General features: G+C 47.6%; 381 protein-coding genes, 10 tRNA genes, 3 rRNA genes, 3 pseudogenes and 1 riboswitch (2 of these 398 only partly in view). Of the genes and pseudogenes, 242 read left to right on the top strand and 155 right to left on the bottom strand.

Going from position 1 to position 461,373, the window contains the following annotated elements; translation table 11 throughout:
* The 4 genes from AC5YB3_RS10340 to speFL form a co-directional block, all read right to left on the bottom strand.
* Positions 1-742 carry the 5' portion of a porin gene (locus tag AC5YB3_RS10340; RefSeq protein ID WP_311906227.1) on the bottom strand. 413 nt of this gene lie to the left of the window's left edge, so only the first 742 of its 1,155 coding nucleotides appear in the window; its start codon is at positions 740-742; its stop codon lies off the left edge, out of view.
* A 118-nt stretch (positions 743-860) separates the two neighbouring features.
* A complete protein-coding gene (gene potE / locus AC5YB3_RS10335; RefSeq protein WP_006084479.1) occupies positions 861-2,180 on the bottom strand; it encodes a putrescine-ornithine antiporter in 1,320 nt (439 codons plus the stop codon).
* A gap of 86 nt (positions 2,181-2,266) precedes the next feature.
* Positions 2,267-4,429, bottom strand: a complete 2,163-nt coding sequence (gene speF, locus AC5YB3_RS10330; RefSeq protein WP_494527087.1) for an ornithine decarboxylase SpeF — start codon at positions 4,427-4,429, stop codon at positions 2,267-2,269.
* 321 nt (positions 4,430-4,750) lie between these two features.
* Positions 4,751-4,834, bottom strand: a complete 84-nt coding sequence (gene speFL / locus AC5YB3_RS10325; protein WP_224022194.1) for a leader peptide SpeFL — start codon at positions 4,832-4,834, stop codon at positions 4,751-4,753.
* Positions 4,835-5,337: 503 nt separating this feature from the next.
* Between speFL and AC5YB3_RS10320 the strand changes: the two genes are divergently transcribed.
* The 7 genes from AC5YB3_RS10320 to AC5YB3_RS10290 all read left to right on the top strand — a co-directional run bounded on the left by AC5YB3_RS10320 (position 5,338) and on the right by AC5YB3_RS10290 (position 11,756).
* A complete protein-coding gene (locus AC5YB3_RS10320; RefSeq protein ID WP_259214600.1) occupies positions 5,338-5,877 on the top strand; it encodes a YbhB/YbcL family Raf kinase inhibitor-like protein in 540 nt (179 codons plus the stop codon).
* 24 nt (positions 5,878-5,901) lie between these two features.
* Entirely contained in the window at positions 5,902-6,660 is a 759-nt protein-coding gene (locus AC5YB3_RS10315; protein ID WP_006083510.1) for a helix-turn-helix transcriptional regulator, read from the top strand.
* A gap of 49 nt (positions 6,661-6,709) precedes the next feature.
* Positions 6,710-7,060, top strand: coding sequence for a YkvA family protein (locus AC5YB3_RS10310; RefSeq protein ID WP_115336022.1), 351 nt, complete (start codon positions 6,710-6,712; stop codon positions 7,058-7,060).
* 193 nt (positions 7,061-7,253) lie between these two features.
* Complete coding sequence (locus AC5YB3_RS10305; RefSeq protein WP_494527086.1) at positions 7,254-8,651, top strand: hypothetical protein; 1,398 nt, start codon at positions 7,254-7,256, stop codon at positions 8,649-8,651.
* A gap of 2 nt (positions 8,652-8,653) precedes the next feature.
* On the top strand, positions 8,654-9,691 hold the full coding sequence (locus AC5YB3_RS10300; protein WP_494527085.1) for an acyltransferase family protein: 1,038 nt from the start codon (positions 8,654-8,656) through the stop codon (positions 9,689-9,691).
* Positions 9,692-9,786: 95 nt separating this feature from the next.
* Positions 9,787-10,428 carry a hypothetical protein gene (locus AC5YB3_RS10295; RefSeq protein ID WP_012090456.1) on the top strand — a complete coding sequence of 214 codons (642 nt, stop codon included), beginning with the start codon at positions 9,787-9,789 and terminating at the stop codon, positions 10,426-10,428.
* A 191-nt stretch (positions 10,429-10,619) separates the two neighbouring features.
* Positions 10,620-11,756, top strand: a complete 1,137-nt coding sequence (locus tag AC5YB3_RS10290) for a GGDEF domain-containing protein (protein ID WP_494527084.1) — start codon at positions 10,620-10,622, stop codon at positions 11,754-11,756.
* 184 nt (positions 11,757-11,940) lie between these two features.
* Here the strand turns inward: AC5YB3_RS10290 and AC5YB3_RS10285 are convergent, their stop codons facing one another.
* From AC5YB3_RS10285 to AC5YB3_RS10270, 4 genes are all read right to left on the bottom strand, one after another.
* Positions 11,941-12,525 (bottom strand): YSC84-related protein, encoded by a 585-nt coding sequence (locus AC5YB3_RS10285; RefSeq protein ID WP_006083498.1) that lies wholly within the window; start codon positions 12,523-12,525, stop codon positions 11,941-11,943.
* 152 nt (positions 12,526-12,677) lie between these two features.
* A complete protein-coding gene (locus AC5YB3_RS10280) occupies positions 12,678-13,592 on the bottom strand; it encodes a hypothetical protein (RefSeq protein WP_494527083.1) in 915 nt (304 codons plus the stop codon).
* A 57-nt stretch (positions 13,593-13,649) separates the two neighbouring features.
* The gene (locus tag AC5YB3_RS10275; protein ID WP_012090453.1) at positions 13,650-14,048 is read right to left on the bottom strand and encodes a nitrous oxide-stimulated promoter family protein; all 399 of its coding nucleotides are present in this window, start codon (positions 14,046-14,048) and stop codon (positions 13,650-13,652) included.
* 145 nt (positions 14,049-14,193) lie between these two features.
* Positions 14,194-14,553: a DsrE/DsrF/TusD sulfur relay family protein gene (locus tag AC5YB3_RS10270; protein WP_006083495.1), complete on the bottom strand. Its 360-nt coding sequence runs from the start codon at positions 14,551-14,553 to the stop codon at positions 14,194-14,196.
* A 274-nt stretch (positions 14,554-14,827) separates the two neighbouring features.
* Here AC5YB3_RS10270 and AC5YB3_RS10265 point away from each other — a divergent pair, with 274 nt between their 5' ends.
* From AC5YB3_RS10265 to AC5YB3_RS10235, 7 genes are all read left to right on the top strand, one after another.
* Complete coding sequence (locus tag AC5YB3_RS10265) at positions 14,828-15,664, top strand: hypothetical protein (protein WP_494527082.1); 837 nt, start codon at positions 14,828-14,830, stop codon at positions 15,662-15,664.
* A gap of 143 nt (positions 15,665-15,807) precedes the next feature.
* Complete coding sequence (locus AC5YB3_RS10260) at positions 15,808-16,119, top strand: hypothetical protein (protein ID WP_012090451.1); 312 nt, start codon at positions 15,808-15,810, stop codon at positions 16,117-16,119.
* 9 nt (positions 16,120-16,128) lie between these two features.
* A complete protein-coding gene (locus AC5YB3_RS10255) occupies positions 16,129-17,583 on the top strand; it encodes a protein adenylyltransferase SelO (protein ID WP_012090450.1) in 1,455 nt (484 codons plus the stop codon).
* A 13-nt stretch (positions 17,584-17,596) separates the two neighbouring features.
* Positions 17,597-17,929, top strand: a complete 333-nt coding sequence (locus tag AC5YB3_RS10250; RefSeq protein WP_006083491.1) for a DUF3630 family protein — start codon at positions 17,597-17,599, stop codon at positions 17,927-17,929.
* Positions 17,930-17,931: 2 nt separating this feature from the next.
* The gene (locus tag AC5YB3_RS10245) at positions 17,932-18,954 is read left to right on the top strand and encodes a serine/threonine protein kinase (protein ID WP_106649146.1); all 1,023 of its coding nucleotides are present in this window, start codon (positions 17,932-17,934) and stop codon (positions 18,952-18,954) included.
* A gap of 130 nt (positions 18,955-19,084) precedes the next feature.
* On the top strand, positions 19,085-19,693 hold the full coding sequence (locus AC5YB3_RS10240; RefSeq protein WP_006083489.1) for a thiol:disulfide interchange protein DsbA/DsbL: 609 nt from the start codon (positions 19,085-19,087) through the stop codon (positions 19,691-19,693).
* 507 nt (positions 19,694-20,200) lie between these two features.
* Positions 20,201-20,413 carry a DUF1107 domain-containing protein gene (locus AC5YB3_RS10235; RefSeq protein WP_106649149.1) on the top strand — a complete coding sequence of 71 codons (213 nt, stop codon included), beginning with the start codon at positions 20,201-20,203 and terminating at the stop codon, positions 20,411-20,413.
* Here the strand turns inward: AC5YB3_RS10235 and AC5YB3_RS10230 are convergent.
* Positions 20,410-20,631 carry a cell division protein ZapB gene (locus tag AC5YB3_RS10230; RefSeq protein WP_006083484.1) on the bottom strand — a complete coding sequence of 74 codons (222 nt, stop codon included), beginning with the start codon at positions 20,629-20,631 and terminating at the stop codon, positions 20,410-20,412. The two genes, AC5YB3_RS10235 and AC5YB3_RS10230, sit on opposite strands and share 4 nt — an antisense overlap.
* Positions 20,632-20,810: 179 nt before the next feature.
* On the opposite strand from AC5YB3_RS10230, the gene AC5YB3_RS10225 reads away from it, so the two are divergent.
* Complete coding sequence (locus AC5YB3_RS10225; protein WP_494527081.1) at positions 20,811-22,304, top strand: Na+/H+ antiporter NhaC family protein; 1,494 nt, start codon at positions 20,811-20,813, stop codon at positions 22,302-22,304.
* A gap of 80 nt (positions 22,305-22,384) precedes the next feature.
* Positions 22,385-22,738 (top strand): RidA family protein, encoded by a 354-nt coding sequence (locus tag AC5YB3_RS10220; RefSeq protein WP_259523733.1) that lies wholly within the window; start codon positions 22,385-22,387, stop codon positions 22,736-22,738.
* A gap of 138 nt (positions 22,739-22,876) precedes the next feature.
* Here the strand turns inward: AC5YB3_RS10220 and AC5YB3_RS10215 are convergent, their stop codons facing one another.
* From AC5YB3_RS10215 to AC5YB3_RS10195, 5 genes are all read right to left on the bottom strand, one after another.
* Entirely contained in the window at positions 22,877-23,218 is a 342-nt protein-coding gene (locus AC5YB3_RS10215) for a hypothetical protein (protein WP_494527080.1), read from the bottom strand.
* A 12-nt stretch (positions 23,219-23,230) separates the two neighbouring features.
* Positions 23,231-23,503 (bottom strand): Rho-binding antiterminator, encoded by a 273-nt coding sequence (locus AC5YB3_RS10210; RefSeq protein ID WP_494527079.1) that lies wholly within the window; start codon positions 23,501-23,503, stop codon positions 23,231-23,233.
* Positions 23,504-24,159: 656 nt separating this feature from the next.
* On the bottom strand, positions 24,160-25,209 hold the full coding sequence (locus AC5YB3_RS10205; protein ID WP_494527078.1) for a phage integrase: 1,050 nt from the start codon (positions 25,207-25,209) through the stop codon (positions 24,160-24,162).
* A gap of 4 nt (positions 25,210-25,213) precedes the next feature.
* Entirely contained in the window at positions 25,214-26,050 is an 837-nt protein-coding gene (locus AC5YB3_RS10200) for a WYL domain-containing protein (protein ID WP_494527077.1), read from the bottom strand.
* A gap of 12 nt (positions 26,051-26,062) precedes the next feature.
* Positions 26,063-26,776: a helix-turn-helix transcriptional regulator gene (locus AC5YB3_RS10195; protein ID WP_263266046.1), complete on the bottom strand. Its 714-nt coding sequence runs from the start codon at positions 26,774-26,776 to the stop codon at positions 26,063-26,065.
* An 81-nt stretch (positions 26,777-26,857) separates the two neighbouring features.
* On the opposite strand from AC5YB3_RS10195, the gene AC5YB3_RS10190 reads away from it, so the two are divergent.
* From AC5YB3_RS10190 to AC5YB3_RS10130, 13 genes are all read left to right on the top strand, one after another.
* A complete protein-coding gene (locus tag AC5YB3_RS10190) occupies positions 26,858-27,070 on the top strand; it encodes a DNA-binding protein (protein ID WP_259567083.1) in 213 nt (70 codons plus the stop codon).
* A 48-nt stretch (positions 27,071-27,118) separates the two neighbouring features.
* The gene (locus AC5YB3_RS10185; RefSeq protein WP_494527076.1) at positions 27,119-27,673 is read left to right on the top strand and encodes a phage regulatory CII family protein; all 555 of its coding nucleotides are present in this window, start codon (positions 27,119-27,121) and stop codon (positions 27,671-27,673) included.
* Positions 27,674-27,682: 9 nt separating this feature from the next.
* A complete protein-coding gene (locus tag AC5YB3_RS10180; protein ID WP_494527075.1) occupies positions 27,683-28,159 on the top strand; it encodes a hypothetical protein in 477 nt (158 codons plus the stop codon).
* A gap of 62 nt (positions 28,160-28,221) precedes the next feature.
* The gene (locus AC5YB3_RS10175) at positions 28,222-28,476 is read left to right on the top strand and encodes a hypothetical protein (protein ID WP_494527074.1); all 255 of its coding nucleotides are present in this window, start codon (positions 28,222-28,224) and stop codon (positions 28,474-28,476) included.
* A 2-nt stretch (positions 28,477-28,478) separates the two neighbouring features.
* Positions 28,479-28,760 carry a hypothetical protein gene (locus AC5YB3_RS10170; protein WP_494527073.1) on the top strand — a complete coding sequence of 94 codons (282 nt, stop codon included), beginning with the start codon at positions 28,479-28,481 and terminating at the stop codon, positions 28,758-28,760.
* Positions 28,757-29,587, top strand: a complete 831-nt coding sequence (locus AC5YB3_RS10165) for a hypothetical protein (RefSeq protein WP_494527072.1) — start codon at positions 28,757-28,759, stop codon at positions 29,585-29,587. Before AC5YB3_RS10170 ends, AC5YB3_RS10165 begins: the two co-directional genes overlap by 4 nt.
* On the top strand, positions 29,584-29,808 hold the full coding sequence (locus AC5YB3_RS10160) for a hypothetical protein (protein ID WP_494527071.1): 225 nt from the start codon (positions 29,584-29,586) through the stop codon (positions 29,806-29,808). The genes AC5YB3_RS10165 and AC5YB3_RS10160 overlap by 4 nt, the downstream gene beginning before the upstream one ends.
* The gene (locus AC5YB3_RS10155) at positions 29,805-30,218 is read left to right on the top strand and encodes a hypothetical protein (protein WP_494527070.1); all 414 of its coding nucleotides are present in this window, start codon (positions 29,805-29,807) and stop codon (positions 30,216-30,218) included. Before AC5YB3_RS10160 ends, AC5YB3_RS10155 begins: the two co-directional genes overlap by 4 nt.
* The gene (locus AC5YB3_RS10150; protein ID WP_494527069.1) at positions 30,215-30,781 is read left to right on the top strand and encodes a TRM11 family methyltransferase; all 567 of its coding nucleotides are present in this window, start codon (positions 30,215-30,217) and stop codon (positions 30,779-30,781) included. The genes AC5YB3_RS10155 and AC5YB3_RS10150 overlap by 4 nt, the downstream gene beginning before the upstream one ends.
* Positions 30,781-33,096, top strand: a complete 2,316-nt coding sequence (locus AC5YB3_RS10145; RefSeq protein ID WP_494527068.1) for a replication endonuclease — start codon at positions 30,781-30,783, stop codon at positions 33,094-33,096. The genes AC5YB3_RS10150 and AC5YB3_RS10145 overlap by 1 nt, the downstream gene beginning before the upstream one ends.
* Positions 33,083-33,454, top strand: coding sequence for a hypothetical protein (locus AC5YB3_RS10140; protein ID WP_494527067.1), 372 nt, complete (start codon positions 33,083-33,085; stop codon positions 33,452-33,454). Before AC5YB3_RS10145 ends, AC5YB3_RS10140 begins: the two co-directional genes overlap by 14 nt.
* Positions 33,455-33,549: 95 nt before the next feature.
* Positions 33,550-34,248 carry a DNA adenine methylase gene (locus tag AC5YB3_RS10135; protein ID WP_494527066.1) on the top strand — a complete coding sequence of 233 codons (699 nt, stop codon included), beginning with the start codon at positions 33,550-33,552 and terminating at the stop codon, positions 34,246-34,248.
* A 19-nt stretch (positions 34,249-34,267) separates the two neighbouring features.
* Positions 34,268-34,513, top strand: a complete 246-nt coding sequence (locus AC5YB3_RS10130) for a PapB/FocB family fimbrial expression transcriptional regulator (protein ID WP_494527065.1) — start codon at positions 34,268-34,270, stop codon at positions 34,511-34,513.
* 67 nt (positions 34,514-34,580) lie between these two features.
* On the opposite strand, the gene AC5YB3_RS10125 is transcribed toward AC5YB3_RS10130, so the two are convergent.
* The 4 genes from AC5YB3_RS10125 to AC5YB3_RS10110 form a co-directional block, all read right to left on the bottom strand.
* Positions 34,581-34,853: a helix-turn-helix domain-containing protein gene (locus tag AC5YB3_RS10125; RefSeq protein ID WP_494527182.1), complete on the bottom strand. Its 273-nt coding sequence runs from the start codon at positions 34,851-34,853 to the stop codon at positions 34,581-34,583.
* A gap of 381 nt (positions 34,854-35,234) precedes the next feature.
* Positions 35,235-35,483, bottom strand: coding sequence for an Ogr/Delta-like zinc finger protein (locus AC5YB3_RS10120; protein ID WP_494527064.1), 249 nt, complete (start codon positions 35,481-35,483; stop codon positions 35,235-35,237).
* Positions 35,484-35,602: 119 nt separating this feature from the next.
* Positions 35,603-36,646: a phage portal protein gene (locus tag AC5YB3_RS10115; protein ID WP_494527063.1), complete on the bottom strand. Its 1,044-nt coding sequence runs from the start codon at positions 36,644-36,646 to the stop codon at positions 35,603-35,605.
* Positions 36,628-38,448 carry a terminase large subunit domain-containing protein gene (locus tag AC5YB3_RS10110; protein ID WP_494527062.1) on the bottom strand — a complete coding sequence of 607 codons (1,821 nt, stop codon included), beginning with the start codon at positions 38,446-38,448 and terminating at the stop codon, positions 36,628-36,630. The genes AC5YB3_RS10115 and AC5YB3_RS10110 overlap by 19 nt, the downstream gene beginning before the upstream one ends.
* Before the next feature lie 191 nt (positions 38,449-38,639).
* On the opposite strand from AC5YB3_RS10110, the gene AC5YB3_RS10105 reads away from it, so the two are divergent.
* The 25 genes from AC5YB3_RS10105 (at position 38,640) to AC5YB3_RS09985 (ending at position 57,731) form a co-directional block, all read left to right on the top strand.
* Positions 38,640-39,566, top strand: coding sequence for a GPO family capsid scaffolding protein (locus tag AC5YB3_RS10105; RefSeq protein WP_494527061.1), 927 nt, complete (start codon positions 38,640-38,642; stop codon positions 39,564-39,566).
* A 49-nt stretch (positions 39,567-39,615) separates the two neighbouring features.
* Positions 39,616-40,659 carry a phage major capsid protein, P2 family gene (locus tag AC5YB3_RS10100; RefSeq protein WP_494527060.1) on the top strand — a complete coding sequence of 348 codons (1,044 nt, stop codon included), beginning with the start codon at positions 39,616-39,618 and terminating at the stop codon, positions 40,657-40,659.
* Positions 40,660-40,736: 77 nt separating this feature from the next.
* The gene (locus tag AC5YB3_RS10095) at positions 40,737-41,354 is read left to right on the top strand and encodes a hypothetical protein (RefSeq protein ID WP_494527059.1); all 618 of its coding nucleotides are present in this window, start codon (positions 40,737-40,739) and stop codon (positions 41,352-41,354) included.
* Complete coding sequence (gene gpM / locus AC5YB3_RS10090) at positions 41,303-42,052, top strand: phage terminase small subunit (RefSeq protein ID WP_494527181.1); 750 nt, start codon at positions 41,303-41,305, stop codon at positions 42,050-42,052. The genes AC5YB3_RS10095 and gpM overlap by 52 nt, the downstream gene beginning before the upstream one ends.
* A 118-nt stretch (positions 42,053-42,170) precedes the next feature.
* Entirely contained in the window at positions 42,171-42,632 is a 462-nt protein-coding gene (locus AC5YB3_RS10085) for a head completion/stabilization protein (protein WP_259578087.1), read from the top strand.
* Positions 42,629-43,117 carry a phage tail protein gene (locus AC5YB3_RS10080; RefSeq protein WP_494527058.1) on the top strand — a complete coding sequence of 163 codons (489 nt, stop codon included), beginning with the start codon at positions 42,629-42,631 and terminating at the stop codon, positions 43,115-43,117. The genes AC5YB3_RS10085 and AC5YB3_RS10080 overlap by 4 nt, the downstream gene beginning before the upstream one ends.
* Positions 43,114-43,776: a hypothetical protein gene (locus tag AC5YB3_RS10075; protein WP_259578091.1), complete on the top strand. Its 663-nt coding sequence runs from the start codon at positions 43,114-43,116 to the stop codon at positions 43,774-43,776. The genes AC5YB3_RS10080 and AC5YB3_RS10075 overlap by 4 nt, the downstream gene beginning before the upstream one ends.
* A 2-nt stretch (positions 43,777-43,778) precedes the next feature.
* On the top strand, positions 43,779-44,885 hold the full coding sequence (locus AC5YB3_RS10070) for a DUF2586 domain-containing protein (RefSeq protein ID WP_494527057.1): 1,107 nt from the start codon (positions 43,779-43,781) through the stop codon (positions 44,883-44,885).
* Between the two features lie 12 nt (positions 44,886-44,897).
* Positions 44,898-45,350 (top strand): phage protein, encoded by a 453-nt coding sequence (locus AC5YB3_RS10065; RefSeq protein WP_494527056.1) that lies wholly within the window; start codon positions 44,898-44,900, stop codon positions 45,348-45,350.
* A gap of 14 nt (positions 45,351-45,364) precedes the next feature.
* Positions 45,365-45,568 carry a TraR/DksA C4-type zinc finger protein gene (locus AC5YB3_RS10060; protein WP_494527055.1) on the top strand — a complete coding sequence of 68 codons (204 nt, stop codon included), beginning with the start codon at positions 45,365-45,367 and terminating at the stop codon, positions 45,566-45,568.
* 1 nt (position 45,569) lies between these two features.
* On the top strand, positions 45,570-46,118 hold the full coding sequence (locus tag AC5YB3_RS10055; protein WP_494527054.1) for a glycoside hydrolase family 108 protein: 549 nt from the start codon (positions 45,570-45,572) through the stop codon (positions 46,116-46,118).
* Between the two features lie 11 nt (positions 46,119-46,129).
* Complete coding sequence (locus AC5YB3_RS10050; protein WP_494527053.1) at positions 46,130-46,717, top strand: hypothetical protein; 588 nt, start codon at positions 46,130-46,132, stop codon at positions 46,715-46,717.
* A 3-nt stretch (positions 46,718-46,720) separates the two neighbouring features.
* Positions 46,721-46,987 carry a hypothetical protein gene (locus tag AC5YB3_RS10045; RefSeq protein WP_263180866.1) on the top strand — a complete coding sequence of 89 codons (267 nt, stop codon included), beginning with the start codon at positions 46,721-46,723 and terminating at the stop codon, positions 46,985-46,987.
* Entirely contained in the window at positions 46,984-47,250 is a 267-nt protein-coding gene (locus AC5YB3_RS10040; protein WP_259578102.1) for a putative phage tail assembly chaperone, read from the top strand. The genes AC5YB3_RS10045 and AC5YB3_RS10040 overlap by 4 nt, the downstream gene beginning before the upstream one ends.
* Positions 47,251-47,300: 50 nt before the next feature.
* The gene (locus AC5YB3_RS10035; RefSeq protein ID WP_375164014.1) at positions 47,301-47,438 is read left to right on the top strand and encodes a DUF6890 family protein; all 138 of its coding nucleotides are present in this window, start codon (positions 47,301-47,303) and stop codon (positions 47,436-47,438) included.
* Between the two features lie 10 nt (positions 47,439-47,448).
* Positions 47,449-49,197 carry a phage tail tape measure protein gene (locus AC5YB3_RS10030; protein WP_494527052.1) on the top strand — a complete coding sequence of 583 codons (1,749 nt, stop codon included), beginning with the start codon at positions 47,449-47,451 and terminating at the stop codon, positions 49,195-49,197.
* The gene (locus tag AC5YB3_RS10025) at positions 49,194-49,529 is read left to right on the top strand and encodes a DUF2590 family protein (protein WP_494527051.1); all 336 of its coding nucleotides are present in this window, start codon (positions 49,194-49,196) and stop codon (positions 49,527-49,529) included. Before AC5YB3_RS10030 ends, AC5YB3_RS10025 begins: the two co-directional genes overlap by 4 nt.
* The gene (locus AC5YB3_RS10020) at positions 49,529-50,728 is read left to right on the top strand and encodes a baseplate J/gp47 family protein (protein ID WP_494527050.1); all 1,200 of its coding nucleotides are present in this window, start codon (positions 49,529-49,531) and stop codon (positions 50,726-50,728) included. Before AC5YB3_RS10025 ends, AC5YB3_RS10020 begins: the two co-directional genes overlap by 1 nt.
* Positions 50,728-51,360: a hypothetical protein gene (locus AC5YB3_RS10015; protein WP_494527049.1), complete on the top strand. Its 633-nt coding sequence runs from the start codon at positions 50,728-50,730 to the stop codon at positions 51,358-51,360. Before AC5YB3_RS10020 ends, AC5YB3_RS10015 begins: the two co-directional genes overlap by 1 nt.
* Positions 51,361-51,378: 18 nt before the next feature.
* Positions 51,379-53,826, top strand: coding sequence for an SGNH/GDSL hydrolase family protein (locus tag AC5YB3_RS10010; protein ID WP_494527048.1), 2,448 nt, complete (start codon positions 51,379-51,381; stop codon positions 53,824-53,826).
* 3 nt (positions 53,827-53,829) lie between these two features.
* Positions 53,830-54,357, top strand: a complete 528-nt coding sequence (locus AC5YB3_RS10005; protein WP_494527047.1) for a baseplate complex protein — start codon at positions 53,830-53,832, stop codon at positions 54,355-54,357.
* Positions 54,357-55,046, top strand: a complete 690-nt coding sequence (locus AC5YB3_RS10000) for a hypothetical protein (RefSeq protein WP_494527046.1) — start codon at positions 54,357-54,359, stop codon at positions 55,044-55,046. The genes AC5YB3_RS10005 and AC5YB3_RS10000 overlap by 1 nt, the downstream gene beginning before the upstream one ends.
* A gap of 2 nt (positions 55,047-55,048) precedes the next feature.
* Complete coding sequence (locus AC5YB3_RS09995) at positions 55,049-55,744, top strand: hypothetical protein (protein WP_494527045.1); 696 nt, start codon at positions 55,049-55,051, stop codon at positions 55,742-55,744.
* A 12-nt stretch (positions 55,745-55,756) separates the two neighbouring features.
* A complete protein-coding gene (locus tag AC5YB3_RS09990) occupies positions 55,757-55,954 on the top strand; it encodes a hypothetical protein (RefSeq protein WP_494527044.1) in 198 nt (65 codons plus the stop codon).
* 685 nt (positions 55,955-56,639) lie between these two features.
* Entirely contained in the window at positions 56,640-57,731 is a 1,092-nt protein-coding gene (locus AC5YB3_RS09985) for a branched-chain amino acid aminotransferase (protein WP_310803226.1), read from the top strand.
* An 85-nt stretch (positions 57,732-57,816) separates the two neighbouring features.
* On the opposite strand, the gene AC5YB3_RS09980 is transcribed toward AC5YB3_RS09985, so the two are convergent.
* From AC5YB3_RS09980 to AC5YB3_RS09950, 7 genes are all read right to left on the bottom strand, one after another.
* Positions 57,817-62,343 carry an EAL domain-containing protein gene (locus AC5YB3_RS09980; protein ID WP_494527043.1) on the bottom strand — a complete coding sequence of 1,509 codons (4,527 nt, stop codon included), beginning with the start codon at positions 62,341-62,343 and terminating at the stop codon, positions 57,817-57,819.
* 415 nt (positions 62,344-62,758) lie between these two features.
* Positions 62,759-63,613, bottom strand: a complete 855-nt coding sequence (locus tag AC5YB3_RS09975) for an isocitrate lyase/PEP mutase family protein (protein ID WP_494527042.1) — start codon at positions 63,611-63,613, stop codon at positions 62,759-62,761.
* 55 nt (positions 63,614-63,668) lie between these two features.
* Positions 63,669-64,892 carry a 2-methylaconitate cis-trans isomerase PrpF gene (gene prpF, locus AC5YB3_RS09970; RefSeq protein ID WP_494527041.1) on the bottom strand — a complete coding sequence of 408 codons (1,224 nt, stop codon included), beginning with the start codon at positions 64,890-64,892 and terminating at the stop codon, positions 63,669-63,671.
* 160 nt (positions 64,893-65,052) lie between these two features.
* Positions 65,053-67,656, bottom strand: coding sequence for a Fe/S-dependent 2-methylisocitrate dehydratase AcnD (acnD, locus tag AC5YB3_RS09965; RefSeq protein WP_494527040.1), 2,604 nt, complete (start codon positions 67,654-67,656; stop codon positions 65,053-65,055).
* A gap of 81 nt (positions 67,657-67,737) precedes the next feature.
* Entirely contained in the window at positions 67,738-68,865 is a 1,128-nt protein-coding gene (gene prpC / locus AC5YB3_RS09960; RefSeq protein WP_259574355.1) for a bifunctional 2-methylcitrate synthase/citrate synthase, read from the bottom strand.
* 275 nt (positions 68,866-69,140) lie between these two features.
* On the bottom strand, positions 69,141-70,019 hold the full coding sequence (gene prpB, locus AC5YB3_RS09955) for a methylisocitrate lyase (RefSeq protein WP_432370462.1): 879 nt from the start codon (positions 70,017-70,019) through the stop codon (positions 69,141-69,143).
* Positions 70,020-70,076: 57 nt separating this feature from the next.
* Positions 70,077-70,844: a GntR family transcriptional regulator gene (locus tag AC5YB3_RS09950; protein ID WP_012090443.1), complete on the bottom strand. Its 768-nt coding sequence runs from the start codon at positions 70,842-70,844 to the stop codon at positions 70,077-70,079.
* Positions 70,845-71,183: 339 nt separating this feature from the next.
* On the opposite strand from AC5YB3_RS09950, the gene AC5YB3_RS09945 reads away from it, so the two are divergent.
* Positions 71,184-71,648: a 2-thiouracil desulfurase family protein gene (locus tag AC5YB3_RS09945; protein ID WP_494527039.1), complete on the top strand. Its 465-nt coding sequence runs from the start codon at positions 71,184-71,186 to the stop codon at positions 71,646-71,648.
* Between the two features lie 18 nt (positions 71,649-71,666).
* Here the strand turns inward: AC5YB3_RS09945 and yihG (AC5YB3_RS09940) are convergent, their stop codons facing one another.
* From yihG (AC5YB3_RS09940) to AC5YB3_RS09925, 4 genes are all read right to left on the bottom strand, one after another.
* The gene (yihG, locus tag AC5YB3_RS09940; protein ID WP_006084447.1) at positions 71,667-72,611 is read right to left on the bottom strand and encodes a 1-acylglycerol-3-phosphate O-acyltransferase, YihG family; all 945 of its coding nucleotides are present in this window, start codon (positions 72,609-72,611) and stop codon (positions 71,667-71,669) included.
* Positions 72,612-72,624: 13 nt separating this feature from the next.
* Complete coding sequence (gene yihG / locus AC5YB3_RS09935; protein ID WP_494527038.1) at positions 72,625-73,521, bottom strand: 1-acylglycerol-3-phosphate O-acyltransferase, YihG family; 897 nt, start codon at positions 73,519-73,521, stop codon at positions 72,625-72,627.
* Between the two features lie 109 nt (positions 73,522-73,630).
* Complete coding sequence (locus AC5YB3_RS09930; protein WP_494527037.1) at positions 73,631-75,157, bottom strand: YifB family Mg chelatase-like AAA ATPase; 1,527 nt, start codon at positions 75,155-75,157, stop codon at positions 73,631-73,633.
* 524 nt (positions 75,158-75,681) lie between these two features.
* Positions 75,682-76,224: a hypothetical protein gene (locus tag AC5YB3_RS09925; protein WP_432406919.1), complete on the bottom strand. Its 543-nt coding sequence runs from the start codon at positions 76,222-76,224 to the stop codon at positions 75,682-75,684.
* Positions 76,225-77,031: 807 nt separating this feature from the next.
* Between AC5YB3_RS09925 and AC5YB3_RS09920 the strand changes: the two genes are divergently transcribed.
* Positions 77,032-78,060, top strand: a complete 1,029-nt coding sequence (locus AC5YB3_RS09920; RefSeq protein ID WP_494527036.1) for an ABC transporter substrate-binding protein — start codon at positions 77,032-77,034, stop codon at positions 78,058-78,060.
* A 45-nt stretch (positions 78,061-78,105) separates the two neighbouring features.
* Complete coding sequence (locus AC5YB3_RS09915) at positions 78,106-79,905, top strand: sensor domain-containing diguanylate cyclase (protein ID WP_494527180.1); 1,800 nt, start codon at positions 78,106-78,108, stop codon at positions 79,903-79,905.
* Positions 79,906-80,016: 111 nt separating this feature from the next.
* On the opposite strand, the gene AC5YB3_RS09910 is transcribed toward AC5YB3_RS09915, so the two are convergent.
* Positions 80,017-80,850 carry a substrate-binding periplasmic protein gene (locus AC5YB3_RS09910; protein WP_494527035.1) on the bottom strand — a complete coding sequence of 278 codons (834 nt, stop codon included), beginning with the start codon at positions 80,848-80,850 and terminating at the stop codon, positions 80,017-80,019.
* Between the two features lie 185 nt (positions 80,851-81,035).
* Between AC5YB3_RS09910 and paeA the strand changes: the two genes are divergently transcribed.
* Positions 81,036-82,352, top strand: a complete 1,317-nt coding sequence (gene paeA / locus AC5YB3_RS09905; RefSeq protein ID WP_006083463.1) for a polyamine export protein PaeA — start codon at positions 81,036-81,038, stop codon at positions 82,350-82,352.
* On the opposite strand, the gene ilvY is transcribed toward paeA, so the two are convergent.
* Complete coding sequence (gene ilvY, locus AC5YB3_RS09900) at positions 82,349-83,221, bottom strand: HTH-type transcriptional activator IlvY (protein ID WP_006083462.1); 873 nt, start codon at positions 83,219-83,221, stop codon at positions 82,349-82,351. The genes paeA and ilvY overlap by 4 nt on opposite strands.
* Before the next feature lie 248 nt (positions 83,222-83,469).
* Between ilvY and ilvC the strand changes: the two genes are divergently transcribed.
* The 12 genes from ilvC (at position 83,470) to AC5YB3_RS09840 (ending at position 96,789) form a co-directional block, all read left to right on the top strand.
* Positions 83,470-84,948 carry a ketol-acid reductoisomerase gene (ilvC, locus tag AC5YB3_RS09895; RefSeq protein ID WP_311990724.1) on the top strand — a complete coding sequence of 493 codons (1,479 nt, stop codon included), beginning with the start codon at positions 83,470-83,472 and terminating at the stop codon, positions 84,946-84,948.
* A gap of 749 nt (positions 84,949-85,697) precedes the next feature.
* The gene (gene ilvG, locus AC5YB3_RS09890; RefSeq protein ID WP_494527034.1) at positions 85,698-87,371 is read left to right on the top strand and encodes an acetolactate synthase 2 catalytic subunit; all 1,674 of its coding nucleotides are present in this window, start codon (positions 85,698-85,700) and stop codon (positions 87,369-87,371) included.
* Positions 87,368-87,625, top strand: a complete 258-nt coding sequence (ilvM, locus tag AC5YB3_RS09885; RefSeq protein ID WP_494527033.1) for an acetolactate synthase 2 small subunit — start codon at positions 87,368-87,370, stop codon at positions 87,623-87,625. Before ilvG ends, ilvM begins: the two co-directional genes overlap by 4 nt.
* Before the next feature lie 136 nt (positions 87,626-87,761).
* Positions 87,762-89,636: a dihydroxy-acid dehydratase gene (ilvD, locus tag AC5YB3_RS09880; RefSeq protein WP_494527032.1), complete on the top strand. Its 1,875-nt coding sequence runs from the start codon at positions 87,762-87,764 to the stop codon at positions 89,634-89,636.
* Between the two features lies 1 nt (position 89,637).
* Positions 89,638-91,233 carry a threonine ammonia-lyase, biosynthetic gene (gene ilvA / locus AC5YB3_RS09875; RefSeq protein ID WP_259521889.1) on the top strand — a complete coding sequence of 532 codons (1,596 nt, stop codon included), beginning with the start codon at positions 89,638-89,640 and terminating at the stop codon, positions 91,231-91,233.
* A 266-nt stretch (positions 91,234-91,499) separates the two neighbouring features.
* Entirely contained in the window at positions 91,500-92,633 is a 1,134-nt protein-coding gene (locus AC5YB3_RS09870; RefSeq protein WP_259571072.1) for a pyridoxal-phosphate-dependent aminotransferase family protein, read from the top strand.
* A 1-nt stretch (position 92,634) separates the two neighbouring features.
* A complete protein-coding gene (locus tag AC5YB3_RS09865) occupies positions 92,635-92,895 on the top strand; it encodes a hypothetical protein (protein WP_063884666.1) in 261 nt (86 codons plus the stop codon).
* Positions 92,896-93,370: 475 nt separating this feature from the next.
* Positions 93,371-94,342, top strand: coding sequence for a CsgG/HfaB family protein (locus AC5YB3_RS09860; protein ID WP_259561734.1), 972 nt, complete (start codon positions 93,371-93,373; stop codon positions 94,340-94,342).
* 9 nt (positions 94,343-94,351) lie between these two features.
* The gene (locus AC5YB3_RS09855) at positions 94,352-94,654 is read left to right on the top strand and encodes a hypothetical protein (protein WP_259561733.1); all 303 of its coding nucleotides are present in this window, start codon (positions 94,352-94,354) and stop codon (positions 94,652-94,654) included.
* Positions 94,629-95,030 carry a DUF4810 domain-containing protein gene (locus AC5YB3_RS09850; RefSeq protein WP_227257017.1) on the top strand — a complete coding sequence of 134 codons (402 nt, stop codon included), beginning with the start codon at positions 94,629-94,631 and terminating at the stop codon, positions 95,028-95,030. Before AC5YB3_RS09855 ends, AC5YB3_RS09850 begins: the two co-directional genes overlap by 26 nt.
* 5 nt (positions 95,031-95,035) lie before the next feature.
* The gene (locus tag AC5YB3_RS09845) at positions 95,036-95,728 is read left to right on the top strand and encodes a DUF799 domain-containing protein (RefSeq protein WP_012197725.1); all 693 of its coding nucleotides are present in this window, start codon (positions 95,036-95,038) and stop codon (positions 95,726-95,728) included.
* 197 nt (positions 95,729-95,925) lie between these two features.
* On the top strand, positions 95,926-96,789 hold the full coding sequence (locus AC5YB3_RS09840) for a Tim44 domain-containing protein (RefSeq protein WP_259567166.1): 864 nt from the start codon (positions 95,926-95,928) through the stop codon (positions 96,787-96,789).
* 239 nt (positions 96,790-97,028) lie between these two features.
* Here AC5YB3_RS09840 and AC5YB3_RS09835 read toward each other — a convergent pair whose 3' ends face one another.
* Entirely contained in the window at positions 97,029-98,393 is a 1,365-nt protein-coding gene (locus AC5YB3_RS09835; protein WP_494527031.1) for a sodium-dependent transporter, read from the bottom strand.
* Between the two features lie 368 nt (positions 98,394-98,761).
* The gene (locus AC5YB3_RS09830) at positions 98,762-99,262 is read right to left on the bottom strand and encodes an Lrp/AsnC family transcriptional regulator (RefSeq protein ID WP_115336051.1); all 501 of its coding nucleotides are present in this window, start codon (positions 99,260-99,262) and stop codon (positions 98,762-98,764) included.
* A 193-nt stretch (positions 99,263-99,455) separates the two neighbouring features.
* On the opposite strand from AC5YB3_RS09830, the gene AC5YB3_RS09825 reads away from it, so the two are divergent.
* Positions 99,456-100,181 carry a substrate-binding periplasmic protein gene (locus AC5YB3_RS09825; protein ID WP_494527030.1) on the top strand — a complete coding sequence of 242 codons (726 nt, stop codon included), beginning with the start codon at positions 99,456-99,458 and terminating at the stop codon, positions 100,179-100,181.
* 53 nt (positions 100,182-100,234) lie between these two features.
* Here the strand turns inward: AC5YB3_RS09825 and AC5YB3_RS09820 are convergent, their stop codons facing one another.
* The 3 genes from AC5YB3_RS09820 to AC5YB3_RS09810 all read right to left on the bottom strand — a co-directional run bounded on the left by AC5YB3_RS09820 (position 100,235) and on the right by AC5YB3_RS09810 (position 103,324).
* Entirely contained in the window at positions 100,235-101,017 is a 783-nt protein-coding gene (locus AC5YB3_RS09820; protein WP_494527179.1) for a phosphatase PAP2 family protein, read from the bottom strand.
* 122 nt (positions 101,018-101,139) lie between these two features.
* Positions 101,140-102,618 (bottom strand): cell envelope integrity protein CreD, encoded by a 1,479-nt coding sequence (gene creD, locus AC5YB3_RS09815; RefSeq protein ID WP_494527029.1) that lies wholly within the window; start codon positions 102,616-102,618, stop codon positions 101,140-101,142.
* A gap of 199 nt (positions 102,619-102,817) precedes the next feature.
* The gene (locus AC5YB3_RS09810; protein ID WP_494527178.1) at positions 102,818-103,324 is read right to left on the bottom strand and encodes a hypothetical protein; all 507 of its coding nucleotides are present in this window, start codon (positions 103,322-103,324) and stop codon (positions 102,818-102,820) included.
* A 249-nt stretch (positions 103,325-103,573) separates the two neighbouring features.
* On the opposite strand from AC5YB3_RS09810, the gene AC5YB3_RS09805 reads away from it, so the two are divergent.
* Positions 103,574-104,746, top strand: coding sequence for a winged helix-turn-helix domain-containing protein (locus AC5YB3_RS09805; protein ID WP_494527028.1), 1,173 nt, complete (start codon positions 103,574-103,576; stop codon positions 104,744-104,746).
* Here AC5YB3_RS09805 and AC5YB3_RS09800 read toward each other — a convergent pair.
* From AC5YB3_RS09800 to ubiK, 3 genes are all read right to left on the bottom strand, one after another.
* Entirely contained in the window at positions 104,743-105,090 is a 348-nt protein-coding gene (locus AC5YB3_RS09800; RefSeq protein ID WP_259527765.1) for a hypothetical protein, read from the bottom strand. The genes AC5YB3_RS09805 and AC5YB3_RS09800 overlap by 4 nt on opposite strands.
* Before the next feature lie 74 nt (positions 105,091-105,164).
* Positions 105,165-105,509 (bottom strand): hypothetical protein, encoded by a 345-nt coding sequence (locus AC5YB3_RS09795; RefSeq protein ID WP_494527027.1) that lies wholly within the window; start codon positions 105,507-105,509, stop codon positions 105,165-105,167.
* Between the two features lie 96 nt (positions 105,510-105,605).
* Complete coding sequence (ubiK, locus tag AC5YB3_RS09790) at positions 105,606-105,860, bottom strand: ubiquinone biosynthesis accessory factor UbiK (RefSeq protein WP_494527026.1); 255 nt, start codon at positions 105,858-105,860, stop codon at positions 105,606-105,608.
* Positions 105,861-106,094: 234 nt separating this feature from the next.
* Between ubiK and rep the strand changes: the two genes are divergently transcribed.
* Positions 106,095-108,107: a DNA helicase Rep gene (gene rep, locus AC5YB3_RS09785; protein ID WP_494527177.1), complete on the top strand. Its 2,013-nt coding sequence runs from the start codon at positions 106,095-106,097 to the stop codon at positions 108,105-108,107.
* A 47-nt stretch (positions 108,108-108,154) separates the two neighbouring features.
* Here the strand turns inward: rep and AC5YB3_RS09780 are convergent, their stop codons facing one another.
* The gene (locus tag AC5YB3_RS09780) at positions 108,155-110,803 is read right to left on the bottom strand and encodes a sensor domain-containing phosphodiesterase (RefSeq protein ID WP_494527025.1); all 2,649 of its coding nucleotides are present in this window, start codon (positions 110,801-110,803) and stop codon (positions 108,155-108,157) included.
* Positions 110,804-111,009: 206 nt separating this feature from the next.
* Here AC5YB3_RS09780 and AC5YB3_RS09775 point away from each other — a divergent pair.
* From AC5YB3_RS09775 to AC5YB3_RS09760, 4 genes are all read left to right on the top strand, one after another.
* Positions 111,010-111,086: transfer RNA gene (locus AC5YB3_RS09775), tRNA-Arg, on the top strand.
* A gap of 53 nt (positions 111,087-111,139) precedes the next feature.
* Positions 111,140-111,215 (top strand) — tRNA-His (locus AC5YB3_RS09770).
* A gap of 33 nt (positions 111,216-111,248) precedes the next feature.
* Positions 111,249-111,325 (top strand) — tRNA-Pro (locus AC5YB3_RS09765).
* Between the two features lie 56 nt (positions 111,326-111,381).
* Positions 111,382-111,458 (top strand) — tRNA-Pro (locus AC5YB3_RS09760).
* Positions 111,459-111,829: 371 nt separating this feature from the next.
* Here the strand turns inward: AC5YB3_RS09760 and AC5YB3_RS09755 are convergent.
* From AC5YB3_RS09755 to hemC, 11 genes are all read right to left on the bottom strand, one after another.
* Positions 111,830-113,749 carry a bifunctional diguanylate cyclase/phosphodiesterase gene (locus AC5YB3_RS09755; protein WP_494527024.1) on the bottom strand — a complete coding sequence of 640 codons (1,920 nt, stop codon included), beginning with the start codon at positions 113,747-113,749 and terminating at the stop codon, positions 111,830-111,832.
* An 8-nt stretch (positions 113,750-113,757) separates the two neighbouring features.
* Positions 113,758-114,465: a transglutaminase-like cysteine peptidase gene (locus AC5YB3_RS09750; protein WP_006083437.1), complete on the bottom strand. Its 708-nt coding sequence runs from the start codon at positions 114,463-114,465 to the stop codon at positions 113,758-113,760.
* A 19-nt stretch (positions 114,466-114,484) separates the two neighbouring features.
* Positions 114,485-115,093, bottom strand: a complete 609-nt coding sequence (locus AC5YB3_RS09745) for an OmpA family protein (RefSeq protein WP_494527023.1) — start codon at positions 115,091-115,093, stop codon at positions 114,485-114,487.
* Positions 115,090-116,511, bottom strand: a complete 1,422-nt coding sequence (locus AC5YB3_RS09740; protein ID WP_107946338.1) for a TolC family outer membrane protein — start codon at positions 116,509-116,511, stop codon at positions 115,090-115,092. Before AC5YB3_RS09740 ends, AC5YB3_RS09745 begins: the two co-directional genes overlap by 4 nt.
* Positions 116,512-116,538: 27 nt before the next feature.
* Positions 116,539-117,921: an HlyD family type I secretion periplasmic adaptor subunit gene (locus AC5YB3_RS09735; RefSeq protein ID WP_006083434.1), complete on the bottom strand. Its 1,383-nt coding sequence runs from the start codon at positions 117,919-117,921 to the stop codon at positions 116,539-116,541.
* Complete coding sequence (locus tag AC5YB3_RS09730; RefSeq protein WP_006084409.1) at positions 117,918-120,095, bottom strand: type I secretion system permease/ATPase; 2,178 nt, start codon at positions 120,093-120,095, stop codon at positions 117,918-117,920. The genes AC5YB3_RS09735 and AC5YB3_RS09730 overlap by 4 nt, the downstream gene beginning before the upstream one ends.
* Before the next feature lie 91 nt (positions 120,096-120,186).
* A complete protein-coding gene (locus AC5YB3_RS09725) occupies positions 120,187-144,150 on the bottom strand; it encodes an Ig-like domain-containing protein (RefSeq protein WP_494527022.1) in 23,964 nt (7,987 codons plus the stop codon).
* 433 nt (positions 144,151-144,583) lie between these two features.
* The gene (locus AC5YB3_RS09720; protein WP_494527021.1) at positions 144,584-145,750 is read right to left on the bottom strand and encodes a heme biosynthesis HemY N-terminal domain-containing protein; all 1,167 of its coding nucleotides are present in this window, start codon (positions 145,748-145,750) and stop codon (positions 144,584-144,586) included.
* Positions 145,747-146,928: a uroporphyrinogen-III C-methyltransferase gene (locus AC5YB3_RS09715; RefSeq protein ID WP_494527020.1), complete on the bottom strand. Its 1,182-nt coding sequence runs from the start codon at positions 146,926-146,928 to the stop codon at positions 145,747-145,749. Before AC5YB3_RS09715 ends, AC5YB3_RS09720 begins: the two co-directional genes overlap by 4 nt.
* Before the next feature lie 60 nt (positions 146,929-146,988).
* On the bottom strand, positions 146,989-147,729 hold the full coding sequence (locus AC5YB3_RS09710) for a uroporphyrinogen-III synthase (protein WP_107946343.1): 741 nt from the start codon (positions 147,727-147,729) through the stop codon (positions 146,989-146,991).
* 4 nt (positions 147,730-147,733) lie between these two features.
* A complete protein-coding gene (gene hemC, locus AC5YB3_RS09705; RefSeq protein WP_259515908.1) occupies positions 147,734-148,666 on the bottom strand; it encodes a hydroxymethylbilane synthase in 933 nt (310 codons plus the stop codon).
* 202 nt (positions 148,667-148,868) lie between these two features.
* Here hemC and AC5YB3_RS09700 point away from each other — a divergent pair, with 202 nt between their 5' ends.
* A complete protein-coding gene (locus tag AC5YB3_RS09700; RefSeq protein WP_494527019.1) occupies positions 148,869-151,280 on the top strand; it encodes a class I adenylate cyclase in 2,412 nt (803 codons plus the stop codon).
* 90 nt (positions 151,281-151,370) lie between these two features.
* Here AC5YB3_RS09700 and cyaY read toward each other — a convergent pair whose 3' ends face one another.
* Positions 151,371-151,700: an iron donor protein CyaY gene (gene cyaY / locus AC5YB3_RS09695; protein WP_006083426.1), complete on the bottom strand. Its 330-nt coding sequence runs from the start codon at positions 151,698-151,700 to the stop codon at positions 151,371-151,373.
* Between the two features lie 79 nt (positions 151,701-151,779).
* Between cyaY and lptM the strand changes: the two genes are divergently transcribed.
* From lptM to AC5YB3_RS09660, 7 genes are all read left to right on the top strand, one after another.
* Positions 151,780-151,971, top strand: coding sequence for an LPS translocon maturation chaperone LptM (gene lptM, locus AC5YB3_RS09690; RefSeq protein WP_006083425.1), 192 nt, complete (start codon positions 151,780-151,782; stop codon positions 151,969-151,971).
* 63 nt (positions 151,972-152,034) lie between these two features.
* Positions 152,035-153,279 (top strand): diaminopimelate decarboxylase, encoded by a 1,245-nt coding sequence (gene lysA, locus AC5YB3_RS09685; RefSeq protein ID WP_259528592.1) that lies wholly within the window; start codon positions 152,035-152,037, stop codon positions 153,277-153,279.
* 76 nt (positions 153,280-153,355) lie between these two features.
* Positions 153,356-154,183 carry a diaminopimelate epimerase gene (gene dapF / locus AC5YB3_RS09680; RefSeq protein WP_006083422.1) on the top strand — a complete coding sequence of 276 codons (828 nt, stop codon included), beginning with the start codon at positions 153,356-153,358 and terminating at the stop codon, positions 154,181-154,183.
* The gene (locus AC5YB3_RS09675) at positions 154,180-154,809 is read left to right on the top strand and encodes a DUF484 family protein (RefSeq protein ID WP_011848049.1); all 630 of its coding nucleotides are present in this window, start codon (positions 154,180-154,182) and stop codon (positions 154,807-154,809) included. Before dapF ends, AC5YB3_RS09675 begins: the two co-directional genes overlap by 4 nt.
* 57 nt (positions 154,810-154,866) lie before the next feature.
* Positions 154,867-155,787 carry a tyrosine recombinase XerC gene (gene xerC / locus AC5YB3_RS09670; protein WP_126492959.1) on the top strand — a complete coding sequence of 307 codons (921 nt, stop codon included), beginning with the start codon at positions 154,867-154,869 and terminating at the stop codon, positions 155,785-155,787.
* The gene (locus AC5YB3_RS09665; protein ID WP_063884682.1) at positions 155,787-156,518 is read left to right on the top strand and encodes an HAD-IA family hydrolase; all 732 of its coding nucleotides are present in this window, start codon (positions 155,787-155,789) and stop codon (positions 156,516-156,518) included. Before xerC ends, AC5YB3_RS09665 begins: the two co-directional genes overlap by 1 nt.
* Before the next feature lie 123 nt (positions 156,519-156,641).
* On the top strand, positions 156,642-157,220 hold the full coding sequence (locus AC5YB3_RS09660; protein WP_115333722.1) for a HupE/UreJ family protein: 579 nt from the start codon (positions 156,642-156,644) through the stop codon (positions 157,218-157,220).
* A 17-nt stretch (positions 157,221-157,237) separates the two neighbouring features.
* Here the strand turns inward: AC5YB3_RS09660 and AC5YB3_RS09655 are convergent, their stop codons facing one another.
* The 6 genes from AC5YB3_RS09655 to prmA form a co-directional block, all read right to left on the bottom strand.
* Positions 157,238-157,741, bottom strand: coding sequence for an AlbA family DNA-binding domain-containing protein (locus tag AC5YB3_RS09655; protein WP_494527018.1), 504 nt, complete (start codon positions 157,739-157,741; stop codon positions 157,238-157,240).
* Between the two features lie 131 nt (positions 157,742-157,872).
* Positions 157,873-158,682, bottom strand: a complete 810-nt coding sequence (gene ric / locus AC5YB3_RS09650) for an iron-sulfur cluster repair di-iron protein (RefSeq protein WP_494527017.1) — start codon at positions 158,680-158,682, stop codon at positions 157,873-157,875.
* Positions 158,683-158,908: 226 nt separating this feature from the next.
* Positions 158,909-161,899: a UvrD-helicase domain-containing protein gene (locus AC5YB3_RS09645; protein WP_494527016.1), complete on the bottom strand. Its 2,991-nt coding sequence runs from the start codon at positions 161,897-161,899 to the stop codon at positions 158,909-158,911.
* A 342-nt stretch (positions 161,900-162,241) separates the two neighbouring features.
* Positions 162,242-162,547: a DNA-binding transcriptional regulator Fis gene (fis, locus tag AC5YB3_RS09640; RefSeq protein ID WP_006083371.1), complete on the bottom strand. Its 306-nt coding sequence runs from the start codon at positions 162,545-162,547 to the stop codon at positions 162,242-162,244.
* Between the two features lie 16 nt (positions 162,548-162,563).
* Positions 162,564-163,532 carry a tRNA dihydrouridine synthase DusB gene (gene dusB, locus AC5YB3_RS09635; RefSeq protein ID WP_006083370.1) on the bottom strand — a complete coding sequence of 323 codons (969 nt, stop codon included), beginning with the start codon at positions 163,530-163,532 and terminating at the stop codon, positions 162,564-162,566.
* 174 nt (positions 163,533-163,706) lie between these two features.
* Entirely contained in the window at positions 163,707-164,588 is an 882-nt protein-coding gene (prmA, locus tag AC5YB3_RS09630) for a 50S ribosomal protein L11 methyltransferase (RefSeq protein WP_063884687.1), read from the bottom strand.
* 384 nt (positions 164,589-164,972) lie between these two features.
* Between prmA and AC5YB3_RS09625 the strand changes: the two genes are divergently transcribed.
* The 4 genes from AC5YB3_RS09625 (at position 164,973) to AC5YB3_RS09610 (ending at position 169,386) form a co-directional block, all read left to right on the top strand.
* Positions 164,973-165,695 (top strand): fumarate reductase cytochrome b subunit, encoded by a 723-nt coding sequence (locus AC5YB3_RS09625; RefSeq protein WP_494527015.1) that lies wholly within the window; start codon positions 164,973-164,975, stop codon positions 165,693-165,695.
* Between the two features lie 172 nt (positions 165,696-165,867).
* Positions 165,868-166,539, top strand: a complete 672-nt coding sequence (locus AC5YB3_RS09620; protein ID WP_115333742.1) for a fumarate reductase cytochrome b subunit — start codon at positions 165,868-165,870, stop codon at positions 166,537-166,539.
* 109 nt (positions 166,540-166,648) lie between these two features.
* A complete protein-coding gene (locus AC5YB3_RS09615) occupies positions 166,649-168,655 on the top strand; it encodes a fumarate reductase flavoprotein subunit (RefSeq protein WP_494527014.1) in 2,007 nt (668 codons plus the stop codon).
* The gene (locus tag AC5YB3_RS09610; RefSeq protein ID WP_063884690.1) at positions 168,655-169,386 is read left to right on the top strand and encodes a fumarate reductase iron-sulfur subunit; all 732 of its coding nucleotides are present in this window, start codon (positions 168,655-168,657) and stop codon (positions 169,384-169,386) included. The genes AC5YB3_RS09615 and AC5YB3_RS09610 overlap by 1 nt, the downstream gene beginning before the upstream one ends.
* A 49-nt stretch (positions 169,387-169,435) precedes the next feature.
* Here AC5YB3_RS09610 and AC5YB3_RS09605 read toward each other — a convergent pair whose 3' ends face one another.
* Complete coding sequence (locus AC5YB3_RS09605; protein ID WP_259482901.1) at positions 169,436-169,720, bottom strand: putative quinol monooxygenase; 285 nt, start codon at positions 169,718-169,720, stop codon at positions 169,436-169,438.
* Positions 169,717-170,739: a zinc-binding alcohol dehydrogenase family protein gene (locus AC5YB3_RS09600; protein WP_259522983.1), complete on the bottom strand. Its 1,023-nt coding sequence runs from the start codon at positions 170,737-170,739 to the stop codon at positions 169,717-169,719. The genes AC5YB3_RS09605 and AC5YB3_RS09600 overlap by 4 nt, the downstream gene beginning before the upstream one ends.
* A 134-nt stretch (positions 170,740-170,873) precedes the next feature.
* On the opposite strand from AC5YB3_RS09600, the gene AC5YB3_RS09595 reads away from it, so the two are divergent.
* Positions 170,874-171,806: a LysR family transcriptional regulator gene (locus AC5YB3_RS09595; RefSeq protein ID WP_494527013.1), complete on the top strand. Its 933-nt coding sequence runs from the start codon at positions 170,874-170,876 to the stop codon at positions 171,804-171,806.
* Between the two features lie 47 nt (positions 171,807-171,853).
* Here AC5YB3_RS09595 and rho read toward each other — a convergent pair whose 3' ends face one another.
* Positions 171,854-173,119 carry a transcription termination factor Rho gene (gene rho / locus AC5YB3_RS09590; protein WP_006083361.1) on the bottom strand — a complete coding sequence of 422 codons (1,266 nt, stop codon included), beginning with the start codon at positions 173,117-173,119 and terminating at the stop codon, positions 171,854-171,856.
* 209 nt (positions 173,120-173,328) lie between these two features.
* Positions 173,329-173,655, bottom strand: coding sequence for a thioredoxin TrxA (gene trxA / locus AC5YB3_RS09585; RefSeq protein ID WP_006083360.1), 327 nt, complete (start codon positions 173,653-173,655; stop codon positions 173,329-173,331).
* A 152-nt stretch (positions 173,656-173,807) separates the two neighbouring features.
* Here trxA and rhlB point away from each other — a divergent pair, with 152 nt between their 5' ends.
* Positions 173,808-175,124, top strand: coding sequence for an ATP-dependent RNA helicase RhlB (gene rhlB, locus AC5YB3_RS09580; protein WP_006083359.1), 1,317 nt, complete (start codon positions 173,808-173,810; stop codon positions 175,122-175,124).
* Positions 175,125-176,051 carry a Ppx/GppA phosphatase family protein gene (locus tag AC5YB3_RS09575; protein ID WP_259482896.1) on the top strand — a complete coding sequence of 309 codons (927 nt, stop codon included), beginning with the start codon at positions 175,125-175,127 and terminating at the stop codon, positions 176,049-176,051.
* A 64-nt stretch (positions 176,052-176,115) separates the two neighbouring features.
* Here AC5YB3_RS09575 and AC5YB3_RS09570 read toward each other — a convergent pair whose 3' ends face one another.
* The 10 genes from AC5YB3_RS09570 to nadC form a co-directional block, all read right to left on the bottom strand.
* Positions 176,116-176,652, bottom strand: a complete 537-nt coding sequence (locus AC5YB3_RS09570) for a thioredoxin family protein (RefSeq protein ID WP_494527012.1) — start codon at positions 176,650-176,652, stop codon at positions 176,116-176,118.
* Between the two features lie 230 nt (positions 176,653-176,882).
* Positions 176,883-177,275 (bottom strand): 8-oxo-dGTP diphosphatase MutT, encoded by a 393-nt coding sequence (mutT, locus tag AC5YB3_RS09565; protein ID WP_259482893.1) that lies wholly within the window; start codon positions 177,273-177,275, stop codon positions 176,883-176,885.
* A gap of 76 nt (positions 177,276-177,351) precedes the next feature.
* Positions 177,352-177,561 carry a DNA gyrase inhibitor YacG gene (gene yacG, locus AC5YB3_RS09560; protein ID WP_006083355.1) on the bottom strand — a complete coding sequence of 70 codons (210 nt, stop codon included), beginning with the start codon at positions 177,559-177,561 and terminating at the stop codon, positions 177,352-177,354.
* A gap of 73 nt (positions 177,562-177,634) precedes the next feature.
* Entirely contained in the window at positions 177,635-178,369 is a 735-nt protein-coding gene (gene zapD, locus AC5YB3_RS09555; RefSeq protein WP_012090388.1) for a cell division protein ZapD, read from the bottom strand.
* The gene (coaE, locus tag AC5YB3_RS09550; RefSeq protein ID WP_445782768.1) at positions 178,362-178,979 is read right to left on the bottom strand and encodes a dephospho-CoA kinase; all 618 of its coding nucleotides are present in this window, start codon (positions 178,977-178,979) and stop codon (positions 178,362-178,364) included. Before coaE ends, zapD begins: the two co-directional genes overlap by 8 nt.
* 39 nt (positions 178,980-179,018) lie before the next feature.
* A complete protein-coding gene (locus AC5YB3_RS09545) occupies positions 179,019-179,945 on the bottom strand; it encodes a prepilin peptidase (protein WP_494527011.1) in 927 nt (308 codons plus the stop codon).
* 39 nt (positions 179,946-179,984) lie between these two features.
* Entirely contained in the window at positions 179,985-181,256 is a 1,272-nt protein-coding gene (locus AC5YB3_RS09540) for a type II secretion system F family protein (RefSeq protein WP_413486006.1), read from the bottom strand.
* Positions 181,257-181,409: 153 nt separating this feature from the next.
* Positions 181,410-183,122: a type IV-A pilus assembly ATPase PilB gene (pilB, locus tag AC5YB3_RS09535; protein WP_338726449.1), complete on the bottom strand. Its 1,713-nt coding sequence runs from the start codon at positions 183,120-183,122 to the stop codon at positions 181,410-181,412.
* 94 nt (positions 183,123-183,216) lie between these two features.
* Positions 183,217-183,639 carry a prepilin-type N-terminal cleavage/methylation domain-containing protein gene (locus AC5YB3_RS09530; protein WP_338726450.1) on the bottom strand — a complete coding sequence of 141 codons (423 nt, stop codon included), beginning with the start codon at positions 183,637-183,639 and terminating at the stop codon, positions 183,217-183,219.
* A gap of 724 nt (positions 183,640-184,363) precedes the next feature.
* A complete protein-coding gene (gene nadC / locus AC5YB3_RS09525; RefSeq protein ID WP_226058331.1) occupies positions 184,364-185,245 on the bottom strand; it encodes a carboxylating nicotinate-nucleotide diphosphorylase in 882 nt (293 codons plus the stop codon).
* Positions 185,246-185,829: 584 nt separating this feature from the next.
* Here nadC and ampD point away from each other — a divergent pair.
* The 9 genes from ampD (at position 185,830) to AC5YB3_RS09480 (ending at position 204,280) form a co-directional block, all read left to right on the top strand.
* Positions 185,830-186,393 (top strand): 1,6-anhydro-N-acetylmuramyl-L-alanine amidase AmpD, encoded by a 564-nt coding sequence (ampD, locus tag AC5YB3_RS09520; RefSeq protein WP_259522973.1) that lies wholly within the window; start codon positions 185,830-185,832, stop codon positions 186,391-186,393.
* Positions 186,394-186,462: 69 nt separating this feature from the next.
* The gene (gene ampE, locus AC5YB3_RS09515; RefSeq protein WP_494527010.1) at positions 186,463-187,314 is read left to right on the top strand and encodes a beta-lactamase regulator AmpE; all 852 of its coding nucleotides are present in this window, start codon (positions 186,463-186,465) and stop codon (positions 187,312-187,314) included.
* Between the two features lie 239 nt (positions 187,315-187,553).
* Positions 187,554-188,306, top strand: coding sequence for a pyruvate dehydrogenase complex transcriptional repressor PdhR (gene pdhR / locus AC5YB3_RS09510; protein WP_006083345.1), 753 nt, complete (start codon positions 187,554-187,556; stop codon positions 188,304-188,306).
* A gap of 81 nt (positions 188,307-188,387) precedes the next feature.
* Positions 188,388-191,054 (top strand): pyruvate dehydrogenase (acetyl-transferring), homodimeric type, encoded by a 2,667-nt coding sequence (aceE, locus tag AC5YB3_RS09505; RefSeq protein WP_006083344.1) that lies wholly within the window; start codon positions 188,388-188,390, stop codon positions 191,052-191,054.
* 12 nt (positions 191,055-191,066) lie between these two features.
* Positions 191,067-193,055: a dihydrolipoyllysine-residue acetyltransferase gene (aceF, locus tag AC5YB3_RS09500; RefSeq protein WP_432368664.1), complete on the top strand. Its 1,989-nt coding sequence runs from the start codon at positions 191,067-191,069 to the stop codon at positions 193,053-193,055.
* Between the two features lie 147 nt (positions 193,056-193,202).
* Positions 193,203-194,630: a dihydrolipoyl dehydrogenase gene (gene lpdA / locus AC5YB3_RS09495; protein WP_006084361.1), complete on the top strand. Its 1,428-nt coding sequence runs from the start codon at positions 193,203-193,205 to the stop codon at positions 194,628-194,630.
* 380 nt (positions 194,631-195,010) lie between these two features.
* A complete protein-coding gene (locus AC5YB3_RS09490; protein WP_494527009.1) occupies positions 195,011-199,504 on the top strand; it encodes an EAL domain-containing protein in 4,494 nt (1,497 codons plus the stop codon).
* 297 nt (positions 199,505-199,801) lie between these two features.
* The gene (locus AC5YB3_RS09485; protein WP_014615289.1) at positions 199,802-202,018 is read left to right on the top strand and encodes a patatin-like phospholipase family protein; all 2,217 of its coding nucleotides are present in this window, start codon (positions 199,802-199,804) and stop codon (positions 202,016-202,018) included.
* 219 nt (positions 202,019-202,237) lie between these two features.
* Positions 202,238-204,280, top strand: coding sequence for a M13 family metallopeptidase (locus tag AC5YB3_RS09480; RefSeq protein WP_494527008.1), 2,043 nt, complete (start codon positions 202,238-202,240; stop codon positions 204,278-204,280).
* Positions 204,281-204,360: 80 nt separating this feature from the next.
* Here the strand turns inward: AC5YB3_RS09480 and AC5YB3_RS09475 are convergent, their stop codons facing one another.
* The gene (locus tag AC5YB3_RS09475; RefSeq protein WP_259528618.1) at positions 204,361-204,714 is read right to left on the bottom strand and encodes a DUF2845 domain-containing protein; all 354 of its coding nucleotides are present in this window, start codon (positions 204,712-204,714) and stop codon (positions 204,361-204,363) included.
* Between the two features lie 115 nt (positions 204,715-204,829).
* Entirely contained in the window at positions 204,830-205,489 is a 660-nt protein-coding gene (gene hxpB, locus AC5YB3_RS09470) for a hexitol phosphatase HxpB (protein ID WP_006084353.1), read from the bottom strand.
* A gap of 434 nt (positions 205,490-205,923) precedes the next feature.
* Between hxpB and acnB the strand changes: the two genes are divergently transcribed.
* The 6 genes and pseudogenes from acnB to AC5YB3_RS09440 form a co-directional block, all read left to right on the top strand.
* Positions 205,924-208,521 carry a bifunctional aconitate hydratase 2/2-methylisocitrate dehydratase gene (acnB, locus tag AC5YB3_RS09465; protein ID WP_041411334.1) on the top strand — a complete coding sequence of 866 codons (2,598 nt, stop codon included), beginning with the start codon at positions 205,924-205,926 and terminating at the stop codon, positions 208,519-208,521.
* Positions 208,522-209,395: 874 nt separating this feature from the next.
* Positions 209,396-210,940 (top strand): 16S ribosomal RNA (locus tag AC5YB3_RS09460).
* 368 nt (positions 210,941-211,308) lie between these two features.
* Positions 211,309-214,211 (top strand): 23S ribosomal RNA (locus AC5YB3_RS09455).
* Positions 214,212-214,402: 191 nt separating this feature from the next.
* A 5S ribosomal RNA gene (gene rrf, locus AC5YB3_RS09450) occupies positions 214,403-214,518 on the top strand.
* The 16S, 23S and 5S rRNA genes sit together here with 1 tRNA gene alongside, the layout of an rRNA operon.
* 36 nt (positions 214,519-214,554) lie before the next feature.
* Positions 214,555-214,631: transfer RNA gene (locus AC5YB3_RS09445), tRNA-Asp, on the top strand.
* A gap of 164 nt (positions 214,632-214,795) precedes the next feature.
* Positions 214,796-215,128 (top strand): annotated as a pseudogene (locus AC5YB3_RS09440) (helix-turn-helix domain-containing protein); the annotation flags it as partial.
* Here the strand turns inward: AC5YB3_RS09440 and AC5YB3_RS09435 are convergent.
* Positions 215,111-215,242, bottom strand: a pseudogene (locus AC5YB3_RS09435) (IS4 family transposase); the annotation flags it as partial. The pseudogenes AC5YB3_RS09440 and AC5YB3_RS09435 overlap by 18 nt on opposite strands.
* A 303-nt stretch (positions 215,243-215,545) precedes the next feature.
* Complete coding sequence (locus AC5YB3_RS09430) at positions 215,546-216,025, bottom strand: Rsd/AlgQ family anti-sigma factor (RefSeq protein WP_006079903.1); 480 nt, start codon at positions 216,023-216,025, stop codon at positions 215,546-215,548.
* Positions 216,026-216,483: 458 nt separating this feature from the next.
* Between AC5YB3_RS09430 and hemE the strand changes: the two genes are divergently transcribed.
* The 3 genes from hemE (at position 216,484) to AC5YB3_RS09415 (ending at position 221,439) form a co-directional block, all read left to right on the top strand.
* Entirely contained in the window at positions 216,484-217,548 is a 1,065-nt protein-coding gene (hemE, locus tag AC5YB3_RS09425) for a uroporphyrinogen decarboxylase (RefSeq protein ID WP_006079904.1), read from the top strand.
* Between the two features lie 432 nt (positions 217,549-217,980).
* Entirely contained in the window at positions 217,981-220,560 is a 2,580-nt protein-coding gene (locus AC5YB3_RS09420) for a putative bifunctional diguanylate cyclase/phosphodiesterase (protein WP_494527007.1), read from the top strand.
* A gap of 75 nt (positions 220,561-220,635) precedes the next feature.
* Positions 220,636-221,439: an SDR family oxidoreductase gene (locus AC5YB3_RS09415; protein ID WP_006079907.1), complete on the top strand. Its 804-nt coding sequence runs from the start codon at positions 220,636-220,638 to the stop codon at positions 221,437-221,439.
* Positions 221,440-221,457: 18 nt separating this feature from the next.
* On the opposite strand, the gene AC5YB3_RS09410 is transcribed toward AC5YB3_RS09415, so the two are convergent.
* The 4 genes from AC5YB3_RS09410 to purH all read right to left on the bottom strand — a co-directional run bounded on the left by AC5YB3_RS09410 (position 221,458) and on the right by purH (position 228,295).
* Positions 221,458-221,685, bottom strand: coding sequence for a hypothetical protein (locus AC5YB3_RS09410; RefSeq protein ID WP_006079908.1), 228 nt, complete (start codon positions 221,683-221,685; stop codon positions 221,458-221,460).
* Between the two features lie 171 nt (positions 221,686-221,856).
* Positions 221,857-225,090, bottom strand: coding sequence for an ImpA family metalloprotease (locus AC5YB3_RS09405; RefSeq protein WP_494527006.1), 3,234 nt, complete (start codon positions 225,088-225,090; stop codon positions 221,857-221,859).
* Between the two features lie 177 nt (positions 225,091-225,267).
* Entirely contained in the window at positions 225,268-226,566 is a 1,299-nt protein-coding gene (purD, locus tag AC5YB3_RS09400; protein ID WP_226058322.1) for a phosphoribosylamine--glycine ligase, read from the bottom strand.
* A gap of 130 nt (positions 226,567-226,696) precedes the next feature.
* Positions 226,697-228,295, bottom strand: coding sequence for a bifunctional phosphoribosylaminoimidazolecarboxamide formyltransferase/IMP cyclohydrolase (gene purH / locus AC5YB3_RS09395; RefSeq protein ID WP_012090362.1), 1,599 nt, complete (start codon positions 228,293-228,295; stop codon positions 226,697-226,699).
* A gap of 352 nt (positions 228,296-228,647) precedes the next feature.
* Between purH and zntR the strand changes: the two genes are divergently transcribed.
* A complete protein-coding gene (gene zntR, locus AC5YB3_RS09390) occupies positions 228,648-229,163 on the top strand; it encodes a Zn(2+)-responsive transcriptional regulator (RefSeq protein WP_006079912.1) in 516 nt (171 codons plus the stop codon).
* A gap of 2 nt (positions 229,164-229,165) precedes the next feature.
* Positions 229,166-230,683 (top strand): permease, encoded by a 1,518-nt coding sequence (locus AC5YB3_RS09385; RefSeq protein WP_494527005.1) that lies wholly within the window; start codon positions 229,166-229,168, stop codon positions 230,681-230,683.
* 108 nt (positions 230,684-230,791) lie between these two features.
* Here the strand turns inward: AC5YB3_RS09385 and AC5YB3_RS09380 are convergent, their stop codons facing one another.
* The 3 genes from AC5YB3_RS09380 to AC5YB3_RS09370 form a co-directional block, all read right to left on the bottom strand.
* Positions 230,792-231,679, bottom strand: coding sequence for a prohibitin family protein (locus AC5YB3_RS09380; RefSeq protein WP_006079914.1), 888 nt, complete (start codon positions 231,677-231,679; stop codon positions 230,792-230,794).
* Positions 231,680-231,971: 292 nt separating this feature from the next.
* Positions 231,972-232,673, bottom strand: coding sequence for a pseudouridine synthase (locus AC5YB3_RS09375; protein WP_432359382.1), 702 nt, complete (start codon positions 232,671-232,673; stop codon positions 231,972-231,974).
* Between the two features lie 279 nt (positions 232,674-232,952).
* Complete coding sequence (locus AC5YB3_RS09370) at positions 232,953-234,119, bottom strand: MFS transporter (protein ID WP_494527004.1); 1,167 nt, start codon at positions 234,117-234,119, stop codon at positions 232,953-232,955.
* 610 nt (positions 234,120-234,729) lie between these two features.
* Between AC5YB3_RS09370 and AC5YB3_RS09365 the strand changes: the two genes are divergently transcribed.
* Entirely contained in the window at positions 234,730-236,130 is a 1,401-nt protein-coding gene (locus tag AC5YB3_RS09365; RefSeq protein ID WP_259561615.1) for a DASS family sodium-coupled anion symporter, read from the top strand.
* An 81-nt stretch (positions 236,131-236,211) separates the two neighbouring features.
* Here AC5YB3_RS09365 and trxC read toward each other — a convergent pair whose 3' ends face one another.
* The gene (gene trxC, locus AC5YB3_RS09360) at positions 236,212-236,634 is read right to left on the bottom strand and encodes a thioredoxin TrxC (RefSeq protein ID WP_086010705.1); all 423 of its coding nucleotides are present in this window, start codon (positions 236,632-236,634) and stop codon (positions 236,212-236,214) included.
* Between the two features lie 238 nt (positions 236,635-236,872).
* On the opposite strand from trxC, the gene AC5YB3_RS09355 reads away from it, so the two are divergent.
* Positions 236,873-237,208, top strand: coding sequence for an FKBP-type peptidyl-prolyl cis-trans isomerase (locus AC5YB3_RS09355; protein WP_011845636.1), 336 nt, complete (start codon positions 236,873-236,875; stop codon positions 237,206-237,208).
* Between the two features lie 141 nt (positions 237,209-237,349).
* Positions 237,350-238,333, top strand: a complete 984-nt coding sequence (locus AC5YB3_RS09350; RefSeq protein WP_494527003.1) for a diguanylate cyclase domain-containing protein — start codon at positions 237,350-237,352, stop codon at positions 238,331-238,333.
* Between the two features lie 27 nt (positions 238,334-238,360).
* Here the strand turns inward: AC5YB3_RS09350 and AC5YB3_RS09345 are convergent, their stop codons facing one another.
* From AC5YB3_RS09345 to AC5YB3_RS09325, 5 genes are all read right to left on the bottom strand, one after another.
* A complete protein-coding gene (locus AC5YB3_RS09345) occupies positions 238,361-238,786 on the bottom strand; it encodes a DUF1850 domain-containing protein (RefSeq protein ID WP_494527002.1) in 426 nt (141 codons plus the stop codon).
* Between the two features lie 42 nt (positions 238,787-238,828).
* Positions 238,829-240,862 (bottom strand): TRAP transporter permease, encoded by a 2,034-nt coding sequence (locus tag AC5YB3_RS09340; RefSeq protein WP_006079922.1) that lies wholly within the window; start codon positions 240,860-240,862, stop codon positions 238,829-238,831.
* Positions 240,863-241,066: 204 nt separating this feature from the next.
* Positions 241,067-242,023, bottom strand: coding sequence for a TAXI family TRAP transporter solute-binding subunit (locus tag AC5YB3_RS09335; protein ID WP_006079923.1), 957 nt, complete (start codon positions 242,021-242,023; stop codon positions 241,067-241,069).
* A 269-nt stretch (positions 242,024-242,292) separates the two neighbouring features.
* The gene (locus AC5YB3_RS09330) at positions 242,293-242,415 is read right to left on the bottom strand and encodes a hypothetical protein (RefSeq protein ID WP_006079924.1); all 123 of its coding nucleotides are present in this window, start codon (positions 242,413-242,415) and stop codon (positions 242,293-242,295) included.
* A 378-nt stretch (positions 242,416-242,793) separates the two neighbouring features.
* On the bottom strand, positions 242,794-244,302 hold the full coding sequence (locus tag AC5YB3_RS09325; RefSeq protein ID WP_494527001.1) for a helicase HerA-like domain-containing protein: 1,509 nt from the start codon (positions 244,300-244,302) through the stop codon (positions 242,794-242,796).
* A gap of 238 nt (positions 244,303-244,540) precedes the next feature.
* Between AC5YB3_RS09325 and AC5YB3_RS09320 the strand changes: the two genes are divergently transcribed.
* From AC5YB3_RS09320 to AC5YB3_RS09305, 4 genes are all read left to right on the top strand, one after another.
* Positions 244,541-244,780 carry a hypothetical protein gene (locus AC5YB3_RS09320; RefSeq protein WP_494527000.1) on the top strand — a complete coding sequence of 80 codons (240 nt, stop codon included), beginning with the start codon at positions 244,541-244,543 and terminating at the stop codon, positions 244,778-244,780.
* Positions 244,781-244,791: 11 nt separating this feature from the next.
* Positions 244,792-245,217 (top strand): hypothetical protein, encoded by a 426-nt coding sequence (locus AC5YB3_RS09315; protein WP_494526999.1) that lies wholly within the window; start codon positions 244,792-244,794, stop codon positions 245,215-245,217.
* Positions 245,218-245,347: 130 nt separating this feature from the next.
* Positions 245,348-246,226 carry a KPN_02809 family neutral zinc metallopeptidase gene (gene ypfJ / locus AC5YB3_RS09310; protein WP_494526998.1) on the top strand — a complete coding sequence of 293 codons (879 nt, stop codon included), beginning with the start codon at positions 245,348-245,350 and terminating at the stop codon, positions 246,224-246,226.
* Positions 246,227-246,277: 51 nt separating this feature from the next.
* Positions 246,278-246,733, top strand: coding sequence for an NUDIX hydrolase (locus tag AC5YB3_RS09305; RefSeq protein WP_342902143.1), 456 nt, complete (start codon positions 246,278-246,280; stop codon positions 246,731-246,733).
* A gap of 25 nt (positions 246,734-246,758) precedes the next feature.
* On the opposite strand, the gene AC5YB3_RS09300 is transcribed toward AC5YB3_RS09305, so the two are convergent.
* Both AC5YB3_RS09300 and AC5YB3_RS09295 read right to left on the bottom strand, forming a co-directional pair.
* Positions 246,759-247,958 carry a class I SAM-dependent methyltransferase gene (locus tag AC5YB3_RS09300; protein ID WP_494526997.1) on the bottom strand — a complete coding sequence of 400 codons (1,200 nt, stop codon included), beginning with the start codon at positions 247,956-247,958 and terminating at the stop codon, positions 246,759-246,761.
* A 632-nt stretch (positions 247,959-248,590) separates the two neighbouring features.
* Entirely contained in the window at positions 248,591-249,853 is a 1,263-nt protein-coding gene (locus AC5YB3_RS09295) for a DUF6161 domain-containing protein (RefSeq protein ID WP_261273698.1), read from the bottom strand.
* A gap of 571 nt (positions 249,854-250,424) precedes the next feature.
* Between AC5YB3_RS09295 and uvrD the strand changes: the two genes are divergently transcribed.
* A complete protein-coding gene (uvrD, locus tag AC5YB3_RS09290; protein WP_006084318.1) occupies positions 250,425-252,593 on the top strand; it encodes a DNA helicase II in 2,169 nt (722 codons plus the stop codon).
* A gap of 138 nt (positions 252,594-252,731) precedes the next feature.
* A complete protein-coding gene (ubiA, locus tag AC5YB3_RS09285) occupies positions 252,732-253,592 on the top strand; it encodes a 4-hydroxybenzoate octaprenyltransferase (protein ID WP_310801704.1) in 861 nt (286 codons plus the stop codon).
* Here the strand turns inward: ubiA and AC5YB3_RS09280 are convergent.
* Both AC5YB3_RS09280 and torT read right to left on the bottom strand, forming a co-directional pair.
* Positions 253,589-253,972, bottom strand: a complete 384-nt coding sequence (locus AC5YB3_RS09280) for a hypothetical protein (RefSeq protein ID WP_494526996.1) — start codon at positions 253,970-253,972, stop codon at positions 253,589-253,591. The two genes, ubiA and AC5YB3_RS09280, sit on opposite strands and share 4 nt — an antisense overlap.
* A 323-nt stretch (positions 253,973-254,295) precedes the next feature.
* The gene (gene torT, locus AC5YB3_RS09275) at positions 254,296-254,973 is read right to left on the bottom strand and encodes a TMAO reductase system periplasmic protein TorT (RefSeq protein WP_494526995.1); all 678 of its coding nucleotides are present in this window, start codon (positions 254,971-254,973) and stop codon (positions 254,296-254,298) included.
* Between the two features lie 298 nt (positions 254,974-255,271).
* Between torT and AC5YB3_RS09270 the strand changes: the two genes are divergently transcribed.
* The 4 genes from AC5YB3_RS09270 to AC5YB3_RS09255 all read left to right on the top strand — a co-directional run bounded on the left by AC5YB3_RS09270 (position 255,272) and on the right by AC5YB3_RS09255 (position 259,058).
* Positions 255,272-255,667: a VOC family protein gene (locus AC5YB3_RS09270; protein WP_494526994.1), complete on the top strand. Its 396-nt coding sequence runs from the start codon at positions 255,272-255,274 to the stop codon at positions 255,665-255,667.
* Positions 255,668-255,701: 34 nt separating this feature from the next.
* Entirely contained in the window at positions 255,702-256,751 is a 1,050-nt protein-coding gene (locus AC5YB3_RS09265) for an NAD(P)H-dependent flavin oxidoreductase (RefSeq protein WP_494526993.1), read from the top strand.
* Between the two features lie 221 nt (positions 256,752-256,972).
* Positions 256,973-257,890 (top strand): TlpA family protein disulfide reductase, encoded by a 918-nt coding sequence (locus tag AC5YB3_RS09260; RefSeq protein ID WP_494526992.1) that lies wholly within the window; start codon positions 256,973-256,975, stop codon positions 257,888-257,890.
* Positions 257,891-257,975: 85 nt separating this feature from the next.
* Positions 257,976-259,058, top strand: a complete 1,083-nt coding sequence (locus tag AC5YB3_RS09255; protein ID WP_011845652.1) for an AI-2E family transporter — start codon at positions 257,976-257,978, stop codon at positions 259,056-259,058.
* Between the two features lie 3 nt (positions 259,059-259,061).
* Here the strand turns inward: AC5YB3_RS09255 and AC5YB3_RS09250 are convergent, their stop codons facing one another.
* Entirely contained in the window at positions 259,062-259,358 is a 297-nt protein-coding gene (locus AC5YB3_RS09250; protein ID WP_071940025.1) for a helix-hairpin-helix domain-containing protein, read from the bottom strand.
* A 105-nt stretch (positions 259,359-259,463) separates the two neighbouring features.
* Entirely contained in the window at positions 259,464-260,042 is a 579-nt protein-coding gene (locus AC5YB3_RS09245; RefSeq protein WP_126492866.1) for a nucleoside triphosphate pyrophosphohydrolase family protein, read from the bottom strand.
* Between the two features lie 218 nt (positions 260,043-260,260).
* On the opposite strand from AC5YB3_RS09245, the gene AC5YB3_RS09240 reads away from it, so the two are divergent.
* Complete coding sequence (locus AC5YB3_RS09240; protein ID WP_494526991.1) at positions 260,261-262,375, top strand: M13 family metallopeptidase; 2,115 nt, start codon at positions 260,261-260,263, stop codon at positions 262,373-262,375.
* A 51-nt stretch (positions 262,376-262,426) separates the two neighbouring features.
* Here the strand turns inward: AC5YB3_RS09240 and AC5YB3_RS09235 are convergent, their stop codons facing one another.
* Positions 262,427-264,820, bottom strand: coding sequence for a fatty acid cis/trans isomerase (locus tag AC5YB3_RS09235; protein WP_494526990.1), 2,394 nt, complete (start codon positions 264,818-264,820; stop codon positions 262,427-262,429).
* A 276-nt stretch (positions 264,821-265,096) separates the two neighbouring features.
* On the opposite strand from AC5YB3_RS09235, the gene AC5YB3_RS09230 reads away from it, so the two are divergent.
* Entirely contained in the window at positions 265,097-265,726 is a 630-nt protein-coding gene (locus tag AC5YB3_RS09230) for a flavin reductase family protein (RefSeq protein WP_494526989.1), read from the top strand.
* A 726-nt stretch (positions 265,727-266,452) separates the two neighbouring features.
* Positions 266,453-267,334 carry a LysR family transcriptional regulator gene (locus AC5YB3_RS09225; RefSeq protein ID WP_006079945.1) on the top strand — a complete coding sequence of 294 codons (882 nt, stop codon included), beginning with the start codon at positions 266,453-266,455 and terminating at the stop codon, positions 267,332-267,334.
* Between the two features lie 19 nt (positions 267,335-267,353).
* Here the strand turns inward: AC5YB3_RS09225 and AC5YB3_RS09220 are convergent, their stop codons facing one another.
* A complete protein-coding gene (locus AC5YB3_RS09220) occupies positions 267,354-269,045 on the bottom strand; it encodes an amidohydrolase (RefSeq protein WP_006079946.1) in 1,692 nt (563 codons plus the stop codon).
* Between the two features lie 997 nt (positions 269,046-270,042).
* Here AC5YB3_RS09220 and AC5YB3_RS09215 point away from each other — a divergent pair.
* Entirely contained in the window at positions 270,043-270,573 is a 531-nt protein-coding gene (locus AC5YB3_RS09215) for a hypothetical protein (protein WP_006079947.1), read from the top strand.
* Between the two features lie 160 nt (positions 270,574-270,733).
* Here the strand turns inward: AC5YB3_RS09215 and fre are convergent, their stop codons facing one another.
* Together fre and ubiD are read right to left on the bottom strand one after the other, a co-directional pair.
* Positions 270,734-271,444 (bottom strand): NAD(P)H-flavin reductase, encoded by a 711-nt coding sequence (fre, locus tag AC5YB3_RS09210; protein WP_006084281.1) that lies wholly within the window; start codon positions 271,442-271,444, stop codon positions 270,734-270,736.
* Between the two features lie 114 nt (positions 271,445-271,558).
* A complete protein-coding gene (gene ubiD, locus AC5YB3_RS09205; RefSeq protein ID WP_494526988.1) occupies positions 271,559-273,040 on the bottom strand; it encodes a 4-hydroxy-3-polyprenylbenzoate decarboxylase in 1,482 nt (493 codons plus the stop codon).
* Between the two features lie 159 nt (positions 273,041-273,199).
* Between ubiD and AC5YB3_RS09200 the strand changes: the two genes are divergently transcribed.
* Both AC5YB3_RS09200 and AC5YB3_RS09195 read left to right on the top strand, forming a co-directional pair.
* Positions 273,200-274,021, top strand: coding sequence for a hypothetical protein (locus AC5YB3_RS09200; RefSeq protein WP_494526987.1), 822 nt, complete (start codon positions 273,200-273,202; stop codon positions 274,019-274,021).
* 126 nt (positions 274,022-274,147) lie between these two features.
* Positions 274,148-275,383: an MFS transporter gene (locus AC5YB3_RS09195; protein ID WP_259504402.1), complete on the top strand. Its 1,236-nt coding sequence runs from the start codon at positions 274,148-274,150 to the stop codon at positions 275,381-275,383.
* 86 nt (positions 275,384-275,469) lie between these two features.
* On the opposite strand, the gene AC5YB3_RS09190 is transcribed toward AC5YB3_RS09195, so the two are convergent.
* The 4 genes from AC5YB3_RS09190 to arfB all read right to left on the bottom strand — a co-directional run bounded on the left by AC5YB3_RS09190 (position 275,470) and on the right by arfB (position 277,834).
* The gene (locus tag AC5YB3_RS09190; protein ID WP_259520521.1) at positions 275,470-276,147 is read right to left on the bottom strand and encodes an SDR family NAD(P)-dependent oxidoreductase; all 678 of its coding nucleotides are present in this window, start codon (positions 276,145-276,147) and stop codon (positions 275,470-275,472) included.
* A gap of 81 nt (positions 276,148-276,228) precedes the next feature.
* Positions 276,229-276,678 carry an acetyl-CoA carboxylase biotin carboxyl carrier protein gene (accB, locus tag AC5YB3_RS09185; RefSeq protein ID WP_413485326.1) on the bottom strand — a complete coding sequence of 150 codons (450 nt, stop codon included), beginning with the start codon at positions 276,676-276,678 and terminating at the stop codon, positions 276,229-276,231.
* Positions 276,679-276,714: 36 nt separating this feature from the next.
* Positions 276,715-277,155 carry a type II 3-dehydroquinate dehydratase gene (gene aroQ, locus AC5YB3_RS09180; protein ID WP_494526986.1) on the bottom strand — a complete coding sequence of 147 codons (441 nt, stop codon included), beginning with the start codon at positions 277,153-277,155 and terminating at the stop codon, positions 276,715-276,717.
* A gap of 247 nt (positions 277,156-277,402) precedes the next feature.
* Entirely contained in the window at positions 277,403-277,834 is a 432-nt protein-coding gene (arfB, locus tag AC5YB3_RS09175) for an alternative ribosome rescue aminoacyl-tRNA hydrolase ArfB (protein ID WP_011845670.1), read from the bottom strand.
* 136 nt (positions 277,835-277,970) lie between these two features.
* Between arfB and AC5YB3_RS09170 the strand changes: the two genes are divergently transcribed.
* The 7 genes from AC5YB3_RS09170 (at position 277,971) to AC5YB3_RS09140 (ending at position 286,169) form a co-directional block, all read left to right on the top strand.
* Positions 277,971-278,336, top strand: coding sequence for a SpoIIAA family protein (locus AC5YB3_RS09170; protein ID WP_006079956.1), 366 nt, complete (start codon positions 277,971-277,973; stop codon positions 278,334-278,336).
* A 36-nt stretch (positions 278,337-278,372) separates the two neighbouring features.
* Positions 278,373-278,582: a DUF3012 domain-containing protein gene (locus AC5YB3_RS09165; RefSeq protein WP_071940017.1), complete on the top strand. Its 210-nt coding sequence runs from the start codon at positions 278,373-278,375 to the stop codon at positions 278,580-278,582.
* 210 nt (positions 278,583-278,792) lie between these two features.
* The gene (locus AC5YB3_RS09160) at positions 278,793-279,245 is read left to right on the top strand and encodes a hypothetical protein (protein ID WP_071940016.1); all 453 of its coding nucleotides are present in this window, start codon (positions 278,793-278,795) and stop codon (positions 279,243-279,245) included.
* A 371-nt stretch (positions 279,246-279,616) separates the two neighbouring features.
* Positions 279,617-281,104 (top strand): TolC family protein, encoded by a 1,488-nt coding sequence (locus tag AC5YB3_RS09155; protein ID WP_432342603.1) that lies wholly within the window; start codon positions 279,617-279,619, stop codon positions 281,102-281,104.
* A 10-nt stretch (positions 281,105-281,114) separates the two neighbouring features.
* Positions 281,115-282,437 (top strand): efflux RND transporter periplasmic adaptor subunit, encoded by a 1,323-nt coding sequence (locus AC5YB3_RS09150; RefSeq protein WP_432342605.1) that lies wholly within the window; start codon positions 281,115-281,117, stop codon positions 282,435-282,437.
* A gap of 30 nt (positions 282,438-282,467) precedes the next feature.
* Positions 282,468-285,674, top strand: a complete 3,207-nt coding sequence (locus AC5YB3_RS09145; RefSeq protein WP_494526985.1) for an efflux RND transporter permease subunit — start codon at positions 282,468-282,470, stop codon at positions 285,672-285,674.
* 171 nt (positions 285,675-285,845) lie between these two features.
* Positions 285,846-286,169, top strand: a complete 324-nt coding sequence (locus AC5YB3_RS09140) for an antibiotic biosynthesis monooxygenase family protein (RefSeq protein ID WP_006079962.1) — start codon at positions 285,846-285,848, stop codon at positions 286,167-286,169.
* 92 nt (positions 286,170-286,261) lie between these two features.
* On the opposite strand, the gene mscL is transcribed toward AC5YB3_RS09140, so the two are convergent.
* Both mscL and AC5YB3_RS09130 read right to left on the bottom strand, forming a co-directional pair.
* Positions 286,262-286,672, bottom strand: a complete 411-nt coding sequence (mscL, locus tag AC5YB3_RS09135) for a large-conductance mechanosensitive channel protein MscL (protein ID WP_006084265.1) — start codon at positions 286,670-286,672, stop codon at positions 286,262-286,264.
* A gap of 217 nt (positions 286,673-286,889) precedes the next feature.
* Complete coding sequence (locus AC5YB3_RS09130; protein WP_006084264.1) at positions 286,890-287,834, bottom strand: LysR family transcriptional regulator; 945 nt, start codon at positions 287,832-287,834, stop codon at positions 286,890-286,892.
* Between the two features lie 94 nt (positions 287,835-287,928).
* On the opposite strand from AC5YB3_RS09130, the gene AC5YB3_RS09125 reads away from it, so the two are divergent.
* From AC5YB3_RS09125 to AC5YB3_RS09065, 13 genes and pseudogenes are all read left to right on the top strand, one after another.
* Positions 287,929-288,987 carry an HlyD family secretion protein gene (locus tag AC5YB3_RS09125; RefSeq protein ID WP_012090306.1) on the top strand — a complete coding sequence of 353 codons (1,059 nt, stop codon included), beginning with the start codon at positions 287,929-287,931 and terminating at the stop codon, positions 288,985-288,987.
* 1 nt (position 288,988) lies between these two features.
* Positions 288,989-290,617 carry a DHA2 family efflux MFS transporter permease subunit gene (locus tag AC5YB3_RS09120; protein ID WP_494526984.1) on the top strand — a complete coding sequence of 543 codons (1,629 nt, stop codon included), beginning with the start codon at positions 288,989-288,991 and terminating at the stop codon, positions 290,615-290,617.
* Positions 290,618-290,780: 163 nt separating this feature from the next.
* On the top strand, positions 290,781-291,236 hold the full coding sequence (locus AC5YB3_RS09115; RefSeq protein WP_494527176.1) for a GNAT family N-acetyltransferase: 456 nt from the start codon (positions 290,781-290,783) through the stop codon (positions 291,234-291,236).
* A gap of 60 nt (positions 291,237-291,296) precedes the next feature.
* Positions 291,297-291,623 (top strand): putative quinol monooxygenase, encoded by a 327-nt coding sequence (locus tag AC5YB3_RS09110; protein ID WP_107949380.1) that lies wholly within the window; start codon positions 291,297-291,299, stop codon positions 291,621-291,623.
* Between the two features lie 28 nt (positions 291,624-291,651).
* Positions 291,652-291,774, top strand: a pseudogene (locus AC5YB3_RS09105) (radical SAM protein); the annotation flags it as partial.
* Positions 291,775-292,555: 781 nt separating this feature from the next.
* Entirely contained in the window at positions 292,556-292,900 is a 345-nt protein-coding gene (locus AC5YB3_RS09100) for a metalloregulator ArsR/SmtB family transcription factor (protein ID WP_494526983.1), read from the top strand.
* A gap of 169 nt (positions 292,901-293,069) precedes the next feature.
* On the top strand, positions 293,070-294,065 hold the full coding sequence (locus tag AC5YB3_RS09095) for a permease (protein ID WP_494526982.1): 996 nt from the start codon (positions 293,070-293,072) through the stop codon (positions 294,063-294,065).
* Between the two features lie 9 nt (positions 294,066-294,074).
* The gene (locus AC5YB3_RS09090) at positions 294,075-294,311 is read left to right on the top strand and encodes a thioredoxin family protein (RefSeq protein ID WP_006079976.1); all 237 of its coding nucleotides are present in this window, start codon (positions 294,075-294,077) and stop codon (positions 294,309-294,311) included.
* Between the two features lie 214 nt (positions 294,312-294,525).
* A complete protein-coding gene (locus AC5YB3_RS09085) occupies positions 294,526-295,539 on the top strand; it encodes an ArsJ-associated glyceraldehyde-3-phosphate dehydrogenase (RefSeq protein ID WP_006079977.1) in 1,014 nt (337 codons plus the stop codon).
* 10 nt (positions 295,540-295,549) lie between these two features.
* The gene (gene arsJ, locus AC5YB3_RS09080) at positions 295,550-296,818 is read left to right on the top strand and encodes an organoarsenical effux MFS transporter ArsJ (protein ID WP_494526981.1); all 1,269 of its coding nucleotides are present in this window, start codon (positions 295,550-295,552) and stop codon (positions 296,816-296,818) included.
* A 6-nt stretch (positions 296,819-296,824) separates the two neighbouring features.
* A complete protein-coding gene (locus AC5YB3_RS09075) occupies positions 296,825-297,709 on the top strand; it encodes a DUF2927 domain-containing protein (protein ID WP_494526980.1) in 885 nt (294 codons plus the stop codon).
* A gap of 117 nt (positions 297,710-297,826) precedes the next feature.
* Positions 297,827-299,269, top strand: a complete 1,443-nt coding sequence (locus AC5YB3_RS09070; protein ID WP_494526979.1) for an MBL fold metallo-hydrolase RNA specificity domain-containing protein — start codon at positions 297,827-297,829, stop codon at positions 299,267-299,269.
* A gap of 290 nt (positions 299,270-299,559) precedes the next feature.
* Entirely contained in the window at positions 299,560-300,936 is a 1,377-nt protein-coding gene (locus AC5YB3_RS09065; RefSeq protein ID WP_494526978.1) for an alanine/glycine:cation symporter family protein, read from the top strand.
* 86 nt (positions 300,937-301,022) lie between these two features.
* Here the strand turns inward: AC5YB3_RS09065 and AC5YB3_RS09060 are convergent, their stop codons facing one another.
* On the bottom strand, positions 301,023-302,378 hold the full coding sequence (locus AC5YB3_RS09060) for a flavohemoglobin expression-modulating QEGLA motif protein (RefSeq protein ID WP_494526977.1): 1,356 nt from the start codon (positions 302,376-302,378) through the stop codon (positions 301,023-301,025).
* 278 nt (positions 302,379-302,656) lie between these two features.
* On the opposite strand from AC5YB3_RS09060, the gene AC5YB3_RS09055 reads away from it, so the two are divergent.
* Positions 302,657-303,619, top strand: a complete 963-nt coding sequence (locus AC5YB3_RS09055; protein ID WP_006084247.1) for a PDC sensor domain-containing protein — start codon at positions 302,657-302,659, stop codon at positions 303,617-303,619.
* Between the two features lie 181 nt (positions 303,620-303,800).
* Here the strand turns inward: AC5YB3_RS09055 and AC5YB3_RS09050 are convergent, their stop codons facing one another.
* Entirely contained in the window at positions 303,801-303,977 is a 177-nt protein-coding gene (locus AC5YB3_RS09050) for a PA3496 family putative envelope integrity protein (protein WP_006079984.1), read from the bottom strand.
* Between the two features lie 325 nt (positions 303,978-304,302).
* Here AC5YB3_RS09050 and AC5YB3_RS09045 point away from each other — a divergent pair, with 325 nt between their 5' ends.
* From AC5YB3_RS09045 to rimK, 4 genes are all read left to right on the top strand, one after another.
* Positions 304,303-306,456: a CHASE domain-containing sensor histidine kinase gene (locus tag AC5YB3_RS09045; RefSeq protein ID WP_494526976.1), complete on the top strand. Its 2,154-nt coding sequence runs from the start codon at positions 304,303-304,305 to the stop codon at positions 306,454-306,456.
* Complete coding sequence (locus AC5YB3_RS09040) at positions 306,453-306,887, top strand: response regulator (RefSeq protein WP_006079986.1); 435 nt, start codon at positions 306,453-306,455, stop codon at positions 306,885-306,887. The genes AC5YB3_RS09045 and AC5YB3_RS09040 overlap by 4 nt, the downstream gene beginning before the upstream one ends.
* A gap of 9 nt (positions 306,888-306,896) precedes the next feature.
* Positions 306,897-308,630: a putative bifunctional diguanylate cyclase/phosphodiesterase gene (locus AC5YB3_RS09035; protein ID WP_432394879.1), complete on the top strand. Its 1,734-nt coding sequence runs from the start codon at positions 306,897-306,899 to the stop codon at positions 308,628-308,630.
* A 161-nt stretch (positions 308,631-308,791) separates the two neighbouring features.
* Positions 308,792-309,697, top strand: a complete 906-nt coding sequence (gene rimK / locus AC5YB3_RS09030; protein ID WP_006079988.1) for a 30S ribosomal protein S6--L-glutamate ligase — start codon at positions 308,792-308,794, stop codon at positions 309,695-309,697.
* A gap of 108 nt (positions 309,698-309,805) precedes the next feature.
* On the opposite strand, the gene AC5YB3_RS09025 is transcribed toward rimK, so the two are convergent.
* The 4 genes from AC5YB3_RS09025 to AC5YB3_RS09010 all read right to left on the bottom strand — a co-directional run bounded on the left by AC5YB3_RS09025 (position 309,806) and on the right by AC5YB3_RS09010 (position 312,482).
* A complete protein-coding gene (locus AC5YB3_RS09025; RefSeq protein WP_259543438.1) occupies positions 309,806-310,498 on the bottom strand; it encodes a TorF family putative porin in 693 nt (230 codons plus the stop codon).
* A 290-nt stretch (positions 310,499-310,788) separates the two neighbouring features.
* A complete protein-coding gene (locus AC5YB3_RS09020; RefSeq protein WP_006079990.1) occupies positions 310,789-311,061 on the bottom strand; it encodes an HU family DNA-binding protein in 273 nt (90 codons plus the stop codon).
* A gap of 159 nt (positions 311,062-311,220) precedes the next feature.
* Positions 311,221-312,018 (bottom strand): response regulator, encoded by a 798-nt coding sequence (locus AC5YB3_RS09015; RefSeq protein WP_259504366.1) that lies wholly within the window; start codon positions 312,016-312,018, stop codon positions 311,221-311,223.
* Between the two features lie 83 nt (positions 312,019-312,101).
* Positions 312,102-312,482 (bottom strand): hypothetical protein, encoded by a 381-nt coding sequence (locus tag AC5YB3_RS09010; protein WP_006079992.1) that lies wholly within the window; start codon positions 312,480-312,482, stop codon positions 312,102-312,104.
* Between the two features lie 127 nt (positions 312,483-312,609).
* Between AC5YB3_RS09010 and AC5YB3_RS09005 the strand changes: the two genes are divergently transcribed.
* Positions 312,610-313,119 (top strand): DUF4240 domain-containing protein, encoded by a 510-nt coding sequence (locus AC5YB3_RS09005; protein WP_107403544.1) that lies wholly within the window; start codon positions 312,610-312,612, stop codon positions 313,117-313,119.
* Positions 313,120-313,135: 16 nt separating this feature from the next.
* On the opposite strand, the gene AC5YB3_RS09000 is transcribed toward AC5YB3_RS09005, so the two are convergent.
* Together AC5YB3_RS09000 and AC5YB3_RS08995 are read right to left on the bottom strand one after the other, a co-directional pair.
* Complete coding sequence (locus AC5YB3_RS09000) at positions 313,136-313,447, bottom strand: hypothetical protein (RefSeq protein ID WP_012588644.1); 312 nt, start codon at positions 313,445-313,447, stop codon at positions 313,136-313,138.
* Positions 313,448-313,582: 135 nt separating this feature from the next.
* Positions 313,583-313,891: a hypothetical protein gene (locus AC5YB3_RS08995; protein ID WP_494526975.1), complete on the bottom strand. Its 309-nt coding sequence runs from the start codon at positions 313,889-313,891 to the stop codon at positions 313,583-313,585.
* Positions 313,892-314,168: 277 nt separating this feature from the next.
* Between AC5YB3_RS08995 and AC5YB3_RS08990 the strand changes: the two genes are divergently transcribed.
* Positions 314,169-314,693 (top strand): DUF3016 domain-containing protein, encoded by a 525-nt coding sequence (locus tag AC5YB3_RS08990; protein ID WP_006079996.1) that lies wholly within the window; start codon positions 314,169-314,171, stop codon positions 314,691-314,693.
* A gap of 38 nt (positions 314,694-314,731) precedes the next feature.
* Here the strand turns inward: AC5YB3_RS08990 and AC5YB3_RS08985 are convergent, their stop codons facing one another.
* Both AC5YB3_RS08985 and AC5YB3_RS08980 read right to left on the bottom strand, forming a co-directional pair.
* A complete protein-coding gene (locus AC5YB3_RS08985) occupies positions 314,732-316,489 on the bottom strand; it encodes a GGDEF domain-containing protein (RefSeq protein WP_011845698.1) in 1,758 nt (585 codons plus the stop codon).
* A gap of 160 nt (positions 316,490-316,649) precedes the next feature.
* Complete coding sequence (locus AC5YB3_RS08980; protein WP_006079998.1) at positions 316,650-316,958, bottom strand: hypothetical protein; 309 nt, start codon at positions 316,956-316,958, stop codon at positions 316,650-316,652.
* Between the two features lie 48 nt (positions 316,959-317,006).
* On the opposite strand from AC5YB3_RS08980, the gene AC5YB3_RS08975 reads away from it, so the two are divergent.
* Complete coding sequence (locus AC5YB3_RS08975; protein ID WP_494526974.1) at positions 317,007-317,909, top strand: TraB/GumN family protein; 903 nt, start codon at positions 317,007-317,009, stop codon at positions 317,907-317,909.
* A gap of 34 nt (positions 317,910-317,943) precedes the next feature.
* On the opposite strand, the gene AC5YB3_RS08970 is transcribed toward AC5YB3_RS08975, so the two are convergent.
* On the bottom strand, positions 317,944-318,717 hold the full coding sequence (locus tag AC5YB3_RS08970; RefSeq protein ID WP_413471796.1) for a methyltransferase domain-containing protein: 774 nt from the start codon (positions 318,715-318,717) through the stop codon (positions 317,944-317,946).
* A 415-nt stretch (positions 318,718-319,132) separates the two neighbouring features.
* Between AC5YB3_RS08970 and AC5YB3_RS08965 the strand changes: the two genes are divergently transcribed.
* Positions 319,133-319,963: a MaoC/PaaZ C-terminal domain-containing protein gene (locus AC5YB3_RS08965; protein ID WP_011845701.1), complete on the top strand. Its 831-nt coding sequence runs from the start codon at positions 319,133-319,135 to the stop codon at positions 319,961-319,963.
* A gap of 80 nt (positions 319,964-320,043) precedes the next feature.
* Here AC5YB3_RS08965 and AC5YB3_RS08960 read toward each other — a convergent pair whose 3' ends face one another.
* Complete coding sequence (locus AC5YB3_RS08960) at positions 320,044-320,934, bottom strand: aldo/keto reductase (protein ID WP_259573655.1); 891 nt, start codon at positions 320,932-320,934, stop codon at positions 320,044-320,046.
* 204 nt (positions 320,935-321,138) lie between these two features.
* On the opposite strand from AC5YB3_RS08960, the gene AC5YB3_RS08955 reads away from it, so the two are divergent.
* Complete coding sequence (locus AC5YB3_RS08955; protein WP_494526973.1) at positions 321,139-322,896, top strand: formate--tetrahydrofolate ligase; 1,758 nt, start codon at positions 321,139-321,141, stop codon at positions 322,894-322,896.
* A gap of 171 nt (positions 322,897-323,067) precedes the next feature.
* Here AC5YB3_RS08955 and AC5YB3_RS08950 read toward each other — a convergent pair whose 3' ends face one another.
* Positions 323,068-324,717: a mechanosensitive ion channel family protein gene (locus AC5YB3_RS08950; RefSeq protein ID WP_494526972.1), complete on the bottom strand. Its 1,650-nt coding sequence runs from the start codon at positions 324,715-324,717 to the stop codon at positions 323,068-323,070.
* 236 nt (positions 324,718-324,953) lie between these two features.
* On the opposite strand from AC5YB3_RS08950, the gene AC5YB3_RS08945 reads away from it, so the two are divergent.
* Positions 324,954-325,283 (top strand): hypothetical protein, encoded by a 330-nt coding sequence (locus tag AC5YB3_RS08945; RefSeq protein WP_071939992.1) that lies wholly within the window; start codon positions 324,954-324,956, stop codon positions 325,281-325,283.
* Between the two features lie 120 nt (positions 325,284-325,403).
* Here the strand turns inward: AC5YB3_RS08945 and AC5YB3_RS08940 are convergent, their stop codons facing one another.
* Entirely contained in the window at positions 325,404-325,529 is a 126-nt protein-coding gene (locus AC5YB3_RS08940; RefSeq protein ID WP_086010635.1) for a hypothetical protein, read from the bottom strand.
* Positions 325,530-325,819: 290 nt separating this feature from the next.
* On the opposite strand from AC5YB3_RS08940, the gene AC5YB3_RS08935 reads away from it, so the two are divergent.
* The 6 genes from AC5YB3_RS08935 (at position 325,820) to rraB (ending at position 330,696) form a co-directional block, all read left to right on the top strand.
* A complete protein-coding gene (locus AC5YB3_RS08935; protein WP_006084230.1) occupies positions 325,820-326,110 on the top strand; it encodes a hypothetical protein in 291 nt (96 codons plus the stop codon).
* Between the two features lie 82 nt (positions 326,111-326,192).
* A complete protein-coding gene (locus AC5YB3_RS08930; RefSeq protein WP_494526971.1) occupies positions 326,193-327,377 on the top strand; it encodes a hypothetical protein in 1,185 nt (394 codons plus the stop codon).
* Positions 327,361-328,269 carry a metal ABC transporter solute-binding protein, Zn/Mn family gene (locus AC5YB3_RS08925; RefSeq protein ID WP_494526970.1) on the top strand — a complete coding sequence of 303 codons (909 nt, stop codon included), beginning with the start codon at positions 327,361-327,363 and terminating at the stop codon, positions 328,267-328,269. The genes AC5YB3_RS08930 and AC5YB3_RS08925 overlap by 17 nt, the downstream gene beginning before the upstream one ends.
* 4 nt (positions 328,270-328,273) lie before the next feature.
* Complete coding sequence (locus AC5YB3_RS08920) at positions 328,274-329,074, top strand: metal ABC transporter permease (RefSeq protein ID WP_494526969.1); 801 nt, start codon at positions 328,274-328,276, stop codon at positions 329,072-329,074.
* A 161-nt stretch (positions 329,075-329,235) separates the two neighbouring features.
* Positions 329,236-329,979 (top strand): 1-acylglycerol-3-phosphate O-acyltransferase, encoded by a 744-nt coding sequence (locus tag AC5YB3_RS08915; protein ID WP_012090274.1) that lies wholly within the window; start codon positions 329,236-329,238, stop codon positions 329,977-329,979.
* A 306-nt stretch (positions 329,980-330,285) separates the two neighbouring features.
* Positions 330,286-330,696, top strand: a complete 411-nt coding sequence (gene rraB, locus AC5YB3_RS08910; RefSeq protein WP_107403569.1) for a ribonuclease E inhibitor RraB — start codon at positions 330,286-330,288, stop codon at positions 330,694-330,696.
* A 79-nt stretch (positions 330,697-330,775) separates the two neighbouring features.
* On the opposite strand, the gene AC5YB3_RS08905 is transcribed toward rraB, so the two are convergent.
* Both AC5YB3_RS08905 and AC5YB3_RS08900 read right to left on the bottom strand, forming a co-directional pair.
* Positions 330,776-331,762, bottom strand: a complete 987-nt coding sequence (locus AC5YB3_RS08905) for a sensor domain-containing diguanylate cyclase (protein ID WP_006080017.1) — start codon at positions 331,760-331,762, stop codon at positions 330,776-330,778.
* Positions 331,763-331,780: 18 nt separating this feature from the next.
* Complete coding sequence (locus tag AC5YB3_RS08900; protein WP_006080020.1) at positions 331,781-332,776, bottom strand: response regulator; 996 nt, start codon at positions 332,774-332,776, stop codon at positions 331,781-331,783.
* A 543-nt stretch (positions 332,777-333,319) separates the two neighbouring features.
* Between AC5YB3_RS08900 and AC5YB3_RS08895 the strand changes: the two genes are divergently transcribed.
* Positions 333,320-334,126, top strand: a complete 807-nt coding sequence (locus AC5YB3_RS08895; protein WP_494526968.1) for a crotonase/enoyl-CoA hydratase family protein — start codon at positions 333,320-333,322, stop codon at positions 334,124-334,126.
* 35 nt (positions 334,127-334,161) lie between these two features.
* Here the strand turns inward: AC5YB3_RS08895 and AC5YB3_RS08890 are convergent, their stop codons facing one another.
* Positions 334,162-335,058: a DUF3530 family protein gene (locus AC5YB3_RS08890; RefSeq protein WP_494526967.1), complete on the bottom strand. Its 897-nt coding sequence runs from the start codon at positions 335,056-335,058 to the stop codon at positions 334,162-334,164.
* Positions 335,059-335,315: 257 nt separating this feature from the next.
* The gene (gene rapA, locus AC5YB3_RS08885; protein WP_012197673.1) at positions 335,316-338,222 is read right to left on the bottom strand and encodes an RNA polymerase-associated protein RapA; all 2,907 of its coding nucleotides are present in this window, start codon (positions 338,220-338,222) and stop codon (positions 335,316-335,318) included.
* Between the two features lie 405 nt (positions 338,223-338,627).
* Here rapA and AC5YB3_RS08880 point away from each other — a divergent pair, with 405 nt between their 5' ends.
* The 3 genes from AC5YB3_RS08880 to AC5YB3_RS08870 all read left to right on the top strand — a co-directional run bounded on the left by AC5YB3_RS08880 (position 338,628) and on the right by AC5YB3_RS08870 (position 346,491).
* Positions 338,628-340,022: a PhoH family protein gene (locus tag AC5YB3_RS08880; protein ID WP_006080025.1), complete on the top strand. Its 1,395-nt coding sequence runs from the start codon at positions 338,628-338,630 to the stop codon at positions 340,020-340,022.
* Positions 340,023-340,236: 214 nt separating this feature from the next.
* Positions 340,237-343,953 (top strand): response regulator, encoded by a 3,717-nt coding sequence (locus tag AC5YB3_RS08875; RefSeq protein ID WP_006084221.1) that lies wholly within the window; start codon positions 340,237-340,239, stop codon positions 343,951-343,953.
* Positions 343,954-344,082: 129 nt separating this feature from the next.
* Entirely contained in the window at positions 344,083-346,491 is a 2,409-nt protein-coding gene (locus AC5YB3_RS08870; RefSeq protein ID WP_494526966.1) for a zinc-dependent metalloprotease, read from the top strand.
* A gap of 20 nt (positions 346,492-346,511) precedes the next feature.
* Here AC5YB3_RS08870 and AC5YB3_RS08865 read toward each other — a convergent pair whose 3' ends face one another.
* Entirely contained in the window at positions 346,512-348,320 is a 1,809-nt protein-coding gene (locus AC5YB3_RS08865; RefSeq protein WP_259520546.1) for a protein kinase domain-containing protein, read from the bottom strand.
* Positions 348,321-348,568: 248 nt separating this feature from the next.
* On the opposite strand from AC5YB3_RS08865, the gene AC5YB3_RS08860 reads away from it, so the two are divergent.
* Positions 348,569-348,910: a hypothetical protein gene (locus tag AC5YB3_RS08860; protein ID WP_006080029.1), complete on the top strand. Its 342-nt coding sequence runs from the start codon at positions 348,569-348,571 to the stop codon at positions 348,908-348,910.
* A gap of 102 nt (positions 348,911-349,012) precedes the next feature.
* A complete protein-coding gene (locus AC5YB3_RS08855) occupies positions 349,013-349,669 on the top strand; it encodes a thiopurine S-methyltransferase (protein ID WP_494526965.1) in 657 nt (218 codons plus the stop codon).
* Between the two features lie 304 nt (positions 349,670-349,973).
* On the opposite strand, the gene AC5YB3_RS08850 is transcribed toward AC5YB3_RS08855, so the two are convergent.
* Positions 349,974-350,165, bottom strand: a complete 192-nt coding sequence (locus AC5YB3_RS08850) for a bacterioferritin-associated ferredoxin (RefSeq protein ID WP_006080031.1) — start codon at positions 350,163-350,165, stop codon at positions 349,974-349,976.
* Between the two features lie 263 nt (positions 350,166-350,428).
* Here AC5YB3_RS08850 and AC5YB3_RS08845 point away from each other — a divergent pair, with 263 nt between their 5' ends.
* Positions 350,429-352,003 (top strand): methyl-accepting chemotaxis protein, encoded by a 1,575-nt coding sequence (locus tag AC5YB3_RS08845; protein ID WP_494526964.1) that lies wholly within the window; start codon positions 350,429-350,431, stop codon positions 352,001-352,003.
* Positions 352,004-352,088: 85 nt separating this feature from the next.
* Here the strand turns inward: AC5YB3_RS08845 and AC5YB3_RS08840 are convergent, their stop codons facing one another.
* A complete protein-coding gene (locus AC5YB3_RS08840) occupies positions 352,089-353,024 on the bottom strand; it encodes a D-2-hydroxyacid dehydrogenase (RefSeq protein ID WP_494526963.1) in 936 nt (311 codons plus the stop codon).
* A gap of 94 nt (positions 353,025-353,118) precedes the next feature.
* Here AC5YB3_RS08840 and AC5YB3_RS08835 point away from each other — a divergent pair, with 94 nt between their 5' ends.
* Positions 353,119-353,451 carry a DUF3392 domain-containing protein gene (locus tag AC5YB3_RS08835; RefSeq protein ID WP_006080036.1) on the top strand — a complete coding sequence of 111 codons (333 nt, stop codon included), beginning with the start codon at positions 353,119-353,121 and terminating at the stop codon, positions 353,449-353,451.
* 20 nt (positions 353,452-353,471) lie between these two features.
* On the opposite strand, the gene AC5YB3_RS08830 is transcribed toward AC5YB3_RS08835, so the two are convergent.
* The 5 genes from AC5YB3_RS08830 to rsgA form a co-directional block, all read right to left on the bottom strand.
* Positions 353,472-354,194, bottom strand: a complete 723-nt coding sequence (locus AC5YB3_RS08830) for a glycerophosphodiester phosphodiesterase (protein ID WP_494526962.1) — start codon at positions 354,192-354,194, stop codon at positions 353,472-353,474.
* A gap of 14 nt (positions 354,195-354,208) precedes the next feature.
* On the bottom strand, positions 354,209-357,412 hold the full coding sequence (locus AC5YB3_RS08825; RefSeq protein ID WP_494527175.1) for a mechanosensitive ion channel domain-containing protein: 3,204 nt from the start codon (positions 357,410-357,412) through the stop codon (positions 354,209-354,211).
* A gap of 68 nt (positions 357,413-357,480) precedes the next feature.
* The gene (locus tag AC5YB3_RS08820) at positions 357,481-358,362 is read right to left on the bottom strand and encodes a DMT family transporter (RefSeq protein ID WP_432310795.1); all 882 of its coding nucleotides are present in this window, start codon (positions 358,360-358,362) and stop codon (positions 357,481-357,483) included.
* 6 nt (positions 358,363-358,368) lie between these two features.
* Entirely contained in the window at positions 358,369-359,247 is an 879-nt protein-coding gene (gene asd, locus AC5YB3_RS08815) for an archaetidylserine decarboxylase (protein WP_259561607.1), read from the bottom strand.
* Between the two features lie 62 nt (positions 359,248-359,309).
* Positions 359,310-360,374 (bottom strand): small ribosomal subunit biogenesis GTPase RsgA, encoded by a 1,065-nt coding sequence (rsgA, locus tag AC5YB3_RS08810; protein ID WP_006080042.1) that lies wholly within the window; start codon positions 360,372-360,374, stop codon positions 359,310-359,312.
* A gap of 112 nt (positions 360,375-360,486) precedes the next feature.
* Between rsgA and orn the strand changes: the two genes are divergently transcribed.
* The 29 genes from orn to AC5YB3_RS08665 all read left to right on the top strand — a co-directional run bounded on the left by orn (position 360,487) and on the right by AC5YB3_RS08665 (position 388,115).
* Positions 360,487-361,032: an oligoribonuclease gene (gene orn / locus AC5YB3_RS08805; protein WP_006080044.1), complete on the top strand. Its 546-nt coding sequence runs from the start codon at positions 360,487-360,489 to the stop codon at positions 361,030-361,032.
* A gap of 271 nt (positions 361,033-361,303) precedes the next feature.
* Positions 361,304-361,379, top strand: a tRNA-Gly gene (locus tag AC5YB3_RS08800).
* Between the two features lie 42 nt (positions 361,380-361,421).
* Positions 361,422-361,497 (top strand) — tRNA-Gly (locus tag AC5YB3_RS08795).
* A 42-nt stretch (positions 361,498-361,539) separates the two neighbouring features.
* A tRNA-Gly gene (locus AC5YB3_RS08790) sits at positions 361,540-361,615 on the top strand.
* 34 nt (positions 361,616-361,649) lie between these two features.
* Positions 361,650-361,738: transfer RNA gene (locus tag AC5YB3_RS08785), tRNA-OTHER, on the top strand.
* Positions 361,739-361,780: 42 nt separating this feature from the next.
* Positions 361,781-361,856: transfer RNA gene (locus AC5YB3_RS08780), tRNA-Gly, on the top strand.
* 492 nt (positions 361,857-362,348) lie between these two features.
* Positions 362,349-362,804, top strand: coding sequence for a hypothetical protein (locus AC5YB3_RS08775; RefSeq protein ID WP_006080046.1), 456 nt, complete (start codon positions 362,349-362,351; stop codon positions 362,802-362,804).
* A 270-nt stretch (positions 362,805-363,074) separates the two neighbouring features.
* Positions 363,075-364,559 (top strand): NAD(P)H-hydrate dehydratase, encoded by a 1,485-nt coding sequence (locus AC5YB3_RS08770; protein WP_494526961.1) that lies wholly within the window; start codon positions 363,075-363,077, stop codon positions 364,557-364,559.
* 102 nt (positions 364,560-364,661) lie between these two features.
* The gene (tsaE, locus tag AC5YB3_RS08765; RefSeq protein WP_006084210.1) at positions 364,662-365,120 is read left to right on the top strand and encodes a tRNA (adenosine(37)-N6)-threonylcarbamoyltransferase complex ATPase subunit type 1 TsaE; all 459 of its coding nucleotides are present in this window, start codon (positions 364,662-364,664) and stop codon (positions 365,118-365,120) included.
* Between the two features lie 64 nt (positions 365,121-365,184).
* Positions 365,185-366,546 carry an N-acetylmuramoyl-L-alanine amidase gene (locus AC5YB3_RS08760; protein WP_494526960.1) on the top strand — a complete coding sequence of 454 codons (1,362 nt, stop codon included), beginning with the start codon at positions 365,185-365,187 and terminating at the stop codon, positions 366,544-366,546.
* 13 nt (positions 366,547-366,559) lie between these two features.
* Positions 366,560-368,473 carry a DNA mismatch repair endonuclease MutL gene (gene mutL / locus AC5YB3_RS08755; protein WP_494526959.1) on the top strand — a complete coding sequence of 638 codons (1,914 nt, stop codon included), beginning with the start codon at positions 366,560-366,562 and terminating at the stop codon, positions 368,471-368,473.
* Entirely contained in the window at positions 368,466-369,392 is a 927-nt protein-coding gene (gene miaA / locus AC5YB3_RS08750; protein ID WP_494526958.1) for a tRNA (adenosine(37)-N6)-dimethylallyltransferase MiaA, read from the top strand. Before mutL ends, miaA begins: the two co-directional genes overlap by 8 nt.
* A 92-nt stretch (positions 369,393-369,484) precedes the next feature.
* The gene (hfq, locus tag AC5YB3_RS08745) at positions 369,485-369,757 is read left to right on the top strand and encodes an RNA chaperone Hfq (protein ID WP_006084207.1); all 273 of its coding nucleotides are present in this window, start codon (positions 369,485-369,487) and stop codon (positions 369,755-369,757) included.
* 23 nt (positions 369,758-369,780) lie between these two features.
* Positions 369,781-371,088 (top strand): ribosome rescue GTPase HflX, encoded by a 1,308-nt coding sequence (hflX, locus tag AC5YB3_RS08740; protein WP_006080055.1) that lies wholly within the window; start codon positions 369,781-369,783, stop codon positions 371,086-371,088.
* A gap of 36 nt (positions 371,089-371,124) precedes the next feature.
* Positions 371,125-372,264 (top strand): FtsH protease activity modulator HflK, encoded by a 1,140-nt coding sequence (gene hflK / locus AC5YB3_RS08735; RefSeq protein WP_006080057.1) that lies wholly within the window; start codon positions 371,125-371,127, stop codon positions 372,262-372,264.
* Positions 372,265-372,267: 3 nt separating this feature from the next.
* On the top strand, positions 372,268-373,161 hold the full coding sequence (gene hflC, locus AC5YB3_RS08730) for a protease modulator HflC (RefSeq protein ID WP_006080058.1): 894 nt from the start codon (positions 372,268-372,270) through the stop codon (positions 373,159-373,161).
* A gap of 372 nt (positions 373,162-373,533) precedes the next feature.
* On the top strand, positions 373,534-374,124 hold the full coding sequence (gene petA / locus AC5YB3_RS08725; protein WP_006080059.1) for a ubiquinol-cytochrome c reductase iron-sulfur subunit: 591 nt from the start codon (positions 373,534-373,536) through the stop codon (positions 374,122-374,124).
* Positions 374,124-375,338, top strand: a complete 1,215-nt coding sequence (locus tag AC5YB3_RS08720; protein ID WP_011845727.1) for a cytochrome b — start codon at positions 374,124-374,126, stop codon at positions 375,336-375,338. Before petA ends, AC5YB3_RS08720 begins: the two co-directional genes overlap by 1 nt.
* On the top strand, positions 375,338-376,033 hold the full coding sequence (locus AC5YB3_RS08715) for a cytochrome c1 (RefSeq protein WP_012588618.1): 696 nt from the start codon (positions 375,338-375,340) through the stop codon (positions 376,031-376,033). Before AC5YB3_RS08720 ends, AC5YB3_RS08715 begins: the two co-directional genes overlap by 1 nt.
* Positions 376,034-376,129: 96 nt before the next feature.
* On the top strand, positions 376,130-376,759 hold the full coding sequence (gene sspA, locus AC5YB3_RS08710) for a stringent starvation protein SspA (protein ID WP_006080065.1): 630 nt from the start codon (positions 376,130-376,132) through the stop codon (positions 376,757-376,759).
* Positions 376,759-377,196, top strand: coding sequence for a ClpXP protease specificity-enhancing factor (locus AC5YB3_RS08705; RefSeq protein ID WP_006080066.1), 438 nt, complete (start codon positions 376,759-376,761; stop codon positions 377,194-377,196). The genes sspA and AC5YB3_RS08705 overlap by 1 nt, the downstream gene beginning before the upstream one ends.
* 192 nt (positions 377,197-377,388) lie before the next feature.
* Positions 377,389-377,973 carry an anthranilate synthase component II gene (locus AC5YB3_RS08700; RefSeq protein ID WP_494526957.1) on the top strand — a complete coding sequence of 195 codons (585 nt, stop codon included), beginning with the start codon at positions 377,389-377,391 and terminating at the stop codon, positions 377,971-377,973.
* A gap of 189 nt (positions 377,974-378,162) precedes the next feature.
* Entirely contained in the window at positions 378,163-380,643 is a 2,481-nt protein-coding gene (locus AC5YB3_RS08695) for a S9 family peptidase (RefSeq protein ID WP_494526956.1), read from the top strand.
* 204 nt (positions 380,644-380,847) lie between these two features.
* Positions 380,848-381,993 carry an HDOD domain-containing protein gene (locus AC5YB3_RS08690; protein ID WP_259516280.1) on the top strand — a complete coding sequence of 382 codons (1,146 nt, stop codon included), beginning with the start codon at positions 380,848-380,850 and terminating at the stop codon, positions 381,991-381,993.
* Between the two features lie 55 nt (positions 381,994-382,048).
* Positions 382,049-382,960, top strand: a complete 912-nt coding sequence (locus AC5YB3_RS08685; protein ID WP_259516282.1) for an alpha/beta hydrolase — start codon at positions 382,049-382,051, stop codon at positions 382,958-382,960.
* Between the two features lie 307 nt (positions 382,961-383,267).
* Positions 383,268-384,485 carry an aspartate aminotransferase family protein gene (locus tag AC5YB3_RS08680; RefSeq protein ID WP_006080073.1) on the top strand — a complete coding sequence of 406 codons (1,218 nt, stop codon included), beginning with the start codon at positions 383,268-383,270 and terminating at the stop codon, positions 384,483-384,485.
* A 127-nt stretch (positions 384,486-384,612) separates the two neighbouring features.
* A complete protein-coding gene (gene astA / locus AC5YB3_RS08675; protein WP_012197665.1) occupies positions 384,613-385,632 on the top strand; it encodes an arginine N-succinyltransferase in 1,020 nt (339 codons plus the stop codon).
* Between the two features lie 9 nt (positions 385,633-385,641).
* Positions 385,642-387,102: a succinylglutamate-semialdehyde dehydrogenase gene (gene astD, locus AC5YB3_RS08670; protein WP_006080076.1), complete on the top strand. Its 1,461-nt coding sequence runs from the start codon at positions 385,642-385,644 to the stop codon at positions 387,100-387,102.
* 209 nt (positions 387,103-387,311) lie between these two features.
* On the top strand, positions 387,312-388,115 hold the full coding sequence (locus tag AC5YB3_RS08665) for a DUF1338 domain-containing protein (protein WP_432405711.1): 804 nt from the start codon (positions 387,312-387,314) through the stop codon (positions 388,113-388,115).
* Between the two features lie 141 nt (positions 388,116-388,256).
* Here the strand turns inward: AC5YB3_RS08665 and AC5YB3_RS08660 are convergent, their stop codons facing one another.
* The 4 genes from AC5YB3_RS08660 to crp all read right to left on the bottom strand — a co-directional run bounded on the left by AC5YB3_RS08660 (position 388,257) and on the right by crp (position 391,302).
* Positions 388,257-389,585, bottom strand: coding sequence for an ATP-binding protein (locus tag AC5YB3_RS08660; RefSeq protein WP_259511089.1), 1,329 nt, complete (start codon positions 389,583-389,585; stop codon positions 388,257-388,259).
* Positions 389,582-390,256, bottom strand: coding sequence for a response regulator transcription factor (locus tag AC5YB3_RS08655; RefSeq protein ID WP_006080080.1), 675 nt, complete (start codon positions 390,254-390,256; stop codon positions 389,582-389,584). Before AC5YB3_RS08655 ends, AC5YB3_RS08660 begins: the two co-directional genes overlap by 4 nt.
* The gene (locus AC5YB3_RS08650; protein WP_106651672.1) at positions 390,237-390,584 is read right to left on the bottom strand and encodes a PepSY domain-containing protein; all 348 of its coding nucleotides are present in this window, start codon (positions 390,582-390,584) and stop codon (positions 390,237-390,239) included. The genes AC5YB3_RS08655 and AC5YB3_RS08650 overlap by 20 nt, the downstream gene beginning before the upstream one ends.
* Positions 390,585-390,666: 82 nt before the next feature.
* Positions 390,667-391,302 (bottom strand): cAMP-activated global transcriptional regulator CRP, encoded by a 636-nt coding sequence (gene crp, locus AC5YB3_RS08645; protein ID WP_006080082.1) that lies wholly within the window; start codon positions 391,300-391,302, stop codon positions 390,667-390,669.
* Between the two features lie 430 nt (positions 391,303-391,732).
* Between crp and AC5YB3_RS08640 the strand changes: the two genes are divergently transcribed.
* On the top strand, positions 391,733-392,512 hold the full coding sequence (locus AC5YB3_RS08640; protein WP_011845736.1) for a tetratricopeptide repeat protein: 780 nt from the start codon (positions 391,733-391,735) through the stop codon (positions 392,510-392,512).
* 122 nt (positions 392,513-392,634) lie between these two features.
* Here AC5YB3_RS08640 and thpR read toward each other — a convergent pair whose 3' ends face one another.
* On the bottom strand, positions 392,635-393,180 hold the full coding sequence (gene thpR, locus AC5YB3_RS08635) for an RNA 2',3'-cyclic phosphodiesterase (RefSeq protein WP_494526955.1): 546 nt from the start codon (positions 393,178-393,180) through the stop codon (positions 392,635-392,637).
* Between the two features lie 199 nt (positions 393,181-393,379).
* On the opposite strand from thpR, the gene AC5YB3_RS08630 reads away from it, so the two are divergent.
* From AC5YB3_RS08630 to AC5YB3_RS08600, 7 genes are all read left to right on the top strand, one after another.
* A complete protein-coding gene (locus AC5YB3_RS08630; RefSeq protein ID WP_494526954.1) occupies positions 393,380-395,599 on the top strand; it encodes a putative bifunctional diguanylate cyclase/phosphodiesterase in 2,220 nt (739 codons plus the stop codon).
* Between the two features lie 82 nt (positions 395,600-395,681).
* Entirely contained in the window at positions 395,682-398,252 is a 2,571-nt protein-coding gene (gene hrpB / locus AC5YB3_RS08625) for an ATP-dependent helicase HrpB (RefSeq protein WP_494526953.1), read from the top strand.
* A gap of 90 nt (positions 398,253-398,342) precedes the next feature.
* On the top strand, positions 398,343-400,667 hold the full coding sequence (mrcB, locus tag AC5YB3_RS08620) for a penicillin-binding protein 1B (RefSeq protein WP_494526952.1): 2,325 nt from the start codon (positions 398,343-398,345) through the stop codon (positions 400,665-400,667).
* 145 nt (positions 400,668-400,812) lie between these two features.
* Positions 400,813-401,091 (top strand): peptidylprolyl isomerase, encoded by a 279-nt coding sequence (locus AC5YB3_RS08615; protein WP_006084190.1) that lies wholly within the window; start codon positions 400,813-400,815, stop codon positions 401,089-401,091.
* 89 nt (positions 401,092-401,180) lie between these two features.
* A complete protein-coding gene (locus AC5YB3_RS08610; protein ID WP_006080091.1) occupies positions 401,181-401,576 on the top strand; it encodes a DUF2391 family protein in 396 nt (131 codons plus the stop codon).
* 158 nt (positions 401,577-401,734) lie between these two features.
* Positions 401,735-401,965, top strand: a complete 231-nt coding sequence (locus AC5YB3_RS08605) for a hypothetical protein (RefSeq protein WP_432371663.1) — start codon at positions 401,735-401,737, stop codon at positions 401,963-401,965.
* Positions 401,966-402,176: 211 nt separating this feature from the next.
* Positions 402,177-402,878: a DUF3581 domain-containing protein gene (locus AC5YB3_RS08600; RefSeq protein ID WP_311999471.1), complete on the top strand. Its 702-nt coding sequence runs from the start codon at positions 402,177-402,179 to the stop codon at positions 402,876-402,878.
* Positions 402,879-402,965: 87 nt separating this feature from the next.
* Here the strand turns inward: AC5YB3_RS08600 and AC5YB3_RS08595 are convergent, their stop codons facing one another.
* The 4 genes from AC5YB3_RS08595 to dsrO form a co-directional block, all read right to left on the bottom strand.
* On the bottom strand, positions 402,966-404,264 hold the full coding sequence (locus tag AC5YB3_RS08595; RefSeq protein ID WP_494526951.1) for a methyl-accepting chemotaxis protein: 1,299 nt from the start codon (positions 404,262-404,264) through the stop codon (positions 402,966-402,968).
* 334 nt (positions 404,265-404,598) lie between these two features.
* Positions 404,599-407,706: a tetrathionate reductase subunit A gene (locus AC5YB3_RS08590; protein WP_494526950.1), complete on the bottom strand. Its 3,108-nt coding sequence runs from the start codon at positions 407,704-407,706 to the stop codon at positions 404,599-404,601.
* A 35-nt stretch (positions 407,707-407,741) separates the two neighbouring features.
* Entirely contained in the window at positions 407,742-408,824 is a 1,083-nt protein-coding gene (gene nrfD, locus AC5YB3_RS08585) for an NrfD/PsrC family molybdoenzyme membrane anchor subunit (protein WP_494526949.1), read from the bottom strand.
* Positions 408,814-409,596 (bottom strand): sulfate reduction electron transfer complex DsrMKJOP subunit DsrO, encoded by a 783-nt coding sequence (gene dsrO / locus AC5YB3_RS08580; RefSeq protein WP_494526948.1) that lies wholly within the window; start codon positions 409,594-409,596, stop codon positions 408,814-408,816. Before dsrO ends, nrfD begins: the two co-directional genes overlap by 11 nt.
* 281 nt (positions 409,597-409,877) lie before the next feature.
* Here dsrO and AC5YB3_RS08575 point away from each other — a divergent pair, with 281 nt between their 5' ends.
* From AC5YB3_RS08575 to AC5YB3_RS08545, 7 genes are all read left to right on the top strand, one after another.
* On the top strand, positions 409,878-411,899 hold the full coding sequence (locus AC5YB3_RS08575; RefSeq protein WP_432405688.1) for a sensor histidine kinase: 2,022 nt from the start codon (positions 409,878-409,880) through the stop codon (positions 411,897-411,899).
* A complete protein-coding gene (locus AC5YB3_RS08570; protein WP_494526947.1) occupies positions 411,899-412,519 on the top strand; it encodes a response regulator transcription factor in 621 nt (206 codons plus the stop codon). The genes AC5YB3_RS08575 and AC5YB3_RS08570 overlap by 1 nt, the downstream gene beginning before the upstream one ends.
* A 358-nt stretch (positions 412,520-412,877) precedes the next feature.
* Positions 412,878-416,552 (top strand): ATP-binding protein, encoded by a 3,675-nt coding sequence (locus AC5YB3_RS08565; protein WP_494526946.1) that lies wholly within the window; start codon positions 412,878-412,880, stop codon positions 416,550-416,552.
* Positions 416,552-417,205 carry a hypothetical protein gene (locus AC5YB3_RS08560; RefSeq protein WP_006080105.1) on the top strand — a complete coding sequence of 218 codons (654 nt, stop codon included), beginning with the start codon at positions 416,552-416,554 and terminating at the stop codon, positions 417,203-417,205. Before AC5YB3_RS08565 ends, AC5YB3_RS08560 begins: the two co-directional genes overlap by 1 nt.
* Before the next feature lie 48 nt (positions 417,206-417,253).
* Positions 417,254-418,474, top strand: coding sequence for a hypothetical protein (locus AC5YB3_RS08555; protein WP_011845750.1), 1,221 nt, complete (start codon positions 417,254-417,256; stop codon positions 418,472-418,474).
* Positions 418,462-419,334: a DUF7281 domain-containing protein gene (locus AC5YB3_RS08550; RefSeq protein ID WP_432405679.1), complete on the top strand. Its 873-nt coding sequence runs from the start codon at positions 418,462-418,464 to the stop codon at positions 419,332-419,334. The genes AC5YB3_RS08555 and AC5YB3_RS08550 overlap by 13 nt, the downstream gene beginning before the upstream one ends.
* A gap of 402 nt (positions 419,335-419,736) precedes the next feature.
* Positions 419,737-420,981, top strand: a complete 1,245-nt coding sequence (locus AC5YB3_RS08545) for a dicarboxylate/amino acid:cation symporter (RefSeq protein ID WP_432405676.1) — start codon at positions 419,737-419,739, stop codon at positions 420,979-420,981.
* A gap of 93 nt (positions 420,982-421,074) precedes the next feature.
* On the opposite strand, the gene AC5YB3_RS08540 is transcribed toward AC5YB3_RS08545, so the two are convergent.
* Together AC5YB3_RS08540 and AC5YB3_RS08535 are read right to left on the bottom strand one after the other, a co-directional pair.
* Entirely contained in the window at positions 421,075-421,545 is a 471-nt protein-coding gene (locus tag AC5YB3_RS08540) for a hypothetical protein (protein ID WP_432394977.1), read from the bottom strand.
* Between the two features lie 452 nt (positions 421,546-421,997).
* Positions 421,998-422,492, bottom strand: a complete 495-nt coding sequence (locus AC5YB3_RS08535; protein ID WP_107403650.1) for a TIGR00645 family protein — start codon at positions 422,490-422,492, stop codon at positions 421,998-422,000.
* Between the two features lie 396 nt (positions 422,493-422,888).
* Between AC5YB3_RS08535 and AC5YB3_RS08530 the strand changes: the two genes are divergently transcribed.
* On the top strand, positions 422,889-423,458 hold the full coding sequence (locus AC5YB3_RS08530; RefSeq protein ID WP_432405674.1) for a DUF7010 family protein: 570 nt from the start codon (positions 422,889-422,891) through the stop codon (positions 423,456-423,458).
* Between the two features lie 370 nt (positions 423,459-423,828).
* Here the strand turns inward: AC5YB3_RS08530 and AC5YB3_RS08525 are convergent, their stop codons facing one another.
* The 3 genes from AC5YB3_RS08525 to AC5YB3_RS08515 all read right to left on the bottom strand — a co-directional run bounded on the left by AC5YB3_RS08525 (position 423,829) and on the right by AC5YB3_RS08515 (position 428,228).
* On the bottom strand, positions 423,829-425,535 hold the full coding sequence (locus AC5YB3_RS08525) for an ATP-dependent nuclease (protein WP_494526945.1): 1,707 nt from the start codon (positions 425,533-425,535) through the stop codon (positions 423,829-423,831).
* A gap of 193 nt (positions 425,536-425,728) precedes the next feature.
* Positions 425,729-426,718 carry a nuclease-related domain-containing protein gene (locus AC5YB3_RS08520; protein WP_432405668.1) on the bottom strand — a complete coding sequence of 330 codons (990 nt, stop codon included), beginning with the start codon at positions 426,716-426,718 and terminating at the stop codon, positions 425,729-425,731.
* 517 nt (positions 426,719-427,235) lie between these two features.
* Complete coding sequence (locus AC5YB3_RS08515; RefSeq protein ID WP_494526944.1) at positions 427,236-428,228, bottom strand: class 1 fructose-bisphosphatase; 993 nt, start codon at positions 428,226-428,228, stop codon at positions 427,236-427,238.
* Between the two features lie 266 nt (positions 428,229-428,494).
* Here AC5YB3_RS08515 and AC5YB3_RS08510 point away from each other — a divergent pair, with 266 nt between their 5' ends.
* On the top strand, positions 428,495-430,810 hold the full coding sequence (locus AC5YB3_RS08510) for a S9 family peptidase (RefSeq protein WP_494526943.1): 2,316 nt from the start codon (positions 428,495-428,497) through the stop codon (positions 430,808-430,810).
* Positions 430,811-430,907: 97 nt separating this feature from the next.
* Here AC5YB3_RS08510 and arcA read toward each other — a convergent pair whose 3' ends face one another.
* Positions 430,908-431,624: a two-component system response regulator ArcA gene (gene arcA, locus AC5YB3_RS08505; protein WP_006080127.1), complete on the bottom strand. Its 717-nt coding sequence runs from the start codon at positions 431,622-431,624 to the stop codon at positions 430,908-430,910.
* A gap of 588 nt (positions 431,625-432,212) precedes the next feature.
* Here arcA and AC5YB3_RS08500 point away from each other — a divergent pair.
* The 3 genes from AC5YB3_RS08500 to AC5YB3_RS08490 all read left to right on the top strand — a co-directional run bounded on the left by AC5YB3_RS08500 (position 432,213) and on the right by AC5YB3_RS08490 (position 435,552).
* The gene (locus AC5YB3_RS08500; protein ID WP_006080129.1) at positions 432,213-432,647 is read left to right on the top strand and encodes a DUF3293 domain-containing protein; all 435 of its coding nucleotides are present in this window, start codon (positions 432,213-432,215) and stop codon (positions 432,645-432,647) included.
* A 101-nt stretch (positions 432,648-432,748) separates the two neighbouring features.
* A riboswitch (Lysine riboswitch) is annotated at positions 432,749-432,923 on the top strand.
* Between the two features lie 150 nt (positions 432,924-433,073).
* Positions 433,074-434,429 carry a lysine-sensitive aspartokinase 3 gene (gene lysC / locus AC5YB3_RS08495; RefSeq protein ID WP_306683311.1) on the top strand — a complete coding sequence of 452 codons (1,356 nt, stop codon included), beginning with the start codon at positions 433,074-433,076 and terminating at the stop codon, positions 434,427-434,429.
* 1 nt (position 434,430) lies between these two features.
* Positions 434,431-435,552 carry a succinylglutamate desuccinylase/aspartoacylase family protein gene (locus AC5YB3_RS08490; RefSeq protein WP_494526942.1) on the top strand — a complete coding sequence of 374 codons (1,122 nt, stop codon included), beginning with the start codon at positions 434,431-434,433 and terminating at the stop codon, positions 435,550-435,552.
* A 102-nt stretch (positions 435,553-435,654) separates the two neighbouring features.
* On the opposite strand, the gene AC5YB3_RS08485 is transcribed toward AC5YB3_RS08490, so the two are convergent.
* Positions 435,655-436,620, bottom strand: coding sequence for a zinc transporter ZntB (locus AC5YB3_RS08485; protein WP_012588585.1), 966 nt, complete (start codon positions 436,618-436,620; stop codon positions 435,655-435,657).
* A 197-nt stretch (positions 436,621-436,817) separates the two neighbouring features.
* Here AC5YB3_RS08485 and AC5YB3_RS08480 point away from each other — a divergent pair, with 197 nt between their 5' ends.
* The gene (locus AC5YB3_RS08480; protein WP_006080134.1) at positions 436,818-437,192 is read left to right on the top strand and encodes a YacL family protein; all 375 of its coding nucleotides are present in this window, start codon (positions 436,818-436,820) and stop codon (positions 437,190-437,192) included.
* 89 nt (positions 437,193-437,281) lie between these two features.
* Here the strand turns inward: AC5YB3_RS08480 and AC5YB3_RS08475 are convergent, their stop codons facing one another.
* Together AC5YB3_RS08475 and narQ are read right to left on the bottom strand one after the other, a co-directional pair.
* Positions 437,282-437,911: a response regulator gene (locus AC5YB3_RS08475; protein WP_494526941.1), complete on the bottom strand. Its 630-nt coding sequence runs from the start codon at positions 437,909-437,911 to the stop codon at positions 437,282-437,284.
* Positions 437,904-439,739 carry a nitrate/nitrite two-component system sensor histidine kinase NarQ gene (gene narQ / locus AC5YB3_RS08470; protein ID WP_494526940.1) on the bottom strand — a complete coding sequence of 612 codons (1,836 nt, stop codon included), beginning with the start codon at positions 439,737-439,739 and terminating at the stop codon, positions 437,904-437,906. Before narQ ends, AC5YB3_RS08475 begins: the two co-directional genes overlap by 8 nt.
* 225 nt (positions 439,740-439,964) lie before the next feature.
* Here narQ and nrfA point away from each other — a divergent pair, with 225 nt between their 5' ends.
* Positions 439,965-441,368, top strand: coding sequence for an ammonia-forming nitrite reductase cytochrome c552 subunit (gene nrfA / locus AC5YB3_RS08465; protein WP_494526939.1), 1,404 nt, complete (start codon positions 439,965-439,967; stop codon positions 441,366-441,368).
* A 256-nt stretch (positions 441,369-441,624) separates the two neighbouring features.
* On the top strand, positions 441,625-442,377 hold the full coding sequence (locus AC5YB3_RS08460) for a putative porin (RefSeq protein WP_006080141.1): 753 nt from the start codon (positions 441,625-441,627) through the stop codon (positions 442,375-442,377).
* An 81-nt stretch (positions 442,378-442,458) separates the two neighbouring features.
* Here the strand turns inward: AC5YB3_RS08460 and AC5YB3_RS08455 are convergent, their stop codons facing one another.
* Positions 442,459-443,001, bottom strand: coding sequence for a hydrolase (locus tag AC5YB3_RS08455; protein WP_107403670.1), 543 nt, complete (start codon positions 442,999-443,001; stop codon positions 442,459-442,461).
* A gap of 344 nt (positions 443,002-443,345) precedes the next feature.
* Between AC5YB3_RS08455 and AC5YB3_RS08450 the strand changes: the two genes are divergently transcribed.
* The 5 genes from AC5YB3_RS08450 (at position 443,346) to aroG (ending at position 448,256) form a co-directional block, all read left to right on the top strand.
* Complete coding sequence (locus AC5YB3_RS08450; protein WP_006080143.1) at positions 443,346-443,684, top strand: P-II family nitrogen regulator; 339 nt, start codon at positions 443,346-443,348, stop codon at positions 443,682-443,684.
* Between the two features lie 10 nt (positions 443,685-443,694).
* Positions 443,695-444,945, top strand: a complete 1,251-nt coding sequence (locus AC5YB3_RS08445) for an ammonium transporter (protein WP_259508296.1) — start codon at positions 443,695-443,697, stop codon at positions 444,943-444,945.
* A gap of 219 nt (positions 444,946-445,164) precedes the next feature.
* Positions 445,165-445,503 (top strand): hypothetical protein, encoded by a 339-nt coding sequence (locus tag AC5YB3_RS08440; RefSeq protein ID WP_107949227.1) that lies wholly within the window; start codon positions 445,165-445,167, stop codon positions 445,501-445,503.
* Between the two features lie 127 nt (positions 445,504-445,630).
* Complete coding sequence (locus AC5YB3_RS08435) at positions 445,631-446,824, top strand: tetratricopeptide repeat protein (RefSeq protein ID WP_494526938.1); 1,194 nt, start codon at positions 445,631-445,633, stop codon at positions 446,822-446,824.
* 376 nt (positions 446,825-447,200) lie between these two features.
* On the top strand, positions 447,201-448,256 hold the full coding sequence (gene aroG, locus AC5YB3_RS08430) for a 3-deoxy-7-phosphoheptulonate synthase AroG (protein WP_107403677.1): 1,056 nt from the start codon (positions 447,201-447,203) through the stop codon (positions 448,254-448,256).
* 103 nt (positions 448,257-448,359) lie between these two features.
* On the opposite strand, the gene AC5YB3_RS08425 is transcribed toward aroG, so the two are convergent.
* On the bottom strand, positions 448,360-448,536 hold the full coding sequence (locus AC5YB3_RS08425) for a hypothetical protein (protein ID WP_006080150.1): 177 nt from the start codon (positions 448,534-448,536) through the stop codon (positions 448,360-448,362).
* A gap of 484 nt (positions 448,537-449,020) precedes the next feature.
* On the opposite strand from AC5YB3_RS08425, the gene AC5YB3_RS08420 reads away from it, so the two are divergent.
* Together AC5YB3_RS08420 and AC5YB3_RS08415 are read left to right on the top strand one after the other, a co-directional pair.
* Entirely contained in the window at positions 449,021-450,817 is a 1,797-nt protein-coding gene (locus tag AC5YB3_RS08420; RefSeq protein ID WP_494526937.1) for an ABCB family ABC transporter ATP-binding protein/permease, read from the top strand.
* 80 nt (positions 450,818-450,897) lie between these two features.
* Complete coding sequence (locus AC5YB3_RS08415; protein ID WP_006080152.1) at positions 450,898-451,158, top strand: hypothetical protein; 261 nt, start codon at positions 450,898-450,900, stop codon at positions 451,156-451,158.
* Positions 451,159-451,303: 145 nt separating this feature from the next.
* Here AC5YB3_RS08415 and AC5YB3_RS08410 read toward each other — a convergent pair whose 3' ends face one another.
* The 3 genes from AC5YB3_RS08410 to AC5YB3_RS08400 all read right to left on the bottom strand — a co-directional run bounded on the left by AC5YB3_RS08410 (position 451,304) and on the right by AC5YB3_RS08400 (position 453,784).
* Complete coding sequence (locus AC5YB3_RS08410; RefSeq protein ID WP_006080153.1) at positions 451,304-451,513, bottom strand: hypothetical protein; 210 nt, start codon at positions 451,511-451,513, stop codon at positions 451,304-451,306.
* Positions 451,514-451,664: 151 nt separating this feature from the next.
* Positions 451,665-453,155, bottom strand: coding sequence for an FMN-binding glutamate synthase family protein (locus tag AC5YB3_RS08405; protein WP_006084153.1), 1,491 nt, complete (start codon positions 453,153-453,155; stop codon positions 451,665-451,667).
* An 11-nt stretch (positions 453,156-453,166) separates the two neighbouring features.
* The gene (locus tag AC5YB3_RS08400; protein ID WP_259514232.1) at positions 453,167-453,784 is read right to left on the bottom strand and encodes a histidine phosphatase family protein; all 618 of its coding nucleotides are present in this window, start codon (positions 453,782-453,784) and stop codon (positions 453,167-453,169) included.
* A gap of 225 nt (positions 453,785-454,009) precedes the next feature.
* Between AC5YB3_RS08400 and AC5YB3_RS08395 the strand changes: the two genes are divergently transcribed.
* The 3 genes from AC5YB3_RS08395 to AC5YB3_RS08385 all read left to right on the top strand — a co-directional run bounded on the left by AC5YB3_RS08395 (position 454,010) and on the right by AC5YB3_RS08385 (position 456,180).
* On the top strand, positions 454,010-454,636 hold the full coding sequence (locus AC5YB3_RS08395; RefSeq protein WP_063881730.1) for a DUF5610 domain-containing protein: 627 nt from the start codon (positions 454,010-454,012) through the stop codon (positions 454,634-454,636).
* Between the two features lie 113 nt (positions 454,637-454,749).
* Positions 454,750-455,499, top strand: a complete 750-nt coding sequence (locus tag AC5YB3_RS08390) for a ferredoxin--NADP reductase (protein ID WP_006080159.1) — start codon at positions 454,750-454,752, stop codon at positions 455,497-455,499.
* Positions 455,500-455,583: 84 nt separating this feature from the next.
* On the top strand, positions 455,584-456,180 hold the full coding sequence (locus AC5YB3_RS08385) for a glutathione S-transferase N-terminal domain-containing protein (RefSeq protein WP_006084149.1): 597 nt from the start codon (positions 455,584-455,586) through the stop codon (positions 456,178-456,180).
* A 14-nt stretch (positions 456,181-456,194) separates the two neighbouring features.
* Here AC5YB3_RS08385 and AC5YB3_RS08380 read toward each other — a convergent pair whose 3' ends face one another.
* Positions 456,195-456,617 carry a hypothetical protein gene (locus tag AC5YB3_RS08380; protein ID WP_006080161.1) on the bottom strand — a complete coding sequence of 141 codons (423 nt, stop codon included), beginning with the start codon at positions 456,615-456,617 and terminating at the stop codon, positions 456,195-456,197.
* 219 nt (positions 456,618-456,836) lie between these two features.
* Here AC5YB3_RS08380 and AC5YB3_RS08375 point away from each other — a divergent pair, with 219 nt between their 5' ends.
* The 4 genes from AC5YB3_RS08375 to ggt all read left to right on the top strand — a co-directional run.
* Positions 456,837-457,844, top strand: coding sequence for a Fe(3+) ABC transporter substrate-binding protein (locus tag AC5YB3_RS08375; protein WP_259583244.1), 1,008 nt, complete (start codon positions 456,837-456,839; stop codon positions 457,842-457,844).
* 83 nt (positions 457,845-457,927) lie between these two features.
* On the top strand, positions 457,928-459,559 hold the full coding sequence (locus tag AC5YB3_RS08370; RefSeq protein ID WP_494526936.1) for an ABC transporter permease: 1,632 nt from the start codon (positions 457,928-457,930) through the stop codon (positions 459,557-459,559).
* Complete coding sequence (locus AC5YB3_RS08365) at positions 459,559-460,608, top strand: ABC transporter ATP-binding protein (protein WP_259567504.1); 1,050 nt, start codon at positions 459,559-459,561, stop codon at positions 460,606-460,608. The genes AC5YB3_RS08370 and AC5YB3_RS08365 overlap by 1 nt, the downstream gene beginning before the upstream one ends.
* Positions 460,609-460,785: 177 nt before the next feature.
* Positions 460,786-461,373, top strand: the beginning of a protein-coding gene (gene ggt, locus AC5YB3_RS08360) for a gamma-glutamyltransferase (RefSeq protein ID WP_494526935.1). The gene runs 1,125 nt beyond the window's last position; 588 of the gene's 1,713 nt are visible here — the first part of the coding sequence; it begins with the start codon at positions 460,786-460,788; its stop codon lies beyond the right edge, outside the window.

Genomic DNA, 461,373 nt, shown 5'->3' with positions numbered 1-461,373 from the left:
TTTCATCGACTTGGGTATTACCTAAGTGGCCTTCAAAATCACCGCGGTTAAAGCCTGCTAGTAGCTTGAATTTGTCGGTTGCCGCATAGGTGATGCTGGCGCCATAACTGCTGTCGAAACTCAGCTCAGAGTTACTCATCTCGCTGCCGTCATCATTTTTTAAGCTGACATCGCCATTGGTTTTGGCGGCATATTGCAAGGCGATTTGCACTGGGCCGACACTATTGCGGTAAATAAAGGCGGAGTCGGCACGGCCAGTGCCGGTGAGGCCGCCATCGCCAAAGGTGTAAGCACCAACGCTGTAACCGGCGAAAACGTTGGGTAAATCTGTGGTGCCGGCGACATCGTAATAGGCGCCCCATTGTTTACCAAAGCTCAAACTCCCCCAGACATCGTGGGACATGCCGACATAACCTAAGCGGTTATAGAGAAAATCATCGGTCTTTTCGGCGGCGAGTTTGCCTCCTTGCATCACTAGTCCATCGTCGCTGGAGACCATATTGATCCCCCATTCCGTGGTAGCAAAGGCGGTCCAGCCGTTTCTCTCACTGCGCTCGAAACTAAATCTGAGGCGCGAAGAATCGTCGATAACCGAGGTGTCGTGGCTGTCATTCAGGGCGGCAAACCCCAACCAACCGGTTAAATCTAATGTATTTTTTTGATCTTTATAAAGCTCAACCGCCTGACTGCTGGTGGCCGTTAATAGCATAGGTAACACTAAGGCGAGACAAGTCTTATTCATAAATCCCCCGATAATGAGCAAGTATTCTCCAGGGGATCATAGGCTTGGCCTATGATCCCTGAGTAACCGTTCTTTTAGATGGTGTAATTAATCGTTTTCGATAATGCGCTAGCCGGATTTAGGCTGGACGCGTATCGGCAACGGGTGCTTTGTTTGAGATCACGCCGAAGATAGTCCAACCGAAGAAGGTGGCCATGGCGCCAAGCATTACTGCGGTTTCGCCTGAGCTATACAGGGCATAGAAGCTATATAAGGCACCGATCACGGCAATCACGTTGGCAATACGGGCTTTATTAACTGGTACTTTTTGCTGTCTTTGCATTATGCCAAGGGCGGCCATCGATAGTATGTAAGGCACAATGTTGGTGACGACGGCGAGGTTAACGAGTGCTTCGAACTGTTTGCTCAGTGATGGGCTAATAGTCATCAGAGATAAAACGGTTTGAATACAAACGATAATGGTCATACCCCAAATTGGCGCATCGGCTTTACTGACTTTAGAGAAGATTTTAGGGAAGAATCCTTCATCTGCAGAGGCTTTAAACACTTGGGCAATAGTGAACTGCCAACCTAACAGCGAGCCAGTACAAGAGATAATGGCACAGGCCATCACGATTTTACCGACCACAGGGTTAAACATTTGCGCGAAGGCTAAACCGAAGGGCGCGTTTGACATGGCAAGTTCGGCGTTTGGCACAATACCGGCAATGACGTTAGTAGAGACGATATAAATTACTGCTGCACCTAAGGTACCGCCCATTACTGCGATAGGGACGTTTTTCTCTGGATTATCGACGGCTTCTGAGTTGGCACAGGCCGATTCTAAACCAAGGAATGCCCACAAAGTCATCGCGATAGAACCGCCTAACGCTTTGAAGAATGGCATATCATGCGGGTTCCATGCGCCTTTATAGAGGTCGATATCAAACCAGAACCAACCAATTAAAGACACGCCAATCACGGGCAGAATAATCCCCCACACAGTCACGCTACTTACGCGACCTGTGATACGGGCACCACCGAAGTTAGCAATGGTTGCCAGCCAAAGTACGCCAATGGTTGCAAGACAAATGGCCATAGGGCTTAGGTTTACATCGAGCAGCACGGCGGCATAACCCACGGCTGAGATCGCAATGGCGACGTTGGCGATGAGCAGCGAAACGGCATAGGTGTAGTTAGCCATAAAGTTGCCTGAGCGGCCGAAGGCATATTCGGCATAACCGCCCATACCACCGGATTTCTTACTGAACATACCGCACTTGGCAAAGGCGTAGGCGAGAGCAGTTGAGCCCGCCGCCGTGACTAACCAAGATAAAATCGAAATAGTACCGACTTGAGCTAATTGGGTTGGCAGCATAATAATGCCCGAACCCATCATGTTGACTATGGTGATAATAGTTAATTGGACGACGCCAATTTTATTTTCTGATTTACTCATACTAATAACCTAATGTAGGTGACTTATTATAGGGAGTATGAAATTGACTGCAGAGCGGGGTTAATAAACTCTACAGTCAGTCTTCATTATTTATTTAGTACATAGCCCATTGCTTGAATTTTGCCGTCAGGAGTGTTTTCGAGATAAACACCTTGTAGTTCTGGCGAGAATCCAGGTAATAAGTTGATACCTTCTTCGAGAGCTTGGAAATAACGTTGAACAGAGCCACCCCATATTTCACCTGGTACCATACATAGCACACCTGGTGGATAAGGAAGTGCGCCTTCTGCGGCAATTCTCCCCTCAATTTGTGATAGCGGGACTAATTCGACTTTGCCACGAATAAATTCTAGGTTTGCTTCCTGTGGATCCATGACTTTGGTTGGGAAATGCGCTTTACGGAACATTTCTTTCTGCAGTTGTTTTACGTCATGGCTGACATAAAGATTGTGCATTTCTTGGCAAAGTTGGCGGATGGTATAGTCTTGATAACGTGCTTTATTCGCGTTATAGACGTTAGGTAAAACTTCAGATAATGGCGCATCTTCATCGACTAATTTCTCGAATCGAGATATTTGCGAGACCAGATGTTGCATCTTGGCCATATCTTCCGCAGGCGTCATCAGGAATAAAATCGAATTTAAGTCGCACTTCTCAGGAATAATATTATTTTCCCGTAAGAAGTTAGCCAAAATAGTCGCTGGAATACCAAAGTCGGTATATTTACCGGTTTCTACATCTATGCCTGGTGTTGTTAATAGGAACTTACAAGGGTCAACGAAGTATTGGCCTTTGTCATAACCTTCGAATGAGTGCCATTTCTGACCGGGTTCGAATTCGAAGAAACGTAAGTCATCGGCCATTTGTTCAGTTTCATAATCTTGCCATAGGCGACCATCTATCATGGTTGGCACGAATGGTTTGATATATTTACACTTTTTCAGCAGTAGCTTACGTGCTTCGATGCCGGCTTTTACCGCTTCGCGCCACAGGTAACGACCACTCGCGCCTTCATGCATTTTCGCGTTCACATCTAGCGCCGCAAATAGAGGATAGAAGGGGCTGGTAGAGGCATGCATCATAAAGGCGTTATTGAAGCGTTTATGGTTGCAATATCTATCTTGTCCTTTGATATGTTTATCTTTTTTATGGATTTGCGATGTTTGCGAGAAGCCCGCCTGCTGTTTATGCACCGACTGAGTCACGATAATGCCAGGATCTTCAGCGGTCAGTTCGAGCAAGAGTGGCGAGCAGTCATTCATCATAGGGATGAACTGTTCGTAACCGACCCAAGCCGAGTCAAATAAGACGTAATCACACAGATGGCCAATTTTATCAATTACTTGGCGAGCATTGTAGATGGTGCCGTCATAGGTGCCGAGTTGGATTATCGCTAAACGGAAGGGGCGTTTTTCATCGGCTCTTTCTGGGGCGACTTCGCGAATTTGATCTCTTAAACAGGACTCTTGGAAGCAATGAGCGTCGATGCCACCAATAAATCCGAAGGGATTACGTGCGGTTTCTAAATAAACGGGTGTTGCACCAGCTTGGATTAACGCGCCATGGTGGTTTGATTTGTGGTTATTGCGGTCGAATAATACCAGGTCACCTTTAGCAAGCAGCGCATTGGTCGCCACTTTATTTGAAGATGAAGTCCCGTTAAGTACAAAGTAGGTTTTATCGGCATTAAAGACTTTGGCAGCATATTTCTGCGCTGCCAGTGGTGCGCCTTCATGGATCAGTAAATCACCCAGTTTCACGTCGGCATTACACATATCGGCGCGGAAAATCGTTTCGCCAAAAAAGTCGAAGAACTGACGACCCACAGGATGCTTACGGAAGAATTGTCCGCCTTGGTGACCTGGACAAGCAAAGGTGGAATTACCCATCTCAACGTACTTTTTCAGTGTGCCGAAGAAAGGAGGTAATAGCGCTTGCTCATATTTATCGACCGCAGTTTCAACCTGTTTTCCGTAGAAGTCAGTGTTATCGCCGCAGAGTTCAAATACCCCAGTAATAGATGAGCAAACATCGTCTGGGAAAGTTTCTTCGCAGCAAACTGAAACGAAAATCGGTAGTTTCAATCCGGTGTTTTTAATCTTTTCAACAATACCATTTCTAACATCATCAACAGAGACTACAGCCGCGCCCACATCGCAAAAATCTGTGGTTAATACATTGACGACTTCTCTGTCGATATCGAAACAAGATCTAACAGATAAGCTAGCGGCTACTTTTAATGATTTCATAGTTAATTTCCCTTTTACTTTTTAAAAAATAGATACAAGTGTGCCTATACCTAATTAAAAACATTAATGGCATAAAAATTAGATATAGCTATTCCGTGCGCAGGTTAGATGTGGTTATGCCAATGTCGCGAAATAAATAGAAGTTAAAATATATTTATTGGGCGTGCAAATAGCTTAGCCGCAGTAAAACTGCACTGATAAAAGAATGCTTTGATAGTGATGCAAGTTAATAAACCAAAAAAAGACAGTACATTAAGTGTTTGCAAAAATTAGAGCAATAGCACTTTAGACCTGTTCGTTGGCCTACTACCTGCGCTGAGATTAGCGGAGGAAGATAAAGGAGTGATCGAAATAGTCACGTTGACTAGGCATCATGATATGCCGCGTGCGCCGGATATGCGCCATGATTTTAGATTTCCTCTTCATATACGACTCCATTATGACTTAGAGAAAATAGTTAGGTTTTTATTACGGAATGAAGTTTATATGTGAGTTATAAATAAAATCATGACCTATGTCTTACTTTTTAATATTCAGTGCTTAAATTTAACTTATTTAATCAATATTAAACTGAGTCAATCATACTTAAGTATCTTTATCTAAATTATGAAAGTAAATATTGTCAGTGTTATTTAAATAATAATTTTTGCATAAAACATCTTATTCTTTTTCTCTAATTTTAATTAAAAGGCTGTAGTAATAAGCTTCTTGATTTATACCGCACGATGCACCTGCATGGTTATGCATAAATTCTCTTTACAAAATCACTTGCATGCTGAAAAATTGCAAAAATGACAGTTTTTTTCTCACATTTGAGCATTTTGGGCAGAAAGTTGCTGTTTTAGGGCAGATGTGATCTTTTGGATTGACGTAGATTAGTCAGGTCGAAACATCAATGGGAGATAGACATGAATAAATGGTGGCTAGGGGCGAGTTTAGTATTGGGCTTATTTGGACAGGCACATGCTATGACGTTAACGAGCAAAGATATGAGCGAGGGCAATAAACTCACATCGCAATTAGTATTTAATAGTTTCGGTTGCCAAGGTGAAAACATTTCGCCGCAACTGACTTGGACTGACATACCTGCGGGGACGAAAGCGTTTGCGGTGACGGCTTATGATCCTGATGCGCCAACGGGCAGCGGTTGGTGGCACTGGGCGGTATATAACTTACCCGTAGCGCAAACATCATTGGCGCAAGGCGCGGGCTCGCATGCTGATGCGCTGCCCAAAGGCGCTATTGCTTTGAAGAACGACTTCGGCACCACTGACTTTGGTGGCGCTTGTCCGCCCGAAGGTCATGGCGTACACAGGTATGAATTCACTGTGTGGGCATTGCCCAGTGCATTAGAGCTGCCAAAGGACGCTAGCCCTGCATTATTAGGTTTTATGCTCAGAGCACAAGCCTTAGGTAGCGCCAAGTTGACTGCGGTATATAACCGATAATCCATTGATAATTAGGCTGGTGTCATGATCCGTTTGTTTGAATATGATTCGAAGCAGGCACAATCTTTATCTCAAGTACCTGTGCACCAGCCGTCGATTATTCGGGTTATCCATGGGGAAAAGTCTTTACTCTGGCAAGATGAATCCGTTTTGGTGGGCCAAGGTCAGTTACTGTTAATTCCTGCGGGTTCGCATATCAGCTTTGTGAATCGGCCTTTTCTTGGACGCTATCGGGCGGTGCAGTTATTGCTTCCCCACGATTTACCCCAAGGCATTTTATCGAGCACGGCCGATTGGCGTGACCCTATGCCAGTCCAAAACGTATCGCGCGCGGTGGACTTAGCTTGGAATGCGTTATTACAGAGTTTGAGCTTGTCTCTGGCTGATTCTGTTCAGCTGCATTATCTGGCTGCGTTACTGCTCAGTTTGCCTGATAAACGCAGTGTGAACTGGTTGTATGGCCACACGCAACGCAGCGTGACTCAAGCGGCCTTGGCTTTGATGAGCGTGAGTCCTTCGGCGCCATGGCAGCAGGAGGAGATTGCCGACAAGTTACACATGAGCACGGCCAGCCTTAGGCGTAAATTGGCGTTAGAAGACACCAGTTTTAGGCAGTTGTTAGTCGAAGTCCGGCTGAGCCATGGTTTGGCCATGCTGCAAAACTCGGGCGAGCCATTACTACAAGTGGCCTTAGCCTGTGGTTATCAATCGGCGGAAAAGTTTTCCTTACGTTTTAAGCAACAATTTGGCCTGACCCCTGCGGCTTATCGTCGTACACTGTGAGGAGGAATAGATTGATACTCAAATAATCTCAAGCTGCAGGAGCGATATAATGGCGGATGAGCAATTTACCGACAGCGGATTTTGGAACAAGGTTAAACTCTTTAGCCGTCAGGCGGGCAGGGAAGTGATCGAGCGTGCCCTGTGGCTTTATTATGCGGCGCAGCAGCCGAATACGCCTAAATGGGCCAAGTCTGTCATCTTCGGTGCCTTGGCGTATTTTATTTCTCCCTTAGATGCGATCCCCGATCTCACATCTTTAGTGGGTTTTACCGATGACTTAGGTGCCCTTGCCGCAGCTTTGACTATGGTGACCTTATATATCGATGACGAAGTGAAATCCCTCGCGGCGGATAAACTGGCGCTCTGGTTTGGCGATAAACCGACGGAAACTAAGGTTTAAGCCTAATGGGCGCGACAAGACCTAAGTGATGCTAAATTGCGCTAAAAATATGATTTTATTAGGAGTCGTTGATTTGGTTTTTACTTAGATTTTCTGGGGTAAAAATATTTTTTTGCAAACGTTTCACTATTGCTTGATTGCGCTATATGCTAGCGCTGTTTTGTAAACCCCTTGTGTTTGTTTAGGCAGATAAATGAAAAATATTATGGTAGTGATCCTATGGCTTTTAGGTGTCTCTGCCGCTACCCCCGCGTTTGCCGATGAAGCCTCTCCGGAACAACTCGCCCGTCTTTACCTCGATTTTATGGCGCAGAATAGTCGCCAGAGCGAAGCTCTGTGGCCGGGTTTTCGCCTCGAAGATAAAGTGCACCTCTTTAGTTATGGCGGCAACGTTTGGCTACGTCAGCCTGGCGGTGAAATCATCCAAGATAACAGCGTCTTAGAGTCGGTTAACCTACAGTCTGGCTTGTCGATTAATTTCGGCTTCCCGCAATATCAAGGTCAGCCAGGGGTATTAATCCAACTCGAAGCGCCGAACATCCAATTCACTTCCGACACTAAGCCCACGGATTTAGCCTTTTTAATCTGGGCCAGTAATGGTCTGCATGAAGCTTTCCATTTTTATGCGCAATCCGAATGGCGAGTATTAGAAGAGGGCAGGCGTTACGAGGGCGAAGTGTTTCCGCTCAGCCTCGATGCCCGTTATTACCGTTTACAGTTGTTTGATGCCTTAATGGCGGCGCTGGCACAACCCGAGCAGCAGTCATTACACTTGAGCCATGCGGCCTATTGGTTGCAGCAATGGCGTCAAATTGCGCCAAACGAGGATAGAGTCGGTTACATCAACGACCTCGTCGAGGGCAGCGCTAAGTATGTGGAATTGGCCGCTGGCGCACGTATCTTAAGCCAAAATCAAACCTTACTCGGTTATCAGCAAATACTGACCCAATATGTGCACGACTATTACCAGCAGAGGAAAATGTTGGGTGGTTGGACGGCTGAGGCGGAAAACATCGGCGCCTTGGCGGGCATATTGTTGGATAGCACTCAAGATCCTTATGTGTGGAAAGAGTCCGTCATGTCGGGCATGTTACCGCTAGATTTACTGTTAAATCGCGTGAAACCAGTGCCGCCCGTAGAAAGAAAAGACAATAAACAGAAGAAGCCGTTACAGGAAATGCTGGTGTATTATCCCGCCACTCAAGCGAAATTGTCGCAGCTATTATTGAATGCGCAGGACGTTAGAGTACCGTTATTGGTGATGCCGAGCGTGAGCGATAGCAGTAGTTTTATTGATGTGGGTGATGTGCGGTCTGGTTTTTATGTTGTGCCGTACCAAGATGAAATGACGCAAGCCTATCTAGGGATGAGCGCGCAATTTAGTAACTTGTCAGTGAGTGGCAGTCCATTACTCGATGTTCCTGTACAAAATTATTGTGAGGGCATTGAGGCTGCAACTCTGTTACCTTTGGCATTCCCCTTTCAGCGTGAGGGTCAGTATCTGGTATTCAATGAAGCAGAAGTCCATGGAACTATTAGGGTTTCTGCGAGTGTTGTTGATGGAAGAACCCTCTACTGTGCGATGAATTAAGAATGAGAAAAAATCAGCTCGAATTTACCTACATGCGTGGCATTGCGATTATCTTTATCGTGCTTGGCCACAGTATTTACAACTCTGGAGAAGGTTTCCCGCTGCTGTTGGAAAACCTATTACGCGGTGGCACGGCTTTGTTTGTGTTTATCTCAGGGTACTTTTTCCATCGCATTTTTTATAAGGATTTCGACTACAGCAAGTTTATGAAGAACAAAGTACAGAACGTACTTTATCCTTTTTTAGTCGTCTCTTTGATCGGTTTATTATGTTTGTGTTTGCGCTGGATTTTTATGGAGCACCAGTCGCTCGATAAACTCTTGCTGAGTATTTTTTATACGGTACGTAACGGTTATATCCTGTATCCGCATTGGTATATTCCATTCATTATGGCGGTATTTTTATTCTCGCCGATATTTTTATGGTTTATCCGTTGCTCACAGCAGATGCGCTGGACGCTATTTGTACTGAGTTGTGTGGTGGCTATTCTGCTGCATAGACCCATAGGCAACGTCAATTTCATCCACTCAGTGGTGTATTTTATGCCTTTCTATTTGATTGGTATTTTATATTCGCAAGATGAACATATTGTGATGCGCTTTGGTTCTATCTTTACTGCCCTCGCGATGATTTTTTTAGTGGTGAGCTTAGTCGAGCAAACTTACATAGTGCAGCATATTGGTAACTACCATAAGGCTCCGTTTGAATATAACGGCATCGATTGGCAGTTTATTCAAAAACTCTGTTTATGTGTGTTAGTGCTGAATTTCTGCGAATGGTTGTCGGGGCGCAGTCGATTGCCTTGGTTAGTGGAAGTGGCTGAGATGAGTTTTGCGATTTTCTTTATTCATCCGCTGTTCGACATGATGTTTAACGCCACTGCGACCTTAATGCGTTACCGTTTACCGCCGGGTTCTTGGGTCACTAGCGTGCTCTTCTCTGCGGGGATTTTTATCTTCCTGATGATGGGCAGTATTATTACGGCTCGCTTTATCAAGAAGCGTCTCGGTAATCGTTCGCGTACTTATATCGGCTGGTAATCACTTGGCTTATCATCACTAACACTAGGGAAAATTCAGTTTGAATTTATTCCCTAGTGTTAGGGTGTTTTTCATCTAAAAAAATGGAGAACATGATGAAGCCCAGAATTGCCCTACAGAGTCTCGCGCTCGCCAGTTTGTCTTCGATTGCCTTACCATCCATAGCGGCTCAAGCTGAGCCCTTATCCACTGAGACCCAGAATGCTTTCTTCGCGCAAATTGCCGCCCATTGTGGCCAAGCTTTTGCGGGCAAAGTGGTTTCGGGTGACACTGCGGACTCTGCCTTTAGCGGTAAGTCTTTAATTATGCACGTGCGTGAATGCAGCGACACTGAGCTTAAGATCCCGTTCCATGTCGGTGATGACCATTCACGTACTTGGGTGCTGACTAAGACGCAGCAAGGACTTAAGTTGAAACACGACCATCGCCATCAAGATGGCAGCGAAGATGCTGTGACTATGTATGGCGGCGATACCATGAATGATGGGACAGTGCTGAAACAATCGTTCCCCATTGATCGAGAATCTATCGACAACTTCGTTAAGAATGGGCTCACTCAGTCGATCACGAATGTGTGGCACATGGAAATTACGCCAACAACGTTTAGCTATCAACTTACGCGCGAAAACCGCGATTTCAAAGTCGATTTTGATCTCACTCAAACCGTCGCATTACCGCCAAAACCTTGGGGGCATGATAGTTTAGCTGGGCCTATAATTGGGCTGATGTTGCTATAATCTGATGTATTTCACTTTATTCTATGTATTTTATTTGTGATTTGCTTTCAGCAGAAACCTTTGCTGAAAGCATGCTTTGACATTATCTATCTGAACCCTTGTCTTCATTGCGGAATTACTTCTTATCGTATGAGTATCGACTCTGATACTATTTCTATCTAAACCTAGACATGAACTTATCAGTCCAAAACATGATAGAACTCGATTCTCCAACGCTAATCATCGCACAAGCTATTGTTCAATGGCTGCTTGCAATATTACTGATGGCTGAGAGGGGAATGGATAAAGGGACAAAATACTGGGTTATTGCACTGTTTATCCACGGGATTGCTAATTTACTGCTGTTTTCTCGTCCTTATTTACCTCCCGTTATTGCGGTTATTTTTTATAATTTTTGCGTCACTACTGCGTTTTCATTCAGTTATCTGGCGTTTGCTCGCTTAGTGGGTAAACAAGCGCCGCTTTGGCTCGTTTTATTCCCCATATTCGTGATGATCCTGACTATGTCTATTTATATTGATGACATAGCCATGCGAGTTATTTTTGCAAGTATTATTACGGGTACTCAATTGATCTTAATGGCATTTATTTTAACGAGAGGCAATTGGTCTGGAAGTGAAAAGCTAAAGGGCTGGTTGATGTATTCTACTGGCTTATTCGGGGTAGGCTTTATCGTAAGAGCCTTATTTTGTTATGTAAAACCAGAATTATTTATTCATTTAGTCGCCAAAAGTTCTTTTCAGAGTGGATTAGTGATTGCTGGAATGATTTATATCATTTTCAGCACCGTTGTCATTCTGTTAGTTAGATTGGATAGATTAAACAAAGAGTTATCCACATTAGCTTCGCAGGATAGTTTGACGGGTTTATTTAACCGAAGGGCTTTTATGCATAATGCGACGTGTATCATCGCCAGTGAAAACTTTCCCGTTAGTGTGCTTATGTTAGATCTTGATAATTTTAAGAAAATTAATGACGTACACGGACATAATGTCGGCGATACTGTGCTTAAGCTTTGTGCTGATGCTTTGCAAGATGGACTAAAGCAATATGGCATTATTGGCCGTTTCGGTGGCGAAGAGTTCGCCGCCATTTTACCCAGAGCAGATAGCGAACAAGCATTAGTTGTATCCGAAAAACTTCGATTAGCTATTGAAACAATTAATGTAAATCCAGATATACGGTTATCAATTAGTATTGGTGTGGCGACGTCCAGTAGTGTTTCGAGTATTGAGCCTTTGCTTATTCGGGCCGATAAGGCTTTGTATGAGGCTAAATCTAAAGGTCGCAATCAGGTAATTCATGCAGATCTGTTAGCACTTAATTAGTTTTTTATTCAATGGCTTATTTATTCTGTTATTTCATGTATTCAGCCTTTATACGACCAAGTCACTTGGGAACAAGCTAAAAGTGCTTTCAAACATTGTTTACTTCTATCTTTAAATCATAACGTTATAAAAAAACGGCGAGCACTGAGGCTCGCCGTTTGAGTTAACCGTTTAATGGTTCGTATTAGTTAGCTTTAGGCTCGAAGCTAAAGGCTTGACCCGCAAGGGCTGCTTCAAACATCAAACCGCCTTTCGCTGCGGTAAATACCGCCATGCCGTTAATGTAAGAGCCACTTGCCGAGCGATTGCCACCCGATTGGCCCGCGCCTGCTGAGTTGCCTGTGGTTCCAGCTTGAGCACTTGCGCCCATGTTGATGGCAACCGCCGAGGCTTGGGCATCAAACTCGAAACTGCCGCTCGTGAAGGCTTCATAGGATTTAGCATCTTTAAAGAAGATGATCTCGCTGTAGGCTTGTCCACCTAATTGAAAACCGATGGATAATTGAGTCAGGCTCGAATCACCCATATAAACACCGCCTTGGTAGACTCGGCCCTTGCCATAGGCTGCGCCAATGCCTATGCCGCCTTTACCCACAGTCGGGAATAACGCATAGCCATAGGCTGTGTCGAAAAACTTACTGGTTTCTTTCGCTTTTTGGAAATTGACTACCGCCTGATCATAGCTTTCATCCGCATGTGCAGTGGGCGCCGCAAATAGGCTCACGATAAGGCATGTCGATGCCGCAATGGCAGTTAAAAATGATTTCATGGTAACGCCTCTTCAAGTCTTCAGTTGCTCCAGACTAGCCTTTATCGACACAAATGACAGCCAAAAGTGACTCCTGTGTCAGCTTAGGTTCAGTGTTCGACTCAATGGTTGGAGTGATATTGATGGTGATTATTGGAGTGTGGTTTCGCCAATTAGTTCTTAGGTGGTGAAGAAGCTTGGGTTTTTTCTGCGTCGTCCTGCTGAATTTGATGTAAGAATTCATACTCCTCAGGGGTGAGCACATTTTCAATCGCGATCGGGCGTGGCTGTGGTTGGGGTTTAGCCAGGCGACCTTTTAGGTAGGCAGATCGGGTGATTTGTTTCAGGCCGTATACGGCCAACATATACATGCTCAGCAGTAAGGTGAGTCTTGGCAACGCATGGGATAGCAACGATAAGTGATCACCAAGATAGAAGGGCAAAATCACCACAAACACGCGGATCAACCAGTTCAACAACATGGCTAAAGTCAAACCTATCAGCCACCGAAACCGAATGGTACCGAGCGCCTCTTGGGTTAATGTGGCATCACTTTGATTGCGTTTATGCCGACGAAACAGCACCCACAGCGCGATAAAGTAACAACAGGTTTGTATTGATAGCAGTGCGGGCAGTATGGCGCCCCATTGGCTAATGCTAATTTCCTTCAGCATCTGGGTTAAAGGTTGCCACTCCCCGTAGGGATGCGCGCTTAATCTTAGGGCGATATCTAAAATGGCGAAAACTAAGGTGAATGCTGACGGCCAGTAATGTTTTGAAAACCCTAGTGGTTTATTAGTTGGTACTAAGCTGCGTTTGCAGTAGAGATAGAGCAAAGGCATAAGCAAAAAATAGATAGGGTTAATCAGGTTGAATAGAATATGGATCGGAATTGGACTGTTATCGCGGTTCAACAATCCCGTTAGGAAGTACAGGGCGATGAGACTTAAGAAAGCGGCGAGGAGTTTTTGGTTACCGTCTGGGTGATAAAAGTAGCGAATATAAATAGCTAACGCGAGGCAATGTACACCTCCGAATAACGACAACCACCAGTAAGCTTGAGCGAAAAAAGTATTAAAATCGTTCATATGCGATACCTCGAGCCCTGTTATATCAGGGAAATCGGCTCGGTAAAAGTATCGCCGTTAGTTTTTCTGCTGGCTTGCTATGCGCTGATGACGATTTGAAGCCGCCTCGGGCACAGCGCTGGGAACGGGAATGCGTTCCGCGAGTAAGTGTTTGATTGCGCGAATGGGATGCGGTAACAGCATCCTAGGACCGGAGAAGATCATGATCTCTTTGACGATTTGTTTTTGCGCTGGTTTGTAGCAATGTACTGGGCATTTATTGCAGGTGGGTTTGCTTTGTCCGTAGGGGCAGCGATCTAGGCGCGTCGCGGCATAATCCAATAACTCAATGCAATCTGCACATAGGCCCGTCGCGTCTTGGCCTTGGTGTTTTGCCTTGCAATAAATCGTCACCATAGCGGCAATGGTTTGGTGTTCGTACAGGAGTTTGCCCGTAAGCAGTGTGGCTGTGCCCATTGGAATACCTTAGCTTGTCACTCGGATATCCCATCATAGGCAGTGAAATTGACGCTGACAAAATGAAAGCGCCAATTTATGAAGGTGCGCACAAAATGGGGCTTTAAATAATCCAACCATCTTAATCCGCACCTAAAAGTAAACCTTAGATATGCATCACTTTGTCGGCAGCCAGTGTCCAGCGAGTTAAATCTTGTAGCGTACCTATGTGCGCGCCTTCGATAATCATTTCCGCCGTGACGCCTCGCGCTTGAGCGCAGGTCTTACAAAGCAGGATAGGCACTTGCTGCGCTGAGAGGATCTCGAACATTTGTTGTAGGTTATAGCTTAAGTCGGGTGTGGTTTGATTTTTGAGTGCGCCAAACACGGCATCAGACATGAGAAAGAGTTTAAGATCGACGGCTTGTTCATCCTGATCCTTCAGTGCTAATGCGATGCGTAGGCTGTTAAATAGCTTTTCTGTCCCGTAGGGGCTAGCGTGGGCCACGATAAGAATACTTTGCATCAGGTTTTCCTTATATTTGTCGTAAACTGGGCGATTGGGGTGATAAGGCAACGCGGTTCAGTCAGTCTAGCGCAATTGGCTATAACTATTTGAGCGCAAGATCGTATAAAAAGGCATAAATACTTGATTTACACCGACACAATGGACTTTAATAGCGGTTAATCTCTGCTCAATTTTTAGCTAGACTCGGTTGCCATGGACACTGTCCTAATGGATTTTGGCAAACCAATTGACACGGCTTCTGACGAGAAGCGGCCATCAAAGGTGAACAAGAATGAAGATCATAGTCGTATTTATACTAATTGCTGTCGGGGTGTTTTTATTCCTTCGCGCGCAGCGATTGGCGAAAGAAGAACAAGAGGCGATGAAACCCAAGTCGACCACGGTAAAACCTGTTGTTCCTACCGAAGAGGCACCTATTTCCTCCGCTGCTGAACCCGAGCGCGTAGAGCCTGAGCCAGTTGAGCAGGCTGAGGACACTCGCGTGGTGGAAGTTGAGCCTGTCATCGAAGTAGAAGCCGAGTTGATGCCCCGTGAGACGAAAGAGCCAGCGAACATTTCGGTGGAGCTAGACACAGATATCATCGAAGTCGATATTCCTGCGGCCCATAATGAAGAGGCGGTGATCATTTTAGGCACCACGCCAACAGATGAACAAGCTGACGTTAAGACTGAAGCTGAGCCAGCATCGAGCACGCGTTCAGAGGTCGGTGCGCCAGGGGCTTGGGCGAATGTAACCTTAGTTCGTGCCTTTGAAGAATATCAAGGGGCAACGTCAGCCAGTGCTCGCTATACCGCGCTGCAAAATATGGTCGCAGAGTGCTACAAGCAGCGTAAATCGGCGGATTATCTTAACTATGGCGCTCAGTTAGCTGAAGAATATGTCGCACTGATCCAAGCGGCTAGCGCCGAGCAAGGCAAAGATACTGAGCTTAAGTCTTCCGGTTTCTTGCATTTAGCCACCTTGCTAAATGATACCCAAGCCTTCGATGCCGCGATTGTGATATGCCGTAAAGCATTAGAGCTTGGGCTGAGCGATGGCACTGTCACTGGCTTTGAGGGGCGTATCAATCGGATTGAGAAAGCACAGGCTAAAGCAACTACGGCTTAACACTTTGGTTGGGAGTGCTTAACGGGTAAACCCTTAAACGAAAAGGGTTATTTCCCTCGTCTAAGCAGTGTAGAATCCCTGCTAACTGAATGCGCAAAAGGCGAACTAAGGTTCGCTTTTTTTATGGGCTTGATAGGGGAAAAATGAAACTAAGCTATGCCTTACCGAATGTCTTATTCGGGCTTGGATTATTGCTACTCAGTGGCTGTACTAAAACCCCAGAATGGACCCTATTTTATTATCCCGATGTGAGTGCCATTCCGGTGACGCCTTTGCAGGCTGAGGATATTAATGGCTACTACGACACCCTAGCGCAATGCCAGAGCAAGGCCCACGGCATGCAGCGTCTAAGCAGCTCTGGCGTGAGTGGCTTTGGCCTTGGGGTGTATCAATGTGGGCACCTATGTGAGTTCGACGATAAGTCGGTGCTGGTTTGCAAGACCATGAGCCAATAGGTGGACAAGATGAAGTTTAAACAGGATTTTTTTACACAGTTACCTGAGTTTTACTCGCAAGTGTACCCGCAAGGGATAACTAAGCCTGAATGGCTGGCATGGAGTGATGACGCTGCGCAATTGATTGGCTTGAGCCAACCCACAGATGAGCTGTTATTGGGCTTGTCTGGCAATGCCGCCGTCGATGGCGCGACTTACTATGCCCAAGTGTATAGCGGCCACCAATTTGGCGGTTATACGCCGCGCTTAGGGGATGGACGCTCGATCATTTTAGGTGAAGCGATTGGCCCAAATGGCGCATGGGATGTCGCCCTTAAAGGCGGCGGTCCGACGCCTTATTCGCGCCGTGGTGATGGCCGCGCTGTGATGCGCTCTGCCGTGCGTGAGTTTTTAGTCTCTGAGGCGTTGCATCATTTGCACGTGCCGACGACCCGCGCCTTGGCCGTGATTGGCTCTGACCTGCCCGTATGGCGTGAGAGCCAAGAAACCGCAGCCATTACCGTGCGTTTAGCCCGCAGCCATATTCGTTTCGGTCATTTCGAGTTTTTCTGCCACAGTGAGCGCGGCCGTGCCGATAAGCTGATTCAATTACTCAACTTCACTATTACTCAGCACTATCCCCATTTGAGTTGTGATGCCGCAGGCTATAAAGCGTGGTTTTTACAGGTAGTGCAAGATACCGCCAAGATGATTGCCCACTGGCAGGCGGTCGGTTTTGCCCATGGCGTGATGAACACAGACAATATGTCGATTCTGGGTGACAGTTTTGACTTCGGTCCCTTTGCGTTCCTCGATACATTCCAAGAAGATTTTATCTGCAATCATTCGGATCCCGAAGGTCGTTATGCCTTTGGACAGCAACCGGGTGTCGGTTTGTGGAACTTGCAACGCTTAGCGCAGGCGCTTACTCCTGTGATCCCATCCGATGACTTAATTGCCATTCTTAATCAATACCAAGAGGCGCTAGTGCAGACTTATTTGCGCTTGATGCGGGCGAAATTAGGTCTCTCTGCAGTTGATGTCCCGTCGGTAGAGCAGGACAAACAGGATCTCGACCTCATAGGTCGATTCACTGTGCTGATGGAGAAGAATCAGCTTGATTACACTCAGACTTGGCGCCAATTAGGCAAGTTAGATCCAACCAGTAAACACAGTGCACTGCGGGATGACTTTATCGATGTCAGCCAGTTTGATGCTTGGTACCAATCCTACCAACAACGATTGGGCGCAGTAGCGGATATCCCAACGTGGCAAACTGAGCGCAATAGTGTGAATCCCAAATATATTTTGCGTAACTATTTAGCCCAAGAGGCGATAATCGCGGTGGAAGAGGGTAATCTTGCGCCGCTGCATTTGCTGCAAAAAATCTTAACTCAGCCCTTTGCTGAACACGCAGAACATGAAGACTTGGCCAAGCGTCCACCGGACTGGGGCCAAGGTTTGATCATGTCATGTAGTAGTTGATTGGATAACAAGCATGAAATTACCAAGCACGCATTTAAAAGCTATTAGCTTAGATACCATAAGCTTAGATAGAAGCGCCTTAAGTTTAGCGGTCAGTGCGGATATCGATTTTGATCGTTTCGCTGATTTTGCCGAACCCTTAGCCGCGGCGCTCGATTGCACTGTGCGGGAGCGTCAGTGGGGCGCCGACAGGCATCAATGGTTATTAGAATTTGAAGGCAGCCAGTTATGGCTCAATTATGAGTTTTACGGCAACATTTGCTGGCTCTCGACTGAACGAGAAGCCGATTTTGAGGTGCTGGAATACTTAGCTACTTTGCTGCAACCTCACCTAAGAGTGAACTGAATATGAGTCAGAATATGACGCCACCGACCACGAGTTCTAGCGGCGCTGAGTTTCATTTTCAAGCGCTAACACCGGATTTGATCTTAGATGCGATCGAAAGTCTGGGCGTGTACCCAGAAACAGGCTTGCTCGCGCTAAACAGTTACGAGAACCGCGTGTATCAGTTCCGCAGCGATGAAGGTCTGCGCTATGTGGTGAAGTTCTATCGTCCCGACCGTTGGAGCGACGCGCAGATCCAAGAGGAGCATGATTATGCGCTCGCACTTGCGGCAGAAGATATCCCAATTGCGGTACCTGTGATCATCGAAGGTCATACCTTACACAAGTACCAAGGCTATCGATTTACCCTGTTTCCTTCCTTGGGTGGCCGTGCCTTTGAAGTCGATAATTTAGAACAGCTGGAATTAGTGGGTCGATTCATCGGTCGTATACATCAGTACGCAGCGCAAACTGTATTTACTGAACGTGAACCGCTGAATCCGCAGATTTTAGGCGCCGAGCCGCTCGCGTGGTTAAAGCAATCCAATCTGGTACCTAACAGCCTACGCTTGCCGTTTTTTACCGTCGTTGAGCAAGTGTTGGCTAAGGCGAATGCGATTTGGGATCGCCAAGATTTTGCGGCCATTCGTTTGCATGGCGATTTACACCCAGGCAATATTTTGTGGACGCCAGATGGTCCCGGATTCGTCGATTTAGACGATGCTCGCATGGGGCCGGCGATTCAAGATTTATGGATGATGTTAACGGGTGATAGAGCGCAGCAGTTGATGCAGCTTGAGATATTACTCGAAGCCTATGAAGAGTTTTGTGAGTTTGATACAAGGCAGTTAGCCTTGATTGAACCGCTGCGGGCGCTGCGTATGGTGCACTACAACGCGTGGATTGGTCGTCGCTGGGACGATCCAGCTTTCCCGATGAACTTCCCTTGGTTTGGGGATGAAAAGTATTGGGAACAGCAGATCTTGGCATTTAAGGAGCAGCTTTTTGCCCTTGGCGAGCCACCACTGAGCCTAGTGCCTTATTAGTATTGAGCAAAATATGATGTCACAGACGTATCTTGTGACATTAGATTGAACTCTTAAGCTTGAGTTACACTCAAAAAATGGAATATGTTAGTCTCCAGCCAATTTATCAAAAATGATTTAAGGAATGTTCATGAAAAAAGTATTACTTATGGCCGCGGCTTTGTTACTGGCGCCACTGGCTGTATCGGCTGTGGAATACCAAGAAGGTGTGCATTACACAGTGATTAACGATGGCCCAGCAACCGCTAAGCCAGAGATCACCGAGTTTTTCTCTTTCTATTGCCCACACTGCTTTAATTTCTCTAAAACGGTAGTGCCAAAAATTCTCGCCGAAAAGCCTGAAGGCGTAGCGTTTAACCAAGCACACGTTGATTTTATTGGTAAAGAAATGGGCGTTGAAATGTCACGCGCATTCGCAGTTGCGCATCAGTTAAACGTCGATGATAAAATGGATGCGGCGTTATTCTCTGCCATTCATGAGAAAAAAGAACACTTCACTAGCCTTGCCGATATTCGTGCGCTTTTCGTGGCTAACGGTGTCGATGGTAAAACCTTCGATGCGGCCGCAGAGTCTTTCATGGTGAAGGCGCAAATGGCGAAAATGAAGCGTGACACTGAAAACGCTAAGCTGACTGGCGTACCTGCTCTAGTCGTTAACGGTAAGTATCGTGTTGAAACTGGTGCGATTAAATCCTACGACGAACTGTTAGATATCGCTTTCTACCTAGCGAAAAAATAGTTCGGGTGACCTTATCACACCGCTGTCATGTGAGCGGTTGATAATACTGCACGTACAGCGTTTTAAAGGGAGCCTTAAGGCTCCTTTTTTATTGCGGCAAAGAACAACAGTAAGGCGAAATGAGCAGAGGCTGGTGTTATAGGGCACACGGTAGGCGGCTGTAGCGGTTAGTCGTTTGAACTTATTGAATAAAGGCGAGGTAAAAAATGGGCAAAAAAAACCGTACTTCTTATAACGGAAAGTACGGACTTGAGCCAGAGGACTCATTTTTACCCTGAGTAACGCTGCTAATTTAACAGAGCGTCAAAAAATTGGCAAGTGACATTATTGTGGCGCTTTGGTTTTTTTGGTTTGCAGCATGGCATATTGGTAAGTTAACTAAATCAGATGATTAACAGTGTTGGGCAATCAAATATGAAAAAAAGCCCCCGAAAGATGAACTCAAGTGGTAAAGCTTCTGTCAAACAACTGTAATCAATAACAACAAGAATGCTTGTAGGTGGTCATATGAGAGTTTTTCCTGTCTACGCACCTAAGCTTATCGTTAAGCACGCGCGTATTTTTCTTACTGGTGTTATTTGGGTTAAAGACTTAGGACGATTGGAATTTGAGAAGGGACGGTTTTTGCTGCCAAGAAAAAGCCTGCCAAAAGTGAAGCAGGCTATTTTAGAATTGAACGAACTGATCGAAGCGCAGCATCATCAAACAAAGGCTGTTTAGATTTCGCTGTTTAACAAGCCAACAAGGCCAGTCACTTTTTCGTTCCAAGAAGTGAGTTCTTCTTGTAGTTGCTGGTTTTGCGCATTCAATTGTTGATTGTGCTCACTCAGCGTAGACGCTTTTTGCTTCTCTTCTTCAAGCTCCATTTTTAGAAGCTCGATAGTTTCGAGTGCAGCCTGGATTTTGGTTTCCAGTTTGGACAGTAATTCAAGGCTCATCTGGAGAGTCCTATGGTTTCTGGATGGGACTGTGATTCTAGCAGTGCCTAGAACTTAAGGAATAGCGATTCTTGTCGTTTGGTCAAAAAATACCCTATTACTGGGTTCTAAATTAAGTTTTTTTGCATTTGTTATTAACTCGTTAGTATTCTTGGTTTTATTTTTTATCGGAATGGTCCATGTCGCCTAGTCTGCTCGCCATACTCCCGCTACTGTTGACCTTAACCTTAGCCCTGTTTTTACGCCGCACGCTGGTGGCGTTAGGCGTTGGTATCGTCTCTGGCGCCCTATTGATCGCCCAATTTGACCCGCTACAAACTGGGCGGTATTTGCTTGATATCGGTGTTAAACAATTTTATGCCCAAGGCGCGTGGCAAGCGTGGCACCTCAATGTGCTATTGGCCATGTTGCTGCTAGGTAGCATGACGCAATTGTTAGCACGTGGCGGCGCCGTGGGTCAGTTTGGCGATTGGCTATATAGCCGTATCCGCTCTGAGCGTCAGGCGCGTCTGGGAGTGGTTTTCCTCGGTTGGTTAGTGTTCATTGATGGGATTTTCAGTTGCCTTGCCGTCGGTCATGTTTGTCAGCCATTGAGCCAGCGTTATGGCATTCGCCATGAGCAGCTCGCTTATCTGGTCGATTCCAATGCCTCGCCCCTGTGCGCGCTATTGCCTTTCTCCAGTTGGGGCCCCTATGTGATGGCACTTATTGCGGGGATCAGCTTTTTGCCAGTGTCGCCGCTGGAAGCCTTTATAGATGTGGCCTTATTCAACTTTTACGCCATAGTGACCTTAGGTTTGTCCGTGCTTGTCGCTTGGTATGGCGTGGGTTTTCGCTCTTTTGTCGCCGCTACCGTGGTGGAATCTTCAAGTACAGTCGAGACCAAGGGCAATCCTTGGCTGCTCGCGATTCCTATGCTGACTCTGTTATTGGCTTCAGTGGGATTAACTTTGTGGTCGGGGGCTCAGCAGGTCTCTTCTTGGGATGTGTCGCTCTGGCTGGCTAAGGCCGATATTGGCGCCTCTATGCGCGATGCTTGTTTGTTGGCGACCTTGGTCACTCTGATTATGTTGGGCTTGTCTGGGCGACGTTTAACGGCGTTAGTGGGGGATTTGAGTCACGGTGTGCGCATGATCGCCTTCGCCATTGCGATCTTGCTCTGCACTTGGATGATTGGCGCTGTGATCCAAGATCTGGGCGTGGCGAAATTGTTGGCCGCTTGGGCTAAATCTTATCTTTCTCCGCACTTGCTGGTGGCGGGCATGTTTTTACTCTGCGCGATAATGGCTTTTGCGACGGGCTCGAGTTGGGGCACATTTGCGATTATGATCCCGATTGGCGCTGAGATTGCTCATAACCTTGATCCTCATCTGTTGTTACCAGTATTGAGCGCTGTGATGGCGGGGTCAGTTTTTGGCGATCACTGCTCGCCGATTTCAGATACCAGCGTGCTCAGTGCGACCAGTTCAGGTTGCGCCCCCCATGACCACGTGGTGACTCAGTTGCCCTTTGCGTTAATCGCGGCGTGTTCGGCCTTGGTTGGATTCCAATTAGTAAATTTAGAAGTGGCGACGCCGTTAGTGTGGTTGGCCGTGGTGAGCTGTGGTCTCGGTTTATTTGCCTTGATGGCGCGCTTCTATTCGCCTTGGCCTAAGTTAGTACCGCAGACATAACGCCTGTTTATCGTTAAAATGGCCTATTCGGTTTGAGCTGAACCCTTTATTTCAATGTACTGATTTAAGAGATGATCAATATGAGCATTACCCGTTTAGACGTTGGCACCCGCATGAGCAGCATAGTCATTCATCAAGGTACTGTGTATCTGTGTGGCCAAGTGGCGAAGGATAAGTATCAAGATATCACTGAGCAAACCGTCACTATGCTTGAAGAAGTCGATACCTTGTTGGCGCAGGCGGGGAGTTCGCGTGAGCATATATTGTCAGCGACTATCTATCTGAAAGACATGGGTGATTACGATGCGATGAATGCCGTATGGGATGCTTGGGTGCCTAAAGGCCATGCGCCAGCCCGCGCTTGCGTGCAAGCTGCCATTGCTGAGCCGGAATATTTGGTTGAAGTGTCTGTAATAGCGGCGGTCGCTGTTTAAGCGCGGAGCTATTTTTCGTCCAGTTTAGAATCCTGTCACCGAGTGTCATGACTCGGTGACGCTTTTCCGCAATACACCTCGCTATCTAAACCTGCATTGTTCATCACGTTCACTCTCTTCTAGCTAAATCTTTCAGCTTTAACCTAATAAGTATTCCATTAAATGTTTAGGCACAAGCGGTGGATGATCCACATATTGGATTGAGAGTGCCGCGGCGATCGCATCAATATTCTGTTGCGCTAAGCCCTGTTCGATAATGGCAAACGCCCAAGGAGCCTCAGTTTTGAGCTTTAGGTAATAAGGCGTGTTGATAAATTGTGCGAGTGAGTAAGCCGCGCCACCTAAACCATGCCCCCAACCATCGCTAACCTGAAAGGGTCTATCAAGATGCGCCGTATCAAACTCAATCAGCTGGGGATATTGGCCATTATGCCCACCGGTCCAGTGACCGATTTCAACCGCTAACATTATCTTTGCCATGTGTTGTCCTTGCTAACCTTGTTTAGTGGCAATCAGCACCCTGCCAAACTCATTATTCGCATCGACAGGCGTGATGGCGACGATATGGTCGAGCCTAAGGGATTGTTTATTTTGTTGTAGCTGGATAATCAGCCACTCGGTTTTGTCGGCCCTTGTCTGCGTGGTGATGGCTTGACCTTGGCACTGCGTGCCATCAATCAACTCAATCTTGAGTTGATAACCGCGCAGGCAGGTAAGTTCGAGGTAATCGTAGTGCTCACAGGGGATCATCTTATAGTCAGACATAGGTTTATCTCATCGGGAGTTCGACCCCATTGTGGCAAAAATACTTGCCATTGGCATTATGTGTGACCCAATGCGGATTGTTTTATCTTGTATCTAAGGCAGTGTGAAAGGCTGAGCCAAGCATGTTAGCGAGTTTTTTATTGCTTAGACCTTTATACCCAAGCTACCTGAAGATACGAGTTTCAGAGCGCCTAGGGTGCTTCAATTCAAGGCGCATCAATGACAGAATGTCGGTCACCTTTTGAATTGATGCAACACGGAAGTGGAGTTCCCTAGGCGCTCCGTCCCGGCGGGTTTTAATGCACTTTATGCTGTGTTGGTTATTTTTAACTTAGCCCACTAGGTCCGCAAATAACCGCAATCGCCATGGATGGCGTGAATGCCATTTATGCAGGAGCAATAAAGGGCCTTGCCTAAAGTGCGTTACCATTCCGTTAACATCAGCCGCTGAATCCTGCATCTTCAGATTGTTTGGGTATAGATATGCGCGCCCCTCTTGACTTTATTCCTGTCGCTCCCTAGTCTGCTTGTTCAGTAATCAAGGTGGTATGCGATGGAAATAACTTATAACTTATAAGCATGCGTAAAAACAGTAACTTACAGGTATATCAATCATTTAGAGGCGTTATATTGCGGTATGTTATGGCATGTTGCATTTAAACGTCGCCACTTTGTCGCCACTTTCTATCAAGATTTGCCAGCGGATTTTTAGTGATAGCATCGTCTAAATGCTCAGGTGCAAAATGGGCATAGCGCATCGTTAACTCAATATTTGTATGTCCCAAGATATCGCGTAAAACAATAATATTTCCGCCGTTCATCATAAAATGTGATGCAAAAGTGTGGCGTAAAATATGCGTCATTTGCCCTTTGGGGAACGTGAGCCCAGCCCGTTTGACTGCCGATGCAAAATCGTGGCGAGGAACACTAAATAATGGGCCGTTTTTCTTGGGTATCTTATTAAACAATTCATCACTGATCGGCACTGTTCGATTGCGTTTGCCTTTCGTTTTGATAAACGTAATCCGCCCATTCTTAACTTGTGAGCCTTTCAAATTTGCGGCCTCAGACCAACGGCATCCAGTGGATAGGCAAATCTCAACAATTAAGATTAAGTGCGGGTTAATCGCTTGTTCGCACTCATGCAATAATCTCGGTAAATCTTCAGTATGCAAATAACTCAGTTCTAATTCATCAGTGCGCCAGGGCTTAACGTCAGCCAACGGGTTGGGATACTTCCACTCACCCAGTCGGCGCAATTCATTAAACATGGCTTTAAGGTAAGATAAATCAGTGTTAAGCGAAGACGGGCTCACCATGCGAGAGCGATTGCGCTCGTCTACAAAGTCGCCATTCATGCGTAAATTTCGGAAGTTAGCAAAGTCATTTGCCGTGATGCAGTTCGCGATAGGATCTTCGAGCACTTTGCAAAAAATCTGCATTCGCCGCATACGGCCATACGTCGAGTTCAACTGCCTGCCGTGCAAGTCATACCAACGCTGTATCAACTCAGACAAACGGCGGTTATCCGCCTTTTCACCCAACCAAGGCTTATCGTTCACCGCTTTCATGGTGAACAACTCGAACGCCGTGGCCTCGCCTTTAGTCGCAAACTTTTTGCGCACCCGCCGACCTTCACGGCCGTTCGGGTAGCACTCACATAGCCAAGGCTTATCGGTGCCGTCTTTTAGATTGCGAACTGACATAGGGTTACTCTAAAGAAACGGCAATATCACTGCCTGAAACAAATAACGAATCACCATCGGGCGTGGTTAGCTTTGCGTCGATATTGGCATAAATAGTCTTTGGGGTTTCGCTGCGGCCATAAAATTTAACTTTGGCATAGGTATCGTGATTGCTGGAGATAACGTAGTAATTGCCGCCAGTGTTGCAGCTCATATCAAATTGCAGTTCATTACGCCTTACGTTAGAAAATTCACCCTTCTGCGACTTGAAAAAGTCATCATTTATAGAGACAGAGCAAAAGTTCTTATTGTCACCACCAAAGGTAAAAACGGTAGCAGGCTTGCTATTGATCGGCGTTTCTAACTTACTGATAAAATTATTTAACTTAAGTTTATCTTCACTTAAATACATTGCAGTTGCGAAAATAACAGCAAAAACAATAATGCCTAAACAGCCTTTACCTCCTTTTACTGGCGCAAGTGAGGGATTGTTAGCGCGACTATTGAATTCAGCTTTAGTTTCAGGTTTTTGGAAAAAACTTTGAGTAGCGGATAAGTTTTGTTGCTCGATGCAATCGTGAGGATCATCAATACCTAAATCACATAACCACTCTTCAACATACATACGTTTAGAGCCAATCAATAACATAGTCTCAATTTTATCAACTCTAAAATGACGTTCGGCATTTTTTAAGTGGCAATGCCCCTGCAAATACAGGTAATTATTATCGGCATCAAAAAGTACATGACTAACATCAACTTTACGTCTTGTTTTATTACCTTGAAAATCAACATAAGAAAACTCAACAGTCTTCGCTTTTCCTTGCCAAATCACCTTAGTATTTTTTAGGTGCTCACTCATAAAACCTCCTTGTTAAACCTTTTCTAAAACTGATACCACTTTGCCATGGATCTTGGTGGTGTTTGGGTCGACTTGATATTTATCACCTTCATGGAACAGATACACATAACCATCTGGCAGCATGCGCAGATCACCAATTTGGTAAGTTTGATTGATAGCAAATAAATAGCGGCCATTTGAAACCGCAGTTTCATTTGAGTTGATAAAAAGCAGCACATGACCATCTTTGATCACCATATCGGTGTCAATACCATTAACACCAGCCATTCGCATGAAAGATTTATCGGTGTAAATTTCAGCGTTTGGTTTCAAATGACCATTTTCAATTGAAAATATTTTTAGTGAAGGTAAGCGATAAGTAGCGAGCCGTTCTTCAACAGTAATCACTTTCCCATCTTTATATTCTGAAATATTAGAAACTGCGTGAGCCATCACATCTATAGATGAATCATCACCGCCAAAACAGAGGTAATCCATTGATACACCAGTAGCTAAATGGATTCTTACCAATAGTTCAAAGGGTATCGTATCGCGGGTTTGCCAAGTGGCAATTGTGCCAGTAGTCATGCCCAAAATATCAGCAAGTTCAACTCTATTTCTAACTTTAAATAATGTAATTAAACGTTCAATAATCGTCTTGCCACCTTCAAACGAGCAAGGTTTGTCTAATGGGTAACGAAAAGTTGACCGTTTGATATTGACTAGCTCAGACATTTGATCAATCATAGCCTCACCAAATGAAAACACCTAAACCAGTAACATGCGCCAACATGCTACAGGTACACATAAACAGAAGGATACCAGCAAATGAGTGAACTTGTCCTGCACATCGGTGCACCGTTTATCACTTATCAACAATACGCCGCAATGTCTGGTCTATCGCTAAACAAAATCCAAGACATGGCGCGCCAAGGTCAATTACCTATCGCGCCTAAAGTTCGCCCAAAAGATACCCCTCTTATAAACATGGTCGCGCTGACTAAACAGGCAAACCAACTGGCCGAACAAGCCGGTTATTAACCCGATGTATTCAGCAATACGAGAATAGCAAAACGGAGATTTGCGGCCATGTATAGCACCAGCCCATGCACACAAAGCACAGCCAAAGCAGCGCACCAGCCACATATCGCGGGTGCGCTAAGGCAGTTTGCCGACGGTGAGCAATTGAGCGAAATCGCCAAAGCGGCGCACTTCAATAAGCCGCAAATGCTGCGCAATAAATTGCTACTGAGCCAGCCACATCAGCTCAGCATCCACGAAGCCGTGGACATCGCTAAAGCCAGCGGCAATCGCTGCATTATCGACGGCATGCTGCTCGAACTGGGCTGCGCGCCATCAATGGTGATTGAAGATTTAAACCAGTGCGAACGCATGTCACTGACAGACCGAGCGCTAGAAATCAGCGCCAACGCGGGATGGCTGGGCAACATGGCATTAGATGTTAAAGCGCGGCGCGGTGGCATCACCGAACGCATGCGCCATGAAGCCGTAAAGCGCGCCTGCGTAGCCATGTCGCAACTCGCGTTATTTGTGCATGACGTTGAACAGAAATTCCAAGCGATACCCGTGTTGTCCGTCGCGTTTGACGCAGTGCAAACCATGCCCATGCCGGGCGTAATGTAAGGATTAATGATGATGAAGCAACTAGCCACTAAGTCAGCGCCAACCGCATTACCACTGCACGCCGCCAACGAACACCACGGCGAAGCGGGGCAAGCCGCCATTGCCGCCATTCGTAACATGTTGGGTAAAAGCAGCGCCGCCAGTCAGTACGACAAACTTAACCAACAGCAGCGCGCGATGATCTTATTTGCCGCCCGTTTACGCCCAGCTAAATACATCAACCTGCCATTGCTCAGCCTGACTTTAGAAGAACGCGAAGCCATTCGCGTGGCGATTATCGCGCTGCTCGATCTCGGCAAAGCCTTTGGCTGTGTGCCGTTATCGCGTGACCAGTTTTTCCCGCCACGCGCACTTAAACCCGTCGCCCGCAGTCAAGCCGCGCCAATAGAACGTGAGGTCAATAGCGATGTGGATAACACACTTGCAGAAATTAACAGACTCGCAGCCTCACTCAGCGCTGACATTAACGAGATTGAAAAACACTAGAAAGCAAAAAGCCACAACCGCGGTAACGGTTATGGCCCAATCATTCAATGAGGACACACCAAATGATGAAACCAAGCATAGCAGCACACATCACCACAGCGCAAGCCACCCCAGCCCAAGCTATTGCCGCCGAAGCCAACCGCGTTATCTCAACTTTAAAACTCAGCACGCCAGCTGACCGCGAAATGGTCGAAGCAGTGCTCGAATCCCTCAAGGCCGTGGCCGACATTCTCGCGCCAGCCGTCGGCAAAACCATTGGCATTCGCTTAATCGCCATCCGCAATAACATCGCAGTTCAACAAATACAGGCGGCCTGATCATGAACGTGCAAACCACAGCGGCCAACGGGCCGCAATTTGACTTAAGCAATCCGCAGCATTTAGCCATGCGCAAGTTAATGGCGGATGTGTATTCACGCCACGCCAACGCGCTAGAACGTGGACTAGAACAAGCCGCAGCCAAATATCGCGGCATGGGTGAAGGCTTAGAACGTGTTGCAATTTATGTTTTGGCTGATCCGCTGCTTGGATGGTTATGCGGTTCATTAAATATCGCCATGAACGATGTGGCAGAACTCTACAGAGTGAGGGCAGCAGCATGAAATTAGCTCGCCAATTTACCCCAAATAACGAACGGATGCAGGTGCTATCAAATGGGGGCGGCACTCAGTCTGCATGCCTGATTGTACTTGTCGCCATGGGGTGCATTCCAAAGCCTGATTTAGTCATTATCGCTGACACTGAGCGAGAGTTCTCACCAGTTTGGGACTATCAAGAAAAGTACATAAAACCGTTATGTGACGCTATTGGAGTTGAATACGTTAGAGCTAAAAAGTCTGAGTTTACAACTACAGATTTAATTTATGACGGTGATGAACAATCAGTTTTGATGCCAATGTTTACCTCATTCAATGGAAATGACTCCGATGGTACTCCATCAGGAAAACAGCCGGGATTCTGTTCTAGCAAGTGGAAATCTGATGTTATTCAACGTTATTTAAATCAGCGATTTGGACAGCGAAATCTTACAAAGCAAGGCGTTGATTTTTGGATTGGTATGTCACTTGATGAACCAAGAAGAGTCAAGTACCCCAGTGGGAAATGGCAAAAAAGGTATCCATTATTCGAGTCACTAGTAATCAGAAGTCAGGCCATTCAAATAGTGCAAGATTTTGGATTGCCTGAACCACCAAGATCATCTTGTTATATGTGCCCAAACAGGACAGATGAAGAATGGTTAGACATGAAAGCTAATCATCCATCTGACTTTAACGCAGCAATCGAAGTTGAACAGCAAATACAAACAGAATTTCCTTGGTTAACAATCCATGGTTCAGGGAAAAAGCTAGGTGAAGTCATTTTTACAACCAAACCTAAGCAGTTTGATATCTATGACCAGTTTTGTGATACGGGGATGTGTTTCGTATGAGCCAACACAGCCAAATCTTAGCCGAGTTCGGCTACAAAACTCGCAACCAAATGCGCGCCGATGTCGTTAACGGCATTCGCAGCGACGGCCAGCCGTTCGCCAAGCGGGTAAAAGTCAGCGCGCAAAAGCGCGCTAGTCGTGAAACCTGTCGCCGCATCGAAGACATTGCCCTCGCCAAAGAGCTGGGTATCAGTTTGCAAGAGTTAAGGGGTGCGCTATGAGTACCAACCAAGTTGTTATAGAACTTAAAAAATTAGTCAAAAGCGAAATAGGCGACTTTTTCGCGGGTTTTGGTCATTTAGGTGAGCCTGTTCGGCCAGAAATAATGCAAAAGATATTGCTAGAAAATATCGACCATTGTTTTGCTCAACTAAGCGAAACCAAGCAGGAAGGTTTTAGCCATGAAGCAGCGCAGGCATTAAGCAATTTAGGCGTCAGTAGCTTAGATGGCATCCGCCATTATGTTGATCATCGTAGCCGAGAGCTTAAGCGTTACTTGCAAGGGTCAGTTGAGGCGCATTTAGAATTTGTCGATTTCAACAATTATGAAGCATGGCGAAAAGAAGCCTTAAACCTAGACAAACTATCCATGGTTTTATCACGCGAAGTTGAACGGGCGGCAGGCATATGAGCAGCACACACGGCAATGTCCGCGAACACGAACTTTACCCGACACCTGATAACGCCGTCGACGCCTTAGTCGCGAAATTGGTATTACGTGCAACTGACCGATTTTTAGAGCCCTGCATAGGCACTGGCGCGATATACGAAAAAATCAATTTGCCTGAAGCGCAAAAAAGCTGGGCTGAACTTGATCGCGGGGTGAATTACTTAACCACGCCATTTAGTCAGCAAGATGTGATCATCACTAACCCGCCATTTTCGTTAACCACTGAGTTTTTGCTTAAGTCGTTTAGCGAACTGGCACCAGACGGCACATTAGTCTATCTGCAACGGGTGAATTTTTTAGGCAGCAAGTTACGGGTGCCATTTTGGGCACAAGTGGGCTTCCCTGAAAAAACGCCGATCCTAATCCCGCGCCCGCGCTTTGTGGGTGGCGGCAGTGATTCGTGTGAATACTCATGGTTTATTTGGGACCGTGGCAACCGCTTCCCAACTATGCCGAACGGCCTAAGCCACATCATCAGCGAAGACCTGCCAAAAGCTAAAAAGCTAAAAGCCAAGGCAGCCTAATGACTCACGATGATTTGGTCCGTAAATCAGCCGTCAATGTGACGGCTATTTTTACCACGCCGCACGCGATTACCGACCTCAATTGGTCGGTAAAAGAGCTTATCGACTTACCCGAAGATGTCGCAGTAACCCTCTTTCGTGAATACTGCCGCAAGCGCCGTGCGCTCAATCTTGGCCGTAGTGCTAACATTTGGCTGCGTAAACGCTGCAAGTCGCTGCGTCTTATCATGCAGCAATTCCCGATCCCCATTTGCCACCTAAAAACCGACGACCGCCGCGCCAGCATTGGCACCGAATGGGCCGACCGTTGCGCCAGCATACTCAACAACATGACGCAGTTTGGCACAGTGCAAGTCGATGCCCTCGAACTGCTCAAAGGCGTAAAACAACCCGCCGACCAATGGCAGTTTTGCCCCATGTTGCCCAGCTTTAAAGACTACGGCGATAAAAAAGCCAGCGGCTTATTTGATGCGTCGCCAGCCATGTACGACATGATCGCGGGCGCGATTGCACGCCTAACCGACGAGGCTTGGTGGCAACGCAAGCTAGACAAAGCCTATACCCATTACGAAGAGCACGTCGCCATTATCGTCGGCAAAGTGCGCGGCGGGGTATCGCCTTACGTCAGTCATCACGCCTTTAAACAGTATAAAGCCCGCAAGCGCGCTAACGCCGCATGGCTAAATAGCATGATGGTCGTCAACGAAGAACACGGCATCGAGTTAAGCCTAGCCGATGCCGTTGCCGCCTCCATTGCTAACCCAGAAGTACGCCGCGCTGAACTCATGGTCCGCATGCGCGGCTTTGAAGACTTAGCCGTCGAGCAAGGCTGCGTGGGTGAGTTTTACACATGGACAGCCCCAAGCCGTTATCACTCATGGGGTAAAAGCAAAAAGGGAAAAACCTACTCCAACAAGCGTTACGACGGCGCAACCCCAAAGCAAACCCAAGCCTATCTTTGCCAGCAGTGGGCCAAGGCGCGCAGCAAATTAGCCCGCAAAGGTATCGAAGTATTTGGCTTTCGCGTGGTCGAGCCGCACCACGACGCCACGCCGCATTGGCATCTATTGCTATTTTTCAAGCCGGAACAGTTAGAGGCTGCCAGATCAATCATTCGCAGTTATGCGCTGCAACATGATTTGCACGACTTTGGTAACGCGCCGCATGACATTGAAAACGAACATAAGCGTTATCAGCCACGCTTCGATTTTAAAACCATCGATCCAGCCAAGGGTAGCGCTACGGGTTACATCGCTAAATACATCGCCAAAAATATCGACGGCTTTCAAGTCGATGACGACTACGAAGCCGAAACCAGCGGCGAACACGGCGCGCAAAATGTCGCGGCGTGGGCCAGCACATGGAATATTCGCCAGTTTCAACAAATCGGTGGCCCTAGCGTCACGGTTTGGCGCGAGCTGCGCCGCCTGCGTGAAGCCATAGATTTTGACGACATTATCGAGCTGGCACGCCACGCCGCAGACAATAGCAACTGGTCACGCTATGTCGAGGTCATGGGCGGCACATTCTGCAAACGTGCTGAAAGGCCAGTGCAACTCGCCAAAGTTACCCACGACGGCGCCAACACCTACGGCGAAGACGTGCAAAAAATCATGGGCGTGATGTCGCTCGAAAACCACACACCAATCAATACCCGCCTCGACGGCTGGGAAATCCGCTCGCCAGAGTCAGCCACAGAGCCACCCAGCGCCGATGAACGGGCTTTTGATTTGGCTTTTGATTGTGCTTTTGATCTTGCTTCTAAAAGCGGTGACAACCGCGCCACTTGGAGCACTGGCAATAACTGTACGCAGTCGATCAAAACCAATGAAAAGATCGCAAAAGGGGATCGCCTCTTAATCCAAGAGGGAAAAAAGTTGGGACTCGACGCGGATGATCTTAAACGCCTACGTGCGGGGGCTGTCATTGATTCCGTGGTTAATGGCTCTCATCAGTTCATTCGGCTGCGCAGCGGCATGCTTATCGTCAGTCGTCAGCCATTTAATCCGCGAGACACCAGCGATTACGACGATGCCGGATTAAATCATCAGTTCGATGCCTACCAACGCGCCAGCGATAAGGCACTCGATAAGCAGCTGCGTCAGCAAGCATGGCAGCTAATCGACACAGGCCGCGACGTTGAAGAGTGGATCTCAGGCATGACGCCAGCCACAGCAAAACGCGCACTTAAGCAGCTGGCAGATATTGTCGAGTTGCACCGCAAAGACAAATACGCATCACCAGGTATTTACGAACCCACTCAGCAACCCGTATCAGCCTATGACGAAGGGGACTACGACGATGAACCTTTTTAACCTGATCACCACCGACGAACGCCAAAAAATCGAAACGGCCTATGAAAAAACAGGCGAGTGCCTTGCCCGTTATCAACGCTGCCAAGCGGTACTCACCCAATTTAGCAGCCAAGCGAACGGCAAGCAGCCATTACGTCAACTAATAGGCCAGTGGATAGCCAGCCAACCAGACACCGAGCGCGAGCTATGCCGCGCCGTGCTCAACGGCATCGTCGCCGCCAAGCGCCACTATGCCGCAGTCAAAGCCAGTGGCCAACCAACCAAACCCAGCACAACCAACAACGCGCCAGCCATGCCAACACCAGCAGAACGCGAAGCACTGCGCCAATCGGTAGCCAATAGAACAGCGGGAAGATAGAACATGAAAAACCATAGTCAGCTTTATCTTTGTGGTACCAGATTTGTATCGATGCTAGTCAGTCGTGACTATGTTGGCCATGGGCGGAAATATCTATGACAGCTGCTGCAAAAAGCTATTTAGGCGCCAAAAATGGTAGCGGCGTTTATCAGGCCATCATTAACCTGATCCCGCCACACCAAACCTATGTCGAAGCATTCCTCGGTACGGGTGCCATCATGCGCCGCAAAGCGCCAGCGCAAACCAATATCGGCATAGAAATAAATCAAAGCGTCATAGACAAATTTAACCATGCTGCAGCAGAGCTAAATATATCTATGAACATCATCAACGCTAACGCCATCGAATGGCTAAAAGCATTTACACCAAGCGGCAAAACGGTAATTTATCTTGATCCGCCTTACGTGCATTCAACTCGCACCAGCAACGCCAGATATAAAAACGAACTCACCGACGCGGATCATGCCGAGTTGTTAGCCACCATTAAGAAACTAGCCAACACACCAGACACCTACATCATCATTTCTGGCTACCGCAATCAGCTGTATGACGTGGAATTGCACAACTGGTACAGCAAAGACTTTCAAGCCATGACGCGCGGCGGGGTTCGCACTGAAACGGTATGGTGCAACTTTCTGCCAGGCGAACAGCATTACCACACCTTTGCAGGTAAAGACTTCACCGACCGCCAACGGATTAAGCGCAAGGCCGAAAGATGGGCGAAAAACTTTGAAGCATTACCAGCAGCAGAACGCCAAGCCGTGATGGCCGCTTTGCTCGCTATAGACAATTAAGACTATGGAGTACCGCAAAATGAAAACACTCATCCAAGGCTGCGAAAGCGCGCAGCAGTTAGACATCTTGCTAATGCTAACCAGTATCAGCAGCCAAGCCAAAAAGGATGCGCTACGGGCGCACCTTGTGGACGGTTTACCCGCAAAACGCGCCTATGCCCGTTATGGGGTAACACAGCAGCACTTTAGCGCCGCATTAAACGCATTAAACAAAAAAGCGGATCTTGCCATGCAGTACGCTGCATCAAATAACAACAAAGCATAAAAACAACACTAGAAAAGTAGTGTAAAAAAGCCCTCATTCGAGGGCTTTGTTTTACCAGCAGTAAACCTCACTTTTGCAACAGCGCCTTAATCGCCTGCAGGTGCTGCTCAATCTCATGCACATTGGCCTCAGTCAGTGCCGAACGCGAGCCACTCAACTGCAACAGCTCGGCCGCATCCGCCCCAAGTGCGTCCGATATCGCCAAAAAAAGGCTTAGCTTAATATCAAACCCGTTTTCAACTTTAGACAAGGTTCGAGTGCTAATACCAACATTTTCAGATAATTGTGTTTGCGTCATACCGCGCATTTTCCTTTGATCTACAATCCGTTGCCCAATCATTTTTAGGCTTATTGTCATTGAGTAGACTTATTGTTCTAGATCACATTTATAAAAAACCAGCACAAAGCTGCTTAAAAACATAGCCCAACTAGCAACAAATTGCCTAAGCATCATCACTAAAGTCGATATTATACCGTACGTAACAAAAGGGATTTAGGTTCGCTAATCATCAAAGATTAGTTAAATATAAGTTAAAAAAACAAGGAGTACGCGCTAAATGTGCGATTTGATTAGAGTTAAACAAATGGAATTGGTCATTAAAGCAGTCGAGTGCAACAGCACAGCAATAGAAAAGGAAATCGCAATATCATTACTCGCCGAACTCATAAACAACTGCTTGCAAGAGCACGGCATCAATCCACCAGAAAACAGGCAAGCGGCTTAAAATAACAGTTCTTGTTGTAAAGCGCGGCGCTGATCGGGTGACAGCGCCTTTACCAGCGCAGTGACTAACTCAGTGGTATTTTTTGCAGAAGGGTTAAGCGTATGGCTAAACGACACATTGGTGACGAACGTGTGACCGCATTCGGGGTCAGTGCACGAGCAATATAAATTTGCATGGGCTGCACTTAAACGATCAGTTTTACCGATCACTGCTTTATTGTGGCAAGTAGGGCATAAAATCCGCATACCGATCTCCCAATCGTCTGCTTAATGAACAACGCATAGTGTAAGCCAACATACTGTTTTTTTAAACAGTAAAGCCCTCAATTGAGGGCTTTTACACAATACAAATCAGCAAATGAGCACTAAACCGCTGCGCTTTGGCTGCCTGTCGTCATATCAAACACCAACTTCAACTTGCTGCCGATCTCGGGGTCACGATTAACCGCATCGACAAACATGTTGATCAGCGTGCGGGTTTCACTCTTAAAATACACTTCATCATACTTAGTCGGGTCGCCAAGGCCAGCCGTGTTCGTCGGGATCATCCCGCCCAAACCCGCGGGGAACCGATGCGCGTTAAACACATCTTGCGCAGATACCGCCTTGACGTTAAAAAACTCGTCTTTCGATTCAAAATTACCAACGGGGATAATCTGAATCCCTTTCTCTTTACCGTTCGGTATGTTCACAAACAATGACTTAAAATTACCCACGCCCTTAGATTCTTGGATTTTCTCTTTGATATCTTTCTCGACGTCCGCATCTAAATTCGGGTCAGTGGAATACAAGATAAAGCCCATGTGCGCGCCGTTAATATAATATTTACGGCGGAACAAGGTTGAATCTTCATTCAATAGCGCCGACTGTAAACCGCCTAAATAATCGGGGCAGCCATAAACCTGTTGCACTGGGTCATACACTCGCACCCAAATGATATCTTTGGCTTTATAAGTCTTTACCGTATTTTCGCGCTCAAGCACCACTGCGCCACCGTCACCCGCCACGCGAGTGCGGTAACTGGGCAGCGGGAACAAGCGCAGCACTTGCCCAAAGCCATTGCGGATCTTGAGTAACGCCACATCGCCAAACTGAATGCAGTTTAAAAAAGCCGCGCCAATTTCCTGCGTGCTCATGCCGCCAGCCGTATAGCGCGCCGTCGCCATATTCGCCCGACTTTGCACTATGCCGCCGTGTTGCGCATTGCGGCGGGTCAAGTTCGCCAGCAGTTGTCGATCGACAGGCGGTTCCCAGTAGCCGTGCATTTCGTTGAAATACAGCGAATCATAATCCGTTAGCCACATGTTCGGCATCACTGTTTCGGGCATGCTAAACACCACCGTTTTAGCGGGACTTTCAGCAGTAATATGAGTGTCGTCGTTCGCGGCCGTTAGTGTTGCATCGCCCATGATGATGTTCTCTTATGTAAATAGTTAAGGGGTTCATTGATAATGGCGTGGCTTAACGCCCAAAATCCGTCGGCATGGCCGACCTTTTCAGAGCGATCAGCTTTGAATGTCATCATATTGCCGCTGCCACTCATGCCGCGTTTAATTGCCATAAACGCCGCAGGTAAATCTTTCATATCCTGATCGAGTTGCAGGCGGTTACCTTCCACCACATCGATCATCTTCATCACCAGTCGATTTTTATTTTCATTGCTGTAGTGAATCGCCACCGCCTCGCGTGGGTGCAGTCCGTGAATCGTGTCCCAAACACCGCCACCAATACCGGTAGTATCAACGCCTAAATAGGTCACGTTATAACGCTTAAACACCTTTTCTATTTCGCTCACATGATGCTGAAAATTGAGCCCGCGCCAGTAATGCCGCTCAAGGCAGCGGAACTTTTCTTTATCACCAATCGGCGGAGCCACCACCACTAAGCAGGCATTATCACGAGTACGCGACGGATCATAACCAAGCCACACTTCACGATTGCCAAACGGCCGCGCTTCACCCGGCTTAAAGTCTTGCCATTTGCTGGCCTCAATCATCAGTTTAGAAAGCGTATCGAACTTGAACACCGAGGCGCTATCATCAACGAATACACACAAATACAGGTTTGCATAAATCTCAGGGCTGTATTCTTCTTGCAACTCTGCAGGGTCGATTAAGTTGCAACCCATAGCCACAGCGGTTTCAACGTCAATGATGTAACGCCATTGCTTATCAGGGCAAACGCGGCCGCCGTCTTTTAATTCTGCATCTTTTGGAAATTCAATAAATTCACGAGTTTTATTGTCGCCCTTCCAATCATCACCCGTCCAAAACGGGTAGGCAGGGTGGTTTTTAGCGCTGGGCGTTGAAAAGTAGGTTTTATGAAAGCGGGTTTGAGTTGCACAAGCGGTAACAACTGCGCTCACCTTTTTAAAGTCTTTAATCCAGAAATATTCGTCGACATAAACGTTGCCAGAGCGGGATTGAGCAGAGTTAGCGCTAGTCGCTAAAAAGTGCAGTTCGGCACCATTGCTTAATACAATCGGGTTACCTGTTAACTCAATCTCAAAAAAGTTACGCACAATCTTGATAATGTATGAACGAAACACCTCAGCCTGTGCTCGAGTCGCTGAGATAAATATCTGGTTTTCGCCAGTCAGTACCGCATCTTCAAACGCTTCACCCGCACAGCCATAGGTAAAACCAATCTGCCGCGACTTAAGCACGTTGCGCGTTCGTGGCTTAGTGGGATCATTCTTCACCGCCCGCATTAGCTTTTGATACTCAAACAAGCTATCAACCCAAGGCTCGAAATCCTCAGGCGTTAAATCGCTAATATCGTTTTTAGGCTTGCGGCCCTTGCGCGGCGCTTTGTCGTTATCAGCACCCGACTTACTTGCATGAGCGCCTGACTTAGAACCAGATTGGCGCTCATCAGAGCCTTGGTTATCATCAGCTGATAACTTACGTTCAGCATCTACCCGCTGTTTTTTGAGCCGCACATGCTGGTTAATCAGCATTTCTAACTCTTTTATCTGATTACCGCTTTTATCCGCAATATCCGTCAACAGCACAATGCGGCGCGCGATGGCCTCGTCGACTTCTTCCTCACGCAGCAAATCACGCCAACCGTGTTTATCAGCCCAGTAATAAATAATGCGATTGCTTGGCAGCTTTAAATCAAGGCGGATCTCGTCGGGCGTCCAACGCTTTAAATACAGCCGTTTTGCTGCCTCGCGGATCTCGGGTGAATAGGCCATAAATGCGGTCAAACGCCATCGTTAACGAATACATAGCGCCAGTGTATTGGTTTGCTGAGCCGTATTAACTGACTAATTTTCCTATCAATTCCGATTTAGCAAAAATCGGAATTGCGCCGAAGTTTGCCAAGTGCCGCCCACTTGCAAACGCCTTAAGCTGTAGTCCTTACAGGTAATTTTTTAGCAAATGGGCAGGCAAAAACATGACTCAACTGGTGACAGACTGGCTACGTATCGCCACAGAAGGGAACACCTTTCAAAACGTACCTATTCAGCGCCAATGGATTGTCGACATTGCCGAAACCTATAACGCAAAAACCTATGGCGCCAGAATTTGGCCTGATCATCGTCGCTGGTATGGCGCGTGGGGTGATGTTGTAGAAGTTAAAGCCGAAGAAATTGACGGAAAATTATGCCTATTCTGCAAACTTACCCCTAATTCACAACTGATATTAGCAAACGAACAAGACCAGAAAGTCTACTCATCAATCGAACTCGATCCGAATTTTGCGGGCACTGGAAAAGCCTATCTAACAGGCCTTGGCGTCACAGACGAACCAGCAAGCCTAGGTACTGATCGCCTTAAGTTCTCAGTTAAAGACCGCTTAGCAAATCATAAATATGGCGCACCGGAACAGCTTGTTATGAGCTACCCACTCGCCAGCACAGAAGACCAAAAACCAACGGATAAGGCCACGGAAGCCGCCAGCCTGTTCAGCAAGTTAGTTAGCTTATTTTCAACTCAAGCGCCAGACCCTAAACAGGAAGCGGCAACAGACCACCCCGAGGAAGAACCAATGGACAAACAGCAATTTGAAACGCTCATGGGCGTAGTTAATGGCCTAGCAACAAAAGTAGGCGAACTGGACGGCAAGGTAGAAGCCTTTGGCAAAAAGCCTGAACCGGAAACGACCACAACCACAACTGAACCCGTTACCACCACAGTGCCAGCGGCCACGACTGATGCCACAGGCATCACCGCCGAACAGTTCAGCAAATTAAGCGAAAGCATCAACGGTCTTGTTGCGAAAGTGGGCGGCATGGAAACCAAGTTCAACGCATTAAGCGCCGAAGCGCCGAACCAAGAGCCAAATCCAACAGGTACTGGCGAAAGCATTAGCTTTATCTAACTTGGCGCGAAATTAACGCCTTAACGAATTTTAGAACGGGAAAAGAACCATGAGCCAAATGCAAATTTTAAACGCCGAAGCGGAAAAGTTACTGCTTCAATACTCGGCAGGTGTGGCAAAAGCCTACGGCGTAGACGACGCCAGTAAGCAGTTCAGCGTTAGCGCGCCGATGGAAACCAAGCTGCGAGCAGCGTTACTAGAGTCTGTCGATTTCCTCGGCATGATCACCGCATTGCAAGTAGACCAAATACAAGGTCAAGTCGTTAACGTGGGCGATTACGGTATTGCAACGGGCCGAAAAGTGAATGGCCGCTTTAATACCGATCAGGGCGTAGGTGGCAACAAATATGAACTTAAAGAAACAGATTCTTGTGCATCACTAAAATGGAACCTGTTATCAACATGGGCAAACAGCGGCAACCCAAATGAGTTTTTAAAACTCATGAAAGACAACGCAACTAAGCGTTTCGCGTTAGACATGATCCGCATCGGCTTTAACGGTAAAACTATCGCCGCTGGTGATACTGATCCTGTCAATAACCCGAACGGTGAAGACGTTAACAAAGGTTGGCATCAGTTAGTAAAAGAAAACGCACCAGACCAAATCATGGGTGAGGAAATTTACTTCAACCCAGATGCAGACGTAAACGCCTTAAAATCTCACGAATATAAAACGTTAGATGCAATCGTGACCGATTTGCGCCTCACGTTAATTCATCCATCAATGCGTAATGACCCTCGTTTAGTGGTGCTAGTCGGCAGCGACCTAGTTGCCGCAGCACAAATTAAGATGATGAACCTTGCCGATAAGCCCTCTGAAAAAGTGGCCGCTCAGCAAATGGATAAATCAATCGGTGGTTTGCGCGCCTACACACCACCGTTTTTCCCAGGTAAACGCATTGTCGTTACGCCGTTATCAAACATGCACCTTTACACCCAGAAAAATACCTCATCACGTAAGTCTGAAAACAGCGAAGACCGCAAGCAGCATGAGGACAAATACTGGCGCAACGAAGGTTATGCGATTGAAGAGTATGAAGCCTATGCCGCAGTCGATGAAGATTTAATGACCATCGGCGCGCAGCCAGCTTAATCGATAAGTAAGCAAGCCTAGGCACCTAATCAGTGCCTAGCTATCAACTCCACCGAACACCAAAGCAGGACATTGCCATGAGTGCCATCGCCGATTTTAAAAAGCGCCTTGAAGCAGCAAAACGCGTCAAAAGCCCAACAGCTACCGAAACAACAGCCACGCCAGCGCCAGAAAACGAAGCGCTGCACTTACTAGCATATCTACTCGGCTGTGATGTTGATAGCGCCATTGAGCAAGGCCGTAATGCAGCAGAAGAAAAAGAGAAATTCTTTGAAAAAATGAATCGGCAATTTGACCTCGCTGACGAATCAGACCAAACCGCGCAAGCCACCGTCACCACCGATGACCAAGGCAACATCACCAGCATCATCGAACACACCGCAGAAATCGAAGACAGCGCCGCCACTGTTAGCAACGCTGCAGAAACCGCCTTAGATGCCGCCGATAAAGTCAGCGAATCCGCCGACAAGGTAAGCAGCGCAGCTGGTGATCTCGAATCCGCCGCCACCAACTTAGAAAACGCCGCTGGCGCTGTAGACGATAGCGCCAGTTCGCTTGCCTACACCACCGACGATCTCGGCCAAGTAGCTGCCGAACTGAAAGAAGCGACCGCAGAGCTAAAAAAGCCGTCGGCGGCGCAAGAATCCTCGCGTGGCGCGAAGGCCGCAGCGCCGAAAAGCAACTCGAAAAAGTAAGGCTAACAGGCAACGCCGAGCACGCGCCGAGTCTGCATTTACAGCTAATAGAGCTCAATGCAGACCTAAAGCGGCTCAAAGCCTTTGAACGACGGGCCGACAAAATCGCCCACAAACGCGACATACTACTGCATAAATGGCTGCCCATCGTCGAAGAGTATTTAAAGCAGAAACAGGATAAGCCCAATGAAATCACGGACAACCCTATATTCGCTTATTGCGCAGTTTGGGCATTTGATATCGGCGATCTCGCTCGCGGCCTCGAACTGTCGTTCAGAGCTATTGAGCTCGGGCAGCCCATGGCAGGCGCTATCAAGCGCAAATGGCCGGGCTTTATTGCCGACACTGTATTCGATTGGGCAGAAGCTCAAGCGGAGCATGGCCACAGCATTGAGCCGTATTTCGGCACTGTGTTTGCGCGCGTTCGCAACGATTGGAAACTGCCGGAACCTGTTACCGCAAAGTTCTACAAATTCGCGGGACTCGCGTTACTACGTGCAGCAAACGGGGACATTACCCCAAGCCATATCGGTGATGTGGAGCGGCTTACTCAAGCGGATCGACTGCTCGAAAAGGCCGCAAGTTTGCACAAGCATGCTCAAGTAAAAACGGTACGTAACAAGATAGCGATGCGACTTAGAGCGTTAGAAGACTTTGCCAGCCAAGGCATTGTTGATGACAGCTTAAAAAGCAACTAAGCCGCACGGGACCAACTCCCAACCCTCCAGTGCGCTAACCGAGTGTTTAACGGGTGACTGTTAAAAACCACTGTGACGTTAACCGCACTGAACCAAATTTAAGAGTGAAGGCAAAGCAATGAGCGGATTCGGATTTCAAGCACCAGCAGAGCCAAGCATCGTTATCGATGCGGCTAGCGGCTGGCCCGAATTATCGACAGGCGAATTTCGCGAACTGCGCCGCATCCCAGAGTTCTTTTCAGAAAAAGCCATCGAAGACTCACTCAACCGCAGCGTGGCCGAAATTCAGCAGCAAATTATTAATTATGTAGGGCAGGCAAGCACTGACACGGACGTCCCCTTTACCCTAGGCGCTAGCCTAGCGCCTAATTTTAGTGCGCAGCAAATTAGCATTTACCGCGGCGCAGTCTATGCCCGTTCACATGCCGATTTGCTGGGTTATTTTTCTGCCGTCGACCAAAAGGATGCGGGTAACAACAAAGCCCAAGACACCCAGCAGCAAGACGCCATCCTCGCGCAATCTAACCGCGCCGTGCGCCTATTGCTCGGCCTTGGCCGCGCCGGAGTGCACTCGCTATGAGCCAAACCGTCAGCAAACTACAGCAAGTCACCGCATTTTTACTCGCGAGTCTGACGCCATACGTTAAAGCCAATAATATCGAAGCATGGCAAGAGCGCGGCACGCTGATCTTAAGCAGCGAGGACTTAGGCCAAGGCGGCTATCAAGTCGCCAAGTGGAAGCACATCGCAGTGATTGCGATTGAGCAATTCCCGCACACCAAATTTAACGCTTATAACTTGCTCGCCATGCTACCGGCTTTTTTACTCGACAGTGGCTGGCCGCGTGACGAATACGGCCTAGCAGATCCACAGCTTGATATTGATGTGGTAGGCAGCGACAACGCCATGGTGTTGATTGAGCTGGAACTGATCGACGACATCGACTTAATCCCAGACGCCAACGGCCCCGTGTTATTTAACGGTGAGCGTTATCGCGTGTCGCTAGTGCCAGTGGACTATGCCGAAAGTGTTGATCTGCAAACTCGGCCAGAGGGCGCGCTATGAGCCTAACGATTAAGCCCAACAAGCAGCAAGCACTCAACGCCAGCACCCAGCTTGCTTTGCTAAAGCTGCCCAGTGCTAAACGTGTTCGCATCCTAAAAACCTTAGGCCGTTACGAACGCGCACTCGCACGTAAACGTATTCGCACCCAAACAAAAGTCGATGGCGGCCAATTTGCGCCCAGCGCCAATGGCAAAAAAGGCCGCTTATTAAAGCGCCTCGGTAAAACATTAGAGCCGTTTGTAAAAAATGCTAACCGCCTCGAACTCAAACACAAAGCCGCACTCACTGGCCGCATTGCCGCACTACACCAAGACGGCGGCAAAGAGCAAATGAGCGCCGCCCGCATGGCCCGCATCCACGGCAAACCCGATTACAGCGCACCCTGTAGCCGCAGCCAAGCCAAAGCACTGGCGGCAGAAGGTTACAAAGTCCGCAAGGCCAAAGGTAAGGGCTATCGCCGTGCCAGCCTGCGCGAAATTACCGCCACCTTAAGCCAAGGCCAAGCCAGCGTGATCTTGCGCTCACTGCGCGGCAAACAACAAAAACAGCGCTGGGATATTCCCGTCGCCGCGCGGCCGTTCCTTGGCGATAGCGCCGATAACGTCCAGCGTCAGCTAGTCAGCATCATCGAGCAAATTAATCAGAGACAAAGGGGCTAAAAATGTCACTAGGTAAAGTACAAGTTAACAATCTCAATCAAGGCCAAGGTGACATTAACGCCATCGAGCGCCACTTCCTCTTTGTCGGCCGTGCAGGTCATGTAGATGAAGAAAGCCAGCTATTTAGCATCGGCGCGCAAACCGATATCGAGGCGAACTTTGCTGATAGCGCCTTGCGTAAACAGTTGATCGCTGCCCAGCTTAATGCTGGACAAAACTGGACCGCCGCTGTGTATCCACTGGCCGCCGATGAAGACTTATTCGACGCCATCACCGCCGCCAACGAAGTGCAGAGCTTTGAAATGGTGGTGTTCTGTGACGTCACCACAGTAAAAGCCGATTTAAGCGCTAAGCACGATTATCTAGCCAGCCTACAAGCCAGCCACGGCCGCTTTGTATCAGGCCTAGTCGCCGTTGCGGGTATCGATGTCGCCACCCAAACATGGCCGCAGTACGAAACCGCAATGGTGGGACTGCAAGCGGGTATTGCCGCGCACTTAGTCATCCCTGTGCCGCAGCTGCATGGCAATAACGTCGGTGTACTCGCTGGCCGCCTATGCAATCGTGCCGTCAGCATTGCCGACAGTCCAATGCGCGTCGCCACGGGCTCAGTGATGGGTTTAGGCGTTGCGCCAGTCGACAGCGCAGAAAAACCGCTCACGCTCGCCACGCTCGAAACCTTAGCCAATGCGCGCTTTAGTGTGCCGCAGTGGTATCCAGACCTTGAAGGCATCTACTGGGGCGACGGAACAACGCTCGACGCCGCAGGCGGTGATTATCAATACATTGAGCACCTGCGCCCCGTGCACAAAGCCAGCCGCGAAGTACGTATTTTAGCGATTCGCCGCATTGCTAACCGCGCGCTTAACTCTACGCCAACCAGCATCGAGCAAAACAAAGCCTACTTTATGAAGCCGCTGCGCAACATGAGCAAAAGCACGGTGATTTTGGGCACTCAGTTCCCAGGTGATATTCAGCCGCCACGCGACGGCGACATCACAATTGTGTGGACCAGTAACAAAGCGGTGACCATTTACATGATCGTCCGTCCGTACAACAGCCCGAAAGAAATCACCGTCAACATCTTGTTAGACCTAAACAGCATTTAAGGAGTCGTCACCATGTCTAGAGTTTCAGGAATGAATTACACCGTCACCGTGGGCGACACCATGATCCAAGTTGACACTTGCAACTTAACCATCACCGACAACAGCGCAGTAGCCCAAACAGGCGGCGTGCCAGATGGCAGTGTCGACGGTGACGTCGCGGCAAGCGGTGAGCTAATGGTCAATGTCAGCCAATTTACCTTGATATCAAATGAGGCCAAAAAGGCTGGTTCATGGCGCGCAATGCCGACGTTCGACAATATGTTTTACGCCAAGACTGCTAAAGATGAGATGAAAGTCGAAGCATTCGGCTGCCGCTTCAAAATAAGCGACTTGCTCGATGTAGATAAAAAAGGCGGCCAAGCGCAATTGATCAAACTGCCATTTGATGTGACCAGCCCTGACTTTATCCACATCAACGGCGTGCCATACCTGCGCCCAGAAGAAATCGAAAACATTAAGCAGTAAGGGCGCAATAACGAATGGATGCAGTGGATTTAGTCACACGTGAGCAGCTACGCGCCGAGCAACGCTTCGAACAGCAACGCAAAGCACTAGCCGCCAAGCCAGTACCACAAAGCGCAACGGACTGCGCCGAGTGTGGCAACGAAATACCAGAAGGCCGCCGCCGCGCAATAAAAGGCGTGCAACTGTGCACTGAGTGCCAAAGCCTAAGTGAGAAATGACATGAGCCAAATTAAAAACCACTTGATTGAAGACTTGATCGAACGTGAAGGCGGCTACGTCAACGACCCAACGGATCGCGGCGGCGAAACCATGTACGGCATCACCCTAAAAACCGCGCGCCAGTATGGCTACAAAGGTGCGATGAAAGATTTGCCCTATGAGCTGGCCTTTATGATTTACGAGGCCATCTATTGGGCGCCGTTAAAGCTGGATGATATCCAAGTCATCAGCGAAGCACTCACAGAGCAGTTGTTCGATTTTGGGGTTAACTCAGGCGCAGGCAACGCAGGCCGCAGCCTGCAACGCGCCTTAAACGTGCTTAATAATCGCCAAACCTTGTATCCAGATTTAACCGAAGACGGGGTACTGGGTAGCCGCAGTATTGCAGCCTTAAAAACCTATGTAAGCCAGCGCAAACAAGCGGGGCTAAAAGTGCTCGTTGAAGCTGTTCGAGGCCAAAGGATTAGCTTTTGTATCGACATAGCCGCCAATGACGAAAGCCAAGAAAAGTACAGCTTTGGCTGGTTACAACGCATCGTAAATTTATAAGCGGGGATCTTATGAACTGGAAAGATATTGCAAGCACAGTCGGCGGCATCGCTGGCGCAGTCGCCCCGCTACTGGGTGGCCCTGTCGGTTTAGCCGTCAGCATTGGCAGCCAAATTGCGGGCGCATTGGGCACTGATAACACGCCTGAAGCCGTCGCAGCCGCATTGCAACGCGACCCTAACGCCGCACTTAAATTGCAAGAGTGGGCGATGCAAGAACGCGAGCAAATTCGCCAAGGACATTTAGAGTTGCAACGCCTTGCGCTAGACGAATACAAGGCAGACTTAAGCGATCGCCAGAACGCACGCCAAGCACATAAAGACCATTGGATGCCATCAGCGCTAACAATCACCTTAGTGAGCATGCTGGCCGCGCTGATCGCCGCATTGTTTTACTTACCTATACCAAGCGAAAACAGAGACTTAATTGTGTATCTCGCGGGTAACTTATTACCCATGGTGACAGGCTCAGTCTATTACTGGGTGAGCTCAACAAAAGACGCCAACAACCGCGAAAAATTAATGACGCTCGCCAGCCAAGGCCAAAACCAGATAGATCGGCCAGCGCCAGCAGCAATGCCACAAAAAGCAGGAGCCTAGCGCATGGAACAGCTAACCAACTGGCTATTAGTGATCGTCGGCTTTATCGGCATATTCCTCACCATAGTGGTGCCGTTAATCGCATACCTAAACAGCGTGGCGCATAAAACCCGCACCGAACTCAGCAACCATAAAACCCACGTTGCCGAAACCTATGCCACCAAGCACGACGTAAAAGAGCTTGGCGACCGCATGGAACGGCAAATGGAAAAAGGCTTTGAAAACCTAAAAACCTTCTTAACAAACAGAAAAGATAAGGACGCAGCATGAAAAAGACCATCGTTTTAACCATCGCCGGAACTGATTTTAAATTTGAAGTTACCGCCAAAGACCATGGCGATTTTGTTGATGCTGTTGCCCGTGGTGGCTCAGTCACCGCCGCATCGTACAACTTTGCCATGCGCGCCATCGACAGCGGCCAAAAGGAAGACTTTAAAAAGCTACTAGATACCGCTCCAGGTGCAGAACTGCAAATAGCTGGCGAACTTAAAGCCGAGTTCTCGCCAGTGCTGGAAATTGCCGTAAAAAAATAGAGGGGCTGATTGAGTCCATCGACTCAAATCAGCTTGAACAACTGTTCATCATGCGCCGCCACTATTTGCCACACGAAAGCGACGATGAACAGAGTTTAGCAAGGGCATGTTGGCTAATGAAACGCCAGCGCGAAGACCTAGAGGCCATTGTCACCAACGCCATTTGTAAGGCGTTTGGTGGCAAATAAAGGAAACAACATGGCATTACCTGCACCGCTAATGTTCACCGTTGGACTAATAGACCAAATCACTGGGCCGATTGCCAAAATCAGCCGCGGATTAAACGGTCTAGCGTCCAACTACCAAGCCGGAACCATGCAAATGGCCTCTGGCATTGGTGGCATCGCGGCCAGCGGTTATGCCCTGCAAAATGCCCTTATGCCAGCCATTGAAATGGACCGCGCCTTAGGTGAGGTTAAATCATTGGGCGTGCAAGACGACGCCCTAAAAATGCTCGCCAATAGTTCATACGACTACGCGCTGAAATATGGCAAATCCTCAACCGATTTCGTCCGTTCAAGTTACGACATTCAGTCGGCGATTGCTGGCCTGAACGCCAGCGACTTATCCCGCTTTACCATGTCGTCTAACGTACTAGCCGCCGCGACCAAAGCCGACGCTGCCACCATTACCAGCTACATGGGCACCATGTACGGCATCTTTAAAAACGATGCCATGCAAATGGGCGAAGGTGCATGGGTTGAACGCCTAACGGGCATGACAGCGACCGCAGTACAAGCCTTTAAAACCGACGGTAAAAAAATGGCCGACGCCTTTGGTGCCTTAGGTGCCTCGGCGGGGCTAGCACCACTGCAAGAGCAAATGGCGATCATGGGCACCTTGCAAGCTACTATGCAGGGCGCAGAATCCGCCACCAAATACAAATCATTTTTAGCGGGCGTGGGCAAAGCTCAAGGCGCGCTTAACCTGCAATTTACCGACTCACACGGCGCCATGCTGCCGATTGTCGATATCCTCAACAAGATTAAAGGCAAGTATGGCGATGTGATCAACGTGGCCGAAGGTGACGAACTCGCCAAAGCGTTCGGCTCGCAAGAGGCCGTTTCTATGGTCAAGTTATTGTTAAACGACATTAACGGCTTAAGCGGCTCAATCAACATGCTGGGCAAAGTCAACGGCATGGAACAAGCCGAGAAAATGGCCGCAGCCATGACAGACCAAAGCGAACGCCTTGCCCAAAGCTGGTACGTGATCCGCGCTGCCATCGGTAGCGCCATCTTACCCGCGTTTAATAGCTTTGTTGGCAAGATTGCCGACATGGGCACATCGGTGATCTGGTTCACCGATATGTTCCCCAACATTACCCGCTGGCTCGGTTATGTGGCCGTAGGCTTTACCTTAGCCGTGGCCGCTGGCGGTTTATTCACTGTGATGATGGGCGCGGGCAAAATGGCAATGACTGCATGGGGCCTTGGCGTAATGGCATGGACAGGGGCAAGCGCACTGTTTACCAGCGGCTTAGCCACCATGCGCGGCGTGTTGCTGGCGCTCAATATTGCCATGTACGCCAATCCTATCGGCCTGATTGTCGCGGGTATTGCCGCAGCAGTGATTGCCGTCGGTGCGCTGATTTACTACTGGGACGACCTAAAAGCTACCATGGGCGAATGGGGCTGGGTGCAATCCATTGTCGGCATCTTCGACACTGTTTGGGGCGGAGTTAAATCTGTCTTTAACGACACCATCAATTGGATTATCGACAAACTCAATTTGATACCAGGTGTCGATATTAGCACCAACGTAAGCGCGGGCAGTATGCCAAGCGTTGACGCCATTTCACCCGTGCAAGCAAACCTCACGCGCGGCGGCGTTAGCCAGCAAATCGCCAACGCCAACAACAGCAAATCAACCACCGTCGGCAACATCAATATTTACCCGCAAAAGGTCGACACCAACTTTGCAAGCTATGTCGAGATGCACTCATGAGCCTCTATATCGATTTGCACATAGAACACGGCGACGTGGTATTAGATGCTGGATTAAACCCCAGCTATTTAACCGATCGCGCCGCCATCGCCCAAGACATAGTGCACGCCATTTTAGACACAGGCTTAGCGCACTTACTCATTAGCGACCGTGGCACAGGCGTTACCGCCGACACCCAAATCAAACTCAAATTATTAGTTGAGGACGATGTGCGCATCATGCCGGGCACAGTTCGCATTGAACAAACATCAAGCGGTAATTGGTGGGTATTTGCCGACACCATCGACTTTGGACCAGTTACCGCACAAATAACCCAAGGTGGAGCACTTTAATGGCCGATAAAATCGACGTGCCAACAATCGACTTTGCAAAAATCGTCGAAGCCGCAGGTATACCGACCACGGAGGACGGCTGGAAGGCGCTATTTAAACAGGACGTTGAAGCTGAAGGCAGCATCATTGCCAACGACTCGCCTTACTCGCCGTTCTGGCGCTTGATCACCGCCATTATTGCCAAGCCAGCAACGTGGATAGTCAACAAAGTGCTGATTGGCGTGATATTGCCAAACCTGTTTTTACTCACGGCCAACGATGATGACTTTATCGAGGCCAAAGCGTGGGAACACGACTTAACCCGCAAAACCGACAGCAAAGCCAAAGGCAAAGTGCGCTTTAACCGCGCCGCATCCAGTGGCCCAAGTTTATTAATCCCCGCCGCCACTGTGATCCAAACCGATGCAATTAACGGCACGGTTTACCGTGTGCTAACGGTTGAAGATGTGATCTTGCCGCAAAACAGCTTGAGCGTGTTAGTGCCAGTGATCGCCGAAAACGCGGGCGCGGCCTACAACTTAGGCGCCGGCTATTTGCATATTTTACCAACGGCAGTCACAGGCATAGGCAGCGTCACCAATGAGGCCGAATGGCTCGACGAACTCGGCAGCGACCGCGAAACTAACGACGACTTAAAGCTGCGCACCCGCAACGCCTTTACCGCCGCCGCGCCTTGGCATATCGACGCCGTTTATCGCGCAATACTGACCGAACGCGCAGGACTGGACACCGATAACGTCTATTTTGAGCACGACGCACCGCGAGGTCCGGGCACTGCTAACGCCTATATTTTGTTAGACACGGGCGAACCGTCAGCCGCCATGCTGGCCGACCTAAATCAATATGTGATGGAGGATGGCTTTCACGGCCACGGTGATAATTTACTCGTTCTCGCCATGCCAGGTGTTGATGTCACAGTCGGCGTCACGGTTTACCCCTACAGCTACTTATTAGAGGCCGAAGTTGACACGCTATTAGCCGACATTGAAAACTTTATCCGCTGCGCATTTCGCGAAAATACCGACTACACCGCTACCCGCACCGAACCTTTTATCCGCTTTAGCTTTAGTAAGTTAGGCCAAGAGTTACACCGACAATTTGCGGGTATCGAGTCGCTTAACTGGCACCAAATCGACATCACCAGCGCCAACAACGTGCCGCGCTTAAGCACGCTCAACATCGAAAATGGGAATCTATGATGAGCATCAAAATCGATTGGGCAGCACTCACAAAAATGCCGTACTGGCTGGCACGCCCAGCTAGCGAGCTAGACAAACTGCGCAAAGGCGCGGTGCGTTTTTGGCAGCGCTTTGTCGATATGCTCGCATTCCCCGCTAAGCAGCTCGACCCCATGACCGCAGAGCTTGAATTTGTGCACTTGCTGGCATGGGAGCGGGATATAGAGCAAATCCCCAGTGAAACCGAACTCATGTACCGCACGCGGGTGAAATACGCCTTGCCGTTCGCCAAGGGCGCAGGCAGTAAAAGCGGTTGGCTCGATATGTTTAAAAAACTCGGCATGACATGGGTGGGCATAGATGAACGCATTAGCCAAACGGACTGGGACGTAGTGGATCTGCAACTGATTGATAGCGACTTTGGCAACCGCCAAAAGCTGATTGACTACATTTGCCGCCAGTATGGCCGCACAACGCGCCGCTATCAGTTAACCACCATTTCAAAAATGCCGCTGATCGCACCGCTGCACACATTTGAGCATCAACACAATTTTAACGTGGCAACAGTCAATACCAATCTGTTACCTGCAAAACGCTTTATGACGATGGACTGCGACTCTAGCTACCACGTTGCAAAAATTAAACAGAACTAAGACAAAGGAACCCATACCATGGCACAAGTAATCACCATTGCAGGCGAACGTTTATTTGCACTGAAAGCGCAAAACAACCAGCAGTTAGACATTGATACCTTTATTTTTGCTTTCGTGCCGGGGCAAGACTCAAGCGCGCCGATTGACCGCAATGAAGGATTACCACCAATCGGCCAACGTGTGCACACGCAAATTGTGCAGCAAACGGGCTTGATTAATGAAAATGCCGTGGTCTATTCAACTGTACTCGACAGCTTAACAGGCCCGTTCGATTTCAACTGGGTAGGATTATATTCATCCGTTAACCAAACCTTGATAGGCATTATCCACACGCCAACCGTGTCAAAAACAGTCACAGTGCCGGGTGCCGCAGGCAATATCTTAAACCGCAACTTTGTGATCGAGTACAGCGGTATTGCCGAGTTAACAGGCATTACCGTTGATGCAGAAACATGGCAAATTGATTACACCGCCCGCCTGAATGGCATGGACGAACTCACCCGCCAGCTAGCCGCAGATATGAACGGCAAAGACTGGTTTATTGATGACGGTTTTAAAGTGGTGCCGCGCTCAACACTCAACACCTTTAAAGTGACCGCTGGCGTGGGTTATGTCTCGGGCCTGCGCGTCGAACTCACCGCCGATCATATCCTCACCTTAAGCAGCTATCCGCAGTTTGTTTACGTGGATGCATGGTTTGAAGCGACAAGTGAAAGCATTTGGAAAGGTAAAGTGGCCTTTACCGTGACCAACTCCGAAATGGACGACTATATCGACGTCAACGGCCGCAACCACTACGTGTTTAAACTGGCACGTATCACCGCCGCCGATGCAGTGGAAGATTTGCGAGGAATTAGCGATATAGTTTCAACAATAAATGAAGTTAAAGCTGTACCTATTAAAGCTGAATTTTATCAGGCAAAAGCATCAGACATCTCGGCTAAGCTGGAAGAGCACGGCAATACAGTTGTAATAACTGGCGATTCTCTTTCGTTTAATAACTATGGTTATAACTTTGCTTATGAACTAAATGCCTATGATTGTTACCCGGGGATAAGATCGTGGTCTTTCATGCTGCGTGACTATATACACACTTGCGATAGATGGTTTGTGTATGGAGACAATATTAGTTTTATTGCTGAGCATGGTAACCCACAGATCAATAAAGCATCAGAGTCATCGTTCAAATCACCTTTTAACGGTAGGGTTACAAGACTTAAAGCAAGAGCGCCAGATGACGTTATAAGCTTTATGGTTCGTTCGGCGAATGTCCAATCGACCAAAACAGTAATTTATATGATGCACAATGAGGCGGGCGACCAGTTTAAGTTTGACGTGTATTGCGATGAAGGAATGGGGGGGGTATTTGTAAGCACTTTGACTATTGGAGATAAAAGCGAGTTTAAAAAATTTGCGCCATTTGAGTTGGTTCTCTCAAAATATTCTAAAAGTGACAAACCGATAAAAGTATCGTTTAAAAACTTCAGGAATATTGATGACAGTCCTTTAGTTGGAGAAAGCGGATACTTCTTTGTTAATGCCGTTGGCACAAAACAAACTAACATCAAACTCACAGGGAAAGGCGGTGCTACATCAGCAGATATTCTGGGAGAATATCAAGACAGAATAGGTCAGTATGCACCAGATATATTGATTATGCAGTTAGGCGCCAATGATCGGTTACTGCTTACGCTAGATGAACATATATACAACTTACGAAGCATTATACTAAATGCCAAAGCTGACAACCCTAACGTGCAAATCATCTTAATGAATAGCACTCCGGGAAATCCTGAAATTTTGCCAAATCATTATCCTGACAATGTTATATTCAATGGATTTACTATGCGCGAAATGGTAGAGGCGGAAAAAAGGCTTGGAACAGAATTAGATGTAATATTTCTAGACACGTATCGTTATTTTTATGACCAAAAAAATTATTTACATGATCAAATTCATTTAAATAGATACGGAAATTCGCTTTGGTTTAAAGCTATTTTAAGCAAATTATGTATTGCAGGAAATGGGCTATATAGCCATTTTCATGGAACACAGTATTATCGCGCTGGTACATTGATGGCTAAGCAAGCAAGAGTAGCACAATCGACAGAGGCTGTGATTAAACCCAAAGGATATGCCACTTTTAGCATGAGTGGTGGAGTTTGGGAAATTACAGATATTGGCGATTATGAAGGGGTGATATCCAGTTTTGGAAAGCCTGCAGGGTTTAATAGTGGTGCATTAGAAATCATAACTAACTATGTGACATTAAGAAGCGAAGACGAAAACGGATTAATGTTTACCTGTGAGCAAACAGGATCTGTGACTAAATTTTTGTCATGTTTTCAGCGTATAACAGGGCGACAGTCGATACACATAACCATTGCAGATTTAACGACTTCACCGCCAGTTGTTGCCAGTGATGCGACATTAGAAAACGAACAAATATTAGTAAAATGGTTTTAAACAATGCTAACTATTAACGCAACTGTAATCAGTCTTAAGTCTTTGCGCATAACCGCCAGCCAAGAGCTGGCGACTGAGGACGCCAGCGGCCAAAGTTCGAGCACGGACGCCGCTGAAACGGGCATTAAAGCCAAGATGTTGGCCGTATCTGGCTTTATTAAGTTTGATGATGAAGCATTGCTTACCGACATATTTAAAATGGCCGAAGCCACGGAAGGCGGCGCGCGTACCACATACCGCATAAGCAATAAAACCGCCTCGGCACTGGGCATTAAACAAGTGAAATTTGCGAGCAAAATTGAAGCGGTGGAGCAAGAAACCACCCGCCAATGGAACGTGAGTTTTACTTTAGCCGAAGTGCGCAGCGTGCCGCAGAAAAAGGAAGAACGCGCGCCGCAAGTCGCCGCCGCGCAGCAGGGAAGCACAGGCCAAGGCACAGTATTAGCCGATGAAACCGCACCGCCAGCGACCGAAGTTGAACTCACTGGCCTAATGGGCTTCCTCAAAAAAGTCGATAACGGGTTAGCATAATGGCCGAGCCTAACGCGAAATTTATCACCCGTGCATATCTCGGTAGCCAGAAAGTCGCAGTAAGCGATCACTGGCTAGTGTTGCAAGCATCATCACCAGGTACTTGTCAGTTAACCGTCGACAAATCCGCAGAACGCTTTACCCCTGTCGCGTTCGAAATGGGCTGGGGTGAAATGATTGAACGGGTATTTTACGGCTATATCGAGCGCATCATGCCAGCGGCTAACGGCTTGTATACCGTGTTTTGTCGAGAGTTATCGTCGGCATTAGCGAACAACTTAAGCGTGACATTGCGCCATCCAACATTGCGCAACGTCTGCGATGAAATCAAAGCCCAAGTGGGCCTTGAATTTGTATTACCAGATAAGCCTTATGCCGACACGGCCATCCCTTGTTTTTATGGTGATACCTCAGGCTATGCCATGCTCGATAACCTTGGCCGCACTTACAAGGTGCCCGATTTTATCTGGCAACAGCAGGGCAATGGCAAAATCTACTTAGGCAGTTATCAAGACTCGTTTTGGGCAGGTAAAGACATCACCATCCCACAAAGCCTAATGACAGACCAACAAGCGGGTAAAACCGCCACCATTCCAGCCGTGCCAAAACTGCGCCCTAACGTCACCGCCAACGGTGCACGTATTGCTAAGGTCGAGTTTAAGGGCTCTAACATGACGATAAGCTGGTAAACATGGAACAAATCATCAAAAAAATCGTGTTGCGATTATTCCCCGAACTCAGCGCGCAATTGCATTTACCGCGCTGGGGTAAAGTCGTCGCCTTGCCAGAGCTGCCAACAGAAGACGGCGAACGCGGCAGCGATGCGTTTTACCCACGCTATGCCGTTGACGTGCAGCTGCTCGACGAACACGGCACCGCTACCAAATCAAAAGTATTGCAAGCTGTACCCTTGCCGCTAAATGGTGCAGGTGATAAATCAGGCCGACTCGAACCGCCGGCTATTGGTTCCATCGTCGAAATCGCCTTTGCCTACGGCAGACCAGATAAACCCTTCATCCGCTGCATCTTACCGTTCGGCTGGGATCTTCCAGCCATCAAAGCGGGTGAGTCACGTACCCAAACCCGCGAGGGTGTTTATCAGCACATAGATGACGCGGGCAACTTCTTTAGCGTGACCGATAAAGACAGCACCATTGAATGTCTTAATCAGCGCATCAAAGTGTTAGAAGACCAGCTCACCGAAGTATTGGGCAAAATGACCATGAATATCACTGATGATCTGCGCATCACAGCGAAGAACATTACCGAAGATGCCGACACCATCAAACTAAACGGCGGCGCAGCTGTCGTCACCTGTGCCCATATCTGCCACTTTACGGGCGCACCACACGGCGACGGATCATCCACAGTTAGCGCAGGCAAATAAGGGGGAAGGCCAATGGCATTAAGCAGCGGATCATTAGAAGCAAAAATCATCAGCGAACTACAAGCACAAGGCTTTATCACCGAAGGCCAGTACGCATTCGTGGGCAAGATGGCCGCCGCCATCGCTAAAGCCGTGATAGATGAAATCACCGCCAACGCTGATGTTAACGTCACAGCAGGCAGCAGCGCAGGCACATACAAAGTAAGTTAACGCATAAGCTCCACGCATAAGCCCAGCCAACGCGCTGGGCTTTTTGTTTGCTGCAGCAAAGACACCCGCATCTATATCGAGTAAAGACGCCGCCGACTATGTTGGCCACGTCATCACATCATCGCCACACAAACACCAGCACCGACCATTTACGCCACGAAAACCAGCGCAACAGAGAAACCACGACACGAAATCCGCACTCTTCCTCACCCTCCTGCGCGCTTTGTATGTTAATTTTTTTTCAGTTTTAGTTTATTGCAGTTCATAGGCGCAGCCAGCGCCATTCCTAGGGGTTTTAAAGGATCAAAGATCTGAAATGATCGCGGTTTATTTCACTGTTTTACAGTTCCATACAGCGCGTTTGGTGATGGTGTAAAATATCTAAGTATTGATTTAATAGGGTTTTACGTGGATTCCGTGGGGTTTTTATAAGTGATGAGAAAATATTGAAAAAGATCTAAGCAAGAATAATCAACAACTTAAGACGATCAGAAACTGAAATGAAAAACGCATGTTGTGACGAACCAACCAGCGCGATATTATCGAGTCACAATTAAAAAGCTCTGTCGCCACTTTGTCGCCATCAGTAGTTTTTGAAGGGAAAATAAATCAAGTGTTAATTTGTTCATCATCTTGTTTTTATTAGTTAAATATTACAGTTATTAAGCAGAGCGAAATAAGCAGTATGAATATAACTTACAATTTAAAACCTGCGTCCGAGCGCCGTACTGAGCAATTCAAGCCCGAGGGGAATGTGGGCTTTGGTAGCCTCAGAACCGATCATATGTTTTTGATGGATTATCATGACGGACAATGGTGCGATCCGCGCATCGTTCCTTATGGTCCATTTGAAATGGCACCGGGTGCAATGGCGTTGCATTATGGCCAGTCGATCTTCGAAGGCGCGAAAGCCTTTATGCACGAAGATGGCGAGATTTATACTTTCCGCATTAATAAGAATGCCGAGCGGATGAATCGCTCCGCCGATATCGTCTGTATTCCTAATATCGATGAACAAGTGCAGATGGATGCGATCAATGCGTTGATCGATGTCGATCGCCTGTGGTTCCCGATGCAAGAAGGTGCGTGTCTGTATATTCGCCCCTTTATTTTTGCGACCGAAGACCGTCTCTCTGTGAGCCCAAGCACGCGTTATACCTTCTGTGTGGTATTAAGCCCAAGTGGTGCTTATTACGCCGCGGGCGTTAACAAAGGCATACGCTTATTGATCAGCAAAACTTTCCATCGCGCGGTATCGGGTGGCACTGGCGCCTCAAAAGCGGCGGGTAACTATGCGGCGTCGTTGCGTGCGGGTAAAGCCGCGGCAGCCTTTGGTGCATCGCAAGTGTTATATCTCGACTCGACCAATCAACAGATTGAAGAAGCGGGTGCGATGAACCATTTCCACATCTTAAAAGATGGCACTGTGATCATTCCGACCTTCACCGATACCATTCTTAAGTCGATCACCTCGCAATCCATCATGGAATTGGGTGAGATGCTTGGTTGTGAAGTGCGCCAAGAGACTGTCATGCTTGATCAATTTATCGCCGATATCGAATCTGGTGAAATTATCGAGGCGGGTGGTTTTGGTACAGCGGCCGTGGTTTCAGCTGTGGGTTCCTACATTTTTGAAGATGGCCACATAGTCACTGTCGGTAATGGTGAAGTGGGCGAGCATGTTCAGCGCATCTACAAACTGTATACCGAAATCCAAAAGGGCCACATTCAAGGTCCAGAAGGCTGGGTTAAGCGTGTTGAACGTTTAGCAAAGTAAGGATGTTGTGGTGATGATTAAAGGCTCCTAGGAGCCTTTTTTATTGGCTGATTTTGACGATGACATTTGTAGGCTTCGCCTCAAATCAAATCGGCTGTGGCTTAGATTGATTTTTGAGCAAAGTTAAAAAATCCGCGGCACTTAAGGGTTTACTGAGTAAGAAACCTTGTACTTGATCGCAACCCTGCATCGCCAAGAAGTTGAGTTGTTCTTGGGTCTCTACGCCTTCGGCGACAACGTTGAGGTCTAAACTGTGGGCGAGGGCGATAATGGCGCTGGTGATGGCCGCATCGTCGGGATCGTTGGTGATATCTCTGACGAACTCTCGATCAATTTTCAGCGTGTCTATCGGGAAGCGTTTGAGATAACTTAGGCTCGAATAACCCGTCCCAAAATCATCCACCGCTATGGTCAAGCCTAGGGCTTTGAGTTTAGATAAAATGCTGACTGACTCCTGCGGATTGCCCATGATCATCGACTCTGTCAGTTCAAGCTCAAGGGATTGTGCCGGGAGACCTGAAACCGCTAATGCAACTTCTATGGTGGAGATAATATCGGCCTTAAGTTGGCGAGCCGATAGGTTAACGGCGACAGTGATACCGTTGAATCCTAAGCTATTCCATTCGGCTAATTGCTGGCAGGCTTGATTGATCACCCAATGACCAATTTGAGTGATGATGCCGGTTTCTTCCGCCAGCGGAATAAACTCGACGGGGGAAATGGGGCCAAGTTCAGTGTGATGCCAACGTAAAAGCGCTTCTATCCCAGTGAGTGAACCATCCTTTAAACAGAACTTAGGTTGATAAACTAAGCTCAATTCGTTGCGCTGAATCGCCTCTTTTAACCCACTTTCGAGTTGCACATGGCGAGTGGCAATTTCATTTAATTTCGAAGTATAAAACTGGAAGTTATTTCTACCTGACGATTTCGCGTGGTACATGGCTGTATCGGCAAATTTAATCAGCGAGTCAGCATTGTCAGCATCGTTTGGATAGAGACTGATGCCGATGGAGGTCGAAATGGTCAGCGTTTTATCGTCCAATAAGAAGGGCGTTTGGAATGCTCTGAGCACTTTTTCTGAGATCAAAGTTGCCGCTTTGGTTTTCGCCACTCCTTCTAAAATAATAGTAAATTCATCACCGCCTAGGCGTGCGACTGTATCACCATCGCGCACTGCATTTTGCAGTCTTCTGGCGACCGCTTTGAGCAGTAAATCGCCGACATGGTGCCCCATGGAGTCGTTGATATGTTTAAAGCGGTCGAGATCTAAAAACAGTAAGGCGACGATATTGTTCGCCCTATGCGCTTGGGTTATCGCGTGATTGAGCCTGTCTTGGAATAAGGTTCGGTTTGGCAGGCCCGTTAAGGTGTCGAAACTGGCGAGGAAACGTAGATCTTCTTCGGCTTTTTTTCGCTGTGTGATGTCGGTAAATACTGCGACGAAGTGACTGGTTTCACCTTTAATATCGATAACTTGGTTGATCTCAAGCCAGACTAAAATCGCCTGCCGTTGTTTATTGCGGATCCACAGCTCCCCGACCCAATGTTTATGGCGCAGTAGCTGTTGTTCAATGGTATTGAACAATTCTCGCTGTTGGCGCCCAAAGGCTAAATGAATGAAATGCCTGTCGGTGATTTGGCGCTCTGTGTAGCCGGTAATGGCACAAAATGCGGGATTAACCGAGCGAATGCGATAATCTAGGCCCGCCACGACAACCGCTTCATTCATACTGTTGAGCACTTGCGAGGACAATACCAGCTCGTTCTCAATCAGTTTACGAGAGGTGATATTACGGTTAGTCCCTGTCATGCGGATTGGGTTATCTAAGCTATCTTTTTCAACCACTTTGCCACGGTCTAAAATCCACACCCAATTACCCGGTGAGCGTTCGACACGGTACTCAGCTTCGAAGAAAGGCGAGCGGCCTTGAAGGTGCTCGTTTAGCTCAAGTTTGAATCTCTCTCTGTCTTCAGAGTGCATGCTCTCATGGGCAATATTGCTGCTGTTCCAATGGGGAATCGAAGAGTCCATATTGGTACGATAGACTTGGTTTTCGGCTATGTTCCAGTCCCACATGCCATCGCCAGACGCCCAAAGTGCCAGCTTTAGCCGCTCTTCTGAGGCGCGGATACTGGTTTCAAATTCACGTTGCTGTTGGCGTTTGTTCCTACGCCAGATAATGGCCCAAGCCAGCAGTCCTAAAGTGAGTAAGAAATAGAGGATATAGGCGAATTGAGTGCGATAGAAGGGGGCTTGCACATTCAGATCGACAAGCAGCGCATAGGCACCTTCTGAGTTATATTGCAGCCCATGACGAACATGTAATCGGTAATGGCCAGGATTGATGTTAGTAAAGGTGATTTCATTGCCTGTGGGTAGCTCATGCCATCTGTTATCAAACCCTTCGAGATAATAGCTGAAACGGTTTTTACCCGTGTAGCTGAAATCCAATGAGGTCACCTCAAAACTGACTAGCTGATCGCTATAGTCCATCACTATGCTAGGGGGGCGGCTTAAATCGAGAATCGTGTGGCCTTTTCCCGCAATGCTATAGCCAGTGAGCGCGACTTTGACATCTGGTCGTTGATCTGGAATCGACTGGGGATTGAAACGATTGATGCCGTTAATACCGCCAAACCAGAGATCGCCATCGCTGTCCTGCAGTTTTACGCCGCCGTTAAACTCCAGTGCCTGCAAACCTTCTTGTTCGTTGAATATGATGATGCGATTGGTTTTAGGGTTAAGTTTACCTATGCCGGCATTGCTGCTAAACCAAATGTTATGTTCTTGGTCCTCAAGTAAGGCGTAGATGGTATCGCTTGGTAATCCCTGCTCGCGGGTGTAATGAGTAAAGCCTGCATCGGCACCTTGGGAAGATAACTTACTGATCCCGCCATGGGTGGCGAACCATACCTCACCCGCCTGAGTCACCAAAATATCGCGGACACGGTTGTTGATTAAGCTTTTCTTATCAGAGGATTGATGGAAGTAAGATTTACCTATCCCCGTTTTCATATCCAGTTTCAGCAGGCCATTGAGTGTGCCTATCCAAAGCGTATCTTTGTGTGCTCTTAGGATTAAAAACTGGTTTTGTGCCGGATAGAAATTATCAATATGTGCCAATGAGATAAAAGTAAATTCATCGGTATCTATAGCCTTGCGATAGAGGGCGTGGGTCGTTGCTACCCAGAGATGGCCTTGATCATCAATTTCTAAACTTCGGATGTAGTTGGCTTCTGAGCCTTGGTCTGTACTTGCTGTGACCTTGAGTAATTGGAAATCTCCCTCTGGCGATAGCCGACCGAGTCCATAGTTAGTGGCAAACCAGAGCACGCCAGCTTTGTCTTGAGCAATATCTCGCAGGATGAGGTTTAAATTGCGTTGATGCATTCCTAAGGCGTTCGCAAATAGCTCCGTATAATGCTCATATTTTCCATCGGCTAATATGCGCTTAAGCCCTGCGCCTTCAGTGCCTATCCAGAGGGCATTATCTTTGCTGCGGAATAAGGTGCGAATATTGTTGCTCTGTTGCGACAGCTCCGTGGTGTATTCGAAAATATGCTGAAAATACTGGCGACGGGTATTAATTTTATCTAATCCCGAATAACTGGCGCCTAGCCATAAGTTGCCAAAGGGATCTTGTAGTAAACTCAGTATGTTATTTTCACTGATACTGTTGGTGCGCTTAGGATCATACCTATGATAGGTCGCAGTGAATATTTTGTCGTTTCTCTCGAGTTGAATGAGACCTGCTTCAGGCCCGACGACCCAAAAATCACCCTGTTCGGTTTGGATAAAATCCTTAATGTAAGGCACGTTATCGTCAGTCTGCCAGAGGATTTCGCCCTGCTGCGAGGCCAAGTTGTAGTGCCATAGTTGTCCACCTAGGGCTAAAGTGATCGAGTAGGCCGAGTTGGCTTTAATTTGATAGGTAGTGACATTTTGCGGCACGTTTAAGCGAGTGATGGTATTTGCACTGACGGCAAAGGTGCCGCTATCTTGGGTACCTGCCAGCAGGTAAGTGTTTTCAACATTGGCTAAGCTAGTGATATAGGGCTCGACGCTATTACCTAAACTGACCTGGGTAATGCGTTTGGTTTTAGTCGATAGGGAAAATAGTCCTGCTTTAGTGCCAATCCAGAGTGTGTTACCCACTATGCTGAGTTTGGTGGTGCGGGGATCGGTCAGACCTTGTTCTTGGCCAAAGTGCTCAAAGGTCCCTGTACTCAAATCGAGTCGATTAACCCCTTGGCTGAACGTGGAAACCCAAATGTAGCCTTCTGAATCTTGAATAATGTCAGAGACATAACTTTCTGAAATACTGCTAGGATCGTTGGGGGAGTGGGTAAAAATAGTGAAGTCATGACCGTTGTAGGCATGCAAACCATCTTGAGTACCAATCCACAACATGCCAGCACTGTCCATAAACAGGCTGGTAATCGTATTCTGGTTGAGGCCATCTTCACTGCGAATATGTTCAAATTTAAGCTGTGTGAAAGCCGCGCTCAATGGTTGCGCTAATCCATTGCACGAGATCCCCCACAAACTTAGGATACAAAGCGCGCCTAGCACTAGCTTGTGGATTAGTTGACTCAAATTTTCCCCTACCAAAAAACGGACCCATCCTGATTAGGTTTCTATTTAGTTTAGTTCTTAGCCTAGACCTTAAATGCCATTTTGTTGTAAAAACTTTAGCTTAAATTGCTGACTTGGTTTAAAAACAACCAAAATCGATGGGCGCGATTCAGTCATCGATCATGCGATAGCTCAAATATGCTGTTTTAGTGTCTTTGTGCTGGTTATGACGAGCTTTTTTTCCCGTGTTTAAGCTTAAGAATCTTAGCACTGTTTAAGATAGGCCAACATATGATGCTGCGACAAATGCAGCGAAAACCAGTGCGCAGAGTCACTAAAACCATGAGGGCGAATAGAAAAAGACCTTGCCGGAAGGGGGAGAAGCAAGGTCTTTGGTTGAACTGTTTTAGCGTTTAGATGGCAGGGTTAAACTTGCATTGACTCAGTTACGTCAATAGCCGAGGTCAAGATCCAAATAAGCTTGTGTATTTATGATCCGCTCACGCTCTGCAAACGACACCATCTGCTCGGCAATACTGCCACTGTCACCTTGCTCGAGAATGGTGCGTAAGGTGTGCTGACAAGCATGGATAGTCGCTCGCTGTAAGTCTGAGGGAATAATAATGAACTTGTATCCCAATGCTTGCAGTCTGTCCTTTGACACCAGCGGTGTTTTACCACTGTGGAACATATTGATGAGCTTAGGCTGCTTGATATGCTTAGCGATCAATTCAATTTGCTCAACGGTTTCTGGCGCTTCGACAAAAATCACGTCGGCACCCGCTGCTAAATACGCATGTGATCGTTCCATTGCAGCGTCGAATCCTTCAACGGCGATCGCATCAGTGCGGGCAATTAAGGTAAAATCTGGGTCAGTTTGGCTATCCTTAGCGACACGGATCTTGTGCACCATTTCTTGGGTACTCACCAAAGATTTATCATTCAGATGGCCGCAGCGCTTTGGAAAGGTTTGATCTTCCAAGTGCAATGCTGCGACACCGGCTCGCTCAAAGGCTTTTACTGTGCGGCTCACGTTGATGGCATTACCAAACCCAGTATCCGCATCCGCTATGATGGGCACTTGGGTCACTTCGACCATCTGTTCGAGTCGATGCAGCACTTCGCTAAAGCTCAGCATGCCTATATCGGGGAAACCACAACTTCTCGCAATCGCGCCGCCACTGGCATAAATCAGCTTAAAACCCGTTTGTTCGGCTAAACGTGCGGTCATACCATCGTAAACGCCTGGGGCGACGTGAATATCGCTACCACTGAGCATTTGTCGTAATGCCGTTGTTTTTTTCATTTGAATCCTCTTCCTTGCGCGCCTTTAGCGATTGAATCTAAAACCAGATAAACGATCAGAAACACTCGCTCGGTACTCGCACAAAACCTTCCATTAGCACGCGGGCGCTGCGGCTCATAATGGCTTTAACGACTGTCCATTCGCCGTCAACCATTGACGCCTCAGCCCCAACACGCAGCGTGCCAGAGGGATGACCAAAACGCACCGCATCTATTTTGTCCTTAGTGTCGCCGCTAGCGGCTAAGTTAACTAAGGTGCCGGGGATCGCTGCTGCTGTGCCAATTGCCACTGCAGCTGTGCCCATCATGGCGTGGTGCAGTTTACCCATCGACAGCGCGCGCACGAGCAAGTCGATATCATCGGTATTGACGGGCTTGCCGCTCGATGACACATAGGCTTTGGGTTTAGCAACAAAGGCGACCTTGGGCGTATGTTGGCGCGTAATCGCTTCATCTATATGCGAAATCAAGCCCATACGCACAGCGCCATAGGCGCGAATTGTTTCAAATTTAGCCAGTGCCGCCGTGTCGCTGTTAATATTATCCTGCAGCTCAGTGCCTGTGTAGCCTAAGTCCTCAGCATTGATAAAAATGGTGGGAATGCCAGCGTTAATCATAGTGGCCTTAAAGCTGCCAATACCCGGCACTTCTAGCACATCAACAACATTGCCCGTCGGGAACATGCTGCTACCCCCTCCGTTAGAATGGGCATCTTCGTCAGCAGCCGGATTCATAAATTCGATTTGCACTTCGGCGGCGGGAAAGGTCACACCATCGAGCTCAAAATCCCCTGTTTCTTGCACTTCACCTTTAGTGATTGGTACATGGGCGATAATGGTTTTGCCTATGTTGGCTTGCCAAATACGCACAGTGCAGATGCCATTTTGTGGAATGCGGGCCGTATCAATTAAGCCATTGCTGATGGCAAAGGCGCCGACGGCGGCGGTTAAGTTGCCGCAGTTACCACTCCAATCGACAAAGGGTTTATCGATGGCCACTTGGCCGAACAGGTAATCGACATCGTGATCGGTTTGGGTGCTAGGGGAGAGGATCACGGTTTTACTGGTGCTTGAGGTGGCGCCGCCCATGCCATCGATTTGTTTGCCGTAAGCGTCTGGGCTGCCAATCACTCGCAGCAGTAGCGCATCACGGGCAGGGCCAGCAACTTGTGCGGCTTTAGGTAAATCCTGCAGACGGAAAAACACGCCTTTACTGGTGCCGCCGCGCATATAGGTCGCAGCAACTTTGATTTGTGGCGCGTGGGTTGTTGAAGCATTCATTGATTGACTCCAAAAGGACTCCCAATGGAATCCAAATGAGCGTCAGTAACTTAATTGGGGAAGTTATTGGCGCTCGGTTTAGCTAGCTTATCTTTAGCTGATATTCGTGTTTTACTTGAGCCGAGCCTTGATTCAAGACTCGACTCAAGCAAGGTTCGATTTAAGCCTGATTCGATTCGAGAAAGTCCTGCGCGAAGCGTTGCAATACGCCGCCCGCCTCGTAGATTGAGACTTCTTCGGCGGTATCGAGACGACAGGTTACTGGCACTTCGATGCGCTCACCGTTTTTACGGGTGATAACGACGGTCAAATCCGCTCGTGGCGCTGGCGTGCCGAGGACATCGAACACTTCGGTGCCGTCGATGGCGTAGGTGGCGCGGTTGTCGCCGGCTTTAAATTCCAGTGGTAAAACACCCATACCCACTAAGTTAGTGCGATGAATGCGCTCGAAACCTTCGGCAACAATGGCCTCAACGCCCGCTAAACGCACGCCTTTGGCGGCCCAGTCGCGGGACGAACCTTGGCCGTAGTCTGCACCCGCGATAATGATCAGCGGTTGCTTACGTTCCATATAGGTTTCAATCGCTTCCCACATACGGGTCACTTGGCCTTCGGGTTCGATACGGGCCAGTGATCCTTGCTGTACTTTACCGTCAACCAGCGCCATTTCGTTTTTAAGCTTAGGGTTGGCAAAAGTCGCGCGTTGGGCGGTTAAGTGATCGCCGCGATGGGTGGCATAAGAGTTAAAGTCTTCCTCCGGCAAGCCCATTTTGTGCAGGTATTCGCCCGCGGCGCTGTCGAGCATAATGGCGTTCGACGGTGATAAATGGTCGGTAGTGATGTTGTCACCCAGCACCGCCAGTGGTCGCATGCCTTTTAATGTGCGCTCTCCGGCCAATGCGCCTTCCCAATAAGGTGGGCGACGAATATAAGTAGATTGCGGACGCCAATCGTACAGCGGACTAATTTGCTCGCCGTAATCGACGGCTAAATCGAACATAGGCTCGTACACTTTGCGGAACTGCTCAGGTTTAACACTGGTCGCAATCACGGCATCGATTTCTTCATCCGATGGCCAAATGTCGATAAGTTTGACGGGGTTGCCGTCTTTATCTAATCCCAGCACATCCTTTTCGATATCGAAACGTATGGTGCCAGCTATCGCGTAGGCGACGACCAATGGCGGCGAGGCCAAAAAGGCTTGTTTGGCATAGGGGTGAATACGGCCATCAAAGTTGCGGTTACCCGATAACACTGCGGTGGCGTACAAGTCGCGGTCGATCACTTCTTTTTGAATCACAGGATCCAGCGCGCCGCTCATACCGTTACACGTCGTGCAGGCAAAACCAACAATGCCAAAACCGAGTTGTTCAAGCTCAGGCAATAACTTGGCTTCTTCCAAATACAACTGCACCGCTTTTGAGCCGGGGGCGAGTGAGGTTTTGACCCAAGGTTTACGGCTTAAGCCTTTGGCGTTGGCGTTGCGGGCAATCAGACCTGCGGCAATTACGTTGCGCGGGTTACTGGTGTTAGTGCAGCTGGTAATCGCCGCGATAATCACAGCGCCATCGGGCATTAAGCCGGGTTCGTTTTCGACTACGCCGCTAATTCCGCGCTCAGCTAATTCTGATGTTGGCACTCGTGCATGTGGATTTGATGGCCCTGCAATCGTGCGTACTACCGATGATAAATCAAAACGCAACACCCGAGGATAGTGCACTTCGGTCAAGCTGTCGGCCCACAAACCTGCGGTTTTGGCATAGGTTTCAACCAGCTTAACTTGCTCGGCTTCGCGGCCCGTTAAGGTTAAATAATCAAGGGTTTGCTGGTCGATGTAGAACATGGCTGCGGTGGCGCCAAATTCAGGCGTCATGTTTGAAATCGTGGCGCGATCGCCGAGTGTCAGCGCCGCTGCGCCTTCACCGAAGAACTCTAAGTAAGAGGAGACGACTTTTTGTGCGCGTAGAAACTCGGTCAAGGCTAATACGATATCGGTAGCCGTAATGCCAGGCTGTGGCCTGCCCGTGAGCTCAACACCGATAATGTCCGGCAGACGCATATAAGATGCGCGCCCCAGCATGACGCTTTCGGCTTCTAAGCCGCCGACACCAATGGCGATAACACCCAGTGCATCAACGTGCGGCGTGTGGCTGTCGGTGCCAACTAGAGTATCGGGGAAGGCCACGCCATTGCGTGAATGCACCACAGGCGACATACGTTCTAAGTTAATTTGGTGCATGATGCCGTTACCCTGAGGGATAACATCAATGTTTTTAAAGGCTTTTTGCGTCCAATTAATAAAGTGGAATCTGTCTTCGTTGCGTCTGTCTTCGATAGCGCGGTTTTTAGCAAAGGCGTCTTTATCAAAACCACCAAACTCAACGGCGAGCGAGTGATCAACAATGAGTTGTGTTGGTACAACAGGGTTCACTTTAGCGGGATCGCCACCTTTAGCGGCAATCGCATCACGCAGGCCCGCAAGGTCAACTAAGGCGGTTTGCCCCAAAATGTCGTGACAGACCACGCGGGCAGGAAACCAAGGGAAATCCAGTTCTTGCTTAGATTCGATAATTTGTTTCAGCGAGGCGGTTAAGTCCGCAGGTGTGCAGCGACGGACTAAGTTTTCAGCTAAAACGCGCGAGGTATAAGGTAGCTCGGCGTAAGAGCCGGGAGCGATCGCTTCTATGGCTTCGCGGGTGTCGAAGTAATCAAGCTTAGTGCCGGGTAAGGGTTTGCGATATTGGGTATTCATAGCAGTGTTCATAACATCATCCATTTCGGAAAATGAAGTTGGCGCGAGACTGTCCTTTAACAGAAGTCTCGCGCCAAGAGTCGTTAGCTTGGCTTAACGGTTGGTAATGGGGACGACTTTGCGTGGTGCCACGCCCACATAATCGGCACTTGGGCGGATGATGCGGTTGTTAGAGCGTTGCTCCATCACGTGCGCAGCCCAGCCCGTTACCCGTGAACACACGAAGATTGGCGTGAACAACTTAGTCGGAATATCCATGTAGTGGTACGCGCTGGCGTGGAAAAAGTCAGCATTACAGAAGAGTTTTTTCTGTTCCCACATTAGGGCTTCACAGGCAACCGATACGCGGTATAGACGGTCGTCACCGTTGGCGGCAGCCAGTTTTTCTGACCATTCTTTGATGATGGCATTACGTGGATCGCTATCGCGGTAAATTGCGTGACCGAAGCCCATGATCTTATCTTTACGCTCCAGTTTACCCATTAAAATGTCGCGCGCATCGGCTTCATCTTTCATGTCTTGAATGAGTTCCATCGCTGCTTCGTTCGCGCCGCCATGCAGCGGGCCGCGCAGTGAACCAATGGCGCCAGTGACGCATGAATGCATGTCTGACAGAGTTGAAGCACAGACGCGAGCGGTAAAGGTTGATGCGTTAAATTCATGTTCTGCATAAAGAATTAACGATACGTCCATTACTTTAGCATGCAGTGCCGACGGCGCTTTACCATGTAATAAATGCAGGAAGTGCGCGCCAATTTGATCGTCATCGGTTTCAGTGTCGATTCGCACGCCATCGTGACTAAAGCGATACCAGTAACAGATGATCGATGGGAACGCAGCCAATAGGCGGTCGGTGATTTCACTCTGATCGGCAAAGCTGTGTTCGGCTTCTAAGTTGCCTAGCATAGAGCAGCCAGTACGCATCACATCCATAGGATGAGTTTCAGCAGGAATGCGCTCTAATACTTCTTTTAAGGCTTGCGGCAGACCGCGAAGGCCTTTGAGTTTGGTTTTGTAGGCATCAAGCTGGGCTTGAGTGGGCAGCTCGCCGTAAAGAATGAGATAGGCGACTTCTTCGAAGGTGGCATTTTCACCGAGATCTTTCACATCATAACCGCGGTACGTTAGGCCGCTGCCTGACACGCCCACTGTGCTCAATGCCGTTTCGCCTGCGCTCTGGCCACGTAATCCTGCACCGCTTAGTTTTTTAGCTTCTGACATAATCCTTCCCTTCCGTTAACTCTGTGTGGTTATTGCTGGTGGATGAATGCACTCATTTTTGAGTGTTCATTCGCCGACATTTATTGGTTAAGGCTGCACTTTTTATGTAACTTGTTTAACGTTAAATCTGCTTTAACGCCAAACCCTGTAGGGTTGCAGCTTTTCGGTGACGCCTTGCTGCTTGGGGCAAAGCGTCTGGGTTTCAGTAACAACATGAGCTTGCGCTTCTACTGACAATCCATGGTCTTGTGTATTTTGCTTTCTCGCTTGCTTAGTTATTTATCTTGGCTAAACAGTTGATCTAACTTGTCTTCAAAGGCGTGGTAGCCCAAGTACTTATACAAGTCTTTACGGGTCTGCATAGTGTCGAGCACGTTGCGTTGATGACCATCATTCATCAGCGCTTGCATGACGTTCAGTGCCGCTTGGTTGGCTGCACGGAAAGTACCGAGTGGATAGAGCACCATATCGGCGCCCGCCTCGGCGAGTTCTTCTTTATTGAACAATTGGGTTTGGCCAAATTCAGTCATGTTGGCCAAAATCGGCGCTTTGACATGCGCTTTAAAGTGGCGATATTGGTCTAGCTCAGTTAAAGCTTCGGCGAAGATCATGTCGGCACCGGCGGCGATATAGGCTTGCGCGCGTTCGATACCTGCTTCTAAGCCTTCAACGGCAACCGCATCGGTACGCGCCATGATCACAAAGTTAGGATCGGTACGGGCATCGACGGCCGCTTTAATGCGATCGACCATTTCTTCAATGCTCACGACCGCTTTGTTAGGTCTGTGGCCGCAACGCTTTTGCGACACTTGGTCTTCCATGTGCACAGCGGCGACGCCGACTTTTTCGAATTCTTTGATGGTGCGAGCAATGTTGAATGCGCCGCCCCAGCCAGTATCGATATCGACCAATAAAGGCACTTGTGTGGCTGAGGTGATACGACCTGCATCGATTAACACATCGTTCATTGAGGTCATGCCCAAGTCAGGCAAACCGTATGAAGCATTGGCAACGCCAGCGCCCGAAAGATACAAGGCTTGGAAGCCAGTTTGCTCTGCCATCAAGGCAAAATAGGCATTGGTGGTGCCAACGATTTGTAACGGTTTAGCCTTAGCAAGAGCTTGGCGAAAACGTAATCCTGCGCTTTGGGTCATGGTCTTGTCCTTATCCTTTTCCATTTATGGGAAGTGGGCATATTGAGCCGTATAAACTTAGCTGATGTTGGCTAAGGTTTCTTTTGCGGCTGCATTGGCTTGCAATTCAATTAAGCGTAATTCGGTATTTTTACGCCCCTGCTCGATATGGCGACGCATCAGCAAACTGGCCAACTCACCATCGCGCTGGGCAATGGCTTCGACTATGCGTCTGTGTTCGGCAATCGCTTTAACGGGGCGATTTTTATTGGTGCATTGGTAGCGGTACATGCGCAGCAGGTGATACAGGCCGCCGACTAAGGTTTCCTGCAGATGCTTGTTACCGCTGGCTTGAATAATTTGGTAGTGAAAATCGACATCGCCTTCCTCTTGGAAGTAGGTATCACCCTTAGCGAGCGCCGCATCTTGCGTTGCGAGTAAATCTTCTAACTTGGCTAATTGTTCAGGGGTGATACGACTGGCGGCAAGTTCGCAGGCCATGCCTTCAAGCACGCTACGCAGTTGATATAAATCGTTAAGTTCGCTAACTGTCAGCTGTGCTACGCGGGCGCCAACATGGGGTGCGCGCACTACTAAGCGTTGTCTTTCTAAGGTTTGCAGGGCTTCGCGGGTCGGGCCGCGGCTGATACCGTATTTTTCGGCCAGTGCTTGCTCGTTAATCTTACTGCCCGCAGGCAGTTCGCCCTTGATGATGCTGGTTTGGATCTGCACCAAAATTTGATCGGCGAGTGTGGTCGACGTTTTATCTGCTGAGGTCGATTTGACCTTATGCAGGTGGGAAACATGTGTGTCATCAGAAACGAACGTCGTGTCTTGCTTCAACATAGAGCGCATCACTATTAATAGGATTGTCGACAATGGGTAAAAAATAGCCCTCTCGCAGTGGATTGTCAACAATGTGTTTACTTAGACGTAAGTCTACATTCTAATTGCTTTTTATTTATTGCTATGATTTTTATAGTTTTATTTGAATTCTTTCGTTTTTAATATTTTAGCTTATGAGTTTTTAAATATTAAATTGTCAACAATTAAGTGGTTTTTGCCGTCCGTTCTTGTTGCAGGTGTTGCAGGTGTTGATGGCTTTGGGGGAAATCGTCCAAATGCATTTTGCATGTTTGTCCTTCGCGTTATGCTATGGGCGGAATGACACGCTTGGAGGTGACAGTGGAAAAAGTGTTAGTGAGCAGTTGTTTACTCGGGCAAGCGGTGCGCTACGACGGTGGTCATAACTTGATGGAGAGCGAACTTGTACAGACGTGGCTTGAGCAAGGACGGCTTGTGGCGATTTGTCCCGAATGTGCAGGCGGTTTGCCGACACCCAGACCGCCAGCTGAGCGGGTTGGACAGCGTATCTTAACCGCTCAGGGTGAGGATGTGACCTACGCTTTTAGTCTGGGAGCCGATCTCGCCCTAAAGCTGGCGCAGCAAGAAGGGATTAAAGTGGCGATCCTAAAAGCCCGCAGTCCATCCTGTGGTAATAAGCAGATCTACGATGGTCAATTTGCGAAGCAATTAATCGCGGGACAGGGATTAACGGCTGAAAAACTCAGCGCAGCAGGGATAACCGTATTCAATGAATTTGAGCTATCCGCTGCAGCGGCACTGGTTGCCGAACTAGAGCAAAGTTAGAAAAGAACTAGAGCAGATCTAGCTCGCTTGAGTGTGATTGGCGCTGTCGGCGCTATCCGCGACATTTTGATTCGTTTGCAGTAACGCATGAATTTGTTGATCTTTTTCCGCCCACACTTGGTTTAACCAGCGTTGGAACTCGACGCGATACTCAGACTCAGAGAAATAACGTGTTGGATCGACTTGAGGTACGGGCAGGGCGTTGATCCGCACAATAATCTTGCTGACCTTGCCGTTCATCACCCCAAACAGAATATCGTCAGGCGCATCTGGGTAGACAATTGTCATATCCAGCAGGTTAGTAAATTGCTCACCCATGGCCGATAGGGTAAAAGCGATTCCACCTGCTTTAGGACGTAACAAATGTTGATAAGGCGAGTTTTGGCGTTGATGTTTATCAGCGGTAAACCGGCTGCCTTCAACATAGTTAATGATCGAGGTAGGCATATTTTTGAATTTTTCGCAGGCGCGGCGTGTGGTCGCTAAATCTTTGCCCTTAAGCTTTGGATTCTTCTTGAGTTTTGCTGGGCTGGTTCTGTTCATAAATGGCATATCCAGCGCCCAACAACCCAGTCCCATAATCGGCACATAGATGAGTTCTTTTTTGAGGAAGAACTTCAACATAGGAATATGGTTGCGTAACACATAAGTTTGCGCGGCGATATCGAAGCCACTGAGGTGGTTGCTGATCAGTAAGTACCAGCTGTTTTTATCGAGTCCTTCGAGCCCTTCGACGTCCCACTCAATTTTAGCGATCAAATACAAGATGCCACCGTTGCAGCAGGCCCACGCCCACATAAAACGATTCATAACCGCAGTCACAGCATTACGTGCACTTTGCGCTGGCATCACGAGTTTTACGACTCCGCCTATGCTGATAAGCGAGCCCCATACGGCGGTATTAATGATCAGCAAGCTTAAGCTCAGCATAAACAACACTGGCCCGGGCAGGAAATTCAACATAGTGGCGTTACCTTTATTCTTTATTCGCTTGGCTAGCGAGTTGGCTTAACACCTGATCCTTAGTGAGCCAGAGTTGATTTAGCTGCTCTTGGAAGCTAATTTTAAAATCGCGGTCATTCATATAATCGCCACGCATCGCAGGATCAATATCAGAGACCTTGATGTGTACTTTAACGCTTGGCAACTTGCCTGTTAGGTAGTCCCAATAGCTAGGCACTGCTTCAGGGTAGTAAATGGAGACATCGACTAGCTTGTGGATCTGTTCACCCATGGCTGATAGCGCGAAGGCCATGCCGCCCGCTTTGGGTTTTAACAAATGTTGGAACTGTGAGTTCTGCTTTTGATGTTTAGCTTTGCTGAAGCGCGTGCCTTCGACAAAGTTCATCACACTTACCGGTTTAGCCTTGAACTTAGCACAGGCTTTACGAGTAATTTCAATGTCTTTGCCCTTTAGCTTAGGATTTTTACGCAACTCTGCCGTGCTGTAACGGCGCATAAAAGGAAAATCGAGCGCCCACCAAGCTAAGCCTAAAATTGGCACAAAAATCAGTTCTTGCTTGAGGAAAAACTTCAAGAAAGGGATTTTTCGGTTAAAAACCCGCTGCAGGATCAGGATATCCACCCAAGACTGGTGATTGGCAATCACCATATACCACTCTTTAGTGGAAAAGTCGGTGTCACCACTCAGTTCTATCTTAACGGGATGCAAGCAGCGCTCAATCACACCATTGACGCTGATCCAAGCACTGGCACAAAAGTCGAGCACATGGCTCGTCGCAGTCCTTAATGGACTGATAGGTATCAGTTTTATAAAACTGATCAACACGATTGGGATAGTCCAAAAGACGGTATTTATAACGTAGCCTAAAAATGCGATACAGCCTTTTATCTGTGAAAACAGCGTTCCCATCCGAGCCCCCTGACAAAAATTGGAGGCCTATGTTACTCGGTGTCGGCGTTTGGCTCAATCTTAGGCACTGCTGGTCGGTGCATTTGTTAACATTTGTTCCCGCGAAAACTCAATATTGCTGGGATAAGCGGGCGAGTAATCTATCCATAGCGCGATAACCCAGTGCTTGGGCGATATGGCGGCGTTCTGTGTTAGGCGCTTGTTCCAGATCGGCAATAGTACGCGCCACCCTTTGTATACGGTGGAAGCTGCGAACCGAGAGGCCAAGCTTTACCACGCTTTGTTCCAAAAACACTAAATCAGCATCACTGATCCCGCTGAAGCGTTTCAATTGCTTTCCTGTGAGCTCGCTATTGAGCACGCCTGAACGGGCGAGTTGCAGCTCACGCGCCAGTTTGACCCGCTTGGCGATATCTTGGCTGGTTTCTGTTTGCGGCGCGGTTTGAGTCAAGGTGCCGGCGGGGAGTTTGGGCACTTCAATGGTTAAATCGAAACGGTCGAGAAATGGGCCCGAAAGCCGTGAAAGATAACGTTGAATTTGTTCTGGGCTCGATCTGTATTGGCTATCAATATCACCGCTCGGGCTGGGGTTCATCGCCGCGATCAATTGGAAGCGACTCAAAAATGTCAGCTTAGCGGCGGCGCGGGAAATCACCACTTCGCCGGTTTCCATCGGCTCGCGCAGGCAATCTAAGACTTTACGCGGAAATTCAGCCACTTCATCTAAAAACAGCACGCCACGGTGGGCGAGGGAAATTTCACCGGGTTTGGGAATACTGCCGCCACCCACGAGGGATATCGATGAACTCGTGTGGTGTGGCGAGCGAAAGGGTCGCTGCAAAAAATGCTGCGGCTTAATGTCGAGTCCGGCAACGGAATGAATCGCCGCCACTTCTAATGCTTCCTCATAATTAAGCGCAGGCAATAGCGCCATCATTCGGCTGGCAAGCATGGTTTTGCCCGTACCTGGCGGGCCAAGCATCAGGAGGTTATGGTTTCCCGCCGCGGCAATTTCGAGTGCTTGCTTGGCCTGATATTGGCCAATCACATCGCTCAGGCAAGTATGGGATTCGGGCGTCTCTTGGCTTATCCATTCTAATTGCGGCGCTAACGTCGGCAGTTGGTTTTGCCCCTGTAAATAGGCGGCCAGACTTTGAAGGTGCGAGCCAAACAACACATTGGGATAGCCGACTAACTCGGCATCGTGGCGATTATCCAGCGGCAATATCAAGGTATGATCTTGGCGCTTAGCGGCGATAATCGCTGGTAATAATCCTTGGCAATAACGTATGTGCCCAGACAGTGCCAGCTCACCGACAAACTCAAGATTTTTTAAGCTATTAGCTGGGATTTGTTCCGAGGCAGCCAATATGCCCACGGCTATGGGTAAATCGTAGCGGCCACCTTGTTTAGGTAAATCTGCTGGCGCGAGGTTAACGGTTATCCGCCGCATCGGAAACTCGAATCCTGCATTGATCAGCGCGCTGCGCACCCGCTCGCGGGCTTCTTTCACCGACGCTTCGGGTAATCCCACTAGATTAAATGCCGGTAAGCCGTTACTGAGATGCACTTCAACTGTGACTTGGGGAGCTTCGACCCCACAACTGGCTCGGGTATTGACGCAGGCAATCGCCATAAACAAATCCTTTTGTGGTTCATTTCGCGCAGAATTTGAGTGTAGCAGTAAATGGGATTATGGCTTCGCCATCGATGGGGATTACCGTTTGGTTGCACCAAACGGTGGGCTTTTGAGGTTAAGTTCAGGTTTGGTGTTAGATTCAAAGTCAAAGTCAAAGTCAAAGTCAAAGTAGTGGTGCTTCGCCCCACACCTGACCAAAAGGGGAACAACAGCAATCCCCTCTTGGATCTCCCTTGCCGTCCCTAGCGAAGTTACATGCATTAGATACTGGCCTTGGTCTTATGGATAAATGGCTATCGCTTCCGAAGGCAACGTCCCTGTACCTACGGAAGCTAGCCGAACATCCATGTTCGGACTCACGCCATTTATTCCAACGCCCCGCAGCAACTTCGCAGGGAATGGTGAACTTTGCTACAGTGATGAGTTTGTGCTCATAAAGTATGCATATTTCAATATTCTGTCACAGGGGGATATGTCTGTTATAATTCTATTATTTTGAATTTATAGCTTTTTATCTTTAGTTATGAATTGTAGCGGCATTTTCCAAGTGAAATACTTTTCCATATTCTGTTTTTAGCTTCTGGGCCTATAGGACCTAATTTCGAGATGTCATGAGACATTTCATATCTGACACCATTGGCAGATATAACTTCTAAATGCACTATTGTAAATTTTTCGTTATCTTCATTTTCAGGAAGCCGTTCATCATTGTTGTCATGTATTAATGTAAAAGTCTCTATCTGCCCAGGGCTAACAATAAACGGATGAACTTTATTTACTTTAATTACATCATATGAAGATGAATGCCTTAGTGGACCAAGTGGAGAGTCTCCAACTAATACAGATACTCCCTTTACATATAAGCTTTGTTCGCCCGTATTACTAAAGGAGTAGGTAAGCTCTCTTGTCATTGACGCGTCATTAACACCACCACCAAATTCACGACTAACGTAACAAAGTATCGCTTTTGTTCGTCGATGAAAATAAGCGAAATACCAAGTTAAAATAGAAAACACTAGCGCTGCCGAAGACAGTAAAATAGGTATTAAATCCTTTGAATCCATTTGGTTATCCTACCAGTTTTTAGTTGTTTAAATCATTTGTTGATTGGTATTTAAACAGCAGCACATTCTAAATGTCAGCCAATATTTTGATGCTATACCAGCATCAATCCTCTCGGTGTTTAATATAGCAATAGGTGAGGATAATCTAGGCTTTAAAGAAAGGAGAATCAAGCGTGTATAAAGTGAGAGAGTCTATAGTCTGTGCCATTCTAGCAAGACTAATATTTTACTTTTTCTATAAATAAAATTGGAAAATACTTCTTTTAAGCTCTAATTACTGGTCACAACGTTAAAGATGCAGAATACGCGACCCCCTCGGAGTTGCCGCAGGGCGAAATGACAAATTGCGTGAGTCTCGCCATGGATGGCGAACTAGCTTTCGCAGGTGCAGGGACGCATCCTTCGGAAGAGATAGCAAGTTTGGCAATGAGTACAAGGGGCTTTCAACTCCGTAGGGGGCGTCTTGGAGAATCCAAGGAGGATAGGACGAGCAGTCCTCCTTGGTCGGGTGTGGGTTGAAGACCCACGACCTTAGGCCACAAAACTGACCCATAAGAGAGTCAGCAACGACTCATAAATATTCTGCTACGGATCCACGCGATTTCTTTATACAGACAGGGTGTCGGAATAAATAGTCAGCATATAAAGTATACTTTGTATCATTTTGTGGTTTAATCGAAACATCTGCTGCTGGTTTTAGCAACATTTTGGGCGGCGATGCGGTAACAAGGTTGTGAATCGATAATAATAAAGTGACCTCTTGTGAAGGATGACATTTGAGGGAACATGGTCGAGGAGAACTCGCCTATGCGTTCGTGGATGTTAGCGTGTGTGTTTATCTGTACTGCGGGTTTTGGTGGGGCGGCTTGGGCAAAACTCGATGTTGTATTTTTTAATCCGGGGGCTGTCGATGACAGTTTTTGGGGGGACGTCGACCAATTGATGCTGGAGGCATCGACGACACTCGATATTAAGCTCGAAATCATTCATTCCGATCGCAATCATTTCAAGATGATCACCCAACTCGATGAGTTGTTAGCTTCCGCAAAAGTACTGCCCAATTACGTTATTCTGGTTAATGAAAAACAATCCGCGATAAAAATGCTGCAAGCGCTTTACTCCCATCCCATCTATGTGCAATTGATTTTAAACGATATCTCTATCGGCGAACGTGATGTTTTACTGCAAGATCCCCATTGGCAAGAATATCTATTACCCGCCATTATTCCCGATAATTACGCTATAGGTTCGGCGACCGCTAAAGGCTTAATGGACGACTTAGAGGGAAAGCAGGCTAAAGTTTTGTTGATTTCGGGCGATAAGTCGACGCCTGCTTCAGTGCTACGTACCCAAGGTGCCAGCGATTATTTCTTTATGCAGCCCAATGCCACTCTGACTCAAACGGTTTATGGCCAATGGAGTGACGCAGTAGCTTATGGTCAAGCGCTCACTCTGCTGAACCGTTATCCCGATCTAAACGTGATTTGGACCGCCAGTGATCGTATGGCGATTGGAGTGCTTAAAGCATTGAAGGAAAAAGGCTTAGTCTCGGGTAAAGATGTATTTGTCAGTACGATCAATACGTCACCTGAGATTTTACAGCTTTGTCGCCAACACGCGGTGAGCATTATTGGTGGCGGGCACTTTATGGCTGGCGCGTTAGCTTTGGTCGAGTTGAAATATTATCAGCAGCATAAGCACTATATTCCCTATGACAATGTCACCTTGTTCGGCGTTTTACTGCCTGATTCGGCATTTTATCAAATGTTAGTTGCTCGGGATTGGCCACAGATTTTCCAGTCTCAGATTTTGAATAAGTTGCCCTTCAAGGCGTAATAACGGGTGTACATGAAGCATCGAAATCATTCTATTAGCCATAAGATGACGCTGACCATTATCGGGGTGAGCTCATTTTTTGCAGTGTTAACTATGCTGGTGCAGTTGATTTGGAACTATCAGGATAGTATCGACAATGCCACGTCGGATATCCGCGAGTATTCAGAATCTATTCTGCCGAGCGTGGCGAAGTCGCTGTGGGACGTTGACCGCAGCCTGCTATCTGATTTGCTCTCTGGTTTAGGAATGATGCCGTTAGTGTCGAGCGTGCATTTAGACAGTATCGACGGTGTCACTATGCAGCTGGGTAAACCGCTTTTAACCGACGACGAGTCGCAAACCCTGTTTCATTATCCTGTGACTTATCAAGATCAGCTGATCGCAACCTTAACCGTAGGCTTAGACACCAACCAGCTTTACTACGAGCTGTGGCGGCAGTTGATTTTTATTGTGCTCGGCAATGGCTTAAAGACCCTGCTGATGATCTATTTGATCTTGACCTTAGTGCGACTCATGGTGACGGATAGATTGTCGGCATTGGAAGATTTTACTAATAAAATCAATCTAAAATCCCTAAAAAAGTTATCTGTGCCCGAGACGGTGACCGCCAGTCCTGACGAGATTGCCCATGTGGCATTGTCGCTTAAGGCCATGTATCAAAGGATACGCAACGACCTCGCTATCAATAAACGCCATCAACGTGCGTTACAGCAACAGCAGCATTTATTGTCAGACTTAGTGAAAGAGCGGACCAAAGAACTGGATTGGCAGTCGCAGTCGAATCAATTACTGGCAGAGATTTCGTTGCAATTTTTGAGTATCGACACCTGCAATGTAGATAAAACCTTAACTGAGGTGTGCCACAAAATCGGTCAGTTGTTTGATGTTGAAAGGGTGAGTATTCTCGAATTTAATCAACAGCATGCCTATTACCGCAGTTTTTGGACCAGCGATTTACATGCTAACAAGGTCCAAGGGATTTCGGTGGACAACATTACTCAGCTTGCTAAAAAATTCGAAACTGAATCGACCTTAGTGATTGAGGATCTTGAGGCGTTAAAAGCATTGTCACCGCAGGAATATGAGGTGATGAAATCCGTGGGCATTTGCTCTATTGCTGCCTTTGCGATTAAAAATGCCGGAGAGTTATTGGGATTACTCTCGCTGTCGACGGTGTCGCGGCCCTTGAATTGGAACGCCCAGAAAAAAAATATGCTGACTCAGTTTGCCTCCGCATTGAACGAGTTACTGCTGCGCGAGCAAAAAGAGCGGCAGATGATAGTGCTGCAACAAGCGCTGGTTTCTGCCAATACTCAATTGAAAGAAATGGCCGAAACCGATGAGTTAACGGGCTTAGCCAATAGACGCCCCTTTACCGAAAGATTAGAAGCCGTGCTGCAAGCGGATATCCCTGCGGGACTGTTTATGTTGGACGTCGATTATTTCAAATCCTACAATGACACTTACGGTCATCTCGAAGGCGATGTCGTGCTTAAACGCGTGGCGGATGCCTTAGCGCAGTGCGATATCCTGCCGCACAATGCTTTGTTGGCGCGCATCGGGGGCGAAGAGTTTGCCTTAGTTGTTGAGCACGTAACGCCGGCACAGTTAACGGCCATTGCCACGCAGCTGTGTTATCTCGTCGAGCAACTCAATATTCCCCATCAAGCATCGCCGTTGGCTGTGGTGACGATTAGTATTGGCAGCGTGTTTTTGCCATTAGATAAGGTCTCGGGGCTTAAGATGGCCGACGTGTTACGCCGCGCCGATGTTTGCCTCTATCGCGCTAAGGATAAAGGTCGCAATAGAGTTGAGGTTGAGGCATGTAACACAAGGACGTATTGAGTAAGTTTTTTCTAGTTTACTAAATGAGCCGCTAAATTTAGGAGTTAACCCGTTATGAGAAGCGACTAACCACAAGGTCAGTGTCAAGAGCTTATAAGCTGCTCTCCCTCCCTATTTTTTGCGCTTATCATCCTGGTTAACTAATTTTTGTAGATGAGCCTGGTATAGAACTACCAACTGCTTAGTATCACGTAACTGCTTAACTCTATAGTTAAACTCTTTTTTAATTAGTGCACTTTCAGGAGAGCGTTTCGAAATCAACATGTAAAAAGGCTCCTGTAGATTCGTAGGCGAAGGGTTTGAAGTTAATGAGCTGGGCATAGGCCCATCATGATTCAGTGCAAGTGTACCTGCTATAATCTGTCTCCTTGCGAGAAAAAAATGACACCTATGCTTGATAAGCATTTGGGGCAAAATCCGTAACGAGCTAATTTCACTAATTGGTGTGTCTTTTCTCCAGCCAAAGTTGGTGTAATTAAAGCCATTAATCCCGCAGACGGTACCAAATTTCGCGAGCTGATTGATATCATCTACATGAAATTGCGGGCCAAAATCGGCCTTAAGATAAAAATAACTCGGGGTGAGGTAATAATAAGCATCAGATGGGATATAATCTCTCATACGTTGTGGATCTAGCGATGCGCTCATAGCGCCATCGATATTGCCATCCAACACGTCTTTTAAACAACGTCGCCAAGGTAATGCCACCACTTCATAGTTAATTCCTATGGGCTTAAATGTACGTGCTAGTAAATCAATATCATAGCCGCCAAGTTCGGTAGTTTTCATGCCATTTAGTCGCACAAAATAATTGAATGGTGGGTATTCTGTGTCTTCGACACAGAAGCGTAATTTCGAACTTGGATGTGCAGCTGTGCCATATGCGGGCAGCGAGAGCAGAGTCACGCATAGGTTAAAAATGAGCAGATATAATAAACGTATCATGAGATTGAAACCTCTCGTATCTTTTAATGAGTGTAGCAAAGCGGCAACAATTAATTTACCTCGTTGAACTTTTGTCGAACTAAGTAAACTTGGTATTCGGCATGAGAATATTTTATTCAGCTGACACGCGAGCAATAAAGCGCGGGTTGGTCCTAGTTAGTCCAGTGTTAAATGAAAGGTGTTACATGAGTCTGTTTGATAACGTGATGATTATTTTGTGCCTAATCGGCGCGAGTTGTTTCTTCTCTATGTCAGAAATTGCACTTGCCGCTTCACGTAAAATCCGTTTACGTCAGTTGGCCGATGAGGGCGATGCCCGTGCCGAAAAAGTGCTGCAGTTACAAGCCGTTCCCGGCAGTTTTTTTACTGTGGTACAAATCGGTCTTAATGCCGTTGCCATCATGGGTGGTATCGTCGGTGAGTCGGCATTTCGGCCTTATTTCTATGAATTACTGTCGCCTTTGCTGACCGAGCCTTGGTTGAGCCAAATGAGCTTTGTTTTATCCTTTATTGTCGTCACCAGTGCCTTTATTCTGGTGGCCGATTTGATGCCAAAACGCATTGCCATGGCGATGCCTGAGCCTGTCGCGTTGGCCGTTGTTGGGCCTATGTCTTTCTGTATCGTGCTACTGCGTCCATTAGTGTGGTTTTTCAATGGCATGGCGAGCGGCATCTTTAAACTGCTGCAAATCCCAACCGTGCGTAACGATGCCATCACCTCTGACGACATTTATGCCGTGATGAATGCGGGCGCCGAAGCTGGGGTGTTAGATCGCGGTGATCAACAGATGATGGAAAATGTGTTTGAAATGCAAACCGTTTCTGTGACTTCTGCCATGACGGCCCGTGAAAGCTTAGTGTACTTTTTACTGCAAGATAGCGAAGAAGATATCAAGCGTAAGATTTCTGAAGATCCCCACACTAAGTTCCTCGTCTGCGATGGTCAGTTAGATATGATCAAAGGTTTTGTGGATGCAAAAGAGCTGCTGATCCGAGTGATTAACGGTGAGAATATTACCTTAAAAGGCAGTAACTTAGTCCACACTTCGCTGATAATTCCTGATACTTTGAGCCTATCTGAGGCAATGGAATACTTTAAGAATAGTCGCGCCGATTTTGCCGTGGTCATGAACGAATATGCCTTAGTGGTCGGGATTGTTACGACCAACGATTTGCAGCGCGCGGTAATGGGTGCTTGGTCATTGCACGAGAGCGAAGAGCAGATCATCGCCCGTGATAGCAACTCTTGGTTAGTAGATGGGGTAACACCTATTACTGACGTGATGCGCGCCTTCGGCATCGAAGAATTCCCGCACAATCAGAACTACGAAACTATTGCCGGTTTTATGATGTATATGCTGCGTAAAATCCCTAAGCGTACGGATTTCGTGAACTATGCGGGCTATAAATTTGAGGTGGTCGATATCGATTCTTACAAGGTCGATCAGCTATTGGTTACGCGCATCGATCCTATCGATAAGCTCAACTCACCGGATGTTTAAATCACATCCAAAAATGCATTAACGATGGGATCGTCGAGCCGTTTTACTTTGCAGCAGCACCCTAACTCGAACGGTGGAATCGCAACCGGCGACGAGAGCAGCTGAATGCGATCCCGCACTGGGCTGTTATTGATTACCACTTCTGGGCTCATGCTCACGCCGCAGCCTAACGCCACCATAGAGGCGATCGCTTCTTGGCCTGACACTTGGGCGTAAATATTTGGGCTGATGCCCATTTGTTTGAACCAGTTATCGGCGCGGCGACGTCCGGGGCCATGGTCGGGAATAATAAAGGGCACGCTCGACCAATCGATGGGCGTTTGGGAAATTTGCTGCTGCACCGCGCAACGTATGGTCGGGGCGATAATCGATAGCGGCACATCGTCTATTTTGGCAAAGTGTAAGCTGCTGGGAAACGGATCGGGCAGGGCGGCGATGGCGATATCGGCGCGATTCTGCTGCACTTCTGCCAGCGCGTTCGCCGCATCTCCCGTGGTTAAGGCGATTTCGACGAAGGGATGTTCTTGGCGGAATAAATCCAATAAACCCGGTAAATGACTGTAGGCAGCGGTGACCGAGCAATACAGATTTAACCGACCGCGCAGCACATCCTGCTTGAGATCGATACTGTGCTTGAGCGTGCTCCAATGGTTCAAGGTCTGCTCGGCGAACCGTTTAAATTCGTGTCCTGCGTGGGTTAAGGTCACGCTGCGATTATCCCGCTCTAACAGCTTAGCGTTCACTTCCTCTTCTAATCTTTGCAGGGCTCGGCTTAAGGTCGATGGGCTCACATGCATCTGCTCCGCTGTCTTGGCGAAGTGCAAACTGTCACATAAGTGCAGGTACAATTTGAGGGTACGAATATCCATGATCTTATCCTGTTTAGTCTGAACTTGAGCCTTGGCTTGAGTGATGGCGTGATTGGGGACCGCATATTGGCGCCGATGTTACTGCTCATGATTGCAGTTGACGTTGCGCAGAATGCAATATGAAGTTCCGAATATATCATTTTAAGCAATGATAAGCATGGGTTATAGTGATTTCAATCACAACCAAGCCGTAACATTATGTTAGTTTGGTTGCGTCCAAAATTTCTGACTTATAGGTGGTATATCAGATGGCTAACTATTTTAACTCTCTGAATTTACGTCAACAATTAGCACAGCTTGGCCAATGTCGTTTCATGGATCGTTCTGAGTTTAGCGACGGCTGTAACTATATCAAAGATTGGAATATTGTTATTTTAGGTTGTGGTGCTCAAGGTCTTAACCAAGGCTTGAACATGCGTGATTCGGGTCTGAATATCTCTTTTGCCCTGCGTCCTGAAGCGATTGAACAGAAACGTGCCTCATGGCAAAAAGCGACTGACAACGGTTTCCGTGTCGGTACGTTTGAAGAATTAATCCCCGCGGCGGATCTGGTGCTTAACCTGACGCCGGACAAACAGCATTCCAACGTGGTTAACGCGGTTATGCCACTGATGAAGCAAGGTTCTACCTTGTCTTACTCACACGGCTTCAACATTGTTGAAGAGGGCATGCAAGTTCGTCCCGATATCACTGTGGTGATGGTTGCGCCTAAGTGCCCTGGCACTGAAGTGCGTGAAGAATACAAACGTGGTTTTGGTGTACCTACCCTTATAGCGGTTCACCCAGAAAATGATCCGGACGGTGACGGCTTAGAGATTGCTAAAGCCTACGCTAGCGCAACGGGTGGCGACAGAGCTGGTGTTTTACTGTCGTCTTTCATCGCCGAAGTGAAGTCGGATCTAATGGGCGAGCAGACCATTCTGTGCGGTATGTTGCAGACGGGTGCCATCTTAGGTTACGAGAAAATGATCGCCGATGGTGTTGAACCAGGCTACGCGGCCAAGCTTATCCAGCAAGGTTGGGAAACGGTCACTGAAGCGTTGAAACACGGCGGCATCACTAACATGATGGACCGTTTGTCTAATCCAGCCAAGATTAAAGCATTTGAAATTGCAGAAGATTTAAAAGAAATCCTCCAGCCATTATTTGAAAAGCACATGGATGACATCATCAGCGGCGAATTCTCTCGCACTATGATGGAAGACTGGGCGAACGATGATGCGAACCTACTTCGTTGGAGAGCCGAAACTGGCGAAACAGGTTTCGAAAATGCACCCGTATCGAGCGAGCATATCGACGAACAAACCTATTTCGATAAAGGTATTTTCCTTGTCGCTATGATCAAAGCGGGTGTGGAACTGGCGTTCGACACTATGGTGTCTGCGGGTATCGTGGAAGAGTCGGCTTATTACGAGTCACTGCACGAAACCCCACTTATCGCCAACACGATTGCCCGTAAGCGTTTGTACGAAATGAACGTGGTGATTTCAGACACGGCCGAATACGGTTGCTACCTGTTCAATCACGCCGCCGTGCCTATGCTGCGCGATTACGTTAATGCCATGTCACCTGAGTATTTAGGTGCTGGCCTGAAAGACAGCGCAACCGGTGTCGACAACCTAACGCTAATCGCAGTTAACGAAGCGATTCGTGAAACAGCAGTGGAATATGTTGGCGCTGAACTTCGCGGTTACATGACTGATATGAAGAGCATTGTTGAGGCTTAATTGAGCGTTAATTAAGCCAAACATTGGGGGAGAGGGTTGAGACTCAAAGGACTTGGGTCTCAGTTCAGTTCCCAAGCAACCTCAGAGACTGAAACGCGCATCTTGAGTTTGCTTAGTGATGAATCAGCTTAGTGATAAATCAGTTAGTGAGAAACAAATTTTTTCCTGTTCAGTGGGTTGTCGAGCGGGCAAAAACGACATTGTTAGTGAGTGAAGAGTTAGTGAGTGAATCTTCAGTGAGCGTTCGATGGTGAATGTGCGTTCAGTGAATGAATCCTGCGGTAGGTGAATCGCGCCGACTGAGGATCAACAGTTAACGTTTTACTTTGTTGTTTTGCATTGTCTCGGCAGGGAAGCTGAATTTTTTTTGACAAAAGATATTTTTTATTGTGTTTGGCTGTCGCTTTATGGTAAAGCTAATAGCTCGCGGTAGGGCAAAGTCCAAAGCGAAACTAACTTTAATGCAATATCCCAATTTTAGAAACACCGATTAGGAATCCATATTGATGTTTAACCAAGCTGCCAAGCTCATTCTCGTGATTATTACCGTCGTGATTATTAAATCACAGCGGGGGCGGCGCATGGCGAACTGATAGACCTAAAAGGTTAGAAGTTTCGAAAGAACCCCCCGCTCCGAAAGGACCGGGGGGTTCTTCGTTTTAGGGCCTAGAGCAAGGTCCTAAGCTTCGAAAGAGTAAAAAATTAGCGTCGATTTTCAGCAATTCAGGACTAACGTAGCGAGAGAGAATATGGAACCAGGGCAGATGATCAGAGGCGCAGACGCGGTAATTAAAGTGTTAGCAGCACATGGAGTCACCACAGTGTTTGGTTACCCAGGTGGTGCCATTATGCCAATCTACGATGCCCTCTATGGCAGCCCTGTCGAACATCTGCTCAGCCGTCACGAACAAGGCGCCGCCTTTGCCGCCGTAGGATACGCCAGAGCCAGCGGTAAAACTGGCGTGTGCTTTGCGACCTCAGGCCCTGGCGCGACTAACCTGATCACTTCCTTAGCCGATGCCCTGTTAGATTCTGTGCCTATGGTGGCCATCACAGGCCAAGTTTCTACCGCCGTTATCGGCACCGACGCCTTTCAAGAAATCGACGTGCTGGGCATGTCACTGAGCTGCACTAAGCACAGTTTTATGGTGACAGACGTCAACGAGCTGATCCCAACCTTGTATCAAGCCTTCGAAATCGCTGCATCCGGTCGCCCTGGCCCTGTGCTGGTGGATATCCCGAAGGATATCCAAATCGCCCAATTGGAATATCGCACCCCTTTGCTGGCTGTGATGAACGAACCCCAAGCCGAAATGAGTGATATCGACGCTGCCCGTGCACTGTTGGCTGAGGCTAAACAGCCTATGTTGTATGTCGGCGGTGGTGTCGGCATGGCGGGCGCGGTCGATCAACTGCGTGAGTTTATTAAAGTAACGGGCATACCTTCGGTCGCGACCTTGAAAGGGCTGGGCAGTATCGCCCACGGCACACCAGGTTACTTAGGCATGTTAGGCATGCATGGCGGCAAGGCCGCTAATTTAGCGGTACAGGATTGCGATTTGCTGATCGTGGTGGGTGCCCGTTTCGACGACCGAGTCACTGGCCGTTTAGCGAGCTTTGCCGACAAGGCCAAAGTGATCCATTTAGATATCGACGCCGCCGAACTGGGCAAACTGCGTATGCCTGAGGTGGCGATCGCCGGTGACTTACGCCAAATCCTACCCGCCTTAGCCATGCCGATAAACATCACACCTTGGCAGACCGAGGTGGAGCATTTATCCCGTAAGCATCAATGGGATTATCAACACCCCGGTAGTTTGATCTATGCGCCTGCGCTGCTGCGCCGCTTAGCCAATAAATTACCCGAAGACAGCGTAGTGTGCTGCGATGTGGGTCAGCATCAAATGTGGGTGGCCCAGCATATGTGGTTCCGCCGTCCAGAAGATCATCTGTCCAGCGCGGGCTTAGGCACTATGGGCTTTGGCTTACCCGCCGCCATTGGTGCGCAAGTGGCGCGTCCCGATGCCACTGTAGTGACTGTGTCTGGCGATGGTTCTTTTATGATGAATGTGCAGGAACTGACCACCATCAAACGCCGCAAGCTGCCAGTGAAAATCGTGCTGGTTGATAACCAAAAGCTTGGCATGGTGAAACAGTGGCAACAGCTATTTTTTGAAGAGCGCTACAGTGAAACGGATTTATCCGATAACCCAGATTTTGTTTTATTGGCCTCCGCCTTTGATATCCCCGGCCGCACGATTTTCTCTTCCGACGAAGTGGAAGAAGCCTTAACCGAAATGTTAGCGGCTAAGGGCCCGTATTTATTACACGTTGCAATCGACGATGCTTTTAACGTTTGGCCACTGGTGCCCCCCGGCGCATCAAACAGCGATATGATGGACGAAATGGAGAAACAAACATGATCCACTCTCTGGAATTAACGGTTCAACAACGCCCCGAAGTGCTTGAGCGTGTTTTGCGCGTGACTCGCCACCGTGGTTTTACGATTACCCAAATGCAGATGCGCATGAATGACGATGCGAGCCTGTCGCTGGATATGGAAGTCGATAGCGAACGTGCCATCGAACTGTTAAGTAATCAGCTGAATAAACTGATTGATGTGACTCAATGTAAGGTATTGTTACCGCTGAGCTTGCAACAAACGGTGAATGCTTAAGGCCTTGCTTAGGTGCATTTTAGTCCCTGATGTTGAGTGACTATGAGTGCCAGATATTGAGGGGAATGCAGCACGTGCAGCATTCGCCATGTGAATTAAGAATACGATTTTCGATTTGAGATAAAGGATACAGTCAATGCCAAAGTTACGATCAGCTACCAGTACCGAAGGCCGCAATATGGCGGGTGCACGTGCGTTATGGCGCGCCACAGGGGTGAAAGACAATGATTTTGGTAAGCCAATTATCGCTATTGCTAACTCCTTTACTCAGTTTGTACCGGGCCACGTGCACTTAAAAGATATGGGCTCACTCGTCGCGAGCGCCATTGAAGAAGCGGGCGGTATCGCAAAAGAATTCAATACCATTGCAGTCGATGACGGTATCGCCATGGGCCACGGCGGCATGCTTTACAGTCTGCCATCGCGTGAACTTATCGCCGACAGTGTGGAATACATGGTTAACGCCCACTGCGCCGATGCCTTAGTGTGTATCTCCAACTGCGACAAGATCACCCCCGGCATGTTGATGGCGGCGCTGCGCCTCAATATTCCCGTAGTGTTTGTGTCTGGTGGACCGATGGAAGCGGGTAAAACTAAGTTGTCGGATAAACTCATCAAACTCGATTTAGTCGATGCTATGGTGGCGGGCGCCGACTCGAACGTGAGCGATGAAGACAGTGCCAAAATCGAGCGTAGCGCGTGCCCAACCTGCGGTTCTTGCTCTGGTATGTTTACCGCCAACTCAATGAACTGTTTAACCGAAGCGCTAGGATTATCGCTGCCGGGTAACGGCTCTATGCTGGCAACCCACGCCGATCGCCGCGAGCTGTTTTTAGAAGCGGGCCGCCGCGTGATGGCGCTGGCAAAACGTTATTATCATCAAGATGATGAATCAGCATTACCACGTAATATCGCGAACTTTAAAGCCTTCGAAAATGCCATGACCTTAGATATCGCCATGGGCGGTTCATCTAACACCGTATTGCATTTATTGGCCGCCGCGCAGGAAGCCGATGTTGATTTTACCATGGCGGATATCGACCGTATGTCGCGCCTTGTGCCGCACCTTTGTAAGGTTGCGCCATCGACGCCTAAATACCATATGGAAGACGTGCACCGTGCGGGCGGCGTGATGGGGATTTTAGGCGAACTCGACAGAGCCGGATTACTGCATACCGATGTGTTCCATGTGGCGGCCGATAATGACGGCACGCCGGGCAGCGGGACCTTGAAATCGGTATTGGCCCAGTACGATGTGATGCAGACGCAAGATGAAAAAGTAAAACATTTCTTTATGGCGGGGCCTGCGGGTATTCCGACCACTAAAGCCTTTAGCCAAGATTGTCGCTGGCCGTCACTGGATAACGACAGACAAGAAGGCTGTATCCGTAGCCGTGAGTTTGCTTTCAGCCAAGAAGGTGGCCTTGCCGTATTGTCGGGCAACGTGGCCGAGAACGGTTGTATCGTTAAAACGGCGGGCGTGGATGAATCGAATCTGACCTTTGTTGGCTCGGCGCGCGTCTATGAAAGCCAAGATGACGCCGTGGCGGGTATCTTAGGCGGCGAAGTGGTGGCGGGTGATGTGGTTGTTATCCGTTATGAAGGCCCGAAAGGCGGCCCGGGTATGCAAGAAATGTTGTACCCAACCAGTTACTTAAAATCTCGTGGCTTAGGCAAGGCCTGTGCGCTGATCACCGACGGTCGTTTCTCAGGTGGCACTTCAGGTTTATCTATCGGTCACGTTTCACCCGAAGCGGCTGCGGGTGGCACAATCGCCTTGATTGAAAATGGTGATCGCATCGAAATCGATATCCCCAAGCGCAGCATCAAGCTGGCGATAAGCGATGTTGAACTCAATGCTCGCCGCGAAAAAATGCACAGTCTTGGCCCAATGGCGTGGAAACCTATAGGTCGCCAACGTTATGTATCACTCGCGCTTAAGGCCTACGCCATGCTCGCCACCAGTGCCGACAAGGGCGCGGTGCGCGATCGCAGTAAACTGGAGGACTAATATGTTGCCACTTGCATCGCAAGCTCGGACGGATTTAGCACATTTTCAGTTGGCACAAAGCTATCTGCAAAAAATCCTGTTGTCATCTGTGTATGACATAGCGAAAGTGACGCCGCTTTCAAGCATGAACAAGTTATCGGCGCGTTTAGGTTGTCAGGTATTTTTGAAGCGCGAAGATATGCAGCCAGTGCATTCCTTCAAGTTACGCGGTGCCTATAACCGTATCGCCCAGCTGACGAAAGAAGAATGTCAACGCGGTGTGGTGTGTGCTTCGGCAGGCAATCATGCTCAGGGTGTGGCGATGTCGGCGGCGAGTCGCGGTGTGGATGCTGTGATTGTGATGCCCGAGACAACGCCCGATATCAAAGTCGATGCGGTGCGCCGTTTAGGGGGCAACGTGGTATTGCACGGCCAAGCTTTTGATCAAGCCAATGGCTTTGCGATGGCGATGGCTAAAGAAGAGGGCCGAGTCTATATCGCGCCCTTCGATGATGAAGCGGTGATCGCAGGTCAAGGCACCATTGCCCAAGAGATGTTGCAGCAGCAGCGCGATCTTGAAGTGGTATTTGTGCCCGTGGGCGGCGGCGGTTTAATCGCGGGTATTGCAGCCTATTACAAGGCGGTGATGCCGCAGGTGAAAATTGTCGGTGTCGAGCCCGAAGACGCCGCTTGTTTAAAGGCGGCGATGGAAGCGGGCGAGCCGGTGACACTGGCGCAAGTCGGTTTATTTGCCGACGGTGTGGCGGTAAAGCGTATCGGCACTGAGCCATTTCGAGTCGCCAAACTGTATGTTGATGAAGTGGTCACCGTCACCTCGGATGAAATCTGCGCTGCGGTGAAAGATATCTTCGAAGATACCCGTGCGATTGCTGAACCGGCTGGGGCTTTGTCCTTAGCTGGGCTTAAAAAATATGTCAGCGCTAATGCGAGTGGCGACAGCGGTAAAGGCGAGAAAGTCGCCGCAATTTTGAGTGGTGCGAATGTGAATTTCCACAGTCTGCGTTATGTGTCGGAACGCTGCGAACTCGGTGAGCAAAAAGAAGCAGTATTGGCAGTGAAAGTCCCTGAACGTCCGGGAAGTTTCTTAAAATTCTGTGAGTTACTCGATAAGCGGGTGATGACAGAGTTCAACTATCGTTTCAGTAGTCGCGATCTGGCCGTGGTGTTTGCTGGCATTCGCTTAAGCCGAGGCCAAGGCGAGCTTGAACAAATCATCGCTACCTTAGAGGCTAACGATTTTGAAGTGCAGGATTTATCCGGCGATGAAACCGCGAAATTGCATGTGCGCTACATGGTCGGCGGTCATCCACCTGAACCTTTAGAAGAGCGTTTGTTTAGCTTCGAATTCCCTGAACATCCCGGTGCGCTGCTGAAGTTTTTAACTACCTTGCAGAGCAAATGGAACATTAGTCTGTTCCATTATCGCAACCACGGCGCGGCCTTTGGCCGAGTGCTGGCTGGGTTTGAAGTGCCCGCGAGTGATGCTTTGCCGTTCCAACAGTTTTTAACTGAGTTGGGTTTCGTCTATCAAGAGGAAACCCAAAGTCCTGCCTATCAGCTGTTTTTAAATGCGGGTAACGGCAACAAAGTCTTATAGGGTTTGCGGTGATGCACGTAGCTTAGATCGACGCGATGACATGTTAGGCAAAGTTAGGCACAAGTTAAGTCAAAGTTAGGCTAAAGGAGGGGCGCACATGCGCCCTTTTTTGTGGTAGTTTTGTAGACTTAATACTCTAGCCGCCGATTAATACGTCACAGTTAAGTTACTGACTTAACCCGTTAACGATTAACTGGCAGTTTCTTAAAACAGAACGGCTAACGAATAACAACGAGACCTCGACCTGCACGCATTAAGGAGACATGATGTTACCAGCACCGCGTTTTACCGCTTTTAATCCTCCTCGCCGTATTTTGATGGGCCCAGGCCCGTCGGATGTTTATCCCGAAGTGCTTGCGGCGCAGTCCAGACCGACAATTGGCCACTTAGATCCGCTATTTGTCGGCATGATGGATGAGCTTAAGAGCCTGATCCAATACGCCTTCCAAACTAAAAACGAAATGACCATGGCAGTCTCTGCGCCGGGCAGTGCGGGCATGGAAACCTGTTTCGTAAACTTAGTCGAGCCGGGTGAGAAGGTTATTGTCTGTCGTAACGGTGTGTTTGGTGAGCGTATGCGCCAAAACGTCGAGCGCGTGGGCGCCATTGCAGTGCTGGTGGACAATGAGTGGGGCGCACCTGTCGACCCTGCTGCGGTTGAAGCTGCGCTGAAAGCCAATCCCGATGCCAAGTTTTTAGCCTTTGTGCACGCCGAAACCTCTACTGGTGCATTGTCCGATGCCAAGACCTTGTGTGCATTAGCCAAAACCTATGGTTGCTTGAGCATAGTCGATGCTGTGACTTCCCTTGGCGGCGTCGAGTTAAGAGTCGATGAATGGGGCATAGATGCTATTTATTCTGGCAGTCAAAAGTGCCTCTCCTGTGTACCGGGTTTATCGCCCGTGTCTTTCTCGAGCGCAGCGGTAGAAAAACTCAAGAATCGTAAAACTCCTGTGCAAAGTTGGTTCCTCGATCAAAGTCTAGTGATGGCCTATTGGACCAGCGCGGGCGGCAAACGCAGTTATCATCACACTGCGCCAGTGAATGCCCTGTATGCACTGCATGAATCCCTGCGTATGTTGGCGGCCGAAGGTTTAGAGAATGCGTGGCAACGCCATCACGAAATGCATTTAGTGCTGCGTGCTGGGCTGGAAAAGTTAGGGCTTAACTTTGTAGTGGCCGAAGATTATCGCCTACCGCAGCTGAATACGGTTTATATCCCCGCAGGTGTGGATGATGCTGCAGTGCGCACTCGTTTGCTGAAGGATTACAACCTCGAAATCGGCGCAGGCCTTGGCGCCCTTGCGGGTAAAGCATGGCGTATCGGTCTAATGGGCTTTGGTGCCCGCCGTGAGAATGTTTCTTTATGCCTCAAGGCATTAGAAGAAGTGTTGAACTAATATGCCAAGATTACGCCTTGCCCTTTGCGGCCTAATGATCGCTCTGCTCAGTGCCTGCTCGGTGAACAATACCAGCAATGCGTCCTGCGATTTTGTACGTGGAACCAACAATAATCAAAGTATGCGTGAGGCGAGCGGCCACGATACGGGCAGCGCCGATGAGCGACAAAAAGATGTTGGTATCGGCTTCTTGAGTGTCATCTTTGGCGGCATCAGCCGAGCTCTTTCTTCCGATGATTCATCGGATGGAAAATGCGTGTAACGCTGTGAGTGTTAGTTGTCTTTGAAATATTGAAAATCCCCGCAATGCGGGGATTTTTTAATTTTGTTAATAAAGTCACTTTTGGCAGCAGGTGATATTGATTAAGCACTGTCATTCCAGTGACACGCCGTGAATATGTCCCTATAGGCTCGACGGCGGCATCCATGCCGCCAACGGTCACTTCCACGATAGTGCTTAATCCCGTTAAGCCTTCGGTATGCATTATACTTTGCCTAGTTTCAGGATGTTTTTAGCCGTCAATCCCACAATACTTTCGAGCGAGAATTTAGCTTTTGGGAACCGAAATGTGACTATTCCTAGAATCTAACTGTGCTTATTAAATTTATATCGCGCTAAAAATATCTTATGGTCTCGGAATAAAGTGAAAAAATCACCATTTGAATATTCACAGATAGACCCGTGATAGACAAGGTGATAATATTTATGTCCATTAGTTTATAAGGATATTAGTATAATGAACAAAGCCTTACCGCTTATTTTTGTCATGTGTGCTTCTCTAACAACCGCTTGTGCAACTGTCAATAAGAAACAAGTCGTCACCACTGCGCAACCTGCTGCAGCAATAAGCGCGACACAAACGGAAGTGGCCTTAAATACCAAGTTATTAAAACGCAAAGTTGCCATTGGCCGATTCACTAATGAGACCACGTACGGTCAAGGCTTTTTCATTGATGAAGACAATAATCGTATCGGTAAGCAAGCAATGGATATTTTGTCTTCGAAACTATTTCAAACGGGCAAGTTTATTATGCTCGAAAGAGCAGATCTTGGAAAAATTGAAAAAGAGCTTGCGATGGGAGGGAACTCAACACTTAAAAATGCAGCAGATTATCTGATCGTAGGTTCTATCACCGAGTTTGGCCGTAAAGAAGTTAGCGATGTAGGTATTTTTTCAAGAGTAAAAAAACAAGAAGCAAATGCTAAAGTGAACATCCGCATTGTAGATGTTGCAACGGGTCTAATCATCTACTCTGAAGAAGGTAAAGGTATCGCCTATTCAGAAGCTGGCTCTGTGATGGGCGTGGGTGACAAGGCTGGCTATGATAGCTCGCTGAACGATAAAGTGTTAGATGTTGCGATCACTAATCTTGCCTCAAATATCATTGAAAACATGTTAGACAAACCTTGGCAGTCATATATTTTATCTTATGAAGAAGGTAGCTTAATTATCTCTGGAGGAAGTTCGCAAAACATCACACCTGGTACCCTATTTGAGATCATCAAAGAAGGTAACAAAGTAAAAAACCCACAAACAGGTATGTTCATTACATTACCAGGCAAAGCAATTGGGACCATTGAAGTGACTGCTTCATTTGGTAATACACCGGAGTCAGAAGTGTCTTTTGGTACAATAGTCAGTGGCAATCTTGATCAATATATAAAAGCTCAAGATTACACGGGCTTATTTATTCAAGAAATGAAATAAGGATTCGTGATGAATTTAATTAAATTGCTTATCGTCAGTGCAGCCTTATTTACTGTATCTGGATGCGGGTATAACAGCGGTGTAAAATCAGAAGCTTCTGCGTCATATTTATATTTTACCGGCACGGCTGAGGGTGTTGATGTATCTATTGATAATGTGCATGCATTCACGGTTACTAAAACTGGCATTGCAAACCAATACCGTATTTTACCAGGAAAACATCTTATCGTAATCACACGAAATAATCAGGTCATCGTTAAACGTGAGCTTTTGCTTGGCGATGGTCATGAAAAAGAAATTTATGTCCCTTAATAATACGGAAATAGCTTTGATGAAAATGAAATTAGTCAGTTTACTTGGGTTTATTATTTTATTAAGTGGTTGCTCAGCAACCCAAAAACCGATGTACGAATATGGTAATTATTCGGAAAGTTTTTACGCGTTAAAACGTGATGCGGGTGATGAAAACGCTTTGAAATGGAAATCGTCATTAGAAAATATTATCACTAAATCTGGTGAGAAATCAATGCGCGTACCGCCTGGAGTATATGCCAACTTAGGCTTTATTCACCTACAAGCAAACGATAGTAATAAAGCGGTTGAGTACTTTGAGCTTGAGAAAAAGCTCTACCCAGAAGCTGAAGTATTTATGAATAACCTGATAAAAAAAGCTAACGCGCAAGGATAAGTGCAATGTCTCTGTTTAATTTATTTAAACCAGTTTTAGTGATCGTTTTTGCTTCTACATTGCTGACGGCCTGTGTTTCACCAACTTATGTGACAAAAGGCACTGAGTTTCCTGGAATGTACACCGAAAAACCAAAATCATTATTGATCATGCCACCAATCAATTTGAGTACAGCTGCTGACGCAAAGGATTACTACTCAACCACAGTTGAAATGCCAGTTGCTTTTCATGGTTACTACATATTTCCATATGAGCTGACCGCCGCGGTATTAAAAGAGCAAGGGATTTATGACAGTGAATTAGTTTATGATATCCCACTGAATAAGTTTCAAGAGTACTTTGGTGCTGATGCTGTGCTCTTTACAAAGATTGTTAAATGGGACACATCTTATGCCGTAGTTGCATCTAATTTGACGGTATCAATTGAAGCTGAAATCAAGTCAACGAAGACCTCAGAAGTCTTATGGAACTACACTGGTACTGTTGTGGTCGATTTGTCTGGTAATTCAGGTAGTGGCGGGTTAGTTGGTCTATTGGCTAATGCAATTGTAACTGCCATTAATACTGCATCGGCTGATTATACGACTTATGCTAAGCAAGCGAATGCTCGTTTTATCTATAGTGTACCAGTCGGGCCTTACCACCCACAGTATTTAAAAGATCAAGATATTAAAATTATTCAGCAAAAAACTAAGTAATACATGTAGCAGGCCTTAACCCTCTTTAAGGCCTATTTTCAATTTGAAACAATCCATCTTAAGATGTAACTCTTAAATATATTTACTCATTAACTCAAAAAGAATGAAAAACCAGCCTCCGCTTTTTCATAGTTGACATATAATGTCATCCCGCTATGATGCCGATACCACAGGTTATAAAAACAAAGATCTTATAAATGAAAAAGTTATTAATTATGTTTGCGATGATTTTTGCGGTTAGCTTGGTTGCTAGTCCAGTCGCAGAAGCGAAAAAGTTCGGCGGTAGTAAATCTATTGGCAAGAGTCACCAAACGGCTCCGGCTCAACCAGCGGCGACCAACACACCGACTACAGCACCAGCGGGAGCGCCGGGCAAGAAGGGTATGATGGGCGGCATGTTAGGCGGTTTATTAGCAGGTGGCTTATTGGCTGCGCTGTTTATGGGCGGTGGTTTTGAAAATATTCAAATTATGGATATTTTGATTATTGGTTTGCTGGCATTCGTACTATTCAAAATCGTCCGTACTGTGATGGCCTCAAAAGCGGGGGCGCAGCAAAGACCAGCCTACGCGGGTGCTGGCCAACCCAATCCGAATATGCAGCGTCAACAGGCTGAACAAACAGGTTTTGCCACCAATGCTAACAGTGGCAGCAATGGTTTTGGCCAAGCGACAAGCGCAGTTCCTTTTGATTTGCCAGCAGGTTTTGATTTACCCAGCTTTTTGGAAGGCGCTCGTAGTCACTACAAAACTCTGCAATTGGCGTGGAATGAAAACGACTTAAGCAAAATCCAAGAGTATGTTTCGATTGAGCTTTACAATGAACTCAGCAACCAACGCCGCGAGTTAGTTGGCGATCAGCACACTGAAGTGATGTTTTTGGATGCCGAACTCGTCCGCGCCACACACAATGCAAATCTTGCGGAAGTGAGCGTTAAATTTAGCGGCCGCTATCGCGATACCGTTGAAGGCGTAGAAGAGGACATTAAGGAAATCTGGCATTTAGAGCGTAACGTAACGCAAGCCAATTCACCTTGGTTGATCGTCGGTATCGAACAGTAATCTGCCCGTCTTCAAAAGCAGCCTTAATCTCTTAAGGCTGCTATTTATATCCCCTTTCGTTCAAATCCAGCCTCCCTTCAGTAGTTCAACGTTATTGATAGATGGAAGGATACAGCTGTCATCGCATTGACTATTGGCGGCAGCAAGCCCTTGATGATTATTTTAAAAAAGTTAATTAGATCATCCATTGCTAAATAAAAAATCCCCGCACTTAGCGGGGATTTTTGCTTTTTAAAGGGTTACACAAATTGCCTGATGGCGATCGCGATAATCAGTACTGGGCACACATACTTCACGTACCTTGGCCAAATGCGCCAGAAGAGTCCTGCGGTATCGACACCATCTTGTCCACGAATCACCTTGAGTAATTGTGTTTGGCGCCAAATCCAACCTAAGTAAATCGCAATGCCGAGTGCGACCAGCGGCTGGGCGATTTGGGTGGTGAGCATAATAGTGAAGCTAAATAACGTCTCAAAAAATACCGCCAGTAATAGGGATAATGAGGTCAGTAATAGGCCGATGATCAAGGTGGCGCGCTGGCGGCTGAGTCCGAATTTCTGCATCACATAGCTAGTCGGGACTTCGGCGATAGAAATGGCAGAAGTCAGGCCGGCGATGATCAGCAGAATAAAGAACACCACGCTGATGATGAGGTTGGCGGTGTCTCCTAAGGTCGAAAATAAGGCGGGTAAAACAGTAAACACCAGCGCATCTGAGTCGAGTAATTTGCCCTCGGCGTTAAAAATCTCCACGCCATTGTGCTGGGCCACATACATGGCTGGGATAATCAAGAAAGCGGCGAGAAAGGCGATGCCACTATCGGTAAAGGCAACCCAGACGGTCAGCTTGGCGATATTCTCTTTTTGGCTCAAATAGCTGCCATAAACCATCATGGCACCTGTGCCTATGGTGAGGGAGAAGAAGGTTTGTCCGAGCGCGCTGATCAAGGTATCTGGCGCCAGTGCCTTAGTAAAGTTAGGCGTTAATAGTGCGGTAATGCCTTCGCTCGCGCCATTAAGAGTGAAGATATACGCCACGCCCGCGATCAGCATGATCAACAATAACGGCATCAAGCGTTTCGACCATTTTTCTATGCCTTCTTGTACGCCTTGCAGCAATACCAGAAACACGAGTGTGCTGAAGATCAGCGTGAACACCAGATTGCGCGATAGCGAGAAATCCACTAACCAAGCGGCGGTATCGTTCGAGCCTAAAGCTGTGGCAATCGGGGCGATGGCGTAGCTGACAAACCAGCCAGAAAGAATGCTGTAGAAGGTATAGATTAATCCCGCGGTGACGATGGAAATCAAGCCTATCGCCTTGCCTAAACCGCGAGTTAGGGTGTTGAAGCCGAGTTTGCCCATGGCATCGGCGGGGTTGGTCTGTCCGTGGCGACCTATCATGAGTTCGGCCATTAACATGGGAATGCCTAGGATGAAAATCAGTACCAGGTAAACCAGTAAAAAGGCACCGCCGCCATGGGTGGCTGCTTGGGTGGGGAATCCCCAGATGTTACCTACACCAACGGCGCTACCGGCTGCCGCCATGATAAAACCTAAGCGTGAGCTGAAGTGGTTAGTCGAACTTGTATTGGCCGATTGCATTGTGCCTCCCGTAAAAAGAAGGCGTATCTTAGGCAGATAAATAAGAAGTTCAACGCAATTTTAGTGCGTTAAAATGATGTTAATTGGCAATTTATATTCTAATTTTGCTGATATTTTGGTGTTGTATTTCGTCAGCAGACTTTATGCGAGACTATATTGCGAGTAGCGACAACTCGCGACCTCACTTTAGCGAATAATTGCGATGATAAAAATGCAATGAATTGTGATCTTATGGTCAAAAAATACCGTATGGCAGGAGCTTAGTGGGTATTTTGATGCTATGACTTTACTTGAGTCACGATTGTGACTGGATAAGTCTGAGTCATGTCGCAGCACTTTGTGTTTGAACGCCGTATCTTTTACATAGCCTATGGTTGAATGGTGATATGGCTTAAGGGAATGGCCGTGTGGTCCTTGACCTTTTTCAACACAAAGCTGGAATGCACACCTGCGATATGCACATTCGTCGTGAGTTTATCTAACAGGAAAGTGCGAAAGTGCGCCATATCTTGCACTAATACCTTAAGTTGGTAGTCGGCTTCAGAACCTGTGATCAGCGCGCATTCTTGGACTTCTTCGTAGGCTAGTACATTGGCTTCAAATTGATTGAGGATTGCTGGCGTGTGTTTTTCCATCCGCACATGGATATACGCAGTCAAATGCAGGTTGAACTTATCCGCCGACAGACGCGTCGCATAATCGGCAATATAGCCCGCTTCTTCTAGGGCTTTAACACGGCGCGAGCAAGGGGACGGCGACAGGCCGACTTTATTGGCCAGTTCGAGGTTGGATAATCTGCCGTGGGTTTGCAGTAAACGCAAAATGGTTAAATCGAGTTGATCGAGTTTGTATGGGGGAGTTTCTGTCATCGAAAGCTTAGGGTTGGCTGGGTCTGCCCCTAGTTTGCCAGCCTTAGCCAAGTTTGCCAAAAATCTTGAGTCAATCAGGATTTAAAAGTTTGGAGAGTGATCACCCTTACTGACTGTGGGTGAGGGGCGCGCTGTCTGGATCTCCCACCATTTACCGCTATAGTTATAATACTAATAAGAGTGAGCGCACTGTATGCGCTTGAGTTTGCTGTTAATCTGCCTATACGTCTTACCGACGTATGCATTTCCTGCCTCGATAACCATTGGTAGTGCGTTAAATCGCCCACCCTATATTATCGAAGATGCCGAATCGGGACTTGAGATTGATATTATTAAGGCCGCCTTTAAGGAAATGGGCCAGTCAGTTAACTTTAAATTTTACTCTCGTAAGCGCCAAGTTTTATATTTCAACAAAGACAGATTAGATGCCGTAATGACCATGAACCCTGCAAATGGTGTCGATGGCTATTGGTCCAATGATTATGTCGACTATACCAATGTGGTGATTAGCTTGGCTACGCAACACCTTGAAATAAAAAGTATTGGCGATCTAAAAAACTACAGTATTGCGGCCTTTGAGAATGCCCGACTATTGCTCGGCGCTGAATTTAATGCCGTAGCGCAACAGACGATTTATCGCGAAGTTGATACTCAATTAAGCCAAAATCGTATGTTGTACTTAGGCCGGATTAATACTGTGATTGCCGACCGTTATATCTTCACTCAATTGAATCGGTTTGTTGAGCCCAATATCGACACCCAGCAAGCATTGAGCTATCACTTTATTTTCCCGCCGACATCCTATCGCATGGTATTCCACAACTCAGTGGCGCGGGATACTTTTAATCAAGGGCTGGCAAAAATTAAGGCCAATGGGATTTATCAGACCTTAGTGGTCAAATACTTAGGCAGTGCTTAGCAAGGCCTAAGTATTTGAGCGAAAGGCTGAATCGAGATGATCAACTACAGAGGTTAGCGTTCAGGAACTTTCACAAGCGCTTGCGTGAGAGGGCGTATTTTACTGACTAAGAATACGCTCAAGCTGCTGATGAAGGCGGCTAAAAAGGTCGAAAACAACACATCTTGTGGCCAGTGCATCCCTAACAGCATGCGGCTTAATCCCATCAAAAATCCCCAACCCAATAATACCAATGCAACGCTAGGTAAGCCTGCGAGCAGCAGATAGTAACTGGCGGTGAGCACCAGCGTCACAGCAAAAATGGTATGCCCAGAAGGGAATGAGTAGCCGATTTCATCTTCCCAATGCTGGTGAATGCGCGAGTCGAGCTTCATCTCAGGCTCCGTCACTTTTAAGCCATCGAGCGCAGTGGATATTGTCTTGGAGCGCCCTTGTTTATCCAATTGATAAAAGGCATCGAGTGAAAGCTGCTCGTCCGTAGGCAGTGCTTGCTTAGCCAAAAAGACCAGATTAGGTCTGGGCTCTTTAAAATAGGATTTGAGCGTATGGCTCACACTTAAGCTGATGACTTGGCTGAGACTAATGGCTAAAAACAAACTCATAAAGAGGGCTTTAGGCATAAGACGATAGGCGATAGCCAGCACAAACAACACAGTGGCCACGCCATAGGGCGCTGTGCCCGTCATGGTAATCCAATATAAGGTTCGGGCTAAGTGAGAATGCAGATCGATCAGTGGAAACAACTGATTTTGGGTCAGTAACAGTAAGCTTGGAATCGTTGCCAGCAATAACCAGGCTAAACCTAAACGGCGGAAAAGATAGGCGCTATGGGTCAAAATATAAGCCTCTTGATAAACGCCATAGGCTACAACGCGGCAATGGCTTTGCCAATAAAAAAATCCCGACAGCAAAAAGTGGCGCTGTCGGGGGTCTTCAAGGGTGGATCGGTTGGGCGTTGTTACGCCGTGTTCTTGGGTTGATGCCTTGTGACAAACATCAAAATCAGTAGGACAACTAACAGTAATCCTGTGCCCATTAGCAGGGCGTAGTCTTCCAGTTGCAGTATCGAGTAAAGCACGGCATATAAACTCACCAGCATAATGCCCACTATCCCGCCGCGCTTGATGCTTGCGGTGGCACTGCCCACGTAGGCGGATACCGACAACACGGGAATACAGGCGGCAATTAAATAGGCATGCAAGAAGGCTAAATGCTCAGACAGCGACAGCAGTAGCAAATAGAACAAAGCCATGGCGCTGCCGACTAACACATATTGAATCGTGCTGAGGCTGGTTTTTTGCCCAAGCTCAAAAATGAACAACATGATAAAAGTCAGTACGATAAACAGCAGGCCGTATTTCACTGAGCGTTCAATCTTGCCATAGTGAGTCACAGGTTCGAATAAAATCGCATTGGCCGATACTTCGGTCAGACTCGATTTATTACTCTTAATGAACTCCTGCGGATAGTTACGGGTTAAGTGACTGATATTCCAGCTTGCCGTAAAGCCCTGCGCGTTAATATCCCGCTCTGCAGGTAACAATCCCTTAAAGCTAGGGTGTGGCCAGTCGGCGTGAATGTTAATTAAGGTTTGCTCACCCAGTGGCAGGGCGCTGATGGACTGAGAACCGCGCAGTGTCATTGCAAAGTCCACGCTAAAGTCACTGGCTTCGGCGACTTGTACGCCTTGGTTAAAGCCCTTTTCTAGACCGCCTGTGCTGCCTAATCCGGTGCCCGACATCAGTGAGCCTGATAGCGTGACCGCATCACCCGTTAATTCAAGTCTATCCACTTTATCAATGGCTTGATTTGATGAAACACCAAAGGCGAGGCGCGCATTTTTATTGTCAAAGGCAATGAGGTTAGGGATTTCATAATTACTTAAACTGAAATCTGCCTTGCCTTGCAAAGTGGCGTTATAGACTAAGGATTGATAAATCCCGCGAGTACGGAAGTCATGCTTAAGATCTAAATCGAGCTTGAGTTTTTTTGGCAGTATGACCAATTCATCTTGATAGGTACGCTTCACTTGATGGCGATTTTTGCCATCGGCGCTGACTTCTTCCTGCATCACAAAATAGCTATAGGGAATGACAATCACAGGGCCTGAGAGAGTTTGCTGCTCGCCCCATGAACGGCCAATTTCATTGACAACACTGTGGTACAAGGCTTCGCGATCTGAGGTCATATCCATGATGATCCCTAATGGGATCATAGCTAAGATCGACAGTATGCCTATGGTTAACGCTTTCAATAGAGTCGTGTTTTTAGCGAGTGACGTCCCTTTACTGTGTGAGGACAGTGCCTGTGGCGATTCCATGTCTATTCCTTGATTTTGATTAAATTTTTTGAGGAGTGCGCGCACCACTAAATAGGCCGCGCCACCAAATAAGGCCAAACTAAGTAGGGTGAGTACCCAGAAAATAATACTGAACATTGGATTTCATTCCCTATGAAATACGACCGAGACTTCACCGCTAAGATTGTGCTGAGTTAGCTCGGTATCACGGCGGGTATTAAAACAGATTTCCCCGTAAGAGTTGCGGGCAAGTTGCTGATCAATAGTGGCAAGATTATGGCAGTGGCTGTTAATTAAAATATTAAGCGATACATGAGTTACTCAAAAGCATTGCGCTTTAGCCAAACTTGGGGTGTTTTGACTCATAGTCGTCTTCTTTTCGAATATGCTTAAGCAGTGCTGCGAAGCTTTGCTTAAAGACGTCAAGTTCGGCGGAATAGACTACGGCATGGTGGGAAAACCAGTGCTGTTTTTCTCGCTCACGGTTACTGTAATCGGGCCAAATACGCAGCTCATACTCATCACCTATGACGACAATGACATAGGCGATGGCGCCATTGCTAAAGATGATGCATTGGGGCAGATAAACCAGCTCTTCACCTTTAAATAACTCATACCAGATTGCTTCGGTGTGCCAACTCACTATCGGCAGCGGCGCTTTGATGGAGCAACCAATCGACTGATGTTGATTGAACAGTACGGCGTTAATGTCATCCATTGAAAAGGGCTGGTGATCGCCATTTTTAGCTGCAAGTGAATACAAGATATTCATCAAAAATGGCAGCTTAGCGCCATTGCCCGTTTTGCGGCCGCAGAGTTGTGCTTGGCGATAGTAGAGATTCATCATCAATCCTTAATGAGATGTCAGCGCGCGGTCGGCGCTACCTTGAGCCGTGTAACTCACAAGGCTGTAAAGCGATAGCCGTTAAGTTATAAATGGCTTATGTTATCCGAAGAGCGCGCTGCATGAGCTGGTTTGCGGTGTATTTTAGAGGAACACTCGCAAAATAATAAGTACATCAGCTTTATTTTCAGTATTTTAAGTTTATCTATTGAGCCTGAAGTTTTGCCGGTCGTTGCGTTAGGAGACTTGATGTCGAATCCCTTTTCACCCCGCGAATGGCTGCAATTAACGATGCAGCAGCAAGGATTATTACAGCCACAGACTTCGGTGGCTGAGACTGTCTTGCGCCTAAGTTATGTGCAAATCGACTCGATTAACGTGGTTGAGCGTGCGCATCACCATGTGTTGCATAGCCGTATGCCCGGATACCAGCCGAAGATGCTCGATTCGGCTTTGGCTAAAGGTGAGATTTTCGAATATTGGTCCCATGCGGCGGCCTATTTACCGATCGCCGATTACCGTTTTAGTTTGCAACGTAAACTGCAGCTGCAAAATGGCGGTAAGCATTGGTTTGAGCCCGACGATAAAGTAATGCAAGAAGTGCGGGCACGAATCCTTGCAGAAGGGCCACTCAAGGCCAGTGATTTTGAACACAGTGAAGGTAAAAACGGTGCCTGGTGGGATTGGAAGCCCGCGAAAAAAGCCCTAGAGCAGCTCTTTATGCGTGGTGAGCTGATGGTGGTGCGGCGAGAGAAATTCCAGAAGGTTTACGATCTTACTGCGCGGGTGTTACCACAAGACATAAATGCCAAAGCACCGACAGAGGCTGAATTTACCCGCTATCTGATTGATCGTTATCTCGATGCCCATGCCTTTGGTACTGCGGCGCAAATAGCTTATCTACGCAAAGGCTTAAAATCAGCAGTAGCCCAAGAGCTGGCAGAGATGCAGTCACAGGGGGGATTAGCGAGTTTTAAGGCGGCGGGGCAAAGCTACTTTTACTACCCTGCATTACAGCTCCATGCGCCATTACCCAATAAAGTCTGGCTGCTTAATCCCTTCGATAATTTGTTAATCCAACGGCAACGGCTAAAGCAATGGTTTGATTTTGATTATCAAATTGAAGTCTATGTGCCCGCCGAAAAGCGTCGGTATGGTTATTATTCTTTAGCGATTCTGTGGCGCGATACTTTTGTCGGCCGCGTGGATGTGAAAGCCGATCGCCAAACGGGCATCTTGTTATTGCAGCAATTGACCTTAGAAGCGGGCGTGATGGTGAATGGCCTAGATGAGGATTTCTGTGCTGCCTTTGATATCGCCGTCAGTGAATATGCCCGCTTTAACGGTTGCGATCGCTGGAAGTTAATTAAAGCAAATCATAAAGGCCTTAAGCAGAAGTATGCACGGCAACAAAAGTGTTAGTCATCAGTCGCTTTAATTGGAATGTCCATAAAGCGAAAGCAACCATAGAGTAAAATGAGATACAGCAGTGGCAAGGTTGCGGTGACTAAGGGTGACGAGGCTGTGCTATCGCTTGCGATGCGATAGCAGGGAATATATACGGCGGGATAAACTAGGCTGCCCCACAGAAAACACTGATTCATCAATCGAGTGATAAAAGCGGGTTTGATACTTGATTGACTGGCCAGTCCCATCAAACTGGCGAGGAGTACTCCGGGATAAGTGAGTAGCGGCAGGCCACCAAGCAGGAGTAATGTCCAGCGTATTAGGCTCTCAAAAGTCGTCAATTCCACTGCGGTTTCCATCACGCTTATCGTCTTCCCTCTGTTGACGCTTTGCCTCAATCAATCACTCAGGTTTGCGGGTCTATTTTGCGGGTCTATATTGAGCTGCGATCCCGTTGCATCTTGAGCCTGAATCCCTGTTGGCAAAGGTTACTGAAGGATTTCTGCTGCGGTGAAATAACGATTCCGCTCGATGCTATCACCCGATAGTTTATCCAATAGTCTTCGAAAACACTGTCCGATGCCGCCTCAATCATGAGTTGATCTTGTTCGGTTTGCTGGCAGATCACCACGCCGTTATCGAAGTGGTACAGCATTTCTACTTCATGAATAGTGAGGTCGTTATCTTGATAGCTATGGTTTTTACTCGAATGGCTCACTATCGACACTAAGCTTGGATATACATGAATCGCAAGAATATAGCTGGCGAGTTGCTGCATTATTTCCCCAAGAGACGCACTGCTCGAAGCGTTAAAAACAAAAAAGCACAGCTGCGCTTTCGCTCACTGTGCTTTATTCAATATGCGTAACGTAAGTTAGCCCGCAGCGTTGAGCTTTTTTTCTAACTCATTGACTTGAGTTTGCAGCGCTTCTAACTTTTCGCGGGTTTTCAGTAGCACATGTTGCTGCACATCAAATTCTTCACGGGAAACCAAATCCAACTTGAGTAATTGATTTTGCAGAACTTGTTTGCTGCGCTCTTCAAATTCACCGGCAAATTGCTTCAGACCGCTGGGCAAACTTTCGCTCAGCTGTTTCGCCATTTCTTCAATTTTCTTTGGATTGATCATTATCTTGTCCGCCTCTTCAATGAATAGCTCGATTGTAACTCAGTGCGTTAGGTTTCAAAAGTAAAGCTAACGCGCGATGGCTTTAGTGAGTCGTTGTTGAGGCTTATATCACGGCTAAGCATGTCTATTGGGTTGAGTTCTGCTCAGCCCAAGCGGGGATTTGTTAGCCTTAAAACCGCCGATTCTGCTATGATCCCATCCCTTTCTGTCGACTTGTTTGGATATTGCGCAAAGATGAAACTCAATCCCGCCCAAAACGATGCTGTTCATTATGTTTCAGGCCCTTGCCTAGTATTGGCGGGTGCGGGCAGTGGTAAGACGCGCGTAATTATCAATAAAATCGGTTACTTGGTCGAAAAATGCGGCTATAAGGCACGCAATATTGCGGCGGTGACCTTCACCAACAAGGCTGCCCGTGAGATGAAAGAGCGGGTCGCTCAGTCCATGGGACGCAAAGAGGCCAGAGGCCTGTGGATTTCAACCTTCCACACCTTAGGGCTTGAAATCATTAAACGTGAGCATAAGGTCTTAGGCTTAAAGCCGGGATTTTCGCTGTTTGATGATCAAGATACCTTGGCACTGCTCAAAGAGTTAACCCAAGACGAGTTAGACGAAGATAAAGATTTACTCAAAGCGCTCGCCAGTACGATTTCAAACTGGAAGGGCGGTTTAATTATTCCCGAGCATGCACGCAAAATTGCTAAAGATGAGCAGCAGCATTTATTTGCCATGTTGTATCAGCGTTATGCCCAGCACATGAAAGCCTATAACGCCTTAGATTTTGACGATTTAATCCTGATGCCAACTTTATTGTTGCGGCATCATGAAGAAGTGCGTACCCGCTGGCAAACCAAGATCCAATACTTGCTGGTGGATGAATATCAAGATACCAATACCAGCCAATATGAAATGGTAAAGCTGTTAGTGGGTGATCGGGCGCGCTTTACCGTAGTGGGTGACGACGATCAGTCCATCTATTCATGGCGCGGTGCTAAACCACAAAACTTAGTGTTATTGGGTACGGATTTTCCGCAGCTTAAGTTAATTAAGCTCGAGCAGAATTACCGTTCTAGTCAACGGATCCTGCGGGCTGCCAACATTCTTATCGCGAACAATCCCCATGTTTACGATAAAGCGCTCTTTAGTGAGCTTGCCTATGGGGAGCCGCTGCGGGTGCTATTTGCCGCCAACGAGGATCAAGAGGCAGAACGTGTGGTCGCGGAAATTGTGCGACACAAGTTTGTTGGCCGTACTCAGTTTGGCGACTATGCGATTCTGTATCGCGGCAACCATCAATCGCGGTTACTCGAGCGCGCGCTGATGACGAACCGCATTCCTTACAAATTGAGTGGTGGCACGTCATTCTTCGCCCGTGCTGAAATCAAAGACATCATGGGCTATCTAAAGCTGGTGGTGAATCCCGATGATGATAATGCTTTTCTGCGCATCGTTAACTTGCCTAAACGTGGCATAGGCCCATCGACTTTAGAGCGCTTAGGTAATTTCGCTAATGAGAAGCATATTTCTATGTTTGCGGCGATTTTTGAGCCTGAACTCAATCATCATTTGCCGCCGGCGGCCATGTCATCCCTGTATCAATTTGGTCGTTTCATCGTCGAGACAGGGGACCATGCAGAGCGTGGTGAACCTGTCGAAGCTGTGAAGCATTTGATCCGTAAGATCAATTATGAAGATTATCTATACGAAACCAGCACGAGTGCCAAAGCCGCTGAAATGCGGATGAAGAATATCTCAGAGCTATACCGTTGGGTAACTGAGATGCTCGCAGGTGATGAATTAGATGAGCCAATGACCTTGCCTGAGGTCGTGACTCGACTGACGCTCAGAGACATGATGGAGCGCAATAGCGAGGATGAAGGCGGCGATCAAGTGCAGTTGATGACCTTGCATGCTTCTAAGGGCTTAGAGTTCCCGTTTGTGTTTATGGTGGGAGTGGAGGAGCGGATCTTGCCCCATCAAACCAGCATAGATGAAGACAATGTCGATGAAGAGCGTCGCTTAGCCTACGTGGGCATCACTCGGGCTCAACGTGAACTGTGGTTTACCCTCTGCCGTGAAAGGCGTCAATTTGGTGAAACCATGCGTTGCGAGCCGAGCCGTTTCTTGCTTGAGTTACCTCAAGATGATGTGGTGTGGGAAAATCGTAAACCACAGCAAACGGAGCTGGAGCGGATGCAGACTGGGCGAGCCAACATTTCTAGCTTAAGGGATATGTTTAAAAAATAACGAGCGTTTCGCTTACTGTTATTTAAAGTCAATCGCTTGGGGTTTATCTAGGCATATTCGAGCTGAGTACAGTTCTGTGGTTGGGTGTCACTTAAGGTAAAAGTGTCGGCTAAAGCAGCCCCCTGACCCAGCTGATAACCCAGTTCACTGAAGATACGTTTTTGTTCAGGGCAATCAATGCCATCGACAAAGGTTTGCAGTTCTAAGGTTGATGCCGTTTTTTGATAAGCGGACATTAATTTAAGCTGCTGTTCAGCGTGTATCTGTTTAGTGAGATTGGCGTCGAGCTTTAAGCCTTTAATCGGCAAAAACAATAAGCTATTTAATGCACTATAGCCGCTACCGTAATGACTGATACCGAGTTTCACCCCGAGTTTCTGCAACAATTCAAAGCCATTGATATGATTTTCAGTCTCCTGCACTAGGGCTTTTTCATTAAAGAATAACCACAAATGGCTCAGGTTTAACTGGGTCTGCTTGAGGGTGTTTTTCAAACTGCGCAGTACGTGCTTATGCTTGAGATGTTGGCTCGAAAGCATCACATGTAATTCAATAGATTCATCATGTTGCTTGAGCAGTTCAGCATAAGTGCGATCTATTATGCTGATCGTATATTTATCGAGTTCAACGGTAAGATGTGATTGTTCAGCAAGTGCACTGAGTTGTTCTTGTTGTAAAAGTCCACGTAGTGGGTGCTGCCAAAACAGGCGACTTTCTAATGCATGTACTTGACCAGTGTTAAAATCGACGACAGGTAAATAACTGAGTTCGATTTCGGCATGGTGTAATGCCTGTCTAAATTCATTTTCTAACTCGACATCCTGTATAGCTTGATGTTGGGCGTTATCATCAAAAATAACATAGCAGCCCTTACCGTTGGCTTTCGCTTGATACATGGCTGTATCTGCGTTACGCAACATAGATTCACTGGTATCGACTTTATGTTTACCACTGATGGTAATACCGATACTGGCGCCAGAGTTAAATTCCATCGTGCCGAGTCGATAGGGCTGGGATATTTTTTGGATCACTCTTTCTGATACGTCTCTTGCGTCGTTGATGTTGTTAATACTATCGAGCAAGATCACGAACTCATCACCACCCAGGCGCGCTAATGTGTCGTTATCACGAATGCAGGACTTGAGGCGGCTTGCTGTCTCGATTAAGAATTTATCGCCTTCTAAGTGCCCCATAGTGTCGTTAATCTGTTTGAAGCGGTCGAGATCGATAAAGAGCAGGGCAAACTGTTCTAAGCTATGGCGACGGACGTGCTTAATGGCTTGAGATAAGCGTTCCATAAACATAGCGCGGTTAGGCAGGCCTGTGAGTGCATCATGCTTAGCGTCGTGAACTAACTTAGCTTCCATACTGCGGCGTTGTTGAATTTCTTTCTCAAGGTTTTGATTGAGTTCGGCTAACGCTTTAGTGCGATCGATGACTTTTTCTTCTAGCTCTTCATAACTGCGTTGCAAGGACTCTGCGGACAGTTTCTTCTCGATAGCAGAACCAATGTGTTGCGAGACAAATGTCAGTAATTCTAAGTCTTTGACTTGGTAATTTTGCGTCATGCTAAAACTGTAAATCGTCAAGGCACCACGTACTTGATCATGGATGAAGAGGGGGATGCCAATCCATTGATGCATAGTTTGAGTGTGGTTTAACGCTGGCGCTTGGGAATACAATTCGCCAGAGGCAATTAACGCATTGATACTATTTTGATCTAACAGTAGTGGGCGCTTATGTTTGAGCACATATTCGGTTAAGCCATCCTGTAGCGGCCGAGTTCCTGGATGTTTATTGGCTAATTGCGAGACATAAAAGGGGAACGTGAGATGAGTTTCTGTGTCATCCAAAAGCGCGATATAGCAATTGTTGGCGGGAATGAGGTGTCGAATGACATTATGCAATTGGGCATAAAAGTCTGGGTTGTCGGCACTGGAACTGGCTAGTTCGGCAATTTCGAACAGTGATTTTTGTAAGCGCTCAGCTCTGCGTCTTTCATAGACTTCTAGTTTTAATTTGTCGTAGGCTTGGCTGAGTTCTCTGGTTCTTTGCTGGATGGCTTGTTCTAATTGCTCCTGATGCTTGAGCCGTTCCATTACTCCTGAGATATGGTGACAAATGAAGGTCATTAACTCGAGTTCGATTTCACCATAACTGACATTCGTGTCGTAGGTTTGCACGACTAATACGCCGGTCACTATGTCATCGTGTTTGATGGGCACGCCAAGCCATAAATGGCAGGGAGAACCTAAGTTAACGATTTCCTCTGCGGCAATCAGTTCATTGACTTTGTCATCATCACATAACAAAGCCTTACCAGTTCTGAGAACGTAGCCCGTTAATCCCTGCTGTAGTAATGTTGATAAGGATTGTTCAGGATAAAGCTCCGCAGGATGCGCATCTTTCTCATCGGCGAAAAAAGGGATAGCAAGCTCGCCAGTGCTGACATCGAGGGTTGAAATAAAAAAATTATCAGCGGGAATGAGTTGTTTTAGGTGGCTATGCACGCCGACATAGAATTCTTCGAGTGAAGAAGCATGGGTCGCAATATTGGAAATTTCGAGTAATGCGTTTTGAATGATCTCGGCATGCTTGTACTTATGCGCTAATTGTTTTAAGCGAATAATTTTTTTGCGTAAGCGTTCAGCTTCATTTATACGAGGCTGGCCAGTTTCATCTTCATCCTTAAACATGATACTCACTAGTTAAATATAGGGTTGTTTTTACCAATCTCTATAATTAGCATGAAATACTGTAACATCCAAGTCATATTTTGGCTGCATTTTGCTTTAAAAGTCAGCTAATGTGATAAAACTTGAGCAGTCAGTAAAAAAAGTGCAAAACAGCTATAGACTCAAAGGGGATTTGACCCTAGTATATGCGGCGCTAACCAAGGCGAGCGCCCATAGCTCAGCTGGATAGAGCGCACCCCTCCGGAGGGTGAGGCCGAAGGTTCGAATCCTTTTGGGCGCACCAATTCCGAATAGAGTTGTGAGCTTTTAGGTTAGAAAGATAAGTGAAAGTCAGTGGTGATTGTAGCTCAGTTGGTAGAGTCCCGGATTGTGATTCCGGTTGTCGTGGGTTCGAGCCCCATCAGTCACCCCATTTCGTTTACTTTGATATAAAGATTGATATTCTCGGTGATTAGCGCAGCCCGGTAGCGCATCTGGTTTGGGACCAGAGGGTCAGAGGTTCGAATCCTCTATCACCGACCAAATTCTTCGCATAGCTAGCGAGCTTAATGTAAGTTAAGTAAATAGTGAACAGTTTACGGTGATTAGCGCAGCCCGGTAGCGCATCTGGTTTGGGACCAGAGGGTCAGAGGTTCGAATCCTCTATCACCGACCAAATAAGTAAAAAAGCCTCAGTATTCTAATGAATACACTGGGGCTTTTTTGCATCTGCGGTTTGCTGTTTGTATCTTGGCATTAGAAGCCTTATTGCCAGAAAGCAGAGGTCGAATCCTCGCGCTTTCAACGTATCGACCAAATTCAACGCATCGAACAGATAAGCAGAAACGTCTCAGCATTCTTAATCAATACACAGGGACTTTTACCACTTGTGCAATGTAGCTTCATACAGAAATTGTTTATGCGTTTGCTTAAACTCTATGTAGGCAATACAGATGTGCAACGGTATCGATATAGCCATTCTGTCGTTAGAAAAGTAAAAAGCTCCTTACGGAGCTTTTTACTTTTAATATCACTTCTTAATTTGGCTTAATCAAGATTCACCGGAGGGGCGATAAAGCCCTGATAGGCATCTGTTCTAAGCTCGTTAAAGCGCTCTAGCTGAGCTTGTTCTTGAATACCCGTCACTATGACTTGAATATCTAATCCTTTCGCTACGTTGATTAGCGCGCGGCACAGTTCACTACTGTGGTGGGTCTCATCATAGTAGGCGAAGGATTGATCGAGTTTCACATAGCTAGGTCTTAATTCTTGTAGATAAGACATAGAGCCAAACTGACGCCCAAAGTGGTCAATGCCGAATTTAGCACCGTTATCACGAATGATGTTACATAAGTGCTGACACGACTTAAGATCGCTATAGACGCCCGCTTCAGGGATTTCGAAGCAGATCCGCTCAATAAATGCGGCATTGCGTAAGAAGTGATTGAGCCACTCATGGAATTGCGGATCGTTAATACTTTGGTGGGTTAAGTTAATCGCGAGCGGTTCATAGCTACGCTCTAATAGTTTCTGCTCGTAGACAGTTTCAATCAAACATTTATCGAGCAGGGCACCGAGAGATAAGAGCTCGATATAAGGCATAAATTGCCCTGCATGGGCGAGTTGATCGCCGAGCTCTAATTGGCAATATAATTCCCGTTGCGCTATGCCATCGCCATCGCAAAACTGGATTGGTTGCCATCTAAACTTAAACTTCTTATTACTGATGGCATGGCTAAGGTTATCCCGCCACTGTTCACGGGTGAATAATTGCTGCTCTGTGGTTTCAAACCAATGGAAAGTTTTATTTTCTTGTAACGCTTTTTGAAGGGCGTTGTCGGCTTGGGCCAAAATATCCGACACATTCATTTGCCCAATACGCTCCGCAATACCAATCGCAAAGTCTTCATTAGGCTTACAGCCCGCCTTCGACATTTCTTGGTTGATGGTGCGGATAAGCGTTTGTAAATATTTGCTGATTTGATCGTGTTCAACATCAGTCACTAAAAATGCAAATTCATAGGCGGCAATGCGGCCTATAACAGACGGTGTTATTTCGTTTAACTGCAGCTGAAACTTTTCTGCCAAGATCCGTATGGTTTCATCTCGAACTTGGTAGCCATATTTGCTGTGCACTTCTTCGAGCCAGTCGAGTTTAGCCAGGAATAACGCGCCGCTGCTAGGTTCACTCAACCAACCATTTAAACGGCTCACCACGTATTGGCGGTTAGGCAGACCTGACGCAGGATCGACAAGATTTTTCTTACGCAACGCGCCGACTTCTTCGTCGAGGGAATGAAACACTTGCTTCAACTGCGCCGACATACTGTTAAATGCTGTCACTAAGTCTTTCAATTCAGTGGTCTTAGGTAATGCCATGTCTGGGCCAAATTGGCGTGCCGCAATACTTTTCGCGTGTTCCGATAAAGTGTGTAGAGGTTTCAATATCCACGTTAAACCAATTCTTGCGGTAAAAATGGCTACGAGGAAAAGTAGAGAGAAGGCAATAATCGTATTGGACATGATTCGCCACAGCTCATGGTAACCAAACCCAGGATGAGCGGTGATCTCAAGTTGCGCGAGTTGCAACCAGCCAGAAGTGATAGTGCTTTGTTTTTTGATGGTTTTAAATAGATTTAAATTGATAAACCATTGAGGTACATCTTCAATTCTTAAAGGGTTATTCCACTCTTGTTGCTTACCATCCACCATCCATGTCAGCTTTACATTTTGATAATAGCCACCTTCAAAGATGACATTCACTAAGGTTTCTGCCGCTGCGGTATCGCCAGCTTGAAGTGCTGGAGTAAGCATTAGACCAAGTGAAGTGCTGGCATTGTTTAGATCTGACTCCATTTGCTTGGTTAAAAAGCTTTGAGTCTCAGTAAATTGCACATAGCCAAGGCTTGCAACTACGAGCAAAAATAGGCTAAAAAGCAGCGAATAAATCTGTCTAAACAGTGTCATTTTTGGTGCTACTCCAGTTTTAATTTTGGTTGTCTAAGGCGGTCAACACCTAATCTATGGTTAAGATCGTTCCATTTTTCTAGCCGTGTTGACGAACCCGCTAGTACACCTCGACCTTGCTCTTTATTGAGCCATAACTGTTTACCGTTAAAGCTATAAACAGGTAGTAGATCTTTTCTTTTGGTGGCGGGCTTTATTTCATGATCGAGATTATCGAGAACTAAGGGGATCGATGCTGGTGTCTCATAGTAAGCCAATACCATGTGATATTGATTCACCGTAGTCGCTTTAACCATAGTGATCCGCATCTTGTCCTCTTGCACGCCAAGTTGGAGCAAGGTGAAGTATTTTGCGATCGAAAAATCTTCGCAGTCACCACCATTCACGCCAATAAACTCCATCGGCGTTGCCCAATAATTCGACTCACCCCATAATTTACTGTCATCAATAAATCGGAATAAGTTAAAAAAGTTATTCACTTTCAATAGCTTTTCTTTTTCATCTAGCGTACTTGCTTCCGACAACACTTTGAACCAAGCCCTAGCTCGCATCCCTGCACGCTCACCATAATGTTTTTCAAGGGTTGAAGTGATCTTCCCTTCATCAAGGTTTTGTGTGGGGGCAGCATATAGGCAGCATATGCCTAAGGCTGACGCTATTAGGCTAAAACGGCAGACTCGCAATAATGAATGTTTATAACCAAGTCTGCCGTTCATAACCTAATGTGTGAGTCCTTTATTTTGTGTTGTCATCGACCGAGTAAATCGTCCATTTCATGTCTGTGGCCGTATCATCACCGGTCACTTCAGCCACGACACGGCGGTTACTAATTTCAGCCTCTGGAGTACGTTCTAAAACCACTGGATTACTAGAACCATAGCCTTTAGCTGTGAGCCGGTTTCTATCGATACCAAATCTTTCTGCTAGCACTGCTGTCACTGCATCGGCACGTTCTTGGGACAATACTAAGTTGCGCTCATCGGTTCCCGTGCGGCTAGTGTGCCCTTCAATAGTCACTTTAGTCGTTGGGTATTGTTGTAAAAATACAGCGACTTCCTCAATTTGAGGATAGTACTCTGGTGCAATATAAGCAGAGTCATTTGGGAATAAAATGCTTAACTCTTTACGCTCGTTAATCGCTTTGATTTTGCCACAGCCATAGTTGTCAGTGCCGGCACCTTGTGCGGTATCATTACAGCGTTCACGGGCCTCAATAACACCATCTCCATCTTTATCTGATAGATCATAGGCTTGAGTTGTGGTCATTTCGTCAATATTAACTGTATCGCGCATTGAACAACCAGCTAAAATCGTGACACTGAGAAAAAAGATTATCGTTTTCATTGGTTGGCTCCTCCTTCATAGTTGCGTTCTCCACGCCATGCTTCAGGTCTGGTGACTCTGAGAGAGTCTAATAAGCGTCCAGTGGAATTTAGCACGCGATACTTAGCAATGATTTCATCATACTCTGCCTGTAAATAGTCTTTACGAGCTTCGAAGAGCTCATTTTCGGTATCCAACAAGTCGAGAAGACTGCGTTGGCCTAAATTGAACTGTTGTGCATAGGCTGATTGGGTATCTTTTGCGGCTATGACATGGTCTCGGATGTATTGCTTTTGAGGTGCCAGTAATTCAAATGCGTTCCAAGCGAGATTGACGCCTTCCACTACTTCGCGCTGGGCACGCTGACGGATTTCTTTGGCTTCACCAAGTTTGTAGGCCGTTTCTTTCTCACGGGCAAGATCTTTACCGCCCGAGAATAAGTTATACTTTACTCGAACCATGGCCATTAAATCATTGCTATAGCCACCCACATCACTGCGGAAGGCTCCTGCGCCAGAGATACCATCTTCGCCGCCGACATCATTATTCCAATTACCATTCAGCTCCAAAGACACCTGAGGGTAGTAATTAGATTGTACTGAAGAGCGCTCATTTTCTGCGGCGCTAATATCGTTTGCTGCAGATTTGAGTATGGGGTGATTCTCCTGTGCTGCGATAATGCCAGAGCTTAGATCCTTTGGCAGCATTTCTGCATCGGGAACAGGTAAGATTAAGTCTGCTGGTGCCGATTCTACAATTCTGATGTATTGCGCTTTTGCATCAAGTAAATTGTTACGAGCAGAAATCACGTTGGCATTAGCCCGCGCCAAACGTCCCGTGATTTGAGAGAGATCTGCAATTGAGCCTAAACCTGAATCAGTACGTTGCTTGATTTGGTCATAAATTTCTTTATGGCTGTTAAGGTTTTTCTCTGCTAATTTCAGCACTTCATCAGTGCGCAAATAGTTGAGGTAGACCTTACTGACATCGAGTGCCATATCTTCAGCTGCAGCAAGCAGTGCCCATTGGTCTGCGCTGGCTTCAAAGCTATAACGATCAACTTCGCTGCTGGTATAGAAACCATCGAAAAGCATTTGTTTTAAGCTAACACCAAACTCTCCGCGGTTTAATTCTGCCACCCCTTTGCTATCGACATCGCCGATATTTGGTCGTCTACGGGTCGATACGCTATCAGTCTGTTCATAGCCGTAGCCACCACTGACATCAATAGTCGGCATATAGCCTGCTATTGCTTGATTAACTTGTTCTTCACGCGCTTTAAAGCGGTTGAAGGCAACACGTAAATCAGGATTCGTATCAAGCGTATGTGCAACGGCTTGTTCTAACGTCTGGCTTTGAGCCGATAAAGGTAACAGGATCAATGACAGCACTATGGCTATCTTTGAACATTGAAATTGTCGTCTTGCTGAAGTCTTCATGACCAACCTCCCGGTTTATAAAAAGGCTTAGTGCTCTCTGAGCGCTGTGTCCTTAGCCCTTAAAATTGGATTTAAAATGTACTCAAGTATGGATCTTTGCCCCGTGATAACGTCAACCGAAGTTAACATTCCCGGGATAATTGGCATCTGTGTGCCATCGTTTTTGGTTAAACTGGATTCTGCAGTTCTGACTCGGATCAGATAATAGCTATTGCCCTCTTCATCTTGGGATGTGTCGGCACTGATATGTTCAACTGTCCCTTTAAGGCCGCCATAGCGAGTAAAGTCATAGGCGGTAATCTTTACCACTGCGGGTAATCCTGGGTGTAAGAAGGCGATATCTTTAGGCAAGATTTTGGTTTCAATCAGTAACTGATCTTCCGATGGCACTATTTCGATAATATCGACTCCAGGTTGCACAACGCCGCCTAGTGTATTGATGTGAGTGGTTTTAATGGTGCCATTGACTGGTGAGGTGATAATGGCTTTGCTGACTTTATCCTGTGCGCCCACTTGTGCTTCATTCATGCGAGACAGGCGGGTTTGGGTTTCATTAAGCTGTGCGCGTAGATCGGCGGCATAAACGAATACGGCTTCACGGCGTTTTAAGATGGCTTCATCCATCGCCGCTTTGACTTTCGGGCGCAGTAGGCGCATTGAATTCAATTCGCCTTGCAAATCGTTCACAGTGCGTTCGAGTTTGAGTAATTCAACCTCAGGCACGATACCTTTTTTAGCTAAAGGCCGAGTGAGTTCAAGCTCACGGGAGATCAGCTGCATACTGGTGGTTAACGTCGTTGTTTTAGACGCAAGATCATCAATTTCTTGTTGTCTTTGTTGAATTTGACGTACCAAGATCTCCAGCTGGTTACTTAAGTTATCTAAGCGTCCGTTGTATTCCTCTTGTTGTCTTTTAACTAAGGCTGGTTCCGCTGCAATAATATTCTCCGGGAATACCAATGCCTTTTTAGTAATGAGTACTTGTTCGCGCCAGTCAGAAGTCATGTCTGATATTAGAATGCTGTCGAGTTCGGCGCGCATACGAATAGCATTGGTTTTTAAGCCAAAAACTTCTTGCTCTTGTTGAGCATAGTCGGAGCGGAAGCGGGTATCATCAATACGTACTAAAGGTTGCCCTTTAGTCACCATTTCACCTTCCTGAACGTAGAGCTCTTGCATTATGCCGCCATCTAAACTCTGGATGACTTGGACTTGTGATGAGGGGATGACTTTCCCCGTCCCAGTGGTGACCTTGTCTAATTTAGCAAAACCCGCCCACAGTAAAAAACACACAACCATAGCTGCAAGTGCCCATATGATTAACCTGTGTCCGCTGGGAGCGTCCGTCATCATGGCGCCGTAGACATCATCAACCATGTCTAAGTCATTTGCGGTTAAATTTTTACTCATCTTTTAGCTTCTCCATTCACGAGGCCAAAATTGAGTTTTTCTAACACTTCTGCCTTGGGACCATCTGCGACCACATGACCGCGTTCGAGTACGATAATACGGTCAACAAGTTGCAGTAGATGCATCTTATGGGTAATAAGAATCAAGGTTCTGTCTTTGCTAACATTCTGCATTGAGCGAATAAATTGTTGTTCTGCGCGCGCATCCAAGCTGGCGGTGGGCTCATCCATCAATAGCACTGGAGGGTCATTGAGTGTGGCACGAGCAAGGGCAACGGTCTGTCTTTGTCCGCGACTGAGCGACATGCCGCCTTCGCCGACCTGTTGGTCTAACCCCTCTGCTTCTAGGTTGGTAAATTGACTCACTCCAGAAAGTTGTACTGCACGGATCAGCTGATGTTCAGTGACTTGGCGTGTACCAAATAAAATATTGTCGCGAATCGAACCGTGGAACAGGGTGACATCTTGGGGCAAATAACCAAAGTTACGGCGTAAATCACTCGGATGGATTTGTGCCGAGTCTAAACCGTCATAGCGCAAGCTTCCTGCTGTAGGTTGAAATAATCCAACCAATAGCTTGGCAAGGGTACTTTTACCTGAACCATTGCGGCCAATAATCGCAATACGCTCGCCGGGATTAATCGTCAGTGACATAGGATGAAGTACTGGTTTTTCTGAACCAGGGTAACCAAAACCGACATGATCAGCATTGATTTTACCTATCAGCCTTTGTTTACTAACCAAATGCCCTTTATTTTCAAACTCATCTTCTTGAGTCATGATTTCATTAAGCTGACGCAGTGCGCTGGCAGTGTGGTTTGCTCTGGTCATCAGGCCTGCAAGCTGCGCCATAGGTGAAATGGCACGGCTTGATAACATAACGGCTGCAATAATTCCGCCCATCGATATCGCATTATCGGCCACGCGATAAACGCCCAAAATCACCACACAAACAACGGTAAATTGCACTGTGAAGTTAGCCACGTTCGATACTGAGTTAGATAGCTTTTTTGACCTTAATTGCCAGTTGGCACTGTGGCCTATCATTTGTTGCCAGCTTTTTTGTACTATACCTTCGGCACCATTGGCTTTGATTGACTCTAGTGCCGATAAACTCTCGATTAAATGCCCATGTTTCAGGCTTGAAAATTTATTGCCTTCTTCGATAGCGGCTTTGAGTTTAGGTTGAATATAAAGCGTAAAGCCAATAATGATGGCGCCACCGATCACTGGAACAATGGCGAGATCGCCAGCAACGATGTAGATAATAATTAAGAAAAATACCGCAAAGGGCAGATCGACTAAAGTTGTGATCGTCGCCGAGGTTAAAATTTCACGGATGTTATCGAATTCGCCTAATTGTTTTGCCATACCGCCAATACTGGGGGAGCGTTTTTCTAAGGGGATACCAATCGCTTTTGCGAAGAGGCGAGAAGATACTATAATGTCTACTTTTTTACCGGCTACATCAATCAGGTAGCTTCTGAGCTGCCGCATGACAAGATCAAACAGATAAGCAATAGAAGCGCCAATCGCTAACACCCACAGGGATTCAAAGGCAAGATTGGGCACGACTTTGTCATACACGTTCATAATAAATAAAGGTGAAACTAAGGCGAACAAATTCACTAATACAGAAGCGATTAATGCATCGCGATAAATGGGTGCAGAATCTTTTAGGGTTTGGACTAGCCAGTGGGTTTTATTATCGTGTAGATAAACATCAAAGCCCATGTCACCACGGTATTCTTGTTTAACTAAGAATAAATATCCCACATATAAGGCTTCGAGCGACTCAATTGTCAGCGTCTCTTCACCACCCGTCTCGGGTAATTGAATAATCGCTTTATCGGACTCAACATCAAGTTCACGCAATATGCAGGCTTTCTTGTCTTTTAATAACAAAATACAGGGAAGCAATATAGGTGATACTTCGTTTAAGCCTTTTCGAGATAACTTCGCCGCTAGGCCAGCCCTCGACGCGGCCTGAGGTAATAAATCGGGTGTTAATACCGCACCTGACAAAGGTAAACCTGCCGCAAGCGAGTCGCTCGAGCACGGGTTGCCAAAATGCTCAGTGAGTAGCACTAAACAATCCAGCAGCGGATCCACTAAGACTCTTTGCGAGGCTGAAATGGTCCATTGGTCAATTTTTTCAGAAGCTGCAGCTGACACCTAATTACTTATCCTTTGGATTTTTATATGGTTATGGCAAGTATCGGTCATGATGGCCTATATTTCTATAGGCCATCTGAACTGATTTTATTTAAGGAATAATATTATGGTGTGGATTAGTATCCAGTGGCGCGATTCCTTGTACAGGTTCTGGTGTGACAGGCTGAGAGTCAATGATTAGCGGACCATCATTATTACTACCCAGTAAGCCATTAATTATACCAGCATCGTTAGTGCTGCCATATTCGTCGAACAAATTAACACCATCAAGGATGATATGTTGTTCAAAGACACCGTCTTGATTGGCATCAATATCGATCACTGTAGAGCCACTACTGTTAAGGCTGAAATTCAAATAGCTGTCTAGCGTGTTGGTATTTTCACCTTGAAGTAGATCGCGTAAATCCAATTTATCTTCATGGATATTAAAGTCAGTGATATGGTCTGTTCCTGACTCGCCAGCCTGCCAGACGAAAGTATCAGCACCAGTCCCACCCGTTAGTTTATCGTTTCCTAGGCCACCAATAATAGTATCGTTACCAGCACCACCAAATATAAGATCATTACCATTACCGCCGTAAAGCTGATCATTCCCACCTTGCCCATAAAGTATGTCATTACCTTGTCCGCCGATAAGAATATCTGCCTTATCGCTGGCACCAGATTGGTCAAAATCAGATGCATGCTCAGTAATATATCTATGTACTTGGGCATCGGTTACTGCAGCTACCCCTAGCTGATCAGCAACATAATCTTTGATGGCAACATAACCTTGGCCACTGATACCGTTAAAGTTGATGGCATCACCAAAGAGTATATCGTCGCCGTTACCACCGTTGATGGTATCAGATCCTGGCAGTTGGGTAATTGGGGTACCAATGATCGCATCAGCTAAATCCTCAGCATTGATGTTAGTCAGAACATTACCGTCAGAGTCAAATGGCTTAAGATCTTCACTATCCAGTGATGGGCCTATCCCAATGGCCTGAACAATCACTCCTAGCGTTGATAGGAAAGCAAATCCTTGCTGGGAATTCGCATTCGTTCCGGTGCCGTTTGTACCCAAGTTGGCAAATTGGAAACCTCCATTACCATCCGGGCGCATAAAGCCAACTGAACTTGAGCTCCAACTATTATTGTTATTTTGGGTCCATTTTAATACTTCACCGTACTGGTTGATGATCGTACGTCCATCTTGGCTATATGTATTGCCAAATACATAACCGTTTTGGATGATACTGGATAGGTAAATACTGTTGTTTGCTCCGCGTGGGTTATAAACCTCAGGGTTTTGGCCCTCATTGTAGTTGTACTCATTAGCTTGGCCATCGGTAATAAAGTAAGCCAGATTTGTGGCACTGTTACCGCTGATGCCAGAGAACCAGTTGGCGGTCGTTTTAAATACATCTTCGTAGTTGGTGTTTCCACCTGAACGCATGTCGTCCAATGCATCTTCCAGTATCGACAGGGCATTGGGGTCTTTCATATCGACAGAAACCCAACCTTTAGAAATGCCATCAAAGTCAACCAAGAACACATTTACAGTGCCGCTGCCTTCAGCGGTAGCGCTGTTTTTCAGTGTCGTAAACACCTGTTCAAGTTGCGCTGTCATGCTATTGAGCGCCGTGCTTCCAATACTGCCAGAACTATCGACCATAAAGGCGATATTGTAGTTTTGACCTGGCAAAATAACGCTACCGTCTAAATCGCCGACCACAATGTTGTGCTCATTACCAAAGTTAAGATTTTGATCGCCAGGCTCTCCTTCATGACCACTGAAGTAGCTAAGAATGACGCTATCTGCATCTGTTGCAGTATTGGTCAGGTCTGTACCTGACTCTCTTGATACTGCTTCGACAACGAGGTTGACTTGACCTGCATATTCACCAGGAACCCTTAATGTTAATCCTGTCAGATTGACTTCTAAAGATGCACTGTTCCATACGCTGCCATGATTTAGAAGAATATTACCGTCTGCATCTGCAGTTCCCATCAATGTACCGTTACTACTGTAGAGTAAGGTGCCTTCGGGTAAACCACTGAGCTGAATGCTATCGATGCTTTCGCTACCGTCTCGATCCGCAAGTGACACATTAATTTCGATTGGATAGTCTACAGCTGTAGGCTGTTCTAATGTGAGTTCACCTGTGATTTGATTGATCGCGTATATGCCATCCTTGAATTGCACATACTCAATATCATGCAGGGCCTTAGTGACACCGATACCATTTTCAGTTACAAAGAAGTTGAACCAACGATCATTACTAGAGTAGCCAGTACTTTTCTCTATTATGTAGTCGGCTCGGTTGCCAAGAAGTACGGCGATATCTGTTCCTGCACCACCGTAGAGCCCGTCATTACCTAGACCAGCAACAAGAACATCATTTCCTGTTCCGCCATAGAGAGAGTCACCTTGAACGGCATCACTGCCGACGAGTATGTCATCACCATCCATACCGTAAAGTAGATCACCGCCGCCATTTGCGCTGACAAGATGATCGTTCCCCCCAGTACCGAGCAACTGATCTTGTCCGGAAGTATTATCAATAGTACGCGTACCAGTATTAAATGGTGCGGTAGTGAAATCGCCCGTACGGAACTGTTCGGTAGTGATGCCTGAAGTCTTAAAGTTACTGTATAGCGGTATGCCATTATCAGTCAGAATAACGTTAACGACAGGCTTATCTGCTATAGGTAAAACAGTGATATCAAGTGCTGCTGTGGAACCAGTATTTGTTGTGTAGGTGACACTTGGCATTTCGCCTGCCCAGTTATCATTTGGAGTAAACTGGAATTCACCATTAGCTTGTATTAATAAGCTACCCACGGCCAAGGTAACGGTTTGCCCAGCGTTAAAACTGGTTTGCATACCGTTATACATGACTCTGAAGCTAGTGATGCTCAGATTGCCGAGTTGATCATTGGTAAGAACATTACCCGTTAGCTGTTGATCTTCGTCGATGGTATAGCGATCGTCAGTCGCATCAATAACAGTAGCATTATCCGTGCCTTCAGCTGATTCATTATTAGCACTATCAGTTTGAGTTGCGGTGACTGAGATTGCCTGACCTGCAGTCGGAGTAGGCTCTGTCCAAGTAATAACACCATTTGTATAGGTGTAACCTGTTGCTAGAGCACCATTACTAAATTTCAGTACGCCATTGTCAAGAATGAGGTCTACTGTACTGCTATTACCTGCATTATCGATTTCTAGATGTACACTGCCGCCAGTATTAAAGTCACTAGCATTAATTTTGACCTGTATTTGAACGCCATTACTACCTATCTCAGTACTCGTCAAATACGCGTCATCATTTACATCATCTATGATGCGTACTTCAGGTGCAGAAGGTGGCGTTGTATCAACATAAACTTGTGGAATAACAGAGAAAGTACCATCTGTATGATCGCCATCTCCATCAGTGGCTCTTACTTTGAAATCAATATCACCATCGCTAGGTTGTAACATCTCTTGATATTGATGGAAGTCCCATTGACCAGTACCTGGGGTGAACTCCAGTTTGAATACCAAGTGACCAGCTGCATCGACCCCAATCAGTGTATTTGCCGTTTGGGTTATGGTAATTGCACTGCCTGTTGCCGTGAATAAATTGGTTTCATCACTACCTTGTAATGTGAGCGAACCTTTACCATCTGCGCCCCAATCAGGGCTAACTGTTCCTGAAGCAAAGGCGATTGCTGGTGGAGTAGTTGCGCCTAAAAACTCAATAGCGGTAACAGTGAAGTCACTATTATCACCGCTACTTGGGCCCTGGCCATTATCAAGGGCTTTGATGACCATAGTGTCAAAACCGCCTTGTAAGGCTTGGAAGTTGGCGGCATAGTCGCCACTGCTGGCATCTGAGCTAAATGTTTGAGTTGCGATAAGTTGGCCATCTCGCCAAAACTCGACGACACCGACTTCTAGTTCGCCACCAAACATGTGGGAAAACTGGATATTTACGCCGTAGGCAATAGTTCCAGGATCGAGAGTAATGATGATTTCTTCAGATGCAGAACTTCCATCTGCAAATTTACGGAAATCGACTTCGTTCGCGAGATTATGATAAGGAGCACCAGCGCTACTAACACCTATCCCACTACTACTACCAAAGATTGCGGCATCAATTAAATTTGAGTTAGTTGACGAAGTGAATCCTCTTGCACTGATAGTAAACCCATTGAAATCTAATGAATTACTGTTGCCGCTGTAACCAGTGAGTGAGAATGAACCCACCAATGAATCAGGAATACTTGTCGTTGTAGTTTGCACGGCTGCAATTGGTGATATGACTGGAGCATCATCTTCAATGGTGACATTGAAACTTCCAGTTGATGTTCCACCATGACCATCATCAACATTGATACCGATATTGACTGACAAGGTGTCTTCAGTCTCAGTATCTGGATGATCGACGGGACCTTTAAGCGTGACATCATAGGTCCAATTTCCTGAACTACCATTAACCGGTGGCGTCAGTGTTGCAGTCATAATTTCGGTATATGAAGCCTCACCTGCAGTACCAATATAACCCGTTAAAGTTTGCGTGACAGGGTCCCAACTCCATTGAATTGCTTGGCCACCAGAGAATAATCCTGATGGGCCAGAAAGTGAAACGGTCAGATTATCATTATTACTATCTTGTATGCTTACTGTCCCAGAGGCGTCAGGACTATTAGTCGAATCGGTATCTCCAGTGCTATCAGGTAGACCTAGGGGCAAACCTTCCTCTGAAACAATTACGTTATTAAGTACGTTAATCGTTGGTACTGAATTGACCGTTGCAGTATCTGAGCCCTGACTTGAAGTGTTGCCCGCCGCATCCGTTTGGGTCGCATAGATTGTAATATCTTGACCTGCTTCAGGGGTTGACTCTGTCCAGCTAATGATACCATTACTGTAGCTGAAGTTTGTTGCGGGAGTGCCATCAGCAAATTGTAGTTCGATAACCCCGTTACCAACATCGACTATTTTAAGCTCAATTGAGGTTATGACTGCACTGTTATTGATCGTTAAATTAACATGCCCTCCAGCTAAAAAGTCAGTGGCATCAATATTAACTTCGATCTGAACACCAGCACCATTATTACTAATCTCAGATTGAGTAAGTACACCATCACCAGGTATACCGTCATCAACGATTAATACTGTTGGAGGATTAGGGGCGGTGGTATCAATCGTGACACTGTCGTGGGCGGAATAGCTGTTGCCCGCAGGGTCGGTGACAGTGGCCGTTAGGGTTAGGGTAGCTCCGTCTGCTGGAGCATTCACTGCCAGCGCCAGACCGCTGTCGAGCATGGCTTGGGTGACAGGGCCGTTAAACAGCTCGCTCCCGTCTTGATCGACAATCACTAAGGTATCGCCCAGGGCAGTGCCGGCGCCGAGGGTAACGACGTAGTTTACTTGCCCGTCGAGCTCAGCACTACTGAGCAGGCCGTCATTGTTGGTGTCTTCGGTGATGCTGATGCTGACCGCTGGGGCGGTAGTATCAATCACCACGTCCTGGGTGACGGTTTTGCTGTTGCCCGCCAGGTCAGTGACGGTGGCGCTGACAGGGTAAGTGCCATCGGCCAAGGTGGTGCCGGTTAAGTCGATGCTCCAGTTACCGCTGGCATCAATCACCAAGCCGTTGGCGGTGGTGTAGACCACGCCATTGATGGTGACGGCCAAGGTGCTGTTGTCACCTAAATCGACCGTGCCGTTGAAAATCAGGGTGTTGTCATTGGTGATGAAGTCGCTGCCGGAGGCGCCGGTGTCATCGGTAATGCTGGTGATCGCCACGGTGTTGCCGTCGCCATCTTGGTCAATCTTAGTATCAATCACCACGTCCTGGGTGACGGTCTTGCTGTTGCCGGCCAGGTCAGTGACCGTGGCGCTGACAGGGTAAGTGCCATCGGCCAAGGTGGTGCCGGTTAAGTCGATGCTCCAGTTACCGCTGGCATCAATCACCAAGCCGTTGGCAGTGGTGTACACCACGCCATTGATGGTGACGGCCAAGGTGCTGTTGTCACCCAAATCGACGGTACCGTTGAACACTAAGGTGTTGTCGTTGGTGATGAAGTCGCTGCCGGAGGCACCGGTGTCATCGGTAATGCTGGTGATCGCCACGGTGTTGCCGTCGCCATCTTGGTCAATCTTGGTATCAATCACCACGTCTTGGGTGACGGTTTTGCTGTTGCCCGCCAGGTCAGTGACGGTGGCGCTGACAGGGTAAGTGCCATCGGCCAAGGTGGTGCCGGTTAAGTCGATGCTCCAGTTACCGCTGGCATCAATCACCAAGCCGTTGGCAGTGGTGTAGACCACGCCATTGATGGTGACGGCCAAGGTGCTGTTGTCACCTAAATCGACGGTACCGTTGAACACTAAGGTGTTGTCGTTGGTGATGAAGTCGCTGCCGGAGGCACCGGTGTCATCGGTAATGCTGGTGATCGCCACGGTGTTGCCGTCGCCATCTTGGTCAATCTTAGTATCAATCACCACGTCCTGGGTGACGGTCTTGCTGTTGCCCGCCAGGTCAGTGACGGTGGCGCTGACAGGGTAAGTGCCATCGGCCAAGGTGGTGCCGGTTAAGTCGATGCTCCAGTTACCGCTGGCATCAATCACCAAGCCGTTGGCAGTGGTGTAGACCACGCCATTGATGGTGACGGCCAAGGTGCTGTTGTCACCCAAATCGACGGTACCGTTGAACACTAAGGTGTTGTCGTTGGTGATGAAGTCGCTGCCGGAGGCACCGGTGTCATCGGTAATGCTGGTGATCGCCACGGTGTTGCCGTCGCCATCTTGGTCAATCTTGGTATCAATCACCACGTCTTGGGTGACGGTTTTGCTGTTGCCCGCCAGGTCAGTGACGGTGGCGCTGACAGGGTAAGTGCCATCGGCCAAGGTGGTGCCGGTTAAGTCGATGCTCCAGTTACCGCTGGCATCAATCACCAAGCCGTTGGCAGTGGTGTAGACCACGCCATTGATGGTGACGGCCAAGGTGCTGTTGTCACCTAAATCGACGGTACCGTTGAACACTAAGGTGTTGTCATTGGTGATGAAGTCGCTGCCCGAGGCACCGGTGTCATCGGTAATGCTGGTGATCGCCACGGTGTTGCCGTCGCCATCTTGGTCAATCTTAGTATCAATCACCACGTCCTGGGTGACGGTCTTGCTGTTGCCCGCCAGGTCAGTGACGGTGGCGCTGACAGGGTAAGTGCCATCGGCCAAGGTGGTGCCGGTTAAGTCGATGCTCCAGTTACCGCTGGCATCAATCACCAAGCCGTTGGCAGTGGTGTAGACCACGCCATTGATGGTGACGGCCAAGGTGCTGTTGTCACCTAAATCGACGGTACCGTTGAACACTAAGGTGTTGTCATTGGTGATGAAGTCGCTGCCCGAGGCACCGGTGTCATCGGTAATGCTGGTGATCGCCACGGTGTTGCCGTCGCCATCTTGGTCAATCTTAGTATCAATCACCACGTCTTGGGTGACGGTTTTGCTGTTGCCGGCCAGGTCAGTGACCGTGGCGCTGACAGGGTAAGTGCCATCGGCCAAGGTGGTGCCGGTTAAGTCGATGCTCCAGTTACCGCTGGCATCAATCACCAAGCCGTTGGCAGTGGTGTAGACCACGCCATTGATGGTGACGGCCAAGGTGCTGTTGTCACCTAAATCGACGGTACCGTTGAACACTAAGGTGTTGTCATTGGTGATGAAGTCGCTGCCCGAGGCACCGGTGTCATCGGTAATGCTGGTGATCGCCACGGTGTTGCCGTCGCCATCTTGGTCAATCTTAGTATCAATCACCACGTCCTGGGTGACGGTTTTGCTGTTGCCCGCCAGGTCAGTGACCGTGGCGCTGACAGGGTAAGTGCCATCGGCCAAGGTGGTGCCGGTTAAGTCGATGCTCCAGTTACCGCTGGCATCAATCACCAAGCCGTTGGCAGTGGTGTAGACCACGCCATTGATGGTGACGGCCAAGGTGCTGTCATCGCCTAAATCGACGGTACCGTTGAAGACTAAGGTGTTGTCGTTGGTGATGAAGTCGCTGCCCGAGGCGCCGGTGTCATCGGTAATGCTGGTGATCGCCACGGTGTTGCCGTCGCCATCTTGGTCAATCTTAGTATCAATCACCACGTCTTGGGTGACGGTTTTGCTGTTGCCCGCCAGGTCAGTGACGGTGGCGCTGACAGGGTAAGTGCCATCGGCCAAGGTGGTGCCGGTTAAGTCGATGCTCCAGTTACCGCTGGCATCAATCACCAAGCCGTTGGCAGTGGTGTAGACCACGCCATTGATGGTGACGGCCAAGGTGCTGTCATCGCCTAAATCGACGGTACCGTTGAAGACTAAGGTGTTGTCGTTGGTGATGAAGTCGCTGCCCGAGGCGCCGGTGTCATCGGTAATGCTGGTGATCGCCACGGTGTTGCCGTCGCCATCTTGGTCAATCTTGGTATCAATCACCACGTCTTGGGTGACGGTCTTGCTGTTGCCCGCCAGGTCAGTGACGGTGGCGCTGACAGGGTAAGTGCCATCGGCCAAGGTGGTGCCGGTTAAGTCGATGCTCCAGTTACCGCTGGCATCAATCACCAAGCCGTTGGCAGTGGTGTACACCACGCCATTGATGGTGACGGCCAAGGTGCTGTTGTCACCTAAATCGACCGTGCCGTTGAAAATCAGGGTGTTGTCATTGGTGATGAAGTCGCTGCCCGAGGCGCCGGTGTCATCGGTAATGCTGGTGATTGCCACGGTGTTGCCGTCGCCATCTTGGTCAATCTTGGTATCAATCACCACGTCTTGGGTGACGGTCTTGCTGTTGCCCGCCAGGTCAGTGACGGTGGCGCTGACAGGGTAAGTGCCATCGGCCAAGGTGGTGCCGGTTAAGTCGATGCTCCAGTTACCGCTGGCATCAATCACCAAGCCGTTGGCAGTGGTGTAGACCACGCCATTGATGGTGACGGCCAAGGTGCTGTTGTCACCTAAATCGACGGTACCGTTAAACACTAAGGTGTTGTCATTGGTGATGAAGTCGCTGCCCGAGGCGCCGGTGTCATCGGTAATGCTGGTGATTGCCACGGTGTTGCCGTCGCCATCTTGGTCAATCTTAGTATCAATCACCACGTCCTGGGTGACGGTCTTGCTGTTGCCGGCCAGGTCAGTGACCGTGGCGCTGACAGGGTAAGTGCCATCGGCCAAGGTGGTGCCGGTTAAGTCGATGCTCCAGTTACCGCTGGCATCAATCACCAAGCCGTTGGCAGTGGTGTACACCACGCCATTGATGGTGACGGCCAAGGTGCTGTTGTCACCCAAATCGACGGTACCGTTGAACACTAAGGTGTTGTCGTTGGTGATGAAGTCGCTGCCGGAGGCACCGGTGTCATCGGTAATGCTGGTGATCGCCACGGTGTTGCCGTCGCCATCTTGGTCAATCTTGGTATCAATCACCACGTCTTGGGTGACGGTTTTGCTGTTGCCCGCCAGGTCAGTGACGGTGGCGCTGACAGGGTAAGTGCCATCGGCCAAGGTGGTGCCGGTTAAGTCGATGCTCCAGTTACCGCTGGCATCAATCACCAAGCCGTTGGCAGTGGTGTAGACCACGCCATTGATGGTGACGGCCAAGGTGCTGTTGTCACCTAAATCGACGGTACCGTTGAACACTAAGGTGTTGTCGTTGGTGATGAAGTCGCTGCCGGAGGCACCGGTGTCATCGGTAATGCTGGTGATCGCCACGGTGTTGCCGTCGCCATCTTGGTCAATCTTAGTATCAATCACCACGTCCTGGGTGACGGTTTTGCTGTTGCCCGCCAGGTCAGTGACGGTGGCGCTGACAGGGTAAGTGCCATCGGCCAAGGTGGTGCCGGTTAAGTCGATGCTCCAGTTACCGCTGGCATCAATCACCAAGCCGTTGGCAGTGGTGTAGACCACGCCATTGATGGTGACGGCCAAGGTGCTGTTGTCACCTAAATCGACCGTGCCGTTGAACACTAAGGTGTTGTCGTTGGTGATGAAGTCGCTGCCCGAGGCGCCGGTGTCATCGGTAATGCTGGTGATTGCCACGGTGTTGCCGTCGCCATCTTGGTCAATCTTAGTATCAATCACCACGTCTTGGGTGACGGTCTTGCTGTTGCCCGCCAGGTCAGTGACGGTGGCGCTGACAGGGTAAGTGCCATCGGCCAAGGTGGTGCCGGTTAAGTCGATGCTCCAGTTACCGCTGGCATCAATCACCAAGCCGTTGGCAGTGGTGTAGACCACGCCATTGATGGTGACGGCCAAGGTGCTGTTGTCACCCAAATCGACGGTACCGTTGAACACTAAGGTGTTGTCATTGGTGATGAAGTCGCTGCCCGAGGCACCGGTGTCATCGGTAATGCTGGTGATCGCCACGGTGTTGCCGTCGCCATCTTGGTCAATCTTAGTATCAATCACCACGTCCTGGGTGACGGTTTTGCTGTTGCCCGCCAGGTCAGTGACCGTGGCGCTGACAGGGTAAGTGCCATCGGCCAAGGTGGTGCCGGTTAAGTCGATGCTCCAGTTACCGCTGGCATCAATCACCAAGCCGTTGGCAGTGGTGTAGACCACGCCATTGATGGTGACGGCCAAGGTGCTGTTGTCACCTAAATCGACGGTACCGTTAAACACTAAGGTGTTGTCATTGGTGATGAAGTCGCTGCCCGAGGCGCCGGTGTCATCGGTAATGCTGGTGATTGCCACGGTGTTGCCGTCGCCATCTTGGTCAATCTTAGTATCAATCACCACGTCCTGGGTGACGGTCTTGCTGTTGCCCGCCAGGTCAGTGACGGTGGCGCTGACAGGGTAAGTGCCATCGGCCAAGGTGGTGCCGGTTAAGTCGATGCTCCAGTTACCGCTGGCATCAATCACCAAGCCGTTGGCAGTGGTGTACACCACGCCATTGATGGTGACGGCCAAGGTGCTGTTGTCACCTAAATCGACGGTACCGTTGAACACTAAGGTGTTGTCGTTGGTGATGAAGTCGCTGCCCGAGGCACCGGTGTCATCGGTAATGCTGGTGATCGCCACGGTGTTGCCGTCGCCATCTTGGTCAATCTTGGTATCAATCACCACGTCTTGGGTGACGGTTTTGCTGTTGCCCGCCAGGTCAGTGACGGTGGCGCTGACAGGGTAAGTGCCATCGGCCAAGGTGGTGCCGGTTAAGTCGATGCTCCAGTTACCGCTGGCATCAATCACCAAGCCGTTGGCAGTGGTGTACACCACGCCATTGATGGTGACGGCCAAGGTGCTGTTGTCACCTAAATCGACGGTACCGTTGAACACTAAGGTGTTGTCATTGGTGATGAAGTCGCTGCCCGAGGCACCGGTGTCATCGGTAATGCTGGTGATCGCCACGGTGTTGCCGTCGCCATCTTGGTCAATCTTAGTATCAATCACCACGTCTTGGGTGACGGTTTTGCTGTTGCCCGCCAGGTCAGTGACGGTGGCGCTGACAGGGTAAGTGCCATCGGCCAAGGTGGTGCCGGTTAAGTCGATGCTCCAGTTACCGCTGGCATCAATCACCAAGCCGTTGGCAGTGGTGTACACCACGCCATTGATGGTGACGGCCAAGGTGCTGTTGTCACCCAAATCGACGGTACCGTTGAACACTAAGGTGTTGTCGTTGGTGATGAAGTCGCTGCCGGAGGCACCGGTGTCATCGGTAATGCTGGTGATCGCCACGGTGTTGCCGTCGCCATCTTGGTCAATCTTGGTATCAATCACCACGTCTTGGGTGACGGTTTTGCTGTTGCCCGCCAGGTCAGTGACGGTGGCGCTGACAGGGTAAGTGCCATCGGCCAAGGTGGTGCCGGTTAAGTCGATGCTCCAGTTACCGCTGGCATCAATCACCAAGCCGTTGGCAGTGGTGTAGACCACGCCATTGATGGTGACGGCCAAGGTGCTGTTGTCACCTAAATCGACGGTACCGTTGAACACTAAGGTGTTGTCATTGGTGATGAAGTCGCTGCCCGAGGCACCGGTGTCATCGGTAATGCTGGTGATCGCCACGGTGTTGCCGTCGCCATCTTGGTCAATCTTAGTATCAATCACCACGTCCTGGGTGACGGTCTTGCTGTTGCCCGCCAGGTCAGTGACGGTGGCGCTGACAGGGTAAGTGCCATCGGCCAAGGTGGTGCCGGTTAAGTCGATGCTCCAGTTACCGCTGGCATCAATCACCAAGCCGTTGGCAGTGGTGTAGACCACGCCATTGATGGTGACGGCCAAGGTGCTGTTGTCACCTAAATCGACGGTACCGTTGAACACTAAGGTGTTGTCATTGGTGATGAAGTCGCTGCCCGAGGCACCGGTGTCATCGGTAATGCTGGTGATCGCCACGGTGTTGCCGTCGCCATCTTGGTCAATCTTAGTATCAATCACCACGTCTTGGGTGACGGTTTTGCTGTTGCCGGCCAGGTCAGTGACCGTGGCGCTGACAGGGTAAGTGCCATCGGCCAAGGTGGTGCCGGTTAAGTCGATGCTCCAGTTACCGCTGGCATCAATCACCAAGCCGTTGGCAGTGGTGTAGACCACGCCATTGATGGTGACGGCCAAGGTGCTGTTGTCACCTAAATCGACGGTACCGTTGAACACTAAGGTGTTGTCATTGGTGATGAAGTCGCTGCCCGAGGCACCGGTGTCATCGGTAATGCTGGTGATCGCCACGGTGTTGCCGTCGCCATCTTGGTCAATCTTAGTATCAATCACCACGTCCTGGGTGACGGTTTTGCTGTTGCCCGCCAGGTCAGTGACCGTGGCGCTGACAGGGTAAGTGCCATCGGCCAAGGTGGTGCCGGTTAAGTCGATGCTCCAGTTACCGCTGGCATCAATCACCAAGCCGTTGGCAGTGGTGTAGACCACGCCATTGATGGTGACGGCCAAGGTGCTGTCATCGCCTAAATCGACGGTACCGTTGAAGACTAAGGTGTTGTCGTTGGTGATGAAGTCGCTGCCCGAGGCGCCGGTGTCATCGGTAATGCTGGTGATCGCCACGGTGTTGCCGTCGCCATCTTGGTCAATCTTAGTATCAATCACCACGTCTTGGGTGACGGTCTTGCTGTTGCCCGCCAGGTCAGTGACGGTGGCGCTGACAGGGTAAGTGCCATCGGCCAAGGTGGTGCCGGTTAAGTCGATGCTCCAGTTACCGCTGGCATCAATCACCAAGCCGTTGGCAGTGGTGTAGACCACGCCATTGATGGTGACGGCCAAGGTGCTGTTGTCACCTAAATCGACCGTGCCGTTGAACACTAAGGTGTTGTCGTTGGTGATGAAGTCGCTGCCCGAGGCGCCGGTGTCATCGGTAATGCTGGTGATTGCCACGGTGTTGCCGTCGCCATCTTGGTCAATCTTAGTATCAATCACCACGTCCTGGGTGACGGTTTTGCTGTTGCCCGCCAGGTCAGTGACCGTGGCGCTGACAGGGTAAGTGCCATCGGCCAAGGTGGTGCCGGTTAAGTCGATGCTCCAGTTACCGCTGGCATCAATCACCAAGCCGTTGGCAGTGGTGTACACCACGCCATTGATGGTGACGGCCAAGGTGCTGTTGTCACCCAAATCGACCGTGCCGTTGAACACTAAGGTGTTGTCGTTGGTGATGAAGTCGCTGCCCGAGGCGCCGGTGTCATCGGTAATGCTGGTGATCGCCACGGTGTTGCCGTCGCCATCTTGGTCAATCTTGGTATCAATCACCACGTCTTGGGTGACGGTTTTGCTGTTGCCCGCCAGGTCAGTGACGGTGGCGCTGACAGGGTAAGTGCCATCGGCCAAGGTGGTGCCGGTTAAGTCGATGCTCCAGTTACCGCTGGCATCAATCACCAAGCCGTTGGCAGTGGTGTAGACCACGCCATTGATGGTGACGGCCAAGGTGCTGTCATCGCCTAAATCGACGGTACCGTTAAACACTAAGGTGTTGTCATTGGTGATGAAGTCGCTGCCCGAGGCGCCGGTGTCATCGGTAATGCTGGTGATCGCCACGGTGTTGCCGTCGCCATCTTGGTCAATCTTAGTATCAATCACCACGTCCTGGGTGACGGTCTTGCTGTTGCCCGCCAGGTCAGTGACGGTGGCGCTGACAGGGTAAGTGCCATCGGCCAAGGTGGTGCCGGTTAAGTCGATGCTCCAGTTACCGCTGGCATCAATCACCAAGCCGTTGGCAGTGGTGTACACCACGCCATTGATGGTGACGGCCAAGGTGCTGTTGTCACCTAAATCGACGGTACCGTTGAACACTAAGGTGTTGTCGTTGGTGATGAAGTCGCTGCCCGAGGCACCGGTGTCATCGGTAATGCTGGTGATCGCCACGGTGTTGCCGTCGCCATCTTGGTCAATCTTAGTATCAATCACCACGTCTTGGGTGACGGTCTTGCTGTTGCCCGCCAGGTCAGTGACGGTGGCGCTGACAGGGTAAGTGCCATCGGCCAAGGTGGTGCCGGTTAAGTCGATGCTCCAGTTACCGCTGGCATCAATCACCAAGCCGTTGGCAGTGGTGTACACCACGCCATTGATGGTGACGGCCAAGGTGCTGTTGTCACCTAAATCGACGGTACCGTTGAACACTAAGGTGTTGTCATTGGTGATGAAGTCGCTGCCCGAGGCACCGGTGTCATCGGTAATGCTGGTGATCGCCACGGTGTTGCCGTCGCCATCTTGGTCAATCTTAGTATCAATCACCACGTCTTGGGTGACGGTTTTGCTGTTGCCCGCCAGGTCAGTGACGGTGGCGCTGACAGGGTAAGTGCCATCGGCCAAGGTGGTGCCGGTTAAGTCGATGCTCCAGTTACCGCTGGCATCAATCACCAAGCCGTTGGCAGTGGTGTACACCACGCCATTGATGGTGACGGCCAAGGTGCTGTTGTCACCCAAATCGACGGTACCGTTGAACACTAAGGTGTTGTCGTTGGTGATGAAGTCGCTGCCGGAGGCACCGGTGTCATCGGTAATGCTGGTGATCGCCACGGTGTTGCCGTCGCCATCTTGGTCAATCTTGGTATCAATCACCACGTCTTGGGTGACGGTTTTGCTGTTGCCCGCCAGGTCAGTGACGGTGGCGCTGACAGGGTAAGTGCCATCGGCCAAGGTGGTGCCGGTTAAGTCGATGCTCCAGTTACCGCTGGCATCAATCACCAAGCCGTTGGCAGTGGTGTAGACCACGCCATTGATGGTGACGGCCAAGGTGCTGTTGTCACCTAAATCGACGGTACCGTTGAACACTAAGGTGTTGTCATTGGTGATGAAGTCGCTGCCCGAGGCACCGGTGTCATCGGTAATGCTGGTGATCGCCACGGTGTTGCCGTCGCCATCTTGGTCAATCTTAGTATCAATCACCACGTCCTGGGTGACGGTCTTGCTGTTGCCCGCCAGGTCAGTGACGGTGGCGCTGACAGGGTAAGTGCCATCGGCCAAGGTGGTGCCGGTTAAGTCGATGCTCCAGTTACCGCTGGCATCAATCACCAAGCCGTTGGCAGTGGTGTAGACCACGCCATTGATGGTGACGGCCAAGGTGCTGTTGTCACCTAAATCGACGGTACCGTTGAACACTAAGGTGTTGTCATTGGTGATGAAGTCGCTGCCCGAGGCACCGGTGTCATCGGTAATGCTGGTGATCGCCACGGTGTTGCCGTCGCCATCTTGGTCAATCTTAGTATCAATCACCACGTCTTGGGTGACGGTTTTGCTGTTGCCGGCCAGGTCAGTGACCGTGGCGCTGACAGGGTAAGTGCCATCGGCCAAGGTGGTGCCGGTTAAGTCGATGCTCCAGTTACCGCTGGCATCAATCACCAAGCCGTTGGCAGTGGTGTAGACCACGCCATTGATGGTGACGGCCAAGGTGCTGTTGTCACCTAAATCGACGGTACCGTTGAACACTAAGGTGTTGTCATTGGTGATGAAGTCGCTGCCCGAGGCACCGGTGTCATCGGTAATGCTGGTGATCGCCACGGTGTTGCCGTCGCCATCTTGGTCAATCTTAGTATCAATCACCACGTCCTGGGTGACGGTTTTGCTGTTGCCCGCCAGGTCAGTGACCGTGGCGCTGACAGGGTAAGTGCCATCGGCCAAGGTGGTGCCGGTTAAGTCGATGCTCCAGTTACCGCTGGCATCAATCACCAAGCCGTTGGCAGTGGTGTAGACCACGCCATTGATGGTGACGGCCAAGGTGCTGTCATCGCCTAAATCGACGGTACCGTTGAAGACTAAGGTGTTGTCGTTGGTGATGAAGTCGCTGCCCGAGGCGCCGGTGTCATCGGTAATGCTGGTGATCGCCACGGTGTTGCCGTCGCCATCTTGGTCAATCTTAGTATCAATCACCACGTCTTGGGTGACGGTCTTGCTGTTGCCCGCCAGGTCAGTGACGGTGGCGCTGACAGGGTAAGTGCCATCGGCCAAGGTGGTGCCGGTTAAGTCGATGCTCCAGTTACCGCTGGCATCAATCACCAAGCCGTTGGCAGTGGTGTAGACCACGCCATTGATGGTGACGGCCAAGGTGCTGTTGTCACCTAAATCGACCGTGCCGTTGAACACTAAGGTGTTGTCGTTGGTGATGAAGTCGCTGCCCGAGGCGCCGGTGTCATCGGTAATGCTGGTGATTGCCACGGTGTTGCCGTCGCCATCTTGGTCAATCTTAGTATCAATCACCACGTCCTGGGTGACGGTTTTGCTGTTGCCCGCCAGGTCAGTGACCGTGGCGCTGACAGGGTAAGTGCCATCGGCCAAGGTGGTGCCGGTTAAGTCGATGCTCCAGTTACCGCTGGCATCAATCACCAAGCCGTTGGCAGTGGTGTACACCACGCCATTGATGGTGACGGCCAAGGTGCTGTTGTCACCCAAATCGACCGTGCCGTTGAACACTAAGGTGTTGTCGTTGGTGATGAAGTCGCTGCCCGAGGCGCCGGTGTCATCGGTAATGCTGGTGATCGCCACGGTGTTGCCGTCGCCATCTTGGTCAATCTTGGTATCAATCACCACGTCTTGGGTGACGGTTTTGCTGTTGCCCGCCAGGTCAGTGACGGTGGCGCTGACAGGGTAAGTGCCATCGGCCAAGGTGGTGCCGGTTAAGTCGATGCTCCAGTTACCGCTGGCATCAATCACCAAGCCGTTGGCAGTGGTGTAGACCACGCCATTGATGGTGACGGCCAAGGTGCTGTCATCGCCTAAATCGACGGTACCGTTAAACACTAAGGTGTTGTCATTGGTGATGAAGTCGCTGCCCGAGGCGCCGGTGTCATCGGTAATGCTGGTGATCGCCACGGTGTTGCCGTCGCCATCTTGGTCAATCTTAGTATCAATCACCACGTCCTGGGTGACGGTTTTGCTGTTGCCCGCCAGGTCAGTGACGGTGGCGCTGACAGGGTAAGTGCCATCGGCCAAGGTGGTGCCGGTTAAGTCGATGCTCCAGTTACCGCTGGCATCAATCACCAAGCCGTTGGCAGTGGTGTAGACCACGCCATTGATGGTGACGGCCAAGGTGCTGTTGTCACCTAAATCGACCGTGCCGTTGAACACTAAGGTGTTGTCGTTGGTGATGAAGTCGCTGCCCGAGGCGCCGGTGTCATCGGTAATGCTGGTGATTGCCACGGTGTTGCCGTCGCCATCTTGGTCAATCTTAGTATCAATCACCACGTCTTGGGTGACGGTCTTGCTGTTGCCCGCCAGGTCAGTGACGGTGGCGCTGACAGGGTAAGTGCCATCGGCCAAGGTGGTGCCGGTTAAGTCGATGCTCCAGTTACCGCTGGCATCAATCACCAAGCCGTTGGCAGTGGTGTAGACCACGCCATTGATGGTGACGGCCAAGGTGCTGTTGTCACCCAAATCGACGGTACCGTTGAACACTAAGGTGTTGTCGTTGGTGATGAAGTCGCTGCCCGAGGCACCGGTGTCATCGGTAATGCTGGTGATCGCCACGGTGTTGCCGTCGCCATCTTGGTCAATCTTGGTATCAATCACCACGTCTTGGGTGACGGTCTTGCTGTTGCCCGCCAGGTCAGTGACGGTGGCGCTGACAGGGTAAGTGCCATCGGCCAAGGTGGTGCCGGTTAAGTCGATGCTCCAGTTACCGCTGGCATCAATCACCAAGCCGTTGGCAGTGGTGTAGACCACGCCATTGATGGTGACGGCCAAGGTGCTGTTGTCACCTAAATCGACCGTGCCGTTGAACACTAAGGTGTTGTCATTGGTGATGAAGTCGCTGCCCGAGGCGCCGGTGTCATCGGTAATGCTGGTGATTGCCACGGTGTTGCCGTCGCCATCTTGGTCAATCTTAGTATCAATCACCACGTCCTGGGTGACGGTTTTGCTGTTGCCCGCCAGGTCAGTGACGGTGGCGCTGACAGGGTAAGTGCCATCGGCCAAGGTGGTGCCGGTTAAGTCGATGCTCCAGTTACCGCTGGCATCAATCACCAAGCCGTTGGCAGTGGTGTAGACCACGCCATTGATGGTGACGGCCAAGGTGCTGTCATCGCCTAAATCGACGGTACCGTTGAAGACTAAGGTGTTGTCGTTGGTGATGAAGTCGCTGCCCGAGGCGCCGGTGTCATCGGTAATGCTGGTGATCGCCACGGTGTTGCCGTCGCCATCTTGGTCAATCTTAGTATCAATCACCACGTCCTGGGTGACGGTTTTGCTGTTGCCCGCCAGGTCAGTGACGGTGGCGCTGACAGGGTAAGTGCCATCGGCCAAGGTGGTGCCGGTTAAGTCGATGCTCCAGTTACCGCTGGCATCAATCACCAAGCCGTTGGCAGTGGTGTAGACCACGCCATTGATGGTGACGGCCAAGGTGCTGTTGTCACCTAAATCGACCGTGCCGTTAAACACTAAGGTGTTGTCATTGGTGATGAAGTCGCTGCCCGAGGCGCCGGTGTCATCGGTAATGCTGGTGATCGCCACGGTGTTGCCGTCGCCATCTTGGTCAATCTTGGTATCAATCACCACGTCTTGGGTGACGGTCTTGCTGTTGCCCGCCAGGTCAGTGACGGTGGCGCTGACAGGGTAAGTGCCATCGGCCAAGGTGGTGCCGGTTAAGTCGATGCTCCAGTTACCGCTGGCATCAATCACCAAGCCGTTGGCAGTGGTGTAGACCACGCCATTGATGGTGACGGCCAAGGTGCTGTTGTCACCTAAATCGACCGTGCCGTTGAACACTAAGGTGTTGTCATTGGTGATGAAGTCGCTGCCCGAGGCGCCGGTGTCATCGGTAATGCTGGTGATTGCCACGGTGTTGCCGTCGCCATCTTGGTCAATCTTAGTATCAATCACCACGTCCTGGGTGACGGTTTTGCTGTTGCCCGCCAGGTCAGTGACGGTGGCGCTGACAGGGTAAGTGCCATCGGCCAAGGTGGTGCCGGTTAAGTCGATGCTCCAGTTACCGCTGGCATCAATCACCAAGCCGTTGGCAGTGGTGTAGACCACGCCATTGATGGTGACGGCCAAGGTGCTGTCATCGCCTAAATCGACGGTACCGTTGAAGACTAAGGTGTTGTCGTTGGTGATGAAGTCGCTGCCGGAGGCACCGGTGTCATCGGTAATGCTGGTGATCGCCACGGTGTTGCCGTCGCCATCTTGGTCAATCTTGGTATCAATCACCACGTCTTGGGTGACGGTTTTGCTGTTGCCCGCCAGGTCAGTGACGGTGGCGCTGACAGGGTAAGTGCCATCGGCCAAGGTGGTGCCGGTTAAGTCGATGCTCCAGTTACCGCTGGCATCAATCACCAAGCCGTTGGCAGTGGTGTAGACCACGCCATTGATGGTGACGGCCAAGGTGCTGTTGTCACCTAAATCGACGGTACCGTTGAACACTAAGGTGTTGTCGTTGGTGATGAAGTCGCTGCCGGAGGCACCGGTGTCATCGGTAATGCTGGTGATCGCCACGGTGTTGCCGTCGCCATCTTGGTCAATCTTAGTATCAATCACCACGTCCTGGGTGACGGTTTTGCTGTTGCCCGCCAGGTCAGTGACGGTGGCGCTGACAGGGTAAGTGCCATCGGCCAAGGTGGTGCCGGTTAAGTCGATGCTCCAGTTACCGCTGGCATCAATCACCAAGCCGTTGGCAGTGGTGTAGACCACGCCATTGATGGTGACGGCCAAGGTGCTGTTGTCACCTAAATCGACCGTGCCGTTGAACACTAAGGTGTTGTCGTTGGTGATGAAGTCGCTGCCCGAGGCGCCGGTGTCATCGGTAATGCTGGTGATTGCCACGGTGTTGCCGTCGCCATCTTGGTCAATCTTGGTATCAATCACCACGTCTTGGGTGACGGTCTTGCTGTTGCCCGCCAGGTCAGTGACGGTGGCGCTGACAGGGTAAGTGCCATCGGCCAAGGTGGTGCCGGTTAAGTCGATGCTCCAGTTACCGCTGGCATCAATCACCAAGCCGTTGGCAGTGGTGTAGACCACGCCATTGATGGTGACGGCCAAGGTGCTGTTGTCACCCAAATCGACGGTACCGTTGAACACTAAGGTGTTGTCGTTGGTGATGAAGTCGCTGCCGGAGGCACCGGTGTCATCGGTAATGCTGGTGATCGCCACGGTGTTGCCGTCGCCATCTTGGTCAATCTTGGTATCAATCACCACGTCTTGGGTGACGGTTTTGCTGTTGCCCGCCAGGTCAGTGACGGTGGCGCTGACAGGGTAAGTGCCATCGGCCAAGGTGGTGCCGGTTAAGTCGATGCTCCAGTTACCGCTGGCATCAATCACCAAGCCGTTGGCAGTGGTGTAGACCACGCCATTGATGGTGACGGCCAAGGTGCTGTTGTCACCTAAATCGACCGTGCCGTTGAACACTAAGGTGTTGTCGTTGGTGATGAAGTCGCTGCCCGAGGCGCCGGTGTCATCGGTAATGCTGGTGATTGCCACGGTGTTGCCGTCGCCATCTTGGTCAATCTTAGTATCAATCACCACGTCTTGGGTGACGGTCTTGCTGTTGCCCGCCAGGTCAGTGACGGTGGCGCTGACAGGGTAAGTGCCATCGGCCAAGGTGGTGCCGGTTAAGTCGATGCTCCAGTTACCGCTGGCATCAATCACCAAGCCGTTGGCAGTGGTGTAGACCACGCCATTGATGGTGACGGCCAAGGTGCTGTTGTCACCCAAATCGACGGTACCGTTGAACACTAAGGTGTTGTCGTTGGTGATGAAGTCGCTGCCCGAGGCACCGGTGTCATCGGTAATGCTGGTGATCGCCACGGTGTTGCCGTCGCCATCTTGGTCAATCTTGGTATCAATCACCACGTCTTGGGTGACGGTCTTGCTGTTGCCCGCCAGGTCAGTGACGGTGGCGCTGACAGGGTAAGTGCCATCGGCCAAGGTGGTGCCGGTTAAGTCGATGCTCCAGTTACCGCTGGCATCAATCACCAAGCCGTTGGCAGTGGTGTAGACCACGCCATTGATGGTGACGGCCAAGGTGCTGTTGTCACCTAAATCGACCGTGCCGTTGAACACTAAGGTGTTGTCGTTGGTGATGAAGTCGCTGCCCGAGGCGCCGGTGTCATCGGTAATGCTGGTGATTGCCACGGTGTTGCCGTCGCCATCTTGGTCAATCTTAGTATCAATCACCACGTCCTGGGTGACGGTTTTGCTGTTGCCCGCCAGGTCAGTGACGGTGGCGCTGACAGGGTAAGTGCCATCGGCCAAGGTGGTGCCGGTTAAGTCGATGCTCCAGTTACCGCTGGCATCAATCACCAAGCCGTTGGCAGTGGTGTACACCACGCCATTGATGGTGACGGCCAAGGTGCTGTTGTCACCCAAATCGACCGTGCCGTTGAACACTAAGGTGTTGTCGTTGGTGATGAAGTCGCTGCCCGAGGCGCCGGTGTCATCGGTAATGCTGGTGATCGCCACGGTGTTGCCGTCGCCATCTTGGTCAATTTGGGTGTCTACATTGCCATTATCAGTGGCTTTACCTGTATTACCAGCAGGATCTATCACTGTTGCTATAGCGGTATAATCACCTTCAGCCAAAGGGGTTGTGACGTCCACTGCGTAGGTGCCATCTGCATTAACAGTCGTTGTTAATGTCTGTTCTGCCCCTGTGCTATCTATGACAACAATCGTAATTGTGCTACCCGGCGTTGCATCTGACGAGCCAGTAATAGTAGGGGTGGTATCTTGTGTATTATCGGGTGCATCTACAGTGATGTTAGGTGCTGTGATATCCACGTTACCGTCATCGGTGGCTGTGCCGGTATTACCAGCAGGATCTGTAACTGTCGCTGTTGCTGTAATAGGGCCTTCTGCGACAGGATTGGTAACATCCACAGTATAAGTACCGTCAGGGTTAACTGTGGTGGTTAGCGTCTGCTCAGTACCTGTGCTGTCGGTGACAACAATTGTTATGGTGCTACCTGGAGGGGCATCTGTAGTGCCCGTGATTGTCGGGGTTGTGTCATTGGTTGCATCGGGAACATCGACGGTAATATTTGGTGCTGTGTTATCAACATTGCCATTATCAGTAGCTTCACCTGTATTGCCTGCTGGATCTGTCACTGTTGCTACAGCGGTATAGCCGCCTTCAGCGAGTGGGTTAGTGACATCTACGGAATAGGTGCCATCAGGGTTTACTGTGGTGGTAAGAGTCTGCTCTGCACCTGTGCTATCGGTGACAACAATCGTAATAGTGCTACCTGGCGGTGCATCAGTCGAACCTGTGATCGTTGGTGTAGTATCTTGGGTATCATCAGGTGCATCAACAGTAATTGTTGGCGCAGTTGTATCGAGTAGTGCTGAATCACTACCTTCTGGAGATATGTTACCGGCACTGTCTGTGATAGTCGCCACAACTGTAATCGTTTCGCCTTCACCGGGAGCAGGAAGGTTGAGATTCACAAAGCCATTGTTGATATCTTCCTGAGTCAGTGTGTAGTCAACACCATTAACAGTCAGCGTATCGCCAACATTTGCACCTGTGCCATCTAAGCCAATAGTGACATTGACTTCAGTATTGCCAGCTAGCTCTTCGTTACTGATAAAACCATCATTGTTTGTATCTGTATTGATAGTGACACTAGGTCCCCCATCGGCGACTGGTGTGACATTGATGGTTAATGTTGCTGAAGCGCCAGTATTGGTTGTGTAAGTAATAACAGGTACTTGGCCATTCCAGTTTTCATTGGGTGTAAAGGTATATGAACCATCGGCGTTCAAGATTAAAGTGCCGCCTTCGAGCGTGACTTCAGTACCTGCTGCGTAAGTGGTACCGCCGACTTCGAAACTCACAACACTTAAGCTTGAGTCTACATCGCTGTCATTATCAAGTACGTTGCCCGTAGAAGCTGTATCTTCATCGACTGTATTTGAATCGTTGGCCAGAACAGATGGATCATCTATAGGCGAGATATTAATGGTAAGAGTTGCGCTTGAGCCTGTATTAGTTGTGTAGGTAATGACAGGAACTTGGCCATTCCAGTTTTCATTGGGTGTAAAGGTATATGAGCCATCGGCGTTTAACACTAAAGTGCCGCCTTCAAGCGTGACTTCGGTACCTGCTGCGTAAGTGGTACCGCCGACTTCGAAACTCACAACACTTAAGCTTGAGTCTACATCGCTGTCATTATCGAGCACATTGCCAGTGGCAATGTTATCTTCATCGGTCGTATTGCTGTCATTGGCGAGTGCCGAAGGAGAATCTGCAGCAATGGTCAGTTGTGGATCATTGACCGTTGTGCCTGTCAGTGCTTGACCAGTGGTTGAGTATCCTGATGTGGCTAAGACTTCACTACCACTGCGAGCGAGAGTGACATAGCCAGAGTTACCGTCACGGCCTGGAGTGTTCCCTGCTGCGGTTTCTGGAAGGTTCTGAGTTGGGTCTTCACCAGAGGCAATTAGATCTTGTAATGCTTGGATTTCATCTAAGGCAGCCGCGTCAGTGGCGTTGGTGGCTACTGCTGATTCGTTGGGAGCAACTTCGTTCGATAGCTTAGTGCCATCGTCGAAGGTGATCTCATAGGTCGCGTTTTCGTCAATATGGAGCACAGCACCTTTTGGGAGTTGTTCGCCATCCTTAGCGGGTTGATTTGAACCATCAACTTCGACATTGATTTGCCCTTTTACTAACTTAAGCAAACCTTTCTTTGATGTAATTACCGATCCCATAGTGAGCTCCCAACAGCCAAAGTGTGTTAATTCCACAGACGCACAAATCCAACATATGTGCTGGGTTGTGATACAAGTGGTCGAATTTTAGCTAACAAAGTGTCACAAGTCAATTTTTTGACACATCTGTATTGCTTGTTCTGACTGGGGTTTGCGAGATGTTGGATATAAAAAAGACAGGATTCAGATGTGTAACTAGATGTAGTAGATATATTTATAAAAAGGGCTGCATTTAGTATTTTTCAACTTCGTAGTTAAGTATATTTATAACAAATTAATTAGGATTGGAAGGTTAATTTTTTATGAAAACGACACAAACCGACCTAGTGAGTCACGTTTTTGAGTAGAAACGAAGCAAGAACTTTCGTGAGTGGTAAACGCCGTGACTCACAACAGTGCGAATCACGGCGTTATCATTATTGATGTAGTAGAGCTACAGGTTAACTGCCTGACGGTAGCTTTGATTGGCGTTAGCTTGTTCGCCTAACTGTTCTTGAATGCGAGCGAGCGCCAGCCATGAGGCTTTTGTTGGTTCGAGTCGGCAAACATTCTGCAAGCAGCTTCTGGCTTCTTTCATATCCCGCGTTTGCTGATACAGCTTAGCTAAACACATCTGGTAGTCCGCATTATTCTCATGGGTGACTTCATGCTTGAGTAACTGTTTACGGATCTCTGTGTCTTGGGCTGTCGCGATTTCAGGAATTGCATGTAAAAGTGCTGACTCGGGAGCGGTTCGTAACTTTTTCGCGATTAGTTTCAGCGCTTGGTCTTTGCGATTAAAGCGGCATAAACCCATGGCATAAATCGCCAGAAACTCAGACTGATTGCGTTCACTGCGGGATAACCACTGCCAGCATTGCTCTAAGGCTTCTTCACCTTTGATGGCTGCGGCTTTGAGTAACGCGCAATTAGTGGCGATATTGAGCTCATTCAGCTGAGCATCATCGAGGATCTGACGCTTCTTCAAAATAGGTATTAACAGCTTGAGCGCATCCCAATCCTCTTGGGTTCGGTATAACTCAAGGGCGAGTTTGAGTACTGGCGCTTTACTCTTGCTCGTCGGTGCTAATTTATCCAGCTCGGTGCGGGCTAAAGTTAACTCTCCTTGTTTTAACAGATATCGAGTGCGAGTGGTTGCTACGGCATTCGCGGCAAGAGGTTGCGCTGCAGCGCGATCAAGATATTGATCTCGCTCGGCTATTTTTTGTTGATACTGAGCGGCACGGGCCGCTGCAAGTAAATTAAGTGCTGGGAGCTCACCGTTGTCAGCACCCTTTATCATGGCGCGTTCAGCTGCTGGCCAATCTTCTTCAGCCAGAGCCAGTGCACCCATTAAGGTATGTTTTTTAGCCGAGCGGCGGCGCCAGTGATGGGGAATAAAACGACTGCGCAGCATCAGATTGATGGCGCTAATCACTAGCCATTCGAGTACTTGGAATACGGCATAAAATACAATTAACGCAATGATCCCAAAGACTAAGCTGGTCTCAATCTGGTAGTCACCGGCAGCGATATAGACATAACCTGTATTACCAACCAACCAAGGGCTGATACAGAGCCCTATTAGCACTATCCCTAAGAAAATTAATATCTTGATCATAGTGGCGTATCCTCTGATGAGGTCAGCTCGCCATAACTAGTCAGCTGTAATAACAGAGGTTTAGCCGCAAAGGATTTCAGGGTAATAGGATCAAGTTCTAAGGTCGCTAATTTATCGATTTCGGCGATGGCCTCAGATGTCTTGTGATCTTGCGTATCAAAATAGGTTTGGAGCCATTTGCGCGCCATCATCAATGATTGGTGATAAGCCGCTCTGTCATAGCGATATAACGCAAGTTGCGATTGCAGCAGTTTATGGCGAATGTTCTCCACCAGATACCATTGCTGTTCTGGTGCGAGTAAAGCGGGCGCATCGGCGGTTTTGTGGCGTATGGTAATAAAGTCTTGGGTTAACGCTTTCCACGTTTTGCCCAGATTGCTCTGCCAATCATTCAAATCCCCAGTAATCGTCGTATCTTCTGGGGCATCAGTTTCTGCATCGGTGCGATTCAGCGGCAGTTTATCGAGTTGTTCAATTAAGGCATCGAGCGCCAATACATTGCCATCAATATCTGTGGTTTTAATGCTGGCCGTGGCGGCGATGTCTTTTGCTAATGCCTTACGAATAGGCAGTAACGCCGGATTGTTCATGGCGGCGATGGTTTCATCCGCCGACTTTAATAGATCGGTGGCGGTGCGGGGATCTTTCTCTAACCAAAGTTTACGGCCCGCCATATTCACTAGATATTCGGCTTCAGAGGCCATCCAATGCGTTGGGCTGCGCTGGGCCAGTTTATTGACCCTGTCCTGCAGTTGATTTTGGTCTTCTGCCAATTTTGTTAATTCTTGATAAGTCTTAGCATCATTCAGTTGTTGCTGTTCAAGCTGGCCAATACGTTGATTTGGCTGCAACAGCGCTTGCTGTAATTGGTCCTGCAGGGCGATATTTTTCGCATCCTGCGCCAGTAGTTGCTGTTGCATTTGTTGGTACAGCATAAAACCGCCGCCAAGGGTGCAAGCGGTTAAACCTAGCGCTAATAAAACCCCAAAGCGAATCGCCCACGAGCTTCTACTGGATGCTGGCGTTTGGCTCGGTGCGGTTGAAGGGCTGGCTTTGGCTGTTTGGGATTCGTTGGATGACGCTGATGTTGCGGACATGTCATCGGTTGTTTCCGGTGACACAATAATAGCGGTAGCCTCTGATTCTGGGCTCTTTGCGTCGTGCTTGTTGTTATCCATTTAACAGTCCTTGAAAACATGCTACTGCCGAAATTCGAGTAAAATCGGGCTAAATAGCGCTTAGAGTTTAAGGGCGTTTAGCACGGCTTTGCTGTTGGCGGCATTGGCATTGGTGACTTGGGTTATACCAAAGGCGTGAGCTTGAGCTTCTACTCGGTTACTTGGGACTATGATATGACATGAGCGCAGCCATGCAAATAACTCTTTTGGCACTAAATTAATCAGGTTATCCAGTACTTCACCGCTGGTCACCACAATAGTGTCTATCCCGAAGGCTTGCCATTGCAGAGCTAACTGTTGACCATCGAGTGGCGGGCAAGCTCGTTGATACACTTCCCAATAGCGCAAATGTGCACCGCGCGCAGCCAGTTGTTCGGCTAAGGCTTCGCGGCCACCGACGCCACGTATAATAGTAATCTGCTTACCTTTAATCTCTTGCAGCGGCGCGAGCGTGAGTAGCCCTTCGGTCTGCTGACAGTCATCTGGGGCTTCGAGGGCAGAAATACCGAGCTGGTTTAATGCGTCCCAAGTCGCATGCCCTACCGCGAAGTACTGAGCTGGAGGCCAAGCTTTATGGGGTGGATTTGTAGTAGTTAAGGCGTTATCCGCAAAAGTCACAGCATTGGCGCTGATGCAGATAATCATATCGGCGTGTGCCAAAGGATGCGGGGTATTCGTTGCGATAGCGGGCGTTGCTTCGACACACAGCAGAGGTGTGACCCAGTGAGCAATGCCTCGTTCATTCAAGGCATCGACCATGGACTGATTGCGCCCCTCGGGGCGCGTCAGTAAGACTTTCATTGACTTAGGCTTTAGCGTAAACGGCGTCGAGAATGCTTTTGGCACCTTTGCTGAGTAACTCTTCAGCAAGGGCAACACCTAATTGCGTGGCTTCGGTTTTTGGACCTGTGATCACGCCTTCGATGATTTCACTGCCATCGGGGTTACCGACTAGGCCGCGTAGCGTCATCTTGTCACCATCGATTTCAGCAAATGCGCCAATCGGCACTTGGCATCCACCTTCAAGGCGAGTGTTCATCGCGCGCTCGGCAAGAACACGGTAGCGAGTTTCTAAATGCTCTAATGGCGCCAGTAGCGCTTTAACACGTTCGTCGTTGATGCGACATTCGATACCCACAGCGCCTTGGCCGTTGGCGGGTAAGGATTCTTCTGCAGAAATAAAGCTGGCAATACGCTCAGACAATTTCAGACGGATTAAGCCAGCAGCGGCAAGAATAATGGCATCGTATTCGCCGTTATCAAGCTTAGCTAAACGAGTTCCAACGTTACCGCGTAAATCTTTGATGATGAGGTCGGGACGTGATGCACGTATCTGACATTGACGACGTAGGCTCGAGGTGCCCACAGTTGCGCCTAATGGTAATTCGCTGATCGATTTATATAAATTCGATACAAAGGCATCGCGGGGATCTTCGCGCTCGCAAATCACTTCAAGGCCTAAGCCTTCAGGGAAGTCGACTGGCACGTCTTTCATTGAGTGCACTGCGATATCGGCAAGATCGTCTAACATAGCGACTTCAAGCTCTTTGACGAACAAACCTTTACCGCCCACTTTGGCTAGCGGCGTATCTAAGATAACGTCGCCTTTAGTGCTCATTGGCAGCAATTCCACCACAATACCTGGGTGAATGCGTTCTAATTCGGCTTTAACAAATTCAGCTTGCCACATGGCCAGCGGACTCTTGCGGGTTGCGATACGTATGCGGTTCTCAGACATGCCTAGTTTCCATCAAAGATCTTAGTTGCGCCAATGCTAACATTGGCAAATCGTTTATGTAAGGAAGCCGTATCGATTCTTTGAAGTCGGCGATGTTCTACATGGCGTGAAAGTGTGATGCGCTTCACATATAGTTGCTCGTGTTTGCAAAAGTGTTAACATGAGCACACTTCTCATAAGTGTCTAAGTGTTGTGTTTTTGAATGGATCGGCAAATACAGTTTCCTGATATAGCTGAACGACTTAATAAGGTCCGCATTGCGCGCGCCTTGGCTTTGCTATCGCCGCTGCAAAAACACTTATTCCATTTGATCCCCTTTTTAATCCACCAGAACAGCGTTCAGTATCCCGGCTATCATGCCGCTAATACGCCCTGCGGAATTAATGAGTATCAGCTTAGCGAAATTGAATCCCAAGCCTGCGATGTTTTCTCGCTACCCTTTATTAATCAAGAAGCGGACATCAATGCCTTTGATGGCGTTTATGCCATGGGCAGTACTGGCAGCTTTGGCCAAAATACCAAGAGTGATGTCGATGTTTGGTTAGTGCATAGGGCAGATTTAAGCCTTGAAGAGTTAGCGCTGATCAGGATTAAAACCGATAGATTGACCGCATGGTTTGCCGAGTATCAGTTTGAGGTGAACTTTTACTTAGTCCATCCACAACAGTTTTGTGGTGATCAAACTCTGCGTGGTTGTCTGTCAACCATGGCCCATGAGCACAGTGGCAGCACCCAGCACTGGTTGTTACTGGAAGAGTTTTATCGCAGTCAAATTCGTCTGGCGGGTAAAGCTATTGCATGGTGGCCTGACGCTAAACTCAATCCTGCACTCTTGTTTTTAGGCTATGTGCATGAATTACCTGCGAGTGAGTACTTTGGTGCTTCCTTATGGCAGCTTTATAAAGGTTTAGAAAAGCCCCATAAGGCGTTGATTAAAGTATTGCTACTCGAGGCCTATGCCAGCGATTATCCCCATTCAACAGTGCTTTGTGATCGACTATGGCAGAAAACCTTAGCCGGCGATTTTTCGACGTCGAACGATGCTTATTACTCTATCTACGAGATTATCGAAACCTATTTGCTCAAGCAGAATGATACCCGTCGACTTGAGATTGCGCGGCGCTGCTTTTATCTAAAATGTGGCGTGCACTTGAGCCGCACGCAAGAGGGCAAAGATTGGCGTTATCCTAAGCTGCAAAAATTGGTGCAGGATTGGCAATGGCCCGACAGTTTGATCAGCACCTTAGACGATTGCGAACATTGGCACAGTGGCCAGCTCAATTGGTTTAACGAGCAACTGAATGAACTCTTGTTGGCGAGTTACCAAACTTTGCTGCGCTTCGCATCGACCCATGAACTCAATGAAGGCTTGCGGATTGAAGAGCTGGGCATGCTCACCCGTAAATTACACACCTATTTTAGCCAAGATGAAGACCAAATCGCTAAGCTGAATCTGCTCTGGAGTGCCTCGGTCGCCGAGTCCGATGTGACTATGGTGTCAAGCTCGCGCGAGCGACAATATTATCTTTATCGACAGGAGCCGCTGCCACAAAATTTGTTAGGTGAGTCGGCGATATGTAAGGGAAAAACCCCATCCGCCTTGATGATCTGGGCATGTCTAAACGGAATTTCGACACCTGAAACACAATGGCACGAATACGGTCAGAGTAAGGCAAAGTCAAAACGGCTTACCGAAGCGTCTAAGCGGTTACTGAATTTTATCGACCACGATTGGCGCGTGTCGAAACGGGACTTATGCCAGCCGTGGCATTTTCGTAAGCTGATTTTTGTGCTTAATCTGGACTGCGATCCCACCATTGAATGGGGCGGACAGGAAATGATGGTCGATGTGATGAATGCTAACGTGTTCTCACTCGGGCGTAAAAAAGCCAATATGCTTGGGGCGTTAGATGCCATTTGTTTGAATAGTTGGGGTGAGTGGCAGTGCCATCGTTTCGAAGGGGATACCGCGGTATTGCAAGCCTTAGCCTTTGTGACCCCAGGACTCCGGCGGGCCAGCTTACCCGTGGACATGGATGTGATCAGTTGCTCGCAAAAGTTACGGCCACAGCTCAAGTTAGCGGTGAAAAATCTACTTAAGCAAACCATGCGTTTGTGCCAAAAAGTGCAGCAATCCAGCACCTTAGTACAGCCGCTACAGATAAGGCATACCCGCTATGGGATCTTTTTTAATCCCTTAGGCATGGCCTATCAGGATTTGAGTGATGCTAAGTCTTTTTATCAGCAGTTATCCCGCAGTCATCTTGTGTTGCTGCCACGGCCTGAATTGGGTGACGATCCCTTTTCGAGTATGCCTAAAGTGGTGCAGAACTATGCGGCGAAAGGGGCGATTCAATATTTTCTACGCCAACGAGTCGATAACTTGGATGTATTTATTCTCGATGAGGAAAACCAGCTGAGTCATTATGTGCAGGCGGGATCAAACATGGCCGAGTTAGTGAATAAAGTCAGTCATCACTATGTGTTCGATGAGCATTATGCTTCACGGGCACGATTCAATATTCCGCAGTTTTTCCATCTAGTACGAGTGGCAGGGGAGTTAACTGTGGCGCCGTTCGGCATAGATATGAGTGACCTAGACACTGAGTTTTAAGCTGGTTTTTTAACATAAATAATGGGAGCTAAGGCTCCCATTATTGTTTTGCACTATTATGGCTATGGCTTGCGCTACGACTGGCTTAGATTAAAAGCTAAGCTTAATTCCGCCTTGGCGCTCGATAGACTCTTGCACGAATGGCATAAACTCGCCGCCATTACGTCCGTCCATCCATTTACCTTCAACAAAACCAAAATGATATCCACCAAAACGTGTGGCTACCCAAATCTCATGCAAAGGTTCTTGCTTGTTGATCACTATCTTAGAGCCATCAACAAATTCTAATTGCAATACGTTGCCACTGGCATCGATATCAACATCGGCATCTTGCTCATCAATCGCAGTTTCAATCGCATTTTCTATGGCTTGGAACATGTCATCGGCGAGCTGGTGAAATTCTGTATCTGTAATGGCCATGCATTTCTGTCCTTTGCTTTCGTCAAGATGGGTGCGATTATAAGGCCATTAGTCACCAGATGCACAGATGTTGAGAAAAATGAGACTGTTTTTATTGTTATTGCTTGGTAGCCTATTCATTACGGCATGCGGGCAGAAGGGCCCCCTCTATCGATCGCCCGCCACAGAGGTGAATCAACCTAAAAAGGTTGATGAAGCTAAAACTGTGCCTGAAGTGGAAGAGATTAAAACCGAGATTAGAGCCATCGAAGCACAAAAAACACAACAATAACAATCGCTATAGCTAAAACGACCATCACTATCGCAGCGATAAAGCGCAGTAAGGAATCAGAAATTGGATCACTTTCTCTACCAACAAAATGCCCTGCATGCCGAAGGCTGCCAGGTTGCCGATTTAGCTCAAACCTATGGCACACCGCTGTATATCTATTCCCGCGCCACGCTAGAGCGCCATTGGCATGCCTTTAATAATGCCGTGGCAGATCATCCCCATTTGATTTGTTACGCGGTTAAAGCCAATGCGAACTTGGCCGTACTGAATGTGCTGGCACGTTTAGGCAGTGGTTTTGATATTGTGTCGGGCGGTGAGTTAGCCAGAGTGATAGAAGCGGGCGGCGATCCCGCCAAAGTGGTGTTCTCTGGCGTGGGTAAAACAGCGGCTGAAATGGAACAGGCACTTAATCTGGGCATTTATTGCTTTAATGTCGAATCGAGTGCCGAGCTTGAGCAGTTAAATCTGGTCGCAGGGCGTTTAGGTAAAGTCGCGCCTGTGTCCCTGCGGATTAATCCCGATGTGGATGCGGGCACCCATCCCTATATTTCGACTGGCCTTAAAGAAAACAAATTCGGTATCGCTATGGATGAGGCTGAAATCGTTTTCGCCCGTGCCCATGCGTTGCCACATGTAAAAGTGAAAGGTGTCGATTGCCATATCGGCTCACAACTAACTGAAATCAAACCATTCCTCGATGCTATGGATCGTATGCTCGCCCTGATCGACCGTCTGGCGGAGCAAGGTATCATTATTGAACATTTCGATGTGGGTGGCGGTTTAGGGGTGACCTATGATGCCGAAACGCCGCCACATCCGGATGTGTATGCCGCCGCTATATTAGCGCGTTTGGGCGACCGTCAACTGAAGCTTATCTTCGAGCCGGGCCGTGCGATTGCCGCCAATGCGGGGATTTTTGTTACTCAGGTGCTGTATCTTAAAGAAAACAGCGACAAGCGTTTTGCGATTGTCGATGGCGCGATGAATGACTTGATTCGTCCTGCACTTTACAGCGCATGGCAAAATATTATCCCAGTCGTGCCAAGGGACTCAGAGGCCTATGAGTTTGATATTGTTGGTCCAGTGTGCGAAACCGGAGACTTTTTAGGTAAAAATCGCCAGCTTGCGCTAGCAGCGGGTGATTTACTGGCGGTGCGTTCGAGTGGTGCCTATGGTTTTGCTATGGCCTCTAACTACAACACTCGTCCTCGTGCGGCTGAAGTGATGGTCGATGGTGAGCAGGCTTTCTTAGTGCGTGAGCGAGAAAAATTGTCTCAGCTCTGGCAAGGTGAGCAACTCCTGCCGTAAACTAGAAAAATTATATTGATTCAGGCGCTTGGTTTCATACTTTATGAGCGGCGCCTCGGCTTAAAGGATAAGTATCTTGATCCAATTCACTAAGATGCACGGACTGGGCAACGATTTTATGGTGGTCGATGGGGTCACGCAGAACGTGTTCTTTTCGCCTGAGCAGATCCGCCGTTTAGCCGACCGTAACTTTGGCATAGGTTTCGACCAACTACTCTTAGTTGAGCCGCCCTATGATCCCGATTTAGATTTTCATTATCGCATCTTCAATGCCGATGGCACTGAAGTCGAACAATGCGGCAATGGCGCCCGCTGTTTCGCCCGTTTTGTGCGTAATAAAGGCCTGACAAATAAGAGTAAAATCCGTGTCAGTACTTCGTCCGGCAAGATGACTCTGCGCTTAGAACGCGATGGCACTGTTACCGTGAATATGGGCGTGCCGATCCTCGAACCGAGTCAGATCCCCTTCAAAGCTAAGAAACCTGAAAAAACCTATTTACTGCAAACACCGATGCAAACCTTTTTGTGTGGCGCGGCTTCTATGGGCAATCCCCATTGCGTGCTCGACGTTGAAGATGTGGCGAGCGCTTCTGTCGCTGAAATTGGTGCAATGCTCACTAAGCATGAGCGTTTTCCGCGCGGTGTGAATGTGGGATTTATGCAGGTCGTAGACTCAGGCCACATTAAGCTGCGGGTGTATGAGCGCGGTGCGGCCGAAACCTTGGCCTGTGGCACAGGCGCATGCGCGGCCGTAGTTGTAGGCCAAGTGCAAGGAAAGCTCGGCCAGCAAGTGCGGGTGGATTTACCCGGCGGCACCTTAACCATCAACTGGGAAGGCGAGGGTAAACCTTTGTGGATGACGGGCCCTGCGCAGCACGTTTACGATGGACAAATTCAGTTATGACAGAGCCCTTGATGCCGCAGACGGATGTGCCTTTCGATGAGTTGATTATTCGCGAATATCTGCTGGATAATCCTGACTTTTTTAATCGCTATCCCGAGCTGCTGCTGGCAATGCGCTTGCCTCACATGGAACGTGGCGCTATCTCTTTGGTGGAACGTCGCCAAGAAATGCTGCGCCAGCGAGTGAGCCAGTTGGAAGAAGAAATCACTAGCCTGTTAACCATGGCGGCGCGTAACGAGAAGATTTACCAATTCAATACTGAGTTATCCTTCCAGCTATTAAATTGTGCCGATCTTGTGTCACTCAAAGAAGTGTTGGCCGACAGTTTAAAATTACAGTTTAATTTCAGTCATGTGCGTTTGATCAGCGTGCTCGATACCGATATGAAGGCAATATGGGATCAAAGGCTGCATAAAGGTCACTATTTTGGCCGACTCACGCAGCAAGAGGCTAAACGCCTATTTGGTAGCGAAGTGGGGTCGGTGGCACTGACGAAATTATCGGAAGACAACCCAGTCATTTTTGCTATTGCCAGCCAAGATGCCACCCATTTTCACCCCGATATGGATAACATGCTGCTGGAACAACTGCGGCGTTTGCTGGCGCACATGCTCGCTAAGCTGTAACGGCTGTTGAGCGATTGTGCTCACCTAAGGCTTAGCAAAACCCATGAGGAAACCGATATGAGTACGCAAACAGCCGAAGTGTCGGCGCTTAATACTCAATGGTTACAAACCTTTGAACGCTATCTGAGTACCGAGCGGCAGTTGTCGGCCCATACAGTACGTAATTACCTTTACGAGCTTAATCGCGGTAGTGATCTCTTGCCTGACGGCGTGCATCTACTCAATGTGAGTCGCGAGCATTGGCAGCAAGTGTTAGCCAAATTGCACCGCAAAGGCTTAAGCCCGCGATCGCTTTCTCTGTGTTTATCTGCGGTAAAACAATGGGGTGAATTTTTGCTGCGCGAAGGTGTGATCGAGCTTAATCCTGCCAAAGGCTTAAGTGCTCCCAAACAAGCCAAACCGCTGCCGAAGAATATCGATGTCGATGCCATCAGTCATTTGCTCGACATTGAAGGTACAGATCCCTTGAGTCTGCGGGATAAGGCCATGATGGAGTTGTTTTATTCCAGTGGTTTACGTTTAGCTGAACTCGCTGCGCTCAATTTATCCAGTGTGCAATACGATTTGAAAGAAGTGCGTGTCTTAGGTAAAGGCAATAAGGAACGTATCGTCCCTGTCGGTCGTTTGGCGATTGCTGCTTTGCTGAATTGGCTCAATTGCCGAAAGCAGATCCCCTGTGAAGATAACGCCTTATTTGTGACCGAAAAGGGCAAGCGACTCTCCCATCGTAGTATTCAGGCGCGGATGGCTAAATGGGGGCAAGAGCAGGCATTATCGGTGCGCGTGCATCCACATAAACTGCGCCACTCCTTTGCCACTCACATGTTAGAAGCGAGCGCCGATCTGCGGGCGGTGCAAGAATTATTGGGCCATGCGAACCTAGCGACTACGCAAATTTATACCAGTTTGGATTTCCAACACTTAGCTAAGGTGTATGATAACGCCCATCCTAGAGCGAAAAAAACACAGGATAAATAATGCGTTGCTATCTTAGACCTCAAAATATTCAAGCGATCAGTTTCGATCTCGACGATACCCTGTACGATAATCTACCGCATATTTTAAATGCCGAAGCTGAGCTGGCGACGTTTCTGTTGCAGACTTATCCATTATCGCAGGCGTGGCAAACCCATGATTGGCGCAGGCTAAAGCTGCAACTGCTGCAGCAAAATCGCGAGCTAGCCCACGACACCAGCGCTGCCCGTTTGGCAACGCTTCGCCAAGGGCTAATACAGTTAGGGTATTCGGCCGTCGAAGCCGAACGCGGCGCCGAGCAAGGATTGGCGTGTTTTTATTTTCATCGCAGCCATTTTCAAGTATCTGACGAAGTGCTCTTGTTACTCAAACGCTTATCGCAGCATTTTAGATTAATCGGCATCACCAATGGCAATGTGGATGCCGAGCGAATTGGTTTAGGCGATACCTTCGAGTTTGTGTTGCATCCAGGCAATGGTGTGCATATGAAACCCGCCAAAGACATGTTCGAATTGGCCTGCTCGCGATTAAATATTGCACCGCAGCATTTACTGCATGTTGGCGACAGTATGAATGCCGACGTTCGTGGTGCGCGGTTGGCAGGATGCCAGTCTGTGTGGTTGAATCCAAGTTTTGGTCGAGTCGATTCCTTACCTATTGCTGCCTTGTTACCTCATTTAGAAATTAATGCTCTCGATGCGTTAATCAAAGTGCTGGCTATCGACGCAAACTAACTCTGTGGGCAGTGTTGAATCTGTATCTTTGCTAATCCAGAGTGATTGAGATCAAGGTTTGTTCCCAAAATTTGCACTAGAGTGAAGTCTAATATTACTGAAGTCACTGACTAAGGCTGTGTTATGGCGCGTATCGGGTTGTTATTACTGCTTACTTTATGTTGGATCGCGCCGGTATCGGCCCATGAGATCCATTCGGGTGGCGGTTTCATGTCAGGTTTTAATCATCCGGTATTGGGCTTTGATCACTTGCTGGCTATGTTGAGTGTGGGCATGTTGAGCACCCAGCTCGGTGGCCGCGCGATTTGGACAGTGCCCCTCGCTTTTGTTGTCTTTATGTTGGTTGGCGGGATTTTAGGTTTATACGCCATTGCCGTTCCCTTCGTTGAAATCGGCATCGCCCTCTCGGTATTGTTACTCGGTCTTGCCATCGCTTTTGATCGTCAAATTCCACTGTTATTCGCCATGGCATTTGTTGGCGTATTTGCGATTTTCCACGGGCATGCCCACGGCGCCGAAATGCCAGCATTGGCAAGCCCGGTTTTGTATGCCCTAGGATTTTTATTTGGCACTGCGGTCATCCATTTAGGCGGCGTAATGATAGGCCTTGGAATGCAGCGGATGACAGGACAACGCAACTTAATGCGTGTCACGGGCGCAGCGATTGCGGCCATGGGCGGTTATTTATTAGCAGGATTTTGACGTAATAGCATGCCGAATTAACGCGCCTTGAGTTGCTTCATGCAAAGATGGGCGCGGCGTAACAGTAGATTGACCTGCCGACGGCTCGCATGCATGTCGGCATCTCCCACCCTAAAATAACTCCCAGTGTAAGGATCGCCGCCGACATAAATAGGTTTGAGTTGCTCAGGCGCCAGCGGTACGCGGATACGAATCAGCTTTTTATTCATAATTTCAACAATCTGCACATCTGAAATCGCCAAAATATTATGGCTAGTACGGCTAGGATTATCGAGTATCTCCCAAAACTCTTGTAAAACAGGAAGCGGATTGGGAATGCCTTGAATGCTGAAATGGCCACGTTCTTCGCGCACCCCTAGGATGATCTCGCCGCCTAAAGTGTTGGCAAAGGAGCTATAAGTCGCCCAAATATCTTCGGGTAATTGACCTTGGCCGTCGCGGCCACCTGCGAGTTTAAACTCTACTTGGGCCGATTCGTGTAAATCGGCAATATCATCGAGTGCAAATGATTGAAATGTCATGGCAGCTTATCCGTCAGCGACACATGACTTGTTGTAGCACGTCAACAATTGAAAGGCCAGACTTAGGTCCGGCCTCAAGATTCTGCGGATGACCGTAATTCAGGGGCATCACAGCAGCAACATTTAATCGATTATTGAGCGAGACCTAATGCCTTAGGAAATAGAATATTGTTTTCTAAGTGAATATGCTGATGTAAGTCGGCCTCAAATTCCGCTAGCGTGGCATAACACACACGCCACGTAGTGCAAGCATGTTCCGGTGGCGTGAAGTCGTTCGTGAGCTCGCGTAATTTTTGCAAAATTAAACCGACTTCTTCGTGTTCGTGTTGCATCGCATTGATGGGATTATCAATATGACCAAAGCAAGTTTCAACCTGCTCTGCTTGACTCAAACCGCGGATCGCCGGAAACAGTATTTTTTCTTCTTTCATTAAATGCGGCATCAGGTCTTCAACTAAAGCACGTATCCAACCCGCAAAGGGAATAATTTCGGCATAGTGCTCACCGTGGGCGCGCACCATTTTCTCAGAATATTCGACTAATAATGGGGCTTTTTCGCGCACGTATTGATGATGTGTCGACTCGATGTATTCGACAAGTTGATCTAAGGGTAATTGATTCAACTCATCTTCTTTGCTGCCAGTAAGTGTTGCGGCATTCAGCGCAGCAACAACTTTTGCGGGATCTATGTCTGCGCGTTCACAGGCAACCGCCAGCGGTTTTCCACCGCCACAACAAAAATCGATACCGAATTGGCTAAACACATGGGCACGGCGAAAATCTTCGGCAACTAACTCACCGACTTTTCGTGCTAGCCAGTGGCTATCTTGAGCGCTCTCACTGAGCTCTGAACCTTGACTAAGTTGTGCATCATGGCGAGGTTGAGAATCCACTCTATGGCCAGTGGCTTGTGCATCTTTTGGGGTAGAAATAGCAGACATGAATAGCTCCAAAGCAGCAATAAAATTACATTCATATTATTTACAGCTTTAATGCGTGGCAACTAAACCCGACTAAAACACTCAGGATTTGCCGATGATGTCACAGTTAATCGAATAAAATATCTCTTAAGGAGTAGGTAGCCGCCTTAGCTTGGAGTTGCAAATTGGCTCTCGTAACCTTGAAATACAGATTGACGAAAACGCCAAAGCGTTTCGTTTATTTCACTTAATTTGGGATCGATAACTTGGCCTTGTTTAGCGTATTCGTACAACTGGGTAGGTTTTGCCCGCGGTAATTGCGACAGGCCCAAAAGGGGCCGAATCGACCATCTTTTAACTGCATATCGCCGCCGCAGAGGTTACAAAGCGGTGATATATGTCCACAAGCCTCATTTAGGCATATCTTAAAGCCTGCAAAACGTTTACGCGTCATTGGGCTAGCGCAAAGTTCACAGCCTTGTTCCTTGTGATCGCACAGGGGAAAGTGTGAGCAAGAATAAAACGATTTAAAATTCCCCGTTCTAGACTTAAGCGTTCCCGTGCTACAACGCACGCATTTTACTTCTTCAAATAACCTTTGTACTAAAGAGGTGTTGAACTCATCTTGTTCAATTGGGTAGTCTTTTGTAAGCAGTTCAGTGACGAAAGGGCTCACATCTGTCATATCAGCAATCACATAGACACGGTGTTTTGCCCGCGTTAATGCGACATAAAATAGTCGGCGTTCTTCTGCAAATTCAAATGCTTCAGTTTTAGGTAAAAAAGCATCCAGTATCGGCGGCGTAATTTTCATCGACGGAAAGCCATGCATTCCCGTCTTCATCCCCATGATCACCACATAATCGGCTTCTTTCCCTTTCGAAGCGTGAAATGATTGGCACTCAATCTTCACGTTGGGGTACTTAGCCTTGAGTTGGTTAACTTGGCTGTTATCGGGTAACTGAAACCAAAAACGTGCCAGCAAATAGACGCTTGGTAAGCTGCTAAGTTTGTCACTTCCGGCGTTTATCCTTGCACTTATTGCCGTTAATGCTTGTTCCAGTGCATTCTGGCTTGGCTCATCTTTATTGGCGGGTTCGTTTTCTCCTCGGCGTATTATTGAAACTGCGGGGGAGGTAACCTGCGTGAGGGAGCGAATATCCTTGCTCAATTGTGTGGGATTTTGGTTGACAAACTGGGTGGCAACCTTCCCAATACTGCTGTTAAACCTAAAAGTCAGATCTAAGTCGCTTTGGGCGGTTGGGCCAAAATAGTGAGTAAACTGCGTAGTTAAACTCACATCTGCGCCGCTAAAGCGATAAATCGCCTGCCAGTCATCCCCTACACAAAATAAAGACGCCTGCGCTTTAGAATGGGGCGCACAGGAATCCCTCAAGGCACGCACTAAGCGGGCACGTGGTTCTGAAATATCTTGGAACTCATCCACCATAATGAAACGCCACGGGCTAATAAATTGCCCGCGTTGTAGATACGTCAGCGCTTTGCCAATCATGTCCTCAAAATCAATGTCGCCATTTATTGCTAAATGTTGCTCATAGCGCGTGATTATGGGCTCAAGCAGTTCGAATGCCTTACGGGTCTGCTGAGCATCGGCGGCGCGGGCAAATACCCCATCAAGGCCATGTTCATCAAGGCAAGCTGCTTTATACAGCCCAATCAGCTGACTAAACATTTTTGCCAATTCAGTCACGCGGCCTAGTTCATGCAGGGTGGCGAGTATGGCTTCATCGGGTAAGGGGGCGTATTGCACTTTAAAGACCTGTAAAGCTTGCTCAAGCTTACCGATTAACGACCCGTTTTTATGTTGGTAATAAAATAGCTCAATACACTTAGTACCATGTTGTTGATGTAGCTGGCGTTTCCATGCCATCGATTCCAAGTACTTTTGGTTATCGATATAAGGGGCGGTATGCTGGTGTTCATCAATACCATAGTATTCAAGATAAACTTGGTATTCAGGCAGATAGAAATCGGGTTGATACTGACGAAAATCAATACTACGCACATCATGCTCATACTTAGCTTCATAAACATATTCAATGCCATTGCTAAATAGCCAGTTGGCAATGTAGAGCTCACCAAAGCTTTTGACTCGCTCACCTTTAAGGGTGCGAATATCGTTATCATTCAAGTATTGAAAATACTCACCTTCCACCTCGAACTCGAACGGGCTTTTTTCAACATAATAGAAACGGCTGAAGTACTCGAAAAGTTTTTTACGGTAAGCCTCATCTTCAATCAAAGTCTCAAGGGTATTGTGCACCCACAGCTCTTTGGCTTTGTCATCCTCTGCCCAAGGGGACAAACTGGGTTTAGCGCGCTCAACGTCGGCGATAATTTTTAAGCCTAAACTGTGGAAAGTGCTTGCCTTGATATCCTCCGTGCCTAGCTTGTTTTTAATTCGCTCATCCATCTCGTCAGCGGCTTTACGACCATAGGCTAACAGCAGTATTTCATCGGCTTTTGCTTGACCACTCTTCAGCAAATATCCGGCTCGCCCGACCATCACACTGGTTTTGCCCGTGCCAGCACCTGCCAATAACAAGTTATTGTTATCATCAATAATACAAGCTCGGCGCTGTTTTTCGGTTAAGGGATTAGATTCTACATGCTCAAAATAGTCTGCAAATTTAACGAGTTGTGACAGAACGTAATCTTCACGCAGCTGCTTTATATCGGCGCGAGTCCAGCGGTGGATTTGCTTAAGCCTCACTAACACTGTGTGTAAATGTGCAGACAATGACAGGTTTTCACACCAAGGAAACCAACGCTGATATTCGCGCGCGACTCTGGCTTGTATCATTGCTAAACGTGATTCACGTAAATAAGTGTGTGCCAGTATTTTATCGACTTTCGCCACTAACTCAGCAATGCGCGCCCCATTAGCATTCGCCCAAAGCTGTGCGATTTCGTTGCCAAATTGATGCTGCGCAAAATAGCTTAGAAACGGCAGTTGATAGGCTTTGCCAGATACAGTGAAACCGAGCAAGTATCCGAGCGGACTCAAGGTAAAAACCGGCGGGGAGTCGAGCTGCTGCCAAGTAAAATGTTCGTCAGCTGCTACTTTATTAGCGCTGCGAGAGTGAGCAAAAAAGCCGCCTTTAGTGCGATTAATGCTAATACCACTGGCGCTGAGTTTTACCGCATCAGCTTTGCCAATAAAGAAATGGCCAAACCAACTGTGCTTGATATCTTGTTCAGAGTGAGTCAATGACAATGTAAAACCTACGGCTAAAAAGTTTTAGAATTAACAGGCTGATTTTTAAATGCATTATAACTTAAAACCCGATAGCTCGTGTCAAGGTTGTGCTATGGGTCGGTGTGGATTGTCTATTTATTTTGGTCGCTAGAGCAGCCAAGCTCATAGTGTTGGTGAATGATGTCTTAGTTGGCGTGAGAGGCGTGGCAAACCAAGCATGATGGTGACTATGTAACTATATGCATAAGAAGGGCGCGCATTAGAAAGGTGTACATTAGAAAATGATGTATCAAAAAGCAAAAAAGCCTGAATTTCTTCAGGCTTTTTCTTTTCTCAATACAACAGCTTAACCCTTGCGGATTAGTTCATGCCGTATTTTTTCAATTTTTTACGCAGAGTACCACGGTTGATACCTAGCATGTTTGCTGCGCGGGTTTGGTTGCCACGAGTGTGTTGCATGATGATGTCAAGCAGAGGCGCTTCAACTTCGCTTAGCACCATTTCATAAACTTCTTGTGCTTCCTGACCGTCCAACTGTGCGAAGAAGTTAGTTACGGCACGCTTTACTGCGTCACGTAATAACTGGGGCTTGATAGTGCCGTTTGCGGTTTCGATTTTGCCAACGGTAAGCTGGTGAACTTCTGTGTTAGTTGTCTGATCAAACATTCTATTCTGCTCTTTATTAATTCTGTACTAATTCATCAAAATAACATTCCACGAGGGAATACTGTTCTGCAGCGGTTTCCAGCCGATTAAAGTCAGCCCTAAATTGGCGCTGAGCTTCTTGGTCTAGGTACCATCCCATATGTTTTCTGGCGAAGCGGATACCCTTGTATTCACCATACAAATCATACAGTTTGGTGAGGTGTTCCAGCATCACTTGACGCTGTTCGGCAACCTCAATGGGCGCTAGCTTATTACCCGTTTCCAAGTAGTGCTGGATTTCTCTGAAAATCCAAGGCCGTCCTTGAGCACCCCGTCCTATCATCAAGGCATCGGCACCGGTGTATTCCAGCACAAAGCGGGCTTTCTCCGGACTGTCGATATCCCCATTAGCGACGACAGGAATCGAGACATTCTGTTTGATTGCTTTAATCGTGTCGTACTCAGCGTCGCCTCTGTACATACATTGTCTCGTGCGACCGTGAACGGCGAGCGAGGCGATGCCACAATCTTGGGCAATCTGGGCGATTTGAACACCATTCTTGTGTTCTGGCTCCCAGCCGGTGCGAATCTTTAACGTGACGGGCACATTCACTGCGGCGACCACGGCTTGTAAAATTTCTTTTACCAGCGGCGGGTTTTGCATCAGCGCTGAGCCAGCCAGCTTTTTATTCACTTTTTTCGCGGGGCAACCCATATTGATATCAATGATGTGAGCGCCTTGTTCAACATTGAACAACGCGGCTTGCGCCATTAAATCAGGATCGGCTCCTGCAATTTGCACTGAGCGGATGCCTTCCTCGCCAGAATGCGTCATGCGCTGGCGGCTTTTATCTGTATCCCAAACCTCAGGATTGGATGAAAGCATCTCGGAAACCGCTAGGGCTGCGCCATAACGAAGACAAAGATTACGGAAAGCTTGATCGGTGACACCTGCCATTGGTGCCACGATCAGCTGATTGTTCAGTTGATAGGGTCCAATCTGCATTTTATGCTTCACCTTAGCTCTTCAAAGGGGCGCTATAGTAGCCCTTTTTGTTGGCCGTGAAAAGGTCAATAAATGACCTAGATGTAATTTTTTTTCTTGACTTTTAATCGGCGAGAAGTCAGAGGCTGAATAGTTGGAAGCCAGCGGTGGCGCATGTTGCGCCACCCTTTAGCGCTATTTACGCTTGCCTGTCAAGCGGCTCCAATCTTCTTTGTGAGCCGCTGCGTCCATATCGAACCATTGGCTATAAAAGTCAGAGATTTCTTGGGCTTGTTCTTTGAGGAGACCGGAAAGGGCAAGTTTGCCACCGGTTTTTACGCGTTCTGCGATCAAAGGCGCTAATTCACGCAGTGGGCCGGCAAGAATATTGGCGACCAGTACGTCGGCTTTGAGATCGGCGGGTTGGTCTTCTGGTAAGTACAAGGCTAGCTTGTCGGCGACATCATTGCGCTCGGCGTTGGCACGTGAGGCGTCGATGGCTTGATAGTCGATATCGATACCTGTGACGTTTTTCGCGCCCAGTTTCAGTGCGGCTACGGCTAAGATGCCAGAGCCACAGCCAAAGTCGATCACTTCTTCATTGCTTAAATCTAAGCTGTCTAGCCACTCTAAACACAGTGCAGTCGTAGGGTGAGTACCTGTGCCGAAGGCAAGACCGGGATCGAGGATCACATTGACTGCAGTTGGATCGGGGATCTCGCGCCAGCTTGGGCAGATCCACAGACGCGTGCCGAATTGAATGGGGTGGAAGTTATCCATCCACTCACGCACCCAGTCTTTATCTTCAATTTGTTCGACCTTATGGCTGAAGTTCTCGCCGAGGAAAGGCAAGGTTTTCAACATGGCGATGGTCGGTGTCAGATCGGTTTCTGCATCGAATAAGGCAACGACAACGGTATCGCGCCACAGTGGGGTTTCGCCCAGTTTAGGTTCAAAAATAGGGGTGTCTTTACCGTCTTCGAAGGTGATAGAGACTGAGCCTTCTTCCATGAGCAAGTCGCTGATGGTTTCAGCGTCATCGCTATTGGTGTTTATACGGAGTTGGATCCAAGGCATGGGGGCATCCTGTGGCTGAGTGTGCAAAAGCTAAGGGTTCAAAATATCGCGCTATTGTAAACCATGGCTTAAGGTTCTGCGACTGACTATCGTGGCATAGCGTTTTTGTCTGCGTAGACAAGGTGTTAGCGAACGCGCATTGATTGGTATTAAAAAACGAATTATCAGTTTTAATATTTAATATAACACTCTGAAATATATTGGTTAATTGGCTTTACCTTTGTTTGGTTCGGTATGTTTTTTGTGATCTTCTTCTAAGAGTTGCACTCAGTCAGGTGAGTTGGCTCACGCTTTAAATCTGTGACACTGAGGCCGGTTCTGCGTTGCTGCTATGGTGTAGTTTGCCAAGAGGTGCCAACGACGAACGACATAGGTGAATCTAAGATGACAAGCATAACTCGAGTTCACAATAGGGTGAGTACGCCGCTAGGTCATCCTTGGTCGGCAAAGGCTGACAGGCTACAGAGCGCGACAGGGATTATGCTCGGCAGCTTTTTATTGCTGCATATGCATTTTGAGTCGAGCATTTTGCTGGGAAAAGAGGCCTTTTATCGTGTGGTGCAGTTGCTTGAAGGTGGCATGTTCAGCAGCACTGGACACGGTTTCCCCATAGTCACTAAAGTGTTTTCAGTGTTTATGTTGCTGGTGGTGGTAGTGCATGCGGCGGTGGCACTGCGGCGTTTTCCGGCGCAACTGGGGCAATGGCGCGCCCTGCGCTCGCACATGGGCAGCATCAACCACAAGGACACCCATGCGTGGTTTTGGCAATTGATCAGCGGCTTTATCTTATTTTTCCTCGTTCCTGTTCACCTCTTCACTATGATTTTGAATCCCGAAATTGGTCCGCATTTATCGGCCGAGCGGGTGTATCACGACAATGCTTGGTTGTTATATGCGCTGTTGCTGCCTGCTGTGGTCGTGCACGCCATGATTGGCCTGTATCGCGTCGCGGTAAAGTGGGGCATAACCACTAAACGTTCAGGTCTACGAAAAGTCGCTAAGGTGTTGATTATCTATCTGCTATGTCTGGGGACTGCGAGCCTAGTGTCCTATCTTTTTATCGGTAGTGAGCTGGGTATTCCTGTGCAGCCCTTTGTGCCTGAGTAGGCTTTGAGCTGGCAGCAGGATTTTGTTTCACTGCTATTATTTAAGCATTAGGTTAATTATTCAGCACTCAATTGATCTGGCTCACGTTTTCATGTGGATATGTGAGAGATATTAATTTGCAGTAAGACTTAATGAGATTGGCTCGATAAGGTCAACGGCGTGAGGCGAGAGGATGGCGATCAAACTAACTATTAAAAAATGGAGTGCTTGGCTGGATTTAAGTCAGAGCGTGTCTGGCGTCATCCTCGCGGTCTTTCTGTGGACCCACTTAGTCTTAGTGTCATCGATTTTACTGGGTAGCGATGCCATGAATTGGGTGGCGCGCACTATGGAGTTGAGTTTTCTTTCTGACGATGGCCACGGTTATCCCTGGGTGGTGACGGCTATTGCAATGGGCATTGCCGCTCTAGCGTTAGTGCATGTGTTAGTTGCGCTGCAAAAGTTACCTATGAGTTTGCGCCAGCAAAGAGCACTGCGGCAACAAATGCAAGTGATCAACCACAGTGATACGCGTCTATGGCGCTGGCAAGCCATTACCGGTGTGGTGATTTTACTCTTGTTGCCTGTGCATCTGTGGCTCATAGGCTCAGCCCCCGAAACCATAGGTCCCCAAGGGAGCGCTGACCGTATTTGGAACCAAGGTGTGTGGATGGTTTATCTGCCGTTGCTGCTCACGGTGGAGTTACATGCGGCGATTGGTATTTACCGTGTGGCCTTGAAATGGGGCGCGGCGCGGGATCTCAATAGTCGCAACCGATTACGTAAGATTAAAACTATAGTGAGCGTGCTATTTGTCACCGTAGGCATAGCTTCGCTGCTGGCGTTTTTACCCCATGCGAGTTAACTCCGCCAGAAATTAATGAATAAGTAAATCAATGAATAAGCTTATTAATGAATAGAATGTCGAACACAGCAAACTGCACAAGAATAATAGACCCGATTAAGGAGCAGGCGTGAAACTGATTTATACTGATTCATTAGTGGTAGGCGCCGGACTCGCTGGCTTAAGGGTCGCCATCGCCTCCAAAGAGCGGGGGCTCGATACCTTAGTCCTGTCACTCATTCCTGCGAAACGCTCCCACTCAGCTGCTGCCCAAGGCGGCATGCAAGCGAGCTTAGGCAATGCCGTAAAAGGCATGGGCGATGATGAAGACGTGCATTTTCAAGATACGGTAAAAGGTTCCGATTGGGGCTGCGATCAAGATGTGGCGCGGATGTTTGCTCACTGTGCGCCCAAGGCTGTGCGTGAATTGGCGACGTGGGGCGTGCCTTGGTCAAGGGTAAGTGCAGGCCCAAGAGACGTGATTGTGAACGCGCAAAAAGTGACGCTGCATGAGGCGCAGGAAGCCCATGGACTGATTAACGCCCGTGACTTTGGCGGCACAAAAAAATGGCGCACTTGCTACACGGCCGATGGTACGGGTCATTCGCTGTTATACGCTATGGATAACAAAGCGATTTCTATGGATATTCCCGTCCATGAACGTATTGAAGCGCTGGCACTGATTCACGATGGTAAACGTTGCCATGGGGTGATCGCCCGCTGTTTGATAACCGGTGAACTCAGGGCCTATGTGGCTAAGTCCACCACCATCGCCACTGGCGGATATGGCCGCATTTATGAAGTGTCGACCAATGCGATTATCTGCGAAGGCATTGGCCAAGCGTTGGCGCTAGAAACAGGCGTCGCAAGGCTTGGCAATATGGAAGCAGTACAATTCCACCCAACCGCCATTGTTCCTGTGGGCATTTTAACCACGGAAGGCTGCCGTGGTGATGGTGGTTTATTGCGCGATAAAGACGGTTATCGCTTTATGCCAGACTATGAGCCCGATAAAAAAGAGTTGGCATCGCGGGATGTGGTATCGCGCCGCATGACAGAACATATACGTAAAGGTAAAGGTGTCGATAGCCCCTATGGACCGCATTTGTGGCTGGATATTACCCTGTTAGGTCGCAAACACATCGAAACTAACCTTAGGGAAGTACAGGAAATTTGTGAGAACTTCCTCGGTATCGACCCCGCTAAGGATTGGATCCCAGTACGGCCAACGCAGCATTATTCCATGGGCGGCATTCGAACCAATGCCACGGGTGAAAGCCCGCAGCTTAAAGGCTTGTTTAGCGTCGGCGAAGCGGCGTGTTGGGACATGCATGGTTTTAACCGTTTAGGCGGTAATTCGCTGGCCGAAACCGTGGTTGGCGGCATGATTATTGGTAAATATGTCGCCGATTTTTGTGAGAACAATAGCCTAGAGATAGACACTCAGCTTGCTGAACGGTTTATGCAGCAAGTGCAGAGTGAAATAGATCTGCTGATCGAGGGGGATGGTCACGAGAGCGCCTTTGCACTCAAACGCGAAATGCAGCGCATCATGATGGATTATGTGGGGATTTTCCGTAATGGCCCTGAGCTTGATAAAGCCGTCGCTGAACTTAAAGTGCTGCTCGAACGTTCGCGTAAACTTGGGCTTAAGTGTAAAAAGCGTCACGCCAATCCTGAGCTGGTCGAAGCCCTGCGGGTCAAGCGTATGCTCAAAGTCGCGCTGACTGTGGCCTGCGGCGCAGTGGCACGAACCGAAAGTCGTGGTGCCCATGCTCGAGAAGATTTTCCGCAGCGCAATGACCGCGATTGGCTAAACCGTACCTTAGCCAGTTGGCCCGATCCCGATGCGCTCGAACCTGTGCTTAATTACGAAGCGCTCGATGTGATGAAGATGGAGCTCCCGCCGGGTTATCGTGGTTATGGCATTAACAACGCCATAGTGCATCCGGATACCGAAAAACGTGAGCAACAGATTGCCGAGATTTTAGCTGAGTTAGGTGATGATGCGGACCGTTATCAACGCCAGCGGGCGCTTATGCCCTTTGAATTACCCGAAAGCTTACAACCTAATAATGAACGTTTAAGTGATACTTTAAAAAGCCCGTCCGCCAATGCGTTAGGAGAAAAATCATAATGAGCCAAGGTCGTCAGTTAACCTTTAATATCTTTCGTTATGATCCGCAGGAGCCAAACGATAAGCCCAAAATGGTGCGATATCAGCTGACTGAAACGCCGGGGATGACGGTCTTTATCGCCCTCAATAAACTCAGGGAAGAACAAGATACCTCGATGCAGTTCGACTTTGTTTGTCGTGCGGGCATTTGTGGCAGTTGCGCTATGGTGATTAACGGTTTCCCGACGTTAGCGTGTCGTACCTTAACCGCCAAATACCCTAAGGGCGAAATCACTCTAATGCCGCTGCCAGGCTTTGAGTTGATTGGCGACCTATCAGTCAATACCGGTAAGTTTATGCGGGAATTGGCCGAACGCTTAAAGCTGTGGTTACACCCTAAGGCCAATGATATCAGCGTGCATCGCCTCGAAGATCCAATGGATCCAGACGAAGCTGCGCGACTGTATGAGCTAGAGCGCTGCGTTGAGTGCGGCGTGTGTGTTTCAGCTTGTGCGACCAAACAAATGCGTGAAACCTTTGTCGGTGCCGTAGGTATGATGAAAATTGCCCGTTTCGAGATGGACAGCCGTGACGCTCGTACTGCCGAGGATTTTTACCATGTGATTGGTAATCAGGATGGGGTGTTTGGTTGTATGACTTTACTCGGCTGCCAAGACAACTGTCCTAAGGATTTGCCACACATGCAGCAGATCGCTTATTTACGCCGTAAGATGGCCATGACTTTGATTTAATGAGTGTTAAATGATGAAAAGCGCCAACGTGTTTGGCGCTTTTTATTGATTAACAGGCGTAGCTTTTATTGATGTCAGCTCGACTGATTAAGTCTGCCGTTTGGGCGACAAATGCTTGGAAATGCGCACTCGCCATATGCTCATCCAATGCCGCTTGGGATTGCCAAATTTCGTACATCCAAAAGATATTTTCATCATCCAATGAGTGATGCAGTTTGTATTCGATGCAGCCAGCCTCGGTATGCGTGTCTGTCACGAGTTGCTTGAGTATCTTAAATAGCGCGTCGCTTTGACCTTGATTCGCTATGATTTGGGCAAATACTGTTATTTTCATTGGTTAAAACCTTCTAAAACAATTTTACCTATGGCTTTGCCTGACTCAATCAGAGTGTGGGCCTTGATTAAGTTTTGCGCATTAATTGTGCCGTAGTGCTCGCCGAATGTACTCTGCAATTCACCCGTATCGATAAGTGCGCTTAAGCGGTTGAGTAAGTGGTGTTGCGCAATCATATCTTCGGTTTGATACAGGCTGCGGGTAAACATCAGCTCCCAATGCAGTGACAGGCTCTTACGCTTGAGTTTCATCACATCTAATGGCCCCTTAGGATCATCGATTAACGCCAGTTTCCCTTGTGGCTTAAGCACTTGTACGATCTCATCGAAGTGTTGATCGGTTTGGGTCAAGCTAATCACATGGGTCACATCAGCAATGCCAATATTGGCAAGTTCGCCCGAGAGTGATTGAGTGTGGTCTATGACCGCATCGGCGCCGAGTTTTTGCACCCAAGCGGTGGATTCTGGGCGAGAAGCTGTGCCAATCACCTCTGCCCCTGTGAGTTTTACCGCCAGCTGAGTGATGATAGAGCCAACGCCACCTGCCGCGCCGATAATTAAAATACGGGCGTCAGTTGCCGAACCATCTTGGGGTAGACCTAAGCGGTCGAATAGAATCTCCCATGCTGTAATTCCGGTTAAGGGTAATGCCGCCGCTTGGGCATAAGTTAAACTCTTAGGTTTATGGCCGACAATTCGCTCATCAACCAATTGATATTCGGCATAACTGCCGCTTCGGCTAATATCGCCCGCGTACCACACTTCATCACCAACGTTGAAAAGACTGACGTTTTCGCCAACTGCTTTAACGACGCCGACGGCATCCCAGCCGATGATCTTATATTCGCCTGCTGGCGCCGAGCTGGATGCGCGGATTTTAGTGTCGACCGGATTGACGGAAATGGCTTTGACTTCCACCAAGAGGTCAAACCCTGTCGCCGTCGGTTCGGCTAACGTGATGTTTTCTAATGCATTGGGCGCTGTGATTGCACCTGCAGTTTGGTAACCAATGGCTTTCATGTCTATTCCTCTGGGTGTACTGGCTGGAGTCGATCTGTTTGAGTGTACTTGTATCGTGTTGCCATTGTGTGGAATATTAGCTAAGAGATAAACAGGGTAAAGTTTGTAATTTTTTCAAAGGATTTTTGATAATCATGTTGATTAATGATTTAGCTTTGTTCGTGCGGGTCGCCGATTGTGGCAATATTTCTGCCGCTGCGGCCGAGATGGATATCTCCGCCGCTTCTGCCAGTGCCGCAATAAAACGGCTTGAAAAACAGCTCGATACTAGCTTATTTATCCGTACAACTCGCAGCTTACGTTTGACAGTACAAGGTGAGCGTTATCTTATTCATTGTCGTCGTGCTTTAAGCGATTTAGCGCTCGGCGAGCAAGCCATCGCCAGTGACAAAGGTAAGATATCTGGCACCTTAAGCCTGTCGGTTTCTTCGGATTTTGGCCGTAATCTGTTTGTGCCTTGGCTCGATGAGTTCTTGCTCGATTTCCCACAATTGCAAGTGCGCTTGCATCTTGGCGATAATATCAGCAGCTTTTATCACGATAAAATTGATGTCGCGGTGCGTTACGGCAAACCGCAGGACTCAAACCAAGTGGCATTTCCGCTCTGCAGTGTTGATCGTGTCTTGTGCGCCTCACCTGAATATCTGGCCGAGTTTGGTGTGCCAGATTCATTAGAACAGCTGATAGAGCATAATTGCTTGTTTTATAAGTTAGATGATCGCACCCACGATCAATGGCTATTTAGGTGCGACGGCCAAGAATATAAAGTGCGTGTCACGGGCAACCGCAGTGCTAACGATGCAGAAATTGCTCGTCGTTGGGCTGTGGCTGGCAAAGGGTTGGTCTTTAAGTCGAGTCTAGATCTGGCCGATGACTTAATTTCAGGGCGGTTAGTACGATTGTTGCCTGAGTATCAAGGTGAGCCAGTCGATTTGTACTTAGTGTGCCCAGGACGCGAGCATGTGACGCCTGTTGTCTTGTTGCTGCGGGAAATGCTGCGGCAGCGCACACAGGCTTTGAGTAAAAGCTTAGGTCAAATACTGGCAGTAAAAAATCTTAGGATTTAAGAAACAAAAAAGCCGCATGATGCGGCTTTTTTAGCGACTCGCGAAGATTAAGACTTAGCGCGTTTCATGGCGGTAAAGAATTCTTCGTTAGTCTTGGTCATAGCCAATTTGTCGATTAAGAATTCCATTGCGCTGACTTCATCCATAGGATTTAAAATCTTACGCAGGATCCACATTTTTTGCAGTTCTTCTTGAGTCGTGAGTTTTTCTTCACGACGCGTACCACTGCGGTTGAAGTCAATGGCTGGGAACACACGCTTTTCTGCCGCTTTACGTGACAGATGCAGTTCTTGGTTACCTGTACCTTTAAATTCTTCGTAGATCACTTCGTCCATCTTAGAACCAGTATCAACCAAAGCAGTGGCGATAATGGTCAAGCTGCCGCCGTGTTCGATGTTACGTGCCGCACCGAAGAAGCGTTTTGGACGGTGCAGGGCGTTCGCATCCACACCACCGGTTAACACTTTACCCGATGACGGGATCACAGTGTTATAGGCACGGGCTAGACGAGTAATAGAATCGAGTAGGATAACCACGTCTTTCTTGTGTTCAACCAAGCGCTTGGCTTTTTCAATCACCATTTCGGCAACTTGAACGTGACGGCTGGCTGGCTCATCGAAGGTTGATGCGATAACTTCGCCTTTAACGAGGCGTTGCATCTCAGTGACTTCTTCTGGACGTTCGTCGATCAACAATACCATCAACACCACTTCTGGGTTGTTGTAGCTGATGCTCTGAGCAATACCTTGAAGTAATAGCGTTTTACCGGCTTTTGGTGGTGCAACGATCAAACCACGTTGACCTTTACCAATCGGTGAACATAAATCCAGAATACGCGCGGTAATATCTTCAGTTGAGCCGTTGCCACGCTCCATACGCATACGTTCTTCTGCGTGGAGTGGGGTTAAGTTTTCAAAGAGGATTTTATTACGGGAGTTTTCTGGTTTATCGAAGTTAACTTCGTTGACTTTCAATAGGGCAAAATAACGCTCGCCTTCTTTCGGTGGGCGAATTTTACCAAAAATGGTATCACCCGTTCGCATGTTAAAGCGGCGAATTTGGCTTGGTGAGACATAGATGTCATCTGGACCAGCTAAATAAGAACCGTCTGAGCTGCGTAAGAAGCCGAAACCGTCTTGGAGTATTTCTAATACCCCACCACCGAAAATGTCTTCTCCACTTTTTGCGTGGGCTTTAAGGATTGAGAAAATAATGTCCTGCTTGCGAGCGCGGGCCATATTTTCGAGCTTCATATTTTCAGCTAGCGAGACTAGGTCAGAAATCGGCGTGTCTTTTAATTCAGTTAAGTTCATTTTGGGGGTCTTGTGTTACGCGACAAAGCTTACCGCGATCAATCAGTAAGGATGTAATTCAGGATAGTGATTGACGAGCGAGAAGAGGTTATTAGAAAGAATCTGGTTATTAAAGTAGCACTAACAAAGCGGGGCGTCCAGAAATTTAGGGAAATTCCGGCACAATTAATTTATAGCTTGTGCCGGAGGTCACTCATTACCACATCAAATTAGATTTGCGCGTCGATAAACTCTTTTAATTGCGTTTTTGAGAGTGCGCCAACTTTAGTTGCGGCTAATTCGCCGTTCTTGAATAACAGTAAAGTTGGGATGCCACGAACGCCATATTTCGCTGGAGAAACATTGTTTTGGTCAACGTTTAATTTAGCGATAGTCACGCGGCCTGCATATTCTTCAGACACATCGTCTAAAATTGGAGCGATCATTTTACAAGGACCACACCACTCGGCCCAGAAGTCTACCAATACTGGCAAATCAGACTTTAATACGTCGTTTTCGAAGCTGTCGTCACTCAGGTATATAATTTTATCGCTCATGATGTTCTCCAGTTTGGGTGCCATTGCTGGTTTGTTAATGGCTTACCATGTATATTGGGGCTGAAAAATAGCTTTTCAAGTTACCTTTTTACAATGTGGCTATTTCAAACGATCGAGTATCTTATTGCAACCTCAACAGGTAAGCTTGCGCTATGAGCGAAACACATCTATCTACCCAAAGGTTTGCCGACCTACCTCTACATCCTGAGGTTAAACAGGCCCTTGCCGAGAATGGCTTCGAATTTTGTACGCCGATCCAGGCGTTATCACTGCCTGTATTACTTCAATCAAAAGATATCGCTGGTCAAGCACAAACGGGCACTGGCAAGACAATGGCCTTTTTGGTCGCCACTTTTAATCACTTATTATCGACTCCCGTACCTGAAGGTCGATTGATTAATCAGCCCCGCGCCATCATTATGGCTCCGACTCGCGAACTGGCAATTCAAATCGCTAAAGATGCGATTTTACTCGCTAAACACACTCACTTAAAGGTGGGTATTGTTTATGGCGGCGAAAGTTACGATGTACAGCGTAAAGTATTAGATCAAGGTGTTGATATCTTGATTGGTACTACGGGTCGAATTATCGACTACGTTCGCCAAGGCATTATCGGTCTGAATTCGATTCAGGCTGTAGTATTAGATGAAGCCGATCGTATGTTCGATCTAGGTTTTATCAAAGATATCCGCTTCTTGTTTAGACGTATGCCTGAGGCAAATCAACGTCTTAATATGCTATTTTCGGCAACCTTGTCGATGAAAGTGCAAGAGCTGGCTTACGATCATATGAACGAGCCGGTTAAAGTCGAAATCGCCCCTGAAGAAAAAACCTCCAAAAACATCAAAGAAGAAATCTTCTATCCTTCGCAAGAAGAGAAGATGCGTTTGCTGTTGACCTTGATTGAAGAAGATTGGCCAGAAAAAGCCATCGTTTTCTCTAACACTAAGCACAGCTGTGAAACGCTTTGGTCTTGGCTTGAAGGTGACGGACATCGCGTGGGTTTGTTAACGGGTGATGTGCCACAGAAAAAACGTATTCGTATTCTTGAGCAGTTTACCAGTGGCCAATTAGATATATTGGTTGCTACCGATGTAGCGGCTCGCGGTTTACATATTTCTGACGTTTCACACGTGTATAACTATGATTTACCTGATGATTGTGAAGACTATGTGCACCGAATCGGTCGTACGGGTCGTGCGGGTAATAAGGGCATGTCGATAAGCTTTGCCTGTGAAGAGTACGCGTTGAACTTGCCAGCAATCGAAAGCTATATTAATCATTCGATTCCAGTGAGTAATTACGACAGTGAAGCTTTATTGGCCGATATTCCAACGCCAGCGAAGATCCACCGTAAACACCCGAGCGGCACTCGAAACCTGCGTGATCGTTCTGGGACAAGTCGTCCAGGTGCGCAACGCAGTGGTGCTCGCCCTCCTCGTCATGATAGGACACGTAGACATTCGTAAATGCCAACACCCGCTTATGCCGCTATAACATTAGGCTCAAACAGTTTTAATATGCTGATCGCCAAAACTCGTGGTGGTCAGCCGCATATTATTGCGAAATATAAACGCAAGGTGAGGCTCGCCGAAGGTATCGGCGACGATGGCAACTTAAGCCATGACGTGATGCAGCGCGGCCTCGACTGTTTGAGTATGTTTGCCCAAATGTTGGTGCAACATAAGATTGAAGCAAATCATGTTGCTGTGATTGCTACCGCAACCCTTCGCAGTATCAGCAATGCCGATGAGTTTAATCGGCGTGCAGTGCCACTCCTTGGTCATCCAATTGAAATCATCTCAGGCATGCGTGAAGCTGAGCTTATCTATCAAGGTATGGTGGCAACCACCTGTGGTCAAGGGCGCCGTTTAGTGATAGATATCGGCGGGGCGAGCACTGAGTTTATTATCGGTGATGGGCATCAAGTGTTGTTCAAAACCAGTTTGCCCTTTGGTAGCGTGACTTATAATCGCCAATTTTTTAGTAGCTTACCGCTGCAGCAGTTAGATTTTGATGATGCCAAGCAGCAAGTGCTAACCGCATTAGCTGAGCATAGACAAACGCTACGCGATCTAGGCTGGCATTGTGTTGTTGGCGCCTCTGGTGCGGTGCAATCTGTGGTTGAAGTACTGCTTCACCGTGGCTTATCTGAAACGATAACGCTCGATGTGCTCACTCAGCTGAAGGCTGAAATTCTCGCCCAAGAAGACATTGGCTTAACGGGGATCGCTGGGCTTTGTAGCGAGCGGGCACCGACTTTTGCAGCGGGTGTCGCTATTTTATTGGCTTTGTTTGAGTTGCTGGGGATAGAGCATTTAGCCTTATCTGGCGGCGCATTACGTGAAGGTGTTTTAGTGATGCTCGCGCAGCGAATTATTGACGAAGCGAGCTAAGCTTTCTCTGAATGGATAAAAACCAAAGGCCGCTATGCGGCCTTTATTGTGTGTACTGCATCGCTTATTTCAATAAATCGGCGAGATCTTTTTCTAAGGAAACGGTTGGGCGCTCTACGATACGGCCAACTTCTTTACCTTGCTGTAGCACAATAAAGGTTGGAATACGGGGAAAGTCGTATTTGGCAGCTAAGCCTTCGGGATCTTTCTTCGTCCGGTCGACACCAATATAGGTCACTTTGATATTGGGATTGGCGACTTCTTCCATGATTCGGATAAAGCGCGGTGTTTCACGGTGACAATCTGGACACCAAGTACCAATGATCACAATAATTTCAGTTGGTTCAGTGACGCTTTTAAGCGGGGTGATTGCCGCAGTGTCGACTTGATAGCTTTTATACCCTTCGGCAAACTCATTGAGATCTGTGACTAAATGTTGTGCTTCGACTATGCCAGTTAAAATCACTTCTTGTTTCTCCTCGCTGCAGGTCGCAATTAAGCCCTGTTGTTGTTCTTCAAATCCACAGCCACCATTGGCTAGTACCTGACAACTAAAAAATAAGGCTGTAGTGGCTATGAATGCCTTAATGTTATTGTGCATGATGCGCCCTTAAAATCGAAGAGAAAGAATGAAGCTTGATTCAAACATTATTCTCGATGCGATTAAAGCGGATCATTGATTTGCTGCAAGCTAGATCACGCATTGCTAATATCTGTAAGCTTAACGATCATAGGATTGCATGGTTTGCGGAGTTAAGGCATTGAAAAAGTTCATCCCCGAATTGCGATTCGGGGATAGAGCGCATTGAAATAATGAGGTAAATGGCTCGATTACTGAGCGAGAATTTTTTCTAAAATAGGCTTGTTAGCCTCGGGGAAGTCATAATTAATTAAATCGGCTTTAGTGACCCAAGTGATAAGCTGACCTTCGAGGCCTTGGGCTGTGCCGTTAAACTCAGTGACCGAATGGATATCGAGTAGCACTTGTTTATCGGGATAATCGAAACTCAGCGCCATAAATGGCTGACTATCGGTGACATCGAGTGCAACTTCCTCTTTGAGTTCACGGATCAGCGCTTGAGTGACCGTTTCGCCCGCCTCAACTTTGCCGCCAGGAAATTCCCATTTCCCACCTTGATGTAAATGATCAGGGCGTTTTGCCAACAGAATTTCACCGGCCGAGTTAGTAATAATGCCGACGGCAACATGGATGCGTTTAGTCATAATATTTATCTATTGATTAGAGAGTTGGGCAAATTAATCGCTGTGATGGCGTAAGCTGTGCAGCTAGCGCTTCGCATTATTCTTTAAAAAAGTCGCCTTCATCGAGATCAAATTCATCAAATGCTTCGGGATCAAATTCGGCCTTCACTGGGATGACATGCTTTTCTGACGCCCAATCGCCGAGGTCGATGAGCTTACAGCGCTCGCTGCAAAAAGGTTTAAATGCAGATTGTGGAACCCACTCGACAGGGGCTTTGCAGATAGGGCAGTTAACGGTCAATGGCATAATTGTTCTCTTGGTTAACGGCGATACAGCGGCCGCCAATACTAATGTCTTTCAGGCCATTAGTGTAAAGGCTTCATGCACAGGTAGCCAGTAAGAAATCAATCGAACGGTCGGAGTGGCGTTGTTGTTCAAACTGCACAAAATGGATGGCAAAACGGTTTTTATGGCCGCTAATCGTAGGATAACACCCGTGGGAGGCATCGACTTTGACTCGCACCAAAGCAAGTGCTTGAGCACTGTCACCTTGATAAAAACCTGCATGGGCAACGGCATTGTCGTAATGGGCTGTGCTGCGGGTGAGTTGGAGCAATAGGGTAATGGGGGTGAGCAAAGGTTCGAAGTGTGCTATCCAAGAGCGGTAGTCTTGTTGTTTTTCTTCCCAAGGTTTAGCTAGCCAATAATGCAGTTGCGGCAGATCGAAGTTACAGCAGGCGCCCGGCATGCCAAAGCGTTGTCGTAGCGCAGAAATAAATCTGTCTTGTTTTAGTTGGCTGCCGAAGCGTTCTGGCTTTTGCAACGGTTCGCGGGCTTGGGTGAGGGCGTTGATATAAAGATCGATTTGCTGGTGGTCGACGTGATCTAATTCTTGCCATTTGCTGAGTTGCAGCAAGTGCCGTTCAATGTCTTTTAATACTTCATTACGATAATCACAGCGTTCGGACAATTCACAGAGGGAAAACAGCGGATAAAAACATCTATGTTGGTGGTCATGATTTAGGTTACTTTGCAGCTGTTTATCGAGGTATTCGAGCCGCAAGTAGCTGCGAATTTTCTCGTTTAGGGGCTGTTCGTAAACTAATTCAGTCATGGGCGTTATCAGTACCAGAAAGTTGTAAATATCGCTGGTGCAATGCTAGCACCTCTCGTTTTAAGGTTGATATCTCTCCTTGATTATCAATAATGTCGTCGGCTCTAGCGAGTTTTTCGCTGCGACTACATTGGCTACTAATGATGTTATTAACTTGAGATGCATCAACATTGTCACGTTTTACGGTGCGATTTATTTGCAACTCAGGCGAAATATCCACCACTAAAGTCCGATTGACTAACCTATCTAACCCGTTCTCAAATAGCAAGGGCACGACCATAATTACATAGGCAGAGGTCGCTTTTTCTACCTGCGCTAGCATTTCTTGGCGGATCATGGGGTGTAATAGTTGGTTTAGCCATTCGCGCTCTTCTGGATGGCTAAATATCCGCTGCCGTAGCTTGGCGCGATCGAGTTCACCTTCTGCTGTTAATATATCCGCACCAAAATGAGTTACGATCGCTTCCAGCCCTTTTGAACCCGGAGCGACTACCTCACGTGCAACGATATCGGCGTCGACTAAGGTTATTCCTTCGGCAGCGAATAAATTGGCAACAGTCGTTTTACCGCTGCCGATACCGCCAGTAAGACCAACAACAAACTTTGACATAACATACTCCGGATCGCTCTGTGCTTAATTTGCTAGCTCTTACAGTGTCGATAGGTACCAATCGACAATCTGTTGTCCAAATAGCAAGGCTATCCAGCCAGCTGCGGCAATATAGGGGCCAAATGGGATTGGATTCCCTTGTTTCAGGCGTTTACTGACAATCATAGTGATGCCAACGACTGCGCCAACGAGGGACGAAAGTAAAATCACCAGCGGCAGCATTTGCCAGCCAAGCCAAGCACCGAACACGGCGAGTAATTTAAAGTCGCCATAACCCATGCCTTCTTTACCTGTGAGGATTTTAAACAACCAGAAAATGGACCATAGACTCAAATAGCCTGCCGCCGCGCCGATAATGGCATCGGTTGGGCTCGCAAAGGTATGATTTAGATTGGTGATCAAGCCGAGCCAAAGCAACGGTAGCGTCATTTGGTCGGGGAGCAACATCTCATCAAGATCGATACCTGTCAGTGCTACAAGCACAAAGGTGAGTATGCTCGCAAAAACAAACTGCCAGCTTGGACCAAAATGCCAAGCTAAAGTCGCGATAAGTAGCCCTGTGATGAATTCAATAATAGGGTAGCGGGCATAAATAGGGGCGTGACAGGCGGCGCATTTTCCCTTGAGCATTAACCAGCCTAATACGGGTAAATTATGCCAAGGTTTAATCGCCGTTTTGCACTTAGGGCAGGCTGAGCCCGGAACAACAAGATTATATTTTTCAGGGAAGGCATCAATAGGTTTATTGAGTTGGTCTATTCCTATCTTGTTGACTATCTCTTCGTGGTATTCCTGCAAATACTGATTACATTCTTGCTGCCATTCTCGTTTCATCATCACAGGAAATCTGTGGATTACCACGTTTAAAAAACTACCAATGGTAGCGGCAAAAATAAAGCTTAGAGCAATAAAGAGCCAAGGACTCTGGTCTAGAGACTGGCCCAAAAGGGAGATAAATTCTGACATTTGATTTTCTTATTTGTATTTTGAGGATGAGAAATTAAACTAGCCGCCAACTACTTTACCCATCTGGAATATTGGTAAGTACATAGCAACAATTAACCCGCCGACGACAGTACCGATTACCACCATCATAATCGGTTCTATCAGGCTTGATAAGCCATCAACGGCATCATCTACTTGCATTTCGTAAATGGTTGATACTTTATTGAGCATGTTATCCAGTGAACCTGATTCTTCGCCTATCATCACCATTTGCACTAACATGTCGGGGAAAAGTCCAGTGGTCTGCATAGCCACATTCATCTGCATCCCCGCCATAACTTCTTGACGGATTTTTAAAATGGCTTTGCGGTATACCGCATTACCCGATGCGCCAGCGGCAGACTCTAGACCATCAATTAACGGCACGCCCGCGGCGAAAGTAGTTGCTAAAGTGCGGGCGAATCGTGCCATGGCACCTTTATGTAATATAGGCCCAATAGCGGGGATTTTAAGCACAGCTTCATCGACTCTATCTCGTACAATTTGTGAGTTTCTGTGGGCTCGAACGAACAAAAATACTCCGCCGACGATAGCGGCTAAGAAGATATACCAAGAGGATTGTAAGCCGCGGGAAATTTGTAGTACTAATTGAGTAAAGGCGGGCAGTTCAGCGCCAAACCCCTTAAAAATCTCCTCAAATTGAGGCACCACAAACAATAATAATAATGAGGTGACTAAGATTGCGACTATGACAACTGCAGCAGGGTAGAACATAGCCTTCTTAATTTTTGATTTCAGTGCTTCTGATTTTTCTCTGTAGGTAGCTACGCGATCAAAAACCAAGTCTAGTGAACCTGAATGTTCACCGGCTGCAACTAGGTCAACATAAAGTTCATCGAAGTAACGCCTATGAGGACGCATTGCATCTGATAAAGGAATTCCTGATTGAATTTCGCTGAGGATATTTCCTAATAGTTCTCGCATCTTAGCTTTTTCGTGACCACGGCCGAGTAGTTCAATTGTGGTGACTAAAGGTACGCCCGCTGCTAGCATAGTCGCGACTTGGCGAGTCATTACAGCAATATCCATAGGGGTGATTTTGGCATCACCTAACTTAAATAGCGCAGAAGACTGTTTACGTACGCTCTTTGGATTTACGCCTTGGGATTTCAATTGGCTACGGATTTCAGCGGCGGTTGCGCCTCTAAGCTCACCGGCGGTTTTCTTGCCGTCGCGGTTAACCCCTTTCCATTCAAAGGTATAGATTTTAGGTTGGCTCTTTTGCTCGGCTTTCTTGGTGCGAGGCTTTCTTGTGGTCGTTGCCGTAGCCATAAATGATTCCTGTAAATAAATCGTTCTAGATTTTTAGTTTACTGAACTGAACACTGCGCTTGCGAAATAGTTTGGACTCTAAGATTCAAATATGCGAGTAATGATGCGCTATTACCTGAATTTTAGACGTAACTTTAGATATAAAGATTGGATTTAGCCAAAACTTGTAACGCGATTGACTTCTGCAATGCTAGTGACGCCATGCATCACTTTCAATAACCCTGATTGCCGTAAATCTCGCATTCCTTGGACTTTAGCTTGGGAGGCTATTTGCAATGAGTTACCACCCTCCATGATAGTGCGGGCTATTTCATCGGACATTTTCATCACTTCGTAAATACCGACTCGGCCCTTGTAGCCCGCAGAGCAATGCTCACAGCCAACAGGCTTAAAGGTGGTAAAGCCCTGAGTAATTTGCGCTTGGGCAAAGCCTAGGCGCAGTAATTCATGCTCGGGTATCACTTCAGCTTGTTTACATTCGGGGCAGAGACGACGCGCTAAGCGCTGGGCAATAATCAAATTCACAGAGCTAGCTATGTTATAGCCAGGCACACCCATGTTGATTAAACGGGTTAAGGTTTCGGCGGCTGAGTTGGTGTGTAAGGTCGATAAGACTAAGTGGCCAGTTTGTGCCGCTTTAATGGCAATTTCGGCGGTTTCCAGATCGCGGATTTCGCCCACCATCACTACATCTGGGTCTTGGCGTAAGAACGAACGCAGTGCTGAGGCGAAGGTTAGCCCTGCTTTTAAATTAATATGAACCTGATTCACGCCCTCAAGGTTAATCTCAACCGGATCTTCAGCGGTAGAAATATTACGCTCTTCTGTATTGAGAATATTTAACCCAGTGTAAAGGGAGACGGTTTTACCTGAGCCCGTAGGGCCTGTCACTAAAATCATCCCTTGGGGCTTTGCTAGCATCTCAAGGTAGAGCTTTTCTTGGTCGGGTTCGTAACCGAGTTTTTCGATGCCTAGTTGTGCGGAGGATGAGTCCAAAATCCGCATTACAATCTTTTCGCCCCATAGGGTCGGCAGAGTGCTAACCCGAAAGTCGATAGATTTAGTGCGGGAAAGCTTCATCTTAATTCGACCATCTTGTGGCACGCGCCGTTCGGCGATATCGAGTTTTGACATCACTTTTAAGCGTGCAGAAAGACGACCAGCCAGACTAATCGGCGGTTCAGAGACTTCGTGCAGAATACCATCTATACGAAACCGTATGCGATAGCGTTTCTCATAGGGTTCAAAGTGTAAATCTGACGCACCTTTGCGGATGGCATCGGTCAAAATTTTATTGATATAAATGACAATAGGCGCATCGTCACTACTCTCACCAGTAGACTCTTCGCTACGTCTGTCTGTATCAGTAATTTCTATCGCTGCCAGCGCTGCTTCGTCCATGCCGCCTAAATCGAGACCACTAATATCTTCTTCGAGAATTTTCTCCAACGCTTTAGCAAGTTTATCTTCTTCAACCAGAATCGCTTCTGCATGCAGGCCTGCACTAAATTGGAAGTCTTCAAGGGCGGCAATATTGGTCGGGTCGGATGTGCCAATATAGAGGCGATTTCCACGTTTAAATAAGGGTAAGCAGCGATGTTTTTCAATGAGTTTCTTATTGAGGAAATCTTCAGGAATGGAGGCAAGATCAAACTCATTAAGGTCTAGCAGTGGTGTGCCGTATTCTTCATAGCACAGTTCGGCAATCGCGCGAGCAGAGACCAGCTTACTTTGTACTAACGTACTAACAAGGGCATGTTTATTTTGCCGAGATTTTGTGATGGCATTAGCCATTTGCTCTTCATTTAGCAGGCCTTTGCGGATAAATAAAGTAGATAAACCTAAATGAAGACCTGATGTTGGCATAATTCTTCTTTAAATAATAAAAAAGGGTAAACTCAATAATTGTATCTACCCTTTTTATAAGTTTCTTATCAAAAATTCTTATTGGAGATTTAGCTTAAGGTAAATTTGCACCTTTTTTACAAAGTGCTAAATCATTTGTGCTAGCCATTGTGAATTTTACACCACCAGAAGCATCAAATTCAGCCTTAAGTGCACATTTTGCCTCAGTCCAAGTTAGTTCAAATATATTATCTTGAGTTGGATCAGCTGCAACGGTACCAAATTTAGCATTCTTAGATGCTTCATCTTTAATGCCTGTACAACCAATACCAGTAGTAATACATGTTTGTACTTTAGTCGAGAAAGACGTGATACCTTTCATCGCAGCTCCGCCTTGAGCTGATGTGACGTAATCTTTATAGGCTGGTAATGCGATCGCAGCCAAAATACCGATGATTGCGACTACGATCATTAGTTCGATCAGAGTAAAACCCTGAGCTTTTTTATTTAATGCTTTGTTTAAATTCATGGCCTTCATTTTTATCTCCAGCTAACTATTTAGTGACTTACTTTGGTTGAATAGAGTGTTAAACCTAAAAGCTGTTTTACTCTATAAATTGTTTTATCTCGACAAACTTTATTACTCATTCATGTTAATAAAATCACTTTTATGATCTATGTAACATTAACAGTACACCGATGATCTTGAATGACCCATGTGTAATGACTCATGCTGATTTATTCCAACGTTGCTAAGTTAATATCAAGTTAGCACTTTTTTGAATAAATCATTTCGGTAACCGCACCTTAGGCTAATGTCCCTCAAAATGTGCTCCTCAAAAACGCAAATTAGAGTGCTTTGACAGACATTCCAGTGCTGACCTTAGGTGAGGTTAGCCAAGCGGCCATCTCGCCTGTGTAAAAGTTAGTACAAAGTTAAGATAAAAGAAACAACTTTTAAGTATAAAGTACTAATTAAGTGTCATTTTTGTATAAGAGTCTATCTTGTCGGTGTGTTAGGTTATAACAACATTTTGACATTATCAGTTTGGCTGGCACCTAAGCTGACCGAGTCAAATTGCTGGCATGTTGGTGTGATGAGTTGGAGGCTTGATGTTGATGGTGCGGATGTATAGTGACAGGCATAACTTAGGGGCTAGCCTAGTGGAACTCAGAAGAAATGTATCGCTTTATAATAGGTTGAAAGTGAAACGTTCTCAGGTGCTTTCAGCGAACGTTTCACCCTCTAGTGAGCGAGTGCTTTAAGCTTTCAATCTAAGCGACAAGTCTAGGGCGCGAACATGCTTAGTGAGCGCACCAACTGAGATATAGTCGACACCGGTTTTAGCGAATTCGGCTAAGGTGTCTAAGGTGACATTGCCGGAGACTTCAAGCTTAGCGCCTGCGCCTTTCGCTTTATATTGATTGTTCATTTCAACCGCTTCGACCATTTTGGTGATGTCGAAGTTATCTAACATGATGATATCTGTGCCAGAGTCGAGTGCTAAGGCGAGCTCTTCGAGTGATTCCACTTCGACTTCAACGGGTTTATTTGGGTACAAGCTGCGGGCGGTATCTACGGCTTGGCGAATGCCACCACAGGCCATAATGTGGTTTTCTTTAATCAAAAATGCATCATATAAGCCAATGCGGTGGTTTTTGCCGCCGCCGCAGGTGACAGCATATTTCTGGGCGGTGCGCAGGCCAGGAATGGTTTTGCGAGTATCTAATAGGCGAGTGTGAGTGCCCACCAGTTTATCGACATAATGCTTAGTTAAGGTCGCAACGCCAGACAGGGTTTGGATAAAGTTCATTGCCGTGCGTTCGCCGGTGAGAATCGTGCGTGCTGGGCCTGAGAGTTCACACAGTAGTTGGTTAGGTAACACCAGATCGCCATCATCCACATGCCAATGCAGTGCGACTTCCCCACCGAGTTGATTAAAAACCTGCTCTGCCCATGCTTTTCCACAAAAAACGCCTTCTTCACGGGTAATAAGGGTGGCTTCAGCGTACTTATCTGCAGGGATCAACATTGCTGTGATATCACCATAAGCGATAGCCTTGGTTTGATCGTTGATTTCGGTGCCGCCTAAGTCTTCACTGAGGGCGGATTTTACTGATTGGCGAATATCGTTTTCTAACATGAGCGGGGTCCTTGCATTCTTTAATTACTGACGACCTACTTGCATCTTAAGTTAAGATTACCACGGCCTTAGGTCTCACGGAACAGCTTGGAAGATTGTGCTGCAGAGACTCAGCCTCTGGCTTATTTAAGTTGGGAGTGAATGGCTTGCTCCATGAGCTCAACATTAAAAGATGATGAAGTCAGTCAGTTCCGTGTGCTGGGTTTCTTCTTTGCTTGGCTGAATACTGTTAAAGTAACCGAGTATATACCCAAGCTACCTGAATATACGAGTTTCAGAGCGCCTAGAGTGCTTCAATTCAAGGCGCATCAATGACAGAATGTCGGCCACCTTTTGAATTGATGCAACATGGAAGTGGAGTGCCCTAGACGCTCCGTTCCGGCGGGTTGTAACGCACATTATGCCGTGTTGGTTATTTTTAACTTAGCCCACTAGGTCCGCAAATAACCGCAATCGCCATGGATGGTGTGAATGCCATTTATGCAGGAGCAATAAATGGCCTTGCCTAAAGTGTGTTGCATTCCCGCTGAATCCTGCATCTTCAGGTTGTTTGGGTATATGTGGCATAAGAGGATAAGCTCATAATGCGGTTTGAATTGGGTTGGTGTGAGGGTGCAAGGCGTTGTGAGTCACCACATTTTAATCAACGTCCCTTGGGTGAAGTGAGTTTGTTGGTGATCCACAATATTAGCCTGCCAGCAGGTTGCTTTGGATTACCCTATATTGATCAATTATTTCAAGGGTGTTTAGATACCAATGCGGATGCCAGTTTTGCACAGCTGCAGGGCTTGGAAGTCTCGGCGCACTTTTTGATCCGCCGTAATGGCGAGCGTGTGCAGTACGTGAGTTGTAACGACAGGGCTTGGCATGCAGGGCTTTCTCGTTATGGTGAGAGAGAGAATTGTAATGATTTCTCCATTGGTATTGAGCTGGAAGGCACAGATACTGAACCTTACACGCCTGAGCAATATCAGTCACTGGTAGCGTTGACGCAAGCATTGTTGGCTGAGTATCCATCGCTGAGTACCGAACGAATTGTGGGTCATTGTGATATTGCGCCAATGCGCAAAACAGACCCTGGGCAAAGTTTTGATTGGGAAAGATATTTAGGGAAGCTAAAGGAATATACTCAGGCGTTGCGCTCTTAGGTTTTTGGATTTTAGACGTATTTCACACAAACCTAGACTATTTATGGACAAATTATAGAGGTACAGCCCATGGCATTATTTTCACTCTTGGTCGCCATTTTAGTGGAGCGACTTAAATTTCTTCCTTCATCATGGCAATTTGATCGTTTATTGCAATCCTACCAAACGACGTTTTTTGGTGATAAAGCTTCACTGACGAGCGTTATGATGGCGCTGGCGTTAGTGCTGCCAGCCTTGTTGGTGTATGTATTGTCTTGGTTAGTGGCGGGGATGTTTTGGGGCTTATTAAGTTTAGCGCTATGGATTGTCGTGGCGGTGGTTTGTTTTAACCATCAGAAACAGCGTGATATTTTCAAGAAATATATGCAAGCGGCTTGTCGTTCTGATGTCCAAGCTTGTTACCATTATGCCGCTGAGCTCGATTGTAGCGAGTGTTTGGATGCGGTATCCGAGAAAGACCTTGGCGCTAAAGTGGGTCAAAGTGTCGCTTGGATTAACTATCGTTATTACGGCGCCGTTGCTTTGTTCTTCATTTTTCTGGGGCCAGTCGGTGCTGTGTTGTATTGCACAGTGCGTTTTTATGCCGAAGAAAATGCCCGTAAATCCCTTGAACTGCCATTAGTCAACGAAGTGATTAGCGTGTTGGATTGGTTACCTAGCCGCATCTTTGCCTTTGGTTATGCGTTAAGTGGCCAATTTAGCGAAGGGTTAGCCGCATGGCGCCATCATGGTTTGACCATAAATACCAGTGCTCGGACTGTCGTTGTTGAGACGGCATTAGCAGCGCAACCTTTACCTGAGGTCGCAAGTGCACCTATATGTGTACAGTCAACCTTAGCATTATTAGTACTGAGTAAACACAACTTTACACTTATCGTCGCGGTACTATCACTGCTGACCATTTTTGGATTGGTGAGTTAAGCAATATCAGCGTCACAGCGATAGCTGAATTTGGCAGTCTGAGCTGAGATAGTTCAGCGCTGTCAAATGGTCTGACCCCATAGACATTTTTTTCCGCTATGCTCTCTCTTCGTGAGTGCTTTCGATCGAGATCGCTTTTTAGGAATGATCTTCAATCTGGACATCAAAACGCTGATTTGATAAAGTGCGCTCACTCAAAAAAATTGGTAAGACCAATTTACAACGGAGCTGAGCGCCTGATGGCCTATAGTAAAATTAATCAGCCAAAAATTTCTGATGTGATCATGGCTCAATTAGAGCAGATGATCTTAGAGGGCAGTTTGCAGCCCGGTCAGAAGTTACCGCCTGAACGCGAACTGGCGATCCAGTTTGAAGTGTCTCGACCTTCTTTGCGTGAAGCTATCCAAAAGCTTGAGGCAAAAGGACTGTTAATGCGCCGCCAAGGCGGTGGTACTTATGTCAAAGAGCAACTCTGGCAGAGCCTTGCCGATCCTATCGTTGAACTTATGAATTCTGATCCAGAGAGTCAATACGACTTGCTGGAGTTCCGTCATGCTACCGAAGGCATGATGGCTTATTTTGCGGCGCTGCGTGGTACTGACGCCGATATGCAAAATATCAAACGTATGATCCTCGAGGTGGAAGCCGCCACAGATATCGAAAAACAAGCCGCCGCCATTGTGCGTTTTTATCGTGCCGTTGCCGAAGCGTCACATAACGTGGCTATGTTACACCTCGTTCTCAGTTTAACCCCTGTGCTGCATCAAAATGTGGCGCAGAACTTGGAGCTTTTAAGCCGCCGCGAAGAAGCTTCTACTATGGCTAACGATCACAGACGGGCCTTGCTCGCTGCCATCGTTCGTCGTGATCCCGAAGCCGCCAGAGAAGCCTCGAATGAACACTTAAGTTACATCGAAGAGGTGATGTTATCTGTGCGGGAAGAAGATAGCCGGTTGCAGCGAAGCTTGCGCCGTTTAAAGAGTGGCGCTTAAGTTCTGTAGTTTAGCTGTCTGCTAAATCGGAATATGCCGCAAACACCATTCATTATCATGTATATAGAGAAGGACAGTGTCATGTCTGAAGATATGCTACAAGACGTAGATCCATTAGAGACTCAGGAATGGGTTGATGCCCTGCAAGCCGTGTTGGAACAGGAAGGCCCAGAGCGCGCGCATTTTTTACTAGAGAAGCTGATCGATAAAGCGCGTCGTAATGGCACTCACTTGCCTTACAATGCCACAACGGCTTACTTGAACACTATCCCAGCGGGTCAAGAGCCTCACATGCCTGGCAACCAAGAGATGGAACGTCGCATTCGCGCCATCATCCGTTGGAACGCTTTGGCTATGGTTCTGCGTGGTTCTAAGAAAGATTTAGAGTTGGGCGGCCATATCTCAAGTTTCGCTTCAAGCGCGACTATCTATGACGTATGTTTTAACCACTTCTTCCGTGCACCGAATGAGAAAGACGGTGGCGATCTCGTGTATTTCCAAGGCCATATCGCCCCAGGTATTTATGCGCGTTCATTCCTAGAAGGTCGTTTAAGCGAAGAGCAACTGGCTAACTTCCGTCAAGAAGTGGATGGCAAGGGTCTGTCTTCATACCCACATCCAAAACTGATGCCGGATTACTGGCAATTTCCAACGGTTTCTATGGGCTTAGGTCCAATCCAAGCCATCTATCAAGCCCGTTTCCTGAAATATCTGACTGACCGTGGTCTGAAAGATTGTTCAGCACAAACTGTTTACTGTTTCTTAGGTGACGGTGAGTGTGACGAGCCAGAAGCCTTAGGTGCTATCGGGTTAGCGGCCCGTGAAGAATTAGATAACTTAGTCTTCATCGTTAACTGTAACTTACAGCGTCTTGATGGCCCTGTACGTGGTAACGGTAAGATCATCCAAGAACTTGAAGGCGAATTCCGCGGCGCAGGCTGGGAAGTCGTGAAAGTGATTTGGGGTCGTTACTGGGATCCATTATTGGCCCGTGACACCAGCGGTAAACTGCTGCAGTTGATGGAAGAAACCGTTGACGGTGAATACCAAAACTGTAAAGCCAAAGGTGGCGCTTATACGCGCGAACACTTCTTTGGTAAGTATCCTGAAACGGCCGAAATGGTTGCTAACATGTCAGATGATGACATTTGGCGCTTAAACCGCGGCGGTCATGATCCAGTTAAAGTTTACGCTGCACTGGAACATGCACAAAAAACCAAAGGCCGTCCAACGGTTATCTTAGCTAAAACCGTTAAAGGTTACGGCTTAGGTGATGCGGGTGAAGGTAAAAACATCGCTCACAACGTGAAGAAGATGGGCGTTGAGTCTATCCGTTACTTCCGCGATCGTTTCAATATCCCGATCCCAGATGATCAGTTAGAAGATCTGCCTTTCTATCACCCAGGTCCAGATTCTGAAGAAGTGAAGTACATGATGAGCCGTCGTGAAGCGCTGCATGGTAGCGTGCCACAACGTCGTCAAAAGTTCACTGAAGAGATGGAAGTGCCGTCACTGAAGATTTTTGATTCGATTTTACAGGGCTCAAACGGCCGTGAAATTTCATCGACTATGGCGTTCGTTCGCGTGCTGACAGCATTGCTGAAAGACAAGAAAATTGGTAAAAACATTGTGCCAATTATTCCTGACGAAGCCCGTACTTTCGGTATGGAAGGTCTGTTCCGTCAAGTGGGTATTTATGCTCACGAAGGCCAAAAATACGTACCGCAAGACTCTGACCAAGTGGCTTATTATCGTGAAGATAAAACCGGTCAAGTATTGCAAGAAGGGATTAACGAACTCGGTGCTATGTCTTCATGGGTATCGGCAGCGACGAGCTACTCTGTCAACGATACACCTATGATCCCGTTCTACATCTACTACTCAATGTTCGGTTTCCAACGTATTGGTGACATGGCTTGGGCAGCGGGTGACATGCGTGCTCGTGGTTTCTTAGTCGGTGGTACTTCAGGTCGTACAACGCTTAACGGCGAAGGTTTACAGCATCAAGATGGTCACAGCCACGTATTGGCGAACACTATCCCTAACTGTATTTCTTACGATCCAACCTACGGCTACGAAATTGCCGTTGTGGTACAAGATGGTATCCGTCGTATGTACGGCGAGAATCAAGAAGATATCTTCTACTACTTGACCACAATGAACGAAAACTATGAGCAACCAGCCATGCCAGAAGGCGCGGAAGTGGGCATAGTGAAAGGTATCTATAAGTTAGAAACGGTTGCGGGCTCAGGTAAAGGCAAAGTTCAGTTAATGAGCTGTGGCACTATCCTTGAACAAACCCGTAAAGCGGCGCAAGCACTGGCGAAAGACTTCGGTATTACTGCCGACGTATTTAGCGTAACTAGCTTTAACGAATTGACTCGCGATGGTCAAGCCGCTGAACGTTGGAACATGCTGCACCCAACCGAAACGCCAAAACAAGCCTATATCAGCCAAGTGATTTCAAGTGATGCACCTGCAATCGTAGCGACTGACTATATGAAGATTTACGGCGAACAGTTACGTGCTTACATTCCTACCGATTACAAAGTGTTAGGTACTGACGGTTTCGGTCGTTCAGACAGCCGCGAGAATCTGCGTCACCACTTCGAAGTGGATGCTAAGTTCATCGTTATTGCGGCACTGAAATCACTGGTTGATCGCAAAGAGCTGCCTGTCGATGTGTTAGCAAAAGCCATTAAAGAATATGGTATCGACGCTGACAAGATCAATCCACAGTACGCGTAAGAGACAATAAAAATGGCTGAATTAAAAGAAGTTTTTGTTCCTGATATCGGCGGCGATGAAGTGCAAGTGATCGAAATTTGTGTGGCTGTGGGTGATACCCTAGCGGCAGAAGAATCGATTCTTACCGTCGAAAGCGACAAGGCGACTATGGATATTCCAGCGCCTTTCGCCGGTGTTTTAGCCGAATTGAAAGTGGCGGTGGGCGATAAAGTATCTGAAGGTACTTTGATTGCTATGATGCAAGCGGCGGGCGCGGCAGCTGCCGCTCCGGCTCCAGTTGCAGCACCCGCTCAGGCGGCACCAGCATCTGCACCAGTTCAAGCGGCTCCAGCCCCAGTGGCTGCTGCTCCTGCGACGGGCGCAACCAAAGTGGTTGAAGTGACTGTACCTGATATCGGTGGCGACACTGATGTGTCGGTTATCGAAGTCCTGGTTGCTGTCGGTGACAAGATTGAAGTTGATAGCGGTTTAATTACCCTAGAAACAGACAAAGCGACCATGGACGTGCCATCACCTTTCGCGGGTGTGGTTAAAGACGTTAAAGTCGCAGTTGGCGATAAAGTGTCGCAGGGCTCTTTAGTCATCATGCTTGAAGTTGGCGGCGCTGCACCTGCAGCCGCGCCAACGGTTGCTGCCCAAGCGGCTCCTGCCGCTACGGTAGCGCCAGTGGCCGCAGCACCAGCGGCAAGTGTGGTTGCGGTAAAAGAAATTCAAGTGCCTGATATTGGCGATGCCAGCAATGTCGATGTGATAGAAGTGCTCGTGTCTGTCGGTGATGAAATCACTGCTGACCAAGGTTTGATTACCCTTGAAACTGACAAAGCCACCATGGAAGTGCCTGCGCCATTCGCCGGTAAACTGCTGTCTTTGACTGTTAAAGTGGGTGACAAGGTTTCTCAAGGTAGCGTTATTGCGACGATTGAAACTGTGACAGTGGGTGCAGCTCCTGCACCTGTTGCTCAAGCGGCAGCTCCTGCTCCAGTGAGCGCGGCGCCCGTTGCAGCCCCAACACCTGCAAGCCGTCCTCCAGTACCACACCACCCTAGCGCAGGTACACCTGTGTCTACCGGTGCAGTACATGCGTCTCCTGCGGTACGTCGTTTAGCCCGTGAATTTGGTGTCGACTTGACCCAAGTGACAGGTTCTGGCCGTAAAGGTCGCATCATGAAAGAAGACGTTCAGGCGTATGTGAAATACGAACTGTCTCGTCCGAAAGCGACTGCGGCAACCTCAGTCGGTTCAGGTAACGGCGGCGGTCTGCAAGTGATTGCAGCACCTAAAGTTGATTTCAGTAAGTTTGGTGAAGTGGAAGAGATTCCATTAAGCCGTATCCAGAAGATTTCTGGCCCTAACTTACACCGCAACTGGGTAACTATTCCGCACGTGACTCAGTTCGATGAAGCTGATATCACTGAAATGGAAGAGTTCCGTAAGCAGCAAAACGATGTAGCGGCGAAGAAGAAAGCCGATTACAAGATCACGCCTTTAGTGTTTATGCTAAAAGCTGTGGCTAAAACGTTGCAACAGTTCCCAGTGTTCAACTCAAGCTTAAGTAGCGATGGCGAATCACTGATCCAGAAGAAGTATTTCCACATCGGTGTGGCGGTAGATACGCCAAACGGTTTGGTTGTGCCAGTCGTGCGTGACGTGGATAAGAAAGGCATTATCGAGCTATCTCGTGAGCTGGCTGATATCTCTATCCGTGCCCGTGATGGCAAGCTGAAATCTGCTGACATGCAAGGTAGCTGTTTTACTATTTCAAGTTTAGGTGGCATTGGCGGTACAGCGTTTACGCCTATCGTTAACTACCCAGACGTGGCGATTTTAGGTGTGTCTAAATCTGAAATTAAGCCTAAGTGGAATGGTAAGGAGTTCGAACCTAAATTGATGTTGCCGCTGTCACTGTCATACGATCACCGCGTGATCGATGGTGCCATGGCTGCACGCTTTAGTGTGACGCTGTCAGGAATTCTGTCCGATATTCGTACTTTGGTTCTGTAAGCATATAAGGCTGCTCATCTTGAGTGGCCTTTTGTTTATTGTGATCAGTATCAAACACAGGTTAAAATGCGCCCACCTTACGCGCTGGCGCATTTTCGGTTGGCAGGATAGCTCCTCCAACGGATTGAATGAGAATTAGAGGAAAACATGAGTAACGAAATCAAAACTCAGGTAGTGGTATTAGGTGCAGGTCCTGCAGGTTATTCTGCGGCTTTCCGTGCAGCGGACTTAGGTCTAGAAACCATTATCGTTGAACGTTTTAGCACTTTAGGCGGCGTGTGTCTTAACGTGGGTTGTATCCCATCTAAAGCCCTATTACATGTTGCTAAAGTTATCGAAGAAGCCAAAGCCGTTGCTGCTCACGGTGTGGTTTTCGGCGAGCCAACTATCGATTTAGATAAGTTACGTGGCTTTAAAGAAAAAGTCATTGGCCAATTAACTGGCGGATTGGGCGGTATGTCCAAAATGCGTAAAGTTAACGTGGTTAACGGTTTTGGTAAATTCACTGGCCCTAACACGCTAGAAGTGACTGCTGAAGATGGCACTGTCAAAGTGGTTCAATTCGAGCAAGCGATCATTGCTGCGGGTTCTCGCCCAATCAAACTGCCATTCATTCCGCATGAAGATCCACGTATTTGGGATTCGACTGACGCATTAGAACTGAAAGAAGTTCCAGGCAAGTTGTTAGTGATGGGCGGCGGTATTATCGGCCTAGAAATGGGAACTGTGTACGCTTCTTTAGGCAGTGAAATCGACGTGGTTGAAATGTTCGACCAAGTGATCCCAGCAGCTGATAAAGACGTTGTTCGCGTATTCACTAAGCAAATCAAGAAGAAATTCAACCTGATCCTTGAAACCAAAGTCACAGCGGTAGAAGCCCGTGAAGACGGTATTTATGTTTCTATGGAAGGTAAGAGCGCACCAACTGAAGCAGTCCGTTACGATGCCGTATTGGTAGCAATTGGCCGTGCACCTAATGGCAAGTCGTTAGATGCTGAAAAAGCAGGTGTTAACGTTGATGAGCGTGGCTTTATCAAGGTTGATAAGCAACTGCGTACTAACGTACCGCACATCTATGCAATTGGTGACATCGTTGGTCAACCTATGTTGGCTCACAAAGGCGTGCACGAAGGCCACGTAGCGGCTGAAGTTATCGCTGGCATGAAGCACTACTTCGATCCAAAAGTGATCCCATCAATTGCTTACACTGACCCAGAAGTCGCTTGGGTTGGTTTAACTGAGAAAGAAGCGAAAGAGCAAGGTATTGCTTACGAAACTGCTACTTTCCCATGGGCAGCAAGCGGCCGCGCTATCGCATCTGATGCGAGCGAAGGTATGACTAAACTGATTTTCGACAAAGACACTCATCGCGTAATCGGTGGTGCGATTGTTGGCGTTAACGGCGGCGAGCTGTTAGGCGAGATCGGTTTAGCGATTGAAATGGGTTGTGATGCTGAAGATTTAGCATTAACCATTCACGCTCACCCAACACTGCATGAATCAGTGGGCTTAGCGGCTGAAATGTACGAAGGTTCTATTACTGATTTGCCAAACCCAAAGGCAAAGAAAAAGTAATTTAGCTGTCGATTAAAAAAGCGCTCATTTGAGCGCTTTTTTATTGCCTGTATTTTTTTGTAACTTTTATGTAAACAAGCGGATGAATTGATAGGATTGAGCTGCTACAGTACAGTTATACCCAAGCGACCTCAAAATACGAGTTTCAGAGCGCCCAGGGTGCTTCAATTCAAGGCGCATCAATGAAAAAATGTCGGCCACCTTTTGAATTGATGCAACACGGAAGTGGAGTGCCCTGGGTGCTCCGTCCCGGTGGGTTTTAACGCACTTTATGCCGTGTTGGCTATTTTTGACTTAGCCCACTAGGCCTACAAATAGCCGCCTTGCTTAAAGTGCGTTAAATTCCCGCTGAATTCTGCATTTTGAGGTGGTTTGGGTATATGTATGAAGTAAGCCGTCACATGCAAACAAAAATAATTAGAACAATTCTGACATGTTTCATCCTTTCACTGACTTGCGTCCACTCGGCTTGGGCGGGCGGTTTTGTGCAGCGAGTTTTTACTGATAGGGACGGTTTAGCGGTCACCAGTATCCGAGGCTTGGCCTTAGATGATTACGGTTTTGTATGGGCCGCGACTGAGCAGGGCTTGTATCGAGTCAGTAATTCTAAGGTGCGGCGTATCGATAAAATCGGCACCGAATCGCGACTGTCAGATGACTTTTTAACCTCAGTGGTGAACATAGAACGTGACAAATTATTGGTTAGCACCAACGCCGCAATTTACCTCTACGATATTGTCCAAAATCAATTTACCGCGTTTGGTTCACCCTATTTATTCCCGCAGTTTCCCGGTGGTGCACTGGTCTCGGCAGCCCGAAAAAATAGTAAAACATGGCGATTGTTAATTGATAATGGCCAGATATATGAATTCTCCCCTTCAAAGTCCGAGCTGCGCCTTATTACTCAGTTGCCGGTTAACCGCGATCTCCCTTGGCGTAAATTGCTGGTCATGCCGAATGGTCAAATGCTGGTCGCGGGAACCTTGCAATTAGAGTTGCTAGAGCAAAATGGCGAGCGGGTATTCCAATACTCTTGGACCGAATCTATGGGCAGTATTCTCGATATGTTAGAGGATTCTCAGCATAGGATCTGGATTGCGACTGGCCGCGGCGTTTATCAATTAGATCAAGTTTCTAGGCAGATTATCACCGTGCCAGAATTGCCCGATTGGAGCACAGCGATCGTTGAAGATGCGAAAGGATATTTATGGTTTTCCAGTCGTATCGGTTTATTGAAATGGTCGCCCGAAACACGCCAGATTGAAAACTATCAAAAAGAGTTGAAGGCTGAGGCCAACATGGAAACGCTGAAAGCCATGTTGTTTGATGATGCAGGCTTGATGTGGGTCGGAGGCTCAGGCGATGGATTGGCTTTATTGGCGTCACAGCCTGATTTCATCCTCGATACTTATACTGGCGATGAACCCTATCAACTGAGCGATGCCATGACTTGGTCAGTGCATGCCAGTGATGAAGGGGTTTGGTTAGGTTCTTCCAGTTTAGATTTTATTGCAAAAGGCAGTAGCAAAGCGTTTAACGTGCCAATTGAGGGATTTAATCCCCACGAAAGTATTTATGATATCAGTGCGTTTGAGGGACATTATTTACTGCTATCGACGACCAGCGGCCTCTTTGTTGTCGATAAAGACACTTTGCAAGGCAGTAGTTTTTCTAAATGGACTCACGGTAATGATGATTTTAAAAATAAGCTCATTTATAAAACCTATCGTGACCCCAAACTGAAAGGACGTGTTTGGATTGCGACGACAACAGGGCTGTATTTTTGGGAAATGGGACTGTACGAACCTCAGCCCTTTGATATTGATAAGTCATCGAACAAGTTTGACGGCCCTAAGCGCCCCGTGATCCGCACTATTTATCGCACCTCCGACGGTCGTTTGTGGGTGGGCGGTAAAAAAGTCTTTGGTTACATCGACAGCCAAAATGAGTTTCATGATCAGCGGCAGTTGTTTAATGCTTTTGCTGCACAACCCACGGTCAGTCACATTGAAGAAATGTCACCTGGGGTGATCTGGTTTGGCTCCTATGAAAAAGGTTTATTTGAATACCATCAGCAAACGGGATCGTTAATTTCACTGACCTCCGAGTGGCAATTAAATTGTAGTTCAGTGTTTTTTATTCAAAAAACGCCCAAGTCTAATCTTGTGGGCTGCTCGGATTCTTTGGTGCGACAGGATATCCAAACGGGCGAGATTGCTATGTTTAATCAACTCGATGGTTTAATTTCCGATGAGATGAACGAAGGCGCCTATTTTTACTCACCTAAAACAGGCTTTTACTTAGGCACGCCCGAGGGCGTGATGCGACTCGATGTCGATAGGCTGGCCAATCGCATTACCGATGACCATGTGATGCTTGAATCTGTCTCTGTGTACTATAACAACACGACCGAAGTGTCCCTGTTGCCGCGCAACCTGATGACCATAAAACCCGAAGCCAATATGGTCAGTTTTCAAATCACTAACTTAGATTATCTCGATGATTCGCCCATCCAATTTAAATACCGATTACGTTATCAAGATGAAGAGAGTAATTATGTGCTGTTACAGGGGGAGTCGCAGATTAACCTCGCAGGTTTAGCTGCGGGTGGTTATGTTTTAGATATTTTAAGTCAGGTCAATGGAATATGGTCTGATAAACCTTTTAACTATCCCTTTTATGTTGAGCAGCATTGGTGGCTATCCCAAGGTTTTAAAGGCATTTTACTGCTGTTATTTTCTATTATTGCCTTAAGTCTTGCTTGGTATCGGCAACGTCAGATCAATACCTTTAAGCAGATGAATCAGGCATTAACTGAGAGTGATGACAGGCTGAGGCAATCTTTGCGCGGTAGTGACTCGGATCTCTGGGAATGGCATAAAAATACTCAAGCATTTCATCTTGATAATCGCGGTGCCGTTCTCGGTACCCATGCCAATGAGATTGTTGTGAGCTTAGCAGAGTTGCCTGTGCATCCACAGGATAGGGAAAAAGCGCTCGCTCAGTGGGATAGTATGATATCGGGGGAGATAGATAGATTCGAAGCCGAATATCGCTATCAGCGCAAGGACGGTAATTGGGGCTGGTTAAGGGTAAGAGGGAGGCCCGTTGCCCGTAATAAGCACTCCAATGAGATTGAGCGGGTCGCAGGGATTTATAGTGATATTACCGTGCAACGCCAGTTAGAAGATGAAGTGAATTTACTGGCAAAAGCGTTTGGTAACACATCTGAAGGTGTACTGATTTTAGATGTCGAAGGTAGTATTCGCGTGGCGAATTACGCGGCACAGCAAATTATCGGCATCGATTCTGCTGACTTAGTTGGCCAATCTTTTACCCAATTTGTACAGATGAATGACGGTTTGGCATCGGAAATCAAGCAACTCCTCAGTGATAGCCAGTCTTGGACGGGCGAGCGTGAGTTAATTAACGCCAGTCAGCAACCTTGTCCCGTGTGGTTAAACGTATCTGTGATGCAAAGTGCCAACGGGAAAGTGACCCATTATGTGGTGGTATTCTCGGATATTACCGAACGTAAACGAACCGAAGCCGATTTACGCCGCCTAGCCAATTACGATGTACTTACGGGATTGCCAAACCGCTCCTTATTTTCTAGTCGCCTATTACAGTCGATTCAGGCCGCGCAGCAAACGGGCGAGAAATTGGCGCTATTGTTCTTGGATCTCGATAGATTTAAGCATGTTAATGACTCCTATGGTCATAGCATGGGCGATGCCTTACTGGTCGAAGCCTCAAGCCGACTACAATCCTGTATTGCTAGCGAGCATATGCTCTGCCGCTTTGGCGGCGATGAATTTGTGATTTTACTCAGAAATGCCAACAGCATTGATGAGATAAACCACATTGCCGAGCGGCTGCTGGAACAAATCGTGGCGCCTTTCAAGTTATATGGCCGTGAGTTTTATATTTCGACCAGCATTGGCATCAGTATTTGGCCCGATGATGCGGTTCAGCCTGAAGCCTTTATCAAGAATGCCGATCTCGCTATGTACCACGCCAAAGAAGAAGGGCGGGGAAATTTCCAATATTATTCCTCTGAGCGTAATGCCCAAGCCCTCTATCATTTACGGCTTGAGGCCGATTTACGTAAAGCCATAGAGCGGCAAGAGTTCGAGCTTTATTACCAGCCGCAAATTGATATTTTGCGTAACGATAAGCTCATAGGAATGGAAGCCTTAATTCGCTGGAAACATCCGCTGGACGGCTTTATTCGTCCCGATATTTTCATCAAAGTCGCCGAGGCCTGCGGTTTAATTGTCGATATTGACCGCTGGGTATTAAGGCAGGCCTGTGTGCAGGGAGCCCATTGGGCGAAACGTTATGGCGCTACCTTTAAGTTGTCGGTTAATATTTCGGCGGTGCATTTCAGACAGCCAGATTTTATTGAAGACATACAAAGAATTCTGCATGAAACCCAAATGCCGACAGCGTCTTTAGGCTTAGAAATCACTGAAGGCGTATTGATGAAAGAGCTGCACGTCGCTAAAGATCATCTCTCGCGATTGAAATCCTTGGGGATTGAAGTTGCCATTGATGACTTTGGGACCGGTTATTCTTCTCTGGCTTATTTACGCCATTTTGAGGTGAATACCTTAAAAATCGATCGCTCCTTCTTGATTGATATTGCCACCAATAAGGCCGATCAGGCGATTGTGAGCAGTATTATTGAATTAGCCCGTAACCTTAAATTAAATGTGGTTGCCGAAGGGATTGAGACGGTCGAGCAGTTAGAGCAAGTATTTAGCCGCGGCTGTTATATTATTCAAGGGTATTATTTTGCTAAGCCTATGTGCGTGGCTGATTTTGAACGTTATTTAGAAACAGACAACAGAATCGTCGCTATTGAGCATTAAGCAAGTTCATATAGTCTATTATTGACGCGTTTATGTTTGATCATGTGCCCTTGATATTTGTGCTGATTATTGGCGGTAATCAGCAAGATATAAACTTACGTCCTGAGATTTAAATGACAAAATATTCAGCTATGATTGATATTTTGTTTCGTCATTTATTCAATTAAACTGCATCTGTTTGTGTAAATAGTACACAGTCTTATCACTAGTCGGTCCAGATAAAATATGACTGACGGTTAAATCGATAAGTTTGGTAATATAACTCGGATTTTTATCCCATAAAAAAGTAACCTCACCATGATGCGTCAACTACTCGCTTCTATTATTTTGTGTTTGTGCATGACTCCATCGATGGCGGCAGAGCGCCTTAAAATTGGTGTCGTACTCAGTGGCGGCGGTGCTAAAGGCGCTGCCCATGTGGGGGTGCTCAAAATATTAGAAGAACATAACATCCCGGTCGATTACATTGCGGGCACCAGTATCGGTGCCTATGTCGCAGGCATGTACTCCTTGGGTTACAGCGCCAGCGAAGTCGAAGCGATCATGATGGGCGTTGATTGGGACAGTGGCTACTCGGATACTATCCCGCGCAATATTTTGAGTTATAGGGATAAACAGTTACGCGATCGATACAACATTCCGCTGAACATTGGTTATAACGAAGGCCAAGTAAGGGCGCCAAGTGGGTTGCTGCGTGGTCAGACTATGTCGCAGCTTCTACGTCAGTCTACCGATCTAGTACAGCAATTTGGTAATTTCGATGATTTAGCTATTCCCTACCGCGCAGTGGCGACCGATTTAGAAACCAGCTTACCTGTGGTGATCAGTCACGGCAGTATGGTCAAAGCCATGCAAGCCTCTGCGACAGTTCCCGGTGCGCTGCAGCCCGCTCAAATTGACGGTAAGTTATTGGTCGATGGCGGTATTGCCAACAATATGCCTGTCGATGTCGTTAAGGCCATGGGCGCCGATATTATTATTGCCGTCGATATTGGTTCACCTCTGGTCAAAAAAGATAAATTAGACAGCACTATTGCCGTGCTCGATCAGCTCTCCAACTTTTTGACCAATGCCAGCACCGAAAAACAAAAACTACTGCTGACTGATAAAGATGTGTTGATCCGTCCCGCGATCGACGCCTTGAGCACCACTGATTTCACTATCATGCCCTTGGCATTAACCCTCGGCAAAGAAGCCGCTAATGGACAGCTTGATAAGCTGAGCAGCATGAGTGTGAGCCCTGAGGAATATGCCGCCTACGTCGAGGCCAAAAAAGCCAAAGGTAAGTTGTTAATGGCAGATGTGCGTCATTCTGTTAATGAAATTGTCTTCGATAACCAATCTAAGGTGAGTCTGAATCTCTTAACGGAAACCTTAAACATTAAACCTGGGCAAGCTGTGTCTAAGGACGAGCTGAATGAGGCGTTAAAGCGTATTTACTCCCTCAATAAGTTTGAGCGTGTCGATGCTGAGTTTGTCGAGGGTGAAGATGGCCGCGTACTGACTGTGACCACTAAAGCTAAGTCTTGGGGGCCAAATTATTTCCAACTGGGCTTTAACTGGGAGGATGATTTTAACTCTGAATCTGCCATCAGTTTTGACATGGCCTATACCATGACGGATTTGACCTTCAATGGCGGCGAATGGCGCAATGAAATCAAACTCGGTATGGAAAAGTTGTTTGCGACTGAGTTCTATCAGCCATTAGACAGAGACCAACAATTCTTTAGCCGCGCCCGTTATCAATACGATACCCGTAATTGGGACTTATACGATAACAACAATCGCCTGCTCACCTTTGACAAGAAAACCCACACCATAGAACTGGGTATCGGCTACAACTACACCTCACAGGGCATGATTGAGCTGGGTTTAGTGGCGGAGAAGGGCGCGATAATTAATGATGCTTGGCTTTCAAGGGACTTGGATTTTAGCTCCTATGGAGCTTACTTTAGATTCGGCTACGACAGCTTAGACAGTATTAGTTTCCCGACGTCGGGTAATCGCGTGACCTTAAACGTCTATGTGCGCAATGAAGATTTCGATGACATTATCGACGATAACCAAAACCAATACAGTGTGCAGATAGAGGCCGACTGGAAGGGCGCCTTGAGTGTCGGCAATCATGCTTTTGTGGGTAAGGCATCGATTTCAACCAACGATAATGATGGGATGAATACGCTGCATCTATCTGAGCTGGGCGGATTTTTAAATCTATCTGGTTACCATAAAGACTCACTGACAGGCGCGCATAAAGTCTTTGGCGCCTTTGTTTATCAATATGATCTCGGGCGTGATGCGCTCGGAATGACAGATTATCCTTTGTATTTAGGTTGGAGTTTGGAAGCGGGCAATGTCTGGGATGAGCGCTCTGAAGTCACTCTCACTGATCTGATTTATGCATCGAGTCTCTACATTGGTACTGATACTTCCATGGGACCTGCGGCAATCGGCTTTGGGATCACAGATCTTGGCGATAAGTCCTTCTATTTATTTGTGGGTAAAAACTTCTAGCGAGTGATGCATATGAAGATCTTAAGGGCATGACTGAGGTTGTGCCCTTATTTTTTGTGCGATGAAAATCCTAAACGACTTTGATGGCATAGTGCCTGAATCGGTTCGCGCGACGCTAAAGTGTCATATCCTTTTACAAAATCTTGCTACTGTGGGGCGTAGCAAGATGCTAAGGTTTTGCGGGAAAAATAATAACTCTTAAGGAAGCTGGGGAAAACAATGAAGAAGATAAGCACACTGGCACTGGGTATCGCCCTGAGTTTAGGTTTAGCCGCTTGTAGTACTGAGCCTAAAACTGAAGTCGCCGCGATTTCTGGCATTGAATTGCAAAACTTTGATGCCTCAGTTCGCCATCAAGACGATTTCTATTACAGCGTTAACGGTAAATGGTTGGTGAATACGCCTATACCTGCCGACAAGTCTAACTACGGCGCATTTTCTGTGCTGTACGATCAAAGCCAAGATGCATTGAAAAAGATCATCGACGAAGCGGCTGCTAAAAAGAATCCAGCGGCAGGTTCGAATGAGCAGAAGATTGGTGATTTCAACGCCAGCTTTATGAATACCGATTTGCTTGAAACCTTAGGCGTGACTCCGCTTAAGCCATTGCTGGCCGATATTGCTGCCGCCAAAACACATGCTGATTTACCTGCCGTTATGGGTAAATTGCTGACGACCGGCTCTGGTATTCCCTTTGGTTTTTACGTCAATAACGACGCCAAAAATTCAACTCAGTACGCCGTGTATCTAAGCCAGTCGGGCCTTACGCTGCCGGACCGCGATTATTACCTGAAAGATGATCCTAAGTTTGCCGCTAATCGCCAAGCTATGGCGAGATATGTGACAGACATACTGACCGAAGCGGGTTACAAGGATGCTAAACGCGCGGCTAAAAACGTTGCCGACATCGAAATGATGATCGCCAAAAGTCAGTGGAGCCGAGTGGAATCCCGCGACGCCAATAAGGCTTACAACAAGTTAGATCGCGCTGAACTGCAAAAGTTAACGGGTCAATTTGATTTCAATGCCTTCGCGACCAGCGCAGGTTTAGGCGACAAAGTCACTGACATCATAGTGCGCCAGCCTTCTTACTTTGAAAAACTCGGTGCAGGTTTCGAGACATTCCCAGTATCGGCTTGGCAGGATTATCTCGCGTTCCACTTAGTAGATAGCTACGCCGAGTTACTGAGCAAAAACTTTGTTGATTTGAACTTCGCCTTTAAGAGCAAAACCTTAATGGGTATCGAAGAGCAACAACCACGCTGGAAAAAAGCCGTTGATGGCGCTGACCAAGTGATTGGTGAGTTAGTGGGCGAAGAGTACGTTAAGCAATACTTCAAGCCAGAAGCTAAAGCGCGTATGGAAACTATGATCAAAAACTTGATCAAAGGTTTTGAGGTCAGCATCAATGAACTTGAGTGGATGACGCCAGAAACCAAAGTCGCCGCCCAAGAAAAACTGGCTAAGTTTACCTATAAAATCGGTTATCCAGATAAGTGGAAAGATTACTCAGGTTTAGATATCAAGGCTGACGAGTTAGTGGGTAACTATATGCGTTACGCTCAGTTTGAATATCAAGATATGATCAACAAGCTTGGCAAGCCAATCGATCGTACCGAATGGGGCATGACGCCACAAACGGTAAACGCTTATTACAGCCCAGTGAAAAACGAAATCGTATTCCCAGCTGCGATTCTGCAACCACCATTCTTCAATATGGATGCCGATGATGCAGTGAACTACGGTGGTATTGGTGCAGTGATCGGCCATGAAATCAGCCATGGTTTCGATGACCAAGGCGCTAAGTACGATGGCGACGGTAACCTGCGTGATTGGTGGTCAGATAAAGACCGCGAAGAGTTCCAAAAACGCGGTAAACAACTGTCAGCGCAATACTCAGGTTATGAAGCACTGCCCGGCAAGTTCGTTAACGGTGATTTGACCTTAGGGGAAAACATCGGCGACTTAGGGGGGTTAACCGTAGCGGCCCGCTCGTATCTAATGAGCCTTAACGGCAAACCCGCGCCAGTGCTTGATGGATTAATGGGTGAGCAACGCTTCTTTGTGGGTTGGTCGCAAGTATGGCGTCGTAACTACCGTGATGAAGAGCTGAGCCGTCGTTTGCTGACCGATCCGCATTCACCGAGTCACTACCGCGCTATGGGTACGCCGCGTAACGTGGAAGCCTTCTATAAAGCTTTCGAGATGAAAGAAGGCGATAAAATGTATTTGACGCCAGATGAACGTGTAAAAATTTGGTAATACATTCAGTTGATTGAAATAAGAAAAGCCAGACAATGTCTGGCTTTTTTATTGATAACAATAATCAAGGATGCTGCTGATTAATGTCCGTAACCTAAGGATTCGATTTTAGTGACTTTATTGTCCGTGGCATAAAGCCGGCGCATTAAGCGTGTCGGTCCAAAGTCATAGGTCCATTCTTGATACTCAGTCGGCAACTTGCTGGGATCGATCACTCGGTCGCCGTCTGAGTTGAGATAAGTCGCTGGTAAACTAAATTCGCGAATATCACTGGGCGAACCGCACTTCTCCAGCACAGTGGTTAAGGTATCGCCAGTGTTGACCACTTGTTGCTTGCAGTACATAGCACCACCCGCATTAGCGGACAAGCTGACGGACATGAGTATTAAGCCCATGGGTAATAATACGGGTGATAATAAAGACAGGTACTTCATTGGCTCCCCTCTCGTACATACAGCATTCTGCTATTCATCCATATGGTAAAAACTCATTATCCATATGGCCAAAATTCAGCTTATCCGCCCAGCTAAGGCTAGGCGTGTTATGGCGTTATTGAGCTAAGAGTGTCGGCAAGGCCAATAAGTTCTCAGCTTGATGGTGGGCGATAACCCACTTAGCTTCGCTTCTTTGCTCTGGCGCGGGGATCGCAAGCGTTTGCATATTGGCCGCTCGGGCTGCAATTAAGCCATTAAAAGAATCTTCGATCGCAAGGCAATAGCGGGGATCGACATCTAACGCCTTAGCGCAATTCAAATACACTTCAGGGTGTGGCTTGCCGTAGGTGAGGCCCTCGGCAGATTGCACCGCCATAAATTTATCGCTGAGTCCTAACTTAGAGAGAACTGCCTCGATAATAGTGTAAAACGAGGAGGTGGCTAAGCCGATTTTAAGACCCAGTGCTTGGCAGTGGTCAATCGCTTCGTGAACGCCCAGCATGGCTTCGCCGCTAACCAGAATTTCACTCGCGACTTTTTCAACAATCGCTTGGCTGACCTTGGCATTATCGTAGTGAGGCCAAGGAGCCTTGTGGTACCAATAATCGACGCACTGATCGATACGTAAACCAGTGGTTTGTTGAATCGTTTCTATGGTCACGGGCACGCCAAGTGCGGATAACACTTCATACTCGACCTGCTGCCATAGGGGTTCTGAATCGATTAAAACGCCATCCATATCAAAAATAACGGCTTGAATGCTAAGGGATGTCATTGGTGCTCCGATGGACTGGGGAAATAACTGGGATATGCAGTAAATTAAGCCTGAGTGTAAGTTCTCGCACTGCATCTTAAAAGCCAAAATGCCGCAAGATGAGAAAAATTTACACATATTTTATCTAGGGCGCTGAAAATTACCTGTTCGATTTAAAATTAATGAAACATTGTTAACTATTTGTAGTGTATGGTTTTTTGTCTGTTTTCAAACTATTGTCTAATTTCACTTGTTTTAATATTCCCGTAAGTTGGCATTCGCCGCCGGATTTAGTCCTTATTTCGCTTTTTGCCGAGTGTGACCTGATTCATACTTTTGCAAAGCTGTAGTATACTGCAGGCCGGAAATACGGGTCGATCATGTCGGACTGTCAGCTTCAATTAAGAAGACGTGCAGTTTCGTTGTTAGAGCGCCAAACAAAGAGGAATGTTGCCGTGCTAGAAGCATATCGTAAACACGTCGCAGAACGTGCTGCAGAGGGCGTAGTCCCTAAGCCATTAGATGCACATCAAGTGGCTGAACTGGTTAAGTTAGTTCAAAACCCACCCGCAGGTGAAGAGGCTTTCGTTCTCGACCTGCTTGAAAATCGAATTCCCCCAGGTGTTGATGAAGCCGCTTATGTTAAGGCTGCTTTCTTAGATGCGGTTGCCAAAGGCACTGAAAAATCACCTATTTTGTCTGCTGAGCGTGCTACTGAGTTATTAGGCACTATGCAAGGCGGCTACAACATCGAACCTCTGATCGCGCAGCTGGATAACCCAGCGTTAGCACCTTTAGCCGTTAAAGCCTTATCTCACACTCTGCTGATGTTTGATTCTTTCCACGATGTGGTTGAGAAGATGGAAGCAGGCAATGAGTTTGCTAAGCAAGTGGTTGAAGCGTGGGCGAATGCAGATTGGTACTTAAACCGTCCAAAACTGGCCGACAAAGTCACTCTGACAGTATTTAAAGTCTCTGGTGAAACCAACACCGATGACTTGTCACCAGCACCAGATGCTTGGTCACGTCCTGATATTCCATTACACGCGTTAGCTATGCTGAAAAACGCCCGTGATGGTATCGAGCCTGACGTTGCTGGCGCCGTTGGCCCAGTGAAAAAAATCGAAGCGTTAAAAGCGCAAGGTTTCCCACTAGTCTATGTGGGCGACGTTGTGGGTACGGGTTCATCACGTAAATCAGCGACTAACTCAGTACTGTGGTTTATGGGCGATGACATTCCATTCGTACCCAACAAGCGCGCTGGCGGTTTTTGCCTTGGCGGTAAAATTGCACCGATTTTCTTCAACACTATGGAAGATGCGGGCGCACTGCCAATCGAGCTTGACGTAAACAAAATGGAAATGGGCGATGTGATTGACATCTACCCATACGCCGGTGTGGTTAAGCGTCACGACAGCGACGAAGTGATTTCAGAATTCAGCTTAAAAACTGAAGTGCTGTTAGACGAAGTCCGTGCTGGTGGTCGTATACCACTGATCATCGGTCGTGGTTTAACTGACAAAGCCCGTGAAGTATTAGGCCTAGACGTATCTGACGTATTCGTGCGTTCACAAGACGTGGCTGATACGGGTAAAGGTTACACGCTGGCACAGAAAATGGTTGGTAAAGCATGCGGCGTAGCTGGCGTGCGTCCTGGCCAATACTGCGAACCTAAGATGACCTCTGTTGGTTCACAAGATACCACAGGTCCTATGACCCGTGACGAGCTGAAAGATTTAGCTTGCTTAGGTTTCAGTGCTGATTTGACTATGCAGTCATTCTGTCATACTGCGGCTTATCCAAAGCCTGTTGATGTGAATACACATCATACTCTGCCTGATTTCATCATGAACCGCGGCGGTGTATCACTGCGTCCAGGCGACGGTGTTATCCACTCATGGTTAAACCGTATGCTGCTGCCAGATACCGTTGGTACGGGTGGTGACTCACATACGCGTTTCCCAATTGGTATTTCATTCCCAGCTGGTTCTGGCTTAGTGGCGTTTGCTGCGGCGACTGGCGTTATGCCACTCGACATGCCTGAATCAGTATTAGTGCGCTTCAAGGGCAAAATGCAACCCGGCATCACACTGCGTGATCTGGTACATGCTATCCCATTAAAAGCCATTGAACTGGGCATGCTGACCGTTGAGAAGAAAGGTAAAGTCAACATCTTCTCTGGTCGCGTACTGGAAATCGAAGGTCTTGAAACCTTGAAAGTTGAACAAGCTTTCGAACTGTCTGATGCTTCAGCTGAGCGCTCTGCTGCCGGTTGTACCATCAAGTTAGACAAAGAACCTATCATCGAATACCTGAACTCAAACATCATCATGCTGAAGTGGATGATCGCTGAAGGTTACGGCGATCGTCGTACGATTGAGCGTCGTATCAAGGGCATGGAAGAGTGGTTAGCGAATCCTGAACTGATGAGCGCCGATAAAGATGCTGAGTACGCTGCAGTTATCGAAATCGATTTAAACGACATCAAAGAGCCAATCCTGTGTGCGCCAAACGATCCTGATGATGCAGTACTGCTGTCATCTGTTGCGCAAACTAAGATTGACGAAGTGTTCGTCGGTTCTTGTATGACCAACATTGGTCACTTCCGCGCAACCGGTAAGATGTTAGACAAGTTCGCTAAAACCCTGCCAACCCGTCTGTGGATTGCTCCACCGACTAAGATGGACAGAGATCAGCTGACTGAAGAAGGCTACTACGCGATTTTCGGTCGTGTAGGCGCGCGCATCGAGATCCCAGGCTGTTCACTGTGTATGGGTAACCAAGCACGTGTAGCTGAAGGTGCAACTGTCGTATCGACTTCTACCCGTAACTTCCCTAACCGTTTAGGTACAGGCGCTAACGTTTACTTAGCCTCTGCTGAACTGGCTGCGGTTGCTGCACTGTTAGGTCGTCTGCCGTCACCTGAAGAATATCAAGAATACGCAAAAGAGTTAGACGCCACAGCGGCTGACACTTACCGTTACTTGAACTTCGATCAAATCGAGTCTTATACACAAAAGGCATCGGAAGTGATCTTCCAAACTACTGTGTAATCGATTGCCGTTAAGGTAGCTTGATGTACAAAAGCCAGCGCAAGCTGGCTTTTTTGTAGGTCAGTTTCTCCTCCACATATATATGTACAAATAACCCCTTTAAATAGTGATGTCTCGGCTCTCCCATATAACAGGCTCGGTTTTCATAAATGGCTAACATTGTTATTAGGCAATTAACTAAGGCGTGATCCTAATAAGTATCAGGCTTCACCTCGCTTAATCTTCCTTTTGAAAGACTAAATTCTTCTACTTACATACTTACCTACAAATCATCTAATGGCTTTTTGAGAAGGATAATGTCGAGCAAAGGCATTATTTTGACTGAATTGTGGATAACTTTGGGGGTAAGTGGTGAGTATCTTGTGGCTAGTTTAGGTAATCAGAATTAACTGCAAATTTCTGCTAAAAAGGGGTTGCGCACTTTCTCAATCTCCCTATAATGCGCATCCACTGACACGGCAGACAGCGAAAGCAAGCTGACGAGTTAGCTTGAATTGAATGGCTTACTCTCTGTTGAGAATGGCACTTAATTCAATCGCAGCAAGAAGTTGAAAAAAACTCCTTGACGCGAAACGGGAAATGCGTAGAATACGCAGCCCTAGCCAGCTGGAAGCGTTCGGCGCTCAGTGTGGTACTCAAGTTCTCTTACGAATATTGAGTTGCTCTTTAACAAGATAAAACAAGAAATCTGTGTGGACACTCACAGGTGTTGAGTTAATCGAAACTGCTTAACCTTCGGGTTGGCAGTCAAAAATTTAAATCAATGTAACAATGAGTGTTCATAGCAATATGTACAGTTTGTTTCTTTTAGCGAGAAACAAGAAATCAGAATTCATTGAGCCGCTGAAGTCGAAAGACGGAAGCAACAAAACTTTAATTGAAGAGTTTGATCATGGCTCAGATTGAACGCTGGCGGCAGGCCTAACACATGCAAGTCGAGCGGCAGCGGGAAGATAGTTTACTATCTTTGCCGGCGAGCGGCGGACGGGTGAGTAATGCCTAGGGATCTGCCCAGTCGAGGGGGATAACAGTTGGAAACGACTGCTAATACCGCATACGCCCTACGGGGGAAAGGAGGGGACCTTCGGGCCTTCCGCGATTGGATGAACCTAGGTGGGATTAGCTAGTTGGTGAGGTAATGGCTCACCAAGGCGACGATCCCTAGCTGTTCTGAGAGGATGATCAGCCACACTGGGACTGAGACACGGCCCAGACTCCTACGGGAGGCAGCAGTGGGGAATATTGCACAATGGGGGAAACCCTGATGCAGCCATGCCGCGTGTGTGAAGAAGGCCTTCGGGTTGTAAAGCACTTTCAGTAGGGAGGAAAGGTAGCAGCTTAATACGCTGTTGCTGTGACGTTACCTACAGAAGAAGGACCGGCTAACTCCGTGCCAGCAGCCGCGGTAATACGGAGGGTCCGAGCGTTAATCGGAATTACTGGGCGTAAAGCGTGCGCAGGCGGTTTGTTAAGCGAGATGTGAAAGCCCCGGGCTCAACCTGGGAATTGCATTTCGAACTGGCGAACTAGAGTCTTGTAGAGGGGGGTAGAATTCCAGGTGTAGCGGTGAAATGCGTAGAGATCTGGAGGAATACCGGTGGCGAAGGCGGCCCCCTGGACAAAGACTGACGCTCAGGCACGAAAGCGTGGGGAGCAAACAGGATTAGATACCCTGGTAGTCCACGCCGTAAACGATGTCTACTCGGAGTTTGGTGTCTTGAACACTGGGCTCTCAAGCTAACGCATTAAGTAGACCGCCTGGGGAGTACGGCCGCAAGGTTAAAACTCAAATGAATTGACGGGGGCCCGCACAAGCGGTGGAGCATGTGGTTTAATTCGATGCAACGCGAAGAACCTTACCTACTCTTGACATCCACGGAATTCGCTAGAGATAGCTTAGTGCCTTCGGGAACCGTGAGACAGGTGCTGCATGGCTGTCGTCAGCTCGTGTTGTGAAATGTTGGGTTAAGTCCCGCAACGAGCGCAACCCCTATCCTTATTTGCCAGCACGTAATGGTGGGAACTCTAGGGAGACTGCCGGTGATAAACCGGAGGAAGGTGGGGACGACGTCAAGTCATCATGGCCCTTACGAGTAGGGCTACACACGTGCTACAATGGCGAGTACAGAGGGTTGCAAAGCCGCGAGGTGGAGCTAATCTCACAAAGCTCGTCGTAGTCCGGATTGGAGTCTGCAACTCGACTCCATGAAGTCGGAATCGCTAGTAATCGTGGATCAGAATGCCACGGTGAATACGTTCCCGGGCCTTGTACACACCGCCCGTCACACCATGGGAGTGGGCTGCAAAAGAAGTGGGTAGCTTAACCTTCGGGGGGGCGCTCACCACTTTGTGGTTCATGACTGGGGTGAAGTCGTAACAAGGTAGCCCTAGGGGAACCTGGGGCTGGATCACCTCCTTACCTATACGACTAACTTAATTTTTGCTGAGTGTTCACACAGATTGCTTGTTTATCTTCTCTTAGGAGAAGTCAGAGCTGAATGCGCCGCTAGCCGGTACGCATTGTTCTTTAACAATTTGGAAAGCTGATAGTATGTAACGTGATGATGTCTGTCGTCATGTTACTTACAAACCGATGTAAACGTGGAAACGTTTGCATCATGAGTTCTCAAACACTTTATTAAGTGTCTTGAATATTCAAAAAGTAAATTATTCTTTATTGAATAGTTTGCGTCTAAGGCGCGTCCACTTCTTTGGTCAGAAGTGAGACAAGTAAAACCAAGCTGGTCGCAATGCGGCGCAGATGAGTGAAACTCATTTGGGTTGTATGGTTAAGCGACTAAGCGTATACGGTGGATGCCTTGGCAGTCAGAGGCGATGAAGGACGTAGTAACTTGCGAAAAGCGTTGGCGAGCTAGTAACAAGCATTTGAGCTAACGATGTCCGAATGGGGGAACCCAGCAGCATAAGCTGTTATCGCAACATGAATACATAGTGTTGCGAGGCGAACCCGGGGAACTGAAACATCTAAGTACCCGGAGGAAAAGAAATCAACCGAGATTCCCCTAGTAGCGGCGAGCGAACGGGGATTAGCCCTTAAGTCAGTGGGGTGTTAGTGGAATGTGTTGGAAAGCACAGCGGCACAGGGTGATAGCCCCGTACATGAAAACTAACCATTGATGAAAACGAGTAAGGCGGGACACGTGACATCCTGTTTGAATATGGGGGGACCATCCTCCAAGGCTAAATACTCCTGACTGACCGATAGTGAACCAGTACCGTGAGGGAAAGGCGAAAAGAACCCCTGTGAGGGGAGTGAAATAGAACCTGAAACCGTATACGTACAAGCAGTGGGAGCGGTTCTTGAGACCGTGACTGCGTACCTTTTGTATAATGGGTCAGCGACTTACATTTTGTAGCGAGGTTAAGCGAATAGCGGAGCCGTAGGGAAACCGAGTGTTAACTGCGCGTTTAGTTGCAAGGTGTAGACCCGAAACCCGGTGATCTAGCCATGGGCAGGTTGAAGGTTGAGTAACATCAACTGGAGGACCGAACCGACTAATGTTGAAAAATTAGCGGATGACTTGTGGCTGGGGGTGAAAGGCCAATCAAACCGGGAGATATCTGGTTCTCCTCGAAAGCTATTTAGGTAGCGCCTCGAGCGAATACCATTGGGGGTAGAGCACTGTTAAGGCTAGGGGGTCATCCCGACTTACCAACCCTTTGCAAACTCCGAATACCAATGAGTACTACTCGGGAGACAGACGGCGGGTGCTAACGTCCGTCGTCAAAAGGGAAACAACCCAGACCGTCAGCTAAGGTCCCAAAGTACTAGCTAAGTGGGAAACGATGTGGGAAGGCTTAGACAGCTAGGATGTTGGCTTAGAAGCAGCCATCATTTAAAGAAAGCGTAATAGCTCACTAGTCGAGTCGGCCTGCGCGGAAGATGTAACGGGGCTAAGCTAGTCACCGAAGCTACGGGTGCACAGTTTACTGTGCGCGGTAGAGGAGCGTTCTGTAAGCCGTTGAAGGTGAAGGGGTAACCCACGCTGGAGGTATCAGAAGTGCGAATGCTGACATGAGTAACGATAAAGGGGGTGAAAAACCCCCTCGCCGAAAGACCAAGGGTTCCTGTCCAACGTTAATCGGGGCAGGGTGAGTCGACCCCTAAGGTGAGGCCGAAAGGCGTAATCGATGGGAAACAGATTAATATTTCTGTACTTCCGCTAACTGCGATGGAGAGACGGAGAAGGCTAGGCTAGCGCGGCGTTGGTAGTCCGCGTTTAAGGTGGTAGGTTGATTTCTTAGGCAAATCCGGGGAATCGCACTTTAGTGTGCAGACTGAGAGCTGATGACGAGGTCCTAAGGGACTGAAGTAGTTGATGCCATGCTTCCAGGAAAATCTTCTAAGCTTCAGGTTAGTGGGAATCGTACCCCAAACCGACACAGGTGGTCGGGTAGAGAATACCAAGGCGCTTGAGAGAACTCGGCTGAAGGAACTAGGCAAAATGGTACCGTAACTTCGGGAGAAGGTACGCTCCTGTTGGTGATGAGACTTGCTCTCTAAGCTGACGGGAGTCGCAGATACCAGGTGGCTGCAACTGTTTATCAAAAACACAGCACTGTGCAAACTCGCAAGAGGAAGTATACGGTGTGACGCCTGCCCGGTGCCGGAAGGTTAATTGATTGGGTTATCGCAAGAGAAGCTCATGATCGAAGCCCCGGTAAACGGCGGCCGTAACTATAACGGTCCTAAGGTAGCGAAATTCCTTGTCGGGTAAGTTCCGACCTGCACGAATGGCGTAATGATGGCCACGCTGTCTCCAGCCGAGACTCAGTGAAGTTGAAATTGCGGTGAAGATGCCGTATACCCGCGGCTAGACGGAAAGACCCCGTGAACCTTTACTATAGCTTGGCACTGAACATTGAACCTACATGTGTAGGATAGGTGGGAGACTTTGAAGTTGTGACGCTAGTCATGATGGAGTCGTCCTTGAAATACCACCCTTGTAGTTTTGATGTTCTAACCTAGGTCCCTTATCGGGATTAGGGACAGTGCCTGGTGGGTAGTTTGACTGGGGCGGTCTCCTCCCAAAGAGTAACGGAGGAGCACGAAGGTTGGCTAAGTACGGTCGGACATCGTACGGTTAGTGCAATGGCATAAGCCAGCTTAACTGCGAGACATACACGTCGAGCAGGTACGAAAGTAGGTCATAGTGATCCGGTGGTTCTGAATGGAAGGGCCATCGCTCAACGGATAAAAGGTACTCCGGGGATAACAGGCTGATACCGCCCAAGAGTTCATATCGACGGCGGTGTTTGGCACCTCGATGTCGGCTCATCACATCCTGGGGCTGAAGTCGGTCCCAAGGGTATGGCTGTTCGCCATTTAAAGTGGTACGCGAGCTGGGTTCAGAACGTCGTGAGACAGTTCGGTCCCTATCTGCCGTGGGCGTTGGATGATTGAAGGGAGCTGCTCCTAGTACGAGAGGACCGGAGTGGACGAACCGCTGGTGTTCGGGTTGTCATGCCAATGGCATTGCCCGGTAGCTACGTTCGGAATCGATAACCGCTGAAAGCATCTAAGCGGGAAGCGAGCCCTAAGATGAGTCATCCCTAGGAATTTAATTCCTCTAAAGAGCCGTTCGAGACTAGGACGTTGATAGGCATGGTGTGTAAGCGTTGTGAGGCGTTGAGCTAACATGTACTAATGACTCGAGAGGCTTAACCATACAACCCAGATGGGTTTTACTGAAAATGTTCCAGACATTTTCTAGCACTTCCTCCATCCATGGAGGTCGTACGAAAAGCCTTAGACAGAATATCGACACTTGATAAAGTTAAAGACTCAAACAAAGCAAATCAGCTTTCCGAATTATTATTAGCGTGAGCCAGAGATGGACACGGTAATAAACAGAATTTGCTTGGTGACAATAGCCTTGTGGAACCACCTGATCCCATCCCGAACTCAGAAGTGAAACGCAAACGCGCCGATGGTAGTGTGGGGTCTCCCCATGTGAGAGTAGGTCATCGCCAAGCGCCTAATTTAGGTTAACGTGCAAACGTTAGACTAAAGGAGCGGTAGTTCAGTTGGTTAGAATACCGGCCTGTCACGCCGGGGGTCGCGGGTTCGAGTCCCGTCCGCTCCGCCAACATTTCGATAAGCCCTAACAGCAATGTTAGGGCTTTTTCGTATCTGGAATTTATCTATTTCAATCGTCGCGGCCGTCCCGTCCGACAGCATCCCTGCTCATACCAATCGTATTATACTATTTAAATTAATTGTGTGATCTAATTGATTATCAGTTTTTTAATCATACAAAATACGAACAATCCCAACATCGCAGCCTTAGTGAAATCGGAAAAAAGCGCACGCAAACGTATGCGATATCTTGCCTTGCTCCATTTCAGCGAAGGTCATTCTCGTACCGCTATCACAAGCATGCTCAAGGTCAGTAGAACCAGTGTGAATCGATTGATTACCGCCTATTTAACCCAAGGTTTGTGCGGTCTAGACGATACGCCTAATCCGGGCCGCCCGGCTACATTGTCCTCCGTACAACAAGCTAAGCTCAAAATGTTCATACAGCACCAAAGCTTATCTGAAAAGGGTGGCAGGTTGATGGCCAAGGATGTCAGTCATTTTATCCTGATTGCCATCAAGTAAAGACTCAGTAGCAACCATCAGAGAATTAAGGCGTTTTTGGTGTATTTGAGGGCATTGTTTTTTGAGTAAATCGTGTAATATGTCGATATTACGCATGATGTTGGATCTAGTAGGTTTTTGGCGAAATTGATTAGATCAAACAGCATCATGCGTGTCTACTTATTTGAATCCCATCGAATTTATCTCGGGATTCGCTAGACAAAGGCGTTATAGCGTACTCATGTGATCATTAGCTGACATATAGGTATTCTATGTTTAACTATTTGAGCAAGCATTTCGCCGCTGACTGATTGTGAGTCATTAATCGTGAGTTTGTGTGGGTATTTTTCGGCTGTTATAAGTATTGGTGACAAGATAAGCGCACAGAATACAACAAAGTGCGCTTGAATTGATTGAGGCTTACTGGGTGTGTTCTGAATGCTTACGGTGGAGTACTTCGAGTAGTTCATCTTCGAGCTCGAAGCGAGTTTCCATGTTATGGGCAAGCTCAGATAAATCTTTATCGAGTTGATATAAAACGAGATCGTCTTGGGTTTCCGCATATTTATCGTTGAAATCTAATGCTGCATTCGTGGTTGGGGTGATCTTTGGCAATACTTGTTGCGCGAGCGTTTTGCTCGATTCGCCATACTCACTACAGGCATTAACGACTCTGTCATAGACTTCGAAATGTCCTTCTGAGACATAGTCGACTAATAAGTCACAGAAAGATTTAACGTGTTCGAACGAGGGCAGCGATTTTTCTGATTTACCGTAAGGCGGAAGTCCAGCAATTTGGCAGTAATGCACTAACAGTTTTCGACGGTTTTTTAGCCATTGATCAATAAGCTTATTTGAACCGCCCCACTTCTGTTCTGCTTTTTCGAGTTCTCTCAGCATGATGCATTCCATTTAAGTGCCAGCACATAACTCTAATGTAGGGACAAGTCGCTAATCGATCAACTCTTTTCATGCGAATTTGCGTGAATGACGAAATGGACAAACCAGCTGTTTTGCATCAAAAAATGCAAATAAAAAGCCCAACGATAGAAACCTATCGTTGGGCGAGTAAAGTTTATAGCAGGCTCGATGCGACGAGCTTCTTGATTGTTCTTGCTAGCGCAGACTTTTTATACCAAAGGCTGGGAACCGGTGCAACTTTTTTCTGTCTGAGTGTGACTTCGTTACGAATAAATGAGCAGATATGTTATCTGGATAACATTTTCCGGTTTATGTGGTCAAATCGACGCCAGCGATGGGGAATAGCTCACATAAATTAGCACATAAAGGTTACATTATTCGCGTAAATGCTAAACTACCGACCCAGCGGATCTCAATAAGACTAGGAACCAAGCCCAATGGCAGAATTAAAGAATGATCGTTATTTACGCGCCCTACTAAAAGAGCCAGTCGATGTGACCCCTGTGTGGATGATGCGTCAAGCTGGCCGTTATCTTCCTGAATATAAAGCCACGCGCGCGCAAGCGGGTGACTTTATGTCTTTGTGTAAAAACCACGAGCTTGCCTGTGAAGTTACGCTGCAGCCTCTACGCCGATATGATCTGGATGCGGCGATTCTGTTTTCCGATATTTTAACTGTGCCTGATGCTATGGGTTTAGGTTTGTATTTTGAGGCGGGTGAAGGCCCACGTTTCGAGCGCCCTACAGACACTATCGATGCAATTAAAAAGCTATCAATCCCAGATCCAGAAGATGAGCTTGGCTATGTAATGAAAGCCGTGAGCACTATTCGCCGTGAGCTTAATGGCGCTGTGCCGTTAATTGGCTTTTCTGGCTCGCCATGGACCTTAGCCACTTATATGGTTGAAGGTGGCTCGAGCAAAACCTTCGAAAAAATTAAAAAGATGGCTTACGCTGAGCCAATGGCATTACACATGCTGTTAGACAAGCTAGCTGATTCAGTGATCTTATACCTGAATGCCCAAGTCGCCAACGGCGCACAATCTTTGATGATTTTTGACTCATGGGGCGGCGCGTTATCGCACTCAGCTTATCGTGAGTTCTCTTTGCGTTACATGCAGAAAATTATTGATGGTCTGACACGCTTTGCCGATGGCCGTAAAGTGCCTGTGACGCTGTTTACTAAAGGCGGCGGTTTATGGTTAGAAGCCATGGCAGAAACAGGTTGTGATGCGCTCGGTTTAGATTGGACGGTAGACATTGCCGATGCCCGTCGCCGTGTAGGCCATAAAGTGGCCCTGCAAGGCAACATGGACCCTTCAATGTTGTATGCACCTATTCCACGCATCGAAGAAGAAGTGGGCCATATCCTAGCGGGTTATGGTGAAGGTACTGGTCATGTATTTAACTTAGGCCACGGTATCCATCAGCATGTCGATCCAGAGCATGCTGGCGCCTTTATTAAGGCGGTTCACGCACAATCAAAGCAATACCATAAGTAATTTTTGGATTTGCGAAAACAGGCCCGCTTGCGGGCCTGTTTTATTTCTGACATTTAGAGTTGATAAAATGGAAAACTTCTCTCGCAGCTATCTTCATGGATTTGCCTTTATGGATTAGCGTATGCGGTGGTTTATCTCGTCTGCGAGCCTAATGAGTGTTACGTTAAAATAACAACTTCAATACTCTATTGTTACGTCTAGTTTATCGCATAGGATCTGGATAAAAATAAAATATCAGCAGTGTTTATTGAGCAATTTAATGTGTTAAATCAAAGCGGTTAAATTGATTTAATTACATAATAATGTCTACTTTAGCAACGGCTAAAGCTAAGCGATGTTTAATACTATTCGCAAATGAGATATGTTGCATGGCGCAGTGAAGGATTATGCAAAGCTATCAATCAATTTAGTCATAACAAGCCGTGGTAAGAGATGCACATTGGCAAGAAAATAATGGTATTTATTGCGGGATTTTGTCTCCCCGCGGTAGTAATTGTCTCCTATTGTCTTGGGTGTTGGTACGACCATCGCGTCGAGCTATTGCGCCAAGACAGCGCTAACCGTGAGCTTGCTAATATCCAGCAGCAGTTTCAAATTGATGTCGACCGCTTAACCTTTCTCACGAATATCTACGCCTTACCTTTGTCTCAGTTAGACGAAGAGCAACTTAAGAAACTAGAATCCTCGTGGCACGATAGCTCAATGTCGGCCAACCTCAGTTGGTATATTTTACGCCAAGGCGAGCTGCACACTTTTTTCCCCAATGCACATCCTTTTGCCTCTGATAAGTTGCATGAAATCGCCAGCGCTATCATCAATGCTAATAAATCCAGTGTGGCAGGCGCTTATTTGATTGGTGAGCAGACTTATGTCATCACCGCCGTGGCTTCTGCGCCTAATGAGTCTGTGCTGCTAGTGCGCCAGTTGACCAATAATGACTTACTAGAATATGCGCAGGCCTTATTGGTGACTAAGGTGACTATGAGTCACTCTAATGCTGTCACGGCAAGTGTTGAGGGCGTTCATAGTGACACCATTGAAATACCCAGCCTGTTAAAAGACAAACCTGTTTACCTGCAAGTGCAGTTCTCCGAGGGCCCGTTCCAAGAGGTGAAATTTAAGCTCGATTGGGTATCGCTCGGATTTATTCTATTTGGCGTGTTTATTGTTGGCCTTGGCTATATTTGGCTGCGCTCTGGTTTACTCAAACCCTTTAAAAACTTGATGCGGCAATTGGCGCTGGTCGATCCTATGTCCAGTGTCTATCAACCTGTCACCAGTGAGGGTAATGAGGAATTAGAAGTGCTTGCCAGCCGCGTTAATAGCTTACTGGCCAGAATTTATCAGCAGAAAGAGCGCGCGAAAATCACCTTAGAATCCATTGCAGAAGCCGTGATCTTAACCGACGTCGATGCCAAAGTGATTTATATGAATCCGCGGGCCGAGTCGCTTCTGGATGTCGCCAGTTGTTATGCCCTAGATCAGAGCCTCGCGAGCCTGTTAAAGGCTGGCGATCAGTTGAATCAGGCAGTTTTTACCTGTATTCGTCTTGGCGAGTCATCACCACAGGTCGAGAAAATCAAGTTATTGACCGCTACGCCACGGATTATGGAACGCAGCATTAGTAATTTGCGTAATCACGATAAGGCTATTGTCGGCACTGTCGTGGTATTGCGGGATATCACTCAAGAAGAGTTACTTAAGCACCAACTCCAAAAAAGAGCTAATTTCGACAGCATTACTGGGCTGCTAAATCGTCAGGCGTTTGATGAACAGCTCCCTCAATTTGCTGCCTCAGCTAAAACCATCGCGGTTTGTTATCTCGATTTAGAGCAATTCAAGTTGATTAACGACAGCTGTGGCCATACTGCAGGCGATCGTATGCTCGCTATGGTGGCTAAGGCTATGCAGGCTTGTCTTGGGCCACAGGAGCTATTGGCGCGCCTTGGTGGCGATGAGTTCGGTTTAGTGATTTGTAATCGCAGTGCTTTATCTGTGGCGCAATTACTGAAGCAAATGATCGCGCAAGTCTCCATGCAAGTGCTGAATGACAAAAACTGTAACTATAAAGTTGGTCTCAGCATAGGTGTTGCCTTTGGCCGAGCCCCCTATATTGATGCACAAGAATTATTGAAAGACGCGGATATTGCCTGCATTGCCGCTAAAGCAAAGGGCGCCAATCAAATTCATTTTTACGATGATAAAGATAAAGAGCTCACTTACCAAAGAAACGCGCCTAAGTGGGCGGTACGTATCGCACAGGCGATTGAAGAAAACGAGATGATACTGTATTACCAACCGATCCGTGGGTTAGGCAGTGGTCCGCAGCGACAACGCATGGAAATCCTGCTGCGAATTCAAGAACCCTGTGGCCGTATTTTGGCGCCTGCGCAGTTTATTGCCGCGGCTGAGCGCTTTAAGCTGATGCCTGACATAGATAAAGAAGTGATCCGCAAAGCCTTTTTATGGTTGTCTTTGCATCCAGTGCTTTGGCCTGATCATTGTATTTCGATCAACCTTTCGGGCAATAGTTTAGGCGCCGAAGGTATGGTGGAATATATCGCCCAGCAGCAGCATATTTTTGATATTCCAAGTCAATGTATTTGCTTTGAAATTACTGAAACCACCGCGATCCAAAATCGCAATCGTGGTATGGAAATGTTGAAGCAGTTACGTAAGCTCGGTTTCTCGTTTGCCTTGGATGATTTTGGTAGTGGTTTCGCCTCTTACGGCTATCTGCGTGAATTACCTGTCGATTATGTCAAAATCGATGGCTGTTTTATTAAGAACCTTGCCGTGAACGCTAAAGATTACGCCATCGTTAAATCGATTCAAGATGTATGTCGTGTCATGGGGATCGAGACCGTGGCCGAATTTGTTGAAAATCAGGATATTATCGACAGATTATTGAGCATCGGCATTAACTACGCGCAAGGTTATGCAATAGGGCGCCCACAACCCTTAGCTAATTATCGTGAACAATATGAGATGAGGCTTGCACAACGTGCGTGAAGGATTGCGCTTTTAGCGTGATTATGCCAATTTAGCCAAAGGCGTAATTAACATAGCGATAACAAAGGAATGACTATGGATGGACTCACTGGCAAGGTCGTGATTATCACGGGTGCCTCAGAAGGTATTGGTCGGGCACTCGCTGTGGCAATGGCGCGAATGGGCTGCCAGCTCGTGATCAGTGCGCGCAATGAAACACGTCTCGCTTCACTCGCCTTAGAAATCGCTAATTATGGTTTACCTCCCTTTGTATTTGCTGCCGATGTTTCTCGTGCTGAACAGTGCGAAGCCTTAATTGAAGCCACGGTCGCGCATTACGGACATCTCGATATTTTAATTAATAATGCCGGCATGACCATGTGGTCACGTTTCGATGAGCTTACTCAACTGTCTGTACTCGAAGACATTATGCGGGTGAATTATCTTGGACCTGCGTATTTGACCCATGCCGCTTTACCCCATTTAAAAGCCAGTAAGGGCCAAGTGGTTGTTGTGGCGTCAGTCGCTGGATTAACGGGCGTACCCACTCGTAGCGGTTATGCTGCATCTAAACATGCTGTGATTGGCTTTTTCGATTCACTGCGGATTGAGCTCGCGGACGATAATGTGGCGGTGACGGTAATTTGCCCTGATTTTGTGGTGTCACAAATTCACAAACGCGCCCTTGATGGTGCGGGTAATCCTTTAGGCAAGTCACCGATGCAAGAAGCTAAGATACTGACGGCCGAGCAATGCGCCAATATGATGTTACCTGTGATTGCGACTCGAGGCCGACAACTTATCACTTCACTTCGCGGTCGTTTGGGGCGTTGGCTTAAGCTGATCGCGCCAGGTTTAATCGACAAAATTGCCCGCAGGGCGATCGCCTCCGGGCACTAAAATCTTTGCCACTACAAGCTATTTACCACTCTTATTGAGATGCTTAATGATTGACTGTTCAGCCTCGCTTTGCGTTGCTTTTTCCCCTTGTTTATCGATAGTTGCAGTGGCCATATGACCCGTCATATCCTCTGCAATATGGAACCAATCTGGATGCCAGTAAAAACTCTTTCCTTCTAGCGTTCCCCAGTTGTGCACACCTGATTTTTCGCCTTGATAAATAAGATCTTTTATCGAATAACCCATATATTTACCTCATTAATTTCATGATTGTTAAAAATATAAGAAGTTAAATGGTGCACGTCATCTGAGCCTAGGTATGTGCTTTAGGTCACATTTTTCAGGTAAAAATAAACCCCGCCAGAGCGAGGTTTATCAGTTGCGTTAGTATCTTAGCGCGATTAAGGCTTAGTGCACTTATGGTTTAGTGCACTGGGTTGGCGAACCCACGCCTTTCCACTGTGTTGTGCCATCAGTGAGTGACAGTGGCACAAAGGTTAAACCTTGGCTCATGTTCGCTGGCGGCAAGTCGGTTTCTAGCTCATACATGCCCATGGGCATAGTACCCGAGGTCGCATTAGCGACCGTTTGCGCGGCTGCAAGGCTTGAGTAGCGCAGACCCAACATATCAAAGTGGCTACGCCAATCTTTGCCTGTGAGCTGACTCAAAGACACCAGCATAAAGTCGTTGCCGGGGATATCTTTCACGGTTTTTCCGCCGTAGACACTATTGCCGTCAAACGGAAATTGGCTAAAGCCCAGTTTGCTGCGGTTCGCTTCCCAATCACTGGCGTTATTGGCATATTTGCCGAAAATACGACTGTGTTGATACAGCAAGGTAAAGAGATTAAAGCCATTGTTCAGCATGGTGCCATCGCTCAGCGTCATGCCGTGAGCCTTAAGCGCCATTTGGATGTAAAACGCCATGCGATAACCGTTATGCACAGCATAAGTATTGCTGGCCCAAGGCGCAGTGTATCTGTCTTCACCAGCATCGAGCACCTTACAATTGGCGCCAAATACTACGCGTTTACCACTAGTGTCAGTTGTACCCGCGGCATCGGACATAAACACATAAAAGAGGTCTTTGTGGTTCATGTGACCATCGATCACTGTGCCTGTATTGCCATCGCGCAGATAATAGGTTTTCCACTTCACCACATAAGGGAAGATATTGTTGGAGTTTTCGCCAGCGCGACTACTATAACCTGCCCAGTTGTCACTATTGTTTGCCGCGGCATATTGCACATTGAGGCGGTTCGTTTGCAGATTATGGCCTAACTCATGGTTATCACCCCAGCCCGTTGGGTCGATATTCCATGCCGCATCCCAAGGATTACCACTACAACCGGCTCCGCACTGGGCATTTTGGTCATAATTGGCGTGTTGAATAATAGTGCGGGTATGCAGACTATTGTCGATACAGTCGTCGCCAAACAGTCCTTTGCAGGCCGCTAGCACATCGGCGGGTAAGGATTCACTTAGACTGTTACCTTGAATTTTAAGGCCAGCTAAGGTGTAAACGCTGTTGATATGGTCATCGACAATGCTGTTGAGCAGCGCGTTGACATCAGGCACATAGGTACCGATGGCGTTTAAGAAGCGGTCGCGACGTAGATGCTGCTCTGCACCATCGGTGCGCAAGTCCACATGGGGTAATTCGGTATTCTGAATGCGTTCGTTAAAGGCCGCGATTTCAGCTGGATTGGAGAAATCCATAATGGTCGGATGTTTAGCGACATGCTCAGCGTTGACATCAACACTTAACGCGCCATCAACACTCGAAGCATCACTATTGATGTATAGATAAATCGGCCCGCCGTAGGGGGAGGAAAACTCAATACTTTTCCCTTGTGCTAAGCGCAGGCGTTGCTGTGTCAACTCCAATGGGCCGCGATAGATTTTCTGCTCATAGGCGCGGTTAGTGTTACGTCTGTGGTAGTTGAGTTTGATCTCCACATTCGCAGCGCTGCTATCGAGGCGAGTAAATTTGATGGTTTGACCCGGCAGTGCATACCAGCCTGTAGTCGTCCATTGGCCTGCATAGGGCACACTAATGGTTTTACGCTCTGAGACTGTCGCAGGGTAAGCGTAGTGCGCATTGCTGCCCTTGCTGAGGTTGGCTCTGTCGGTGACATATTCACCCAAATCTGGCTGGGCTAAGTTATGGGTACGGGCATAGCTGACGGTCCAATCGGCAAACAGGGCCTGCTGCCATTGTGCATGCTCGCTGTAGGCTATGGGGTAGTCAATCTCGCTGCGATACTTATCGGCGAGTAACAGTCCGGCCTTCATCAAAGGGAAGTCTGCCTTGGTAAACACATCAATTGCATTGTTATCTAAGGTTTCGGCATTGGCTCGATACCAATCGGCGCCCGCTTTGAACGAGTCAACAAAGGCGGCAGCATTGCAGCTGAGATAATTGCCGGTGCAGTCGTTAAGCACTGAGGTATCGAAGCTTGCTTCATTGAGCTTGCCGAGCAAATTATTTACCTTAGTCAGGGCAGTATCTTCAGCCAAAACATCAGTCACACTGAGGTCGTTGGCATTGAGCTTTGACCAATAATTACCTGAGGTTGAAAGCCCCATTTCAAGGTAAAGCGGCGATAGCATTGGGCTTTGATTGCGCCAGTAGTTTGAGAGCAGCAAGGGAATGCCCGCCGCTTTGGCCTTAGCGATAGCAGCTTTAATGCCTGCAAAACCGAGGGACTGACGGTCTATGTCACTAATCACTATCACATCGGGCTTGAGTGTGTCGATACAGTTGCTTAACTCACTGTAGTCACAAGTGTTTGCCGCATTAATGCTATGGGCTGCGGGGTAGTTGTTTGCAAGCCAAGTGCGAATACCTTCGTTATGGGGAAAGTACCAACTGTCGGCTTTGCTCGGCATTTGGGTGGTCACTATACTGAGGCCGTCGGTTTTATCGGCGCCTTTGGTCAGCCAGCCTAAAAGATTTTTCAGCAAAGTATCGGTTTGAGCTGAAGTGTTGACGGAAAAGAGATTTCCCGCCATGGCCGCATATCTTTGCCCTTGTTGCTCGCCTGCCATCACTAACCCGCGAACCGCGCTTGCGCCACTGCCATCGACATTCGATGGCAAAACAGTAAAAGTGTTCTCTGGCATAAAGCTCGAAAAGGTAATTGAGTCGTGGGTCGGATGCCAAGTGATGCTGCTACCGACACCTTGATATAGCTGATTTATCTGGGCTTTACGTTCGATGTCGATACTAGCGAGTTTGGCGATGCTGAAATCAATTAACTCACTCGCACTGGCAAGCCTGTGGTCTTGGTGCTTAATGGCATTTTCGGCGTTAGCAATAAATGTCGGCGTGATAGTGCAATCTGCCGTTATTGCCGCCGTGGTGTAAGTTAGCGCATTGAGCGTGCCACCACAGCCAGTAATGCCTTCGAGTGCAAAGCCAATATCGGCAGTAATGCTAAAAATAGCGCTTTTACCCGACTCCACTTTTTGACTGCTTGGATCTAAGGCTCCGCCATTTGCTGACACACTACTAGCAATGTATTGCACCGGCGCGGGAGGTTGGACTGGCGGCTGAGTCGGTGGTGTGGTCGTGCCAGCATCTTCTGAGCCGCCACCGCATCCGCTAAGCAGTATGGCGATGGAGGCGCACAGCAGTCTAATCCTCATTGGGAGTCCTTTATATTTAGGTATTTAACATTTGGTTGACATTGTATCTCGCTGCTCCAATTTTCAATAGAATTAATTATGTATTTTTATTTTAAATCATGATGTTATATTTGGCGCTCGTCAAAATTCAGGCACAAAAAAACCGGCTTCTGGCCGGTTTTTTAACGCGCCTAGCAATTAGTCTTGCTGCTCACGTGCAATAGCACGGTAACCAATATCGGTACGGAAATACACATCATCCCAGTGGATTTCATCAACCAATTTATAAGCGGCTTTTTGCGCTTCGGTCACTGTGTTACCCAGTGCAGTCGCGCAGAGTACGCGACCGCCGTTGGTGACCACGTGGCCGTCTTTCATCTCAGTGCCAGCATGGAACACTTTGCCATTGTTATCACCAAGGCTGAGACCGTCAATCACATCAAACTTGCGATACTCATCTGGGTAACCGCCAGCGGCTAATACTACGCCCACGGCTGCGCGCTCGTCGTATTCTGCTGTCACTTTATCTAACTCGCCACGGGTGGCGGCTAAACACAGTTCCACTAAGTCTGACTTTAACCGCATCATGATTGGCTGAGTTTCTGGATCGCCGAAGCGGCAGTTGTACTCGAGCACTTTGGCGCTGCCATCGGGAGAAATCATCAAGCCAGCATATAAAAAGCCTGTGTAGACATTGCCTTCTGCCGCCATGCCATCAACCGTTGGACGAATCACGTTTGCCACAGTCCAATCGTGTACCGCTTGAGTCACTACAGGAGCAGGCGAGTAAGCACCCATGCCGCCAGTATTCGGACCATAGTCGCCGTTATCGCGGGCTTTATGATCTTGGCTGGTCGCCATTGGCAGAATATTTTTGCCATCGACCATTACGATGAAGCTGGCTTCTTCGCCTTTCAGGAATTCTTCAATGACCACGCGTGAACCCGCATCGCCAAACTTGTTACCAGCGAGCATGTCATCAATCGCAGCATCGGCTTCAGCTTGGTCTTGGGCGATAATCACGCCTTTACCTGCGGCTAAACCGTCGGCTTTGATGACCACTGGGTAACCTGTTGTGGCCGTTAATTCACGCACGAAGGCTTTTGCATCGCTGATTTCAGTGCAGTTTTTGTAACCCGCTGTTGGAATATTGTGGCGTGCTAAAAAGTCCTTAGTGAAGGCTTTTGAACCTTCGAGCTGAGCAGCCGCCTTAGTTGGGCCAAAAATCGGTAAACCTGCGGCGTTGAATGCATCAACCACGCCCATCACTAATGGCGCTTCTGGGCCGACTATAGTCAGTTCAATTTTATGGGTTTTCGCAAAATCGAGCAGAGCAGGAATGTCGGTGGCGCTGATCGCCAGATTTTCAACATTAGGTTCTAGGGCTGTGCCCGCATTGCCTGGCGCAACATAGACAGTTTCAACTTGAGCCGATTGTGCAGCTTTCCACGCTAGGGCATGTTCGCGACCGCCGCCACCAATAACTAATACTTTCATGTTAAGTCATCCCTTAGAGTTTTATATTCTGTGTAGGCACACTGTGGTCGAAATCAGAGTGCGGTAAAACAAAGAGTGGTAAAACAAAAAAGCAGCCAGTACTGATTGAGTGCTGGCTGCTTAGTGGCGATTAGTGACGGAAGTGGCGCATGCCCGTCATCACCATGGCCATGCCGTGCTCGTCTGCTGCGGCGATGATTTCAGCATCGCGCATTGAGCCACCCGGTTGGATGATGCAGCTAATGCCCGCAGCCGCTGCGGCATCGATACCGTCACGGAAGGGGAAGAAAGCATCGGATGCCATCACAGAGTTCACTACTTCTAAGCCTTCATCGGCGGCCTTGATGCCAGCAATTTTAGCGCTGTAAACGCGGCTCATTTGGCCTGCGCCGACACCGATAGTCATGCCGTCTTTGGCATAAACGATGGCGTTAGATTTAACGAACTTCGCCACTTTCCAGCAGAACATTAAGTCTTTCAGTTCGCTTGCAGTTGGTTGACGTTTAGAGACCACTTTAATGTCTTCTAAACCGACCATGCCTTGGTCGCGATCTTGCACTAACAAGCCGCCATTAACGCGTTTGTAGTCTAAGGTTTGGGTCTTAGTGTTCCACTGACCACATTCCAATAAACGCACGTTGGTCTTTTTCGCCACCACATCGCGGGCCGCTTGGCTGACGCTTGGGGCGATAATCACTTCAACGAATTGACGCTCAACGATAGCGCTCGCCGTCGCAGCATCTAACTCGCCGTTGAAGGCGATAATGCCACCGAAGGCTGATGTTGGATCAGTTTGATAAGCGCGGTTATAGGCATCGAGCAAGTCTTTACCTAAGGCCACACCACATGGGTTAGCGTGTTTAACGATAACGCAGGCGGGTTCCAAGAATTCTTTTACGCACTCAAGAGCGGCGTCTGTATCGGCAATGTTGTTGTAAGACAACGCTTTGCCTTGCAACTGAATTGCCGTCGCCACAGAGGCTTCATCAATTTTCGTGTCGACATAGAAGGCCGCCGCTTGATGGCTGTTTTCGCCATAGCGTAAGTCTTGCTTCTTCACTAATTGGGTGTTGAACGTGCGTGGGAACTTAGAATCAGCAAAGCATTCGTCCGTGCTATGCGCAGGAACCATAGTGCCGAAGTAGTTGGCGATCATGCCATCGTAACCCGCAGTGTGCTCAAAGGCTGCAATCGCTAAGTCGAAACGCGTCGCATGAGTCGTGCTGCCATTGTTAGCCGTCATTTCTGCCAGTACGCGTGAGTAATCGGCGGCATTAACAACTATGGTGACGTCTTTGTGGTTTTTTGCCGCTGCGCGCACCATAGTTGGGCCGCCAATATCGATATTTTCGATAGCGTCTTCTAAGGTACAACCGGCTTTAGCCACAGTTTCAGCGAAAGGATAAAGGTTAACCGCAACCAGATCGATGGCATTGATATTGTTGTCGGCCATCACGCTTTCATCAAGACCGCGGCGCGCCAAAATGCCGCCGTGCACTTTAGGGTGCAGCGTCTTAACGCGACCGTCCATGATCTCAGGGTGTCCTGTGTAATCAGATACTTCGATAACAGGCACGCCGTTATCCGCTAACAGGCGAGCGGTGCCGCCAGTTGATAACAGTTCCACACCTTGGGCGTGAAGTGCTTTGGCGAACTCGAGAATTCCGGTTTTATCTGAAACGCTTAACAGCGCGCGACGAATGGGTCTGGCATTATTTGCAGCAGTCATTTGGGTACAGGGTCCAGTTATTTTAGTTTCAAGGATCTTTCGGAAAACAGAACAGCCTTAGCGCTGCACCGCTTTCCAAAAGTCCCTTGGTCCTATTTTTACTTTATTAGCTAACTTTTTATCCCTTCATCACGGCGCGCGTATTCTAACGTAAAACTCGATTTACGGGTGTTTTTTCTGCGTGATTTCACAATATTCATATCAGAACAAAGTGACGTGACTCGGCCGACTTTATGTAAAGTATGAATTACCCCTTGACCTTGGAGTAGGCTCCAAGGTTTATACTCGCATTATTGAGTTGTATGCTGGAAACTCCCCCTGAGTTGGGCGCGATTTCGCAAAGGATGAAGACATGTATCGTATTGGTGAACTGGCGGATTTGTGTGAGGTGAAAGCCGACACGTTGAGATTCTACGAGAAGCACGGTCTGCTCGCGCCGTCGAGCCGTACCGAGTCAGGCTATCGAGTGTATACCGAGGCCGATGCCGCGCGACTGCGTTTTATCTTACGGGCGAAGGCCGTGGGTTTTACCCTCAATGAAATCAGTGAATTGCTTTCAATTGAGCTTGATAAATCTAATCGCGTCTGCGCCGATGTGAAGGGTATGGTTGATATTAAATTGGCCCAAGTGCAGGCCAAAATCGCCGAGCTGAATCATTTTCAAACCAGTTTACAAAGTCTGTCCGATGCCTGTTGTGGTGGACCCCGTAGCGCCGAACATTGCTCGATTCTAGAGGCGTTGGAATCCAGTACTGAGCGGGTACGTGTTGAGCATCATTCTCACGATGGAAATCAGCACAAAGCACATCAAAATGAGTCGCATCAGCATACTCACGGCAAAACAATCCATGATGAGTCAGGGAATTAATTATGTTACTGAAGAATTTTATTGATCTGTTTTTAGACTCGGCGCCTTGGTTGTTATTGGGCCTGATCCTGGCTGGGCTATTAAAAGTATTCGTGCCAATGGTGTGGATGCAAAAGCAGCTCGGCGGTCACGGTTTTAAAACTGTGGTAAAGGCGGCGCTGCTCGGTGCACCATTACCTTTGTGTTCTTGTGGCGTGATTCCTGCGGCGGTAGGGTTACGCCGTTCAGGAGCCTCTAAAGCGGCAACTACCTCCTTTTTAGTGTCGACGCCAGAAACAGGCGTCGATTCAATCGCAGTTTCCTACGTGTTACTCGGCCCCTTTATGGCGATTGTCAGACCGATTGCAGCGATTACCAGTGCGATTGTGGCTGGCTTACTCGTTGGCCGCGATGACGACGATGGCAAGCCTGCGGTTAAGTCAGAGTCCAAGTCAGCTAGCGACGTACCCGTGGCGGCCTGCTGTGCGTCGAAATCGGCGAGTCAGTCCCCAGCTATTAAAGCCGAACCGGTTAAAAGCTGTTGCTCATCAACTAAAGAGCCAACTTTAGCGCCTATTAAAGCGGCTGCATCCTGCTGCGGCAATGAAAGTCATACTGAGCAGAAGACTGAGCCTAAGAGTGCGATCAAAATGACGCCTGTGGCTGCAACGTCTAGCTTAATGACCACCGCGCCGAGCTTAATGACGGCTCATGGCGGCAGTGTTGCGAACGTCGGTGTGATAAAAGCTGAGAAAACAGCTTCATGCTGCGCTAGTAAAGCAGCTGAATCTGTCACCCCTGAGAAAATCCTTGTGGTAAAAAAGGGCGCCTGTTGCGGCACTTCAAACACTGCCGAGTCTGGAACACATGATCACAGTGCTCACGGCCATGGTTCTCAAACCCAAGGTGAAGCGGATAGCTGCTGCGCCTCGACTCAAGATATGGCGACTGAGTTAAAGTCGCAATCCGTATTAAGCCGTGTCGGTATTGGTCTTAAATATGCGGCAACGGATTTAGTGCGTGACACTACCTTGTGGCTGCTGGTGGGTTTATTCTTCGCAGCACTGGTACAAACCTATGTCCCTGCAGACTTTTTAGCGCAATGGGGCGACGGTATCTTAGCCATGTTAGTGATGGTGTTGGTCTCTGTGCCTATGTATATCTGCGCTACTGCCTCGACACCGATTGCTGCCGGACTATTGTTGGCGGGTGTGTCACCGGGCGCCGTCTTAGTGTTTATGATGGCGGGTCCTGCGACTAATATCGCCACCTTAGGTGTGGTTGCTAAAGAGTTAGGCAAACGTGCGTTGTGGGGATACTTGGGTGGCGTGATTGGCGTGGCCTTAGTCGCGGGCATATTGGTCAATTATCTGGTGGATAGCTTTGGCTTTGTGGTGATGCCACAGATTGGTGAGCAGCACCAAATGTTACCTCAGTGGCTAGTGGCAACCTCTGGCATAGTGCTGGCGTTACTCATGGCAAAAGTGGTGTTTGAAAAGATCCCTAGAAGCTGGATCCGCCGCAACGATTGCTGTTCTTAATCGGTTCATATTCCGCTAAATTATCGATTAAATAGAAATCCCAGTGTTAGGGCTAACATTGGGATTTTTTATTGTCGATTTATGTTTTTGCTCGGGCTAAACCTAAGATTAGTTGCCTTTTTTCACATCGATAAAGGGCAGAGTGCCTGTCGGCAGCATGGTCGTCGGTAGTTTGCCGTCCCACTTTTCCGCTTTGGTTAATTCAACTAAGTTTTGATTTTGTGCCAGCGCTTCGGCGCGGCTCTTAATCGCAGAGGCTTCTGCATCACCTTTGATACGAATACTTTCGGCTTCAGCCTTGGCGCGGGCCAATTGCGAGTCGGCCTGTGCTTGCGCTTGAGTGACGGCGATTTGCGCGCTGACGCGTTCTTTTTCTAGATTCTGCAGTTGAGTTTGCACTTCGACTTCGGCGCGCATTCTGTCTTCGACGGATTTTTCATAGGCGTTGGAAAAGTCGATATTCTCAATCTGCACTGAGTTAATTTCCACCGGACCTTTGATCGAGTTAGTGATCGCGCTGGTCACATCAATACCGAATTTGATCCGCTCTTGTACCACAGAAATCGCCGTGTATTTACCGAAGATGTTTTCAACCTGAGTCGGCACTTGCCTGTCGAGCAGGCGCGTGACCATGGCATCGATACTTTTGAAGTTAGCATACACTTCTTCGACGCGGTCTGGCGGTACGCTAAACGTCACCGATGCGTTAAGTGTCGCGGGTTGCTGATCGCGGCTATAGGCTTGCAGCGAGGTATAACTGGTAGTGTGCGTTTGGGTAGAAATCTTCACCACAGTGTCTATCAGTGGGATCTTAAAACCAAGCCCAGGTTCTGCAGTTCCGATAACTTTACCGTTGCGCAGCAGTACGCCACGTTCACCTTGGTCAACCGTATACCAACTGCCAAATAAAGAGATAAAGAGGATTAACAGAATAACGATGGGAATAATCTTGCTGAGGCCGATTGAGCTCGGTAGATTGAGTTCATTTTTAATCATTTAGCTTCCTTTGCTGGTAACAGTATCGATAAAGTGTGAGTCAGGTATGGTGCTCGATTAGCCTTCAACAAGGCGGCTAAGTGAGCTGTGTTTTAAAAAGCAATGTAACTGAATGGTGAAGTGGTGGCAACAATTCGATAACTGTCGGAATGACGGGACATGCGATGTATTTGCTGCGCCTTAGTGATGGAATTCAGTACCCAGCTCAAGGCTGTTTGTAGGTATGACTTTGTAGGAATGATTGAATGAACAACACTGAAATGAGTGCTGTAAATTGTTCTGCTATAAAAGCTTAGGCCGTGAAGGAGTCTATCTCAGCTAAGGTTAACTCGCGCCATTCTCCAATGTCCACATCTAAGACCACTGCGCCAATTTGCGCTCTGTGCAGGGCAATCACTTTATTGCCCACGGCGGCGAACATCCTTTTCACTTGATGAAACTTGCCTTCGGTGAGCGTGAGTAACACGGTTTTTTTATCCACTTGCTGCAGTGTTGCTGGCAGAGTGAGGGCGGTTTCGCCCTGTAATTGCAGCCCTGCGGCAAACGTTGCGGCTATGGCTGCAGTCGCCTCGCTGTCGAGTGGATCTCGTAGTGTTACGCGATAGACTTTTTCGCACTGATATTGAGGCGAGATAATATTAAACGACCAGCGGCCATCGTCTGTGAGTAGCACTAAGCCCGTGGTATCGGCATCTAAGCGACCAACGATGTGTAGGTCAAATGCACGCTCAATATCGAGCAGATGAAACAGCGAAGGGTAGGCGCCATCGACATTCGAACACAAGGTATCGGCGGGTTTGTGCAACATGAAATAGCGGGATGGACGTGGCGCTAGCGGCTTTCCATTAAAGCAGATGGCATTATTTTCATGCACTTGCATCGCGCAGTCTGTCGCGATAGCGCCATTGACTGTGACTGAGCCGTTAATAATGGCGACACTTGCTGCATCACGATCAAGATCTGTGCTTTTACAGAGGAATTTATCGAGGCGCATAGTGAAAAATCTCAGGCAGAGCAGTGAGCACGGGTAAGCGGTATTATCGCGACTCAGGGAGGATAAGCAACTGCTCTGTATAAATGTTAAAACTAAGCGTGTTGATTTTATTATATTTTCTAACTTAATGACCTTTGAGAATCATCTTGCTGCTCTTTTTGTGTTGATTTTAGCGCAGGTGTTTCTATTTGAGCCACTCGATGAACATGCCGTTCATTAAGTGGCGGCTTATTGAGTGCCTACCTATTAAGTAGCAGTGCAAGGTGTTTTATGGGGCTTTTAAGGCGAAGAAAAACTGGGCTTAGTGTTAATAAGTAATTGAGCAAAAATGTAAATACTGCTCAGAATACAGCATATGCCTAAATAAATGAGTAAGCCGAACTCCGTTTGGCCAAAGCTGCTGGCAACTAATGGCCCTATTACTGACCCCACCGAATAGCTCAGCAGCATCACTTGCGCCACTGAAACCATTTGGCTAGCAGGCAAGTTGTCACAAGCTAGGCTGATTGCAATCGGGTAAAGGGCAAAAGCGCTGGCGCCAAGCAATAGAAATCCAATAATCAGCGTCATACTTGAATGCTGACTAAGTAGTAATAATGCCGCGACGCCCAGTAGGCTAAAGCTCACGATCAAGCCACTCTTATTAAATTTAGGAGATAAATAACTGACTAAAGGCTGTACTAGCATGCCACCCACTATGATGAGGGCCATAAATTGTCCTGTTTGCTGATCAAGCCCCATATCCAGTGCCACATAAATGGGCAGTAACCCATAGATAGGGCCGAGCAATAATCCAGAGACTAAACATCCCATAATGGCAGGCTGACTTAGGTTTTTTAGTGCAGACAATGACATTGACTGTTGTTCGCTTACCTGAGGTTGACCACGTTTTACCAATAACACAGGTAAACTTGCCGCGGCTAATAATCCCATGACCACTAGGTAAGGTAGATTGCCCTTTGTACCTAAATAATCTATGGCTAATTGTCCTATGGCAGTACCGCCATAAAGCGCTGTCATGTAAAGCCCAAGCCGCTTAGCGCGTTGCTTTTGGGTATCGGCCATTAATAGCCATGATTCAACCACCACAAAAATCCCTGCAACCGCAAATCCCGCGACGAGTCGAGAGGCTAACCAGACGCCACTTTTGGGGATTAATATCATAGCGACAACGCTGCAAAGCAGGATATTCAAAAAAAGGATAAAGGCTTTACTGTGACCGATACGGGAAACAATGGGAGCAATACAAGGCGCTCCCAGCAGTAAGCCTAAATAAAAAATACTGGCAAGTAATGGGGCAAGTGAAGTGCTGAGTTCGAAAAAAGTGAGTGACAGTGGGATTAAGCTCATCAAGTAGCCAGATGCCAAAGCAAACAAACTTAACCCTGCAACGGGGACGAAAAGACTGGGCTTTTGAGCCGACTGAGTTAAGGCAATTTTTTCCACGGGCGGTTCCGAAAACAGACAAATATTATACAGCGGGCAGGGTTGCGGTCGCGACTTTAGGCTGGATCGCTAGCAGGGTAAAGTGAGTTAGATTGACTGTGGTGGTGAATAATATTTGTGTTTATTATTCATGTGGATATTGGGTTTTCTATGTTGCTTTGTTGCAATTGGTTTGTGTTGGTCGCTTGCTTTCACTGCATCGCTGTTTTAGTGCTTGTTCAACGACAGCTATATTCGATTTATCGCCAAACACATTCAACTTAGTGCCAAATTTGGAGGCTCATACCGAATCCTACAAATAATAAGAAGGTATGATGAATTGGCTGTTTATCACCTTGGTAGAAAGCATGGCGTGATCTATATCGCAGTTTTAAACATTAATAAAATTACAGCATGGGTGAGGTTTTGTTCGAACTTTGCTCGTTTGAAAATTAAAAACAAAGGTGTCGATCAGAATTTGGTGATTATTGTCGCGGATCGGCTATTTCTGCGCGCTGCCTCAGCAATAAATGTTGTTGCTGGGTGATAAAATTACAAAATAAACCGCTTTGCCAAGTGTGATCTATGCCCTAAATTTGCGTCAAAATAAAATGGTATTAAGGTTGTAACCATGTCATCAACAGATCCAAGTACTGTTCCACCTCACAAAGCTCCCGTCAGCGAGGGGCTCGATAAAAAGAAAATGCTGATCCTAGCGGCGGATATTGTGCTGTTATTTGCACTCTATTACGGCTTACCCTTTGAACAAGGGGTGAATACGGGTCTGGCGATTCTGGTTTTCGCTGGCATTCTTTGGTTGACCGAAGCGATCCACATCAGTATCACTGCGATTCTCGTGCCTATACTCGCGGTATTCTTTGGGGTGTTTGAAACCAAGGAAGCAATGAGTAGCTTTGCTAATCCCATCATTTATTTATTCTTCGGCGGCTTCGTACTGGCTGCGGCCTTGCACCATCAAAAGATTGATACCTTAATCGCACAAAAGTTGTTGTTAGCCTCTAAGGGCAGACTCAGTATCGCTTGCTTTATGCTGTTTGGGGTAACTGCGCTGCTCTCTATGTGGATCAGTAATACCGCCACCACGGCGATGATGCTGCCATTGGCACTCGGGATTTTGCAGCAACTAGACCGCGAAAAATATCACAGTACTTATGTGTTTTTACTGCTCGGGATTGCTTATTCGGCCAACATCGGCGGTATCGGTACTTTAGTGGGCAGCCCACCGAATGCGATTGCTGCGGCGCAAGTTGGCTTGAGTTTTAGTGATTGGCTCAAGTTTGGTATTCCGACCGTTATCCTCATGTTGCCATTAATGTTGATTGCCTTGTATTGGTATTTTAAGCCGGATCTTTCTGCCAAGTTCGATGTGCAAGTTGAAGCGCAGAAGCTGACGTTCCAAGGTAAATTCACCCTGCTTATTTTCCTCGCGACAGTATGTTGCTGGATTTTCAGTGTGCCATTAGCCAAAGCATTAGGTGGCATCACTCAGTTCGATACCATAGTGGCGTTAGGCGCGGTTGTTTTGCTCGCGGGCTTAGGGTTAGTTGGCTGGAAGAAGATTGAATCGACCACAGATTGGGGTGTGCTGATATTGTTTGGTGGCGGTTTAACGCTAAGCGCAGTACTGAAAACCACAGGCACTAGCGTGTTTTTAGCCCACTGGATGACAGATATTTTCGGCAGTACGCACATGTCGTTGTTTGTCTTTGCTGTGATAGCCTTTGTGGTGATGCTGACCGAGTTTGCCAGTAACACCGCCAGCGCCGCACTGTTAGTGCCTGTATTTGCAGCGATTGCCGAGGCATTAGGCGTATCGCCTGTGATGTTATCTGTGCTGATTGGTATTGCCGCATCCTGCGCCTTTATGCTGCCAGTGGCAACGCCGCCCAATGCGATCGTTTATGGTTCTGGCCATATCAAGCAATCGGAAATGGTGCGAGTAGGTATGATCATCAACTTTATCAGCATGATAGTGCTAGGCATTATCGCCCATGTTTTTTGGGATATCTGATGTCAGTAGATTGAGATCCACGTAAAACAAAATACCCAGCGAGTCTGGGTATTTTTATGGGCGCGAAAAAGTTATCTGCGATTAACTATGGCTTTTTAACCATTGATTTAAGGCTGACTGAGGTAAAGCGCCCGCTTGCTGCGCGAGTATTTTCCCTTGCTTAAAAATCATAAGAGTGGGAATCGATCGAATATTAAATTGCGCCGCAAGGGCTTGCTGTTCTTCAGTATTGATTTTGCCGAAGCGAAATTGAGGCTCCCACGTCTTAGCTGCCGCGGAAAATACCGGGGCAAAACTTTTACAGGGGCCACACCAGCTGGCCCAAAAATCAACGACTAGGGGAAGCTCAGATTTATTGGCATGGTTGGCAAAGTTTGCGCTAGTGAGTTCAATCGGCGCAGCCGTAAAGACACTGAGCTTACATTTACCGCAAGTAGGTTGCTGGTTTACACGCTCATCGGGAACGCGGTTTAACGTATCGCAATGGGGGCAGGCAATAATCATGGCAAAGTTCCAAAATAAAATGTCTATACGGCTAATATATTGGGCTAATGGACGGTTATTTAAAGGCTGAGTGATGATTATCTCGCCCATGGTGACCTTATTCTCAAGAATAAAGCAGTGAACCGAGCCGCAGAAATGTGGCAATAGCGCCGACAAGCGTGGTCGTCGGTGATAAAATCTTGCGCAAAGTTGAATATCGCACCATTTATTAAGTACGAAAAGAAAAGAGAGTGAAGAAATGACCGAATTAGAAGTAATCGATCTGCAAGTGGGTGAAGGAAAAGAAGCGGTAAAAGGCGCGCTGATCACCACCCAATACCGTGGTTTTTTGCAGGATGGCACCCAATTCGATTCATCCTATGATCGCGGTCAGGCGTTTCAATGTGTAATTGGCACTGGTCGTGTGATTAAAGGCTGGGACCAAGGCATTATGGGGATGAAAGTCGGTGGCAAACGTAAGTTGTTAGTGCCAGCTCATTTAGCCTATGGCGAGCGCCAAGTCGGTGCGCATATTAAACCAAATTCTGATCTCACCTTTGAGATTGAATTGCTTGAAGTGCTGACGCGCGACTAAGCGTGGCATGATAGCGATAGTCTGTGTAAGCTCGATTGAGCCAATATGATTTTGGCTCATCTTGCACTCCTCGCGATCTTGCTTCGGCATTGAGTGTTTTACACTGGACAAGATTTCCCGCTTTAATGAAAGAGATTTTTCGTGGCATCGGATACGGCAGCAGAACACATCAAGCAACTTCAGGCTGAAATTGCTCAGCTCAAACGCGAAAACGCCCAGTTAACGGCGTTGAATCGTCGTGCCGAAGAAAAACTGTTTGCCGCCCTCGATGGCAATGGTTTATGCCTGTGGGAACAGCATATTCCAAGCGGGAATTTAACCATTTTCAATATGCGCTGGGGCGAAATGCTCGGTTTTAGTCCTGAAGAATTAGCCGCCCACGTTGATATCTGGAAAAGTAAGTTACACCCAGAAGATAAAGCATGGGTGATAAAAGCCTTTGATGATCATGTCAGTGGCAAGTCCGATTACTATCAGGCAGTACACAGAATGCTGCATAAAGATGGCAGCGTCACTTGGGTGTCTGACCGTGGGCGCATTGTTGAGCGTTTTGCCGATGGCACGCCGCTGCGGATGATGGGCAGTCATATCGATATCACTCAAGAAAAACGCTACGAACTTGATCTGGCACTGTTAGCTCACAGCGATCCCCTCACCAACTTAATGAATCGCCAAGCCATAGCCAAAGCGTTCGATGAGTGTTTGCAACCTGAGATGCGCGGCGCATTATTCTTTATCGATTTAGATGGTTTTAAAGCCTTAAATGACCGTCACGGCCATAAGTTTGGCGACAATTTATTGGTGCATGTGGCGCATACATTAGTGTCTCACTCGGGTGAGTTAGCGAAGATCGCTCGACTAGGTGGCGATGAGTTTGTGATCATACTGCCGTCCTCGGATATTGAATCTTTAGGTATGCTTGCACAATCCTTGCTCGATGTTTATCGACAGGGCTTTTTGCTTGAAGGTTGTGACGTGGAGATAGGTCTGAGTATCGGTATCGATATATTTAGCTATGGTGATAGTTTTGCCAAAAGCTGCGATCGCGCGGATGCTGCTATGTATCGCGTGAAACACCAAGGGAAAAATGGTTATCGCTTTTATCAGCAAGCTGATGATTGCTAACCCTTAACCCGCCCGTCATTTACCCGCCTAGCGAACATCAATAGGCGCGACATTTGCCTGTTCACAACCCCACACCTCAACGGCGGCATCTTGCTTGTTCGGCTGACCAATCCAATGACTCATGGCTTGGCATTGCACCTTGCCAGAAGCCTGCGCAAAACAAATATCAAAATCTCCCGCCTCGGGTGTACGGCCTAAACGTAATTTAGGCAGAGTGGGTAGCTTAGGCCGATAATGCCAGCTGCCATTTTTAAGATAGGCATCATCTGGGATGTCCATGCCTGCACCTGTGCCTTTTACTCTCGCTTCGACCAGCACTAAGCCTTGAGGCGTGACGTGATAGTCTTCCTCCCAGCGGATTTTCTCTATGGTGTGGTTCCATGCCAAGGTGAAGTGCTCTGTGGGCACTTGCGCCCACAGGGTACCTGCTAGGCCTAAACATAGGCCTAGCATAGCTTTACCTTAGACTTATTAACGACTGACAATCCCAAGGGTTTATCCTTGCTCTGCCAGACGTTTGAGTTTGCGCGCGCGCCAGCTGTGCTGCACGATAAACAACAGCGCGAGTCCAAAGCCGATTTCATCACTCAATGGCGTCGCAAGGATCAAACTTGCCCCCGCAAGGAAGCCGATAACGCGTTCCCACCAATAGAGTTTTTGTAGTAGATATCCGGTAAAAATCACCCCCCAAATACCAATACCGACCGTTGCCTTCAGCACCACAAAGCCCGTCGCTAATAAGCTATCACCTTGGAGCATCAAGGCTGGATCGTAAACCGCCATAAAGGGGATCACAAAACCGGCAATGGCGATCCGAATCGCCCAGAGACTGATCTTAAGTCCGGATTCCTTCGCAATCGGCGCTGCGGCAAAGCAGGCCAAGGCAACGGGCGGGGTGAGATCGGCCATGATGCCGAAATAAAACACAAACATATGCGACACAATCAAGGGTACGCCTAGGTCGAGCAATGCGGGTGCGGCTATTGAGCTGGTAATAATGTAGTTAGGAATCGTCGGGATCCCCATGCCGAGTACTAGGCAAGTGATCATAGTCAACACGAGTGACAAGAACAGGTTATCTTGGCCAACGGCGAGAATGTAGCTCGCGAAGGTTGAAGCAATCCCTGTGAGTGACACTATGCCGATAATCACGCCCACTAAGGCGCAGGCAATACCCACAGGCACAGCATGACGCGCGCCTTCAACCAGCGCGTGTAAGCAAACTGTGAGGGTTTCTTTGCCGCCCTTAATAAACCAACAAATGGCGACTAGCAGGGCGATAACCCCAAACACGACTCCGATCCCGAGTTGGAAGAAGCCAGCACATAACACCCCAAGGGCAATCCAAAAGGCAATCCGCATCGCCATTGAAGACAACCGCAGGACGATGGCTGAGCCTAAGATCACTATCGAGGTGAGGGCTAACCCTACCATGCCAGAGAACAGCGGCGTTCTGCCCGAAAACAGCAAGTAGACCAAAATAAACAAGGGGATAAGGAGATACCAGCGTTCTTTAATCGCCGCCCAAGGATCGGGACATTGATCTTTGGGCAGGCCACAAAGATTGGCGCGTTTGGCCTCTAAGTGCACCATCCAGAATACTGAGCAGAAATAAAGCAGTGCGGGGATTAACGCCGCTTTAGCGATTTCGATAAAGGGCACGTTAATGGTTTCGGCCATGATAAAGGCCACCGCGCCCATGATCGGCGGCATGATCTGGCTGCCCATACTCGATGTCGCTTCCACGCCACCGGCGAAGGCGGAGCGATAGCCAAATCGTTTCATCAATGGAATGGTAAATTGGCCTGTGGTGACGACGTTTGCCACTCCTGAGCCGGTAATCGTCCCCATAAGCGCCGATGACACCACTGCGACTTTAGCAGGGCCGCCGAGCTTGTGGCCGAACAATCCCATGGCAAAGTCGGTAAACAAACGGATCATCCCGGCTTGTTCTAAAAAGGAGCCGAAAAGAATAAACAGGAAAATATACGTCGCCGACACATAGGTTGGTGTGCCGTACAAGCCTTCGGTGCCGAAGGCTAATTGGTTGATAATTTGATCGAAGCCATAGCCGCGGTGCATCAAATCGCCTGGTAGGTATTGACCCAATAAGCCATAGGCCAAAAAGATGCCACAGATAATAGGTAGTGCCCAGCCCATGACTCGGCGCGCCGCTTCAAATACCAATACGATCAAAGTGATACCTATCACCATGTCCGCATCGGTCAGCTCGCCAGAACGTTGAATTAAGTCGGCTTCGAAATACCACTGATAAGCCGCCGTTGCCATGCCTGCTAAACCGAGTAGCCAAGCGAGCGGTTGCCAAGGTTGTGATTTACCTCTGGCGGGATAACTCAAAAACACCACGAGCAGCAAAAAGCCAATATGGGTGGCGCGCAGCACTTGCGTCGACACGGGATGAAAAGCGGCAGTGATGATTTGAAAAATAGAAAAAATTAAGGCGGTATAGAATAGCGCCTTGGGCCAATCGCCAGTATTAGCGCTGAGACCTTGTTGGGGATCACTCATATTATGCCTCACAGCATTAGACTACAGAGGGCGATATATATACCCAAGTTACCTCAATATACGAGTTTCAGATCCGCTTCAATTCAAGGCGCATCAATGACTGAATTCTACCGTTTGAGGCTGTTTGGATATAAAAAGATGCCGTTATTCAACGGCATCTCGATCGCTTAGTTTGGAATTAGGGTGCACAGATATCAGCAAAACTTAGAGTGCGCCTACTTCTTTGTAATAACGTTCTGCACCTGGATGTAGCGGTATCGGCAGATTTTTCGTCGCTTTCTCTAAGCTAATAGATTTAGCGGCTGAGTGCGCGTTACCGAGACGATCTAAGTGCTCGAACATGATCTTAGTCATTTGATAGGCTAAATCGTCCGATACGCCGCTTTGCGTTACCAGCAGGTTTTGAATGGCAACGGTAGAAACGTCAGTGGTTTGGCCTTCATAGGTCGATGCTGGGATCACGCCGTGTTGATAGGCAGGGTTGTTAATCTTAGCGATCACATCCTCTGGAATTTCAACAAAGTTGATCGCCATAGTCGCGGCTAAGTCGCGGATGGCTGCCATACCGAGACCAGAAGATTGCAAGGTCGCGTCTAACTGACGATTTTTGATGAGTTCAACGGATTCTGCATAAGGTAAAAATTCGACCTTACCCATGTCTTCGTAGCTTAAACCGGCCGCCTTAAAAATTGATCTGGCATTGAGCTCGGTACCCGATTTAGGTGCGCCGACAGAGATACGTTTCCCTTTTAAATCGGCCAAGGTTTTAATGCCAGACTCTTTATTGGCAACAATTTGAATGTAGTTAGGGTAAGCAGAGGCGAGCACACGGATTTTATCCAGTGGCGTTTTAAAGCCCGCATCAATATCACCTTGGTAAGCGGCTGCGACTGAGTCACCTAGCGCGAGCGCTAATTCGCCACGACCCGCTTGCAGTAGATTGAGGTTTTCTACCGAGGCTTTCGTCGCTTGAACTGAAGTTTTAGAGCCTTCGATTCCTGTGCCATAGAGTTGCGACAGGGCAACACCAATAGGGTAATACACGCCACTGGTGCCACCCGTGAGTATGTTAATAAAAGCGGGTGCGGCGGCCATCGCGGCGGCACTGAGTGTGAGTGTCACGGCAGCGCCGACGGCGACAAAACGTTTTTTGATTTTCATTGTGAAATATCCTTATTTTTTATAATGTTATGTAGGGTCTTTCGAGCTTGGAATACCTTAGCCTGCTGAATATAACTACATAAAACCTGAAAAAGGTCAATTAGGCTATAGTCGATAGCTGCTACTTTTGCATCATAAAACGAAGATTTGAGGCGGCGGTATCGTGGGGCTTAACGAGGTCGGTTTAAGGAAAAATGCACAATAAAAAGGGCTAACCTGAGTTAACCCTATTTGTGTTATTTGAGGATGAACCTTTGAATAATAAGACACTATTTAGTGTTATCTAAGAAACCTTTAGTGGCATTTTTCGCGTGTTTTGCTGCTTTCTTTTCTTTAGCAGACAACAGCGGTTGTTTCTTCGATTCTTTACGGTTTTTTTGCTCTTTACTCATATAAAACTCCATGTACTCTTTGGTTATTCATCAGGCTAATCATGTAAGCCGTACTCAATTGAACCTGTTCCATGATGTCCTGATTGAAGCGAAATTTTGATCTCGAATTACAACATTTTAAAATTACAAATATTTAAAATCATTGATAATTATCTGTGAATTTATTTGCCTCAATGAGCGATTACAGCAAAATAATCTTATCACCGAATTTCGTACCATGATCCATCTATCACTTAGAATAATTAACGCTAATGCTAGCGTTAACCTGTATAAGAAATGTGCGATCTATAACACTGTACTCCTATTTTCATTCGAGTTTGTCATTTTGTGCGATCGAATGAGTGGGCTCGAACCAAAACTTCACTTAGCACTATATGCCTAGCGTCGACTCGATTTACCTAAAATCCCGCCTAATATGCCGCGCAAAATTTGTTTGCCTAATTGGCTGCCGACAGTGCGTGCCGCTTGCTTTGACAAGGTCTCTGCTAAACCTTGGCGGCGTTTATTGCCAAAAATGAGTTCACTGAACCAACCTTGTTCTTCGGCTTTTTGACCTGTTTGGCCATCATTTGCTGTATCACTTGCTGTGGATGTGGGGTTGCTGGTGGCAACGCCGGTACGTCTTTGGTTAAGCAGTTCGTAGGCCGATTCGCGGTTGATGGCATGATCGTATTTGCCACCAATCGGGCTTTGGGCGCGGACTTGGTGTAATTCCTCACTCGTGGCGGGTCCCATGCGACAACGCGGCGGTGCTATGAGTGCGCGCTCTACCATAGTTGGCACGCCCTTGTCCGCCAGCATAGACACTAAGGCTTCGCCCACGCCGAGCTGGGAAATAACCTCACTGACTACCAGTTTGGGGTTAGGCACAAAGGTTTCTGCGGCGGTTTTAACGGCCTTTTGATCCCTTGGCGTGTAAGCTCGCAGGGCATGTTGAATGCGATTGCCTAATTGCCCGAGAATTTCGCCCGGCACATCATCAGGAAATTGCGAGCAAAAATAAACGCCTACGCCTTTTGAGCGAATAAGGCGCATGATCTGTTCGACGCGTTTTAATAAACTAGGTGGGCAACCCTCAAAGAGTAAATGTGCTTCGTCGATAAAGAACACGAGTTTAGGTTTTTCGGGATCGCCGACTTCGGGCAAATTCTCAAATAATTCTGACAGTAGCCAAAGTAAAAAACTCGAGTATAAACGGGGTGTTAAAATCAGCTTATTAGCCGCTAACAAATTGATGATGCCGCGCCCCTGTAAATTGGTGCGCATTAAATCTTCAAGCTGTAACGCGGGTTCGCCAAAAAAGTCTTTGCCGCCATCGCGCTCAAGTCCTAGCACTGAGCGCTGAATCGCCGCGAGGGATTGGGCGCTGATCAAACCATATTTGGCCGAGACTTCTTTGCGCTCCTCGGCAACCAAAGCAAGCATGGCCCGCAGATCATCTAAGTCGAGCAGTAATAACCCTTGGTCGTCCGCCAGTTGAAATACTATGTCTAAGATGTCGCTTTGGGTGTCATTTAATTCTAAAATTCGACTGAGTAAGGTTGGGCCCATTTCGCTGATGGTGGTACGCAGTGGATGGCCTTGAATGCCCGCTAAATCCCATAACACCACAGGGTTAGCTTCGTTGTGATAGTCCTCTATACCAATTTGCGCCGCCCTTTGTAACAGCTTTTCACTTGGAGTGCCCGCCATCGCAAGACCCGAGATATCACCTTTAACATCCGTGATGAAAACCGGCACGCCTTGGCGCGAAAAACCTTCGGCTAGGCTCATTAGCGACACGGTTTTGCCTGTCCCTGTGGCGCCGGCAATTAATCCATGACGATTAGCATACTTAAGATTTAAGTGAACCTGTTGATCACCTTTCCCAATCAATAGAGTATTCAAGGGCATTCCTTATGTTAACTTTAGCGTCTGCACTTAGATTGCAGAGCCTTATTTAAGCCACGGTAGTGCGTCGTATATGGGTATAAAAATTCACCATTGAGTGTTGGCCTTAGCGTAATTTATGTCAACATAGGGCGCGAATAAGCTTGAGATTACTGAGCCTGCGCGTGGGATTGGCAATATGCTCCTTGCTGGTGGATAAAATGTGTTATTTTTGTGATCCGCTGAGGCGTACTTGATGATGAAAATCCCGTTGATTATGCTGGTCTTGTGCTCTACTTTGTTGACGTCTGGCTGCGCCGAATTAGCGTGTTCTGCCAGAACTGATGTCGATCCCTATGAGCCTATGCGAGATAAACAGCGCTGTGTCGTCGAGGTGGATAAAAATCTCGACGAGTACCAAAAGGCAAAAGCAGCGGAAGAAAAACAACGGCTGAAAACGGCCATAGAACAAGCCACTCAAAAATCGTTAATTTAGAAAGGATATCTATGAAAGGTGCGGGCGGAACACAGGGTGGGACAGGACAATTTTTTATGGGTCTGGCCATGATGTGTGGCGGATTTTATCTATTGTTCAATGCAATACAAGTGAGCTCTAGCTTTGGACTGGGCTATGGTTTATATCGAGTGAATGCCTTTGGGCAAGGCATGTCGATCACCACAGGCATGGTGATGCTACCGTTTATTATCGGCATTGTGATGGTGTTTTTTGACGCTAAGAGTAAGTTAGCTTGGCTGCTGAGTTTAGGTTCGCTAACTGCTCTGATTGTGGGGGTTATCAGCTCGATTCAATTCCACTTTAAATCCATGTCGGCCTTTGAACTTATCGTGATCCTCGTTTTGGCCTTTGGTGGTTTGGGATTGTTTTTACGCTCACTGAAAGACGGGCCCACAGGCGATACACAAGCGAAATAACCACTAGACTCTTAATCACTAGATTCTTAACCACTAGGCGCTAGAGTGCAAATCCGAAATAGAGCTGTGCATCTAAGCGATTTTAATAGCGGTTTAACGAGTGCTTTTAACTACAGAGTGAAGGAATGCGATGCGCTGGCGTGACACTGACAGAAGCTCCAATATCGAAGACAGACGCGGTCAGCAAATGGCATCAGCGGGCGTGCCGAGTGCTTTGTTACTCAGGTTCTTGCCCTTTTTACTGAGAACCAAACTTGGCCGTGTGGTGTTGCTCATCGGCGGCATTTATTTCGCGTTCCAGTATTTTACTGGTGGCCTGTCACTCGACCCGAGCACTCAAGCTAATCTTAGACAATCCCAATCTAGCTCAACGACCGCGGTACAGGATGAAAATGCCCAGTTTGTGGCGGCCATTTTAGGCACCACAGAAACCGTTTGGGGCCAGTTACTCAAAGGGCAATATCGAGAGCCTAAGTTAGTGCTTTATCGCAATATGACCTCCACTGGCTGCGGTATGGGACAGGCGCAGTCTGGGCCTTTCTATTGCCCTGCCGATAGCAAGGTATATATCGATCTCAGCTTTCTTGATGAGCTTAAAACCTTAGGCGCGCCCGGCGATTTTGCCTTTGCCTATGTGATTGCCCACGAAGTAGGCCACCATGTGCAAAACCTGCTGGGCACTAGCACTAAGGTGCGCCAAGCCCAGCAATCTGGCAGTAAAGTACAGGCTAATCAATTGAGTGTTGCACTTGAATTACAGGCAGATTGTTACGCGGGGATTTGGGGGCATTATGCCAATCAACAACTTAATTTACTTGAAGCGGGAGATTTAGCGGAAGGCATTGCCGCCGCCAGTGCTGTGGGTGACGATCGCTTGCAACAGATGGCGGGTCGCGCTGTACAGCCCGATGCTTTTACCCACGGTAGTTCGGCGCAGCGGGTGAAATGGTTTAAGACGGGGTTTGATTCGGGTAATCTCGCCAGTTGTAATACCTTTGCGGCGAAGTGATTTTGTTTGATATCTCAAATACGTACCGAACATAAATGCAAGGATAACTGAGTGGCCTTTAACGATACCTTTAGACTGAGCAGCCACGCGGTTATTACTAATGCGCAGGGGCAAGTGCTGTTGCTTAAGGCCAATTACGGTAACTTTGCTTGGGGTTTGCCTGGCGGCGCACTCGAGCCTGGTGAGACGATTCACGAGGCCTTAGTACGCGAATGCCAAGAGGAATTGGGGTTAAGTGTGCGGGTTAACTATTTGAGCGGCGTGTATTATCACAGCGCCTATCAATCCCAAGCCTTTATCTTTCGTTGTGAACTGGTGTTGTCTGAGTTGCCTGATAGGCCTGAGGTGGCCAAAGATGGGGCAGAAGCCGAGCCATTGCCGATCCACTTAAGTCACGAACATTCAGAGTTTGCCTTCCACGATATCGACACACTTAGCGCGGTTCAGCAGCAAAGAATTAAAGATTGCCTCAATTTCAACGGGGTTGTCATGAGCGCAAAGTTTTAATGCTTTGCCAGTAAACCGCCGGCCGTTAATCGGCTTGGGTTTGCGCGAGTAAGGTTTCTAAGCAGTGTTCCTTGATCCCGTAATAGGCTTTAATGTCAGATATTTGCGCGAGTATTGCGGCGCTGTCTTTCTGATTGTGTTGTGGCTTTTTAACGGCCAAAATCATCTTATTCTTATTGGTATGTTCTAGGCTGATAAATTCAAACACCTTAGTCGCATAACCATTGGCTTCCAAAAATAGCGCCCGTAATGAATCGGTCACCATTTCAGCCTGTTGGCCCATGTGCACTCCATATTGCAGCATAGGTTTAAACAACTCTGGGCTGTGCATCTGCGGGCGAATTTGTTTATGGCAGCAAGGCGAGCACATGATGATGTCGGCATTGGCGCGGATACCATAATGAATCGCATAGTCCGTGGCGATATCGCAGGCGTGCAGCGCGATCATCACATCGGTTTGCTTAGGCGCGTGGGTTCTCACATCGCCGCAGACAAACGACAAGCCTTGATGATCCAGCGTTGCCGCCGTTTCATTACATAAATCGGCCAAGGCTTGACGTAATTCCACCCCAGTCACCTGCGCATCATTGTGTAGGCTATGGCGCAGGTAATCATGGATTGCAAAGGTGAGATAACCTTTACCAGACCCAAAATCGACCACATTGATCGGTTGGTCATTCTTGTGGGGTGAAGCTTCGAGTGCTTGGCTGAAAACCTCAATAAACTTATTGATTTGTTTCCATTTACGCGACATCGCAGGGATAAGATTATGCTGGCTATCAGTCACCCCGAGCTGAGTGAGGAATGGGCGTTCGATATCCACAAAACGCTTTTTCTCGCGGTCATGTTCTAACGGCGCCGCGACGGCTTGTTTAACATTATGTGTGCTGATTTGGACTTTGCCTTTTTTGCTGATCTCAAGCTGAACTTCTGCCAGCGCCGTGGCTAAGTGGGCACTCTTAAAATCGCTACCGAGTAACAGTTTTATGCTTGCTAAGCCTTCGTCATAACTCAGGTTTTTAGTGATGTGATTCGTCTGGTGTTGATACACAAACGACAGCATAGGTTCATTCTGCAAACTGATCGGCCGAATCGTAATGCGCTGCAGGCTTTTATCTGCCCCTCGGTACTTACTCAACAATAGTTTGATCAGACTATTCTTCGCTAAGCTGTCAGCCAAAAGCTGGTAAAAATCATCAAAAGAATTAAGCGCTGAATGGGACATTATTGTTTCCGAAAAAGTAACCAAGAAAAACAGGGTGAGTATTCTAACCGCGATCCGCCGCTACCTAAAGTTATTCTCATCGAGAAAGGGGGTTGGGGCAGAGCTCCGCTGCTGATCTATCTGTTGAAATTCGTAATCTTGTGTAGGTTTTTTGGCTAGCGGGATGTTGTCCCAACTCTTGTTTGAATTATTTAATCAAAGTCAACGTCAACGTCGTGGGGCTTCACCCCCTGATGTTTTAATCAAAAGTCGACCAAGGAGGACTGCTCGTCCTATCCTCCTTCCTATTTATAAACAATCAGCCATGACGCCCCCAACGGAGTTGAAAGCCCCTTAGGCAATTAGCGCCCTTATGCTATTGCGTCAGACGCTCGTCCCTTATTCAACTGACGCTATCTCGGCATCTGATAGGCAGGATGCCTGAATGTCGTGAAGTGCATGAATGCACTAGAATGACCATGTCTCGATCAAGCAAAGAACGCTAATGCCCTGCGGCAACTCCGAGGGGATGGCGTATTCCTTTGATTGTTGAGTTGTCTGTTGGCCACTTAAAGCATTAAAGAGTGGTGGGTGTCCTGTTTCACCCGATTATGCCCTCAATAAAAGTTAGTGTTATTACAGTTTCATATATATTACTTAGCCTTTGTCATTTCTTTTATGGCATCACCGAAACCGGGCATTGTTGGGCCACTATCCTGGGAGAGTAATCCCGTTTCAGTGCGGCAGAAAAGTGCCTGTAGGATAATATCGCGGGATTCTTTATCGATTGCCGATTCGTTACTGAGTGATAAATATAGGTATGTTAATTGCTCGCGTTCTTCTGCATCACGCATTAAATGGAAGGTACTAAAAGCTAATCTATTCAATGCTCGTAGTGCAAAACCAAACACTGCAACAAGCGAACCAAACAGAACCATACCAGGTACAGTTTTCACTGAAAGCGCCGTTTCTCCACCTAATAACCAGGCTTGGAATAGGTCAAGACCTGTCGTTATCGCAACCAGCACGAGTATGCCTATCGCAATGACAAAAGCGAAACCTTGCACTCTATATTTATTAGCTGATTGCTTCCAGTACTCAGCAGGTTTAGCTAATCGAAGCTTATCTTGATACGTTTGTTCGAGCTCATTAATTCGATTTTGCCAACTACTGATATGTTCATCCATTTCTATATGATATTTTTTGCTTTCTTTTTTAGCTAATCGTCCAAAAGCAGCATTGCGGCCCAAAAATTTTAACCTTGCTCGTTCTAACTGTTCATCCACGTTATGAACAGATTGGTCAAACCATTCAGTAAATTGCTCTTGATTTTTATCATATTGCTGCTGATTTTCATCGATTTTTTTGGTTATTTCGGCACTTTTAGCGGCAAACTGCTCTTTCAATCGTGTTAATGTTGCTCTTTCTGACCCTCGACGTTTAACCAAATCACTGTTTTGGTATTGATATTCGTAGGCAAGCAGCGCGCCATCGAAGGCATCTTTTGAATTAAAAGGTTGTACTTTATTATTCAAATACTCTAAAAATGCTCCCGCTACACCATATCCTCTCTCAAGCATTATAGTGACCACTTTGTCTGCGTATTCATGACCACTATATAGCCAATACGCGCTTAAATATTGTCTCTGACTTTGAAAGATATCTCGTAAACGCTCATTCAGTTCATTATCTTCCCATGTATTTACTAGAGCATCTGCAACAACATTTTGAATATTTCTAAGATTACCTGTCCCAATGTTAATTTTTTTGTTTTGTTCTGTTAATCCTTTGACTTCCTGCCAATATGCCATTTCCCTATCAATAAACTCCTTAAGCTGCTTTAAATTATTAAACTCAAAATTAGTTCCCATCCGATCGGTAAATTGCAGCCGCATAATTGCTCTATTCAGACTCATATCGCCTCTATCTATTTCATTCAAAATGCCGTTTATACTGTGTTCTTTTATTCAGTATAGTTCAATAAGTTTCTACAAATCATACGGATAAGCATGAGAGTGCAGCACCTAAATTAACGAGCCACCATCTTTAAATTTACAGAGTGCATGCTTGTAAAAAGGGGTTCAGATTACTGTAGGGGCTGGCAAGATTAAGCATTGTCATGGAAGTGACCGTTGACGGCATGGATGCCGTCGTCGAGCCCTCAGGGATGAGTTAATGGCGTGTCACTGGAATGACAGTGCTTAATCGCTGAAACTGAATGATGAACACCCTCTTTATGAATAATTAATACAGCCTTGCATTTGCTCAATTCCTACCCTAAAAACAAAGATCTGTTACCGAAAAGCTGGATTCCCGCCCACAAGCATTGTGGGAATGACCAGTGCTTAATCAATGTCGTCATTACAACACAAGCGCAAAGCAAGATGCGGCAACATATCACTCACCTTATGGCTCTCGTCTTGTGGATCAAACGCGCAGGCGGGTTTTCTTCTGTTATAATGCCCCCTCGATTTTTTGGAGGCGAGAATGGACGTATCTTCTTTACTAGACGGCCTGAATGATAAGCAGCGCGAGGCTGTCGCGGCACCGCAATCTAGCATGTTAGTGTTGGCGGGCGCGGGCAGTGGTAAAACTCGGGTGTTGACCCACCGCATAGCGTGGCTGATGCAGGTTGAACAGCAGAGTCCTTACTCGATTCTCGCGGTGACATTTACCAATAAAGCTGCGGCCGAGATGCGCGAGCGAGTTGAAAAAGTCGCTGGCACCAATATGGGCCGCATGTGGATTGGCACTTTCCACGGCTTGGCGCATCGCTTGTTACGCACTCACTTCCAAGATGCGGGTTTACCGCAAAGCTTCCAAATCCTTGATTCTGACGATCAAGTGCGTTTGATCAAACGTATTCTTAAAAGCCTGAATTTGGATGAGAAACAATATCCTCCACGCCAAGCTCAGGGTTATATCAATGGTAAAAAAGACCAAGGATTACGCCCTAAACATATCGATGCAGGCGGTTTTCCGCTTGAGCAGAATCTGTTAAAAATCTATCAGGTTTACCAAGAGTCTTGCGATCGCGCAGGTTTAGTCGATTTTGCCGAAATCCTATTACGCGCCCATGAGTTATGGCTCAATAAGCCACACTTGTTGGCCCATTATCAGGACAGATTCAAGCATATTTTGGTGGACGAGTTCCAAGATACCAACGCCATTCAATATGCATGGATCCGTGTGCTCGCCGGTCAAACCGCCAATGTGATGATAGTGGGTGATGACGACCAATCGATTTACGGCTGGCGCGGCGCTCAGGTTGAAAACTTACATAGATTCTTAAAAGATTTCCCGACGGCGACCACGATTCGCCTCGAGCAAAACTATCGCTCTAAGGGTAATATTCTTAAAGCTTCCAACGCCTTAATCGCCAATAACCCAGAGCGTATGGGTAAAGAGTTGTGGACGGATGAAGCCGATGGCGATCCGATTTCGCTCTATTGCGCCTTTAATGAAATGGACGAGGCGCGCTTTATTGTCGGCCGAATTAATGATTGGCACGAAAAGGGCGGCAACCTCAGCGATTGTGCGATTTTATATCGTTCTAACGCTCAGTCGCGGGTATTGGAAGAAGCCTTATTACACAAAGGTTTAGCCTATCGAATCTACGGTGGTTTACGCTTCTTCGAACGCCAAGAAATTAAAGATGCCATGGGTTACCTGCGGTTGATCAATAACAAAGACGACGATGCGGCATTCGAGCGTGTGGTTAACACGCCGCCCCGTGGCATTGGTGATCGCACTTTGGATATTTTGCGCTCCACGGCGCGTCAACATGAGTTAACCCTGTGGCAGGCGAGTGTGCGTTTGCTCGACGAGAAAGTGCTTGCGGGCCGCGCGGCAAATTCTGTGCGTGGTTTCATGGACTTAATCATGACGATGCGTGAAGACACCCAAGATATGGTGCTGTATCGCATGGCCGATACTGTGATCCAAGCTTCGGGTCTTAAGGCCATGTATGAGGCCGAAAAGGGCGAAAAAGCCCACGCTAGAATCGAAAACTTAGAAGAATTAGTCACAGCGGCGCGTACCTTCGAAATGCCAGAAGAGCTGGAGGACATGGGCGAACTTAACGGTTTCCTCTCCCACGCGGCGCTCGAGGCGGGCGAAGGCCAAGCCGATGCCTTTACCGATGCGGTGCAGCTAATGACGCTGCATTCTGCCAAAGGCCTAGAGTTCACTATGGTGTTCATGGCGGGCGTAGAAGAAGGGATCTTCCCGAGTAAAATGGCACTCGAAGAGGGCGATAGACTCGATGAAGAACGCCGCCTCTGCTATGTGGGCATGACCCGCGCGATGGAAAAACTCTACATTACCTATGCGGAATCACGGCGCATTTATGGCCGCGAAGATTACGCTCGGCCATCGCGTTTTATCAAAGAGATCCCGCCGCAATATGTGGATGAAATCCGCCTCAAGGCACAGGTTTCAACCCCGATGGCGAATAATCGGTTTAGCACCCAAAAGTCGGCTGCCACAAACGATACCGGTTTTAACGTCGGCCAACGAGTCAATCACCCTAAATTTGGTGAAGGCAAGGTGACCAACTTTGAGGGCAGCGGTGCCCAAGGGCGCGTGCAAGTCAGCTTTACTGACTTTGGCAGCAAGTGGTTAGTAGTGGCTTACGCTCGTTTAGAAGCGCTGTGATGACTGACATCATCGCGATAAATGTCAGCTTTTTGTGACACGCTTTTAGGGTGTAAATTCGCATCGGGAGAAGCATGGGTATATGATGCTAAGCCTGAAAACGAGTGGAAACTTGAGGGTATTGGGAGTACCTAGTTAATGAATTTAAAGCGAAAGTGGGATGTGTATTCCCGTCTTACTCGAATCGACCGTCCCATAGGTACGCTATTATTGCTGTGGCCATGTTTGATGGCGCTAATGTTAGCTGCGGGTGGCATGCCGGATCTTAAGGTCTTGGTTATCTTCATTATTGGCGTAGTGATCATGCGTGCCTGTGGCTGCATTATTAACGACTATGCCGATCGCGATCTCGATTCTTTTGTTGAACGCACTCGATCACGCCCGCTAGCCAGTGGCGAAATCAGCACCAAAGAAGCGCTGATACTGTTCGTCATTTTAGGTTTATCCGCTTTTGGTTTAGTCTTATTACTCAATGGATTAGTCGTTAAACTATCCGTTGTCGGCATTATCCTCACGATTATTTATCCCTTCACTAAACGCATCACCAACATGCCACAGATGTTTTTAGGCATAGTGTGGAGTTGGTCTATCCCTATGGCTTACGCCGCACAAACGGGTGAAGTGCCGATGGAGGCTTGGTGGTTATTTGCCGCCAATTGGTGTTGGACTGTCGCCTACGACACTATGTATGCCATGGTCGATAGGGACGATGATCTAAAAGTGGGCATTAAATCTACTGCGATTTTGTTCGGTAAATATGATCGCCAAATCATAGGCTTATTCCAACTTGCCGCCTTGGCTTGTTTTATCGCCGCCGGTTGGAGCGCCGATCGTGGTTTGCTGTATGGTTTAGGTATACTGACTTTTGTCGGTTTTAGTACTTACCAACAAATGCTGATCTTTGATCGCAAACGAGCCCCTTGTTTTAAAGCTTTCCTCAATAATAACTGGGCAGGTTTAGCCTTATTTGTTGGGCTGGGTGCGGATTATTTGATTTAACGAGTACCGTTTATGCTGGGCAGATCCTGATGGATCATCCATTGATTTTCCGGCGCTAATATTTGTTCTAAATCGATTTGGTGGATGTTGTCTTGGGAGATGAGCTTGATAACAGGGCTCACTCTGTGGGGATAAGGCGCACCTTCGAGTGCGCGCACCGCGAGATCGATGGCAATTCGAGCCTGCAATACCGGTGAGTCACTGACTGTCGCGAGTAGCTGCTTTTTCTGTACTAATTCTATAGTTTGCGCATTAGAGTAAAATGCGATGACTTTGCCGGTTTGATTCCGGCGTCCATCTAAAAAGCGCGCCGCGAATGTGGCCGCCACCGCATTGGCAATTACATAATCTACGCTTTGTTTTGCAAGTACTTTTCGCACTAAATCTGCTTGAACAAATAACTCAGTCGTACCGTAACCGCCTTCAATTGTGTCGAACTCTTGTTTAGCTGCCGCTTGTCTAATACCAATCGTATTAAATATCTGTTCATTCAGCGGGAGTTCAACGCGCTTTAGACAAGGCGAAGGCTTGAAGGCATAGTGGTGCTCTGTCGAAAGCCTTAAACGCAGTATAAAGTGCGTTGAAACCCGCCCTTCGGGAGCCTCACAGGCATCCCACTCCCGTGTTGCATTGACTTAAAAGGGAATAACCATTTCTGCGTCAATGCGCCTAGGATTGAAATGTCTGTGAGGCTCTGAACTGATTAGATATTTAATGTGATTGGTATGAATCCTTGTTCCGCCGCCATCACCCAAGATGCACCCTTAGGCCCAGGAAACCACGCCACCTTAAGCTTAGGTGACTCCTGATTGATAGCTTCTCGCTGCTGCGCCGCAATATATTCTGTCGCTGCAACGGACATATCTTCAAAGCTGACTAAGGAGCGACTCGTGAGTTTGTCGGTCGCGATACCATTGACTAAATCGATAACCGGAATGCCCGCAGCGCTGAGCTGTTCAATGTCTGCAATCAGTCCGTCAGCGGTATTGGCGGCAATAATATAAGCTTGAGCCTTGAGTGCATAACAATCATGGAGTTGCTGTCTTTGCTGCTCAATCTTGTCATATCCACCAGCATCATAAATGCCAAGCGTTACGCCTTGGCGCTCGGCTTCTTGTGATAATCCAAAGGCGACGCCCCACCAATATTGATCTTTACCGTGGGGAAGTAAGGCACAGATCCGCCATGCTTGATTGGCCTTAGCGAGTGGCGTGTAGAGGGTCTTTTGACCGTCGGCAATGACATCGGCGGGATACCAAGCTGCCTGCACTGCAAAGACGAAACTACTGAGGATTAAGAGGAGGCAAATCCTGAGTGATCTGGCGAAGAATGCAGTCAAGTGCATAGGCTCATCATGGTAAGTGAACAGTGAACTAAGCATAGAACAAGGATCCGTAGTTGCTTAATCATAGTTAAATAAAGCTAATTTATTGTTTAATAACAAGCGTAAAGCAGTACTGTTATGGTTTGGCCGCAAAGATATAAAATGACTTAAACGCCGTGGGGCAACGCATCCGCAGGCTTTACGCTTTGGCTCGTTCACTGAATGCTTAAGTTTACATTTCACGTTGAAGGCTTAATTGCAGCGGGCTAGTTTTCGCCATAGTGCTTAGTCTATAGTCATTGGCTAATAGTGGCTTTCTATTGTCAACATCATGCTTGGGTAACAAGGAGTCGTTATGTTTATTCCGCCAGGATTTGCACGGGTTAGCCCGTATATGATTATCAACAATGCCGATAGTTCAGTAGCCTTTATGCAAAAAGCCTTTGATGCTAAAGCGCTACATATTTCCCATCGATTGGATGGCAAAATAGCCAATGCGCAGATGCAAATCGGCGACTGCCTATTTATGTTGAGCGAGGCGAGTGAAGCGTTTCCGCCAATGCCAGCATCCTACTATTTGTATGTGGAAGATGCCGATAAGTCAGTGGCTCAGGCGCTCGCTGCTGCGGGCGAGTTAATCATGGCAGTGGCGGATAAACCCTATGGCGATCGCCAAGGCGGAGTGCGTGATCCCGTGGGCAATCTGTGGTGGATCTCCCAACGTTTAGCCGCAGGGCCATATCAGGATTGATCGTCAAGTGATAACCAGTCAAAGGAGGTGATGTATGCCGTGCCAGTTAACCCGATTATTTGGAATCGAATTGCCGATTATTCAAGCGCCTATGGCGGGTGTTCAGGGCAGTGCCTTAACGATAGCCGTGTCGCAAGCGGGTGGGCTTGGCTCCTTGCCCTGTGCCATGTTATCCCTTGAAGCATTAGATGCCGCGTTGACACAGATCCGCGCCCAAACGACTAAGCCCATCAATGTAAACTTCTTTTGTCATCACGAGCCCGAACCGCAAGCGGCGAAACAAGCTGCATGGCTCAAGCAACTCGCGCCTTATTTTGCTGAGTTGGGTATCCATCCTGATACCCAAGCTGCGGGAGCACAACGCGCGCCCTACACGAGTGCTCAAGCTGAAGTGTTAGCCAAATTCAAACCTGAGGTTGTGAGTTTTCACTTTGGTTTACCCAACGAAGACTTGATGCTGGAGATAAAATCTTGGGGATCTAAGATCATCTCGACGGCGACCACAGTGGAAGAGGCGCTCTGGTTAGAAGCGCGTGGCGTAGATGCCATTATTGCGCAGGGCTTAGAAGCTGGCGGCCATAGAGGACATTTCTTATCCGATGATTTGACTGAGCAACTCGGCACTTTTAGTTTATTGCCGCAAATCATTGCCGCCGTTGATGTGCCCGTTATCGCCGCGGGTGGCATAGTCGATGCCAAAACCGTGCGCGCCGCCATGGCGATGGGCGCTTCGGCGGTGCAAGTTGGGACGGCTTATTTACTTTGTCCTGAATGCACCACCAGTGAGATCCATCGCGCCGCCCTGCAAAGTGAGGCGGCGCAGCATACGGCTCTGACTAACTTATTTTCTGGTCGCCCCGCACGCGGCATAGTGAATCGTTTTATGGCTGAACTTGGACCTATCAATAACGCAGTACCGGATTTTCCGCTCGCCTCCAGTGCCGTCGCAGGATTGCGAAGCGCCGCCGAGCAACAAGGGTTCGGCGATTTTAGCCCGCTCTGGTGCGGCCAAAATGCAACCGGCTGTCAGGCGATTCCCGCCGCAGAGCTCACCAAGCAATTGGCGTTAGGCTTGATAGTTTAAGATGTTGTATTAATAGGCCATTAATACTCATTGATATGCTCACCAAGGCTTACATTTTACATGGCTAAATTAGCGGCTTGTTAGTTTATACTCACTGGTTAAAGGTTGGCTGCTGGGTAGACTGTCGCTCCCTTTAATTATGTATTTTCTGTGTAAATGGCTGCAAATCACTGGCACCATAGTCGTGGATGCGAGTGGTCTATCAATTTAAGGAAAACACTATGTTGTTGCGTCAAATCATTGTTATGTGCCTTGCCGTCGTGAGTTTTGCTACGTTTGCGGGCGACAAAGCCTATCAAGATATCGCACTTAAAACCTATCCCGAACAGCAGCAAGTGACCTTAGGCAGTGTTGCGGGTGACAAGCCGATATACCTAAAGTTTTGGGCAACTTGGTGTCAGCCTTGTATGGAACAAATGCCGCATTTTGAAGCCCTGCAGAACAAGTATCAGGACAAGATTAATATCGTCGCAGTGAACATCAATATTAATGAAGAGCAGCCTAAGATCGCTGACGTTATCGCGCGCTTCGGGCTCACTATGCCCGTGTGGTTGGATAATGAAGGTGAGTTGGGGGTGGCTTTAGGCTTGGTCGGCACGCCCTATAGTGTATTAATCAATCGTGCCGGTGATGTGGTTTACACTAGCCACGAGTCAGACGCTAATTTAGATAAGTTTATCGATATGTTGGCGAATGGCCAAGAGTTGACTGCCCAGACCACTGAGGCGCCCAGTGCCGAACAAACGGCTAAGTTACTGAAGCCTTGGGAACAAGGTGAGCATTTACTCTTTTTCACTGCAACCTGGTGTGATTGGTACTTGGCTGAGAGCCGTCCAGAAATGTCGAAAGAGTGTATTGCCGTCCAAAAAGGCTTAAATAATCTCGCGCAAAAAGTGCCAAATAAAGCGTGGCACGGTGTGGTCAATCACCTGTGGACAGACGATAAAGCACTCGAAGATTTTAAGCAGCTTTATCAGACTAAAATCGATTTTAGTATCGATGAGTTAGGCGTGTTATTTAATCATTTTAAAATCCGCAATATCCCGACGTTACTGTGGGTTAAGGACGGGAAAGTCATTCAGCGCATTACCGATTTTAGTCAACCAGAGCAGCTCGTTAAGCAGCTTTCGGCTCAATAAGCTCATTCCAACTGTTAGGCTTTTGATAGAATGCCGAGTGTTTTCCATCTTATCGTTGGATTGTATTGTGGGGAGTGTTAGCACTATGACGCCGATTTTCAGTAATGCCGCGATTGGTCGTAGTTTGTTGATTTTGCTCTTATGTGCTGGCGTGTTCTTTTTTATCGACTTTTTAGTGCCTGCATTAGCCGCCTTGATTGTGTGTTTTTCGAGTTGGCCTCTTTATCAAAAACTATTGGCAAAATGCGGTGGTCGTTCGGCGTTGGCGGCAACCATTGCCCTATGTTGTATTGTGCTCGGGCTGATTATCCCGCTGGTGTTTGTATTTTCCTATGCGTTACAAGAAATTAGAACTTGGGTTGATTGGTTGGTGTTTACTAACCAACATGGTTCGCCCGTGCCCTTGTGGATCAAAGATTTACCTTGGATGGGTGAATGGTTAACCCTGCAATGGCAGCAATTTATCGGTGAACCCCACGAGCTAGGCAAGATTATCAGTGCCATCAGTGGTCAGAATCTGAGTGGCATTTCCCGCTGGGTGCTGCAATTGGGCTGGAACACGCTAGGCCTGCTACTGACCTTACTTTTTATGTTGATCACTTTGTTTTTCCTCTATAAAGATGGCGAGCAAGTGGCCAAACAGTTAGATATTGTCGGCGAGCGAGTATTGCCCGCCCGCTGGCATAGCTTCTCCCGTGTGGTGCCTGCGACGGTCAGTTCGACTGTGATCGGCATGACGCTTATCGCGATCGGTGAGGGCATAGTGCTGGGGATCGCCTATTGGATTGCGGGTGTGCCATCGGCCGTGGCTTTTGGGGTGTTAACCGCCTTTATGGCCTTGGTTCCCGGCGGCGCGCCAACCATGTTTACCTTGATTTCACTCTATCTTGTCGGCACTGGCGATATGACGGCGGGCGTCGGCTTGTTCCTTTGGGGCAGTATAGAGCTGTTTATTGTCGATAAAACCCTGCGACCTAATCTTGTCGGCGGGCCGATTAAATTGCCATTTTTACCGACTTTTTTCGGTTTGATCGGCGGCGTGAAAACCATGGGTTTTGTCGGTTTGTTTGTCGGCCCAGTATTGATGGCCTTGCTGGTGGCGATTTGGCGGGAATGGTTAAGGGAAGAACCTGAAATAATACAAAGTGATAAACAGGCGGGAAGCTAAAAGCTAAGGTTTAGTCTGCCCTAAGGTATTTTTGCGCTCATCGGTGTAAAACCACCAAGGTTGAGCATCTTCGCCCGCCATAAAACGGGTAATGGAGATAAACACATCGATCATGCATGGGTCGTGTCGCTGGCCCGTTTTGTCACATAGAGTTCGATACAAGTCGTAGGGATTTTGCCCCAGCAGTTGCTCAGGTTTATCTATACCAAGCAAACGTAAATCCGCCGCACAAGCTTTGCCAATATTCGGCAAATCAGTTAATTGCTTCACCTCGGCACGCACCACTTTTGCAGGATTCATACGGATTGCCTCGTTAAAACACACGCTGAAAAGTCATTACTGCTGGATAATTGCTCTGGCGAAATAAGAGCCTGCAAATAACAGGCTCTAAAAAAGCTATCAAATCTAGGCTTTAACCAGTGTAGTCAGATCTGCAGGGCGGTAGTAAACCGATTTTAGTACCTTGCCTTGGCGAACTACTTTACCCGCCATCTCCACATCTTTAGCGCATTTGGCTATGATGAAGTCGCCTTGTTGACTACCAACAATTTCAACACCTTGCTTAGCATAAAAGGCAACTGTCTCAGCCAGTTCTTGCTCGTTGCGGCACACTTTACTCATATTGCTTGAATGGACTTCGTCCCAGCAGCGAATAAAGTCGATTTCACGGTTTTTAGCGACGCAAAGCAACAAGTCGATTAAGTAACTGATTTCGAGTCTATCCGTCATGGCTTGCGCGCCTAAATGCACTAAACGCCCCATTAACACATACACAGAATCAACGATGGCATCGGCTTGCTCGATACGGCTATCGGCTTCTGCTAGTTCAGTTAACTCTTCAATAATCAATGAAGTATGTAAGGTGTCGGCCTTGTCATCTAAGGAATCAACATCACTAACAGGCAAGTCGAAGGTGCTACGAAACTCACTGATATCACGATATAAGTGGTCATAAATAGGTTGAGTTAAGCTGGTGAGTTTCATCTGGATTGCCTTGGGATCAATAAACAATAAGTAGTTGGCGGCAATTTTAAAGAAATGCGCCGCAGAATACAAAGTTCAGGCTGCCTCAGTAGACTGGCTCAGAATGTTTGCATTAACTTTTTATCATAAAAAGTGGCTTTGTTTTACTTCTTCATTCAGAGCCAGTTACACTGCCAAACCTAGGATAAATACAATAATAAAAGAAAGAGGAGTCATTCATGTCGGACCGTCTTATTCCCGCGCTGTTACTGTCTACTTCAGTACTGACGGGGCTCAATGCTTGCAGTGATAACACCACAGAAAACACAGTTAAAACCAGCGAAAGTGCATCTAAAAGCCAAGACGTTGCCGCTCAAATGCCGGTAGGTATTAATGTCGCGGCTATGTCGCCAACCGTAAAACCTGGGGATGATTTTTATACCTACGCCAATGGCGAGTGGATGAAAACGACGATGATCCCAGCCGATCGCTCCAGCACTGGCGCTTTCCTTGTTGCCTTTGAAGCGACCGAAAAGCATAAAACCAGTTTGATTGCCGAACTGGTAAAAGCGCAGCATACGGCGGGTAGCGACGAAGCGCGTATCGCCGATTTCTACAAGGCTTACACAGATACTGCCGCCATTGATGCCGCAGGAATGAAACCTGCTGAGGCGGATATCGCCCGTTATGAGGCCATTGCGAGCAAGCAAGATTTATCCGCAGCATTAGGTGAAAACCTGCGCGCCGATGTTGACCCTCTCAACGCGACCGATTTCCATACCGAAAACCTGTTTGGGATCTTCGTCACCCAAGGTTTAGCCACGCCGGGCGAAGTTTTGCCTTACTTTTTGCAGGGCGGTTTAGGTTTACCTGAGCGCGAATACTATCTGTCTGCCGATCCTAAAATGGCCGACATTCGCAGTGCTTACCGTGCTTACATTGAAACCTTGCTCAAAGATGCGGGCGTGAGCGATGCCGCTGCCCGTGCCGATCGTATTTTTGCCCTTGAGAGCAAGATCGCTGCCGCCCACGCTAGCCGTGAAGATAGTGAAGATTTCGCTAAGTCTTCGGGCGTGTGGAGCCGTGCTGACTTTGATGCCAAAGCACCGGGTATCGACTGGACAGCCTTCCTCGCGGCAGCGCAATTGGGCAATCAGCCAAAATTTGCAGCCTACCATGCTACGGCGATTACGGGACTTTCTGCGCTGGTGGCCTCTGAGCCTTTAGAAGCTTGGAAAGATTGGCTCGTGTTCCACCAGATCAACAGTCATGCCGATGTGTTGCCATCGGCTATCGACAACGCTTCGTTTGCCTTTAATGGCACTAAGCTTTCTGGCACGCCAGAACAGCGCGGCCGCGATAAACGTGCCTTAGCGGCACTCGATCAATACCTTGGTGATGCCGTAGGCCATGCCTATGCCGAGCAATATTTCCCTGCTTCGGCCAAGGCTGAAGTCAGCACTATGGTAGATAACATAGTGGCCGCTTTTGGTCAGCGAGTGGAAAAACTCGATTGGATGGACCCTTCCACTAAGAAAGAAGCCCTAGCAAAAGTGGCGACTATGGCTGTGGGCGTGGGTTATCCCGACAAATGGCGCAACTACGACAGCTATGCTGTGACGGCGACTAATGCTTACGCGAATGCCATCAATGGGGAAAAAGTAGAGTACAGCCATCAGCTGGCCAAGATTGGCAAACCAATGGATAAAGGCGAGTGGTGGATGACACCGCAAGTGGTGAATGCGGTGAACTTGCCCGTGCAAAATGCGCTTAACTTCCCTGCGGGTATTTTACAGCCACCATTCTTCGATGCTAAGGCCGATGCGGCTTACAACTATGGTGCGATTGGTGCTGTGATTGGCCATGAAATCAGCCATAGTTTTGATAACAATGGTGCGGCATTTGACTCGACTGGCGCTATGCGTAACTGGTGGACGCCAGCTGACTTTGCCCAGTTTGCTAAGCAAGGCGATGCCTTAGCTCAGCAGTTTGATACCTATGCGCCTTTCCCAGATTTACACGTGAATGGCAAGCTGACCTTAGGTGAAAACATTGCCGACGTGGCGGGTTTAGCCGCGGCACTCGATGCGTACCATGCCTCGCTTAACGGTAAAGAAGCCCCAGTGATTGAAGGCTTTACGGGCGATCAACGCTTCTTTATCGGCTTTGCGCAAACCTGGGCCACTAAGATGCGTGATGAAGCGCTGCGGGCTCGCGTAGCCACCGATGGCCATGCACCCGGCATGTACCGCGCGCTGACAGTGCGTAACTTAGATGCTTGGTACAGCGCATTCGATGTTAAGCCTGGCGACAAGCTGTATTTAGCGCCAGAAGATCGCGTTAAGATCTGGTAAGTTTACTGGGTGGATTTGAAAGCAAGGGGAACGCTAGCGTTCCCCTTTTTATTAACGATTTTGCAGGCGGTTGTAATCCAGCCAACCGCTTTCTATCGGGTGATTGTCGAAAAATATCTGATTGAGTTTGTCACTAAAGGCCCAAAATGTAGGATCGCTACGGCGTACAGCCGCAATATCGAGCAGTGCCTCATAGTCTTTCTCGGTTTGCATTTGCTCTACCGCCGCGACGATTTTCGGTAAGTCCTGTTCTTTCACCAGCCAGAAGGCTTCTGGGTAACTGCCCAATAAACCATGCACTAAGGTGACATCATCCTTTGCGGGTTCGCGGTTGCTGGCCTCATTAAACAGGCTCGAAATATTACGATGGGCGCTATTGCGAACTAAGGTAAAGACCTCGGCTTTACCCGCTTTTTCAGGCTCGACCATGATCATGGTTAGCTCAGGTAACAGGGTCGCTTGGGTGCCTTTTAATCGACCTAATGCCTGCAACAGCGCCTTGCTGTTGGCTTGCAAGTTACTGTTTTCTATTTGATATCGATTCGGCTGTACCTTAGCGACTTTCTGCCCGAGTTTTTGATACAGTTCGCCCTTGAGGTCATCGCTATAGTAGAGCACGCCCGTGGGCTGATTAAAGGTGTTGATATCCCCCGCGATAAACGCCGTGAGCTGAGTGCCAGCCCCTTGATACCAATCACTAAACTGTTTGCGCCTTTCCTCCTGCGGTAACAAAGTTAGGAAATTTGATTCCCCCTCCATGCGTAAAAAATCCATGTATAAGCGAGTTAATAGCTGGTGGCCGTAGTTACCATACACATCGAAACCCGCGACCAGTAAATAGTGAATACGCTCCAGTAAGGCGTAATCGATAATCCAAGCGGTTTTGGGCGGCTCACCGACTAAACCTTTGACCACAGTGGCATTATCGAAGTGGCGAAACACTGTCAGGCTAGCATTATCATTGTTGTCGTCGCCATCCCAGAGCCCGTCTATGGTGAGGTGTTGGCCGTTTTTAAACTTCTCGTTTAAGAACTGATTACGCGCCCGCATGTACTTGCCTTGCTTGGCGGCATATTTCACCCAAGTTACGGCGAGTGCAGTGCTTTCTTCCTCCGCAGGCATACGTAGGTTTTCAATCTGGGAATGGTAGAAGGTCCTAAAATCCGTGTCGTCCATATAATCTGGGGTAACAAAGTACACCCAGAATCTGTCGTTAATCACATTGAGCGCCACTTGACCACGGCACACTGGGCCTTTGATAAAGCCCATAATGGTGTCTTGGGCGCGGTTCAGCATAAAGCGATAGCGCGCACCGGCAGGAATTTGAATAAAGGCTTCGAAGGGATTGGCCGCAATACTCGGCTGGTAGCTCGGCAGCTGAGTCACTGAGTAATCTGCATCGATAAACCATTGCTGCCAGTCGTGCAGCAAGCCAGTATTTAAGGCATAGGGGATATGAGTTTTATCGACTATGGTCGCTCGATAAGGTCGAAAACGGTAATAGACACGCTCCACCTTAGGATCGTCGAAGGGGCGGCGGGAGGCGATAATATCCAGCGCTTGCCCCGGCGGCGTCCTCGAACGGACTAACTCGAAAAATAGAGGCTGGGCGTTCGGCTGATTTAAAGATTCAAAATATAAGTGGAAGGCAAACAAATGCTCGTAGATGTAGCGTGCGCTTAATTGGCTCTTTAAACTGTCGCCGTTTAAGAACGCCTCCCAATGGGTGATTTCCGTTATAAACTCAGGGGCAAGCGACGGCGAGAATGGCAACGGCGCACCTTGTTCGAGCCAGTGCATCAACACTTGATGTTCATTCGCATTCAATGCTGGCAAGCCATAGGGCATGCCCGAAAACGGTTGGCTTTGCTCGTATTTGTCCATTTCCTCTAGGCTGGCGCATTGCTGAACTCTGTCGAGGCTGAAATCAAAACGCTTATCTAAAATCTTGTCTTCGGGCAGGGGATGCATTTGCTTAAGCGTGAGCATTCTGGCCAATACTGAGGCTTGGGTATTGGCTTCTGGGGTTTGATTGCGCTCGTTCAACATGGGATAAAACCCACGTTGACGCCAAGTTTCTGGGGTAAAGGCATCGACAAATAAGCGATTAGGTGTGGCGGCGACTAAACGTGTGCCTTGGTAAACTTTTTCCTTACTCGCCCCGCGTTCTATGCCTTCGCTTGAGGTCATTTTGAGCTGGCAGGGAGCATCGTAGCAGGCATGGCACACCACGCAGCGGCTATTGAGGATTGGTTCAACTTCTTTGTGCACAAATTCGGCCTGTTGAACAAATTGGTTGTTAAGCTGTGCATTCTCGACGCGCTTTTGCGGTGAGCTAGTGCCAAACAGAGTATTGAAATCGATTTGCGCTACACTGGCACAACCCGTTGCCAACAGCGCTGTGGCCAATAACAACCTTTTCCATATTCTTTTTATCGCGTCCATTCACGACTCCTTTATTTGCCACCTAGCAGAGTTAGCCATTTAGCCCACTGATCAGCATCACTTTAGCAGAAGAGTGTGTTGGATCTAAAATTTACAGCCTGATTTTATCCTAGCTCTCACTTAACTTATGCCGCAGAGTTTTGGCGACATCCAAGGAACTTAGGTAAGATAGCGACCATAAAAGTGTGCCTGTGATGGCTGTGTTAATCGCTCAAGTCACGGTTGTGGTAATACCCATGTGGCAATCACAATGTGGCAATAACAAAAGGATCAAGTATGACCGCTGATAACCGCTATTTCTACGAACCGAGCAAAGGTCATGGCCTTGCACACGATCCTTTAAATGCGATTGTGGGTCCTAGACCGATCGGCTGGATTTCATCACGCAATGCCGAGGGGCAACGCAATCTCGCCCCTTACAGCTTTTTTAATTGTTTCAATTACAAACCGCCTATCATTGGCTTTGCCAGCACGGGCTGGAAAGACAGTGTCGCCAATATCGTCGAAACAGGGGAGTTTGTGTGGAACCTCACCACTCGCAGCCTTGCCGAGCAGATGAATCAAACCTCCGCCATGTTGCCACGCGGTCAAGATGAGTTTAGCTTTGCCGGACTCACGGCTAAAGCAGGCACGATTGTTAAGGCCGATTTAGTGGCTGAAAGCCCAGTGAATTTTGAATGTAAGTTGTCCCAATGTATCCAGTTAACCGCCGCCAATGGCGACAAGATTGATACTTGGTTAGTGTTAGGAGAAGTGGTGGCCGTGCATATTGCTAAGCATTTACTCAATGCCGAGGGGATTTATCAAACCGCACTTGCTGAGCCCGTATTACGTGCCGGCGGCCCATCGGCCTATTATGGGATCTGTGAAGATCTGCGTTTCGATCTACATAGACCACAAGTGTAAGAGGCTGCTCAGGCGCCGCAGGGCTTTGGGTTTTCAAACTTCGTTTGAGTTTTTGACTTATGAGTTTTGGTATCTCATGGCAGAGCAATCTAAAGCTTTTTTTAAAATCAAAGTCAAAGTCGTGGGGCTTCACCCCACACCCGACCAAGGAGGACTGCTCGTCCTATCCTCCTTGGATGCTCCATGACGCCCCCAACGGAGTTGAAAGCTCCTTGTGCTCATTGCCAAATTTGCTATCGCTTCCGAGGGATGCGCTTTACATCCATGTAAAGCCCTCCAGTTCGGCAGTCCCTGCCTCTCGCTCATAAGCGAGAAAATCACCGATTTTCATTCGCCCCTGCACCTGCGAAAGCTAGCTCGCCATATATGGCGAGACTCACGCAATTTGTCTATTAGCCCTGCGGCAACTCCGAGGGGAGGGGGAACTTCTGTGGGGGCGGTGTCAGCAGTTAATCCCAAAAGAGTTATGCCTGCCTTACTTTTTCTGATGGGATTTCGGAAGTTCAAAGGTTTGATTTGCGTAGACCACAAGTGTAGGGTGCTTACACCCTCGCTAGGTTTTACAGGCAAACTTCGTTTGATTGCTTTTAAAAGCCAAATCTAAGTCGTGGGGCTTCACATCTGATTTTTAACAAAGTGTCTTGCATAGGTAAGTTAACATTGTGATTCCGTCTGACGGGTATTAAAGTCAAGCGCACAACGCGTTTATAAAATAGTAGAGCACATTTGAATATTCAACGAGTTAAAGCATTTGTATTGACGACTCAACTAGGTTCAGTTTCAGCCGCCGCTCGCGCTCTGGGAAAACGTCAGCCGCAAGTGAGTCAGTGGATTGCTGATCTAGAAGTCGACATAGGTGTGGATTTATTTGAGCGTAGTGCAAATCAAGTGGCACTCACTGCGGGAGGTGAGCATTTACTACCTAAGGCTATTTTAGCCTTGGCCCAATGGGAACAATTTACTCAATCGGCGACCCATTATGCTGAGCTTGGTAAAGGTCGGTTAGTGTTGGGGGTTGAAAATTATATTCCTTTAGAAGTCTTACGTTCGACGATTCAGCGCTATTTAATGCAGTTTCCAACGCTGGATTTTGTCTTAAAAGTGGATACTTTCGATGCTTTACACAGCGCTTTTTTATCCAATGATATCGACCTTTTACTGTTACATGAAACGGTTGAATTACATCAATCTCAATCGGGTTACTGCCGCCTTGGCGAATATCAAGAGGTAATGTTGATATCTGGACAGCATACATTAGCTTCACAGCAGGTAATCGACCCCGCACAATTAGCGCCCTATCGTGAATATATTTGGGCAGGAGGGCAGACTGAAAGTGATGATCTCGAAGTCGGATTTAGTGGCCATTATTGCCAAATCCCCGATCTTGCTTTGTTAAAATCCTTACTTGCCGAAGGGGATGGATATAGTTTTTTGCCGTTATCTTTAGCGCAGACAGAAATCGACAGTGGACGATTAAAAGTCGTCCAACTGAGTAGTGAGTTAGCCCCTATTAAGCGCAGGCTCGAAATGCGCTGGCACCATGGGTTTGAGGCCAGCACCTTAGGGGCTTCTTTGCTGACGTTAATAAAAGAGCAACTCAGCAAATAATTAGATTTATGCGGGATTGCTATTGATCATTGAGATCGAACACTAGCTCCCCCTCTAACCACGTCATTAAAATTTGAGTGTCAGCAATTTGTTTTGCTGTGGCTTGGGTAATGTCTCGCTCTAATACAACAAAATCGGCAGATTTCCCTAGCGCGATAGAACCAGTAATGTCACTTATGCCCAAGGCGTTAGCGGGATTTATTGTATAGGCTGCAATAGCACTGTGAATATCGGTGATGCCTGCATTTTGCAGATAGACTGCGTTAGCAATACCAACGAGTGGATTGATATCATTCACATTCCAGTCACTACTTAAAGTTACATTCGCGCCAGTCTTGAAAATAGGGTTAATAGGTAATAAAGCATGAGCTCGTTGCTTACCGATAAAAGGGATCGCCCACTCATGATCCTGCGCGGCAATGTAATCGCTACCCAATTGGAAATCGGCATCGACTTTGAGTGAGGCAAAGCGCTTGATATCTTGGGGAGATACCATTTCTAAATGTGTCATGGCATAAGGGCGAGTAACTCCCTGAGATCGTAAAGTTTCAATAGCATCTAAGGTGTTGCGTACCCCTGCATCACCTATGGCATGAATATGTGCCCCGTATCCAATTTTGTTGAGTTCAGTAAGCCACCACGCCATTTTACTGGCAGGAACATACTCGAGTCCCCTAGGAAGTTCGGGGGTGTAGCTCCAATCATAGGGTGCTAATGTACTGGCCGTACCGTTTATGATGATGCCATCACTGTAGATTTTGACCTGATTGATGAGCAGCAGACGTTGTTTATCATCAGAATGGATTTTTTTAAAGAAATCAAGCTGTGCTTGGGGTTCATCGGCAGGATAAATCCAAGGGCGTAGACTGACTCTGGCGGTTAATTCATCATGACTTTCGACGGCTAGCCATGTCTCTAACCAGTCACGTTTCCAATAGAGTCGTCCATCACCGATTGTCGTTATCCCGTGCTCGGCAGCAGCTGCCAGACCATTTAATAAACCTTGATAATTGGCTTGTTGTAGATTGGGTTGTGATTTCCATGCTTGTTCCATCACAAGGTCGCCAGCATTATCGAATAAAATGCCGAGAAGTTTACCGCTTTCTTCATCTTTGAGGATCTTGCCGCCTTGCGGATCGGCTGTATGAGCGCTGATCTTGGCTTTGGCTAATGCGAGGGAGTTGACCCACATCGAATGGGATGTTTGCTCCATAATAACGACAGGATTATCGGGGAAGATTTTGTCTAATATTGCCAAAGGAGTGGGGCCATTCTCTTGCATTACTACACTGAGTTGATGGCCATAGCCGAGTAACCACTCTCCCGTTTCCAACTGATTTTTACAGGCGGTTAATGTGCGGATATAACCGTTGAGATTAGTGTCATCATCCAGTAAACAGTCGCTACCTATTTCACTCGCGGCTTCAAACACATGATTATGGTTATCAATAAAACCAGGTAATAAGTAATGACCTTTTAAATCGATGACTTTGGTTTTATTGCTCACGTGATCCATGGCGTTAACGCTATTCCCAATGTAGACAATTTTACCATCCTTAATGGCTAAACTAGTCGCTTGATCATGGCCATAGACGTGGGTATTGGTGAGTAAAGTATCTGCAAGTTCGTCGTTTGCACAGGCAGATAGGGTGAATAATCCCGTTAAGGCTAAGCATTTAACGAGTTTGTGTGGCGTCTTAGTCTGTTTCATTTGTACTTGAATCTCATGTTGCGTCAGCTATTGACTCATTATGGGATAATTCCACAATAGTGAAAGTTAGTGACTATCAAGAAAATGAGATACCCATGGGAAAAGACTGATAAGCCATATTTTTGTTGGTACAATGTGACTGATTACTATGGTTTTTTGTGAAAAAGAAAGAGCGGACAGGCATACATTTTATGTTAAAGGTTACGCCAATTTCCCTGCGAAAGTAAAAAGATAGGACAGGCAAAACTCTTTTGGGGTAAACAGCCGACACCGAGATTACAGTTGTTCACCTCCCACTGCGAAGTTGCTGAAGGGCGTTGAAGAAAATAGCGTGACGCAGACAGGACGTCTGCGTAGCTTTCGGGGGGAAGGGACGCCCCATCGGAAGCGTTAGCCATTTTCGAGTAAGCACGAAGCCAGTCACTAATGCATGTAACTTCGCTAGGGGCGTCTTGGAGCATCCAGGGCGAAGGCCAGCGGCCGCTTTGAGCGCGAGATAGGGATATCGAGCTGGCTATTTAACATGGACGTTTTTGATAGGACGAGCAGTCCTCCTTGGTCGGGTGTGGGGTGAAGCCCCACGACTTTGATTTAAAATAACAAACGAAGTTTGGATATGTAGATTTTCTTGGCCGTAAGGCCGTATTCAAAGTGAAATACGGCGAAAACTGGGATTTATTATTTGCAGCCCAACTGGAAAACGTTAGCCAGCCAAGCTAACAAATTATCGTGTTATTTGATCAATGCGATCGCATCATTGTAGTGTGCCGTCCATTACACCAATCACTCTCGAGATATAGTGAAATCATCTCAATCATTATGATTTATTGGTTGCGTATTTGTTAAGTTATTGACTAATGACATTCTCATTGATAATTTACCCTACTTAAAAAATCATTGGTAATAATAGGTTACCTAAGTAGTACTTTGTGATGAGCTTAACTCGCTTAATACAATGTGCGGTATGGATAGACAATAACTTAATGGATTAAACGCAATGAAAAAAATTATCTTATGTACCCTTGTTTTAAGTCTTGCTGCTTGTAAGAGTACAGATGTAAGAAACATCGCCGATTCTGTGTCTGATATCGCAGGCATCGCTAGCACAGGTACTTCAGGCGGCACTTCCGGTAGTAGCTCCATCCCCACTTACGAACATCAGACTCAGCAATACTCGAATAGCTCCGAACCATTTTATATTACTGAGAATACTAAGATGTCTCCGGAACGCGGTGCGATCCGCTCTATTACTCAGGAGAAAAATCCTAAGGGTATGACTATGGTCAGGGTGTTGGCATACCATCAAGACAGTGGCGCGGCGATGGAAAGTACTAATTACCTTTATGCGTTAGACGGTAATGGTTGGTTAAGTGATAAGCCAATGACGATGCACCGCCCAGAAACCATGATTATCAATAGCGGTGTCTATTATCTGAAGGCTCAGAGTGACACTGGAAAATTCTATACATCAGGCATGATAACTTTGGCTAGAGGCGTCACCAATGTGGTGTCGATTGAGCTTCAATAGGTAATTTTATCCTAAAAGGATAATGATTGACGTCATCACGAAGATGCCGTAAGTGTCATTTTCTTATTGAAAGTAAAAACAAAACCCCAGTAAAAACTGGGGTTTATTATTTGCAGCTCAACTGGCAAAGGTTAGCTAGCCAAGCTAACCAATTATCGCGTTATTTGATAAACGCGAACGCATCACCATAGAGATGCGCTTCCTCTACACCAATCTCACGGAAGATTTCCCGTGCAGCACCTACCATGTCGAAACGGCCAGCGATGTAGATGTCGTAGCCATTTAAGCTGACAAAATCTTGCTTGATTTGCGCTAACAGATTGGCGGTTTTACCTTGCCAATTGGCCGGGGCTTCTTCGATCACTGGGACGAAGTTCAACCAAGGGTGGGCATCGTGCCATTGGCGGGCTATGGCTTCAAAATACATGGCATCTTGGGTGCGACAACCCCAATACAAGGTGGTTTTAACCTGTTGGCCAATGGCGATTTGGTGCTCGACGATACTCTTAATGTAAGAGAAACCAGTGCCGCCGGCGATTAATAGGCGAGGGCGTTGGCTTTCGTGGCGCAGGTGGGCTTCGCCGCCTGGGGCTTCGATATCGATAGTGCTGCCATCAATGGCGCAGGCTTTCAGGCGCTCGACCACTTGCATTGGGTAGCTTTCACTTACAGCGGCGCCAATGTGTAATTCGATCAGCTCGGCGTTTGGCGCTGACGCGATAGAGAAGGGACGTTTATCTTTTTCACCCATGACAACACATAAGTATTGCCCCGCTTGGAAATCGAAGGCGGTTTCTGGCCTTAACAATACTTGATATACGGCATCGTTAAACGGGCTAACTTTCTCTATCTTACAACGTATGGTTTTCATCAAACTTCCTTTGCACCTTTCTTCAACAGTATGTGTCTAGGTGTCGCTTTAGCGGCCTGTTATTGGCCTATTCTCTTGGCTTAAGCCGATACTTGAGTAACGGCTTAAGCTGAATTATAGGGTTGGGCTGTCGTCTATGCCTAACTCATCCCAGATTGAGTTGATCTTTTGTTTTACTTTTGGATCCATCACGATTGGCGTGCCCCATTCGCGGTTGGTTTCGCCTTCCCACTTATTAGTGGCATCGAGTCCCATTTTTGAGCCTAAGCCCGCGACGGGTGAGGCAAAATCGAGGTAGTCGATCGGGGTGTTTTCGATCATCACGGTATCGCGTTTAGGGTCCATACGGGTGGTGATCGCCCAGATCACATCTTGCCAGTCACGGCAGTTCACATCTTCATCGACGATGACAATAAACTTGGTGTACATAAATTGGCGCAGGAAAGACCAAGCGCCCATCATCACCCGTTTGGCGTGTCCCGGATATTGTTTGCGAATAGAGATCACTGCCATGCGGTACGAACAACCCTCTGGCGGCAGATAAAAATCAACGATCTCAGGATATTGCTTACGCAAAATCGGCACAAACACTTCGTTTAATGCAACTCCCAGCATGGCGGGCTCATCCGGTGGACGGCCAGTGTAAGTGCTGTGGTAGATGGCATCTTTACGGTGAGTGATGTGGGTAACGGTAAATACTGGAAACTTATCGGTTTCGTTGTAGTAACCCGTGTGATCGCCGTAGGGGCCTTCTTCCGCCAGTTCCTCAGGATCGATATAACCTTCGAGGATGATTTCACTGGTGGCGGGCACTTCTAAGTCACAGCTTAATGCCTTGCAGACTTCGGTACGTTCACCGCGCAGTAAACCGGCAAAAGCGTATTCGCTCATGGAATCGGGGACTGGGGTGACGGCACCTAAAATGGTCACAGGATCGGCGCCGAGTGCGACGACAACAGGATAACGCTCACCGGGGAATTGTTGTTTAAAATCAGCAAAGTCTAACGCGCCGCCACGGTGGGATAACCAACGCATGATCAGCTTGTTTTTACCCAGTAATTGTTGGCGATAAATACCTAAATTCTGGCGACTCTTGCGCGGGCCTTTGGTGATGGTTAAGCCCCATGTCACCAGTGGTGCGACATCGCCCGGCCAGCAATGCTGAATAGGTAATTGGGTCAAATCGACTTCATCGCCGGTTTTGATCACTTGTTGGCAAGGGGGATTGCGCACTGTCTTTGGCGGCATATTCAAGGCTTGCTTGAACATAGGGATCTTAGCGATCGCGTCTTTAAAGCCCCGTGGTGGTTCGGGTTCTTTTAAAAAGGCTAACAGTTCACCCACTTCGCGCAACGCTAAGGGGTCATCTTTACCGAGCGCCATGGCCACACGTTTTGGCGTACCGAACAGGTTTACCAACACGGGCATGTGATGATCTTTGGGATTTTCAAATAATAGCGCAGGGCCCTTAGCGCGTAATACGCGATCGGCGATCTCTGTCATTTCTAAATGAGGATCAACTGGGTAGCTAATGCGTTTGAGTTCGCCATTGGCTTCCAGATGATCAATAAAGCTGCGTAAATCCTTAAAACTCATGTGGAAATAGCCTCTGCAATGAAAATCCGTGTGGCGCGCACTATAGCATTTTTCTGTTTTAGGGTTAACCAATTCAGTGATCTTCAAGCTTAGGAAGCGTAAAATGGATGCCAGTAAGTCACGATTGATCTCGCTTACGCCCTTTATTTCGAGGTTTATATGAATATCCCAGTAACGTTTACTCAAGGAAAGTGTGTTCAAAGTCAATCACATGGCGTGCTTAAGCGGCCGCTAAAGTGTTTGGTTTTGTCGCTGGCTGTGGGGATATCGCTCTTGGGCGCGCTCAGTGTGTCGACTGCGGCGGTTGCCGGAAATCGGGACCATTCGGAGCAAGGCGAGCGCCAAGGTCATCGTGATAGCCACAGCCGTGGAGAAAGTCATTACAACAATCGTCATGACAACCATTACGACAACCGCCATGTGCGCAACAATAATCGCCATTATCGTCCCTATTACCGACCTTATTACCCTTGGGGTTTAGGACTGGGTTTAGGGCTTGCAACAGGTTGGGGTTCTGGCTGGAATGTCGGTTATGGTGTGAACAGCCAATGGAATAATGATTGGGGCTGGAATACTTCGCGTGACGCTTACGCTCGAAATTACTGGAACTCGCCCTATTCGGGCATAGGATTGTCGATTCCTATGCGCTACGACGATGAACCAGTGGCTATTTCTGCGCCTGTAAGGGTGACAACCAGTATGCAATATTCTGCGAGTGAAGGCCGTATGGTATCGAGTATGCCAACAAGCATGCCTGCAAATATGGCCGGACAATCGACTGGGCAACTGGTGTCGCAAGCTAGCAATGCCGCAAGCAAGACGGCTGCGACTCCCCGTCCTCGGGCGGCGCACAGTGTGTCTAGCTTGCCGAGTAATGCCAGAATTGTGCAGCAAGATGGCCGTACACTTTACGAGTGGCAAGGCACGCTTTATGCCTTCGACTGGAACAGTCAAACTTATCAAGAACAGTTAGTCAGATAGATTTACATTAGGTAAATGACTGAGAAATTGGAGCCCCTTAGTGGGCTCCAATTTATTGGTTATCTTTTATTATCTTTTTATTATTTATTAGCTAGTTGTCGTTTTATAGCATAGCGGAGAAAACGTTTGAAAACCGTTCAACATCAGGTTCAAAATCCATCTGTCCAAAATCAACACAAGGGCGCCAGTACACTATGGGTGTTGCTCGCCTTAGCGCTCGGGACGTTTGCCTTAGGTACCACAGAATTTGCTTCCATGACTCTAGTGCCCTATATCGCCAGCGATTTAGGCGTAGATGTCGCTCACGTGAGTTATGCCATTAGTGCCTATGCGCTGGGGGTTGTGGTCGGTTCGCCGATTATTATGGTGCTGGCGGTTAGGGTCAGGCGGCGAACACTCTTGATTGCTTTAGCTGCCTTAATGGCGGTGGCCAATGGCTTAAGTGCGTTAGCGCCATCATTGAATTGGCTAATCTTTTTCCGTTTTCTCAGCGGCTTGCCCCACGGTGCCTATTTTGGTGTGGCTATGTTGCTCGCGGCCTCTTTAGTGCCGCCAGAAATGAAGGCCCGCGCCGTATCGCGGGTGATTATTGGCCTTACACTGGCGACGATTATCGGTGTGCCGTTTGCCACTTGGATGGGGCAAACCGTGGGCTGGCGCTCAGGCATTGGCATAGTGGCGATTTTGGCGACTATTACGGCTGTGATGGTGTATTTTTTAGCGCCTAATCAAGCCGTGGCCGCTGATGCGAGTCCCAGAAAAGAGCTACAAACCCTGAAGAATCGTGAAGTCTGGTTGACGCTCGGTATCGCGGCCATTGGCTTTGGCGGTATCTTCTGCGTGTATACCTATCTGGCTGAAACCTTAATCCAAGTGACACAAGTCGAGCCGTTTAAGATCCCGATCATGATGGCGGTATTTGGTATTGGCGCAACATTGGGCACCTTAGTTTGCGGCTGGGCGGCGGATAAGTCGGCCTTAGCGGCGGCGTTTTGGTCGTTAGTGTTAAGCACTGTGGTATTGGCGATTTACCCGAGTTTGACCGGACATTATTGGGCGCTGATGCCTGTAGTATTCTTTGTCGGTTGTGGCTTGGGACTTGCCACCATAGTGCAAGCAAGATTGATGGATGTGGCGCCCGATGGGCAGGCCATGACAGGTGCGTTAGTGCAATGTGCCTTTAATCTTGCCAATGCGATTGGTCCTTGGGTGGGCAGTTTAGTGATCCTGTCTGGACAAGGGATTGCCGCGACAGGTTATGCGGCGTCTTTGTTGTCATTAGGAGGACTTGTGATGTGGTGGCTGACCCACAGGGAGAGTCGCCGCGCGGTGAGCTTAAACACAGCCAATTGCGCTGACTAGCAAGCGGATCACTCAGGTTCGAGGTGCCGCTATCCTGCGTCTCGAAGCTGTTTTGCTCAATCAGCTAACCTCAGTTTCCGCGAGGGCTAGGCTCTTTGTATGGTGATATCGGCGATATAACCGTGCTGGGTGGCGATTAATGCTTGTTTGAGCATACCTGCCGCTTCATCGGCGGACATAAAACTTGAGGTATCTAATGCTTTACCGCTACTTGGCCAAAAACCTGTATCCATGCCGCCGGGATACACGGCAATCAACTTCATTGGGCTTTGTTTAAGCTCTAATCGCACCGACTCGATAAATCCTCGTACCGCCCATTTTGCCGCGCAGTAAGTGGATTCTCCTGCTTTGGCGGCAAGCGCTGCGGTGGACATGACCACAACCACAGTGACCGCTTGATCTTTATAGCGTTTGACTAATTCCCGCACCAACAGAATCGTTGAGGTGACATTGTTATTGAGCAGGCTGTGGATATCGCTGGCCCCTTGGGTTTCAATCGCACCAAAGTAGCCGCTGCCCGCACAGTGGATCACGGTTTTAGGGGCTTGCGTCAGGCCATCGAACAGGGCTTCGAGACTCGATTCACTGGCGAGATCGGCGGTGATCGCGGCGATAGGCTTGTTGGAGAAGGGCGTTAATGCATTGGCGACGGTTTGTAGACGCTCGGCATTGCGGCCAGTGAGTGTTAGTGGTTCATTTTCTTTGGCGTAGAGCGATGCTAGCGCCGCGCCTAAACCACTGCTGGCGCCGGTAATTAATATCATAGTGACCTCGGTTAATGCTGCCTTTGCTTGAAAACCGCAGCTTAAACTCAAGTGCGCTTCAATTCATGATAAGGCGAGCGGTTAGATTAAGGTAAATAGCGGTTGATCGAATGCCACTTCATCGCCGTCTTTGGCCCAAATAGCGCTGATCACGCCATCGCGCTCGGCTTGGATGGGATTCATCATTCTCATCGCTTCGATAATGCAGATAACTTCACCTTGGCTCACCTTTTGGCCGACTTTAACCAGCGGCACATCATCAAGTTCTGCCGCCGCGTAAAAAGTGCCGACCATAGGCGAGACTTGCACAAAACCTTCCACACTTGGCGAAACGGCGGTTTGCTTTGCCTGTGTATTTAAAGGTGCCACGCGTGCTGTGGCTGGCGTTTGCGATGACTGCACATTGGCTGGCATAGGGCTGTAGCGAGTGATGCGAATTGATTCTTCACCTTCGGTGATCGCCAGTTCTGCTATGTCCGATTCTTGTACTAACTCAATGAGTTTTTTAATTTTACGAAGATCCATTGCCATTTATCTGCCCTTGCAAAGCACGCTATTGAATAGAATTTACTGTGGCTGGTTGAGCCGCTTAATGGCCGCCGCCAGCGCAAACTCATAACCCTGTGAACCGAAACCGCAAATCACGCCTATCGCCTTATCGGAAAAATAGGAATGGTGACGGAAGGCTTCACGGGCGTGCACATTGGATAAATGCACTTCAAAGAACGGAATTGCGACGCCAAGCAAGGCATCACGCAGCGCAACGCTAGTATGGGTAAAGGCGGCGGGATTGATAATAATCATCTGCGCATCAGTCGCATGAATCGCGTTGATCAACTCAAACTCGGCGTTGGACTGAATATGCTCAAGCTCAACTTCCGCCAACTTTGCCTGCTGATTTAACTCCGCCACTATGTCGGCCAAGGTTTTATGACCATAAACGCTAGGCTCGCGGCGACCTAAGAGGTTGAGATTGGGGCCATTGACGAGCAAAATTTTGTGACTCATTGCGCTTTCCTTTACGACATGCCTTGGGATTAATGCAGGGATTAAAGTTGGAATAAATTTATTTCAGTTTTCTACATAGGTCACTAACTTAACCTGTTCAAATCGATTTTGCATTATCCGTTAGTCGATTGTGTGCGAGATGATCATGTGCGAGCCGACTATGCCATTGAAATCCTGCGCCATTGTCGGCCAGTTTCAACTGCGGCCTAACTTCTATCTAAGCTAGTAGCGCGACTAATTATTAAAGCTAATAATCAGTTTTTTGCTGACGCATGGCTTTAGTGGCGCCTTTTTGTTTCTTGGACTCTAATCGCCGCGTTTGGCTGCCTTTGGTGGCGCGGGTAGGAATGCGTTTTTTCTGCACTTCACCGACACTGGCGACTAAGGCGATAAATTGCTCCAACGCCGTTTGGCGGTTGGCATCTTGGCTGCGGCTCGCTTGGCATTTGATGATGATTTTGCCGCTTTTAGTGATGCGGTGATCGGCCTTGTTGAGCAAACGTTCTTGGTAAAACTCGGGTAATGATGAGCTTTTAATATCGAAGATCAGCTGCGCAGCAGTGGACACTTTATTTAAGTGCTGGCCGCCTGCACCACTCGAACGGATAAATTGCCACTCGATTTCATTTTCCTGAAGTTCCACACGGTTTGAGATTTTTATCATGGCAAACTTAGGCATTTTTCAGCATGGATTGAGAAGCTATCAATAATCACTTATGGCTTTTCAATAGATTTGTTATCATCGGGCGCATTCTTTGCCATTGCATTGGCCAAGGCCATTGCTTGCAAAAGTGTTCTCGATTCGGAGTGCCTCTATGTTATGCCAAATCCCCGATATTGCTAAGGGTGTTATCAGTCTTTTTGCCAGTGGCCGACTATCCTCCACCGATTATCGGACCCGTTTACAGCCAGCGATTAAGAGTTATCGTAAGGATTGGGGCCAAGTTTGCCTGTATATTGAGGCGGACGTGTTACTCGAGGGCTGGGAATTTGAGTCACTCACCGGCAGTGGTGAAGTCCAATTACCTAATTTTGAAGCCTTAGTTTTTGTGGGCGGCCCTGATTGGGTGGGAAATTCGGTGCGCTTACTTGGGCCTTTTATGCAGGGCGAAGTGGCATGGTTTCCCCTAGAACAGAAAACCAAAGCGATTGCTTGGATCACTAAGCGTTCGAATATCTAATGGTCTTATGTAGACCGTATTTACAAGGAATGAAGTATGTCTTTATTTAAATCGCGCGCTTTTTCTAAGCAAAATGTTTCTAAAATCAGTGCTATTACGTTGGTGCTGGCGTTTACCGCTGGGCTGAGTGCCTGCGCGCCAGAAGTTGGTAGCGATGCTTGGTGTAAGCAGATGAAAGATAAGCCGTCTGGCGATTGGACTGCCAATGAAGCCGCCGATTACGCTAAACATTGCGTGTTTAAATAAGCTGGCTTTTGAATAAAACGCAGGTTTAAGCATCACAGCCGAGCATGCAAATATTAGCATACTAATGTTTGCAAGCTGTGAACTTCTGCTTCAGCTTTGGGTCAGATGCTGGGTAACCCGTAGTCCTTGACCCTTAAATAAGTGACTCAACCATTGTTAATGCTAATAAGGTGATATTTGAATTCTACCGCTAAGCCATTTTTTACTCGAATGGTGACCTTACTGATAGCCATTATCGTGCTGCAATTTGCTGGCGCGAATCTGGGTGCGCATCAGTTACATGCGGGCAATGGCGCGGAAGAAGCCGATAATCATCCCCATCTGCAATTTAGCGCCCAAGTGACCACTTTGGCCCAATGTGTCGATTGCGTTTGCCCAAGCGAGCAAGCCCTTGGCTTTGCCGATATTGGTGCAAGTATTGATGTGCTAGGCAATAACGCGGGTGAAAATCATGCCAGTGAATTGCATTCCCACTTAGTGAAAACCACTGAATTACAAGATTTTGACCTGTGCCTCGATTGCCAATGCCATGGCGGCCATGTGGCGCTGTTATCTCCTGGGCTAAGCCAGCCTGTGCAAGCGTTAGAAAGCGTCTTTCTCGCTGCTAATGTATCCTATTTCCAGCCCGATAATTTACCTAAGTACCGTCCTCCAATAGCTTAATCCCCCAATATCCAGCTTATTCCTCGGTCTAAGGATCTTGATTCATCTTCTTGGATCTCAATCTATTTCGCCGCGCGATAAGCCTTTTATATTCATCCCCCAAATGCGATTTAACTGATGCTCAGCAGCGTGAGTTGTTGTACCAGCCATCGGCCTTTTAGCCATGGGATGTGTTGGTTATGCATAGCTTAAGTTACGCATAGTGTTAGCTATGTATTGCTTGGCGGGATGATTCGATCGGCGCTTATTTGCCATGCTCAGAACGATAGGATTGCTTTGCATTGAGTTATTTCAAATGAAGCTCAAATCTAGCAGTCTCACATTGGGCGCAAAAGTCAGCCGATCCACATTCGATATTGTTAGGATTTACGATGAACAAAACGACTCTCGCCCGTACCTTGGCTTGCCTGTTTCGATCGGGCTTGCTGAGCTGCGGATTAGTATTGGCCGCCGGATTGCTAGCCTTTGCCCTCGCGGCAGAAAATGACACTCTGGATGTCTTCCTTAAAACCAAAGCCCTTGAAACCAATCCCTTGGAAACCAATGCGCTTGAAGCCAAAGCCCCTGAAGCCGAGGTATTTAAAGCTCAATCACTGGGCTTACCCGCCAAAGAAACCGACACGCCATATGTTGCCTTCGGCCAATGGTTGCCCGCGTTACTCAGACAGTTCAATCAGTTGCCTGAAGTGCAGGCGCAGCTTACACGGCAGCAACAAGCAGAGCTTGCCATTCAGGCGGCGGATCGCGCCGTGTATAACCCTGAACTTGGGCTTAACTATCAAAATGCCGACACAGATTCCTACAGCTTAGGCCTGAGTCAAACCCTTGATTGGGGTGATAAGCGCGGCGTGGCGACAAAACGTGCCGAGCTTGAAGCCCAAATTCTGTTCGCTGATATAGGTTTAGAGCGTAACCAAATGTTGGCCGAACGCTTACTGGCGTTGGCAGAACAGGCGCAAAGTCGTAAGGCGCTGACCTTTGCCGAGCAGCAACTCAGGTTTACTAAGGCGCAGCTCGGCATTGCCAAGCAGCGGTTGGCGGCGGGGGATTTGTCTAACGTTGAGTTGCAATTGATGCAACTCGAATTAGCAACCAACACTGCCGATTATGCCTTAGCCGAGCAGGCGGCTTTAGTGGCTGACGGCAAGGTGATTGAGTTGCTTGGGGATAATAATCTTGCCTTTAGTGAGTTCATCAAGGAGATCCATGTCTTCGCGACTCAGGCTAAGCAAGCGCCAGCGCCCGAGTTGGGCACCTCTAAATCAGCCTTGCCAGCACTTGCTAGCGCTTACCAACAAGTGTTGTTGGCGCGAGTCAATGCCATGCAAGTTAAGGCCGATACGTCAGCGGACCCGACCATTAGCCTAGGCGCTGAAAAGGAAGGTACGGACAATAAGCTCGGTGTCGGTGTATCTATTCCTCTACAAGTTCGCAATAACTACAGTGAGTTACAAGCAGTGGCGGATAAGGGCATCGCGATCGCGGAGCAAGGCTATCTTGCCCGTGAGCGAGTACTTACCGCCAAGCAGAAACACGTCCTCTACGCGTTACCGCGTTTACTTGAGCGTTACCAAGACTGGCGCGAGTTAGTACAAGTGTCCGGTGCTAAAGCCGCTAAATCCTTAAGCCAACAATGGCAGGCGGGCGATGTGAGTACCAGCGAGTACTTGCAGAGTCGCCGTCAGTTGGCCGCTAGTTATTTGGTGGGGTTGAACCTAGAAACGGCCATTTATCAGAGCTGGTTAACGTGGATGGGTGAAAGCGGTCAGCTTATGCCCTTTTTGAATGGTACGGCTGAACAGATCAGCCAAGCACCTTCACACATGCCAAATGCCGCCGTGCGCACAGTAAACCAATGAGGTAACCCAAATGAATTCACATAATCACTTTAACGCTACCAAGTCTTATCCAGTTGTACTGTCAGAAACTGCTGCGCCTGACATCATTGCGTCTCAAATCACAGCACCTGAAATCATTGCGCCTCAAATCACAGTACCTGCAAAGCGGCAGTTCACGCTGTCGACACTCGCCCTCGCATTATGTGTGCTCGGCTCTGCTGCGCTTTTCACCGCCCAACCTTCATGGGCAGGGGACGATCACGGTTCAGCTACTCAAACTGAGCAAGCGGATGAACACGGTGCACAGGCGCTTAAGTTGACCCAAGTGCAGCAAGCATTGGCGGGCATTAGCTTGTTACCCCTGTCGAGCGATAGCTTGAATATCGCCAATTTGAATCTGGATATCAGGGCGACGGCAACCTTAGTGGTGGATCGCGATAGAACTGCCACCCTTGCACCACAGCTCGATGTGCGCGTGTTGGCGCGCCACGTGGTGCCGGGACAAGAAGTCAAAAAAGGTGAGCCTTTACTGACCTTGGGCGGCTCAGCCGTTGCGCAGGCACAGGCGGATTACATCAATGCCGCTGCCGAATGGAGCCGAGTTAAGCGCATGAGCGAAGGCGCCGTGAGTGTCAGCCGCCGTATGCAGGCGCAGGTGGATGCCGAACTTAAACGCGCGATTTTAGAGGCGATTAAGATGACGCCAACACAAATTCGCGCTCTGGAATCGACGCCCGAAGCCATCGGCAGTTATCAACTTTTAGCGCCGATTGACGGACGAGTGCAGCAAGATATCGCCATGTTAGGCCAAGTATTTAGTGCGGGCACGCCGTTAATGCAGCTGACCGACGAGTCTTATTTATGGGTCGAGGCGCAGCTAACGCCTACCCAAACTGCGCATATCACTGTCGGCAGTGCGGCCTTAGTGCAAGTGGGGGATAAAACGCTGGCGGGCAAGATCATAGGCCGCTCCCATGAGCTCGATAGCGTGACGCGCACCGAGCAAGTTCTGGTGAGTATGCCTAATCCTGATCATGTGCTGCATGCGGGGCAATTTGCCGAACTCTACTTTGCCAATACTGTCGCCAACTCTGCTGATAAGGCTGGTGGAATCGTGCTGCCCGATGCGGCGCTCACCCGCAGCGGCGATGGCGACTGGCAGATTTTTATTCAAGATGAAGATGGCTTCGAGTCGATTGAGGTAGAAGTGGTGCAGCGTCAGCGCGGCTTGAGTTTAGTGCGCGGCGCTGAGCTTGAAAAAGCCCAGCAGGCACAGCTCAAGGTCGTGGTGGCTGGCGCATTTTTCTTGGCGTCCGAGCAGGCGAAAGCAGGCTTTGATATCCATAACCATTAATGTCGCCACTGAACGCTTGAGGAATTTTCTATGTTGCAAAAAGTGATCGAAGCCGCGATTAAAAATCGGCTGTTAGTGGTGTTGGCCTTGCTCGCCATGATAGTGGCAAGCGTGGTCATGCTGCCTAAATTGAATCTCGATGCCTTTCCCGATGTGACTAACGTACAAGTGACCATCAATACTGCGGCCGAAGGGTTAGCCGCAGAAGAGGTGGAAAAACTCATCAGTTATCCGGTGGAATCGGCCATGTACGCCTTGCCGGCGGTGACAGAGGTACGTTCCTTGTCGCGCACCGGCTTGTCGATTGTGACTGTGGTATTTGCCGAAGGGACGGATATTTACTTCGCCCGTCAGCAAGTGTTTGAGCAGTTGCAAGCGGCGCGGGAGATGATCCCAAGCGGTGTCGGTGTGCCGGAAATCGGCCCGAATACTTCGGGATTAGGGCAGATTTATCAGTACATTCTGCGCGCCGAACCTAACTCAGGTATCGATGCCGCCGAGCTGCGCAGTTTGAATGATTACCTTGTAAAACTCATCATGATGCCCGTCGGCGGCGTGACGGAAGTCTTGTCCTTTGGTGGTGATGTGCGCCAATACCAGGTACAGGTCGACCCGAATAAATTGCGCGCCTATGGCTTGTCGATGGCGCAAGTCACCGAGGCATTAGAGAGCAATAACCGCAACGCTGGCGGTTGGTTTATGGACCAAGGTCAAGAGCAACTTGTGGTGCGCGGCTACGGCATGTTGCCCGCAGGAGCAGAAGGCTTAGCGGCGATCGCGCAAATCCCGCTTACGGAGGATAAAGGCACGCCCGTGCGGGTGGGTGATATCGCTCAGGTTGATTTTGGCAGTGAAATCCGTGTTGGCGCTGTGACTATGACGCGCCGCGATGAGGCTGGCAAAGTACAAAACCTCGGCGAAGTGGTGGCGGGGGTCGTGCTTAAACGCATGGGCGCCAACACCAAAGCGACTATCGATGATATTGGCGCGCGGGTGAGTCTTATCGAGCAGGCTTTGCCCGATGGCGTGTCTTTTGAAGTGTTTTACGATCAAGCGGAACTGGTCGATAAGGCCGTGACCACAGTGCGCGATGCGTTGCTAATGGCCTTTGTGTTTATCGTGGTGATCTTGGCCCTGTTCCTCGTCAATATCCGCGCGACCTTGCTGGTGCTCTTGTCTATTCCTGTGTCTATCGGGCTCGCGCTCATGGTGATGTCCTACTATGGATTGTCGGCAAACTTGATGTCGCTGGGCGGTTTAGCGGTGGCGATTGGTATGTTAGTCGATGGTTCCGTGGTGATGGTAGAGAACATTTTCAAACACTTAACTCAGCCGGATCGTCGACATTTGCTGGAGGCGAGAACGCGCGCCGATGGTGAGGCAGACCCATATCATAGCGATGAGGACGGTGGTCAGCAGGCCAATATGGCTGTGCGCATCATGCTCGCGGCTAAAGAGGTGTGTAGTCCAATCTTCTTCGCGACGGCGATTATCATAGTGGTATTTGCGCCCTTGTTTGCCCTCGAAGGCGTTGAAGGCAAGCTGTTCCAGCCGATGGCGGTCAGTATCATTCTGGCTATGATATCAGCGCTGCTGGTGGCCTTGATTGCCGTGCCAGCCCTTGCTGTGTATCTGTTCAAGCGGGGTGTGGTACTCAAACAAAGCGTGGTCTTAGCGCCGCTGGATGCCGCTTATCGCAAGCTACTGACGGCAACACTTGCTAGGCCAAAGGTGGTGATGCTCAGCGCCTTATTGATGTTTGCTTTCAGTTTATTGTTACTGCCAAGGCTGGGCACTGAATTTGTGCCTGAGCTGGAGGAAGGCACGATTAACTTGAGGGTCACGCTGGCGCCAACCGCGAGTTTGGACACGTCTTTAGCGGTCGCGCCCAAGCTTGAAGCTATTTTGCTGGGGTTTCCCGAGGTGGAATATGCCCTGAGCCGCATTGGTGCGCCTGAGCTTGGTGGCGATCCCGAGCCTGTGAGTAATATCGAGGTTTATATTGGGCTTAAGCCGATATCTGAATGGCAATCGGCAAGTTCGCGCCTAGAGTTACAACGTTTGATGGAGGAAAAACTCAGTGTGTTCCCCGGACTCTTGCTGACTTTCTCGCAGCCTATTGCGACTCGGGTAGATGAATTGCTCTCGGGGGTAAAAGCCCAGTTAGCGATCAAAATTTTCGGCCCAGATTTAGCCGTGTTATCGGAGAGAGGCCAAGCGCTCACCGATCTTGTCGCGAAAATCCCCGGTGCCGTCGATGTGTCATTAGAGCAAGTGAGTGGAGAAGCGCAATTGGTTGTGCGGCCAAAGCGCGAGTTATTGGCGCGCTACGGGATTAGTGTCGATCAAGTGATGAGCCTTGTCAGCCAAGGCATTGGCGGCGCGAGTGCAGGTCAAGTGATCGACGGCAACGCCAGATACGACATCAATGTGCGTCTCGCGGCCGAGTTTCGCACTAGCCCGGATGCCATTAAGGACTTATTACTCAGCGGCACGAATGGCGCCACTGTGCGCTTAGGCGAAGTCGCCAGCGTCGAAGTGGAAATGGCGCCGCCGAATATTCGCCGTGACGACGTGCAGCGCCGAGTGGTAGTGCAGGCCAACGTGGCGGGACGTGATATGGGCTCGGTTGTAAAAGATATTTATGCTTTAGTGCCACAGGCGGATTTACCCGCGGGATATACAGTGATCATTGGCGGCCAGTATGAGAATCAGCAGCGAGCGCAGCAAAAGCTGATGCTAGTGGTGCCAATTTCTATCGCCTTGATTGCCTTGTTGTTGTACTTCTCCTTTGGTTCATTCAAGCAAGTGTTGCTCATCATGGCGAACGTGCCCTTAGCCTTGATTGGCGGCATAGTGGCCTTGTATGTCAGTGGCACTTATTTATCTGTACCTAGCTCTATTGGCTTTATCACCTTATTTGGGGTGGCCGTGCTCAACGGTGTGGTGCTGGTAGATTCGATTAATCAGCGCAGGCAAAGCGGCGAAGCTCTTTATGATTGTGTTTATGAGGGTACGGTTGGGCGTTTGCGCCCTGTGTTGATGACAGCATTGACCTCGGCCCTAGGCTTGATCCCGATTTTATTGTCATCGGGGGTTGGCAGTGAGATCCAAAAGCCGCTGGCAGTGGTGATTATTGGTGGCTTGTTTAGCTCGACGGCGCTGACCTTGCTAGTATTGCCGACCTTATATCGCTGGTTATATCGTGGCGACAAGCGCATCGATGAGCTTGATTAACCTCAAGTAAGCCGACAACGTGGGCAATAACTTGTTATATTTCGGGTTATTGCCCACATTGTAGACAGAGTTATCACATTGACTAAAAGTCTAAAAATCAGCGAGCTATCGCGCCGTGGTTGGGCTAATCTTAAAGTCGACATTTAAGGACGTTAATTTCTGGAGAGCGTTATGATCGCTGTAATTTTTGAAGTCATCCCGACACAAGAAGGGAAGGAAGAGTATCTGCACGTGGCGGCTGAAATGCGCCAATATTTAGAAGGCCGTAAGGGATTAATTTCGATCGAACGTTTTCAGAGTTTAACCGACGATGGCAAAGTGCTGAGCCTGTCGTTTTGGGAAGACCAAGCTTCTATCACCCAATGGCGCAATCAGATGGCCCACAGTATTGCCGAGCAAACGGGCATAGTGCCGTGTTTGTTTAACTCTTACCGCATTCGAGTGGCAGAAGTGGTGCAAGATTACAGTGAAACTGTGCACATTGAAGCTGAGTAATCGCTTATCTGCTTGATGTGAAACATCGCCGATATAAAAACAAAACCCATCGAGTTCGATGGGTTTTTTATGATCTGCACTTTAGATTAGGCTTATTTTTCTTGCTGAGCTTTCAGTAGATCGCGGATCTCAGACAGCAGTTCTTGATCTTTAGTCGGTGCAGCGGGTGCTTTAGGCGCGACTTCTTCTTTGCGCTTTAAGCGATTGATTGCTTTGACGCCCATAAAAATAGCGAAGGCGATAATCGTAAAGTCGATAATGGTTTGAATGAATTTACCATAAGCAATCACCACAGAAGGCGCATCGCCTTGAGCAGCCTGCAGCACTATGCTCAAATCACTAAAATTCACTCCGCCTAAAATGATACCAATCGGTGGCATTATGATATCGGCCACAAAGGACGAGACTATCTTGCCGAATGCGGCACCTATGATGATACCAACGGCCATGTCGATCACATTGCCACGGGACGCAAAAGCCTTGAACTCTTTAATTAAGCTCATTAGGTTTCCTCCAAAATTGAGATTAAATGTTAAATTTTATTATGCAAACTGTATCAGGAAAACCTAAGGTCTTTTGCTGCCTGTTACCTTGCCAAGCTTATAGAGGCTTAAGGATTAAGGCAATTATGACATAGCGGATTTATCTCTATGGCAGCGATCTAAGCTTTACAAAGTTATAGTTGTTACTGTTTTGATCGCTTTATTTGTTCGATTTTGTTTATTCGCCCTGATCGGCTTGGCCGATAAAATCGGGCACTTCCAATACTTGCGATCCCCAACGTTTAAATAATGCGGAATAGATGAATTCGATAAAGACGCGATATTTTCGGGGTAAGTAGGCCCGCTGTGGATAGCTAAGCACGACCTTAGTTTGTACCATAGGATAGTCATCAAGCAGCGGGATTAAGTAGCCTTTTTCTAATGCTACTTGGGCAATGATGGAGGGCACCGCTGTGATCCCAAGCCCCGCAATGGCGGCCTCGCGGGCTAAAGTGACATTGTTTACTGTCAGTTGAGTCATGGGCTCGGCGACAATCCAAGTTTTACCATCGAATAACTTCCATGCTCCTTCAATATGCGCCGACTGTAAGCGGATCGCTTTATGTTTGGCTAAATCCTGTGGCACTTTTGGGGTGCCGTGCTCGGCCAAATAAGCAGGGCTTGCCATTAACGATTTATGGGCGTTGACTAAGGCATAGCTTTGCAGGCGAGTGTCACCCGAATCGGCAATTTGAAATAACAGATCGATACCTTCTTCTATGACATCGACCTTACGATTGGTGAGTTCAGCCTCTATGGTGATATCGGGGTAAAGCGTTAAAAACTGAGCGAAAATCGGCCCTAAAAACAATTGGCCTAATTCAATTGGGCAGACAATTTTTAGATTGCCTTTGATCAATTGCTGCTGGGCGCTGAGCTGATTTTCGGCGCTCTGCAGATCGGTGAGGATCTTATTAATCCTATTGTAATAACTCGATCCTGCCTCGGTGAGTTTTAGGGCTCTGGTGGTGCGAAATAACAGTTGTGTGCCAGTATCGGCTTCGAGTTCGGCTATCTTGCGACTGACGGTTGCCTTAGTGATCCCAAGGGCTTTGGCGGCGCCAGTAAAGCTGCCTTGTTCGACCACTTGAGCGAAAATTTGCACGCGATTGAGATCCATCATTGTTACACCTGTGAAACAGTGGGTTGATTTTTTACTGGCTAATAAACTTAGTGAGACAGTAGTACACTAGATATCACTAATCAAGGAGTCATTCATGTCCAAAAGTAAACTCATTATCGCCGTTCCACTGTTACTCGCTGCGGTTGCGGGAGGCGGTTATTACTGGTGGACACAGGTACGTTTTATTGAAACCACTGATAACGCTTATGTTGAGGCCGATATTTCCCATATCAGCGTTAAAGTGCCCGGTTACGTCGTGTTAAGCGATGTGACCGATAACCAGCATGTGCAAAAGGGTGAGCTATTAGCTCAGCTCGAAGATAACCAATTTAGCGCCAAAGTGAGCCAAGCCGAAGCCTCACTGGCAAGTTCGAAGGCGGACTTGCAAACCTTAGCCGCTAAGGTGGAGTTACAACGGGCGTTAATCACCCAAGCCAGTGCCGGTGTCGTGGCAGCTGAGTCCGATAAAATACGTGCACAGCAACAATTGAGCCGCTCGAAAAAGCTTAAAGTCAGTAATTACAGCTCCCAAGATGATGTCGATCAACTGCAAGCGGGATTCGATTCTGCCGCCGCCCGTCTCGATGAAGCCAAAGCCGTGTTAGTGGCAAAGCAACGCGAGTTAGCGGTTTTTAATGCCCAATTAGATCAGGCGGGTTCTGTGGTAGAACAGGCCGATGCGACCTTAGAATTGGCGAAAATTCAATTAAATGATACCCGTGTGACCGCACCTTTTTCTGGGGTGATTGGTAAACGTGGCGCTATGGTGGGGCAGTACGTGCAACCCGGCCAAGCACTCTACAGTTTGGTTCCGGATGGGGCAGTGTGGATCACGGCGAACTTTAAGGAGACCCAGATCCAACACATGCAACCAGGACAGTCGGTGCAGGTCAGTCTCGATGCGTTTCCCGACAAAACCTTTATAGGTGTTATCGATAGTCTGTCACCGGCGTCCGGAGCCAAATTCAGTTTACTGCCGGCGGAAAATGCTACAGGTAACTTCACTAAAATCGTCCAACGTATTCCCGTGCGTATTCGCTTAGATTTGTCTGAGGAAGAAGCACACATGCTACCGGGCTTAAGTGCGGTCGTGAAAGTGGATACGGCGTCGGGTACTGCAATATCGGCAATCGCTGCAAATACAGGTCGTTAGTATGAGCGCAACTGGCTCTATCACTGCGTCTGCCGATATGGAGGCGCAGGGCATCAGTGTCCCCAACAAGCCTACTGATTATGAGCGTGGCAGTCGCCGCTCATGGATCGCGGTATTTGGTGGGTTGATCGGCGCCTTTATGGCGATCCTCGATATCCAAATCACCAATGCATCGATGAAGGAGATTCAAGGCAGTCTTGGGGCTACGCTCGAAGAAGGCAGTTGGATTTCAACCGCGTATCTGGTGGCTGAAATGATCGCGATCCCGCTCTCTGGCTGGCTCAGTACAGGATTGTCGGTCAGGCGTTATCTGTTATGGACCACGGCCGCTTTTATCTTTGCTTCTGTGCTTTGTTCTATGGCGTGGAACTTAGAGGCCATGATCGCCTTTCGGGCGCTACAGGGCTTCTTTGGCGGTGCGCTTATTCCGCTGGCCTTTAGGCTTATCCTTGAGTTTTTACCCGATAACAAGCGTGCCGTCGGCATGGCGTTATTTGGCGTGACGGCGACCTTTGCGCCTTCAATCGGTCCGACCTTAGGCGGTTGGTTGACCGAGCAATTTAGCTGGCATTATCTGTTTTATATCAACGTGCCACCGGGCTTGTTGGTGATGGCGATGTTGGCCTACGGTTTAGAAAAGCAGTCGGTGGTTTGTGATAAGCTGAAGAATGTCGATCTGGCGGGCATAGTCACTATGGCGCTAGGTATGGGTTGCCTTGAAGTGGTGCTCGAAGAAGGCAACCGCAAGGACTGGTTTGGCTCGGAACTCATTCGTAATCTGGCCATTATTGCCGTCGTGAATCTGGTGTTGTTTGTTTGGATCCAGTTAAGGCGTAAAGAACCGTTAGTGAATTTGCGCCTGCTCGGTAAGCGTGATTTTGTGCTCTCCACCGTGGCGTATTTTTTACTGGGGATGGCACTATTCGGCGCTATCTATTTGATCCCGCTTTATCTATCGCAAGTCCATGATTACACACCGTTAGAGATTGGTGGCGTGATTATGTGGATGGGATTTCCGCAGCTATTGGTATTGCCTTTAGTGCCAAAATTAATGGAGCGCTTCGATAGTCGATATCTCGCCGCCTTTGGCTTTTTAATGTTCGCTATTAGCTATTACATGAATAGCCAGATGACCGCAGATTACGCCGGACCGCAGATGATCGCCTCGCAAGTGGTGCGGGCCTTAGGTCAGCCGTTTATTTTGGTGCCTATTGGTATGCTCGCGACTATGCATTTGAAACCCCATGAAAATGCTTCGGCGTCGACGGTATTAAACGTAATGCGTAACTTAGGCGGCGCCTTTGGTATTGCACTGGTTGCGACCCTATCAGACACGCTGGCGCGCGGGCATTTGGCCCATATTAAGGAATCCTTACCCGCAGTGAGCACGCAGGCACAGGACTATTTAGCCCAAAGCGCAAGCATGTTGCAGGCGGGAGGTTCAGATCCCTATACCGCGGCCGCGCAGGCGAAAGCCTTGCTGGGCAAAACCATGAGTCAGCAAGCCTATATTCAGGCCTATAACGATGTGTTTTACATCATGGGCGCTCTGCTACTTATCGCTGTGTTCGCCGTGCTACTGATCCGTAAACCAACTGGGCCTGTGGCCCACGATGCCATGGTTGAGTAATAACGTTTTTCGTTATCCTGTTGTTGCCGTAGATTTCCCCAGATCTATTGGTTTGCGCAACAGTTTTGCGCCTTAGTCCTCGCGGATTAAGGCGCTTTTTTATGGTCTTTATGCTGTGGTAGACTCAAAGCTCTTTTTCGATGATTTACAGAGGGATAATCGTTTGCAGTGGCAAAATCTTACATTTAATCAATTAAATGCCAATACCCTATACGACATATTGAAGTTAAGGGTCGATGTGTTTGTGGTTGAGCAGGCCTGCGCTTATCCTGAGCTTGATGATAAAGATAGGCACCCAGAAACCCAGCATTTAATTGGCTTATCGCCAGACGGAGAACTGCTTGCCTACGCGCGTATTTTACCGCCGGGGCTGAGTTATCCAGAGGCGAGTATCGGCCGCGTGGTGGTATCGCCTGCGGGACGAGGCAAAGGGCTAGCCATGCCTTTAATGCAGCATGCCATCGAATCGGCATTGACGACTTGGCCCGATGCGGGGATCCAAATTGGCGCTCAAGATTACCTTAAAGCTTTCTATCAAAAGCTCGGTTTTGTCGCCTGCTCTGAGATGTATTTAGAAGATGGAATTCCCCATTTAGATATGCGCTATCAGCCAGCGTAAGCGGCTATCAATATAAGCAATGCGTGTAAGCATCCAAATTAAGCCAATTAAGGAACCGAAATGACGACTGCAACGGACTATAAAATCAATCAACAACAAATTGCCTGCGTGGCAAGTTTTCTGGCTAAAGAGGGCAAAACTGAAGCGCTCATCGCCGCGCTTGCGAGCCTTATTCCTGACACGCGCCGCGAAGCGGGTTGTATTCGTTACGAACTCAATGTGAGCCGTGATGAACCGCGCCGCGTGACGTTTGTAGAGAAGTTTGTTGATATCGCCGCCTTCGATGAGCACTGCGCTAAAGATGCGATTCAACATTATTTCCACCAAGTGATGCCCGAATTGGTTGAGTCGTTTCATGTGGAAACCTATCACCAAATCATTGTTTAACCGTGAGACCAATTATTAGGAGCTTGCAGTGTTGATTAACTATATCGAGCCAGTATTTAGACCGCCATCCGAATGGAAGTCATTGATACTGCAAGTGACTAATGGTTGCAGTTGGAACCAGTGCAGCTTTTGCGATAGTCCTGTGCAGCCCATACACTCGGTAAGCAATTAGCGAATGTCTGAACCCTATCCATATTTGTGAGGCGTATGGAACTAAATTGAATACGCTGATATTGTTCGATGCTGCAATGACATCTCCGTCAAATAAGCTATTAGCAACCGGTCTGAACCACGAATCCCAACCTGGAATTTTATGGGGATAGGGCTGTAACCCATCCAGTTGTTCAAATAACTGATTTAAATGGTCACTGGAGTTAATCACTTCTGAAGTTTTTGAATCACGGCTTGGATTTGCGTAACACAGCACTATTTTGGCATTTTTTAACGGCCCAAAGAACGGGCCTGGAGGCAGTGCAAATTCAAACTCATTGACGTCGATGGACTCCAGTTCACCCAAAACCACACGATCATTTGGATGTTCTGTGGATAGAGACTTGTGGCATGTATGCCAGTATTCAAAAAATCCATTTCTATGTGCCCTGTAAGGTTTTGGCTGGCTGAATTTAGCGTTAGTTAGCCACCTTGTAACATAATAAAAATTTGGTCAATTATCATTGTTTGAATAATTTTTGGAATCAAGTCACTAACAGGTTATGGGGCGATCGCCTAAAAAGGTCAAAACTGCAACTCTATCGGATAGCGTTCAACAGTATTTTCGATAATCTTTTCATTGAGTTGTATCAATTTCGATTTCAAATAATCAATCCTTCCTGTCAATGCATCTCACATTTCTTTAAAAAATAACTCAATACATATGTTTTTTCATATATATTATTTACCATATATACTCCAATCAACTTTGGGAGCAATCGATGCAACCTGTCGCATTTTTTAAGGCAATTGCCGATGAGACTCGGCTTAAATGCCTGCTGCTGATCCAGCGTGAAGGTGAATTATGTGTGTGTGAGCTGATGGCGGCGCTGTCTGAGAGTCAGCCTAAGGTCTCGCGCCATTTGGCTCAGTTGAAAAAGGCTGGGTTGTTGGTCGATAGGCGCCAAGGTCAATGGGTGTTTTATCGGATCAATGCTGAGATCGCGCCTTGGTGCCAGCAGGTACTTGGCCAAACCTGTGATGATAACGACAGCTTTTTGCAGGAGAACGTGCGTAATCTTTGTCAGATGGGCGGTCGACCCGATCGCGTTACGGCCTGTTGCTAAGCGACTGCTGTTAAGCAGTAGTGACAGGGGGGCTGTGATAAGCGGTGCTCTGCCATTTCGTGCTGAGTCTAAGTGAGTAGAGTCTTAGTCAATTGTGAGTTTAGTGTCGAGCAGACTCGCGCGATTCTAGCGATATTTAAGTAAGTAAACCGTCAGTGTAGGGATCAATATGTTCCAAATATTTACTGATTTTGCGACTTGGCTAGTGTACGGCGTGTTTGGCCTAGAGGCGGGTTCGGCCTTGGGCGGAGCTGTGCATTTTTTTGTTGAAGATGTCAGTAAAATTTTTGTATTGCTGGTGGTGATGATTTATCTCATCGCCTTGCTGCGTGCGTCCTTAGATGTTGAGCGAGTCCGCGATTATTTAGCGGGTAAGAATAAGGGCGTGGGTTATCTGCTGGGGTCGATTTTTGGCGCCATTACGCCTTTTTGTTCTTGCTCGAGTATCCCTGTCTTTTTAGGTTTTACCTCGGCCGGGATCCCCCTTGGGATCACTATGGCCTTTTTGATCACTTCACCTTTGATCAATGAAGTCGCCGTCCTGCTGCTCATGAGTTTACTTGGCTGGAAATTTACCTTGCTATATGTGGCTGTGGGCATGACAGTGGGTATGCTCGGCGGACTATTGCTAGATGCGATTAAGGCCGAGCGTGGGTTGCAGTCCTTCGCCGCCGAAGCCCTCGTTCGTGGACGCCAGATGGCGGCATCGAATGAGGTTTCTACCACTGAGCGGGTCTTATCTTTATCTGAACGTCATGAACTTGCTAAAGCTGAGGCGCTTGAGATTTTTGGCCGCGTCTGGAAATGGGTCATTATCGGCGTGGGTCTTGGCGCTGCCTTGCACGGTTTTGTGCCTGAAGGTTGGGTTGAAACCCATTTAGGCCAAGGCCAATGGTGGTCTGTGCCTGCGGCCGTATTAGTCGGCATTCCCCTGTATTCCAATGCGACTGGCATTATTCCTGTGATGGAAAGTTTACTGGCGAACGGCCTGCCTATTGGCACTACGCTGGCGTTTTGTATGAGCACAGTGGCTGCCAGTTTCCCCGAATTTATTTTACTGAAACAAGTGATGCAGTGGCGCCTTTTGGCGGTGCTGTTGGTTGTGCTATTGACGGCATTTACGTTAGTAGGTTGGATTTTTAATTTTGCAGCACCGTATCTTTAAGGAAATAACATGAAACAAGTCAAAGTATTAGGTAGTGGTTGCGCTAAATGTAGTAAAACCGCCGAGATGATTGCGGACATATCAGAAGAAATGGGCGTGGATGCGATTGTGAAAAAGGACACAGATCCTCAAACCCTGTTGAAATTTAAAGTGATGAAGACGCCTGCGGTAGTGATCGATGGTGAGCTCATACACAGCGGCTCAGTACCGACTCGTGACGAAATTGAAGGATGGTTAAGGGACTAAGTTGTAGTCAGCTTTAGTCAATCAAGGCTGTTCGTTCGCCAAGCACATAAGTTAAGAAACATAAGCGAATAAATACACGCCATTGCCATACTCAGTCTCAGTCTCAGTCTTTGGCAATGGCGGTGTTATCGTTTAAGTAAACCCTTAGTAGCGTTAAGAAAATATAAAAAATTAAAGACATATAAATTTAAAATCAACATATTGGAATATCATCATGGCAATCAAAATCGGCATTAATGGCTTCGGGCGTATGGGGCGTTTAGCACTGCGCGCGGCATGGGACTGGGATGAGGTGGAGTTTGTGCAGATCAACGATCCCGCAGGTGATGCGCATACATTGGCACATTTACTCGAGTTTGATTCTGTCCATGGTCGCTGGCGTTATCCCGTGACGGCGAATGCCGATGAGATCCAGATCCAAGATAAAATCATTCGCACCACGCGTAATAAAGTCATCGCCGATACCGATTGGTCCGGTTGCGATGTGGTGATTGAAGCCTCTGGCGTGATGAAAACCAAAGCGTTATTACAAGCTTATTTAGATCAAGGTGTTAAGCGGGTGGTTGTCACCGCTCCCGTGAAAGAAGAAGGCGTGCTAAACGTAGTGATCGGGGTTAATCATCAGTTATACGATCCTGCCATTCATCCCATAGTGACCGCCGCATCTTGCACCACTAACTGCCTTGCGCCTGTGGTGAAAGTGATCCACGAGCAGATCGGCATCAAGCACGGATCTATGACTACGATCCACGATATTACTAACACTCAAACTATTCTCGATGCGCCGCATAAGGATTTACGCCGTGCCCGCGCCTGTGGTTTGAGTTTAATCCCAACTACTACGGGCAGCGCGACTGCGATTACCCATATTTTCCCTGAGCTTAAGGGCAAGCTTAATGGTCACGCCGTGCGGGTGCCACTGGCTAATGCTTCGCTGACCGATTGTGTGTTCGAGCTTGAGCGCGCCGTTACCGAAGCAGAAGTGAATGCGCTACTTAAAACCGCCGCCGAAGGTGAGCTTAAGGGCATTTTAGGTTATGAAGAGCGGCCGCTGGTGTCGGTGGATTACAAGACAGATCCGCGCTCAAGCATCATAGATGCGCTCTCGACCATGGTGATTAATGGCACTCAACTTAAACTCTATGTGTGGTACGACAATGAATGGGGCTACGCCAATCGCACCGCTGAGCTTGCCCGTTTAGTCGGCCAGCTTGATTTGCCGCGCTAGGAGAGCTCAATTGTTTGCCGCCAAGCCATTTGAACAACTGATGCAATTGCCTGCTGCCGTGCGGCAATATTTGTTGATCACCTTCAATTATTGGAGTTTTACTTTAACCGACGGCGCACTGCGGATGTTAGTGGTGCTGCATTTTCACGATCTTGGCTACAGTCCGCTGGCGATCGCTATGCTGTTTTTGTTCTACGAGATTTTTGGCGTAGTGACCAATCTGATTGGCGGCTGGCTAGGGGCGCGTTTAGGGTTAAATCGCACCATGAACTTGGGTCTTGGCATGCAAGTGTTTGCCTTAGCCATGCTGTTAGTGCCGGCGGCGAGTTTACCTTTGTGGCTTGCAGGCGTGCCTTGGGTGATGGCGGCGCAGGCGTTATCTGGGATCGCTAAAGATCTCAATAAGATGAGTGCCAAAAGCGCGATCAAACTGTTGGTGCCAAAAGGCGAGCAGGGCAAACTTTACCAGTGGGTTGCCCTATTAACGGGGTCTAAAAATGCCCTCAAAGGCGCGGGATTTTTCCTCGGCGGCGCCTTGCTTGCCTTGCTCGGGTTTGAGCTGGCAATCGCTACTATGGCTATCTTGCTCGGACTCGTCTGGTTACTCAGTCTAGTGATGCTGAAAAAGGATTTAGGTAAAGCCAAGAATAAGCCCAAATTTACGGAGATTTTCTCTAAGAGTCGCAGCGTAAACATTCTCTCGGCGGCGCGATTATTCCTGTTTGCCGCCAGAGATGTGTGGTTTGTGGTGGCGCTGCCCGTGTATCTAGCCAGCCAACTAGGCTGGGATCATTGGGCAGTGGGCGGCTTTTTAGCCGTGTGGGTTATCGGTTACGGCATAGTGCAAACCCTAGCACCTAAGATCACGGGCAATCGCCAAGCGCAAAGTCAGTTAACTGATACAGCCCCCGATGGCCGCAGCGCGTTAATTTGGGCCTGTATGTTGGCCTTTGTGCCAGCGCTGATTGCCTGCGCGATACAGTTTAGTTTTTATCCCGAGGCCAGTTTGTTGTTGGGTCTCATGTTATTTGGTGCCCTGTTTGCGGTAAACTCGTCGCTGCACAGTTACTTAATTGTGAGTTACGCCAGTGAAGATGCGGTGTCGCTGGATGTAGGTTTCTACTATATGGCCAATGCTATGGGGCGTTTAGTCGGCACTGTGCTGTCTGGCTTAGTGTATCAAGCCTATGGTTTAGCAGCCTGTTTGTGGATTTCGACCGCTTTTATCGGTATCACTGCTATGATTTCGATTAAGTTACCTCGGCAAGTTGCGGAATAAGTGCCAATGCAAAAGCGGCCTAAGACATCAACACATAACTACAAAGGGTTAATGTTACCTGCGTGTCGGCGTTTTGGGCGCAGCCTATGTATGAGTTTAGGCTTGTGCTTAAGTTTGTTAGCCTTACCTCTTTACGCCGCTCAAATGCAGCCCGCGTTAATTCCTGCATTAACACCCGTAGCGGATTGGAAAAATTCAGCCTATATTACCCAAGCATTTAGCGAAGTCGCCCTTAAAAATGAGTATGACGTGGCGAAACACCGGGTGCGTAAGTGGCGCATTCCGGTACGAGTGTTTGTCGAACATCAAGTGGGCGACAGGGCGCTGCACACCCAATTAGTGCAGATGCACTTAGCGCACTTAGCCGAGATTACGGGTCATGATATTCAGCTGGTGGATACGCTCTTGGATGCGAATCTGCACTTAGTGTTTACCCGTCAATCCCAATGGGAGAGCGAGGTTATGCGCTTAATGGGGCCAAGTTCGGCGAAAAATGTCCACGGCTCAGTGTGTATGGCCAAGTTTGCTCTTAATGCTAAGAGCGAAATTGAACGCGCATGGGTGATCATTCCCGTCGATCAGGCGCAAATGCACGGTAAGTTAGTGGCTTGCGTGGTCGAGGAAATTACTCAAGTGCTTGGGCTACCCAATGATTCTGAAAAAGTATTCCCCTCTATCTTTAACGATAAAACCCCGCAGGACTTACTCACTGGGCTCGATTTCATTCTGCTTAAATTGCTCTATAGCCCGAATATTCGCGCTGGTATGACGGCCGCAGAGGTCAAAGCGCCATTGCAGATATTGCTCGAACAATGGCAGCTTGATGACACCCTAATCAATGCCGATAAAACCGTGCGCCAAGGTCAGTTATACCCTTTATTAGGTTATTGATGCTTGAGTGTTACTGCGAAAGTTGACATTGCTCGCATGCGATCAATTAATCCTTTTTCTTTGAGGAATAAGGGCATAGTCTAGCTTTATACAAGGTAAAAACGTTGGAGGGACACCATGCGAATGACACTGCAGTTTTTAGGAGCGACAGAGGAGGTGACCGGCTCATGCCATTTACTCTCGGTCGATCATGAACACTTATTACTCGATTGTGGTTTGATCCAAGGTGGTAAAGCGGATGAACTGCGTAATCATGATCCCTTCGCCTTCGACCCTGAGTCTATTTCCGCTGTTGTGCTTAGCCATGCCCATATCGACCATTCAGGGCGTTTACCACTCTTAGTTAAAGCGGGTTTTGATGGGCCAATCTACACCCATAAAGCCACGGCAGAACTGTGCGCCATCATGCTCAAAGATGCGGCCATGCTGCAGACCCGCGACACCGAAAGGGTCAATAAAAAGCGCGCTAAACATGATCTTGAACCCTTAGAACCGCTATTCACCGTTGAAGATGCCGAACAGGCCATCACCCAATTTGTGCCGCTGGAATACGGCCAAGTAACTCGGGTCATTCCCCATGTGGATATTTGCCTCTCAGATGCGGGGCATATTTTAGGTTCTGCTTTGGTTGAATTGTGGTTAGGCGAGGGTAAGTCCCAGAAGAAAGTCGTTTTCAGTGGCGATCTTGGCCGTGCGGGGATGCCGATTTTACGCAATCCGACCTTAGTGGATACGGCGGATTTAGTGTTAATGGAAAGCACCTACGGCAACCGTTTTCACCGCAGTTGGACTGAAACCTTAGCCGAGTTGAAAGACATTTTTGCTAAGACAGTCAACGAGAGCCAAGGCAATATCTTGCTGCCAGCTTTCTCGGTTGGACGGGCGCAGGAATTATTATATCTATTTCATTTATATGCTAAAGAATGGGATCTCGGTCGCTGGAAAATCTGCCTAGATAGCCCCATGGCGATTGAGGCGACTCGCGTCTACGTCAATAATTATCCGCTGATGGATGAGGATTTTAAACGCTTTACCCGCCAATATCCTGGGCAGCATCCGCTGTTGTCGAATGTCGAATTTATCCAGACGACCGAAGAGTCGATGGCGCTGAATGAAGTGCATAAGGGATTGATCATTATCGCGGGGAGCGGCATGTGTAACGGTGGGCGTATTCGTAGCCACTTAGAGCACAATTTATGGCGTCCTGAATGCGATGTGATTATCTGTGGTTATCAAGCCCTTGGCACACCGGGACGTGCCTTGGTCGACGGTGTTGAGGAGCTGACTATCCACGGAAATAGCATCAAAGTCGCGGCAAAATTACACACAGTTGGTGGGCTTTCTGCCCATGCGGATCAAGCTGAGTTATTACGTTGGTATCGCCACTTTGAAGGCCAACCGCCGCTGATTTTAGTCCACGGAGAACCTGATGCGCAGCATGGATTGGTCGATGTGGTTAACCAAGATCCTAAAACTAAACCTCAAGCCACCGCGATTGCGACCCATGGCGACAAGTTAGATTTAACCGCGCTGCCACAGTTAGTGTGGAAACCAGCTTAAGTTAACCATCCTACTTAGCGGCGTATTGCTCGAGAGACTCCCTGCATACTCAATGCGGGGATTTTTTATTTATGTTGCAAATCAATATCTCACCGCTCGGCAACGACTCTGCGTGCCAATCCATTTCAAATAAATTCGCAGATGATTTAGATTTCCAATTGTTAACTATTCGTTGTAATCTGAGGTGCAACTGTTAGATTGGCTCCTTGATATGTCGTGTTCGTTAGGCCAAGTCCTAATCCGACGGCGTCAGTCAAACTATAACAATAACAAGCAATCACGAGGTTTGAATGGAAGCGATTACGGAGTTTGTTGGCCTGATTAATGGCTTTGTCTGGGGCACACCTATGTTGGTGATGATCTTAGGCGTTGGTTTGTTTCTTTCCCTCGGGCTGAGATTAATGCCCATTCTGAAGTTAGGTACAGGCTTTAAGTTACTTTGGTCTGGCCGTATTCCCGATAAAGATAAAAATGTGAAAGGGGATGTGAGTCCGTTTAATGCGCTGATGACCTCCCTTTCTGCCACTATTGGTACGGGTAATATCGCAGGCGTGGCGACGGCAATTTTTGTCGGTGGCCCTGGCGCGCTATTCTGGATGTGGTGCACCGCATTAGTGGGCATGGCGACTAAGTATTCTGAGGCCGTGCTGGCGGTTAAATTTCGCGAAGTAGACGATCAGGGCAACCATGTCGGTGGCCCTATGTATTACATTAAAAATGGTCTCGGCAAAAAGTGGGCTTGGTTGGGCACTCTATTTGCAGTTTTTGGATCACTTGCTGGCTTTGGTATTGGCAACACAGTGCAAGCCAACTCAGTCGCCGTGGCATTAAGCAGTAACTTCGGCGTTCCGGCTTGGGTGTCTGGCGTGGTGATGATGCTGCTCGTGGGCGCGGTATTGATGGGGGGCATTAAGCGTATCGCTGAAGTCGCCGGTAAGTTAGTGCCATTTATGACGATTTTTTATATTACTGCTGGCCTAGGTGTGTTGGTGGTGCATATTCAAGACGTACCAGCGGCATTCGCCTTAATTATTCACAGTGCTTTTAATCCTGTTGCGGCCCAAGGTGGTTTTGCGGGTGCAGCTGTGTGGGCGGCGATTCGTTTTGGTGTAGCGCGCGGCGTATTCTCCAACGAAGCAGGTTTAGGTAGTGCGCCGATAGCCCATGCTGCGGCACAAACCAATAATCCCGTGGCGCAGGGGCTGGTGGCTATGCTCGGCACCTTTATCGATACTATCGTGGTCTGTTCGATTACAGGGCTGGCGATTGTGGTTTCTGGCTCTTGGACCTCGGGCGAAAATGGCGCCGCGCTGACGTCATACGCTTTCTCCCATGCCTTGCCTCTGGGTAATTATATCGTGGCTATCGCCTTGTCTATTTTTGCCTTCACCACCATTATTGGTTGGAGCTTCTACAGCGAAAAATGTGTGCAGTATCTCTTTGGTATCAAAGCGGTAAAACCTTTTAGGTTGCTATGGACCATTGCCGTGCCACTAGGCGCCGTTAGCTCGTTAGATTTTATTTGGTTATTGGCTGATACCTTAAACGCCATGATGGCCATTCCTAACTTAATCGCCTTGGCACTGTTAAGTCCTGTGGTCTTTGGGTTAACACGGGAATACTTCATTAAAAAGCGTGCCGATGAAGCAGCAAAGGCCCAATCTTAATCTGATGAATAAAGTTGAGTCACGTTAGAATAAAAAAGCTCACCTAGTTGTGAGCTTTTTTCATTTAAATCAATAATATTTATGTATTAATCCGAGTTGTTGTCGAACTCAGTATCGTCGAGGAACTCAAAGGCTGGTTCGACGTTCGGTACGTCTTTAAATAGGCGAGTGAAGTGACGTTGTACGCCTTTCAAATCGATTCCCGCGAGACCTGAAGCAAAACCAAACCAAGCATAAAGACCACTAAAGTTATCGAACATGGGCGGTAAATATTTCGGTGTGGTCAGAATACCTTCTTGGCAAGCTTGGTATAACACAGGGATATCTTCGATCGCCAATTTACCGAGGAACAACATAGGGATAAGTTCGGGAAGGCCAGAGGTGATGGCGCTGCGGATAAAGTTAATGTTTTCCACATAGCCGCGCACATAGGAAATATCCTTAGTGAAGAAGCTGCCGCCTTCTACCATACCCCCACGGAAAACCCTTTGGGTGACGCGATAACTGTCGGTCGCGCTCAGGTTTAATCCTCTGAAATAATTAAATACTTCAATAAAGTCGGCGCCATTTTCTGCCATATCGACCGCGGCGACACGGTCGCTAATACGCCGAGCTCGTCCCGGATTTGAACTTAGGGTCAGCATTTCCAGTAAAACAGCTAAACCCTCTTGGGTCGCGGCTACCCGCGGCGAACCGACACTGAGCCAAGTGGCGTGGGGTTGGGCTCGACCATTTAGCGTAGTGCCGACATGCACCCAACCTTCGTGAACCTCGTATACATTGAGATCCGACTCGCTGAACATGGCTTTGCTATTGAGCTTAACGGTATCGCCACCTACAGCGGCATCGGAGACGATACCGTCACTGAGGCGCACGCGCATGTCATCGCTATGGAAGTATTTCTCTAAACGTTGACTGAGCACGTGAACCGCTTCGGGTGCGCTAATAATCTTAGGGTGATGTTTATTCATGTGTCTCGCTGCCGGCAGCGAGAAGATATAACTGAGTTTATCGCCTAACTGTCGCAGCGTATGACGATCGCCGTGCAATCTGTGACTCGCGCTGCCGTATAATTCTTGGCTAAGTTTACCAAAGGTCGGCGTGCCTCTGTTTTCGAGCATATCGACCACAAGGCGATATTGATCGACGTTAGCCACCAATATCTTGCCGAGTTTATCCCGTTTACCTAAACGTCTATGGATATCCTGTTTGAGGGAGCCGAGTTCTGCTTGGGTTTTGACGGGGTCAAAAGGTAAGGCAATGTTTTGATAGAACTCTTGCTTGATAGCCGGTAGTACAGTGCCCTTATTAGAGAGAAAGCGCTCCTCCATTTCCCGCGGCCATTTGATGGCATCTAAGATTTTTATTGGCGTTTGGATGCGAATTAATTCATCGGAAAAACGGCGTAGATCTTGTTGATATTGGGCTAACGACTCAGACATTCCCGTATATCCTGCAGGTAATTTCAGCGAGAGAGATGTGGCTAATCATAGCCTTAAACCTCATTTATTCATATTGATTCGCAGGCTAGCTGAGGAAATATACCGATTGCATAAATTAACTGTTATCGGTTTTGTGAATCATTTTGGTGCACCTGTGACTATTTTAGCGCTGTGTTTATGAGCCATAAATTAGTAACTATTTGTTTAATAGTATTTTATTGATATGGCATTAAAGCTGCTTTGTTCTGGACTTAGAAATCGGTTGATTGGAGCGAAACATGGCAGCGATGAGTTATTTGAGTGTTATCGAGCGGTATCACGAATACGAAGCCACAGTGCATGAACTGATGGAATCGATTTTAACAGGGATTGCCGATGCCGAGTTATTTAAGCAACCTAAGGTCGATGTCAAAGCGATGAAAGGAATCGCGAAGAGCTATCCCTTTGTTGAACTGATGTATTTACTCGATAGCCAAGGCTTGCAGATAAGCCAAAATATCGCCGTGGTAGATCACCAGATCGAGTTAATTCCGTTAGGTGGCAATCGCGATCGCAGCCAAAGACCCTATTTCATTAATCGTGATGAGTCCGATGGCGTGAACATTACGCGTCCCTATTTATCCAATGCCAGCGGTAATTTATGCCTTTCTGCCTCCCTAGCTATTTATCAACAGGAGCAAAAACTGGGTTATTTAGTGGTAGATGTGGACTTGACCCGTTTGATTGAATTTATGATGGGCGACAGTGCACGGCGGCGTGTAACGCCGGCATTTAAAGCGGTTTATGGCGTGATAGTGGCTGGGTTGTTTGTGCTGGTTACTGTATTGCTCTGGACCGCATTGCGGGACATTTACGGGCTTTTTACGGTCGAGCGAATTGGTCAAGATCCACTGCAACCCTTTGGGATCATTATTTTTATGACGTTAGCATTAGCGATTTTCGATCTCGGGAAAACCATTCTCGAAGAAGAAGTCCTAATGCATAAGGATATCTTTCGCCACAGCTCAACGCGGCGAACCATTACGCGGTTTGTTTCTACCATCCTCATTGCCATTTCCATTGAGGCCTTATTGACTATGTTCAAGGCGTCACTCGGTGAGAAACAATATATTGAACCCGCGATCTGGATGATGTTAGCCGTTGTCGGTTTACTCGTAGGATTAGGTGCTTACGTTTATTTAGGTGCTAAGGCCGAATGGTTGCTGATTAAAACTCAAGCCTATAAAAGCGGTAAAAAGTGACAGTGAAACTGCAGCGTTTAATGTGGGCATAAGAAGGTTAAACAAAGTCACACCCAGCACTGAGGGCTGGGTGAGATATTAGGTCTGAGTGGACACGAACTGTGTGAGTTCTAGATGAACACTCTGCGATTTAACGCAGCATCACCCTAATTTTGTCCACTAGATAGTGAGATCAAATAGGCTAGAAAAAATCGTCATCTCCTAATGCACGCTTTAACTCCGCCCGTTCGAGGTAGTCTTCTAAACGCTTTTTGACTTCACGTCTATGTTGCATTGCCTCAGCGGCTTTGCTGTTTCTCGGTGTGGTCATTGCCTCAAGTTCAGTATCGTTGGGCACGACTTCAGTAATATGAGCCATAACGAATTCCTCTTGTTGTTCCTAACGACTTTCTAACTAAAAAGAGTATGGTAGAAAAGCAAATAATTTTGTGAGTCAGGGTAAAATTTTCTGCCCGTGAGCCGGATAATTCAGCTCGCTGCGGTTTAGCGTCAAGCCAAGACAGGGATTGCCTATTGGATTAATTTAGTTCTTGCTTATTTTGTGATTGAGAGCACAACATCGTCATCGATATATTCGGGTTAATTCCTAGTTAAATAGTAGGATAAACTTGAATTTAGGCATAATTGCAACAACACTTGTAGCTGTGTTTATTGCTAAATCTTTTGCTAGGGAATTGGCTCATATGGACAAGGATGAGTTTTCTAAATCGCATAGCCCATCAAATAGTATCTACTTTAGCGTGCTGAGCTCTAGCTGGCTGATGATTGTCGCTGCTTTACTTTTTATGGGCATCTCTTGGTATGTGCTGGAGCAATATCTTAGGGATAGGGGGGAAGAGCGTTTCGAGAACAGTGTTCAAGAGTTAACCGAAGCGGTGAATCGCAGAATGCTTGCCTACGAGCAGGTCTTACGCGGTGGTGTCGGCTTGTTATTATCTTCGAATAATGTGACCCGCAAGGAATGGCAAACCTATGTTGTCAATGCGCATTTATCCGAGTATTACCCGGGTTTCCAAGGCTTTGGCTATGCTCAGTTACTTAAACCTGACACATTAGATGCCCACGTCCAACAAGTTCAGTCCGAAGGCTTTAAAGACTATAAAATATACCCTGAAGGAGTTCGTGATCAGTATTGCGTGATCTTGTATTTAGAACCTTTTGATTGGCGCAATCAAAGAGCCTTTGGCTATGACATGTGCTCCGAGGCTAATCGGCGCAAAGCCATAGAGCACGCCATTAGCACTGGTCAGCCGACTGTTTCTGGCAAGGTCGCTTTAGTGCAAGATACACCCGAAGATGCTAAAGCGGGTTTTTTGATGTATTTGCCGATTTATCAAGGGATTGTGGCAACTGAGGCTGAACGGAAACAGCAGGCGATTGGACTCGTGTATGCGGCGTTTAGGATGGACGACCTCATGCAAGGAATTATGGGGGATCGATTCTCAGGTTTGAAGCTCGCCATTTATGAAAGCCCGCAGGCAAGTGCCGACAGTTTAATGTTCACTAGCAGTAAAGTACTTCCAAATCAAAAAGATGTGTTTTATCAGTCACAGACCGACTTGATTGGCGGTAGGCAGTGGCGCTTAGACATTTCATCACAATCGCGTTTTATCTCAAGATCGGAAGAGACCCAAGGTATCTGGCTGCAATTTATCGGTTGTGCATTCATTTTAGCGCTGTTTTATTCTGTGCTAATCATGGCGCGTAATCGATATAAAGAGTCATTACTTACCTCTGAACTAATCGCGAATGAAAAACGCTTTAGACTCGTCATTGAAGCCTCCCCAAGCGCACTATTTATGGTCGATAAGGCAGGGGTTATTACGTTAGTGAACACCCATGCGGAACGCTTATTTGGTTATGCAAGAGACGAGTTACTCGGCCGCTCTATCAATATGTTATTACCAGACGCGCTGAGGGATGCGCATCAGCAGCACATGAATAATTACTTAGTGCAGCCGATTGCGAAAAATATGTCGATGCGGGATGACTTATTTGGCTGTTGTAAAGATGGCAGTCGACTCGCGATAGAGGTGGGGCTGACGCCTATTCATTTCAGTAATGGCATTTTCATTCTCGCGACGATTAACAATGTGTCTGAACGTAAGCGCATTGAAGTCCAGCGTGCAGAACACATGCAAGAGCTTGAGCGGATTAATCAAGAACTCGACCGCTTTGCCTATATCGCCTCCCATGATTTGAAATCCCCACTACGGGGTATCGAGCAGTTAACATCTTGGTTAGCAGAGGATTTATCCGATAACACCAATGAAAATGTGCAGAAATATCTTGGGCTGATCCAAAGTCGTATTCATCGCATGGTGTTACTGCTCGATGGGCTATTGATGTTCTCCCGTATTGGCCGTGTCGATACTGAAACCACCGAGGTCAACAGTCGGCAACTGGCTGAAGACATGTTTGCGCTCGTCGCGCCGCCACAGGGGTTTGAGTTAGTTCTAAAAGGGGAGTTTCCAAATTTCCATACTGTACGCGCACTGTTGGAATTGGTGATACGAAATTTAATCAGCAATGCCATTAAACACCATGACTTAGGCACAGGTGTGATCACTGTCTTATGTGAGGCCGCGGATAAACATTATCTCTTCAGTGTGATAGACGATGGACCAGGTATCTCAAGTGCCTATCAGAATAAAGTCTTCGAAATGTTTCAAACACTTAAACCTAGGGATGAAGTAGAGGGCAGTGGTTTAGGGTTATCACTTGTGAAGAAAACAGTTGAAAGTTTAGGTGGGAATATTCAACTCAAATCGCAGGGCAGAGGCTGTTGTTTTTACTTTACTTGGCCTAAGAAAATAGTGAAAAAGGAGCTTCTATGAGAGCAGCAGATCAATATCAACAGGTCACCATTTTATTAGTTGATGACGATGATGTGGATTACATGGCCGTGCAGCGGGCGATGAGGCAACTTAGGTTACTCAATCCCTTAGTGCGAGCACGGGATGGCATTGAGGCACTAGCAATTCTCACTAGCTTAGACACGATTAAAGGCCCGTATCTTATTTTGCTCGACCTTAATATGCCAAGAATGAATGGCTTTGAGTTTCTTGAGCGGATACGTTCAGATCCTTCACTTTCATCATCTGTCGTTTTTATGCTCACGACGTCGAGTACTGATGAAGATAGAATGAAAGCCTATAGCCATCATGTGGCTGGTTACATGGTTAAAACTGACATAAAAGACGGTTTTAACAATATTTTTAATATGCTTGAAGGTTACTGGCGAATAGTCGAGCTCCCATCCGCATAAGGTGAGTATATGGATTTACTACTGATCGATGATGATGAAGTCGATAGAACGGCAATTATCCGAGCACTTAGGCAGTCAAAGTTGACGTTTAATGTGATCGAAGCCAATTGTGCATTTGATGGTTTGAATCTTGCCTTAGAACGTCATTTCGACGGCATTCTATTGGATTATTTATTGCCCGATGCCAATGGGTTAGAAGTGTTGATTAAGCTCAATGCCATGACGCAAGATCAGACTGTGGTCGTGATGCTGAGTCGCTATGAAGATGAGAAACTGGCCCAGCGCTGCATTGAATTAGGTGCGCAGGATTTTCTGCTTAAGGATGAGGTTAACTCGCGGATCTTAACTCGTGCGATTCGCTATGCGAAACAAAGATCTTCAATGGCATTGGCGTTACGGAATAGCCATCAAAAACTAAAAGAACTGGCCGAGCACGACTCGCTCACTAAGTTGGTTAATCGCTATGGTTTTGAACTGTGTCTTAATCGAGCGATCGCAAGGGCGAAACGCTGTCACGATTATTTGGCGGTTATCTTGCTGGATCTCGATGATTTCAAAGCGATTAACGACACCTTAGGCCACCAAACGGGTGATGTGCTGTTACTCAAAGTGGCGGCTCGATTAAGTGAGGTGCTGCGAGATGGCGACATTATTGCCCGTTTAGGCGGTGACGAATTTGTCGTACTCGTGACAGATAACGATTATAAATATTTCCCCATGATAGTGGCCAATCGGCTGCTCAAAGTCTTTGAGGATGAATTTTGTCTCGGTGACAACGATGTGCTTATCGGTGCCAGTATCGGTGTGGCTTTTTATAATGAAGCGGCTTCGAACAGTTCTGAGCTGATGAAATGCGCCGATATCGCCATGTATCGCGCTAAAAAGATGGGCCGAAACCAGATCCAGTTTTATTCCGAAGCCTTAGACAAAGAGGTGCGCTACCGTAATCATATCGAGTCAAGTTTACGTATGGCCTTAAAAAGAAATGAATTTAAGGTCCATTATCAAGCACAGGTTAATGCGAAAACCCATCAGCTGGTGGGGATGGAAGCCCTTATCCGATGGCAGCACCCAGTGGATGGTATTATCGCTCCAGATCAATTTTTGCCCATAGCCGAAGAAATTGGATTAATGGATGACATTGATGATTGGGTGCTTGAACAAGCCTGCACCCAGGCACAGGTTTGGTTAACCCAATTACAGTCCCTAGGCCAAGAATTCACTATCGCAGTAAACCTCTCTGCATCTCAAATCGGAAATGAGAACCTGTTTGATAAAATCGTGCATACACTGACGAAGACAGGCCTGCCTGCTGGAGCATTAGAGCTTGAAATTACAGAAAATTGCCTTATTGAAGATCCCCATGAACATGCCAAAGTGCTCGATAGAATCGCCGGATTAGGGGTGCGTTTTGCCCTCGATGACTTCGGGACGGGTTTTTCGTCATTAGAACACATCAAACTGTTTCCGATCAGCGTGCTGAAAATCGATAAAAGCTTTGTCGCTTCCTACGATAAGGATGAAAAAGACACCCGATTGCTCGCTGCTTTACTCAACTTTGCCTATGGGTTTAATGTTATTTCTGTGGCGGAGGGTGTTGAAACGTTTGAGCAAGCAGAGTTTTGTACTGCTCGCCATTGCACTGTTTTACAAGGGTATTTATTCTCGCGCCCCTTAGATGCCGCGGCGTTTGAGGCCAAGTATATTCTGCCACTACTAACCCAAACTCAGCTCCCAGTGTGAGAGGTCTCGAACTATTTCAATAGCATAGTGATTTCGTCTGGTGAGGAATATTTTCTTGCTTTACACTGAGCAATAGACAAATATCAGCCCCTTTTTCTGTCGCTGTGCTTTTAGTGCCGCAGAACGGTTTATTCACTCATGCTTAAGTTGGTCACTCAGCAATGAAAATAGGTATTTTATCCCAATTCCCCCAGTTGTATTCGACACAACGTTTAGTGGAGGCTTGTCAAAGCCGCGGACATGAAGCGGTTGTGATCAATACACTGAACTGCTACATGAATATTAATTCCATTAAGCCTAGCATTCATTACGAAGGCACTGAATTAGTTGGCTTTGATGCCATCATTCCGCGTATTCATGCCAGCGTGACTTTTTATGGTTGTGCCGTTGTTCGTCAGTTCGAAATGATGGGCGTGTATGCGGCGAATGATTCAATCTCTATTGCGCGTTCTCGGGACAAATTGCGGGCGCTGCAATTGCTCTCCCGTAAAGGGATTGGCATGCCAGTGACAGGCTTTGCCAATAAGCCGAATGACATCCCCGATCTCATCAATATGGTGGGCGGCGCTCCGTTAGTCATTAAGTTACTCGAAGGTACTCAAGGGATTGGCGTGGTATTAGCCGAGACGAAAACGGCTGCTGAGAGCGTGATAGAAGCATTCTTGGGGCTGAAAGCGAATATCTTAGTGCAGGAATACATTAAAGAATCCAATGGCAGTGATATTCGTTGTTTTGTTGTCGGTGACAAGGTCATCGCCTCTATGAAGCGCCAAGGACCCGAGGGTGATTTTCGCTCCAATCTGCATTTGGGCGGCTGTGGTGAGGTGGTTAAAATCACTGCTGTGGAACGTAAGATGGCGATTGCGGCGGTGAAAGCGATGGGATTGGTGGTCGCTGGGGTGGATATTTTACGCTCTAACCGTGGCCCTTTGATCCTTGAGGTGAATTCGGCGCCCGGTATTGAAGGGATTGAACAAACCACTGGGATTTCGGTGACTGAGCCCATTGTTGAATATATCGAGAAAATGGTCGCAGCCCGTAAAACCAACAGACCCATCATTGCCTAATGGATGATTGTGATAAGACAACGCCACCGTTTAAGGTGGCGTTTTTTTATGCTTAGGGCTTAGATGTTAGGCCTTAGGCCTTAGACGTAAGACCCTAAATGTTAGACCTTAGAGATCAAAGCTGTAGGAATAGCCGAGTACCAGTTTGGCATCATCATCGGTGAGGTCGGTATCAGAAACCATAAACGACACTGTGCCCATGCTGGTATCTGCGCTGAGTGTGACGTTATAGTCGGCATAGTTATCTTCACCAAACCAAGATTGCACAACATCACCGCTTGAGTAGCCATAGTGCACTGATAAGCTGAGTTTTTCAGTGAGAGGCACAGAGACAGTCGCGGCAAGATAGCTAAGATCTTTATTATCTAACGGATCGGCGGCGACATCGTCACCGGCATTGATGACATGGGAGTAACCCAGTTCAAGCCACTTCCAAGTCACTGCAGCATGGAGTTCACCAAAATCAATGCTGCCAGGAGCGTCTGGATAGGCGTAGTAGAGGTAGCCAAAGTCGTAGCTGATGTCTTCGGTAATACTGCCACCATAACCCGCGTAGAGATCCAGCTCGTAGCTCGTATCGTCACCAAAATCTACATTCGATGCCCAAGTGCCAGCATAGAAGCCAGAATCATGGCTGTAGTCAATCCCACCTTGGATTGCGACCGCATCTTTAGTTTGGGTCGCGCCGCGCCATAGGTAATTAGAGGTACCACCAATGTTGCCTGATACGGCTGCAAAGGCATTGCCAGCCAGTAACATTCCCGTCGATAAGGCCAAAACGCTGTACAGTGATTTCTTCATGCTCATCCCCTCGATTGACTTATTTATCGATTCACCAGTGGCACACTTAAGTAAGCAGTGGTCATTAGTGCATCTTGGTTTTTTTCTAAGAAGGGATTTGCTAATCACATGCCACTATTACAATTCTATGTAAAACAAGATATTAGAATATCAAGTGTTAATAAAATGTTTTTATTTGCCAGTTTATGGGGCAGAGGCGCACTCTTGTTGTGCAAAAAATATTCAGCGTTTCACTGGGATAGGGCAAAAAAAACGCCTCACAATGGAGGCGTTGTTTTGAATTTTCTAGCTTAGTTTACGCTGTCGCGTAGGGTCTTACCCGCTTTAAACTTAGGTACAGTCGCTTCAGCGATTTGAATTTCTTTACCTGTTTGTGGGTTACGGCCGGTGCGAGCTGCACGAGTCGCAGTTTCAAACGAACCGAAGCCTACGATGGAGATTTTGTCACCATTTTTCATTGATTCGGTAATGGCTGCTTCAAAAGACTTCAATGCGCGTGCGGCTTCTACTTTCGTTAGATCGGCATTTTCTGCAATTTTGGCGATAAGTTCAGTTTTGTTCATTTTTATTGTCTCTTCTTTCCGTAGATTTATTTGAAATAAGCGTGCCTAACATGCCATAAGGTTTAGCGCTTGGAAAGCCTTTTGCGTCTAAGGTGCCGCAGGATGTTCGGTAAAGCGCAGAATATTTGCTCAGTTCGTGACTTAAGTTTTATTCTGGTTTTATTCTTCTAACAGTTGATAGAGTAATTTTTTAACCAATTTGGGTTCAAAGGGTTTGTCACATAAGGCATTCACACCCGCTTGGGACACATTGCTGAGGTGGGTATCGTTGGCTTCGGAAGACACCATCAAGATGGGAATATGCGATTGTTGGCTTTCATTGCGGATATATTGAGTCAGCGCAAGGCCATCTACGCTTGGCATATTGTAGTCAGTGATCACTAAGTCAAACATATTGTTTTTCATCAACGCTATGGCCTGTGCACCATCTTCGGCCTCGGTAATCAGTTTCATCCCTAAGTTACCGATAGTGCGTTTAATAACGTTTCTTGCCATGCGGCTATCATCGACCACTAATACGCGCACATCCTGCACATCGAAATTACTGAGGTCGAGTTCATCGTGGCTGAGCAGATCGATTGTGGCATTTAAGGCTGTGGCTAAATGCTCGGCACTGAAGGGCTTAGGCAGGATAGCGACCACACCCGATTGGCGGAATATCTCAAGTTGCTCACGGCGACACTCGCTCGAGACCAGCATAAATTGAATATCTTTGCAGTCAGCGCTAGCCCTTAAGTAGCCTAAGAGATCGATGGCGGTGCCATCATCAAAATGCATGGCGCTGGCGATAAGATCGGGTTTGTGGCGAGCAATAATATCTTTAGCCGCTTCAATGTTTTCTGCGGTTTGAATGCTGAGAATGCCTTCCTGTTGTAAGCGTTGAATAATAATTCGACGCTGGATATCTGAAGGTTCTACCAAAAGAATGGAAAGTTCGCTGGGCGATAAATGGCTCATAGTCTACTTCAAGTTAAGAGTCGCAAGTATTTTATTGGGTCGCTAAACTACGCTATTAGTAACAGCTTAGCAACAAATGTCCATTACTGCGTTTGACGGGTCAAATAATGACTCGTGACCTTAGAAAATGCGATCCAATATTGCAGGAGTAAAATGACAATAATGCTTATCGTCAGCGGCAACATAGGAATATTGTGACCAGAAACAATCACTTTTACATCTTCAGGGGTTATACGATAGGCAATAATCGCTGTAATGCCTAGGGCGGAAAATCCTAAGGTTTGCATGCCGATATAAATCTTCAATACTAAGCTCGACCACGGCGTGCGCATCATTATGCCAACGAGCACGGGGAGTACGCCTAGGGTGAAGACATCAAAGGATTGCGTTGTCACAGCCCGTAAAAGTGCGGCAATGCTGAAGAGGCAATATAAAGAGATCAGTAGCATAAGACGTTTAGGCATAGATGTATGTGTAGACAGGTAGCTAAGAAGATGAGCAAGTGTAGGAAATGCCCTAATCCGAGTCCAGCATAACCTTAATATCGTGTAGAATATGCCTTTTTGCGAAAGGCTCTAATAGGTGAAGTTTATGACAGAAGTTGAGTTTTGGGGTTTAGTCACGCGAACGGAAGCGGCGCAATCACAGGAGTCTTTGACTCAAGCACTGAAGCAGAAACTCGCCGAACTGAGTAATGAAGAGTTAAAAGCCTTCGATAAAATCTTTGGTCAGCAGATGCGCCGGAGCTATTTGTGGTCGGTGTGGGGGGCGGCTTACATTATTACTGGCTGTGATTCTGAATATGCTTTTGCCGAATTCAGGTGTTTTTTGATTTCACTCGGCAAAGAAATCTACGATGGTGTAGTCAATCAGCCTGATACTTTAGCGCGTTTAGCCGCTTGGCCTGAGCGAGATGCCTATGCTTATCCTTTTGTGGATGAGTACGATCTTATTGCTGGGCAATTATACGAAGATAGAACCGGTGATGAGTTGCCCTTTATGCCATCGGGCAAGGCGACGCCCGTAGGGAAAAAATTTAGCACTAAGTCCAAGGATTTAAAGCAACAATACCCTGAGCTCAGCGCCCGTTTTCCATTTTAATCTTGGTCATCGCTTATTAGCGTAAGCAGGCATTGGTTGTGACATCGAAGGTCATGCCGTATTTAGGGCAGATGTCATTCATAAACTCATGTTCTTGCACGGTTAATTGCTGAGTAAAATCTTGCTTAAGCTGCTCAGTCATTTGGTTTTCAGCCGCATGTTGCGTCTTAGCCAATTTGCTAAAATGAGCGTTAACCGCCTGTTGTTGGCTGATGGTCAATGGCGCCGCATGGCTTGAAAGACTTATGCAAGTTCCGATCGTTAGCAGGGCTAGTAAAGCAAATTTATGTGAGTAAGAATTTGATAAGTTAGCTATTTTTAGGTTCATAGGTAAGCTCCAAGTTAAAAATTACGTTTAACACGTCAGTTCTAAATCGTGCATCCTTAGACGGTAAAGAAAACGAGTTGTACTGTGAGGGGCTTAGCTTATTGTATAAATATTGAACCTATGCTGAACGGTTAGTTAGCGCTCATTCTTCATTTCTTTGCATTGAAACCCTTGCTTGCGAGTATCGAACTGGCACATAGAACCACATTCCCAAGGTACATCGTCGTAAAAGGCCGATTGTTCGCGTGCAAAATCGCGGCAGGTCTCATAGCTATCAAAGTTATCCGTTTTTTTATACTTTCCAGAGTCATAGCCATGGTTATAGATAAAGGCTGACCAAGTTTTAGGGCCGGTATTTTTATCACTCGGGGAGATAAACCAAATCGCACTAACCACGCAGGTAAACAGGATAAGAATGAACACAGATACAACGGGGAATTTCATTTTTATTAAGTGAGCCATGTAAACAATAGCGGAAGGATAACGTTTTTTTTGTGGTTATGCGCGTAAAATGTTCACAAATTGATAACTATGCACTTACTTAGTGCAGTCTCGATACAAAGAGATACGTGTCAATTGTGGTTATCAGATAAAATTTACGTATTTATACAAAAGCTTACACAGCATTAGCTGTACTTATATCAGTTTTGCGTTAAGCTCTAGTTCAGGTTAGATTTTGTACTGTGGTTCTCAGAAAGTTATCTAGGCCTTGGAGGCAAACATGAAAATTCAGTCCCTTTTACTCGCAGGTGTATTAAGTTGCAGTGCGGCTTGGGCGGCCGATGAAGCGCCAGTGAATCCCGTCACCGAAGATGGGGTGGTTAAAATTGTTTGGCAAAGTCCTAAGGATTTTCGCGATATCAAATCATCGGGGGAAATCCAATCCCGCTATGAGAAGCGCTTATTTGAGACCTTAACAGAAAACATCAATAAAGAAGCGGCGAAGATTTTAAAGCCGAATCAAAAGCTTGAAATGACGATCACCGATGTTGATCTGGCGGGGGATATGCGCCCAACCTTTGGTGCGACCGCCAATGATTTACGCATTGTTAAAGAAATCTATCCACCGCGTATGACTTTTTCCTATCAAGTTTTGGAAAACGATAAAGTGATTATTGCGGGCGATGAAAAACTGTCGGATATGGGTTTCATGGATGGGATTAAATCTTTAACTGATAAACCTTTTATGTACGAAACCAAAATGTTGACTGATTGGTTAAAGAAGACGATTGCCCCACAACTTTAATCGTCAATCTTTCAATCGTTAAATCGGTCACTCAAGACTCAAGCACTGAGCGCTTGAGTTTCGATAGTAAGGTGATTTTCTAACAGGTAAAATCCGTTATTCGCGGATTTTGCCTGTTTTTTTGCCCGGGCACTTAAGGTCGACAGGCTGTGTTCATTGGCGTTAAAGGTCAGTGCTGGTGGCAAGATACCCACGCACAGGCTGATCAATTGATGGTAGCAGGCTTCGCCTTGTCTATCGTCGGCGAGCATCTCTTGCGCTTGCCAATGCTCGGCGCTGTAAAACAAATGCTTATGGGTTTCAAAGTCCGCTAGAATTCGTTGGCAACGGCTGATCATATGTTCACAGGTGCTGATAATCACAAAGTCATCGCCGCCCACATGGCCGATAAAGCAATTGTCACTTTTATATTTCAGTAACAGATTAGTCACTTCACAAATCACTTCATCGCCGCGACAAAAGCCATAAATATCGTTATAGGGCTTAAAGTTACATAAATCAAAATAGGCTAGATAAAAGTGTTTCTTTTGGATTTTAAGGCGTTTTAATTCCTCCTGAATGGGCACATTGCCCGGCAAGTCTGTCAGAGGATTTGCATGGCGGGCCATCTTAATTCTGTGCTCTGTGATCCTTTGCAGTAAATCTTTGGTGTGGCCTATGCCGAGCAGTTTGCCACGGCGAAGTATGATGAACTGCTGAGCGACCGTATTGGCCGTCTCTGAGGTCAGCAATTGGCTCACAGTAGATAAGGGTTCGTTGGCTTCAATTTGGATGACCTGCGGGTCCATCACTTCACTTACGGCATGATTCTCATGCAAGGCACGACCATAGGGCGTACTGAAAAGTTCGAGTAAGGTCGCGCGGCTGATAATCCCCAGCGGTAACTGATTATCGACCACAACCACTGCCTGCAGTGCGGGTTGCGAGCTAAAGGTGTCACTTAAAAATTTGAGTTTGAGTGTAGGCGCAACTGTGATGGCATTCGTGCACAGACTTTCGGCGGATTCGCTGTATCTAGGTTGAATCTGAGTATTGTTTGGCACTAAGGTCGCTTTCATCGCGCGGCAGGGGAGCACTTCTGGGCGACCAAGCAAATAGCCTTGGCAATAGACGATACCCAGTTGTTTGAGTACGGCTAATTCCTCTTGCGTTTCAATCCCTTCTGCTATCACTTTGCAGGTTAAGCTTTGGCATAACTCCACAATTGAGCGGACAAACTCTTGTTTGACGGGGGTCGAATCAATTTCATGGATAAAGTGGCGGTCGATTTTGACATAGTCGGGCGACAATTCTGACCAGAGTCTTAGGCCTGAATAACCCGCACCTAAGTCATCGATGGCCGTTAAAAAACCTTGGCTGCGATAATGATTCAAGCAAGATTTGAGTAAGTCGATATCATCGGCGGGATATTGCTCTGACAGCTCAATCACCACCTGCGATGGCGCTATGCCGAGTTGTTGCAATAGCTGTAAGGTCATGCCCTTGGGGTGCGCGGGATCTAATAATGCCTTGGGTGAAATATTGATAAACAGCTTGCCTTGAAACTGACGCAGCTTAAATTGCTCGAGTGAAATGCGCCGACAAAGGGTTTCTAACTCGCTTAACTTGCCTTCATGCTCTGCTGTCTGAAATAGCGGCACTGGAGAGTATAACGGGCTGTGTTCAGGGCCGCGGCTCAAGGCTTCAAAACCGTGGATTTTATGTTCTAATATATTGAAAATTGGCTGAAATAAGGGATTAATTGCCGATTTAGAAATTATCTTATCGAGCTCTTTAGCCAGATCTAAACTTGTCATTACGTCAGCCCTTTCGTCTATGTGAGCGGAGTCTATGACTTAGAAATGACAAAATGATGACAATTTTGAGGGAGCTTAGCGCTAGCTATGCGGGGGTTTTGAGTGGATAGCAGATGAAAAGAGCTGAAGGCTACTGGCGAGTTTCAGCTCTTCATCTAGGTTAGCTTTGTGTCTTAAAGGCCTGCAGCGTTTGCAGTAAAGCACCGAGCTGGCGCACATAGGTTTCAAGTTCTTTAGGATCGAGCGCCTCGTATTCTTCCATGCGAGTTAAGTCATCGACCAACTCTTGTACATAGGGCAGAAAACGATTACTCGAAGCGATAAAACCTTGTTCTGCCGTGAATATGCTGGTGAAGTTTCCATGGCCAGCTTTCTTTAGCTCATCTAACTTAGCGTCGGCGTCTATGGCTTGGCGATAGGCGATTTGAAGATTCTCTTTCAGTTGCTCTATAACCTTGGTATGTGGCATAACAGCGTCTCATTGCAAAATTTGCAGGAATTATAAGGGGCAAAGGATATGGCAACAAGCCAATGGCGATTAATTGCATCAATCTGTTTTCTGGCATTGACGGGTTGGAGCACCAAAGCGGTGAGTGCCGAAACCGATAAGCCGCCATTTTATCAAGTGCAATGGCAAGGAAAGAGCGCGTATCTACTGGGTTCGATTCATATTGGACGTGCCGATTTTTATCCTTTACCCACCCAAATTGAAACCGCGCTTGGCAAAGCGAAGGGCTTAGTCGTGGAAGTCGATATGAATAAAGCCGATATCAATGCCTTGCTGCGCCAATACGGCCGCGCCGATAAAACCAAAGGTTTAGATTGGCAGAGCCGAGATAAACAAACGGTTGAGAGCATGACGCCTTACTGCGCTGCCACGGCGAATGTTTGTCAGTCGATTCAATCCTTCGCGCCTTGGCTGCAAGCCACGCAAGTTAACTTAATACGTTATAACAACTTAGGTTACAGCACGGATTATGGCGTTGATATGCAGTTGATGGCCCGTCATGCGGCTTTACCTGTGTATCAGTTAGAAACCGCCGAGTCGCAATTTCAGTTATTAGCGTCCTTTGATAGCCAAGCGCAGTGGTCTATGGTGCGTGAGGCGATTAGTACGTCGGATACAGATCTTTTATCGTTAATTGCGGCTTGGCGTTCGGGTAATGAAGCTGAGCTTGATAGCATAATGCAGGAGCAAATGGGCGGCGAGGGCGACACTAAGATGCTAGAGAAAATCCTCTGGCGGCGAAACCATGTGATGGCCGACGGCATTATAAAGTTAATGGGCTCGACTGAAATAACTTCACCATTATTTGTGGTGGTTGGCGCGGGTCATGTGGTGGGCGATAAAAGTGTGGTGCAACTGCTAGAGCAAGCAGGCGCCAAAGTGAGCGCCTGCTGGAAACAGACTTGCGAGTAATCGCTTAGGACACAGGGTTTATAACCATGCGGGTTTAAACTGCGGGGCTTTGCCCTAAAAAGTGCACATATCGGCCGAGGGAAATGTAGGGCTCGCGTTGTGAATACTCGAGCTCCATTTGCAGCAGTTTTTGATAATCGAAATCCACTGGCTGACTCTTTTTCAAATAGTCGTGGATCACCCGCACGCCGGACTGGCTGATGAGTGACATTTGCCAGTCGCTAAACCACTCTTTAACCTCTTGAATATAAAGTGGGTGCGTGGGTGTTAGCCGCACTTTCTTTTTCACTTTTAAATCTGCGGCGACGTAATCGAAATTACCCGACACTAAGGCATGAAAACGCATGGCCTCTTTGTTGTAAAACATCAAAGAGAATATTCCCGCAGGTTTAAGCATAGTGAGTAGGCCCGCTACAGTGGGCTTAGCATCCGTTAACCATTCGACGACCGCATGGCACAATATGATATCGAAATAGCCATGGTGCTCGACTGACAGAGCTTGAATAGGCGCATGGATAAGCTGGATAGCTAATGGTTCAGGCGAGGCATCTATCTGCTCTTGCGCTTGCGCCAACATCTCCGCTGAGATATCGCACAGCACCACTTCGTGGCCGAGGCGGGCCAATTTTTGGCTAAAGTAACCAAAACCACCGCCTGCATCTAATACTCTGAGTTTTCTATTCCCCAGTTTTGCTAGCGCAGGTGCGAGGTCGCGCCACAGTACCGCGGCACGAATGTCGCCTTTAGGCGTACCATAAATGTTTTTCGCAAATTTTTGCGCGAGCTTGTCAAAATTCTTATCTTGCACGTGATAACTAGGTTAAAGAGAGTGGAACGATAGTGTGGCACAGACGTAAATTTTTCGCACTCAGGAGATGTTATTGCCGAGTCGAGATGGACAGATTTACATCGTGATATTTTAATCTATTGATTTTATTGGTAGTAATTATTCCTACTAAACTTAGGGATACACAGAACTCTGTCCTCTGGGTTATAATCACGCCGTTTTCGACAAACCTGACTCTATAGTTGTCCATTCGGTGAGTCAGCATCAGCCCTTATTAAGACGCAGCGTGGCCTGTTTTACACTCGTTATCAACTTGATTGAGCAGACGTTACTCGTCTGTGAGGGGTAATTTATGGCAATGCATTTATGTGCCAAGGGATAGTTAATTAAAAGGTACTCAGACTTGAATAATGCATATTGTGTTGAATTGAACGCGATGCCGTCGCTGTTTTCTCTTTATCGCAAGATCTTCTTTGGCCGTAAGCCGGGTTGGGATCAGCAACCGCTGCCCCATATTAAGGTGACCGCGCCGCATGTGACTGTGTCTGAAACTAAAGTAAGCCAATATGCGCAGGTGTGTGGTTTTCAATTTGACGGTAAAGTGCTGCCGCCAACCTATCTCTATGTGATGGCATTTCGCCTGCATGCGGTGATTTTTACCCACGACGGCATCACTTTCCCGCTGCTTGGGATGATCCACCTTAAGAACCGCATTCAAGTGTATCGCCCAGTGACGGTTGACGAGACTTTCTCCCTCGAGTGCGCCTTGACCACAAGCCGTGAGACTGATTCAGGCTTAGAGTTTGAATTTGTGTCTAAGGCGTTTGTGGGTGAAGAACTCGTTTGGGAATCGCTATCCACCTATTTATATCGTATCGATGTTGCTGGACGTCGGGTTCGTCCACCTAAAGCCATTGATATGGCGTGGGAAACGCCGCAAAGCTGGCGCTTGAGTGAAGATTTAGGCCGTCGTTATGCTAAGGCGTCTGGCGACTATAACCTGATCCACTTGCATCCTGTGCTCTCAAAGCGTTTTGGTTTTGATCGCGTGCTCGCCCATGGTATGTGGTCTAAGGCCCGTTGTTTGGCGGAGTTGATGCCAAGCATTGGCGATCGTCCATTTACTGTGGATGTGACCTTTAAACTGCCACTGTTGATGCCTGCTGATGTCGGGTTTGGCTATGAGCAGAACACCGATAATATGGTATTTGAATTACGTGACAGCAAAGGCCGCCGCCCGCATTTAAGTGGCGATGTGCAGTTTTAAGTCGCACTCAATAATGCATACAACAACGGCGCCTTCTGGCGCCGTTGTTGTTTATGGTTGTTGCGTTTGGGAGGTGAAAATTAAGGTACGCTGTGACCCATAGATGCCTGCCAAATACTGAACCATTGCTGGCGATCGAGCTGGATCTCATTGGAGGCAACGGCACTCTTGATCCGCTCGATATTGCCACTGCCGATAAGCGGCACGGGTCGGCTTGGTAGCATACGAACCCAGGCATAAATCACTTGGCTAATATCTTGAGTTCCCACTTGCTCGGCGATGAGCTTGAGGGTTTGATGCAAGCGAACCGCCTGTGGATTAGTGGTTTCAAAAATCTTTCCGCCGGCTAAGCACGACCAAGCCATAGGCCGAATACGACGTTGCTGACACAAATCGAGCGTACCGTCGTGTAGGGTGCTCATCGCTAGTGGCGAGAGTTCCACTTGATTGGTGACTAAAGGGGCATCTAAGCGCGATTGCAACAAGAAGAACTGTGCATTGGTGAAGTTCGATACGCCAAAATGCTGCACTTTACCTGCTTGCTTGAGGATCTTAAATGCCTCGGCGACCGCATCAGCGTCCATCAGGGGATCGGGTCTGTGGATCAGCAGCAGATCTAAATAATCGGTATTGAGCTGCTTAAGGGAATGCTCGACGCTGGCAATAATATGCTCACAGGAGGTGTCGTAGTGATTAACGTAGCGCTCAGGGCGGCAGGCAAACGCGGGTTTAATACCGCACTTACTGACCATTTGCATCTGTTGGCGCAGTGCAGGCTTTAAGGCTAATGCCTCGCCAAACAAGGTTTCGCATTGATATTGGCCATAAATATCAGCGTGATCCATGGTGGTCACGCCTAGTTCTAGGTATTGCTCAATCAGGCTAAGGCGCTGCATGGGCGTCATGTCCCAGCTTTCCATTCGCCAGAAACCAGCAACAAATTCAGAAAAAGTAAAATGGGACTCGCTCATGCTGTTCCTCTTTGGGACTGTGTGCTTTTGATTTATAGGGTGCAGGGCAAAATATTTGATGCAGATTAAGGAATCGCTCATTAACCCTTTCGATGGCTATATATCTTAAAGCCAATCACCTAATATCCGCCCTATTCAATGAGTGTTGTGCTTAGCAACCCCTCATACTAAACCAAAGCGTATCTGAAAGGGAGAAATCGACGCATGCTGACAGATATGGATATTTCGAGTCGCGCAAGCCTTAAAAACATCACCGAAATTGGCGCCGACTTAGGCCTGTTACCCGAAGAGATGATGCTATTTGGTCACACTAAAGCCAAGGTGGAGCTCAGTGTGTTGCAGCGTTTAGCGGGGCAACGCAAAGGTAAATTGATTATCGTCACCGCAGTTACGCCTACGCCCCACGGCGAAGGTAAAACGGTGACGAGCATTGGCTTAACACAATCGTTAAATGCCATAGGCCAAAAGGCCTGTGCTTGTATTCGCCAGCCTAGCATGGGACCTGTGTTTGGGGTGAAAGGCGGTGCTGCGGGTGGCGGTTATGCTCAAGTGGTGCCCATGCAGGAGATGAACTTACATCTCACGGGTGATATTAATGCCGTCAGCAGTGCCCACAATTTAGGGGCCGCGGCGATTGCGGCGCGGCTATTCCACGAGACGCGCTTAGGTAAAACAGAATTTGAAGCGCAATCTGAACAAGCGTTTTTGGCTATCGATCCCAACGAGATCCGCTGGCACCGAGTGGTCGATCATAATGATCGCTGCCTTAGACAAATTCATGTGGGCTTAGGTGATAATAACGGCCCAGAGTACGAATCCAGTTTTGATATTACCGCCGCCTCTGAGTTGATGGCGATTTTAGCCTTAAGTCATGATTTGGCGGATATGCGGTCGCGGATCGGTCGTTTAGTGCTGGCCTTAAATACCCAAGGGCAAGTGATTACCGCCGAAGACTTAGGTGTCGCTGGGGCGATGACGGCCATCATGGCCGATGCGATAAAACCGACGTTAATGCAGACCTTAAATGGCTCGCCTTGTCTGATCCATTCGGGCCCTTTTGCCAATATTGCCCACGGTAACTCGTCGATCATTGCCGATGATATCGCCCTTAGGCTGGCGGACTTTGTGGTGACTGAAGGCGGTTTCGGCTCGGATATGGGCTTTGAAAAGTTCTGTAATATCAAGGTGCGTCAATCGGGTCAGGCGCCAGCCGCCGCGGTGTTGGTGACGACTTTAAAAGCGCTGAAGGCCAATAGTGGCTTGGCAACTGAGGTGGATAGCAATGTATCAAATATCCATGTGCCAAACATCAGTGCGACAAATATCAATGCCCCAGAGCAGGCTCGACTCGAAGCAGGCTTTGCAAATTTAAACTGGCATATCAACAATGTGGCGCGTTATGGCATTCCTGTGGTGGTTGCTATTAACCGTTTCGCCACTGATTCCGATGCTGAGTTGCAATGGCTAATCGAAGCTGTCAACGCGAGTGCTGCCTTTGGCTGTGAAATTAGCGATGCCTTCATCCAAGGGGAAGCGGGCGCTATCGCCTTAGCACAAACTGTGGTTCGCGCCGCTGAAACTGAAAGTCAGTTCAAACTGTTATATCCAGATGAAGCGTCATTAGAGGCTAAGTTATCCACCTTAGCCGAAGTGGGTTATGGCGCTGCAGGCGTGAGTCTTTCTATCGAGGCGAAACAGCAGGCACAGCAACTGACCGCGCTTGGCTATGGACATTTGCCTTTGTGTATGGCCAAAACGCCGTTATCCATTAGCCACGATCCTAGCTTAAAGGGTGTACCTAAGGATTTTGTGGTGCCAGTGCGAGAGTTAGTGTTACATGCGGGGGCGGGATTTATAACTGCCTTAGTGGGTAATGTGATGACTATGCCAGGCCTTGGGCTTAAACCGGGATACTTGAAAATCGATATTGATGCCAAAGGTGAGATAGTCGGTTTAGGCTAACGTTTAGATTCAAAACTAACATTTCAATGAAAACTCACGCTTAGATGCAAAAGCGCTGCAGAGATAAAAAAGGGCGAGCTTGCTGCTACGCCCTTTGACTCTGATTTAACGTGCTTATACTGGTTTAACGCTTTAGCTGGTTTTAACGTTTTAGCGCTGGTTTTAGAAAGGTTACTTCGTGGTTTGATAGATATGCACATCGCGCTGCGGGAACGGAATGCTGATCCCTTCGGCGTCGAATCGCATTTTCACTTCACGGGTAATGTCCCAATACACTTCCCAATAATCTTCCGGTTTCGCCCAAGGGCGCACGATAAAGTCGACCGAAGACTCACCCAGCAGATGCAGTTTAATCGTTGGCGCTGGCAGTGCCTGTACTTTGGGATGCGCCTCGACGATGGATTTGAGAATCGCTTCAGCATGTTCGATATTGTCGCTGTAACCAATACCAAATGTCATATCCACTCGACGTTGGTGCTCGGCCGTGATGTTGTTAATAGTGTCGCCCCAAATCTTATTGTTAGGAATAATAAGACGTTGGTTATCCATGGTTTTAATCGTAGTCGAGACGAGACTCATGTGGCTTACTCGACCCGTGACACCAGCAGCGTTGATCAAATCACCCACATCGTAGGGACGATAAATTAAGATCATCATGCCAGAGGCAAAATTCGACAGGGTATCTTGCAGTGCAAAACCAATAATCACCCCCGCAATACCAAAGCCTGCGAGTAGCGGCCCAAGTTCGATCCCAAGCTGGGATAGGGCGACCAAGAGTCCTATGGTAAAGACGGCTTTGCCTGATAGCGACGTGAAGAAGTCTTGTAATAACTTGCTCAAATTCAACTTAGAATTGCTAACGGTATTCTTCACTATCTGTTTGGCTAACTTGCCGGCGAGACCCGCGATAATTAAGATCAAGCAGAATACAAACAACTTAAACACGACGGTAGGGCCATGATTTATCGCTTGTTCCTGCGCCGTGTTCAGCCACTGCTCGACTAAGCTCGAGGCCACATCAAAGCTCAATACGTCCTGAGTAATATCGCCTGACACACTAAACAAGGTCTTTTTCAGCGCGGCGGTATCTTGGCCTAAAGCATCGAGTAAGTTGATGTCGATATTTAAGCTTTGGCTATTTTGGGCCAAGCGTTCCTTTAGCATCATCACATGGCTAGTTTGCGCCGACGTGACATCTTTACCGGCATTGGTTGCGGTATCGACCGCAGCTTGCAGTTGCTGCTGAGTGTAAGTCACTAAGCTTTCAAGCATATCTGCACGCGCAATCAAAATTTGCAGCAGGGACTTTTGTGCTTCGCTAATATCTTGGCCAACCTGTTCGAGCCAATTGAGTGTCTCGAGTTGCTGTTTGTAATAGGTGTCTTTGTCTAATTCGCGCTTAGAGATATCGAGCAGAATCGCATCATCTGTACCCGAGCCTAGTTGCAGCTCCAATTTATCAATGTTGTCATCGATATAGGTATCAATCTGTTGGATGTAGTTCAATTGCCCTTGGATTAATGGCTGCAGAAAAGCACTGTCGATCGGCGTTGCTTCGAGCAAATCTTTAATCTTATTACGTAACTGTAACGTTTTGTTTTGAATGCGATATTCGACAATCGTTTTCAACTCACCTTTGGCATATTTCAGCTTATGGATATCGGTATCGATAGCTTGTTGCAACATAGCCAGTTCGGCTTTGACCGCCACAGGTGTGGTTGATGTACTTTCGATTGCCGCGACAGGTTCGGCTTGCGCTGGGGATGAGAGACTTAATAATGGGATAAACAGGGCAAACACTAGAGCGAGGTAGCGATGCATAGGTGTGATCTTAAATAGAAATATGTCTGAGTATGATAGTGGCTGCCGGATTGACTGTAAAACGTCGTCGAGTGAAATTTGCTTCGGAGCTAAGTTTTTTTGCCGCGGGGGTTTGCTTTAGGGCTCGTGGTTTTATCCGCATTTTCGACAAGATTAGCCTTTTATCAGTATTTGCAGGCCGCACTCTGGCAGGGATCTGGTAAACTTGCGCATCGCTATTTAGGAATCGTGTTTTCATGTTGTGTTCCCATTGTAATCAGTACATCAAGGTCAGTGACATCACCCAACAAAGAGGCAAAGGCTTCGACGCCCAAGTGCGTTGTCCCTACTGCACCGCTTGGTTAGGCCGTAGCCCAACATTGGCTAAGCTTAAGTTATTAGGCTTTTATTTGAGTGTGTTTACAGCGGGATACAGTTATTTCGATGCCTCAGTGCGGCACTTTGCGATCCCTGTGATGATTTTTTCGCTGATGTTGTTGTTCGTGAGTCACTTTATGGACCAAGTGATCACCATTGAAGCGCCGGAACCCGTCGATGATAGTGACCAAAGACAGAAGTACCGATAACAAAGCAATAAGACAATCTGCTGAGGCAGAAATGATTCGAGCGCCTATAGTGGGCGCTCAAGGTATAGCGAAAAAGGAGTTTACCCAGGCGAATTACCGCCACAGAGTGTGACTCCAGGTTTACTGAACGACTTGTTCTTGGGCCGCTAAGGAATGCTCAACGTAATAAATTCCACCAAATATCACCACGCTGAAAATCACTATCCCTAAGATAAGCCCTAAGTTTTCACGAAAAAATGCTAGCATGAGAGTTGCCTTTTGGTGGTTAAAAACGGACGCCATATCGAGCTCAATTTCGCCGTTGTGCTCGCTGACATAAAAACTAAATACACTATAGTTACACTCACTTAAGCTAATCTTAAATGTACTCTTTTACCAGCACTCCCGTAAGGTTTCGCCGTTATGTACGAGGCAAGTTGCTGCTAAGATTACCCTGCTCAAATATCTTGTAACCTTTTGCAAAGTAATTACCTTATTGCAACTTGCTATGGCCCTGACATAGACTTATGCAACTTTTTAACTATGGGGACGACTGAGTGAGACTTAAACGTCACATTAGACGCACGATTTCGATATGGCTTTCGGCCATCTTGATATTGCTGTCTTTTGCCGCCTCAGCCCATAGTGTGACCCATCTTGACGATGGGGCTAAGACCCACTGTACCCTGTGCTTCCATCAGCACCAGCTTAACAAGATTCTATTGACCCAACCGCTGACGTTCAATTTAGGCGTGCAGCATTTCGATGTGGTCGAATTTGTTTTACCCCCCTCCATTTCTGAACACGTCAGTGTTTATCGCAGTCGTGCGCCACCTGCCACTCTCTAAATCAACTCAAACATTTTAACTTATTGTATTTCTTGATGACTTTATATTAGTCGTCGAGTGCTAGTTGTATTTTGGAGATATCATGACTGTTTTAAATACCCGAATTTCTTTGGTGGCTTTGGCGTGTGCGTTTGTTTCGCCTAGCCTATTGGCTGAAGATTCGAGCCTCACGAACCCAGCGATCAGTGCCGTATTAAATGGTTACTATCAAACGGGTGAGCGTCCATTAGCCGAGAGCCCAGATGGCTTTGGTTTAGGTGAGACCGAGCTGGCCCTGAGCGCCAATATCGATGATATGTTTTACGGTAAAGTCACAGCTGTGGTTGAGATGCATGACGGTGACACTGAGCTGAATCTTGAAGAAGCCTTCATTCAAACCATGGCGATGCCTGCGGGCTTTTCTATCCGCGGCGGTCGTTTCCTATCGGACATTGGTTACCTCAATAACCAACATTTACACACAGATTCTTTCACCGACCGTCCAGTGGTTTACCGTGCATTCTTAGGCGGCCATTATTTTGATGATGGTATACGTTTCAACTACGTAGCGCCGACTGACTTGTATTGGACTATGGGCGTTGAAGCCTTTAAGGGCGACAGTTTACGTGCCGCCGATGAGCATGGTGAGCGTGAGTTTAAGAAGGTCGGCGTTTATACCTTGTACTCAAAAATCGGTGGCGACATCGGCGATAACAGCTCATGGCAAGCGGGTTTAAGTTACCTGCGTAACGAGAATGGCCAAGTGACCGCCCATGAAGAAGGCGAACATGAAGATGAGCATGACCATGGTGATGAGCACGCAGGTCATAGCCACGCCGCATCTTACACAGGTAAAAATACCTATGGTGCTGATTTTGTTTATAAGTGGGCGCCTAACGGTAACTACAAATATCAAAATCTTACTGTGAGCGGCGAGTATTATCGGGTGAGCGATTTTACCCCTGTCGATCTACATCCTGAGGATGCGCCGAGCCAAGATTACCACCAAGGTTGGTATCTGAGCAGTGTGTACCAATTCACGCCGAGCTGGTCAGCGGGTGTGCGTTATGGTGAAGCGGATACGCAAGAGCTCCATGGCGATCATTTCCATGGGCAGAAGTTGAAAGAATTTGAGGTGAGTTTGGCTTGGCATTCTAGCCATTTCTCGACGGTTCGTTTCCAGTATACCAATCAAAAGGGTACTAACTTCGACGGAATTGAAGACGATAACATCTTCACAATTCAATACATTATGTCTCTGGGGGCTCACGGTGCGCATCAATTCTAATTTAGCTATATTGGCCGCAGTGGCCTTATCTGTCACTTATACCGGTTTGGCCCACGCCGAACTAAACGTGTTTGCCTGTGAACCTGAATATGCAGCATTAGCGAAGGAGCTGGCTCCTACGGCGAGCATCTATTCGGCAACAACGGCATTGCAGGACCCGCACCAAGTGCAGGCGCGTCCGAGCTTGATCGCCAAAATGCGTCAGGCGGATCTTGTGGTCTGCGCCGGTGCCGAGCTTGAAGTGGGTTGGTTGCCTATGCTGCAAATGAAGTCGGCAAACGCGAATGTGCGCTCGACCGATCAAGGCTTATTTTTCGCCGCCGATCAAATCGAGACCTTAGATAAGCTGGCCAGTGTCGATCGCAGTATGGGTGATGTTCATGCCCAAGGTAATCCACATATCCATTTCGACCCGACGCGTCTGTTAAAAGTCGCCACGGCACTGAGTGCTAAGCTGACTCAGTTAGATCCTGCTGGCGCGGCCGATTATCAAAAGTCACTGGCAGATTTTACCACTCGCTGGCAAGCCGCAGTCCCGCGTTGGGAAGAGCAAGCTAAGGGATTACAAGGTAAAAAAGTGATCGCTTACCACTCAAGCTTCAGATACTTATTCAACTGGATTGGTATCGAGCAAGTGGCGGATTTAGAGCCTAAACCGGGTTTAGCTCCGACTAGCGGCCACTTAGCGAGTCTGCTGACGCGCGCCGAACAAGGGGATATTCTGGCGGTGGTCGTGGCCTCTTATCAGGACGAGCGCGGTGCAAAATGGCTGGGTGAAAAAGCGAACTTGCCCGTGGTGATGTTGCCTATGTCTGTGGGTGGCAATGATAAGAGCCAAGATTTATTTAGCCTTTATGACAGCGTGATTTCCCTCTTAAATGGAGTGAAATAAACCTATGTTTGATCTTGAACTGATGTCGATTCTGTTGCCTGCATTGGCAGCGGGGATCTTAGTGTTGTCGACGCATATTGTACTTGGAAGACAAGTACTTAAGCGTGGCATCATCTTTATCGATTTAGCGATAGCGCAAGTTGCCGCCTTAGGCGCGATTGTCGCTCACATGGACCACAGGTTAGAAGACATGCCGTTTGCTAATGTGTGGATGCCAGCGCTGTTTGCCCTCGCGGGCGCAGGGTTTATTGCTTGGTTATCTAAGCGGATGGCGGGTGAGTTGGAGGCAATGATCGGCTGCTTTTATGTGTTGTCTGCGGTAGCGGCTATGTTGCTGCTGGCGAACGACCCACACGGCGCCGAGCTGTTAAAGCAATTGATGTCAGGTCAGATCCTGTGGGTGAGCTGGTCACAACTGATTTTGCCGGCAGTGGTGTATTCACTGGTGTTATTGGCGATATTCCTGCGTCCCCAGATGTTGGATGGTGCAGGGTTTTATCTGCTATTTGCGCTGGTCATTACCTTGTCGGTGGAATTAGTGGGCGTTTATCTGGTGTTCAGTACCTTGATATTGCCCGCTTTAGCACTGAACAAGTACCGCGGTAAAGGTCGGTTATTTTACGCTTACCTCGTCGGTTTGTTGGGTTATGTTCTAGGATTAGTCCTGTCGGCGACGTTAGATCTACCCAGCGGTGCGGCGATAGTCGCGACTTTGGCCGTGAGCGCCTTAGTCATCCGTTTTGTGTTAGCTAAAGTTGCGCCTCAGGCAGCGGGATCTGAAATCCTGCCAAAACACCACGCTTAGATAAATATTGATATAAAAGCCCATCTATACACTGGATTTTCAGTATATCGATGGGCTTTTTTGCTTGCTTGTTAGCAAGTCAGCTTACAGATGTAAACAATATATTGAGTCCAAAAGCCATGGTGGATATACTGTCGCCACTTTTATAGTCGGAGTAAATCGTGCTTTTAATCGTCAGATCAATGCTGTTGGCGGTGTCATTGTTGCTTGCCTTTATTTTTGGTGGCTTAGTGTGTTTATTAAGACCTCGGCACCGCGACAATGTACATATGTTCGCCAAGATCTTCTCATCGGTCGCTCCGATCCTTGGGATCAAAGTGATTGTACGTCGACATAAAGATGTGCAGGATGGCCCCTATATTTTCCTCGCAAATCATCAGAATAACTTCGATCTTTTCACTCACACGACAGCGGTACCTAAAGGGACTGTGAGTTTGGGCAAGAAGAGTTTGGCGTGGATGCCATTATTCGGTCAAATTTATTGGTTGTCAGGGAATATTCTGATCGACCGCAAAAACCGTCATAGTGCCTTTGATACTATGGCGAAAACCGTGGAAAAAATTAAGCAGAAGAATTTGTCTGTGTGGATTTTTCCTGAAGGGACACGTTCTCGTGGGCGCGGTTTGTTACCTTTTAAAGCGGGCGCTTTCCATACTGCGATTGCGGCGGGAGTACCTGTTGTGCCGGTATTGGCCTCGTGCCAAAGCCACATTAAGCTAAATCGCTGGAATAACGGTGTAGTCATTATCGATATGATGGCACCTGTGCCGACAGCTGGTTTAGATAAAGCCGATGTGAAAAACTTTTCTGCGCAAATCCATGCCAGCATGTCGGCGAGATTTGCTGAGATAAATCAAGAGGCGGCAGCACTTATGGGTAAAACTCTCGCGAGTGATGACGTATAATATACCCAAGCTACCTGAAGATACGAGTTTCAGAGCGCCTAGGGTGCTTCAATTCAAGGTGCATCAATGAAAGAATGTCGGTCACCTTTTGAATTGATGCAACACGGAAATGGAGTGCCCTAGGCGCTCCGTCCCGGCGGGTTTTAACGCACTTTATGCTGAGTTGGTTATTTTTAACTTAGCCCGCTAGGTCTGCAAATAACCGCCTTGCCTAAAGTGCGTTAAATTCCCGCTGAATCCTGCATCTTCAGGTTGTTTGGGTATAATGCCAATTTGAGCCAGATTTACCTTAACGGAGACAAATCCATGTCTATTGAAAGTCAGTTAAAAGCCCAACTTGCAGAGAATCGTGACATAGTGCAAGCCCTGCTTGACGATGGCTCAGAGCCTGATGCGGAATATATTATTGAGCATCACTTTTCATCGACCAATTTCGATCGTCTCGAAAAAGCCGCAGTAGATGCCTTTAAATTAGGTTTTGAGGTGAATGACGCTGAAGAAATGGAACTGGAAGATGGTTCAATTATTTTCTGTTTCGATGCTGTCGCGCACCACAAACTAGAAGTTGAATTACTGGATAAAGCCGCAGAACAACTGCTGCAATTAGCAGTAAAACAGAAAGTGGAATATGACGGTTGGGGCACCTATTTCGTCGGTGATGAAATGGATGACGAAGAAGATGAAGACGACGAAGAAGATGATGGTTTCCCTCATTAATTCGTACGTAAATATCTAATCTGTACCGTTTTAAATAAAAATGCCCATCTATGATGGGCATTTTTATTGGGTGAATATGTTAGTCTTGGGTCGTTTTGTTCACACTGGTACTGGTATGCAAAACGCTGCAATTACGACCTTTTTGCTTGGCTTCGTACAGCGCTTTATCGGAGCAAGAAATCCAGCTTGAGCTGCTGGTGATGTGGGAACCAATTTCGCACACACCTAAACTCACAGTCACAGAGATCTTCAGGCTTTCATACAGAATGACGGATGCGGCGATTTTTTCCCTGAGTCGCTCGGTGAAATACATGGCATCGGCGCCGCTGGTTTTGGGCAATACGACTGCAAATTCTTCGCCGCCATAACGTCCGGCGCAATCGGTCTCACGCAGGGATTGGCTGAGTAAGTGGGCGATATGCTGGATCACTTTATCACCCGCAACATGACCATAGCTGTCGTTGATATGTTTAAAGTTATCGATATCTATCATCACTAAACTTGCCATGCCTGAGTAGCGGGCATATATGTCGTACTCATGATCTAAACATTCTTGCCAATGGCGACGGTTATGCAGCTGAGTCAGGCCATCGGTTTGGCTTAGGCGCTCGAGTTGCTCGTTGGCTGCTTTAAGTTGTAACTTGTTGATGGCGATATCAGTCACGTCATAAATAATCACGCTGATATGGGTCACTTGTCCCGTGAGCGATGCCAGTGGCAACAAGGTCACGTTTTGGTACATGTAGTCAGCACGGCCAGTGATCGGGCGGTAGTTTTTAAATTGGAAAACGTACGGCCGTTGTTCCCAGCTAATAAATGCACGGTTTTTAAGCATAAAAACCGATTCCATTTTCTGCTTTAACCAAGTGGCGGGCAGATCGGGGAAGCGGGTAAACAGGTTTTGACCTTTGATCGAATTAGGGGAAACACCGCTGTGATTCTCCATAAAACCGTTCCACAGCTGGATATTGTAATGGCGATCTAATACCACTAATCCCACCTCTATGGTTTGCACCATATCGATGAGCCAGTGTAGTTCGTTCATTGCGCTTTGGTCATTTGACATAGGATAAAATCCAACTGGTTAATCGAGTAAATAGCCGAGTTTATAGCTAAGCGTGGGGATGGAATCCTCGGTGAAGAGCAGTAACAAATCGCATTGAATATTATGATCTTCAATCCGATAGTTGATCTCCATAGCCAAAGTTCGCTGCCATTTCTCTGAATTATCATGGATCAGATCGTTAACCGTGCAGTGCCGTCCTAGCACGACAGGGTGAGCCTGACTAAATTTCATGTCGAGCTGTTCAGAAATGCCGTTAAGGAAAGCGCCGATCAGCACGTTTCCGGTATCGATCAGGACTTCTATCTCAGTATTTTTATCTTCAGGATTGGCTAATCCCATCAGCTTGGCCATGTCCTTAAAGCTGGAATCATGGAACAAGAGCAGGGCTTCACCCGCAATCCCCGCCCCAATAAAACCTTGGCAAAGTGCCGATACGGTCGAGCTTTCTTCCGTGGCTTTGAGTGCCATGGTCAACTCACTCACCTCAAGCACGTTCACATTGGGGATGGGCAGTAACACGAATACATCGAGTAACTTTGCTAACAGATCGGCGGCGCGTCCCATGGCGACGTTGGCTATTTCTTGGCAAGCGTCACGCATGTCGACTTTGATCATCGGGACTTCGTCGGCGATATCTTTCTGCGTCAGGGTTAGGATGCCGTAATCTTGCAAAATGTTGCTGATGGCATCGGCGCTAACGGGTTTTTGAATAAAATCTAATGCGCCTAAGGCTTTGACTCGCTCGTGAGCTTTGATTTGAATGTCGCCAGAGACCACAATGATCAGCGCGGGGAGATCCTGCTGCTGCACAGTTTGCAGTACTTCATAACCGTCCATCACTGGCATGTTGAGATCGAGAAACACCACTTCGCCTTTTCCGGCTCGGATAGCATCAAGGCCTTCGGCACCATTGGTCGCATAAGTTATTTCCACATCCCACTCTTTTGGGAGCGTGCGGGCCATTTGCTTACGCGCCATGGCGGAATCGTCACAGATGAGTACAGATATTGACATGCTGACTAGTGATCCTTATTTGCCCATTAATTGAAGATAACACTTATTTTTCAGGTCCGACTGACGAATTGCGTTCTTCGGGCAAGTCTGATTTATATCTTCTAGATGTAACTTATAGATATTATTGATTAATTTCGTTTTTTTTGCTGACATTAAAATTTGACTCATTAATGAATCATATGATGCAAAATCTTAAATCGAGCTGGCTAATTTTTAGCAAATAACAAGGATGTAGCGCATAAAAAAGGACGATAGAGTCCATTTGTTTGCGGCTTTATCCTTAGCGGCAAGTACAGTGTTACATAAGTGTCGATGTTGGCGGCGAGGTAACTTCATTGCCGAGTTCGATAAGACTATCTCATCGAAAGATACATTAGGATTACCGCACGTAGTGGCGACAGCCTAACATAAGTTGCCTTCAGTCCATGTTTGAATTGGCAATATTTTGACTCAAGTCAAAAAACAGGCTCATGTTATATCTTTTAGTGAATTATTCCAAACGTGTTAACATTTATTCTGGACTGACCAGTAACGGAATATTTCATGAGTGGCCAAAGTGTACAAATCAAAATCGATGATGGCATCGCCTATGTGTTGCTTAATCGTCCTGAAAAAATGAATGCGATTAATTATTTAATGTTTAGTGAGCTCGACCGTGCGATTAAAAAGATCAAATCCAATCGTGGGGTGCGAGTGGTGATCCTCTCCGGGGCGGGTGGCAATTTTAGCTCAGGGCTCGATGTCAAAAGCGTGATGTCGGCACCCATGCAGGCGGTAAAATTACTGTTTAAGGGCTTACCGGGGAATGCGAACTTAGCACAGCGGGTGTCATTAGGTTGGCAAAACTTGCCCGTGCCTGTGATTGCCGTACTTGAGGGTTGTTGCTACGGCGGCGGTATGCAAATCGCTTTGGGCGCAGATGTGCGCATTGCCAGCCATGACTGTAAGTTATCGATTATGGAAGCAAAATGGGGACTCGTGCCCGATATGGCGGGGTTGGTCGCGTTAAGGCAAATCATGCCTAAGGATCAAGCCATGCTGCTGAGCCTGACGGCCAAAGTGCTTGAGAGCAATGAAGCGCAGGCCTTAGGACTCGTGACGCAAGTGAGCGAGACGCCGATGGAAGTGGCTCAACAATTGGCGCAGCAACTGATGCAAACCTCACCGGATGCAGCAGCGGCCATCAAACTCAGCATTAACCGTAGTTGGACGGCTTCGGTGCGGAGTCTGCTTTGCCGTGAGTCGATTAGTCAGATTCGGTTATTGTTAGGCAAAAATTGCAAGATAGCGGCGGCGCGTCAGCTGAAAGATCCGCAGAAACCCTATCAAGATCGCCAGTCGGGTTGGTAGTGCTATTTGGCTCGAATTAGTTGGAATCGTGGCGTTTACTGCGCGCCGCTCATGCGGGCTGCAAAGCCTTTAATCGCATTTAAGCAATTCTGCCACGCGCTCTCGTTGTCTAAATTGAGCGCTAAGCGGGTTTGGCGATAGTTAGGGCTTTCTAAGGTTACGGCTAAAACCTTACGGTTAGCGGCCGTTTCTAATGAGGCGGGGTGACCGTCTGGCGATTGGATATCTAAAATCGGTAAGGTGAGTTTCGCCAGTTGTTCCGCGAGTGCTTGATTGAGCTTTTCGTCCTCACGATAGGGATTGATGACGATTAGCACATCGGGATCGGCAATTTTCTTCTGACTTAATAGGCTAATCAATAATCCTGCGCTTTGGTCGGCGGTGATCAAAATGCGTTTGCCCGCATAATCTGCGCCGACTGCATCTAACTGCGACATGCTTTGGACCAGAAAGTCTTCCTGATCTTGCAGATGTTTGCTGTTATCTTCGGGCTTGATTTTAGGGCTAGGTTTGTTGGACGGTGAACTTAATTGCGCGGCGCCGGGTGAGGTAACTTCGGTGGCGGCGGTGGCAAAATTGGCCGCAGGCAGCTCAGTTGGCGGGGTTAAACTTAAGCTGGCCCAACCGGCAGGATTGATATTACGACGCACAAACGCCATCAGTCCCGGCGCGTCTGCTGTGCCGTTGGTGGCGGGCAGAATGATTGCCGCACCGAGTTTCTTTTTCCCTTCCCATGGCCGTACTAACAAATCGTAGGGCTGATTGTCTATGGTGATTTGTTTGACTTCATTCTCGGGTAAATAGCGGTTATTTAATTTTTTAGCACTGACTTCAGCTGGCGTTGGCGCAGCTGTTGCTGGGTCTGCCGCGCGGGAAGAGATGGTAGTGAAACCAAGTAGGAGGCAAAAGAGAAGTGAAATAATGCGTGCCATAGAATTGATAACCACCTGTGTAGTCTCATAAATTCATCAGTGCTTGAGTATAACCTGAACAATTACCAAAAAGTGAACTTTCCTCGCCAAAGGGTCATGCCTCATCATTTCGGATAACCAAGTCAGTTGAAGTGACGCCGCTGAGCATCAAAAGCCGCTTATTATAGAAAACCACTTTGAATCGAAAGCTAAAGGGCATAAAAAAGCCCAGCGCTTTGGCTGGGCTAATTGATGGAAACCTGTGGTTTCGCTCGGGCCTATACGTGGCTAACGAGCACCATACGGATCGCATCGAGTTGTAACTGGCTGGCATCCAGATAAGTGTTTAACTCTTGCATCTGATTGCGCAGGTATTCCAATTCTTCCTCACGGATATTGGGGTTCACCGCCTTGAGTGACTCTAAACGACTTAGCTCTGCGCTCAGTTGCTGAGTCATTTTCTCTCTGGCTTGGGCGACCATTTCATCCACAACCACTTGAGCATATTCCTCACCCTTAGCAAATAACGGATGCAGAATTGGCTGAGATGCGGTGACTAACTTGCCGCCAATGTGACGATTCACCGCGCTCAATTGCTTATCGAAACTGGCGTAATCCACTTTAGCCGACAGGTCGTTACCATTTTTATCCAGCAACACGCGAATGGGTGTCGGTGGTAAATAACGATACAACTGGCTCGACTTAGGTGCAGAAGCATCGGCCATGTAGATGAGTTCTAAGAATAAGGTACCTGCAGGCAGGGCTTTATTCTTCAGAATCGCGACGCTGGTGGTGCCGGTTTCTGAACCTGTGATCAGATCTAGCCCCGTTTGTACCAGTGGGTGCTCTTGGGTGATCAGCGCAATATCATCGCGAGATAACGCTGTGTCACGGTCGAAGGTCACAGTCACGCCATCTTCTGGCAAGCCAGGGTAGGTTGGGAACATCATGTGTTCGCTTGGACGCAGAATGATCGAGTTTTCACCCTTATCTTCTTGATCGACACCGATAATATCCCACAGACGTATCACTGAACCGATCAAATGGGTATCACCATCATTCTGGGCGAGGCGCTGGACGATAGCCATTGCCTTCTCGCCGCCGTGTGAGTTGATTTCCAGCAGCTTGTCGCGGCCTTGCTCCATGGCGTGCTTGAGTTCTTTATAACGGCTCTGGGTGTGATTGAGCAGGTTTGTCAGCTCGTCGCTGTCATCAACCACAAGCACGTTTAACAGATCTTCGGCAAATTCACTGTAAAGCACATGGCCACTCGGACAAGTCAGTTCGAAGGCATTTAGCCCTTGGTGATACCACTGCATCAAACGTTCTTGGGCGGTGTCTTCAAGGTACGGCAAGTGAATTTGGATATCATTTTTCTGGCCGATACGATCTAAACGACCGATGCGCTGTTCCAATAGATCTGGGTTTAGCGGCAGATCGAATAGTACTAAGTGACTGGCAAACTGGAAGTTACGGCCTTCAGAACCAATTTCAGAACAGATCAACGCCTGTGCGCCGCCTTCCTCTTGGGCAAAGTAAGCGCCGGCTTTATCGCGCTCGATAATCGACATGCCTTCGTGGAATACCGTCGCTTGAATCCCTTCGCGAGTGCGCAGGGCTTCTTCTAAGCTAAGGGCTGTTTCCGCTTGGCTGGCGATGATCAGCACTTTTTTGCTGCGGTGTGATTTTAAGAACTCAATTAACCAATCCACACGGGGATCGAACTTCCACCAACTGGCGCTGTTATCTTCAAATTCTTGATACAGTTTTTCAGGACTCAGGGCTTGCGCCGCTTTCGCCTCTAATGACTTGTGTCCGCCCATCATGCCGCTGACGCGTGCGGCAGTTTGATATTGATCTGGCATGGCGTGTGGGTAAGCGTTAAAGAAACGCTTTGGAAAGCCTTTTACTGAGGCGCGACTGTTGCGGTACAAGACGCGGCCAGTACCGTGACGGTCGAGTAATTCTTGCAGTAATTCGCTGCGGGCGGCTTGCTGTACTTCAGCATCAATGCCGTCGGCTTGGATTAAACGAATACTTGGGCTGATGTCTTTCTCGCCCAGTAATTCGGTCAAGCTGTTGATGGCGGCGTCGGGTAATTTAGCGTTGCCAGCCAAGGCTTCGGCGGCAATGGCGACGTCTTTATAGCTGTCTTCTTCGGCTAGGAAGGCATCGTAATCGTAGAAACGATCCGGATCGAGCAGACGCAAACGGGCGAAGTGACTTTCATGGCCAAGTTGATCCGGCGTTGCGGTTAACAGTAAAACGCCTGGGATCACTTCGCTTAATGCTTCAACCACTTGATAAGCGCGGCTTGGCGCTTCTTCGGTCCATTCTAAGTGGTGTGCTTCGTCAACCACTAACAGATCCCAATCGGCATCAAGGGCTTGATCGAGACGTTTTTTCTTACGCAGTAATTCGAGTGAACAAATCACTAATTGTTCTGTATAGAAAGGATTGTCGTGATCGGCATAGGCTTCCACACAACGGTCTTCATCGAATACCGAAAAGCGCAGATTAAAGCGGCGCAGCATTTCCACTAACCACTGATGGCGCAGAGTATCGGGCACGATAATCAGGATGCGTTCGGCGCGGCCAGTCAGCAGTTGTTGGTGAATAATCAGACCCGCTTCAATGGTTTTACCTAAGCCCACTTCGTCGGCCAGCAGTACACGCGGCGCATAGCGACGACCGACTTCATGGGCAATCCACATTTGATGCGGAATAAGCCCAACACGTGGACCTTGCAGACCAAGCAAATCCGATGAGGCCAGTTTGTGGCGCAACATTTGGCACTGATAACGCACACCAAAACGGTCGAGGCGATCGATTTGGCCGGCGAATAAACGGTCTTGGGGTTTATTGAAACGAATATTGTGGTTCAGCAGGGTTTCACGCAGGGTAACTTGCTCGCCTGTCTCACTGTGAATGCCGTGATAGATCACTATCCCGTCTTTCTCGGTCAACTCGCTGACCGCAAGGCTCCAGCCTTCATGGCTTTCAACCGAATCGCCGGGATTGTATATAACGCGTGTCAGAGGGGCTTCTGCTCGGGAGAACATGCGATTCTCACCCGTGGCAGGGAATAAAACAGTGACCATACGGCCTTCTACTTGAACCACAGTTCCTAAACCAAGCTCTGACTCGGTATCACTTATCCAACGTTGACCTAAGGCGAACGGCATCTTAAATTCTCATTTCTAGGCGGACTCTAACAAAGGGCGCGTATGTTATACCAATACTCGTGATATTTAAATCGCCCTCTCACCCGTTAGAGCCTAATTCCCAGAGTGCTAGATTACAAATTGTACAAGCGACAAAATTGTCGTGCCAGTACATGAAATTGTCACGCTAATGTCACATCCGCGGTTATACACTGCCTCGAGTCTGTATGGTAAACAATGGTGCTGTATTGTTATCTCGTGAGTTTGGTGCCAATATCAACTTAAGGTTTAAGTGCAAGTAAAGTGCTATCGACTTGAACCTTATGATCATTCTTTGCCATAAGCTTTGCCAGTAATAGGAGTTGGGTAACTTTTATTGAGACTCAAAAGTTTGTTTAAACTTTAATGAAGCACTCTGGAGGCGCCATGGAACAAGACGACAGAAAGTTGTTTGTACTGGATACCAATGTGTTACTACATGAACCTTTGGCGATCTATTCGTTTAAAGAGCACGATGTGGTCATTCCGATGACAGTGCTAGAAGAGTTGGACCAGATTAAAGATCGAAAGAGTGATGTGAGTCGGGATGCTAGAGTTGCCATCAGGGCATTGGAAGATACCCTAGGTGGTGAAACCACCCCAGAGCAGATTATCAATGGTGTCCCTTTGCCCAGCCGAGAGGGTCATGCCGATGCGGTCGGTTCGCTCTCCATCTTCCCTGACCACCTTGTCGATTTTACCTTAGGCGCCCTGCCGGGAGATGGAAACGACAATCGCATTATCAACACCGCCCTACATCTGCAAAACCTGCATCAACCCCGTACCGTTGTTTTAGTCACCAAAGATATCAATATGCGCCTCAAAGCCAAGGGCGCGGGCATTCAATTGGTTGAAGATTATCGAACTGACCAGTTGATCGATGATATTCGCTTCCTCAGCAAAGGTTTTTACCAGTTCGAAGGTAATTTTTGGGAGCACTTGAACAAGGTCTCCACCGAGCGCCACGGTAGACACACAGTGCATGAAGTGCCGCTCAAAGATCTTGAAAATGATAAGTTTTACATCAACCAATACCTTATCGACACTGAGTCTGATTTTTGCGGTCGCGTTACCGAGCGCACAGACACCCATCTGCACATTTTAGATCTTGGTCGTGAGCGAGTGAAAAACCTCGAAGCGTGGGGCGTTAAACCTAAAAACGTCTATCAAGGCATGGCGCTGCAAGCATTGCTCGATCCCGATATCGATCTGGTGATCTTAACTGGCCCCGCCGGTTGCGGTAAAACCTTGCTCGCCATGGCCGCGGCATTGGAACTGGTGGTCGAGCGTAATCGCTACGACAAAGTGATCGTCACCCGTAACACCCCAGAAATCGCCGAATCTATCGGCTTCTTGCCCGGCACCGAAGAGGAGAAGATGATGCCGTGGCTGGCCGCCATTACTGATACGCTCGAAGTGCTACACAAGAATGATGTTAATCCCACCGGCAGCATGAACTACATCATGGAGAAGGCTAACATTCAGTTTAAGTCGATTAACTTTATGCGTGGGCGTTCGATCCAAAACTCCATCGTGCTACTGGATGAATGTCAAAACCTTACCGCCTCGCAGATCAAAACCATGATCACCCGTATGGGCGAGGGCACAAAGCTGATTTGTTGCGGTAACTTAGCGCAAATCGACTCTAACTACTTAACCGCAGTAACCTCAGGTTTAACCTACATTGTTGAACGTTTTAAAGACTTTGAAGGCAGCGCCAACGTGTATCTAAATGGTGTGGTGCGTTCACGCTTAGCGGAATACGCCGAAGAGCATCTCTAAAGAGAGTCGGTTTAATTTAGCGTAATAACAAGGCCTCAGATATTGAGGCCTTACTTTTAGGAAGTAGAAGATTTTTAATCGACTTATCAGTGGTATGAGTAGCCTTTATCTGACAATTATTTTATGTGATTGGCAGTTCCTTCCTGCTACTATATGGAGCTCATAGCTTTTGCCGCCGTTGGCTGAAATCAAGCGCTGCAATCAAGGGTAGTGGATGAAATCGAGTGAGCCGGATCTGCAACTAAAATCGCCGATCCAGAAGAACTACAACCGTGCCGTTTTTTATACGTACATCGGCGTTATCGTCATGTCTTTGTTGACCGCATGGATGTTTTTCGACCGCCAAAAAGCCCAGCAGATGGAACAGCGTGAAGAACAGGTTCAGCGCCATGTTCTGCAAATCGATTTGTTACTCGAGTCGAGTATTAGAGCGGTAAAAAGCTTACGCAACGTCGCCGTGGATCATTTGCGCTTAGGCGAACTCGTGCGTAAAGAACGCTTACCTCAATACGGTAAATTCAACGAAAGCGGCCAGTATTTTACCTTAGAACCTAGCTACGCCCAGAGCGGTGAGCCTTTTACCAACATGGGTAGGATCACTGGCGCAGGTTCCCTCGATGGCCGCAGTGACAAGTTCTATCAAGAGCTTGAGATGTTGTTTGAGCTGTCGCTGTCATTCCCCGTCGCCAAAGAAGCCGCGCCGAAAGCCTCGGCAATTTATTACCTGTCAAAACGTAGGATCATGTCCTACTTCCCTTGGTCGAATGACGATCAACGTTTTAGGGACGAATTACTCAACAAGAAACAGTTTCAATACGCCACCCCGGCAATGAACCCGCAGCGCAGTGTGTTTTGGAGCGAAGCCTATGTCGACTCCACGGGCAAAGGCTTATTGACCACTTTAGGTGTGCCCGTTTATTTGGACGATGAGTTCATTGGCTCAATTAACTTAGACATGACGCTTGCCTCGTTAGCACGGCAAATTCGGGTCTACTTTAAGATGCCGGGCACAGTGATTTTACTCGACCAACAGAACAATATTTTATCCCACAGCGATTTTGATAGCTCAGACATCAATCGGGTTTATCACATCAGCCAACGTATTCCCTCTGAGCTGCATTCTTTGCCTGAGTCGGAATTGTTCGATGCCCACGACGGCATCATCCGCAACGGCTATTACATTCACTCGGTTGCACTGCATAACGCGCCATGGCGTTTACTGTATTTGCAGGATGAAGACGACCTATTCCAAGACTCGTGGGAAAAACTGCAGCTGACCTTTATTTTAGTGGTTATCGCCCTGTCTGTGTTGGTGACCATAGTGCATTGGCAGACGCGTCGATCTTTTGTGAGCCCTGCCTCGCGACTACTGTCGCACCTTGAGGGCTGCTCGCAAGAGCCGCGTAAGCCACCGGAGAAAATCACCCGCGGCTGGGAACCTTGGTTCTTGCTGGTGAGTCGGATTTTTGAGGAAAACAAACAATATACCCACCATTTAGCGGAGCAGAATAAGCGGCTCGATAAGCTAGTGGCGCGGCGTACTGAACGCTTAAAAGACACCACAGAGCGGCGTGAACGCGAATATGCGCTGCTGCGATCTTTGCTTGACTCTATTCCAGAAGCCATTGTTTTTAAGGACAAAGAAGGCAACTATTTAGGTTGTAACAAGGCGGCTGAGCGCATGCTGGGTTACACTGAGAGCGAGATGATAGGTTTATCATCTGAGGATCTGACCTCGCCAGAAATGGGCATCCGTATCCGCGCCGAAGACGAACAAGTCTTAAAAGATCGCACGCCGCTGCGCTACCAAGAAAAGGTCGAGCTTGCGGGCAAACCTGTGCTGCTCGATACTCTTAAACTGCCTTTCTATAATCGCCGCGGCGAACTGCAGGGCCTGATTGCCGTGTGGCGTGATGTGACGCGCGAATACGAGTCCGCCGAACAATTGCGCCTGTCCGAAGAGCGTTATCACTTAGCTATGGATGCGGTGGAGGATGGCCTGTGGGATTGGTATTTAGACTCTGAACAGATCATTTGTAACCCAGCGTATTATTCTATGCTGGGTTATAAAACCAATGAATTCCCCGCTCTTGTGTCGACGATTGATGAATTATCCCATCCCGACGATCGGATTCGCGTCGAGGAATACCGAGCTCAGTATCTCGCGGACCCTGTCGGCGCTTACGAAATCGAATTCCGTATGTTAGGTAAAAATGGCGGCTATCACTGGGTGTTATCCCGTGGCCGTGTGGTGGAGTTCACCGCCGAAGGTCAGCCTAAGCGTATGCTCGGTACCCATAAGGATATTACCCGCCATAAGAGTAACGAAGTGGCGCTTTTGGAAGCCAAGCAAGACGCCGAATTAGCTAACCTCTACAAGAGTGAATTCTTGGCCAACATGAGCCATGAGATCCGCACGCCGATGAATGCCATTATCGGTATGTTGCAGTTGGCACAGCGCACTTCGTTAACGGCGCAGCAGAAAGATTACCTCGAAAAAGCCGGTTTCTCGGCGCAATCGCTGCTGAGGATCATCAACGATATTCTCGACTTCTCTAAAATTGAGGCGGGTAAGTTGGAGCTTGAGCGGGTGCCATTCCCGCTGGATAAAGTGCTCGATCACGCCCTCGATCTCAATGCGCTCAAGGCACAGGAGCAGGGCGTTGAGTTACTCTTGTATGCCCCAGTGACTGCGGGACTCATTCTTAAGGGCGATCCACTGCGTTTGGGCCAAGTGCTGATTAACTTGCTATCGAATGCGGTGAAATTTACCCAATCTGGCGAAATTGAGCTGGGTTGTGAAGATGTCGGCGAGCGTGATCATCGCATTACCCTGAAGTTCTGGGTGCGCGATACCGGTATCGGCATAGGTAAAGATCAGCAGGATAAGTTGTTTGATGCCTTCGCCCAAGCCGACGGTTCGACCACCCGTAAATACGGTGGCACGGGCTTAGGTTTATCGATCAGTAAGCATCTGGTGTCTATGATGGGCGGTAAGATGCAAGTGCAGAGTGAGCTTGGGGTCGGCAGTACCTTTAGCTTTACTATCAGTTTTGAGATTGCCGAAGCCGCTAAGATTGAGCCTTTGGTCGTGCCAGAAAAACTCAATAGCCTACGCACCTTAGTCGTTGACGATAACCCGACTGCACTGCAAATTTATTCGACCTTGATGCGAGATTTCCACTTCGAAGTCGATACTGCCGCTAGCGGCGCCGAAGCACTTTATAAACTGTCGCGGGCACCAATCGATCTGCTATTGCTCGACTGGATGATGCCAGAAATGGACGGCAGCGATGTGGTCAGCGCCATAGATACTATGGTCGCCGAAGGCCGCTTAGCGAAACGACCAGTGATTATTATGATGACGGCCTATGCGGCAGAGCCTTTGCAGCATGAAGTCGATAGTGCCAATGTGTTTGCCGTCCTGCAAAAACCCTTCAAGGCATCGAGTCTGTTCGATGAGATCATTGCCGCCTTTGCCGATGAGCCGAGATTGAATGTGGTTCAGCCTATGGTTGAAGTCCAAGTTGAAGACGGAGAACACACAGGTTTAGTGCTGCTGGTGGAAGATAATTTTATCAATCAGCAAGTGGCGACTGAACTCCTTAAAAGTGCAGGCTATGAAGTGGTGCTGGCCGGCAATGGCCAAGTGGCGCTGGATACCATCGACTCGCGGCCGTTTGATGCTGTGTTGATGGATATTCAAATGCCAGTGATGGACGGGTTAACGGCCGCAAGGGCATTGCGTGAGCGTTTTAGTGCCGATGAACTGCCTATTATTGCCATGACTGCCCATGCCATGTCGGGCGATAGGGAAAAGAGTTTAGCGGCGGGGATGAATGCCCACATTACTAAACCCATAGTGCTCAACGAATTATTTGAAACATTAAATCACTGGATCAAACACAAGAATCAGCATCAGAATCGTTAATTTATTTGCTCGGGGCCAGTGATGGCCTCGCATTATTTACTTTTAATCAATCGCTTGAGATAAGCAGTCATCAAAGATGCCAATGACTTATTAAGGTAAATAACGCAGCCAGCCGTATCAGGAGGAAAGATGAAACCCCAAAGTTTAGCCTTAGCCTTATCCATAGTGCTGTTAGGATTTCCCACCGTTACCGTCGCAGCAGCCGCGCCTAGCGCCAAGATCATTAAGCAAAGCCAAGAGGCGAAAGGGTTTCTTAATCTCTATTACGAGGAGTCTCAGGGAGAGTTATACCTTGAGGTCAATCGCTTAAATCAGCCTTTTCTCTTGGTCACTAGTTTGCCGCAGGGCGTAGGTTCGAACGACCTTGGTCTCGATCGCGGCCAACTGGGTCAGACCCGCATGGTGCAGTTTGAGCGCCAAGGCCCCTATATTTTACTCAAGCAACTCAATACCCAATATCGTGCGAATACCACTGACGCCGCCGAGCAAAGAGCGGTTGCAGAAGCCTTTGCCGATTCTGTGTTATGGCAGGGTAAAGTGATTGATGGCAAGCCCGATCTGGTGGCGATCAACGATCTGGTGCTCAATGATTTACACGGTGTCGCTTCCGTATTGCAACAGACAGAGCAGGGCAATTATCGGCTGGATCTGAGCCGTTCTGTCATTCTACCCAAAGGGATAAAATCCTTTGAGAAAAACGCCGATGTGGATGTGCAACTCACCTTTAAAGGCGATGTCGCAGGCACACAGGTCGCACAGGTAACCCCCGACGGCACCTTAATGTCGGTGCGGATGCGTTATTCCTTTGTTGAGCTTCCCGATACTGATTACCAGCCGCGGGCTTATCATCCTATGAGCGGCTATTTGTCCGATGAGTATCAAGACTATGCGACGCCCTTTGACCAACCTTTAGTGCAGCGTTTTATCCTGCGCCACCGTTTACAGAAAGTGCATCCTGGCCCAGCGCCAAGCGAAGTCGTTAAACCTATTACTTATTATCTCGATCCCGGTGTGCCAGAGCCGATACGTTCGGCCTTGCTCGATGGCGCGCGCTGGTGGGAGACGGCTTTTACTCGCGCCGGATTTATCAACGGCTTTAAAGTTGAGTTATTGCCGGTAGATGCCGATCCGCAGGATATTCGCTACAACATGATCCAATGGGTGCATAGGGCGACGCGGGGTTGGTCCTATGGCGCTGCACTGACCGATCCTCGCACCGGTGAAATCATTAAGGGTCAAGTCACGCTCGGCAGCTTGCGTGTGCGGCAGGATTACTTGATTGCCAAAGGCTTAACCGCAGGCTGGCAGGATAGAGTGGCGGCCGAGAAAGCGGCGACAGCCTTATCGCTGGCGCGTATTCGCCAACTGGCCGCCCATGAAGTTGGCCATACCTTAGGGCTTGATCATAACTTTGCCGCTTCGACCAATCAGGATGCCTCTGTGATGGATTATCCCCATCCGAAAATCCTACTAAAGGGCAATGATATTGATATTTCAGCACCTTACACTACAGGTGTTGGCCCTTGGGATGATTTTGCTATCGCCTATGGTTATAGCGATCAAGGTGATGCCCGTACCCAACAAGCACTGCAAGTCGACTTACTGGCCGATGTGGCGAAACGTGGCTTACGTTATATCGGTGAGGCCGATTCTCGCCAAAAGGATGCGAGTCAGGCCTATGCCAGTTTGTGGGATAGTGGTGACGATCCGATCGACCAGTTGGGTAAGCTCGACAAAATTCGCATTAAGGCGATTGCGGGATTCTCCAGTGCGGCCTTGTTACCTAATGAGCCACTGGGCGAGCTAGCCGATGCCTTTGCGCCAATTTATTTGCTGACGCGTTATCAAATCGATGCGGTTGCTAAGTTTATTGGCGGCACTGACTATAACTATCAATCCATAGGTGAAGGCAGCCGCTGGAGCTATATTGCGCCGCAATTGCAGTTAACGGGTTTAGACGCACTGCTTAAAACTTTAGATGCGGCGAGTTTAACTGTGCCGCAATCCTTGCTCGACAGTTTAGTGCCAAAGGCGGGGAATTATCATGCTACGCGGGAATCCTTCGACTCAGGTTTAGGCGCAATTAACGATCCTCTCGGTATGGCTGAAGTATTTAGCCGTCATACTGTTAGCTTGCTATTGATGCCTAAACGTTTGAACCGTGTCAGCCAAGCATCCATGGCAGATAGCGAGCAGTTATCGGTGACAACATTACTCGATAAGTTATTCGCGGCGACCTTGTATCAAGAGGACAAGCTTGGGCTGGTCGAAGGCGTGTGGATGCGAGTGAACGCTGTGGTGATTGATGAAGTGCTGGCAACGCTGCACAATCCTCAAACCTCACCAGAGGTGAGGGCTGCGATCAACGATCGCGCTCAGTTTGTGATTAAGCAATTGAAAGCGAAGTCGAATCGAGCGAATGCAAGTCTTGCGGCCCATTATACTTGGTTGCAACAGGGTCTGGCTGCGGGCTTAACCGATGCTAAGGTTAAGCTGATCCCTAAGCCGTTAAGCTTACCGCCGGGATCACCGATTTAATCTGATGAATATAGGCGCCATTAGGCGCCTATTTCTTTTGGATTTTTCGGATAAAAGTGATCGGCTTTACGCTCTAGATGGGTAAAGCGGCGGGTGTTTTTGTAGGGCAGTTTCATAAAGCCCGACACGCCGTGGCCTTGGATTTTGCCGACATGATGCAAGATGCGATCGAGACTGGCGCGAAATGCCGCCTGCTTACGTGGGTTGAGCAGCTTCAAGTAACTGTGGATCTTTAAGTGATTCGGCAGCGCCTCAAAAATGATGCAGCCTGTGTGGTGAATTTGGTTGATGCGGGCTAATTCTTCCATGATCTCCACCGGCAATTCGAGGTTTTCGTCGGGATCTTTACCGTCTTCAAAGTAAGAGTGTAATCGTGACTTGTCTTCTAAGGTGGGCACATCACCGACTTCAAAGGGCAATTGCAGATCGGCGCTGGCGACAAACGGCTCGCTGATATCTGTTCGCTCGATATGCAGCGTGTCTTTGGCGTTAAAGAAACAGGCCTTAAACACCCCGATACGTTTAATTCCCCGAGCGAGATCTACCATATTGTTGACCGCAATAATTAAGGCACTTTTTTGTTTTGCATCGTAAATCGCAAGATTGGAGTCGATAAACACGCCGGTTTCTTGCCAGTGGATCGCGAGACCGCCCACGATTGGATATTGCGCTAACCGACCCACGGCGGCGATAAAACCTTTTTCGGTGTCGCCCATGCCCGCGAGGAAGTTGCGGTAATATTTTTCGAGCTGAATATCATCCATCTTAGCGATAGGATCTTGGGCGTTATGTTCCTTCAAAAAGGACTTACGCGAACTGTAGCTGACGGTTTCAACATCTTTGTCGCGGGATTGTACCCATACAGGAATTTCACCCTGTAACTCAGCTTTGGGCAGTTCTGGTAAATGCAGTCTGTGGCTGTGGCGCATACTTTTTAAAAAGTAATCGCCGGCAATGTTGCGCTGCTCAGGATCTGTGCTGAGCATGCCCTCTAAGGTGCGGGCTAATTCCATTGGTAAGCCAATGCTGGTGGGCGAGATAACTTGTGCGCCGAAGCGGCTTGCTTGCCCTGAGGCAAGGGCATACAGAGTTGCGGCAACGCCTTGTTCGTCAAAGCGCGGGCTGGAGAGTGCCCCATTGAGTTGCTCTTCGCCGATAAAGTACACATCGCCCATACGGGCGTTGGTATGTTGTTGATCGCTCGACATTAACGCCATCACATTGTCTTCGACCGGCTTGTTATATTCATCTCGCTGGGCAAACACCGCCGATCCCCAATCGATCAACGATAAGTGTTGTTGTTCAATGTCGTAAACCAGATTAGAAGGTTTGATATCGCCGTGCACTAAAGGCTTGCCCGTGCGCAGGTAATACAAGATATCGGCGAGTTGGCGGGCGATGCTCATGACCATAGCTGTGGGCAGGGCGCCCATACGGCGGCAAAGTTGGTCGAGATCTTCGCCTTTTGCCCGCTCCATCACAAGTATGCCTTGCTTGCCGACTCGCTCAAATTTGATCGCGCCCGGCACATTGGGATGCTTGAGTAAGGACAGCATAAAGGCTTCTTCTTCGAGCCTATCTTGAATATGTTGCGGCAGATTAATCCGCGAGAACTTAAACACATGGGCATCGCCCGCTTGATTGATACCCGCAAACACGAAACCGTAGGCGCCTTTGCCGACCAATTCGATATCGGTATAACCTAACTTGCTCAGCTGCTGTTTACAGAGGCGGATCCACGCCTTGTGTTTACGGGCATCATTGGCTTTGAGCAAGTAAATGGATTGCTCTTCAGAAATATAAAAATGCTGCAGTTGAGGTGTTTGCAAATTGTGCTCCTTGTTTTGTTCATTTAACCAGTAAGCGGGGGCGATAATCAAATAGCGGCTGGCTTTATTTTAGGATTCAGAGCGGCATTAGTGATCAGCGTCAGGCGCGGCTTACCTAACCGATCATTTCGTCACTGACTTTGACTTACATCAAGTTAAATCCTCGCGACTATAGGTAATCTTTGGACATGAGATGGAATCAGTTTTTGTTAATTAACCCACAGACAAAGTGCAGCTAAGGAGGGCATATGCCCACCCAATATAAAGCCTTGTTGATCGAGCTATTGGAATATCCGCGTAAGCGAATTTTGCAGTCAATGGAAGTGACCCATTGCCCACATGCGGTATTTTTTAATGATAGCGACGAGCAATGTTTAACTTGTCATCAGGGCATGGAATGTATCTGGATGAACCAGAACGACGAGCTGGTGGCCGTGAACGAAAAATCGATTGCCGAGTTAAAACAGCAGTTGTTGATCGCCGTGGATTTTGTTGACTCATCGTTAAGCCCGCACCATTTATCACGCCGTCAATGTCAGTGTGATAACTGTGTTTGGCTGCGTAAAGTGCAAGCCACGTTAGATCAGTAAGTGAGTCTTTACATTGCTGAGTTTGTCGAATGGCAGGCAGCTTTGCATCCGCTTTAAAATGTCATTAGAGTAAGGACAACTTTAGCGAATAGAGATACACCCATGGAACCCGGTTTTTGGCATGAAAAGTGGCACCAGCAACAAATAGGTTTTCATCAGCAAGACATCAATCCTTTCCTCGTTAAGTATTGGCAGCAGCTTAGATTACCCGCAAATACCAAGGTTTTTGTGCCCTTATGCGGTAAGTCGCTAGATATGTGCTTCTTGGCCGAACAGGGGCATCAGGTCATAGGTTGTGAATTGAATGAATTGGCGGTGCAGCAATTTTTCAGCGATAACCAACTCGAGATGTCGCAAACGACCGTGGGTGAACACCAGCATTATCAAACCGAACAGATCAGTTTGTATCAGGGTGATATTTTCACCTTACCTAAGGTTACCACTCAAGAAGTGACAGCATTTTATGATCGCGCGGCGTTGATCGCATGGCCAGAAAGTATGCGTGCCCAATATGCCAAGCAGTTAGCGAGCTTATTACCTAGTGGCTGTGTCGGTTTATTAGTGACCTTAGATTATCCGCAGGAAGCCTTAATTGGCCCACCTTTCGCCGTATCCCCAACCTGGGTTGAACAGCATCTGAGTGATGACTTTGATATTGAATTATTAGCCTCCCAAGACGTGTTGGCCGACAATCCCCGCTTTATTAAAAAAGCCGTGCCTTGGCTTAATGAAGCCGCCTATTTGTTGAAACGTAAGTAGGATTGACTCGAAAGTGGATCTGCAACCCCATTGAATGATCAGTAGTATTAGAGTTCAGTGGGGACTTGTCATTAAAACATCATATCTAAAATCTAAACTGGCAAGATTATTTAAGGCAAAGTGACGCTCTAAACTGGCAAAACTATTTAAGACGAAGTGGCGGATAGAAGGCTTTGTTGTCGCGGGACTTTTTTGGATTGAGTTTGCTTGAGCTGGATTGAGTTTGCTTGAGTCAGCGTGGTTTTAGCTTGTCGGAAGTGTGTTCGTTAGCGAGTTCCCCTTACCACCCTATTCGCGATTGAATTTACGCGACTTCGTAATAATTAGGCTCACGCTCTAATTGATTCTGGATGATCTGCACCGCCATTCTTGCACACTTGCCACATTGATCGGCAACACCTAAGCGCTTTTTCACGTCAGCAAGCGAGCTATCGCCCTGGCTTACGGCATTTTTAATTTGCGTATCGGTGATCGCATGGCAAAGACAAACGTACATATATTAGTCTCCAAAGGAATTGCGCTAATTCTAAATGAAAACGCTTATCAAATGCAATCATGATTTTTTGAGTGATTTTCATACATTAACGTTTTTGTTACATGGCGCACGTTTTTATCGTCTATGCTAGATGTGTTTTAGCATTAAATTGCTTGGCAATTTTAGAAGTAGGTTCAGGAATACAGAGTCAGGGTGATGATGCCTCACGGATGGATAACTCATGGATGAATAACGAAGAATTAATCAAAGATCCATAAGGTTTCATGAGAACTAATCTACCAGTTACACAGCGAGAATATGATTATCCAGCGGATTGGATTTTATTGTCGACCACGGACACTCAAAGTCATATTACCTACGCCAACCAATCTTTTTGTACCGTTGCCGGTTTTGAACTCGATGCCATGTTAGGTAAGCCCCACAACATGGTGCGTCATCCAGATATGCCTCCCCATGCGTTTGAAGATATGTGGCGCTGCATCAAAAAAGGCGAGCCTTGGAAAGGAATAGTGAAAAATCGCTGCGCCAATGGCGATCACTATTGGGTTGATGCCTATGTCTCACCCATTTCAGTTAATGGCAAAGTCGTCGAGTTTCAATCTGTACGCACTAAACCCACCCGCGAGCAGGTTAAGCGTGCAGAAACGGCTTATGCAGAATTGAACAAAAATGGCAGCGTCAGCGCGTTAAAACGTACAGTGAGCATGCCCACCAAATTGCTGTTATTAGCATTACTTGCCATGCTGCCGATGCTTTACCTTGCTTTGCAAATTGGCTTAATGGGCTTTATTGCTCTAGCGATTAGCATTCTGGTATTGCTGGTGGGCGGTAATCTGGTGCTGAGTCGTTATTATGCTATCGTGGCTAAGGCAAAGCATATCTACGATAACCCTTTGATGGCACATATTTACAGTGGAAACTCTGATGATCTTGGCGCGATTGATTTAGCGCTGCAAATGCAGAATTCTGAGCTTAAGTCGATTCTGGGGCGTGCATCGGATTCCTGTTATAACGTGTCAGAACAGGCCAAAATTTCTGCCGCCAAGGGCAAACAAATCCAGAGTACCAGTCAGGCTCAACTGTCTGAAATAGAACAAGTTGCTACGGCGATGCAGGAGATGACCGCCACATTAGGTGATATGTCTTCCAATTGTGCCGATGCCGCCAGTGCCACGCAAATGGCATCCGCTGAAACCATCAATGGCGATAAAACGGTGTCGAGCACCATTAGCTCGATTCAAGCTATGGCGGAGCAACTGCAACAAACGTCGAAGGTTATTACTGAGTTAGAAGCCCACAGTAAAGATATCGGCACTGTGCTAGATGTGATTCAGAGTATTGCGGGTCAGACGAATTTATTGGCATTAAATGCCGCGATTGAAGCGGCGCGTGCGGGTGAGCAAGGTCGTGGCTTCGCTGTTGTTGCTGACGAAGTACGGGCGCTGGCACAACGTACTCACGATGCCACAAAAGAAATCCACAGTATGATTAATCTGTTGCAGCAGGGGACGAATAAAGCTGTTATCAGTATGCAGCAAGGCGTGGTTGCCGCTTCCGAATGTATTTCAACGGCGGATTTAGCGGGTACGGCATTACGTACGATTCGTGAGGCCATTTCGACCATTACCGATATGACGCACCATATTGCCAGCGCGGTTGAAGAGCAATCGAGTGTGGCAAATGAGATGAATCGCAGCGTGGTGAATGTGTCGCAATTTACCCATTCTAGCCATCAACTTGGCAGTGAAATGGTCGGCTTGAACGACGAAGTGACTCGCGAGATGGATTCTCACTCAGTCTTGGTTGATCAATTCTTAAAGCGCAGCTTTAGGATGTAATCACCTAAAACTTAAGATAAAAAGGCAATAGTCTGACTATTGCCTTTGCTTTTTCTGCTCTCTGCATCAATTCCTGAGCGCTAACTCAATAGCCCTTACTAAAGTCGATTCGATTCTGCAGTGGCTCACCGCTAATGTAGCGGCGATAGTTTTGGCTAAAAATCTCGACGATTTGTGCGGGATGGCTTGGCGCAGAAATATGCGGCGTGATGATGGCATTTTCCCGCTCCCAAATGGGATGGCTATTGGGCAAAGGTTCTTGAGCAAAAACATCGAGAATCGCTTGTTGAGTAGGTTTAGTGATAAGCTGGACATTAAGCGCATCGAGATCGAGTGCATCACCGCGGCCGACGTTAAACAGCACTGCATCATCTTTTAGCTTGCCTAAGGTTTCAGCGTTAAGCAGGTTCTGGGTTGCCGGAGTGCTGGGCAGTAAATTGACCACCACATCGGCTTGCATCAACGTCTGGGCTAAATTGGCCATCGCTTCGATGGCATCAAAACCTTCAACTGTATTACCACTACGATTGATCCCTGTGACATGCATGCCAAAGTGTTTTGCGGTTTGCGCTAGATGCTGGGCAATTGAGCCAGTACCGAGTAAGAGTAATCGCATTCCCTGTAAACTTGTGTGACGTATGGGGGGGTGAACTTGCCACTGTTTTTGCTGTTGCTGCTGGCGATAAAAACCATGACCACGGATATGCGCGAGTAAGTAACTGAACACAAACTCACTCATCAGCGGGCCGAAAATGCCTTTAATATTGGTAAGTTGATAGTCTTTTCTGCCCCTTAAGCTCATCAGAGCATCTATGCCTGCAAAGCTTGATTGTAACCATTGCAGATTTTTAGCATGGGGTAATAGGGGCGCGGCGAGTTTAGGTTCGGCTAACCAAATATCCGCTTCAATTATGCCCGCTGGATTATCATCGAGTATCTCTAAATCAGGGAGTTTCTGCGCCTCAATCAAATCGCGGTACTGTTGATTTGCCTTCGTTAGCAAGAGTAACTTGTGCCCCATGGCGTCTCCCTTTATGCTTGGTTATTGTTATTTTTCAATGTGCTGTCGCGGCCACGTCGAGGGATTGTGCAGCATCTTTTTAGGTTGAGTCATTATGGATCAGTTAGTCGCCCTTATTGCCCAGTTGGGTAACATGCTTCGCCCTTGGGCTTTTGATATTGCTACCGCTATGGTGGTGTGTCTTATTTTGGTTTTTTCAGCGGATGTCAATCGTATCCTAAGGCGTCATTTGTTGGGGCATTCTTTTGTGCTGCGAACATTTGTTTTTATTATTGTGAATGCCTTTGGCTATGGCTTATTGATCGTGAAAGCCACGCCTTGGGTGGCAAGACACATAGTGGCTATGCCATCCCATTGGATGTTTCTGTTAATTGTGGCCATGTTTATTTTTATCGGTTATTGGGCTCAGCGAAATAGCCAAGCTTAATATCGATATCAAGGTTGTCGTTATTCAAAGTAACCAGAGTAATCGGCCGTGGCCACTTGAGCTAAGGCTTGCATGGCACGGTCGGGATAATTGCTGAACACACCATCGACGCCCATCTGCTTAAGTGCATGAATATCGTCGCTATGATCGACCGTATAAACATAAACCTTAGCGCCTCTGTTGTGGGCGTCATCCACTAAGTCTTGGCTGATAAAGCTGAGATCTAAGTGAAGCGAGTAAGCATTTAACTCACTGACAACCGCGGCATTATCAAGCGGAATACTGGCCAGAAGCGGCGCGACTAAAGCCTCGGGCAAAGCTTGTTTAAGTTCGCGCAGATAGGGGTGATTAAAAGAAGATATCAGTAACTGCTCCTGGGTAAACCCAAGCTGACTTAAGGCCTTTGGATATAAATCGATTAACGGCGTGACGGTATTAATGCCTTTTAATTCAATATTGACTATGCAGCGCCCCGCAATCAGCTCAAGTACTTGCCATAAGGTTGGTATGGGTTCGCCTTTCACATTGACGCTCGCCAGATAATCCTTACTCACTAAATGGATCACGCCAGAGCCCGAGCTTTTATTATCAAGCCTTCGGTCGTGGAACACGACTAACTCACCTTCGACATTATGCACATCGAGCTCGACGGCCTGAGCCCCTAATTCTAACGCCTTAGCCATGGCGGCTAAGGTATTTTCGGCCTGATAACCGCTGGCGCCGCGGTGAGCAAAAATAAGCATGTTCTGCGATCCTATTAGCTTCTAATAATGCCTTGTTGCTCTCGACTTTGACCATTCTTAATATGGATTTCCATCTGCGGATAGGCGAGTTCGAGATTGTTTTCTTTGAGTTTTTTAGTCACTCGTTTATGTAAATCATGGCGCAGTGGCCAACGTGCCGACATATCTTTCGCATAGGCGCGCACTTCATAATCTTGGGTGTGTTTACCAAAGCCGGCAAACCAGACTTCAGGTTCTGGGCTGGCAAGTGCATCTTCACACTCTTGCACCGCTTGGTACAGGGTCGCTTCGACTTTGGCAGGGTCTGAATCCCGCGCCACCGACACATAAACAATGACCCGCGTAATAGGATCTGACAAAGACCAGTTGATCAACTGCTCTGTGATAAAGGCCTTGTTTGGGATGATAATTTCCTTTCTATCCCAATCGATAATCGTTGTCGCCCGAATTTGAATTTTACTCACGGTTCCCGTTAAATCGCGAATCGTCACTGTGTCGCCAATCCGCACAGGCTTTTCAAATAAAATGATCAGACCCGAAATAAAGTTGGCAAAAATCTCTTGTAAACCAAAACCTAAACCGAGCGACAGTGCGGCAATCAGCCATTGCAACTTAGACCATTCCATCCCGAGATTAGAGAAGCCGATTAATAGTCCGAGGAAAACCACCAGATAACGACTGACTGTTGTGATCGCAAACCCTGTGCCGGGGGAGAGATCGAGTCTTTGTAGGATCATCAACTCAAGTAAGCCGGGGAGATTAGTAGCAATCATCAGCGAGAAACCGACCACTATCAGCCCAAACATCAAGGACTTCATGGTAATGGGCAGTTGTTGTTCTAGGCCATTAATGCTGGTATTGGTCGTCCACAGCGTAATGCCGTCGAGGAAAGAAAACAGCGCCGTATGGGTTTGAGTCCACAGACCAATCAAGCTGGCTAAAAAGGCCAATAACAACAGCGAACGTACTAGGCCGAGGGATTGGCTCGAAATGGTTTCCAGATCGACCACGGGTTCTTCGTAGGTATCGAGTCCATCGGCGGAGAGATGATGGGTTTCACCTTTTTCCCTTTGTGCTAAGCGTTCGGCACGTTTTGCCTTAGCGCGATCGAAGGCGATACGACGACGTTCAATCAACATCCAGCGTTTGATCAGTTGGTATAACAGCAAGAAACCGAGACCAAGTACGATCGACAATTGCAGTTGTAACAGCATTTGGAAAGCGGTGAAGTAGTAACCCCTAAAGGCTAATCCGGCACTCAACAAAGGTACAGAAATCAGCAAGGTCCAGAGAATTTTCTGAATGAGTTTTTTGTTTTTACCGTCTTTCTTAGCATCCGAGTTTTTACGGCTAAGAATTAAGATATCTTTGTATAGCAAGAATAAAACGATACAGAAAACAATAAAGGCACCGCGGCCTATGCTGTTGCGCACCAGTGAGGTGTCGAGCACTTCGGTAAAGCCCATCAAGCCCAATAATGGACTGGCGACCAGCACAAAGTGTCTGAGCCTTGATTGTCCCGCTTGGATGAGTTTCGAGGGACGTTTGAAATGGCCCACGAGTACGCCTTTGTCGAGCGTCAGAATAAAAATGAAGCGATATAAGAGGTAAACTAAACCGATTGCCAGTATGCCCATGCCCACTGCTTGCACAAAATTGCGATCGGATTGATAAAAAATCAATCCCGCCATGATCACCGGGAAAGGTTTTATCAAGGCATAGCTGACACTGCAGGCGAGCGCCTTGAGGGTATAAATGAATTTATCTTGGGTCACATTGCCCACATAAGTGGTGTAATGATTTAGCAAGCGATTGAATTTAGGCGTGATTAAGTCCTGTACGACTAAACACAGTACCAGCAATATGATCCACCAAGACCAATAATCGTTTTGCTCTTCCCACGCTTTACCCAGTTCATCCCACTGCGCTTGCTGTACTAACCAAACCGCGCTGCGCTCAAGGTCGGTCAGCCATAATTTACTGATACTGGCAGCATTAGGCACCCAGAATAAATGCTCGTTTAGGGTATTTTTAAGGGTGAGATGTTGCTGGCTCAGTTGTTGATAGTTGACCTTCAACTTGCCTAATTCACTCAAGTATTGGTCATAGCTTTGCATCAGCTGCGAGATCAAACTTTGCTGGGAGTGCAGTAGCTTAATCTGCTGCTCATTATATAAGCCGGGCTGTTCTAACTCTTGATCATTAAGGGCTTGTTGCTGCTCTAAATGGTATCTGTCTAAGCGCGCATCGGCGATCAGGGTTTGCAGTTTTTCGTGGTTTGGCGGCTTAGGCAGCGATTGCAACATCTGCAAAAAGCGCTCACCAAAGGCGGAGTTCATTTTGACCCAAGTGATCTGTTCTTGGATGTTCGCCAACTGTTTGGCTTGGGATTGATATTGGGTTTCCGACTGCTCTTGTTGCTCGACCACATTGTTGATCTGCAAGGTTAAGGTTTGCAGTTTTTGGCCATAAATCTGGTTAGTGTCGGCAATGTTGCGGGTAATAGGATCGACGACTTTACCCGTGTTGACTAAGTTTTTGGCTAAAGTGGCATCGGTTTGTTGCTGACGTTGTTTATTGATCGCCTTGTTGATGGTTTCAATCAAGGCTTCTTGCTGCACCAGTTGTTGGCGTACTAGCTGTAATTGTAATTGCGTCAGTTCAATGCGTTTTTGGCTGCTGGCGAGTTCAGCCTCATTGGTCGCAAGGCTTTGTTCAAAGAAGAGTCGTTGAGTTTGTTGTAACTCACCCGTTGGGGTATCAAGTGGGGCGAGTTCAGCCTTTTTGTTTTGGGCGACACTCTGCCTCGCGCTGGCGATCACTGTGGGTAAGTCGTTGTGACGCTGTAATAAATCGTTTACTTGTCGGCCAAGGGGCGATTCGCTTTCTTTAAGCTCAGACAAACGAATATAGGCCATCGAAGCTTGCTGGCTGAGATCTGTGCCTTTTTCCAGTGAGAGAGGTTTATAGGCTTCTTTCAGTGCTTGGTTGGTGCGCTTCTTGTGTTGTTCAAAATCGATTTGCGCCTGTTGGAAACTGGTCGCACTGGCGGCGAGCTTCTCTATGTTAATTTTTAGGTCGTTAATTTGTTCATCAATGCTGAGATTTTGTTGCTGATCTTGCTTGTTTATGCCAAGACGTTTGTCCAACTGCAAAGGCGAATTGGCTAGGACGGAAAATGAGAAAAAAGCAATAACGAACAATAAAATACGTGGCATATGGGCTAAAGACATTTAGGGGCGAAAGACGCTCCATATTAGCCAAATTGCGTTGAGATTGGTATGTTTCAGGCGTTCTTTTTTCGCCGCTGCGACTGGTGCGATTGATGGGTTTCGAAGATGGCGGTCGCGACTATGATAGTGCCGCCGATTACGGTATTAAGATTGAGCTCTTCACCCAAAATAATCAGCGCTAACATGGCGCCATAGAAGGGCTGTAAGCAAGAGACTAGCCCAACCGTTTTGGCGCTGAGTTGCCTCAGTGCGGAAGTAAATAGTGCGTGGGGCGCGGCGGTAAAGACGACGCCGAGTAAAATAATTAACCCCCACACTTCGAGTGAGATGCTGTTCAGTTCCGTTTGGTGCCACGGCATTAGGAACACGACGGCGACCAAGGTTTGGTAGAACATGGCATGTGGGCCGCTGTACTGGGAAAAGTAGCGTTTGTGCAATAAGTTACGGGCGGTGAACAAGATGGCGGACACTATGCCGATGGCAATGCCCAGCGTAGTGTCGTTACCTAAATTGGCCTCTGGGATCAGTAATATCACCCCAATCAGCACTAACACGCCGCTGATCATATCGAGTAATTTTATTCTACTGCCGGTCAGTAATGGCTCGGCAATCACGGTCATCACCGGATAGGTGAAAAACGCAATCATGCCAATAGCGACCGACGAGAGCTGCATGGCGGCAAAATACGTGACCCAATGCAGGCTTACGATAACCCCAAGCCCGATGGCGACCAGATAATCTTGTTTGCTGGCCAGCGTTAGCCGTCTACGGCTGAGTTTGACCAGCAAACCTAACACAGTGGCGGCGACGATACAGCGTAGGAAGGTGATGTCGAGGGCACTGAGTGGGATTAATTTAGAAAACAAAGCCGTGCCGCCAAATAGCAGCACAGCTAAATGTAATTCAATTAATCCCGAAGGTTTAGCAGAACTCAAGAAAGCTTAATCCGCGTGCTTAACGTCTTTCAGGTTAGCGAAGGCTTGTCCCATGCGCGTTACAGCTTCGGCTTCGACACCTTCAGCAAAGGTCGCGATAGCATCTTTAGCAAACAACATCACCACAGTACTGCCTAACTTGAAGCGACCCATTTCCTCACCTTTGTCTAAGGTGATGGCATCGGGGCCTTGGGTTGGATATTCCCAAGTGAAGACTTGCTTACCTGTCGGCGGCGTGACTGTGCCTGCCCAGACGGTTTCGATACTGGCAACAATCGTTGCGCCAACCAATACCATGGCCAATGGACCTAATTCGGTTTCGAAAATCGCCACCACACGTTCGTTGCGGGCAAAGAGACCGGGTACGTTTTTGGCCGTTAACGGATTAACCGAAAACAGTTCGCCAGGTACGTAAGTCATTTTTGATAACGTGCCTTTAATCGGCATGTGGATACGGTGATAGTCTTTAGGCGCCAGATAAATAGTCGCAAAATCACCGCCTTCGAAGCGTTTAGCATCTTCAGCTTGATCGCCAAGCAGGGTTAACGATGAATAGTGGTGACCCTTAGCTTGGAAGATGCGGCCGTTTTTAATCGGGCCTAATTGGCTTACGGCACCATCGACTGGATGCACCATGATATCGGCGTCCATATCTAACGGGCGAATACCGGGTTTAAGGGCGCGGGTAAAAAAGGCATTAAAGCTTTTATAGGCTTCAGGCTCACTCTGCGCCGCTTCGCTCATATCAATTTTATATTGCTTGATAAACCACTTGATAGCGGCCGTGGTTAACGCGCCCGCTTCGGCGGCGGCGAGTTTACCCACTAAACGAGATAATAAGTGTTTCGGCAGCATGTACTGCAGCGCAATTTTGACTTTATCCAATTTTAATTCCTTTTCTTACTGCTCAATCTTTGCTGAGACTGTTGTTATTTATCAATAAGTCGCTATTCGTCAGTGGCCGCGCGGAAATGGCGGGCATGACGTTGTTCATCTAAGCTGGCGATAATTTTATGGTAATTATGAAAGCGATCTGCGCTGATCTTACCTTGGCTCAGGGCTTCTTGCAGTGCACAGCCGGGATCGTCACCGTGTTTACAATCACGGAACTTACACGCGCCAAGATACTCGCGAAACTCGATAAAACACCAGCCTACACGTTGCGCAGGAAGATGCCAGAGGGCGAATTCGCGCACGCCTGGGGAGTCGATTAAATCGCCGCCACTAGGCAAGTGCAACAGTTTGGCTGTGGTGGTGGTGTGTTGACCTAAACCTGAGTTATCGGAAACATCACCAATCACCAGTTCGGCATCGGGTAATAGGGCATTGATGATCGATGACTTACCCACACCAGATTGGCCGGCAAATACGCTGACTTTATCTTTGAGTATGTCTTTGATGGTATCGATACCATCACCTAACTTACTGCTGACCTTATAAACCGGATAGCCAATATCTTTATAGCGCTGCAGCGCTTCATCGATTGCCTGCGCTTCATCGGGGTTGAGCAGGTCAATTTTATTCAAAATGATGATAGGCGGAATATCGGTATCTTCAGCGGCCACTAAATAACGGTCGATGATTTGGGTGGTAAAGCTGGGTAATACCGAGGACACAATTAAAATTTGGTCGATATTCGAGGCGATAATTTTCACGCCATCGTATAAATCTGGGCGTGTGAGTGATGAGCGACGTGGATGAACGGCTTCAACAATACCTGCGATGCCGCTATTGGCTTGGCTCTCAATGGCTAAGCGTACGATCACTTTATCGCCAGTGACTAAACTGGTGACGGCACGGCGAATATTACAGCGCACAACTTGGCCGCTTTCGGTTTCTATGTCGGCATGTTGGCCAAAACGAGAAATCACAGTACCGGGCTGTTCTTGCCCCAGTGAACTATCCTGTAACTCTGGCGTATTTTTTTCGCCACTGTCACGATTGAGTCGCTTCTCGTGATTAGCACGCATACGGCGTAATTGACCTTGGCTTAGGGGTTTCTTTTTACTCACTGATTCGTCTTCGTCAATTAGGTGATTTTTTGTGTCGGAAAAAAGCAGTATGATACACGCTCTTGAATAAAAAAGCCTGAATTTAGGCTAACTGACATGATAAGGCTGATTTATGACGGCAGATGTAAATAATCTCATTTGGATCGATTTGGAAATGACAGGGTTAGAGCCCGACGTCGACAGGATCATTGAAATTGCCACTTTAGTGACAGATCAAGAACTCAATATTATCGGTCAAGGTCCGGTTATCGCGATTCATCAATCTGATGACGTGCTGGCCGCTATGGATGATTGGAATCAAAAGCACCATGGTGAGTCAGGGTTGATTGACCGCGTTCGTGCTAGCCAAGAAACCGAAGCGCAAGCCGTGGCTAAGACGATTGCCTTCTTAGAACAGTATGTTCCTAAGGGCGCTTCTCCAATGTGTGGTAACAGTATTGGCCAAGATAGACGCTTCTTAAATCGTTATATGCGCGAGCTGGAAGATTATTTCCACTATCGCAATGTGGATGTCAGTACGATTAAAGAGCTAGTGAAGCGTTGGAGCCCAGAAACTATGGCGGGCTTTAAGAAGCAAAACACTCACCAAGCACTGCAGGATATCCAAGAGTCGATCGCTGAATTGCAGTATTATCGCAGCAAAGTATTTAAAATTTGACCGATCAGTAGATAAATATGCAAGAAGGGGTTGCAGCCGCATGAATTTTTCATATAATGCGGCCTCAACTTTTTGATGCGAACAGAGATGTACGGTCATTTAGATTGAATGCGAGATTAGCTCAGTTGATAAAGGTTTATAGGCGATACCTTTGTTAATGTTGAAGGCAAATAGTAGCAGCGATGCAAAAGGCGACATTAGCTCAGTTGATAAAGGTTCATAGACGATACCTTTGTCAATGTTGAAGGCAAATGTAGCAGCGATACAAAAGGCGACATTAGCTCAGTTGGTAGAGCGATACCTTGCCAAGGTATAGGTCATCGGTTCGAACCCGATATGTCGCTCCAAATTAAAATTTAGTGATTTGCCAAATCATTAATACAGATTATGCGACATTAGCTCAGTTGGTAGAGCGATACCTTGCCAAGGTATAGGTCATCGGTTCGAACCCGATATGTCGCTCCAAATTAAAACTTAGTGATTTACCAAATCATTAATACAGATTATGCGACATTAGCTCAGTTGGTAGAGCGATACCTTGCCAAGGTATAGGTCATCGGTTCGAACCCGATATGTCGCTCCAAATTCTAGACTGTCACAGTCTTAAAATGTGAAATGCGACATTAGCTCAGTTGTGGTTTTGATATGGCGATACCTTTTTTTTTCAAGGTATAGGTCATCGGTTCGAACCCGATATGTCGCTCCAAATTAAAACTTAGTGATTTACCAAATCATTAATACAGATTATGCGACATTAGCTCAGTTGGTAGAGCGATACCTTGCCAAGGTATAGGTCATCGGTTCGAACCCGATATGTCGCTCCAATTTCCTAAATATTCCACTACCATATTACTCAATTGACATTAGCTCAGTTGTGATTTTGATATGGCGATACCTTTGTGATTGTTAAATTAGTCAAGGTATAGGTCATTGCTCGAACCACTTCCGCTTAAAAATCATTTCGCTGTACTTCTCACGTCATTCCCTCAATTAGCTCATCTATTCCTTTCTTGATTAACTACTATCCACTGCAAACCCTCTATCTTTGATTCATCATGCACAACCAAAGACTTTACTCCAACCTTTTAGGCTAAGTGTTTTGAGATCTCTTTTGGCTTTTCTCTCTTATACAAAACAGTGTGATAGGATTTAGATGCGTGATCTGTAGCGTGTTTCTTCAAGTTTTCCTAAATTAGATAGCTTCGCGAAAGTTAAATTATGACCTTGTTCAAATATTCGTAACGCTTTTACTCACATAATGAAGCTAGACAAAATTAATAGCGCCAAGTAGTTGGCCTGACAGTGGAGTGCATTATATGCGTATTCAACAATTACGTGATCTACTTGAGTATGTGGCAAATTGCCGCTTAGATATGGCGCAACTCTATGGCCGACTCAATAATCAAGCTGACTCGGCCCGTGTGAAAATGATGCTGGATTATTTTGAGTCACATCAAAAAACCATGGCGGAGAAACTGCGCGATTATATAGAAGAAGCGCCACATCGTATTCTTGATACTTGGTACAAAGACTTCACCTTTGAAGACTTTACCAAGCGTTGCCAAGATACTATGTTGCCCGCGAACATGAATGAAGACGATGTGCTCAACTTGCACTTAGACTTAGAAAATCGTCTGATTGGTTTGTTAGAAAAAACGGTTAACTCAACTACTGCCGAAGATGCGCGTAATGCGTTAGCCAACTTGATCCGAGTAGAGAAAACTCAGCAACAACGTTTGGTCCACAGCACGATTCGGATGGACGATATCTAAACCGTCATCGCCTCTAAATTCCCAAAGCCAGCCTAGTGCTGGCTTTTGTCTTTGTGTCATCTGTGTATCGACGACTTTTGCACTACTTTGCTCCATTTGGGCGGGTATCTGCGCCTGAACTGATTTACGTCATAATTTCCCGATCCGATTCTTGCTACTTTCTTGATCTATTGGCTGATTTTTTTATCGGCCTTGCTCAATGCTGCCAAGACTCCTATGGTGAGGTAACTCATTGTGGAATGAAGTCGTTGGCGTCTAAGGAGATCCTTCATGGCACAAGATCTATCGCAATTCCCCAAGGCTTTATTTACCCAAGCACAAGTTCGCCAAGCTGAACTGAGTGCTGTGTCGCAGGGAGCCTCTAGCCTCTATGAATTGGTCGAGCGTGCTGGCGCGGCGGCTTTTGAATGTTTAACGAAACATAACCCCAACGCCTCTTCTGTGTTTTTCCTTGCTGGTAGCGGTAACAATGGTGCCGATGCCTTAGTGTGCGCCCGTCTAGCCCGTGTCAGTGGTATGGCCGTTTCAGTGATGATGACGTCAGTGGCAGGCACGCCTGAGTGTCAGCAAGCATTGGCCCATTATCTTAAAGACGGCGGAGAGTTACTGCCGAAAGCCGTTGCGCCTATTCTTGCGGCCAAGATCATCGTCGATGGTTTACTCGGCACAGGTGTGCGAGATGCTGTGCGCGACGATATGGCTGAGTATATTTGCGCCATCAATGACAATGCAGCTTGGATATTGAGCCTTGATTTACCGTCTGGAGTGATTGCCGATACCGGCGCTGTGGCGGGTGTTGCTGTGATGGCGGATGTCACCTTGTGTTTTGGTGGCTGGAAGCAAGGTTTGTTAACGGGTAAGGCGCGGCATTACAGCGGCGAACTTGAATTTGCCGCTTTAGGATTAACACCTTTCTTCGCTGAAGCGAGTGCACAAAGAGTCGGAAAAGAGACGCTTAAGGATTACTTTGCCGCCAGAGCGCGCGATAGCCATAAAGGCCAGTCGGGTAAGGTCACTGTTATCGGCGGTGATATGGGCATGGCTGGCGCCGTGCGACTGGCCAGTGAGGCATGTTTGCGTGCCGGTGCAGGATTAGTCACAGTGATCAGTCGACCTGAGCATCAATTGACTGTGAACGTTTCCCGTCCTGAATTGATGTTCTGGGGTTGTGATCTAGTCGATATGGAAGTGTATCTGCGCCTTGGTTGGGCGCAGGTTATCGTACTTGGTCCTGGTTTAGGTAAGCATGACTGGGGCTATAACTTGTTTAAAGCCGTGGGCTTAAGCGATAAACCCTGTGTTTTGGATGCCGATGCCTTAAATCTATTGAGCAATGAACCGCGCCAGCAAACCAATTGGGTGCTAACACCGCATCCGGGTGAGGCTGCGCGTTTACTCGGCTGCTCTGTGGCAGAAATTGAGCAGGATAGGTTTGCGGCTGTAAGGGCGATACAGCAAAAGTACAGCGGTGTTGTACTGCTAAAAGGCGCGGGAACGGTCATTTTTGATGGCAAACAAATGGTTGTTGCACCTGTCGGTAATCCTGGGCTTGCCAGTGGTGGGTGTGGCGATGTGTTATCTGGTATTATAGGCGCGCTCATGGCTCAAGGAATGGATAACATGCAGGCGACTGTGCTGGGTGTTGTTGTACATGGTTGCGCTGCCGATCTTGCGGCAATACAGGGAGAACGTGGCATGTTAGCGAGCGATTTAATGCCTTTTATTCGCCAATTAGTGAATAGTGATTTACTCTAGGCGGTATGTGAGACTCAAGCGGGGCTGGACTTTGTTCTGTGCCCTGTGCCTTTTTAGGGTTGAGTCGCTTCTCCATTAATAACAGCAGTGATATAAGCGGATATGACAGAGTTAACTTTTTTCTTAGACAACGAAGACGACACTATTGCGGTTGGGCAAAAATTAGCCCGCCATGTCCAAGCGCCTTTGACTCTGTATCTTACGGGTGATTTAGGCGCCGGTAAAACGACGCTGAGTCGCGGCTTAATTCAAGGTTTGGGCCATAAAGGGGCAGTTAAAAGCCCGACTTACACTTTAGTTGAACCATATGAGCTAGAGGGTGTCGAAGTTTATCATTTTGATTTGTATCGTTTAAACGATCCAGAAGAACTCGAGTTTATGGGTATTCGTGATTACTTCACGGATAAGAGTCTGTGCATTGTTGAATGGCCAGATAAGGGAGAGGGTTTATTGCCCGATGCCGATGTCCATATGCATTTAAGTTATCAAAATAGTGGGCGTGAAATACGCATAGAGGCCTTGTCAGAGCCAGGTGAAAAGTTATTAAAAGCGATAAAATAAAAACTAAAATGATAAAAAATAACCCTTATTTTCAAATTATTATTCTTTATGTTCTTTTTTATCTGTGGCGGCCCATGCGGCTAATCAGTTAGAAAGCGTACGTATTTGGGCTGCGCCTGAGTCGACTCGAATCGTGTTTGATTTAAGTGAAGCGCCAGATTACACCTATTTCTCTTTAGATGGCCCTAATCGCTTAGTGGTGGATTTAAAAAAGTCCGCCACTAAAGTTGCGCTTAAAAATCTTGAAAACAATAGTAAGTTAGTCAAGGGCGTGCGAGTCAGTAAGTCGCCGACTAAGGGCGATTTACGCTTAGTAATCGATTTGGTGAAGCCACTGAATGCGAGCTTGTTCTCGTTACCTGTGACTGCGCCCTATGGCAATCGTCTGGTGGTTGATTTAGAAGATAAAACCTTAACAACCGCAACCGCAGTTGTCTCATCCACACCCGTTAAAACCGTTACCCAAGCGGCGCAATCATCCCGCGATATCGTGATTGCTATCGATGCGGGTCATGGCGGCGACGACCCCGGCTCCATTGGCCCTTCTGGCGTTTACGAAAAAAAGGTTGCTCTAGAAATCGCCAGACGTGTTTCGAGTAAAATCAATGACACGCCTGGCATGCGCGCTGTGATGATCCGCACCGGCGATTATTTTGTGAATTTGAATAAGCGCTCTGAGTTGGCCCGTAACAGTAAGGCCGATCTGCTGATTTCTATCCATGCCGATGCTTTTACTTCCCCGAATCCTCGCGGCGCCTCTGTGTGGGTATTATCCATGCGTCGGGCTAACAGTGAAATTGGCCGTTGGTTAGAGCAAAAAGAAAAGCATTCTGAGTTACTTGGCGGCGCGGGTGAGATTATCCAAAACACGGATAATGAACAGTATTTAGCCATGACGCTGCTCGATATGTCGATGAACAGTTCGATGGCCATTGGTCATTCAGTCGCTGGCGATATTCTTAAGGATTTAGGCGGCGTGACTGATTTACACAAGAGTCGCCCCGAGTCGGCGAGTTTAGCTGTGCTGAAATCACCGGATATTCCTTCTATCTTGGTGGAAACGGGCTTTATTTCGAATCCGAAAGAAGAGCGTTTGCTGTCGAGTAGTCGTCATCAAGAAAATATCGCCAATGCTATTTATAAGGGTGTGAGTCGTTACTATCACAATAATCCGCCAGCGGATACCTTGCTTGCCCAGCGAGGCGGCGCTAGCTCTAGCAGTGCTAAATCGACTAAAGAGAGAACGCCAACCGCTTATGTGGGAAGTTCAACGGCATCGAACGTCAAACATAAAGTCAGTCGTGGCGAGTCTTTATCGGCCATCGCGCAGCGTTACCGTGTGCCTATGTCTAGCATCAAACAAGCGAATGGGATGAAGTCCGATGTAGTGCAGTTAGGGCAAACATTAGTCATACCCCAGAGTTAAATAGGAAAGCATGATGGGCATTCAGATCCTACCACCGCAATTAGCCAACCAAATTGCGGCGGGGGAAGTGGTTGAGAGACCCGCTTCCGTAGTCAAAGAATTGGTCGAGAATAGTCTCGACGCAGGAGCGAGCCGAGTCGATATTGAAATCGACAAAGGCGGTAGTAAGCTGATTAAAATTCGCGATAACGGCTCTGGCATACCCAAAGATGAACTCGCGCTGGCCTTATCGCGCCATGCGACCTCAAAGTTACACACCTTAGACGATCTTGAAGCGATCCTCAGTTTTGGTTTTCGCGGTGAAGCGCTAGCCAGTATCAGCTCTGTCTCACGCTTAACCTTAACCTCGCGCACTACTGATCAAACCGAAGCATGGCAAGCCCATGCCGAAGGTGCCGACATGGCGGTTAAAGTCATGCCCGCCGCGCATCCCGTTGGTTCGACGATTGAAGTGGTGGATTTATTTTTCAATACGCCAGCTCGCAGACGCTTTTTAAAGAGCGATAAAACCGAATTTACCCATATCGATGAATGGTTAAAGCGCATTGTATTAGTGCGCGGCGATATCCATTTCACGCTAACTCATAACGGCAAGACGGTACGCAATTATCGTCCCGCCATGAATGAGGCCCAGTATTTACAACGTTTGACGCAAGTAAGTGGCCGTCCATTTGCCGAGCAAGCGCTTAAGATTGAATGCCAGCACGATGATTTGCGCCTTAGTGGCTATTTGCAGTCACCTTGGTCACCCGTTATCAGTGATACCCATTATTTTTATGTCAACGGACGCCTTATCCGTGACCGCTTAGTTAATCACGCGGTGCGCCAAGCTTTTGCCCAAAAAGCGGAACTGGAGCAACCCGGCTATGTGTTGATGTTGGATATCGATCCCCATCAAGTGGATGTTAATGTGCATCCTGCTAAGCATGAGGTGCGATTCCATCAGAGTCGCTATGTGCATGATTATATTCTGCAAGCATTGCAATCGGCGCTGGAAGAAGCGGGAGAACTCAACTTCGTTCACTCAAGCTCTTTGGATGAAGTTGAAGATGTGTTTGTGAATGCCCCGACAAGCGCCACTGAAATCTCAGCCCCTTTTGTACTTGGTGCTGATTCAGCTCAAGTTAATGTGCCAGCTGATACACTTGAGTCTGCTCAACCGTTAGTTGCCTCTGCCGTTCAAGTAAAATCTGCCGGCGCAGGACGAGAAGGCACCAGTTTTGGCACTCAAACGAATACCTTTGGCAGCATGGCCACGCCAAGGGACAATAGTCGTGGTAATTATTCTGCTGGTGAATCTCGGCAACGTACTGAATTACCGTCAAAAGCGGCAATTGCAAGTTATGGTGCTTTACTGCAAACACCTTCTTACAGTGTAAAAGATCAAGATTATCAGCCATCTCTGCCTATGCCTGCGATTTTAGATAGTCAATATTGGGTAATGGCGACGGCGGATAAACTGAGTCTATTGCCAATAAAATCAGTAGCATTGGCGACGCGCTGCCAAGAGATTGAGGCTAAGCTAGCGACCGGATTAATTGGCCAGCCTTTATTGATGCCAGTGTCTGTCGCGGCCGATGCAGATTGGCAGGCTGTGCTCGATGAACATGACACGCTGATCCGCCAGTTAGGTTTAGAACTAACAATTCGTTACCAGCAGTTGATTATTAAAAAAGTGCCCCCATATATCAGAGAGAGCCAGTTAGCAAAAGTGATCCCTGAGTGGTTACAATCGCTGCGTTTTGAAACACCTGCGCCAAGCGCATTGGCATTTTGGTTGGCAAAACACAGTTTAACGGGATTCGTTTCGGCACCAGAAATCTGGGCAGCATTTTCGCAGTTAGCTGAAGAGAAAAAACAGCTTATTGCCAACAAAGCAATATTACTACCTTGGCAATCGTGGCTAGAAGAGCAAGCAAGTGAATAAAGAATTACAGCCTAAAGTGATATTTTTGATGGGGCCAACGGCCTCAGGCAAAACCGCTTTAGCATTAGAATTGGCCGAAAAGCATAACTGTGAAATCATTTCGGTCGATTCAGCATTAATTTATCGCGGTATGGACATTGGCAGCGCCAAGCCTTCCGTCGACGAACTGGCCCGTGGGCCACACAGATTGATCGACATTCGCGATCCTAGTGAAAGTTATTCGGCAGCCGACTTTAGAGCCGATGCGATAGCCGAGATAGAACAGATTGTCAGCATGGGTAAAACGCCAGTATTAGTTGGCGGAACCATGATGTATTTCAAAGCGTTACTCGAAGGTTTGTCACCTTTGCCGAGTGCGGACGAGGCCATTAGAGCCGAGATCCAAGCTGAGGCGGATAAAAAGGGATGGGAAGCACTGCATGACCAATTAAGGGAGATAGATCCCGTGTCGGCAGAAAGAATTCATCCTAATGATCCACAAAGACTTTCAAGAGCGCTGGAAGTCTATAGAATAAGCGGCAAGAGCATGACTGAGCTGACTCAGACCAAGTCTGCTCCCTTGCCCTATGACGTAGTGCAGTTTGCTATTGCACCGCGTGAGCGCAAAGTGTTACATGACTTAATTGCGCAACGTTTTGCGATTATGCTCAAGCAGGGCTTTCTTGAGGAAGTCACAGAGCTGAAAGCCCGTGGAGACCTGCATTTAGACTTGCCTTCAATGCGTTGTGTGGGTTATCGACAGTGCTGGCAATATCTCGATGGTGAGTTTGACTATGATACTATGGTCGAAAAAGCGGTTGCTGCTACTAGGCAATTGGCTAAGCGTCAATTAACATGGTTGCGCAGTTGGCCAGAGTTGAATTGGCTCGAAAGTGGTGCTGAGGGGAATTTAGTTACACTTATGCGTCAATGCCGCTAGCTTATTAGCCCTTGCTGTATAATACTAAAACTAAACAAAAAACTATCACTGATATCGATTTATTTTATATAAATTAAAAAGGAAATAATAAAATGGCTAAGGGGCAATCTTTACAAGACCCATTTTTGAACGCATTGCGTCGCGAGCGCGTTCCTGTATCAATTTACTTGGTGAACGGCATTAAACTCCAAGGACAGGTAGAGTCGTTTGATCAATTTGTCATTCTGTTGAAAAACACAGTGAGCCAAATGGTTTATAAACACGCTATTTCTACTGTCGTGCCAGCACGCCCATTCAACGTCACTGGTCACCAAAATGCCCAAGGCGGATATGGTGCTCAAGATGATGCGCCTAGTGGCGAATAAGCTATATCTAAGGAGTTTACTTCTTGTTTGATCGTTATGAGGCGGGAGAAACTGCGGTTCTTGTCCATATCGACTTTTCCGATGAGGAACGCCGAGAAGATTTAGTCGAGCTGCAGCTATTAGTGGAATCAGCTGGAGCCCGATCAGTCGGGGTGATTACTGGAAGTCGACGTTCGCCGGATCGCAAATTTTTTGTGGGTTCTGGTAAAGCTGAAGAGTTAGCCGCATTAGTGGCGGCGACCGAAGCCAATGTGGTGATTTTTAATCATGCATTGAGTCCAGCCCAAGAGCGTAATCTTGAGCAAGTGTGTCATTGTCGAGTACTCGACCGTACGACGCTTATTCTCGATATTTTTGCCCAAAGAGCGCGTACTCACGAAGGTAAGTTGCAGGTGGAGCTAGCGCAATTGCGCCATATGTCGACTCGCCTGATCCGTGGTTGGACGCATCTTGAAAGGCAAAAGGGCGGTATTGGTTTACGTGGACCAGGGGAAACCCAGCTCGAAACCGATAGACGTTTGCTCAGAGGACGGATTAAAAATATCAACAAGCGTTTAGAGCGAGTTGATAAACAACGTGAACAGAGTCGACGTGCACGTAAGCGCAGTGATTTGTCGACAGTGTCATTAGTCGGCTACACAAACGCGGGTAAATCAACGCTGTTTAATGCCCTAACATCATCCGATGTTTATGCTGCAGATCAGTTGTTTGCCACACTCGATCCCACGCTAAGAAAGTTAGATTTACCCGATGGTGCCGTGATATTAGCGGATACTGTAGGGTTTATTCGTCATTTGCCCCATGATCTCGTTGCTGCATTTAAGGCAACCTTACAAGAGACAAGGCAAGCTGAGTTACTACTGCATATCGTTGATTGTGCAGATGAAAACATGGCGGATAACTTTGATCAGGTTCAATCTGTACTGAAAGACATCGAAGCCGATGAAGTCATGCAACTCGTGGTGTGTAACAAAATCGATTTACTCGAGGATGTAACCCCAAGAATTGAATATAACGACATAGGCAAACCCGTTCGAGTTTGGGTTTCGGCACAGAAGCGTTTGGGATTTGATTTGCTGTTGAAAGCCATCACTGAGCTAATCGGTGAGGTGATTAAAGAGCTAACACTTAGAATTCCGGCAACTGCTGGACATTATCTTGGCCAGTTTTATCGACTGGATGCGATACAGCAGAAAGAGTACGACGATCTGGGGAACTGTATTTTGTCTGTTCGTTTATCGGACGCCGATTGGCGCCGATTAGCTAAACAGAGTCAGGGTGAGTTAGAAACCTTCATCTACGAAGATTCGATAGATGAGGCTGTTTGTTAATAATCTAATTTATTTCATCCACTTATGGAGTGCTAAATGGCTTGGAACGAGCCCGGTAACAAGGGTAATGATCCTTGGGGAAATAAAGGTGGTAACGACAAAGGACCACCGGACCTTGACGAGGTTTTTCGTAATCTTTCAAAGCGCTTTGGCGGCAAAGGAAACGGCTCAGGCCAATCTTTTAGCTCGTTTAGCCTAATCATCATTCTTGCTGTTGCTGTAGTTGTTTGGGGACTTTCGGGTTTTTATACAATTAAAGAAGCTGAGCGTGGTGTGGCACTGCGATTTGGTAAACACGCTGGCGAAATTGGCCCTGGACTTCATTGGAAAGCCACATTTATCGACCAAATTTATCCCGTCGACATTCAATCGGTTCGCTCTATTCCTGCGTCTGGTAGCATGCTGACATCCGATGAAAACGTCGTGAAAGTTGAGCTTGATGTTCAGTATCGTATTTTAGATGCTTACTCATATCTATTTAGTGCCGTCGATGCGAACGCCAGCTTGCGTGAAGCGACTGACAGTGCACTGCGTTATGTCATTGGACATAACAAGATGGATGATATTCTGACTACCGGCCGTGATGCTATTCGTCGCGATACGTGGAAAGAGTTAGAGCGCATTCTTGAACCGTACAAATTGGGTCTTGCTGTTGTTGACGTCAACTTCTTACCGGCGCGTCCGCCTGAAGAAGTGAAAGACGCCTTCGATGACGCGATTTCTGCCCAAGAAGATGAACAACGTTTTATTCGTGAAGCTGAAGCCTATGCCCGTGAAATTGAACCAAAAGCTCGTGGTGAAGTTGAACGTATGGCACAACAAGCGAATGCTTATAAAGAGCGTGAAGTCTTAGAAGCTCGCGGTAAAGTGGCTCGTTTTGAGCTGTTATTACCTGAGTACCAGGCCGCGCCTGACGTGACTCGCAAGCGTTTGTATCTCGATACAATGCAGCAAGTGATGACAGATACGAATAAAGTGCTGATTGATGCCAAGAACAACGGCAACTTAATGTACCTACCGCTAGATAAGTTAATTCAGCAGAAGCCTGCGACAACTGAGCTGGAAGCTAAGCCACAGCAAAATGTCAATTCTTCATCTGTATCAACGACTCGCGCGAATGAGCCTTTGAGTGGACGTCCATCCCGCGATGATCGTACTCGCCAAGGGAGGGAGTAATCCATGGGTAGATTAAGCGTTATTCTTATCGCCGTACTCTTAGGTATTGGTTTGTCATCTTTAATGGTGGTGAATGAAGGCGAGCGCGCAATTGTGGCGCGTTTCGGGGAAATTTTAAAAGACAACGTTGACGGTAATCGAGTCACCCGCGTCTACGGTCCAGGTCTGCACATTAAAGTGCCTGTGATCGATAAAGTAAAATTACTCGATGCCCGTATTCAAACACTCGATGGTGCTGCTGATCGTTTTGTGACTTCAGAGAAGAAAGACCTTATGGTCGATTCCTATGTGAAGTGGCGTATTGCAGATTTCGAAAAATATTACCTGTCCACAAACGGTGGTATTAAGTCGAATGCTGAATCGCTATTACAACGTAAGATCAACAACGATTTACGTACTGAGTTTGGTCGTCGCACTATCAGAGAGATTGTGTCTGGTAAGCGTGATGAATTGCAAAATGACGCGTTAGAAAACGCCTCAGAAAGCGCCAAAGACTTAGGTATTGAAGTTGTCGATGTGCGTGTAAAGCAAATCAATTTACCTGCTAACGTCAGTAACAGTATTTACCAACGTATGCGTGCCGAGCGTCAAGCTGTGGCAAAAGAGCATAGAGCACAAGGTAAAGAGCAATCTGAAATCATTCGTGCAACGATTGATGCCAATGTAACAGTGAAGATTGCTGAAGCTGAGCGTAAAGCCTTAACCATACGTGGTGAAGGTGATGCATTAGCCGCGAAGATATATTCTGATGCTTACAGCAAAGATGCTGAGTTCTTCGGCTTTGTTCGTAGCTTAGAAGCCTATCGTGCCAGCTTCTCAGGCAAGTCCGATATCATGGTGTTAGAGCCTGATAGCGAGTTCTTCAAGTATATGAAGAGCACTGCACCTAAGAAGTAATACGTTAAAAGTATTGATCTAATAGGCCCTGTTACCCAGGGCCTATTTTTTTATCTAATGATTGCTAACTTAGGTAAAGAAAACGGCGGTCGTATTCATATTAGCGATGCATGCTTTATGCCGATGTCACAGACAAGATGCTCAAAATATGATCCAAATGGATTAAAACGGGTTAATAGTTGGGTCTTTTTTAGACTTTTTTTAAAAAACACGCAATCTCCCTAACTTACTTGCGTGTTTTCACTATGATCTGCTTCTAATTTTTAGCTATAATGAGCCCCGCTTCAAACTTCGATTTTTGACCCTAGTGATGACTAAGGGCTGAAAGTCTTTGAAATATAAAAATTCCAACACCCTCTGGGAGATAAGTGGATGAGCAATGCGCCAGTCGATACCGGACGTCGCAGATTCCTGACAGCCGCAACCGCCGTAGTAGGTGGTGCTGGTGCCGTCGCTGTAGCGGTTCCTTTCATCAAGTCATGGAATCCGAGTGCCAAAGCGAAAGCTGCAGGTGCACCGGTCGAAGTAAATATCAGTAAAGTAGAGCCAGGTCAGCTGATCCGTGTTGAGTGGCGTGGAAAACCTGTATGGGTTGTCCGTCGCACAGATGCTGTGATCAATGAACTGCCAACACATGATGATAAGTTAAGAGATCCTGCTTCTGCCGAAATGCAGCAGCCTGATTATGCAACAAATCCTTTGCGCTCAATTAAGCCAGAGTATTTTATTGCTGTCGGTATTTGTACCCACCTCGGATGTTCACCTACTTATTTGCCAGATTCATTTGGTGAGCAAGTTGAAGGTGTCACTTCTGGTTTCTTCTGTCCATGTCATGGCTCTAAGTTCGATATGGCTGGTCGCGTGTTCCAAGGCGTACCTGCTCCATTGAACCTAGTTATCCCTCCACATCAATACGTTGATGATGGCACCGTGATTATCGGTGTAGATAAAGGAGTGGCGTAATGGTTAAGAATTTAATTAATTGGATTGATGCTCGTATCCCAATGACGGCGACTTATAACCGTCACGTGGGCCAGTATGCTACGCCAACTAACTTTAACTTTTGGTACTTTTTCGGTTCACTAGCGATGTTAGTATTGGTTAACCAATTACTGACGGGTATCTGGTTGACGATGAACTATGTACCAACAGCAGAAGGCGCATTCGCTTCTGTTGAGTACATCATGCGTGACGTTGAATACGGTTGGTTGCTGCGTTATATGCATTCTACCGGTGCTTCAGCGTTCTTCGTAGTGATCTATCTGCACATGTTCCGTGGTTTGATTTACGGTTCATATCAGAAGCCTAGAGAGCTACTGTGGTTGTTCGGTATGTTGATTTTCCTCGTGTTGATGGCTGAAGCCTTTATGGGCTACTTGCTACCATGGGGCCAAATGTCATACTGGGGCGCGCAGGTAATTATCTCTCTGTTCGGTGCTATCCCTGTTATTGGTGACGATTTAACCCTGTGGATCCGTGGTGACTTCGTGATCTCTGGCGCGACACTGAACCGATTCTTCGCGCTGCACGTGATTGCACTGCCGTTAGTATTAGTGGTCCTCGTGTTCTTACACTTAATTGCGCTACACGAAGTGGGTTCAAACAACCCTGACGGTATCGAAATTAAGAAGAACAAAGACGAGAATGGCTGGCCAGTTGATGGTATTCCATTCCACCCATACTACACAGTAAAAGACATCATGGGCGTCGCTGGCTTCCTGATCGTATTCTGCTGGGTCATGTTCTTCGTACCAGAGGGCGGTGGTTACTTCTTAGAAGGCCCGAACTTCGAAGCGGCTAACCCGATGAAGACGCCTGTGCACATTGCACCTGTGTGGTACTTTACACCTTTCTACGCCATCCTTCGTGCGATTCCAGACAAGTTGACTGGTGTTGTTATGATGGGTCTGTCGATTGCAGTACTGTTCGTATTGCCTTGGTTAGATCGTTGTAAAGTGAAGTCAATTCGCTACCGTAGCACGCTACACAAGCTGAACATTGCTCAGTTTGCGATTTCTTTCATCGTCTTAGGTTATTTAGGCGCTGTGCCTGCCACACCTGAGCTGACGATCGCTGCGCGTATCTTCACTGTGACGTATTTTGGCTACTTCTTGTTGCTGTTCATTTACAGTAAGAATGAGAAAACTAAGCCTGTTCCAGCGAGGTTGACACACTGATGAAAAAATTACTGATTGCATTAGTTACACTGTTGCCGACGCTGGCTATTGCTGCGACTGGGCACGTACATTTAGAAAAAGCCAATGTTGATCTGCATGATAAAGCTTCCTTAGAACGTGGTGTGGACCTGTTCCAACATTACTGTTCTGGTTGTCATAGCACTCAGTATCAACGTTATGAACGTGTCGCCACCGATATCGGTATCTCTGCGGATGATATGCGTAACAAGTATATGTTCACCGATGCAAAAATTGGTGAACTGATGCAAAACGCGATTCCACATAAAGATTCGGCTAAGTGGTTTGGTGCTACACCACCAGACTTAACTTTGGTTGCCCGCGTTCGTGGCGAAGATTGGGTTTATTCATATCTGAAAGGCTTCTATAAAGATCCTAGTCGCCCCTTTGGTGTGAATAACACAGTATTCCCATCTGTTGGTATGCCACATGTACTCGAAGAGTTACAAGGCACACCAGTCAAGCAAGAAGATGGCACTGTTGTGGTTACTGGCGGTAAATTAAATGCGGAAGAATACGATCAAGCGGTTCGTGATATCACGGGTTTCTTAGTCTATTCGGCTGAACCTGTCCAACTAGAGCGTAAAGCTATGGGTTGGTGGGTACTCGGATTCCTGTTTATATTCTTTATTGTGGCCTACCTCTTGAAGAAAGAGTATTGGAAAGATGTACACTAGGCACCAATAACGGGTAAAATGTAATATCCGCATAGTGTAAACGGGGGGCTTAGCCCCTCGTTTACTTTTGTTTTATTTCGATTCTGGAGGGTATCAATGGCTGTTGCTGCCAACAAACGCTCTATCATGACACTGTTTTCAGGTGCTGATGATCTGTATAGCCATCAAGTACGTATCGTGTTAGCTGAGAAAGGGGTTACTGTTGATGTTTTACAGGTCGACCCTAACGAAATGCCTGAGGATTTGCTCGAAGTAAATCCATATAACTCAGTGCCAACTTTGGTAGATCGTGAACTCGTTTTATACGAATCACGCATTATCATGGAATATTTGGATGAGCGTTTTCCTCATCCGCCTTTGATGCCAGTTTATCCAGTATCTCGCGGCCAAAGCCGTTTGATGATGCACCGCATAGATACAGACTGGTATTCGCTAGTTGACCGTATCCGTAAGGGTGATCGTGTTGAAGCTGCTCGTAAAGAGCTGACTGAAAGCCTGATCGCTATTGCGCCTATCTTCGGTGAAGTGCCTTACTTCATGAGCGAAGAATTTGGTCTAGCGGATTGCTACCTTGGCCCATTGTTGTGGCGCTTACCTGTATTAGGTATTGAGCTAGATAGCCGTGTAGCGAAAGATATCAAAGCGTACATGACACGTATTTTTGAGCGTGAATCGTTTAAAGCTTCTCTAACTGAAGCTGAACGCGAAATGCGCATGGGTATGTAATGAAACCTTTGACTCCAAATCGTCCTTATTTACTAAGGGCTTACTATGATTGGTTGATGGACAACCAATTGACTCCTCACGTTGTGGTGGATGCCTTTGTTGAAGGCACTCAAGTACCGCAGCAATACGTGAAGGATGGCCAGATAGTGTTGAATATCGCTGCTGGCGCAGTGGGCAATTTGCAAATTAGCAATGAGTTTGTGGAGTTCAATGCGCGTTTCGGTGGTGTTCCCCAGCAGGTGATGTTGCCAATGGCGTCGATTGTCGCTATTTATGCCCGTGAAAACGGTGCTGGCACTGTCTTCGATATTGAAGATGCTTACCTGGTGGACGATGAAGTCGATTCATCTTTATCGGTTGTTGAAACAAACGATAAAGCGCCTGAACCGACTGATGAACCACCTAAGCGTCGCAGCCATTTAACCGTCGTAAAATAACGACCGCTAAAGAGCTGTGGTGAAATGCCCAAGTTGTTTTAAAACTAAGCCAGTCCTATGACTGGCTTTTTTGTCGCTGTATTTTATCGCCGTAATTGGCTAAACCTTGAGGATAAGGTGTGGTAGCATTTGCGCCTGCATTCATCCGTCGGATATGCGTTACCTTTACCCATTTAGGCCAATGGATCTTGTATGTTGCTAATGATCGATAATTACGACTCTTTTACCTTTAACTTAGTGCAGTATTTTCAGCAGCTAGGGCAAGAGATAGTGGTCAAACGTAATGACGAAATTAGCATCGCCGAAATCGAGGCGCTTGCGCCTACTCATCTGGTGATTTCGCCCGGCCCTTGCACTCCCAATGAGGCGGGGATTTCCCTTGCGGCGATTGAGCATTTTGCCACGCGCATGCCGATCCTCGGTGTGTGTTTAGGGCATCAGGCGATGGCGCAGGTTTTTGGTGCCAATGTGGTGCGTGCCGAGCGGGTAATGCACGGCAAGGTCAGCGCCATTGCGCATACTGGCCAGCGGTTATTTGAGGGATTAAATCAGCCCTTAACCGTCACACGTTATCACTCGTTATTGGTGGATGCTGTGCCTGAAGGTTTTGTCCTCGATGCTTGGTTTGATGATCCGATCCATGGCCGAGAAATCATGGCCATGAGCCATCAAGACTTACCGCTGTATGGGGTGCAATTTCATCCCGAATCCATTCTTACTGAGCAAGGTCTAGAACTATTAGCCATTTTTTTAGCGCAATCGGCTGTGCCTGTATAATTTCCTCGCCCTAAAACTCCCCGCACTATTTAGTACTATCAATTTCTGTTACAAGATTTATCCTTTTTTTAAGCAAGTTTAGTAATTAACTATGCTATAACTTCGGCAAAACTACGCGAATAGGCAAAACCAGCAGATAAACTAGACTGGGTCATTTAGCCGTTGCGATAACAATAAAAGGAAGGACAAATGAGAAGCGTAATGCGATATTTGGGTTTAAGTGCGTTAGCGGTTGCCGTGTTGGCAGGTTGCGCAGCGACATCGACTGAAACAGCAGCTCCTGCATCATCCCCGCAAGCATTTCAAGTTTCCTTAGCCCAACCGCCACAGGTTTCACAGGCGCTTACGCTTAATCAAATTATGGCAAATCCCGATTGGATGGGCGTTTTCGCCAAAGAGGCTTACTGGAGCGACGATAGCCAAAGTGTGCTGTTTGCCCGCCAAGCGAGTGCTTCACCTCTGCGCAGTTATTATCAGCAAGGCATCAATGACAGTCGCGCCGTCGAGCTAGCGCTTGATAAATTACACGCGGCAGATCAGCAGTTTGGTGTGTTTGATCGCACTAAGTCACACAAGGCTTATCTGTATCAGGGCAACATTTTTGTTAAGCAATTAAGCATAGGTAAAATCAGCCAACTGACTCGCCAGCGCAGTGCCATCGATGGCGTGCGTTATCTCAATAATGGCGATATCGCCTATTGGCAGGGCGACAACGTTTTCCAAATTCATCAAGACTCAGGCTTAGTCGAGCAACTTGCTGAAATTAAAATGGCGAAAGCCCCAGAAGGTGTAAAAGAGCCAACGTCTTACATTGCCAAGCAACAGCACAGATTGATTAAGTATGTGGCGCTGCAGCAAGAGAATGCTAAAGCCAAAGCACAGTACAAAGATGAATTGCAAAAAAGCGACCCAACACTCGCCGCCAGCACTTGGTATTTAGGCGATAGCGAAGTCGTGTCAGAGCTCAGCCTGTCACCGGATGGCCGCTATATTTTACTTGCTCTGACCGACAAGAATTACACAGGTAGCAGTGAACACGACATCATGCCGAACTACTTAGGCAGCGATGGTTATATTGATCCTGTCCCCGTGCGTGCACGTGTGGCTGAAGATACGCCGCCAGGGCAACGCTTTGTAGTGCTTGATTTAAACCAGCATAAACAAGTCGATATCACTATCGAGGGCCTGACGGGTTTTGATGAAGATGTGCTCGCCAAAGTGAAAGCTGAGAATGCTAAAGCGAAAGGCGAAACTCACCAAAGCACTAAAGCGCCACGTAAAATTCAGCTGATGCAAGATTGGGGCTGGACCCAGAGTGCGATTCAGTGGCATGAATCGGAAGATAAATTAGCCCTGATGCTAGAAGCCACCGATAACAAAGATCGCTGGATCGCCAGTGTCGATTTAGCTAAAGGTAAATTCACCACAGAACATCGTTTACATGATGACGCTTGGGTGAATTACGACTATAACCAATTCGGTTGGTTGCCGGGGACGGATTCTCTGTACTATTTGTCGGAAGAATCAGGTTATTCGCAGCTCTATGTGAAAGGACTCGGTGAAAAGCCGCGCGCCTTAACCCAAGGTAAGTTTGTAGTGAGCGACATTACGCTGTCACCGGACGCGAATTATATCTACTACAAAGCTAACCAAACTCACCCTGGCATTTATAACGTTCACCGGGTGAACTTAGCCACAGGCAAAAATGAGCAATTAACGCAGTGGGATGGCAACTTAGATTACAACCTAAGTCCTGATGGCACTCAGCTACTACTCAATGCTTCACGCCGCACTCAGCCCAATGAGCTTTATGTTCAACCTATTGGTGGTGAGTTAAAGCAGCTGACGTCTTACACCAGCGATGCCTTTAAAAACTATCCATGGCAAGCACCAGAAGTGGTCGCTGTACCTTCAAGCTATGGTGCCGGCAAGGTGTACGCCCGTGTTTATTTGCCACAAGGCTATGATAAATCCCGCGCCGAGAAATACCCTGCGGTAATTTTCAACCACGGCGCTGGTTATCTGCAAAATGCTGACTATGGCTTTAGCGGTTACTTTCGCGAGTTTATGTTCCACAACCTGCTGACTCAACAAGGTTATGTGGTGATGGACATGGATTACCGTGGTTCTAAAGGTTATGGCCGAGATTGGCGCACCGCGATTTATCGCAATATGGGTCATCCAGAAGTGGAAGACTTAAAGGATGGCGTTAGCTGGATGGGAACCAATACGAATGTCGATACTCAACGTGTCGGGACTTATGGTGGTTCCTACGGCGGATTCTTAACCTTTATGTCATTGTTCACTGCACCAGACCTGTTTCAAGCAGGAGCCGCACTGCGTCCTGTGGCGGATTGGGCACATTATAATGCGCCTTATACCTCCAACATCTTAAATACGCCTGATGTCGATCCTATCGCCTATGAGCGCAGCTCTCCGATTGAGCATGCCCAAGGATTAACCAAACCACTGCTTATTATGAGTGGCGTTATGGACGACAACGTTTTCTTCCAAGACAGCGTGCGTATGGTGCAGCATTTGATCGAACTGGAAAAACCGACCTTTGAAACGGCGATTTATCCTGTCGAGCCCCATGGTTTCCGTCAGCCTTCTAGCTGGTTAGACGAATACCGCCGTATCTATAAGTTATTCGAACAAGAACTCAAATAACTCAGCTCGACTTCCTGTAAAGGCCTCTATGTGAGGCCTTTTTATTGGCCAACTGAGTAGGAAATATCCGATATAACACTATGTTTGTGTTCTGCGACTTTGCGTTATTGCTAAGATTAAGTGTATGTGCTGAAATTGTAATGATTTTGAGAGTTTGATTGTTTTGACGTCACTCGGGCATTAGCGATATAGGAAAGATTTATAGTGGCGATTTCGGTTGCGGGCGGTGTAAGACCCGGCAAAATTATAGAGATAGAGCACAGACTCTATCAGCAATTGATCCTCGGAAAGCATAAAGCGAGCCCGACTCTTTTGGATGACCTCGACCTTGAATTAGAGGCCGATGCGAATAAGTTAGATGTTGAGCGCGAAGCGATTTTAGCGCGTTTGATGAAACAAATTAAAGCGAAAGAAGTGTTCGAAGCCGTGTCGAGCCAGCTGCATGAAACGGTCAATAACGCCATCGAGCATCAACTCGCGTCCCCCGAACTGGTTCTGGCTAAGTCAGAGATCAATGAATCGCAAATTCTGTTGCTGGAATTACTGCTGGCAAAAAATCTTGATGCGACGCGATTAAGACCGCTGATCAGCAACTTAAGTTGGCTATGCCGCGACTTAACCAATATGGTCAATAGTCCCTCTTTTCGTGCCCGCCGGCCTCAGAGCTCAGATGTGCGAGTCACTGATATCAAATTGGTGATGAATTACATCGGCATCGAAAACCTGCGAACGATTATCCCTTACTTTTGCCTGCGTAATTGGCTACCGAGCGCCAATGCTAAGTTGTTGTGGACTACCCGTAAATTGTGGCGCTACAGCATAGTCAGTGGTATCGCGGCCAATGCGTTGGCTCAGCTTCATAATACTGACTCAGCCTTAGTTTATAGTTGTGCCTTGCTCAATCAATTAGGTACTTCGGTTGTACTGAGTTTGAGTGCCCGCTTATTCGATCAAACCTGGGGCGCGTGGATAAGGGAAGCTAGCAGCAGCCGTGACAAGGAAGTGTATGATGCGGTGATTGCCACTGAGTTTCCGGCCAAGGCTGTGTTTGAACAAGTGTTAAGCCATGGTCATAAACTTAACTGGCAGCTATTAGAGTTACTTAAGTTTGAAGCGAGCCCTTTGACTGGGTTATTGAAGGAGTTAGACCTGACCTTAAGCTATCGAGAATTGTCACCGCAGGCGGCATTAGTCGCGCGGGCAAACTGTTATGCTAAGGTGGTGTTACTCGAAGAGATGCGTCAAATCGATCCCCAAGAAAAGCGTTTAATGTTCGATTATTACGAGTTAACTGAGCAAGAAGTGCTGCGCTTAAAAGCACAGAATTATAGGAAGTTAGATCTGCTGTAGTCCACGACCTGCGACTTGAGCGTCGGGATGGCGGCGTTTAAGTAGAGGAAGGGATATGCCAAGCTGGCAAGCATCTGTACTGAATACTATTTTATCTTATGTTGCTAGGCCATCCATCAGTCGCGGCAAGGCCAAAGTTCCCCTAGCGCAAGTGCGTAAAAAGTTGCTTGATCTCGATAAACGTTGGCTTCCTTGGCCGGATAAGTTAGTCAGTGCCACCATCCCTTTGCAACACTCTAGCTTGCTGCACTATGTGCTTCTCAATGAGCAAACTCGCCTTGGCAATCTGTTTTATATCCGAGGCGGAGGTTTTTGCTTTAAAACGCCCCATGCCCACGCAAGATTAATCGCGGATATTAGCCAGCGTTGTAAATTGGATGCCTATATTCCTGATTATCGTCTCGCACCTGAGCATCCTTTTCCTGCGCCATTTGATGATGTGCTTGAAGCCTATAAGCGATTAATCGCGCTTAAGGGCGCAGAGAATGTGATTCTTATGGGCGACTCTGCTGGCGGCAATTTAGCCCTGAGTTTGTTGCTGGAATTAAAGCGTTTAGCCCTGCCATTACCGACGGCCTGTATCTTGTTATCGCCCGCGTTGGATTTAGCACTAACCGGGGATACTGAGCTGATACTCGCGGCTGACGATCCCTTCTTCACCATCGAAGCTTTGCTGCGTTTACGTGGCGCTTATCTTGCGGGGGCCGACCCCATGTCTGCAAAAGTTTCACCCTTGCAGGGGGACTTGGCAGATCTGCCGCCCATCTTAGTGATTGCGGGTACGCGGGAGCTGTTATTGCAGGATTCTGAGCGCTTAGTCGCTCAAGTCAAAGCCAGCGGTGGCGAGATAACGGGCTGTTTTTACCCTAACATGCCCCATGTGTTTCCCTTGTTCAATTTATTGCCCGAAGCCCTTGAAGTGAGGTCGAAAATTAGCCATTTTGTGCTTTCACACTTGATTCGTTAAAATGGTGTAGTTATTCACATTCAGTGAATAGCTAGCAAAATGAGGGGTAAATAACTTTTTTTCTGACTAATTATGCTGAAAGCCACGGGCATAACCGCTTGTATAGTTCTTAAACTGCAATCTTTATGCACTTTGGGTGGAAGTGCGAGGATTGATGTTTGTGAAAAACTGGTATTTTGATCACATTTTCGCTAATAATGGTTATTAATAGACACAAGCAATCCCAGTATCACTAACTCTAGATAAAGATACCTATGGGACTCTGACGGCCCCGATGCCGTTAAACAAACACAAAGGACGAAGAAGAATGAGCGTTGATATGAAGTTAGACCGTGCCCAGTTTGACGCAGTTATGGTGCCTAATTATGCGCCTGCTGCTGTGATCCCTGTTCGTGGCGAAGGAAGCCGAGTTTGGGACCAAGAGGGTAACGAGTTTATCGATTTTGCTGGCGGTATTGCGGTAAATTGCTTAGGTCACTGTCATCCTGCCCTTGTGAATGCCCTTAAAACCCAAGGCGAAAAATTATGGCATCTGTCAAACGTAATGACGAACGAGCCTGCCTTAGAATTAGCGACTAAATTAGTCAACAGCACGTTTGCCGACAAAGTGTATTTTGCCAACTCTGGTGCCGAAGCCAACGAAGCCGCATTGAAACTTGCCCGTCGTTACGCCTTAGAAAAACACGGCGTTGAAAAAGACGAAATCATAGCATTTGATAAAGCCTTCCACGGCCGTACCTTCTTCACCGTGAGCGTCGGTGGACAAGCTGCCTATTCCGATGGTTTTGGTCCTAAGCCGCAGAGCATTACTCACCTGCCATTTAACGATGTTGCTGCATTAGAAGCTGCAGTAACGGACAGAACCTGTGCCATCATGCTTGAGCCGCTGCAGGGCGAGGGCGGTATTATCGATGCCGATCCTGCATTCCTAAAAGCTGTGCGTGAACTGGCTAACAAGCACAATGCGCTAGTGATTTTTGATGAAGTGCAAACAGGTGTGGGTCGTACTGGCGAACTGTACGCTTACATGGGTACTGAAATCGTGCCAGACATTTTAACCACAGCTAAAGCACTCGGCGGTGGTTTCCCTATCGCAGCTATGCTGACAACGGCTGAGATTGCTGAACATCTAAAAGTGGGCACTCACGGTTCTACCTATGGCGGTAACCCATTAGCCTGCGCTATCGGTAATGCTGTGTTAGACGTAGTGAACACCCCTGAAGTGTTAGACGGCGTTAAACATCGCGAGCAGTTATTGCGCGATGGTTTGAATAAAATCAATGAAAAATATCATGTATTTTCAGAAGTACGCGGTAAAGGTTTGCTGTTAGGGGCAGTTCTTAATGAACAATACCAAGGCCGTTCACGCGACTTCTTGGTGGCCTCTGTCGCTGAAGGCTTAATGAGCCTGATGGCGGGTGCTAACGTGGTACGTTTTGCTCCTTCTCTGGTGATCCCTGAGGCAGATATTGCTGAAGGTCTAGCTCGTTTTGAACGTGCTGTGGCGAGCATTGCTGCCGCCTAAATGACCAAAGGAGTGCTGAATTTATTCGCACTCCTTTTTTGTCAGGGAATACTTACGTGCATCATTACCTGTCTTTTTGAAGAGAGGCGCCTTGATGCACGGCAAGCCAAAGTGAGGAGACACTAAGATGTTAATCATACGTCCTATTCAGGCTGGCGATTTTGAAGCCTTATATCAAATTGCCGAAGAGTCTGGTCATGGTTTTACGTCATTACCCGTGAATGCCGATTTGCTCAGACATAAAATTGCGCGAGCAGAAGCCTCATTCGTCAAAACCGTCGATGCGCCCTTCGATGAAGGTTATCTGATGGTGCTGGAAGATACCGACACCCGTGAAGTGGTGGGGACGTGCGCTATCGAAGCGGCCGTGGGAATGGAAGATGCTTTCTACCATTATCGACTCGGTACTGAAGTCTATCATTCCGAACAAATTGACGTGCGTAACGAGGTCGAAACCCTCACCCTTTGCCATGATTACACTGGCGCCGCCGAAATGTGCACCTTGTTTTTGCGTGAAGCGTATCGCAAGGGCAACAATGGCCGCATGTTATCCCGCAGTCGCTTTCTGTTTTTAGCGCAACATGCAAAGCGTTTTGGCGAAACTGTAATTGCCGAAATGCGCGGTGTGAGCGATGCCGATGGTCATTCACCTTTCTATGGCTGGCTGCAAAAACACTTTTTAGGCATTGATTTTATTCAGGCTGATTATCTTTCTGGTTTGGGCAAAAAGGCATTTATGGCCGAAATGATGCCACGAAATCCGGTATACGTTTGTCTATTGCCGGAAGAAGCGCAGAAAGTGATTGGCGAAGTGCATACCAATACTCGTCCCGCATTAAGTCTGCTGCAGGCCGAAGGTTTTAGATGCCGCGGTTACGTGGATATTTTTGATGGTGGTCCAACGGTTGAGTGTCGTTTATCGGACATTCGCGGCGTGCGTGAAAGCCGTTTATTAACCGTTGATATTGGTGACATGGTCGAAGCCGACACTCAATTTATTATCTCAAATACTCAATTAGCCAATTATCGAGCGACGTCTGCCGCACTGGCCGTGGACGACAAATCCGAACACATCATTATCAGCCCAGAGCTGGCAGCGGGTTTGTTACTCGCAAAAGGCGATCAAATCCGTATTTTGGCAATGTAGGAATAACCAATGACACATTATATTCAAGGTCAGTGGCATGCTGGCAAAGGTCATGACGTGGCCTCAATTAACCCAGCCAATGCTCAAACTATTTGGACAGGTAAAACTGCTACAGCAGAACAAGTTAACGCCGCCGTTGATGCCGCGCGCGCCGCGCAGTTTGATTGGTTTATGTTAGGTTTCGATGCACGCTTAGCCATAGTCGAAGCGTATCGCAGCCAACTTGAAGCCAACAAAGCGGAATTGGCTGAAACGATTGCCCAAGAAACGGGTAAACCTCAGTGGGAAACGGCGACCGAAGTCGGCGCTATGATAGGCAAAATTGCGCTATCAGCCGCGGCTTACAATAAACGTACGGGCACTGAAGCCAACGATACGCCAGCGGGACGCGCGGTTATCCGCCATAAGCCCCACGGTGTTGTGGCGGTGTTCGGTCCTTACAACTTCCCCGGTCATTTGCCGAACGGTCACATAGTGCCTGCGCTGCTGGCGGGGAATACGGTCATTTTTAAACCTTCTGAATTGACGCCTAAAGTTGCTGAGCTGATGGTTAGCCTATGGGATAAAGCGGGTCTGCCTGCTGGCGTGCTCAACTTAGTCCAAGGTGAAGTGGATACGGGTAAAGCACTGGCTTCTCACCCGCAGCTCGATGGTCTGTTCTTTACTGGCAGCTCACGCACAGGTCATTTTTTACATCAACAATATGCCGGTCATCCGGGCAAGATTTTAGCACTTGAGATGGGTGGCAATAACCCACTGATCATTAAAGGTGTGCAGGATATCAAAGCTGCCGTGCACGATATTTTGCAGTCGGCTTATATCTCATCTGGCCAACGTTGTACTTGTGCGCGCCGTCTATATGTAGAGCAAGGCGAGCAGGGCGATGCCTTGATTGCCATGTTAGCCGCTGCGGTCAAACAGATTAAAGTTGGCCCTTGGAACGCGCAGCCACAACCTTTTATGGGCTCAATGATTTCTGAAACTGCCGCCAAAGGTATGGTTGCGGCGCAGACGAATCTGCAGAACTTAGGCGGCGTATCGTTAGTCGAGTTAACCCATTTAGAAGCGGGTACAGGTTTGGTCTCTCCAGGCCTTATCGATGTGACGGCTATCGATGTCTTACCGGATGAAGAATACTTCGGCCCTCTGCTACAGCTAGTGCGTTATAGCGATTTCGATCAAGCGATTAAACTGGCTAACCAAACGCGTTATGGTTTATCTGCGGGTTTACTGGCCGATAGCCGTGAAGATTATGACTATTTCCTCGCGCGTATTCGTGCTGGGATTGTTAACTGGAACAAACAAATCACTGGCGCATCGGGCGCGGCACCTTTTGGTGGCGTAGGTGCATCGGGTAATCACAGAGCGAGCGCTTTCTATGCCGCCGATTACTGTGCTTATCCCGTCGCTTCGGTCGAGGCTGATGCGGTGAGCTTACCTGCGACATTAAGCCCAGGTTTGAGCTTGTAAGCGGGTAGAGATTTAACTTTTATCTGGTAAAGAGTACGTGGTAAAGAGGAGGAAGGACGAATGTTCTTCCTTTTTAATAACAAGCAGTAACGTAACTTGAGCTTCTACTGTGGGTATGTGTGACGCTGCAACAGTGGCATTTAGGTCGTTACATTTAGTGTTCGCGGCAAAATAACAGCAATAACCGCAGCACAATAAAAGGAGTTTTTATGCATACCGACATCAACGCGTTATTTGCCGCCCTGTGGCAAGACTATATTCAAATGACCCCTTCGGCGGCAAAAGTGCATGCGCTGCTGGGCCATGGTAAGCCGATCATCAACGATCATATTGCCCTGCGTACTTTCAATATCGCTAAGGTGAATTTGGACGTGCTTGCTAAGCATTTTACTTCGTTAGGTTATGTCGCTTGCGGTGATTATAAGTTCGAGCAGAAAAAACTGATCGCTAAGCATTTTGAACATCCAGACTCGACTCAGCCTAAAGTGTTTATCTCTGAGCTATTAGTTGAAGAATTTAGCCCAGCTCTGCAAGACACCATTCAAGGCTTAATCGCTCAAGTGGATGTTGCTGCGACAACGGCGGACAACTTTATTTACTCAGGTCGCCATTGGTCTTTAGATTCTAAAACCTATCAGGATTTATTAACTGAGAGCGAATATGCGGCTTGGGTCGCGGCTTTTGGTTATCGCGCGAACCATTTCACTGTGTCTATCAATCACCTCGATGGTTTTGAAACCTTAGAGTCAGTGAATGATGCACTGAAGCATGCGGGCTTTGTGCTTAATGGTTCAGGCGGTGAGATCAAAGGTTCGCCAGAAGTCTTGTTAGAGCAATCGTCGACTATGGCCGATAAGATTGGCGTTGAATTCACCGATGCGACAGTGGAAATCCCAAGTTGTTTCTATGAGTTTGCGCTGCGTTATCCTATGGCCAATGGTGAGCTGTATACCGGTTTTGTGGCAGCGTCTGCCGACAAGATTTTTGAAAGTACGAACGTGAATAAGGCTTAACGTGAATAAAGCCTAACGTCATCAGACATTAAGCATAAAAAACGCCATCAATTCGATGGCGTTTTTTTATGCGTATTTTAAAGAGGAAATATTAAAGAGTGCATTTGAACAGGGCATTTACAATTAGCTGCTTCAGCGAGACTAACTGAAGGTCAGTTCGATTCTCAGTCCACCTAAGCGAGTGCTGTGGCTAAACTTAAGCTCAATCTCATATTGCTCGGCAATTTCCTTCACTATAGACAAGCCTAAGCCGTGCCCCATGACAGACTCATCTAATCGCGTGCCTCTTTGGGTGAGCTTATCGAGTTCATCATCGGCAACCCCAGGACCATCATCATCGATACAAAGGCAGAGACGCTCCTGTTGGCGTGATAGCTGAATGCTGACTCGGCTCTGGGCCCATTTAAAGGCGTTGTCCAGCAGATTGCCTAAAAGCTCCATGCCATCTTCCCTGTGGATCGGCAGCCTGAGAATATTAGGGTCGAGTTCGAAAGCACATTCGATGGTTTTATTGCGGTGAACCTTGTTTAAGGTGTTGGCTAGGCTGTGTAAATCCCTTGGGATCACTAACTGCGCCGCGGGAAGCATATCGCCTGTAATCCTTGCCGCCGCCAGTTTGCGCTCGACCATCTTGTGGATAGAATCCAGTTGTTGCTGCAAGGCAATGGCGGTTTCGGGATCTTTAAGGCCAAGGGCTTCGACCTGTTGCTGCATCACAGCCAGCGGGGTTTTAAGCCCATGGCTTAAGTTGCCTAAGTTATTGCGGCTACGCTCAATTTGCTTGGCGGTGTACTCGAGTAACTCGTTGTAAGTCTTAGCGAGTGGCTGCACTTCGGGGGGGATGTTATTCAGCTCAAGCGCGTTAATTTCGCCTTCTCTTAGCCGCGAAAGCGCGTGCTGAATATGCTTAACTGGCTTAAAGGATTGGCGTAGGATCAGGAAGATCCCTGCGATCATCGCCACCAACATCGCCAGATTGATCCCCAGCTTAGTGCCATAGACTTCGCTAAACACGCGTCTGCCGATACTCAAATCTTGGGCGACAGTTAAGGTGGCGCTGACATTGGCGCTACTGGAATTTAGCCCCAGTGATAACAGTTGCATATCGTTATTTTTGGGGCCTTTAGCTTGCCAGACACGGGTTTGATTTGGCGCGAGTGGCTCGATATCTAACTGCATATCCCACAGGGAGCGGGAGCGAATGACTTCATTGGGCAGGTTAAGCTGGAAATAGCGGCCTGAATAGGCGGGCTTGTAGAAACTGGAAAGCTGGCTTTGATCTATGCTGATGTCCCCATCGTGGATATGGGTTGCCAACATAATATGTTCGAGATCTTCTTCTAAGCGATTGATAATAGAGTCATGGAAGGCCTGACGCAGCATGGACTCAAACAAGATGAGCCCAATGACTGTGCCTATTACCAGTAAGCCCGTTAACCATAAACTGAGCTTAGTGCGGATTGAGATCATTCAATAATGCCGTGGAAGATATAACCTTGGCCGCGGCGGGTTTCGATAGCGGTTTTGCCTAATTTCTTGCGTAAGTGGGTTACATATACCTCGACCACATTACTTTCTTTTTCATCGTCAAACTGATACAGCTTATCGGTAAGTTGTGTCTTAGATAACAGCTTCTTAGGCGACATCAGGAAGATTTTTAACAGTCTGAATTCCATCGCCGTTAGCTCAAACAATTGGTCTGCCACTTTCACCGTTTGCTCGGCTTCGTCTAAGATCACGCCGCCATAGCTCAATTGCTTGCTAGAGGTGTTTAAACGGCCATGGGCACGGTGGATAAGGGCTTGAATACGCGCCAATAATTCCTGTGCGTGGAAAGGTTTGCCTAAGTAATCGTCGGCGCCGGCATTAAAGCCTTCGACTTTTTCATGCCATTGGCTGCGTGCGGTCAGCATGATGACAGGAGTGCTGATCCCTTGATTACGCCAGCCTTCGAGCAGTTCGAGGCCGTTGCCATCGGGCAAGCCGATATCTAAGATCACGCAATCATATTGGGTTTCTTTGATCAGATAATCGGCTTCAAGCGCTTTGTCTGTAATATCGGTCACATAGCCAGCGAGTTTGAGTTGTTTCTCCAGCTCGGTGACTAGCATTGGGTTATCTTCAACGAGTAACAGTTTCATGTTTTCGACATTCGCTCGGTAATGCTATTGAGTGATCGGCTTGACCATTGGTTGCATCAATACTGAGATTGACGATTTGGCCACGCTGAACTTTGATTTGCAAATCATAGCGCCATTTATGATCTTCTTGATAGAGATGAGCATCAATTAGTTCACCTTGGCAAAACTGATTAACTATGGAGAGTGTACCGTTTAAGGATAGTATTTGCCCAGAGTTGACGAGTGCCTTGGCTTGATAGTGTTCTAATTCAATAGGTTCGGCATTCAATTTCATTGGATGCGCCAGCGTGAACAGGCTGAAAAAACAGATTAAAAACAGCCGTTTCATTTGAGCTCTCCAATAAAAAATGGCCTAGAATTTATTCTAGGCCACTTTAATAAGGCAGGCTTAAATCAAGCTGAAGACTAACTTAACGGGTACCGTATACCACGATTGTCTTACCATGAGCTTGGATTAAATTCTGTTCTTCTAACATCTTCAAGATACGACCCACAGTTTCCCGTGAACAGCCAACGATTTGGCCGATCTCTTGACGAGTTATCTTAATCTGCATGCCATCAGGATGCGTCATAGCATCAGGCTGTTTCGCCAGATGTAACAGCGTTTGGGCAATGCGGCCTGCCACGTCTAAGAATGCGAGGTTACCCACTTTCTGGCTGGTGCTTTGCAGGCGATAGGCCATTTGTGCAGACAGCTTCATCAGAATTTCAGGGTTAACTTGAATTAACTGTCTGAATTTTTTGTATGAAATCTCAGCGATTTCACAAGCTTGCTTAGCACGAACCCATGCAGTACGTTCGGCTTGTTCTTCAAACAAACCTAGTTCACCGATAAAGTCACCTTGATTCAGATAAGAAAGGATCATCTCCTTACCTTCTTCATCTTTAATCAATACCGCTACAGAACCTTTTACTATGTAATAAAGAGTATCTGAATCTTCACCAGCATGAATAAGAGTGCTCTTTGCAGGGTACTTATGAATGTGACAGTGTGATAAAAACCATTCCAAAGTTGGATCAGGTTTTGGCTTACCAATCAGAGCCATGTTGGTGTTCCTCGATTGATTAAAACGAAAGTAAGAGTATTCTAAATAAGCATTTTACGTCAATTAAACTAACAAAAACTTGATGGAAGTCTTACTTTAGAATAAGTGAATAAATGCAATTAACCATCTAAAATTAGAGCTTATTTTGCTACTTTAGTGATTTAAGTCAACTAAATCGACGTGAAACTCGCTGGATTCACTTAACTCTGTCGAGTTAATCACATCTTACCAGTCTAATTAAGCCGTTTTATTATAGATTATGGATAAAACAGGCCCCTAAATGACAGTATAAGATGTTTCACTTTTTAAATTCGGCGTTTATTTGCTTCAACTTCCCCCATTATCCTGAGGTTTGTGTGTATTTAGGCTCGACTTATGGGGTTAATTCTGGCTAACTTTGTGGGCAGTCGCTTTTAAGAGAGGTAAGCAAGTGAAATACAGATTATGGGTTTTAGGTGCAGGTTTAAGCTTAACCATTGGGTTGAGCTCTGCGGCGCACGCATTTTCTATCCCGCAGCCTGCTGCCGAGCTCGCAGCCAGTAAGTTTGTGCACATACAGGTGACGGCAGAGCAAGGCGACGCCGATGCCCAATTTTTGCTGGGATTAATGTATCTTTCTGGCCGTTTTGTGGCGCAAGAAGTGCCCTCTGGTTTGCACTGGATTTCACTTGCCGCCGAGCAGCAACATGAAAAAGCCCAGCAAACCTTAGCCGACCTGTCTTTTGAAGGCCAATTGATCAAGCGTGACTTATCCGTGGCCGAGCATTGGTATCGAGCCTTGAGTGAGCAGGGTAGTCGTTGGGCACAATTCCGTTTGGGCTTTATTTATGCCTCTGGCGGCGATGGTGTGCAACGTAATTGTGGTAAAGCGGTCGAGCAATTTTCCCAAGTGGGTGATGATGTTGCCTTAGGTAATGTGGCGTGGATTTTAGCGACTTGCCCAGAAGCTGAGTATCGCGATGGCAATAAAGCGGTCGAGTTATCCTTAAAGTTACTCAAAGTGAATGAAAACGATCCGACCAATTTAGATAATCTGGCGGCGGCTTATGCCGAAGTCGGCGATTTTGGTGCGGCAATTTCGACGCAGCAAAAAGCGATAGAAGCGTTAAAGATGAGTGCCGAAATGACCAAGACAGATGAGTTTATGCAGCGCTTACAAACCTACGAACAAAAGCGTGCGTATCGCGAAACCTTACGCTTACTCGAATAAGGCATTGGTTATTGGAGCCCTTAAAGTAAGCCCTATTGGTTTATTCGCGCTTTAGTTGATGCATATAATGATAAATTGGAAAGCCTGAGTTAATACTCGGGCTTTTTTGTTTTTAACTCACGCTAACCGAGCGTCCAAGAATGTAGGATGTGATATTCCACACCCGTGCTTGTGCTGTTCGAATGATATAAATGCAAATGTTCGGGCGTTAACGTTAGCGTATTCATGTCCTTGAGTTGCAATAACGCCGACTCATCTAGCATCCATTGTTTTGCCTTCCTGAATAAACTGATGTGCGGGCAAAAGTGGTGTTCACTGCTATGTAATTGCAGGCAGCCTGCGATTGCTTGCGTCTGCTTAGCTAATTGCGCTAACGGCGGCTCAACGTCATCGCCTTTCAAGCAACAGACTTGGGCATTGGGCCATAAGTAGAGCTGGTTAAGCTGAACGCTGAATCTAGGCTTAGCTAAGCGGTCAATTGCATCAAGGAGGGCGATGCGTTGCTCGTCGTCCACTTGCCCTAAAAAGCAGAGCGTTAAATGCATATTACGGACGCTAACCGCTTTCGCCTCAGGATTAAGGTGGCAAATCAGTCGCTGTTGTAAATCACTCAGCCTTGTCATTTGTGCTGCGGTAGGCGCGAAGCCGAGAAATAGCCTTTGTTGCATCTGATTATCGTCCTTTGTGGCGTTCAACACGGATTATCTCTGGGAACACTTTGACGTTTAGCGTCTTTGAGCGTTAATCTAGTTGTTGAATTTATCGGCTAATTTGCGACTCAAGCAGACGTTTAATTTACTGTGAGCCTATACTCAATATACGTCGATAATACCTTAAATGGATTTTTAGGTAAGGAAGTCACTTTTCATGTTAGTAGGTTTAGCAAATCCACTCCAACAGGCTTTGGTAAGTATTTTTAGTGAGTCTCCGCTAGAAACCTTAGAGCAAAATGTTGACCGAGCACTTGAGACCATCACATTGCAGCTGCATTGTGACGGGGTATTTGTATTAACTGGCAGCCAGTCTCTGGATCGTTTACGCACGCGTAATTTGTATCTAAAACCCCAATTTGCCAAAGGCCAACAAACCCGAGTCTGGCCCTTGGCACGCATGCCATTCTTTCGCTCCCTTGTCCGCACCCCGCGACTATTAAATCTGCCCGATGTGAATACCTTGCCCGCCGATGCGCAGGCCGAGCGAGCCCTATTAAGGGACTGGGATGTGAAGAGTCTATTGGTATTGCCACCTGTGGTATTTGGCGAAACGCGTATCGCGCTGGGCGCGGTGAATTGCTCCGAGTGTTGCGAATGGAGCGAAGAGTTTATAAGTGAGTTTAACCACGCCGCTGTGATGATTGGCTCGGCGATGGAACTGACGCGTATCGCCCTGAGCATGCTCGCCAGTGAGCATAAATACTGTGAAGTCTTCAATCAGTTACCCTTAGCCTGCGCCTTATTAGATAAATATAATCAATTGACTATGCTCAATAAAGTCGCTCTGCAAACGCTGCCAATCCAACATGGTTATGATTTATTCGACATGGTGCGTGAGGAAGAACATGCTATGTTAACTGATACCTTGCATGTGGTACGTGAAGGTGTGCTTGGTCAGGCTTGGTGTGAATTACCGTTAAAATCTATCCATCAGTTGGCTTGGTTGAAACTCAGTTTTAGCCAGATCAGTGGCGATAAAGATACCTTAGTCATGATTGCCGAAGATGTCAGCGAGAAGTATCGCCTAGCCGATGAGCTGTCGTTCCATGCCAATTATGATGCGCTCACAGGATTGCCCAATCGGTTGCATTTCGAAGCCTTATTAGAAAACGTGCTGCACGCCCACGACGATATGCCTATTTGTGTGGCGTTTCTCGATCTCGACCAATTCCAAGTCATCAACAATATCAGTGGCCATCAGGCGGGCGATAAGCTGCTTTGCCAAGTGGCATTACGCTTAAAACAGCTCGTGCGTAAGGGCGATATCGTCGCCCGTTTAGGGGGTGATGAGTTTGGTATCTTGATGCATTACTGCAATGTGGACTCGGCAAAACAAATAGCTAAACGTATCTGTACCCAATTGGCGAATCATGAATTTATTTGGGAAGGTCGCAGTCACAATGTCAGTGTCAGCATGGGGATTGCTAAACTCGATAAAAAAGCCGCCGACATTTATACCGTGATGAGTCAGGCCGATGCTGCTTGTCGCTTGGCGAAGGATCAAGGCCGCAATGGCTGGCATTTATACAGTGCGAGCGATCCTAAAATGAACCGTCTCTATACTGAGATGATGGCGTCGGTGGACATAGTCGGCGCACTGGCGTTAAACCAATTTGAGCTTTATTTTCAAAGCATAGTGCCATTAAACCGTGAGGAGTCTGGTCTGCATTTAGAGATCTTACTGCGCATGGTGCAGGCCAACGGCACTATTGTGTCTCCAGCCATCTTCTTGCCCGCCGCCGAGCGATATAACTTAGCTTCTAAGGTCGACTTGTGGGTGATCGATAACTTGCTCAAGTGGGGCGGTTGCCATTTAGATATCTGGCAGCAATTGGATCTCGTGTCGGTGAATTTGTCGGCGACTTCTTTGGGTGACTTTGAGTTTATGAACTGGCTAGAAATGCGTTTGATGGCCGAACCTGAGCTGGTGGACAAGCTTTGCATAGAGATCACTGAAACCGCGGCCGTGAGTCAGCTCGATCAAGCGACAAAGTTACTCGATATACTGCGCCCGCTCAATTGCAAGTTAGCCCTCGATGACTTTGGGGCGGGCTTTTCTAGCTTCGCCTACCTTAAGCGCCTCAATGTGGACTTTGTGAAGGTGGATGGTCAGTTTGTGGTGAACATCTGCGAAGACAGTGCGGATCAAGCGATCGTTAAATCGATTTGCCAACTCGGCCAAGATATGGGCTTTGATGTGGTTGCTGAATTTGTCGAATCCCAAGATATTGGCCGAAAACTGCAAGCCTTAGGCGTCGACTATGCCCAAGGTTACGCCATCAATAAACCGATACGGTTAGCTGAGCTAACGTCAGGGCTCAGCCGACCTTGGCTCGAAAAACGTGAGACCTTTGCCGCCTATCCACAGCTCTAGTGTTTGGTACACTTAACTGCCGAGCCGGATTATGTTGCAGTGAAATGGTACTCACCGTCGATTGTTAGTACACTGACGGCCTGTGTTGGCCGCTGATGTCTTTTTCTTGAACTCTCTACCTATTCATAGCTTATTAGCACCGCTGCGTGCGGCTTTTTCTCGTCACGCTCAAGTGATCCTCGAGGCACCGACAGGTGCGGGTAAATCTACCGCATTACCTTTGGCTATGTTGGATTGGCCAGAAATCAGCGGACGCATTTTAATGCTCGAACCGCGGCGTGTCGCTGCGCGCAGTGTGGCGCACTATATTGCCCATTGTCGCCAGCAAAAGGTGGGGCAAGAAGTGGGCTATCGCGTGCGCGGTGAAGCTAAAGTCAGCGCCAATACCCGCTTAGAGATTGTCACCGAAGGCATACTCACGCGGATGATCCAGCAAGATCCCGAATTAACTGGGATTGGAATGATCATCTTCGATGAGATCCATGAACGCCACCTCACTACCGATTTAGGCCTTGCCTTAGCGCTCGAAGTGCAAGCCTCACTGCGGGACGATTTAAAGATATTGGCCATGTCGGCAACCTTATCTGGCCTTGCATTAGGCGAACTGATGCCAGAGGCCGTGACCTTGCACAGTGAAGGCCGCAGTTTTCCCGTTGAGGTTGAATATCGCCCTGTGCCGACGCAGCAGCATTGGATCGATCATCTTGGCCGCTGCGTACTTGATCTGGTCTCTGCCAGTAGTGCCAACGTTGATAAAACGGCTAGCAATAACGCCGTGCTCGTCTTCTTACCGGGAAAAGGCGAAATCTCACGACTGCAGCAGTTTCTGCGTGAGCGCTTAGCCCAAGATGCCTTTCTGATTTGCCCCCTTTATGGTGAGCTTTCGGGTGCTGAGCAAGATAGCGCGATTGCGGCAACCACAGATGGCAGGCGCAAAATCGTGCTAGCGACTAACGTGGCGGAATCGAGCTTAACCATTGAAGGTATAGGTTTTGTCATCGACAGCGGCTATAAACGTCAGGCCAGTTTTAACCCTAAAACCGGCGTCACCCGCTTAGGTTTGAAACGCATTAGCCAAGCTTCGGCAACTCAGCGCAGTGGCCGCGCCGGACGTTTATCTGCGGGCGTGTGCGTGCGTTTGTGGAGCCAAGAAGAACATGGCCGTATGCTCAGAGCCGATGAACCCGAGATCAGCCAAGCGGATCTGGTGGCTATGGCCCACGATTGTGCTTACTGGGGCGCAAAATCCTTCAGCGACTTGATGTTGTTAACGCCGCCACCGAGTGTTAATGAGGCGCTGGCGTGGCAATTACTGCAGCGCTTAGGCATGGTCGATGGTGACAATAAACTCACTTCCCACGGTAAAGCGGCCTATGAGCTGGGGTGTCACCCCAGGCTTGCCCATATGCTATTGGGCGCGAAAAGCTTAAGTGTGAAAAGCTTAGGCGTAAACAATGTTAATGAGCAAACTGGGCAATTGGGCAGTTTGGCCTGTTTGCTGTCGGGGATTGTAGAGGCGCGCGGTTTGCCTAAAAAGGGCGCCGATATCATGAATTACCTGCACTTTGCCTGTCAGGGGCAAGCGGGACAGCAGGCGAAACAGTGGCAGAAAAAGCTCGGTTTAACTGCCGACTTAGCGAAGGTCGCGACCCATGCTCACCACAGTGATGTGGGATTATTACTGGCGTTGGCGTATCCGGACCGTATCGCCAAAGCTCGCGGTGTTGAGGGCTATCAATTAGCCAATGGCACTGGCGTCGTGCTGGCAGCCGAAGATGCCTTGTCGCAAACGCCTTGGATGGTGGTGGCGGATTTCCAAGAAACCGAAGGCCGAAATGCTGGGCGGATTTACTTGGCGAGTCCGTTTCAGCCGAGCTTATTCGATAGCGAGCTAAAAGACTTGCTGGAAATCCACGAGATCTGTGGCTGGGATGAAGGCAAAGGCCGAGTCATTGCCGAGCGCCAATACAAGGTCGGACAAATTTTAGTGAAAACCGAGACGATTGCTAAGCCCGAACGCAAGCAAATTGTCGCGGCCTTACTGGCTTATATTCGCCAGCAAGGATTACAAATTCTCAATTGGAACGCTAACTTAGAGCAGTTTCAATACAGGCTTAAACTTGTGACAGAGTTCGACGCGGGCAGCGACTGGCCCAAGGTCGATGATGGGGCGTTATTAGCGAGCCTAGAAACTTGGCTGGCGCCTTACCTCGAAAATGTTAATAATCTGCCGCAATTAGTTAAGCTCGATTGCTTTGGTTTTGTGGCAAACTGTTTGAGCTGGCAGCAGAAACAGCGACTGGACGAATTATTGCCAACCTCTTGGCCGTTAGTCACCGGTACCTCTGCGCCAATCGTATACGATGAGTCTGGGCGTGCGCTGCTGCGGGTGCGTCTGCAAGAAACCTTTGGCATGGCACAAAGCCCTATGCTGGCGCAGGGCAAGCTAAAGGTGACGATGGAATTACTTTCTCCCGCTCAACGTCCATTGGCTTTGACGGCGGATTTAGCCAGTTTCTGGCAGGGACCTTATGTTGAAGTGAAAAAGGAAATGCGCGGCCGATACCCAAAACATCTGTGGCCGGACGATCCTGTGAATACACTACCGACAAAATTTACCAAGAAGAAAACCTTGGGTTTAGCTCAGCCATAGCGCAGTGGCGCTGGTTTTTAAATCGCGTGATAGCACGCCTTGATTCGCACCTCGCTCACTGTTGTGCCTGTGGCTGATGTCTTTAAATGCATGAATGATGAAGTAGATATGACGACTAAGACGACAAAAAAAACACCCGCTTCCCGTAGGGCCAACAATGGCCGCGGTTTATTTCGACGAATGTGGTCAATCACTTGGAAATTAGCCTTAGCCGGATTAGCTGTAGTGACGTTCTACAGCATTTATCTCGATCAAATTATTGCGCAAAAATTTGAAGGCCAAAAATGGCACTTGCCCGCGCAGGTGTTTAGCCGTTCTATGGCGCTGTATCCCGGCGCGGCGGTCAGTCATCCGCAAATGATGGCTGAGCTTAAGTTGCTCGGCTATCGCAAGGTCGCGAATCCACGCCAAGTGGGAGAATTTTCGGCATCAAGCACTCGTATCGAATTGTGGCGTCGACCGTTCTTGCATCCTGAAGGCGATCAAGTCGAACAAAGAGTCATGATCAGCTTCGACAGCAATGGCGTCAGTTCAGTCTCCCGAGTGTCGGACAAACGCCAGCTTGCCGTATTCCATCTTGAGCCTGTGTTGCTCGATCGCATTATTGCTGGCGACGGTGAAGACAGGTTGTTTGTGCCGACCGAAGAAATGCCTAAGTCGATTGTGCAGGCGTTACTGCTGGTGGAAGACCGTAGCTTTTACGAACATCATGGGGTGAATCCCTTCGCCATTGCGCGCGCCGCGTTTGTAAACATTAGCGCCGGTCGCACAGTGCAAGGTGGCTCAACATTAACCCAGCAGTTAGCGAAAAACTTTTTCCTATCCAGTGAGCGTTCATTGCTGCGTAAGGTGCGCGAAGCCTTGATGGCAGTGATTATCGATTTTCGTTACAGCAAGGACGAAATACTCGAAGCCTATCTTAACGAAGTGTATATGGGGCAGGATAAATCCCGCGCCGTTCATGGTATGGGTTTGGCATCGCGTTTCTATTTCGGCCGTCCTATCAGTGAGTTGACTATCGCCCAGCAGGCATTTTTAGTGGCTGCGATTAAGGGACCGTCTTACTACAATCCATGGCGATATCCGGATCGCATTCAAGAGCGTCGCGATCTGGTATTGCGTTTACTCATGGATGCCGGCGATTTAACCACGGCCGAGTACAAGGCGGCGGTAGAGTCACCTCTGGCGATCCGTAATCTGAATAAACCCGCACACCAGAAATTACCTTCCTTCTTCGCCCTGGTAAAACAGGAAGTGAACGAGCGTTATGGCGATGCGTTACTGAAGCAATCTGGGGTAAAAATCTATACCACGCTCGATCCTATGGCCCAAGAAGCCGCCGAAATTGCGGTGACTCAAACCCTTAAGAGCTTAGATAAGAGCAACAAGTCATTGCAGGTAGGCATGGTGGTGACCGATAAATACACGGGCGGTATCGCGGCGATGGTCGGCGATAAAACCCCAGGATTTGATGGCTTTAACCGTGCGGTTGAAATTCGTCGTCCGATTGGCTCGTTAATTAAGCCCTTTGTGTACGCTACGGCACTGGCACCCAATAGCCAATTTACCTTAGCGACTCCCCTTAAAGATCAGCCTATTACCTTAAAGAGTGAGCAAGGTAAGACATGGTCACCGCAAAACTTCGATAAGAAGTTCAGCGGCCAAGTGCCTTTGTTAACGGCGCTGAAAAAGTCGATGAACGTCCCGACAGTAAATCTTGGGATTGCGGTGGGCGTGGATGCCGTCGCGACAACTTTGGCTAAGTCGGGCTGGCAGGAGCCGTTAAACGAATATCCTTCTATGTTACTTGGCGCCGTCAATGGTTCACCATTAATGGTGGCGCAGGTGTACCAAACCTTAGCCGATAGCGGGGTTTACCGTAAATTAACCACAGTGACGGCTGTGTTGGATGCTGATAAAAATCCATTACCTGTGACGCGATTACCTAAAGAGCAAGCCATCTCACCCGATACTGACTTTTTGATCCAGTACGCTATGCAGCAAGTGGTGAATACGGGCACAGCGACGCGGTTAGGCAATGCCTTCCCCGGCGTTGGGCTGGCGGGTAAAACAGGCACAAGTAACGATAGCCGCGACTCTTGGTTTGCGGGCTTTGATGAGCGTAACGTCGCTGCCATTTGGGTGGGGCGTGATGATAACGGCAAAACCAGCTTGTATGGCAGCAGCGGCGCCATGGCCGTGTATCTTGCCTTCTTAAAGGAACGTCCACCTATTAGTCTGCGCTCTATCCCAGTGAATGGCGTCGTGAAGGGCTTTTTTGACCGAGATACCGGAGTGGCCAAAGAATCGGATTGCAGCAATGTTGATGCGCTTCCGGCATTAACCGCGACTTATCGTCCGGTGAATAATTGCGGCGAGCCTTTGCAATGGTGGCAGAAAATTCTCGGCCAATAGGCTCGAGAATTGGCCAAAGACGTTGTGTGTGGAATATAAAATCTTAAGTAGTAGAACCTATGCGAATGGAAATGGCGTTATCGAGCGTACACGCGTGACGCCATCTTCCCTTAGCCTAGGTCGTTAACCCAAAGTGAGAAATAACATGTTTAAAACCGCTGCCGCCGTGCATATTTTAGTGAAACACAAAGAGCAGGCTGAGGATATTGTTAAGCAACTGAATAATGGCGCTAATTTTGCGGTACTCGCCAAGCGTTTTTCCTCTTGCCCTTCGGCCAAAAAAGGCGGTGATTTAGGCGAGTTTAAAAAAGGCCAAATGGTGCCCCAGTTTGATAAAGTCGCATTTTCGGGCGAGTTATTAGTGCCGCACATAGTTAAAACGAAGTTTGGCTGGCATGTGGTTAAAGTGCTGTATCGCACTTAAACCGCAGGAATAAGCCCCAATGTAGCGCGTCTTAGCCGCACGTCATTTTCGGCTAATCAAATGGATTGGAATATTAAGGAGCGATGAGCATGACCTTTAGTTTTAATACCGAAGATGCGAGCCAAGTTTGCGTGGGGGCATTTGCGCTGGCGGTGCCCGTGGCATTTTCAGAGGAAGCTTGGCATCTCGGCGAAACCTTGCCTGTGCTCAATCTCGCCATGCTCTTTAGTTTATCGTTGTTATTTCTAGGGGTTTTTACTTATCACAGTGTGTTCCAGCAAAATATTAGTGCCCGAGTCCCTGTGTTTATTTTCCGCATCGTGGTGGCGTATTTGCTCACCGCGCTGGTGGTTTTCCTCGTCCTGCTGTGCCTCGATAAAGTGCCTTTTTTTGAAGATCCGCTGACCTCGATAAAACGGATTATCGTCATCACTATGCCAGCCTCTATGGGCGCCATTGTTGTGGATAGCTTCGATAAGGAATGATGCACCTTAGCCAAACCTCATGACTTTTGTCACTGGTGGATTAGGGTTATTTTGCGCATACTCATTCCCATACTCTGACTTTGATTAATGTCTAGAGTCGAAATAAGCCTGATTTTTTAGCCTGATAACAATAGCGCCAATCGATAAAGGAAATGACTATGAATACTGGAGCCCTCGCTTTACTTATCCCGATACTCGCCATTGTTGGCGGATATGTGGTCGCGATTATGAAAATCCGCGACAAGCAAGGTGTGTCGAGCCGTGAGCAAGAGGCCGAAAATCAAGCCTTGCGGACCGAGTTAGCTACCTTGCGTCAGCGTGTCGAAGTGCTAGAACAACTGGTTACTGACGATAGTTTTCAATTGAAGCGAGAATTTAAACAAGTCTAACTATTTGTTCCTTATCCAATGGAAGACGTTAGCCTGTTAACCTAAGTTAATACCCTTGTAATGTGTTTGGCTTTACAAATGTGGTCATGGTGTTACTTTGTACGTCTTCCGTGGGATCAAGTCATCGGGTGAGTTAAATACCTAATTTAAGGTAGACTCGTGATAATTTTGTTATCCATCCCTGTATTGAGTTATTACAAATAGAGTTTATATGTTTCTAGCGCCTTATTTTTCCAAGCAAAATCAAGCTATTTCCGTATCCGCACAACAAGCCAGCGACTTCGCGAAGAAAATTGCGCAGGACTTTAATCCCATACACGATGTGGGCGCAAAACGCTTTTGCGTGCCGGGAGATTTACTGTTTGCCTTAGTATTGACTCAATATGGCCTGAGTCAGAACATGAAATTTAGCTTTGCGGGTATGGTGGGCGATAGCGTCGAACTGCAATTCCCAGAACAAGTGAGCGAGAGTTTTTCGATTCGCGATAGCCGCGAAAAAACCTATCTTAATGTGAGTCGCCAAGGCGATGTAAGTTGTTGCGATGCGCAGACCGAATCCTTTATTCGTCAATATGTTGCCTTCTCTGGACATAATTTTATCGATATCCTTATCCCTTTGATGAAACAACATCAAGTGATGATCAACCCAGACCGACCTTTAGTGATTTACGAAAGCATGTCGTTTGACTTAACCACCCTCGATTTTGTGCAAGTGACCTTATCACTCGTTGGCCAAGATTTAAAAATCGACGGTAAACGTGGCGATGTGACATTGCACTTTGAATTACACAGTGGCGATACTCTTGTCGGTACAGGTATTAAAACTTTAGTCATGAGTGGTTTACGTCCTTACGACGAGGCGCTGGCGCAGCAAATGTGCGCCAACTATGAAGGTCGTAAAACCGATTATTAATTGACGTAACAATCACATGGCGTTTTATCGGTAGATAAAGCGCCATGTGATCCTTGATAGCGCGATGAACTAGCTTACATATTACAGTTAATCAATCGATAGTTGAGAGACTGTTTTTGAAACGTTTTCTGCTCCGTTGCGTATTTCTCCCATCACCAAAGTGACCTCGGCTAATTGTTGTTTCCCTTCCTGTGCGATACCTTCAACTTCGTTCATCATACTCGTTGCACTTGTGGTGAGCTGGGTATTTTTAGTGACGACGGCGGCAATTTCACTGGTTGATTTACTGGTTCTGGAAGCGAGCTGCCTCACTTCATCGGCGACAACCGCAAAACCTCGGCCTTGTTCACCCGCACGCGCGGCCTCAATCGCGGCATTTAATGCCAGCAAATTGGTTTGATCGGCAATCGAGCTAATGGTCGCGACTATGGCTTGAATACTTTGGGATTGCTCATTCAGTTGAGTAATCGCCTGAGTCGTTTTATGGGTTTGTTCAGCAATGGCATTGGAGGTATTGACGGTCGCATTAAGCAACTTAACACCTTGTTCCGCTTGCTCAACGGTGCGTTGCGATGTGGTGAGTGCAATATTTGCGGCTTCACGCACAGCGTGGCTTTGCTCGATCCGCTTGCTGATATCACTAGCGAACTTAATGACTTTAACGACCTTTCCATGCTCATCCATAATGGGATTGTAAGCCGCCTCCAGCCAAATTGAGTCGCCATAAGCATTTTTGCGCTCAAATAGCCCTTTGCTATAGCGACCTTGCTTAAGCTCGTTCCAAAAGTGTGGATTTTGTCGATAAAATTCATCGAAACAGAAAATTCTATGATGCTTACCTAAGATCTGTTCTTTGCTGTATCCCATTGTTTTTAAAAAGTTGGCATTGGCCTTCAAGATAGTGCCATCTGGGGTAAATTCAATAATGGCTTGGGAGCGATTTAGGGCATCAAAAATAGCGGCTTGATCGTCCATTTGGTGCTTATCTTGAGTAATTTCCGAAGCCGTTTTCATAATTTTAACGACTTTCCCCGCCAGTTTTACAGGAAAGTAAGTCGCTCTCAGCCAGATTTCTTGGCCATTTTTATTCACTCGCGCGAAATTTCCCTCCTGTGGATGACCGGCTTTTAAATTACTCCAAAATTGTTGGTAGGCAGGAGAATTAGCATAGGCCGCTGAGCAAAACAGCTTATGGTGTTGGTCAACAACTTCATTAAGTGAATAACCGACTACTTTTAAAAACAAGGCGTTCGCATCGAGTACTTTTCCTTCAGGCGTAAATTCTACCGTGGCAATACTTTGCTTAATGGCGTCAATGACAGACTCCGCTTCTTGGCGCTTGTTTTCGCTCACTTCTAGACTTTTACGTAATGAAGAATTGAACACTGGGATACTCCTGATGAGCTTAACTGACTCAAAAACTGCTGGTCTTTATTGAAAGCTCGATATAACGAGCTGGATATACAGATAAATATAGCTGTGATTTTAATGTGTGGTTTATTTCTATTAAACACGTGATCGGGATCTATATACCTAAATTGAGCAAAAGAAGATAACTTTTCTTTGGTTGTTGCTCGACTTGACTTTGGTTTTAGCCCGACCAGACGTAGCGGCAGAGCGGATAACGAATTTTTGCATGCGATTCGGGTTAGTTAGGTTGAATGAATGCCATAAAAAAGCTGCCAATGGCAGCTTCTTAAGTGTTATCTATGTTCGGCGGTTAGCTTAGTTTTTCAATCTTAGCGGGCAGCCCTTGTCTTGCCGAGGCGCCACTTGCCCAGTCTACCAGCGGATAGCGGCCGTTGCGACTAGGATCGAACAGATTTAAGTCGTTCATATTGATGCCAACTCGGATCAGCGGATTGGCGACGATTTTAATCTCGTCAATCACAGTGTCCCGCGCGCCGAGTTCTTTATGGCCATAACCGTGTTCGATAGCGATGCAGTCTGGGTGCACTCCGGCAACACATTCCACTAAGGCAATCACGCTGCCGTTGGGCGTGCTGATCTTGACCGTGTCACCTGTGCTGATCCCAAGGCGACTGGCGGTCTTCTCGTTCAGTCGCACCGGATTATTAGGGTGTACTTGGCGTAAACGATCCGAGCCAATACTCATAGAACTCATGGTATGGGACTTGTAACTGCTAATCAGCAAAGGCCACTGTGATTTATCAAACGCCTTATCGAGCGGCGTACCATCGGCCAAGGCGGGTTGATATAAGCGCGGACAACCACTCATAAATTCTCCTGTGAGACTGTTGCGACGACTGCCGACGTCGGGATTCCACAGCATCATAGGTTTAGGCCAGACTTTACTCGGATTCCCCGCGTCATCGCGTGCGCCGCGCATTTCTTCAAAACGGCCGCCGCGAGCAAATAAGTAACTGACTTTTTTGACTTCATCTGGCTTGAGTCTGGTATTGAGTTCACTTTGAATGCGGCTCACACCGCTAAGATACATGTCCTCGGCGTTGATATCGGCGACGGCTTTACCTAAATAGGCCACGTTGGCGGCGCCGTAGAGTGAGTAATCCGCTGCGCGCGTTAACGGATGTAAGCTGCCATCGGCGGCCTTAACGGCATTTTCGCCAAAGCCGGGTAATTGCAGCTTCATCGCCACTTGGCTCAAGAAAGACTCCATGCACACCACGTCACCACTGGCCATTTTCGCGACTCTTGGCTCGACAATCGGCCAACGACCTGTGGCAACTTTGGTTAGTGTGCCTTGCCATGCCGAGGTCCAGCCCCAAGACTCGTACGTTAAGGTGTCGGGCACTATGTAATCCGATAGCGCCGAGGTTTCGTTAATAAAGCTGTCGATGCTGATAAACAGCGGCAGCACTTTGGGATCTTTCAGTTGTTCACCAATGGCTTCACCTAGGCCCGCTTGACCATAAATCGGATTGCCCATGTGGTTAATCCATGCTTTGAGTCGATAGGGATAACCGTGCACCGCCGCGGTTAAATGTTCGCCCAATAAGGGCGATGAAATCGGAAACCAAGGCTCCTTGGCGGGATAAGGCGATTCGCCCGCTTCGACTTTACGGCGATACTCTGAGGTTTTTTCGTAGGGGAATTTAGATCGCGATAGGAATACGCCCTTAGGCTCGACCATGCCGTCAAACTCCTGCAGATTATACCTTGGGCCTTTACCAAAGGCGGGGAATGAACCGCCGGAGGCTAATGCGCCGCCCTTCAAATTGATGTTGCCTATCATAGCGTTGAGCATCATGATCGCCCACGCGCTATAGAAACCATTGGCGCTCATCGTGCCGCCGTGGGAGATCACCGCGGCCTTAGTGCCATGGCTGGTAAACTTATCTGCGAGAGCAATAATCTGCGCTTCGCTGATATCGCACTCCTTGGCATAGTGTGCCATCTCGAAGCTGTGCGCCGCTTCACTTAACAGTTGGAAGCTGGATTTAACCGCAATCGTGCCTTTAGGTGTGTCGACACTTTGATTAACGTCGAGCTTGGCTTTCTGACTTTGGCTCGCCAAAACTATCTTGTCACTCGCGGCATCGACAACCAACTGCGAGTCTTGCTCGCCGTAGGCTTTGCCGTCGAAAGGTAAGCCAAGATCGCTGGCAAAGAGATATTGGCCATATCTTGGATGGGTAGGTTCGCTGACGATCAAGAATCCTGCGTTACTGAAGCCACGGTAACCTGATGCTTTTGCGGCATCGACATTGGGCGCACTCAAAAAATCGGCGGCGTAGCGCTGGTTATCAATAATCCAGCGCAACATGCCCATGGCGAGAGCTGAGTCGGTGGCGGGGCGGATCGGCAGCCAAGTGTTGTTGCCCGCGCAAGGTTGGTTCGAAGTATTGGGCAGCATGGGCGACACCACCACATAACTGAAATTGCTGTTATTCACCCGCGCGTTAGCCAGTTGTCTCGCTTGGCGTTTAAAGGGATTGCCCGATTGCTGCGGCGACGTGCCGATAAAGAGTAAAAATTCACTATGGTCCCAATCGGGTTTTAAGTGGGCGTATTTTTTCAAATCATCCAATAAGGCGCCGGCGCCGGCGCGGTAGGTAAACCCGCAATAAGCACCGTGGTTGGCGAAGTTGCGGGTGCCAAAGCTGTTGAAGGTAAAACGTTTGATAATGGCATCGCGGCCTTCATCGGAGGCGTTCGAGACCAGTAACTGGTTGGCCTTAGGGCCGTATTCTGGATTATTGGCATCGAGCGGCGTGGCGATATCTCGAATTACTCTTAAGCCTTCAACTTGGCCTTCGCCAAATAAATCGCCGCCTTCGACGACTTCATTCAGCAACTGCTCAAAGCTAATGCTCTGCCATTGGCCACTGCCGCGCTTACCCACGCGCTTAAGACATTGGGTAACGCGGTGTGGGCTATCCAATTGTTCTAGCATGGCATTACCGCGAGCGCAGGCGGTGGAACGCCCCTGTAGACCTTGTTCTTGAAAGGCGCTTAGTCCGACAAATGCGGTTTTGATTGGCGTATCGAAATCGATATGTTCCCGCGATGACAACGGATGATAAGGATTACCGCTGATGCGGATGATCTTATCGGTTTTTTGATCGATACGAGCGCGCACGCCGCATTTGGTCCAGCAACCTAAGCACATAGTATTGGCGACGCGCTGATCGTCATTGCTGATCAGCTGACCTGACTGTAAATCGACTTTGTATTCAGGCGCTAAGGAATTGCCATGCAGCGGATCTTGGGTCGGTTTTCCTGAGGTGCCATTGACGACACCTTTGCCCATTTGCGCTAACGTATGGCTATAACCCGCAGCAAATAATCCCACACCACCCGTGACAGCGGCCCCTTTGATAAAACGACGTTTACTCTTATCCATGATGGACTCCTTCATTCTGTAAACTAATTGGGTGCTCAGCGAGCAAGCTTTGCTGTAGGCGTGTGGCGAATAAGTTCGGAGACCAGCGCCATTAATGCCAGCCAAAGACCGAAGGTGCCGGCTATGCCTAATAGCCCTTCGGGTCCCCAAGGCAGTTGATAGAGGTAAGTCCCTGCGCCGTATTTAGGATCGGTTTGCGCTTGGATTAACACTATCCAGCGAAATCCCCACGCGAGATGAATGGCCGTGAGGCTGACGATTAGCATTGCAACATTGGGTAAGTGACGAATGGCGAGCATCAGTGCCAGCACGGCGAGTGTGACCAGTACCCAAATTGCACCAAGTTGCCAGCTTGGGCTGGTTTCAAGCAATAACGCGGCTTCAGGGGCCGAGCCCTTATCGAATAATGCCCAGCCGATAAGGCACAGGGCGAACAGACCAAAGCTGGCCCTTACCCAGAGTAATAGCTTGTCTTGGGTACTTTGTTGGTAGCCTTTTAATAATCGATTCAATACCGCCAAAGTGCCGCAGGCAGCAAGCAGGGCGCTCATCGCCATCAAAGGTGGCAGCCAATAGGTATGCCACAGTGGCCGCGCCTTAATGGCCATGGTTTCCATGCCAGTGTAGAGGGCAATACTGCAGGCACTTAGGGCTGTGATAATCGCGATCGGCTTGATGAATTTGTCACTGTTCCAATCACCGAATCTCAATAATTGGCCTATTTTATTCAGCCAATCTGAGTCTTGATGCGCGGTGTGCTTAGGCAGATATTGACGCAGTAATAGCCAAGCAAATAGCGCGCTGGTGCCCGAGAATACCGGCAGTAAAAAGGCGCCATACCACATCCAAGATTCAGGGCGAACTTGCGCATAAAAATGCCAAGCCCGCAGCGGTTGGTGTAAATCGGCGAGCAAGGCAATAGGCGCGACTATGCCTGCGGTCAGCATTAAACAGGCGCAGAGTTTCAGCAGTCTGTCATCGGGTTTCGCGTGACTAAACAAGTGTATTGTCGCGACCCACACACTGGCATAGGCCAGACCCATCATAAAAAAGTATTGCACCGCCCAAGGTAGCCAAGTAATGGCGATATCTGGGGTAAAGATTTCTTTAATGACCATGGTGGATCTCCTCGCCAGTATCGGTAAGTAAGGTTCTAACGGGGGCTTGGCCGCTAATCTTGTGCTCAAAAGCGCTGCTCATGCCGATGTAGAACACCCGTGGCGCAGTGTTGGCCGTCGGTTTGAGTACCTTGATATCGGTTTTATTGGTGGCGAGCAGTTGGCTTATCTGGCTGTGGGGATCGTTAAGATCGCCAATCACACGGGCTTCTCCCACACAGGTTTCGACACAGGCGGGTAGTAATCCCGCATCCAACCTTTGGGCGCAGAAGGTACATTTGTCGGCGGTATTAGTGTCGTGGTTGATAAAGCGGGCATCGTAGGGACAGGCTTGCACGCAGTAGCCACAGCCAACGCACCATTCATTATTGACGACCACTATGCCGTCTTTGCGCTGGAAGGTCGCGCCCGTAGGACAAACGGGAATACAGGGCGGGTTTTCGCAGTGATTACAAAGTCTTGGCAGCATTAAAAACGCAGGCGGAGTGGTATTTTCCTGCTGCGAGACTTCATACTGCTGCACTGTGGTGCGAAATTGCCCGAGGGGCGGTTGATTCTCGATAGTGCAAGCGACGGTACAGGCTTGGCAGCCCACGCAGCGGCGCAAGTCAATTACCATACCGTAACGTTTACCCACTTGCCCTTCGCTGGCACTGTGCATTTGAGGGCTGCGCTTATCATCCTGTGCATACACTTGCACGACAGGGATGAGTGCGGCGCCAACACTGACGCTGGCCATTTTGCCGAGAAACTGACGTTTACTCTTGTCCATACAGATTTCCTTCACTACTTGCAGATGGCGAATAAACTGGCTCATAGACCTAGAGTTAAGGTTTATGGCGAGGTTTACAGGCATTCTGTAAAAGGGGAGGCGGCATAACTATAGTGGTTTTCCACATATCGGGTGTGGACTTGATCTAGCGCAACAAATATCCGTTAGAATAGCCTTCAAAATGCTAGGGTTTTATTTTTTGTTACTTGAGTTTGGCCTTTTCTTAGCTTGAGTTGGACTTGATTTTAGTGTGAGTGACTGGGGATAAAGGATTGCACTTCATGTTATTGAGGATGATGAAAACAGTGTTTAGCTCAGCGATGTCACTCAAGTGGCCGTTATCGATTCAGGGGACTGTGCCTAAGATGGGATCTCGAATGATTTTCAGGATGGCACTAGCCGTGGCGTTAGCGTGCTTGCTCGCTTCGGCAAATGTGTTTTCCGCCGAGCCGCAGAATCAAAGCGCTCCTTCGGATGTAATGGACGCTGAGGTTGTTGCGCCAGTCGCTACCGAAGAACCCGGTTATCAAGTGGTCGATGTGGGTGTGTTAGCCATCCGCGGTTATAAGGCGACCATCAACCGCTGGCAGCCGTTAATGGGTTGGCTCGAAACCCAAATTCCCAACAGTTACTTTAGGTTACATCCTCTCTCCCTCGATGAGCTCGCTAAGGGCGTTGAAACCCAAGGGCTCGATTTTGTGATCACTAACCCCGGGCAATCCGTGTTGCTGGCGCGGCAATATTCTCTCACTTGGTTGGCAACCCTGCGCAGCCCGTTAAATAATGGCGCGGCGATGCAAGTGGGTTCGGCGCTGGTGGTGCGCGCCGATTCACCCTATCAGACTTTAACGGATCTCAAGGGACGTCGACTCGGTATTGTGTCGAGAAATGCCTTCGGCGGTTACTTGACCTTAGTGTACGAAGCGCAGCTAAAGGGCATAGATTTGCCTCGCTTTGTGGGTGAGATCATTCCGCTGGGATTCCCGCTAGATAATCTGTTGTATCAGTTAGATGATCAAAAAAGTGGTAATGATGCGGCGAAAGACAATCGACTGGATGCGGCTGTAGTGCCTGTGTGTCAGCTTGAGCAGATGCAGGCAGAAGGGCTGATTAATATCGGCCATTATCGGGTGCTCGATAACCAAACTCCGGTGGGATTTCATTGCCAAGTCTCGACTCGTCTCTATCCCAACTGGTCCATGGCGAAGACCAATCGCGCCTCGCAATCTTTAGCTAAAAGCGTGACCCAAGCGCTGCTGGCACTGCCCGAAGATCACCTCGCCGCTAAGACGGCCGATTCTGCGGGTTGGACCACGGCCGTGAGTCAGCTGGCGATCGATCAGTTACTTAAAGATCTCGACATGCATCCCCTGCAAACGCCTTGGTGGCAAAGGGCGTGGCAGTGGGTCAAGTTACATCAACAATGGGCTTGGTTTGTGCTGGCGATTCTGGTGCTGCTCAATGCGTACCATTTCTGGTTGGAGTATCGTTTTAGCCGTCGCGGCCGGGAGTTAATTAACACTCAGCGTCAGCTCAATGAAAACCGCGCGCTACTGGAACATGCCCAGCGTATTGCAATTGCGGGTGAGCTTGGCGCTAGCCTCTCCCATGAACTGAATCAACCTTTGGCGGCGATTGGCCATTATTGCCATGGCGCCGAAGTGCGATTACAACGGGGGACGAGCCCTGAGGAACTGCAATCGGTATTGACGTTGATCCAGCAGGAAGTCACGCGAGCCGACAGCATTATCAGCCGTTTACGCAACCTGTTGAAGAAACGGCCTGTATCGAAACAAGCTTTGTATTTGCATGAGCTGGTCAATGAGACTGTGCCGCTGCTTGCCTATGAGTTTGAACAACACCAAATCAATCTCGCCGTGAATGTGAGCGGCGAGCCCTATTTACAGCCCCTCGATGAAGTCGGCATGCAGCAGTTGTTGCTCAACCTGCTAAAAAACGCCGCCGATGCCTGTGTTCAGCGGCTGGAACTTGAATCCAGTGGCACAGAACAGATCATCACGCAAAAGCCATACACGCCGACGATCGATATCGATCTTCGCTATCAAGAACGTACACTTTTGCTGACTGTCACGGATAATGGCACGGGTTTAACTGAAGCCGCCAGCCTGCTGATGCAAGCCTTTTATTCCACTAAATCAGAGGGGTTAGGTTTAGGTTTAGTGATTTGCCGCGATATTGCCGAGAGCCATGGCGGGACGTTTAGCCTAGAAAGCGCTATGGGGGGCGGTTGCCAAGCGCAGGTGGCTATACCGCGTAAGCCTGAACCTAATGGAGCACTTTAATGAGCCTTGAGTTACCTGTATATTTAATCGATGACGATGACTCAGTGCGTCGTTCTTTGCGTTTTATGCTCGAAAGTTATGGCCTCAAGATCACCGACTTTGATAGCGCCGAAGCCTTTTTTACCGCCGTAGACTTAACCCTGCCGGGTTGTGCGCTGGTTGATGTGCGTATGCCGGGTTTGAGCGGCCCGCAGTTGCATCTTGAATTAGTCGCCAAAAATAGTCCGTTAGCTCTGATTTATCTCACCGGACATGGCGATGTGCCTATGGCGGTTGAAGCGCTCAAACTCGGTGCGGTGGATTTTTTCCAAAAGCCCGCCGATGGCGCTAAGTTAGCCGAAGCGGTACTCAAAGCGTTGGAACATAGCAAGGCGCATCATCAAGACAATCAGTATCTTGAGACTTATCAAGCGCTCACGCCAAGGGAGCGGGAGATACTCAACCTGATTGCCCAAGGCCTGAAGAATCAAGAGATCGCCGATAGCCTCTGTATTGCCATGCGCACGGTCGAGATCCACCGCGCCAATTTGATGAAGGGCATGCAAGTGGGATCGCTGGCGGAAATGATGCTGATCTATAGCCGGATCGCCGATCGCCTGCGCATTGAAGATAACCGCTAAAATTTACCTTTTACTGCGCTAATTGCCGCTTTGTTAGCCGCCTATTTTGGCTAAGTTGTCGTATCATTGGCGGTTAGTATTGGCTTTGCTAGTAGCTTAGTTCTGGGCTTAAAGAAGAGCTTAGTTCTGGGCCCAATTCTGGGCGTAAAGATTGTGAGCCATGGCATTAGTGCAGCGCCGCTTAATTGCCAATACACCGCGATTGCCTTATTTTAGGGGCACTATTTTTAGGTCATGATTTTAAAATCACTTTTTACAGTGCATTTTAAGGTCTGTGGCCCTCTTGGATTGTTTTGCTTTGTCCTGTAGAAGGCTTCTGCAGCTTAGATAAGACGCTCCCGTTTGCATAAGGAATGAAATGGCAAGCTTGATTCGTATTGTGCTGATTGATACGCACCTTCCGGGCGTTGTGGAACTCGCCCTCAATGGCCATACCAACATTTGTGGTACTAACGCCTCGGGTAAGACGACATTACAACGTCTAGTCCCTGTTTTTTATGGTGAATACCCAAGCCGCGTGGTGCCTTCGACCCGCGACAGTTTCGAGCGTTGGTACTTGCCACACGATTCAAGCTACATCATTTACGAATATCAAAAGGCCGATGGCTTACTGTACCAAGCCGTGCTGGCCTCTGCGGGTGATGGTAAGGGTGTTAACTATCGCTTTATCGCCAAAGGTTTTGAGCTAAGCGATTATATTAAATCGCAAAACGGCGACACTATTCTGTGTCATACCATGGCGGAATTAGGCCGTGATTTAAAACGTGCTGGTATCGCCACCACTAACTTACTCAACACCCGTGAATATCGCGCCATTATTCAAAACGATCGCACCCTATTAAGCACGGGCAGTAACCGCAGCGAACTGCGCGGCTATGCCCGTCAATTTGCCCTGTGTGAGGGCGAGCATTCACTGCGCCACATCGAAAAACTCGCCAAAGCGGTGCACTCCAAAGAAGGCAAGATGGAGACTGTCAAATCCATGATCGCCGCCATTTTAGAAGAGGATGGAGTTAATCCGCCCAGCTCACGTTTGAATCCGCAGCGCGTTGAAGCGTGGATCCGTGAAAGCCAACTTATCCAAGGGTTTGAAGTTATTCGCCCTGAGTTTGAAAAACTCGAGCAAGAATTTAACCAACTGCTCAGCGCCGAACTGCGTTTATCGAGTCTGTCTCGCGGTTATCGCAACGATGAAACCTTAGAAGCCGATCGCCAAGATATTCAGCAAACCTTATCTAAAGAGCTGAATTTAAAACTCAGATTGCTCGACGATGAATGGAAAGAGCAGCGCGATGAGCTCAATCTCGATTTATCGGCAGCTAAGGGTGATGTGGCAAAGTGCGAGTATGAGCTCGATGCCATTGAAGATCAGCATGCTGCCTTTTTAGATGCCAACATAGAGCAAGCTAAGACCGATCTTGAGATGCTGCCAAACTGGCGCACCGATGTTGAAAACTTAAGTGAACGCCATAAGCTGCAAACCGAGAAGCACCAAGATATCGAGGCGGCCTACAATGCCCGTCGCAGTAAGATTGGCGAGCAGTTAAACCGCGAGCTAGAAGGTTTGCATGCCGACCAAGACAAGCAGCGCGAAGCCCGCGATAAGCAACGCGAAGTCGCTCGCACCGATATCGACGCCTTAGAGTTGCAATGGCGCAACCAAATGGATGCGGGCAAGGCCAGCTTTAGCGAGCAGGAATACCAATTTAAACTCACTGCCGCCGAGCTTAAATTACGTGTAGATGGTGTGACTTACACCGAAGAAGAAAAGCTGAGCCTAGCAATTTTCGACGAACGTATTCACCGTGCCGACGAAGAACAAGAAAGCTGCAATGCCAAGGTCGAACGCTTAAGCAGCGATGAACGCAAGCTCAGAGCCAAACGCGACCAAGCCAACGAAGCCTTGCGTATCGCCACCTTAAGGGTAAACGAGCGTCAAACTGCGCTGGATGAACTGCACCACATGCTGTTCCCGCAATCCCACACCCTATTGGAGTTTCTGCGTAAGGAAGCCCAAGGTTGGGAGCAAAGTTTAGGTAAAGTGATCGCGCCTGAACTACTGCATCGCACTGATTTACATCCCAGTTTAGTAAGTGAGTCGAGCGAAGCTTTCTTTGGCGTACATTTAGATCTTAAGGCGATCGATGTGCCTGAATATGCCGCCTCTGAGCAAGAGCTGCGGATTCGGTTAAGTAAAGCCGAAGAAGCCCACACTAGCGCCCAAGAAATGCAGGTCGAGGCCGAATCTCAGCTAGTTGCCATTAATGGCGAGTTGGATAATCTCAGCCGTGAACTTACTTTTGCCCGCACAGCGTATAAAAATAGCCGTGACGATCTGCGTCGCCTATTCGATGAAAAGCGCAGTGAGCAAGATAAAATCAACAAAGCATTGAGCGATCGCAAAGCCCATGCGGGACAAAGAATGACCCAGCTGGATGGCGAGCTGAAACAGCTTAAACATCAGCACGAACTCTGGCTCGAAGAGCAAAAAGAGCAAGCGCTCGAAGCGCGCATGGAAAAACAAGCCTATTGGCAGGAAGTGATCGGCGCGCTCGACAATCAACTCGGCCAAATTAAAGCGACCATTGAAGGCCGCCGCGAAAGTGCCAAAATTGAGCAGAAAGCCTGCGAGACCTGGTACAAAAACGAGCTTAAATCCCGCGGTGTGGATGAGGAGAATATCCTCAAACTCAAGCAACAAATTCGTGAGTTAGAAACCAAAATCAGCCGCGCTGAGCAGCGTCGTAGTGACGTACTGCGTTTCGATGATTGGTATCAACATACTTGGCTGATGCGCAAACCTAAACTGCAAACTCAGCTTGCAGATGTGAAGCGCGCGGTATCGGAAATCGATCAACAGCTTAAGGCGAAAACCTTAGATGTGAAGACTCGCCGTCAACAACTTGAAACCGAGCGTAAAGCGTCCGATGCGGCGCAGGTTGAAGCCTCCGAAAACTTAACGAAGTTACGTGCCGTAATGCGTAAACTCGCCGAGCTTAAGTTGCCGACCAATAATGAAGAAGCCCAAGGTAGCCTAGGCGAGCGTCTGCGCCAAGGTGAAGATTTACTGCTGAAACGCGATTACCTGATGGGGTCAGTGAAGCAATATGTAGAGCATTTCGACTCAGTGATCGCCAGTAAGTCAGGTTCGGGTCTTGCCGAAACCTGGGAGCGTGCCCGCGAAGAATCGAGCTTTATCAACGACAAAGGCATTCGTCTGCTGGATTACCGTAAGTTAGTGCCACAGCTTGAGCAATTGCTGAACGTGATAGTGCCGCAATCGATTACCGCGCTGCGTGAACAAGGACGGATTTTCGGCGTCGACTTAACCGCCTTCTACGATGTATTAGCCGATATCGACCGTCGCATCGCGTCCCAAAGTGCGCGTATTACCCGCGAAGTGGGCGAAGAGTTATTCCTCGAAGGCGTGTCTGAGTCGGCGGTACGTATTCGTTCGCGCATCAGCGAGTTAGAGTTCTGGCCTGAACTTGAACAGTTCGTCAAAGCCTTTAAACATTGGAAAGCCGATGGCTTTAATGGCTTGCCCGATGAGGATTACACCAACAGTATGCGCCGCGCCTTAGACATTATCGGCCGCGCCGCGTTAACGGGGGGCATCTCTAAGTTGCTGGAAATCGAGCTGCGCCTTAAAGAAGGTAACAGCGATCTGATTATCCGCACCGACAGACAGCTTAACGAATCCTCAAGCCACGGTATGGCGTATCTGATTTTGTGTAAGTTCCTGCTGGCATTCACGCGTTTGTTGCGTGGCCGCGCCGATGTGACCATTCACTGGCCAATTGATGAACTGGGCACTTTGCACCATACCAACGTGAAGAAGATTTTCGATGCCTGCGAAAACAACAATATTTGTGTGCTGGGCGCCTTCCCGAACCCAGAGTCTGAGGTGCTGAACTTGTTCGCCAATCGTTACATTATCAACAAACAAACCAAGAAGTTGCAGGTGGTAAAACCAAAGGTGAACCCAATTGCCGACATGTTGAATAAGCGTTTGTCGAAGGAGGCCATCTAATGAGTGATGCAACTCAAACCGTATTAGTCGGTACTGGCGCTTTGATTGAATTGTTACTCAAGGGCGAGTTTATTTGCCGCACCACCAATGAAGAAGGCTGGCGCGCCCTTAAAAATAGCAGCACCCGCGAGCGGGTCGAAGCCTATTTAAACCAGATCAACCGTACCGTGGCGTCCGCCGCCGAAGGCGATGTGTTCTTCTGTGGTTATTTGCAGCTCGGCGATAGCGAACGCAAAGTGATTTCATCGCAGTTTAAAGATATCTGTCAGGCATTGATCCCGCTGGTGGAATGGCTGGTATTAGTGCAAGAAGCCAGTGGCCAAGATGCGCCGCTGAGCGAAGGCGCGCCCGTGCGTTTAACTGAGCTGCAAAGCCGCATCGAAGACACGCCGGCGTTTCGTGAGCAGTTAGCCAAACTCAGCCAATATCGTTTATTTGGCTCGACCAGTACCAACAGCGATGCGCAAATCAAGTTAGTCTTCAAACGCTTAGTCGAACTCGGCTATTTAGTGCGCCCCAATGCGGAGAAGCAAATCTATATCGCCACGGGCAAGCTGGATTATCTGTATGAAGTCATTCGGTTTATTGACGAAACCGAAGGCCTAAGCCTAGAAGCGCAGGCGGAAACGGCGACTCAGCGGGACTTAATCTAATGTTGGCACGATTAAACCTAGGTAAAAGCTGCGACCAAGGAGGCCGTGATGAGCAGTAACTTACATCAGGCGGGGGTTAAGCTGCTCAAGCAGTTAGGTCGCCATGCTGACATCATTATGGACGCCTATTTGGCGGGTTCTCTTAACGAGGATGCCCACGATCCAAGCGTGGTTGAAAAGCTTAAACAGGCCGGCATTTTGTGGCGGCCAGAGCCAGATCAGGAGCTGCGGCTTAAGCGTTCTGTGCGAGCCTTGCTCGAAGAAGGCTTAAGTGACGAGCGTAATCGCCAAATTGACTCTAACGTTGGTTCGGCTCTCGCGACCATTAAAACCTTGGCCGACCATTACAAAGAAGCCCGTCACAGCTCAGATTACAGCGCTGCCGAAGCCTATTTGTCGGATTTGAGCGAGCATGTTTACAGCTTTGCCGACAGTCTGCGTTATTCGATTCGTGTGCTCTGGGGCCGGATTAATAACGAGTTCGGTTATGTCGGTACGATCAACGCAAAGATCCGTGAAAATGAATTAGCCCAAAGCCAAGTCTCTGAATTGCTTAATGGCTTAGAGATGTTCCAGTTTAGTGAGCTCGGCGAAATCGCTGGCGATATCCGTGAGCTGCGCAAACTCTTAGTGACGACTTTACAAGAAACCATGAGCGACTGCGCCCAGGAACTGAGCGTAGTGCAGGGGCGTTTACTCGAACTCTTAGGTCGCTTTAGGCAAATCCGTGGCCGTACCCGTTTGCTTAAGGGCTGGTTACTCTACACTGACTTGCATCCAGATTATCGTCCTGCGGACCATGTGTCCCACAAGGAAATTCCGAGCCTATTCAATCGCGCTGAAATCTTGCTCGCGCCTGCTGCAGTAGACGTGCACAACGCCAGCCAAGAGTTGGAGTTGATGGGCATAGTCGCGCATATCAAGGCCATCAGCCGTCATCCTGTGATTGAAGCGGTACGTGAGCGAGATGCGTCCGTGTCACTCACCCAAAGTGAAGATTTTGATGTGCCGGATAATCCACTTAAACAGGCGGTGGATGAGTATTTTGTCGATGTAATTGAGTCTGGCCTGCGCCAATCTGCGCTGGAATATCTGGTGGATAAGGCATTGCCTTGGGAAGCCGAGAGCTGGATTTATCAAGTGATTGGCGGCTACGAAGGCCTACCCGATGAACACAAAGCTTACTTTGAGCTTGAGCCATTAGGTGAACCGCATCCCATCTATAGCGGTAACTTTATCATTCGCGATGTTGAGTTATGGCTCGCCTAGGCCAGCAACAACTGCAGCTGTTGGAGAAGGCTTTTATTAAGCGTTCTCCAAAGGTTAAGCTCACGGCTAACTGGCGCGCGATTTACCGCGAGTTAGAAGTGGGTGAGTTAGACGAGTCTGAAAAGTATTTGTGCTTCGCGCCCAAAGACTTTGATCTGTTAAGGCAAGGCGTATTGGCGCTAATGGGACTTGATCTCAGGGATCTGGATTTCAATGTCGATCGCATGGCGATGTCCGCCAAAAGTCATAATGAGAAGCTCGCTAAGATCCGCCCAGAAGCCGAGTATGTGTTACTCAAGTTTCTGGGCTTTCAATCGCCACCTGTTGCAATATCCGCTTTATCCTCGCTGCGTATTCCTTTGGATGAAGCACAAAAGCATTGCCGTGAACTGCATGTCGCAGCCATCTTAGTGGTTGAAAACTTGGATGTGTTTGATGTTATCCATCAAGCGCGTTTGCCTGAGGATCTAACGAACCTCATGGTTATTTACCGCGGTAGCGGTCATCATTCACCGATTGGTGTGCGGCATTTTTTGCAAGCTATGGCAGGCGAGCTGCCGATTATCGCCTTTACCGACTTAGATCCCGCAGGGCTGCAAATCGCCCATACCTTAATGGGGGTGACCCATTGCCTTGTGCCGCAACTTGCGCTGGCAGCACCTGCCGAGTTGTTGGCTATTGGGCAAATTAATTCAACCTATGATTTCGACAATCAAGCGAAACAGACCAAATATCTTCAGCATGCCGATTTAAAGCGTTGGCAAGAATTAGCTTTTTGGTTAACTCAACACAGTATTAGCATCAAACAGCAACACCTGCTAGCTCACGGGCTTGAACTAGTGTTAGTACCATATATTTAGCCATCACGCATGCCATCTCTCTGCGTTAGTGTAATTATCTAGTTTTAAATTCTTTTAAAAGTTTAATTTTAGTCATTAAGACTGAGGTTGATTTTCTAATTGTTTTTAATATGTTTATATTGTGATTTATTGGTTTTCATTCTGTTTAAATATGCAGTTTTAAATAAGTCTTTAGTCTGCTCATTGATTGAGCATAATTATTATTTGTCATTTAAAATCAATTTATTACTAATTTTCCGTGATGCGGTTAGCTTAATTTAAGATGAAAAAGTGAAATTTATTCATTGAATTAACGGCTAGCATGTTTCACTATCCCCTGCCTAAGCCAAAAATGGATTGGCAATTGTGCTCATCATGGAAGATGAATAACAAAAAAACTACATTTCTGGGGAAACCACAAGCATGATGAAATCACTTTCGACGCGGATCTTTATAGGTCTGTTTGCGGGTCTTATTTTCGGCACAATAGTGCAGTACTTCTTAAACGATATCGGCTTCTTCTCGGACAATTTGGTCGAGCTTGCCGGCGGCGTTGGCACTATGTTCGTCAATATGATCATGATGCTAGTCGTGCCATTAGTGTTTGTGAGTATTGTTTGTGGTGTCTGTGAGCTGCAAGATCTTAAAAGCTTTGGCCGTTTAGGCGGTAAGACCTTTGGTTTTTATATCATCAATACCTTTGTCGCGATCGCGACGGCATTATTAGTCGTGCTGTTACTCGACCCTGGTAAAGGCGTCGATATGAGCAGCACAGACGGCCTGGCCATTACTGCAACTGAGCTGCCAAGTTTGATGGCACTGGTGATCGACATAGTCCCGCGTAACCCTGTGGCGGCCTTTATGTCGGGCAATATGCTGCAAGTGATCTTTATGGCTTTAATGCTTGGTGGCGTGATTAAGTCATTCGGTGAGCATGTCGCTGGCGCAGTGCATGGTTTTCAAACCGCGAATAAAATCATGATGAAGCTGATTTCTGTGGTGATGAGCCTAGCGCCCTACGGTGTATTTGCCTTGATGTTCAAGCTCGGCGCGACCTTAGATGCTGGCGTGTTTATGAGCGTAGTTGAGTACATGGTGCTGATCCTCGCGCTGCTACTGCTGTGGATTTTTGTGGTTTACCCAATGGCTGTTGGCATATTTACCCCAATTTCGGCCAAAACCTTCCGCGAGAAGACCCAAGAGCAAGTACTGTTTTCACTGTCGACCGCAAGCTCGAATGCGACGATTCCTGTGACTATGCGTACCTTAACTGAAAAGTTAGGCGTGAATCGCGCGGTAGCAGGCTTTGGTGTGCCGCTCGGCGCGACCATGAACATGGGCGGCGTGGCGATTTACATCACTATCGCGATTTTCTTTGTCGCTAACGCCTTTGGCATGCCTATCACCTCTGATCAATTGCCTTCGCTGCTATTTAGCATCTTCCTACTCTCTGTCGGTGCCGGCGGTGTGCCCGGCGGCGGCATGGTGATGATAGGCGTGTTAATCCATCAAATGGGTTTACCGATAGAAGCCTTCGCCATAGTCGCGGCGTTAGATCGCATTATCGATATGGTGCTGACCTCTTGTAACGTGGTAGGTGATGCTGCGGTATTGACCATAGTGGACCAAACCGAAAAAGTGCATCAGGTTGAACTAGCGAAGAGCTAATCTGGACGATAAGTCATATGCTATAAATGCAAAAAGCCACTGTCATCAGTGGCTTTTTGTTCATATTGATTTATTTAATGCTGGCTGAGGAGCCTACTGGACGCAATCTTGTTTGAGCTTAGCCACAGCATCGGCAAAGCCTACGGCGACTAAGTCTGAACTAGTGTATTTACTAGAGCGGAAAGATACCGCTTCAAGGTGTAATTTTTGAGATTGGAGCTCACCTAAACTTCCCCATAGATCTGGGTTGGCTGCGCTCCCGCTGCTGAAATTCATCAGTGAGCCAGTACCATGTAATTTCAACTTGGTTTGTTCGCCACTGGTAATGATGAGTACGCTAGGATCACCATTAAATGCGAAGGATTCCGACATAGTGACATTGATGCTAGGTTGCAGATCTCCAACGGAACAGGCCAAGGTTAATTTGAGATTTTTATCGATAAAATCGATGCTATGACTCTTCAGTGGTATTCCTTCTGCGTTTAGAGTTGAGGCCAAATCTTCCTTGGCATGGGCGTAGCCAATATGGCTGACGAGCATGAGAGCCAGTAACTGTGTTTTCACTTTACTACCTTGCGCTTACAGTAATGTTTACTTACGAATGGATGCGTTAGTGACGAGTTTGTCAAAAGGGTGGCGATTATAGAGTTTTTTGACACTTTTGGGTAAGTATTTTAATAGATTTAAACCGTATGACTGATATCTAAATATTTAACGCAACAAGTTGAAAGAATAGACATTACAAATAGCCGTATTAAGATTTAAATGAGTGCTGATTAACGAGTCAATAAGGTGAAATTAAGTTGGGATGTGTTGAATCAGTCATGCGTTAAGTAATGGGGGGGTAAATGTTGTTATTTGGCTTTTTTAGGTTTTATTTTGTTAAAAAGCCACTCAAAAGAGTGGCTTTTTAATTTAGCAGAAACGAATAAAACGTTATCTTCGATTAGGTTTTACTTTCAAAACCTTTTACAGCGTTAAAACCGTGATCACTCTGCTTACAGGGTGCGAACCTGCTACTTGCCGGTGCGGGTTATTTTGTCTAGATATCCCATGGCAAAGGCTGATAACACAAAAGTGATGTGGATTAATAGGTACCACATGATTTTATCGTTATCGATATTCTTCACATCCATAAAGATTTTCAGCAGGTGTATAGATGAAATAGCCACAATAGAAGCGGCGACTTTGTTTTTTAATGAGCCAGAATCTAACTTACCGAGCCAACTGAGCTTCTCACTGTCTTCGCCCACATCTAATTGTGACACGAAGTTTTCATAGCCAGAAAACATCACCATCACGATAAGGCCACCCACTAGGGTGATATCAATCAGGGATAGGGTGACCAGCACCAGATCCACTTCGGTTATCTCAAAAATGATCGGCAGAATATGGAAGATCTCTTGGAAGAATTTAATGCCTAAACCGATTAGGACTAGGCTTAATCCCAAGTAAATCGGCGCCATAATCCAGCGAGATGCATACATCAATTTTTCAAATATTTGTTCCATATTCCATTTAACCCTTAATCTAAAAATGCGGTAAAAAATCGAGTTGCCAATGACTAAAGCAGTAACATAGCGCATTTTAGGCGCGCGATAGCCCTAGGGTAAAGCGTGAGTTATATGCTGTTATTGTGTTTTCGTCACCATTGTAGTCATCTAAACCCTATTTGGGGTATTAGCTGCGCTACAGGGATTAACTTACTTATGCCTTTGATATGTTTGATTGTCGCTTTTTTCAAGCTTATACCAAAGTAAATTCAGCAACAGGGGGCCACGTTTTTACACTTTCTAGGACTTTGCTGAAAGAGGTGACATTTGTCATCGTCTATTGCTGACAACACACACTGCCGTGTTGGATTGTTAGCGTAGATAATTAAGTCATCTAAACAAGGAGGCTTAATCATGCAACACACATCATTGGATCAACAGTTAATCGAATACCGTCAACAACGTGCTTTGGCTATGCCCTTATCTGGCATGATAGTGTGGATCTTGCTGTTTGTATTAAGTTTTATGTTATCGCCTTCGCAGTTGGTGATGGCGGTATTTATCGGAACGGGTTCAATCGTCTATTTAGCCATGGGCATTTCTCGGCTAACCGGTGAGAACATGTCGTTCAAGAAAAAGTATGAGCGTAATTGGTTTGATAACGTATTTTTGGCCGCAGTGGGCATGAGTTTCCTGACCTTTGCTATCAGCATTCCATTCTTTATGGAAAATTATCTGGCATTGCCTTTTGCCCTTGCGGTGCAGACAGGGTTAATGTGGTTGGTTTATGGCGTGATAGCGGCGCAAAAGGTAGCCATAGTGCATGCCATAGTGCGCACTTTGGCCTGTGTTACTGCCTTCATGCTCTGGCCTGAATTGAGCTTTCAAATCCAGCCTTTGATTGTAGTGTGTTGTTATGGGTTCTCTATCCCAGTGATGGAACGCCGTTGGAAGATTCAGCAAAATCTTTGTGTTGCGAGTTAGTTTTGCGGCCTTACGGCCGAGGCAGATTAAAGTCGTGGGGCTTCACCCCACACCCGACCAAGAGGGGATCAACAGCAATTCCCTCTTGGATCTCCCTTGCCGCCCCTAGCGAAGTTACATGCATTGGTTACTAGCCTTGGTCTTATGGATAAATTGCTATCGCTTCCGAAGGCAACGTCCCTGTACCTACGAAAGCTAGCCGGTCATCCCTGACCGGACTCACGCAATTTATTCCAACGCCCCGCGGCAACTTCGCAGGGGAAGGTGAACTTCTGTGATATCGGTGTTGGCTCTAAATCCCAAAAGAGTTATGCCTTTTCCATCTTTTTTCGCTTTGCCAAATCTACATCTTTGTTTTGTTAAACATTTACTATGTAGATATTAGATTTTTTAAGTTGTTGCATATTAGGGCATCCGAAATGTCTAATATTTTATTCGGATTATCCTTTAGTTGCTGTTGAGCAAAGTTTTTTATTTTACCCAGCAATTCTTTACCTGGTGTAAATTCATATCTCATGTCTTTATACCATTGTTCTACAAGATTATTTACAATAGCAATATCAACCTTCCCATCCCTGTTTTTACTTAACTCTGGCCGCTCTCTTAGTATGAAGTTAGTTAACTTTCTTTTAGCTTCCTCTTCCAAGGATGTTATTATTTTATTATATTCACTTTTTGCTGTTTCAATATCAACACCATATACCTTATGGATGTGCTCTGGTGTGCAAAAATAAGACTCTATCTCCTGATATTTAGTAATAAAAAGCAAAATATCTCTATCTATACAATCATTTTTTAGCTTCGAAAGCTCACGATCTTCATCAATTTTTTGATCTCTATCTATATGAAGAATTACTTTAACTGTTGGGATTTGTTTTCTCACAAATCCCTGAAGAATTTTTGCGAATTCGACTTTAGTGCATCCTTCATATGAATGGAGGACGAATTCATCTTCAAGTAAGCCATTTGCTACCAGAAATTTTTTAAGGAAAGCTTTCTTTTCATCTATATTATCAACCTTATCTTCTGTAACGATCACGTATTTAAGGCTCTTTTTTGAAAACAAATAATCAGCGTCGGCAGCACCTATATCAAGAAGGATATTGCTACCTTTTACATCATGGAGGGCTTCACCATTTTGGAAGTGTATTACTTTTGCATCACTTTCTAATGCCTCTAAAATGTATCTAGAATGTGTCGAAAAAACGATTTTTAAATTTTGATTTTCTTGAGACCTTTTAACCATTTCTTTTGCTAATAATTTTTGTTTTGTTGGATGAATATGTGAGTCAGGCTCATCCAAGAGGACAATCTTTGGCGAAAAATATTCGATATAAGCAAATATTTGTATAACCTGAAGCAAGCCGGTTCCAACTGAGTCAAGTGGCAACTTTATGTCGTCAGCAGTCACATTTACATATATAAACTCTGATAAATGATCATTGAACTTTACGTCAATATCTATATTTTTATAAACTGAATTTATTGATTTAATAAAGGCGTTCCACTTTACACTATCATTACTAATAGTGAGCAGAATGTTCCTTAGGTAATTATTTGAATCGCCTCTAGTTGCAGATTTTTTTACAGCTATTGGTACCTCATATTTTTCAATAATAGGAATTCCTGCTATTCCAGGAACATAAACACAGTAAGGGTTATCTATATCAGAAAGCTTGTCGCCTAGGCATTGTCCTTCAAGCATTGTTGTAAATCCGCCATTTTTTCCTTTTGATATTTTAAGTGTCGACTCGTTACCATCATTCAGTGTAAATTCAATCCAATTCCGATTCTCCCTTTTTCTGGCACCTGAAAGTCTTTTTCCATGAAAAAGGTAAGACACGTCATTAGTAGGAGTATATAGATAGTCTTTTGAATCTAATGATAATGTTTTTTTATTTTTGTTTACCCAGTTAGCGCCTAATATTTTTAATGTTTGGCACGCTGAAATGGAAAACTGAATCCCCTGAATGAAACTGCTTTTCCCTGAATTGTTAGCTCCTATAAATATGTTTAAAGATGATAGCTTTACCTCTACATCATCGATTTTTTTAAATTTCTGTATTCTTATTTTCATCAGGTCGCTCTATATGTTTAATAATCTGCTAATGTATTTATATGTTTATTATACGTGAGCCATTTATTGGGTAGTTGATTTTTTCTCAACTATTTAATTTATGAAAGATGGAGAATTTATGAAATTTTAATCTGTTTTCATGGTTATAACCTTTATTTGGAACAGTGCAACTTTGGATAAGGTTAACCAAGGTCTAAATCACTTGTGAGCTATGACTGCAATCTTGGCAGGTGAGGGTATAGCTCTGGCTGCGTTTTTGTATTTTGATATTTTTGCTTTGGCACTGTGGGCATGCTTGTTTCATTGGTGTGTTTTTGGTGCATTGATTGCATTTTATGTAGTAACCAAACTTACCGTACATTGGGGTGTAGTTTGTTGATTCTCCGCAATGTTTACAGCTAAGAATGCTGTGTGTGGCAGATTGAGTTATTGGTTGGGTTTTGACTTCAACTGCTTTGATAACTTCAAAGTGTGCAACAGGCTCATTGATTTGTTGTGTCTGCGCGAGCGTTATTTCAGTCGCTAATTTATGTGGGTCTATATGTCGATCGATTAAGAAATTGGCAATGGAATTGAGTTCTTGTTGATTAAAGTCGGGGCGGGTGTCGCTTACATTTATAATGCGCATGAACTTACTTTTAAGATTCATGATCTTTTCAAGTTTATCGACTAAAAACTCTGTTTTAACTAACAACTCAGAAATGGCCGTTGGCATAGTATCTCTGTTGATTACCGCATCACTTGAGACCGCGCACACATGGTCCCAGCAACGCATGCCAAAACTTTGTTGTCTTATACCAAGTAATTTACCTAGAATTTCACTTCTATGCTGTTTTAGCATTTCTTTAAGCAGTGCTTGTTGTAGTTCAACTTGCTTGATAGGAGACGGCATACCAAACCATTTACTTCCGTGACTGCGCGTCCACTCACCCTGTTGATTGACTTCCACATGGCCTTTTATACTCTTGGATTCAATTAGCACAAAACCGTAGGTGTAGATAATTAAGTGATCAATTTGCGCGGTTTCGTCATTAAAGGTGAATCGAAAATCATTGATGACTAACACTTCTGGATGATCTTTGAAGGCGCGGCGTAAATAGAAGGCAACATCCTGTTCTTGTTTTTGACCCGCGATAGCCTGTGGTGTTTGGGTATTTTGAAGTGATTTGGTTTTTAGAATCATTTATCAACAGCATCCATTCATAACTTGATAATAATCAGCCTCATAATACCCACTTTGCCGTTCAAAGATAAAGACAAAAATAGCTGAACGTTAAAGCTGGTACAAGCATAAATCTTTGGGGATTAATAGTTCGTACAGTAGCTACAGAAGTTCACCTTCCCCTGCGAAGTTGCTGAAGGGCGTTGAAGGAAATAGCGTGACGCAGACAGGACGTCTGCGTAGCTTTCGGGGGGAAGGGACGCCCCATCGGAAGCGTTAGCTATTTTCGAATAAGCACTAAGCCAGTCTCTAATGCATGTAACTTCGCAAGGGGCGGCAAGGGAGATCCAAGAGGGAATTGCTGTTGATCCCCTCTTGGTCGGGTGTGGGTTGAAGACCCACGACTTTCTCGGCCGTAAGGCCGCAATTCCTTCGTAGGTTATGTCGCATAAAAACTAAAAATGCCGCATTACGCGATAAAAAAAGCCACTGTAATCAGTGGCTTTCATCATGAAAATCAAAATCTAAGCGATTCGGCTTACTCTATATTTGGCTCTTCGCTGTAATCAATACCGTGATAGCTCAGGCAAGCGTCGACTTCATTGCTGCTGCCTAGGATGACGGCAACACGTTGGTGAATATGCGTTGGGGTAATGTCTAAAATAGTTTCATAACCCGTTGAGGCTTTACCGCCGGCTTGCTCGACTAAGAAAGCCATTGGATTGGCTTCGTACATCAAGCGCAGTTTGTACGGTTTTTTAGGATCTTTATTGTCGGTTGGGTAGGTGAAAATACCGCCACGTGATAGCACGCGGTGTACGTCGCCGACCATGGCCGCAATCCAGCGCATGTTGAATGATTTTTCGCGTGGGCCAATTTTACCGAGCAGTAAATCGGCAATATAGGTCTGCATTGGCGCTTCCCAAAAACGTTGGTTCGACATGTTAATGGCAAACTCTTGGGTATCTGGGCTAATGCTCATGGCGGCGTTAGTCAGTAAAAACTCATTGGTTTCTGGGTGCAAAGTAAAGAGTTGCACGCCTTGGCCTGTGGTTAGTGCCAGCATGGTCGATGGACCATAAAGTACATAACCTGCGGCTAATTGCGCGCGGCCAGATTGTAAAAAGCTGGTTTCAGTCAGCTCGCCAGTCGGGGCGGGCAGGACAGAAAAGATAGTGCCGACTAACGAGTTGATATCAATATTAGATGAGCCATCTAGCGGATCGAAACACACTAGATATTGACCATTTTGGCTGACTTCAACTACATGATCTTCTTCTTCCGATGCCAAACCGCGCACTGTACCGTCAGCTTTTAATGCATCTTTGAGCATGTCGTTGGTGATGATATCCAGTTTTTTCTGGGTTTCACCTTGGACGTTTTCTTGCTCAGTCGCGCCTAACACGCCTGCAAGCGCCCCGTGGCGAACGGCATGGCTAATGGCTTTTGAGGTGTCGGCTAAGGTTAAAATCAGGTGGGAAAGGGAGTCGTTCACTGCCTGTGAGGTCAGGTGCTGGGCCAGAGTCTGCATGTTATGTCCTTTAGAGGTTCAACAATGAGGTCAATTTCGTTATTTGCCGCGAATGATAACTCAGTTAGTCGACAATTTCAGCGATGTTGCTGATGCTTTTAGCGAATATTAGGGCTTTTAGGGATTATTTGGACTGAGCCGACGAGATGCTCCTAATTTGTATCTGTATATTGCATGCTATTTCTATTTGGGGTTTGCCTCTGGCACAATGTCGGCTTGTTTTTAATCGCTGACATCTTAGGCGATTATACTTCCAAGGAATAATAATGATTAAAAATAGGTTAACTTGGTTCCCTGCGTGCTCACTTAAGGTGCGCGCCGTTCCCCTACTGATAGCGAGCCAAATGGCCATGATTTCGACAGCTATGATTTCAACAACCACCCCAGCTTTGGCAATGGAAGGTGGCAAACTGCCACTGACGATTGAGCGAATGAATGCCTCACCTGCCTTAGCGGGCACCAGTCCCCGTGGCTTAAAATTGTCACCCGATGGGCTGCGGGTTACCTATCTTGCTGGCCGTAAAGATAATCAAAGTTTTTATGATCTCTGGCAGATGGATGTTAAAACTGGTGAGTCGAGCCTGCTATTAAACGCCGATAAACTTGCGACAAATGAATTATCCGATGAAGAAAAAGCCCGCCGCGAGCGCCAACGTATTTATGGCGAAGGGATTATGGAGTACTTCTGGGCCGATGATAGCCAAGCGCTATTAATTCCGGCTTCTGGCAATCTGTATTACTTTTCCCTCGTCGACAATAGCGTGACTCAATTGCTGATTGGCGAAGGGTTTGCCACAGATGCACGCTTATCGCCCAAGGGGCATTTTGTGTCTTTCGTGCGGGATCAAAATTTGTATGTGTTAGATCTGACGACGAAAAAACTCCAAGCTATGACGACCGATGGCGGCGGGGCAATTAAAAATGCCATGGCTGAGTTTGTCGCTCAAGAAGAAATGGATCGCATGACCGGTTACTGGTGGGCGCCCGATGAATCGGCTATCGCCTTCACCCGTATCGACGAATCTGCGGTCGAGCAAGTGACGCGCAATGAGATCTATGCCGATGGCATTAAACTTACCGAGCAGCGTTACCCAGCCGCAGGTAAAAACAACGTCGACATCGCATTAGGTGTGGTCACGCTAAAAGATAAGGCCATCAATTGGGTGAGCCTGCGCGAAGAGAATAGCAAAGACAAGAGCAAAGACATTTACCTGCCGCGTGTCGATTGGTTGCCCGATAGCAAACACTTGTCGTTCCAGTGGCAGAGCCGCGATCAACATCAGCTCGATTTGCAGTTAGTGGCGTTAGATGCACTGACTAAGCCAAAAACCTTAGTGAAAGAACGCAGTGATGCTTGGGTAAACCTCAATAACGATCTGCATTTCTTAAAACAGCAGTCTGCCTTTATTTGGGCGTCTGAGCGTGACGGCTTTAATCATCTATATCTTTTTGACTTAAAAGGCAAACTCAAAACGCAATTGACTAAGGGCGAGTGGGCTGTCGATGAGTTGGAATACATAGATGAAACCGCAGGCTGGGTGTATTTCACCGGCCGTAAAGACACGCCAATTGAAAAACAGCTTTATCGCGTGCCTTTAGCGGGCGGCAAGGTTGAGCGCGTGAGCAAGCAAGCGGGGATGCACAATCCTGTTTTCGCCGATAATCAGAGCGTATATCTGGATTATTTCAACAGCTTATCTCAGCCACCGCAAATCAGTTTACACGGTGACGAGGGCCAGCAACTGGCTTGGGTCGAGCAAAATGCGGTTAAGCAAGGTCATCCTTTATATGATTATGCGGGACTATGGCAAATCCCTGAATTTGGTGAACTGAAAGCCGAAGATGGCCAAGTGCTGCAAACCCGCTTATTCAAACCCGTTCCCTTCGATGCAAGCAAGAAATACCCTGTCGTAGTGCGAGTTTACGGTGGGCCGCACGCCCAGTTAGTGACTAATAGTTGGAGCGAGCAGGACTACTTTACCCAGTATCTGGTGCAACAAGGGTATGTGGTATTCCAGTTGGATAACCGCGGCAGCGCCCACAGAGGCACTCAGTTCGAGCAGGTGATTTACCGTCATTTGGGCGAAGCTGAAGTGAATGATCAAAAAGTGGGGGTGGATTATTTACGGAGTCTGCCCTTTGTCGATGCCGATAATGTGGCGATTTACGGCCACAGCTACGGTGGTTATATGGCCTTGATGAGTTTATTTAAGGCGCCGGATTACTTTAAAGCCGCGATTTCGGGCGCACCTGTGACCGACTGGCGCTTGTATGACACCCATTATACTGAGCGTTACTTAGGTCACCCCGAAGGTAATGAAAAGGGTTATGAAGCCAGCAGCGTGTTTCCTTACGTGAAAAACTATCAAGCAGGTCTGTTGATGTATCACGGCATGGCTGACGATAACGTCTTGTTTGAAAACAGCACTCGGGTTTATAAAGCGCTGCAGGATGAAGGTAAATTATTCCAGATGATCGATTATCCGGGATCTAAACATTCGATGCGTGGCGAGAAAGTGCGTAATCACTTATACCGCTCATTAGCGGATTTCCTCGATAGACAGCTGAAAAGCGCTAAGTAACAGGCATAAAAAAACCAGATCCTAGGATCTGGTTTTTTGTGAATTGATGCTTATCGAATCAATCCTGTTGCTAATGCGAGTGTCGCTTAGCGGGCAATTAGCCTTCTAAGTTACCGCAAAAGCGATAGCCTTCACCGTGAATAGTCGCGATGATTTCTGGCGTATCTGGCAAGCTTTCGAAATGCTTACGGATACGACGGATAGTCACGTCTACAGTACGATCGTGTGGCTTAAGTTCACGGCCAGTCATTTTCATCAGTAGATCGGCACGAGTCAAAATTTTGCCTGGGTTTTCAACAAAGTGCAGCATAGCGCGGAATTCGCTACGTGGCAGTTTGTAAGATTCACCCTGTGGGCTCACTAATGAACGGCTGTTGATCTCTAAGCTCCAATCGTTGAAGCGATAGTATTCTACTGAGCTCTTTTCTTCGACTTCGGCACCAGCGCTGTTGACGCGAGTCAGAAGGTTACGAGCACGAATCGTCAATTCACGTGGGTTGAACGGCTTGGTAATATAATCGTCCGCGCCAATTTCAAGTCCAAGGATTTTGTCGACTTCGTTGTCACGACCTGTCAGGAAGATCAGACCGATGTTGTTGATTTCACGTAGTTCACGTGCCAACAACAGGCCATTCTTGCCTGGCAAGTTAATGTCCATAACGACCAAGTTAATTTTGTTTTCCTGCATAGCCTTATGCATTTCTGCGCCATCATTGGCCTCAGTTACCACATACCCTTCTGCCTCGAAAATACTTCTCAGCGTGTTACGGGTAACGGCTTCATCTTCAACGATCAGAATGTGCGGATTTTGCATATTATTTACCTAAATTTTAATCAGTTTATACTAACCAATAAGAGCAACTTACTTCGGGCTCTTATATTCATAAAAGCGTTGATACTTCCTTGAACTGCTTTGTGCTCAAAAGGAAAATCTTTACGGTGACATCTATATCTGGATGTAGATTAAGTGCACGTTTAAGTGTAATACGAGAAAACGTAATCAGTACCAACTTCGATAAGCAATAGTTAGAATAAGTTCCTTAACTATTGTTTTTTTTAAATGTTTAAAAGACAAATCAAATGTAGAACACATTTTAAACAGATGCCCGGTCAGTTCACGTTACTTAAAGCGATATATGTAACAAACTGTATTGAACGATAAGCATCTTGCTCAATCTGTTTCAACTCACCAGTACGTACATTGTACTCGTTTTAGTCATTTGTTAACAAATGAAATGTTAACAAATTTTAGGTGAGTCGAGGTTTTTACCATGATATTTACTTTAGCTATTGATTAGTATAACTAATGTATTTGCCATTCCTGTGAGCCAGTTCACGCCTCTTTGGATTTTACAATCACTCTGCTACACTAGCCTGGGTTCATTTTTCGATTAGACTACCAATGGACAATACGACTCAAGATTTGTGGCAATGTTACCAAGCGCCGTTATTTTTGCTGACTCAAGCATTATCCTGTGATTTTTCCTTTGCTGTTATTACCGCTCATAATCCCGCTTCAAAGCTGCTTTCTCCCAGTCAAAACCGTTTACTCGATCGCCAACTTCTCCGTGAAATTGAATTACTCGGCAGTCCCTATCGTGCTTTAGTGGGCGCGGCGCCGGATTTATCCCACATGGAAAAAAGCTGGGCCGTGTTTATCGATAGAACGATGGCGCTGCAATTGGGGAAGAAATTTAATCAATACGCGATTTATGTGGTCGAACAAGGGGAGGTGAGCTTAGTGCCTTGCACCTTGGCCGGACATGATGAAGTGTGTTTAGGCAAATTTAGTGATTATGTGCAGCTGGTATACGAGTTACCCGATTTAAGCACTTAGTTGTTTTCAAAAGATTTTATTTAAATTATTCATTTGTTATGAAATTAGCATTGACTTCATTAGGGGTTTATTGCTACTTTTTTCGTCCCTTTCCCTAGGAAAGGAACAGAAGAGGAGCGTTAACTAGGTAGTCGGTCAGAGGAGCACAAACTCCAGCGATGACTGATGAGGGAGATTAACGCCGAGGCATAGATATGGTTGCTGCATGTTTATGTCGGTCGCTCAGGCTGAATCCTGACGATTGTCACCTGTAATTGGTGGAGAGCTTCTGGTGACGATTGCTGTTTCCCTTCTTTTGGGGTGCGTTATCATTGAGCACCAGGCTCTTCGAACGAAGTCAGTTCGGAGTGTGATCATGTTAGTTAATCAATATCTTATTCAATCTGCATTTATTTGTTGCCCTACGTGTTTCACGGAGGTGCGCTAATGTCCCTCGTTGTCGCAAAATTTGGTGGCACCTCAGTCGCCGACTATAACGCTATGAATCGCTGTGCCGACATAGTGTTAGCTAATCCTCATTGTCGTTTAGTCGTGGTCAGCGCTTCGAGCGGCGTGACGAATCTACTAGTGGAATTGACCCAAGAATCGATCAACGACGATGGCCGATTACAGCGATTAAAACAAATTGCCCAAATTCAATATGCGATTTTAGATAAGCTCGGTCGTCCTAACGATGTGGCCGCCGCATTAGATAAATTATTGAGTCGCATGTCAGTATTGAGTGAAGCGCTCGCATCACAACGCAGCAAAGCGACCATGGATGAGTTGTTGTCCCTCGGTGAGCAATGTTCTTCGGCGTTGTTTTCAGCAGTCATCCGCGAGAAAGGTGTTAACTCCAGCGCCTTCGATGTACGCCGAGTATTACGTACCGACAGCCACTTTGGCCGCGCGGAACCCCAAGTTGAGCAGATTGCGACTTTAGCTCGTGATTATCTACAGCCACTGTTAGCGGAACAAGTGATTGTGACGCAAGGCTTTATCGGTGCCGATGAAGCAGGTCAAACGACCACATTAGGCCGCGGTGGTAGTGATTATTCTGCTGCGCTGTTAGCCGAAGCGTTACGCGCCTCAGCGGTAGAGATTTGGACCGATGTAGCGGGGATTTATACAACCGATCCGCGCCTTGCGCCCAATGCTTTTCCGATTGCCGAGATCAGCTTTAATGAAGCCGCCGAGATGGCGACCTTTGGTGCCAAGGTATTGCATCCTGCGACCATTCTTCCTGCCGTTCGTCAGCAAATTCAAGTGTTTGTGGGTTCAAGTAAAGAGCCTGAAAAGGGCGGGACTTGGATCCGTCATCAAGTGGAAGATGCGCCCGTATTCCGCGCTGTGGCTTTGCGCCGCGATCAAACGCTGTTAAATCTTCACAGCTTGCAAATGTTGCATGCGCAGGGCTTTTTAGCGGAAACCTTTGCGACTTTGGCGCGACATAAGATCAGTGTGGATTTAATTACCACCTCAGAAGTGAACGTGTCTTTAACCCTCGATAAAACTGGCTCTGATTCAAGTGGTCAAGGTCTGTTGAGTGAGGCATTGTTGCAAGAATTATCACAGCATTGCCGGGTGCGCGTCGAAGATGGATTAGCCTTAGTGGCGATTATCGGTAACCGCATTGCGACCACGCCGGGTATTTGTCGCCGTGTGTTTGAAGTGCTGGAGCCACACAATGTGCGGATGATTTGCCAAGGCGCCAGCCCACATAACCTGTGTGTGTTAGTGGCAGAATCGGAAGCGGCGCAAGTGGTGAAATCGCTGCATCAAAATCTGTTCGAAGGCGCTTAATATGCCGCCGACAAGATCGTCCCTGCAAATTGGGGAGCTTGCCGCAGGGCAAGCGCTTACCTTGCCTATTTACCATTTTAAGCCGAGCGACGATAAGGCGACTGGCCCCAAAGTGTATATTCAGGCCAATGTCCACGGTGCTGAAGTGCAGGGTAATGCGGTGATTTATCAGTTGATGAAGCAGCTTGAGTACTGTGACATCCGCGGTGAAATCACCTTAGTCCCATTGGCGAATCCCCTTGGGATAAACCAAAAAAGTGGTGAGTTTACCCTTGGCCGATTTGACCCTATTACAGGCGCGAATTGGAATCGTGAGTATTTGAATCATGCAATCGATTTGCCGACTTGGTATAGCGAACATGCCAAGCTGAGTGATAACGAGCTGATCCAAGCTTATCGCAGTACTTTGGTTGAAGCCTGTCAGCAAAAATTACGGCATGAATGGGGCATTACTACTGGCCATAGGCTTGCGGTTAATCTGCAGATTATGGCCCACGGCGCGGATATAGTGCTCGATCTACACACGGGGCCTAAATCCTGTAAGCATTTGTATTGTCCTGAATATGACTTAGCTGCCGCGCAGTTTTTGTCGATCCCTTATACGCTTGTTATCCCCAACACCTTTGGTGGTGCTATGGATGAGGCGGCGTTTTGTCCTTGGTGGCAATTAAGTGATTTTGCAAAAGCGCAGGGGCGAGATTTAGCCGTTGCTGTGTCAGCGTTAACCTTAGAATTGGCGAGCCAAGAGCGCGTCTGTCTTGAGGATGCGTTGGTTGATGCCCAAGGGATTTTGGCGTATTTAAGCCACCGCGGCGTGATCGCTGAAACCGTTGCGCCCGCTAAAATGCAGCGCTTTGGTTGTTACCTTAAGGACTATAAAAAGTATCACGCGCCAAGTTCAGGGTTAGTGGAATACCTCGCGCCTGTGGGTGAGCCACTGACTGCGGGACAGCCCTTAGTGAATTTACTGCGTATGGATTTATACGGTACGGCAGATGAGCTGAAGACGGTCAGTTTGCCGCAGGACTGCGTGCCGATTTTGCATTTTGCTTCGGCGTCTGTGCACCAAGGGACAGAGCTTTATAAAGTCATGACTCATGTGTTTGAGTTGCCGACGACATAATCGCCGATTAGAGCATAAGCATTAGCTCATAACATTCAGCTTATAAGAATGAACGAAAACAACGCCAATCCTAATCGATTGGCGTTGTTGTTTTTAAGGTGGCTATAACCACTTAAATCGATAAAACAGCGCCATTTGTAGGGCGACGAGTGAGATTAATATGCCGCAGAAGGTGGCGAAGGCCCAAGTGTTGTCGGCGCCCGGTATGCCGCCAATATTGACCCCGAGTAAGCCCGTTAAAAACCCCAATGGTAAGAAGATGGCCGACACTAAAGATAAGAAATATAAGCGCTTATTGAGCTGTTCCGATTGTTGGCTGAGTAATTCTTCCTGAGTCACATTCGCCCTATCGCGCAGGGCATCAAGATCTTCAATGGTGCGGATAAGCTTATCGTTTGTTTCCCTGAGTTTAAGTCGCTCTGAATCGTTAAACAGACTAACTTGCTCGGAAATCATTTTTGAAAAGGCTTCACGCTGGGGCGCTAAATAGCGGCGAATGGCGACGGTTTGGCGGCGCAGTTCGGCGATATCGGTGCGTAAATCTTTAACATTGCCTGAGACGACGAGCTCTTCTAAATCAGAGAGTTGTTCTTCTAACTTATCGATGAACTCGACTTTACGGTTAGTGAGTCGCTCGCAGACAGCGACGATAAAGTCGCCCGTAGTTGCAGGCCCATTTCCCTCAAGGATCAGCTCGGCGACATCTTTGACCGACTGTAACTCGCGATCGCAGGTGGATATGATCCGCTGTTTATCGGCATAAATACGCACGGCCACCATGTCTTCGGGAGCTGAATTAGGGTTGAGGTTGACGCCGCGTAACGCGAGCAATATGCCTTCGCCGGCGATAACGGCGCGGGGGCGAGTATCTTGGGCGAGTAGGGCATCACTCTCGACCTTCGGCAGGCCGCTATTGAGTATCCAGTGGCGCGCCTTTTTATTGCGATAGCGAAGGTGCAACCAGAGTAGACCATCCTGCGGATCCCATTTTTCGATCTGTTCTAAGCTTAAGGTGGAACCCGCTTGGGCGCCGCTTAGCACTAAACTGTAGATAAATCCTTCGTGCATATCGCATTCCATATAACTTTCAAAATCATACAAACAAGCTAACTGATTTTGCCATGAAAATGAAGTCAGTACTCGTGCTTAACGGATATGAGGCCAACGCTAATAGAGTTAAATCGGCTGTGCTGCGTGGGGCGAGCAACTTCGGCAAGGATAGGTTAAAATTAGCGTTAGTAGGCTTAGAGCAAAGAGATAATAAAATGGAATACGAATTTCGGCGTAACAGTTTAACCGGCACTTTTCTGGCCAGCTTTAGCATGGATCATGAGGTGCTGGGGCAATGGTTTACAGAAGAATTAGGGCCTGAGTTAGCCAAAATTCAGCAAGTGTTAGACATGATTAAAGAAATTCAAACCGATAAACGCGGTGCATGGCGTCTCGTCGGTAATGATTTCACCTTAGAGTTAGAGCGTGAGCAGGCGCGGGTGTTTGCGAATACGTTAGGTTTCGAGCAAGAGTATGAATTAGAAGAGGCGATGTCACTTTATGATGCTGAATCTGAAGCCTATTGTGGCCTTGAGGATTTTGAGCAGGCGTTACTGAGTTGGCAGACATTTATCGAGAAAGGTCTGTAATCGTCCATTCAAATCCTGTTCGATAAAAACATAAAGGCAATCATTGGATTGCCTTTATTGTTTGCGCTATACCTCGCTAAACTCAGGGATTACTGATTAAGGTAGCGCACCGCCATTTCGGTTCTCGACTTGGCATTGGCTTTACGCAGTAGGTTTTTCACATGCACTTTGACTGTGCCTTCACTAATGTGTAAATGCTCTGAAATCATCCGATTACTTAAGCCTTCCGCCAGTTGCTCTAGAATTTGCTGCTCCCTTGGCGTTAGGCTTGAAATCCATTCTTGCTCATCGGTCGCATCTTTTAGCTCGTAGAGGTATTCCTCCACTTCATCGCTGATAACTCTGTGGCCAAGCATGGCATTTTTGAGTTTTTCGAGCAGTAAATCGGGCTCAGTATCTTTGAGCAAATAGCCGTCGGCTCCTGCGCGTAATAAACGGATCACATCTTGTTTGGCATCGGAAACTGTGAGTATCACTATGCGCGAGGTGACGCCCTCTTGGCGCATGGCATTGAGCGTATCTAGGCCTGTCATGCCTTTCATATTCAGATCGAGCAAGATGATGTCGGGCTCATCGGTGGCAACGGCGGTTAATGCATCTAAACCGCCTCCGGCTTCGCCAAAAAGGCTGAAGTCAGGATCTGAGGCAATGAGCTGGCAGATGCCTTTGCGTAACAGGGGGTGGTCGTCGACCACAAGTACGGAATAAGGTTTACCCATTTGAAGGCTCCTGTTGAGAGGGGAAAATAAGCGTCACTCGAGTGCCACTTGAACCTTTGCTGTGCTGCGCAAGGTTGAATGAATGGTTAGGCTTGAGTGTATCTTCTTGTTCGTTGCATCCTTGCTCAATCGTGGTTGTCGTAGCAGGTTTAAATCGGCTTATCTCGTTGTCGCTAAATACGACTTTACCTGAAAGTTTGCTGGCTCGCTCATGCATAATCCCTATGCCAAAGTGTTGATCTCGTTCTTTTAAATGTCCAATACCTATGCCGTTATCGCAAACATCGATATTGACCATGCCCTCGTCATCCTTATAACAATGGATATTGATGAGGCTGGCCTCAGCATGTTTGATGGCGTTTAAGGTCGCTTCTCGCGTGATCTGCAGTATGTGAATATGCTGCTTTGCCTCTAGCCATTGTGGTGCAAGTTTATAGTCTAAGGTGATCTTGATACTCGTCTTGGTTCTGAGCTGCTCAAGCATAGCCTCTAAGGCACTTTTTAGATCGGGTTCTTTAATCGTGAGTCTAAAGGTCGACAGCAATTCCCTGAGCTGCACATAGGCAGTGCTCACGCCTTCATTGATTTCGGTTAATTGAGCCTCAACGGTAGGGTTGCGGCAGCTGTGATCTAAGTTTTTGCGTAATAAGCTAATTTGGATTTTAAGGAAGGACAGCACTTGACCTAAGGAGTCGTGTAATTCCCGTGCAATCACGCCGCGTTCCTCCATCAGAGCCAGTTGTTGTCTTTGTTCAGTGGCGTTGTGGATCACAATTGAGCGAGTCAGCATAATCGCGAAATTATTAAATAGCGCAATATTCGGTGTTTGATCTGCTATCAACTCTAAGTAGCCCAGATTTGCTTGCTCAAATTGCAGCGGGAAACGGGTGCTGTTTTGAGCTACCTCTGGCCAGCCGCCATCGGCCTCAATCACTTCAAGCTCTTGCTCTGGATATTGAATGATGAGTCTTAGGTAGTCGAGTGACTCATAACCTTTTAACTGATTCAGTGCCGCTTTGAGAGCAGTGTAATCGAGCTTATTCGCGTTTAATGTCAGTAGGTTATCGTATAAAAATGCCAGCTCATTGTTAGCCCGAGTGAGTGCTAAGGTTTTCTCTGCCACCTGCGACTCTAAATCGCCATAAAGCATGGCGAGTTCCTTAGCGGTTTTTTGCAGGGCATGGGTGAGCGCTGTGAGTTCGATATATTCGGTTTCTGGCATTTCGATTTCAAAATTGCCCTTAGAAATAGTATTCGCCGACTCCATCAGTTTTTGCAGCGGGATCACCACTTTCTTCTTAGTAAAACGCACCGCCACAAAGGCGATAATCAGCATGACGCTCAAGCCTAATATTTGGCTGGCAGCGAGGAGCCTGAGTTTAAAGGCGGCGTGGTGCTCCATCTCCAGTACCAGTAAATCTATGGTATCGACAAAGTCCTTTAGTGACGCTACATAATCGCGGGAGTTTTCCTGCTCTATGTAGTACTTCATTACCAGCCATTTATCGATCACGAGCTGATATTGATCGGCAATCTTACGTGGACTAAACCAACTATCTGAAGGCTTTAATGTATCGGAATAGAGGGTATTTTCGAATTCGGTGATTTTGTCCTGCGCGGCATCACTGCCAGAGTTGGCGTAAAACATCAATCGGTAGCTTTGCATCCGCAAAGAACCCGAGGCGTTAATCGCCTTAGCGTCGCCCAAGCTGTAAGACAAATTGATGATAGCAAAGGTCGATAAACTGCTAGAAAGCAGAATGAGTACTAACATTAATCCTAAGATTTTTGAGGTTAGACTGCCTCGTTTCATTAATCCGCTATTCATTTTAATGGCCGCTGTTATGGCACTTTGCAGTGGTTTTTACATTAGAAAATAATGTAATACATTAACAAAAGTATAGAAGTGTGAACAACAACACCTTTACATTTTGATCTAGCGCAAACTTCGACCTAGATACCCCCTAAGAGGTATATGTTTAGCGGGATTAACTCACTAAGTTTGACCATGGAGATGTCGTGATTTACAACAATAATGCAACACGGAGATGAGATGATGAAGAAGATGACAGGTAAGTCCTTTGCACTAAGTGCACTGGTTGCCGCCAGCTTCATGGCGGCGGGCGCAATGGCGAGTGATAAAACTGAGCCTCGCAACGAAGTTTATAAAGACAAATTTGCTAATCAATACGCTAGCTGGCATGACACAGATAAAAGCACTGATAATACTGATGTGTTGGCCTCGGACCCAAGCTTAGTCTTGCTGTGGGCTGGTTATGGTTTTGCTAAAGATTACAATGCACCACGTGGTCACATGTACGCCATTACGGATGTGCGTAACACTCTGCGTACTGGCGCACCCACCAACGCGGAAGATGGCCCAATGCCGATGGCTTGTTGGAGTTGTAAGAGCCCAGATGTGCCGCGTTTGATTGAAGAACAAGGCGAAGATGGTTACTTCAAAGGCAAATGGGCAAAAGGCGGCCCTGAAGTGGTGAACACCATAGGCTGCGGTGACTGCCATGAAAAAGGCACGCCAAAACTGCGTATATCCCGTCCCTTTGCTGAACGTGGTATGGAAGCATTAGGCACACCGTTTGCCAAAGCGTCTAAAAAAGACAAGCAATCTATGGTTTGCGGTCAGTGTCACGTTGAATACTATTTCGAGAAAAAAGAAGGCAGAAAAGGTTTCGTTAAATTCCCTTGGGATATGGGCACAACCGTTGAGCAAATGGAAACCTATTACGACGGTATTGAGTTCTCAGATTGGACGCATGCGCTGTCTAAAACCCCTATGTTAAAAGCGCAGCATCCTGGCTATGAAACTTGGAAACTCGGTGTTCATGGTAAGAATGATGTGAGCTGTGTTGATTGCCACATGCCAAAAGTGACCAACGACAAAGGCCGTAAGTACACAGATCATAAAGTGGGTAACCCATTTGATCGTTTTGAAGAAACCTGCGCGACGTGCCACAGCCAAAGTAAAGAGTTCTTAGTCGGCTTGACCAACGAACGTAAAGCGAAAGTGAAAGAGCTAAAAGGCCGCGCCGAAGCGCAACTGGTGAAAGCGCACTTTGAAGCTGCCGCCGCTTGGAAAGCCGGTGCCACTGAAGCGGAAATGAAGCCCATTCTAACCGATATCCGTCATTCACAATGGCGTTGGGACTATGCGATTGCTTCACACGGCGCTGCTGCGCATGCCCCTGAAGAAGTCTTACGTATCCTAGGCACAGCGGTAGATAAAGCGGCAGATGCGCGGGTTAAGTTAGCGCAATTGTTAGCGAAGAAAGGCATCACAGATCCTATCACGATCCCAGATATTTCTACTAAAGCCAAGGCACAAGCCGCTTTAGGTATGGACATGGAAAAAATGAATGCAGAGAAAGAAGCATTTAAGAAAGACATGTTACCTAAGTGGGATGAAGAAGCGAAAAAACGCGAAGCCACTTATAAATAATACTTAAGTAGACTTCAAAATAATAAAAAGCTCCTATATAGGGAGCTTTTTTATATCCTTTATTAAAGGATAAATATTAAATTTTTATTTCAATTATATATTTTTTGCATTAAGGTGTGCGCCGCTAGGAGAGCAGGTTCGTTTAAATATAAAATTAAATGGATATTAATGATAATGGAATAAGCAATGCTGAGATTGTTTCTTCGTTATCTTCATCTTTTACTCCTAGCTTATAATCATATAAGGGAATACTTTGATGAAAAAAATTACCGCGCTAGCAATATTATTAGGTTTCGTAAGTGTTAATGCCGCTGCTGCACAAGATAATCCATATCAGCATGAAGCAGGCCTAAAATATAGCGCAAATTCTGAAGAGTTCAGCGATGGTCTGTGGAACGCGAATTATCGTTACTACATTAGCCCAGTTGACCAAACTAAAGGTCCTTATGCGCTTAATGGATTTTTAGCTCAAACGTCTAATGTTGGCGTTAATTACAGCAATTATGATGAATCAGATTTAGATACTATTGGTGTTGATGGCACTTATGTATTTGCTTCTAAATGGTTTATTGCTGCTAACTATCAACGTTCTGAAATCGGCAGTTTTGACTGGAACACTTACGGTGCAGAAGTCGGTTATTACTTCAACGATAGCTCTGCAGTATCTGCTTTCTATAACGATGGCAGCGATAGCATCGAAGAGTCATACGGTTTAAAAGTGCGTAGCTTTATTGCACTGCAATCAACCACTGGTGTTGATTTGAGCGCAAACTGGACACATCAAGATTCTGACGACACATTCAATTTAGGTGCTGATTGGTATGTGACTAAGTCATGGTCTGTTGGTTTAGGCTATACCGATGATGGTCATGATGATACTTTCGTATTGAAAACCGCTTATTGGTTACGTCTGTCTGATAGCTTCTCTGCAAACTTTGAGTTAGCTAGAGAATTAGATTCAGATGCTGATGGTGTATTTATTGGTTTAGGTTTGACTGGTCGTTTCTAATTTAATTTTCGTAACGATTTTTTAATATAAAGGTCACAAGTTAATGTGACCTTTATTATTTTACTCTAAATGAATTTAAGACTATTTTATCAGTTTTAATAATGCCCTAAAGCGCTCGCCTTGGGCTTGATGTTGTAATTCAAATAATAGCGATTCCACGTTAGTTAATAAGGCGCCTCTGGCCGTCATCATCTGAATACCCAGTTGTTTATTATCGGCACTGCGTGACGAGACGCCATCTGCGACGAGATGCACCGAATATTGCTGTTCTATAAGGTCACAACAGGTTTGATAAACACACACATGGGTTTCAATGCCCGCCAGTATGACGTGTTTGCGATCCGTCTTAGTGAGTGCCTGCGCAAACTCTTCACAGTGCCAGCCGCTAAAATGTTGCTTGGCAATAGGGGAGCCGGTTTTCTCCAGCAAGGTTTGAAGCCCTGGACTGGTTGCTCCGAGTTTATCGGGTAGCTGTTCTAACCACAGTATGGGTATTTCAAATAATTGTGCACCTTGGATTAAGGTCTGTAGTTGTTGGTGCAGCTTGTCACTGTTATCCATGATTTGTGCAAGTTTTCCCTGCACATCGACGATAACGAGAACACATTCTTCGGGTTTTAACATCGGGCCTTCCTTCTGCGCTTGATGATTGTCTTAGTGATGATCTTCGCTTTTGTCTAAGAGCTTGTGCTGTGATGCTCAGGTTTCATCTCGATTTACGCTTCCCCCAGTAGACCCCAATTTCACCTTGTTACCAATAGGCCTAAGGTCGAATAGCTGCTGCACTTAAACTGCTCACTAAAAGAGTGCGTTGCACTTGTTTTTGCTCGATTATGGTGCATTTTTAACCTTTAAAAATAACCTTTTTTAGTTAAAGTTTAAAATAATCAGTAAGTTAAATTGTTGGCCTAATGATTGAATTACCTTTGATACAAGTTAATAACAATCGCGTTTTTTTGGAGGTCAGGATGAAACTAGTCAGCGCTATCATCAAGCCATTTAAGTTGGATGATGTCCGTGAAGCTATCGCCGGAATAGGTATTGAAGGCATGACGGTGACCGAAGTTAAAGGTTTTGGCCGTCAAAAAGGGCACACAGAGCTGTATCGTGGCGCCGAGTATCAGGTGGATTTTTTGCCAAAAGTAAAACTAGAAATTGCCACTAAGGCTGAAAATCTCGACATGTTGATTGAGGCCATTACCACTGCGGCCCATACGGGGAAAATTGGCGACGGTAAGATCTTCGTCGTCGACTTAGAACAAGCTATCCGTATCCGTACGGGTGAACTCGATACAGAAGCGCTATAAGGGGCTGACAATGGAAGAATTAACAAAATTAGGCGGCACAGTCACTGAACTACGCTTTGCACTCGACACCTTTTACTTTTTGATTTCTGGTGCGTTAGTTATGTGGATGGCGGCGGGATTCGCCATGTTAGAAGCGGGTTTAGTTCGCTCTAAAAACACCACTGAAATTTTAACGAAGAACGTGGTGTTGTACGCGATTGCCTGTGTGATGTATCTGCTGGTTGGCTACAACATCATGTATGTGGATAACACTGAAGGGGGGTGGTTGCCATCGATTGGTACCTTAATCGGTTCTCAATCATCAGATGCGAGCCATGCATTAGAATCTGACTTCTTCTTCCAAGTGGTGTTTGTGGCAACGGCGATGTCAATTGTCTCTGGCGCTGTGGCGGAACGGATGAAGTTATGGGCTTTCCTGTTCTTCTCTGTGGTGATGACAGCGGTTATCTATCCAGTAGAAGGGTATTGGACTTGGGGCCAAGGTTTTATCTCTAAACTGGGCTTTGTGGACTTTGCGGGTAGCGGTATTGTGCACATGACAGGTGCGACGGCGGCGATTGCGGGTGTATTATTGCTCGGTGCACGTAAGGGTAAATATGGCCCTAACGGTCAAGTGAATCCTATTCCTGGCTCTAACTTGCCGATGGCAACCTTAGGTATGTTTATTCTGTGGATGGGCTGGTTTGGCTTCAACGGTGGCTCGCAATTAATGGTGTCGGATGCGGCGAATGCGAGCTCAGTGGCAAAAGTGTTTGTTAATACCAATACTGCGGCGGCGTTCGGTGCTATCTCTGCGCTTATCGTGTGTAAGATGATTTGGGGTAAAGCGGATTTAACCATGATACTCAACGGTATTTTGGCGGGTTTAGTGGCGATTACGGCAGATCCTCTTTCACCTTCACTGTTAATGGCGGGTGTGGTTGGTTTAGTTGCGGGCGGCGTGGTGGTGTTCTCGATTGTGGGCTTAGATCGCATTAAGATCGACGATCCAGTGGGCGCTATTTCAGTACACGGCGTGGCTGGCTTCCTTGGTCTAATGTGTGTGCCATTATCCAACGCTGATGCGACTATTACTGGGCAGTTGACCGGTGCTGCCTTCATCTTTACTTGGGTATTCTGTTCATCCTTTGTGGTTTGGTATGTGATTAAGAAAACCATGGGGATCCGTGTGACAGAGGAAGAAGAATACAATGGTATGGATGCGTCTGATTGCGGTATCGATGCCTATCCAGAGTTTGTTACGGTTAAAAATGCTGGCTAAGTAAACTGGCGAATTAATTGTGATTCAACTTGATGCCTAGCGTGGATCGAGGGATAGTAAAGCAGAGCTTAGGCTCTGCTTTTTTATGGGGCTTGGTCATGGGTTAAGCTCAAGGCGGTTTAGAGTGGGGCTTAAGCAGGCTGCCGTGCATTACCTTACAGCATGATTTACCTACACTATTTACCTACAGTATTTACTGCATCAACAGAGGGGTGAACTATGAGCTTACATGCCACAGCTGTCGGTCAATTTACGCGACTCAGCCTTATCGTTATTGCTGGCTTGATATCAGTATCTGCCTTAGCAGGGGAAATCATAGTTAACCGCTCGAGTGAGCCTGTCGATGCCTTTGCTGTGCGTGATCAAGTGCTCAAGGATTTTGAGTGGCAGGAGTCGCTGCGTCGCCAGCAGCAGATCCAAATTCTGCAGGCTTTACCCTTAGGTTGTATTACTGTGATAAAGCCCTATCGCTATTTCACCTGTGGGGAACATAACTATCGGCCATATCATTACCAGCAGCGCGAGCTATACATAGAGGTTGATCGACCTTCGCAGTAACTAACTTGCTAAATCACTTGCCATTATTTTTGAACGATAGCGATTGTCATTTTTTGTAACCATTTTATGTCGTCTTTTTCGCCATTTGTAATAAGCTCAAATAGGAGCTAATGGTGTGGGAGGACATATGTCGAAACTATTCCGAGCCGTATACCTGAGTGCCATCATGGGCGCTGCACTCAGTCAGTTGTTTGCCTGTAGCTCGACGACCATCGAGCCTGATCCATCTGATCTTGAGTCGCTACTTGCCGATTCACTGTTTTCCCCTGTCGCCGATATTCCTTCAGTTGCGGATATTTTTTATTTGCCGCCAGAGGTGGTGACAGACGTAAAGCGTAGCTATGACAAATACACTTTTTCCCACAATAACGCCATGTTAGCCAACGAATGGTTAGCCAGTTATATCAATGCCAGTCAAACCAATAGCGCTAAAATTGATTTTCGCTATCAAGATAACCTGACCCAAATTGCCCGTGAAACCTACGCCCAAAGGGCGGGGAATTGCATGTCCTTAGTGGTAATGACTTCTGCGCTGGCGGACATATTGAATGTGGGCGCTGAGTATCAAGATATCGCCATTGAACCCGTATGGGACAAGCAAGGTGATTTCTATTTAATCAATGGTCATGTGAACTTACGCTTACTTCCGCCCGAGAATTTGCATTCAGTCTATGTGTCATCTTCGGCAATCTTAGTGGACTTTATGCCTGAGCGCGCCCTACGAGGATATGGTAAGACCCGAGTGAATAAGCAGACCTTAATCAGCATGTTTTACAACAATATGGCGGCAGAGTCTTTAGTGAATGGCGATTTAGACAGAGCCTATGCCCTTATCAAAGCGGGTTTAAACGTCGGTCAGTTTGTGCCCTCACTCAATACGCTCGCCATCATTTACCGGCATAAAGGGGATGAGAACCGGGCCGAACAGGTGTATCGCTATGCCCTTAAATTTGAAGCGAAAAATTTAACCACGCTTTATAACTTAGCTTTGATTTTAGGGGATCAGGGGCGGCTTGATGAATGGGCCGAAATTAATAAAGTGCTTGAATTAGCAAGAATACATAATCCCTATTACTACTATGATATGGCGCAGCAAGCCTTTGAGGAGCATCAATACGATGAGGCTTTGGCTTGGTATCAAAGGGCGTTGGCTAAGGCCGATTATCGGCATGAATTCTTCTTCGGTTTATCAAAAACCTATTGGGCGCTGGGGGATGAAAAGCGTGCCAAACTGAATATGGAAAAAGCGCTGGCCTTGAGTCGCGATGATTCAGAGCGTCATCGTTATCAGAACAAGTTACAAGTCATGCTGCACCATTAGTATTGGCTAGCTCTTTAGCGTCCAGTTCTCTTGCATAGAGAGCTGGCATCAATTGCACTCACTCAAGCGTTTAGTCGTTAACACCTTAGCTGACAGGCATGGATAGCTCACTCGTACTTGCCGCAAGCATTTCCCGCCTGCTTTTTATCCGCCATATTCGATTTTGTTCATCAAGGCTGTGAGTTAGCTGGCATATTTGAATTTTGATTTTTTTAAAATATATTAAAACAATAAGTTATATTTGATTTTTTGAAATGGAGACAACTTGGTTGCATTGGCGCTTGAGACTCGATAAATTGAACTCAGTATTGCAGTTGAGATCCCTTATCGCAGCGATAGAAATAGCCTAAAACACCAGAGTTGGAGCAGTAAAATTATGTATTACCAAAATGATGACGTTCGCATTAAAGAAGTAAAAGAGTTACTTCCTCCTATCGCGATTCTAGAACGATTTCCTGCTTCCGAAAAAGCCTCTGCGACTGTGTTTAATGCGCGAAATAGTATCCACAATATTCTGGCTAAATCTGATGATCGCCTGTTAGTGGTGATTGGGCCTTGTTCTATCCACGATCCCAAAGCGGCGTTGGAATATGGTCAACGTCTGGTTGCGCTGCGTGAGCGTTATAAGGATCAACTCGAAATCGTGATGCGAGTGTATTTTGAAAAGCCAAGAACCACAGTGGGTTGGAAGGGGCTGATTAACGATCCTTACATGGATAACAGCTTTAAACTCAACGATGGTTTACGCACTGCGCGTAAGTTATTGGTGGATTTGAACGACAGCGGCATGCCAACCGCGGGTGAGTTTCTTGATATGATCACCCCACAATATATGGCAGATTTAATGTGCTGGGGAGCCATCGGCGCCCGTACTACTGAATCACAAGTGCACAGAGAATTAGCCTCGGGTCTTTCTTGTCCGGTAGGTTTTAAAAATGGGACCGATGGCACCATTAAAGTCGCTATCGATGCGATAGGTGCTGCCAATGCACCGCACCATTTTTTATCTGTGACTAAGTTGGGTCATTCGGCGATCGTTTCGACGAAAGGGAATCCTGATTGCCACATTATTTTACGTGGTGGTCGCGAGCCTAATTACAGTGCGCCGCATGTCGCTGAAATTAGCCAGCAGTTATTAAAAGCTAAGCTTGCCGACAACATCATGATCGACTTTAGCCACGCCAATAGTAGTAAAGAGTATCAACGTCAGTTAGTGGTTGCCGAAGATGTGGCTGGCCAAGTGGCGACGGGCAATACTGCTATTTTTGGTGTTATGGTAGAAAGCCATTTAGTGGAAGGTCGTCAGGATTTAATTGAAGGTCAAGAGTTGTGTTATGGCCAGAGTATTACCGATGCGTGTATCGGTTGGGATGATACCGAGCGCCTGTTGGCCATTCTGAATCAGAGTATTATCGAACGCCGTCAGGTTTAATTGTCTGCTCGTGCGAACATAAAACGCAACGATACCTGAGTTAGTCGTTAACGATTGCGGCTAAAGTAAAAACAAAGGCGCTATCCCGGCGCCTTTGTTTTATCTATTTATTGCTTATTTCAACAATGTATTCATTTGCTTTGGCTAAGCTACCAAAGGCGGCAATAAGGTTGTCTCTACCTTTATCTTGTATCTCTGGATTGCCTGATTCGATCATCATCCACACCCAAGTTTGGATCAGTGGTAATGGCGGGTATTGAACTTTAGCGGAATCCAACATAAAGCTTCCTTTGATCTTATTTAATTTGTTTGTCTTAATGTTCTCGCTAGAGCTTGGGCGTATGAATCGCAAAATCTAGCGCGTAGAGGTTAACAAATTCTATCGATTTGTATAACCGCCTCCATGGCATTTTGGGCAAAACTGCAAAAATAATCAACAGCAGTAAGGTTGAGCTAAGCCTTCCCCCCATAGCCAACTTGTCTTCTGTTATACGGCGCAGAGGTCAAGTCAAACGCAAGCTATGGGTACTTATGTCAGCACAGAAATCAGTATAAATTCATTTCTTGTGAATATGCCAGTGTAATGCGTAAGTATGACGTTTTAGCTTTTAATAGGATCAGAATAGCAACGGATTGTGTCGTGAATAAGTCTATTTGTCTGTTAGGAAAATCTGATTGATTTTATTCAAGCTTTGCTCGTTTCGTTTAGCTTATGTCTGGTTTGTACTGTTACAATTAGCATAACTAATTCAAGGTTATGTCCTATGCGCCCAACGTTATATTTTGAAGGTCCAGTCGATAAATTAAACTGGCACGTCATGAAGCTGCTTTGGCCTTACTTATTGGAATACAAAGGCCGTATTGCCCTGGCGATGTCATGCCTCATCATCGCTAAGCTGACCAGCGTCGCTCTGCCTTTTATTTTGAAGCATTTGGTCGACACCTTAGATGCCGATAAAACCGCGCAAGCCCTTAGTGTGCCCGTGGGATTAGTGTTGGCCTATGGTGCGATTCGTTTACTGACGGTGATTACGGGGGAGATCCGCGATACCTTGTTTGGTCGGGTGACTGAGCGGGCGATCCGCCGTTTAGGCTTAGCGGTATTCGACCATTTACACCGACTTGATCTCGATTTTCATCTAGAGCGCAAAACCGGCGGTCTATCCCGTGATATTGAGCGCGGCACCAGTGGCGTGAGTTTCCTCATGCGGTTTATGGTGTTCAACATAGTGCCGACCTTGCTCGAAATTGTCATGGTGATTGGCATTTTCTTCTATAACTACGGGATTGCGTTTGCGGCAATCACCTTTATTGCTGTGTTGGCCTACATCATATTCTCTGTGGTTGCGACCGAATGGCGCACTGAGTACGTACGCGATGCCGCCAAGGCTGACTCTTTATCAAATACGCGGGCGATTGATAGTTTGCTGAACTACGAAACCGTTAAGTATTTCAATAATGAAAAGTATGAGTCGCAGCGCTACGATCAAGCGCTCGAACAGTGGGAAGTCGCTAAACGTAAAAACCGTTTATCTTTGTTTGCGCTTAATGGTGGGCAAGCTGTGATTATCGCTCTGGCGATGACAGCAATGATGGCGCTGGCGGCTTACCGAGTTACCTATGGCGATATGACCTTAGGTGATTTTGTGTTGATTAATGCGTTTATGATGCAGCTCTTTTTACCCCTTAACTTTTTAGGTTTCGTGTATCGCGAAATTCGCGGCGCCTTAGCCAATATTGAGCGTATGTTTAGCCTGCTCGATAAACATCCCATGATAGTTGATTCACCCCAAGCACTCGATTTTCAGCCCACCAAGGGCGAGCTGGTATTTGAAAATGTGAATTTCAGCTACGACGAGCGGCAAATTTTGCGGGACGTGAGTTTTAAGGTTGCAGCGGGAAAAAAAGTGGCCGTAGTCGGCGATAGTGGTGCCGGTAAATCGACGCTGATTAAACTGCTATTTCGATTTTACGATGTGGACCAAGGCGCGATTAAAATCGATGGACATGATATCCGTCATCTGACGCAAGATGCGTTGCGACGGGCCATCGCTATCGTGCCGCAAGATACAGTACTGTTTAACGATTCATTAGTTGAGAACATACGTTATGGTCGACCGGGCGCGACGGATGAAGAGGTGCGTAACGCGATTAAACTGGCGCACTTAGAGCAATTTATCGCATCGCTTACCCTTGGTTGGGATACAAAGGTGGGTGAGCGCGGTTTAAAACTCTCTGGTGGAGAAAAACAGCGGGTCGCGATAGCGAGGGCCATTTTGAAGGGCTCACCCGTGCTGGTGTTTGATGAGGCGACATCTTCACTCGATAGCCGTTCCGAGCAAGCGATTTTATCGGCACTGCGGGAAGTTGCTAAAGGGCACACTAGCCTTGTGGTAGCTCATAGATTATCTACTATTGTCGATGCTGACCAAATCGTCGTCTTGAGCCAAGGTGAAATTGTTGAGCAAGGCAATCACCAAACTTTACTGTTGGCAGATGGTCTATATGCCAAATTATGGCGGATACAAAATGAGCAACAACATACTCCTCTGAGCAGTTAATAGCGCAATACAGTTCAGTCTTTATTCAGCTTTGGCTCTCTATACTCAAATGCCAACACATCAATCGGAAGAGATCTGGCATGGAAAATATTGCACTGAGAGTTAACATTGAAGGCAAAGAAGAAAAAGTCGCCACTGATTGGGATGCCATCATGGCGACATTGAAAAAACGTGGTGTTGATTATGATTCGCTGCAACGTATTCATGCTGAATTGAATGCGGGCCTACTGGTGACGACTCGGTGCCTTACTTTGGCTAAGGTCAATCCAGAGATGGTACTTGCGGGTGTGATCCGCGATATGAACGTGCCGACAAGTGACTATATGATGAGCATGCGCTAAAAATCATAGACCATGCGCTAGAAAGCACGCGTTAGATAAGAATGTGTGAGGATAGAGGTGAGCTTCTATTCTCGATGCTCAAGGAAGAGTGATTTTGCTCTAGAACTACTCTAGATAAATGCGACTCTCGATAAATATTACCGAATTAAGCTACGCCGTTCAGCTTGCCAGCTTTCCAACCTTCGCATAAAAGATTCAATTTAGGCGCTGACTCATCGATCAATGTGAGTCGGATGATCTGTCCTTCACGAAAACACACAAGCTCGCCTTCGATCTCAGTTAGGCGATTACAGCTCTTACAGCTCGTGCTTACAGTTTTACTGGGGGGCAGTTGGCTTACGAAGCTAGATTTCAAAGTGTTTCCTTAAGTTCTATTGTGGGTAAGGTATTTGAATAACGCCTCACCTCACGAATCTTACCTCTTTTGTGATGCGCATTCAAATATACCTGATGTAAAACCCATATAGACAAAAGTTGTACTGGCTAATAACCGCAAGGGTTCGCGGCTATTTATCCATGTGCGAATAGAATTTGTCGAGTGAGATGGATAAGCCGCTATCGAGCACAATTCGTACATGTGAAGGCTTGAGCTGTCTTGGCTCTGTCACACCGCAAGAGTGCGCAATCAGCCCTAAGTCATGGTGTAAATTATGATTATAGCTAGCGACCCGCGTCGATTTATCCCTAGGATTTAGCCCTTGTTGTAGTTTTGGATTGTGCGTCGTGATACCCGTTGGGCAGGTATCTTTATTACACTGCAAGGCTTGAATACAACCGAGGGCGAACATGTTGCCACGGGCCGATGCGATAAAGTCGGCGCCTAATGCCAAAGCCCAAGCGACTCTGGATGGGACGATCAGTTTGCCCGAGGCGATGACTTTGATGCGTTTACGCAAGCCGCGTTGGATCAAGATATTGACTAGGATAGGTAAGCTTTCTTTCAGCGGTAATCCGACATAATCCATTAATGGTTGCGGTGCTGCGCCTGTGCCACCATCGGCGCTGTCTAAGGTGAAAAAGTCGGGAGCTGAGTCTTCGCCGCGGCGTTCAATTTCATCACATAAATCTTCCAGCCACTGCACATCGCCGAGTACGGCTTTGATGCCGGTAGGTTTACCTGTAACTTCACGTACTCGCTCAACCATATCCAAAATATCGTTTACTGACTTAAATTCGATGTGGCCATTGGGGCTGATTGAGTCGTGCCCCTCTGGAATACCGCGAATATGGGCAATCTCAGCGGTCACTTTAATACCGGGTAAAATGCCACCCTTGCCTGGTTTTGCGCCTTGGCTCATTTTGATTTCGAACATTTTGACTTCAGGATGAATCGCTATCGCTTTCAGTTTTTCATCGTCTAAATGTCCTTGTTCATTGCGAACGCCATATTTTGCTGTTCCAATTTGAAAGACGAGATCGCAGCCACCTTTGAGATGATATGGGCTCAAACCGCCTTCACCCGTATTAAGCCAGCAACCCGCTTGCGCTGCGCCATGGGAAAGGGCGGTGATGGCTGGACGAGATAGGGCGCCAAAACTCATGGCTGAAATATGGCAAATGGCTTGAGTCGTATAAGGTTGACGACAGTGAGTGCCAATCGTCAGCGGATGAATAGGAGTGATATCTTCATCTTGGGTTGGGAAGGCGGTATTCATAAACATAATAGTACCAGCTGTATCCAAGGGACGAGTAGAACCAAAGGCTATGGTTCTATCGACATTTTTGGCGGCGCGGTACACCCAGCTGCGTTCAGCACGGTTGAAGGGCAATTCTTCCCTGTCTTGGGCAAAAAAGTATTGTCTGAAAAACTCACCTTGTTTTTCGAACAGATATCGAAAACGACCAATCACGGGATAGTTATGTCTTACCGCTTGTTTGGTCTGCATTTTATCTGCGATATACATGTAAATAACCGCGAGTACTGCGAGTCCTATAACGATCAAAAACAGTCCTGAAAACAGATCGAGTCCCCACATAAACCAATTGAGTTCACTCATGTTATTTATCCTTATTCTTGTCCGTAGCGGGTGGAGATCAAGCTTGCGGGTTGGCCATCATTGAGAGAGAGTAAAAACAGCTGACTGTAGTCCTCTTCGCCGATCGCTTGGATCTCAGGTCCACCCAGGGCTTTGATGATCAATGGCACTGTGTTTGAATGACCAGCGATGAGCGTATTACCTTGTACCGCATGCACTTGTTCGACAATCTGCTGAATATGTTCTTCGATAGGCTTTGCTGCTTCGACTATCGTCACGGGCAAATGGCGAGCCTCGGCGATAGGCGCGAGTGTTTGCTGGGTTCGCAGGTATTGAGTCGCGATGAGTTGCGACAACGGCGTGCGGCTCAAGGCGGTGATCAGTGACGTTGCGCGCATTTCCCCCTTGGGTGATAACTGCGGGTCATTAGCTGGCGTGTCGGCTTTTTCGGCATGTCTGACTAAAATAATCAGCCTGTTTTCCGCATGGGCTTGGCTAATCGGTGCGAGGCTGAGGCAAGTTAAGATAATAAGACCAGTGAGCAAACTAAGGCGTTTAATATTGATGCCCATATAGTGCTCAGTAGTGCGCTTAAGCATTCGTGTAAACACGTGAAAGCGGAAATGACTCAAATTGCGGCCTGCTGCCATGGTGTAACATCCTTTTCTATTAGCTTTTGTCTAAGCTCGACGATAGTAATGATCTGCATGCGGGTGGATGGCGCTTTATGCACTTTATAAAGAATGAACCCACTCAATTTATACGGGCCTTATCATGGCCTTGTGGTCACGATGGTACTTCAATTCTAAAAATTACTAAAGCTGGTCAAATTTTGGTCGATAATAAAGTCGACCCGAATTGAATGGATAGTCATCATGGAAATCAATAAACCCTCTCAAGTGCAAAGTACCCCTTTGCCGCAGAAAAAATATGCTGAAAATACGGCGCCTAAGGGTACCGAAGTGGGTGATTCGAAGGACGCGAAAACCACCGAAGTGACCTCGAAACAAACCGCGCAGCAAACGAGTAAGCAGCTGATGAATCAAGCTATTCTATCGGCACAGCAAGATGTGAATATCAAGTCAGGCGATCAGTCTATGACCTTGCTTTATCGCGCTGCGATAGAGTCGATTAATAAAGAGTTAGCGCCTACTATGGGCGAGAACGCGATTCAAACTGCTTACGATAATGGCGTAGATACGTCGCCAGAAGCGACTGCAGATCGTATCGTGAGTTTTGCGACGCAGTTTTTTAGCATTCACCAGCAACAAAATTCGGGTATGAGTCTAAGCGATCAACTCGATAGCTTTATGGGGATTATTGGTGGTGCAATTGATAACGGCTTTAAAGAAGCGAAAGATATTCTGTCTGGTCTTAAAGTATTGCAGGGTGATATTGCCGATGGTGTCGATAAAACCTACGGTTTAGTGCAAGAGGGTTTACAGGCCTTTAGGGATAGCTTTAACAAGAAGACAGATGAGACACAATCGAGTGCCAGTTAACGCTCTGTTGTTTTCGGTTCTATCGTCATAAGCCCCTTATCATAAGGGGTTTTTGTTATGCGGAAAAAAGTCTATGCTGGAAGCCTATTTAACGTTTCGCTTGAGGGCAAGTTATGTGGACTAGGGGACAAGTTATAGAACGTATTGATTGGAGCGATAAGTTATTTTCATTGCGCATCGCCGCCGAGTTAGCCCCATTTATTCCTGGTCAGTTTATCAAGTTAAGTCAAATGCAAGATGATAAGCGTGTTGCCAGAGCTTACTCCTTAGTAAATTCCCCCGATAAACCCTATGCCGAAGTGCTCGCCGTTGCGGTAGAGGACGGTCTGTTATCGCCTCAATTACACAACCTTGTCATAGGCGATGAAATTGAAATCACCTCAACCGCGACCGGTTTCATGACCTTAGCGGAAATTCCTAAGGGTGAACTCCAAGGCAAGCACTTATGGTTTTTGGCCACAGGTACAGCGGTAGGGCCGTTTTTGTCTATGCTCGACACCCATGAACCTTGGGAGCGTTTTGAAAAAGTGGTGCTTGTATATGGCGTGCGCGAGGCGCAGGATTTGGCGTATCTTGATAAGCTGCGTGAGTTAGAACGCACATACCCAGCACAGTTTATATTAGTTTTGAGTGTGACCCGTGAACCCTTGGCCGATGCATTGCAGTGTCGTATTCCCGAGGGCATAGTCTCGGGTGAAATCGAGCAAAAGGCAGGATTAACCTTAAGTGCCGCTGATTCCCAAGTCATGATTTGCGGCAATCCCGGTATGATAAATGGCGCACAAAGTGCCTTACTCGATAAGGGATTGGTGAAGAATTTACGTCGTGCTCCGGGACAAATTACCGTAGAAAAATATTGGTGATCCCATTTTATATAGGCGGTGAGAGCAAACTGTTCTCACCCCTTAATAGCCATAGCGTTTAATGCAAATAAAAGGAAATTTTTGATGAAGTTGTTAAGTTCTCAAGCTTCACCCTATGCCCGTTGTGTTAGAGCGTTGATCCAGTATTTAGGGATTAACAATATTGAAGAGCTGCTAGTCAATCCCTTTGAAAACAGCGCTGAATTACTCGATGCTAACCCGTTAGGACAGATCCCTTGTCTTATCACCAACGATGGCGTGGCACTATTTGATAGCGAAGTGATTATGCGTTACCTAGATGCTGAGCTTGGCGATCGTAAGATGTTTGGGATCTCAAGTCATAACTGGGTGTTGGAGTGTCAGTATTCCTTGATAAAAGGCTTAATCGATAGCGCGGTAAAATTGCGCCAAGAGCAGATGCGTGAAGATGAAGGTGTGAGATCGGCTTTTTGGACGGCCCGTTTTGAACAAGCATTGCTGCGTGGACTTATGCAGGTTGAGCTGCAAACCGTGATCACCCAAACCACGATTCAGGCACCGCAATTAGCCTTGATTTGCCTGCTTGATTATGTGGACTTTAGACATCCAGAGTTAGATTGGCGCAAGGTTGCCCCAGCGACGGCACTTTGGTTTAGTGAGATGCGTGATCTACCCGCATTTATTCAAACTCGCCCCCAGTAATTGGATGAAGATGCTCAGCCGTCGGTTGCGCGTCTTCCCTTTGGTCTGTCACGGCGGTTTTGTTCTCCAAAAGCGCCGAATAAATCCCGCGTGACCCCGTATTCGACTCTGCGATCATTCCCTATTTGGCGTCTATCTTCATGGTGTTGATAGCGGCATTGGCAGTGGGTCATAGTGCATTCTTCCATCGGGATTTCCGGCGCATCCTTCGATAAAAAACGTTTTCCAGAGAATGTTTCAACTTGCTTACAGCAACTGCCGTCATTCACTATGCTTACGCTGTGAAAATGATGGGTTTGTGATGCATGCGGCTTAGTCCCGTCGGCGTGTTGATTGACAGCTTTAGCATAGTGTTTATGCCGCTTGTGGCCAGTGTTGAGTTTAAATAAGCCAAATAGCGCCACTGCGACTACGCCTAGCAGCAAAACAGTTAACATAACGCCTCCTCAAAGCATTTTAAGCAAATTAAGGTTCAGTTTAGTTTGATTTGAGATAATCACCAGTTTTGAATTTAAACTCATTAAAAACAAAAAGTTAAATAGACTATTGCCCTCCACTTATCTATCTATTACTCTTGCGCAACTGATAAGCATTATCATTAATGCAGCCATGTTCACACTCGCTGAACACGTCATCACTTTGGGGAGAAATCGGTAATGAAATGGGTAACTTGCGCAGCAGTAGTTGGGTTAATGTCGGTTGGGCATTCGGCGAATGCTGATGATAAATTAACAGTTTATTCTTATCGCCAAGCCTTCTTGGTGGAGCCTATCCTGACGCGTTTCACCGAAGAAACCGGCATAGGTGTGAATTTGGTTTTTGCAAAAGACGGCATTGCCGAGCGTCTCGCCCGTGAAGGTCGTTTATCCCCAGCAGATTTGGTGCTGACCTCTGATTTCTCACGTCTGGTTGAATTAGTCGATAAAGATCTGACTTCACCGGTTAAAAATGCCCAACTCGAAAGCAATATTCCTGCTCAGTATCGCGATCCTGACGGCCAGTGGTACGCCCTGACCATGCGAGTGCGAAATCTCTATACGGCGAAAGATCGTTTAGGGCCGCAGCAAATCACCTATGAAGAACTCGCCGATCCTAAATACAAAGGCAAAATCTGTACCCGCAGCGGTAAGCATCCATACAACATAGCGTTAGTGGCATCTATGATTGCCCACCACGGCGAAGCTGAGGCGAAAACTTGGCTGGCAGGCGTGAAGAGTAACTTAGCGCGCAAGCCACAGGGTAATGACAGAGCCCAAGTGAAAGCGGTAAAAGAAGGCTTATGTGATATCGCCATCGGTAACAGCTATTATTACGGCAACATGATGCAAGACCCAGAGCAAAAAAGCTGGGCTGAAGCGGTGACGATTAACTTCCCGAACCAAGCCGATCGCGGTGCCCATGTGAACGTGTCTGGTATGGTATTAACCCGTCATGCACCGAATAAAGCCAATGCGATCAAATTGATGGAATTCTTATCCGCCGATGTGGCTCAAAAGGCCTATGCCGATGTGAATATGGAATATCCAGTGAAAGCCGATGTGGCACCTTCAACCTTAGTGGCTTCATGGGGCGAGTTTAAGTCGGATCAATTGCCTATTTTCAAACTGGCCGAATATCACCAAGCGGCGGTTAAGTTATTAGATGAAGTGCAGTTTGATCTCTAGCATTTTACTTTAAGTTCGAGTGAAAAATTGCAGATTAGGTTATCAGCGCCATTGATTGGCGCTGTGACTTTTTAAGGATTGACATGATTTTAGGATTAGCCAGAAGCTGGTCGCTTGCTGGTTATGCGGTCGCCACCATACTGGTGTTGCCACTGGTTGCACTGATATTGCAAGCTTTGCAGCCTGACGAAGCCGTGTTTGGCCACTTGATGGCAACGGTTCTACCGACTTATATCATCAACAGTTTATTGTTGATCTTTTGGGTGAGTTTGGGCGCGTTATTACTTGCGTTACCTTGTGCTTGGTTGATGGCTCGCTGTGAATTTGTCGGTAGGCGTTATTTGCAATGGGCGCTATTACTGCCCCTCGCTATGCCGGGATATATTGTTGCCTACGTTTATACCGATTTGCTCGATTATGCGGGGCCAGTGCAGCGCAGCTTGAGAACGATTTTTGGCTGGAGTTCACCGCAGGATTATTTCTTCCCCGATATTCGCACCTTAGGCGGCGCGGCGTGCATGTTGTCGCTGGTGTTATTTCCCTATATTTATCTCTTGGCGCGTACCGCCTTTATGGAGCAATCCTTAAGTTTGGCCCATGCTTCGCGCATTATGGGCTGTTCACCCTGGCAGAGTTTTTGGCGGCTTTCTTTGCCTATGGCAAGGCCTGCACTCGCGGTTGGCGTGGCTTTGGTGGCGATGGAAACCGCCGCCGATTTTGCGACGGTTAACTATTTTGCCGTGCCAACCTTAACCACGGCCGTGTATGACACTTGGTTGGGTTATGGCAATTTGACCGCCGCCGCTAAGTTGTCGGCGATTATCTTGCTGGTGGTGTTTAGCCTGATTGGATTTGAGCGTTTCGCCCGTCGCAAACAGCAGCTATTCCAAAAGCAATCGCGCATCCAAGCCAGTGATTTGTATCGACTCTCGACAGCGCAAACCGCAGTGGCACTGAGCTTTTGTGCCACTCTGCTGCTATTAGCCTTTTTGTTGCCCTTTGGGATTCTATTGTCCTATGCCATTGGTTACTTTGAACAAAGCTGGGATGAGAGCTTTTGGCAGTTAAGCCTTAATAGTCTCAGCCTTGCGCTAATCACTAGCTTCATCTGTTGCTTAATCGCTTTGCTACTCATGTTTGTGCGTCGCATAAGCCCAAGAGCCAGTGATGCCTTGCCCTCACGTTTAGCCTCGACGGGTTATGCCTTGCCCGGCACTGTGCTCGCTATCGGCGTATTAGTGCCGCTCACTATGCTCGATTTTGCGATTAACGATCTAGCGGATCTGCTTGGTTTAAACGGCCCAGGACTTATTTTGACGGGCAGCGTAGTGGCGTTGATTTTTGCCTTTTGCGTACGTTTTGTGGCAATTGCTATCGGCAGCGTTGAAAGTAGCTATAAACGCATCTCGCCATCGCTGGACATGGTGAGCCTGACTATGGGGCAAGGTCCGCGGCAGTTGCTGCAAAGAGTGCATTTACCTCTACTTGGTAAGGGATTGTTTGCGGGCGCGTTATTGGTGTTTATCGAAAGCATGAAGGAACTGCCCGCAGCATTATTACTGCGACCTATCGGCTTTGAAAACCTTGCAACCTATGTTTTCCAGTTTGTGTCCGATGAAAAACTCGAGCACGGCGCCTTAGCCGCGATTGTCATTGTACTGGTGGGCTTAGTGCCGCTGATTTATTTAAACCGTTCATTGGAGCAACACAGCTGATGACAAACACGCTCAAACTTATGCAAGTTCATAGCGATTATCTGGGCCAGCAAGTACTCAAAGGCTTGAGCTTGGCTCTCGACCAAGGGGAAATCCTTGCGCTGTTAGGTCCCAGCGGTTGCGGCAAGACCACACTGTTGCGGGCGGTTGCGGGCTTACAGGCGATTAGCCAAGGTGAAATTCAGATCAATGGCCGCGTTGTGAGTGGCGACAGCCAGTTTGTGCCTAGCGAGCAGCGCGGTATCGGCATGATTTTCCAAGACTATGCGCTTTTTCCTCATTTAACTGTGGCGGAGAATATTCTCTTTGGCGTGGCTAAATTGTCGGCAGCCGAGCGTCAGACTCGGTTGGATGACATGCTAACCTTAGTCAAACTCGAAGGCTTAGCTCAGCGTTATCCCCATGAGTTATCTGGCGGTCAGCAGCAGCGCGTCTCGATTGCGCGGGCACTTGCCTATGAGCCGCAGTTATTACTGCTCGATGAGCCTTTTTCTAATATCGATGCCCAAGTGCGCTACGAAATGATGGCGGAAATTCGCAGCATTTTGAAACAGCGCAATGTTAGCGCGGTGTTTGTCACCCACAGTAAGGATGAAGCCTTTGTATTTGCTGATACTTTGGCGATTTTTAATCAAGGTATTATAGTGCAGCATGGCAGCGCTGAAGCCTTATACGCCGCGCCAAACAGCCGTTATGTGGCGGACTTTTTAGGTAGCGGTAATTACTTACCCGCCGCAGTGCTCGATGGACACAGAGTTGCCACTCCTATCGGTCATTTAACCAGCCTCACGCCATTAGGGTTGCCGAGCGAGTTCAGCGGTACGGTATTCTTGCGCCCGCAGCAATTGACGCTCAGCGCCGATGAGCAAGGTGTGGGCACGATCACAGAGCGGCGTTTCTTAGGCGCCTTTTGTCATTACTGGGTCAAGATTGAAGCCGCCTCCCATGCTTATTATGTCGAAGTGCGAAGCCAAATGATGCAGCTCACTATCGGTCAAAAAGTCGGGGTCACGACAGAGCCGCACTCGCTGGTACTATTTGAATCTTAGGTATATTGATATTGTGCAGAGCAAATCTAAGCGGTCAGGTATTAATGCCACGGTGATAAGCTATCAACAACGAAAGTACGACATTTTTGCTTACGTTTAACTTGGGTCTATGCGGTATTGGTTGGTGATATTTTAGACCATCCTTGTTACCTTAATTTCTCCAGAGTGGGAGGAATTATGATAAAAACAATAAAATCAATTTGTACCTTAGTGACAGTGGCGACGGTAATATCGTCTTCAGGAGTGATGGCCATGGATAGGATCACGGGTAAAGCCTTCGCGACGCGCTCAGAAGTGTATGCCACCCATGGAATGGCGGCGACCAGTCAACCACTCGCCACGCAGGTCGCTATTGATATACTTAAGCAGGGCGGCAGTGCGGTCGATGCGGCCATTGCCGCTAATGCCATGCTAGGGTTAGTCGAGCCAACGGGTTCTGGTGTCGGTGGTGACTTGTTTGCCATCGTCTGGAGCGCGAAAGATCAACGCCTCTATGGCCTTAACGCTTCGGGTCGCAGTCCAAAATCCTTAAGTTTAGAAAAGCTTAAATCCCTCGGCTTAGACTATTTGCCACCGCTTGGGCCTTTGCCTGTTTCTGTGCCCGGTGCAGTGGATGGTTGGTATGAACTGCATAATAAGTTCGGCAAATTAGCGATGGCCGATAATCTCGCGCCCGCAATCCACTATGCCCGTGATGGTTTTCCTGTCTCCGAATTGATTGCTTATTATCTTGAGGGTAGCGGTAAAAAACTCGCAAAATTCCCT

This window comes from Shewanella sp. 1311 (assembly GCF_059338235.1).
The sequence above is the reverse complement of the archived record's forward strand: the minus strand, read 5'-3'. Positions and strand labels throughout refer to the sequence as shown.

Coding starts and splice junctions, on each gene's coding strand:
- AC5YB3_RS09235 (WP_494526990.1), bottom strand. CDS start 264,820: ATGGACGCGATAAAAAGAATATGGAAAAGGTTGTTATTGGCCACAGCG.
- AC5YB3_RS10185 (WP_494527076.1), top strand. CDS start 27,119: ATGTATAGCACCAGCCCATGCACACAAAGCACAGCCAAAGCAGCGCAC.
- AC5YB3_RS09610 (WP_063884690.1), top strand. CDS start 168,655: ATGAGCCAAGGTCGTCAGTTAACCTTTAATATCTTTCGTTATGATCCG.
- cyaY (WP_006083426.1), bottom strand. CDS start 151,700: ATGGCCATTACAGATACAGAATTTCACCAGCTCGCCGATGACATGTTC.
- AC5YB3_RS08615 (WP_006084190.1), top strand. CDS start 400,813: ATGTTTAAAACCGCTGCCGCCGTGCATATTTTAGTGAAACACAAAGAG.
- AC5YB3_RS09975 (WP_494527042.1), bottom strand. CDS start 63,613: ATGAAAAAAACAACGGCATTACGACAAATGCTCAGTGGTAGCGATATT.
- AC5YB3_RS08455 (WP_107403670.1), bottom strand. CDS start 443,001: ATGTTAAAACCCGAAGAATGTGTTCTCGTTATCGTCGATGTGCAGGGA.
- ilvC (WP_311990724.1), top strand. CDS start 83,470: ATGGCTAACTATTTTAACTCTCTGAATTTACGTCAACAATTAGCACAG.
- AC5YB3_RS08500 (WP_006080129.1), top strand. CDS start 432,213: ATGGACAATACGACTCAAGATTTGTGGCAATGTTACCAAGCGCCGTTA.
- AC5YB3_RS09675 (WP_011848049.1), top strand. CDS start 154,180: ATGACAGAGCCCTTGATGCCGCAGACGGATGTGCCTTTCGATGAGTTG.
- AC5YB3_RS09430 (WP_006079903.1), bottom strand. CDS start 216,025: ATGCTGAGAGAACTCGAAAAAGCAGAACAGAAGTGGGGCGGTTCAAAT.
- AC5YB3_RS09150 (WP_432342605.1), top strand. CDS start 281,115: ATGAATTCACATAATCACTTTAACGCTACCAAGTCTTATCCAGTTGTA.
- hflC (WP_006080058.1), top strand. CDS start 372,268: ATGGGTAGATTAAGCGTTATTCTTATCGCCGTACTCTTAGGTATTGGT.
- AC5YB3_RS10040 (WP_259578102.1), top strand. CDS start 46,984: ATGAAAAAGACCATCGTTTTAACCATCGCCGGAACTGATTTTAAATTT.
- AC5YB3_RS08590 (WP_494526950.1), bottom strand. CDS start 407,706: ATGGATAAGAGTAAACGTCGTTTTATCAAAGGGGCCGCTGTCACGGGT.
- trxC (WP_086010705.1), bottom strand. CDS start 236,634: ATGATTATTGCCTGCCCCCATTGCGATACGTTAAACCGCGTTCCCGAT.
- AC5YB3_RS08685 (WP_259516282.1), top strand. CDS start 382,049: ATGCCAAGCTGGCAAGCATCTGTACTGAATACTATTTTATCTTATGTT.
- coaE (WP_445782768.1), bottom strand. CDS start 178,979: ATGTCAAAGTTTGTTGTTGGTCTTACTGGCGGTATCGGCAGCGGTAAA.
- AC5YB3_RS08945 (WP_071939992.1), top strand. CDS start 324,954: ATGTTGTGTTCCCATTGTAATCAGTACATCAAGGTCAGTGACATCACC.
- AC5YB3_RS08575 (WP_432405688.1), top strand. CDS start 409,878: ATGTTATTGAGGATGATGAAAACAGTGTTTAGCTCAGCGATGTCACTC.
- aroQ (WP_494526986.1), bottom strand. CDS start 277,155: ATGAGTCACAAAATTTTGCTCGTCAATGGCCCCAATCTCAACCTCTTA.
- AC5YB3_RS08420 (WP_494526937.1), top strand. CDS start 449,021: ATGCGCCCAACGTTATATTTTGAAGGTCCAGTCGATAAATTAAACTGG.
- AC5YB3_RS09380 (WP_006079914.1), bottom strand. CDS start 231,679: ATGATTAAAAATGAACTCAATCTACCGAGCTCAATCGGCCTCAGCAAG.
- AC5YB3_RS09230 (WP_494526989.1), top strand. CDS start 265,097: ATGACCGCTGATAACCGCTATTTCTACGAACCGAGCAAAGGTCATGGC.
- AC5YB3_RS09200 (WP_494526987.1), top strand. CDS start 273,200: ATGAATATCCCAGTAACGTTTACTCAAGGAAAGTGTGTTCAAAGTCAA.
- AC5YB3_RS09620 (WP_115333742.1), top strand. CDS start 165,868: ATGGCGATCAAACTAACTATTAAAAAATGGAGTGCTTGGCTGGATTTA.
- AC5YB3_RS08895 (WP_494526968.1), top strand. CDS start 333,320: ATGAGTGGCCAAAGTGTACAAATCAAAATCGATGATGGCATCGCCTAT.
- mrcB (WP_494526952.1), top strand. CDS start 398,343: ATGAATGATGAAGTAGATATGACGACTAAGACGACAAAAAAAACACCC.
- AC5YB3_RS10055 (WP_494527054.1), top strand. CDS start 45,570: ATGAGCCAAATTAAAAACCACTTGATTGAAGACTTGATCGAACGTGAA.
- AC5YB3_RS08370 (WP_494526936.1), top strand. CDS start 457,928: ATGATTTTAGGATTAGCCAGAAGCTGGTCGCTTGCTGGTTATGCGGTC.
- hemC (WP_259515908.1), bottom strand. CDS start 148,666: ATGTCTGAGAACCGCATACGTATCGCAACCCGCAAGAGTCCGCTGGCC.
- AC5YB3_RS10005 (WP_494527047.1), top strand. CDS start 53,830: ATGCTAACTATTAACGCAACTGTAATCAGTCTTAAGTCTTTGCGCATA.
- dsrO (WP_494526948.1), bottom strand. CDS start 409,596: ATGGACAAGAGTAAACGTCAGTTTCTCGGCAAAATGGCCAGCGTCAGT.
- AC5YB3_RS10080 (WP_494527058.1), top strand. CDS start 42,629: ATGAGCCAAACCGTCAGCAAACTACAGCAAGTCACCGCATTTTTACTC.
- AC5YB3_RS08435 (WP_494526938.1), top strand. CDS start 445,631: ATGTCGAAACTATTCCGAGCCGTATACCTGAGTGCCATCATGGGCGCT.
- fis (WP_006083371.1), bottom strand. CDS start 162,547: ATGTTTGATCAGACAACTAACACAGAAGTTCACCAGCTTACCGTTGGC.
- fre (WP_006084281.1), bottom strand. CDS start 271,444: ATGAAAACCATACGTTGTAAGATAGAGAAAGTTAGCCCGTTTAACGAT.
- rraB (WP_107403569.1), top strand. CDS start 330,286: ATGTCTATTGAAAGTCAGTTAAAAGCCCAACTTGCAGAGAATCGTGAC.
- astA (WP_012197665.1), top strand. CDS start 384,613: ATGTTAATCATACGTCCTATTCAGGCTGGCGATTTTGAAGCCTTATAT.
- AC5YB3_RS09660 (WP_115333722.1), top strand. CDS start 156,642: ATGGCGCGTATCGGGTTGTTATTACTGCTTACTTTATGTTGGATCGCG.
- AC5YB3_RS09850 (WP_227257017.1), top strand. CDS start 94,629: ATGAAAAAGAAATTTATGTCCCTTAATAATACGGAAATAGCTTTGATG.
- AC5YB3_RS09745 (WP_494527023.1), bottom strand. CDS start 115,093: ATGAAAACGATAATCTTTTTTCTCAGTGTCACGATTTTAGCTGGTTGT.
- AC5YB3_RS08440 (WP_107949227.1), top strand. CDS start 445,165: ATGAGCTTACATGCCACAGCTGTCGGTCAATTTACGCGACTCAGCCTT.
- AC5YB3_RS09265 (WP_494526993.1), top strand. CDS start 255,702: ATGCCGTGCCAGTTAACCCGATTATTTGGAATCGAATTGCCGATTATT.
- AC5YB3_RS10015 (WP_494527049.1), top strand. CDS start 50,728: ATGAGCATCAAAATCGATTGGGCAGCACTCACAAAAATGCCGTACTGG.
- AC5YB3_RS08875 (WP_006084221.1), top strand. CDS start 340,237: ATGAAATCGAGTGAGCCGGATCTGCAACTAAAATCGCCGATCCAGAAG.
- AC5YB3_RS09015 (WP_259504366.1), bottom strand. CDS start 312,018: ATGAGCCATTTATCGCCCAGCGAACTTTCCATTCTTTTGGTAGAACCT.
- AC5YB3_RS09055 (WP_006084247.1), top strand. CDS start 302,657: ATGGCAGCGATGAGTTATTTGAGTGTTATCGAGCGGTATCACGAATAC.
- AC5YB3_RS09095 (WP_494526982.1), top strand. CDS start 293,070: ATGTTCCAAATATTTACTGATTTTGCGACTTGGCTAGTGTACGGCGTG.
- AC5YB3_RS08660 (WP_259511089.1), bottom strand. CDS start 389,585: ATGATCTCAATCCGCACTAAGCTCAGTTTATGGTTAACGGGCTTACTG.
- AC5YB3_RS08720 (WP_011845727.1), top strand. CDS start 374,124: ATGGTTAAGAATTTAATTAATTGGATTGATGCTCGTATCCCAATGACG.
- orn (WP_006080044.1), top strand. CDS start 360,487: ATGACGGCAGATGTAAATAATCTCATTTGGATCGATTTGGAAATGACA.
- AC5YB3_RS08475 (WP_494526941.1), bottom strand. CDS start 437,911: ATGGGTAAACCTTATTCCGTACTTGTGGTCGACGACCACCCCCTGTTA.
- AC5YB3_RS10000 (WP_494527046.1), top strand. CDS start 54,357: ATGGCCGAGCCTAACGCGAAATTTATCACCCGTGCATATCTCGGTAGC.
- AC5YB3_RS08960 (WP_259573655.1), bottom strand. CDS start 320,934: ATGAGCGAGTCCCATTTTACTTTTTCTGAATTTGTTGCTGGTTTCTGG.
- AC5YB3_RS09130 (WP_006084264.1), bottom strand. CDS start 287,834: ATGATGGATCTCAATCGCGTGCAAATTTTCGCTCAAGTGGTCGAACAA.
- AC5YB3_RS08555 (WP_011845750.1), top strand. CDS start 417,254: ATGAGCAGTAACTTACATCAGGCGGGGGTTAAGCTGCTCAAGCAGTTA.
- mscL (WP_006084265.1), bottom strand. CDS start 286,672: ATGAGCTTAATTAAAGAGTTCAAGGCTTTTGCGTCCCGTGGCAATGTG.
- AC5YB3_RS08775 (WP_006080046.1), top strand. CDS start 362,349: ATGCGTATTCAACAATTACGTGATCTACTTGAGTATGTGGCAAATTGC.
- hflK (WP_006080057.1), top strand. CDS start 371,125: ATGGCTTGGAACGAGCCCGGTAACAAGGGTAATGATCCTTGGGGAAAT.
- AC5YB3_RS08405 (WP_006084153.1), bottom strand. CDS start 453,155: ATGAGTGAACTCAATTGGTTTATGTGGGGACTCGATCTGTTTTCAGGA.
- purH (WP_012090362.1), bottom strand. CDS start 228,295: ATGACTGCTGCAAATAATGCCAGACCCATTCGTCGCGCGCTGTTAAGC.
- AC5YB3_RS09045 (WP_494526976.1), top strand. CDS start 304,303: ATGGACAAGGATGAGTTTTCTAAATCGCATAGCCCATCAAATAGTATC.
- ampE (WP_494527010.1), top strand. CDS start 186,463: ATGGCATTATTTTCACTCTTGGTCGCCATTTTAGTGGAGCGACTTAAA.
- hfq (WP_006084207.1), top strand. CDS start 369,485: ATGGCTAAGGGGCAATCTTTACAAGACCCATTTTTGAACGCATTGCGT.
- AC5YB3_RS09725 (WP_494527022.1), bottom strand. CDS start 144,150: ATGGGATCGGTAATTACATCAAAGAAAGGTTTGCTTAAGTTAGTAAAA.
- prmA (WP_063884687.1), bottom strand. CDS start 164,588: ATGCCTTGGATCCAACTCCGTATAAACACCAATAGCGATGACGCTGAA.
- AC5YB3_RS08535 (WP_107403650.1), bottom strand. CDS start 422,492: ATGGAACAAATATTTGAAAAATTGATGTATGCATCTCGCTGGATTATG.
- AC5YB3_RS09750 (WP_006083437.1), bottom strand. CDS start 114,465: ATGAACGGCAGACTTGGTTATAAACATTCATTATTGCGAGTCTGCCGT.
- sspA (WP_006080065.1), top strand. CDS start 376,130: ATGGCTGTTGCTGCCAACAAACGCTCTATCATGACACTGTTTTCAGGT.
- AC5YB3_RS08415 (WP_006080152.1), top strand. CDS start 450,898: ATGGAAAATATTGCACTGAGAGTTAACATTGAAGGCAAAGAAGAAAAA.
- AC5YB3_RS09330 (WP_006079924.1), bottom strand. CDS start 242,415: ATGAGTAAAGAGCAAAAAAACCGTAAAGAATCGAAGAAACAACCGCTG.
- AC5YB3_RS09865 (WP_063884666.1), top strand. CDS start 92,635: ATGCCAAGATTACGCCTTGCCCTTTGCGGCCTAATGATCGCTCTGCTC.
- AC5YB3_RS09925 (WP_432406919.1), bottom strand. CDS start 76,224: ATGGATTCAAAGGATTTAATACCTATTTTACTGTCTTCGGCAGCGCTA.
- AC5YB3_RS08565 (WP_494526946.1), top strand. CDS start 412,878: ATGGCAAGCTTGATTCGTATTGTGCTGATTGATACGCACCTTCCGGGC.
- AC5YB3_RS09855 (WP_259561733.1), top strand. CDS start 94,352: ATGAATTTAATTAAATTGCTTATCGTCAGTGCAGCCTTATTTACTGTA.
- AC5YB3_RS09780 (WP_494527025.1), bottom strand. CDS start 110,803: ATGTTTAAGGATGAAGATGAAACTGGCCAGCCTCGTATAAATGAAGCT.
- AC5YB3_RS10225 (WP_494527081.1), top strand. CDS start 20,811: ATGTCGCCTAGTCTGCTCGCCATACTCCCGCTACTGTTGACCTTAACC.
- AC5YB3_RS09260 (WP_494526992.1), top strand. CDS start 256,973: ATGTTGTTGCGTCAAATCATTGTTATGTGCCTTGCCGTCGTGAGTTTT.
- AC5YB3_RS08950 (WP_494526972.1), bottom strand. CDS start 324,717: ATGCATCGCTACCTCGCTCTAGTGTTTGCCCTGTTTATCCCATTATTA.
- AC5YB3_RS09870 (WP_259571072.1), top strand. CDS start 91,500: ATGTTACCAGCACCGCGTTTTACCGCTTTTAATCCTCCTCGCCGTATT.
- AC5YB3_RS09355 (WP_011845636.1), top strand. CDS start 236,873: ATGACCGAATTAGAAGTAATCGATCTGCAAGTGGGTGAAGGAAAAGAA.
- AC5YB3_RS08510 (WP_494526943.1), top strand. CDS start 428,495: ATGATTAAAAATAGGTTAACTTGGTTCCCTGCGTGCTCACTTAAGGTG.
- AC5YB3_RS08610 (WP_006080091.1), top strand. CDS start 401,181: ATGACCTTTAGTTTTAATACCGAAGATGCGAGCCAAGTTTGCGTGGGG.
- AC5YB3_RS10190 (WP_259567083.1), top strand. CDS start 26,858: ATGAGTGAACTTGTCCTGCACATCGGTGCACCGTTTATCACTTATCAA.
- AC5YB3_RS08715 (WP_012588618.1), top strand. CDS start 375,338: ATGAAAAAATTACTGATTGCATTAGTTACACTGTTGCCGACGCTGGCT.
- AC5YB3_RS09930 (WP_494527037.1), bottom strand. CDS start 75,157: ATGGCGATTGCCTGCGTCAATACCCGAGCCAGTTGTGGGGTCGAAGCT.
- AC5YB3_RS10140 (WP_494527067.1), top strand. CDS start 33,083: ATGAACCTTTTTAACCTGATCACCACCGACGAACGCCAAAAAATCGAA.
- AC5YB3_RS10305 (WP_494527086.1), top strand. CDS start 7,254: ATGAAAAATATTATGGTAGTGATCCTATGGCTTTTAGGTGTCTCTGCC.
- AC5YB3_RS09830 (WP_115336051.1), bottom strand. CDS start 99,262: ATGACAGAAACTCCCCCATACAAACTCGATCAACTCGATTTAACCATT.
- AC5YB3_RS08870 (WP_494526966.1), top strand. CDS start 344,083: ATGAAACCCCAAAGTTTAGCCTTAGCCTTATCCATAGTGCTGTTAGGA.
- AC5YB3_RS08705 (WP_006080066.1), top strand. CDS start 376,759: ATGAAACCTTTGACTCCAAATCGTCCTTATTTACTAAGGGCTTACTAT.
- AC5YB3_RS09075 (WP_494526980.1), top strand. CDS start 296,825: ATGCAAAAGCGGCCTAAGACATCAACACATAACTACAAAGGGTTAATG.
- hemE (WP_006079904.1), top strand. CDS start 216,484: ATGGCAGAATTAAAGAATGATCGTTATTTACGCGCCCTACTAAAAGAG.
- xerC (WP_126492959.1), top strand. CDS start 154,867: ATGAGTACGCAAACAGCCGAAGTGTCGGCGCTTAATACTCAATGGTTA.
- AC5YB3_RS08400 (WP_259514232.1), bottom strand. CDS start 453,784: ATGGCAGCAGGCCGCAATTTGAGTCATTTCCGCTTTCACGTGTTTACA.
- AC5YB3_RS09065 (WP_494526978.1), top strand. CDS start 299,560: ATGGAAGCGATTACGGAGTTTGTTGGCCTGATTAATGGCTTTGTCTGG.
- AC5YB3_RS09490 (WP_494527009.1), top strand. CDS start 195,011: ATGTATGAAGTAAGCCGTCACATGCAAACAAAAATAATTAGAACAATT.
- AC5YB3_RS09910 (WP_494527035.1), bottom strand. CDS start 80,850: ATGATACGTTTATTATATCTGCTCATTTTTAACCTATGCGTGACTCTG.
- AC5YB3_RS10170 (WP_494527073.1), top strand. CDS start 28,479: ATGAACGTGCAAACCACAGCGGCCAACGGGCCGCAATTTGACTTAAGC.
- AC5YB3_RS08570 (WP_494526947.1), top strand. CDS start 411,899: ATGAGCCTTGAGTTACCTGTATATTTAATCGATGACGATGACTCAGTG.
- AC5YB3_RS09480 (WP_494527008.1), top strand. CDS start 202,238: ATGAAGAAGATAAGCACACTGGCACTGGGTATCGCCCTGAGTTTAGGT.
- yacG (WP_006083355.1), bottom strand. CDS start 177,561: ATGCCATTGACCGTTAACTGCCCTATCTGCAAAGCCCCTGTCGAGTGG.
- AC5YB3_RS10195 (WP_263266046.1), bottom strand. CDS start 26,776: ATGATTGATCAAATGTCTGAGCTAGTCAATATCAAACGGTCAACTTTT.
- AC5YB3_RS09170 (WP_006079956.1), top strand. CDS start 277,971: ATGTTATGCCAAATCCCCGATATTGCTAAGGGTGTTATCAGTCTTTTT.
- AC5YB3_RS08665 (WP_432405711.1), top strand. CDS start 387,312: ATGCATACCGACATCAACGCGTTATTTGCCGCCCTGTGGCAAGACTAT.
- AC5YB3_RS09245 (WP_126492866.1), bottom strand. CDS start 260,042: ATGAAACTCACCAGCTTAACTCAACCTATTTATGACCACTTATATCGT.
- AC5YB3_RS09950 (WP_012090443.1), bottom strand. CDS start 70,844: ATGTTGAAGCAAGACACGACGTTCGTTTCTGATGACACACATGTTTCC.
- AC5YB3_RS10230 (WP_006083484.1), bottom strand. CDS start 20,631: ATGAGCCTTGAATTACTGTCCAAACTGGAAACCAAAATCCAGGCTGCA.
- AC5YB3_RS09315 (WP_494526999.1), top strand. CDS start 244,792: ATGAAAGGTGCGGGCGGAACACAGGGTGGGACAGGACAATTTTTTATG.
- AC5YB3_RS09320 (WP_494527000.1), top strand. CDS start 244,541: ATGATGAAAATCCCGTTGATTATGCTGGTCTTGTGCTCTACTTTGTTG.
- AC5YB3_RS09025 (WP_259543438.1), bottom strand. CDS start 310,498: ATGAAGAAATCACTGTACAGCGTTTTGGCCTTATCGACGGGAATGTTA.
- AC5YB3_RS10220 (WP_259523733.1), top strand. CDS start 22,385: ATGAGCATTACCCGTTTAGACGTTGGCACCCGCATGAGCAGCATAGTC.
- AC5YB3_RS08650 (WP_106651672.1), bottom strand. CDS start 390,584: ATGAAACGGCTGTTTTTAATCTGTTTTTTCAGCCTGTTCACGCTGGCG.
- AC5YB3_RS10270 (WP_006083495.1), bottom strand. CDS start 14,553: ATGCAAAGTATTCTTATCGTGGCCCACGCTAGCCCCTACGGGACAGAA.
- AC5YB3_RS08905 (WP_006080017.1), bottom strand. CDS start 331,762: ATGTCAAATGACCAAAGCGCAATGAACGAACTACACTGGCTCATCGAT.
- torT (WP_494526995.1), bottom strand. CDS start 254,973: ATGCTTAGTTCACTGTTCACTTACCATGATGAGCCTATGCACTTGACT.
- AC5YB3_RS10240 (WP_006083489.1), top strand. CDS start 19,085: ATGAAAAAAGTATTACTTATGGCCGCGGCTTTGTTACTGGCGCCACTG.
- AC5YB3_RS08830 (WP_494526962.1), bottom strand. CDS start 354,194: ATGCTTATTTTTGCTCACCGCGGCGCCAGCGGTTATCAGGCCGAAAAT.
- AC5YB3_RS09110 (WP_107949380.1), top strand. CDS start 291,297: ATGACGACTGCAACGGACTATAAAATCAATCAACAACAAATTGCCTGC.
- AC5YB3_RS10135 (WP_494527066.1), top strand. CDS start 33,550: ATGACAGCTGCTGCAAAAAGCTATTTAGGCGCCAAAAATGGTAGCGGC.
- trxA (WP_006083360.1), bottom strand. CDS start 173,655: ATGAGCGATAAAATTATATACCTGAGTGACGACAGCTTCGAAAACGAC.
- AC5YB3_RS08930 (WP_494526971.1), top strand. CDS start 326,193: ATGACTGTTTTAAATACCCGAATTTCTTTGGTGGCTTTGGCGTGTGCG.
- AC5YB3_RS08385 (WP_006084149.1), top strand. CDS start 455,584: ATGAAGTTGTTAAGTTCTCAAGCTTCACCCTATGCCCGTTGTGTTAGA.
- AC5YB3_RS09120 (WP_494526984.1), top strand. CDS start 288,989: ATGAGCGCAACTGGCTCTATCACTGCGTCTGCCGATATGGAGGCGCAG.
- AC5YB3_RS08550 (WP_432405679.1), top strand. CDS start 418,462: ATGGCTCGCCTAGGCCAGCAACAACTGCAGCTGTTGGAGAAGGCTTTT.
- AC5YB3_RS08450 (WP_006080143.1), top strand. CDS start 443,346: ATGAAACTAGTCAGCGCTATCATCAAGCCATTTAAGTTGGATGATGTC.
- AC5YB3_RS08860 (WP_006080029.1), top strand. CDS start 348,569: ATGCCCACCCAATATAAAGCCTTGTTGATCGAGCTATTGGAATATCCG.
- AC5YB3_RS08835 (WP_006080036.1), top strand. CDS start 353,119: ATGGATCAGTTAGTCGCCCTTATTGCCCAGTTGGGTAACATGCTTCGC.
- AC5YB3_RS09835 (WP_494527031.1), bottom strand. CDS start 98,393: ATGCAATCGGCCAATACAAGTTCGACTAACCACTTCAGCTCACGCTTA.
- AC5YB3_RS09985 (WP_310803226.1), top strand. CDS start 56,640: ATGAATATAACTTACAATTTAAAACCTGCGTCCGAGCGCCGTACTGAG.
- AC5YB3_RS09860 (WP_259561734.1), top strand. CDS start 93,371: ATGAACAAAGCCTTACCGCTTATTTTTGTCATGTGTGCTTCTCTAACA.
- AC5YB3_RS09655 (WP_494527018.1), bottom strand. CDS start 157,741: ATGACATTTCAATCATTTGCACTCGATGATATTGCCGATTTACACGAA.
- AC5YB3_RS08990 (WP_006079996.1), top strand. CDS start 314,169: ATGAAAATTCAGTCCCTTTTACTCGCAGGTGTATTAAGTTGCAGTGCG.
- AC5YB3_RS10320 (WP_259214600.1), top strand. CDS start 5,338: ATGAATAAATGGTGGCTAGGGGCGAGTTTAGTATTGGGCTTATTTGGA.
- ilvY (WP_006083462.1), bottom strand. CDS start 83,221: ATGGATATTCGTACCCTCAAATTGTACCTGCACTTATGTGACAGTTTG.
- AC5YB3_RS10070 (WP_494527057.1), top strand. CDS start 43,779: ATGTCACTAGGTAAAGTACAAGTTAACAATCTCAATCAAGGCCAAGGT.
- AC5YB3_RS08695 (WP_494526956.1), top strand. CDS start 378,163: ATGAGAAGCGTAATGCGATATTTGGGTTTAAGTGCGTTAGCGGTTGCC.
- AC5YB3_RS08840 (WP_494526963.1), bottom strand. CDS start 353,024: ATGGGGCACAAGTTACTCTTGCTAACGAAGGCAAATCAACAGTACCGC.
- AC5YB3_RS09270 (WP_494526994.1), top strand. CDS start 255,272: ATGTTTATTCCGCCAGGATTTGCACGGGTTAGCCCGTATATGATTATC.
- AC5YB3_RS10120 (WP_494527064.1), bottom strand. CDS start 35,483: ATGCGGATTTTATGCCCTACTTGCCACAATAAAGCAGTGATCGGTAAA.
- AC5YB3_RS10265 (WP_494527082.1), top strand. CDS start 14,828: ATGAAGATCATAGTCGTATTTATACTAATTGCTGTCGGGGTGTTTTTA.
- AC5YB3_RS08630 (WP_494526954.1), top strand. CDS start 393,380: ATGTTAGTAGGTTTAGCAAATCCACTCCAACAGGCTTTGGTAAGTATT.
- AC5YB3_RS09595 (WP_494527013.1), top strand. CDS start 170,874: ATGTTGATTAATGATTTAGCTTTGTTCGTGCGGGTCGCCGATTGTGGC.
- nrfD (WP_494526949.1), bottom strand. CDS start 408,824: ATGGTCATTAAAGAAATCTTTACCCCAGATATCGCCATTACTTGGCTA.
- AC5YB3_RS08480 (WP_006080134.1), top strand. CDS start 436,818: ATGGAATACGAATTTCGGCGTAACAGTTTAACCGGCACTTTTCTGGCC.
- AC5YB3_RS08560 (WP_006080105.1), top strand. CDS start 416,552: ATGAGTGATGCAACTCAAACCGTATTAGTCGGTACTGGCGCTTTGATT.
- AC5YB3_RS09220 (WP_006079946.1), bottom strand. CDS start 269,045: ATGAAACAGACTAAGACGCCACACAAACTCGTTAAATGCTTAGCCTTA.
- AC5YB3_RS08770 (WP_494526961.1), top strand. CDS start 363,075: ATGGCACAAGATCTATCGCAATTCCCCAAGGCTTTATTTACCCAAGCA.
- rep (WP_494527177.1), top strand. CDS start 106,095: ATGAAACTCAATCCCGCCCAAAACGATGCTGTTCATTATGTTTCAGGC.
- thpR (WP_494526955.1), bottom strand. CDS start 393,180: ATGCAACAAAGGCTATTTCTCGGCTTCGCGCCTACCGCAGCACAAATG.
- AC5YB3_RS09375 (WP_432359382.1), bottom strand. CDS start 232,673: ATGCGCCTCGATAAATTCCTCTGTAAAAGCACAGATCTTGATCGTGAT.
- hxpB (WP_006084353.1), bottom strand. CDS start 205,489: ATGACATCCCTTAGCATTCAAGCCGTTATTTTTGATATGGATGGCGTT.
- AC5YB3_RS09805 (WP_494527028.1), top strand. CDS start 103,574: ATGTCGAATCCCTTTTCACCCCGCGAATGGCTGCAATTAACGATGCAG.
- AC5YB3_RS09625 (WP_494527015.1), top strand. CDS start 164,973: ATGACAAGCATAACTCGAGTTCACAATAGGGTGAGTACGCCGCTAGGT.
- AC5YB3_RS10045 (WP_263180866.1), top strand. CDS start 46,721: ATGGAACAGCTAACCAACTGGCTATTAGTGATCGTCGGCTTTATCGGC.
- AC5YB3_RS10175 (WP_494527074.1), top strand. CDS start 28,222: ATGATGAAACCAAGCATAGCAGCACACATCACCACAGCGCAAGCCACC.
- prpC (WP_259574355.1), bottom strand. CDS start 68,865: ATGTCAGAAGCTAAAAAACTAAGCGGTGCAGGATTACGTGGCCAGAGC.
- speFL (WP_224022194.1), bottom strand. CDS start 4,834: ATGGCGCATATCCGGCGCACGCGGCATATCATGATGCCTAGTCAACGT.
- AC5YB3_RS10155 (WP_494527070.1), top strand. CDS start 29,805: ATGAGTACCAACCAAGTTGTTATAGAACTTAAAAAATTAGTCAAAAGC.
- AC5YB3_RS09405 (WP_494527006.1), bottom strand. CDS start 225,090: ATGAGGATTAGACTGCTGTGCGCCTCCATCGCCATACTGCTTAGCGGA.
- AC5YB3_RS09345 (WP_494527002.1), bottom strand. CDS start 238,786: ATGCTAGGCCTATGTTTAGGCCTAGCAGGTACCCTGTGGGCGCAAGTG.
- rapA (WP_012197673.1), bottom strand. CDS start 338,222: ATGCCGTTCGCCTTAGGTCAACGTTGGATAAGTGATACCGAGTCAGAG.
- AC5YB3_RS09410 (WP_006079908.1), bottom strand. CDS start 221,685: ATGGGTTATTCGATAAAAGATCTTATTTATCAAGGCGAAAAATCAGGT.
- pdhR (WP_006083345.1), top strand. CDS start 187,554: ATGGCCTATAGTAAAATTAATCAGCCAAAAATTTCTGATGTGATCATG.
- paeA (WP_006083463.1), top strand. CDS start 81,036: ATGAGTCTGTTTGATAACGTGATGATTATTTTGTGCCTAATCGGCGCG.
- AC5YB3_RS09100 (WP_494526983.1), top strand. CDS start 292,556: ATGCAACCTGTCGCATTTTTTAAGGCAATTGCCGATGAGACTCGGCTT.
- AC5YB3_RS09810 (WP_494527178.1), bottom strand. CDS start 103,324: ATGAATCTCTACTATCGCCAAGCACAACTCTGCGGCCGCAAAACGGGC.
- AC5YB3_RS09215 (WP_006079947.1), top strand. CDS start 270,043: ATGAAAAAAATTATCTTATGTACCCTTGTTTTAAGTCTTGCTGCTTGT.
- AC5YB3_RS08880 (WP_006080025.1), top strand. CDS start 338,628: ATGGAACAAGACGACAGAAAGTTGTTTGTACTGGATACCAATGTGTTA.
- AC5YB3_RS09145 (WP_494526985.1), top strand. CDS start 282,468: ATGTTGCAAAAAGTGATCGAAGCCGCGATTAAAAATCGGCTGTTAGTG.
- ampD (WP_259522973.1), top strand. CDS start 185,830: ATGCGGTTTGAATTGGGTTGGTGTGAGGGTGCAAGGCGTTGTGAGTCA.
- AC5YB3_RS08395 (WP_063881730.1), top strand. CDS start 454,010: ATGGAAATCAATAAACCCTCTCAAGTGCAAAGTACCCCTTTGCCGCAG.
- AC5YB3_RS10300 (WP_494527085.1), top strand. CDS start 8,654: ATGAGAAAAAATCAGCTCGAATTTACCTACATGCGTGGCATTGCGATT.
- lptM (WP_006083425.1), top strand. CDS start 151,780: ATGAGACTGTTTTTATTGTTATTGCTTGGTAGCCTATTCATTACGGCA.
- AC5YB3_RS10290 (WP_494527084.1), top strand. CDS start 10,620: ATGATAGAACTCGATTCTCCAACGCTAATCATCGCACAAGCTATTGTT.
- AC5YB3_RS08365 (WP_259567504.1), top strand. CDS start 459,559: ATGACAAACACGCTCAAACTTATGCAAGTTCATAGCGATTATCTGGGC.
- ypfJ (WP_494526998.1), top strand. CDS start 245,348: ATGCGCTGGCGTGACACTGACAGAAGCTCCAATATCGAAGACAGACGC.
- AC5YB3_RS09915 (WP_494527180.1), top strand. CDS start 78,106: ATGACGCTGACCATTATCGGGGTGAGCTCATTTTTTGCAGTGTTAACT.
- ilvD (WP_494527032.1), top strand. CDS start 87,762: ATGCCAAAGTTACGATCAGCTACCAGTACCGAAGGCCGCAATATGGCG.
- AC5YB3_RS09800 (WP_259527765.1), bottom strand. CDS start 105,090: ATGGAAACCGCAGTGGAATTGACGACTTTTGAGAGCCTAATACGCTGG.
- AC5YB3_RS10050 (WP_494527053.1), top strand. CDS start 46,130: ATGAACTGGAAAGATATTGCAAGCACAGTCGGCGGCATCGCTGGCGCA.
- AC5YB3_RS10085 (WP_259578087.1), top strand. CDS start 42,171: ATGAGCGGATTCGGATTTCAAGCACCAGCAGAGCCAAGCATCGTTATC.
- AC5YB3_RS09250 (WP_071940025.1), bottom strand. CDS start 259,358: ATGAATCCTGCAAAAGTGGTGCGTGCCGAGGTGAAGCAATTAACTGAT.
- lysC (WP_306683311.1), top strand. CDS start 433,074: ATGTCCCTCGTTGTCGCAAAATTTGGTGGCACCTCAGTCGCCGACTAT.
- AC5YB3_RS09050 (WP_006079984.1), bottom strand. CDS start 303,977: ATGGCTCATATTACTGAAGTCGTGCCCAACGATACTGAACTTGAGGCA.
- AC5YB3_RS08920 (WP_494526969.1), top strand. CDS start 328,274: ATGTTTGATCTTGAACTGATGTCGATTCTGTTGCCTGCATTGGCAGCG.
- nrfA (WP_494526939.1), top strand. CDS start 439,965: ATGATGAAGAAGATGACAGGTAAGTCCTTTGCACTAAGTGCACTGGTT.
- AC5YB3_RS09365 (WP_259561615.1), top strand. CDS start 234,730: ATGTCATCAACAGATCCAAGTACTGTTCCACCTCACAAAGCTCCCGTC.
- AC5YB3_RS09125 (WP_012090306.1), top strand. CDS start 287,929: ATGTCCAAAAGTAAACTCATTATCGCCGTTCCACTGTTACTCGCTGCG.
- AC5YB3_RS09335 (WP_006079923.1), bottom strand. CDS start 242,023: ATGAAAATCAAAAAACGTTTTGTCGCCGTCGGCGCTGCCGTGACACTC.
- AC5YB3_RS08985 (WP_011845698.1), bottom strand. CDS start 316,489: ATGACAAGTTTAGATCTGGCTAAAGAGCTCGATAAGATAATTTCTAAA.
- narQ (WP_494526940.1), bottom strand. CDS start 439,739: ATGAATAGCGGATTAATGAAACGAGGCAGTCTAACCTCAAAAATCTTA.
- ubiD (WP_494526988.1), bottom strand. CDS start 273,040: ATGAGTTTTAAGGATTTACGCAGCTTTATTGATCATCTGGAAGCCAAT.
- AC5YB3_RS09605 (WP_259482901.1), bottom strand. CDS start 169,720: ATGAAAATAACAGTATTTGCCCAAATCATAGCGAATCAAGGTCAAAGC.
- AC5YB3_RS09600 (WP_259522983.1), bottom strand. CDS start 170,739: ATGAAAGCCATTGGTTACCAAACTGCAGGTGCAATCACAGCGCCCAAT.
- AC5YB3_RS08825 (WP_494527175.1), bottom strand. CDS start 357,412: ATGCCACGTATTTTATTGTTCGTTATTGCTTTTTTCTCATTTTCCGTC.
- AC5YB3_RS10035 (WP_375164014.1), top strand. CDS start 47,301: ATGCGCCGCCACTATTTGCCACACGAAAGCGACGATGAACAGAGTTTA.
- AC5YB3_RS08375 (WP_259583244.1), top strand. CDS start 456,837: ATGAAATGGGTAACTTGCGCAGCAGTAGTTGGGTTAATGTCGGTTGGG.
- AC5YB3_RS10280 (WP_494527083.1), bottom strand. CDS start 13,592: ATGAACGATTTTAATACTTTTTTCGCTCAAGCTTACTGGTGGTTGTCG.
- AC5YB3_RS08845 (WP_494526964.1), top strand. CDS start 350,429: ATGAGAACTAATCTACCAGTTACACAGCGAGAATATGATTATCCAGCG.
- AC5YB3_RS09070 (WP_494526979.1), top strand. CDS start 297,827: ATGCGAATGACACTGCAGTTTTTAGGAGCGACAGAGGAGGTGACCGGC.
- AC5YB3_RS09035 (WP_432394879.1), top strand. CDS start 306,897: ATGGATTTACTACTGATCGATGATGATGAAGTCGATAGAACGGCAATT.
- AC5YB3_RS09540 (WP_413486006.1), bottom strand. CDS start 181,256: ATGGCTACGGCAACGACCACAAGAAAGCCTCGCACCAAGAAAGCCGAG.
- AC5YB3_RS08700 (WP_494526957.1), top strand. CDS start 377,389: ATGTTGCTAATGATCGATAATTACGACTCTTTTACCTTTAACTTAGTG.
- AC5YB3_RS09570 (WP_494527012.1), bottom strand. CDS start 176,652: ATGCACAATAACATTAAGGCATTCATAGCCACTACAGCCTTATTTTTT.
- AC5YB3_RS10065 (WP_494527056.1), top strand. CDS start 44,898: ATGTCTAGAGTTTCAGGAATGAATTACACCGTCACCGTGGGCGACACC.
- AC5YB3_RS10150 (WP_494527069.1), top strand. CDS start 30,215: ATGAGCAGCACACACGGCAATGTCCGCGAACACGAACTTTACCCGACA.
- AC5YB3_RS10020 (WP_494527050.1), top strand. CDS start 49,529: ATGGCCGATAAAATCGACGTGCCAACAATCGACTTTGCAAAAATCGTC.
- AC5YB3_RS10180 (WP_494527075.1), top strand. CDS start 27,683: ATGATGAAGCAACTAGCCACTAAGTCAGCGCCAACCGCATTACCACTG.
- AC5YB3_RS09990 (WP_494527044.1), top strand. CDS start 55,757: ATGGCATTAAGCAGCGGATCATTAGAAGCAAAAATCATCAGCGAACTA.
- yihG (WP_494527038.1), bottom strand. CDS start 73,521: ATGGGAACGCTGTTTTCACAGATAAAAGGCTGTATCGCATTTTTAGGC.
- AC5YB3_RS10295 (WP_012090456.1), top strand. CDS start 9,787: ATGAAGCCCAGAATTGCCCTACAGAGTCTCGCGCTCGCCAGTTTGTCT.
- AC5YB3_RS08525 (WP_494526945.1), bottom strand. CDS start 425,535: ATGAAAATAAGAATACAGAAATTTAAAAAAATCGATGATGTAGAGGTA.
- AC5YB3_RS10165 (WP_494527072.1), top strand. CDS start 28,757: ATGAAATTAGCTCGCCAATTTACCCCAAATAACGAACGGATGCAGGTG.
- AC5YB3_RS08855 (WP_494526965.1), top strand. CDS start 349,013: ATGGAACCCGGTTTTTGGCATGAAAAGTGGCACCAGCAACAAATAGGT.
- rhlB (WP_006083359.1), top strand. CDS start 173,808: ATGAGCGAAACACATCTATCTACCCAAAGGTTTGCCGACCTACCTCTA.
- AC5YB3_RS09995 (WP_494527045.1), top strand. CDS start 55,049: ATGGAACAAATCATCAAAAAAATCGTGTTGCGATTATTCCCCGAACTC.
- AC5YB3_RS08605 (WP_432371663.1), top strand. CDS start 401,735: ATGAATACTGGAGCCCTCGCTTTACTTATCCCGATACTCGCCATTGTT.
- AC5YB3_RS10285 (WP_006083498.1), bottom strand. CDS start 12,525: ATGAAATCATTTTTAACTGCCATTGCGGCATCGACATGCCTTATCGTG.
- AC5YB3_RS09420 (WP_494527007.1), top strand. CDS start 217,981: ATGCACATTGGCAAGAAAATAATGGTATTTATTGCGGGATTTTGTCTC.
- AC5YB3_RS08530 (WP_432405674.1), top strand. CDS start 422,889: ATGCAACACACATCATTGGATCAACAGTTAATCGAATACCGTCAACAA.
- AC5YB3_RS10210 (WP_494527079.1), bottom strand. CDS start 23,503: ATGTCTGACTATAAGATGATCCCCTGTGAGCACTACGATTACCTCGAA.
- AC5YB3_RS09240 (WP_494526991.1), top strand. CDS start 260,261: ATGTCGGACCGTCTTATTCCCGCGCTGTTACTGTCTACTTCAGTACTG.
- AC5YB3_RS10030 (WP_494527052.1), top strand. CDS start 47,449: ATGGCATTACCTGCACCGCTAATGTTCACCGTTGGACTAATAGACCAA.
- AC5YB3_RS09795 (WP_494527027.1), bottom strand. CDS start 105,509: ATGCAGCAACTCGCCAGCTATATTCTTGCGATTCATGTATATCCAAGC.
- AC5YB3_RS09300 (WP_494526997.1), bottom strand. CDS start 247,958: ATGTCCCATTCAGCGCTTAATTCTTTTGATGATTTTTACCAGCTTTTG.
- AC5YB3_RS08955 (WP_494526973.1), top strand. CDS start 321,139: ATGCTGACAGATATGGATATTTCGAGTCGCGCAAGCCTTAAAAACATC.
- AC5YB3_RS08515 (WP_494526944.1), bottom strand. CDS start 428,228: ATGCAGACTCTGGCCCAGCACCTGACCTCACAGGCAGTGAACGACTCC.
- AC5YB3_RS09475 (WP_259528618.1), bottom strand. CDS start 204,714: ATGAAGTACCTGTCTTTATTATCACCCGTATTATTACCCATGGGCTTA.
- AC5YB3_RS09415 (WP_006079907.1), top strand. CDS start 220,636: ATGGATGGACTCACTGGCAAGGTCGTGATTATCACGGGTGCCTCAGAA.
- AC5YB3_RS08655 (WP_006080080.1), bottom strand. CDS start 390,256: ATGAAACTGTTACTCGTTGAAGATAACCCAATGCTAGTCACCGAGCTG.
- AC5YB3_RS08380 (WP_006080161.1), bottom strand. CDS start 456,617: ATGTTAACTGTTTTGCTGCTAGGCGTAGTCGCAGTGGCGCTATTTGGC.
- arcA (WP_006080127.1), bottom strand. CDS start 431,624: ATGCAAAATCCGCACATTCTGATCGTTGAAGATGAAGCCGTTACCCGT.
- AC5YB3_RS08445 (WP_259508296.1), top strand. CDS start 443,695: ATGGAAGAATTAACAAAATTAGGCGGCACAGTCACTGAACTACGCTTT.
- AC5YB3_RS09020 (WP_006079990.1), bottom strand. CDS start 311,061: ATGAACAAAACTGAACTTATCGCCAAAATTGCAGAAAATGCCGATCTA.
- AC5YB3_RS09295 (WP_261273698.1), bottom strand. CDS start 249,853: ATGAGTCTGAATAGAGCAATTATGCGGCTGCAATTTACCGATCGGATG.
- AC5YB3_RS09190 (WP_259520521.1), bottom strand. CDS start 276,147: ATGATATTAATTACCGGCGCCAGCAGTGGTTTAGGCGCGGCGCTAGCA.
- rho (WP_006083361.1), bottom strand. CDS start 173,119: ATGAACTTAACTGAATTAAAAGACACGCCGATTTCTGACCTAGTCTCG.
- pilB (WP_338726449.1), bottom strand. CDS start 183,122: ATGCCAACATCAGGTCTTCATTTAGGTTTATCTACTTTATTTATCCGC.
- AC5YB3_RS09085 (WP_006079977.1), top strand. CDS start 294,526: ATGGCAATCAAAATCGGCATTAATGGCTTCGGGCGTATGGGGCGTTTA.
- AC5YB3_RS08390 (WP_006080159.1), top strand. CDS start 454,750: ATGTGGACTAGGGGACAAGTTATAGAACGTATTGATTGGAGCGATAAG.
- AC5YB3_RS10075 (WP_259578091.1), top strand. CDS start 43,114: ATGAGCCTAACGATTAAGCCCAACAAGCAGCAAGCACTCAACGCCAGC.
- AC5YB3_RS08975 (WP_494526974.1), top strand. CDS start 317,007: ATGGCAACAAGCCAATGGCGATTAATTGCATCAATCTGTTTTCTGGCA.
- AC5YB3_RS08850 (WP_006080031.1), bottom strand. CDS start 350,165: ATGTACGTTTGTCTTTGCCATGCGATCACCGATACGCAAATTAAAAAT.
- AC5YB3_RS10025 (WP_494527051.1), top strand. CDS start 49,194: ATGAGCCTCTATATCGATTTGCACATAGAACACGGCGACGTGGTATTA.
- AC5YB3_RS08995 (WP_494526975.1), bottom strand. CDS start 313,891: ATGAAATTCCCCGTTGTATCTGTGTTCATTCTTATCCTGTTTACCTGC.
- AC5YB3_RS09735 (WP_006083434.1), bottom strand. CDS start 117,921: ATGAGTAAAAATTTAACCGCAAATGACTTAGACATGGTTGATGATGTC.
- acnD (WP_494527040.1), bottom strand. CDS start 67,656: ATGAACACTGCTATGAATACCCAATATCGCAAACCCTTACCCGGCACT.
- AC5YB3_RS09700 (WP_494527019.1), top strand. CDS start 148,869: ATGGATCGGCAAATACAGTTTCCTGATATAGCTGAACGACTTAATAAG.
- astD (WP_006080076.1), top strand. CDS start 385,642: ATGACACATTATATTCAAGGTCAGTGGCATGCTGGCAAAGGTCATGAC.
- potE (WP_006084479.1), bottom strand. CDS start 2,180: ATGAGTAAATCAGAAAATAAAATTGGCGTCGTCCAATTAACTATTATC.
- ilvA (WP_259521889.1), top strand. CDS start 89,638: ATGTTGCCACTTGCATCGCAAGCTCGGACGGATTTAGCACATTTTCAG.
- tsaE (WP_006084210.1), top strand. CDS start 364,662: ATGACAGAGTTAACTTTTTTCTTAGACAACGAAGACGACACTATTGCG.
- AC5YB3_RS10200 (WP_494527077.1), bottom strand. CDS start 26,050: ATGAGTGAGCACCTAAAAAATACTAAGGTGATTTGGCAAGGAAAAGCG.
- AC5YB3_RS08425 (WP_006080150.1), bottom strand. CDS start 448,536: ATGTTGGATTCCGCTAAAGTTCAATACCCGCCATTACCACTGATCCAA.
- AC5YB3_RS09255 (WP_011845652.1), top strand. CDS start 257,976: ATGACGCCGATTTTCAGTAATGCCGCGATTGGTCGTAGTTTGTTGATT.
- AC5YB3_RS10130 (WP_494527065.1), top strand. CDS start 34,268: ATGAAAACACTCATCCAAGGCTGCGAAAGCGCGCAGCAGTTAGACATC.
- AC5YB3_RS10105 (WP_494527061.1), top strand. CDS start 38,640: ATGACTCAACTGGTGACAGACTGGCTACGTATCGCCACAGAAGGGAAC.
- AC5YB3_RS09010 (WP_006079992.1), bottom strand. CDS start 312,482: ATGCCTAAACGTCTTATGCTACTGATCTCTTTATATTGCCTCTTCAGC.
- ilvG (WP_494527034.1), top strand. CDS start 85,698: ATGGAACCAGGGCAGATGATCAGAGGCGCAGACGCGGTAATTAAAGTG.
- AC5YB3_RS09740 (WP_107946338.1), bottom strand. CDS start 116,511: ATGAAGACTTCAGCAAGACGACAATTTCAATGTTCAAAGATAGCCATA.
- prpB (WP_432370462.1), bottom strand. CDS start 70,019: ATGACCCAAAGCGCAGGATTACGTTTTCGCCAAGCTCTTGCTAAGGCT.
- AC5YB3_RS09575 (WP_259482896.1), top strand. CDS start 175,125: ATGCCAACACCCGCTTATGCCGCTATAACATTAGGCTCAAACAGTTTT.
- AC5YB3_RS10205 (WP_494527078.1), bottom strand. CDS start 25,209: ATGTCAGTTCGCAATCTAAAAGACGGCACCGATAAGCCTTGGCTATGT.
- AC5YB3_RS10245 (WP_106649146.1), top strand. CDS start 17,932: ATGAGTCAGAATATGACGCCACCGACCACGAGTTCTAGCGGCGCTGAG.
- AC5YB3_RS08890 (WP_494526967.1), bottom strand. CDS start 335,058: ATGGCACGCATTATTTCACTTCTCTTTTGCCTCCTACTTGGTTTCACT.
- AC5YB3_RS08980 (WP_006079998.1), bottom strand. CDS start 316,958: ATGCCACATACCAAGGTTATAGAGCAACTGAAAGAGAATCTTCAAATC.
- AC5YB3_RS09040 (WP_006079986.1), top strand. CDS start 306,453: ATGAGAGCAGCAGATCAATATCAACAGGTCACCATTTTATTAGTTGAT.
- AC5YB3_RS09845 (WP_012197725.1), top strand. CDS start 95,036: ATGTCTCTGTTTAATTTATTTAAACCAGTTTTAGTGATCGTTTTTGCT.
- AC5YB3_RS10250 (WP_006083491.1), top strand. CDS start 17,597: ATGAAATTACCAAGCACGCATTTAAAAGCTATTAGCTTAGATACCATA.
- AC5YB3_RS10125 (WP_494527182.1), bottom strand. CDS start 34,853: ATGATTGGGCAACGGATTGTAGATCAAAGGAAAATGCGCGGTATGACG.
- AC5YB3_RS09715 (WP_494527020.1), bottom strand. CDS start 146,928: ATGGATAACAACAAGCACGACGCAAAGAGCCCAGAATCAGAGGCTACC.
- AC5YB3_RS09665 (WP_063884682.1), top strand. CDS start 155,787: ATGCGTTGCTATCTTAGACCTCAAAATATTCAAGCGATCAGTTTCGAT.
- aceE (WP_006083344.1), top strand. CDS start 188,388: ATGTCTGAAGATATGCTACAAGACGTAGATCCATTAGAGACTCAGGAA.
- AC5YB3_RS08460 (WP_006080141.1), top strand. CDS start 441,625: ATGAAAAAAATTACCGCGCTAGCAATATTATTAGGTTTCGTAAGTGTT.
- AC5YB3_RS09165 (WP_071940017.1), top strand. CDS start 278,373: ATGTCTTTATTTAAATCGCGCGCTTTTTCTAAGCAAAATGTTTCTAAA.
- ubiA (WP_310801704.1), top strand. CDS start 252,732: ATGAATTTAAAGCGAAAGTGGGATGTGTATTCCCGTCTTACTCGAATC.
- AC5YB3_RS10310 (WP_115336022.1), top strand. CDS start 6,710: ATGGCGGATGAGCAATTTACCGACAGCGGATTTTGGAACAAGGTTAAA.
- AC5YB3_RS09755 (WP_494527024.1), bottom strand. CDS start 113,749: ATGACACTGTTTAGACAGATTTATTCGCTGCTTTTTAGCCTATTTTTG.
- AC5YB3_RS10255 (WP_012090450.1), top strand. CDS start 16,129: ATGAAGTTTAAACAGGATTTTTTTACACAGTTACCTGAGTTTTACTCG.
- AC5YB3_RS09710 (WP_107946343.1), bottom strand. CDS start 147,729: ATGAAAGTCTTACTGACGCGCCCCGAGGGGCGCAATCAGTCCATGGTC.
- AC5YB3_RS09155 (WP_432342603.1), top strand. CDS start 279,617: ATGAACAAAACGACTCTCGCCCGTACCTTGGCTTGCCTGTTTCGATCG.
- uvrD (WP_006084318.1), top strand. CDS start 250,425: ATGGACGTATCTTCTTTACTAGACGGCCTGAATGATAAGCAGCGCGAG.
- AC5YB3_RS08680 (WP_006080073.1), top strand. CDS start 383,268: ATGAGCGTTGATATGAAGTTAGACCGTGCCCAGTTTGACGCAGTTATG.
- AC5YB3_RS09140 (WP_006079962.1), top strand. CDS start 285,846: ATGATCGCTGTAATTTTTGAAGTCATCCCGACACAAGAAGGGAAGGAA.
- aroG (WP_107403677.1), top strand. CDS start 447,201: ATGTATTACCAAAATGATGACGTTCGCATTAAAGAAGTAAAAGAGTTA.
- AC5YB3_RS08940 (WP_086010635.1), bottom strand. CDS start 325,529: ATGCTAGCATTTTTTCGTGAAAACTTAGGGCTTATCTTAGGGATAGTG.
- AC5YB3_RS09385 (WP_494527005.1), top strand. CDS start 229,166: ATGTTACTGAAGAATTTTATTGATCTGTTTTTAGACTCGGCGCCTTGG.
- AC5YB3_RS09060 (WP_494526977.1), bottom strand. CDS start 302,378: ATGTCTGAGTCGTTAGCCCAATATCAACAAGATCTACGCCGTTTTTCC.
- zapD (WP_012090388.1), bottom strand. CDS start 178,369: ATGACTGAATTAGTTTACGAACAGCCCCTAAACGAGAAAATTCGCAGC.
- speF (WP_494527087.1), bottom strand. CDS start 4,429: ATGAAATCATTAAAAGTAGCCGCTAGCTTATCTGTTAGATCTTGTTTC.
- accB (WP_413485326.1), bottom strand. CDS start 276,678: ATGGCAATGGATCTTCGTAAAATTAAAAAACTCATTGAGTTAGTACAA.
- ubiK (WP_494527026.1), bottom strand. CDS start 105,860: ATGATCAATCCAAAGAAAATTGAAGAAATGGCGAAACAGCTGAGCGAA.
- AC5YB3_RS10095 (WP_494527059.1), top strand. CDS start 40,737: ATGAGTGCCATCGCCGATTTTAAAAAGCGCCTTGAAGCAGCAAAACGC.
- yihG (WP_006084447.1), bottom strand. CDS start 72,611: ATGTTGAATTTCCTGCCCGGGCCAGTGTTGTTTATGCTGAGCTTAAGC.
- AC5YB3_RS10160 (WP_494527071.1), top strand. CDS start 29,584: ATGAGCCAACACAGCCAAATCTTAGCCGAGTTCGGCTACAAAACTCGC.
- zntR (WP_006079912.1), top strand. CDS start 228,648: ATGTATCGTATTGGTGAACTGGCGGATTTGTGTGAGGTGAAAGCCGAC.
- AC5YB3_RS10115 (WP_494527063.1), bottom strand. CDS start 36,646: ATGGGCGATGCAACACTAACGGCCGCGAACGACGACACTCATATTACT.
- arfB (WP_011845670.1), bottom strand. CDS start 277,834: ATGCCTAAGTTTGCCATGATAAAAATCTCAAACCGTGTGGAACTTCAG.
- AC5YB3_RS09160 (WP_071940016.1), top strand. CDS start 278,793: ATGGTGACCTTACTGATAGCCATTATCGTGCTGCAATTTGCTGGCGCG.
- petA (WP_006080059.1), top strand. CDS start 373,534: ATGAGCAATGCGCCAGTCGATACCGGACGTCGCAGATTCCTGACAGCC.
- AC5YB3_RS09485 (WP_014615289.1), top strand. CDS start 199,802: ATGATGCGTCAACTACTCGCTTCTATTATTTTGTGTTTGTGCATGACT.
- ilvM (WP_494527033.1), top strand. CDS start 87,368: ATGATCCACTCTCTGGAATTAACGGTTCAACAACGCCCCGAAGTGCTT.
- AC5YB3_RS09840 (WP_259567166.1), top strand. CDS start 95,926: ATGAAAAAGTTATTAATTATGTTTGCGATGATTTTTGCGGTTAGCTTG.
- AC5YB3_RS08485 (WP_012588585.1), bottom strand. CDS start 436,620: ATGCACGAAGGATTTATCTACAGTTTAGTGCTAAGCGGCGCCCAAGCG.
- AC5YB3_RS08490 (WP_494526942.1), top strand. CDS start 434,431: ATGCCGCCGACAAGATCGTCCCTGCAAATTGGGGAGCTTGCCGCAGGG.
- AC5YB3_RS09005 (WP_107403544.1), top strand. CDS start 312,610: ATGACAGAAGTTGAGTTTTGGGGTTTAGTCACGCGAACGGAAGCGGCG.
- AC5YB3_RS09000 (WP_012588644.1), bottom strand. CDS start 313,447: ATGAACCTAAAAATAGCTAACTTATCAAATTCTTACTCACATAAATTT.
- AC5YB3_RS10260 (WP_012090451.1), top strand. CDS start 15,808: ATGAAACTAAGCTATGCCTTACCGAATGTCTTATTCGGGCTTGGATTA.
- AC5YB3_RS09530 (WP_338726450.1), bottom strand. CDS start 183,639: ATGAAGGCCATGAATTTAAACAAAGCATTAAATAAAAAAGCTCAGGGT.
- creD (WP_494527029.1), bottom strand. CDS start 102,618: ATGTTCAGTATTATTTTCTGGGTACTCACCCTACTTAGTTTGGCCTTA.
- AC5YB3_RS10145 (WP_494527068.1), top strand. CDS start 30,781: ATGACTCACGATGATTTGGTCCGTAAATCAGCCGTCAATGTGACGGCT.
- ric (WP_494527017.1), bottom strand. CDS start 158,682: ATGTCTGCTATTTCTACCCCAAAAGATGCACAAGCCACTGGCCATAGA.
- AC5YB3_RS10315 (WP_006083510.1), top strand. CDS start 5,902: ATGATCCGTTTGTTTGAATATGATTCGAAGCAGGCACAATCTTTATCT.
- AC5YB3_RS10010 (WP_494527048.1), top strand. CDS start 51,379: ATGGCACAAGTAATCACCATTGCAGGCGAACGTTTATTTGCACTGAAA.
- AC5YB3_RS08900 (WP_006080020.1), bottom strand. CDS start 332,776: ATGTCAATATCTGTACTCATCTGTGACGATTCCGCCATGGCGCGTAAG.
- AC5YB3_RS09920 (WP_494527036.1), top strand. CDS start 77,032: ATGCGTTCGTGGATGTTAGCGTGTGTGTTTATCTGTACTGCGGGTTTT.
- AC5YB3_RS09340 (WP_006079922.1), bottom strand. CDS start 240,862: ATGAGTGATCCCCAACAAGGTCTCAGCGCTAATACTGGCGATTGGCCC.
- AC5YB3_RS08600 (WP_311999471.1), top strand. CDS start 402,177: ATGTTTCTAGCGCCTTATTTTTCCAAGCAAAATCAAGCTATTTCCGTA.
- AC5YB3_RS10100 (WP_494527060.1), top strand. CDS start 39,616: ATGAGCCAAATGCAAATTTTAAACGCCGAAGCGGAAAAGTTACTGCTT.
- AC5YB3_RS09090 (WP_006079976.1), top strand. CDS start 294,075: ATGAAACAAGTCAAAGTATTAGGTAGTGGTTGCGCTAAATGTAGTAAA.
- AC5YB3_RS10215 (WP_494527080.1), bottom strand. CDS start 23,218: ATGGCAAAGATAATGTTAGCGGTTGAAATCGGTCACTGGACCGGTGGG.
- AC5YB3_RS10060 (WP_494527055.1), top strand. CDS start 45,365: ATGGATGCAGTGGATTTAGTCACACGTGAGCAGCTACGCGCCGAGCAA.
- AC5YB3_RS09825 (WP_494527030.1), top strand. CDS start 99,456: ATGCGCTTGAGTTTGCTGTTAATCTGCCTATACGTCTTACCGACGTAT.
- nadC (WP_226058331.1), bottom strand. CDS start 185,245: ATGTTAGAAAACGATATTCGCCAATCAGTAAAATCCGCCCTCAGTGAA.
- dusB (WP_006083370.1), bottom strand. CDS start 163,532: ATGCAGATTGGACCCTATCAACTGAACAATCAGCTGATCGTGGCACCA.
- mutT (WP_259482893.1), bottom strand. CDS start 177,275: ATGACTAAACGCATCCATGTTGCCGTCGGCATTATTACTAACTCGGCC.
- AC5YB3_RS10275 (WP_012090453.1), bottom strand. CDS start 14,048: ATGGGCACAGCCACACTGCTTACGGGCAAACTCCTGTACGAACACCAA.
- AC5YB3_RS08520 (WP_432405668.1), bottom strand. CDS start 426,718: ATGATTCTAAAAACCAAATCACTTCAAAATACCCAAACACCACAGGCT.
- lpdA (WP_006084361.1), top strand. CDS start 193,203: ATGAGTAACGAAATCAAAACTCAGGTAGTGGTATTAGGTGCAGGTCCT.
- AC5YB3_RS09545 (WP_494527011.1), bottom strand. CDS start 179,945: ATGTCAGAATTTATCTCCCTTTTGGGCCAGTCTCTAGACCAGAGTCCT.
- AC5YB3_RS08965 (WP_011845701.1), top strand. CDS start 319,133: ATGCCGTCGCTGTTTTCTCTTTATCGCAAGATCTTCTTTGGCCGTAAG.
- AC5YB3_RS08545 (WP_432405676.1), top strand. CDS start 419,737: ATGATGAAATCACTTTCGACGCGGATCTTTATAGGTCTGTTTGCGGGT.
- AC5YB3_RS10235 (WP_106649149.1), top strand. CDS start 20,201: ATGAGAGTTTTTCCTGTCTACGCACCTAAGCTTATCGTTAAGCACGCG.
- AC5YB3_RS09720 (WP_494527021.1), bottom strand. CDS start 145,750: ATGATCAAGATATTAATTTTCTTAGGGATAGTGCTAATAGGGCTCTGT.
- purD (WP_226058322.1), bottom strand. CDS start 226,566: ATGAAAGTATTAGTTATTGGTGGCGGCGGTCGCGAACATGCCCTAGCG.
- mutL (WP_494526959.1), top strand. CDS start 366,560: ATGGGCATTCAGATCCTACCACCGCAATTAGCCAACCAAATTGCGGCG.
- prpF (WP_494527041.1), bottom strand. CDS start 64,892: ATGAATGCTTCAACAACCCACGCGCCACAAATCAAAGTTGCTGCGACC.
- crp (WP_006080082.1), bottom strand. CDS start 391,302: ATGGCTCTGATTGGTAAGCCAAAACCTGATCCAACTTTGGAATGGTTT.
- rimK (WP_006079988.1), top strand. CDS start 308,792: ATGAAAATAGGTATTTTATCCCAATTCCCCCAGTTGTATTCGACACAA.
- aceF (WP_432368664.1), top strand. CDS start 191,067: ATGGCTGAATTAAAAGAAGTTTTTGTTCCTGATATCGGCGGCGATGAA.